Raw genomic sequence first — 461,373 nt, 5'->3', positions numbered from 1 at the left:
CTCGACCGGCTTGCCGACCGGTGGCACCTGCTGGCCTCGCACCTGCGCTGGATCGCGCAGTCCCTGGTGCCGGCCGTGGACGGCATCTCCTGGACCGGGGATGCGCATCACCAGGCGAGTCGAGCGGCGCAGAGCGTCGCCGATGCGCACCAGAAGACCGCTGAACAGTGCGACCAGATGGGCACCGAGGTCCGCAAGATGGCGACCCAGATCCGCGAGGAGATCACGCGCCGGGCGGAGGCGGAGAAGCTCGGACTCGGGATGGCCATCGCATCGCTGGTCCTGACCTTCTTGTTCTTCGCCGCGCCGGCCATCACTGCTCTCGCCACAGCCATCTCCAGGGTCTTCGAGCTTGCCGTCCGCGCCGTGTCCTACGTGTTGTCGCAGCTGCGCTTCCTGTCCCCGGCAACCATTGACTTCGCCTCCCGCCTCATCACCGGCGTCACGCTCGGCACCGCGGGCAGCGTCTTCTTCGAGGTCGGGGTCCCCGGACTCCACGCGGCGAACACCGGCCTTTCGTTCAGCGACTTCGTGGACTGGGAAACCGCCGGCGTCGGCATCGGTGTCGGGGCCTTCCTCGGCGTCCTCGGCCTCGACGGGTACAGGCGTGGAGTCATCGGCGGGAAGAGCACCGGATTCCGGGCGCCGGGCAACGTGACCGGGTCGGGCGGGCACGCGGGAAAGCCTGTGAACGTCAAGATTGATCAGGTGCCGACGGGGCTGGCCGACGGGAAGCGGCCGCCCGTGCCGGATCAGATCGGCGACGGTGCCGGTCTGGGCAAGACACCTGAAACGGTGAAGTCCGTCGATGATGTGTCGGTGCCGAAGACCTCGCTCCCGGAGGCGACGACGCGCCCGCCGGGTGACCGGACGCCGGATGTCTTCGGTGAGCGCACGCCGACCGGCGCGGGCACCGGTGGTCCGGTCCCGCTCGGAGACAGGTCACTGCTGCCGCCGCTCCGGTTGGACGGCAACAGTGGCCCGGTCCTTCCCCGGCGTGCGGGTCCTGAGCCGCACGTGGAGGTGCCGCCGTTGCGGCGGGTGGGTTCTGAGGGTGTGTTGCGCGATGTGGGTGAGCCGGCGCCGTCGTTGGCGCGCGGGTCCGGCGGCGGCCCGGCTGGGGACGTGCCGCCGTTGCGGCGCACGGCTTCGGAAACCAACCTGACACCACCGCCCAGGACCGGGCCGGTGATCCGCCCGGAACCGCGTCCGGAGCCGGTGCACTCCGCGCCGGAGCCGAAGCCGGCGAGGCCGGTGCAGCCAGTGGAGACGACGCGCCTGCCGGAGAGCACGACCCAGCCGGGCGCCAACCCACAGACGACCCGCCGGCCGGAAAGCACCACCCAGCCGGGCGCCAACCCGCTGACGCCAACCAACACCCGGCAACCCCGCTCCATCGAAGCACTCAACCTCGAAACCCCCATCCAGCCGGCACCGACAACCCGCCGGCCGGAAAACACCACCCAGCCGGGCGCCAACCCGCTGACGCCAACCAACACCCGGCAACCCCGCTCCATCGAAGCACTCAACCTCGAAACCCCCATCCAGCCGGCACCGACAACCCGCCGGCCGGAAAACACCACCCAGCCAGGCACCAACCCACAGACGCCAACCAACACCCGGCAACCCCGCTCCATCGAAGCACTCAACCTCGAAACCCCCATCCAGCCGGCACCGACAACCCGCCGGCCGGAAAACACCACCCAGCCAGGCACCAACCCACAGACGCCAACCAACACCCGGCAACCCCGCTCCATCGAAGCACTCAACCTCGAAACCCCCATCCAGCCGGCACCGACAACCCGCCGGCCGGAAAACACCACCCAGCCAGGCACCAACCCACAGACGCCAACCAACACCCGGCAACCCCGCTCCATCGAAGCACTCAGCCCCGACAACCCCGTTCAGCCGGTACAGCCGGTACAGCCGGCTCGGACCGACCAGCCGACCACCACGAACCCGTCCGACGCCGGCACCCGGACGCCCCGCCAGCCGCGCTTCACCGAACGGTTCGACCTCGACAACACCACGCTCGGACAGCCGGTGCCGGCGCCTCGGGCCGACCAGCCGAACATCACGAACCCGTCCGACGCCGGCACCCACGTGCCGGACGGCGCCCGGGTGTCACGTTTCGCCGAACGGTTCGACCTCGACACCTCCACTTCCGTGCCGCTCTCCCCCGAGGGACGGCAGCAGCAGCACTGGCAGGCGCGGCGGGAGCAGCTGCAGGATCAGCTCCGCGACGACATCACCATCGAGCGGCGTGTCCAGCAGGAGCAACGACTCCGTGACGACGCGAACGCGCGGATCGACAAGTGGGCCCGGCAGGAGGCGGCCCGGGGCCGGCCGGTGTCGGAGGAACTGCGCGGTCACCTGTTCGACAGGTTCGACGCCGATCTGCGAGGCGCGGTGGCCGACCACGTCGGCGCCCGGCCGGGCAGGCGAGGGCAACAGGATCCACAGTGGACCCGGGCCGAACAGCAGCTGTTCAAGAACCTCAACAACAGCATGCGGCTGGAGACGAAGGTCGCGCAGTACGAACATCGAGCCGCCTCGTACACCCGTGATCTGCTGACCGGCAGCGACGGGCGGCTGACGGTGTCGCCGGAGACGCTGCACCGCATCTCCGAGGAGTTCGTCTCCCACGTCGGGCGGGAGGTCCGCGCGACGCCACGCTGGGGTGAGCGGCGGTTCGCGTACGCCGTCACGCAGCACGCGCAGCGCTGGGGCCTCGGTGAGCGCGTCGCGTCCGAGCGGCAGGTCGACACTCAGCTAGGCCGGTTCGATACAGCGCTGGGCGAGTGGCGGCGGTTCAACGAGCAGACCTCGCACGGCCCCGACACAGCACCGTACCTGCGCGGGCCCGGCGGCGACCCGGTCTGGGCGGGCGAGACCAGAGTCACCTTCGAGCAGGACCTGCGCGTGGCGTTGCAGATAGAACTGGAACTGCCGTACGTGCGCCCGAAGGACGGCAGTGACCTGGGGGGGCTGTTCGACGAACTGCCGGACCGTTTCCAGCACGCCGACAATCTGGCGCGGCTGCGCCGTACCGCCGGCGAGCAGTTCGACCGACAAGCGGCACATCTGGGCACCGTGTCGCCGCAGCGGCTGGCACTGCTGCGGGAGTTCGACGGATTCCCCGACACTGTCGCCGAGGCCCGCGGCCGGTTCGTCGACGGGGTTTCCGACGTGTACCGACGTCTGCAGGAGCAGCAGGGGCCCGGCGGCGCGCTGCGCTCGACGCTGGACGGTGCCGAGTTCCAGCGGCTCGGCGTCACGGTGTTCGACGAGCTCCGGTTCATCGCGGACCTGCGCGGTCGCGTGGTGGGCCACCAGCAGGGTCGTTTCGACGTCGCCGGCGAAGGCGCCGCGGTCCGCGTGTTCGACGAGCTGTTCGCGCGCCTGCAGCCGCAGTTCCGCGAGCACTGGCAGCAGCATGAAGGGCTCTACGGGACCGGACGGCCGCGCGGCCGCGATGTACAGCGGGCCTGGGACGAGCAGCTCGAGCAGCACACCGCCCACCTCGGTGACCGGTTCGACGCCGACGAGGTGCTGACCGATCAGCTCCGGGTCGCCGGGAGGGTGTTCGACGAGCACGTCTCCGAATACGGCGGCCGCTACCTGGCGCACGACCGTCTCACCGAGCTCGCCACCAGGTTCCGGGAACGATGGATCACCGCCCACCGCGACACGTTTGAGGACCCGACCGGCACCGACATCCGGCGCTGGTTGGACATGGAGCGCGACACCGGCGACATGTTCGGCCAGCACTGGACGCCGCCGCGGGAGGTGCCCGTCGTCCCGTCGCGGCCGGACGGGTTCGGTGATGCCGTCGGCGACGTGGCGACCCGTGACGTGTCCCAGCCGGCCACGCGGGGCGACGCTGTCCGGCAGCGGGCCTGGCAGCAGCGCCAACGCGATCTGGTCGCCGGCCTGGAGGCGACGTTCGACGGGGACCTGGCCGTGCACCGGCACTTCGGCGACGCGGAGTACGGCTCGGACTGGCAGGCAGTGGTCGAGCGGGTGGTGCGCCCCGCGCCGGGCGACGACCCCGCGCCGGACCTGTCCCAGGCCGGGCGGGAGCGGGTCCTCGGCGACCTCGAGCACGACCTGCGCACGGCCGCGGGACATGCGGCCGACCGGGAACTGCGGACCGGCACGCCGGCCGGCGAGTTGCCCGTGCGTTCCATCGCCGAAACGGTGGACGGCAGGCTGCGCGCCGAGCTGGCCGTCGAACGACGGGCCGACGCGCTCCTCGCCCGGTTCGACCGCGAGCTCACCGGCTGGCTCGATGCGAACCCGGACGCGCAGCGGTTCGGCACGTCCTGGTCCGAGGATCTGCGCCGCGTGGTGTCGGACGAGGCCGTCCGGATGGCCAGGGACGCCGATCCGGGTCTCCCGCCCGCCGACTGGGCGAGCAGGATGCCCGCCGGTTCGTACCGCGATCGCATCGACGCGGCGTACCAGCAGCTCGACATCAGATCGTCGCATCGGGACGCCAGGGTGGACAGCCCGTTCGAGCAGGCGTTGCAGCAGATGACACGGTTGAGTTCGTACGATCCGGGCGGCCGGGTGGACGGCCCGTTCGAGCAGGCGTTGCGTGACTTCAGAGCGGCCCGGCCGGAGGTTGCGCGCGGGCTCGACGAGCACGAGGCGCTGCCGTGGAGTGCCGAGGAGCAGCTGCGCGCCAGGTTCGCCGCCGCACCCGAACGGTTCCAGCTCGACGCGGCCCGGGTCGCGCAGTTCCGCCGCACGTACTCCGAGGCCTACGACCGCTGGCGGGGGCGCCTCGAGTACCGGGACGGCGAGGTCGACGCCGCGGTGCGGGAACGAGTGTGGCGCCAGTACGCCGCACAGCTCGACGGTATGCTCGACGGCCCACCGGTCAGCCAGGCTGGGTGGCAGTCCGTGATCAGGTCGTTGCCAGGCGATGTGCACCTGCGCTTCGCTCACGAGATGGATCTCGTCCAGCAGGTAGTCAGCGCCCGGGGTACCTTCGACCGGGTCGGCGACGCCAGGGGCATCGGCGATCGCCTGCCCGAGGCGATCGTCCGGGAACGTGCCGACGAGTTCCGGACGAACTGGATCCGGGAGTACGACGACGTGTGGGGCGGCCGGGACGTCGACGTCGACGCCTGGCTGGCGCACGAGCGCGAGCACGGTGACGCGTTCGCATCCTCGGCCGTTCACGACACCCGCAGCGTTGCGCCCGACCCGGCCGCCGCCCGCAGGGACCTCGCCGAACGTCTGATCGCCATGAGCGACGACCTCAACCGGCGGATGCTCGCACCCGAGTCCGGCGCCCCAGCCGAAACCCGGTCAGACGCACAGCTCGTCCAGCTCACCCGGCCAGGCCAAGCCGAGCCGCCGGCTCTGCTGGATCAGGTCACGAGGTGGCGGAGCGGCACCGTCGCGGGGAGCCGAACGCCCGGTGATGCCCACACCGCCCTTGAGGCCGGGCTGCTGCAGCGGATCGGGGCGCTGCCGGCCGGAGCGCGGCCGATCGACGTCGCCACGCTGTCGGTCATTGTCGGGGACTTCGACGAGACGGTCGCCCTCGCCGGCGGCGCCGGCTACGACGCGGCACTGCAACAGGTCTGGCAGCGCTTCGACACGGCAGTCCAGCAGCTCGCCGCCGCGTCCGGGGCCGCTGAGGGGATGCTGGCGCCGGTCGTGCAGCGGTGGACCGATCGCGGACTGTCCACCACGGACATCGAAACGGCCCTCGCCCCCCACCTGACCCGCCTGACGACAGCGCTGGCACCCTCCGTGACCGGCACAAGCAGCGTCCCCGCCCAACGCATCCGCGACGACGCCGAACGGGAACTGTTCGTCCTCGACCGGGAACGGCGCATCGGGCCGGCCCTGGACGACGCGGTCCTCGACGCCCGCACCGTCCTCGACGACGCACTCGAAGCCCGCCGCGCCGACGCCGAACAGCAAGGAAGGCAACTCCCACCCGAGCGGCTGCACGAAATCCTCGGCGACTTCGAAGCCCAAGTCCGGCAGGCATACCGGGCGGAATACGACCGCTCCGGCTGGAACCCCGGCCAGGTGACCGTCGCCCTCGACGAAAGCGAAATCCAACGCCTGGTGAACCAGGCACTCCACCACCTCGACACCACCACCGAGACAACCACCGGCACCCCACCACAGGCCGACACCACACCGACGGCGGACCTGTTCGCCACGGGCGTCGACGCCGCCCGGCGTGCGCCGGTCCACGACGCCGGCGCTCCGATCCGGACCCGGCCGGACGCTCCACTCGTCCAGCTCACCCGGCCGGGCGAAGCCGAGCCGCCAGGGCTGCTGGAGCAGGTCACCAGATGGCGGACCGGTCATACAGCCCTCGAGGCCGGGCTGCGCCAGCGGATCGGGGCGCTGCCGGCCGGGGCCTGGCAGCTCCATGTCGCCACGCTGTCGGCCATCGTCGGGGACTTCGACGATGCCGTCGCCCGGGCCGCCGGAGCCGGGTACGACGAGGCACTGGAACAGGTCTGGCAGCGCTTCGACGCGGCGTACCGGGCCGCCGAGCAGCACGCTGCAACGTTCGACACGCTGGCGCTGCACGGCCCAGCGCTGCGCGACCTTTCCCCGGCTGCACGGGAGGAGCTGCGCGGGACGTACCTGGCGCGCGCGGCCGCGCTCGGCGACCGCCCGGCGGCACTGCGTGCCCTCGGCGCCACGATCGAGCGGGACGCGTACCGGATTGCCCGCACCGAGGCCGCTGAGGGGATGCTGGCGCCGGTCGTGCAGCGGTGGACCGATCGCGGACTGTCCACCACGGACATCGAAACGGCCCTCGCCCCCCACCTGACCCGCCTGACGACAGCGCTGGCACCCTCCGTGACCGGCACAAGCAGCGTCCCCGCCCAACGCATCCGCGACGACGCCGAACGGGAACTGTTCGTCCTCGACCGGGAACGGCGCATCGGGCCGGCCCTGGACGACGCGGTCCTCGACGCCCGCACCGTCCTCGACGACGCACTCGAAGCCCGCCGCGCCGACGCCGAACAGCAAGGAAGGCAACTCCCACCCGAGCGGCTGCACGAAATCCTCGGCGACTTCGAAGCCCAAGTCCGGCAGGCATACCGGGCGGAATACGACCGCTCCGGCTGGAACCCCGGCCAGGTGACCGTCGCCCTCGACGAAAGCGAAATCCAACGCCTGGTGAACCAGGCACTCCACCACCTCGACACCACCACCGAGACAACCACCGGCACCCCACCACAGGCCGACACCACACCGACGGCGAGCGGCGATGAGGCCTTGCTCCGCCGGTACGCCGAACGGATCCGGGCCGCCACCCTGGCCGAGGAGCACCAGCCGGACTTCGCCGCGGACTTCGAACAGCTCGCCGCGACCGATGACATCCGCGCGCTGCCCGACCGGCGACGCACGGAACTGCGGCGGTACTACGAGCAGGCCGGGCAGCGCGCCTACGGCGATGTGTGGAGCCGTGTCGACGATGCCGGCGAGGCTTCCCCGCAATGGCGCACCGCCGAGGAACGCTGGCGCCTCGTCCAGCGCGACCTCGACGCGGACACACTCGCGAAAGCGCGCGAGGTCGCCGCACGCGAGCACGCCGCCGGGCAGTTGCGAGGCATCCTCGACCAGGCCAGCAGCGACGGCCTGCCGCAGTACCTCGTCGACGCGATCAGCGCGCCGTGGATCGGCCGACTCGCGGACCTCAACCGCGGCCGGAGTCCCCGGCTCAGCCCGCACAGCGCGGTGCTGTCGCAGCAGGACATCCGCCGGGAGCTGGCTGCCCTGCTCACGCATACCGCGGCGTGGCGTCGCGCCGAACAACGGGCCGATCAGGCGCTGACCGACGCGGTCGAACGGCTCGGCCCGCTCGACGTCCGTGCCGAAGCGCGCGTGGACGCCGAACGACAGCGGCTGCGGCGACTGGCCCAGGCCCGATCTGCCGAGGTCTGGGAGACGTCCGGCGGCTCGCTCGGTGTGTACCGCGTCCGGTCGTCGGTGGTCGCGTTCCTCTCCGACGTGCAGGAGCGGGTCGACCGCTTCACCGAAGACTTGCCGACACTCCCGCCCGCAACGCCTGACGAGCCGATGAGGCAGGCCTCGGAGGATGCGGTCGTCGAGGCTCGGACGGTGCTCGACGATGCGCTCGAGGCCCGTCGCGCCGAGGCTGAGCACGAGGGGTGGCAGCCGTCAGCGGAGCAGCTGCACGAGATCGTCGGGGATTTCGACGCCGAGGTCCGGCTGGCGTACCGGGCGGAGCACGACCGTTCCGGCGGAAGCTCGGGGATGGTCACGGTCGCGTTGGACGACAGCGAGGTGCGGCGCCTGGTGGATCGGGTGCTGCGCCGCTTTGACGCCGTCAAGGAGACGGCCACCGGCATCCCACCGCGGGTGGACAACATCATCGACCTGACCGCCGTCGCGGACCCGCAGTCCCTGGGCGACGACCCGGAGTCCGTAGCGGACCTGGAATCCGTGGCCGACCCGGAATCCGTGGCCGTAACGCCGTCGTCGGCCAGCAGCACCACGTTGGCGGACCTGGAATCCGTATCAGCCGGGTCCACAGCAGTCCCCGAGCCGGCAGGTGACCTGTCGGAGGCGGCGGTGCAGCCGCCGGCGGAGCCGGACAAGGTACTGGAGGGCGTGCGCGCCTTCGAGCGGCTCATCCGCGAGTCGCCGCTGCCGCCGACGTTCCTCCACCAGATCAGCCGCGACTTCGCCGACGAATGGCTGCATGAACTTCCGCCGGTGCCGCCGGAGCCGCCGGTACCACCGGACGAGCAAGCCCGGCGGCGCAAGCTGTTCCTCACCGTCGCCGTCCAACACGCCGTGCTGCGGTTCGCCGACATGGGCGAGGTGTGGCTGCCGGACCTGCGGACCCCGCTGAGCAAGGCCTCCGCCCTGCTCGCGTTCGCCGCCACGTCTGCCTGGCCCGGCGACGAGGCCAGGGAGGGCGGCGGCGAGGAGCGCCGGACCGTGCTCCTCACCGGCGCGGTGGACCCCGAGCGCGGCCTCGTCGACAGCCACGCCGGCTGGCTCGGTCTCGACCAGCTGCTGCAACTGCTGAGCCCGGCCACCGGTTGGCCGACCACGGTCGTGTTCACCGATCCGGCGGCGCGGGCCCCCGGCCCGGACGGCAGGTCACTCGCCGACCGCATCGCCGAGGCCGTCCCCGTCCGGGTCGTGCTCGTCGACGAGCTCGGCCGCGACCCGCGGTCGCTGCACGGGGCACTGCTCGACGGGCTGCGGCCCGGGTCACCGCTCCGGCTGGACACGCTCGACGACGGCTCCGTCGTGGTCAGCCGATCCGGGCTGGAGCCGCAGGCCAGTTCCGTGGCCCTGCACGGCCCGCGGCCGGGAGTGATCCTGGACAGCTCGGTCGGCGCCGACCTGCTCCACGACGTCGGCACACTGCTCGCGGCGCTGCCGCCGCACCTGCAGGAAGGCCTGTTCGTCCACGCCGATCCCGAGCGGCGGCAGCTGGCCAGGGACATGGTGGCCTGGACCAAGCGGTACCTCGGGCGGGCCACGCTCGTCGTTCCGGCTGACCGGTTCACACGGCAACCGGACGCCGACGGTTCCCTGGTTCCCGTCGCGCTCCTGCCCACCGGGACGGTGGACACGTTCCCGCAGACGGCCACGCACTACCAGGTGCTGCCGAAGCGCGGGACGCGCACCCCGCACGGGCTCAAGCCCCTCGGCCGGCCGGGACGGTACGAACTGCCGGACGGGTGGGTGCTCGACGCGACCGGCTCCTCGATCGCCGTGCTGCCCCCGGACGACACGGCGATCGAGGATTCGATCGAAGGCCTGGCAAGCGCGCCGAGCCGTCCGACGACCGTCTTCGTGGGCGGCCCGGCGGTTCCAGCCGCCGTGCAGGCGCGGGTCGCCACGATCCTCGCCGAGCTGGGCGCTCACCGCGACGCTGGCGCGGTGCGCCTGCACGTGGATGCCCCGCCGCCGGTCGGCAAGCGTGACTGGTGGGCCCAGTTCGACGACGTCGCGCTGCGCTCGGCGCTGCCACCAGGTCTGGCGTTGCACGGATTTGGCCCCGACCGCTTCGGGCTCGGCAGGATCGGCAACATCCTCGACGGCCGCGAGCTCGACCAGGTCCCGGCGCGCCCGGGCATGACCACGCTCCTGGTGGACCCGGCCCTGCCGGCCCACCGGATCGTGCGCTACCTGCAGCAGCTCCCGGCCTCGCGCCTGTCCACGATGATCCTGTACCTGGGCCACACCGAATCGCTGAGCACGGCGCTGGACCTGGCGGCGACGCTCGACGCGCAGCTTCCTGTACCGGTGCGGTTGATGACCGCACCGCGTCGCGGGGCCCCGCCCGTCCAGCTGGGCAACCGGCTCGTTCCGTACACGCGCAAGGGGATCGCGACCATCGCGCCGCTCGCGGACATCATGCTGGTGCTGCCCCGGGCGGCCCGGGTCCCGCTGCCACACGGGTTGATCGCCGGCGACACACCGGACACGTACCGCCTCCCGGCCGGGTGGGTGCTCGACGCCTCCGACCCCGATGCGCTGTGGGCCCACCCGGCCGACCTGCCGGAGGGGACGCAGCGCCCGGACGTGCCGGCCGGCCCGGAACCCGGCCGGACGATCGTGGTCAGCGGGACGCCGGGCGTGACGGTCCCGGACAACGTGTGGACCACCCTGGCGGCGATCGTCGTCGACACCGATGGGCGACTGGTCGTGCAGGACCAGCAGGACCAGCCGGAGCAGCCGCACGCCGAGACCCCCGGCGCTTCCGAGGAGCCGATCCAGCAGGCACCGGGCGCAGTACTGGACCAGAAGGTCCACGAGTTGATCGCCATGGTGGTGGCGGGCGACTGGGAGCAGGCGCAGGAAGCGGCGATCGCGGTGCGGTGTGACTTCACGCCCCAGGACCGGATGGACTGGATCGGCAAGATGGAGGACGAGAAGACGCGGCATCCCGGGCACGTGGCTGAGCTGGGCGCGCTGCTGAGCCTGCTGGTAGCGTGCGGCTGAGCGCATCCCAGATACCGGGCCTCCGGAGGACTCGTTACGCGGGCTTTTCTCAAAGATGTAGTCTCAGTGCGGGAGTTGTGTTCCTGCGCGTTGCCCCGCACCATGGTCACCGATCGGGTGAAGGGGTGTGCGCAGCACAATGGATACGACGACTCGCACCACCACCGCGGACTCGGAACGGTCCGGCCGTGGTCGCCGGCGTGCCCAGCCGTCGCCGCGCACGGCCGTGCAGCTGCGTCGGTGGCGCAATGTGTGCCTTGCGGTCGCGATCGGCCTCATCACGGTCGCGGTGCCGCCCCTGCTCATCCCCGACGACAAGCCTGCACCGGCCAGCGACGCCTCGACGGGCGCGGAGCTGGCAATGGATGCGTCCTCACCGGCCAGCGCCGCCGCGCCGAGCGCCGCGCGGGCAATGGATCCGTCCTCGACGGCGACGGGCCCGACGAGTCCCGCAGCCGCCTCGGCGTCAGCATCCAGCCGGGCCACGGCGTCGGCGAGCGCCACGACGTCCGCCGGCTTCCTGCGCAACGGGCAAACCGGGCGCTGTCTGCAGGCCGCCTCGAATACGCCCGTGTCCACACAGCTTTGCGACGCCAACAACAACAGCCAGAAATGGCAAGCCATGTATGTCGGGAAGTCCAGTGACCGATTCGACGTGGTGAAGTTCGCGAACGTGGCGACCGGGCAGTGCCTCGCCATCGAGAAGAACCAGCAGTCGTACCTCCTCCGCTCCGTCCCGTGCAGCACCGAGGGTGCGCCCGCGGTGACCTGGTGGAGAGTCAAGGGAAGCTACGCCCAGTTCGAGATGACCTGGCAGTTCCTGCACAGCTACTGCGTCGGCAGCAACCCGAACGGAGACTGGACCCTCGTTCCTTGCAACCACGACGGTTACCAGAAGTGGACATTCGGCCTCTGACCGGCGCCGCCACGTCTCGACCGAGCTTGTCCCGGTCGGATCGTTCTACCAGGCCCTGAGGCGTGGGTGTCCCCTTCCGGGGATGCGTCGGTGCCCCCGTGGACGGTGACGTCTGTGGCGAACAACGCGTGAACGGCGGGCCTCCTCGGCCGGAGGAGCCCGTGACGGCGGCGTGCCCGCGCCCGCCCGAGCGCCTGCCAGATCCCACGGACGGGGACCACGCCACAGTCCCGGTTCCGGGGTGCGGACCGCGTGCCGCGCCCCCCGGTGGGACGGACCGCCCGATCTGACGGCTCGTCCCCTCGGTCGCCGCTGACTAGCGTCGGAGTCCGGCGACGGGATGAGGAGGCGGGGGGGTGGCGGCAGCGGCGGACGTACTGCGGGAACTGTGTGCGGACGGCCGGATCATGCCGATGCCGTCCGGGGTCTACCTGCACATCGGGCCGATGACCCGGGATCCCGACCCGGCGACACTGCAGTACGCAATGACGGCAAAACCCCGGGACGGGTTTGCGCGGATTGTCGTGCCACCGGGCGGGCTCGGGTCAGGGCTGCTCGAGCGTTACCTGGGCCGGCTGCTGCCGGCCGTCGCCGAACGGGTCGTGCTCGACGTCGGCGATCCGCTGCAGCTGCCGTCGCAGGAGGAGGCCGAGCGGTACGCCGAACGGCACGGCGTGCCGATCGAGCTCCCCACCCGCGCCGTACAGCATGCGGCCTCGCCCCGGCTGGCGGCCGTCGACGAGGGCGGCCTGCCGACGTTCGTGCCGCTGGCAAAGCGGCTGTGGGTGCTGCCGGCCGTTCCGGAGGGCGGTGCGCGGCAGACGCCGTACGGGCTGGCGCCCGGCGCGCGGGCCGGGACGTACAACCTCGGCGGCGGCTGGGTGGCCGAGGCCGGCCGCACGTGGCTCTGGCTGCGCCCTGATGGGGCGGGCAACGCGCCGCCGGCCACGAAGAACGGGCCGCCGACTGTCTACATCGGCGTCCCTGGCGTGGAAACACCCCCACGGATCGCGTCGTTCGTGAATCGGCTTCCAGGCGCAGCGCGGCCGGTGTGGCTGGGCTCGATGCCGCCCGCCGAATTCGGCGGGTTGCACGACGGCACTGCCGACGATCTTGCGATCGTGTCGATGTCGGCGCTGACGGGGGAACTGCCGTCCGTCGGCGGCGAATACAGCGAGCTCCCCGGCCAGACGCTGCGAGCCGGCGACCGTGTCTTCGGTCACGTCTTCGCGGGTCCTGCCGGATCGCGTGCCCTCGATGCGGCGCACGCCCAGGGGCTCTCATGGGTACGCGGGTTCTTCGTCGTCGTCCTGCACGGTGCCGGTGCCCGCGTGCGGGTCGGGAATCGACTGTACACCGCCGGGCAGTTCAACGACCTGCTCGACCGGGCCCGTGGCGCGGCCGGCGCCGACCTGCTCCTGCTGGACTGCGCGGTGGACGCCGGCCGCGGGCTGACGAGTTTCGCCTCGCGGCTCGCCGAGATCCGCAACCGGCGGGTGGTCGCGGCGAGCGGGATGCTCGGGGTCATCGGCGACCGCTGGTACTCCGGCGTCATCCCCGGGCTCGACCACGACGACCCCCGGGTGACGGCCGGGCGTGCGCCGTTCTACGAATACCGGCCAGGCGCGGAGCCCCGCCGGCTCGTCGCCGACCTCGCCGGCTCGCTGCAGCGGCTCGCCGACTCGCCGACTCGGCTCGCCGAGCCGGAGGTCGGCCTGTCCGGCATGGTCGAAGCGGCCCGCCGCATGCTCACGGACGCCGGCGCGAGCCTCGAGATCGCCGTCGCCGGCGGCGACGTGGTCCGGTTCACCCGCGGCGGGCGCGTCCGCACCGTCGAGGTCGACCTGACCCGCGGCGGGTGGGACACCGCGTCCGACGAGGATGCGCGACGGCTCATCGGGCTCGGCGCACAGGCCCTGGCCCGACCTCAGGGCAGGCTCAGCCGGTTCCGCACCGTGCTCAGCGCCCGGTCCCGACCCGACCGGCTCACGCCGGCCGGCGCCACCGTCGTGCACCACTCGGTGACCCCGGCCGACCGGGGCCGGCTGTACCTGGCCGAGCTCGCGGTCACGACCTGGCAGCGGGCTCCGGCCGACCGGCGCGCGGACGCCGAGCTGGGGCTGGCCGCGGCACTTCGGCAGCTCGGCGCCCTGCGGGACACGACCGGTGGGTTCCAGCGCGGCGAGAAGGTCCTGCGCGGACTGTCGTTCGCGGTGCTCACCGCGCCTTCGCGCGAGGTGCTGCTGCGAATCATGTGGTCGGCCCGGACCGTCCTCGGCGACACGGAGGTTCTCGACGCGGTCGACCGGGCCGCAATGTCGTTCGCGGTGCGGCACCAGGACGTCGTCAGCGCCGTCGAGCTGGTGCGCCCACGTGGGGGCGCACCAGCGCTGCGTCTGACGACACCCGGGGCGCAGGATGCCGACGTCGCCACCCTGCCGGTCCGCCTGGTGCCGCCGCAGCGGTGGGGCGGTGCGGACCGGGCGGTCGTCCTGCGCTCCGGCACCCTGGAGGTGCGGGCGGACGCCAGCGACGCGGCGATCGCCGTCTCCCTTGCCGGCGAACTGCACGCGTGGGCGGTCGCGCACCTCGACCCGGCGGCGGCCGAGCCGTTGCTGCACGCCTGGCGGCTCCTGGGGCAGCACCGCACGGTGCTGCATCTGGCGTTCCAGCGGGGCCGGTTTCGCCGCGCCGCGCACCGGGCCCGATCCGCGATGACGCCGTACGCTGCCGACCCGGCCGAGGTCGCGTTGCACACCGTGGAACGCGACATCCGCCGGCTGCTCGTCGGGGCCGGCGCGCAGCTCCTGGCGCCGGCCGTCGCGAAGCAGCTCGGCGACGCGCTGCACCGGCGGCGGGCGGAGCGGGTCGAGGAACCGCTGCCGGGCCACGCCCCGACGACTCTGCACATGACGCGGCGGGTCACGGCGGCGACGGCGCAGGCGGTGCTCACGTACGGTGTCGCGACGCTGGCCGGTCGGGACACGGCGCTCACCGCCACCAGCATCGGCACGTCGATGTCGCAGGCGGCCAGCCAGGCGCACGCCGACGGGCTCGCCGCCGCGTCCGGCGGCGCCGGCCCGGCCACTCGGGTGCTGGCCAGGCCCGGGCCGCCCCGTGCGACAGGGTCGTTTCGTCCGCCGACGATCGGGCTGCCGAAGGCGGCGCTGCAGAAGCGGGGCGAGTCGGCGGTCGTCAGCGCGCTGGCCGGCATGATCGTCGGCGGGGCGGTCAGCGGACGCCCCGAGGTCGGCGCCATGGCCCTCGGCCTGAACCTCACCCAGAGCATCGTGACGGGCGCCGGTGGCGAGTGGGTCGCCGAATGGCGGGAGTCGGTCGCGCGGCGCCGCTTCGAACATCTGTACGAAGCAAGTCCCGACGGGCTGCGCAACCGCTTCCTGGAGGCGCTGAACTACCACGTGTTCGGGGCCGCCGAACAGCTCACCCGCACTGGTCGGCCGCTGACCGCCCAGGAGCGGACGGCGGCCGAGGGGGCCGCCGGACAGCTCCGCGCCATGCGGGGCGCGCTCGAGCAGGAGGTGGGCATCCACCTCAAAGAGCTGCGCGCCCGCCGCCGGTTCGCCCTGGCCAAGGCCGGCAGCGCGGCCCGGCGGGCGGTGCGGCGCCACGGCGGTCCCGCCGGGGATTCCGCGGTGTCTCAGCCGGTGACGTACGACGTGTTCGCCCGGGGCTTCCCGCGCGCCGCGCCGCGCCACCGCGTCAACGTGCTGCGAGTCGGTGCGCAGGACCCCGGGCTGCAGATCCCGACGCTCGCCCTGGCGCACCTGCTCAACAGCGTCCCGTGGCTGGCCGACTCGACGATGATCGCGGCGACGCTGCGGGCGGTCGGCTACGGCTTCGGCCGCAGCTACGTGAAACGCCCCGAGTTCACCGACCGGGTGGCGCTGGCCTCGGTCGATGCATTGTGGTGGCTGACCAGCGCGATCACGGCCCTGGAGGCGATGCTCGGCGGCCTGCCGGTGGTCACGCCGCGGGCGGCCGACCCCGCGAGGCGTCCATGGTTGCGTCGGATCTCCGAGCGCACCGCGCTCGCCGCCGACCAGGCTGCGCTGCACAAGGAGCGGAAGCGGCCGACGCAGGTGCCGCTGCGCCGGGAGATCTACAAGCACCTGCCGTCCGGGGCTGGGCAGGCCGCCGGGCTCGGCATCGCCATCGGGGCCGGGCTGCTCGCCGGGCCGCCCGGCTGGGCCCTGCTCGGCGGCGGTATCGGGGTGTCGCTGCTGACGTTCCTCGGCGAGGCCGTGCTGCGGAATCTCGAGCCGATGTCCGCGCATGCGGCCCGCGACCGGGAGGCCCGGCAAGAGGTCCGTCTCCTGCCGTGGACGGTCGACGAACGGCTGATCGTCGTCGACGCGCTCGCCACGCAGGCCGCGACGTTCCAGGCCAAGGTGACGCCGGTGCCGGTGCCAGGCGGGCAGGGGACCCGCCGCCTCGGTGGCGGGCTGGGGCGCCGCCTGTATCACGGAATTGTCCGCGTCTCGATCCGGATCGCCGACCTGGCCCACCGCGACGGCGGCCGGATACTCAGCCGCGCGCCGGTGCCCGCCGCCCGGGGACTGCGGCTCACCCCGCAGGATCGGGCCGCCCTCGACCGCCTGCACCAGCTCCTCAACGACCTCGCCCTGGCCGAGAGCGGAACGGCCACCGCCCGCGGCGACCTCGACGCGGACCGGCTGCGGGCCGAGGTGGCCGTCCTCGTTGACGAACTCGGCCTGCGCGATGAGCAGCCGGAGACGGAGCGTCGCTGGACGCTGGTCCGGCCGCACATGTGGCGCCGGCACCACCGTGACCTGGGCCCCGAAATCGCCGTGGCCCGAGCCCGCCGGGTCAGGCTCGGCGCGCCGCCGGCCGCCGGCGCACGGGAGCGGGCAGCGTACGAGGCGATCCGGGACTCGCGGGCTGGACAGCCCGAGACGGAGCGGCTGTGGAAGGCCGCGGCGCGGGTGTGGGACAGCACCGGCTTCCGGGTGCGCGTCGACGTCCGGTCGGCGACGACACTCGAGGTCAGCACCGGCGCCACACCGTTCACCCTCACGCTCGCCGAGGGGCGGCTGCCGCACGGCCGCCGCGGCGAGCTCCGGCTGGCCGACGACGACCTGCTGCACGCCCTGCCGGGCCGGGCACCGCGGGACCCGCACACGCTGACGGTGACCGTGGCGGCACTGGCCGATACGGCCATCCTTGCCGACCTCGTCGAGCAGGCGGCACACGTCGTCGACCTGGAACGGCCGGCGTCCCGGCGCCGGCACCTGCTGTGGTCCGGCGGCATGCCCCCGACCCGCGCGCTCAACGCGCCGCAGGACGCCGCGAACTGGCCGATGGTGCTGCCGCATGGCGTGGCGGAACGGGACTGGCTCCACCTCGTCGGCGCCGACGCGGCCGCGTCCCGGCCGTGGTGGGACCGGGCGAACGAGCTTGCCGCCGCCCGGGGCGTCCCGGTCGTGGTGTTCGGCACCGCCGGCAGCCCCACGGTCCTCGCCGCGCTGCTGGAACGGTTCCGGTGGCGGCGCGAGCGACCCGTCGTCGTCACGCAGGGACCCGCCACCCGTGCGCTTGTCGCCCTCACCGCCGCCCACGGCCTGGCCCTCGTCCACCAGGCCACGCCGTCCGCCGGAGCGCTGGGGGGCAGGCAGCCCGCGCTGCGGCTCGGCAACGTGTGGGCCGTCCACCGCCCGGACGGCACGACCACGCCCCTCGGCGACGCGTTCACCGATCACCTGTTCGACGCCGCCACCGCGGCCGCGCAGCCGGTAACCACGCAACCGCCAGTGGCGCTCGCCGACTGGCTCACCGCACCTGACTGGCCGCAGTCGCAGCGCCTGCTCACCGACCACCTGAGCACGCTGCTCGCCCCGGCCACCCGCCTGTTCCTCGCCGAGCTCGCCGGCCGCGCCGCCCCCGGCGACCAGAGCGGCGTCCTGCACGAGGCGATCCTCGACCTGGCCGCCCAGGGTGACGCCGGCTTCGCCTTTGAATACCTGACAGCAGACCGCGACACCCGGCACGCGACGTACCAGAAGGCTCTGCTGCAACCGGCCCTGCTGGCTCCGCTGAGCCGCCTGGTGCAGGCCGCCGACCGCGGCGACGCCGACCGCGCGGACGTGGCCATCCTGCAGGCCCTGCACAAGGTGATGAACGAGTCGGCAACGAGCACCGCCGCGTTCGACGCCGACGCCATGAAGTGTCTTTCAGGCTCGGATCGCGTCGCGTGGAGCGACCTGCTCCGGCCGCTGCGGGACCCGACCGGCGCGGGCGGCGCCACTGTCATGCAGGCACTCGCCACATTGATCATGACGTGCTGACCGCGCGCAGCCGGGGGCGGCCGCGGGTTGCGCCGGGCGGTGCTGCCGGTAGCCTCACATCCGATGACCTCACTCTCGTCGGCTGAGGCCCCACGGCCGCCCCTCAGCATCGACCCGGCCGTCGCGCCGGCCGCCATCTGCCGCTCGCTGCTGCTCGGCCGGGCCGCCGTGGTGCTGGTCGCGGCCGGGGCCGGGCTGCTGGTGGTGGCAGAGACATGGCGGATCGTCGCGGTCCTCGTCATCACCGCGGTGTCGACGGTCGCGATCGTGAGCGCGCTGACCCGCTGGCCGGGTCTGGTCCGCCGGCCGTCGGCGGTGCTGATGGTGGACCTGGCCGTGGCCATCGCGATCATGTATGCGATGGACGGCGGCATGGCGTACTTCTGCTACCTCGTCGGGTCGGCCGCGCTGGCCGGCGCGCTGTGGGGCATGCGGGCCCTGCCCGTGTGTGTCGGCTACGCCGCGCTCGGTTACGTGGCGGCCGGCATGATCGTGCGGGGCAACGCCTCGTCGCCGGAGGTCGCCGCGTTCATCGCCGCGTTCCCCGTGATGTGCCTGCTGGCCGGGATCGGCGCGGCCACCGCGACCGCCGCGCTGGTGCGGTTCATGACGCTCAGCGTCAGTGCGATCGCCCAGGCCCAGCAGTCCGCCGCCGCGTCCGAGCGCGCCCGGCTGGCCCGCGAGCTGCACGACTCGGTGGCCAAGACACTGCGGGGCATCTCGTTCGCCGCGCTGGCGCTGCCGTCGTCGCTGCGACGGCAGCCCGCGCTCGCCGAGCAGCTGGCTGCGACCGTCTCCCAGGGCGCCGAGGCCGCCGCCCGCGAGGCCCGCGAACTTTTGGAAGGACTCCGTGTCGACGCGGTCGATCAGCCATTGCGGGACACCGTGTCGATGGTCTGCCAGCAATGGGCGGACCGCACCGGAATCGGGCTGTCGCTGAACGTGGCTTCGGTGGACCCGCCCGTGGACGTCCGCTACGAGCTGATGCGGATCCTCGGTGAGGCCCTGACCAACGTCGAGCGGCACGCGGGAGCCCGCCGGGTCCGCGTCACTCTCACCGGCGGCGCCGACGCGGCCACGCTGAGCGTCCGCGACGACGGCGACGGATTCGTGGCGCAGGAGCCGACGGCCTGGCAGGCCGACGGCCATTTCGGCATCGTCGGGATGTACGAGCGGGCCCGCCGCGCCGGCGGCGAGCTGCAGTTCACGACCGCGCCCGGGAGCGGCACGACGGTGACGGTCCAGGTGCGGTACTGAGACAGGGCCCAGAAAACTGGGCCCACGCACCGGGCCCGTCTGGGAGCTTCGGCCCGGTCCCTCGCCCGGCCGAGCCCGTAGCGTCACCGGCGTGAGAAGCCTTCCGCGAAGTGGGATGATCGTGCTGGTCTCGGTGGCCGTGTTCGGCGCCGCGGCGTGCCGGTCGGCCGGCGTCGAGACGTCGCCGGGCGCGCCGGCCGCCAGCTCTCCGGGCCGCCCGGCGATGGGCAGCCAGTCGGCACCCGGCGCGGGGCCGAGCACCGCGTCCAGCCTGGCGCCGGCGTCCGGCCAGGTCCGGCCGACCCGGACGTTCGGGGGTCCGCCGCCGCACGCGCAATACCAGGAGGTCGCGGCGAACTGCACCGTCACCCACCGGCTCAACGACGACCCGATCGTCTTCCCCGGCCTGGCTGGCGCGTCCCACAACCACACGTTCGTCGGCAACCCGTCCACCAGCGCGGGCAGCACGAACGCGTCGCTGCTGGGTGGTCGTAGTTCCTGCCAGGACCCGAAGGACGCGTCCGGCTACTGGTTCCCCACCCTGCTGCAGCACGGCGTCCCGGTCGAGACGGGGATGGTCACCGTGTATTACAAGGCCGACGTGAAGGACTATCGCACGGTGCTACCGTTTCCCGCCGGCTTCCGGCTGCTGGCCGGCGACATGAGGACGCCGGACGCCGCGGCCTTCCGGGGCACCTGGAGCTGCGGCGGCGACCTCGCCAACGACATTGCGGCGTCCTGCCCGGACGGGTCGTCGCTCATCGTGCGGTACCAGGCGCCCAGTTGCTGGAACGGCGCCGACCTCGACCCGCCGGACCACAGGTCGCACATGGTGTACCCGGTGCAGGGCGTCTGCCCGGCCGGCCACCCCGTGCCGCTGCCAATGCTCGAGCTGAAGGTGCCGTACAAGCTGCCCGGCGGGAAGACCGACGGCCTCGCGTACTCGTCCGGCCCGAGCTACTCCTTCCACTTCGACTTCATGAACGGCTGGGACCCCGAGCGCCAGCGTCGGGTCATCGAGCACTGCGTCAACGGCGGCAGGCAGTGCAACGGCGTCGGCGTGGACAAGCACAAGCCATGAACGCGGACAACCCAGTTGTTCACGAAGAACCGTCCCAACGACCATTGCATCGTGAAACAGGGCATCCCTACGATGCCGCGGTGGATGATGGGAACGGGCCGCCACTGGTCAACGAGCCACGGCACCTGCTGGATCCGCCGTTACGGCACCGGCGGCGCCGGCGGCCGACCAGGATCGGGCTGGTGGCCGCGGTCGGCGGCGCCGCCGCGCTCCTCGTCGGGGCGCTCGTCGCCGCCGGCACACTGCGGCCGTTCGCGGAGTCGGACGCCGACCCGGCCGAAAGCCGCCACCGGACGGGGGTCGGGACGCCGGTCGTCGGCACCGGTCCCGCCATGTCCGCCCAGGACCCGGCGTCGGCCTCCGGCTCGACGTCGGGCGCACGATCGAGTCCCAGCGCCGGCCCCACCGCGGCAGCATCACCGTCCAGCTCCGGCGCCCCGGCGCCGGAGCTCACGCTCTCAGCGCCGCTACCTACCGGAGCGCCCGCTCCTCCAGGCAGCAATGGCGTGAACCTGGCCCGCGGCAAGGCGGTCACGACCTCATCGCAGGCGGGCGCCCGCTTGGCCGCCGCCAATGCCGTCGACGGCGATCCGGCCAGCCGGTGGGCGAGCCTGGCCTCCGATCCGCAGTGGCTCGCTGTCGACCTGGGATCCGTGTACACCGTCGAACGCGTCACACTGCTCTGGGAATCCGCGCGAGCGAAGCAATACGCGATCCGGGTCAGTGTGGACGGCACACAGTGGACGGTCGTGCAGACGGCCGGCGACTCCGGCGGCGACGTCGACGAGGTGCGGTTCGCCGCGGTGGGTGCGCGATACGTCCAGATGTACGGCACGGCGCGTGTCGGCAGCTACGGGTATTCACTGTTTGAGTTCGAGGTTCGCTGAACCGTGGGGCCCACGGCCGGGCCGGGGGCCGCCGGCCGCAGGCTCAGCGAGGCCGCGGTGAAGGCGGTGCCGCAGTGAAGGCGGTGCCCGCGGCGCATCTCCTATGCGCCCTGCCCCTGAACCGGCGGAGCTCCTTCAGGACAGGCGCAGCGACCAGCGGGCCGGTGGCACGTCCCCGATCAGCACGACGCGCGCGCCGGGCTCGCTCATGAGGCGGACCAGCGGCAGCAGCTCCTCCCCGGCCCGCACCGCGCACACGAAGACGTGCGGCACCGGCGCCGCGGGAAACGATGGCTCCTCGGGCAGCTCGGCGACCGAACCGGCCCCGGCACAGCCCTCCGGACGGTCGCGCATCAGCTCGGATCCGACGACGGTCAGCGGCACCCCGGCAGCCCACAGCTGTGCGATCAGCACGCGCGCGAACCGCAGCCCCTCGGCCCGGTCCCCGACAACCGTGAACGCGTCCGGGGCCAGGGCCAGGTCGACCGGCTGACGCCCGCCGGCGGCCTCGACGAACACGACGGCGGTGCCGCCGGTGCCGTCGCGGGCCCCGACGAGCCGCAGCTCCCCCGGGCCGGCGGCCAGCTCCGGCGTGGTTCCGGGCACCGTTTCCGGTGCAGGGGAAGCAGGGCGGCGGGATCGGCGGACGAACAGCGCCACCCCGAGCAGCACAACGGCGCCACTGACCGCAGCGGCCCGCATCGGCAGGGCGCTCGGCTCGGCCGCCCCCGGCAGTGACCGGGTCGGCTGCGGGCTGGCGGAGATGCCGCCCGGCGGGAAGCTGGGCACGACGCCGGTGCGGACCCGCGCACCACCGGCATCGGCTGGAAGCAGCAGGATCCAGCCGGGCTCGATGACGACGTCGGTCATCCGCTCCCCGTCCGGCTGGATGCGGCCGCGGTTGAGCTCGAGAATCTCCGAGTACCGGCGGCCGTCCCCCAGTGTCTCCAGCGCAATGGCGAACAACGTGTCCCGCTGGCCGTTCGCCCGGGACTCGACGACCGTGTACTTCGCGATGGCCGGACCCGGCTCCGCCGCCGACGGTGCGGGAAGCGACACCACGAGGACCACGACAGCCACGACAGCCATGACCAGCCTGACAACCACACCCTCAAGACGGACGGCGGCCTGCCGTGGTTCACGGAGCGGGGGGATCCCGTTACAGGGACGTTGTCAGACCGATCATCGGCGTCCTCCTACGGCCGGTCAGAGGTTGCGTGGACAACGTTCGACCCCGCACGATGTCCTCGGATCAAGCGTTCAAAAACACCCGCCGCAGCAGCTCATGAGGGGACGGCACCGCATGGAACCGACCGTTGCGCCCGCCGACGGCCGGTCGCCGGCCGACCGGGCCCACCAGTCGCCGGGCGCGACAACGGCGCCGACAGCCCGGGCAACGACATGAGCGTGATCACAGTCCTGGTGACCGACGACAACCCGATCGTGCGGCAGGCACTGTGCGCGATCCTGGCCGCCGAGGACGACATCGAGGTCGTCGCCGAGGCCGGCAACGGCGTCGACGGACTCAAGGCCGCCCGGCGGCTGCAGCCCACCGTGACGCTGCTCGACTACCGGATGCCAGTCGCCGACGGACTCTCGATCGTCGCCGACATCACCCGGTACACCAGCGTGCTGACGCTCACCAGCGACGACAGCGAGGCCGTCATCGCCGCGATGCTCCGCGGCGGGGCCCGGGGTTATCTCGTGCACGGCCAGTTCGACGCACCGGACCTGGTCCGGGCGGTCCGCTCGGTCGCCGCCGGGCAAGGCTGGCTCTCCCCCACCGCCGTGTCGATTGTGACCGCAGCGCTGCGCACGCATGACGACAAGGACCGCGCCGAGCGGCAGCGCGCCGACTTCGCCCGCCGGATCGGGCTCACCTCCCGCGAGCGGGAGATCATGAACCTGCTGCCCGAGGGCCTGTCCAACGGGGCGATCGGGCAGCGGCTCGGCCTGAGCGAGAAGACGGTGAAGAACCACCTCAATCACGTCTTCGCGAAGCTCCAGGTCGCCAACCGGACCGAGGCCGTGGCGCGATGGACGGCGGAGGGCCCAGGAACTGGGTCCCCCGGGCCGCGCTCGGCGGGCGGGTAGGCCCATCCTTTGGGGACGCCGCGATCGTAGCGTCCGAGGCATGGAAAACAGCGACGGCGCTCTGCGCGAACTGTACGACGTGCACGCCCCGCTCCTGCTCGGGCTCCTGCTGCGCCTCTGCAACGGCGACCGGCACCGGGCCGAGGACCTGTTGCAGGACACACTGATCCGGGCCTGGCGGCACCCCGAATCCCGCCGGCCCGACGGCAGCTGGAGCCGCGCATGGCTGTTCACCGTGGCCCGCCGGATCGCGATCGACGCGGTCCGTGCGGCCCGGACCCGCCCCACCGAGCTCGGCACCGTCCGCATCGACGAGCGCCCGGACGCCGGCGACCTGGCCCAGGCAGTCGTCGACGCGACCGGGGTCCGCGAGGCCCTCGCCGCGCTACCGGGCCGTTTCCAGGAGGTGCTGGTCGCCACCTACGTCCACGACCGTCCGATCGCCGAGGCCGCCGAGCGGCTGGGCGTGCCACCGGGCACCGTGAAGTCGCGGACGTTCTACGCCCTCAAGGCCCTGCGCGTGGAGCTGCTGGCCCGCGGGTTCGACGCATGACCGGCCTACTGACGGTCGACGTGGACGTGACCGCCGGCGCTCTCGTCGGCGGCGGATTCGGGGAGCGGCTGGCCGTCCGGATGGGGACGATGCCCTTGTACGGCGGGGACGTGCGCCTGTCGCTGCAGTGGCCCGCCCAGGCCGACGACCGGGACCACCTGCACGCCAGCCTCGGCCGGTTCGCACGCATCACCGGCGCCGTCGTGTGGGCGCCGCATCCCGGCAGCCGGGTCACCCACGCCGCCGACTGCGACGACCTGGTCGCCGACGGCGGAGGCTGGGAGGCGTACCGGCCGCATCCTGCGGCGCCGCTGCGCTTCGAGTCCGACCCGGACGGCCGACTCATCCCTGCGGGCGGGTTCGTCCTGCGACGGTTCCGCGGCGTCGCCGCGGTGTCGGTGCCGGACCGGCGGCTGCGGCGGCTGGCAGCGATCTACCCACGAATCCGCCCCCGCCAGGGCCTCGCCGTCGCCGACCTCACCGTGCTCGACGACGGCCGGCTCGCGGGCATCTGCGTCGACGGCAACCTGGTCGCGCTCGGCGGGGCACGGCTGCGGCGGATGCTCGGCGACCCGGCCGCGCGCGGCGCCGACGTGGCCCTGCTGGCCCGGGTCGAGCCGCGGCAGCTGGCGGGACTGCGGCGGTACCTCCGTGAGGCCGGCCTGGGCTGCGCCGTCTACCTCCCCGAGCCGGGCAGCGACATCGAGGTTGCCGACGACCTGCCCCGCGCTGTCACCCCGCACGGCCCGTCGTCCTGGCGGCGCCTCGACGACGGCACCCCGCCCCGCTGGGAGAGCCGCGACGGCTACCTCATCTCCGTCCCCGGCACGGCCGAGCCAGCACCGCTCGACGACCGGTTCGAGGGCCCGTTCTTCGGCCCCCAGCTGGAGCCCGGCCCACGCGGCGGCGGCCACGGCGTGGCCTGGTTGCCGGAACGGCCGCAGGTCAACGCGGTCCCGTTCGCGCTGTACGTGTCCACCCGCGACGACCCGGCGGACGTGGCCGAGCACGGCCTGGCGTCCACGGGACTGTTCGCCGTGGGGCAGCTCGATCCGGGGGTGCTCGCGCACGAGATCCGGCAGGGACACCTGCTGCGGGTGACGGTCGGGCCGCAGGGCGCCGTGGACGTCCCGGCCAGCGAGGTCACCGCGCCGCCCCAGGTCACCGGCGCGGCGGTCCGGCGGGGCGCGTACCTGCTGCCGGCGGGCTGGCTGGACCGAGCGCGGATCGTCGCGGCGATACGGGTCTCCGGGGGCGAACTGATCGACGAGCAGCCGCTGCCGCCCGGGCCGCTGCGGCTGCGCGCCACCGGCGTGGCCGGCCTGCCCGACGAGGCCTGCCCATGGCCGCGGCCGGGCTGGCGACCGTATCGCCGTGCCTACGCTCTGCTCGGCGTCGACGCCCCGCCGCCGGCGTGGCTGGGCCTGCACCTGCAGCCGCCCCAGCCGCGCCCCGGCTACCGGCTGGCGACGCTGCGGGTCCGCGCGGGAACGGCGATCGATGTCGCCGCGACCGCGGCCCACCTGGCGTCGCTGCCCGCGGTGCGGTCCGACGCGGCCCGGCTGCTCGACGACGGGCCCACGCTGCTGCTGCCGTGGCGGGCCTACCGGTACACCCGCGTCGTCGCCATGGCCTCGGCCAGCGAGGGCCGCTGGCGCCGCGCCGACGCGCCGTGGACATCGGCCGCGCGGGACCTGGGCGTTGTGCTCGCGCCACGCGCCGTTGCCGGCCGCGTCCGCGCGCCCGCGTAGGTGGTTTCCAACGCCGCGCCGAACCGGGCGCGTGTCCCCGGGGCGGCCCGAACGCCGACCGCGCACCCGCCGGTCGGCGGGACCGCCACCGCACAGTGAACCCAGCCGATCGGAGCATCGTCATGAGCGTGACCGCCCGCACGCGAGATTCCCGACCCTGGAGCCGTCGTCATGCCACTGCCCGGGCCGTACATCCAAATCGCACTCGCCGCCGCCGCCCTGCTGCTGGTGGCCGTTGCGGTGCTGCAGATCACGCTCGTCATCCAGAGCGGCCGCGCCACCCGGTCGCCTGCGCTCCCCGCGTCGGCGCCGTCACCGGCTCCCCGGCCGAGCGCCTCACCTGCGCCTGGCGGCTCTCCGGCCAGCGGTCCGCCGGCGGCACAGCCGTAACGCTGGCGACCGCGCGGGAGGGCTCCTGATGCAACCGGACGCCGTCGCCCTGGTGGTCTCCTATCTGCGCGGCCAAGAGCATCTGGCCGGGGTGACCGTCGTGACCGCGCGGCCGCACGATATCACCGGCCCTGACCCGGTGCTGCTCGTCGAGCCGGTCGGGGACCCGGTCAGGTCTCGGATGCCCTGGGCCCGGCGCGAGCGCTGGCACCTCGGCCTGCATGCCTGGGCCCCCGAGGGCGAGGCGACGGTGATCGCGTACGGCGCGTTGACGGCGCTGGCGGCGGCCTGGGGTGTGTGCATTCCCGACGCCGGCCGGATCGTGCGGGCCGACCCGTCGGCCGGCCCGCACGACGTCCCGGACGGCCGGGTCGGCGACGGTGTACGCCGCGCGGTGGCAACGTTCGATGTCGTCGTCCGCCCGTAGCCGCCGCCTCACCCGCCGGCCGGATGGCGGCGCCTGCCGTTTGAACCTCGGCGTCGTCCCATCCGTTCTCCTCCGGTCAGACGCAGCCGTCCTGGAAGGCAAGGCGTGATGGTGATGCTTGGTGGAAGACGCCGGCGGGTGATCGCCGGGACCGCTGCCGCCGCGGCGTTGTTGCTGGGCGGGGTCGCGTCAGTGCAGTTCGGCGGGGCGCAGGCCGCCCCGGACGTCGACAACCGCGGGCTGACCGGCAGAGAGGTCGACGCCGTGCTCGTCGCGGCGTCGTCGTGTCCGGCGCTGACCCCGGCCCGCCTGGCCGCGCAGCTCGTCGCCGATCGCGGTGCGGTGTCGGTCGAGGTCTGGAACCGGTGGGCACCGTGGCCGGCGGCCAACCGGGCCGACCCGAACGCGGGCGTTCAGGCCCTGGCTCACCACATGTGCCAGCTCATCGGGGAGCTGCGGGTCGCCGGAGTGTCCGGGGATCTGTGGCCGGGTGCCCTCGCCGCACACCGGGTCGGGTCGGGCCAGGTCCGGCTGACGAATGGGGTCCCGGCGGGGAGCGCGACCGAGTACGTCGACACTGTCGGGCGGTACGCGCAGTGGTACGCGGCCCAGTCGCAGCTGCGGACCGGCCCGCCGCTGTCGCTGTCCGCCCTCGCCGGCGGCGCGGCCCGCCCGTCGGCCCCCACCGCGAGCAGCACCGCCAAGGCGTCCGCGTCGGCCGGGCCGAAGCCGTCGAAGACCGCCGGGCCGGTGCCGACCGTGAAGCCGACGACCGCCGGGCCGGGCCGGGTCGACTGCACCAAATCCACCAAGGTCGGCGACGTCACGTTCGAGGTGTGCTGGACGTGGGACTGGGTCACCGGCACCTCGATCTGGCGCCCCCGCACGATGCGGTTCACCACCACCGACGCGTCGAAGACCGTCACCATCACGATCTCGACCGGCAACGTGACCACACCGGCCGGCGTCGGCTTCGGCAACGTGAATGGCAACAGCAGCTGGACCGTGCCGATCGAGTTCGACTGGAACATGACCGCCGGTGCCGAGTTGACGACGACGACCATCGTGCGGCGGGTCCCGGGCCGCGCCACCGACTGCACCGCGCGGGTGCGCCATCAGCCGGACAAGCCGTTCGTGCTGGAGGTGGTCGGCTCCTGCTGAGCGGGCACGGCCGGACGGCCTGACCCGCGGCCTCCCTCGGCGGGCTTGCACGGCTGCCCTGTTCGCCACGGCGAACAGGGCAGTCGTCGTTGCCGTATGCGATCATGGGTTTTGCCGGGGCGGCCGCCCCGGAGGATGGCGACGGCATCATCCGACACGACCCCGAGGCGGCACCGTTGACCTCGCTCTCCAATGTCGACCACCTGCACGGCGCGGAGCCGGCCGTCCGGATCGACCCGGCTGTCGCGCCGGCCGCCGTGTGCCGGTCGCTGCTGCTCGGGCGGGGCGCCGTCGTGCTCGTCGCGGCCGGGTCGGGGCTGCTCGTCGTCGACGAGGCGTGGCGGGCCGCCGCCGTCCTCGGTGTCGCCGCCGCCGCGACCGTCGTCATGGTCAGCGTGCTGACCCGGTGGCCCCAGACGGTCCGCCATCCGCATCTCGCGCTGCTCGCCGACCTCGGTGTCGCGCTGGCGATCCTGGCCGCCGGGCGGCCCGGTATGGCGTACTTCTGCTGGATCGCCGGCTCGGCCGCGCTCGCCGGCGCGCTGCAGGGGATGCGCGCCGCTCCGGTGTGGTTCGCGCATTCCGCACTCGGATACGTCACCGCCGGTGTCCTGCTGCGGACCGGCCAGGCCTCGGCCGAGGTGACGGCCTTCATCGCGGCGTTCCCGGTGATGTGCGTCCTCGCGGGGCTGGGCGCGGCGACGGCGACCAGGACACTCGTGGGGTTCATGACCCTCAGCGTCGACGCGATCAGCCGGGCCCAGCAGTCGGCGGCGGCCTCCGAACGGACCCGGCTCGCCCGCGAGCTGCACGACTCCGTCGCCAAGACACTCCGCGGCATCTCGTTCGCCGCCCTGGCCCTGCCCACGTCACTGCGCCGCCACCCCGACCTCGCCGAGCAGCTCGCGACGACCGTGTCGCAGGGCGCCGAAGCGGCCACCCGCGAGGCCCGGGAACTGCTCAAAGGGCTGCGGTTCGACGCCACCGACCGGCCGTTCGCGGAGACGGTCCAGGCCGTATGCCAGCAGTGGTCGCAGCGTTGCGGGATCGAGACCGCCGTCAGCACCGCCCCGGTCGAGCCACCCATCGACGTGCGGTACGAACTCGTCCGCATCCTCGGCGAGGCCCTCGCCAACGTCGAGCAGCACGCCGAGGCGACCCAGGCCACGGTCCGGGTCGCCGGCGGCGGCGGGCGGATCGAACTCGTCGTCGGTGACAACGGGTGCGGATTCCAGCCACGAGACCTGACCGGCTGGCAGGCCGACGGGCACTTCGGGATCGTCGGCATGCACGAGCGGGCCAAGCGTGCCGGTGGCGAGCTGCGGCTCACGACGGAGCCGGGTGCCGGGACGACACTGACCGTGATCGTGTCGTTCCGCTGAAGCCGGCACGGTCCGCCCCGGACGTTCGTGCATGTTTCAGCGGGCGCCCGCCGCAGACCCGGGCTGGACCGGCTCGACCGGTCTTGCGTTCCGATACCGCCGCCCCCCGCACGGCCGCAAAGGCCAGGTCAAGGGTGTTCTTGCGGCGCACTCCCAACGGATCGGCCGGCGAGCGAGGCTGTGCCAGATCCGCAGCGTGAACCGCCCGGGTTGCACTGGACCCAAACCTTTACCTGGCAACTATTGCGCGGTTCGCAACATCCTTGGTGATGTAAGGAGCGCCACAATAAATTCATCTCGCATTCCGCATCTGCCGCGGCCCGGAACCGGCGCGCCGTGAACGTGGCATCCATGGAAGGAAACACAGTGAAACAGCTCCTCCGAAGGGTCGGGTTGCTTCTCGTGCCCTTAGCCGCTGTGCTCGCAGTCGGCCTGGCCACTCAGGGCACCGTTGTCAGCGTCCAGGCTGACGGCCTCCCCCTGTGCGTCGCGAACCGTTGCCCCAAGTAACTCGCCACACTCAGTAGCACAACCGCTCGTCGTTGCACTGTCGTCGCCGGGCCCCAAGTTCGGCGACGACACCCGAACCCGAACCGGTCGCCAGCCGTGAGGGTCGCCCCCCGGAACGCGGACAGGTCACACCTGGTGCCCCGCACGGCGGTCCGCCGACCGGTCAGCAGGTGAGGACCAATCGTCGCAGCACATCCAGCGCATCGCGGCGGGGCTGGGTGAGCTCCTCAACCGCACCGAAGCGCCGCAACAGGTCATCCCACGCGAGCTTGTCCGGTTTGGTCAGGTTCTTGATCTGGCCCTCGAACCACTGCGAGTTCGGGCGCTCGGACGAGATGATCTCCTCCAGGGCCTTCAGCACCGCGTCGTAGGCCTTCTCCGCCGGGCCGTTGCCGACGCCCGTGACGAGCCTGCGGAGCGGGCCGATCGCGGACGCCAGCCGCACCGATGGGATGTCCGCCATCGCCTTCCCCCGCGCCGCCGGGTCCTTCGCGGTGAGGTACCGATACGACTGGTCGATCAGATCGTGCCCGACCAGCTCAACGAGCGCGTGGTGAACACCAAGGCTGTAGCCGCCGTCGAAGGTCACTTCCGACAGCTGCGTCATCCACTGCCCCACCGCGGATGACGTCAACGCGGACGCGTGCGCTTCCAGCACCTCCTGCGACCGCTGCGCGTCCCCGCGCAGCCCGGCGTCGAGCCACTCGGCGAGGGCGGGCGGCACCGGCGCCGGCCTGCTCGTCGCCTGCGCGGCGTCGAAGACCTCCTGCGTCAGGTCCTCGCCGAACCGGACGGTCGTGCCCTCTTCGCCGGTCACCGCCCAGACGTTGCCCAGCCTCAAGCCGGGTGCACCGAGCGGTGGCGGGACCTGGTGGATCACCGGGATGCCCAAGGACCGAAAGACGTCCGGCGTGTCCTTCGCGGGCTTGGTGACGACCATCGTCGGCGGCATGCCGAGCAGACGCATCCGGTCCGCCAGCACGACCAGCGCGGTGCCCTCCACCGTGGGCTGGTCGAAGATGACCACCCGTCGGCGCGACCCGGACGCCAGCCGGGACACGACATCCCACAACGGACGGCTCGCCGCCGGGTTGCCGACCAGCAGCACCGTGCCCAGGTCCGAGACCCCGGCCGGCAGGATCAGCTCCGCTGGACGGAACAGCTCCGCGAATGTCGTGGCCCATTCCGCGGTCGGGTCGACCGATTCGACCCCGGCGAGGGCGGCACCGCTCCACGTGGGCAGGAACAGCACGTCGACCGGGCCGGTCGGGAGCGTCGCGGGGCGCTGCGTCAGCGGGTCGAGCAGCACCACCATGCCGTCCTGCTCGAAGACGTTGAGCACCCGCTCCACGGGCCTGCCGCGCGGGTCGAGACCCCGGTGGAGCACGATGCCGGAGCCGCCGGAGCCGGCCAGGCGCGCCACGAGCGCATGAAAGCCGCGCGCCGGTTGACCGTCCGCGTCGAGGAACCGGACGAAGCCGCCGCTGCCGGGATAGTGGCCTGCCAGCGCGTCGAACGACAACCGTTCGGTCTCCTGGAGCTCCCGGCCGGCGGTGCTGTTCCGGCGCCAGACGTCCACCGCGCGGGCCATGGCGAGCGGGTCCTGGCCGGCCGGCCGCGGCTCGGGCCGGCGGACCCGGGACAGCTCCCTGATGTCGGCGGTGCGCCCGCCGGAGCGGTGGTCACGGCGGGGCGGATCGAGGTTGACCGGTTCCGGCTCGAGGAACATCAAGCGGTTCAGGTACAGCATCCGCTCGCCTTCGGTGACGGCCCTGCCGGAGTTCGCGTGCAGCACCCGCGCCGTCCGGCCGCCCGGCACTGTCCAGGCGTCCGCTACCCGGCCCGACAACGCGGCGATCAGCAGTTGAGGGTCGCCGGTACGCACGGATCGCACGTACGCCGTTCGGATGTCGTCGGGCAAGGTGGTGAAGTCGGCCCCTTCCTCGTCGAGGTGGTCCAGCAGGTCGCTGATCTGCGCCTCGTCCAGGTCCCCGTCGACGAGCGCGAGCAGTTCGACGACGCGCGCCCCGGCGGCCGGGTGGTGGCCGGGCGGCTGCCCGGCGCCCGCGGCGCTTGGCACGAGCGGCTGGTCCCGGCTGGCGTGTTCGACAAGGGTGGTGACGCTGGCGGCGAAGTCGCTGCGGTTCTCGATCTGGCGTTGGTGCAGGATTTCCAGCCGGTCGGTCAGGTCCGGCGAGCGCTGGTAGGCGCCGAGCATGTCGCGGAGGTGCTGAGGCAGCCGTTGTATCGCCTGGTGCACGTCTTCCGGGCCGCCGGTGCTGTTGAGCCGGACCACCTCGCCGCTTGGATAGGCCAGGTACGACCGGGGGCGACGCGAGCCGGGTCCGGTCACGCGCAGCTCTATCATGGTGTGCAGCGCGCCGGCGAGCTGGCTGGCCAGGATCTTCCGGTCCAGCCCGGTGACGGCGGCCTCGTCGCTGGGCAAGGGCCCGCCGGCGGGCTGCCAGCCCTGATCGGTGGAGAGGACCAGGCGCGGCGGCACCGCACCGCCGGCCTGCTCGCCCAGCCGGGTCGCCAGCACCGGCACGACCGTGGTGGTGTCGTGGCCGACCCTGGCCAGGTCGGCCAGCACGCCGTCCAGGTCGGTGGCCACGGTGCCGGTGTCCGGCGGCGGATCCGCCAGCCGCATCGCGTCGACGACGGCCTGGGCGGCGTCGCGCGCCGCGGTCCGCTCCCGCCGTTTCCGGTCACTCATCTCCACGCTCTGGTCATGGGTGTGCAGGGCCGCCTCGCGGGCACCGAGGACGTCGCCGGTGTCCCGCACCTGCTGACGCAGCCCCGGCAGCGCCGCGTCGAGCCGGCCGAGGAGCGCGTTGGCGTCCCCGGCGGCGTCCTGTGCGTCGGACAGGTGCCGCTGCGCGGCCCGGGCCGGTTGCCGCAGCAGTTCCGCCGCGTCGCGCAGGTCGGCCGCCCGCCGGCGCAGGTCCGTGTCGTCGGGGGCCGCGTCCCGGTCCGCCTCGGCCGCGACGGCCAGGCCGTGCGCCGCCCGGAAGGCATCGCCCGCCTCGTCGGCCGCCGTTTGCAGGCCGGGCAGTTCGCCGGTGCGCCGGCGGACCATGTCCTCGGCGGACCGGGCTTGCGCAAGCACGTCCGCCAGTGCGGTGCGGGCCTGTTCGTGGGCGGCAGCGGCGGCGTCACGGTCCGTCTCGGCACGCCGCCGGGCCTGGCGGGCCTGGTCCATCGCCGTCTGGGCCGCCTGGAGGTCGTGCACGGTCTGATGCAGCCGCGCCAGCGCGTCCTGCCGCGCGGTGCCGGTGGGCGCGGCCAGCGAGGTCGGTGGCGCCGCCGGGTACAGCCGCTTAGACAGGCGCTGCAACGCCGCGCCGGGGGCGCCGCGGGTAGCGGCGAGGCCCCGGACGGTGGTGGCCCACTGCTGCCGCTGCGGCTCGCTCAACGTCTCACGGGCACGGCGGACGGTGTCGGTGACCGCGGCGTCGCCGACGGTCAGTCCGGCCAGGGCGTCGCCGATGATGCGCAGGATTGCCGCGTCGGCACGGTCGAGCGGTCCGGGAAGGGCGGCGGCCAGCTTGGCGAGCGCGCCGACGGCGGCCGGCTCGGCGAACTCCGGGTCGATCAGCAGCTGGTGCAGGAACCGTTGCCGGGCGGTGGGGCCCGCCCCCGCCGGCGCGGGCACCGGCGCGACGGCGCCGGTGAGGTACCGGTAGCCGTCCTCGATCCGGCCGTACCGGGCCAGGGTGAGCAGGCCGTCCTGGGCGGTCAGGGTGGCGTGCCCGGCCGGCCCCTGGGCGAGGCGGCGTTGCAGTTCGCGATGGGCCGGGTCGGACAGCAACTCGGACCGGTGGGCGTCCAGGAAGGCCCGCGACTGGCCCCAGTCGGTCAGCGCGATCCACCGCTCCAGCGTGGCCGGGACGGGCGGCACGCCGTAGGTGACCGTGGCCGGCGCCACCGGTGCCGGGCGGGCGCCGGGCGGGGCCGCCTGCACCGCGGCGAGCAGCTGCGGCGCGTCATCGGCGGTGTGCCACAGCCGCGCAAGCGCGGCCGCGCCGAGCCCGGTGGCGACGACCGCGCGGGTCAGCCCGCTGATCTGCTCCGGGGCCATCTCGGCCAACGTCCGTTCGTTGTGCCGGTAGGCCATCCGCTGGGTCGGGTCGGTGGCGCTGTCGAGCAGGGCCCGCAGGTCTGCGGCCCGCCCCGGGCCGGCCACCCGACCGGCCAGGTGCTGCAGGGTGGTCGCCCAGACCCGTGGGTCCGGCACGTTCGACGTGGCGACCGCGATGGCGCGCAACCGCTCGATCGCGCCGGCGGACGGGTCGAGGATGCTGGCCACGGCGCGCAGCATCGCGGCGTCCCGCGCGGTGACGGGAGCGGGTGACGGGAGGACGGACGGGGCGGCCATGGCCAGGTCCGCCATGGCGCGCAGCGCCGCCGGGGTCGGCGTGACGGCGTCGCCGAGCAATCCGGTCAGCACCGCGAGCCGGGCGGCGGGTGTGGTCGCGGTCAGGTATCGGTAGGCGCCGGCCAGCTGACCATTGCGGATCGCGTCCAGCAGGGGCCTGTGCCGGTTGAGCACCGGGTCGCCCGGGCCGGGCGGCGCCCCGGGCGGCAGCTCCGTGGCGCGCTGCTGTTCCTGCGCCAGGCTCGCCGCGTTCGCATCAGCCAGGAGTGCGGTCAGGTGGTGCTGGGCGAACTGCTGGGAGGCGGCCCAGTCGCCGTCGTGGGCGAGCCAGCTGTGCAGCACGTCCGGTGCCACGACGGTGACGGCCTGGGCGGTGCCGAACCGTTGCCGGAACGCCGCGGCGGTCATGGTCTGCTCGCCCCCCCGGGTCAGCGGGTCGTGGACCCGGTAGTCGCCGTCGACGTGCAGGTATGCCGCGACGGCACCCTGCGGCCGGGCGATCCACATCCGGGTGCCCGGCAGCGGGTTGCCCGGCAGCTGGTGCAGAGGTCCGGTGCTGGACCAGCCGGGTGGCAGGTCGGTGGTCACCTGCTGGCGGGCCCGCGCGGCGCGGGAGTCGGGTGACTCGGCGGTACCCCGGTTCCTGTCGTGGGCGGGGCCGGCCGGTGGGCTGCCGGCCGGGCGGGGCAGACCGCCGGCGATCCAGGCCCCGGCACCGTCGTCGGCGTTGGCGCGGGCCCGCTGGATGCGGCGGCGCAGCTCGTGCTCGAGCCCGGCGGCCGCCTCCATCTGGATCGCGGTGCCTTCCAGCAGTTCCTCGTAGATCCGCCGCTGCTGTGCGCTGTCGATACCTGCCTCCCGGGCCGTCCGGCGCAGGGACGCCGGCAGGTCACGCAGCACCTGGTTGTAGGTGATCGGGGTGTCGGCGCCGGCCTGGACGCGCAGTTCGACCACCCGGCCCTCCGGGTCGATCCGGTACCGCGACACAGTGCCCTGCGCGTCGACGGCGGTGAAGTCGACGTGGGTGCCGAGCTCGAACGCCACCCCGCGGGCCACGGTCATCGGGTCCTGGTTGAGCAGCTGGACCTCGTGCGGCTGCTCCGGCGGGGCCACGCCGGCCGGCTGGACCCGTTCGACCCGCCGCATGATGTCGGCGGCCCGTTCGTCGGCCTGCCGGATCTCCGGCGGGTCGCCGGCGCCCACCTGCCCCTGCCACGTGGTCAGCTCGGCCAGGTCGGCGGCGGCCTGCTGCGCGGGGGTGGCGGTGCCGAGGTGCCGCACCGCCCAGTCGAGCAGCAGTTCATACCGGCGCCGCGACCGGGTGCGCGCGTCGGCCGACAACTCGAAGGGCAGCACGGCACCGTAGTGGTTGCCGAGCTGGTCGCGGATGAGCAGCGCGGTGTGCGCGGCGGCCTGGCCGGGGTCGAAGTCCCCCGGCTCGACGCGGCGGCCGGCGACGGTGCCCGTAGCCCGGCCCGCCGGTCCGGCCGGTCTCGTGGCCGATCTCGTGGCCGGTCTCGTGGCACCGGCGCCGGCGGCCATGGCCGCGGGCGTGGACTGTTCCAGCAGCTGGTCCAGGTCGGCCTGGTGCGCGCCGGGGGCCGGTGCGGGCCAGTGCCCGGCACCGCCGAGGTTCCACTGCTGCGGCCGGTCGCTCATCTGCCGCTGCAGGTCGCGGACCTCGTCGGCGAACATCTCCACGTACACGTCGCCGGTGATCCAGCCGGTGGAGTCGGCGTCCGGGCCGAACCGCTCCGGGCCGATCGGGCCGGTGTCCTCGGCCGGGACGAACGGGCTGTGCGTGTGCGCCACCGCGGCAAGGCGGAACCGGCCGCGCAGCTTCACCAGGTACACCGCGCCCTGCATCTTGACGTGGGTCTCGTTGCGCTTGTTGTCCGCGTAGGTGGCGCTGTGGCTCATCGGCGCGTTGCGGTTGCCGCCGATGGTGAAGCCGCCCTTGGCCCTGGTGTCGTCCTGGGCACCGACGTGGGTCTCCTGCATCGACCAGGCACCGGACAGGTCCCCGTCGAGGTCGACCCGCCAGCGGTTGCGTGACTGGGTAGCCGCGGCGCCCACCTGAAACTTCGCGTACCGGCCGGTGCCGGTGCTGTTGACGATGCTGCTGACGATCTCCATCCCGTGCAGCGAGGCGTACAACCGCATGGCCACCCGACTGTTGGAGGCACCGGCGTTGAACAGGTGCGAGGCGAGGGTGTAGCCGTTCTCCACCACCATATCCGGCAGGTGGTTGTCCACGCTCAGCCGGGACAGCAGCCCCGGCAGGGCCACACTCCCGCGGTAGTGCTCATCGTCGCCGGCCGAGCCCAGCACGCGGGCCATGAGCTTGCGCGCGGCCGGGAACAGATCGTCGACCAGCGCTCCACTGACATAGGCGTCGCCGGGCAACGGCGGCAGCGGGCGCAGGTCCAGCGTCGTGGTCAGCGGCATCGCCGTCGCCTCCGCCAGACCCCTGGGCACCTTGAAGTCCAGCCGGGCGTCGTGGTCGACGGAGCCGGATTGTACGACCTTCGCGTTGGCGAGGGCGGCCGCCATCGCCTTGGCTCCCTTGGTCAGCTGGGAGCCCACCGTGACCGCGGCGCCGGCCGGGGGCGGGTCCGGCAGGCTGGCGTCGGCCCAGCCGCCGGCCGAGGCCAGCAGATTGGCCGAGCCGTCCCACACGCTGCTCAGCAGCGAGTGCAGCGGGCGGGAGGCCATCTTGAGCCGCCGCACCCCGATGGTGATCCGCGCGCCGGTGGAGGCGCGGTAGTGCCCGGCCCAGTCGTACACGGTCTGTTCCCGCGTAGCCTGCTCGGACCGTTTCAGGTTGCGCGACCCCTGCGGCGCGTAGGACGCCGAGACGCTACCCGCCACTGGTGAGCCCCCCTGGGAGAAGCCGAACCTGGCCGCAGTGATGTTCCAACCCAGCGAGCGGCTCAAATTCGTGGCGTACGCGGCGTAGGCGTGCCCGTAGTTCTCGATGCCGGAATCGGGCACCCAGTCGGTGTAGTACGGCCGGCCCTCCAGGGCCGCCGACACCTGCACCTCAACCACATCCGCCAGGAGCCCGCCCTTACGGTCGACGAAGTAGAACGTGACCGCATTGTGCTGGTGCAGCATGTCCGCCAACGCGACGTTGGCCCGCTGCCCGGCCAGAATCGCCTGCAGCGACTCCAGCGCGCCGGGCAGCGTGCCGAAGATCTGCCGGCCGGGTGAGAACATCAGCACACCCCAGCTGCCGTCGGCCTGATGCCAGGCGTCCGCGCCGGACCCGAGCAGCCCGGGTGCCACCGCCCTGACCTGAGCCACCACCGCGTCGAGCAGGGTTGTCGTCGGCCGGGGCCCGCCGTCCGGGGCCGGCCCGGTGAACAGCGTCAGCTCGTCGACACCGGAATGTCCCAAGGACCGGTCGCCGGTGCGGGTCATGTACGCGGGCAGCGTCAGGGCACGGAACGGGTCCTTGCCCGGGTCCAACGCCGCCCCGAAGCCGGCCCGGAACTGCCGCCGCAGATCCTCGTCCAGCACGACGTCGCGGGTGCTGTGATCGTTGTGGCGGATGGCCAGGGTCTGCGCCCACCGCTGGATCTCGTGCCGGATCCGCACCGTCGCCACCGCATCGGGCGTGCCGGCACCGGCGCGTGCCTCCACCTCTTGCCACCACCGGTGCAACAGCCCGGCCACGGTATTGCCGGGCAAGGTCAGCTCCCCACCGGCCCATCGGCCCATCGCGTCGACCAGCTGCCGTTCGCTCAGCGGCAGCTGGCCCTCCGCGTACCGGGCCAGCGCCTCGGGCTCCGGCAGCAGGAAGATCATGTCCCGGGCCGGCACCCGGACGGGTGCCGGCGACCTGTTGCTGCTGAAGACGAATCCGGTCTGGGTGCGGGTGCCGGTCCGCACGCTGTAATCCACCGGGGCCAGGAACGCATAGGCCCGGTTGAAGGCGAGCTTGATCATCTCCAGGCCGCCGGTACGCTTGGTCTCCTCGGCGGAACTTTCACTGAACTTGCCGTTCACGGACTCGGAGAAGCCCAGCTTCATCAGATTTCGGCCGTCCTTGGCGAACTTGTGCCCGAGACGGACGTTGGGCAGGCTCACCGTCTTGGCGGACGAGCGGCTGGAGGTGTTGGCCGTCTCGGCCAGATACAGCTCGATCAAGCCGATGATGTACTTGTCCGAGGTGGCGCCCACGAAGCGGGCCGGACCGATCCGATCCACGCCGATCGACGCTGCCGCGTTGGCGTTGGCGAACAGTCCGGGTTCGACCAGCAGGTCGGTGCTGTAGTGGTCGTACAGCGCCTCCTTGAAGTGTGACTGCACCGAGATCAGGTTGGCCAGGCTGGCCAGCGGTCCGGCCATCGGATGACCGGCCCTGGTCAGGTCCGGCAACTGGTCACGGATCGCGGTGCTCAGGCCGTGCGTGTCGAGGTAGTAGACGACACTGTGGTGCAGCACCGAGGGCGCGGTGTCCCCGGTGGCCGGCTCGCTGAACGTCGACGGATCGCTGTTGAGGTCCAGCAGCACCGCGTGCACATCGCCGCGCACGTCCGGCGGGCTGAAGTGCGGCGCGGCACGGTTGTCGTAGCGCACCGTGAAGCTGAAGTCGAACGGCAGGTCGAACTTGCCCACCCGGCCCGGGTACTCCAGCAACTCCGGCCGGTTCACGATCCGGGTGAGCCGATCCGCGCCCCCGACGCTGCGGCTGAGCGCACCGCCGACGATGCCCATCGACTCCAGCGGGGCCACCCCCTGGGGCATGTCGAGCTTCAACCCGCCCTCGAGCGACCAGCCCTGGGTGCCACCCGCCCCCTGGCCCTCGATGCCCAGCGCCATGGACAGGTTCACTACGTGGTACTCGTCGGTGAGCCGGTCGAAGTGCACCGAGTTGCCGTCCGGACCGACCTCGTCCGTGACCTGGGACCGGGCGTGGACTGTCACCTCCGCCGTACGCATCACACCGTTGCGCCAGCTGTGCAATGTGAACGTCAGGCCGTCCTGGGTGAGGGTGTCGAAGTGCGACTCGAGACCGTCGTTGGAGACCAGCTTGTCGACCAGGTCCAGGTTGTCCACCCACGCGTCGATGTCCCGGGCGACCGCCTCCTTGGCGGACAGCACCACCGCGTCCTGCCCCCGGAACGCGGCCGCCTTCGTTTTGTCCCACAGGTCGGCCGTGGCCGGGGTCCGGGCGTGCTCGGGCCCCCGCGCGCTCTCGTCCAGCCGGGACCAGATCCGGTCCCCGTCCGGGGGCAGGAACCCGCTGGCGACCAGTTCCCGCCGCAGGTTCGCCTGGAGCTGCGCGACCGCGGACGGGTCGATCTCGGCCAGGCTCTGCCCCAGGCCCCGCCCGGCCAGCACGTGCCGCGGCACCAGGTTCCCGCCGGAGTCCTCGGGATGCTTGCCCGTGTTGCGAAGCTGCTCGCTCCATTTCCGGTACGGCAGCGTGCGCGGACGCCCCGAAGCCGGCGGGGCGGGCAGCTCGGCGGTGCCGGTGGTGGTGAACGCGCCGGCGTCCACGCCGAAGCCGTACGCGAACGCGTCCGGTTCGGACAGGCGCACCACCACCGAGCCGTCGACGGCCGGGGTGGTGCGCGGCCGCTCGGTCGGTCGCCGCGACGTCGACACGTCGGCGGACAGCTCCAGCTCGACCGTGTGGCCGCCGGTCTGGCCGGTGTACCGGGACACCATCACGTTCAGCGACACGTGGGTGGCGCCGCCACCGTCGTTGCTGTTCCAGCTGACCCCGCCCTTGGCTGACAGCCCGATCTTCGGCCCGTGCTTGAACACGGCCGGATCGCCGTAGTCCTTCGCCAGTGGCAGCTCCAAGCTGCCGCCGAAGCTCACGGCGGTGCTCTGGCCCAAGGTGAACTCACCGCCGTGCCCGACGATCGCGGTACGGACCTTTTCGATGTGCGCCGCGTCGCTGGTGCTGCCCACCCGCCCCGTGGCACCGTGCCGGCGTGCGTGCACCCGGATGGTGGCCGCCGCCTTGCCGTGCTCATGCAGCGTGAACCGGTACCCGCGAACGTCTGCGTTCACCGGCGCGCTCGACGTCGAAGCGTGCGGGCCGGTGACCGTGTCACCCGGCGACCGCCGGTTGATCGCCTCATCCAGGTGGGTTTCGGTGTTCCACAGCTTGCGCTGCAACTCCTGGCGCATCGGGCTGCTGATCGACATGTCGAATCCGTCGGCTCGCAGCCGGGACACGATGTGGTCGTATAGTTCGGTCAGGCCGGTGAGGTTGCTGGCCGAGAACGTCTCCGGCAGACGGGTCAGGTTCGCCCGGCTCGGCCGCTCGGGATGGCCCGGGTCGACTGCGGGCAGGTCGGCCACCACCTGTTCAGCCGGGTCGGCCAGCAGATGGTCGGGGATCGCGACCACTAGCCGGGCCGGCTCCGGCCCGCCCGGCGGCCACGTCATCTCGACCGGCTCCCACAGGCCGGTGTCGTCGCGGGTCTCGATGCCCCAGCCGGGGAGGTAGGAGTAGAACGTCGACGGTGAACGGGTGTCCATCACCCGGCCCTTCTCCGCGTCGATCAGGTAGCTCGACTTCTGGTCCGTCCTGTTGGCCGTGAAGCTGACCTTGGGTCCGAAGTGGGTCGACGGTCCCAGTGGCACATCGAAGTTGAGGTCACCACGCACCCGGTTGGCCCGCATCGTGGTGCCGTCGCCCTGACCGTGGGCACCGGTCTGGAACACGCCCTGAACGAGCTCGTTGGCGTGGAAGCGGCCCTCTTCCGTCGAACCGCGATGCTCGAGGTCGTCCAGGGACGGGCTGTCCACGGCGGTGCCGGAAGAGCCGGCCGGGTTGCCAACCAGCCGCGGGTCTGCCGGATCCAGCTCGACCCGGACCTCCATGCCACCCAGCGCGAACAGGTATCCGTCCGGACTGATCAGCTGCGGGTAGTTGTTGAGCAGGCGCTGATGCAGCATCTCCCAGTCGGCGGCCGGCACCGTCAGCCCGCGACGCGTCGCCTCGTCGCGCAGCGCCTTCTCGACCCGATCAAGGTCTGGCAGGGTCGCCTTCGGGTCCCCCAGGGCCAGCGCCAGCCGGTTCGGCGCGGCCTCCGGCTCGATCGCCGGCTCCTGCCCGCCGGGTGCGCCCTGCGCCGGGGCGTCGGTGGTGACCGGCCCGGCACCGCTCGCCTCGGCATGCACGTACACCTGCCGGTCCGCCTCCGGCACCCCGGACAGCAGCCCGGACACGACGGCGGCCACCTCCGGCGGGACCGCGCCGCCGCGGGGCTGCACCACGACCGTGACGGCGCCGGGCGGCTGGGCCGGTGCCAGCAGCGGCAGCACGCCCGGATCGGTGCCGTGCTCGGCGAACAGCACCGCGCCGTTGTGCTCGGTGACCGTCCAGCCCGGCATCACCCGGTAACCCCCACCGGTCGCCGGACGCAGACCCAGCGGCCCCGCCGCGGGCACCGGCACCGGCCGCGCCGGCAACAGGTACGCGTGCGCGGCGGCGGGCAGCGTCCGCCGGCCGCGCGTGTCGACCGGGACCAGGCCGGCGGCACCGGCCGGACTACGCCCCACCGCGCTGACCGGCAGGACCAGCTCCACCGACCCGCCCAGGCCTCGCCGCAGCGCCTCGGCTACCCGGACAGCACGCCCTGCGGCGCCCGGTGCTGGTGGGTCCACCGCGAGCAGCACCCGCAGCGATGTGGCGTTCGAACCCAGGCGGCCCTGAACCGCCCGGACCACCGCCACCGGATCAGCGACGGACTCGTGCACGACCAGCCGCGGCCGGTCCGGGGCGGACAGGTCACCCCAGTGCATCGCCGTGGCCCCGGACATCGGCGGCGGCCCGGTGTGGGCGAGCACCCCGGCGGGGACGTGGCTCAGCCGCACCCCGCCCGGCAGGCCCATCACCGCGTCCACGTCGAACGCATGCCTGTCTAGGCCGACACCGGAGGTGATCAGCCGGGCCGGCACGCCCTGCGGCATCCCGGCGAAGACGCGGCCGACCTGCGCACCGGCCCGGGGCGGCAGCACGGCGCCGCCCCAGCCCAGAAACACGGTGGGCTCGGCGAGCCGGCCGCCGGCCCGTGGCAGCAACGCCTCGACCTGCACCAGTTCCGCGGCCGGTCCGATCCACAGGTGGCTGCCGCCGTCCCAGACCACCCAGCCGTCGGACAGCTGGTATACGCCCGGCCGGACCTCGGGCAGCCCGTACGGGGCCGGCCGGGTCCACGCGCCGGAGGCGGCCGGCAGATACAGGTACCGCTGCGGGCGCGCGTTGAAGAACGTCACCTCGCCATCGGCGTCCAACGGCACCACCAGCGGGTCGTCCCGGCCCGGCGCGTCGGCCAGCGCCTCCCGCGGCACCGACAGCACCGCCGAGCGGGTCTGCGGGTCCAGCACCAGGGTGGTGATCTGCCGCGCTCGGGCCGCGCTGATCCGCTGGTCCTGCGGCCAGTGCAGCACCGCCAGCGTGGTGTCCTGGGGCCGCAGGCCGGCCAGCGCGTCGCCGAGCACCGCAGGGTCGGTGGCCGTCGGATCCAGCAGGATCGCCGGCCCGGGACCGGTCGGCTCCGGCACCCGTGAGCTGATCGTCGCGCCGGCACCGCCGGCGTGCAGCAAGGTTCCGCCGACGGCGCGCTGCACCCGCAGGTTCGCCGGCAGGCCGGCCGCCATGTCACGCAACTGCCGGTCGGTCGAAGGGGGAGACCGCAGCTGCTGCGGGTTGACCGCAGGGGCGGACCCGACCGGCTGGGCCGGCGTCGGTGCGGCATGCGTCCCGGGTTCCGCGGTGACGACATCGTCTTCGAGGCTGCGGGCCGGGCCGAGCACGGGGGTGCCGGCGTCAACGTTGTCTGGCCGCTCGCCCAGCCACACCGTCCGCAGCCGGGCCGCTGTCCGGGGCGGCATGAGTGCGCGCAGTCGAAGCAGGCGCTGCAGCACCACGGCCGGGACCTTGCCGCCGCCGGGCACTCCCAGCAACATGGGCGGCCGTCTGCCCGGCGGGCCGCCGAATGCCTCGACGACGTCGGCGACGAGCGCGGCCGGGGCACGCGCCGGGCGCACCCACACGCCCCACTCAAAGATCTGTACCAGCCAGCCCGCGCCGAGGTCGTAGGTGTCGGGCCCACGACCCGGTCGCACCGAGAACCGGGCCGCGACCCGGTCGTCGGACGGCACCGAGTCGGAGGGCCAGACTCGCGCGCCGGTGGCGAACAGGCGTGGCATCGGGCCGTAGTCGTCGACGAACTCGGTGGTGCCGGGCGGGAAGCCGGCCGCCGTGTCGAGGGAAACCTCGATCGGCACCGCCAGCTGGTTTGCCGCCAGCACTACGGTGCCGGGCGTCAGCTGCGGGGCCAGCCGCGCGTCCACGAACGTCTGCTCGCGGATCGACGGCGGGAACTGCTTGAGGAACCGGGGAAGTAACGGCGCGTTCAGCAGGTCCTCAACGACAACGACACGTACCCCATCAATCTGTGGTAACCTCAACACGTAGCGTGCCCACTCGTCGTCACGGTGCGCGACACGCGCCGTTCGTAGCAGCGCACCGGACGGCGTCGTAAGGGCGGCCTTGTCCGGACACACAGTCAGTCGTTCTGCGGTCGGCGGCACCGCGCCCTCCCTGGGGTGTGGAAACGCTCTAGCAGACCGACGTTACGGCCGGGTTACGGCATGTGGCGAGTCCTCGTTCCAGCAACCGGCGTCCCTCAAGACGGACCTGCCCGCGTCCCGGCTCTGAGGCTCGATGACGCGCCTCCACCACCACACCCGGCTGCGACACGCGAAAGGCCCGCCACGTTGAACGCAGCGGGCCTTTTCGTTGCCCTATGGTTGGTGTGTCAGCAGGTGAGGGTGAGGCGTCGCAGCTCGCTGAGTGCGGCGTGTTGGTCGGGGCTGAACAGCGGGTTTCCGGTCAGGTCGCTGAGCTGGCCGTCCCATCGGAGCCTGTCGACCTGGGCGAGATGCTTGATGATGTTTGCCGGGAACCAATTGGTATTCGGGCGTTGTCCGGCGAGGATCTCGTGCAGCGTTTGCAGGACGGCGGCGTTGGCGCGGTCGGCTGGTGTTGCTGCGGCTGCCCGGCCGAGGTGCCCGAGCAGCCCGGACACGTCGGGCAGTTGTACTGGCGCGACTGAGAATGTCGCCTCGACCCGTGCAGCCACATCAGACGCGGCGAGGAACCGGTAGGCGAGGTCAGCGTGGTTGCGCCGGGCCAGCCGGACGATCGCGTCGTGCAGCTGCGGGTCTCCGGTATCCCCTGGAGTCCGTTGCGCGATCTCGGCGAGCCAGTCCGTGACCGCCTCGGACGTCAGGTGCTTGAGATGGTCGGCAAGGATGGTCGCCGACCCTTCCCGATCGCCGCGCGCCCAGGCGTCAAGCCACAAGGCCAGCAGCGGCGGAGCGGTCGGTGCCGGCAGCGCCAGCTCCCGGGCGTGGTCGATGACCTGTTCGGTCAGCGTGTCCCCGTAGTGTTCGGCCCGCCTGGATCGAGGGCTGGTCACCGCCCACACGTTGCCCAGCCGCGGAGCCGGGTGCCCCTTGGGCGGCGCAGCCTGATGAACGATCGGCACCCCGAACTGTTCGCCGACGACGCCGAGCGCCGCCGTCAACCGCGACGCGACGACAACCAGCACCTCACCACGCAGCCGCAACCGTTCCAGCAGCACCTTCAGCCTCGCCCGCGCCGCGTCGTCGCTCGGCTGATCCATGACCACGAGCCGCGGGAGCCGTGGGCCGGCGAGCCTTCTGATGGTCCTCCACAGTGGACTCCTCGGGCCCGTGCCGTCAACGAGGAGCGCGGCGCCGCCCAGCTGGTTCACCAGTTCGGTCACCCCGTCCGGCAGCAGCAGCGGCGGCAGGAACATCGCAGCCAAGGTGCCGGTCCACTCCGCGTCGGCGTCGACCGGTTCGGTTCGCCCACCCGGCAGGGCATGCCCGCCAGTGGGCAGGAACACCACGTCAGGCGATCGACGCCGAGCGCCCGCGACAGCCAGGCCCGCTCGGGGGCGGGCGTGCGCTCCATCCAGTCCACGAAGCGCTGATCACCGAAGAACTCGATGGCCCGCCCCAAGTACCCCATGACTTCGACCTGCGATGCGCGGTTCTCCACGTATGTCGCGTGGACCACCCGGACGGTCTGACCGCCGGTCAGGTCCCGAACCGGCCAAGGTTCGCCGAGCAGTGCGACGAACTCGGCCATCAGCCGTGTGGCGGCCTCCGCCTCCGCCTCGGCCGAGGCGGTCGCAAACCGCAGCCGGGTGGCAGCGATCCTGATCCGCGGGTGTATCGCCCGGAGTTCGTTCTCGTCGTACGTCGTGAACCGCTCGCCCAGCTGCGCGAACCACTCGCCGGGGGTCTCGACCGGTGGCAGTGGGAGCAGCGGGAACGCCAGGAGCAGTGCCAGGTCAATCGCGATCTGCGAGTTCGGCAGGATCTCCCGGACAAAACGCTCCCAGTCGTCCGACGGTGTGCTACCGGCGGCCGATCGGCTGTCCGACCCACGGCTCCGGTGCCCCCGAGCTCCGGCGTCTGGTCGGCGGCGGACAGCGGCCGCCACTTCCCGGACGGCCGCCCACCACCCGGACGGCCCGTGGCGGACGTACAGCGGTGCGGCGTCCTCAACGCTCAGCTCCGGCCAATACCCGAGGTCGGCCGCGAGCGCGAGGTCCGCCCTGCCCCAGGTCCGCCGGTCGAGATCGGATGCGCTCGTTCTGAAGCGGAGCAGTGCGCCGCGCAGCCACGTCACCGACACGCGGAACTGCCAGGAGAGCGTGGTGAACGGTGTGCTCTGCCGCGGCACCGGGATCACCGCTGCCATGAATTCCCAGCCGGCGCGGACGTCGATCGGGGCGGCCCGTTCGAGCTCGCGGAGTGCGTTGAGGTCCTGGCCGAGGGTTGTCGCGATCCAGGTGTCGACGATGTCGCGGAGTTGCTCGGTGGTGCCTTCCCATTCGACGGTCATGCCGGTGTCGTGCATGGCGGTCATCAGCAGCCCGCGGTCCCGTCGTACGTCCGTCCACCGGTCGAACCATGCGACCCACTCGGCGATGTGGTCCATCAGCGGCCGGTGCTGGTCGTACACCCGCAGCACCGGGGTCAGGTGGCGCGGGTCGGTGTCGAAGATGACCGCGAGCCGGAACAGCTCGGCGGGCGTAACGTCCCAGCCGGAGGCGACCCGGTCCAGGTGGTCTGGCACGCGCTCGACGCGGACCGCGAACCGCCACACCTCGGCGGGGTCGACCCCCTCACCGATCACGGCGGCGGCCGCCTCGACGGCACTAGGCGACAGCCAGGCGAAGCGGTGCTCCAGGACGTCGGCGACGACGTTCACCGGCTGCCCCAGCCGCTGCGCCCATTCCTCGGCCCAACGCGAGATGAGCGCCGACCGCGCGATGCCGCCGGCAGTCCATGGCGCGTCGGTGTCCCGCGTCTCGCGTACCGCAAGGGTGACCACGTCGCGCTCGTCGCCGGAGATGGGCGGCAGGGCATCCAGGAGCAGCTCCAGTACCACGTCGCCGTCGAGCCTGTCGTCGCCCGGCTCCGCGGCCCACATCGAGGGACGGGAATTCGCCGGCCAGTTCCCGGGCCGCGCGGTACAGGTCGCCGTGCGGCTGGGGACTGTTCAGGCGGGAACGCCACCCAGTTATTCACGAACTTCGGGCAGCCTGGTCCAGACCCACTCGACGGCCCGCACACGTGTTAGTCACGACCCTGCCCCGCTGATCCGCGCGCCGCCCGGCACAACCAGCAGCAACTGGCGGCCCGGGCGCGTGACCATCCGCACCGGCACCCGCAGAATCCGACCTGCGCGGACCAGCAAGGTCGCGGTGTCGAGGTCCGCGACTCGCAGGCCGGGCGTGTTGGCGCGGGTGGGACCGGACACCAGGAGCATCGCGCGCCAGGCCGCCTCCGACAGCAGGCGGGTGTGCCGGGCCCGGCGCGGCTGATGCGGCAGTCCGAGGTGGTGCGGACGTCCACAGATCTCGACATACCCCTGCTGCCAGGTGCGTTCGAGCAGCCCGGGGGTGCCGAGTTCGGAGTACACCTGCGAGATCTCGTAGCGGTGCCGGTTGCCGGCCGTGTACCGGGACACGCTCGCCGACCTGCCGATGGCTTGCAGCAGTTCGGCCAGCCGATCCGCCCCGCTGGACCGGCTGAACTCGGCGAGCGGCCCAGGTTCGACGCGCGCGAGCCGTGGTTGCGAGCCGCTGCTGGTCCCGTCACGAGCGCCGCGGCTCAATGTTGCGGTGCATCGCACGAGCATGCACGCCTCGAACGCGGCAATCTCCAAGGCTTGGCGGCGATCCGGCACGCCAACCTCCCGAAACTTCCAGGCCAACATCAACGGCAGACGCTACGGCCGCGGCACGGAACGCGACGAGTCCACCTTCCAGCCCTCCCTGTCGTGCGAAACGGGCATCCACCAGCAAAACGTAACGCCGCTGAAACACTGCGGTCCGGGTCAGCAGTTGAGCGTCATCGTCCGCAGCTCCGCCAACGCCGCCTTCTGGGCCGAACCGTCGTCGAATGCCGCGCCGATCTCGCGGAGCCGGTCCGTCCACTTGATACGTTCATCCTCCGACAGGTGCCGGATGCGCTCGCGGTCGAACACCTTGGGCGTCGGGCTGTCGGTGGTGAGGATGTGCCGTAGCGCCTCCAGCACCGCCGCGTCGGCTTGGTCGACCGGGCCTTCCGCGGTGCCTTGTGCGAGGCGCACCAGCGGCTCAAGCACGCCGTGCAGCACAGCGACCGGCGGCTTCAGCGCGGCCTCCATCCGGGCCGCGGGGCCGGACGCGGCGAGGAATTCGTAGCCGTGGTGCGCGGCGCGGAGCCCGGCCAGGTCGAGCAGCGCGGCGTGGATCGCGGCCGTGTTGTCGCCGGGTGCCGCCCGGGCCGTCATGCCGTCCAGCCATGCGCGCACGGCCGGCTGCGTGAGATCGCCCAGCTGGTCGTCGAGGAGCCGCTGCGATTCGCTCCAGTCGGCCGCCGCCGCCGTGTTCAGCCACTCGCCGAGTGTTGCCGGCGCCGGCTGCGACAGCAGCGCGGTCATCGTCGCGGCCGCCTCGAAGACCTGCCGCGTCGGCTGTTCGCCGTACAGCGCCGGGGTGCGGCCGGGACCGGTCGCTGCCCACACGTTGCCCAGCCGGGGGACCGTGAGCGAGCCCGCCGGGGACGCCTTGTGCACCAGGGCCACACCGTGCGCGGTGCCGAGGTCGCGCAGCGCCGGCGTCAGGGTGGCCGGATGCACCACGACCGGCAGCCGCCCTTGCAGCCGGAGACGTTCCAGCAGCGCACCCAGTGTCGTGAGGTTCGCGTCCGTGACCGGAGCGTCGAGGATCACGACCGGCGACCGCAGACCGACGGTGAGTTCGACGATCGCCGTGCGCGATGGATGGTCCGTGGCGTGAGCACCGACGAGCAGCGCGCCGCCGTCGATCTCGGCCGTGCCGGGCGGAAGGATCAGCGGCACCGGCGGGAAGAGTTCCGCGAACGTCGGTGCCCACGCCGCATCCGGGTCGACCGGTTCGATCCCGCTCTCCGGTACACCTGCCGAGGTGGGCAGCAGGAGCACGTCGACCGGCCGGCCGGTGGGCACCATGGCGGGGGCCAGCGTCCGCGGGTCCAGCAGTATCACGGCCCCGTCCACGACGACTGCGTTGAGGATCGTCTGGACCGGCCGGCCGGCGTCGTCGACGCTGCGGTGCAGCAGGATGCCCGCACCGCCGGTAGCGGCCAGGTGAGCGACGGCGGCGCCGAAGCCGGGCACCCGGCGGCCGTTCGGGCCCAGGAGGCGGACGAATCCACCGCTGTGCGGGTAGTGCCCGACGAGCGCGCCCAGCGACAGTTTCCTGGTCTGGAAGTGTTGCCGGCCTGAGGCTGGGCTCCGGCGCCAGGCGTCGACCGCGAGCGCGCGGGCAACGAGTGCCTCCGCCGGCTCGGAGCCGGCGGGCACCTCGGGGAGGCCGTCGCCGCCGGGCCGGGGTAGCTCGAGCTGGCCGAGCACCAGGGCGATCGCGGGTCCCGCCGACCCGGCGTGCACGACTCGGACGTCCTTGCCGCCAGGCAGTCTCCAGCCGTCCGCGGCCTCACGCAGCACGGCGCCGGCCAGGCGGGTGACGTCCTGATGAGACACGAACTGGAGGTATGCCCGCAGAACGTCCTGCGACAGGGTGGCGAAGTCGACGGATTCGGCATTGGCTCGGTCGCGCGCCTCCACGAGCACGTCCAGGTATTCGTCCGTCCCGTCCACGGACTCGTCCACGAAGCGGTCCAGCGAATGCAACGGGATGAGATGGAACACCTGGGTGTTCGCCTTCGAGATGGGTGTTGACCCGGCGAACCGCAGCTGCTCAGCCGTTTGCGTCACCGCCGCGAACCAACCCGCGGGATCGGGTGTGCTCAACCGCTTGATTTGGTCGTCCGTCAGGGGGAGGTCGGCCGGTGCCCGGCGCAACTCCACCGCCACCGCGAGCTCTGCCCGCCGCAGGTGGGCATCCTGCCGGTCCTCGAAGTTGTTCAGGTCGATCGGTTGCGCGCCGGTGAGCAGGAGGGCGCCCCGCAACCACTCGGGAGAAATGCCGAGCGCCGTCGCGGCCTCGCTGACCTGCTGGGCGGTCCAGCCGTTCTCGCCTGCCAGGTGCCGCAGGTTCCGGCGCAGGTGGTCCTGCTCAGCAGCCGGGAGTGCCTTCAGCGTGCGATACAGGTCCGGGGTCAGCCCCAGCACCGTCGTATCCCACCGGTCCTTGACGGTGTTGAAGTCGCCGACCCAGCCGCTCTGCACCCCGATGTCGCTAGCGATCCGGTATGCGTCGGCGCGGCTGATGCCGAGCTCGGCGGCCCAGTCGCTGAGCTGGTCCTGCCAGTCCCATGCTTCGCGCGGGTCGGCCGGGTCGGCGCCGCGCAGGCTCAGCGGCTGCGGCGTCGTGTCGAGGAAGAGCACGTCAACGACGTCGGCGGCGGGCAGCCGGGCCGGGGTGAAGGTGAGCGCGTCGAGAAATACGACCTCGTCGCTCGGTCCGCGGTACACGTTGAGCACACCGGTCGTGCTCCCGGCGGCACCGGTCTCCCGGTAGAGCACGATGCCTCGCCCGTACCGCTGCCCGCTGATGTGCCGCACGACGCCGTCGAAACCGCGTCCGGACCCGCCGTCCGGCCCACGGAAGCGCACGAAGCCGCCACGGTGCCGGTACGCCGCGAGCAGATCCTCGAGGAACATACCGCCCCCGTCGCCGAGACGGATGCCGTCGGAGGGCGCGCCGAGGTGCCGGTCGAAGTCGACGGCCCGGGAGAATCGCGTCCCCTGCGGCGCGGACTTGATGAGCTGCGGGCCGGGCAGCGTGAGCCGGAGGTAGAGCGACCCCTCAGCCGGTCCGGTCCGGCCGGCCGGACCGCCCGGATCGGCGTGCACGACCCGTACCGGTGCCGGAGCCGCCACGCCCTGGGTCTGCCCGTCCGATCCCGCTGGCAGTGACCAGTCGCCGGCGACCCTCGCGAGCAGCAAGGTCATCAGCTCGGTGGCCTCCCGCGTCCCGGTGCTGGCGTTGACCTGCCACACGTTCCAGTGGCGTACGTAGCCGGACCGGATCTCGACGGGTAGGTCGAGCAGCGGAATCCTGTAGTCGCGCAGATGCGCCACCAGCTGCGCGATCCGCGCCTGGCGGACCGCAACACCCGCCCGCAGGAGTTCGATGAACGCCTCTGCCTCGGCGACCGGGCCGCCGGCGGGTGCGGGGGCGGCGGTGCCGGCCCGGAGTTCGGCCGCGATCTCCTTGACCGCCGGCCACCACCCGGCCACCGGGTGGATGACCAGCCGGGCGGACTGCTCGGGGGTCAGACTGATACGCGCCGGGGGACGGCCCAGCTCGGCGGCGAGCGCGAGCAACGGGGTGACGCTCGCGCCGCCGGAGACCGCGTCAACGATGTCGGCCGGGGACATGCGGGTGCGGACCTGGACCCCGCGCAGCCAGACCACCGGGACGCCGGCCGCCATCGCGAGCCGCTCAAGGTCGCGCGGCTGACCCCCGTCCCCACCGATCTGCTCGGCGAGCTGGCGCACCACATCCCAGAGCTCGCGCAGGTCCACCCGTCCAGCACCGCGAAACGTCGTGCGGTCCACGCCGAGGGTCACGGCCAGCCAGTCGTGGACCATGTCACGCAGGGCATCGACGCTGCCGTCCCAGTCGAGCGACAGGTCGAGGCCGTGCAACGCGAGCATCAGCATGCTCTCGTCCCCCATGTCCGACCAGGAGCGGAGCCGACGCGTCCACTCCTGCAGCTGGGTATCCAGCGGCCGCTGCGGGTCGTACACCTTCAGCACCGGCGAAAGGTGATACGGGGCGACGTTGAGCGCGTCCGCGATCCTGTAGAGGTCCCTGCCGTGCAGTTCCCGGGCCGTGGTGAGGTCGTCCAGGTCCCTGGGGAGCCTCCAGAACGAGACCGCGAACTCCCAGATCATCAGCGGGTCGGCGCCGAGCCGGGTGGCGAGCGGCTCGACCGCGCGCGGGGTCAGCCAATCGAGCCTCCCGTCGGTTTCGCCGCCGGACCACGGCGATGCGAGCATCGCGCGCTGGGCCGTCACGATCCGGTCGGCGAGGCGCACCGATGTGTCGTGGTCACCCCCGTTGCTGAGCACCGAGTCCACGAATGGCCCCAGCATTGCCGCATGCGGCGAAAGGCCACCGTTCGCGCCGTGGCGTGCGTTCAGGGTCTGGGCGAGCGTCCACGCTTCTCGGTATGGAAAGCCGGTTTGCGGTAGCTGTCGGTACCGATTGAGCACGACAGGATTGTCCGGCCGGGAGGACAGATCGGACCCGTGCGCGGACATGAGCGCGAGGAGCTGCCTGGTGCTCGGCATACGGTATTTAGCGGCCCTCGCGGGCAGGTCCAGCAGCAGCTTGCCGACGCGGACCGATGTCAGGACGAGCCACAGTGGACTGACGACGATCTGGCGGGCTGCCCGGGTAAGGTCACCGTCTTGGTCGAACGCCTCCGCGAACCACGACAGCGGCTCCAGGTCTGCGGCCGTGACCGGCCGGTTGAGGGCATGTGTGTCGTCAGTCCCGCGCCGGCCGAGCAGCATTCCCGCCCACGCGTCCAGATCGTCGCGGGTCACACGGGTCGTGCCGGACGCATGCGGCCCGAACGTGGCCTGCGCGGTGTCGAGCAGGAACGGCAGGACGATGCCGACCGGCACGCCGAAAGCCGCCGACGATCCCTCCAGGTCGGCCCGGACGGCGGCGACGAGCTCGTCCTGGTCCACCGGCAGGCCCGGCTTCGCCCGGCCGGCCAGCACCGGTTCGAGGGCCCACGGATCGATCTCCAGGTTGGTGATCAGATGCCACAGCACCGGTTCAGGCAGCCGCAGCCGCTGCGCCTGCTCGGCCAGGTCCACTGGCACCTGCCGGAACCGCAGGCTCCACCTCCGCACCTCGGCCGGCGGGACACGCAGACGCCCGGCCAGGGACAGCGCCTGGGTGTGCCGCAGCCACCGATGCCGGGCTTGATCTTCCGCGATGTCGGACGGTGCCACGTTGAACTCGGCGGCAAGCCATTCCCGCCGCATCGGGCGGAGGACGTCCGCGTCCACGTCGGCGAGGTCTGCCGGCCCCTGGCCACCGCGGGCCAGCCAGGAGAAGAACAGGACCACCTCGTCAGGCTCGAGCTCCAACCCGCGGGCCAGGCGGATGATGGCCATCAGGTCGGCGCCGAAAGCCGACTCGGGTGGATGCCGCTGCCGCCACTCGGGATCATCACCGCGCTGCGCCAGGGCCGCCCGCGCGACGCCCACAGGTCCGCGCATCTCCCGCCCGCCGCCGACCGGGGCGACGTCCAGCAGCTGCCGCAGCTCCGCTTCGGCAGGCCCACCGGGATCGATACCGAGCAGGACGGCGAGCAGCAGCAGCCGCCCGTCGCCGGCGGTGCCGAGCCGCGCCCATTCGGCCAGTTCCACCGGCACCCGGCCGATGCGCAGGCTGAACGCGGCGACAAGCGTGCCGCTGAGTCCGGACGACCGGGCCAGCCGCTCGATCCAGAGGCGGTCCAGGCCCGCCTGTCCGACCCGCCAGTCCACCAGATCCCGCAGCGGTCGCAGCGAGCCGAACAGCTGCGGGTACTCCGACCCGTGGTCGCCACCGAGCACCAGCGAGACCCAGTTCCGCTGCAACTCCCCCAGCTCGCCGGTCGTCCCGGCCTGGTTCAGGTCCGCGCCAAGATCGGCGAGGATCTCGCGCAACTCCACCGCGGTGAGCCCGGCCGGCTTCCCCAGGGCGAGCAGGCGTTGCTGCCAGTACCGCCCGGTTTGGGCCGCGAACTCCTGCGGCGTGGCTTCCACGGAGTGCGGCGGGATGGCCACGGCCGTCAACAGGCCCCGCACGGCGAGTGGATGCTGCCTCGTCACGTGCATGAGGTCGACGAGCAGGCCGGTCGGGTGACCACGCGCTGCGGCGAGTTCCGGCACCTCGATCGGCAACCGGCCGATGCCGACCGTGACCGCGTAGAGTGCGCCCAGCCCGGCACCCCACCGCTTCGCCATGCTCCGCACCGTGTGCAGGTCGGTGCCGACCCCGCGCAGTCTGGTCCGCATCTCGTCGAGGGTGTCGTCGAGCCCGCCGCTCGGCAGGGCGGCGAGTATCCACTCGTCGACGAGCGCTCCCAGCTCGCTGGGAAGCCGCCCGACCTGGTCGGGTTCGTGCAGCCACGCGAAGAACGGCTTCAGCTCGGCCGGGGCGAGGCCGCGCTCAGCCGCCCACTGGGCGTATCGCTCGACAACCGCGGCCCGGGAGCGTTCGAAGCCGGTGCCGAGCTGCGGAAAGGTCCGCGCGATCACGCGCGGGTCGGCGTCGAAGTCGGCGGACACGCCGAGCAGGACGGCGGGCGAGATCCCGAGCTCGTCGGCGAGCCCGAAAAGGTCCGTCGGCACCCGGCCTCGACCGGCGATCGTCACCGCCAGATCGTCCATCAACTGGCTCTCCGGCTTTGGCAGGCCGCTGCTGTGAGCGACACCGATTCCGGCGACGGCCTCCACCGCGTGCCGTCGGCTGACGTCGTTGCCGTTGAACAGCCCGGCCAGTTGGCCCGTGCCGGTCAGCGACCGGATGTCAACGCCGAGGAGGGACGCGAGCGCGAGCAACCGCGCCGGCTGCACCGACGCCGCGGCGGCCAGGTCGAACAGGTCGTGCGGGACCCGGCCGGTGCTCAGGCTGTACATCGCGAACAGGGTCGGGCTCACCCCGGCCTGTGCCGCCAGCTGGTGCAGCACCTGCGGGTCGTTGCCCTGGGCGGCGAACGCGTCGGCGGCGAAGGATCGCAGATGTTGCGCCAGCGCGGGCCAGCGAACCGCGTTGACCGTCTGGATCCGGTCGGGGCCCCACAGCCACTCCCACCATCGGTCCGCCAGGTCGCCGGAGTGCCGCAAGGACCAGGCGTCGTCGAACGTGAGATCAAGGTCGGTCAGCAGGGCCAGGGCACTGCCTCTGTCTCCCCCGAAGAACCACTCCATCCACATGTTGGTGTTTCGGTCGAGCAACTCCGACGGGTGCCGCATCGGGGCCAGGGCGGCCGGTTCGACGTTCCACGTCACCGCCGCGTCCAGCAGTCCCTCCACGCCGACCCCCCACCGCTGGACCAGGCCGGGCAGTTCGACGGGGATCCGCCCGGTCATCTGCACGAACCGCACGAGCGGACCCGGGCCGGCCGGGAGCGTCGCGGCCATGGCGACGAGCGCGTCGAGGTCGACCCGGAGGTCGGCCAGCTCCTCGACCGGCACGGCGAGCCGCGCCGACCACCACTGTTGCCGCAGCCCGCTGTACAGGTCGCCGCCGAACGGGTCGCCGAGCGGCGCCGTCGTCGCGTCCATGCCGGCCAGGGCGTGCAGGACGTCGCCCAGCGGAGCGGGCCACAGCCCGGACCGCAACGCCGCGGCCGCATGCCGCAGGCGGGTGAGGAACTGCTCCTCGTCCGGGCCGTCCAGGCCTGCGCTGGCGATCAGCCAGAAGAACGTCGGCACGTCCGCTCCGGCGGGACCCGCAGCGGTCTCCGCGAGCGTCCGCAACGCGACGACGACGTCGCCGAGCGCGATGCCGTGCGGCAGCACCGCCGACCCGACCCGCCGCAGCAGCGCCCGGAACGGCAGCAGATGCCGGGGATCGGTCTGCAGTGCCGCGGCCACGGACAGCAGCACCGCCGGTGTGGTCCCGGCAAGGTGCGCCAGCGTGGGCAGGTCGGCCGGCACCCGCCCGGTCCACGCCGCGAGCGCCGCCGTTTCCGGGTCGAGCTCCAGGGCGGCGTCCGCCGCCGCTCCCGCGCCGAGCGACGACAGCACCGTGCGATCGATCTGTTCGCCGGTCAACGTCGGGAATGTGCGTGCCAGCAGCATGTGCCGGTGTCGGCCCGCCGGCAGCAGACCCAGCACCGTCGCGACGAACCCGGGGTCGTCACGCAACGCCGACCCGCCGGGCGGGGCCACGCCCTCACGGTCCAGCAGCCGCTGGACCGCGTCATGCGGCAGATCGGCCAGCAGTTCCAGCGGTGCTCCTCGGGCTATCAACGACGAGAGCGCGGGCAGGCCGGCCGTGCCGAGCCCGTGCCGGTCCGCGAGGGTCAGCAGCCACACAAGGTCCAAGTCGGTGTGTACGCCGAATTCGCGCAGTTCCGCGCGCAACCCGGCCAGCAAGGTGCCGGCATCGGTCGCCCGTGATCCGGCCGCGGCGGTCGCAAGCCGGTCGGCGATCGGCAGCAGAAGACCGGGCGGCACCCCGACCGCGGACGCGACGACGTCCAGCGGGTCGACCGCGTCGACGACCGGTCGCACCGGCGGTTCGGCGGGCCGGTGCGGGGTGAGGTCGGCCGCGACGAACGCGTTCAACAGATCTGGGGACAATGGCTGCGGCGTGTCGCCGTCGGCGCGGTAGCGGATCGCTGTCATGCCCTCCTGCACGGCAAGCACAAGAGGAAGTCCGCCGGCCGGCGGGTTTGCGCTCACCGTGCCGCCGGAGCCGCCGAACCCGAGGCCAGCAACCTCGATCACGTCGGCACCGCGCAGCACGGCGAACCGGGCGGCATAGTCAGGGGTCAGCCGGGACTGCTCGCCCAGAGCGCTGGCGAGCAGGAGCGGTCCGCCTGCTACCGCCGGGGGCACGATGCCGGCGAGCCCGGCCTCGTCATACAGCCGGTCCTCGAACACCACTTGCCCGGCCAAGGCGTGGACGACCAAAGCCCGTGCACCGACGTCCGCCAGGTGCCAGGCCAGCTGCTGGCCGGCCGCACTGTCAAGACCTGAGCGCTGTCCCGGGTCAAGGTGGACGGCACTGGCCGCGACGGTCGCCGCCGTCCCGGCCGGCCGCGGTGCGCGCTTGCCCAGCCACCGCAGGCGCGGCCAGTCAGCGAACGTGGCCAACCGCTTCCGCAGCCCGTAGACCCGGCGCAGCACCGCGTCCGGAACGATGCTGTCACGCACCCCGAACAGGACCAGCAGCGGGCCGCCGGCCGGCTCGCCGAACGTCCGGCGCACCTCGTCCGCGACGGCGGCCGCGACGGTGGACGGGCGGACCCACACTCCCCAGTCGAAGGCCTGCAGCACCCAGCCGTCGCCGATGGCATACGTCTCGGGTTCGGTGCCCGGCAGGACGCCCAGCCGCTCCGCCACCCGGTCGGTGCCGGCCCACTCCTCCAGCGTATCCATCGGGAGCACGAGGGCCGCGGTGGCGAACGGCCGCAGCGTCGGGCCGAAGCCGTCGACGAACTCGAACACCTCCGGGTCGAGGACCGACGCCCTGCTGCTCGGCACCCGGATCGGCACCGCAAGGCGGTTCGCCGCCCGCACCACCTCATCCGGGTCCGGCTGCGGGTCCAGCATGACGATGTCGATGGAAACGCGCAGTCGCGGCGGCAACTCCATCAGCGAACGAGCCAGCGTCGGCGCGTTCAACAGATTCTCGGCGAGGTAGACGCGTACCTCGCCGGCCTGTGGTTCCTCCAAGGCGTACTGCTGTGTCCGGTCGGACTGCGCCGCGTCGACCTGTGGGGACTGCAACAGCATCCCGGACGGCACCGGCGACGACCACTTGTCGGGGCAGGCGACCGGCGCATGTCCACCAACCAGCACTTTCGACCTCCCGATGACAGTGATCCGACGCTACGGCCGGTCCGGGTTTGTTGGGCGAGTCTCTGTTTCTGCGCGCCGCGTCATCCGAACACAGGCGTCACGGGAAGCCGTCGCCTGCGCCGCACACGGCGGTCGTGCCGGACGTCAGCAATTCACCACGATCAGCGCGAGACGTTCCAGCGCCTCGCGTCTACGCCGCAGCGGCGCGTCGTGCTCATCCGTTGTGCTCTGCGATTCGAGCAGTTCGAGGAGCTTGGTGCGGGTATCCAGCCACCGGCCGCGGTGATCTCCGTCCAGGCACTGCAGGAGCTCCTCTTCGGCAGCGTCGAGCGTCCGGTCACCGTTCGCCATGATGAGATCCACGACGGTCATCAGCAGTGTGTCGGCGTCGTTGCCCGCCGGCTCGGCCCGGCGCGCCGCGATGATCAGCTTTGTCAGCAGGTCGGTCCCGGCGTCGCTCAGCGCCGCTTCCAGCACGATCCGCGCCCGGGCGATGTCGTCTCCCGCCTGGACGTAGCCGAACGCCGTCTCGACATTGCCGGCGGCCGCAAGGTCGAGGACCGCCCCGAAGACCGCCGGTCGCGGGTCCTCCAATACCCGATCGACGATCTCGGCCAGCTGCCTCCGCATGTCGACGTGCTGCAGCGGCTCGGCGTATTCGTCGAACAATGCCTTGGCCTCGTCCCAGTCATCGGCAGCGAGCCACCCGACCAGCTCGGGCGGCGGTGCATTCGGCGCGGGAGCGGCGAGTCCGGCGGCGTGCTGCAGCGCCTTGGCCAGGTTCGAGTACGGGAACGCTCGGATCCATCCAACCGGGCCGCGCACCAACCATTCGTCCTGAATCCCCGCCGCGCCGAGGTTGACAACTGCGAGGCCGTGCCGATGCGCGACGTTCAGCGCACCTTCGTCCCGAAGGTCCCGGGCGACCACGACCGGCGACAGTCCGCTCCACCGGAGCTGCCGCAGTGTGGCGTCGAGGGTCGCAAGCGCGTCCGGTTCCACACCGACCAACGGTGCGTCGACGGCATCCCCATGGTGAGCGACGGTCTCCCAGAACCGCCGGGCGGCGGCTGCGTCTGTGCCGACGACCACGATGTCGACGCCCGAAACGGCCTTGACCGAGCGGGCACCCGCGGGCAGCCGCGGGAGCAAGATGTTGTGGAAACCCGGCACGACGTCTGCCCAGTCTTCGTTCAGGTCGACGGATTCCGTCAGGCCCAGGTCGACCGGGTTCATGGTCGGCCAGAACAGCACGTCGACCGGCAGGCTCAGCGGCAGGTCCGCCAGCGCGAACGAGACCGCGTCGACGAAGAGGATCTCACCGCGCGGGCCGGTGAATGCGTTGAGCAATCGCACGCTGGGCTTGCCGTCCAGACCGATCAGACGGTACATGACGAGGCCTCGGCCGTGCGTCGTATCGAGATGTCGAACGACGCCGTCGAAACCTGAGACCCGTTCACCGGACGGGCCGAGGAACCGCACGAACCCACCGCTGCCGGGGAGCAGCCGCATGAGCGTGTCGGGCGGCTCCTCGTCGTTCTCCGGCTCGAAGACAACGGTGGTGCCGGCGAGGGACTGGTCGAGGTGGAACGCGCGGGCGAACTGCTCGAACTCATCATCGGTGTCGCCGATGTGCTCGACGCTGCGCGCGGGCAAAGGTCGGAGCCCGGCCAGGTTCAGCAACAGCAACTGCATCGCGTCCAAGGCCGGCCGGGCGCCGGACGCCGCGGATCCCGACGTGGCATGGACGACTCCGGCCTTCGTCCCGCCCGGCAGGCGCTGGACGCCGGCGAGTTCCTCCAGGAGCGCCGAATGCAACCGGCGGCGTGCGCTGATCCTCTCTGGGCCGGTCGGGGCGCCCCACCATTCGGCGTACCGCTGCCGGAACTGTGGTGGGAGCGCCTCGACCTGGACGCCTACCGATGCGGCATGGCGCAGGAGCAGGCCGGCGTCGGCGGGGTCGAGCCCGAGACCGGTGAGTACCGCCGGCGGCCAGGCGAACACCGCGTCCAGGTCCGGCGGCACGTCGCCGAGCCGCGCGAATCGGGCCGGCATCGGCCCACTGGTCGGCAGGAACAGTACCTCGACCGCGTCGCCGCTGGGCAGCTCCGCGAGGCCGGGCTTCAGCGGATCGAGGAACACAACCTCGTCTGCGCCGCCGGTGAAGACGTTCAGCACGCCCATCGTGTGGCTACCCGCGGCGCCGGGGGCTCGGAACAGTGCGATGCCGCGGCCGCCGGTGGCCGCCAGGTCGCCGATGATGCCGTCGAAGCCGGGCACGACTCTTCCGTCAGCGTCGAGGAAGCGCCCGATCCCGGGCATCTGGGGATACGAATCAAGCAGTTCCGGGAGCGTCATGCTTGCGGCGGCGTCGGCTTCCGCCTCGTCCTCGCCGGCGGTCAGGGCGTGGTCGGTCGTCAGGGCGCGGGCAAAGGGCAGCCCGGCGCCCGGTGGATCGCTGATGCCGACCGTGTCGGGCAGCTGCTGGTACAGGTCGAGGAAGGCGGCCTCGACAGCAGGGTCGTCACCGGCGTGGACGACCCGGACCGACGATCCGTCCGGCAAGGGCAGTTGCGTGCCGAGCCTGCCCAGCAGTGCCAGGTGCAGCGGGACTGTGCCGCGCTCAGGAGACTGCCTGAACGCGAAGTAGAGCCGGCGCAGGTCGACCGGCAACGCGTCGATGTCGACCGGACTGCCTTTGTTGCCTAACTCCAGGGCGAGCATGGCCAGCTCAATCATGTCGGCGGAATCGTCGAGCATGTCGACGAGACCGAGCACGCCGGTCTGAGACGGCCCGTCGGCAAGACGCCGGAGTCTCTCGTGGATGTCGTTGATGCTGTGGACCTTGAGGACCGACCTACCCAGCTGGAGGTACGCACCGAGCATCCAGGACCGGCTGACCCGGAGGCGGTCCGCGTGCCCGACGACCTCCTCGTACCGGCCGCTGACCTCACCCATCGCCGCGATGAGGCGCAGTGCAAACGACAACGAGAACACCGCCTGGCGGCGCAGCGCGGCGTAGCCCTGCGGACCCAGCGCCAGACGTGTCGCCTGCCAGCGGTCCACCACCGTCCTGAGGTCCTCGACCGTGCCGGGCCAGGTGATGGCCAGCCGGGAGTCGTTCATCGCCTGTAGCAGGATCGGCCGGTCGACGCTGAGCCGGTGACCAAGATCGTCCAGTCGCGCGCTCCACTCCGTGAGCTGCTCGGACAGCGGCTGGTCCGGGTCGTGGACGGCCAGGACCGGGTGCAGCCACTCCGGCTCCGCGCCGAGCCCAAGGGCGATCGACAGCACGGTGTCCACATCTCGATGCCACGCATCCGCCACCCGGGCAAGGCCGGTCGGGAGCCGGCCGATGTCCAGCGCCAGCCGACGTAGCGCGGGGTACGCGTCCTGCGGCAGTGAGTCACCCGCCGCCGAGACGAGCCGATGGTGGACCAGCCACTCCCGTCTGAACAGATCGGCCATGATCTCGTGCCAGTGGACGGCGAACCTGTCCGCCCAGAGCCGCGACCGCAGGTGGAAGACCTTCGCCTTGACAATCTCCTCCGGTGCCCGCTCGATCGAGATCCTTTCGTCGGCCAGCTGCCGCGTGAGCTCCGACGCCTCCGCCGGGTTCAGATCGTGCCGCCGGATGGCCCGTGCCATCGCGGTGACCATTCCCGCGATCGGCCTCGCATGGGTCGGCCGCAGCGCGAGTGTCGCGGCGACATCGGTGACCGGTTGGTCGTTCAGCCGCTCAATGTGATCGTCGGGACCGAACCGGGACGGATGCACGTGCGAGACCGACGCGAGAATCAGCACCTGGCGGGCGTTGTGGACTCCGTACCTCGCCGCGACCGACGCCACGCCGGTCACGGGCGCCCGCAGTTCCAGGCTCAACGACGCCAGGTACGGCCAGCCCATGCCGAGCAGCGCAGCCTCGCGACGCAGGTCGCCCAGCTGCCATCCCTCGCCCGCGATGAGCGGCTCCAGCAGGGCGGCGTGCAGATCGAGCTCGGCACCGCGAAGCTCCCCGAGCACGGTGGGCGAGAGGTGCAGCAACCAGGTGAGCCAGTGCGTGAACTGCTTCTGGAGTTCGGCGTCCGCCGCCGCGTCATCTGCCTCCAGGTCCACTACCTTCAGAACCATGTCGGCCATGAACGCCAGCAGGAAGTCCTGTGACGTGCCGAGCCGATCACTCTGCCGCTGGAGCCAACGCGCCCACACCTCCGGCACCTCGTCCGGCGGTACCGTCCACCCATGTTCCAGCAGCGGCCGCAGCGACCGTGGATCCGCTGTCAGCTGTGTCACCGCCCGGATCAGCACCGCTGGCGGCAGGCCGGCGTGGTCGGCCAATTCGGTGATGTCGGTCGGCACCCGGCCGAGCCGGAGGCTCAGCCGCCGCAGGTCATGTCGCGAGACGCGGTGCTCGCCGGCCATCAGGTCGAGATCCGCGTGCGACAGCCACGGCCGCGTCGACAGGTCCACGCGGATCGTCGCCGGCGTTTCCTCGAAGCTCCGCGCGAGCCGATCGGCCCGGTCCGTGCCCCCGGGCGATGGCGCTGCCCACTCATCGACCGTCAGGCCGAGCCGTTCAACCTCCCGGGCCGGCCCCCGCACGGCGGCGGCGAGGCCCTGCTCGGGCGGGTGCGCCGCCGACCAGACCGGGTCCGCACGCAGCGCCGCAGCCGTGGTCCGTACAACGGTGTCCTGATCAACGTCGGCCGCGTCGACGACCTCCCGGACCCTGTCGGCGGGGATGTCGCGGGGGGCGACGCCCAGCATCGCGGCAAGCGTGAGCCACCGGCGGTTCCGCTTCGCTGCCTGATCGTCTCCGCGCAGGTCGAGTTCTTCGGGGACACGGCCGATGCGGCCGCTGAAGAATTGCAGCCACGGCGGGCTCACCTCCAGGCGGGAGGCGAGGGCCCGGGCCTTGTCGTCGTCGGCGGGGCTGAGGCGGCCGTCGAGCCATCGTTCACCGAGCTGCCTCATCCGTACGAACAGCCGTAAGGACACCGGTTCCGGGTCCGGTGCGAGTCCGAACACGAGGGTCGTCCAGGTCTGGATGTGGCGCCGGAGTTCGTCGCCGCGGCCAGCTGTCGTCAGCGTCAGGCCGAGATCGGCAAGGATCACGCTGAGCCCGCCTGTGTCCCAGCCGACGGTGGTGGCCTCCTCATGCACCAGCCGCCGCCACCGATCCGCCCAGGTGAGCGTGTCCTCACCCGCGACGGGCGCCTCGGTCACCACGGACGCCAAGGGGAGCTCGACGCCCATGGCCAGGGCCTCCAGCAGCCTCCGCGGCCGCATCCGCAGCGCCGCCGCCAGCCTGGGTACTGCCCATGGGAAATGGTCGAGGACGACGCCGGTCGCGTAGAGGTCCTCCGGTTGCATCCGGTGGCGGTCAGCGAATCGGAGTATCTCCTTCGGCTGCACCTCCCACGCTGCAATATTCTGGCGGACCTGCTCCGGCTCCGTCATGGTGTGCTTGGCGAGCCGGCCCAGCAGCCACGTGTCCACGAGTTCCGCGCCGTCGCTGGGGAACCGGGAGGCGTTCGCCCGGTCTTCGTCGAGCCAGCCGAAGAACAGCCAGATGTCGTTCCCGCTCAATGCGAGATCGCCGAGGATGCCTGCCCAGGCCGGGTAGTCCGTCACTATCACGTCGTGCAGCGCAGCAGCGGGGGTGGCCTGGTTCATCCGCCGGGCTGACTGGCCGAGTTGATGCGTCTCCCAGCGGGCGAAGCGGGCGACGAGCCGCGGATCGACCTGGAGGTCCCGCGCGGCGCTGAGCAGCACGCGGACCGGCAGCGCCCCGCTGCCGCTGTTGGCGAGCGTCACCACCTCCGTCAGGGGTCTTCTGGTGGTGGTCATCGCGTGCAGCAGGTCGTGCAGGACGTTGCGGGCGGGCTTCGGGAACCCAGCGCGGTCACGCCGCTGCCGGACGGCACTGGCGAGGTTTTCGACCCAGGCAAGCCGATGCGTGACCTGCCCCCACGTGACCTGCCCCCAGAAGTTGAGACGGCGCAGTTCATCGGCGGTGTCCAGGTCGCGAACGTCGACGCCGGCCAGCGAGGCCACGGCCAGCAGCCGCAGCGGGTCGTCGACGCCGAGACGGCGTGCCACGTCGGCCAGATCCAGCGGGATCCGCCCGACGCGGAGGCTGTACGCCGCGAGCAGCGTGCGGCTGACCCGCAACCGCACGGCAAGCTCCGCCAGTACAGACAGGTCGAGGCCTTCGTGGCCGGCTATGGTGTCGACGACCGTGCCGAACGTTTCCAGCTGGTCGTTCGACAGCGCTTCCGCGAAGCTGCCGGCGTCGGCCGTCGGGACGCCCCAGACCACCGCCCGCCAGAGCGGCAGCACCCCGGACTTGACGGCGTCCGCCACCGAGTCGGTGGTGAAGGACAGGAGGCTGTCGGACATCATCTCCAGAAGCTGACCTTTTGACAGGGCAAGCGCCTGCGTCCAGTCCTGCAACTGTCGGACGTCATCGGGCAGGCTCAGCACTCTGTCGGCCCTGACCGGGTCGAGCAGATGCGGCGCGACCTGCCAGGACGTCGCCGTCTCCGCCACGTCGTCCGGCGTGTTCCACCATTCTGCGGCCAGTTCCGCCAGCTCGACGGGCACCCGGCCGGTCACGTCGGCGACGTCGAGCACACGCGCCGGTGTGGCACCGATCTCCTGGGCGAGGTCGACCACCGCGTCGAGGTCAAGGGCGGGGTGGTCGCTGCGGATCTCGGCGATCCTCTGCCGGCGGACCCCGAGCCGGCGGGCCCACCAGCCTTCCCGGAGTTGTTGGTACGGGTCCAGGCCGTCGAACGGATCCGCGACCGGCGGCGAGACGAGATCGTGGTCGGGGACCAGCCACGGGAGGGTGCCCTCGAGGAACCGGGCGAGTGGATCCAGCCATGGGCCGCGCAGCGCCGCCACGGTCCACCGCAGCCGACGGAGGAACAGCCGCTCGTCCGAGGTCTCGATCATGCTCTGACTGATCAGGAAGAAGAACAGTGCGAGGCGGCCGTCGTCGGCCGCGTCGGTCTGGGCGGCACCGTCCGGTGTGTCGGTGCGGCCGCGCAGGGCGGTCTCCGCGATCGTCCGCAGCACATCGGCGATCGCCGGCACCGGGATTCCGTCAGGCCGCACTGCCGACTGCGTCCGGCGGATCAGGCCGCGGAACGGTAGCAGGTGCCGCGGGTCGGTGCGCAGCGCGGCGCCGAGCGCGACCAGCGTGGCCGCCGGAACGCCGATGCGGTGCGCGAGCGATCCCAGATCGGCCGGCACGCGGCCGATGCGCAACGCGAGTTCGGCCAGTTGCGGCACCTGGACGGCGGGCAGGTCGAGCCCGTAGCCAAGGGCGTCCAGGTCGGCCGATCGCACTCCGAGCACGGCGGCCGGGTCCAGTACATCGGCCGCCAGATGTGCCGGCGGGTCGCCCGCAGGCCGGCCCGCCGCGATCCGGGTCACCTGGAGCCCGACCGTGTCCAGCGGTTCGTTGCGCAGCGTCTGGGCGATCAGCATGTCCCGGTGCCGGCCCGCGGGCAGGGTCGCCAGCTCCGTCACGGCGAAGCCGAGCTCCCCGCTGAAGATCAGGTACCGGTCGATGTCGGCGCCGGCGGCGTCGAGCGCGGCGCCGATCGAGGTGCGGACCCAGCCGGCCAGCTCGACCGCTCCCATCCCCTGGGCTCCCTGACCGGCGAGATCGATCACGGCCGCGTCGAGGTACTCGCCGTACAGCGGCGCGAGATCCTCCGGCGTCGTGCGCAGCGACCTGGCGAGCGCGGCGACCGCACCGTCGCTGTCCAGCCGCCAACGCTGCGCCAGCGCACCGGGGCCCATCGGCGCCGCCAGCCGCCGCACCTGCCCGTCCAGCACCCGCCGCACGGTCGCGGCCGGTAGGTCGTGCAGGAGTTCCAGGGAGATGCCGCGACCGACCAGTGCGCTGACGGCGGCGAGGTCGCCCGGGGTGAACGTGTGACGGACGCCGAGCTGGAGCAGCCACACCAGATCTGCCTCGGTGTACACGCCGAGGTCCGCCAGCTCGGCCCGCAGGTGGTCGAGCAGCGGCCCGGCGCCGGCGCGCGCCGCAGGCGCCGCCGCGCGGACCCGGGCGGAGACCATGCGCAGGCTGCGCGGATCGACGCCGAGCCGTTGGACAAGCAGGTACAGCGACCACGGGCCGTCAAAGCCGAATTCGGCAGCCAGCTGCGGCAGGTCGTCGGGCACCCGGCCGATCAGCCGGCTCAGCCGGACGAGCCTGTCGATGTGCTGCCACCGCGCTTCATCATCCGGGCTGCGGCCGCGGCCGGGAATGCCGAGCGCGTCGATCAGCTCCGGCAACCGGCTCCGGTCCAGCCGGAGCGACGCGGGCTCCAGCAGCAGGCGGAGATTCTCCGGACCGTACAGACCCACCGGCCCGACCCAGCTCGTGTCGTCAAGGCCATACGGCGGCCCGGCATCCTCGGCAATCGTCAGCCCGAGCATTTCGAACGACTGGTGGAGCCCGGCGGCCAGCGGTTGCGCCGGGTATAGGCCGGGGTCCTGCAGGAAGGCCGTCTCCTCAGCGACGGTCAGATCGAGACCAAGCCGCTCGAACGAGATCACCCTGGTGTCCAGCATGGCGACGATCCAGTCGACGGCGCCGTCGCGCCACCGGTCACTGTCCGGCGTGGTCACCAGGACGAGCGGCGCTTCCTTGAGCGAGTGTCCGAGTGCGGCCGCGATCAGCTTGATCTGAGCGGCGAGCGCCGCAGAGTCGTACCGTTCGCCGCCCCACACCACGGCCCCGCCGCGCACATGGACCACGACCGCGAACGCCTGGCCGAGGCTCGGCAGCAAGCCGGCGAGGCGAAGGCCCTCCGCGGCGTCGCGTTCCTCGAGGAGACCACCCGGGGGCAGATACACCCCGGCAGTGACATGGTGCGCCTCCGGACGGGGCGGCTCGGGCCACACCTCCCGAACCCCGTCCGGCAGCCCAGCTGTCAGGGCGTCGCGCAGCCGTTCCACCCGCAATCGGACCGGCTCCGGCATGGTGACGCCACGCACGCCGAACACCAGCACCGGCGTACGGTCCACAGTGGAGTCTCGGATCAGCTCAGCCGGTGGTGCGCCGGTCCCTTCCGCGGGGCGCACCCACAGCCCACGGTCGAAGACCTCAACCACCCAGCCACCAGCCAACTCGTAGGCTGCCTGCCCGCCGGCACGACGCAACCCGTGGCGCGCTATGGCCCGCTGGCCGCCGTCGACACCGCGCGGCAACACCCGGACCGACACCGCGAACGGCCGCAGCGTCGGCCGGCCGAGACCGTCACGATACTCCAGCCGCACCTCGTCGACGCCGACCGTGGCCGCGGCCGGTAGCTCCACCGGGACCGCTAGGTCGTCGGCGGCAGCGAGTGCCTCGGCGAGCGACGGTGCCGGGTGCACCGCACCGGCGTCGATCACCAGCTGGTCACGCAGCGGACGCAGCAACTTGGCCACGAACGGCGTCAGGAACTCCTGCCGCGCTGTGGTCCCCAGCAGGTTCCGGTCGAGCACGGCCCAGATGCTGCCGTCCGCCGGCCGCGCATTGGCATACGCGAGCAGGTCAGGATCTACCTCACCGGTCTCGTGTCGAGGCCGGATCACGGCGCCGCGGCTGGTGGACACGGTGCGCAGCGCCGGGCACAGGCTCAGAAGTCCTCGCACTGCTGGCTCCATGACTCCCGGGCCCCTCGCTCGACGCGGCACTCCGCCGCGCCGCGAACCTACGACTGGTCACCGGGCAGATGACCAGTCCCCATTCCTGCCGACGTTGTCACCCGGAAGCGGGTCGCTCGGGCTGCGTGACAACCGGAAGACGTACACAGCGCCGGAGAGGTTCACGGGGCGGGGCATCGCTGCGTCCCTGGCACTTTTTTCGCGGATGGCCAGCCGCCGGTCGCGGGCCGTTTCGGAAGGCTGGGTGATTTTTGACGGGGTTGCGTCCGCCGCGCCGACCCCGCACCATGGTGGCCGCCCAGGTCCGCGACGAGCTCCAGGGATCACACCGGTGGAACGCACTGATGCAACACCTTCGGCCACGTTCGACGAGTCCGATGACACCACGCCCCCCGAGGGCGAACGCACACCGCCGTTCGCCAGGCTCGCCCAGCGGTGGCGCACCGTCGGCCTCATCGCTGCCATCTGCCTGATCGCGGTGATAGTCCCGTCGATCCTCGTGCCTGACGGCAAGCCGGCCGAGACAGCGAGCGAGATGACACCCACGGACGTCGGCTCGATTTCCGTCATGGCCGGGGCGACCGCCGACACCTGGTCCGCCGCGGCCACCACTCCGGCAGCGACCTCGGCCCCGGCCACCACGCCACCGCCCACCGGCTCGCCTCCGGCCCCGCCCGCAGCGCCGGCATCCACGCGCAACACGCCGTCGAGCACCACCTCCTGCACCGGGAACACGGCCGTCGCCGACGTCGTCGTCCAGATCTGCTGGGTCTGGACATACGTGGGCACAGGCTCCTCCAGGTGGCAGCCACAACAGCTACGCCTCAAGACGGCCGATGTCGACAGACGCGTGAGCCTCCATGTCATGACCGACCACCCGAACGGCCCGGCCGACACCTACGTCGGCATCTATGGCGGCGGCACGACCTGGGACATACCAGGCTCGTACAACTGGAACATGACCGCCGGCCAATCCACCACGACACTGGTGGCCCGTCGCCGACCCGACCAGAAAACCGAATGCTTCGCACGGTTCCGGCACCAGCCCAATGGGGTGGTCCTGCTCAGCATGACAGGAGCATGCTGACGCCTCGCCCGGACGCCGGAACAGCCACGGCGACGGCTCGGTCCTTCTTCTGACTGCTGCCCGGCAACGCAATGACCCTGCACGAGTCCTGCCAACGGCCTGGATGAACCGTCGTGGCGTGGCGCTCGTTTACGCCTGCGGTCGGTGTTGCGTCATTGCGGTGCGAGATTCTGGGGGAGCTGTGAGCTTACTGGTTCAGCAGGCGACTGTGCCGCGGCAGGCGGAGGGCCACTACGGCGACGCATGGGCGGCCGTCTACGACGATCTGTACGCCGACCGGGATGATGCCGTTCAGGTCGTGCGGTTCGTCAGCCGCTACGCCAGTCCCGCAACAGTCTGCGAGTTCGGCATCGGCACCGGAAGGATCGCGCTGCCGCTGGTGGCCGCGGGCTTCGAGGTCCACGGCATCGACAACTCCTCGGAGATGCTCGCCCGTCTCCGCACCAAGCCGGGTGCCGAGCGCATCCACGCGAGACTTGGCGATATGACCGATCCGCGAGAGGCCGGCCGGTTCGGTTGTGTCCTGATCGCGTTCAGCACACTGTATCTCCTGGCCGACCGGACGCTGCAACGGCGCTGCATAGCCGCGGCCGCTCGGCTGCTGGAGCCCGACGGGGCGCTCATCGTGGAGGGCTTCACTCCGGACCCGACCCGATGGCACGGTGGGTATTCGCTGTCGGTGGCGCACTGGGAGGATGCTGCACACTCCTACACAATTGGCAGAATTGATCCAGCTTCCCAGGTGATCGAGACGATCCGGGTGGACCGGCTGACCGACTCCGCAAACGAGCTGCCCAACCGGCTGCGGTATGTGCTGCCCGCCGAGCTGGATCTCATGGCTGAGCACGCGGGACTCGGACTCGTGGACCGATTCGCAGACCTCGCCGGAACTCCGATCGGCCTCGGCGCAACCGATCACGTATCTGTCTACCGCCGGATCGGGAACTGAGCGTTGCGCCGGGTGAACCACGGCGGAGGTGTCGTCATGCCGCGAGCCGGTGCCCTGCGGTACTGCCCGCGGCGCTGCAGCGCATGATTGGTCCGGACCCGACCTGCCGCACCCTCGAGGTTCCGGGAAGGAGACCGTGGCACCGCGACCATCTGACAGTGGCAGCACCAGCGACGCCGCCTTCAACCCGACCCTCCTCAGCGGATTCACCATCGCCGTGATCGGCCATCGCCGCCGGCACCACCTCGCCGACCTGCTCGCACGACACGGCGCCCGGATCGTGTCGGTGCAGGGTGTCCGCGCGGTGCAACAGCCGGACACCGACGCGCTGCGCCGGACCACGACCACGTGTCTCGACACGCCGATCGACGACGTGGTCCTCTCATCCGCCGCCGGCGTGCGAGCCTGGTTTCGCGCAGCACCCGATCCGGACCGGCTGCTGGCAACGCTTCGCTCCGCCCGGCTGCTGGCCGCCGACGCTCGCACCGCCGACGCCTTGCGGGCCGGCGGGCTGCACCACGCCCACTCCACAGCGGCCGCAACCACCGACGAGTTGTACCGGTACCTGCTCACCCACCGGCCAGGCGGGCGGCGCATCGCCGCTCAACTCGACACACCGGAGCACGCGGAGCACTGCCAGTCGCTCCGGCTGCACGGCGCCGACGTGGTCGAGATCCCCACGTACGTCACCGAATCACCGAACGATGTCGTCGGCGTGCGGCGCGTCCTCGAGCTGATGAGTCGGCGCCAACTCGACGCGGTTGCCTGGCTCGACCCGGTCGCAGCCGCTCACATCCTGCGGTTCGCCACGGACCATGGACGGCTTCCGGCAGTGGTCGCCCAGCTCGGCGCGCACATCCCGGCCGTCTGCCGCGGTCCACTTGCGGCAGCGGTGCTCCGCCTGCACGACGTGGAACCGGCCACCCCGCCGATGCCGTTCGACCAGGAAACGGCCGCGCTGCTGGCCAGATCGGTCCTCGACCGGGCTGTGCGCGTCACCGTCGGCGGCCGGGCGCTGGAAGTGCGTGGACACGCGGTACTGCTCGACGGAAGGCTCTACCCGGTCCAGCAAGGACCCGTCGAGGTCCTGCGAGCTCTCGCCACCGAGCCGGGCAAACTCCTGTCCAGCGCGGACATCCGGCGGCTCGTCCCCGGTCTGACCGACGTTGACGACCACGCCATCGAGATGACGGTGTCCCGGTTACGCCGGGCGGTACCAGACCTCGAACTTGTCCACACGGTGATCAAACGCGGGTATCGGCTCGCCGTCTGACCAAGAACCGGAACACCGGCATCCTCGGCGCGGGCCCGCCCGCATCGTGCACAACGCCGAAGGCGATGCTGTTCGCCCGGTGCGGCAACGGTCGCACAGCACCGCTGCCGCACCGGGCGAGCCTCATGCGGGGAGGGTCAGGTCCGCTTCATCTCGAAGTAGGCGGATGCGGCGGCGTTGCCCGTCGTGCCCTTGGTGTACACCTTCACGCCCGGGTTGGATTCCGAGGTGGCCTTGAACGTACCCAACGTGAACTGGTTGACCGAGGTGTGCCACTGGCCCATCACCTCGACGGTTTCAGATCCCTTCGGGATGTTCCACGCACCGCACGTCCCCGGCGCGACCAGGGTCGTGTAGGCCCGCCCGCCCGTGGCCGGCCCCGGCGGGTCGGGCCAGTGAAACGACAACATGGAGCTGTAGCTGCCCTGCGAACAGAGCATGACCCGCCCCTGACCCATCGGCGCCGCCGCAGCCGACCCAGTCGTGGTGAACAGCGTCACGCCGGTCACCGCCACGGCGGCAGCAACACCCGCCGCCGCCTTCCTGATACTGGTGGTGGTCTTGATACCCACTCGCGTCCTCCTCCGTGGTGCCTCCCCAATCCCCCGCAGAGCCCGCAGGGGCGTGGCACACCCGGAAGACGTACACGCCATCGAACAAGTTCACGGTTGACCGGTCCGTTGACATCGCGGCCGGGCCGGCGGGTCATTGTCCCACCGATCGCAACGGTGACGCTGCTGGCGCAGCGCCACCGCGGCCCGTCAGGCGACTCCGCTCAGGCATGCATCGACGACGCGACGTGCTCGGCTCAGACCGACCTGGCAGGCCGCCTCCTCAGCAGGCCAGGCTTCATCGCCATACGCCACGTCAGGCAGCCCTGCGCCGGCCAGCAGCCGACCACACCGCAACCACCGCCATGCATCCATGACCATGCCCTTGTCACGAGTACTCGCGGCCGCCGGCGTTCGTTCGAAACGGGACCGGCACCATGCGAGCCATCCTGTCGCGACGGCAAGGTGGTCGCGGAGCACATGCACGCAGTTCGCAGGCAGGTCGGCAGACGACTGGTCGACATCGGCGAGGAAGAGGGTCAACGCGAGCACATCACGCGTGGCACGGAACTCGAAGGTGCCCGGCCCGGCGGCGTCTCGACGGCCACGATCAGATCCTCCGCTATTGCCTCCGCCCACAACCAGGCGAGAGGCACGTCAAGTGCCATACCCGGCTCCATGTCAGTGGAAGGAGTCGCCGCACGCGCAGCCACCAGCGGCGTTGGGGTTGTCGATCGTGAAACCGTGCCCCTGCAGGCCGTCCACGAAATCGATCGTCGCGCCGGTGAGGTATGGGACGCTCATGCGGTCGATGACCACATCGAAGCCGACCGGCTTGCCGGCCACATCGTGCATCGGGCCGGTGCCGCTACCTTCTTCGTGATCACTCATCGGGTCCGCTCTCATAGCCGCTGTCGTAACCGGGGTCTGGTTCTGGCGGCGCGACGCCGACGTCGCCGAAGCGGACGACCAGCTCATCGTCGAACAACCGGTCATCGAAGAACAGCTGATAGCGAGGGCCCGAGCAACCTCCCGGCTGGACCGCCACGCGCAGTCGCAGGTCGGCTCGGCCCTCCCGCGTGAGCACGGCCTGAACCTGCTCCACAGCGGCGAGCGTCAGGACCACACCGGTGGAACTCGCGGCGCGGTCCGTGCCCTCTCAGACCGGGTCGGCAACATCTGGACTCGTCAAGTACATCCTCCCAACAGCCATGGGCTGCGACCGGCGGTAACCCGGCAGCCACCTCCAGGACGTACCGAACCAGAACGAGGTTCACCGTTTCACTGCGGCGGATGCACGGCCTGTCCGCACCGGCCGACGACTGTCGCCCTGAGGGGCGGGGGCCCATCCGCTCCGAACACCGACAACGGTCGGGGTCAGACCGCCGCGCGAACAGCAGCCTGACCCACACCGTCAACTCCTCCGAGCCTGGCCTACCACTTGCTCTCCGGGAGCACGGACAGCCGCCACGTCTGGTAGGTACCCCAGTTGCAGATGTTCGCATAGGCCATACCGGCGCGAACACTGTCGACACAGAGCTGCCGGCCAAAGGTCCAGTAGTGCAAGCCCCGCAACTGCACGTTTTGCCAGTTCGGGCCACGGCCATCGAAGACGCCCTCGTTCTTGACATTGACACAATAGCTAGTCTTGACGGACATGCTGTTGTTGTTGCCGGGGCTGAGGAACATTTTAAGGCAAAGGCCGGTCGCCTTGTTGATAATCCGGACCTGTTCGTATCCGTCGTGACTTCTGCCTACCGGTCCCTGAATCCTCCACGTCTGGTAACCGTTGCCATACTGACATTCCAAGGTGTACACGTCGCCAGCCTTGTTGCTGTCCAGACAGGCTTTGGTCTGGTGGTTCTGGAGATAGCCGACGAGTTCGTATGCCTGCGCGGCCGTGGCGCTGACGAATGAGGTCGCTACGACGACAATGAGCACGACGGCGGCACGACCGCCGAGGCGCCAAAGTTTGCGCATGTGGACTCCTCCGATGCATTGGATCGCGATGGACATTCCCGGGATGCGCTCGGGCGCCAGTGGTCGCGGTGACTGCCCGAATGTCAACCAGGTGAATGCGTGACCTTCCGCCCCCGAAACGGACGGGACGCCGGTCAGGTTCACCGCCGTGCGAGATGCACGGTTCGGTGTCCCCATACAGGGACACCGCATTTGACCCGGGGGGTCGCGGCGTCGGGTCCAGCGCAGGATGAACCTTCGTGGTGCGGCGTTCGTTCTAGGGGCGTCCCGCAGTGGCGGCCGCCGTGCCGGTGCCCGGGGCGCGGATTGTGCAGTGTTCGAACAGGGAGTTGAGGCACATGCGGAGGTGGCTGGACCTGGTTGGCCGTCGAAGGACGATCCCGGCCGCGGGACGCAGGCAGATGGTGGGCCAGGACAGCGATCAGGCGCCTGCGGCCGGCGGGCACCGGCTTCGCGCGCCGGCTCGCCGCGGCGGCGCTGGTCGGTGTCGCGCTTGCGGCGACGGCAGCGGTCGTCTAGGTGGGCGCGGCGTCCGCCGCACCGTACGCAGGAGTCGTCGGTCTTTTCAAATGCAAAGCGACGGGCAGGTGCCTAGTTGGGGGCGACGTTGGGGGCGACGTCGCGATCTATGACGCCCCATGCGACAAGAACGAGCGCCGCCAGCTGTGGGAGCGGGCGTACATCAAGAAGGACGGCATGGACATCGTTGCCCTCAAGAACGGCAAAACAGGTCTGTGCATATCCGACATAGGACCCGTTCCCACCGGCCCGACCTTCGGCATGCTCGAATGCGTCCTGGCCCGGACCTGGCAACAGTGGAAGGCATGGGGCAGCAATTGGGGTGATGTGATGCTCGAGTCGTATCACACGACGAGAGACGTTCCGGGACGCCAGCTTTGCATAGATGGCGGCAACCGTGTCTACCCTGAATTCATGCAACGGCAACAACAGTTACCACCACTGGAGTTACACCACGAACGTCTGGATGGTCCGGCGTGCAGGCAGATCGATGTCGGTGTGCCCGGCAGTGCCGGGCACACCGACCGACCTGTTGACGAATTCCGGCGAATACAACGAACCAGAAATCGGGAGTGGTCCGTGGCGAAGATCAGGCTCGACGAGGTGAGCAAGGTGTACACCGACGGGACGCGGGCCGTCGACGGCCTGAGCCTCGAAATCGCCGACGGTGAACTGCTCGCGCTCGTCGGCCCGTCCGGTTGCGGCAAGACAACGGCGCTGCGCATGGTAGCCGGGCTCGAGGACATCAGTGAGGGCGTCGTCAGCATCGGGGGGCGGGCGGTCAACCGGGTACCGGCTCGCGACCGCGACATCGCCATGGTGTTCCAGAGTTATGCGCTCTATCCGCACCTCGACGTCTACAACAACATCGCCTTCGGCCTGAACCTGCGCAAGGTGCCCGGTGCCGAGATCGAACGCCGAGTCACCGCGACAGGCGGCGTGCTGGGCCTGAAGGACCACCTACGCCGCCGGCCACGGGCGCTGTCCGGCGGGCAGCGCCAGCGGGCCGCGATGGGGCGCGCCATTGTCCGTGAGCCGCGTGCGTTCCTCATGGACGAACCTCTGTCCAATCTGGACGCCAACCTGCGGGTGCAGATGCGAGCAGACATCGCGCGCACGACCCGGCGGCTCGGTGTCACGACCATCTACGTCACCCACGACCAGACCGAGGCGATGACGCTCGGTCACCGCGTGGCGGTCATGAAGAAGGGCGTGCTGCAGCAGGTGGCCGCGCCCCAGGAAATCTACGACCGGCCGGCCAACATGTTCGTCGCCGGCTTCATCGGCTCGCCCGCGATGAACCTGGTCACCGGAGTCTTCACAGCGTCAGCGGAGGATGTGACGCTACGGATCGCCGACCAGCACCTGCGGGTCGACCCGGCGCTGTTGCGCTCCCGGCCGGGCGTGCGGGCGTACTTCGATCGCCCGGTCGCCGTGGGCATCCGGCCCGAGGACATGCAGGACGTGTGCATGGTGCCGGCCGGCGGTGCGGCGCTCTACGCCGCCGTCGATCTCGTCGAGGCGCTCGGCTCCGAACTGCTTGTGCACCTCCGCATCGGGGCGTGCGGCGTCACCACGGACGACACCCGCGAGCTCGCCCGCGACGCCGGCCTGGACCCGGTCGACCCCACCGGCTCGGGCGGGTGGGTCAGGCCGCTAACCGAGCTCATCGCAAGGTTCAGTCCGCGCTCCCGGGTCCGCAGGGACGAGGTGGCCGAGGTCGCTGTCGACACGGCTCGCCTGCACGTCTTCGACCTGGACACCGGCCGGTCGATCCGCTGATCCGCACGACCCGCGGCGCGATCGACCGCCAACGCCCGGCGCGGGTGCTGCTTCTCACGCACAGCGAGCACGAAGGAGACCTTTCATGGCACGTCTGGCACGACTCTCCGCGGCGCTGGCCGCGGTGATGGCGGTTGCCGCCTGCGGGGGCACCACCTCGGACGCGCCCGGCACATCGGGCCTGAGCGGCACCGTCGAGGTCGTGGCGAAGTGGTCGGGCGTCGAGCAGACCAACTTCAAGAAGGTCCTCGAGCACTTCCAGAAGAAGACCGGCGTCAAGACCATCTATACCTCCGCCGGCGACGACGTCGCCTCGTTCCTCAACCAGAAGATCTCCGGTGGCACGCCGCCGTCGATCGCGCTGATTCCGCAGCCCGGCACGGTCGCCGACCTGGCGAAGAAGGGCAGCCTCAAGCCGCTGAGCGGCGAGGCGCTCGACACCGTCACCACGAACTACAGCGCCGCGTGGAAGGATCTCGGCACGGTCGACGGGAACGTGTACGGCTTTTACCTCAAGGCCGCCCAGAAGTCGATCTGCTGGTACCGCACCGACGCATTCGCCACGGCGGGTGTGCGGGAGCCGAAAACCTGGGAAGCGTTCATCGCCTCGGCCAGGACGCTCGCCGATGCCGGCATCACACCGTTCGCGGTGCCTGGCGGGTCGGCGTGGACGTTGACCGACTTCTTCGAAAACGTGTACATCCAGGTCGGCGGCCCGGACAACTACGACAAGCTGTCCAGGCACGAGATCCCGTGGACCGACCCGACCGTGGTGAGGTCCCTGGACATGATCGGCCGGCTGTGGTCGACGCCGCGGATGATCGACGGCGGCAATGCCGGTGCACTGAAGATCGACTTCTCGCAGTCGGTCGCCGAGGTGTTCGGCGAGAAGCCGAAGGCGGCGATCCTGTGTGAGGGCGACTTCGTCGGCTCGGAGATCACCAAGGCGGGCCGGTACAGGGTTGGCGACACGGCCAGGTACATGCCGTTCCCGTCGATCAGCAACGCCAGGTCGTCTGTGGTGGTCGGCGGCGATCAAGCGGTGGCACTCAAGGACGACAAGGCGACGATGGCGCTCATGGCGTACCTCGCCTCGAAGGAGTCGGCCGAGATCTTCGCCAAGGGCGGTGGGTTCATCACGCCGAACAAGACCGTAGACCCGTCGGCGTATCCGGACGATACGGTGCGCGGCCTGGCCAACCTGGTTGTCAGTGCCGACGTGATCAAGTTTGACATGTCCGACCTGGCGCCGGCGTCCTTTGGCGGCGGCACGAACGCTGATGAGTGGAAGTTGCTCCAGGAGTTCCTGGGCAACCCCGCGATGGACGTGAACGCCCTGGCGGGCAGGCTCGAAGAAGCAGCCGAGAAGGACTTCGGGAGCAACTGATGGTGCGAGCGTCCGAGCCGGCAGGCGCATTCGACGCCGCACCGGCAACGAGGAACACGGGCCGGCGAACCGCCCGCCGGCCGGACGCGCCGGCCGGCAGGCCGAGGCACCGGGTGCGCAGAGGGCGCCGGGGAGATGTCCCCCGTCTCAGCCCGGCGCTCTACCTCAGCCCGGCGCTGGTCATTCTGGCCACCGTCGTGGCGTACCCGATCGTCGCCACGGTCTGGTACAGCCTCTTCAACGCCGACAGCACCCGCTTTGTCGGTCTGGCCAACTACGTCGAGATGTTCACCGGGCCGGCGACCCGCCGGGCCATCATCAACAACGTCGTCTGGGTCGTCGTGGCCCCGACGATGGTCACCGCGCTCGGGCTGTTGTTCGCCGTCCTGAGCGAACGGATCCGGCTGGCCACCGCCTTCAAGACCGTCCTGTTCATGCCGATGGCCATCTCGTTCCTCGCCGCCGGCGTCACGTTCACCATGGTCTACGAGGCGGACAAGGACCGCGGCGCGCTCAACGCCGCGATCGTGTCGGTGCACGACGTGTTCAAGCCGCCGTCGAAGTACTACGGGACCAGCCCACGCGAGGAGGCCGGCCTGGAGACCGTGGACGGCGCCGTCCAGACCGTGCAGCCGGCTGCCGCGACCGCGCCCGTCATGCTGCCGATGGTCGGCCTTCCGCCCGATCGGGTCCCGGCCGGGGCGGTCAACGCAGCGCCCGGCGTTGCGGGGACCGGCCTGCACGGCGTGGTCTGGCTCGACTTCAGCCCCGGCGGCGGTGGCCGGCCCGGATCCGTCGACGCGAACGAGAAGGGCCTGCCCGGCATGGTCGTCGAGGTGGTGCGCAACGGCACCGTGGTCGCCACGAGCCGGACCGATCCTGCGGGAGGCTTCGCCTTCCCCCAGCTCACCGGCGACGGGTACATCCTCCGGCTGGCCGCGTCGAACTTCGCGCCCCCGTTCAACGGAGTCACCTGGCTCGGCGGCAGCGTCGTGACACCCGCGATCGTTGCCGCGTACATCTGGATCTGGGCCGGCTTCGCGATGGTGCTGATCTCGGCGGGCCTGTCGGCGATCCCGCGGGACGCGCTGGAGGCCGCCCGGGTCGACGGCGCCACTGAATGGCAGGTGTTCCGGCGGGTGACGATCCCGCTGGTCCGGCCGGTCCTTGTCGTTGTGCTGGTCACGCTGGTCATCAACGTCCTGAAGATCTTCGACCTGGTGTACATCCTGGCACCCGACCCGGTGACCCAGGACCGCGCGAACGTGGTGGCGTTGCAGATGTACCAGACCGCCTTCGCTCGCCAGGACACCGGCCTGGGCAGCGCACTGGCCGTACTGCTCTTCGCGCTCGTGCTGCCCGCCATGTTGTACAACGTCCGCAGGCTTCGAGGGGACAGGGACCGATGAGCTTCGTATCCCCGGCCAGGATGCCGGCAATCAAGCCGAGCGGCATGATGGTGGCCGGCCCACCGAGGCGTGGCGTGATGTCCCGGATCGTCACGCGGCTCGGCAGAGGACTGATGCATACGCTCGTCGTGTTCGTCGGGCTCATCTGGCTGCTACCGACGATCGGCCTGCTGGCAGCCAGCCTGCGTCCGGCGTCGGCCAGCGCCGCCACCGGCTGGTGGCACGTCTTCTCGAAGCCGAGCGAGCTGACCCTGGCCAACTACGCCAAACTCCTGGACAACCGCGACATGGTCGGCGGCCTGTGGAACAGCGTGCTCATCTCCGTGCCGTCCACCATCCTCGTCGTGACGATCGGAGCGCTGGCCGCCTACGCCCTGGCCTGGCAGGACTTTCGCGGCCGCGACGCACTGTTCGCCGTGGTGGTCGCGCTCATCGTGGTGCCGATCCAGATGGCGATCATCCCGGACGCGAAGCTGTTCGGCGCGCTCGGCATCTTCGGCACGCTCACCGGCGTGGTCGTGTTCCACCTCGCATTCGGTCTCCCGTTCGCCATCTTCCTGCTGCGCAACTTCTTCATCGGTATCCCGCGCGACCTGCTCGACGCCGCCCGGATGGACGGCGGCACCGAATTCATGATCTTCACCCGGGTGGTGCTGCCGATCGGGTGGCCGGCGATTGCCTCGCTGACCATCTTCCAGTTCCTGTTCGTCTGGAACGACCTGCTCATCGCGAAGGTCTTCGCCGGGGCGTCCAGCAAGCCCATCACCTATGTCTTGCAGGAGCAGATGGGCACGTTCTCCTCCAACGTCGACGTGATCGCGCCGGGCGCGTTCCTGTCCATGCTGCTGCCGTTGATCGTGTTCTTCGCCTTCCAGCGGCACTTCGTGCAGGGCGTGCTGGCAGGTTCGATGAAGTAGCCAGTCGTCCGCCGGGCCGGCCACACCAACCAAGGCAGCCGGCTCGGCGGCTTCCAATCTCCCCGGACGATGTCAGTGGCGAGGCAGGCCAGGTGTGATGTCGACGCCGGTCAGTTCCGCGGACCGTGACCACAGGCGTGTCGCCAGGTCGGGGTCGGTGGCAGTGCCGAAGAACTTCTCGAACGTCGGCTGTGCCTTCCGCAACGGCCGGCCTGGGCCGATGTGGCGGCCCGTGGGTGCGGCAGGGTCGGTGGCGGCGTAGAGGATCGGCGTCACGGCGTCGTCGATCGGCCGGCGCATGATGAGTCCGAGCACCGTCCCGACCACGCGGGCTGAGAGCGGTGCGCTGCGGTCCAGGTCGGTCTTCGCCATGCCGGGGTGGGCGAGCAGGCTGCGCACCGGTGACCCGGCGGCGCGCAGGCGGCGGTCGAGTTCGAGGCCGAACAGGATGTTGGCGAGCTTGGAGGTGGCGTAGGCGCCGCCCGGCGAGTAGCGGTGCTCTGCGGCGAGGTCGGCCAGGTCGAGGCGGCCCAGGCGGTACAGGCCGGATGCGACGGTGACCACGGCGGGATCGTGCCCGGTGGCCAACCGGTCCAGCAGCAGGCAGGTGAGCACAAAGTGCCCGAGGTGGTTGGTCGCGAGCTGGCTCTCCACGCCCTGCCGGCTGAGTCGCCGGGGCACGGTCCCGATGCCACCGTTGTTGATGAGCACGTCGGGCGTGACGCCGTCGGCGTGCAGGCGGTCGGCGAAACGATGAACGGTCTCGAGGTCCAGCAGGTCGATGTGGCGGACGTCGAGGTCAGCCTTCGGATGCTCGATCCGCAGCCGGCTGCGGACGTGGTCGCCCTTGCCGGTGTCGCGGACCGCCATGATGACCCGGGCGCCGCGTGCGGCGAGGTGACGGGTGATCGCCACGCCGAGACCGCTGCTCGCACCGGTGACGATATGGGTGCGGCCGGTCTGGTCGGCGAGATCGGCGATGTTCCATGTGGTGGTGTTCGGCACGGGCCCTCCCAGATTTTAAGCGGATTCCTTATCCGATTAGAGAGGACCAGAAGCGGATTGTCAATCCGGTTCGGTAGACTGGCACCATGACCGCGACGCCTCGCGCCGACGCCGCCCGCAACCGTGACCGGCTGCTGGCCACGGCTCGCCTGATGGTTGCCGCAGGCGACCTGCAGCTCCAGCTCAACGACGTCGCTCGCCGGGCCGGGATGGGCGTCGGCACCGTCTACCGGCACTTCCCGAACCGCCGGGCGCTCGTCGAGGCCCTCGCTGACGGCACCTTCGCCGCACTGGTCGACGACGCGCACGCCGCGAGCCAGCACGACAACGCCTGGGCCGGCGTCGAGCTGCTGCTCCAGGCGCTGCTCACCCGTCAGCTGGCCGAGCCGACCTTGGCCGAGGTCCTCTCCACCGGACCGGACCTGGACGCCACCCCGGGAACCACCGCCCATCGTGACGAGTTCGGGCAGCTGGCCCAGATCGTGCTCGGACGCGCCAGGCGCGGTGGTGAGCTGCGGCCCGGTCTCACTGACGAGGACCTGCGTCATCTGGTCTGCGGCGTCGTCTTCGCACTGCGCATCGACGACGCACCGCAAGGGCGGGTCGACCGCTACCTGCGGGTGCTCCTCGACGGCATCCGCGCCACGACACCGGCGCTGCCCGCCCGGTAGCTTTGGTGTGCGGGCCCAGGAGGATGCCCGGGCATCGATCTCCTCCGCAGACTGAGGTGAGGACTCGGCCGGCCGTGAGCGCTGGGAGGTGAGACTCCTCCCGGCCACTCGATCTCCGCGGGTGTGTCGTTGTCCGGAACGGCTCAGCAACCAGACTTCCAATGCTGGAAACCGCCGTCATTGAAGGCGTGCGGGTGGACGTGGCCGACGTAGGTGCCGTCGAGAGCCTCGCCACCGTATTGGTTGTAGAGGACGACGTTCTCCCAGCTCTTGCCGCGTACGGACCAGAGGGTGCGGATGTCCCTGGCAAATCCGTCGAAGCCGCATTGCCTGGTGGTCGCGACCACGTTGGGTCCGGGTGAAAGCCGGACGAGGCATCGTCCGGTGGCCCTGTTCCTGAAGATGACGATGTGGGACTCGGCCTTGGCCACAAGGACCGGCTCCCACATCTGATGATCGTTGCTACCGACCGGCAGGTCGCGCGGCAGCGTGTACACGTCCCCGTTCCGGTTGCTGTCCAGGCATCGCCCGGTCGCCCAATTCCGCAGGATGTTCGCGCCTCGGTACGCCTGGGCAGGCGACTGGAAGGCCACCGCGGACACCGCGATCGTGACGATGGCGACGAGCGCCGCGAGAAGGCGGCGAGATGGCATGGCCTGTTGCACGATCCACAGAACGATGACGAGTGGCGCCAGTTCACCCGATCCGGTTGGACAAGCGGGAACGATGTCCGGTGCCGGATGAACTCCCGTGATGTAGCGCTCGTTTCCAGGGTTGCTTGGAGGCGGCACCCGCGCCAACGGCCGTCTCGATGTGCCCCGGCGATGCTCTCGTCGACGTTCGGCAGATCGGCGCACTGCCCGAGGCGCAGCGGACGGCGTGGCTGGCGCAGCCTCGGCGGACGGGTTCGTGGTCTTGGTCGCAGTGTCAATGGTCATTCGGCTGGATGAGGGTGGTTGTGGTGTCGATGTCGGGCACGCTTGTGCGATACGACGATGTGCGCGGTTACGGTTTCATTGCTGTCGCCGGCGGTGGTGAGGACGTATTCGTCCACGCCAGCGACTTCGGCGATGCACGACATCTGGCACGCGCTGGCAAGCACGTGGAATTCGAGGCAGAAACGACAGACCGGGGACCGAAGGTCGTCTCGGTTCGGCTGGTCGACGAGGCCCGGCCGCCCGTCAGCGCGCTGTCCGGCGAGGAGGGTGAGTGTGACGTGCTGACTCCTCGCGCGTTCGAGGTCGAGGTCACTGAACTGCTTCTCCAGCATGTTGGAAGTCTGAGCGGTGATCAGATCCGGCAGGTTCGCGAGTTCATGGGGCGGCTCGCGCGGACGCACGGATGGATCGAGGCGTAGCAGGCCGCTGGTACGACGTCCGGCGGACCGTGGCGTGACCGTCCACGGCCCGCCGTCGTCTCGGCCCCTCCTTGACAGCCGGCAGGAGCGGCGCCGGCGGTTGCGGAGTTCGGTCTGCATTCGTCCGCAGCGGGTAGCCTCGGCGCAGGCGCCGGACTCCTCCCCCGCCGCCAAGTCGGCTCGCTGAAACTGAGCCAGCCCGGCCGAACGGTTTGCCGCTGGTCTCGCGCCTCGCCCGTTTCAGCACGTGAGGGTCAGGGTTCGCAGGTCATCGAGCGCCAGCTGCTGGTTGGGGCCGAGGTTCGGTAGCGTGGTCAGCGCGCTGAGCCGGTCGGCCCAGAGCATCCTGTCGGGCGGGGTGAGGTTCCTGATGACGTTTGCCGGGAACCATTCGGCCTTCGGGCTGTCTTTGATGAGGACCTCGTGCAGGGCTCGCAGGACTGCGGCGTTGGCCTTGTCGACGGTGTGGATGCCGAAAACGCCATCCATGGCCTGTGACCTGCGCTTCCTCGGAGGGCGCGCCAGAAGGCCTGTGTAACGGATGAACCAAATATCCGTTATTGCCGGGTAGTGCCCGGTTGCGCAGACAGGTTGAGCGTAGATGACAGTGATCGACAGGTTCGAGCAGGTTGATACCGCCGAGGTGGTGGTGTCGCCGCGGCTGCCGTTGGCTGGTGGGTTGGCGGAGGGGATGGCGTCGCCGCGGCTGGCGGTGAAGTCGCTGCTGGATGATCAGTTGCTGGATCAGATGGTGGCGCGGGTCCGTGCCGACGGCGGCCGGTTGACCGGGCCGGGGAGTTTCCTGACCGAGTTGTGCAAGGCGGTCCTGGAGCGGGGGGTGCAGGCCGAGTTCGGTGAGCATCTGGGTGACGCCAAGCATGACGCGGCCGGGAACGGCAGCGGCAACTCGCGCAACGGTACGACGCCGAAGACGGTGCAGACCGAGGTTGGTCCGGTGCCGTTGAACGTGCCGTGGGACCGGGCCGGGACGTTCGCGCCGATGCTGGTCCCGAAGGGCGAACGCCGGCTCGGCGGCCTGTCCGATGTGATCATCAGCTTGTATGCGGGTGGGATGACGGTGCGCGACATCTGCCACCATCTGCAGCGTGTGGACGGCACCGAGATCTCCCCGGACACGGTCTCGGTCGTCATCGACCCCGTGCTGGACGAGGTCAAGGCGTGGCAGACCCGCCCGTTGGAGCCGGGGTGTATCCGATCATCTACATCGACGCCCTCGTCGTGAAGGTCCGCGACGGCAACCAGGTCCGGAACAATGCCGCGCACCTGGTCGTCGGTGTCGACTGCGACGGCGTCAAGCACGTGCTGGGCAGCTGGCTGCAGAACAGTGAAGGCGCGAAGTTCTGGCTCGGGGTGCTCACCGAACTGCGCAACCGCGGGGTCCGGGACGTGCTCATCGCCTGCTGCGACGGCCTGGAGGGGCTGCCGGCGGCGGTGGAGGCGGTGTGGCCGCGCACGCTCGTCCAGACGTGTGTGGTGCACTATCCCGAGACCGCGGTTCTGCCGATGTCGCAACAGGCGCAGGTCCGAACGTTGCGGGCCCGTCTGCCCCTGTCGGCATAATCCTGGCGGGTTGATGCTGGTCTCTCCATCGATTGGAGAGGTTGGCAGACATGGATCTTCTCGGAGCCCGGGTGGTCGGGCCGCTGGAGCCGTATGCGGTGGGGTTCGCCGGGCATCTTGAGCAACTCGGTTACACGTTCCCGACTCGGTGCCAGCACATGACGTTGGTAGCGCATCTGAGGCACACGACCGCCATGTCGCTCCTGCACGCCGGCGTCGACACCGCGGTGATCGCACTCTGGCTCTGCCACGCCGACACCCACTCGACCCAGCTCTACCTCCACGCCGACATGACCATCAAAGAACGAGCCCTCGCCCGCACCACACCACCAACGATCAAGCCCGGCCGATACCGCCTCACCGACAAACCCGAGTTCCGCAGTTGGTAGACACATGAACGCGAGGCTTTCCGTGTTGTGCCTGGTAGAGCGCTTGCCGTGCGGGAACGGCGTGCCCGGATCGCTGAAAGTGTAGTAACACGACTTGTAGCTCGGGTCTTGTGCTGCCAGGGCAGATGCGGTTGAGTCGTGGACATGTTCCTGCGGTTCACGTCGCGGACGAACGCCGACGGCAGCGTGGTGCGCTACGTGGCCCTGGCTCACAACCGGCGTATCGACGGGCGGGTCAAGCCCGACGTGCTGATGAACCTCGGCCGCACCGACCAGGTCGACGTGGCCGGGCTGCGCCGGCTGGCCGCGTCGATCAACCGGCACTACGGCGACGGCGACACGGTGCCGGGCCGCGAGGCCGGCGCGGTCACCGGTGCGGCGCCGTTGGAGGTGATCGACGCCCGCACCATCGGGTCGGTGTGGTTGCTGGAACAGCTGTGGCAGCGTCTCGACGTCGCCGCGGCGGTCCGCTCGGCCACGGACGCGCGGCGGTTCACCACGAATATGGAACGGGTCCTGTTCGCACTCGTGGCGAACCGGGCGGTCGCGCCGATGAGCAAGTTGTCCGCGGCCGAGTGGGTGCGTGAGGACGCCGCGATCCCGGGACTGTCCACGATGGACCCTGCGATGAGCGATGACCACGCCTACCGGGCGATGGACCTCCTCGTCGACGCGGACACCACCGGCCGGGTCCAGGAAGCGGTGTTCTTCGCCGTGGCCAACCTCTTGAATCTTGAGGTCGACCTGCTGTTCTTCGATTATCCGGCTAGTCGAAGATCGTCGTTGTGTTTGGCGGCATAGCCAGTTCAGCTCCTTCTCGTGGTGTGTGGGCCTTCGTGTTTGATCGTGCGGAGGTCCTCTTCGTGTCGGCGTACTTTGGCGGCGACGGCTTCAAGGGCTTGGCGGAGCTGGTCGATCTGGGTGGCCAGCCCGGTGATGGTGGGTGTGTGCCCGTCGGGGTTGCGGTGGGCCTCGATGATCTCGCGTAGGTCGCGGCGTCGGTAGAGGGTGGCGCGGCTGATGCCGGTGTGCTCGGCGACGGCGGGGAACGTGACGCCGTGGTGCTGGGCGAGGGTGGTGCAGGCGGTGCGGACCTGAGCGGGCAGGTCGCCGGCGTCTGGCTGGTCGGGGATTCGTTGGCGTAGGAGGGCGAAGCCGGCTCGGCCGTACATCTGCCGTTTCAGGAACTTTAAAGTTACTTGGAATCACGCGGTGGACTGAACCCCTGGTGGGTCTGTCAACTTAACGGCTCTGGCGCAGAGACGGTGGTGGGGTCTGTCCTTAGTGGTCGGTCGCGGTAGGGCACACTCCATGCCGGTGTGCCTCCGACGTGATCAAGGTGTTGTTGCCTCAGCTGTCCTCGCTGTTGATCGATGCGGTGGTGGAGCAAGGATCGACGCTGCTGGTCAGAGCTCGGATGCCGACGGTGGCGGTGGTGTGTCCGCAGTGCGATCAACCGACCGAACGCGTGCACGCCTATCACCTCCGGCGGCTGGCCGATTTGCCGGCCGCGGCCGTGGCGTGGTCGTTGAGCTGCGGGTGCGGCGTCTGGTGTGCCAGACCGCCGGCTGTGCGCGACGCACGTTCCGGGAACAGGTACCCGCGCTGGCGCACCGGTGGGCTCGACGTACCCGGCAGCTGACCGCGCTGATCGCGGACCTGGCCGTGGTCGTGGCCGGCAGGTCCGGTGCCGCAGTGCTGTCCCGGCTCGGCGTGCGCGTCTCCCGCAGCACGGTGCTGCGGGTGCTCATGGGCATCCCGACCCCGGCCGGTCCGGCACCGGCCGTGCTGAGCGTGGACGACTTCGCGCTGCGCCGCGGCCGCCGATACGCGACCCTGCTCATCGACGCGGTCACCCACCGCCGTATCGACGTGCTACCCGACCGCAAGGCCGCCACCCTCGCGGCATGGCTGCGCGAGCATCCCGATGTCGAGGTGGTCTGTCGCGACGGGTCCGCAGCCTACGCCGAAGCGATCCGCGCCGGGGCACCACAGGCGGTGCAGGTCAGTGACCGCTGGCATCTGTGGAACAACCTCGCCAAGGCGGTCGAGAAGACCGTGACCGCACACAGCAGCTGCTGGCACACCGGCCCACCCCGCCAGAGCACGGCACTCGACGAACGCACCAAGACCCGGCACGCCGCCGTGCACGCTCTGCTCGAGCAGGGCGTCGGTCTGCTGGAATGCGCCCGCCAGCTGGGCTGGGCACTCAACACTGTCAAGCGCTACGCCCGCGCAGCGACCGCCGACGAGCTGCGGCGGCCACCGAGGTACCGGCAGACACTCGTCGATGCGTACCGCGATCACCTGCGCCGCCGCCTCGCCGAGCAGCCCGACGTCGCGGTGACCCGACTGCTGGCCGAAATCCGCGATCTGGGTTACACCGGCAGCCACAACCTGCTCGTGCGCTACCCCAACCAGGGCCGCGCCGACGCCGAACGCACCCCGCCGTCACCACGCCGCCTGGTCTCCTGGCTGATGACCAGACCGGACAAGCTCCCCACCCACCACCACAATCACCTCGACGACCTTCTCGCCACGTGCCCGCACCTGACCACCCTGGCCGAACGGGTCCGCGAGTTCGCCGGCCTGCTCACCACCCGCCGCGGACAAGACCTCGACACCTGGATGACCACCATCGAAACCGACGACCCGCCCGCCCTGCACACGTTCACCCACGGACTGCGGACGGACCTGCCAGCGGTCGCGGCCGGGCTGACCCTGCCCTACAGCAACGGCCCCATGGAAGGCGCCAACACCAAGGTCAAGTTCCTGAAACGCCAGACGTACGGCCGAGCCGGATTCGCGCTCCTACGACAGCGGATCCTGCTGGCATAAGGTCACCAACCGCCGACCACCCTCTTCGCGCCAGAGCCAACTTAACGGTGTAACTCAGCTTGTTGAGAACTACCTACGGCCTGCGGAGAGTCGTCCTTCGAAGGTCATCTCGAAGGCGTTCAACGCTGGTTTCCAGCGCATCGTCCAGCGTCGGCGGCCCTGCCCGGTCGGGTCGAGGCTCATCACCGCGAGGTAGACACATTTCAGCGCGGCGGCCTCGTTCGGGAAGTGCCCACGGGCCCGGACCGCCCAGCGGATCCGGGCGTTGACCGATTCGATCGCGTTCGTGGAACACACCACGGTACGGATCTCAGCCCTGATCCACCGATGAGATTGATGTGGCGGGGACATCCCGGACGCGACAATGCCCCCGCGAGCTGGAAAGATAGAGGTTCTTGAGGCATCTATCGTCCGGTTCGAGAGGGCACCGTCAGGGTGAGAATATCGCATGGCGCGGCACGGCTGCGTGCATCGTTTGATGATCCGAATCTGGTGTCGTGTGCCGGGCTGGCGCCGGTCATGGCCCTCGCGCAGCGGTGTGACCTGCGCGGGGTCGTCGCTGCTCGGCTGCGTGTGCCCACGGACAAGGGGTCCAACGCGTCGGGGAAAGTCGCCACGATCGTCGCGGGTGGTCACCTCGCTCACGACCGACTGGTGATCAGGATGACAGGAGCCCGTAAACCGAGAGGTTTACGCCGGGATCTGTGGGAGCCGGAGGGTGAAACCCCCTCCGGCCACCCGACATGGCACCTGTTCTCTATCGACCCAGCATCTGGGCAGCCCTTAACGAATGACCCGGGTTAGTGGTCTGTTGCGGTGCGGCACTATTCGTGCTGGTGTGCCTCAGATTTGATCAAGGTGTTGCTGCCTCAGTTGTCGTCGCTGCTGATCGATGAGGTGGTCGATCAGGGGCCGGTGCTGCTCGTGCGGGCTCGGACACCGGCGCGGCCGGATCGGGGGCGGCCGGCGCTGATACGCTCCTGGCCGGATTGCGCGCGGAACTGCGCGAATTCGGCGTGCACACCGACCTGGACCTGGTGTGGCTGCTGACCCTCGCGGACCAGCACGGGCTCGACGCGGCCAGCCTGCCCGCGTTCGCGTCGCTGGTGGCCCGAGGCGCACCGCTGGAACTGCTGGCCGACCTGCCGCATGACGCGGTCCAGCAGCTGCTGGATCGTGAGGGCGTGGCCCCGCCCGGCGGGTCGGCGTTGCGTGGCGAGGCCGGGTTCGTCACGACGGTGCTGGGTCTGCTGCCGGCGGGGCGGCACCGGCACATGCTGCTGGCACGGACGTTCCCGATGCTGACCGGTGAGCAGATCCATCGCACGGTGCTGCCGTCGCTCGGCGCGGGACCGGCGCCCGCCGCCGCGGAGGCGCTCGACCCGGACACGGCGGCGCTCGCGGCGCGGACCGGGCGGGTGCCGGCCGACCTGTCCGCGTTGGCGCACCTTGCCGGGATCACGCTAGCGGTGCTGCTGGCCGTGGCCGCGGCCCTGCAGGCCTGTTTTCGCTCGAGTAGCTGAGCGGAGCTGGGGGTCTTCGGGGTGGGGAAGTCGCAGTGGGTGCAGGCCGTCCGGTGCTGGCACTGTTCGACGAACGTGTTGTTGCGGTAGCCGTGGCCGAGGTCATGGTGCTGTCAGGGTTCGCCCTTGGTGGTGGCTCCGGAGGCGACGGCGTCACGGGGGGGGCGCCCGGGGGTGGGAGCCGAGCCGGGAATTTCGCCGCGTTGCCCGGTTGTGCTGCGGGGTCCGGTCGTTGGTGGCGGGGTCATGCGGTTCGCCGGTGGGTGTGTGTTGTGTGGCCTGTTTCAGCAGGTCAGGGTGAGGTTTCGCAGGTGACTGAGCGCGGTCTGCTGGTTGGGGCTGAATTGCGGCATCTGGCTCAGTTCGCGGAGCCGGTCGGCCCAGCGGATCTTGTCTTGCGGGGTGAGGTTTTTGATGATGTTTGCCGGGAACCATTGGTCTTTCGGGTTGTCGTTGGTGAGGACTTCGTGCAGGGCCCGCAGGACTGCGGCGTTGGCCCTGTCGACAGGCCCTTCGGCGGCAGACCCGTCGGCGAGGGGCCCGTCGGCGGTGGGCCTTTCGGCGGTGGGTCCGTTGGCGATGGCTTCGCCGAGGTTTGCCAGTTGTAGGGTCACGGCCGTCAGGTGTTGCGGCTCGACCGATAGTGTCACTGTGACCCGTGCCGCCGCGTCGGGTGCGGTGAGGAACTGGTAGGCGAGATCGGTCTGGTCGAGGCGGGCCAGCCGGACGAGCGTGTCATGGACCTGGGCGTCGTTGACCCCGCGTGGTGCCCGGTTGGCCATCCCAGCAAGCCAGTCCAGGACCGCCTGGGAGGTCAGCTCTGTGGAATGCTCGGCGAGCATGCTCCGCGATGCTTCCCGGTCGCCGCGGGCCCAGGCGTCGAGCCACGAGGCGAGCATCGGCGGGGGCGGCGGGGGCGGCATCACCAGCGTTTCCGCGTCGTGCAGGATCTGCAAGGCCAGGGTCGCCCCGTGATAGTCGGGCCGGGTGGATTGGGCGCTGGTCAGCGCCCACACGTTGCCCAGCCGGAGGCTGGACTGCCCGCCGGGGGGCGCAGTCTGATAGACGATCGCCGTCCCGTACTGATCGCGGACACCGTCGAGCGCTGCCGTCCACTTCGGCGCGAGGATGACCGGCACCTGCCCCCGCAGCCGCAGCCGCTCCAGCAGGATCTTCAACCTGCCTGATACCTCGTCGTCGCTGGGCTGGTCGACGATCACGAACCTGGTGGGCAGGCGGCCGGTGAACCGCTTGACGTTCCTCCACAACGGACTCCTCACGCCCGAATCACCGACGATGAATGCGTGACCGTCGTGCGCGCTCTCCACGAAGGTCACTCCGTCAGGCAGCAGCAGGGGCGGCAGGAACAGTTCGGTCAGGGTAGCGGCCCAGTCGGCGTCGGCATCGACAGGTTCGCTCCGGCCGCCGGTCGTTGCCTGCCCGCCGGTGGACAGGAACAGCACATCGGCGGCCGCACCGGCCGGCACCTCGGCCAACTGCAGCGTGACCGGGTCGACGAGCACGACCGTGCCCTGCACGTCGAACGCGTACAACACACGCTGGACAGGCCGGCCCCCGCTGTCCAGGGAGCGATGCACCACGATACCCGCATCGCCGGTACCCGCGAGCCGACGCACCAGACCACCGAACCCAGGCACCCGCCGACCGGCCCCGTCAAGGAACCGAACAAACCCCCCACTACCCGGATACCGCCCCAGCAGGTCCCCGATCCGCGCCAGGCGACGGAACGACCCGCCGGATCGTCCCGCACGACGCCCGGCATCGAGGTCCACCACCCGGGCCAGGGCGTCCTCGTTACCGGTCCGGAGTCGGGGCAGCTGGAGACGGCTGACATACAACCGCCGCTCCGCCGCCGTCGCCGGGCCCGTCCCGGCATGCGCCACCCCGCCTTCAGCAACCCGCGGCCGCAGCGCGGTGAGGAACGCCGACGCGTCGCCGAGCACGGCCGCGGCGTAGGCCGCCCGCACCTCCTCTGGCAGCGCGGCGACGTCGACACCGTCCTCGGCCAACGTCACACGCAACGCCTCACGCAGCGCCTTGAGCTGCTCGTCGGTGACGTCGTCTCCGATGTGCGGCAGCAGGCGCAGCACATCGGCCCACGGCCGCTGCCCGCTGCCCGGCCGGCCGTCCTCGTCATCGGTCGGCTCAACGGAGGCGGACCTACCTCCGGACTGCACAAGGCGGTCGAGGATTCCCGTCCCGCGCGACGCGAGGTGCGGCAAGTCGGCGAGAGTTGGCATGTCAGCCGGGACGACGCCGGCGAGCAGGACCGTGGCGCGCAACCACGCTGGGGAGACGCCGAGCCGGCGGGCCGCGTCGCCGGCGGCCTCGATAGACCAGCCGGCGAGCTGGGCGAGCTGGGCGGTCAGCCGCTGGATCCGCGTCGCTTCCGACTCCGACACGCCGGTCACGCCGAGGACGTCAGCCTGCCAGTCGTCGACGACCACGCGGGCGGCCTTCAGGTCACCGGACCAGGCCGCCGTCAGGCCCATGTCGATGAACATCTGCCCGAGCTCGGGCCGGGAGACGCCGAGAGCGGCCGCGTGCTCGCGTAGCGGGTCCGGCCAGGCCGGGTCGGTGCGTGGGTCGACGCGGCTGACACCGACGGGCCCGGGACCACGCGTCGGTAGGAACACCACCTCGACCTGGCCTTCGGTGGGCAGGACCGCCAGCGACAGGGTGAGCGGGTCGACGAACACGACTTCGCCGGACGGGCCACGGAAGGCGTTGATCACCCCGGTCCCGGTCGTGGTTTCGGTACTCGTGCGATAGAGGACGATGCCACGTGCGCCGCCCTCGGTCGTCGCGAGGTGCTGCACAACACCGTCGAAGGCAGACACCGCGTCGTCCTGCACGCCGTCGAACCGGAGAAATCCCGACGCGTCCGGGTACGCCGCGAGTAAGGAATCCACGAAAATCCCTTCGGCGTCCCACAGATACCCCCGGTACGCTGCGGCGTCGGGCGGAGAATCGCTCCCCAATCTCCAGGAGACCGGTTCGTGGCGGAGCCAGCCGTCGCTGTCGAGCACCTCCGCGGCACGGTCCAAGCCAAGGGCCCGCGACAGCCCGGCTGACCCGGGACCCGGCATGGGCCTCGCCCAGCGCATCGACCAGTCGTCCGGGATGTAGAGGCCGATGGCGTACGACAGATACATGTGCGCAAGGTGCGTTTTGCCGGCCGCCGCGTCGGCTGCATGGACCACCCGCGGGGTCCCGCCGCCGGCGAGGCCTGGAACCGGCCACGGCTTCCCGAACGCGTCGACGAACCGGTCCATCAGCCGCATCCGGGCCTGCCAACGAGAATCCTCCGACGCCGATGCATGCTCAGCGAAGGCGGCCCAGATCTGCGGACTCTGCGCTGCGAGGTCAAGTTCCCGGCCATAAATGTGGCCCATGTTGTTGGGCCGCTCGGTCAGGGCCATGGTTCCCATCCTCAAGCTGCCGAACCAGTGAGCACGGTCGGCGTGCTGGTCGACGGGTAGCGGGAGTTTCGGGAACGCGGCGAACAGCGCCAGAATTGACACGGTATTCTGCACATGCTGATGGTGAGCGTAAAGGCTCCGCTCGGGGTGACGGGGGAACGCGGCCGCCATCTCCCGGACGGTCGACCGCCACATGCCAGGCACGCGCAGTCGGTCGGTCTGCTCCCTGGAAAGCTTCGGCAGATACCTGAGGTCGGCCGCGAGCGCGAGTTGCGCGGTCGCCTGCAAGGGCTCATCCCAGCCCGTGAGGTCCCGCGTGATGCCGGAGCGAAGGATCACGCCGCGCAGCCATACCGCCGAAACGCCGAACCGGTTGGCGATCGAGGGGTACGACCAACGTGTGTAGTGCGGGTGGACCTGGTCTGTCATAAGGTCCCAGCCGGCGCGGATGTCGATCGTGCTGGTCTGTTCGAGTTCGTGGAACGCTTCGACGCTCTGGCCGAGGGTGGTGGCGATCCAGCTGTCGACGATGTCGCGCAGTTGGCCGGGGTCGGTCACCGATTCGATGGTCATGCGGTTGTCGTGCAGAGCGGTCATCAGCAACCCGCGGTCGGGCCGGACGTCGATACGTTCGTCGAACCACGCGACCCATTCGGTGATGTGCTCGGTCAGGGTGCGCTGTTGATCTGGCCGGTAGACCGAAAGGATCGGGCTGAGGTGGCGCGGATCGGTGTCGAAGGTGAGCCCGATCTGGAACAGGGCGCTGGGCTCGATGCCCGACGGTTCGGCGAGTTGATGGAGGTCGTCGGGCATGCGGCCGAAACGGACCGCGAACTTCCACACCTCGGCGGGGTCGGTACCGCCGCCAATCTCGGCAGCGGTCACTTCGACAGCGGGGGGTGACAGCCAGACGTAACGGCGCAGATCTGCTCGGACAACCTCAACCGGCTGGCCCAGTCGCGGCGCCCAGTTCTCGACCCAAATCGCTTGGAGGCGATCTTGCGCGATGTAGCCGACATCACGAACCCTTCCGTGCTCATAAGCCTCTCGCACGACCTGGGTGACCACGTCGCGATCGTCGCCGGTAACGGCCCGCAGGTTCGCCACGAGATGGTGGACACCGGTGTGGTAGTCGCGGTGCCCTGGATGAAGTCGGGGCGGATCGGATGGCGTCGGTATCCGGCGAGGCAGGTGGGGACGCAGCTGCTCGGCCAGGGCCAGCGCCACGCGGTAGGGGGCGCCGGGCGGCTGGGGGCCGTTCAGGAGGGAACGCAACTTGTCCAGCAAGCCGCCCTGCAGGTCGTCCAGCAAGCCGCCCAGCGACTCGGGGAGGATGGGTAGGTCCGCGGCGATGGCGAGGAGCTGTGGTGGATCGATCTGGAGCTGCTGGGCGATGTGGGGCAGGTCTGTGTAGGGGTAGCCGGTGCGGGCGCTGGCGGCGGCGAGCCAGTACGGGCTGACACCGCTGGCGTGGGCTGTGCGGATCAGGTCGCCCGGGGTGGGGGTGAGTGCGTCAGCGGCCCAGAGCACCGGGTCGAGGTAGCGGCGGCCGAGCCGGTAGCGGTAGCGGCGGGCCCAGCCGTCGTCGGTGCCGAGAATCATCGCCGCCCATGCGTCGAGGTCGTCGCTTGTGGTGCGGCCGAGGTCGGTGCTGGTGCGGCGCGTGTCGCGCAGGAACGCCAGGGCGATGCGGTCGGAGACGCCGAGCAGCGCTGTCCACTCGTCGAGGTCGGCACGGACGCCGGCGGCGTCGAACCGGGTCCGGCCGGCGAGGACCGGTTCCAGCGCCCACGGGTCCAGCTCAAGATCGATCATCAGGTTCCACAGCACAGCGGTGGTGGTGCCGTGCCGCTCGGCGATCTCGGCGAGGTCATCGAAGTCCGCCGGCAAGTCCTCAACGGCGATCGCGGCCCGACGCACGACATGCGGCTCGATCCGCAGCCTGCGAGCCACCCGCAGCGCCGCCCCATGCACCAACCACGGCCGATCCACCGCGTCGGCGCCGATATCACCGGCCGGAACCAGGAACGCAGCAGCCAACCACTGCAACCGCAACCCCTCCAGCGCGATGGACGCCATGTCATCGAGGCTGTCATCCGGCCACTGCGCGGCGAACCACTCCTCGAACGGTGCCTCCTCGTCGGCGCCGACGCCCAGCTCAGCCGCCCGCGCCACCTCTTGCATCAGCTGCGTCCGCAGCGCCGGATCCTCGCGCGGCGGGGCGGCATCGGCCGGCCCCACGACCGAGCCCGGCGCCGATGCCGGCTCTTCCAGCAGGCCGTGCGCGAGCAGGACGGCCGGGTCCACCCCGCGGCGCGCGGCCAGCCGGGTCACTCGCCCGTCCGGGTCGTCGGCCGGGACCAGGTCCATGGCAGCCAGCCACTGCAGCCGCAACTCCTCCAGCGCGATGGACGCCATGTCATCGAGGCTGTCATCCGGCCACTGCGCGGAGAACCACTCCTCGAACGGTGCCACCTCGTCGGCAGTGACGACGCCCAGCTCAGCCGCCCGCACCGCCACGCGCATCAACTGCGTCCGCAACGCCCCCTCCGGCGGGTGCGCCGCCGACCACACCGGATCCCCCCGCAACACGGCCGCGGCCCGGCGGGCCGCATCGCCCGGCCCCACCACCACGCCCGACGCCGATGCCGCCTCGTCCAACAGGCCAAACAGCCCGAACAGCCCAGAATCAGCGAGCAGCCCGGAATCGGCGGGCAGCACAGCCGGGTCCACCCCGAGCCACGCAGCCAGCCGGATCACCCGCCCGTCCGGGTCAGTACCCCTCAACTCAACCGGAACCCGCCCGATCCGCAGACTCAACGCCGACACAAGCGCTGTACTGACCCCGGTCGCCTGGGACACCGCCTCGATACCGGCCCAGTCGAACCCGGCCGCATCAACCCGCTCGTCGATCAAATCGAGCAGTTCTGCAAGGAACGACACATCATCACGCCGGGCGTCACCACCAAGCAACAGCCCGATCCACTGCGGTCGAAGCTCATCAACATTCCCCACCGTGACACCGCCGAGCGCAACACCAAGATCAGCGAGCATCCCCCGGACCCGGCCACGCCCAAGGTCCGGAGCCTCCGCCAACCGGCCGAGCAACGGCGTGAACCGCGGCACCTCAGCCAGTTCGGTAACCCGTGACGGCGGCCGCGCACCCAGCCACTCAACCCGCAGCCGCGCCACAACCCGCCGCGGAAGAACACGACGGGCCTCCTCCAGCCGATCCAGCACCACATCCGGCACCGTCCCACCACCCGACTCCCCCAGCAACACCAGCGGCCGCGGCGCCGCCCCGCCCCGCCCCACCTCCCCAGCGACACGCTGCTCCACCCCGGCCACCACCCCGGCCACAACACCATCCGTGACACCATCCGGCCGAACCCACAAACCCCACTCGAAAACCTGCACAACCCAGCCGTGGCCCAGACCATACGTGCCAGCCTCAGACCCCGGGACCACCCCGAACCGCGCCCCGATCCGCCCAGCCACCGCCTCAGCCGTATTCACACCCTCATCCACAGCATCCACCGGCCACACCCGCACCCGATCCGCGAACACCCGCGGCACCGACCCGAACCCATCCCGGAACTCGAACACCCCACCCACAAACCCATCAACCGACCCCAAACCCACCTCAACCGGCCGAGCCAACATATCCGCCGCCGACACCACAACCCCCGCCACCGGCGACGGATCAACCAAAACAGCATCGACATAACTCACAGCAAAAATCGACGGCGGAACACCCCGCAGAAACCGGAACAGCAACGGCCCCCGCAACTGCGCCTCTTCCGCCACAATGATACGAACCTCATCAGTCTGCGCAGCACTCAACGCATACCGCTGCGCCCGCACAACCTCCCCCTCAGACACCGACACCGGCAGCAGCAACGCACCCGACGGCGTCGGCACCGACCCCATATCCGGACACGCAACCGGCGGATGACCCGGCACACCAACCTCCCACAACAAGAAACACCGACACCAACCCCAAACGCTACGACCCCACCACCCAACCCAACGAGTCCACCTTCCAGCCCACCCAGTCGCACAAAACAGGTACCCACCAGCACAAACGTAACCCACCCGAAACACACCAGACGACAGACCGACACCCACACCGCGCAGCCGTCGTTACGACAATTGAACCGTCGTACCCGCAGCTGCAGCCACACCGGCCGGCCGCCGATCGGTGTGTCAGTGACCCGCCGCTGGTAGCGGCCGCGCACCGACATGGACTCCGTCGCACACGCCGGGCACGGCGCGGCTTCAGCGCGCGCCCGGGCGAACACGGACGTGCCGGCGGTACCGACCTCCACCCGGTCAACAATCAGTCCCAGCAGATACGGCAGGACGATCCCGTCAACACCGTGATCACGCACCGCGACATGATCACCAATCACACAGCGGCGAAATACCGGGCGGCCTTGCGCAGGATGTCGCGTTCTTCCTCCAGCTCACGGACCCGCCGACGCAGTTCGGCGTTCTCCTCCTCGACCGTGCCGGCAGGCTGCAGCTTCGCCGCCGCCGCTGGACCGCCGGCCTCACCTCGCCGCTGCTCATCGAGCCGCACCCAACTGCGCAGCGTCTCACGGTTGACGCCCAGGTCATCGGCGATCTGCGCGATCGTCACGCCCGGCCTCGACCGGTACAACGCCACCGCATCGGCCTTGAACTCGGGCGGGTAGTGCTTGTTCACCATGGCGCTCAGGACTCCTGATCGGGACTGTAAATTTAACGGTGTAACTCAGACAAAGAGGACACCGAGATGACGATGACCGCAGACGCGAATGTGCAGCCGCTGGCCGATGACGTGGGGTTGGCCGGGTTGGTCGACGATGACCTGATCGCACGGTTGGCGGGGCAGGCCCGGGCGCAGGGTGTGAGCCTGGTCGGTGAGGGTGGTCTGTTGCAGCAGCTGACGAAGCGGGTTCTGGAAGCCGCGTTGGAGGGCGAGATGGACTCGCATCTCGGCTCGGGGAAGCACGTGCGTGCGGGCCGCACGTCCTCTGGTAACGCCCGCAACGGTCGGCGGGTCAAGACCGTGCTGACCGAGGCCGGACCGGTCGAGCTCGACGTGCCACGGGACCGGGACGGGTCGTTCACGCCGCAGATCGCGCGGAAGCGGCAGCGCCGGCTGTCCGGTGTGGACGATCTGGTCCTCTCGTTGACCGCGAAAGGGCTCACCACCGGGGAGGTGTCGGCGCATCTGGCCGAGGTGTACGGCGCGGAGGTGTCGAAGGAGACGATCTCCACGATCACCGACCGGGTCCTGGACTCGATGGGTGAATGGCAGTCCCGGCCCCTCGATCGGGTGTATCCGGTGGTGTTCATCGACGCCATTCAGGTCAAGATCCGTGATGGGCAGGTCGCGAACCGGCCGATCTACGTCGCCCTCGCCGTGACCGCGGACGGGCACCGCGACATCCTGGGCATGTGGGCCGGGGAGCACGGTGACGGTGAGGGCGCCAAGTTCTGGCTCCGCGTGTTGACCGAGATCCGCAACCGCGGCACCCAGGACGTGTGCATCGTCGTCTGCGACGGGCTGAAGGGCCTGCCCGACGCGGTCGCCACCGTCTGGCCCCGCACGGTGGTCCAGACGTGCATCGTGCACCTACTGCGAAACTCGTTCAAATACGCCTCTCGCAAGGACTGGACCGCGATCGCCGCCGCGCTCAAGCCGGTCTACACCGCGCCGTCGGAGCAGGCCGCCCTGGACCGGTTCGCCGAGTTCGCCGCCGCCTGGGAACAGAAGTACCCGGCGATCGTCCGGTTGTGGACCAACGCCTGGGCGGAGATGGTGCCGTTCCTGGCCTTCCACACCGACATCCGGTCGATCATCTGCACCACCAACGCCATCGAGAGTCTCAACGCCCGGTTCCGCCGCGCGGTCAACGCCCGTGGCCACTTCCCCAACGAGCTGGCCGCGATGAAGATCCTCTACCTCACCGTCATGTCCCTGGACCCCACCGGCCGCGGCCGGCAACGCTGGTCCAACCGCTGGAAGGCGGCTCTCAACGCCTTCGAGATCACCTTCGACGGACGCCTCTCCAACCCCCGCACATAGACAACCCCGACTACCGAAACCCAAACCTGAACAACACTTCCACCGTTAATTTGACAGACCCTCCTGATCTCCCAGGACCTCACGATCCCAGGTTCAAGTGTCCAAGATCAGGGGGCAACTCCCCTGGTCTGCCCGTTCTGTGGTGGTGTTCTGACTGGTTGTGCCCGGTGGCGGGTGCTGCGTGGGGTGGCGGGGTCGGTGCGGGTGCGTCCGCGGCGGGCGTGGTGCGCTGGTTGTGGCCGCACGCAGGTGCTGCTGCCGGTGATCGGGTTGTCCCGGCGTGCGGATGTCGCCGAGGTGATCGGTGCTGGGCTGGTAGCGGGGGCTGCCGGGTTGGGGCATCGGCGGATCGCGGTGCTGCTGGACCGGCCGGCGGCGACGGTTCGGGGGTGGCTGCGCCGGTTCGTCGGGCGCGCCGAGTCGGTCCGGGCCGGGTTTACGGCCCTGGCCGTGGATGTTGATGCTGGCACGGCGCCGCCACTGGCGGCGGGGTCCGGGTTCGCTGACGCGGTTGCGGCGGTGCTGGCGGCGACGGCCGCGGTGGCGGCGGGGTGGCCGGGGCTGGCGCTCACCGTGTCGCCGTGGCGGTTGGCGGCGGCGGTGTCCCATGGCGGGTTGCTCGCACCCGCCGACGGCGGACAGTTGATCAACACGAACCGCCTCTGGGCAGGGGTTTAGTGATCGAGGACCCTCACGCGCAGGTCCCATGGCCTTGCGGGTGAGGGGAGTGCATTGACTGTCTTTGATGACCAGGTGCGGGTGCGGGCTGAACGGGCCCGGCAGGTTGCCTTGTTCCGGTATCGGCTGATCCAGGACGTCATCGACGTGCGTCTGACGAGCCGGGAACGCGGCGTGTTGGCCACTGTGATCGCCGATCGGGAACACGACGGCCCGTTCGGGGAGAAGATCACCGTGTCGAGGCCGACCATCGACCGGTGGTGCCGGTGGTGGCGCCGCGACGGGTTCGCCGGGCTGGTCCCGCAACCGGCGCAGGTCCGCCCGCGGACCCCGGCCGAGGTCCTGGACATGGCCGCCGGCCTGAAACGGGAGAACCTGGCCCGGACCGCGACCCAGATCGCCCGGATCCTGCGCGCCTCGACAGGGTGGTCGCCGTCGGAACGGACCCTGCAGCGGCATTTCGAACGTCTCGAGTTGTACGCCCCCGCACCGTCGGGCCCCGCGCAGACGGAGGTGTTCGGCCGGTTCGAAGCCGACCGGCCCTGGCACGCGTAACGACCGGTGCCCGGCCAGTGAACCGGGCGGCCGCGCCGTCCGTCTCCCCGCATCCTGGTCGTGTGTGGCTGGCACCGCCGGTCGAGATCCCAGCCGCGCCCAGGTGTCGGTCTGTCGTCTGGTGTGTTTCGGGTGGGTTACGTTTGTGCTGGTGGGTACCTGTTTTGTGCGACTGGGTGGGCTGGAAGGTGGACTCGTTGGGTTGGGTGGTGGGGTCGTAGCGTTTGGGGTTGGTGTCGGTGTTTCTTGTTGTGGGAGGTTGGTGTGCCGGGTCATCCGCCGGTTGCGTGTCCGGATATGGGGTCGGTGCCGACGCCGTCGGGTGCGTTGCTGCTGCCGGTGTCGGTGTCTGAGGGGGAGGTTGTGCGGGCGCAGCGGTATGCGTTGAGTGCTGCGCAGACTGATGAGGTTCGTATCATTGTGGCGGAAGAGGCGCAGTTGCGGGGGCCGTTGCTGTTCCGGTTTCTGCGGGGTGTTCCGCCGTCGATTTTTGCTGTGAGTTATGTCGATGCTGTTTTGGTTGATCCGTCGCCGGTGGCGGGGGTTGTGGTGTCGGCGGCGGATATGTTGGCTCGGCCGGTTGAGGTGGGTTTGGGGTCGGTTGATGGGTTTGTGGGTGGGGTGTTCGAGTTCCGGGATGGGTTCGGGTCGGTGCCGCGGGTGTTCGCGGATCGGGTGCGGGTGTGGCCGGTGGATGCTGTGGATGAGGGTGTGAATACGGCTGAGGCGGTGGCTGGGCGGATCGGGGCGCGGTTCGGGGTGGTCCCGGGGTCTGAGGCTGGCACGTATGGTCTGGGCCACGGCTGGGTTGTGCAGGTTTTCGAGTGGGGTTTGTGGGTTCGGCCGGATGGTGTCACGGATGGTGTTGTGGCCGGGGTGGTGGCCGGGGTGGAGCAGCGTGTCGCTGGGGAGGTGGGGCGGGGCGGGGCGGCGCCGCGGCCGCTGGTGTTGCTGGGGGAGTCGGGTGGTGGGACGGTGCCGGATGTGGTGCTGGATCGGCTGGAGGAGGCCCGTCGTGTTCTTCCGCGGCGGGTTGTGGCGCGGCTGCGGGTTGAGTGGCTGGGTGCGCGGCCGCCGTCACGGGTTACCGAACTGCCCGACACCGTTGGGCCAGCCGCCGCATCACGGCAGTCCGAGCACACAGCGCCCGTCGTGCCGGTCGAGGCCGCTCCTGGCCGGGCGACCGGGCGGGACGAACACGCCGACAGTGCAGCGCGACTATTCGGGCTGGATCCCGATGCCGCCGAAGCGCGGCTCCGGGCGGCCGGTACGAGCGTGGCCGAGTTGTACCAACGCGCCCACGAGTGGGCCTCCGAGTGGCAGGCAAACTTCGACGTGTACCCGGTCACGCTCACCCTTGGGCGGCTGCCGTTCGAGGTGCCGGCACTCGCCGAGCAGCACGGGATTCCGGTTGGCCGGTTGATGGCGTTGGTGAAGGAGGCTGGTCTTCATCCGTTGCATTTGGCGGTGTTGCTGCCGGGTGCTGGTGCTGGGTTGGGGGCTGTGCTGTCGCTTGATGGGTTGGCTGGGGGTTGGGAGCGGGAGTTGGACCGGTTGGCCGGGTCTGTGGGTCTGGGGTATCGGTGGCTTCGGGGGATGCTTGCCGATTTGGGTGTTCCGCTTGGTGATGTGGCGTCGGGGGATGTTGGGGGGTTGGTTGCGCAGTGGGTTGGGCTTCTTCTCGGTGGTGATGCCGGTTTTGAGGAGGGGTCGGTTGTGTCGGTGGTGAACTTGATCGAGCAGGAGGTCGACGCGGCTGGTTTGGATCGGGCTGGTATTGAGGCTGTGGCTGGTGTGACGGGTGTCAGTGGAGCTGTTGTGTCCGCGTTGAGTCTGCGGTTTGGGCGGGTGCCGGTGGAGCTGGTGACCGCCGACCGGGATGGGCGGGTGACGCTGCTTGCGGCGCGGCTTGGGGTGGACCCGGCTGTTCTGCTGGCGGATTCTGGTCTGCTTGGTCTGTTGGGAGCGCCGGCGTTGCCGCCGTATTCGGTTGTGGGGCCGGCTGGTGCTGCCCGGGTGACGGCGCTCATGTTGCGGGAGGATCCGGTGTGGTCGGCTGCGCATCCGCCGGAGCAGGTGTTTGGGGTGCGGTTGATGGATGTGGTGCGGCGGGCGTCTGTGCTGGGTCTGGCTGTTGAGGAGGTGGCGCCGTTTGTGGACTGGCTGGCCGGGCAGGGGCGGGACCTTGACGGCCTCGCCGCGGGTTCGTCTGAGCTGGTGCGGTTGCGGCAGGAGTGGCTGGCTGCCGAGTTCCACGTCCGGCCGGGTGACATCGATGATGACGAGGATGTCCGGCCGTGGCTGGTGCACCATGAGGGGTTGCGTCTGGCCCGTCGTTTGCGGGTGGCCCCGCAGGTCGTGCGTCAGGCCGCGCTTGCCGCTGATGATCTGCCGGTGGACCTCGACGAGGTCGCCGAGCGGCTTGGGGTGAGCGCCGAAGCGTTGTGGAACCTGGCGTTCGACCTCGATCTCGATCCGTGGGCGTTGGAGCCGATCCTCGCCGGCCGCTCGCGGTCCGCCCGGCTCGTCGTCGCCGATGTCCGCGCCGACGTCGACGAGTGGACAGCGCTGCTCGGCGTCTCCGACCGCATCGCCCTGGCGTTCCTGCGTGACACCCGCCGCACCAGCACCGACCTCGGCCGCACCACAATCAACGACCTCGACGCATGGGCGGCGGTGATCCTCGGTGTGGACGTCGAGGTGGCTCGTGGCTATCGGGAGCGGCTCGGCCGGCGGTATCTCGATCCGGTGTTGTGGGCCGCTGATGGGTTTACGCGCACGCCGGGTGAGGTGGTTCGGGCGGCCCATGCGAGTGGCGTCAGCCCGTATTGGCTGGCCGCTGCGAGCGTCCGTGCGGGTCTGCCGTTCACCGGTCTGGCCCGTGCCGCCCGGCGGCTCGAGGTCGACCCGCTGCAGTTGCTCGCGGTGGCCGCGGCCCTGGGCGTCGACCCGGACACGCTGCGCGGCTGGCACGGGCTAGGCCACCGCCTGAACGGTCCGCAGCCAGCCGGCGATCGGTACGGCGCGGCGCGGGCCCTGGCCGACGAGCTGCGCGGGGATCGGCACCTGCACCCCGCGGGACCGGACGGCGACAGGGTACTGAAGCTGCTCCTGGATGCCCTACCGCCCCTCACCGATAACGAGCGCGACGTGGTGAGCCGTGCGGTGCGCGAGGCGCGTGACGCCGACCGGCTATCGACTGCCGTCGCCATCGCGCGGTCGGGGCTCATCTCGCATTGGGCTGTGGAATGGGCGCCGCGGCTGGGTCAATCGCCGGAGGAGGTCACCCGCGACCTGCACCGGTTCGTGTGGCTGTCGCCCCAGGCCGTCGAGGCGGTCGCCGCCGTGATCGGTGAGGGGACCGACCCTGTCGAGGTGTGGCGGTTCGCGGTCCGCGTCGGGCGCATGCCCGACGACCTGCACCGGATCGCCGAACGGTCGAACATCCGGCGTAGCGAGCTGTTCCAGATGGCGGTCGCCTTCGACGCCGACCCGCGCGACCTGACCCCGGTCGTGGCGGTGTACGACAAGGACCGGCCGCTGGCGGACCAGATCGCCGAGTGGGTGACGTGGTTCGACCGGTGGACGGACGTGCGACCAGACCGCGGACTGCTGATGACCGCCTTGCACGACACCGACATGACCGTGCAGTGGGACGGCACCGACGAGGAGCTGCGCGACATCGTCGACAGCTGGATCGCGACGACCCTCGGCCAGGACGTCGAGGCGTTCCGCGAGCTCGAGCGGGCCGGGCCGATCGACATCCGCGCCGGTTGGGAACTCATGGCAGCGGTGATCCCGGTGCCGCCGCAGAGCACACCGCTCACCACGCTCTCCTGGCACTTCCGCGTGTCGACAGTGTGGCTGCTCGGCGCATTGCTCCGCTCCGGCACGAGTGCATCCGACCTCCACAGGCGGACTCGGCTCAGGGCGGAACTCGCACTCGCGGCCGACCTGGGGCATTGGCCAGAGCTGAGCCCTGAGGAGGCCCAACCGCTGTACGTCCGCCACGGACCCGCCGGATGGTGGCCGGCCGTCCGCGAGATGGCGGCCGCTGCCCGCCGTCGACCGGCCGCCGAAGCTCCGCAGTACCGGAGCCATCGGTCGGACAGCCGATCGACCGCCAGTAGCACGTCATCGGACAACTGGGAAATCCATATCGAGGAAATCTTGCGCGAATCGCTTATTGCGATTCATCTGGCACTGTTCTTCGCGTTCCCGCTGCTCCCACTGCCACCGCACCAGAGCCGCCGCGATTGGTTCAATCATCTGCGCGAGCGGATACGCGATCACTCTGCAAACGACCTCCGGGCACTGAACCCGCAACTCCGGACCGCCGCCACTCAGTTGATGTTGGCGTCCGGGTCAGCCAAGGCCGAGGCCGCCACCCGGCTGATGGCCGAGTTCGCCGAATGGCTCGGCGAGCCTTGGCCTGTTCCGGGCTTGTCCGACGGCCAGACCGCGCGGGTGGTTCACGCGGCAGGCGTGGAGAGTCGGGCAACGCACGTCGAGGTGGCGTGGTACCTGTCGCGCGCCATCGAGTTCTTCGGTGATCAGCGCCGTGAGCACTGGGCGGGGCGCGCGCCTGCCCCCGACTCGGCCCGGCTGTCGCGGGCTCTCGGCGTCGACCGCGTCGTCGCGGTGATGGACAGTGCCGGCGAGCGCCTAACCCCCTATTTCTTGAACGGAAATGGTGCCGGCTCTGCCGATGCCAGGTCGTTCCGGCCGTATCTGGACGACACTGAGGGCATTTTCATCGATGCTCTGCTGGCGGCGTATCCTGACGGCGGTTTTATTCGGTTCGGCGGCTCCGTGACTGACACAGCGCGGGCTTTCGATGGGGTTGTCGGGCATCTGGCGACGACGGCGGATGCCCGTGGCATTGTGCTATATCGCGTGAGCGCGGGGACCGAGACCGAGACGGGCGTGTTCAACGCTTTCCGTGGTCCGTTCGGTGAGGTTCTGTTCCTTGACCCGTTGACGTTGTTGCCGGCGGTCCTGCCCGTCGAGGGTGATGTCGAGGTACTGTTCCTACCGTCGCGGGGTCCCCAGCCCACCGCCGATGTCACCGTTGTCGACCCACGGACCGATCTGTCGTGGCCGGACCCGCTGCGGGAGTGGGCGGATGCTCTCGGTGCCTCCCGGCTGGAGGTTGGGCAAGCGTTCGTCGATGCGGGCCTGACGGCGACGTGGGCCGGTGACCTGGAGGCTGCCCGTGCGGTGGTCGATGCCTGGCAGGCTTCTGTTCTCGGTGTGACTGGCGTCCCGGCTTCGGAGGCGGCGCGGATCCAGGTGCTGACGGGCCGGCTCGTCCGACTCGCCGGCTGGTCGAAGGATGACGTCACCAAACTGACCCGCTTGCTGGGCGTGTCCCGGGCGTGGCTCCACGCCGCGGTCCTGCTCACCGGTGCCAGCCCGGCTGAACTGTGGAACATCGCCGACTGGCCGGCGCTGAGGGCGATCATCGAGCCGCGAGAGGCCAGTGACGCCTTCGGGCCGCCGCAGATGACGACCGTCGACGTCGAGCAGCCCCCCGCATCGCACAAGACGGCGATCATCGGCCTCTTCGCGCGGCTCGGCCGTAGCGTGCGTGAAGATCTGGAGCTGACCGACAACGAGGTGGGCTGGCTGACCGAGCGTAGCCCGGACGGCTGGCACAAGGCGGTCGAGGAGGTGGCCGCGCGGTTCGGCCCGCCGCGGCGGCGGGCGCCGTGGACCGATGTGCTGCGCCTGCTGCCGCACATCGGTGACGTCACCGACGGGCAGCTTGAGACGCTGCGCGCAGCGACGGCCGGCGACGGTGTCGATGTTGTCGCGCTGTCGGTGCCGTTGCGGGCGGCATATGCCGCGGCTGTGCTCGGCGACGCCGGAGCGCTTCCCTCTTTCCTGCTGCCACTGGTCGCCGAGGCCGGATTGGTGCACGCGAGCTCTGGCACTGCGACGCCGATAGAGCGGCAGTTGTATCTGAGCCGTGGCGGGCTGCGTCTGCCCCGCCCGCAGGGTGCCAGCTCGGGCGCGAATCCATTGGATCGGGTGATGGCGCTGGATGAGTGGCGCCGTGGGCCGGACCCGGATCGTCCACTTCCGCGGCTGGGGCGGCCGCGGATCGCGGATCTGCTGCGGCGGTATCCGGGCAGTGGCGGGTTCGTCCGGTTCCTTGATGGGGCCGGCCGGCGGGTGCCTGGGTTCGGTGGCCTGGTGCGCGTTCTCGCGGGCACCGGCGACGCGGGCATCGCGCTGTATCGCAGCTTCGACGCCGCCGGCGGGGCTGTCGAGCGTGTGTTGTACGCGTTCGACGAGCAGGGCACGGTCGTCCTCGTCGACTCGGTCAGCCTGCAGTTGGCGGAGTTGCCCGGCGGCGCGGCCGCCGACGTGTTGTTCCTGCCCACCGGCGGGCATGCCGTGCCGGGTGGGCGGACCGAACCGGTCGACGCCGACGCGGACTGGGCCGGCACGTTGGGTGAGTTGTTCCTGCCGCCACTGCTGCTGCCGGACGGGGTGACCGAACTGGTGAACCAGGTGGGCGGCGGCGCGCTCGTCGTTGGGGCTTCAGCGGTGAACAGTCCACTATGGACGAGTGTGGACCGGTTGGCCGGCACCGTGGGCCGTCGGCTTGTCCTTGTCGAGCCGGCGGGTGACGACGCGGTGGAGGTGAAGCTGAGGGTGCTGTTGGAGCGGCTGCGGTTGCGTGGCGAGGTGCCGGTCGTTGTCGCGTCGCGGTTGACGACGGCGCTCGGTGTTGTGAGTGGTCAGTTCGGGGTGCCGATCGTTCATCAGGCTGCGCCGCCCAAGGGGCAGTCCGGTCTGCGGCTGGGTAACGTGTGGGCGGTGACCAGCCCGGGGTCCGTGCGGGCCGAACATTACGCGGAGATGCTCACCGGGCAGGTCCTGGCTGATGCGGCAGCGCGGGTGGTGTCGGTGTCGCCGCCTCCGCCGATGCTTGCTTCGTGGCTTGATGCTTGGGCGCGCGGCGATCGGGAAGGGTCGCAGAGCATGCTTGCGGAGCATCTCGTGCAGCTGACGTCCGAGGCGGTTTTGGGCTGGCTGGCTGAGATGGTTCAGCGGGCGCCGCGTGGTGTCGAGGACGCGCGGGTGCACGACGCGGTCGTCCGGCTGGCCCGGCTCGATCAGGCCGACCTCGCGTACCGGTTCCTCACCGCGCCGGATGTGGCGGCGCGGGTCGAGGCGACGCTGTCGGTGGTCCCGGAGCAGTTGGCGGATGTGACGGACCTGCTGGCGCACCTCGGCTTGGCTGCTGCGGAGGGGCCGGTCGACCGGGCCAACGCCGCGGTCCTTCGGACGTTGCATCAGGTCCTCACCACGGAGCGCCCGAAGACCGAATGGTTCCCGGCGAACGTCATCAGGCATCTGACCTCGAACGACAAGCTGCTGTGGGCCGACCGGCTCGGTGACCTGACCAGGATGCCGCAGTTCAGCCCCGGTCAGCGGGATGCGCTCGGCAAGTTGCGGAAGCTCACTCTGGAGTGTTGACAGACCGGGCGGGGCGAACCTGACCCCGGGCCGGGGACTGTCGTGAAAACGGCTCTGGCGCAGAGACGGTGGTGGGGTCTGTCCTTAGCCCCGGTCTTTCGTTACCGCTGATCGTGGTGGCTGAGACGGTTTGTTGATCTTGGTTTGGGTCGGTGGGGTGTGCTGGCGTGCCGAGGTCCCGGCGCGTTGGCCGGTTTCCTCCGTGCGGTGTCGACGCGGTGGGGTGCGGGTGTCAGCCGGTGGGGCGTGGTAGCCCGTTGAGTCGGGTGAACGCGGTGACGAGATCTGTTGCCCAGGGCCAGGTTTCGGCGATTCGTAACCGGGTGCTGCGGGCTGTGCGGGTGATCCGTGCGGCGACGTGCAGGAGCCGGTAGCGCAGCTTCTTCGGTTCGGCGGTGGCGAGGGCCCCGTTGAGGAGGAGCATCTGGGTCCAGGCGAGCAGGTCGATCCCGGTCAGGGCGAGTTGCAGCCAGGCCTGGTTGATGGCGAAGACACGGGAGGGGAACCGGCCGAAGCCGGTGTCCTTGCCGCATCTGATGCGGTCTTCGACGCGGGCGTGGCCGCGGTGGCGGGCCTCGAGGTGCTGCACGGATCTGTTGCCGGGTGGGGTGTCGGTGGCGAATACCTGGTGGCGGAGGCCTTCGACGGTGTCGAACAGGGACAGTTGCGCGCCGGGGTGTGGTTCTTCGCGGCGGACGATGAACCGGGTGCCGGGTGGGTAGCTGTCGTCGGGGACGAGGCCGGTCAGTTCGCAGATGTCGGCGCCGTCGCGGGGTTCGCCGTCGCTGTCGAGGGCCGGGACCCATTGCAGGTGCTGTTTGGCGGTGAGGATGGCTTGGCGGATCGGTTCGGTGATCGCGACGCCGACGGAGAAGCGGGCGTCGACGCCGGTGGCGCGGAGGTCGCGGATGTGGGCGAGGAGCCCTTGGGTGCAGCCGGCGGAGTCCGACCGGATCAGGATCGGGGTGCCGTGCCGCATGTGGTCGGGGATCTGGGTGAGGGCGTCGTCCAGGACGGTGATGTGATCGGCGGTCGTGTTCGACCCGGCGCGGCCCTCACGTAACAGTCCGGACAGCGCTTCGCGGGTGTTGTCCAGGAAGCAGAACAGGTCGAGTCGGCCTGGGGCGCGGTGCCGGTGTTGCCGCCGGTCCGTTTCCCCAGGCCGCTCGCCGAACCCGCCGTGCGCCTCTCGACGCAACGGGCTCTCCACGGCTGTTGCTGTCAGGTGTTGTTGGTTCGGTATTGCCAGGGGTTGGGGATCGCTCCTCGGTAGCGGTATCGGGTGACCGATATCGCGTCGAGGTCGAACAGGGTGATCCCGTTGGCGGAGAGCGGCAGCCACCGGCCGGTGTGGTCGGTGAAACGTCTGCGGATCTCCTTCCATCTCCAGCGATGCAGCACGGTCAGCCACCGGATAACCCGCCACCAAACGAAGCGTCGTAGGTGCCGGAAGGTGTGCTTCGCGACGGCATGCTTGAAGTACTGTGCCCAGCCGTTCAGGATCTGGTTGATCCTGAGCAATGCTTCCCCTGGGTTGACCTGCGACGTTCGTCGGGTCTGGTCACGGATCTTCGTCTTGAGCGACCGGATCGGCCGCTTGGCGATGAACGTGTAGACGTACCACTTCTGCGTGCCCCGTTTGCGGCGCCACTGGATGTGGAACCCGAGAAAGTCGAACCCGTCGCTCATGTGCACGATCTGGGTCTTGGCCGGCGACAGCCGCAGCCCCAGTGGTGCCAGCACTGCAGCGACGTCCTCGCGGATGGCTTCCGTATCAGCGCGGGTGCCGTGCACGAGAACGACGAAGTCGTCCGCTTATGCCGAAGCCCGGGTTATGCCGACGTCGCCTGAGATGCCCTGGTCAGCGGGTGGGTGGTTGGCGTCTGAGTCGGCATAACCCCGGTCGATTCCGGTCGTGGCTAGAGGTTTGTTAGCCGTCACCGAAGGTGACGACGAGTTTGCTCTTGTCCGTCATTGATCTTGAGGATGTCTGTGGTGCAGCCCGGAGGGGTTGCGCTTGTTCGTGCGCGTCATCACCGTGAGGACGTTGCTGCAGGCAGCGGCCCTCCCGGTGTTCCTTTGGCCAGGCGCTCGGGAGGGCCGCTTCGGTGCGGAGGCACCTTGGTGATGACGGTAAACGACGACCCGGCTGGGGTCGAACGGCAGCTCGGGGCGGGTGGGCTGTGTTGTCCGGGTTGTCAGGGCCGGTTGACCGGGTGGGGGTGGGCGAGGCGGCGTCTGATCCGGGGTGAGGCGGGCCGGCGGTGGCTGGTGCGGCCGCGGCGTACTCGCTGCTCGGGCTGCGCGGCGACGCATGTGCTGTTGCCGGTCGGTGTGCTGGTGCGCCGGGCGGACGAGATCGGCGTGGTCGGTCGGGCCCTGGCCGCGACGGCGTCCGGGCTGGGTGCGCGGCCGGTCGCTGCGGTGGTGGATCGCCCGTTGGGGACGGTGAGGGGCTGGCTGCGCCGGTTCGCGGGCAAGGCTGAGCAGGTCCGGGCCTGGTTCACCGGGCTGCTGGTGGCCGTGGCGGCCGATCCGGTGGTGCCCGGCCCGGCCGCGACGGTGTTCGCCGATGCCGTGGCCGCGATCGAGGCCGCGGCGCGGGCGGTGGCCGACCGGTTCGCGCTACGCATGGTGACGGCGTGGCAGGTCGCCGGCGCGGTGTCCGGTGGCCGGTTGTTGTCGCCGGACTGGCCACCGGATCGGCCGCTGGAGTGGATCAACACGAGTTCGCCCTGGTCGGCGGCCGTGTGACCGGCAACCCTCAACATTTGCCGATCTTCGAGTGTTGAGGAGGCTGTTGTTGACGACCGTTGATGACGAGGTCCGGGTGCGGGCCGACCGCGCCCGGCAGATTGCGTTGTGGCGCTATCAGTTGATCCGGGAGGCTGCCGACCCGGCGTATTCCACCCGCCAGCGCGGGCGGATGGTGCGCCAGCTCGCCGAGCGGGAGCATCCGGGGCCGTTCGGGACGCCGGTGCGGGTGGCCCGGGCGACCCTGGACCGGTGGATCACGGCGTGGCGGCGGGGCGGGTTCGACGCCCTGGTGCCCAGTCCCCGGCAGGCGACCCCGCGCACTCCGGCCGAGATCCTGGACATGGCTGCGGCACTCAAGCGGGAGAACCCGGGCCGCACCGCGGCGCAGGTGGCCCGAATCCTGCACAAGCATCTGGGCTGGGCGCCGTCGGAGTCCACGGTGCTGCGCCATCTCAACCGGCTCGAACTGGTCGGCCCGGCGCCGCAGACCGTGGTGTTCGGCCGGTTCGAAGCCAGCCACCCCAACGAGTTGTGGGTCGGCGACGCCCTGCACGGCCCGGTCATCGCCGGGCGCAAGACCTACCTGTTCGCGTTCCTCGACGATCACAGCCGGCTGCTGGTCGGGCACCGGTTCGGGTTCGCCGAGGACACCGTGCGCCTCGCGGCCGCGCTGCGCCCGGCCCTGGCTTCGCGCGGAGTGCCCGCCGGGGTCTACGTCGACAACGGCAGCGCGTTCGTCGACGCGTGGCTGCTGCGGGCCTGCGCCAAGCTGGGCATCAAGCTGGTGCACTCCACCCCGGGCCGTCCACAGGGCCGTGGGAAGATCGAACGGTTCTTCCGGCGGGTGCGTGAACAGTTCCTCGTCGAACTGTCCACACCGGACAGTGAACTGCTGGTGCCGGATCTGGTCAGCCTCAACCGGTTGTTCACCGCCTGGGCCGAGACCGAGTACCACCGCCGCACGCATTCGGAGACCGGGCAGACACCCCTGGACCGCTGGCAGGCCGGTGACCCGCCTCGGCTGCCCAGCCCGGCCGCGCTGCGCGAGGCGTTCCTCTGGGAAGCCGCCCGCACGGTTACCAAGACCGGCACCGTCTCCCTGCACGGCAACACCTACCAGGTCGATGGCGGCCTGGCCGGCCGGCGGGTCGAGCTCGTGTTCGACCCGTTCGACCCGACCAGCATCGAGGTCCGGCTGCAGGGCAAGCCGGTCGGGCTGGCCATCCCGCACCGCATTGGCCGACACGCCCACCCCAAGGCCAAACCCGAAACCCCCGACCCGGCACCAGCGGCGTCGGGGATCGGTTACCTCAAGCTCATCGACGCCACCCACCAGGCCGAACTGGCCGACCGGGTCAACTACACCGCCCTGACCGGGCAACGGACCGGCCCCAGCACGCCGACCAGCACGCCCGGAGAGGAGACCACCCGATGATCGACCGTCTGCAAGCACACCACGGCTTCACCCGGATGCCGTTCGGTCGTGACCTGGCACCGGGCATGCTGCACCGGCACGCCGCCCACGCCGAGGCCGTCGCCCGGATCAACTGGTGCGTCGAACAACGCGTCCTCGGCGTCATCACCGGCGAAGTCGGCGCCGGCAAAACCGTCGCCGTCCGCGCCGCCCTCGCCGCCCTCGACCAGGTCCGTCACACCATCATCTACCTCGGCAACCCCACCATCGGCGCCCGCGGCATCCACCACGCCATCGTCACCGCCCTCGGCGGCGTCCCGCACCCACACATGGCCATCCTCGTCCCCCAAGCCGCCGAAGCCCTTGCCGGCGAACACGCCGAACGCGGCCGCACCCCCGTCCTCGTCATCGACGAAGCCCACCTCCTCAACCACGACCAACTCGAAGGCATCCGCATGCTCACCAACCACGACCTCGACCGCTGGTCACCCTTCGCCTGCCTCCTCATCGGCCAACCCACCCTGCGCCGACGCATCAAACTCGGCGTCCTGGCCGCCCTCGACCAGCGCATCGGCCTGCGCTACGCCATGCCCGGCATGACCAGCCAGGAAACCACCGCCTACCTCCGCCATCACCTGCGCCTCGCCGGCCGCGACGACCCCTTGTTCTCCGACGACGCCGCAACCGCGATCCACCAATCCAGCCGCGGCTACCCCCGCGCCGTCAACAACCTCGCCGTCCAAGCCCTCATCGCCGCGTTCGCCGACGGCAAAGCCATCGTCGACGAATCCTCCACCCGCGCCGCGATCAGCGAAGTCATGACCGAATAGCCCGATCCGGCACCGCGAGCATGACAACATCACCACGATCAGCAGCACGTCACCGCGATGACCAACGCCCCGCCCAGCAACCGCTGGCGGGGCGTTTCTCTGCCCGCCCGTCCTCACCACGAACGACGGCTACGTCCTCATTGAAAACGCCGGGCAACAGAGGTTGTCGAGGAACGTGAGCAGGGTGTCGGAGGGCTGGTAGCGGCCGGGGCTGGTGCCGGGTTGGTGGAGGCGGGCGAGGGCTTGTTCCTTGATGGTCATGTCGGCGTGGAGATAGATCTGGGTTGTTTCCGGGGTCTCGTGGCCGAGCCAGAGGGCGATGACGGAGGTGTCGACTCCGGCCTTGAGTAGCGACATCGCGGCGGTGTGCCGAAGGGTGTGCGGGGTGACGTTCTTCGCCCTGATCGATGGGCAGTTGCCCGTTGCCGCGGTTGCGTGTTTGGCGACGAGTCGTTCGACGGCGTCGCGGGAGAGCCGGCCTCCGGTCCGGGTGGGGAACAAAGGACCGGCGGAGGCGGAGTCGAGTTCGGCGAGCCAGATCTTGAGGACCTTGACGGTCTGCGCGGTCAGCGGTGTTGCCCGGTCTTTGCGGCCCTTGCCGTGGCAGCGGACATGCGGGCCCGCGCCGAGGTGAATGTCCTGGCGGGTAAGGCCGATGACCTCTGATACTCGCAGTCCGGTCTGGACAGCGAGCAGGAGTAAGGCGTGGTCGCGGCGGCCGTGCCAGGTAGTGCGGTCGGGGGCAGCGATCAGCGTGTCTGCTTCCTCGTCGGTGAGGTAGCAGACGATGGCGCGTTCGCGGCGCCGTGGTGGGATTGCCAGGACCTGACTGATCACGGCGGCGTGCTCGGGAGCCTTGGTAGCCGCGTAGCGGAACAGAGAGTGGACGGCGGCCAGCCGGGCGTTGCGGGTGGCGCTGCCGTTTCCCCGGTGCTCTTGCAGGTGTTGCAGGAACGCGCCGACCAGAACAGCGTCCAGGTCGGCGAGGCTGAGCCGGCTGGGCGTCTTGCCGGTCTTGGCGTGCGCGAAGGCCAGCAGGAGCTTGCAGGTGTCGCGGTAGGCGGCGACCGTGTTCGGGCTGGCGTTCTTCTGCCGGGCGAGCCGGTCGGTGAAGAATCCCTGCAGGACGGGAGCGAGGTCGGTCATGACGCTGCCCGCCGGTCCGGCTGTCGCTCGAGCCTGCCGACGGCCAGGGCCAGCAGTTCCGGAATGGCTTGCAAGTACCAGTAGGTGGATTTCGGATCGACGTGGCCGAGCCAGGTGGACAGGACCGGAAGCCGGGCCTGCACGTTGTCGCCGTCGCGATACCAGTCCAGCATCGTCGCGACCGCGAACACGTGCCTCAGGTCGTGCAGCCGCGGAGCACGTCGTCCCGGCGGGGCTTGGATGCCTGCCGCGGTGACCAGCGCGGCGAACGTGTGCTGGATGTTGTGATTGTCCAACGGCCTGCCGCGGCTGTTGACCAGGAACGTGCCCGCCCGCGGCTCGGGCATCTGCTCGTCACGGACCCGTGCATAGTCGCGTAGTTCAATGATCGTGCTCGGGTGCAGGAACAGCAGCCGGGACTTGCCGAATTTGGAGTCGACGATCTCGATCGTGCCGGCGTGCAGGTCGACGTCGTCGCGGCCAAGGTGACAAGCCTCTCCCGAGCGCATGCCGGTCACCGCGAGCAGCCCGATCAGCGTCCGCCAGGTCGCCGCCCGGATTCCTGGTCGCAGATCGTCCGCCGCACTCATCAGCGCAACGACCTCGTCCGGTGAATACAGGTAGGGAGGGATTCGCCGGTAGCGGCGCGGCAGGACGTCCTCGGGCGGGATCTCAGTGGCCGGGTCCAGCGCCTGCAGGTGGCGGGCGAAGATCCGCACGGTGTCGAGCCGCCGAGCCTGGTAGACCTCGTCGCTGCTGCCTCGGCCGGTCTGGGTCGCCCACGCGATCGCCAGGTCAGCGGTGACATGCGCTGCGCCGCGCTGCTCGCAGAAACGGACGAAGCTCGTCAGGTGAGGACCTTGCGTTTCCAGCTTGGACCCGAGCGCACGGCGCATGACGAGGTACTGCTCAGCCCTGGCCCGCAGCGTGGTCACCGGCCGGCTCCGGGCCACCGGCGCGCCAGCGGGCGCAACGCCTCTTGATCGACTTTGGCATAGATCGCCGTGGACAGCTGGCTGCGATGCCGCAGCACCTGGCCGACCTCGGGCAGCGACGCGCCGGCGCGCAGCATCTCGGTGGCGAGGGTGTGTCGCAGCCGGTGCGCGCCCCGCCTGGTCAGACCGGCCCGGCCGCAGGCCCGCGCCATCACCTGGCGGACCGCGTCCGGTGTCAACTGCCGATACGGCTGCCGCACGGTCACGAACACCGCCCGCGACTCGCACCGGGGACGGCCATCGGTCAGCCAGCCGGCCAGCGCCTGCCCGGCCGCCGCCGGCAGTGGAAGTCGCTCGACCCGGCTGCCTTTGCCCCTGACCGCGACCTCGCCGGCCCGCCAGTCGATGTCACCCAACTGCAGGCCAGCAGCTTCAGCGCTCCGCAGGCCGAGCCGTGCCAGCAACGACAAGACCGCATATGGATCCGCGACGTCACCTACGACGAAGACCGATCCCAAATCCGCACCGGCACCGGCCCGCAGGTCATGGCCACCCTCCGCAACGCCGCCATCGACGTCCTCCGCCTCGCCGGCAACACCAACATCGCCGCCGCCAACCGCCACCACACCCGCGACACCAACCGACCACTGGCCCTACTCGGCATCACCTGACGACTTTGCCGGGGCCCTGGGACCAGCCCCGACCCCATTCAGGGACCTTATGCTCTGGCGCGAATAGTGAAGTGCCCTGAGTTTGGTGGAGGCTCCCCCGGACTGGGCAACCGCATCGCACTGCTGCCTGGCATCGACTGGCGGCCACGGCGGCTACGCGTCGCTGCACCCAACCGGGCGGGACCCTGCTGGCGAATTCGTGATCCGGTTCGCACCAACGCTGACCCGGACCCGGACGCCGCATGCCTGACCCAGCGCAAACTGACTGCAACCGTCTGGTACCGAGCCAGCACGGTGGCATGACCGATAATTCAAGCGACCTGTCAACCGAGAAAGGGACCAACATGCCTTCGAGGGTCAGTGGACGTTCGGCTGGGTGGTTTGTCGGCGCGGTCGCGTTGCTCCTCGGGGCGGCCACCGTCTGGCAGTCGTCCTACGCTGTCTTCGTCGCCAAGGCCGACAACCCCGGCAACGCCTGGGCCACCGGCAACCTCCAGCTGGCGACCCAGGATGGCAGCGGCGGCCCGCTGACCGGCACCGCGGTGTTCGCGGCCACCGACCTCCGGCCCGGCCCCACCATTGCGCCCCGGTGCGTGACCGTCGACTACAGCGGCAGCATCGCCCCGGCCGGGGCGATTCGCCTCTACGCCAAGGACGGCACGAGCAGCCCCGCCGTCAACGCCCACACGCTTTCCAGCTACCTGTCGCTGACGATCGAGGAGGGCACCGGCGCGACCGACGTCGCCTGCACCGACTTCACCGCGAGCAGCACGCTGTTCGACACCGTCAACCGCTCCGGTCCGACGGACGCGACCGTCATCGCCGGCTCGCTCCTGGACTTCACCACCAGCAACTCCTCCTACGCCACCGCCCGCGTCGGCGGCTGGACGCCAGCCGCCGCACCGCCGAAGACGTCGCGCAGCTACCGATTCACCGTTGCGTTCCCGGGCAGCGCCGTCTTCCCCGGCGGCGGCAGCGACACCATCGACAGCGACCTCATGAGCATGACGGCGCGGACCACGTTCGTCTGGGAAGTCCAGAGTTAGCCATGTTCGTGATACGCCTGCTCGCGCGGACCTGTCTCGCGCTTGGGATCGTGCTCGTCGCCGCGACCGTGCTGCCGGGGCTGGCGGGCTGGCGGTCATACGTGGTGATGTCCGGCTCCATGGAGCCGGCTATCCATCCCGGAGACGTCATCGTCGGCGCGCCTGCCGATTCAACGACGATCGTCCCCGGGCGGGTCGTCGTGTTCCAAGTCGACGGCCGCCGGTTGGCGCACCGGGTCGAGTCCCGCACCGCGGCGGGGTTCGTCACCAGAGGCGACGCGAACGCCACGGCGGACTCAGCGCCGGTACCGCCGGCGGCAGTCATGGGAGTCGCACGGCTGCGCGTGCCGGCCGTGGGGCTTCCGGTGTACTGGGCGGCCACTAGGCAATGGCATCCGCTCAGCACGGCCGCCGCCGCACTGCTCTTTGTGCTCCTCGCAGCCCGGAAGGCTGGTCATGGCCGGCGCAATCTGACGGCCACGGGACGCCATCGCGCCGGCGCCGGTGGTCGCCAGGCTGCTCGCCGGTGGCCTCGGCCCGGCTGGCAACAGGTGCTCGCGGCGGCCGACCCCGACAACCGGAACGACTGACGTCGTCCGCGTGTTGTCCTCGTGCCTCAACCGCCGAATGCCGACAGTGCAAAACGCTCACACAGGCCGTTCGCCGGCCGATGGAACACCCGTGTTCGGAAAAACCATCCGGGTGATCGCTGCGGCGGCGATCGCGGTGTCGACTGCCACCCTGTCCACCGGCAGCAGCGCTCGGACCGCCTTCACCGCGTCGACCTCGAACACGGCCAACACGTTCACCGCCGGCACGGGGTTCGCTGCGGGAACGCTGTGGACGTGGGGCGACACCGGCGACCCCACGCCAAGCCCCCGGCAGGTCGGCTCGGCCGCGTCGTGGACCAGCGCGGCGGTCAGTGGCAGCTGGACGTGCGGGATCCAGACCGGCGGAAGCCTGTGGTGCTGGGGGGCTGACAACGACCAGGGCCAATTGGGCGTGGGGCACCACAACACTCGCTCCATTCCGACCATGGTCGGCACGGCTACCTGGTCACAGGTCGCCGCCGGTGGCACGCACACGTGCGGCGTGCGGACCGACACCACACTGTGGTGCTGGGGCGGCGCAGACAACGGCAAACTGGGCCTGGGCGACACCACCTCCTACGACAGCCCGCAGCAGGTCGTGTCACCGGCTGCCACGGGCTGGGCCACGGTGTCCGCCGGCGACGAGTTCACCTGCGCCACCCGAACCGACACCACCCTCTACTGCTTCGGCAGCAACGACAGCGGCCAAGCCGGAATCGGCAACACAGTGACGCCGCAACTGACTCCGGTCGCGGTCAGTACACCGTCTACGACCGGTTGGGCGACAGTTTCCTCGGGCTATCAACACGCGTGCGCGCTGCGCACCGACAGCACGCTGTACTGCTGGGGCGACGGAGGGTCCGGCCGGCTCGGGGTCAACTCGACCGCCAGATTCACCTCCCCGCAGCAGGTGGCAGGCACCTGGTCTGTGCTGTCGCTGGGCCTCAACCACACCTGTGCGATCAAGCCGGACGGCAGCCTTTGGTGCTGGGGCGCCGGCGGCAGCGGCAGGCTCGGCTTGGGCGACACGGCCAGCCGGCTGGTGCCGAACCAGGTCGGCACGATCGCCAGCGGTACCTGGCGCACCGTGGCTGGCGCTTCGGCGCACACATGTGCCACGAAGACGGATGGCACGCAGTGGTGCTGGGGCGAAAACACCTTGGGCGAGCTCGGTCTCAACGATGCCGTGAACCGGACCAGTCCGGTTCAGGTCGGCACAGAGACCACTTGGTCCACCTCTGCGACCGGCCATTCGCCGCACCAAACCTGTTCCACCAAGAGTGACGGCACGCTGTGGTGCTGGGGGGACCTCCGGCCCGCCACGGCCCAGCCGAGCCAGGTGGGCGCCGCGAGCACCTGGCGCTCGGCTGCGCTCGGAAACGCCTTCACCTGCGCCACCCAGTCAAACGGCACCCTATGGTGCTGGGGCAGGGGCAGCAACGGCCGGCTCGGCACCGGAGACACGAACCCGCGACTTGTCCCTACCCAGGTGGGCCCCGCAACGACCTGGGACCGCGTCACCGCAGGGGAATACTACGGCTGCGCCACCCGTACCGACACCACACTCTGGTGCTGGGGCGACAACAGCCAAGGCAACTTGGGCATCGGCAGCACCACCCAGCAGAACAACCCGGCCCAGATCACCAGCCCCGCCGCCACCGGCTGGGCCTCGGTGTCCGCCGGCGACAACTTCACCTGCGCCACACGAATCGACACGACGCTGTACTGCTTCGGGCGCAACTCCGACGGCCAAGTCGGCATCGGCTCCACGGTGTCACCGCAGACCACGCCCGTCCAGGTCACGTCCCCGAGCACCACCGGGTGGACCGCCGTGTCCCTCGGATACCGGCACGCGTGCGCCATCCGGACCGACCAGACGCTGTACTGCTGGGGTGACGGCCACGCGGGGCGACTCGGCCTCGGCAACGGCAACGGCAACGGCCAACCTCAACCCACGCAGGTGCCGGGCTCGACCTGGTGGGCGGTATCGCTGGGCGCTGACCACTCGTGCGCCATCAAGACCGACGGCTCCCTGTGGTGCTGGGGCAGCGGCAGCAGCGGCCAGCTCGGCGCCGGGACAACCGCGGACCAGTCCGCCCCCGCCAGCGTCGGCAGCGCCACCACCTGGCGCACGGTCAGCGGCGGTGTCCGGCATACCTGCGCCGTTCAGAGCGTCGGCACCGTATGGTGCTGGGGCAGCAACGCCCTCGGCCAACTCGGCCTCGGCTCCGGCATCACCACACAGACCACGCCGGCGCAGGTCAACGCGCCGATCGGCCGTCCGACCTTCACCGGGCCGCGTTCGAACGCCACCGCTGTGCTCAGCTACTGAAACCAATCCGCTCCGCAAATCGGTGAAACAGCCCGCAGCGCTGCCGATCCAACCCGTGTGCGAACGGATGACTTCACGCCAGGGCGACACCGCCTGCGAGTCCATGCCGCAGCGCCACCGCGCCACCGCGTGCCGCCCCGACGCGGACTGAGCATGGCCATCGTGTCACTGTGCGCCCTGGTGATCGGAGCCGCCACCACCACGCTCACCTGGGCGGCCTTCAGCGCGCAGGCCACCAGCCCGGGCAACAGCTTCGACACCGGGACCGTCTCCATCACCGACAACGACGGTGGCACGGCCCTGTTCAACGCTGCCGCGATCTGGCCGGGATCGCCGATCAGCAAGTGCATCCAGGTCACCTACACCGGCACGCTGCCGGCCGGGGTACGCCTCTACGGCGCCACGACAGCCGGTACCGGGCTCGAAGCGTACCTAGAGCTCACCGTGGTCCGGGGCACCGTCTCGAACGGCACGTTCCCCGACTGCGCCAGCTTCACTGCCGACAGCACCGACCACATCGGGCTCGGACCCGGCGTCCTCTACAGCGGACCGCTTTCCGGTTTCGCGATCGGCGTCACCGACCCCGGCGCGGCATGGTCCACAAACGACAGACACGCCTACAAGCTCAGCATCGACCTCGCTGACACCATCGCCGCCGAAGGCAAGACGGTTACCGAGACGTTCGTTTGGGAGGCCCGGTAGCCGCTCCGCCTCCCCCGGCGGCGGTCGACACGGAAGTCGGGGGTGAATCGGTTGCCAATAGCCCGAACATCGCAAGAACCCGATCATCATGCCGACGGATCATCGTGCGCGTACATGTTCCCGCCGTGCTGACGGCCGCTGCCGTGGCATACTGCGCGCTGGCCGGGCTGCAGGCGGCCGGGCCTCCCCCGCGTCCCGCCGCCGTGATGTCGTCACTCGCACTCGTCAGCGACAACCCGGAGGCGATGTTCCCGTCGACCGCGCTCGCACCGGGCCGGCCGGTGACGCGATGCACAGGCATCACGTATAGCGGCGTCGCGGCGGCGGACACCGCGGTCGTGCTCGACGCCCGTGAGGTCAGCGGTGCCCTGGCGGACCGCCTGCGGCTTCAGGTCGACGTGGGCACCGGCGGCTGTGACAACTTCGCCGGCGCTGAGATGTATGACGGTACCGTTGCGGGGCTCGTCAATGTGCCGACGGGTTGGACACCGGCTCCGGGTGAGCGGCGCACCTTCCGTTTCACGGTCACGTTGCCCGAGGACGCTGCCGCGGACCATGCGCGGGCCAGCGCAACGATCCAGTGGTCGGTGACCGGCTTCAGGGCGGCCGAGAAGGCACCGATGCCTCAACCGCCGACCCAGACACCCGCACAGGTGCCCACCCAAGCATCCGTCCAGGGGCCCGATCAGCAAGGGCCCGATCAGAAGGACGCGACGGTGGCCCGCAAGGAGGGCAGCGGCACGTCCACGATCGCCGAGGTCATACGCGACGTGCTCGACGTCACGAATCGCACCCGCCGCCACAGTGGTTACCTGCTGGCGGGCGGCGCGATCCTGATCCTGTTCCTTCATGTACAACGCAAGGTCGACCGCCGCGACCCGAAGCTCGCCCTCGCCCCGCTCACCGAGCGGTACGCCTACTTCACCATGCCGGCGAAGGAGCCTCGATGACCGCCACACAGGATCTGGTGCCGCTCGTCGACCGCATCCGCTGGATGCTGGTCTATCGGTGCGCGGTCGTGCTGCTGCTGGCCGCCGCCGGACTGGCCCGGGTACTGCCCGACCACACGGCGCCGTTGATCGGCTCGGCGTGGCTCGCGCTGAGTGCGCTGACCCTGCCCGTGACCCGGCTCGGCCGACGCGTCGCCCGAGCCGCGTTCACCGCCTCGTTGATCGGTGACGCGGTGCTGCTGTGCGCGCTGCGACCGGCGCTGGGTTGGCTCGGCTGGCTCGGCGGCGGCGTCGAGCTTCTCACCCTTGGGCACGTGGTGGCGGTCACGCTGCTCGCATCGTTCCGCACCGGCGGGCGGATCGCGCTGTGGCACACGGTGCTGACGTTGTTGCTGCTCGAATCGCGGGCCGCCGGTCTGCTGGGGCCGCCCCTCGCGACGCCACTGGTGCCGTTCGCGGTCACCGTCGCCGGCACCTGGCTCATCATGGTCGCCACCGCGTCGTTTGCCGCCATCAACGAGCGCGAGTTGCGCCGCCGCCGCTACGACGACGACCGGCTGCGCCGCTTCGGCCTCGCGGTCGGGCAGAGCACCGGCACCGCAGAGGCGGCCGGGATGCTGGCCGGATTCGCCCGCGACGAGCTACTCGCCCAGCGCGCCATCGTCGTGTGGTATCCGCAGGAACCCGCCACGGCCCTCGACGGCGCCGGCTTCGCCTGGGCCGACGACGGCACGACCGTAGAGGTGGACGCCGGCCTGCCACAGAACTCGGTCCTGCGGCAGGCCGTCGCTGAGCGGACCACCAAACTCGTGGTCTGGGCCGACGACCCGGTCCTCGATCAGCTTCTTCCCGGCGGCCGCAACCTTATCGTCGTGCCCTTCCAGTTGGCACAGGCCACCGGCGCGCTGGTCATCGAGCACGGCCGCTGGTCGTCGCAGCGCGCCTCACGCCGAGTCGAGCTGCGTATGATCGGCACCGCTGAGCTTGCCACGGCACAGGCGTCGGTGGCGATGGGCCGCGCAATGCTGCTCGAGCAGGTCCGCGCCGCCGCGCAGACCGACGGGCTGACCGGGCTCGCCAACCGCCGCACGTTCGATGAGCGGCTGGCGGCCGAACTTGCCGACCCGGCTCATCACGTCACCCTCGTGATGGTCGACCTCGACCACTTCAAGCGCCTCAACGACACCCACGGACACCAGGTAGGCGACGACGTACTACGCGGCGCCGCCGCTGTGCTGCGTTCGGTCACGCCGAACGGCGCCCTCGCCGCCCGGTATGGTGGCGAGGAGATGGCTCTCATCGCTCCCGGCATCGACGTCTCTGTCGGCGAACGGTTCCGCACCGCGCTACACGCGGCGGCGCTTCCCGTGCCTGTCACCGCCAGCGTTGGTGTCGCCATCGCGGCCGGCGTCCCGCCCGAGACGCTCCTGCGCGCCGCCGATGGTGCGCTGTATGCCGCCAAGCACGGCGGCCGGGACCAGGTCCGCACAGCCGAGTCCCTGTTCGCCGCCTGAGCGCCTCGGGCCGCGGCTACGGGGTTCGGTGCGTCAACCACCGCCGCACGTAGAGCAGGATCCACTTTTCTGGTCGGTGAGCGCGGGCGGCAGGTTCGCCTCCCGGTAGAGCGCCGGCTCGCCGCGACCGAGCATCGTGGGCGGGCACTCGACCTCGGGCGGCAGCAGCACGGGCGGGGCGAGCCGCCGACGACCGTGGCGGCGACGATCAGGCGTCGCCTGAAAGTCACCTGGAGTGTGCCGGGCAGCTGCGGCTATCGTCGGCCGCGCTGCGCCGCCGGTGTTGTGGCGCGGATGCCGTCGAGGAGCACCCGCAGGTAGCGGTCGACCCGCCCTTGCGGTGCGTCGTCGATGCGCAGCGCGAAGACGACGCCGCAGACCAAGTGGTGCAGGTCCGCGGCGGTGAGGTCGGGTCGCAGGTCCCCGCTGTGCCGGGCGCTCGAACACGGTCCGGGCCAGCTGTCCGAACCTGCTCCTCGACCGGCTGGCGGCCGGGCGCGACCCGGCCGTGGTCACCGTCGCATCCGGCCTGTACCGCCTGGGCCGCCTCGACCTGGCCGACCTCGCCGCAGAGCACCGCTACTCGCCGGGCGGCGCCTACGCCACCTCCAAGCTCGCCAACATCCTGTTCGGCCTCGAACTCGACCGCCGCCTGCGCGCCGCCGGGTCACCGGTGCGCAGCCTGCTCGCCCACCCCGGCATGGCGAAGACCGACCTGGACCGCAGCGCACCGCTCTCAGCCCGCGTGGTCGGGACGGTGCTCGGACTCATCATGCGCCGGCCGATCGACGACGCCGTGACGCCGATCCTCTACGCCGCCACCGACCCTGCCGCACCCACGGGCCGCCACATCGGCCCAGGCCGGCCGCTGCGCCGGACCCGCCCGACGTTCGACACCTTCTCCGGCGCCGCCACCGACCCCGACCTGGCCACGCGCCAGTGGCCGCGGTCCGCGGAACTGACCGGGATCGACATCACACCGGCCCTGCCCCGCCACCGACGTCGCTCGGGGGCGATGGCGAGCCTGGACGCGGCCGCGACCCCCGTCCACGACGACTCCAGGATCACACCGGCGAAAGCCCGATCACACCGTCGGGGCCGGCGGCACCACGCCCCCAGCGGGCGAGCGCACGCGCTGGCGCACCTTCGGCCTCGTCGTCATCGGCCTGATGGCGGTGGTGGTCTCGCCGTTTCTCACGCCGGACCAAGAGCCGACCGAGAGCCGGACCGGACGTCGGGCGACATGACGCTCGCCGCTGACGGCCCCGGCTTCTGTCACGGCGGCGGCAACCGTGCCGGCACCGCGCCGGCACCGCGGCTGAGCGACCAGGACCACCGCTCCAAGCTGTACCGGCTGGAGGTCGGCCGGGCGGCCGCCGACCAGATCGCCGCCTGCGAAACCCACCTGCAGCGCCTCGCCGCCTTGGCGCGGACGACTTCGCCGAGGGTTGGGAGCACGTGTTCAGCCACCGCGACGGGGAGCCTTGCGGCATTGAAGTGGTCCGGGTGTCTACTGCGAACGGCTACAGCAACCCCGTGCCGGCGCGACCGCAAGGGCAACAGCGAGTGGAAGCTGCGCAGCCGGCCGCCGTCTGGGCGTCGACGCGGAACCCCGATGACGATGAAGGTGATCCGTGGAAGAACCTTTTCATTTCGGGGCTCCGCGTCGCTGTCGCTTCCGGCACCTCAGCGGGCGCGTCGTTGTCCGGGATGGCTCAGTAACCAAACTTCCACTGTTGGAAACCGCCATTGTTAGAGGCGTGCGGGTAGACGTGGCCGACGTGATTGCCGTCGAGGACCTGACCGCCGACCCTGTTCCGGAAGACGACGTTCGACCAGCCCGTGCCCTCCGCGGCCCACGAAATGCGGATGTCGCTGGCCAAACCGTTGTAGCCGCACTGGTCGGTCGTCCTGATCACATTGGGATTGCCCGGAAGCCAGATGAGGCATAGGCCGGTCGCTTTGTTCCTGAGTTTCACGATGTCAAACTTGTTATGCACCAGCTTGACCGGCTCCCAAATCTGATGATCGTTGCTACGAACCGGCAGACTGCACGGCAGCGTGTACACGTCGCCGTTCCAGTTGCTGTCCAGGCATCGCCCGGTCTCCCAGTTCCGCAGGACGCTCGTGCCTACGTATGCCTGGGCAGGCGACTGGAAGGCCACCGCAGACATGGCAACCGTGACGACGGTGATGAGAACCGCGAGCAGGCGGCGGGAGCGCCGCCCGTATCGGGGTGTGCGGTCGGTGCCCGACCGGGCCAGCTGATCTATCAATTCGGACATACGAGGCTCCAATCCACGAGCTCACCTCGAGCTGCACGCAGAGGCGGTCATGTGCTGACAAGGTGTGGGGCTGTACATGCCGATCCGTAGAACGGTGGCGAGTGGTGCCAGGTTCACACGATCTGGTTGGGCAAGTGGGAGCGCCGCATCGCCGTCGGTTCCTCGGCCTGTCAACGGTCAGGAGCACACGTGTCCGACCCGGTCGCACTGGCCCATTCGCGTCAGGCGGGCCCCAGGGCCTTTGCAAGGTAGGTATTTGACCGCTTTGCGCTACGGCAGTAGGCCGAGGGCTCGCAGCGGTCGGCGGGGTCTCTGGCGTTGGCGCGGAGCGCTTGGGCGATCGTGGTGGTGCCGGCCAGTCGGAGCACGCTGACCGCGGCGTTGCGGATTCTCTGAACTTTGATGTTTGTCGATTCGTGGGTGTCCACTGGCGGTCAGCGGTTGCTTGTGAGGGTGGGGATGCGCAGGTGGACGGTGTGCTGGTTGGGGGTGCGTCGTTCGATCCGGGCGAGTTTGTCTTCGGCGCCGGCGAGGCTGATCTTCAGTCCTTCGACCTCGCCGAGCCAGCCCTCGCGTTCGGCTTCGGCGATGCGGGCGGTGAGGTTGTCGCGGATGTCGGTGAGCCGGTCGCGTTGAGCGGGGTCTGGCCAGTGCATTGCGCAGCGGATGCCGGCATAACCGAAATGATCTTGAAGTCAACCCAGCACGTGGCGGACTTTCCCGGCGTGACCCAGCGTGACTAAGAAATCTTGGCGTGTGTGACGGGCGGGCGTGTCGGCGTTGTTCGCTGTCGGCAGCGTCAGGCGTGTGCGCGCCGGGCCGGGCTCGTGCAGACTGCCACCATGGCCGAGATCTCGCTGTCTGTGCCCCGTTACGATTCGACGAGGGGCGTTGTCGCTCCTGTCGAGGGTGGAACGGTGATCGTGGAAGTCGTTGACGGGTCGGTCGAAATCTTTGGGGATCCGGCTGGTCTACGTGACCTTGCACGGTGGTGTCTTGCGCTCGCGGACGAGAACGCTCCATCTGGATCTCATATCCACCTTAATCCGGGAACCGTGCCGCTGGCGCTCGAGTCTGCCTCCTTGATGCTTGCTCGGCAGCCCACCCGCTGACCACACTCAGGCAGATCCGGTGCCCGTGGGCGCGCGGTGCGGTTAGGTGACGGTACTTGGTGTCGACGGCGGCCTGAGACTGGTTCTGGTTCTGGCCCCCTTTAGCCCGGGTCATTCGTTAAGGGCTGCCCAGATGCTGGGTCGATAGAGAACAGGTGCCATGTCGGGTGGCCGGAGGGAGTCTCGCCCTCCGGCTCCCACAGATCCCGGCGTAAACCTCTCGGCTCACCGGGCTCCTGTCACCCTGATCACCAGGCCGTCGTAAGCGAGGTGACCCATGCCCAGTGCGCGAACAGTCCCCGCCGTCTGGCGACGGTCCTTCTCCAGTACTGGAGGGCCTTCTTCTTGCTCCGCAACCGTTTGAGCTTGCGACGGAGGAACCGCATCAGGTAGGCGTTGATGCGCTCCAGCAGCGGAACCTGTCAAGTCAACTGAGACAGTTTCTTGATTTTGTTTAGCTTTGTGCTGGTGGAAGGTTGGTCGCCGCCGTGGCGGCGACCTGTTCGAGGGCGTTGTCGTCTGGTTTGTTGATCCATGCCCGTTCCGGGAGGCGGGGCGGCTGTGGACGGCGGCGGCCGAACCGTTCGGGATGCGCGGCCCAGGCGGCGTCGAGGGTGCGTTGCCGCTGTTCACGGATCTGCCCGGCGGTGCCGTGATGGACTGACGCTGGGGTGTGCAGGCCGATCCCGGAGTGTCGGTGTTCGTGGTTGTAGTAGGTGTAGAAGGCTTCGCAGTGCTGCCGGGCGTGCTGGATCGACCCGAACCGGTCCGGGAACGTCGGGTCGTACTTGAGTGTCTTGAAGCTGGCCTCGATGTACGGGTTGTCGTTGGAGGTCTTCGGCCGGCTGTGACTGCGTCCGATCTTCAGGTCGGTCAGCAGCTGGGTGACGGTCTTGCTGGTCATCGCGGCGCCCCGGTCGGCGTGCACGATCAACTGGTCCGGGTTCACGCGTTCCCGGGCGGCAGCGTCAGCGATCAGGGCTTCGGCGAGCTGCCCGTCCTCGTAGGTGGCGATCAGATGGCCGACGACGTAGCGGGACCAGATGTCGATCACCGTGTAGAGGTGGAACCACACGCCCCGGTCCGGGCCGCGTAGCTTCGTGATGTCCCAGGACCAGACCTGATTGGGCGCGTCGGCCACGAGTTCGGGCTTGGTGCGGGCCGGATGGGTGGCCTGGGCCCGGCGTTCGCCGGTCTGCCCGGCCGCGCGCAGGATCCGGTACATCGTGGACTCCGAACACCACCAGCGGCCCTCGTCGAGCTCACGGGCCCACACCTGCGCCGGTGCCAGATCGGCGTACTCGGGCTGGTTCAGCAGCTGCAGCACCTGCTCACGCTCAGCCTCCGACAGCGCCGACGGCGGCGGTTTACGCGGCGTGCGCGGCCTCGGCGGCGCGGGCGGGGTGCGGCGCCGATACAGCGTCGCCCTGGACAGGCCGGTCAGCCGGCAGGCGGGCGCAACGCCCCAGACCTCGCTCAGCGCCTGCTGCGCCTCGGCGAGGACGGGTTCGGCATCGGCGCGGCATCCGCGCTCTCGGAGAGCAGTTCCAAGCTTGAGATTTAACCAACGGCCCGGGCGATCAGAAGATCGTCCGGGCCGTTTCGGTGTGTCGCAAGGATATGGGTACGGCCACCCGTGATCATTCGGAGTGCTGAAGCTTCGAAGGATGCGGGGTGGCCGTGGGGCCTACTATGCCAGGTTTGCAGGCTGTGGTGGCAACAGATGCCTCGGTGTGTCGTGCGGCATTGGTCGCGTTCCGAGCCGGATTGTATGCGTGCTTCAGCAGACGCGCGGACGCGTTGTTCGAGCTCGTGGATGCGGTGTTGACCGCTGATGGTCCGGTGGACTCCCTGGTGGAACTGTCGCAGGAGAAGGTGTTCCGGCGTGGACACGGGGCGTTGTATGACGCGCTGGCCTGTGGTGATCTCGACGTTGAACAGCTGGCTGGGCTGATCGCGTCGTCGTGGCAGCCCGCCGACGACGGTCCGGTGAAGATCGCGGTGGATACCTCGGCGTGGCCACGGCCGGACGCGGTGACCTCTGCGGGGCTGTGTCACTGCTACACCTCCTGCCGTTGCGACGGATCCCGCAAGACGATTCCGGGCTGGCCGTTCTCCTTCGCCGCCGGGTTGGAGTGGGGTGCGTCGTCGTGGACCGCGCTGCTGGACGTGGTGCGTATCGGCCCGGACGACGACGTGACGGTGGTGACGGTCGCCCAGATCGCCAATGTGCTGGCCCGTCTGGAGGAGGCCGGGACGCTCGCGCGGCGGCCCGCGCCGGTGTTCACGTTCGACTCCGGATACGACCTGACCCGCATCACCTATCTCGCCGGACTCGACGGTCTGGGTGTGCAGGTCCTGGGTCGGGTGCGCAGCGACCGGGTGTTCTACGCACCGGCACCCAAGCGACGCAAGGACGGTCGGCCGGGCCGGCCCAGGAAGCACGGCAGCCGGTTCGAACTGTCCAAGCCGACAGCGCTTCCGGCGCCCGATCAGCGGCTGCGTGGGCAGAACCCGCGATACGGCGAGGTGATGGTCAGCGCGTGGCACGGGCTGCACCAGAAACTGTCCAGACAGGCCGGCTGGACCGACTTCGAGGGGGTGCTACCGGTCGTGGCTGGCACCGTGATCCGCATCCAGGTCGAGCGTCTGCCCGGCAACCGGGCGCCGCAAGACCTGTGGCTGTGGCACACCGCACCACCGGGCACCGTCTTTGACCTGGACCTGCTGTGGAAGACCTACCTCCGCCGGTTCGATGTGGAACACACCTTCCGGCTGCTCAAGTCCACCCTGGGCTGGACCGCCCCGCAGATTCGTACTCCTGAGCAGGGTGAACGCTGGACATGGCTGATCCTGGCCGCGCACGCCCAGCTGCGGCTGGCGAAGACCCTCACGACTGATCTACGCCGTCCCTGGGAGAAGACGATCCCTGCGGGGCGGTCGATGACCCCTGGACGGGTCCGCCGGGGTTTCCGTAACCTGCGCCGGCATCTGGGCACTCCGGCCGGTAGGCCGAAAACCACCAATCCTGGTCCCGGCCGTCCCGTGGGTAGCACCCGGCCTCCGCGAACCCGCTACCCAGTCGGCAAGAAGAAGTCCACAGTGGACACACCAAAAGTCAACAATCAGGCACTCAAGGGATAAAACTCAAGCCAAGAGCGCGTGCGCTTTTCCCATGATCGACAGGGCGGTCTCGGTCTTGGCCAGCTTGGCCTGCAGCCGAGCGTTCTCCCGCTGTAGCAGGGCAAGTTCGGCGTTCTCGGCCTTCTTCGCTGCCCGCGCGGCCGATTGCCGCCGGTCCGTCAGGCCAGCCGCGGCTCCGGCATCCCGGGCCTTGCGCCAGTCGAGAATGTGTGACCCGTAGAGCCGTTCCCGGCGCAGGATCGCCCCGCGAGCCGCCGCGTCCGGCGCCGCGTCGTACTCGGCCAGGATCCGCGCCTTGAACTCTGCGGTGAATGTCCGCCGCTGGGGCCGAGCGTCCGGATCCGGGTTCTCGTGGGGCTTCGACGTCATGCTGATGATCTCTCCTCGCAACTGTCCAGGAAGAGTATCCCCTGGTAGACGGGCTGTCTCACATCAGCGTGACAGGGAGGGCAGCGGGTGCAGTTTGGAGCGGTAGAACGCTCCGTAGTACCCACGTTCCGCAGTTGAGGGATCAACTAGTGCGCGGAACCAGGCATTGAGCTGCGACAACTCACGGCTACCTAGTGGCAAGGCGTGTCACTAGGCGAGGACGTTTCCGCAGGTCAACGGCCTCGGCGGTGCTCCCTGCCCCGTCAGGCGGGAGGTGTAGTGGCATGGTTCCTATCGACTCGTTGAACGTCAATTGTCGATGGGTGGGCGCGTCGCGCCCAGTCCTGTATGGCAAACTGCCCACGAATCGAAATTCGGCTTAACGACCGCACCGACGCGTTCGAGCGCGCGGTAGGTGGCCTGACCTGGGCAGATGCTCCGACCTAGTGACACGCCCTACCACCAGGTAGCCAAGGGTTTCTGCAGCTCAGACCCCAGAGGCGTGGGCTTAGTCACCTCCGCAACTGCGGAACCCGGGTAGTACTGCATCCAACCTCGCACGATCGGGTTGATCCACCGTGCGAGGTCGTCGAGTGTCAGGTTCGTCTTGTGGTGCAGCTTCCACGATCGCACCGTCGTGTTCATCTTGCGCTGGGCCGCGTCGCTGCGCGCGGGCAGGAACCCACTGAAGTGCTGTCCCCGCCTGTTGCGCGCCTCCCGTTGCCGGAACGTGAAGCCCAGGAACGTAAACGATGTGTGCTCGTACGAGCCTCGCCGGTTGCTGTCCTGGCAGTAGACGATCCGGGTCTTGTCCGGATGCAGACGCAGGCCCACCTGTCGCAGGCGTTCCGCGATCGCGTCCCGCACCTGGATGGCGCGGGCCTCGCTACGGCAGTGCACCACCGCGTCATCGACGTAACGGGCGAACTCGACGTCCGGGAACGTCTTCGTCAGCCACGAGTCCAACGCGTAGTGCAGGAACAGGTTCGCCAATGCGGGCGATGCTGCTGATCCCTGTGGGGTCCCCCGCTCCCGGTGGACCATGGTCCCGTCCGCGGTGACCATCGGCGCGGCCAGCCACCGCTTCACATACAGAATGATCCACGGCTGGTCGGTGTTGGCCTCCACGGCTTTGACCATGAGGTCCCACGGGACGCTGTCGAAGAACTTGGCGATGTCCATGTCCACCACCCAGCCCATCCGCCAGCAGCGTTCCTTGGTCCGCGCGACTGCTTGCAGCGCCGACCGGCCGGGACGGTAGCCGTAGGAGTCCCGGTGGAAGATCTGCTCCATCCGGGCTTCCAGCCTCGCCGCGACCACGGTCTGCGCCACCCGGTCCCCCACCGAAGGCACCCCCAGCGTTCTGGTGCCTCCCGACCTTGGGGATCTCCACCGCTCGGACCGGTGGGGGAAAGCAGCTCCCCGACGACAGCCGATTCCAGATCTTGTACAGGTTGTTCCGGAGATCCTGCTCAAAATCCTCGATCGACTGTCGATCGATCCCAGCGGCACCCTTGTTGTCCCTGACTTTCTCCCACGCCCGCCAGACCTCCATCCTCGAGATCTCGAACGGCTTGTCTGGTGACTGCTGCTCGGCCACCCGATTCCTCCCCGGCCCGGACCGGGCCTGGTTGATCGAATCTCCGAACCACGGATGACCTGGCCCCTTCGCTCCACCCCCACCGCGTCAAGCAGGAGCTTCACCGCTACTACGAGCCAGTCCGCCGGCGTTGCCGCATCGGTACTCAGTTCCTCCCGTGCTACCGGTCGGAACGCTCCCTCTCGCCGCCCGGTCAACCCCGGACGGCCGTATCGGCTCCGCCTTCCCACGTTCCACGCGAAAGCCGCAGATCGAGCTCGCGCCGCCTATATGCCGGACACCGCCTGGCCAGTAAGTGGGTGACCGCCAGACTCATCCCGAAGCAGTTCAGATGCCCCGGTTTCGATGTCGACCAAGATCCCTTTCGACACTTCGCAGGCTGTGACGCAACGCCTTCCCGATCCCCGCCTGACGCCTCAACCGGCGCCTTTTCCACCTCGCTCACCACGACGGTCTTCAGCCAACGCAGCAGGTGGCGGCTTGAAGCCTCCCCCCACAGAGCGACTCCGAGGGGCCAATACCCTCATCTTCCACGCAGCACCGCCTCCAGAGGAACCGTCCACATAGGACCTCCATCGACGTTCGTGGCACACCTGGGCTGGGAAGATAGGACTTGTCGAGGGTCCTTATCCATCCGTCCGGAGGGCACCTGCATGGTGAAGCGTACCGGAACGCGTCCGAGGGTTGTGGTGTCCGCCGACGGTCGTGGCGTCGTCGGTCATGCCGGTGCGCGCCTACTCACCGACGTCGCCGATGTGACCGGTCTGACCGTCGCGTGCAGTGATGCGCTCGCCGGGTTGCGGCAGCGTCGAGGCGGCCACGACCCCGGCCGGATCGCGGTCGACCTGGCGGTGATGCTCGCCGACGGCGGTGAAACGATCTCGGACCTGGCTGTTCTCCGCGACCAGGCGGCATTGTTCGGGCCGGTCGCGTCCGATCCGACCGCGTGGCGCCTGCTGTCCAGCATGGACAGTGCGGTGCTGCGCCGGCTCGGCACCGCGCGAGCCCAGGCACGCGAGATCGCGTGGGCGCAACGGATCGACACACACGGCGGCCTGCCACAGACCACCGCCGCCGGCCTACCCGTCCCAGGTCTGGTCCTCGACCTGGACGCCTCCATCGTGATCTGCCACTCCGAGAAAGAAGCCGCGACCCCGACCTGGAAGAAGAATTTCGGGTACCACCCGCTGTTCTGCTTCCTGGACAACACCCGCGAAGCGCTGTCCGGACTGTTACGTGAGGGCCGCGCCGGGTCGAACACGACCGCCGATCACATCACCGTCCTGGACGACGCCCTCACCCAGATCCCCGACCACATGCGGCACGGCACCCCGATCCTGATCCGGTCGGACTCCGCCGGCTGCACCCAAGGGCTCCTCGCCCACATCCGCGACCTCCGCGCCACCGGCGTCGACGCCCGCTTCTCCGTCGGCGTCGCGATCACCGAACCGATCCGCCAAGCCATCCTCACCGCCAAACAGCACCTGCAATGGGTCCCGGCCCTCGACAGCGACGGCGAACCCCGCGACGGCGCCGACATCTGCGAACTGACCGGCCTCGTCCCCGACGACAGCTACCCACCCGGCACCCGGTTCATCGTCCGCCGCGAAGAACCACACCCCGGCGCGCAACTGTCCCTGTTCGACACCGTCGAAGGCCTCCGCCACCAGGTATTCGCCACCGACACCCCACCCGGCAACAGATCCGTGCAGCACCTCGAGGCCCGCCACCGCGGCCACGCCCGCGTCGAAGACCGCATCAGATGCGGCAAGGACACCGGCTTCGGCCGGTTCCCCTCCCGTGTCTTCGCCATCAACCAGGCCTGGCTGCAACTCGCCCTGACCGGGATCGACCTGCTCGCCTGGACCCAGATGCTCCTCCTCAACGGGGCCCTCGCCACCGCCGAACCGAAGAAGCTGCGCTACCGGCTCCTGCACGTCGCCGCACGGATCACCCGCACAGCCCGCAGCACCCGGTTACGAATCGCCGAAACCTGGCCCTGGGCAACAGATCTCGTCACCGCGTTCACCCGACTCAACGGGCTACCACGCCCCACCGGCTGACACCCGCACCCCACCGCGTCGACACCGCACGGAGGAAACCGGCCAACGCGCCGGGACCTCGGCACGCCAGCACACCCCACCGACCCAAACCAAGATCAACAAACCGTCTCAGCCACCACGATCAGCGGTAACGAAAGACCGGGGCTAGCGGTAGTTTGTTGCCTGCGGCTTCTGGGCAGTAATAGCCGTGAAGTGTTCGGACTTTTGTAGGTTTGCTGAGGTGTGAGCGATGACTGTGCGTCGTCGGTGTTCACCGGCGCCGGGTTCGTTGGAGGGCTACGCTGCCCGCTTCGATGATCTGTTCGGCAGGCTGGCCCAGCGTCGGGGGTTTCGTGAGTACCTGACCGGGCTGCTCGCGCCGCGTGACCGGAACAAGACGTTGACCTGTCTGGCCGGGGCTGAGCCGGTCATCGGGGCTCAGCATCCGGCGGTACAACGGCTGCAGTTCTTCCTGTCGGAGTCCACCTGGGACCATGAGCAGGTCAACGCCCGGCGGGTGGAGTTGCTGCTGGCTGATCCCGCCACCGCGCCGCATGCCGGTGGGGTGCTGGTCGTCGACGATTCCGGTGACCGCAAGGACGGTACCGCCACCGCGCATGTGGGCAACCAGTGGCTGGGCCGCTATGGCAAGACCGACCGCGGGATCGTCACCGTGACCACCCTGTGGGCCGACGAGCGGCTGTACTACCCGCTGCATGCGGTGCCCTACACCCCCGCGCACCACTTCCCGAAAGGCAAGCACGACCCAGACTTCCGCACCAAGCTGCAGATCGCTGCCGACCTGGCCGTGCAAGCCCGTCAGTCGGGCGTGGTCTTCCGCGCGGTGGCCGCCGACTGTGCCTACGGCGACCAGGACGGCTTCCGGGCCGACCTCCGCGCGGCGGGACTGCCATTCGTCATGGCCCTCAAACCGCACCGGGGGACATGGGCCTACGCAGACCAGGCGTACACCCCCGTCGACGCTGCCCGCGACCTGGCCTGGAACAGTCCCGAAGAGCCGGGCGACTGGACGCCGGCGCCCCGGACGTTCCGCGACGGGCATACCCAGACGTGGTGGGCCGCCGAGGCGCGGCTGGGCTGGTGGGGGCCGGACGGGACGACCCGGCTGGTCGTGGCCACCGCCGACCCGGCCACCCTGCCGGAGAAGGCCACCTGGTATCTGGCCACCGATCTGCCTCGACTCGGCGGCCCCCGGGCTGTCGACAGCCCTCATCCACCCGCGGACCTGGCGGAGATCGTGTGGATCTATGGGATCCGGCACTGGATCGAGCAGGGCTACAAGCAGGTCAAGGACGAACTCGGGTGGGCCGATTTCCAAGCCCGTTCCGACACCGCCATCCGTCGCCATCAGACCCTGGTCAACTGCGCGTTTTGCTTCTGCTGGGATGCCTGGTTAGCAGATCGAGCACCGTCACAGCCAGCAGCACCACCCCCTGATCCCGGTGCTCGAGAGAGGGGACCCGCACCCGGCAGGCCGTCGGCAGCCCTGTGCTGGCCCCGAACCATCCGGGAGGTCCGCGGCTGGCTCGTTCCCTGGATCATGTTGCGGCGCTGTTGGCGGGCGTGGTCGAACAGGCCCCCACCCGCCGAGCTCCAGGCACTCCTCGACGCCGTCGCAAGTGGACAACCCCTGTACCTGTACCACCTGAGCTAACAAACTACCGCTAGGTGACTGGTGTTAAACGATGGTCTGGCCCTGCGGGCCAGACCATCGTTTGTTTGGTTGGGGGTGTGGGGTGTTGAGGGGCCGGTGGCAGGTGTGGGTGTGGAAGTTTGTTGCTGGGTTGGGGTTGTGGGGTTTGTGGCGCCTTGGACTGCTGTGGCGTGGGTGGTGGGTCTGCTGTGTTGTGGTCAGGCGGTGGTGAGGGTCCTGCCTCGGGTGGTGTGGGTGAGGCCGAGGGTGGCGAGTCTGGCGAGGTTGACTGCGGCGGCGAGGAGGTTGAAGTCGGCGGCGATGCGGATGCGTCCGCGCATGCGGGCGCGTCGTCCGCCGTGGCGGCGGCGCATGAGGTGCGCGATTTTGCGTTCGACTTTGGGTCTGGTGGCGCGGTAGTCGGCCTTCCAGGCGGGGTCTTGTTGGCGGGTGCGGGCGGCGGTGAGGCGGGTCTCGTGGTGGCCGATGGTGATGCTGCGGCCGGTCTTGGAGTCGGTGCACTGCCCGCGGAGTGGGCAGGTGGCGCAGGCAGCGCCGAAGTCGGCCTTGCCGGCGTGCCGGGGGTGGTCCTTGACCTTCCGGATCGTTCTGACGGTCCCGTTGGGGCAGGTGACCCGCTGTTCGTCGAGGTCGATGTCGAAGCGGTCCTTGGTGAACTTCCCGGCGGGTGCGACGGGTGGCTGGACCTTGGTCTTGGCGTCGATCCCGGCGCGGTCGAGCCGGTCGAGGATCTCTCCGGCGCCGTAGGCGGCATCGCCATAGACCGCGGCGGTGCCGTCATCAGGTCCGTCGGCGGGGTCGGTGAGGTCGGTGATGAGGTCGGCGACGGGGTCGACGTCGCCGGTGTTGCCGGCGGTGACCGCGGTTGCGGTGACGATTTCGCTGTCGGGGTCGACAGCGACGTGGCCTTTGTAGCCGTCGAAGCCGCGGTGGTTGGTCTTGTGTCCGTGCCGGGCCTCGGGATCGACGGTGGAGATGACCCGGTCCGCGGCGACCTTCCGCGCGATCCGCAGTGTGCCGTCCGGCCCGGTTTCCAGGTCCTGGCCCAGCACCGTGGCGAGCAGCCGCATCGCCTGGGTGACCGGCTCGGGAAGGTCGTCGCGGCCGTCCAGCGCGGCCAGGAGCGCGTGGCCGTCCCGGGCGCGGGAGTCGATCAGGACTTCCCGGGCGGGTTTGTCGTCCCAGTCGATCAGCGGTTTGCCGGAACTGGTGTAGTCGTCACCGCTGCCCAGCCTGGCCAGGACGGCCCGTAACGGCTGGACCAACTCGGGGCCGGCGACGCTGAGCAGACCGCGGATCGCGGAACGGATCAGTGTGATCGTGTCCATCGTGGCGACCGCGTCATACAACGGCGTGGAATCAAGGACTCTGCGCCGCCCGATCAGCCCGGCGTTGCGGGCCGCGGCGAGGGCCACCTCGAAGATCCGGTCCGGGCGGCTCGAACGGCGCAGCCGTTCCCGCATGTCGACCAGGACGGTGTGCGCGAACCCGACCCGGCCTGCACCGTCCCAGCCACCGACCCCGGCGGCATACCGCCAGCGGGCGTCGAACGTGAACCGGTCCACCGCCTCCCGATCCGACAAGCCTTCCAGCCGTTGCAGGACCATCACCGCCGCGACCACCGACGGTGGCACCGACCGGCGACCGACCGGCGCGAACAGATCGGCGAACATCCCGTCCGGAAACAGCGCGTCACGATGTTCGTGCAGAAAAGCGAAGATCGAGTTCGTCGGCAACGTCTCCCCGCAGAACCGGGACACCGCATCCAGCAGATCCAACTGCTGCGAAGCCCTTCCCAACGCCATCACGACATACTACCTGAAATAGATACAAAACGATGGTCTGACCCGCAGGGCCAGACCATCGTTTAACACCAGTCACCTAGTGTCACGTGATGCTGGTTGCGTTATGTCGGGTCGGTCGTTGATCCTGGTGTGATGCTGACCGAGGGCCAGACCGCGGAGTTGCGGGCGGTGATCAACAGCCGGGACGTGCCGGCGGTGGTGGCGACCCGGGCGCGGATCGTGTTGTGGATGGCGGAGGGCCGGCGCCGCAAGGACGTCGCCGGGTTGGCCGGGGTGTCACTGCCCACTGTGGACCGTTGGGTACAGCGGTACGCGGACAACGGTCTGGCCGGTCTGGAAGACGGCTCCCACGCCGCGCCGCGGGAGCAGGTCCCGGCCGCGGTGAGGGCCCGGGTCCTGGCGCTGACCCGTGCCACACCGCCGGTGGAGACCGGGTTGTCGCACTGGTCGTCCCGGCAACTGGCCGCATACCTCAAACGGGCCGAGGGCGTGTCGGTGTCCTGGCACTACGTCGCGAAACTGTGGCGGGACAACAAGCTGCAGCCGCACCGGCAGGGCACCTTCAAGCTGTCGAGGGACCCCCGCTTCGCCGAGAAGGTCGCCGACATCGTCGGGCTCTACCTCGACCCGCCCGGCGGCGCGGTCGTCCTGTCGATCGACGAAAAGACCCAAGTCCAAGCTCTGGACCGGACCCAGCCGTTGCTGCCGCTGGACTTCGGGGTGACCGAGCAACGCACCCACGACTACCGACGGCACGGCATCACCAACCTGTTCGCCGCCCTGGACGTCGCCACCGGGCAGGTCACCGCCGACTGCCAGCCCGTCCGCGACGGCGCCCGGTTCCTGGCCTTCCTGCGCAAAGCCGTGAAACCCCATGCCGGCAAAGAGATCCACGTGGTGCTGGACAACCTGTCCACCCACGGCACCCCCGAGGTCCGGGCCTGGCTGGCCGCACACCCGAACGTCACGTTCCACTACACCCCGACCGGCAGCAGCTGGCTGAACATGATCGAGATCTGGTTCGGACTCATCACCCGCCAGTCCATCCGCCGCGGCACGTTCACCTCGGTCAACGCCCTCATCGTCCGCATCCGCGACTACGTCGCGCACTGGAACGCCGAAGCCAAGCCATTCACCTGGACCGCCACCGCCGACGAGATCCTCGCCAAGGTCCGCTGGGTCCAGGCCAGCGTCAAACAACTCGTCGAGAACAACGCGAAGTAACGACACCAGAATCACGCGACACTAGCGGTAGTTTGTTAGCTCAGGTGGTACAGGTACAGGGGTTGTCCACTTGCGACGGCGTCGAGGAGTGCCTGGAGCTCGGCGGGTGGGGGCCTGTTCGACCACGCCCGCCAACAGCGCCGCAACATGATCCAGGGAACGAGCCAGCCGCGGACCTCCCGGATGGTTCGGGGCCAGCACAGGGCTGCCGACGGCCTGCCGGGTGCGGGTCCCCCTCTCTCGAGCACCGGGATCAGGGGGTGGTGCTGCTGGCTGTGACGGTGCTCGATCTGCTAACCAGGCATCCCAGCAGAAGCAAAACGCGCAGTTGACCAGGGTCTGATGGCGACGGATGGCGGTGTCGGAACGGGCTTGGAAATCGGCCCACCCGAGTTCGTCCTTGACCTGCTTGTAGCCCTGCTCGATCCAGTGCCGGATCCCATAGATCCACACGATCTCCGCCAGGTCCGCGGGTGGATGAGGGCTGTCGACAGCCCGGGGGCCGCCGAGTCGAGGCAGATCGGTGGCCAGATACCAGGTGGCCTTCTCCGGCAGGGTGGCCGGGTCGGCGGTGGCCACGACCAGCCGGGTCGTCCCGTCCGGCCCCCACCAGCCCAGCCGCGCCTCGGCGGCCCACCACGTCTGGGTATGCCCGTCGCGGAACGTCCGGGGCGCCGGCGTCCAGTCGCCCGGCTCTTCGGGACTGTTCCAGGCCAGGTCGCGGGCAGCGTCGACGGGGGTGTACGCCTGGTCTGCGTAGGCCCATGTCCCCCGGTGCGGTTTGAGGGCCATGACGAATGGCAGTCCCGCCGCGCGGAGGTCGGCCCGGAAGCCGTCCTGGTCGCCGTAGGCACAGTCGGCGGCCACCGCGCGGAAGACCACGCCCGACTGACGGGCTTGCACGGCCAGGTCGGCAGCGATCTGCAGCTTGGTGCGGAAGTCTGGGTCGTGCTTGCCTTTCGGGAAGTGGTGCGCGGGGGTGTAGGGCACCGCATGCAGCGGGTAGTACAGCCGCTCGTCGGCCCACAGGGTGGTCACGGTGACGATCCCGCGGTCGGTCTTGCCATAGCGGCCCAGCCACTGGTTGCCCACATGCGCGGTGGCGGTACCGTCCTTGCGGTCACCGGAATCGTCGACGACCAGCACCCCACCGGCATGCGGCGCGGTGGCGGGATCAGCCAGCAGCAACTCCACCCGCCGGGCGTTGACCTGCTCATGGTCCCAGGTGGACTCCGACAGGAAGAACTGCAGCCGTTGTACCGCCGGATGCTGAGCCCCGATGACCGGCTCAGCCCCGGCCAGACAGGTCAACGTCTTGTTCCGGTCACGCGGCGCGAGCAGCCCGGTCAGGTACTCACGAAACCCCCGACGCTGGGCCAGCCTGCCGAACAGATCATCGAAGCGGGCAGCGTAGCCCTCCAACGAACCCGGCGCCGGTGAACACCGACGACGCACAGTCATCGCTCACACCTCAGCAAACCTACAAAAGTCCGAACACTTCACGGCTATTACTGCCCAGAAGCCGCAGGCAACAAACTACCGCTAGGTGACTGGTGTTAAACGATGGTCTGGCCCTGCGGGCCAGACCATCGTTTGTTTGGTTGGGGGTGTGGGGTGTTGAGGGGCCGGTGGCAGGTGTGGGTGTGGAAGTTTGTTGCTGGGTTGGGGTTGTGGGGTTTGTGGCGCCTTGGACTGCTGTGGCGTGGGTGGTGGGTCTGCTGTGTTGTGGTCAGGCGGTGGTGAGGGTCCTGCCTCGGGTGGTGTGGGTGAGGCCGAGGGTGGCGAGTCTGGCGAGGTTGACTGCGGCGGCGAGGAGGTTGAAGTCGGCGGCGATGCGGATGCGTCCGCGCATGCGGGCGCGTCGTCCGCCGTGGCGGCGGCGCATGAGGTGCGCGATTTTGCGTTCGACTTTGGGTCTGGTGGCGCGGTAGTCGGCCTTCCAGGCGGGGTCTTGTTGGCGGGTGCGGGCGGCGGTGAGGCGGGTCTCGTGGTGGCCGATGGTGATGCTGCGGCCGGTCTTGGAGTCGGTGCACTGCCCGCGGAGTGGGCAGGTGGCGCAGGCAGCGCCGAAGTCGGCCTTGCCGGCGTGCCGGGGGTGGTCCTTGACCTTCCGGATCGTTCTGACGGTCCCGTTGGGGCAGGTGACCCGCTGTTCGTCGAGGTCGATGTCGAAGCGGTCCTTGGTGAACTTCCCGGCGGGTGCGACGGGTGGCTGGACCTTGGTCTTGGCGTCGATCCCGGCGCGGTCGAGCCGGTCGAGGATCTCTCCGGCGCCGTAGGCGGCATCGCCATAGACCGCGGCGGTGCCGTCATCAGGTCCGTCGGCGGGGTCGGTGAGGTCGGTGATGAGGTCGGCGACGGGGTCGACGTCGCCGGTGTTGCCGGCGGTGACCGCGGTTGCGGTGACGATTTCGCTGTCGGGGTCGACAGCGACGTGGCCTTGTAGCCGTCGAAGCCGCGGTGGTTGGTCTTGTGTCCGTGCCGGGCCTCGGGATCGACGGTGGAGATGACCCGGTCCGCGGCGACCTTCCGCGCGATCCGCAGTGTGCCGTCCGGCCCGGTTTCCAGGTCCTGGCCCAGCACCGTGGCGAGCAGCCGCATCGCCTGGGTGACCGGCTCGGGAAGGTCGTCGCGGCCGTCCAGCGCGGCCAGGAGCGCGTGGCCGTCCCGGGCGCGGGAGTCGATCAGGACTTCCCGGGCGGGTTTGTCGTCCCAGTCGATCAGCGGTTTGCCGGAACTGGTGTAGTCGTCACCGCTGCCCAGCCTGGCCAGGACGGCCCGTAACGGCTGGACCAACTCGGGGCCGGCGACGCTGAGCAGACCGCGGATCGCGGAACGGATCAGTGTGATCGTGTCCATCGTGGCGACCGCGTCATACAACGGCGTGGAATCAAGGACTCTGCGCCGCCCGATCAGCCCGGCGTTGCGGGCCGCGGCGAGGGCCACCTCGAAGATCCGGTCCGGGCGGCTCGAACGGCGCAGCCGTTCCCGCATGTCGACCAGGACGGTGTGCGCGAACCCGACCCGGCCTGCACCGTCCCAGCCACCGACCCCGGCGGCATACCGCCAGCGGGCGTCGAACGTGAACCGGTCCACCGCCTCCCGATCCGACAAGCCTTCCAGCCGTTGCAGGACCATCACCGCCGCGACCACCGACGGTGGCACCGACCGGCGACCGACCGGCGCGAACAGATCGGCGAACATCCCGTCCGGAAACAGCGCGTCACGATGTTCGTGCAGAAAAGCGAAGATCGAGTTCGTCGGCAACGTCTCCCCGCAGAACCGGGACACCGCATCCAGCAGATCCAACTGCTGCGAAGCCCTTCCCAACGCCATCACGACATACTACCTGAAATAGATACAAAACGATGGTCTGACCCGCAGGGCCAGACCATCGTTTAACACCAGTCACCTAGGGCGCGTTTCATAAACCCGGTCAGAGCCATTCGGTGATGATGGTGATGGTGAGGACTGCCTGGTAGCGGACGGCGAGTTTGTCGTACCGGGTGGCGACGCCGTGGTGTCGTTTGAGGCGGTTGATGCCGCATTCGACGGCGTGGCGTTGCCGGTAGACGATCGGGTCGAACGCTGGCGGTCTACCGCCCTTTGATCCTTTGGCTTTGCGGTGGGCGTCCTGGTCGCTCTTGCTGGGGATGCAGGCCTTGATCCCGCGGGAACGCAGGTGCTGCCGGTTGCCTTTGGAGGTGTAGGCCTTGTCCGCCAGGACCAGGTCCGGGCGGGTCCGGGGACGTCCGCCTCCGGGCCGGGCGACCCGGATGTTGCCCAGGACGGGGATGAACTGCGGGCTGTCGCCGCGCTGACCGGCGGTGACGGTAAAGGCCAGGACCTTCTGGCCTTGCTCGCAGGCCAGATGGGTCTTGGTGGTCAGGCCGCCGCGGGAGCGGCCGAGCGCGTGGTCGGCGGGTTCGTCGTGGACGCCGCCGGGTGGTTCCTTCTGCAGGTGCCCGTCGTGGCGGGCGCCGGCGGCATGCTGATGGGCGCGGCTGGTCGTGGAGTCGATGCTGACGTCCCAGACGATGCGGCCGTCCGCGTCCGCGACACTCTGCGCCGCGGACAGGACCGCGGCCCAGGTGCCGTCACGCTGCCAGCGGCGGAACAGCCCGTACACGGTCTGCCAGGGTGCGTACTCGGCCGGGACGTCCCGCCACGGCGACCCGACCCGGATCCGCCACCGGATCCCGTCGATGAGCTGCCGTCTTGTCCACTTCGGCGGACGACCCCGCACCGGCGCGGCAGGTAGCAGCGGCTCAAGCGCCGCCCGCTGAGTAGGCCCGGGGCGCGGTGTCGGGATTGCTCCCGGTCCGTTTCCCCGGACCTCTCGCCGAACCCGCCGTGCGCCTCTCGACGCAACGGGCTCTCCACGGTCTTTGCCGTCAGGCTTGTTGCAGGTTCCAGGGGTTGGGGATCGCTGTGCTGCGGTAGCGATACCGGGTCACCGGGATCGCGCTGATCTTCCGCAGTTCGATCTCGCCCGCTGTGATCGGCCGCCACTGCCCAGAGGCGGTGACGAACCGGCGGCGGACGTCCGACCACGTCCAGTGATGCCGCTCGCGCAGCATACGGATCAGCCTCCACCAGGTGAAGTTGTCCAACATGCCGAAGGTGTTCTTCGCGACGGCGTGCCGGAAGTAGTTGGCCCAGCCGTGCAGGACCATGTTCAGACTGGTCAGCACATAGCCCAGATCCTGTTGCGACGTCTTATGGGTCAAGGCACGAATCTTCGTCTTCAGCGACCGCAGAGGCCGCTGGGCGACGAAGGTGTAGACGTGCCATTTGCTCGTTCCTCGCTTGCGGCGCCACTGGATGTGAAACCCCAAGAAGTCGAAACCCTCACTCATATGCACGACTCTGGTCTTGGCCGGTGACAGCCGAAGACCGATCGGCCGCAGCACTTGAGCGACCTCCTCGCGCAACACCTCGGTGTCCTGCTCGGTCCCGTGGACCAGAACCACGAAGTCATCCGCTTATGCCGAGGTCCGGGTTATGCCGATGTTGGTGTCGGATCGGCTGGTCAGGGCGGTGGGCGGCGTCCCGCCATCGGCATAATCCTGTGGTGTTTGCGGGTGGTGTGCCTGTCTGGAGTGATCGGTGTTCCTCCAGGTAGGAGATGATCATGGGAACGGATGCGGGTTCGGGCTGCGGGCAGCCCGACGTTGTGCTGTTGGCTGAGTTCCGAGGCTGGCTGGACCGGGAGCGGGGCTTGTCGCCGGTGACGGTGCGCTGTTACTCCAAGCAGTCGAAGGCGTTCCTGGCTGGGATCGGCGGGGCCGCGGCGGTCGGTGAACTGGACGCGGGGAAGGTGACTGCGTTCATGGTGGACTGGACGCCGGGTCGCAACACGTGGACGGCGAAAGCGATGGTGACGTCGCTGCGGGCGTTCTTGCGGTTCGCCCACGCGACTGGGCGGATATCAGTTGCTCTGGCGGGGGCGGTTCCGGCGATCGCGTCGTGGCAGATGGCCTCGCTGCCCCGAGGCCTGAAGGCAGTGGAGATCGAGCGGCTACTGGCCAGCTGTGACCGGGACACGCCGGTCGGCTCGCGCGATTACGCGGTCTTGTCGCTGCTGGCCGGGCTCGGCCTGCGGGGTGCCGAGGCCGCCGGTCTGCAGGTCGGTGACATCGACTGGCGGGCCGGGGAGATTGCGGTCACCGGCAAGGGCAGCCGGACCGAGCGGCTCCCGCTGCCGGTCCCGGCTGGGGAGGCCCTTGTCGCGTGGCTGGAGCACGGGCGGCCGAGGTGTGAGTCGCGGTCGGTGTTCGTGACGGTCCGGCGGCCCTACCGGCCACTGACGGCGGAGGCGGTCCGGGCCGTCATGGGCAGGGCATGCGGGCGGGCCGGCCTGCAGCGGCGGGGAACGCACCGGTTCCGGCACGCACTGGCGACCGAGATGCTGCGGGCGGGGGCATCGCTGCCCGAGGTCGGACAGGTGCTGCGGCACCGCAGCATGCTGTCGACCTCGATCTATGCCAAGGTCGACCAGAACGCGCTGCGCCCGCTGGCCCGGCAGTGGCCTGGAGCCGGTCGGTGAGCGCGCTGCGGGCCAGGGCCGAGGAGTACCTGGTCATGCGCAGGGCGCTGGGCTTCAAGCTGGAGAGCTGGGGGCCGCGGCTGATGAGCTTCGTCCGGTTCTGCGAGGACCATGGGGCCACGACGGTAACCATGGACCTGGCGGTGCAATGGGCGACCTCGACCGCCAGGGGCAGCGACCACGAGGCATACCAGGCCCGCCGTCTTGACGTGGTGCGGATCTTCGCTCGCTACCTGCAGCCGCTGGATCCTGCCACTGAGGTCCCGCCCGAGGACGTGCTGGACCGCCGCCAGTGGCGGGTTCCGCCCTACCTCTACTCCCCGCAGGAGGTCACCGCTCTGATGGACGTGGCCAGGACGCTGCGGCCCGCGTTCCGAGGGCTGACCTGGCGCACGCTCATCGGCCTGCTGGCTGTGACCGGCGTGCGGCAGGGCGAGGCCTGCCGCATGCGCCGCGGCGACGTCGACCTGAACGCGGAGACGATCGTGATCGAGGACTCCAAGTTCGGAAAGTCCCGCATGGTGTTCCTGCACCCGACCGCGGCCGCTGCCCTGCGCGCCTATGAACGGGCCCGGGACGAGGCGTTCCCTCGGCCGACCGCGGGCACGTTCCTGGTCAACAGTCAGGGCCGGCCACTGGACCGCCGCAACACCCCCAAGACGTTCGCGCAGCTGGTCACGGCAGCAGGGATCAAGGCTCCTGCTGGGCGGCGGCCCCCGCGGTTGCATGACCTGAGGCACGTTTTCACCGTCGCAACGTTGCTGGACTGGTACCGCGACGGCAGCGACGTCCAGGCCAGGCTCCCGGTCCTGTCCACTTGGCTGGGGCACATCGATCCGAAGTCCACTTACTGGTACCTCTCGGCCGTCCCGGAACTGCTCGCCCTGGCCGCCACCAGGTTGGAGCCCACCGGGCAGGACGCGAAGGTGACGTCGTGACCGACCTCGCTCCTATCCTGCAGGGGTTCTTCACCGACCGGCTGGCCCGACAGAAGAAGGCCAGCCCGAACACCGTCGCCGCCTACCGGGACACCTGCCGCCTCCTGCTGGCCTTCGCCCGCGACAAGACCGGCAAGACACCCAGCCGGCTCAGCCTCGCCGACCTGGACGCCACCCTGGTGGGCGCGTTCCTGCACCACCTGGAAGAACAGCGGGGAAACGGCAGCGCCACCCGCAACGCCCGCCTGGCCGCGATCCACTCGCTGTTCAAGTACGCGGCCCCGAAGGCGCCTGAGCACGCCGCCACCATCAGCCAGGTCTTGGCGATCCCACCGAGGCGACGCGAACGGGCCATCGTCAGCTACCTCACCGCCGAGGAGATCGACGCACTGGTCGCGGCCCCCAGCCGCGAGACCTGGCACGGCCGCCGCGACCGGGCCCTGCTCCTGATCGACGTCCAGACCGGCCTGCGGGTCTCCGAGCTCACCGGTCTGAAACGCCACGACATCCACCTGGACGCCGGGCCGCACGTCCGCTGCCATGGCAAGGGCCGCAAAGACCGGGCCACCCCGCTGACCACCCAGACCGTCAAAGTGATGCGGACCTGGCTCGCCGAGCTCAGCCCCGACCCCGCCGGCCCGCTGTTTCCCACCCAGTCCGGCGGACGGCTATCCCGCGACGCCGTCGAACGCCTCGTCGCAAAGCACGCCGCTACCGCCGCAGACAGCTGCGCGTCGATCAAGGAGAAGCAGGTCACTCCGCACACGCTGAGGCACTCCGCCGCCATGACGCTCTTGAAGGCCGGAGTTGACACCTCCGTCATCGCCCTCTGGCTCGGACACGAAGGAACCGAAACCACCCAGATCTACCTTCACGCCGACATGACCATCAAGGAACAAGCCCTCGCCCGCGTCCAGCAGCCCGGCACCAGCCCCGGCCGATACCGGCCACCCGACACCCTGCTCGCGTTCCTCGACAACCTCTAACCACCGCCACCACCCACCGGGTTATGCCGATGGCGGGACGCCGCCCACCGCCCTGACCAGCCGATCCGACACCAACATCGGCATAACCCGGACCTCGGCATAAGCGGACTTATGCCGAGCTCGGCATAAATCCGCGTAACGGACGACCCGCCAGTTCGGCAGCCCTCGGTCACGTCGTCGTCTCCGGCGTCCTTGGGTCGACATCACCCCACCCGGCTCCCACCCCCGTTGCAGATGCTCGTCGAGCACCGCCAGGGCGATGTTGGCCAGAAGCGGTGAGATGATGCCGCCTTATGAACAGTGCTGGGTTATGCGCAGCGTCGGCCTGTCGGTCCTGGTCAGGGCGGAGCTGGGGGTCGAGCGCTGCGCATAACGCGCCGAGGATCTGATCAGGGTCGGCATGGTGCCGGCTCGCGTGATCGGAGGTCGGCTGTGATGACGGCTGTGTCTGCGCTGGTGTCGGGTTTGGACGCGGAGTTGCGGCGTCTGGGCTACAAGGACTCGACGTTGGTCTGGTATCGGGGCTGCTGGCGCCGGATGGAGAGGTTCTTCGCTGCCCGTGGCGTCGAGGAGTTCTTCCTGGACGTGGCGATGGCGTGGGTCGATGAGGCGTGTGGCTTCTTCGACAAGGAGCGGGCGGGCGCGCTCAAACCGAATGATATCTATCTGTTCAGGGTCGCGCAGATGCTGGGCGATTACGCGTTGCACGGGGCGGTGCTGCGCCGCTACTCCCGGTCCGTGGCCAAGCTGGACGGGGAGGGCGCCGACGCGGTCGTGCGGTTCCAGGCGTGGCTGCGCTCCGCTGACCGCGCCGTATCGACCGTGCGGGTGTATGCGACGGTGGCCGGGGAGTTCGTCGCGTTCGCCGGCACCCATGGCGGGCTGGCTCGTTGCGACGCCGCGACGCTCCAGGCGTTCGTCGCCACCCTCGCGGGATACCAGGTCAAGACTGTCGAGCAGAAACTGTGCGCGGTGCGGTCCTTCCTCCGGTTCGCCTGCGCCGGCGGCCTGGTCGACGCCGCTGTCCTGGAAGCGGTCCCGGCGGTGCGGTCCAGCAAGCGGGTCAGGGTCCCGTCGGTGTGGGATCCCGGCGACGTGGCCAGGATCCTGGACGCGATCGACCGGGGCAATCCGTGCGGGAAGCGGGACTACGCGATTATTGTGCTGATCGCCAGGCTCGGGCTGCGCGGCGTGGATGTCAGACGGCTGGAGTTCGCCGACTTCGACTGGCCGGGCAACCGGTTGAGCGTGGCGCAGGCCAAGACCGGGCACCGGGTGCAGTTGCCGTTGCTCAAAGAGGTCGGCTGGGCGGTGATCGACTACATCCGTCATGGTCGGCCGGTCTGCGACTACCCGCAGGTGTTCCTGCGGCACCACGCTCCGATCGGACCGTTCTCCGAGCAGGACCATCTGCATCAGATCCTGGTCAAGCACGCCCGGGCGGCGCACGTTGCGGTGAGTGAGCAACGCCGCCACGGCATGCACTCGCTGCGGCACACCCTGGCCACTCGGTTGATGGAGGACGGCACGCCGGTCGAGCAGATCGCCGACATCCTCGGTCACCGGTCGGTGCAGTCGACTGGCGTGTATTTGAAGTCGTCGCTGGGTCTGCTAGCCACGTGCGCCCTGGACCCGGACGCGCCGGTGCAGCAGGCGTCACGATGAGCGCCGACATCACCATGACCGACGCGATCACGGCGCTGGTCGCCCAGAAACGCGCCCTCGGCTACAAATACGCAGCCGAAGAACGGGTGCTGGCCCGGTTCGCCGCGTTCTGCCGCAGCGAGTTCCCCGGACTGGCCGCGCCCACCGAGGCTTCGGTCGAGGCGTGGCTCGCGGCCGCCCGGCGGCGCGCAGTCACGCCGGCGACCCTGCAGGGCCTGGCCGCGCCGGTGCGGGAGTTGGCCCGGTGGCTTCACCGCCAGGGCGTGCCGGCCTACGTCCTGCCCAAAGGTGCGCTGCCCAGACCCGGCCGTTACGTCCCGCACATCTACACCGATCAGGAACTGGCGGCCCTGTTCACCCAGACCGACCGCTGCAACTCCTGTTCCCAGGTCCCGTTCCGGCATCTGGTCATGCCAGTGCTGTTCCGCACGATCTACGCCTGCGGGCTGCGTGCCTCCGAAGCCCGCCTGCTGCGCGTCGACGACGTTGACATCACCACCGGCGTGCTGCAGATCCGCGACGCGAAGGGCGGCAAAGACCGGCAGGTGCCCGTCAGTGCGCCGCTGCGCGTGAGGCTCGCCGACTACCACGCCCACGTCGCCGGCCGCTCGGGCGCAGACTGGTTCTTCCCCGGCACGGCCGGAAAGCCGCTGACACTCGGGAACATCGACAAGAACTTCCGCCGATTTCTGTGGCAGGCCCGCATCTCTCATGGTGGTCGAGGCCACGGCCCCCGCGTCCACGATCTCCGCCATACCTTCGCGGTCAACAACCTGCGTTCCTGGTTCGCCCACGGCCAGGACGTCGGCGCGTTGCTGCCGGTCCTGCAAACCTACCTGGGCCATTCCTCGATCGCCGACACCGCCTACTACCTCAGGCTGACCGCCGAGTCCTACCCGGACGTCACCGCCCGAGTCCAGCAGGCCACCGGCGACGTCGTCCCGCCCCTCACCACAGGGCCGTGCCATGGCTACTGACAGAGATGATGTGTGTGAGCACCTCCCGCCGGGGTCTGACCCAGCTACTGACTGACTTCGGGTCCTTAACGGGATTTGTCGACCCTCGGTCGGGAGGTGCTCGTGCACGCAGTGGACGTGGCGTTGTGACTTCATAGGAGCCTGGCTAGAGGCCCCATCTCTGTCTTGTCCGCGTTGCCCGGCTGGTGCGTGCCGCCCTGCCCACCATCACGAGCGACAGGACGACGATGCCCTCCATTACACCCGATGCCGCCGCGTTCGACATTGCCGGCGGCGTCGACACCCACCTGGACACCCACACCGCCGCAGTGATCGATCTGGTCGGCCGAGTCCTGGGCACCGAACAGTTCCCCGCCACGACGGCCGGATACACGGCCCTGTCGGCGTGGATGCGCGGGTTCGGCCGGCTGGGCCGGGTCGGCGTCGAGGGCACCGGCGCCTACGGCACCGGCCTGACCCGCCGTCTCCGCGCCGAACAGGTCGAGGTGATCGAGGTCGACCGACCCAACCGCAAGACCCGCCGGTTCCAGGGCAAGTCTGACCCGATCGACGCCATCGCCGCAGCCAAGGCAGCCCTGGCCGGCGACCGGACCGGCACCCCCAAACACCGCGACGGCCAGGTCGAAGCCCTCCGCAACCTGCGAGTCGCCCGCCGCAGCGCTGTCCAGCAGCGCGCCGACACCCAACGCCAGATCAAGACCCTGATCGTCACCGCCCCCGACGAACTCCGCGCCCAACTACGCGGCCTCACCGTCAAACAGCTGATCGTCACCTGCGCAGGCCTGCAGCCGGACCGGGCCGACGCCGCCTCGCCAACGACCGCAGTCGCGATCGCGCTGCGATCCCTGGCCCGCCGCCACCAGCAGCTGTCCACCGAGATCACCGACCTGGACGAAGTCCTCACGCCCCTGGTCGCGACGATCAACCCCGGTCTGCTCGCCGCGAACGGTGTCGGCGCCGACGTCGCCGGCCAGCTGCTGGTCACCGCCGGAGAGAATCACGCCCGGCTCACCAGCGAGGCCGGGTTCGCCATGCTCTGCGGTGTCGCCCCGATCCCTGCCTCGTCCGGCAAAACCACCCGGCACCGGCTCAACCGCGGCGGCGACCGGCAAGCCAACGCCGCCCTCTACCGCGTCGTGCTCTGCCGTCTGCGCTGGGACCCCCGCACCCGCGAATACGTGCAACGCCGCACCAGAGACGGCCGGTCCAAGAAAGAGATCATCCGCTGCCTCAAACGCTACATCGCCCGGGAGCTTTACCAACTCATCATCTCAAACGATCTTCAACCCACCTCTTGACATCCATAGGAGCATCTTCGCGGTCTTCCTGCGCCGCTTCCTCACCACGCACCTGGCCGGGATGCGCGGCTGCTCACCCAACACGGTCGCGTCCTACCGCGACACGTTCAAACTCCTGATCGCCTACTTGCGCGACGAAAGGTCAATCCCCGCAGCCAAGCTCACCCTCGATCACGTCGATGCCGCCGCTATCACCGGGTTCCTTGAATGGCTCGAGGCCAGCCGGCACAACAGCGCGTCGACGCGTAACCAGCGACTGGCCGCGATCAGCTCGTTCTGCACCTGGATGCAAACCGAGGACCCAGCCCGGATGGCCTGCTACCAAGACATCCTCGCCATCCCCACCAAGAAGCAGGCCCGCCCGGGCGTCAACCACCTGACCGTCGGGCAGACCCGTCTGCTGCTCGCTCAACCCGACCGGTCCACCCACCGCGGCCGACGCGACGCGACCCTGCTCGCCACGCTCTACGACACCGCCGCCAGGGTCCAGGAAATCGCCGACCTCACCGTCCGCGACATCCGTCTCGAACCCCCCGCCATGGCCGCCCTGACCGGGAAAGGCCGCAAGACACGCCACGTCCCCCTGATAGGCAACACGACAGCGATCCTGGCCGCCTACCTGGCCGAACATCGCCTGGACCGACCCGGCCACGACGACCACCCGGTGTTCTTCAACCAGCACCGCAGCAAGCTCAGCCGTGGCGGCATCGCCTGGGTCATCAGCAAATACCTGGCCAGGACAGACAACCCGCAACTCGCCGGCGCCGACGTCAGCCCGCACACCCTGCGCCACAGCAAGGCCATGCACCTCTACGAAGCAGGCGTCCCCCTGCCCTACATCCGCGACATCCTCGGACACATCGACCTGTCCACCACCGAGATCTACGCCCGCGCCTCGACCGAAGCGAAACGCAAAGCCCTCGAAGCCGCCTACACCGACACAACCTCCGACGACCTGTCCGAATGGAACCAAGACCCCGGACTGCTCGACTGGCTCACCAACCTCTGACCCGAACACCCACGCGTTATGCGCAGCGCTCGACCCCCAGCTCCGCCCTGACCAGGACCGACAGGCCGACGCTGCGCATAACCCAGCACTGTTCATAAGGGTCATTATGTTCAGCTGAACATAACGACCCCTGAGGTGTCCCGGTGTGACTGTCCTGGAGCTCGCCGAGCTCAGTGAGGACACCGGCCCTCAGAAACGCCTTCACCAGCGCCAGAACCCGTTTGTCCTTGATCCGCTCCCGGACGCGGTCCATCAACGCGGCGTGCTCGATCTCGTCGAAGCACGCTTGGATGTCCGCGTCCAGGACCCAGCGGTAACCGCGGGTCCCGAAGAAATGGATCTCAGCAACGGCATCCTGAGCCCGCCGGTTGGGCCGGAACCCGTAGGAGACCGGCTTGAAGTCGGCCTCGAACAACGGCTCCAGCACCAGCTTCAACGCGGCCTGGACAACCCGATCGGCGACGACGGGAATACCCAGCCGCCGAACCTTCCCGGATCCGCCCGGCTTGGGAATCCTCTTCTCCCGCACCGGCAGTGGCCGGAACGTGCCCGCTTTGAGCTGGCCACGCAGGTCGTCCAGGAACCCAGGAACACCGATCCGCTCCTCGATGTCGGCGACCGAAAGGCCGTCCACGCCGGCAGTTCGTGCCCCCTGATTGCCGGCGACCCGGTCGAACGCCACGATCAGCGTCGCCGGGTCGTGCACGAGGTTGAACAAGTCGCCGAACCGGCGGCCCGGATCGGCCACCGCCCAACGGTGAAGCTTGGCCTGCATCTCCGATACCCGCCGACGCGGCCCCATCGAGGCCGGTTCCGGCGCGGCCCCGGTATTCACCGGTGCATCTTTCGGCATTACAGCCTCCGCCCCTCGCAAAACCGCTGCCGTCCTTCCCCATGCACCGGGCTCTCCCCGGCTCGGAGTACTACGACGGCTCCGCCCCACCCGTCCCGTTCGGCAGTCGGTGTGCCTATCCCGGTGTGCGAGCTGGTCGCTCGCCCACCGGGAACCGAAGACAGGCGGTTCCCGTGTTCACTGTGATTCGCTCGACGGAGTAGGAGCCCGACTGTGTCCCAGCGGCATCGCCATGAGTACGCCGCAGACCTTCCTCATGGCCTCCAGGACGAGCGCAATAACACGCCCCAGGAGTTCCCGCCGCCAACAGACGACGGTGCGCACCGCACCCGACCCATATCCACCAGATTTGAGTCGGTGACCGAGTTAGGACGTAACAACGCCGGTTCCTCTCGTACTCCTCTCCGCCACGCTTGCCGAACCCGCACCATCTGGCAGTACTGGCACGTCCCGACGTTGTCAGGGCCGCTCCCACCCTTTCCCGGCACCACCCGGACCAGGCTGCCCCCAGCTCCACCGCCCCGCTGCGACAGGGTCAGCGACGAAGGTCTTCCACCTCCGCTCGAATCAACAGCGCCTCACGGCGCAAACTGCGCGTCGGTCAGGTCGTGCCGCCTCGTCACCGATAAGGTGGCCACGAGGTCTCCGGTATGCAGTTCTGCTTGGTCGCTGAACCATCTACCGGAGACCTCTTCAATTATCGATCACCGCCACGCCGTGACTTCACCCCGCGCAGGCACCCACTTATGAAACGCGCCCTAGGCGGGACCAGCCAGCACAGCCAGACGCGCCACCACGCGCGCCAGCGGCTCCACCGCTGCCGACCACGGTCCTGACGGTGCTGGCCACTGTGCTGACCATGGCGTAGCCCGCTCCCGCCCGTCGCACCCGTCTGCGACGGTTGCGACGACGGCGTCGCAGCACTGTGATCGGCGCTGTCCTTGAATCCCCGTGTCGGTCGAGTACCGGCACACCACGAGGACCCCACCGCACCTGCAGCGCATTTATCACCGTGATGAGCACGAATCTGACCCTGCCGGAACACACCTGAACCCGGAACGTGTCGGCACGTGTGGAGGTGTGCGCGGGCGTGTGGGAATCGCCCCGGCGCTGCAACGTCCGTCGTAACTTCTGCCGACCGGTTCCTGGACCTTCCAGGTCTGCCAAACGTTGCCTTTTTGGCATGGCATGGTGGGGAGTTACCCCCTGATCTTGGACACTTGAACCACGGGCCTTGAGGTCCGGGGAGATCAGGAGTCCTGGAACACCATGGTGAACAAGCACTATCCGGTCGAGTTCAAGGCTGACGCGGTGGCGTTGTACCGATCCCGGCCGGGCGCGACGATCGCGCAGATCGCCGATGACCTGGGCGTCAACCGCGAGACGCTGCGTAGCTGGGTTCGGCTCGATGACCAGCGGCGCGGCGGCGCTGACCGTCCGGCGGCGTCGGCGAGGCCGCAGAGCGCCGGCACAGTCGAGCAGGAGAACGCCGCGTTGCGGCGGCGGGTCCGTGAGCTGGAGGAAGAGCGCGACATCCTGCGGAAGGCGGCCCGGTATTTCGCCGGGGAGACGCGCTGGTGAACCGCTTCCAGTTCGTCGCCGACCACCAGCAGCGCTACGGCGTGAAGCGGTTGTGCCGGCTCGTCGGGGTTGCCCGCTCGAGCTTCTACTACTGGAAGGCCACGGCTGCGGATCGGGCCGCTCGTGACGCCGCGGACGCGGCCCTGGCGGTGCGGATCCGGGCGGTGCGGGCCGCGCACGACGGCACCTACGGCGCGCCAAGGGTCACCGCCGAGCTGCACGATGCCGGCGTGCTGGTCAACCACAAGAAGGTCGCCCGGGTCATGCGCCGCTACCGCATCCGGGGCCTGCGGCTGCGCCGGCGGGTGCAGACCACCATCGCGGACCCGGCCGCGGTGAAGGCCCCAGATCTGATCCGGCGCGACTTCACCGCTGCGGCGGTCAACCAGCGCTACGTCGGTGACATCACGTATCTGCCCGTCGGCGAGCGTGGCTTCCTCTACCTGGCCACCGTGATCGACCTGCACTCCCGCCGGCTGACCGGCTGGGCGATCGCCGACCACATGCGCACCGACCTGGTCATCGACGCCCTCGCAGCGGCGCAGCGCACCCGCGGAGACCTCGACGGGGCGATCTTCCACTCCGATCACGGCGCCCAAGGCGGTTTCAACCGGTCGTCGCAACACCTTTGATCACGGAGGTGTGCATGGGCCGGAACATGAAGTTGGAGCAGGTGCCGGAGGGGGCGCGGAGGCAGTGGGCGGCGGACCGGGCGCTGCGGGCGCCGATGCGGTCGCCGGGTCGGCCTGAGCCTTCGCGCGCGGTGCAGCGGCAGTTCTGGCGGCTGATCGCGACGGGGGTTACGACGGTCGAGGCGGCGCTTGCCGTTGGCGTGTCGTGGCCGGTTGGGGCGCGGTGGTTTCGTCACGCTGGCGGTATGCCGCCGATCAGCCTGGACGAGCCTTCGGGCCGCTATCTGTCCTTCGCCGAGCGCGAGGAGATCGCGCTGCTGCGGGCGCAGGGCACGGGTGTGCGGGAGATCGGCCGCAGGATCGGGCGCGATGCGGGGACGATCTCGCGTGAGTTGCGGCGCAACGCGGCGACCCGGGCCGGCAGGCAGGAGTATCGGGCCGTGGTGGCGCAGTGGAAGGCGCAGCAGGCGGCCAAGCGCCCGAAGACCGCCAAGCTGGTGTCCAATCCGCGGCTGCGCGAGTACGTGCAGGACCGACTGTCCGGGGCGGTGCGCCGGGCCGGTGGCGAGCTCGTGGCCGGGCCGACGGCTCGGGCCTGGAAGGGACGTAACAAGCCCCGCCGGGAAGACCGTCGTTGGGCCACAGCCTGGAGCCCGGAACAGATCAGCAACCGGTTGAAGCTGGACTTCCCGGATGATGAGTCCATGCGCATCTCGCATGAGGCGATCTACCAATCGCTGTTCATCCAGGGCCGGGGCGCGCTGAAGCGTGAACTGGTCGCGTGTCTGCGCACCGGCCGCGCGTTGCGGGTGCCGCGCGCCCGGGCCCGGCTACGCCGCGACGGTATGGTCACCCCTGAAGCGATGATCAGTCAGCGTCCGGCCGAGGTCGAGGACCGGGCCGTGCCGGGGCACTGGGAAGGTGACCTGATCATCGGGCTGGACAGGTCCGCGATCGGCACCCTCGTGGAACGGACCACCCGCTTCACCATGCTGCTGCACCTGCCCCGCATGGACGGTTGGGGCGTCGAAGCGCGGTCGAAGAACGGCCCGGCCCTGGCCGGGCACGGCGCTGAAGCCGTCCGGGAAGCGATCGCCGCGACGATCACCGCCCTGCCCGAGCAGTTGCGTCGCACGCTCACTTGGGATCGCGGCAAGGAACTCGCCCAGCACGCGAAGCTGACGATCGACACCGGCGTGCAGGTCTACTTCGCCGACCCGCACAGTCCGTGGCAGCGCGGCACGAACGAGAACACCAACGGGCTGCTGCGGCAGTACTTTCCCAAAGGTATGGACCTGGCCCGCTGGAACACCGGCGAACTCGAGGCGGTGGCGGCAACATTGAACAGCCGGCCACGCAAGGCACTCGGGTGGAGGACTCCCGGCGAAGCCCTCAACGACCTGTTATCGTCCACTCAGGACAGTGGTGTTGCAACGACTGGTTGAAACCGGTCAATACACATCGAAAGGCTTCGCTGCTGCCTGCGCTGCTGCCGGAGTCCGCCAATCTATGAGCAAGGTCGGCAGCAGCGCCGACAACGCCCTCGCCGAGTCGTTCAACGCGACCTTCAAACGCGAAACCCTGCAAGGCCGCCGCGCCTTCACCGACGAGCGCGAGGCCCGGCTCACCGCGTTCCGCTGGCTGCACCGCTACAACACCGTCCGCCGCCACTCCCGGCTCGGACAACAATCCCCGATCAAGTACGAGAACAGCACCCAACCGGCACCGGCTACGCTGACCCAAGCCGCATAAACCCCGTGTCCAAGATCAGGGGTCAAGGCCCGTGTACACGCTGCCGGCCTTGTTGCTGTGCAAGCAGACATCGCTGTGCCAGTTTGTGGAAGTACCCGCGTACGCGTATGCGGCAGTGGCGCCGACAAGTGAGGTCGCTGCGACGATCATGAGCGCGACGACGGCACCACCGCCGAGGCGCCAGAGTTTGCCCATGATGGACTCCTCCGTTGAGATGTACCGTAGTAAACATTCCCGGGATGTGTTCGGCCCACCGGTGGTCGGCCGGTGACTGCCCAGATGTCGCCCACATCGATGCATGACCTTCCGCCGTAGCAACGGACGGGATGCCGGGCAGGTTCACTGGCGGTGTTTGAAGCACGGACGGTGTCCCTGTACGGGGACACCACGTTGCTCCCGGTTCGGTCGGCCAGCTGCGCTGTTGTGGAGGATCGAATCACCGATCACGTCGGCTACGGCAAGCACGACCCGCAGGGGCGCGGCAACTTGCGCAACGGTCACCTCGCCAAAACCGTGCTGACCGTGCAGACGGGGTGGTCGATCTGCTGCGCAACTCGTTCCGCTACATGGGCCGGCAGGGCTGGAACACGATCGCGCGAGCGCTCGAACCGGTCTACATCGCGCCATGGAGGACGCCGCGACCGAACCGTTCATGGAGCACGAAACCGTGCCACGAACGACAGGTGGCGGCGGCCTCAGACTAGACCGAACGGGCAGTCGCGTGGGTGCAGGCCGGTGCTGAGCACCCGCCCCCTCAATTAGCCACCCACCCGCGGGACCTTGCGCTGCCGGCTGCGGGCCAGACGGCGTGGCCGCCCAGTTCACGGGCCGGACACCGGTCGTTGCGTGTGCCACGCCGATGCCGTCTGGATCGCCTCGCCAATGGCCAGCAGCCGCCAGTCCGAACCGCCCGGCCCAATGAACTGTCCGCCGACCGGGAGCCCGTCGCCCGAAGGCGGCAAGGGCAGCCCGAGAGCCGGCGTGCCGAGCAGGGACCAGCAGCCGGTGAAGCGGTTGATGCGGCGGCTCAACGTGATCAGGTCGTCCGGGGCGATCGGTGGGGCGACGAACGGCGTGGCCGGCGTGACAATGACGCTCACCTCGGCGAATGTGTCGGCAACCGTGCGACGCCATCGCCTCGCGGTGCGGAGCGCGGCGGCGAGCTGGGCATTGGTGGTGGCCCGCCCGACGTTCATGCGCTCGCGCACGCCATCGCCGAGGCGGGGGTCGTCCCAGTACGCCCGCAGGGTACTGGCGGCCTCGGCGTTCTGCAGCACTGCCATGGCGTCCGCGGCGCCGGCGACGCCGGCCAGCGTGACCGGTGCCAGCCGGGCACCGCCGGCCCGCAACACGCCGACCAGGGCGTCGAATCCTTGCGCCACCGCACCATCCAGCTCGTCGAAGAAGTACCCGCGAGGCACCCCGACGGCCAGGCCCCGCAGCGGGACCGCCTCCCGCGGCCCGGCTTCACCGGTCAGCGCGACCATCAACCGGCGCAGGTCGGCAACCCGCTGCGCGATCGGACCGACGACGTCCATGCTGGGGCTCATCGGTGTCACCCCGGCGGTGGGCACCAAGCCGTGCGTCGGACGCAGGGTGCTGACGCCGCAGAACGACGCGGGGTTGCGCAGGGAGCCGCCGGTGTCCGTGCCGAGCGCCGCGTGCACCATGCCGGCGGCCACCGCCACCGCGGAGCCACCGCTCGACCCACCCGGAATCCGGTCGCGGTCCCACGGGTTACGGCATGCCCCCCAGGCAGGATTCTGGGTGGTGGCGCCGAAGCCCAGCTGCTCCAGGTTGGTCTTCGCCACGACCACGGCACCGGCGCGGCGCAGGCGACGCACCGCCTCACTGTCGGTCGCCGAGGGCGGCCGGTGCGGGGGGCCGAGTCCGTCGGTGCGAACCGTGCCGGCGACGTCCATGTTGTCCTTGACCGCGACCGTCCAGCCCGCCAGCGGCAGGTGACGGCTGGACGCGTCGACGGAGTTGGCCTCGTCGACCGCTTCCGGCCGCAGCAGGATGCACGAGCGCAGGTCGCCGTCGAGGTCGGCGATCCGTACCAGGCTGCGCCGAACGTGATCGACGGCCGTACGTGGGCCGGTCACGACCCAGCCTCCGCTGCGCCGGCCCGCAGCGCCGCGCGCCAGCCCGCCTCCGACAGCAGGCGAGCGTGCCGCGCCTGCCGCGGCGGGTACAGGTGGTGCGGGCTTCCGCAGCTCTCGACGTACCCCTGCTGCCAGGTACGCTCGAGCAGGCCGAGGGTGCCGAGTTCGGTGAACACCTGCGGAATCTCGTAGCGGTGCCGGTTGCCGGCCGTGTAGCGGTACACGCTCGCCAACCGACCGATCGCCTGCAACAGCCCAGTCAGCCGATCCGCCCCACTGGACCGGCTGAACTCGGCGAGCAGAACCGACGCGATGCGCGCGAACTTTCTCCGCGAGCCGCTCCCAGCCCCGCCGTGAGTGCCCCGGCCCAATGAACCGGCACACCGCACCAGCATGCACGCCTTGAACGCGGCGACCACCAAAGCCTGGCGGTCCGGATCTGACGCCGAGCCAACGCTCATCACCGCTGTCGAGTCCGCCGTGGACATGCGCAAAGTCTCCCTGAGGGTTCGGATGACAGTGGAGCACCGTCACGGACGGCGCGGACCGGCGGGTCGACACGACCGGCGCCCGAATGTCGACTATGGACACTCCGTAGGCCAGGCGAGGCCGGGCGGACAAGGAACCGGCATCGGATGACGCAGCCGCCGCGATCCGCGGATCGCGGCGGTGCGCCACCCGGGAGCGATTCCACCGCATCGGCCCCGGGCCCAGGTAAGACGACCGGCCCGCAGGTTCGGTTCAATGTCGCCCGAGAGTTACCTGAAGTGGTCCGGACGGTCTCCAGCGCGGGCTATTCGCAGATCAGGGTGAGCAGGATGAGCGATCTTCACCTACATCGGCACCTGGTACAACACCCGCCGCATCCAACGCGACCTCGGCTACCGCAGCCCAGTCGAATATGAGGCCGCCTGGCACACCCACGCCGAGCCAGACAACCTCACCCCTGCTCCAACCGGAGGCAGGTAACACCACGGCGTCAGACGCGGACGGAGCTCCAGTGGTGGTACGCGCTGCCGGTGTTGCAGTCGGCGAGCTCCACCCGATTCTTGCCGCTCACGCAGCTGGGCACCTGGCTGTGGCCGGGCACCTCGGTCAGCAGCAGGCTCCGGTACGACACGAGGATCACGTCACTCCAGTTGGTGCCCTGGGCCTTCCACTCCTGGTCCGGCGACCGCCAGCCCTGCCCGGTCGGGCGGCAGCCGGTCACCGCGAAGCCCGCAGCACTCGATGCGGTGTTGGACAGGCACAACCCCGTCTCCTGGTTCACCAGCAGCACGATGTCGTTGCCGTCCTTCGCGACGTAGACGGGCCCCCACAGCTGGTCGCGCTTGCCGGCCTCGCAGACGCCGTCGAAGACCGCGACCTTGCCCGCCTGCAGGCACCGGCCCGTGGCCTTGTTCTTGAAGTGCCTGATCCCCTGGTAGTAGCTGTTGTTCGAGGTGTTGCTGTCGTTGTCGCCGGTGGCCGCGGCGGCGGGTACCGCCTGTGCTGCGACCGCGGTCGCGGTGAACGCCAGCGTGGCCATTGTCTGCTTCAGCCAGCTCCGCATGTGGCTCAACTCCCTGTCTGGAGGCCGCGCGGCCGCCGCGCGGGGCGCCCGTAGAACGAGCGCCGCGCCCCGCTGGTTCACTCGCCGCCTGCCTGCCCCGGCCCCGTCTCCGATTGGGGATCTACCGGCATCCAAGCCGCGGGCGGTCTACTCCTCGGCGGAGTAAGGCCATCCCAGACAGAGGAGAGCTATGAGAATCGGCGCAGTCGTTGTCCGGCTGACGGCACTGCTGGCCGTCGCCGCGGGGGTGTCCGTCGTCGCCGCAGCCCCCGCCGAGGCAGCCCCGCCCATCGGGAAGCTGTACAACAGCGCAACCGACACGTGCCTCGTGGTGTCGGGTGTGCCTCCGTACAAGTTGCGACTCGCCGAGGGCTGCTCGTCGGACCTCAACTTCCAGATGTGGTACTTCGTCTGGCGTCCTTCGTTCGGCACGACCAGCGACGGCTACAAACGGTGGGCGCTCAGGCATCAGCGGACCGGTCTGTGCCTGGCGGTCTGGTCGGGGTTCGACCCCGAGGTCCCGGTGGTCAGCCTGAAGTCCGACTGCAACGCCGCTGAGGTCCGCCTCGACGGCGTCGGCAACAGCCTGTACAACGTCACCCTCCGCAACACGCAGCCCGGCGCGACCGGGGGCTCGCACGTCTGCCTCGACGCCGGAGTGCGCGCCATGGCCCTGCGCTGCAACTACGGCGACAACCAGCGGTGGCGCAAGATCTGACGCGGCTGGACGGGGTCCGAAGGCGGGGCGGGCCGGTAACGGCGCGCCCCGCACACCACCCCTTGCGCGTAGGTCACGGATTGGCAACATCAGGTTGGGGGTGCGTCACCGAGATGGACGCCTGGGCAGGTGGGCGTGGCCCGACGGTCGCCGGGCCGGGTCGAGAGTGATCTTGTGAGGCGCTTTGCAGATCGGTCACACGCTGCCGCCGGCCCTGGTGCGGGCTGCCGCCGAAGCCAAACACTCCAAGACCACGACGGGCACGTGACCGAGGAGGTACGGATGGGTGCCAACACGCTGCTGGTCCCGGACGCCGGTGCAGGCACCGCCGGCCGGCGGCCGGTGAACCTGCTCGCCGCCGTGCTCATCGACCGCGGCGACCGCCTCATCCTCGACGTGCACGGCCAGCAGATGCCCGTGCCGGGGCTGCGGCGTCGGGTCGAGCGGCAGCCGGGGAGCCGGCATGTGTTCGTCGAGATCGGCCCGGAGCACCTGCACGACGCGTCGGTCGGGGTACCACCGGGCGTGCGGGCGTCGGTGCTGCACGGCATCGTCCGGGCCGTCCGGGTGGAAGGTGCGCAGCGGTTCCTGGACGTCGAGGTGGCGGACTCGACCAGATGGCAGCCGGCACCGGAGCTGACGGTGCGGGCGGACCGGCGCTGTACCGCGAAGGCCGGCGACCCAGTCATGCTCGCCGTTGACCTGCGCCACCTGCAGGTCTACCCGGGCGCCGGCGATCCGCTGTGACGAGGCCGCGATGCTGAGATCGTGGCGCCGCGCCGCCGCCGGGCTGTGCTGCGCGCTGTTGCCGGCGGCTGGCTGCACGCCCGGCGTGGCCACCCATCAGGGCCCCTACAGCGGGCAGTCGGTCGAGGTCGCGGGCAGCTGGACCGGCGACGAGCAGGCGCACTTCGAACGGCTCCTGCAGAAGTTTCGCGACCGGACCGGCGCGCGAGTGCGGTACACCTCCGGCGGCAGCGACCTCGGTGTGCTGGTGTCGTCCCGGCTCGACAGCGGCAGCCCACCGGACATCGCGATGATCCCGCAGCCCGGAGTGCTCGCACAGTACGCCGCGACGGGCGCGGCGAAGCCTGTCACGGGCGCGGCTGCCGCCGCGGTCCGGGCCGACTTCTCCCCGCAGTGGCAGCAGCTCGGCTCGGTCGACGGGCAGCTCTATGGCATCTACTTCAAGGCCGCGCACAAGTCCGTCATCTGGTACCGCGCCGACGCGTTCGCCGCCGCGGGGGTCGGCCCACCGTCGACGATCGAGGAGCTGACCGAGGTCTCGCAGACGCTCGTGGACTCCGGCACCGCGGCGATGACGGTCCCCGGCGCCGACGGCTGGCCGCTGACCGACTGGTTCGAGAACGTGTACCTGCAGCTCGCCGGTCCACAGCGGTACGACCAGCTGGCCGCGCACGAACTGCCGTGGACGGACCCGACCGTGGTCGACGCGCTGCGGACGATGGGCCGCTACTGGGCGGCGCCGCAGTTCCTCCGGGGCGGCTCCAAGGGTGCGCTGCAGACGACGTTCACCCGGTCGGTGGCGGACGTCTTCGGTCCGAAGCCGACCTCGGCGATGCTCTACGGCGCGGACTTCGTCACCACCGAGATCGCCAAGCTCGGCGTCTACCGGGTCGGCAGCGACGCCCGGCAGGACGCCCGGCAGTTCGCCTGGCCGTCGCTCGCCGGGACCGGCCGCGCGGTCGTCGCCGGCGGAGACGCGGCCGTCGCGTTCACGAACCGGGCCGTGACCATGGAGCTCATGGCATACCTGGCGTCACCGGAGGCGGCCGCGATCATGGCAGCATCCGGCGGATTCCTGTCGGTGAACCAGAACCTGGACCCCGCCGTGTACCCGGACGCGACCACCCGGGCGCTCGCCGAGACCCTGCTGCATGCGCAGACGCTGCGCTTCGACCTGTCCGACATGAACCCCCCGCAGCTTCGGCGGCGGCAACGGCGCGTCCATGTGGCGGCTGCTCCAGGAGTACCTCGCCGCACCGGGCACCGACCCGGCCGTGGTCGCGGCCAGGCTCGAGCAGGCCGCGGTCAAGGCATACGGGGCGGCGTGATGGGGCACACCGCCAAGTTCTCGACCGCGGCCTGGTTCCTGGCACCCGCCGCCGTCATCGTCGGCGTCCTGCTGGTCTACCCGATCGGCCAGACGCTGTGGCTCAGCCTCCACGACGCAGACGGCCGCACCGGCGTCGGCGCGGGCAACTACACCGACATCCTCGCCACCCCGCAGCTCCGTCAGGCGCTGCTCAACAACGCCATCTGGATCGTCGTGGCGCCGAACCTGGTCCTGGCCGTCGACCTGCTGGTCGCGTTCCTCGCCCAGCGGGTCCGGCGCAGCAGCATGGTCCGCGTCGTGCTGTTCATGCCGATGGCGATCTCGCTGGTCTCCGCCGGCATCGCGTTCCGCCTCGTGTACGACGAGAGCCCGGACCGCGGCGCCCTCAACGCCGCGGTCGTCACCGCCCGCGACGCCGTCCGGCCACCGTCGCCGTACCACGGCGCACGGCCTCGCGACGAGCGCGCGCTGGTGCCGACCGGCGGTGCCCTGCAGACCAGTGGCACCGTCACCGCGGGCGAGACCGTCCTGCTGCCGCTCGTCGGGCTGGCGCCGCAGCGGGTGCCCCCGCAAGCGAGGCAGGCCGGCGCCGGCGCGGACGGCGACGCCGGCGAACGCGGCCTGCCGGACGTGACGGTCGACGTCGTTCGCGACGGCATCGTCGTCGCCCGTACCCGCACTGCCGCCGACGGCAGCTTCAGCGTGCCGCAGCTGCGCGGGGACGGATACGTCGTGCGGTTGGCCGCGGACAACTTCACCGCCCCGTTCGCAGGCCTGACCTGGCTGGGTCCGGCGTTGATCACGCCGGCGTTAATCGGCGCCTACATCTGGATCTGGGCCGGATTCGCGCTGGTCCTGCTCACCGCGGGCTTCGCAGGTATCCCGAAGGAAACCTTGGAGGCTGCCCGGACCGACGGCGCGGGGGAGTGGCAGGTCCTGTGCCGCGTCACGGTCCCGATGATGCGGCCCGTCGTCGTGGTCATCCTCGTCACCCTGACCAACAACGTCCTCAAGGTCTTCGACCTGGTGCTGGTGCTCGCACCCGAGTCCACACAGGGATCGGCGTCGGTCGTGGCGCTGGAGATGTGGCGCTCCTCCTTCGACCACGTCGGCCGCGGCAGCGCCCTCGGCGTGCTGCTGTTGGTCCTGGTGCTGCCCGGGGTGCTGTACAACGTCCACCGGTTGCGCAGGAGCGAGCCATGAGCCTGTTCGCCGCCGTCGAGGTCCCCGTGCTGCCGGCCGGGACCGAACCGCCGCCGCCAACGCCGAGCCGCGCCACCTGGGCCGCGCGTCGGATCGCTGTGACCGCCGCGCAGGTCGCGCTGTTCACCGTTGGGCTGTGGTGGCTGGTCCCTACCGTCGGCCTTGCCGTGGTCAGCCTGCGTGGTCCCGCCGACAACAGCGGCACTGGCTGGTGGGCGGTCCTGACCGAACCGGCCCAGCTCACCCTGCGCAACTACCGCGGCCTCGTGGCCGACGGCCGGCTGACCCACGCGCTGTGGAACACCGTGCTGATCTCGGTCTCGTCGACGCTGCTCGTGGTGGCGATCGGCGCCATCGCCGCATTTCCGCTGGCGTGGCTGGTCTTCCGGGGGCGGCACGCCGTCGTGCTGGTCGTGGCCGGGCTCGTCGCCGTGCCGGTTCAGACGGCGCTCATACCCGACGCGCGGCTGTTCGCGGCGGCCGGCGTCGCCGGCACCGTCCCGGCGGTGGTGGCGTTCCACGTCGCGTTCGGGCTGCCGTTCGCCGTGCTGCTGCTGCGCAACTTCTACCTGGCCATCCCATCGGATCTCATCGAGGCCGCCCGCATCGACGGCGGCAGCGAGCTCACGGTGCTGCGCCGGGTCGTACTGCCGTTGGCGAAGCCTGCGCTGGCGTCGCTGGCGGTGTTCGAGTTCGTATGGGTGTGGAACGACCTCATCGCGGCGCTCGTCTTCGCCCGGCCCAGCAGCGCGCCGCTCACCCTTGCGCTGCAGGAACAGATGCGCTCCTTTCCGTCCAATGTGGACGTCGTCGCGGCGGGCGCGATCATCTCGATGCTCGTACCGCTGCTGGTCTTCCTGGTGTTCCAACGGTCCTTCACCCAAAGCGCTCTTCCCGGTTCACCCCGGTAGAGACACCCCCTGTTCCCCGCTCGCGATGGCCAGTCGACGACGACCGGCCAGCCGTGCGGCGTCCTCACCCCACCGATCGACGGGAACGACGATGCACCAACCCACCCACATTGCCCGGCGGCTGCCGGTCCAACCCGACTGGTTCCGGCGGGCCGTGTTCTACGAGGTCCTCACCCAGGCGTGCTTCGACTCCAACGACGACGGCTGCGGCGACCTGCTCGGCCTGGTGTCCAAACTGGACTACCTGCAGTGGCTCGGCGTCGACTGCATCTGGCTGCCACCGTTCTACGACTCGCCGCGCCGCGACGGCGGGTACGACATCAGCGACTACACCGCGATCAGCCCCGAGTACGGCACCGTCGCGGACTTCGTGACCCTGCTCGACGAGGCGCACGCCCGCGGCATCCGGGTCATCACCGACCTCGTCCTCAACCACACCTCCGACGCCCACCAGTGGTTCCAGGAGTCCCGCACCGACCCGTCCGGCCCCTACGGCGACTTCTACATGTGGCGGGACGACGACACCGGCTACCCCGACGCCCGGATCATCTTCGCCGACACCGAGACGTCGAACTGGACGTTCGACCCGGTCCGGCAGCAGTTCTACTTCCACCGCTTCTTCCACCACCAGCCGGACCTCAACTACGACAACCCCGCCGTCGCCGACACCATGCTCGACGTCGTGCGCTTCTGGCTCGACCTCGGCATCGACGGGTTCCGGCTCGACGCGGCGCCCTACCTGTTCGCCCGTGAGGGCACCGAGTGCGCAGGCCTGCCGGAGACGCACGAGTACCTCAAACGCATCCGGAAGATCGTCGACGACGAGTACCCGGGCACGGTCCTGCTCGCCGAGGCGAACCTGTGGCCGACGGACCTCGTGGAGTACTTCGGCGACGCCACCGTCGGCGACGAGTGCCACATGGCGTTCCACTTCCCGCTGATGCCCCGCATCTTCATGGCGGTCCGCCGCGAGTCCCGGGTGCCGATCTCGGAGATCCTCGCGCAGACCCCGGCGATCCCCGACAACTGCCAGTGGGGCACGTTCCTGCGCAACCACGACGAGCTGACCCTGGAGATGGTCACCGACGAAGAGCGCGACTACCTGTACAGCGAGTACGCCCAGGACCCCAGGATGCGGCTCAACGTCGGCATCCGGCGGCGGCTCGCGCCGATGCTCGGCAACGACCGGAACCAGATCGAGCTGTTCACGTCGCTGCTGCTGTCGTTACCGGGGTCGCCGGTCATCTACTACGGCGACGAGATCGGGATGGGCGACAACGTCTACCTCGGCGACCGCGACGGGGTGCGGACCCCGATGCAGTGGAACGTCGACCGCAACGGCGGGTTCTCCCGCAGCGACCCGAGCCGGCTGTACCTGCCGATGAACAACGGCTGGGTGTACGGCTACCAGTCGGTCAACGTCGAGCGGCAGATGGAGGAACCGGCGTCGCTGCTGCACTGGACCCGCAAGATGCTCGCGATCCGCAAGCGGCACACCGCGTTCGCCCTCGGCGACTTCACCGAACTGACCGGCACCAACGGCGCCGTGCTCGCGTTCCTGCGCCGGTACCGCGACGCCGATGCCGCCGACGCCGCCGAGGAGGTGCTGTTGTGCGTGCACAACCTGTCCCGGCACCCGCAGCCGGTGCAGCTGCCGCTCGGCGAGCAGTTCCACGGCCACGTACCGGTGGAGCTGACCGGCGACACGAGGTTCCCGAGCATCGGCCGGCGGCCGTACCTGCTGACCCTGCCGGGCTACGGCTCGTACTGGTTCCGCATCGTCCCGCCCACCCGCACCGGAGGTGGCCGTGTCCGATGAGGACGGTGCCGACCTCTTCGAGGCGAGCCTCCTGCTGGTCGCCGGAACGGCCCCGCCGGGCCACGCGACGGCCGCGCGGCGGCGCACCGACTGGCAGCTGGTGGCCGCCGCGTGGGAGGAGGCACCGCTGCGGGCGGAGTTCGAGGCGGCGTACGCGGCCGCCAGGTTCGCCGAGGTGATGCGGGCCGTGCCCGCGGTCGACTGCTGGACGGGGCGCCGCGAGGCGGGCATCCGCCGCCGCTATGAGACGTTCGTCGTCGACGTCGCAGCGGCGGACCCCGGCGACGTCCTGGGCCGCCTGGAGGACGAATGGACCCGGGGCGCCGACCTGCTGCTCGGCGACGGTGCCGCGGACGAGACACGGCTGCGGACCCGGGCGGTGGCGGTCTGGCGGTGCGCGCTGCTGACCGCGGCGCCGCGGCACTCGACGTCGGGTATGCGGCTGCGGGCCCGGGACGGCCGGTCGCTGCGGCTGCTGGCGCGCTCCGCTCAGGTCCTCGGTGTGCCCAGCGAGGCGCACACCGGCCGGGGCCGGCAGATCCTGTCCGTCGGCGGGCGCGGTGCCGTGAAACTGCGCTTGGCGACGCACGTGACACCGACGACGGAGCGGTCGGCGGACGGAGAGGCGCCGGTCGCGCGCTGCGGCAACTGACCCCGCAGGCCGTCGGCGGCACCGCCCCGCTCGCCGTGAACCTGGCCGCCGGCCGGACCGTTCTCCCGGCGAACGCCGCTTGTCGGTTCCCGGGCGCGAAGGAGATCTTGTGAACCATCCAGCGGAGCGGGCGCCCCGGCGACGCCGGCCTGCGCTCGTCACACTCGCAGTGCTGATCGCCTCAACGCTGGCTGTACCGGCAGCGGCCCACGCGGGGTCGGCACGCTCCGACTCCCGTCCGCTCGCGAGGGCGCGGGCGGCGTCGTGGGCGGCGGCGGGCGCGCTTGCTCTCTACGTGCACAGCTGGGACAGGCGCTGCGTTCTAGCGGACAACCGTAGTGCAGGCGTGTCGACGCAGCCGTGCGAATTCAGCAGCGACCGTTGAACGCGGCTGACGAGAAGCGAGGTCTTCACGTGACGGATCAGGGCTCGCAGCGCCGGCCGATGTCCCGGGCCGAGGTGACCAGGCGGGCACTGCTCGGCCTGGGATCCGTCACCGCGGGCAGTGTGCTGCTGCCGCCGGCGACGACCTTGGCGTCGCCCGGCACGGACCCGTACACGAGATTGCGGGCGAACTGGTTCGCGCAGTTGACCGGGATCCCGTTCAACCAGTCCATTCCGTCCGTCCGGGCGGCCGTCCATGGGCTCGGCGCGGCCGCGCGAGGCGTCTCCGACACGATGGAGACGTCCCGCGGCCGCGGTCGGCTCTGGTCCGACCTGCCGCTCGGTACGTCGTCGGCAAATGCCCGGGCCAGCTTCAACCGACTGAAGGGCATGGCCCTCGCGTACGTGGCCCGGCGTCGGTCATCGCCAGGCGCCGCACTGGAGGCGTCGCGGTGTCGGTGGCCGACCCCACCCGCAGCCGGGCGACGGTGACGGTGACGCTGCAGAAGTCCGCGTTTGGCCTGCTCAGCGCAGAGCAGGCGGACGGCATCCACGTGCTGTCCAGCGACCATAGGGGCACGGTGCTGCTCGTCGAAGTCGGGGGCGCGCACGGCGCGACCCGCACCGTCGACCTTGCCCAGCGGGCCGACCCCCCAACACCGAGAACCAGCCGTCTGCTGATGCCGAGCGCGGACACCTACGTGCAGGACGGCAAGCAGGCCGGCACCACCTTCGGCACCAGCGCGTATCTCGCGGTCAAGAAGTCGGGCGACGGCCGGGGAGACACCGGCTACAGCCGGCGGGCGTTGCTGACGTTCGACGCGCGGCAGGTCACCGGCAGGGTCCGCCGCGCCGTGCTCTGGCTCAACGGTCGAACCGCCGACAGCGGAGGCAGGCAGACCCAGGTGCAGGCGTTCAGCATCGGCAGCACCTGGACCGACCGCACCGTCACCTGGCGCAGCGCCCCGCCGATGTCCACCCCACTCGGCACCGGCTGGGTCACCGACCGCACCGACTGGGTCGGACTTGACGTGACCGGCGCGTTCGCCACCGCTACGGCACGGTCTCGTTCGCGATCTGGCAGCCGGCGGACATCCCCGGGATCCTGGCCCGCTTCAACAGCACAGACGCAGGGGACGCCGTACCGACATTGGAGATTGTCAGCGAACCACCGGCGTGAGGACAGGGCCGGCTCCTCGTGGTCGAGGGGCCGGCCGGGATCGGCAGAGCCGCCTGCTGGCTGAGGCCCGCCGCCAGGCCGAGTCGGCGGCCGATCGGCGGCCACCCCTCCTGCTCACCGCACGCGACAGCGAGCTGGAGCAGAAATTCGCCTTCGGCGTGGTGCGGCAGCTCTTCGAGACCGAGCTGGCCTGGCACGGGGAGGCCCGGCCCGGCGGCCTCCGCCGCAGCGGTCTCCGGCCGGGTCATCTGTCCGTTGCGTGTCCGGTCAAGGGGTCGTGGGTTCGAATCCCGCCGTCCCGACAGCGCAAGGGTTTTCGCAGGTCACAAGCCTGCGGGAGCCCCATTTTTCGGCTCTCCTGACGCTTCCGTGGGTGGTGCGGCGCGTCGTGAATAGCGCACGCCGTTGTCCTGCCTAGGTTCTGGCTTGTCGAAGGTCAGAATCATGGTGGCGGGAGAACGGCGTGCGTCAGGCAAGGTTATGGGCCCGGCTGGTGGGAGTCGAGAACGCGGTGGTTGAGCGTGTCGTCTTCGGTGAGGACGATGGTGTTCTGGTGGTGTCGGTGCGGCCGGCGCGGCAGCGGCGTCGCCGGTGCGGGATCTGCCGGCGGCGGGCTCCCGGATACGACCAGGGGCATGGGCGCCGTCGTTGGCGGGCGCTGGATCTGGGCCGGGTACGGGTGTTCGTGGAGGCCGACGCGCCGCGGGTGTGCTGCCCGCGGCATGGCATCGTGGTGGCGGCGGTGCCGTGGGCGCGGCACGGCGCCGGGCACACGTATGCGTTCGACGAGCAGGTGGCGTGGCTGGCCACCCAGTGCTCCAAGACCGCGGTGACGCAGTTGATGCGGGTCAGCTGGCGCACGGTCGGCGCGATCGTGGCCAGGGTGTGGGCCGATGTTGACGGCCTGGTCGACCGGCTCGCCGGGCTGCGCCGCATCGGCATCGACGAGATCTCCTGGAAGAAGGGGCACAAGTATCTGACCGTGGTGGTCTGCCACGACTCCGGCCGGTTGGTATGGGCCGGCTCGGGCCGTGACCGCGCCACCCTGAGGGCGTTCTTCGCCGCTCTGGGCCCGGGGCGCAGCGCTCAGATCACGCACATCTCTGCCGACGGGGCGGACTGGATCGCTGATGTGGTCGCCCGGCACTGCCCGGCCGCAGTCGTGTGCGCGGACGCGTTCCACGTCGTGTCCTGGGCTACCGACGCTCTCGATCAGGTACGCCGGCAGGTATGGAACCTCGCCCGTCACGAAGCGGGCGGTAGTAAACGACACGTGCAGGGACCGGGCCGGGCCACCCAGCGAGCCGTCGGTGCGGCACGCACGCTGAAGCGATGCCGGTGGGCGCTGTGGAAGAACCCCGACACCCTCACCGAACAGCAGACCGCAAAACTGGCCTGGATCGCCAAGACCGGCCCGATCCCCTACCGCGCCTACCTGCTCAAGGAAGGCCTACGAGCGGTGTTCCAAATCGCCAAGACCAACGCAGACGACGCTGTGGTGGCACTGGACAGATGGGCCAGCTGGGCCCGCCGCAGTCGAATCCCCGCGTTCGTGGCCCTACAACGCCGCATCGCCGCGCACCGCACCGCAATCCTCGCCACCATCAACCACCGCCTGTCCAACGGCCGCATCGAGTCGATGAACACCAAGATTCGGCTGATCACCCGGATGGCATTCGGGTTCCACTCTGCCGACGCACTCATCGCCCTCGCCATGCTGTCACTGGGTGGCCACCGACCCACTCTTCACAGCAAGTAGCACCCCAACCAACCCACGGATTGGTCAGGAGAGCCCATTTTTCGTGTGTGAGCAGTTCGTCGAGGTCGAGCACGCCGTTGTTGGACCCCTTGACTCGACGGGTGACGAGATGCCCCTGCTCAAGATCGAAAAGCTGTCCGAAGGCCTCGCCGGTGACTGGCCCGGACACCTCCGCGACTGGGACCGGACCCTGCGCGCCGCCAACCATCCGGAGACCACCCGCTACAACTACCTGCTCGCCGCGGCACAACTCAGCCGGTACCTCGGCGAACATTCCCCGGACCCCGACGCGGAGGACGCGGCCGAGGACCCGACCGACGTGACGAAGGCGCACGTCGAGTACTTCCAAGCCTGGGTGATCGAGACCCGCTCCGCCGCGACGGCCTTGAACAAGCACAAGGGTCTGCAGCAGTTCTTCAGGTACCTCGTCGATGAGGACGAGATGGACCGGTTGTCCCGTCCATTTGCACTTGGTTCGGGGCCGGGGGCTGTGAGCTGCGAAGAGAGCAGCTTGACCAAGACTGCCGTGGCGATCGTGTCTTGGTGAAGGTGGTTCGTCGGTCATGATCTGTTGCTGCGTCTTGCTGAAGATGCTTCGTTTAGGACGTTTGCGGCTGTCCGTTTCGTGGGTGCCTTCGGGGCATCAGGTCAGTTCGGTTTCCCAGGCTTGCAGTGGCGGATCGATGCGGTAGCTGGGGTCGTGGCGGGCGCGGATCCATTGGGCTGCGCGGTGGTGGGCTGCGTCGGTGTTGGTGACGAGGCCGTTCGCGTCGATGTCGAGGACGTTGGTGAAGATCGCGAACGTCATCTCGAGTTCGGAGCCTGGGTCGGTCAGGTATGGCCGGTAGTCGATTCCGTTGAGGAGTCTGGGGCTGAGGGTTCCGTTGGTCAGGCGCATGGCGAAGTAGTGGATGGCTGAGCGGACGTTGTCGGGGAGCCGGCGAGCTGGGTCGGCACTGGGCAGGTCGCGGTGTGGTTGCGACGGTGCGGTGTCAGCGAGTTCGGCCCGGCGGCGCACGACGTAGTCGCGGACCGTGGAGTAGGACACGGTGATGTCGTGGTCGTCCAGCAGCCGTTCCCAGATCTGTCGGACGCTGTGGCGTCGCCGGGACGGCACTTGCAGGTCCTGGCGGATGATCCCGTCGATGAATTCTTGGGTGTCGTTGCGGAGCGTCCGTGCCCGCGGTGCTTGTCGTTTGCGGGGTGGTGGAACGGCAGAGGCCAGGGCTTGGCGGACGGTTCGTCGGTGGACCTGGTAGCGGGCGGACAAGGCCCGCACCGAGATGTCTTCGCGCCGGTGATCGGCCCGGATCGCGGCGAACAGTTCCGCTCTGGCCTCCGCCCTCTGCTTGGCCCGTTCCGCCGGCGAAGGTTGGCCTGAGAGGACGGCCCGCGGACGTGGGATGGGCGTGGTGATCAGCGCCCGCTGCAGGTTGGCGAGGTGTCTGCCGGACAACTGGGCCAGGCGTTCGATATGGATCCGGCCGAGTTGAGAACCGCTGAGGTAGGCGCGAAGGTAGCTGGGGCGCAGGTGCCCGCGTTCCGCAGTCCGTGGGCATGTGAAGTCGCCTGACGGGGTGTAGGTGCTGGTCAGCGGGTTGATGCCGTGTGCGCGGCACGGAAAGGCGTGGGCACACGAGATCAACAACTGTTCCCTTGTTGTGCCTTGTGAATGAACGGGTTCAGGGTCATCGTGTGGGCATGTATCTGCGGACGACGCAGCGCCGCAACAGCGACGGGTCCACGGTTCGGTACCTGCAACTGGCGCACAACCATCGCGTCGACGGGGTGACGCAGGCCGAGGTGCTGGTCAACTTCGGTCGCGAGGACCTGCTCGACGTGGCCGGTCTGCGCCGCCTGGTGGGTTCGATCAACCGTTATCTGGGCGAGGAGCCGGTGGACTTCGCCGGGACAGCCGGCGGTGGCCCGCTGACCGTGGTCGAGTCGCGTTCCTGCGGGTCGGTGTGGCTGCTCGACGGGCTGTGGAAGGCCCTCGGCATCGACAAGGCCCTGGGTGAGGTCCTCGACGGGCGCCGGTTCCGCACGCAGGTCGAACGCGTGCTGTTCGCGCTGGTGGCCAACCGCGCGGTGGCGCCGGCGTCGAAGCTGGCCGCGGCGGAGTGGGCATCGTATGACGTCGCCGTCCCCGGACTGTCCATGATGGACGCCGATCAGGCGTATCGGGCGATGGACCTGCTCATCGACGCTGACGCCGGCGCGCACGCGACCGTGCAGGAGACGGTGTTCTTCGCCGTGGCCGACCTGCTCAACCTGGAAGTCGACGTGCTGTTCTTCGATTATCCGGCTAATCGACGGTCGGCTTTGGCTTTGGCGGCGTAGGCGCGAGCTATCTGCTTGTGCGTTGGCCTTCGCGTTTGATGGCGCGGAGGTCTTCTTCGTGTCGGCGGACCTTGGCGGCGACGGCTTCGAGGGTCTGCCGGAGCTGGTCGAGTTGGGTGGCCAGGCTGGTGACGGAGAGGGTCTGCTGGTCGGGGCGGCGGTGGGTCTCGACGATCTCGCGCAAGTCGCGGCGTCGGTAGAGGGTGGCCCGGCTGATCCCGGTCTGCTCGGCGACGGCGGGGAAGGTGACCCGGCCGTGCCGGGCGAGGTCGGTGCAGGCGGCGCGGACCTGGGCGGACAGGTCGTCGGTCTGGGCGTTCATGCGGGCTCCGTGTTGGCCAGGTGGGCGTCGAGGCGGTCGAGCAACCGCCGGTGGCGGGCGGCTTCTTCGCCCCAGCCGCGGGCCTCGGCATCGGCGGCGAGGATTTCGACGTCGGCGCGCTGGGTGGCCAGTATGGTGCGGAACGCCGCGTCGGTGCGGAAGTTCGGACAGTGTTCGCAGATGTTGGCGTAGGCGCAGGAGCCTTGTGCGGCGGTGCGCAGGCAGTAGCCGCCGGCGAGTCGGGCCTTGATCAGTGGGGTGTCCTTCCAGTCGCTGCCGCCGGTGACGTCGATGATCGGCAGGGTGGGGCGGCCGGGCAGGGCGGGACCGTGGTGGGCTTTGGCTTGGGCGAGGGCGTGCTCGTATTCGGCGCGGACGGTGGCGTCGAAGAGTTTGGCGTAGCGCAGGCTCATCGCCGCGCTGGTGTGGCCGAGCAACTGCATGAGCGCCTGCAGGGAGCAGCCGGCGTTGATCAGCGCGGTGGCCCAGGTGTGTCGCAGCTGATGCGGGGTGATCCGGTCCAGGCCGGCGGCCTGGGCGGCGCGGGCGAGCTCGGCGCGCAGCGCGTGGACCGAGACGCGTTTGCCGTGGTGGGTGAGCAGGAACTCGGTAGGTCTGCCGGTCTTCGGGTGCGGCAGTGGCCGGCCTGGGCTGCGGCTGGCGGCGATGCGGTCGACGACGGTCAGGGCGTCGTCGTCGAGTGGCACCATGCGTTCGGTGTCGAGTTTGCCCAGCGGGACCTTCAACCATGCTCCCTGTCCAGGGATCTCGTGGACGCAGTCCAGTTCGAGGTCGACCAGTTCGCCGACGCGGAGCCCGGTGGCGCGGGCCAGCAGCAGCGCGTCGGCGAGTAGCCGGTTGGGTGAGTGCTGCAGCGCCTCGCTGAGGCGCCGGTCGGCGTCGACGGGCACGTAGCGCGGCAGCGGCCGGGGGGTCTTGGGCACGTCGCGGGGAAAGACCAGTCGGCGGGGTGGGGCGTCGGGCCAGCCCCAGTCGGTGATGTCGGTCAGGAACCGGCCCAGGGTGATGACCCGGTTGCGTTGCTCTCCGACCGAGATGGGCTGTCCGCCGCGAAGCCTGCCGGCGGCGACGGCGGCCAGGTAGGTCTCGATGTGCGGTTGTCGCTCCAGCTGGGCGAGTGAGTCCAGGCCAGGGTCGATGGCGGCCAGGTGCCGGCCGAAGTGGGCCAGCCGGATCGCGATACCGTCGCATGTGGACGGTGCGTGGGTGCCGATCAGGGCGGTGGTGTAGTCACCCAGCCGGGCGGCCAGCCAGGCGGGCACACCACCGAAGTGGTGGGCGTGGCCGGTGTGGTCGCGGCGGCGCCGGTTGGGTGGGGTCACCTCGATGATGCCGAGATGGAACAGTGTCGCCCAAGCGGCGTGCAGGAAACCGCGGTCGTTGTCCCCGCCGCCGCCCCGGGCAGCGGTGTGGGCGGTGAACGCCGTACCGAGCTCGGTCAGGTCGGCCACGGTCAGTTCGTGCATGGGCCGGCCGGTCTGGATCAGCAGCCGGGCCAGCACCCGTTCGGCGGCGCGGGCGCGCACGTGGGCGGAGAACCCGAGGGCGGTAGCCGCCTCGGCGAAACCGGTCAGGTCTGCCTCCAGGCGTGTGCCGCGGGCCAGGTCAACCAGCCCGGCGAACTTCCGTGCCACCAGGTAGTCGTATCCGGGGCGCAGCAGGTCGTGCAGCAGCAGGAAGGTGATGAACGGGCGGGTGTGCGCATCGGCTGCCAGCATCTGCGCCAACGGCTGGTCGGCGAATGCCTGCGGATGCGGCCACCGGGACAGGAACCTCACCGCCGCGTCGTGGTAGCAGCGGTTACCGCGGCCCCGCCCGGCAAGCCACGCCCCAAAGCCGGCCAGTAAACGTCCACTATGGACAGCCGCGGCCGGCCGGGGCGGGCGGTCAGCCGTGGCGTTGGCGAGCGCGGGCATCGTCGAACGCGGCACGCACGTGCGCGGGTGCGAGGTGAACATACCGAGCGGAGGAGTCGATGTGGTCGTGGCCCATCAACGCCTGCACCACCGCCAGGTCGACGCCGGCCTCGGCAAGGGCAGTGCCGAACGTATGGCGTAACGCGTGCGGATGGCCGGCCGGCACGCCAGCGCGGTCGCGGTGGTAGCGGAACACCGCCCGCAGCCCCTCCGCGGACAGCGACCGGCCCCGGTGCGAGCCCTTCGCCACCACGAACAGCGCGGTCACCTCGGTGTCGGGCCGTTCTGCCAGCAGGTAGGTCTGCACCCAGCCGGCCACCTCGGCGTCGACGGGCACCCGGCGTTCCTTGTCGCCCTTGCCGATCACCCGCACCCAGCCGCGGGGGATGTCCACATCGGCGACGGCCAGGCCAAGGACCTCCGCCGAACGCAGGCCCGAGAACAGCATCAGCCCCGCGATCGACCGGTCCCGCCAGGTGCGGAAACTGTCCAGCAGCGCGGCCACCTCGCCACGGTCCAGGCCACGCGGCAACCGCCGCGGCTGGCGCACCCGCAACCTCGATGCCGGCCGGGCCCGGGCCAGATGCCCCAACATCCCGCCGCGTTCACCGCGTGCGGTGGCCCGCCGTTGCGGCCCGCGCGGCACCGGGTTGACCGCTGCCGGGTCACGCATCGCTGTGAACTCGAACAGGCCCGAGACCGCCGCCAGCCGCCGGTTGACCGTCGCCGCCGCGTAGCCGACGTTGCGCCCGTCGCCGATTGAGTACACGTTGCCGCCCGGCCGACCCCGATACGTCGCGGTCCGGCAGAACGCCAGATACCGCAGCAGCACCGGCGTGTCCACCTCGGCCAGCTCCACATCCTCAGCCATCAGCCACCGGCACCACGCCAACAGGTCGAACGCGTACGCACGCACCGTGCGCGGCGAGTACCGCCGATCGACCAGATAGCCCAGATACTCGTTGACCAGCCCGAACCCGGACGCGGCCGGACCGACCAGCGTCCAGCCGCCGGCGTGTTCCTCGACCCGCAGGCCGCCCTCGTCACTCATGGGACATGTCTCGCAGCCAGACCATCTCCGACGCAAGAACCACAACTATCGTGGGCGTGTCGCCTTCCGTTCCAATCACCGATTAGCCGGTTAAGAGGGATACCACCAGCACGTACTTCGAACTCGACGACGAGGACGGCGCCGATGGCGGCGCTGTGTCCACGCTGCGCCGGTTCGGTAAGAGCAAGGACCACCGGCCCGATCTGCCGCAGGTCGTCATCGGCCTGGCCGTCACCCGTGAGGGCATCCCGGTGCGCTGCTGGGTATGGCCGGGCAACACCACCGACGCGACGGTGATCCCGCAGGTCAAGGACGATCTGCGTGGGTGGCGGCTGGGCCGGGTGGTCACCGTGGTCGACCGGGGGTTCTCCTCGGATGCCAACCTGGCCTACCTGGCCCGGGCCGGTGGCGGGTGGATCGCCGGGGAACGGATGCGTGACGGCAGCGCCGACGCCGCCGCGGCCCTCGCCCGGCAGGGCCGCTACCAGGTCGTGCGGGACAATCTGCGGGTCAAGGAGGTCACCGTGGACGCGACACCGGGCAAGCGGTGGATCATCTGCCACAACCCGGTCGAGGCCGAACGCGACCAGGCCACCCGCGAGCGTCACCTGACCCGCATCGACGCTGAACTGGCCCGCATCGCCTCCGCCCGCGCGAAAGCGCAGGCGAAGGCCGCCAAGGCAGGCCGGATCGCCGCCGACGATGCGCACCAGCGGGCCGAGTGCGCCCTGCGCGATCATCCGACCCTGGGCCGCTACCTGCGTCAACAGGCCAACGGCCGACTCGTCGTCAACCGGGCCAAGGTCGCCGAGGAAGCCAAACTCGACGGCAAGTACCTGCTGTCCACCAACGACCCCCACCTGTCCGCCGAGGACGTGGCGCTGGGCTACAAGAACCTCCTCGAGGCGGAACGCAGCTTCCGCGACATGAAGCAGGTCATCGAGCTGCGACCCGTCTACCACCGCCTCGACCAGCGCATCCAGGCCCATGTCCTGCTCTGCTGGCTGGCGCTGCTGCTCGTGCGGGTCGCCGAACGGCGCACCGGACAGACCTGGAACCACATCAACACCCAGCTGTCACGGGTGCACCAGGTCCTGCTGCAGAGCCCCGACGGCCACATCGTTCAAACGACATCGCTCAATGCATCACAGCAGGCATTGTTCACCGCCGTCGGCGTGCCCAAACCACCGCGAATCACCGCGATCCACCCCGCCTGACCAGGTCAACGCGTAGGCACACGACCACCCGGCCCCACCACGCCCATTTCCGCAGCCCAAACCCACAATTCACCATGATCGTCTGCCCACCAACTGCGGAACGCGAGTTTAGCCTCGATCCGTGGATCGGCTGCGGCGTTGGTCTTTGGGTGGGGTGTAGTTGATCTTGTTGGGGTTGAGGGCGTGGTGGTGCTGCTGGCCCGCCGCGCCAGCGTGCTCGGGTTTCGTGTGGTCGGTTGCGGGTGGGTGTTGCGTTGCGGTGTGCGCGGTGGGGGCCGCTGGTCAGGTGAAGACGGCTTTCCAGAGGGCGAGCCAGGCGTGGGCGCGGGGCCAGAGGGTGGGCAGGTGCAGAGTCGGGCGGCGTTGCGGGCGGGCCAGCCGTGCGGGGATGTTGATCAGGTGGGTGCGCAGGGTGGCGCCGCGGGCGGTGGCGTAGCGGGGGATGCGGGTGAGGGTGCCCGCGGCGCGGAGCAGGTTGTGACAGATGGCGGCGAGGATGGTCCAGGCGGCGTTGGCACCGAACTGACCGGAGGGTTGGTGGGCCCAGGGGCCGTCGATGAGGTCGGACCAGACGGTTTCGCAGATGGCGTGTCGTCGGTGGGTGATGTCGGCGTCGGCGGTGGGTTCGGGGTTGTTGGTGAGGAATGGGTGGTGGCGCCAGACGGGGAACAGCGGGTCCTGGGTGTTGGCGTCCAGGACACGGCGCACGATCAGTCGGGCGGTGACGCGGTGGTGGCTGTCGGCGAACGCGGTGAAGGTGATTTCGGCGACCTGGGCGTCGGAGATGAGTGCGCCGGTGTCCGGGTCGGTGACCGCGCCGGGGTAGTGCACCGGTGTGTACTGCTCGTCGTCGATGGCGGCGATCGCGGCGTTGACGGTGCTGGTTTTGGTCAGGGTGAAGGAGAACCGGGCTCCGGCGTTGCGGACTGCGGTGATGACCTTGCCGTTGCCGTAGGTGTCGGCGCTCACGGAATTCGGCTCTGGCACTCATCCGGTGATCGACTGATCTTGATGGTTTGATCGTTCCCTTGTGGAGCTTGTTGGCGCGTTGTTCCCGCATCTGCATGGCGTTGTGGTGGACCGGGTTGTGTTGGCGGAGTCGAGCGTTCATGTGGAGGCGCGGTGCGTTGTGTCGGCGGCATCGTGCCCGAGCTGCCGCGGGACGTCTGTGAGGGTGCATAGCCGGTATCGGCGTCGGTTGGCCGATCTGGCGATTGCTGGGCGTCGGGTGCTGATCCGGCTGATGGTGCGCAGGTTCTTCTGCACCGATGCCAGCTGCGACCGGAAGATCTTCGCCGAGCAGAGCGGCCTGGCTTCACGGTATGCACGTCGGACCCAGTTGGCCGGCGGCGTCCTGGAGACTATCGCTTTGGCGCTGGGCGGCCGGCCGGGTGCGCGGATGACCGACGCGCTCGAAGTCCCGGTCAACCGGATGACGTTGCTGCGTATCATCCGCCGCATCCCAGACCGCCCAGTCCAGGCGCCGGAGGTGCTTGGCGTCGACGACTTCGCGATCAAGAAAGGTCAGAACTACGCGACCATCCTGCTCGATATGGCGACGCACCGGCCGATCGACGTGCTGCCCGACCGCAGCGCGGACGCGTTCGCCGACTGGCTGCGCCAGCATCCTGGCGTGCGTGTCATCTGCCGCGACCGCGGCGGCAACTACGCGATCGGCGCCCGAGCCGGCGCCCCGAACGCGATCCAGGTCGCCGACCGCTACCACCTGTGGGCCAACCTCGGCGAGGCCGTCGAGAAGACGGTACTGGCCCACCGGGCCTGCTTGCACCCGCCCGAACCCGCCGCCGAGGAGCAGCCCGAACCGGCACCCGTGCAGACCGCACTTGCGCCTGACGGCGTCCGTGACGTCCACGGCCGCGAACGGCGCCTGGTCACCCGAACTCAGGAACGCTACGCCGCAGTGCAGACGCTGCTGGCCCAAGGCAAGTCCCTCAGCGCGATCTGCCGGGAGCTCAACCTGGAGCGGGGAACGGTCAGACGGTTCGCCCGCGCCGAAAGCCTCGACGAGCTGCTGTTCAAGGCCACGCACCGGGTGACCAAACTCGACCCGTTCAAGGCCTACCTGATCGAACGCTGGAACCACGGCCAGACCGACGCCGCAGCGCTGTTCCGGGAACTGCTCGAGCAGGGCTACCGCGGCGGCAAGCTGACCGTCCGACGCTTCCTGCACCAGTTCCGCGGCCACCACCACATCCCGCAACCCGGGCCACGCCCGATCAAGCCGCGCCACGCGACCCGATGGATCATGACCAGACCTGACCGGCTCACGGATGCCGACCGCGCCTATCTTCGCCAGATCCGGGACCGCTGCCCCGAACTCGACCGCACCGCCGAATACGTGCGCGCCTTCGCCGTCATGATGACCGGACGGCAAGGCGGCAACCTCGAACGCTGGCTCACCACGATCGAGGGCGACGACCTTCCCGCACTGCGATCCCTCGCCATCGGCATGCGCCGCGACCAGGACGCCATCACCAACGGCCTCACCCTGCCCCACAGCTCAGGAGCAGTCGAAGGCGCCGTCACCAGAGCCAAGGCCATCAAACGCGCCATGTACGGCCGCGCCAACCTCGACCTGCTCCGCAAACGTATCCTCGCCCAGCACTGACATCCCCATCCGCCGATCACCGAATGAGTGCCAGAGCCGAATTACGTGAGTTCAACCCCGGGGAATTCCACGGCCCCGGCGTTGTTCCGGCTTGAGGTGTTCTGTCCGTGTTGAGGATCGGACAGGGCGGGAGTTGTGGGACGAGCGCGACTTCTGATGATCTTTTGGGTGTCTAGTCCTGAAGATCATCCGTGGAGTCGCGCTCGTGTCGTCATCTTCCCTGATCGACCCTGTTGTTGGCCACCTTGCTGATCTGGCGTTGTGGGAGGCCGAACTCGCCGCGGACCGGGACGGCGTCGATCCGTTGTCGGTGGCGTCGCCGCTGGTGCAGCGGTTGCGGCAGGTGCCGGACCCGCGCCGGTTACGAGGGCTTCGCCATCCGCTGCTGGTGGTTCTGGTCCTGACCGCGTGCGCGACGCTGGTGGCGGGCAACGACTGCGTGACGGCGATCCGGCAGTGGGCGGCGCGGACCCCGCAGGATGTCCTGCACCGTCTCGGAGCTCGGCGTAACCCGCTGACCGGCCGGTACCTGGTGCCCAGCGAACGCACCTTCCGGCGGGTCCTGGCCGGCCTGGACGGTGACGCCCTGGATGCGGCGACCTGCGGCTACGCCGCCGACGTGGTGCGTGGTGACGCCCCGCCTCCGGTGATTGCCGCCACCGCTGACGAACCGGCCGAGCGTGAGCAGCGCCGCGCCGCGGTCCGGGCGGTAACCCACCCGGCGCCGGCAGGGCTGCTGCCCGCGGTCGCGATCGACGGGAAGCTCTTGCACGGCACCCGCACCGAAGCTGGGCAGGTGTTCCTGGTCGCCGCGGTCACCCACGAGCGCGGGGTGATCCTGGGTCAGCGCCAGGTCGGCGACAAGCGAGGCGAGACCACCGTGATCCCCGACCTGCTCGCACCCCTGGACGTGGCCGGCATGCTGCTGACCCTCGACGCGCTGCACACGACGAAGCAGACCGCCCGGCTGATCACCGGACCGCTGAACGCCCACTACCTGCTGATCCTGAAGGGTAACCAGCCCCTCGCGCTGCAGGCCGCGCAAGCGCTGCTATCCGGCACCGACACCGAGTTCGCCGACCGCACCAGCGTCACCGACGATCGGGGACACGGACGTACCGAACGCCGGACCCTACGCGTCGCACCCTGCCACGACACGGTGTTCCCCGGCGCCCGGCAAGTCTTCCGGCTACGCCGCGACACCGGCGGCCTCGACGGCGTACGCACCAGCAAAGAAATCATCCACGGCATCGTCAGCCTCGACGCAGAGCAGGCCACCCCGGCACACCTCAACCACTACGCGAGAGGGCACTGGACTGTCGAGGACCGTCTACATCGGACCCGGGACGTGACCTTCCATGAGGACGACTCCCAGCTCAGAACCGGCACCGCACCACGCGCTGCGGCCACCTTCCGCAACCTGGCCCTGAACACCTTCCGCCTCGCCGGACGCGCCAACATCGCCCACGCCCGCCGCGACCTACACGACCGCACCGACACCTTCGCCGTCTACGGCATCTAACCTTGAGATTTAACCAACGGCCCGGGCGATCAGAAGATCGTCCGGGCCGTTTCGGTGTGTCGCAAGGATATGGGTACGGCCACCCGTGATCATTCGGAGTGCTGAAGCTTCGAAGGATGCGGGGTGGCCGTGGGGCCTACTATGCCAGGTTTGCAGGCTGTGGTGGCAACAGATGCCTCGGTGTGTCGTGCGGCATTGGTCGCGTTCCGAGCCGGATTGTATGCGTGCTTCAGCAGACGCGCGGACGCGTTGTTCGAGCTCGTGGATGCGGTGTTGACCGCTGATGGTCCGGTGGACTCCCTGGTGGAACTGTCGCAGGAGAAGGTGTTCCGGCGTGGACACGGGGCGTTGTATGACGCGCTGGCCTGTGGTGATCTCGACGTTGAACAGCTGGCTGGGCTGATCGCGTCGTCGTGGCAGCCCGCCGACGACGGTCCGGTGAAGATCGCGGTGGATACCTCGGCGTGGCCACGGCCGGACGCGGTGACCTCTGCGGGGCTGTGTCACTGCTACACCTCCTGCCGTTGCGACGGATCCCGCAAGACGATTCCGGGCTGGCCGTTCTCCTTCGCCGCCGGGTTGGAGTGGGGTGCGTCGTCGTGGACCGCGCTGCTGGACGTGGTGCGTATCGGCCCGGACGACGACGTGACGGTGGTGACGGTCGCCCAGATCGCCAATGTGCTGGCCCGTCTGGAGGAGGCCGGGACGCTCGCGCGGCGGCCCGCGCCGGTGTTCACGTTCGACTCCGGATACGACCTGACCCGCATCACCTATCTCGCCGGACTCGACGGTCTGGGTGTGCAGGTCCTGGGTCGGGTGCGCAGCGACCGGGTGTTCTACGCACCGGCACCCAAGCGACGCAAGGACGGTCGGCCGGGCCGGCCCAGGAAGCACGGCAGCCGGTTCGAACTGTCCAAGCCGACAGCGCTTCCGGCGCCCGATCAGCGGCTGCGTGGGCAGAACCCGCGATACGGCGAGGTGATGGTCAGCGCGTGGCACGGGCTGCACCAGAAACTGTCCAGACAGGCCGGCTGGACCGACTTCGAGGGGGTGCTACCGGTCGTGGCTGGCACCGTGATCCGCATCCAGGTCGAGCGTCTGCCCGGCAACCGGGCGCCGCAAGACCTGTGGCTGTGGCACACCGCACCACCGGGCACCGTCTTTGACCTGGACCTGCTGTGGAAGACCTACCTCCGCCGGTTCGATGTGGAACACACCTTCCGGCTGCTCAAGTCCACCCTGGGCTGGACCGCCCCGCAGATTCGTACTCCTGAGCAGGGTGAACGCTGGACATGGCTGATCCTGGCCGCGCACGCCCAGCTGCGGCTGGCGAAGACCCTCACGACTGATCTACGCCGTCCCTGGGAGAAGACGATCCCTGCGGGGCGGTCGATGACCCCTGGACGGGTCCGCCGGGGTTTCCGTAACCTGCGCCGGCATCTGGGCACTCCGGCCGGTAGGCCGAAAACCACCAATCCTGGTCCCGGCCGTCCCGTGGGTAGCACCCGGCCTCCGCGAACCCGCTACCCAGTCGGCAAGAAGAAGTCCACAGTGGACACACCAAAAGTCAACAATCAGGCACTCAAGGGATAAAACTCAAGCTAACAAACCGTGATCAAAACCGACAAAGAAGAACAACGCCGGGGCCGTGCGGGGAATTCCGTGAGCGACGACAGCCACCAGGGCGGCGATTGCGCCCTGGTGCAACCCGAGGACTTCGACCCTAGAGCTCAGGCCCTGGCCCTTGAAGCAGCCGCACTCATGGGCAGTGAGGTCGCCGGGATCAACGTTATCCAGCACTGGACCAGTGGGCAGTGGTTCATCCTTGACGCCAACGTCAACCCGGCCATCGCCGGTGGCGCTTTTGTGGAACAGAAGGTAGCCGCGTACCGGTCCTACCTACGCGATCGGATACGGCAGGCGGCCGCTCGCCCGGCCCAAGTCCACCCCTTCCACTTCTGATCACGATCGAGTTCCGGCCTCGATCTGACCATCCAGAACCATGGGCCAGATGAGGCAATCCCTGCAACACATTGATCATTTGCGGCATTCCGACCATCGAAGGATCAGCACGGCCTGGTCATGGCAGGACGATGCCCGCGTCCTGGCGTCGGTACCCGCCGATCCCGTTCGACGGCCAGCAGCGTCGTCGTGAGCAGACGAGTCCTCCAAAGCGGGGCATCGCCTCGTGCTGCTGCGTCTGACTACCATCAGGTCGTGTAAGTCAGCAGCGGTGCGACAGCAGCCTCACTTCCGTGGAAGATTCACCGATCGCATGCTGGTCGATCTCCGGCCAGGTCGCCTGCCGCAACCTGGTACTGCTGCGGCCGAGGCCGTCGGGCCGCCAAGCGGAGCCTCCCCGTGCCGGGCAGCTCGGTCTCGAAGAGCTGCCGCATCATGCCGAAAGCGAATTCCTGCTCCAGCTCGCTGCCGCGAGCGGTGAGCAGGAGGGTGGCCGCCGATCGGCGAAGGGGGCAGGAGGCGTCCACACCGCGTCCCCCGGCGCACCTTTCTGGATGCCGTGAACCTAGCCGCCGGGCAGGCCGTTCTACTGACGTATGCCGCTTGTCGGTGTGTTGAGTGCGAAGGAGATCTTGTGAACCATCCACCGGAGAAGACGGCCGGCCTGCGATCAGGAGCGTCTCGGCGGCGCTGGCTGGTGCGGATGCTTGTCGCATTAGGGGTGCTGACCGCCGCAACGCTGGCTGTGCCAGTGGCGGCGTACGCGGGGCCAGCAAACCCCAACTTTCTGCGCAACTGGGAGACTGGGCGCTGCATTCAGGCGTACACATCTGCAGCGGTAGCGACACAACCGTGCAATTTCAACAACAACGATCAAAAGTGGCGTCTCACTATGGTCGGGCAGTCCAGCGACAAGCATCACGTGGTGAAGTTCAAGAACATCGGGACCGGGTACTGCCTCTCTTACTACGACTACCTGTCAGGGGCCGCCCAGCTCTTTCTCGACAACTGCAGCGACCCGAACCCGAACCCGTGGGGCTACCTCTCGAAGACTTGGTGGAGACTCAAGGGAAGCTCGTACGACCAGTTTGAGATGACCTGGCAGTTCATGCATAGCAAGTGCGTGGATAGCAACTACGCCGGACACCAATACATCATTCCGTGTAACGGTGGCGGGTTTCAGAAATGGCGATTCGGCTACTGAACCCTGATCCGCCGATGCGATTGACGTGAGTGTGGCGGGCGGGCTGAGATGGTGCCCCCGCGAGGTGGAATGATAGAGGCTCTTGAGGCTTCTATCGTTCAGTTCGAGAGGGCACCGTCGAGGTGAGGTTACCGCAGGGCGCGGCACGGATGCGCGCATCGTTCGATGATCCGAGTCTGGTGTCGTGTGCGGGGTTGGAACCGGTGATGCGGCTGGCCGACTCCTGCGGCCTGCACGCGATGGATGCGACCCTCAGCAAGTCCTATCTTGCCAGCTCAGGTGTGCCACGAACGTTGATGGAGGTCCTATGTGGACAGTGCCTCCAGAGGCGGTGCTGCGTGGAAGATGAGGGTTTGGCCCCTCGGAGCCGCCCTGTGGGGGGAGGCTCCAAGCCGCCACCTGCTGCGTTGGCTGAAGACCGTCGTGGTGAGCGAGGTGGAAAAGGCGCTGTTCAAGCGTCAGGCAGGGATCGGGAAGGCGTTGCGTCACAGCCTGTGAAGTGTCGAAAGGGAAATGGTTGACATCGAAACCGGGGCATCTGAACTGCTTCGGGATGAGTCTGGCGGTTACCCACTTACTGGCCAGGCGGTGTCCGGCATATAGGCGGCGTGAGCTCGATCTGCGGCTTTCACGTGGAACGTGGGAAGGCGAAGCCGATACGGCTGTCCGGGGTTGACCGGGCGGCGAGAGGGAGCGTTCCAGACCGGTAGCTCCGGGAGGAACTGAGTACCGATGCGGCAACGCCGGCGGACTGGCCCGTAGTAGTGGAGAAGCTCCTGCTTGACGCGGTGGGGGTGGAGCGAAGGGGCCAGGTCATCCGTGGTTCGAAGATTCGATCAACCAGGCCCGGTCCGGGTCGGGGAGGAGTCGGGTGGCCGAGCAGAAATCACCAGGCAAGCCGTTCGAGATCTCGAAGATGGAGGTCTGGCGGGCGTGGGAGAAGGTCAGGGACAACAAGGGTGCCGCTGGGATCGACCGGCAGTCGGTCGGCGATTTTGAACAGGATGTTCACAACAACCTGTACAAGATCTGGAATCGGATGTCGTCGGGGAGCTACTTTCCCCCACCGGTCAAAGCGGTGGAGATCCCCAAGGTCGGGGGTACCAGAACGCTGGGGGTGCCTTCGGTCGGGGACCGGGTGGCGCAGACCGTGGTCGCGGCGAGGCTGGAAGCTCGGATGGAACAGATCTTCCATCCGGACTCCTACGGCTATCGTCCCGGCCGGTCGGCGCTGCAAGCAGTCGCGCGGACCAAGGAACGCTGCTGGCGGATGGACTGGGTGGTGGACATGGACATCGCCAAGTTCTTCGACAGCGTCTCGTGGGACCTCATGGTCAAAGCCGTGGAGGCCAACACCGACCAGCCGTGGATCATCTTGTATGTGAAGCGGTGGCTGGCGGCGCCGATGGTCACTGCGGACGGGACCGTGATCCACCGGGAGCGGGGTACCCCGCAGGGGTCGTTATGTTCAGCTGAACATAATGAACCTTATGAACAGTGCTGGGTTATGCGCAGCGTCGGCCTGTCGGTCCTGGTCAGGGCGGAGCTGGGGGTCGAGCGCTGCGCATAACGCGTGGGTGTTCGGGTCAGAGGTTGGTGAGCCAGTCGAGCAGTCCGGGGTCTTGGTTCCATTCGGACAGGTCGTCGGAGGTTGTGTCGGTGTAGGCGGCTTCGAGGGCTTTGCGTTTCGCTTCGGTCGAGGCGCGGGCGTAGATCTCGGTGGTGGACAGGTCGATGTGTCCGAGGATGTCGCGGATGTAGGGCAGGGGGACGCCTGCTTCGTAGAGGTGCATGGCCTTGCTGTGGCGCAGGGTGTGCGGGCTGACGTCGGCGCCGGCGAGTTGCGGGTTGTCTGTCCTGGCCAGGTATTTGCTGATGACCCAGGCGATGCCGCCACGGCTGAGCTTGCTGCGGTGCTGGTTGAAGAACACCGGGTGGTCGTCGTGGCCGGGTCGGTCCAGGCGATGTTCGGCCAGGTAGGCGGCCAGGATCGCTGTCGTGTTGCCTATCAGGGGGACGTGGCGTGTCTTGCGGCCTTTCCCGGTCAGGGCGGCCATGGCGGGGGGTTCGAGACGGATGTCGCGGACGGTGAGGTCGGCGATTTCCTGGACCCTGGCGGCGGTGTCGTAGAGCGTGGCGAGCAGGGTCGCGTCGCGTCGGCCGCGGTGGGTGGACCGGTCGGGTTGAGCGAGCAGCAGACGGGTCTGCCCGACGGTCAGGTGGTTGACGCCCGGGCGGGCCTGCTTCTTGGTGGGGATGGCGAGGATGTCTTGGTAGCAGGCCATCCGGGCTGGGTCTGAAGTTCCACCCCAGGATCGGACACCGGGGTTTCATGCCGCGAGGGCGGTGGTCTGACCGTAACAGACGCGGGCCTCGTACGGGGTTCGGTGGCTGAGTGTCGAATGTAGACGGTTGCGGTTGTAATAGGCAAGGTACGCGAACACGGCTCGGCGCGCGTCGGCCCGGGTGGCCCAGACCCGGGTGCCGATCTCGGCTTTCAGGGTCGCGAAGAACGATTCGGCGACGGCGTTGTCGTAGCACGATCCGACGCGGCCCATCGACCCTCTCATGTGGAGCGACTTGAGCGTGGTGCGGAACTCGGTCGAGGTGTACTGACCGGTTTCAACCAGTCGTTGCAACACCACTGTCCTGAGTGGACGATAACAGGTCGTTGAGGGCTTCGCCGGGAGTCCTCCACCCGAGTGCCTTGCGTGGCCGGCTGTTCAATGTTGCCGCCACCGCCTCGAGTTCGCCGGTGTTCCAGCGGGCCAGGTCCATACCTTTGGGAAAGTACTGCCGCAGCAGCCCGTTGGTGTTCTCGTTCGTGCCGCGCTGCCACGGACTGTGCGGGTCGGCGAAGTAGACCTGCACGCCGGTGTCGATCGTCAGCTTCGCGTGCTGGGCGAGTTCCTTGCCGCGATCCCAAGTGAGCGTGCGACGCAACTGCTCGGGCAGGGCGGTGATCGTCGCGGCGATCGCTTCCCGGACGGCTTCAGCGCCGTGCCCGGCCAGGGCCGGGCCGTTCTTCGACCGCGCTTCGACGCCCCAACCGTCCATGCGGGGCAGGTGCAGCAGCATGGTGAAGCGGGTGGTCCGTTCCACGAGGGTGCCGATCGCGGACCTGTCCAGCCCGATGATCAGGTCACCTTCCCAGTGCCCCGGCACGGCCCGGTCCTCGACCTCGGCCGGACGCTGACTGATCATCGCTTCAGGGGTGACCATACCGTCGCGGCGTAGCCGGGCCCGGGCGCGCGGCACCCGCAACGCGCGGCCGGTGCGCAGACACGCGACCAGTTCACGCTTCAGCGCGCCCCGGCCCTGGATGAACAGCGATTGGTAGATCGCCTCATGCGAGATGCGCATGGACTCATCATCCGGGAAGTCCAGCTTCAACCGGTTGCTGATCTGTTCCGGGCTCCAGGCTGTGGCCCAACGACGGTCTTCCCGGCGGGGCTTGTTACGTCCCTTCCAGGCCCGAGCCGTCGGCCCGGCCACGAGCTCGCCACCGGCCCGGCGCACCGCCCCGGACAGTCGGTCCTGCACGTACTCGCGCAGCCGCGGATTGGACACCAGCTTGGCGGTCTTCGGGCGCTTGGCCGCCTGCTGCGCCTTCCACTGCGCCACCACGGCCCGATACTCCTGCCTGCCGGCCCGGGTCGCCGCGTTGCGCCGCAACTCACGCGAGATCGTCCCCGCATCGCGCCCGATCCTGCGGCCGATCTCCCGCACACCCGTGCCCTGCGCCCGCAGCAGCGCGATCTCCTCGCGCTCGGCGAAGGACAGATAGCGGCCCGAAGGCTCGTCCAGGCTGATCGGCGGCATACCGCCAGCGTGACGAAACCACCGCGCCCCAACCGGCCACGACACGCCAACGGCAAGCGCCGCCTCGACCGTCGTAACCCCCGTCGCGATCAGCCGCCAGAACTGCCGCTGCACCGCGCGCGAAGGCTCAGGCCGACCCGGCGACCGCATCGGCGCCCGCAGCGCCCGGTCCGCCGCCCACTGCCTCCGCGCCCCCTCCGGCACCTGCTCCAACTTCATGTTCCGGCCCATGCACACCTCCGTGATCAAAGGTGTTGCGACGACCGGTTGAAACCGCCCTGGGAGCCGCGGTCGGAGTGGAAGATGGCCCGTGGCTTGACCAGACCGCGCCGGTGGGCCAGCTCGACCGCGTCGCACACGAGGTCGGCGCGCATGCGCTCGGCCATCGCGTAGCCGACGACCTCGCGGTTGAACAGGTCGATGGTGGTGGCCAGGTAGAGCCAGCCTTCCTGGGTGGGCAGGTAGGTGATGTCGCCGACGAGGCGGTGCCCTGGAGCGGGCGAGGTGAAGTCGCGGCCGATCAGGTCCGGCGCGGGCGCGGCGGTCGTGTCCTGCTTGGTCAGCGACCGCCGTCGGCGGCGGGTGATGCCGACGATGCGGCGTTCCCGCATGATCCGCTCGACGCGCTTACGGTTGACCCGGCGGCCGCGCCGGCGCAGCTCGTCCGTCACACGCGGCGAGCCGTAGGAGCCCTTGTGCTCGCCGTGGATGGTGCGGATCTCGGCAGCGAGGTCGTCCTCGGCCTCAGCACGCTCCTGACGGGCGGGCTGGGCAGCGACCCACTCGTAGTAGCCCTGCCTGCGACCGACCGCCAGAACGCGGCACAGCCGCGTGACGCCATAGGTGGCGTGGTGCCCGGAGATGAACCGGTAGCGGTGGATCATCGACCCATCTGACTCGAAAATATCCGCGACCACCGGCTCAGGCTGCCGCGATGGGGTCGAGGCGGACGGTGTAGCCGAGGTTGTTGAGTTGGGTGACGAGTCGTCGGGTCTGTCTGGCGGTGCCGGCGCGTTCGGTGAAGTAGTTGGCGCCCAGGTCGTGGTAGGCGACGTCGTGTGTGAGCATGTGCCAGATCGCGATCAGCATCGAGTGCTGAACCGCGACGATCGCGCGTTTCTTACCGCGGCGGGAGGCCACCCGTTTGTATCGGGCCGCGAGGTAGGTGTCCTTGGTGCGGGTGACCGCCAACGCGGCCTCACCGAGCGCGGCTCGCAGCGCGGCGTTGCCGTTGCGGGTCTTGCCGGACAGTTGCTTGCCGGCGGACTCGTTGTTACCTGGACACACCGCTGCCCACGAGGCCAGATGGCCGGCCGACGGGAACACCGACATCGTGACACCGATCTCGGCGATGACCACCTCGGCGATGCGGGTGCTGATCCCGGGGATCGTGGCGAGCAGGTCGGCTTGACGACGCATCGGCGTGATGTGGTCGCTGATCCGCGCCGAGATCCGCTCCACGGTCAGGGCCGCGGCGTCGATGCGGTCCAGCATCGCGCGGACCAGGAAGGCGTGGTGGTCGGTGAACCGTCCGGTCAGCGCCTCGACCAGCTGCGCCCGTTTGGACTTCATGCGTCGCAGCGCCATGTCGGCCAGCACCTGCGGGTCACGTTGCCCCGCGATCATGGCTTCCAGCATCGCCCGGGCGGACTTGCCGAGCAGATCCGCCACCACCGCGGACAGCTTGATCCCGGCGTCTTCCAGCAGCTTCTCCAACCGCGCGATGTCCCGCACCCGTTCCCGCACGACCTCGGTGCGGTAGCGGGTCAAATCCCGCAACTGCCGGATCGGCGCCGGCGGCACGAAGCTTGGCCGGACCAGACCGTGCTGCACCATCCGGCAGATCCACTCCGCGTCGATCACATCGGTCTTGCGCCCCGGCACGTTGTGCAGGTGCCTTGCGTTGAGCAACTGGACGTCGAACGCGTCTTCCAACGCGTAGTACGGCGGCTTCCAATACGCTCCGGTGGCCTCCATCCCGACGGTGGTGATTCCTTCAGCGGCCAGCCAGTCCCGCAGCCGCAACAGATCACCGGTCATCGTTGTGAAGGTGCGCACCTCGACCCGCCAACGGCCGTGCGCGTCCGGCACCCGGATACATGCCTTGACATCACGCTTACCGACATCGATGCCTGCGCATCGCACAACGATGACCTCCACCAGCACCCTCCGACTCGCGAATCATCCGAACCGCCCAGGGGCACCCGACAGGCCGAAGAATCTGACTCACGTGCTCGAAGCAACACTGCGGGGAGCCTGTCACGCGGGCACCCAGCGTCATACTCCTTCTCGGGCGCGCAGCACCACGATGGAACGACGTCGCCGGGCGGCCCACCATTTTCTCCCCGCGGGGAGGCGCGCAGCGCCCGGACTACTCCTTCGCAAAATACTGAGCCGCCTTACGGAGAATCTCCTTCTCCAGCTCCAGCTCAGCGACCTTCTTCCGCAACCGGCGCAGCTCCTCCCGCTCATCCGCGCTGACCTGCCCGCCGCGCTCGGAGCTGCCCCCGCCGCCCGCGCCGGCCTGCTCAGCCCGCTTGGCGACGTTCACCCAGTTGCGCAGGGTCTCGTGGTTCACGCCGAGCTCTCGGCCGATCTCACGAATCGTCCGGCCAGGCGACGAGCGGACCAACTCGACCGCATCCCGGCGGAACTCCTCGGGGTACTTCGATGGACGGGGCACCAGGACATCCTTCCCCAGACCAACTGTCTGGTTTCAGGGTGTCCGGTCCGCAGGTGGAACTTCAGTCCTCGGTTTGCATCCAGGTGCAGAACGAGCTGATCGCGGCCAGTCGCTGGTTACGCGTCGACGCGCTGTTGTGCCGGCTGGCCTCGAGCCATTCAAGGAACCCGGTGATAGCGGCGGCATCGACGTGATCGAGGGTGAGCTTGGCTGCGGGGATTGACCTTTCGTCGCGCAAGTAGGCGATCAGGAGTTTGAACGTGTCGCGGTAGGACGCGACCGTGTTGGGTGAGCAGCCGCGCATCCCGGCCAGGTGCGTGGTGAGGAAGCGGCGCAGGAAGACCGCGAAGTCAGTAGCCATGGCACGGCCCTGTGGTGAGGGGCGGGACGACGTCGCCGGTGGCCTGCTGGACTCGGGCGGTGACGTCCGGGTAGGACTCGGCGGTCAGCCTGAGGTAGTAGGCGGTGTCGGCGATCGAGGAATGGCCCAGGTAGGTTTGCAGGACCGGCAGCAACGCGCCGACGTCCTGGCCGTGGGCGAACCAGGAACGCAGGTTGTTGACCGCGAAGGTATGGCGGAGATCGTGGACGCGGGGGCCGTGGCCTCGACCACCATGAGAGATGCGGGCCTGCCACAGAAATCGGCGGAAGTTCTTGTCGATGTTCCCGAGTGTCAGCGGCTTTCCGGCCGTGCCGGGGAAGAACCAGTCTGCGCCCGAGCGGCCGGCGACGTGGGCGTGGTAGTCGGCGAGCCTCACGCGCAGCGGCGCACTGACGGGCACCTGCCGGTCTTTGCCGCCCTTCGCGTCGCGGATCTGCAGCACGCCGGTGGTGATGTCAACGTCGTCGACGCGCAGCAGGCGGGCTTCGGAGGCACGCAGCCCGCAGGCGTAGATCGTGCGGAACAGCACTGGCATGACCAGATGCCGGAACGGGACCTGGGAACAGGAGTTGCAGCGGTCGGTCTGGGTGAACAGGGCCGCCAGTTCCTGATCGGTGTAGATGTGCGGGACGTAACGGCCGGGTCTGGGCAGCGCACCTTTGGGCAGGACGTAGGCCGGCACGCCCTGGCGGTGAAGCCACCGGGCCAACTCCCGCACCGGCGCGGCCAGGCCCTGCAGGGTCGCCGGCGTGACTGCGCGCCGCCGGGCGGCCGCGAGCCACGCCTCGACCGAAGCCTCGGTGGGCGCGGCCAGTCCGGGGAACTCGCTGCGGCAGAACGCGGCGAACCGGGCCAGCACCCGTTCTTCGGCTGCGTATTTGTAGCCGAGGGCGCGTTTCTGGGCGACCAGCGCCGTGATCGCGTCGGTCATGGTGATGTCGGCGCTCATCGTGACGCCTGCTGCACCGGCGCGTCCGGGTCCAGGGCGCACGTGGCTAGCAGACCCAGCGACGACTTCAAATACACGCCAGTCGACTGCACCGACCGGTGACCGAGGATGTCGGCGATCTGCTCGACCGGCGTGCCGTCCTCCATCAACCGAGTGGCCAGGGTGTGCCGCAGCGAGTGCATGCCGTGGCGGCGTTGCTCACTCACCGCAACGTGCGCCGCCCGGGCGTGCTTGACCAGGATCTGATGCAGATGGTCCTGCTCGGAGAACGGTCCGATCGGAGCGTGGTGCCGCAGGAACACCTGCGGGTAGTCGCAGACCGGCCGACCATGACGGATGTAGTCGATCACCGCCCAGCCGACCTCTTTGAGCAACGGCAACTGCACCCGGTGCCCGGTCTTGGCCTGCGCCACGCTCAACCGGTTGCCCGGCCAGTCGAAGTCGGCGAACTCCAGCCGTCTGACATCCACGCCGCGCAGCCCGAGCCTGGCGATCAGCACAATAATCGCGTAGTCCCGCTTCCCGCACGGATTGCCCCGGTCGATCGCGTCCAGGATCCTGGCCACGTCGCCGGGATCCCACACCGACGGGACCCTGACCCGCTTGCTGGACCGCACCGCCGGGACCGCTTCCAGGACAGCGGCGTCGACCAGGCCGCCGGCGCAGGCGAACCGGAGGAAGGACCGCACCGCGCACAGTTTCTGCTCGACAGTCTTGACCTGGTATCCCGCGAGGGTGGCGACGAACGCCTGGAGCGTCGCGGCGTCGCAACGAGCCAGCCCGCCATGGGTGCCGGCGAACGCGACGAACTCCCCGGCCACCGTCGCATACACCCGCACGGTCGATACGGCGCGGTCAGCGGAGCGCAGCCACGCCTGGAACCGCACGACCGCGTCGGCGCCCTCCCCGTCCAGCTTGGCCACGGACCGGGAGTAGCGGCGCAGCACCGCCCCGTGCAACGCGTAATCGCCCAGCATCTGCGCGACCCTGAACAGATAGATATCATTCGGTTTGAGCGCGCCCGCCCGCTCCTTGTCGAAGAAGCCACACGCCTCATCGACCCACGCCATCGCCACGTCCAGGAAGAACTCCTCGACGCCACGGGCAGCGAAGAACCTCTCCATCCGGCGCCAGCAGCCCCGATACCAGACCAACGTCGAGTCCTTGTAGCCCAGACGCCGCAACTCCGCGTCCAAACCCGACACCAGCGCAGACACAGCCGTCATCACAGCCGACCTCCGATCACGCGAGCCGGCACCATGCCGACCCTGATCAGATCCTCGGCGCGTTATGCGCAGCGCTCGACCCCCAGCTCCGCCCTGACCAGGACCGACAGGCCGACGCTGCGCATAACCCAGCACTGTTCATAAGGGTCGTTATGTTCAGCTGAACATAATGAACCCTGGGGCGTGCCGGTGACGGAGTCCCTGACCTGGCCCGTCTCGGCCATGATGCCCGCCTTGAGGAAGGCTTTGATCAGGGCCAGCACACGCTTATCCCCGACGCGTCTGCCCACCCGTTCTAGGATCACGGAGTGTGACAGCTCGTCGAAGCATGCTGTGATGTCGGCTTCGAACACCCAGTGGTAGCCCTGGGAGCCGAAGTGGTGAATCTCAGCGATCGCGTCCTGGCACCGTCGTCGAGGGCGGAAGCCGTAACTGCACGGCTTGAACGTCGCCTCGAAGATCGGCTCCAGTACCAGCACGAGGGAAGCCTGCACGAGTCTGTCCATCGTGGACGGTATCCCGAGCCGCCTCAGCTTGCCCCCGCTACCGGACTTGGGAATCATGCGCTCCCGCACCGGCAGTGGGCTGAACGTGCGGGACTTGAGCTGCTCCCGCGCGTCGGCCAGGAAAGCGGCCACGATGTCCGGGCTTGCGGCGACCAGCGACGGGGCTACCCCGTCGACTCCCGCCGTGCGTGCCCCCTTGTTCCCCTTCACCCGTTCCCACGCCACGGTGAGAAAGTCCGGGTGACACACGAGGTTGAACACATCATCAAACCGGCGACCGGGATCTTCGGTCGCCCAAAGGTGCAGCTTGGTCTGCATCCGCCGTACCCGCGGCCACGCCTCATCCGGCGTCGGCCACAGCTCACCGGTATTCACCAGCGCCTCCAACCCTTGCAGTGCCTCACATGCATGAACCCGCTGGGCCGCTTCGCCATGTGGACGGCTTTCCCGTCCCCGGACTACTACCGGCCCTCCGCCCCACCCCAGGCGATCGGCGGACAACGCGCTCACCCGCCGCAGCCTGTCTGGACGACAAGCCACGGACGGGAGCCTCGGGGTGGTTCCCACGTTCACCACGAACCGATCAACAGGTGAGGTGGCCAGCTATGCCCCTGCGGCCTCGCCACGGCTACGCCGCAGGCCTTCACCGTGGCCTCCCGACCGGCGACATCAACCGATCCAGGAGTTCCCCACCCGTCATGAAGGGCGGGTACGCGCCGCTATCCAGCCCGGATCCACCGGGTTCGAGCTGGCGGTAGCCCTTGAGGGGCTTTACAACGCTGGTTCCTCGCGTCCACCTTCCCGTCTCGCTTGCCGGACCCGCGCCGTCCGGTAGTGCCAGCGCGTCCCGTCGTTGTCGGGGCTGCTTCCCGCCCTTCCCGGCGTCTCCCGGATCAGGCTGCCCCCTGCTTCACCGTCCCGCTGCGACGAAACGGCGGTGGAGTCCTTTCACCTCCACTCGGTTCGCGGCGCCTCGTGGCGCTCGATGTCCCAGGACCAGACCTGATTGGGCGCGTCGGCCACGAGTTCGGGCTTGGTGCGGGCCGGATGGGTGGCCTGGGCCCGGCGTTCGCCGGTCTGCCCGGCCGCGCGCAGGATCCGGTACATCGTGGACTCCGAACACCACCAGCGGCCCTCGTCGAGCTCACGGGCCCACACCTGCGCCGGTGCCAGAACGGCGTACTCGGGCTGGTTCAGCAGCTGCAGCACCTGCTCACGCTCAGCCTCCGACAGCGCCGACGGCGGCGGTTTACGCGGCGTGCGCGGCCTCGGCGGCGCGGGCGGGGTGCGGCGCCGATACAGCGTCGCCCTGGACAGGCCGGTCAGCCGGCAGGCGGGCGCAACGCCCCAGACCTCGCTCAGCGCCTGCTGCGCCTCGGCGAGGACGGGTTCGGCGTCGGCGCGGCATCCGCGCTCTCGGAGAGCAGTTCCAAGCTTGACTTTTAACCCTTGACCTGCCGTTTTCTAGTCTTCTTGTTGTCCACTGTGGACTTCTTCTTGCCGACGTCGTAACGGGTTCGGGGAGGCCTGGTGGTGCCTGCGGGGCGGCCGGGACCGGCGGTAGTGGATTTCGGTGTTCTGGCTGGAGTGCCCAGATGCCGACGCAGCATACGAAAACCTCGACGGACCCGGCCCGGTGTCATCGGCCGCTGGATGGGTGTGGTCTTCTCCCATCGGCGGCGCAGATCGATGGTGAGGGTTCTGGCCAGCCGCAGCTGGGTGTGGGCGGCCAGCACCAGCCAGGTCCAGCGCTGGCCCTGTCCGGGTGTGCGGATCTGCGGGGCGGTCCAGCCCAGCATGCCCTTGAGGAGCCGGAACGTGTGCTCCAGATCGAAGCGGCGAAGGTAGGCCTTCCACAGCAGGTCCAGGTCGAAGACCGTGCCCGGTGGGGCGGTGTGCCACAGCCACAGATCCTGCGGTGCGCGGTTGCCCGGCAGCCGTTCGACCTGGATTCGGATGACCGTCCCGGGCACGACCGGCACCGGACCGACGAACCCGGTCCAACCGGCCTGTTTACACAGGCGCTGATGCAGCCCGTGCCAGGCACTGACCGCGACGGCACCGTAGCGCGGGCTCTGTGCGCTCAGTTGCTGCTCGGCCGGCGGCAGCGACGCTGGTTCGGACAGCTCGAAACGGTTCCCGTGCAGCCTCGGCCGGCCGGGTCGCCCATCCCGCAGCCGTTTCGGGGCCGGCGCGTAGAACACCCGGTCACTGCGAACCCGGCCGAGGACCTGCACAGCGTGATCAGCGGCCAGATAGGTGATCCGGGTCAGGTCGTAGCCGGAGTCGAACACGAACAGCGGCGCCGGCCGCCCGGCCAGCGAACCGGCCGCGGCCAGCCGTGCGACCACAGCGCCGATCTGCGCAACGGTCACCACGGTGGCGTCGTCCTGCGGTCCGATCCGCACCGCGTCCAGCAACGCCGTCCACGACGAGGCGCCCCATTCCAGCCCCGCGGCGAAGGAGAACGGCCAACCAGGGATCGTCTTGCGCGCGCCGTCGCACCGGCACGACGTGTAGCAGTGACACAGTCCCTCGGACGTGACCGCGTCCGGGCGAGGCCACGCCGACACATCCACCGCGACTTTCACCGGCCCGTCATCGGCCGGTTCCCAGGAGGCAGCGATCAGCGCCGTCAACGCCGCGACATCCACTTCGCCACACGCCAACGCGTCATACAACGCCCCATGACCACGCCGGAACGCCTTCTCCAACGACAACTCCACCAGCGACGACACCGGACCATCAGCAGTCAGCACCGCGTCAACCAACTCGAACAACGCATCCGCGCGCCGACCGAAACATCGGTACAACGCCAACCGAAACCCGACCAACGCCTCACGACACGCCGCCGGATCCGACACCGACGCCGCCCGCAAACCTGGCATAGTAGGTCCCACGGCCACCCCGCATCCTTCGAAGCTTCAGCACTCCGAATGATCACGGGTGGCCGTACCCATGTCCTTGCGACACACCGAAACCGCCCCAGCGATCGAAGATCCTCAGGGCAACCGGTTAAAAGTCAAGCCAAGAGCGCGTGCGCTGATCCGAAAATGAAGGGTGCGTGGGCAGGCGGCAGCATCCCGGCGGAGCCGGGATGGGTTCTTGGCTCCGGATCGGTTAGTCGGCTTGGGTGAGGGTGACGGTGTAGCCGAGGGCTTCGAGCTGTCGGATGTGGTTGCGTTTGCGGCGTTCGGGGTTGACGCGGGTGTCGTAGAAGTCGGCTCCGAGGTCGGTGAAGCGGGTGGCCGGGTCGGACAGCAGGTGCCAGACGATGGTCAGGATGGACCGGCCGACAGCGACGATGGCGCGCCGGTTCCCGCGGCGTCTGGCGATGCGTCGATACCGTTCACCCAGAAAGGTGTCGGTCTTGCCGGCGGCGACCGCGGCCTCGCCGAGGACTCTGGCCAGGTAGGAGTTGCCGTGACCGGTGGAGCCGGAGCCTTTGCTCTTACCGGCTGACTCCTTGACTCCTGGAGCGAACCGCGCCCAGGAGGCCAGATGCGCGGGCGTGGGGAACCTGCTCATGTCCACACCGACCTCGGCGATGATCACGTGGGCGGTGGCCGGTCCGACGCCGGGGACCTCGTCCAGGCGTTGCGCCGCAGTGAGGAACGAGCCGATCTGTTCCTCGATACGCTGGTTCACCTCAGCGATGTCCGCGGTGATTGCGTCGACGCGGGCCAGCATCTTGGCCAGCAGGAACCCGTGATGCTCGCTGAACCGCCCGACGAACGCGTCCTCCAGCTGGGTGAGCTTCAGGCGCAGCCGGCTGCGGGCCATCTGCGCCAGCACCTTCGGGTCCCGTGTCCCGGCGATCAGCGCGGCCATCATGTCCCGGCCGGACGTGCCGAAGATGTCACTGGCGACCACGCTCAGCTTGATCTGCGCGTCTTCGAGAAGTTTCTCGACCCGGCTGCGTTCCGCGGTCCGGGTGGCGATCAGATCGACGCGGTAGCGGGTCAGGTCCCGCAGCTCACGGATCGGCGGCGGTGGCACGAAACTCGGCCGGATCATCTGCCGTTCAGCGACCTTGCACAACCACACCGCGTCCAGCCGGTCGGTCTTCGGACGGCCGGGCAGATGCTTCACGTCCTTCGCATTGACCAGCCACGCATCCACACCAGCCGCTTCCAGCAGGTAGAACACTGGTTTCCAGTAGTCCGAGGTCGACTCCATCACCACCCGGGTGACGCCCAGTTCCCGAAGCCGGTCCACCATCGTCAGCAACGACCGCGTCATCGTGGAGTACGTCGCCACCTCCTGCCGCCGACGGCCCCCAGGCCCTTGACCTGGGACGCGCACGCAACACACCAGGGTGGCCTTGCCGATGTCGAGCGCGGCGACCCGCTCGATGATCTCCTCGTTGTCCTGGCTCGACTCCAACACTGCGGTCCTTCCACCCGAACGGTCACAGGGCGGCCGCCCGCGGGAGCTGCTGGAAACGAAAGCGAAGCTGATCCGCGTGCTCGAAGCAACAATGAAGGGCCCATGACGCAGCTCCCCACACCCGACTTTTCCACGGCCTCGAAGACCAAGCGCACACGGCGTCAGCGAGCGGCCGCGATCATTTTCAGCCCGGAACGGGCCCGCTCAAAGAGCAGCGAAGGAACTTTTCCCATGATCGACAGGGCGGTCTCGGTCTTGGCCAGCTTGGCCTGCAGCCGAGCGTTCTCCCGCTGAAGGCGGGCAAGTTCGGCGTTCTCGGCCTTCTTCGCTGCCCGCGCAGCCGATTGCCGCCGGTCCGTCAGGCCAGCCGCGGCTCCGGCATCCCGGGCCTTGCGCCAGTCGAGAATGTGTGACCCGTAGAGCCGTTCCCGGCGCAGGATCGCCCACGAGCCGCCGCATCCGGCGCCGCGTCGTACTCGGCCAGGATCCGCGCTTTGAACTCTGCGGTGAATGTCCGCCGCTGGGGTCGAGCGTCCGGATCCGGGTTCTCGTGGGGCTTCGACGTCATGCTGATGATCTCTCCTCGCAACTGTCCAGGAAGAGTATCCCCTGGTAGACGGGCTGTCTCACATCAGCGTGACAGGGAGGGGGCATCCGAGTAGGGTGGTCGCTACCTTGTTGAGAGCAGTCCGGAGTTGTGGGGAAACCGCCGCTGCTATTGCGGACAGGGCGTGTACCACGGCTATCCGCTCATGCACGTCAATCTCACCGCGTGAGGCGGCCAGCCGGGCTGTCACTGACTCGGTGGTTCCGGGTATCAGTGCTGAGGCGACTGCTTCCAGCAGTGTGGCCCGCCCTTCCCCGAACCCAGCGCTGCGTACCAGATCCGCCCACGCCCACAACTGTTCCGGCCCGGCCACCCTCAGCAAGGGCGCCACGCTGCGATCACCGGACAGTAGATACTGGTATCCGAAGTCCACCTGCCCCTGCCGGGCCAGCGCCAGCAACGCCCGATCCGTCCACAACCGGTCGCCGCCCGGCCAGACGGCGGCGATCAACGCATCCAGCGCATGACCCGCCGCATCACTGGTGAGGTAGTCCCTGACAGCGTCGAAGGCAGCCCACGACGCCGCCGGATCCGCTACCGCGTCGATGGCCAGCCACTGCTGCAACTCCGACTCCTCACCGCCGTCGCTGTCCATCAACTGCGGCAACGGCAACGCCCCCACCCGACCCAGCCCACCCCCACCCACCGACGCCCCGCCCCAGGCTGGATCAGCGAGCGGCCCACCGAGTGAGACCTGCACTCGGTGTCCGCCCTTAATCATCTGCACCCATAGCTCAGTACCGGTATACCAACATTTGGCCTGCCTCTCGTCCTTCGAGGCATCTCGGGGGACGACGGCCTTCCCCAAATGGAACGTCCTTCTGCCGACCCGCAGCGACCCCTGGTTCGTGACGGTGCCGGTGTACTCGACGGCATCCGGGGGAGGCTCCGAAGACCATCCACTCCCGACCTGCGGCGCGCGATTCGGCGTGTCGTGCAACTCCGCGTCAGTGAGCGGTTGGCTGATTAGCCTTGCAAATTTCTGTCCGTCGAAGAGCCTCTCCAGCCACAGTCTGTCCCGGGTAACCGAATACTTGACCCCCCTACTGTCGTCCGGGAGGCCCCGAACGACATCAACCCCCACAGAGATCTGCCTTCCGGCAATCGACAGCTCCCCGCTCTTCGAGACCGTGCCGACACCGGTGACCGCGTCGCTGGGGGGCTGCGAAGACCATCCACTCTCGACCTTCGGCGCACGATTCGCACGAGTCCGCGCGTTGTGCAACTCCGCGTCAGTGAGCGGTCTGATTCGTCGCTCCCATTGCTGTCCGTCGGAGAGCCTCTCCAGCCACAGTCTGTCCCGGGTAAACGAATACTTGACCCGCCTTTTGTCGTCCGGGAGGTCTCGAACGACATCAACCCCCAGGTAGATGTGCTTTCCGGCAATCCCCAGGTGCCCTTTCGTCGCGACCGTGCCGATGCCGGTGACCGCGTCGCTGGGGGGCTGCGAAGACCATCTACTCTCGACCTGCGGCGCACGAGTCCGCGCGTTGTGCAACTCCGCGTCAGTGAGCGGTGGGCTGATTCGCCTTGCAAATCTCTGTCCGTCGGAGAGCCTCTCCAGCCACAGTCTGTCCCGGGTAACCGAATACTTGACCCCCCTACCGTCGTCCGGGAGGCCCCGAACGACATCAACCCCCACAGGGATCTGCTTTCCGGCAATCGACAGGTCCCCGCGCTTCGAGATCGTGCCGACACCGGTGACCGCGTCGCTGGGAGGCTGCGAAGACCATCCACTCTCGACCTTCGGCGCACGATTCGCACGAGTCCGCGCGTTGTGCAACTCCGCGTCAGTGAGCGGTGGGCTGATTCGCCTTGCAAATTTCTGTCCGTCGGAGAGCCTCTCCAGCCACAGTCTGTCCCGGGTAACCGAATACTTGACCCCCCTACCGTCGTCCGGGAGGTCTCGAACGACATCACCCCCCACAGGGATGTGCCTTCCGGCAATCCTCAGGTCCCCGCTCTTCGAGACCGTGCCGAAGCCGGTGACCGCGTCGCTGGGAGGCTGCGAAGACCATCTACTCTCGACCTGCGGCGCACGATTCGCACGAGTCCGCGCGTTGTGCAACTCCACGTCAGTGAACGGTGGGCTGATTCGCCTTGCAAATTTCTGTCCGTCGGAGAGCCTCTCCAGCCACAGTCCGTCCCGGGTAACCGAATACTTGACCCCCCTACCGTCGTCCGGGAGGCCCCGAACGACATCAACCCCCACAGGGATGCGCCTTCCGGCGATCGACAGCTCCCCGCTCTTCGAGACCGCGCCGAAGCCGGTGACCGCGTCGTTGGGGGGCAACGATGACCATCCGCTCGGGAGTGCTTGGTAGCGGCCGTCGGTCCAGCGGTAGAGCCGTATCCGTGGGTGCGTCGGGTCGGTCACGAACCCGGCCGGATCGATGTGGGTTACGTTCCCACCTTCGTCGGTGACCTGCACCGGCAGGCCCGATACGGTGACGAAATACCGCACGAACACATCTGCCGCCGAGCCCGCTGCCGCTGGGTCTGCTGTGGCCATGTTCGCCTGACCCGTCAGGATCCAGTCGATCAACCGCTGCTGCGGCACGTCCGGCTCGGCAGCGCCGTCCCGATCGACGAACACGCCGGAAGACCAGCTCTGACCGCCGGCCTCCGCCGAGGTGAGATCGCCCATGAGCAGGCCGGCCAGCCAGGACTCAACCGTCGAGACGGTAGGGACACGGTCGATCCCGAGGGCCTGCTGGACCTCGACCGGAGCCGCCGCGAGCACCGCCGACAGGAAATCACCCCCACCCAGCCCAGTGCTGGCGGGGTCGCTGATGGCGGGGTCGCTGGTGGTGGTGGGGTTGGTGGTGGTGGGGTTGGTGGGGACGCTGTGGAATGGGGAGGGCTGGCCGCTGGCGTGCCAGGCTCGCCGGAAGTCGGGGATGTCCGGCAGTTGGAGCGCGGCCCAGCCCCCGGCGGGTGGCTGCCGGTCCCGGCGGTACCTGACAGCCTGCCAGTGCTGGCGGTGCAGCACGACCGGGACACGCTCGTTGCGCCAGCCCGGGAACCCGACCGGCAACCCGGGCGGATCAATGGGAACCGCCCACCCGGGCATGTACACGTGCAGCGGAACTCCCGTCGACCGCACGAACAGGTGAGCGGCAAGATCGCCGATCTGGTTGTTCCACTGCCCAGGCTCACGGATCTGACGGACCCACCCATTCCGAAGAGCCAACCACTCGGCATCCCCCCAACCAAACACATCCTCAGGAACCGTCAAGAACGGCGCGAACCAACTATCCCCCGAATTGATATCCTCCGTGAGCCGATCGGCCAACCAACCCCGCAACCCAACCACCGAACCGTCGATCCCAAGCCTGTCCCGCCAAAACTCGGCAGGCAGCACAGCAAGCAGCGTGTGAAAGAAACAATCCCCATCCGCGGGCACCTCACCCACACGCTCGAACCACTCATCCGCCCAACGCTCAAACACCTCGTCAGCCAGCCCGGCAACCCACAACGGCCCTGCAACAACCGCCTGGTCCCACTGCGCATCGGTGAGCTCTGCAGGGAACCTGCCGTACATCTGCAGCCCGCCAGTCCACTGCACCCACACCGTCGTGCGGTCATGCCAAAACCAGACCTGCCCCAACGGGGCCACACCACCATCACCCGCCCCCAGAAAGATCGACTGCCCGGCAACCTCCAGCCACCCGTCACCGTCCACAAAACCGACACCGAACGCGGCATCAGCAGGAGGCGACAACGACACAAACCCCCCAGCAGACACGGCAACAGAACCCGCACCCGCCCACCCACCCACCCCAACCCCGGAAACCACCCCACCAACACCACCCCCAGCGAGCACCACACCCACCGGGACCGGCACACCACCACCAGCACCCACATCAAGCCCATCCACCACGAGCCCATCCACCACGAGCCCATCCATCGCCATCGCCAGCCCGTCCACATCAAACCCGGACGACAAACCATCAAAATCCCAAAAACCCGGCTGCGACATCCCCCCAAACTACCCCCACAACCATCGACAACCACACATCCCTCACCAGAACCAACCCCGACCCCATTCAGGGGACCTTGGGACTGTCACGCCGGGATCTGTGGGAGCCGGAGGCTGAAATGCCTCCGGCTACCCGACCCTGGTTGAGGACCGCGGCCGCTGTTGACCCCTGGCAGAACGTTGAGGGCTTGACCCGGGATGTCGAGTGGGGCGTGCAGCACGGCCCCGGCGTTGTTCCGGCTTGAGGTGTTCTGTCCGTGTTGAGGATCGGACAGGGCGGGAGTTGTGGGACGAGCGCGACTTCTGATGATCTTTTGGGTGTCTAGTCCTGAAGATCATCCGTGGAGTCGCGCTCGTGTCGTCATCTTCCCTGATCGACCCTGTTGTTGGCCACCTTGCTGATCTGGCGTTGTGGGAGGCCGAACTCGCCGCGGACCGGGACGGCGTCGATCCGTTGTCGGTGGCGTCGCCGCTGGTGCAGCGGTTGCGGCAGGTGCCGGACCCGCGCCGGTTACGAGGGCTTCGCCATCCGCTGCTGGTGGTTCTGGTCCTGACCGCGTGCGCGACGCTGGTGGCGGGCAACGACTGCGTGACGGCGATCCGGCAGTGGGCGGCGCGGACCCCGCAGGATGTCCTGCACCGTCTCGGAGCTCGGCGTAACCCGCTGACCGGCCGGTACCTGGTGCCCAGCGAACGCACCTTCCGGCGGGTCCTGGCCGGCCTGGACGGTGACGCCCTGGATGCGGCGACCTGCGGCTACGCCGCCGACGTGGTGCGTGGTGACGCCCCGCCTCCGGTGATTGCCGCCACCGCTGACGAACCGGCCGAGCGTGAGCAGCGCCGCGCCGCGGTCCGGGCGGTAACCCACCCGGCGCCGGCAGGGCTGCTGCCCGCGGTCGCGATCGACGGGAAGCTCTTGCACGGCACCCGCACCGAAGCTGGGCAGGTGTTCCTGGTCGCCGCGGTCACCCACGAGCGCGGGGTGATCCTGGGTCAGCGCCAGGTCGGCGACAAGCGAGGCGAGACCACCGTGATCCCCGACCTGCTCGCACCCCTGGACGTGGCCGGCATGCTGCTGACCCTCGACGCGCTGCACACGACGAAGCAGACCGCCCGGCTGATCACCGGACCGCTGAACGCCCACTACCTGCTGATCCTGAAGGGTAACCAGCCCCTCGCGCTGCAGGCCGCGCAAGCGCTGCTATCCGGCACCGACACCGAGTTCGCCGACCGCACCAGCGTCACCGACGATCGGGGACACGGACGTACCGAACGCCGGACCCTACGCGTCGCACCCTGCCACGACACGGTGTTCCCCGGCGCCCGGCAAGTCTTCCGGCTACGCCGCGACACCGGCGGCCTCGACGGCGTACGCACCAGCAAAGAAATCATCCACGGCATCGTCAGCCTCGACGCAGAGCAGGCCACCCCGGCACACCTCAACCACTACGCGAGAGGGCACTGGACTGTCGAGGACCGTCTACATCGGACCCGGGACGTGACCTTCCATGAGGACGACTCCCAGCTCAGAACCGGCACCGCACCACGCGCTGCGGCCACCTTCCGCAACCTGGCCCTGAACACCTTCCGCCTCGCCGGACGCGCCAACATCGCCCACGCCCGCCGCGACCTACACGACCGCACCGACACCTTCGCCGTCTACGGCATCTAACAAACCGTGATCAAAACCGACAAAGAAGAACAACGCCGGGGCCGTGGGTACCTGGAGGGCTTTTCAGAAGTCTTATCCGTAGACCCTGTACATCTCCAGCTTGGTGACTGTGCGTAGGACCGCGGCGAAGCGGTGCAGGGATCGGCGGTAGCCGGTCTTGAGGATCTTCCAGTTTTTGAGGTGGGCGATTGTGCGTTCGACGGCGGCGCGGATGCGGTTGAGGGCGGTGTTGCACGCCTGCTGGACCTCGGTGAGGTCCCGGCCCGGCGGCTTCTTGGTCGGGGTGATCAGGCCGGTGCCCTGGTAGCCCTTGTCGCCGATCATGCCCGGCCCGCCGGTCTGGATGTGAGCCGCCCAGCGTGCGGCGAGACCGGACTCGGTGAACGCCCGGCTGTCGTACATCGAGCCTGGGCAGGGGTCGCCGACGTCGACGACCCGGCCCTGGAGGTTGGCCACGACCTGCACGTTCTGCCCGCTCAGATGTTTCTTGCCGGAGAACAGGCCGGTCACGGCGTCGCGTTCACCGACCGGCGCGACGAACCCGTCCACGAGGACACCACCGCGGCGGGCCTGGCCGGTGACCTGCTCAGCGAGGACCGACAGTACCGCATCGAGCAGTGGTTCGAGCTCGTCGGCGTACCGCCACACCGTCGCCGGCGAGCAACCGAACAGTTCACCACAGACGTCCTCGGCCAGGTTGTGGCGCAGCTGGAACAGCACCATCACCAGCGCCGTGCGCAGCGGCAACGCCCGCGGCCGGCCCAGCGGCACCTCCCACGGCAGGAGCTGGCGATCTGCTGATACAGCCAGTCCACTTGCTCCCGGCTCAGACCGGTCATACGCTCACACGGCGGCGGCTGTCCCTCGATCATTTGTGTCCACACAACCCAGATGATCTACCGGGTGACAGCCGCCGTGTCCACAAGGGACACACTCCGACCGGGACGAGACCACCCGGAACCCCACATTACGTGACATCGATCAGCATCAAGTCACAGTCATCAATGGAGTTGAAAAACCCTCCTGAGTAGGAGGGCGTTTGCCGTGCCGGGTCGGGATCCGCGGTTTCGCTCGTAATGGGTGGCGCTGCTGCGCGCCACGGACCGGTGGACGGTGGGACCTGCCGCAGCCGCCGGACAATCTCCGGTGTCGCCGCGGTCAACATTTGACTACGAGTTTTGCGAGTTGCTGGATGGTGTTGATGAGGTCTGTGCCGGCTGGTCCGAGTTCGTTGTTGATGAGGTTGAGGATTCTGTGCCGGTCGGTCAGCCATTCATCGCGGCGGTTGGCGTCGAGGCAGCGTATTGCGTTGCGTTCGGTGTCGGTGAGTGTCAGTGTGTTTCCGCTCAGTGTGATTTCCATTGCGATCTGTAGTGCGGTTTCGCTGTTGCTTGTGTTTGTGTCCGTTGTCCGTGCTGATCTGATCAGTTCGGCGAGGAGGTTGCGCCGATCGGCGATGATGAAGAGGTCCATTTTGCGGTGCTGGTCGGGCGGTTCGTTGTCGTGTTGGGTGTTGCGGAGCAGTAGCTGCTGCCGGTTGGCTGGGTCTGGTGTTTGCAGGTAGTTGAAGGCCAGGTCGGCGTGTTCGGCACGGGCTAGGTCCAGTACTGCTTGGAAGATCTTCGGGCGGTGGTCGTTGGGTGACCGGGTGGTGATCTCGCGTATCTGCCGTGGTGCGTCGTCCTGGTGTAGCACCTGGTGGTGTGTGGTGTGTATCTGCTGTGCGTGGGACCAGTCGGTGGCTGACAGGAACTCGGCCAGTTCTGGTGATGGTCGGTCCGGGATCGGCATGGGCTGGGACAGGTTGTGGGCGTGTTCGAGTGCCTGCCGCAGCTGCGCTTCGGTAAAGGTCTCGGTGACGGTCTCGGTGAGGTGGTCTGCTGGTTGGTCTGCTGGTTGGTCTGCTGGTTGGTCTGCTGGTTGGTCTGGTCCCTGTATGTGCCATTCGTGTCCGAGTCCTCTTGGTCTCGGGTACACGATCGCGACCTGCTGTTGTTGCAGTGCGTGTGCCACTGCTGGGTTCTCGCCCTGGGGGACGAGCACGACCGGTGCCTGGCCGCGCCACCGGAGCCATTCGACTGCAGCGATCAGGTCCAGCAGCGCAGCCGGGTCGTTCAAGGCGAGTACTGGGAACGGTAGCGTTGCAGCCGCATCGCGCAACGCGATCCGGCTCGGGCTGTTGCGTCCGTTGTCTGCGCTGATCAGCGTGAGACCCCGGTCGGCGGCGATGGGGCCGGCGATGCGGTTGGTGGTGGGGTTGGTGGTGGGGTTGGTGGTGGGGTTGGTGGTGGGGTTGGTGGTGGGGTTGGTGGTGGGGTTGGTGGGCGTCAGGGTCCCGTCGACGGTGGGGACGACGATCGGGGCGATGGTGGTGGGGACGGGTGGTGGGCCGGCCGTGGTGGTGGTGGGGATGGTTCGGCGACGTTTGGCGGGCTTTGGCGAACTGGTGGAAGCTTCGGCGGTGGTGGCGGCGGTGATGACCTGGCCGGGTGCGTCGATCCGCTGCAGGGCCCAGTCCTGGTCGGACTCGGGGAGCCTGTCGGCCCAGTCCCGTACCTTCCGCCGGTCCTCGTCGGTCCAGGCACCGTCGGGTGGCAGCACCGCCGTGTGGAATTGACGGTTCCCGTCACGGGCGGCTTCCTTGACCATCCCCTGGGCCTGCAACGCCCGCAGGTATCCGCGAGCGGTGGGCGCCGAGTTGATGTTGAGCGGGCCCAGTTTCCCGTCGATGATGTCTTTGGCGCTGACCCCTTCCGGCTCGGTGAGCAGGGCTGCCCACAACCGCAGCGCGGTCGCGGCATCCACCTCGCGGATTTTCTGCAGTGCTGTATCGATGGTGGTGGGGACGGGCGGTGGGTCGGCTTCGGTGGGGGTGGTGGTGATGACTTTGCCGGGCTCGTTGATCCGCCGGCGGGCCCAGTTGTGGTCGGGCTCGGGGAGCTTGTCGGCCCAGTCCCGTATCTTCTGCCGGTCCTCGCTGGTCCAGGCACCGCCGGGTGGCATCACCGCCGTATGGAGTCGACGGCGCCCGTCACCGGCGACTTTCTCGACCATCCCCTGGGCCTGCAACACCTGCAGGTATATGCCAGCGGCGGACGCCGAGTTGATGTTGAGCGGGCCCAGTTTCCCGTCGGCGATGTCGTTGGTGCTGACCGCTTCCGGCTTGGTGAGCAGGGCTGCCCACAACCGCAGCGCGGTCGCGGCATCCACCTTGCGGGTTTTCTGCAGTGCTGTATCGATGGTGGTGGGGACGGGCGGTGGGTCGGCTTCGGTGGGGGTGGTGGTGATGACTTTGCCGGGCGCGTCGATCCGCTGCAGGGCCCAGTCCTGGTCGGACTCGGGGAGCTTGTCGGCCCAGTCCCGTATCTTCTGCCGGTCCTCGTTGGTCCAGGCACCGTCGGGTGGCATCACCGCCGTATGGAGTCGACGGCGCCCGTCACCGGCGACTTTCTCGACCATCCCCTGGGCCTGCAACGCCTGCAGGTATATGCCAGCGGCGGACGTCGAGTTGATGTTGAGCGGGCCCAGGTTGCCGTCGATGATGTCGTCGACGCTGACCGCTTCCGGCTTGGTGAGCAGGGCTGCCCACAACCGCAGCGCGGTCGCGGCATTCACCTCGGGGGTTTTCTGCAGTGCTGTATCGATGGTGGTGGGGACGGGCGGTGGGTCGGCTTCGGTGGGGGTGGTGGTGATGACTTTGCCGGGCTCGTCGATCCGCCGGCGGGCCCAGTCCTGGTCGGACTCGGGGAGCTTGTCGGCCCAGTCCCGTATCTTCTGCCGGTCCTCGCTGGTCCAGGCACCGTCGGGTGGCATCACCGCCGTGTGGAGTCGACGGTTCCCGGCACGGGCGGCTTCCTTGACCATCCCCTGGGCCTGCAACGCCTGCAGGTATATGCCAGCGGCGGACGCCGAGTTGATGTTGACCGAGCGCAGGCGTCCTTTGGCGATGTCGTTGGTGCTGACCGCTTCCGGCTTGGTGAGCAGGGCTGCCCACAACCGCAGCGCGGTCGCGGCAACCACCTTGCGGGTTTTCTGCAGTGCTGTATTGATGGTGGCGGGGACGGGCGGTAGGTCGGGCGTGGTGGTTGTGGGGATGGTTCGGCGACGTTTGGCGGGCTTTGGCGAACTGGTGGAAGCTGCGGTGGTGGTGGCGGTGATGACTTTGCCGGGCTCGTTGATCCGCCGGCGGGCCCAGTACTGGTCGGACTCGGGGAGCTCGTCGGCCCAGTCCCGAATCTTCTGCCGGTCCTCGCTGGTCCAGGCACCGCCGGGTGGCATCACCGCCGTATGGCGGAGTCGACGGGGCCCGCCACCGGCGACTTTCTCGACCATCCCCTGAGCCCGCAACGCCCGCAGGTGATTGCCAGCGCCGGACGCCGTGTTGATGTTGAGCGGGCCCAGGTTCCCGTCGGCGATGTCGTCGGTGCTGACCGCTTCCGGCTTGGTGAGCAGGGCTGCCCACAACCGCAGCGCGGTCGCGGCATCCACCTTGCGGGTTTTCTGCAGTGCTGTATCGATGGTGGTGGGGACGGGCGGTGGGTCGGCTTCGGTGGGGGTGGTGGTGATGACTTTGCCGGGTGCGTCGATCCGCTTGCGGGCCCAGTCCTGGTCGGGCTCGGGGAGCTTGTCGGCCCAGTCCCGTATCTTCCGCCGGTCCTCGTCGGTCCAGTCACCGCCGGGTGGCAGCACCGCCGTGCGGAATTGACGGTGCCCGTCACGGGCGGCTTCCTTGACCATCCCCTGGGCCTGCAACGCCCGCAGGTATATGCCAGCGGCGGACGCCGAGTTGATGTTGAGCGGGCCCAGGTCCCCGTCGGCGATGTCGTTGGTGCTGACCGCTTGCGGCGTGGTGAGCAGGGCTGCCCACAACCGCAGCGCGGTCTTGGCAGCCATGTTGGGGGTTTTCTGCAGTGCTGTATCGATGGTGGTGGGGACGGGCGGTGGGTCGGCTGTGGTGGTGGGGGGGATCCGCTGTTGGGCGGTGGTACGGCCGGGGTCGGGGAGTTGGCCGGTCCAGTGTTGGATCTGTTGGTGTTCGCTGGTTTGCCATGTGCGGGGCAGGCCGGGCCGGTAGCGCACGCCGCCGGCGGAGTGGGATACCTGTCGGGCCAGGCCTGCCAACCGCAGCAGTTTGAGGTGCTGGTATGTCCGAGCCACCCGGGCCGGGTCGGGGATTCCCCCGCTTCCGGCTGGGTCCTCGGACGCGACGATGCCGGTGACGTCGGTGGGTGAGAAGTTCCCGGGGGTGGTGAACATGTGTGTCCACAACCGTGCCGCGGTCTCGACCGACGTGCGCTGAACCGGGTCGGCGGTGCCGCGTTCCAGCGTGTGGATCGCGGTGAGAGCAGTCACCACGAGCAGGGGCGGATCACTGACCGTGGGACTGGCTGGGCTGGCCGGTGGCAGCGCGTCAGGCATGTCGGTGTCACTGCCGCTGCCGCTGCCGGTGTCGCTGTGGGTGTGGGTGTGGGTGTGGGTGGGGACGGTCGGCCGGCGTGGATGGATGGGGTCGCCGCCCGGCTCGAACGGTTGGCTGGTCAGCGGTTGGCTGGTCGGGGCCGGCAGGTGGGGTCTGGCGTGCGGCGTGGTGGGTGGGTCGTGTGGGCGGGGTTGTGGGTGAGCGGGGGTGGTGGGGGTGTCGCTTATGTCGCGGTCGTGGAGGGGGGCCAGGAGGGTGCTGAGTTGTTCGACGTAGTCGAGGGCTTCGTCGACAGTGGCGTTCTGACCGAGGGCATACCGCATTTCGAGGATGGCCAGGTGATGCCCGCCGGCGCGGTCGGTTACGGGGAAGTACGTGTGGACGAGGAGCCTGTCCTGGTGGATGGGTTTGGTGCCGGCCCCCAGCGCGGCTCGGAGGTACTGGTACGGCGTGAAGTCGTATCCGTACGGTCGCTGGCGGAAGATGGTGTCCACATCGTTGCGGGCGACACGGCCGACGAAGGTTGCGTTGTGGTTGTTGAAGTGTGCCGCGAAGCGGTCGATCAGGTCTGCCACATGCTCTTTGAGCATGCCGGCCAGGCCGTCGGGCAGGGCCGCGCGGATGCCCGACATCGAGGTACGGGACATCAGCAGCGTGTATCTCTTGGGATTGCCGGCCTTGTCGTCATCGTCGAAGACGTGCAGGAAGGCCGCGATCTGGGTGTAGAGCAGCGCCAGGAACCCGGACAGGACCTCAGCCGAGCCCGGGTCTTCGGGCAGCAGCCGACCGGCCTCGTGCCGTGCGTAGTCCAACGCGTCAACCGTGTGCTGCATGGCGGCGGTGATCTCAAAGAACGCCGGCACCGTCCGGGCCCGCTCAAGCGCAAGACGGAGAAATTCGGCGAGCCGGGTGACCGGCACACCCACGCTGTAGTCCACGTCGATGCTCGGTTCGTCGGGATCGGGAACCACCAACGTCCCAGCCAACCTGGGCTCCAGCGCCAACCCGCGACCTTCGGCGATGACCTCCTCGGTGAGCCTGTCGAGACGCTGGCCGTCCACCGGGACGGCCAGCAACGCCGCCGCCCACCGCCGCACCTCCCCGAACACCTCAACCCGGGCAGGCCGGCCCGGCCGGTCCCCGAACAACCCAACCGGAACCGTGACAATCTCCGGCACGTCACGATACAGACCGTCCATCACCAGTTCGGTGAACTTCCCCGTACCCAGCAACAGACCACCACCCGACCGCTTCGGACGAGCCAGCTTCAACCGCGGCAACTCCAACTCCACACCCACCGCCGCGAACCCCAACGAACCACCACCGTCAATATCAGGCCGACCCGGCGGCGTCACCGGCCGCCCGAAACGACCCTCGACAGCCTCAACAACATCAACAGAATCGGCCGCCCACACCACCTCCACCCGCTCCACCCGCCCCGACGACCCCTGCACCGAACCCTGAACAGACCGCCGACGTTTCACCCCCCGACCGCGCCCCCCACGCCCGACGGTGCCCCCACCGGCAACAACGCGAGTGGCGGCGTCAGCGGCGGCGTGAGTAGCGGCGTGAGTAGCGGCGTGAGTAGCGGCGTGGAAGGCGTGGTCGGACCCGTCGCCCGCGCCGAACGTGTTGGCCGGCGAGACCAGCGCGTGGCCTGCCAACCGCTGGTCCGTGGCGAACTGGTCGAGCACAGGCTGCCCCAACGAGCCGGTCCCCAACAAGCCGGTCCCCAACGACAGATCGGCAGCGCCGCTTCGCGCAACATACCCACGAGGCCACAACCACACCGACACCGCAGACCGCCGCAACACCGGCCGACCACCAGCATCCCGATACTCCAACCGGCCGCTGTCATCACCAACATCCACACCAACCGGCAACCCCACCGGCAACCCCACCGGCAACCCCACCGGCAACCCCACCGGAAACTCCACCGGAACACCCAGAACGTCAACCGCAGCAAACGCCTCAGCCGCCGACGGCAACGGCCGCACCAAACCCGCATCGATCACCAACACGGCACGCACCAACGACGACAACCCAGCCACATACGGCACCAAACCCAACTCCAGCCCAGACCCCCGCAACAAATCCCCATCCAACACCACCCGGACCACACCATCAGCCGGACGAGAACGCGCATACTCCACCACATCCTCAGCCACCTCACCCACCAACGAACGCAACCGAACCACCGTCGCCCGCCCCGCCGGCACCTGCCGCAACACCGGACACAGACCCAACCACTGCGCACCCGTCAACACCCCACCCCCAATACAACAGACCCATCCACCATCAACATAACCCCAACCCACCCAAGGCCCTGACCCCTGACGGGCCTTGACCCCTGATCTTGGACACGGGGTTTATGCGGCTTGGGTCAGCGTAGCCGGTGCCGGTTGGGTGCTGTTCTCGTACTTGATCGGGGATTGTTGTCCGAGCCGGGAGTGGCGGCGGACGGTGTTGTAGCGGTGCAGCCAGCGGAACGCGGTGAGCCGGGCCTCGCGCTCGTCGGTGAAGGCGCGGCGGCCTTGCAGGGTTTCGCGTTTGAAGGTCGCGTTGAACGACTCGGCGAGGGCGTTGTCGGCGCTGCTGCCGACCTTGCTCATAGATTGGCGGACTCCGGCAGCAGCGCAGGCAGCAGCGAAGCCTTTCGATGTGTATTGACCGGTTTCAACCAGTCGTTGCAACACCACTGTCCTGAGTGGACGATAACAGGTCGTTGAGGGCTTCGCCGGGAGTCCTCCACCCGAGTGCCTTGCGTGGCCGGCTGTTCAATGTTGCCGCCACCGCCTCGAGTTCGCCGGTGTTCCAGCGGGCCAGGTCCATACCTTTGGGAAAGTACTGCCGCAGCAGCCCGTTGGTGTTCTCGTTCGTGCCGCGCTGCCACGGACTGTGCGGGTCGGCGAAGTAGACCTGCACGCCGGTGTCGATCGTCAGCTTCGCGTGCTGGGCGAGTTCCTTGCCGCGATCCCAAGTGAGCGTGCGACGCAACTGCTCGGGCAGGGCGGTGATCGTCGCGGCGATCGCTTCCCGGACGGCTTCAGCGCCGTGCCCGGCCAGGGCCGGGCCGTTCTTCGACCGCGCTTCGACGCCCCAACCGTCCATGCGGGGCAGGTGCAGCAGCATGGTGAAGCGGGTGGTCCGTTCCACGAGGGTGCCGATCGCGGACCTGTCCAGCCCGATGATCAGGTCACCTTCCCAGTGCCCCGGCACGGCCCGGTCCTCGACCTCGGCCGGACGCTGACTGATCATCGCTTCAGGGGTGACCATACCGTCGCGGCGTAGCCGGGCCCGGGCGCGCGGCACCCGCAACGCGCGGCCGGTGCGCAGACACGCGACCAGTTCACGCTTCAGCGCGCCCCGGCCCTGGATGAACAGCGATTGGTAGATCGCCTCATGCGAGATGCGCATGGACTCATCATCCGGGAAGTCCAGCTTCAACCGGTTGCTGATCTGTTCCGGGCTCCAGGCTGTGGCCCAACGACGGTCTTCCCGGCGGGGCTTGTTACGTCCCTTCCAGGCCCGAGCCGTCGGCCCGGCCACGAGCTCGCCACCGGCCCGGCGCACCGCCCCGGACAGTCGGTCCTGCACGTACTCGCGCAGCCGCGGATTGGACACCAGCTTGGCGGTCTTCGGGCGCTTGGCCGCCTGCTGCGCCTTCCACTGCGCCACCACGGCCCGATACTCCTGCCTGCCGGCCCGGGTCGCCGCGTTGCGCCGCAACTCACGCGAGATCGTCCCCGCATCGCGCCCGATCCTGCGGCCGATCTCCCGCACACCCGTGCCCTGCGCCCGCAGCAGCGCGATCTCCTCGCGCTCGGCGAAGGACAGATAGCGGCCCGAAGGCTCGTCCAGGCTGATCGGCGGCATACCGCCAGCGTGACGAAACCACCGCGCCCCAACCGGCCACGACACGCCAACGGCAAGCGCCGCCTCGACCGTCGTAACCCCCGTCGCGATCAGCCGCCAGAACTGCCGCTGCACCGCGCGCGAAGGCTCAGGCCGACCCGGCGACCGCATCGGCGCCCGCAGCGCCCGGTCCGCCGCCCACTGCCTCCGCGCCCCCTCCGGCACCTGCTCCAACTTCATGTTCCGGCCCATGCACACCTCCGTGATCAAAGGTGTTGCGACGACCGGTTGAAACCGCCTTGGGCGCCGTGATCGGAGTGGAAGATCGCCCCGTCGAGGTCTCCGCGGGTGCGCTGCGCCGCTGCGAGGGCGTCGATGACCAGGTCGGTGCGCATGTGGTCGGCGATCGCCCAGCCGGTCAGCCGGCGGGAGTGCAGGTCGATCACGGTGGCCAGGTAGAGGAAGCCACGCTCGCCGACGGGCAGATACGTGATGTCACCGACGTAGCGCTGGTTGACCGCCGCAGCGGTGAAGTCGCGCCGGATCAGATCTGGGGCCTTCACCGCGGCCGGGTCCGCGATGGTGGTCTGCACCCGCCGGCGCAGCCGCAGGCCCCGGATGCGGTAGCGGCGCATGACCCGGGCGACCTTCTTGTGGTTGACCAGCACGCCGGCATCGTGCAGCTCGGCGGTGACCCTTGGCGCGCCGTAGGTGCCGTCGTGCGCGGCCCGCACCGCCCGGATCCGCACCGCCAGGGCCGCGTCCGCGGCGTCACGAGCGGCCCGATCCGCAGCCGTGGCCTTCCAGTAGTAGAAGCTCGAGCGGGCAACCCCGACGAGCCGGCACAACCGCTTCACGCCGTAGCGCTGCTGGTGGTCGGCGACGAACTGGAAGCGGTTCACCAGCGCGTCTCCCCGGCGAAATACCGGGCCGCCTTCCGCAGGATGTCGCGCTCTTCCTCCAGCTCACGGACCCGCCGCCGCAACGCGGCGTTCTCCTGCTCGACTGTGCCGGCGCTCTGCGGCCTCGCCGACGCCGCCGGACGGTCAGCGCCGCCGCGCCGCTGGTCATCGAGCCGAACCCAGCTACGCAGCGTCTCGCGGTTGACGCCCAGGTCATCGGCGATCTGCGCGATCGTCGCGCCCGGCCGGGATCGGTACAACGCCACCGCGTCAGCCTTGAACTCGACCGGATAGTGCTTGTTCACCATGGTGTTCCAGGACTCCTGATCTCCCCGGACCTCAAGGCCCGTGGTTCAAGTGTCCAAGATCAGGGGGTAACTCCCGACCTTGAACACGGCCACAGTCCCCCAACCGGGGACTATCGCCTCTACGGTGTAACGCTTCTGCGTTAGATCGATGCCTTGAGTGGGTCTGTCAACTTAACGGCTCTGGCGCAGAGACGGTGGTGGGGTCTGTCCTTAGCCTCGATCCGTGGATCGGATTCGTCTGTGACGGTGTCATGGCGGTTTGGAAATGATGAGAGTGCCCTGCGGGCTGCGATGATCGGGTTTCTCTAGGACCTGATCGGTGCGGCTCGGAAGGACACTCTCGGTGCAAGGATCTCATGCCTTCCGGGCGGACGGCGCGGTGTTCGACGAGGGCAATCTCGTGTCGCACGCGGGTCTGGTCCCGCTGCTGGAACTGGCTGAGCAGGCAGGCCTGTCACAGCTGCTGGATCAGCATGTGCGGTTCGTGGATGAGCGGGTCAGATCCGGGGCGGCGAACCCGACCCCGAAGCTGACCTCGATCATCGCCGGGATGGCCGCCGGCGCGGACAGCATCGACGATCTGGACGTGATCCGGGCCGGTGGGATGCGGCAGCTGTTCGGCGGGGTCTACGCCAGCACCACGCTCGGGATCTTCCTGCGTGAGTTCACCCACGGCCACACCCGGCAGCTCTCCACGGTGCTGCGCCGGCACCTGGTCGCTCTCACACAACGCACACCGGTGCTGCACGACATCGCCGAACAGGCCTTCATCGACATCGACTCGCTGCTGCGCCCGGTCTACGGCCACGCCAAACAGGGCGCCTCCTTCGGCCACACCAAAATCGCCGGAAAGACGATCCTGCGCCGCGGGCTGTCCCCGCTCGCAGCCACCATCTGCACCCGCACCACAGCGCCGGTGATCGCCGCGGTCCGGCTCCGCGCCGGCCGGGCCGCATCCGCCAAAGGCGCCGCGAGCATCCTCACCGAAGCGATCAACACCGCCGTCGCCGCCGGCGCGCAACCCGGCAACCTCCTCATCCGCGGAGACTCCGCCTACGGCAACGGCAAGGTCATCACCGCAGTCCGCAACGCCGGAGCCCGGTTCTCCTTCACCCTGACCAAAACCAGCACCGTCAACGCCGCGATCGCCGCCATCGACGACGAGCAGTACACACCGGTGCACTACCCCGGCGCGGTCACCGACCCGGACACCGGCGCACTCATCTCCGACGCCCAGGTCGCCGAAATCACCTTCACCGCGTTCGCCGACAGCCACCACCGCGTCACCGCCCGACTGATCGTGCGCCGTGTCCTGGACGCCAACACCCAGGACCCGCTGTTCCCCGTCTGGCGCCACCACCCATTCCTCACCAACAACCCCGAACCCACCGCCGACGCCGACATCACCCACCGACGACACGCCATCTGCGAAACCGTCTGGTCCGACCTCATCGACGGCCCCTGGGCCCACCAACCCTCCGGTCAGTTCGGTGCCAACGCCGCCTGGACCATCCTCGCCGCCATCTGTCACAACCTGCTCCGCGCCGCGGGCACCCTCACCCGCATCCCCCGCTACGCCACCGCCCGCGGCGCCACCCTGCGCACCCACCTGATCAACATCCCCGCACGGCTGGCCCGCCCGCAACGCCGCCCGACTCTGCACCTGCCCACCCTCTGGCCCCGCGCCCACGCCTGGCTCGCCCTCTGGAAAGCCGTCTTCACCTGACCAGCGGCCCCCACCGCGCACACCGCAACGCAACACCCACCCGCAACCGACCACACGAAACCCGAGCACGCTGGCGCGGCGGGCCAGCAGCACCACCACGCCCTCAACCCCAACAAGATCAACTACACCCCACCCAAAGACCAACGCCGCAGCCGATCCACGGATCGAGGCCAAGAGGGCGTTGCTAGAGGACGTTTGGAAAGGTCCTGGTGGGTAGGCGATTGCGGGAGACAGTAACGGGAACGTCCTGGTGGAGGTCCCGATGGGTGCGTCGCGTGCTCCGTACCCGACCGATCTGTCCGACGCTGAGTGGCAACTGCTGGCGCCGTTGATTCCGGTGCCGAAGACCGGCGGGCGTCCGGCGGTGCATGAACGCCGGGAGATCGTGAACGCCTTGGCGTACTGGCTGCGGGCGGGCTGTGCGTGGCGGCTGCTGCCGCACGACTTCCCGCCGTGGCAGACGGTCTACTGGTACTGGCGGACCCGGCAACGGCAAGGCCGGTGGGAGCAGATCCTGGCCCGGCTGCGGGAGGGTGAACGTACCCGGCTGGGCCGGGACCCGACACCCAGCGCCGGGGTGCTGGACAGCCAGAGCGTCAAGGCCACCGACCGGGGTGGACTGCACGGCTACGACGGCGGCAAGCGGGTCAACGGCATCAAGCGTCACCTCCTGGTGGACACGCTCGGCATCGTGCTCAAGGTCTGTGTCAGTCCGGCCAGTGTCGATGACCGGGACGCCGCGATGGTGCTGCTGTCGTTGCTGGGTAAGGGATTGACCCGGCTGCGGCAGGTGTGGGCAGACGCCGGCTATCAGGGGCCGTTCGTGCAGTGGGCCAATCGGGTGCTGGGCATCACGGTAGCGATTACCCGCCGCCGTGACGGCGGCCTGCGGCATACCTGGGCGCCGGCTGATGCCCCACCGCGCAGCGTGCCGCGCTTCGTGGTAGTGCCGCGTCGATGGGTGGTGGAGCGGACGTTTGGCTGGTTCGGCCGGTGGCGACGGCTGTCCAAGGATTATGAGTATCTGACCGTCACCTCGGAGAACGTGGTCTACCTCGTGATGGCGTTGATCCTGGTCCGTCGAGGCGCCAGAGCGGCAGCTTGAGCTTTCCAAACATCCTCTAGGTGACTGGTGTTAAACGATGGTCTGGCCCTGCAGGGCCAGACCATCGTTTAACACCAGTCACCTAAGCGGGTTGACAGAGGTTCTGCGCGTAACCAGGCGTGGGTGGGTCGCCAGGGGCGAAGACGACACGGCCTTGCCGGTTGTTGATGATTGGTGAAGAACCAGACACCACCACAACGAACCGGCAAGGTCGTGTCCATTATGCGCCCTGTCTGTGTATCCGCCGAGGTCTCCAGCAGCGCCCGGGCCCAGATCATGCACCTGCTGCACGGCCGGTGGCGTACCGCCACCCGCCTGATCATGGTCGTGCTGTCCACCGCCGGCATGTCCCCGGCCCAAATCGCCGACCTGCTGGACTACCACCCCGCCACCGTGCGCCGCTGGCTGCACCGCTACACCATCGACGGCATCCCCGGCCTACCCGACCGGCCCCGACCCGGACGGCCCCGCCTCGGCGGCCCAGCCCTCACCGCACGCATCACCACACTGCTCGCCAAGCCCGGGCCGTGGACCATCCAGCGAATCCGGCAGCAGCTGGGCAGACCCCAGGTCAGCCTGCACACCCTGTGGCGACGCACCCGCACGGTGGCCCAGTGGCGACGACCCCGCCTCGTCCCCAAAGGCGACCCCGACCACGACCGCGTTGTGGCGGGCATCCGCCGCCGCATCGCCCGGCTCCCGGCCGGATCGGTCGTCCTCGCCGCGGACGAGGCCCACCTCGACCTGCTCCCCACAGTGCGGGCCACCTGGACCCTGCACAGACGCCGCCACCGGGTCATGACACCGGGCAAGAACCGGCGCGCCACCGTCTTCGGCGCCCTCGATCTGGCCACCGGCGCCTGGTGGTCGCTCTGGGCCCGCCGCAGCGCCGCCGGTTTCACCACCATGCTGCAACTGCTGCTGACCGCCTACCCCACCGCCCCAGCAGTGGCGGTCATCTGCGACAACGACAACATCCACCACGCCGCGAGAGTGCGGCAATACACCAGCGACCACCCACGGCTGCGCCTGCTCTACGGCGCCACGTACAGCCCGCACGACAACCCGGTCGAACGCATCTGGGCCGCGCTCAAAACACAGTTGGCCAACACCGCGGTCACCTGGACCGAACGCATCCACCAAGCCCGCGTGTTCTTCCGGCGACGAACACCCGACCAGATGCTGACCACCGCCGCTCCATGGACCTCACCCTGGCTGCCCCGCAGTTACGCGCAGAACTTCCGAGGACCCGCTTAGCTAGCAGACGCCGCGTGTCGTCCAGGTCAGACGGCAACAGGGCGCGGGCCGCCTACACACCTGCGGCCACCACCTCACCAGCCCGCTCGTCATTAGGCATGAACCCCGGCCACACTCCGGCCGCGGCGAGGACGAACGTCCGGGCATCCTCAGCCTCGGTGGGCATGTCCCGCAGCACGTGACGAGCCGTCTCCGCATCGCCATCGCGGGACCGGCCCAGGCAGCACCGGCACAGCAGCTCAGCCAGCGCAGCCAACGTCGCGTCGCCATCGATGGGCACTCATCGAGTGTGCCACCGCCGAAGCGACGCGCCCCGAAGTTGTGCCGCCACCGGTGCGCGTGCACACCGGTGAGGCCCGCGGCGAGGCCGATCCGTTTCAGCCGGATCTTGATGCCGTTCGGCAGCAGCAGCCGGGCGCCACGCTCGGCCAACCACAGGTTCGGGACCTGTTCGACGTCGCGGCGTTTCGCCCGGGCCCGCAAGTACTTGCTCAAGGCTCGGGCGGTCTTCGGACCGAACCGCACCCGCCGGTCCTTCGCGCCCTTGCCGTGGAAGCGCACCGACTCGGTGTTCAGGTCGAGGTCGGTCAGCAACAGATTCCCGACCTCCGACAGGCGGGCGCCGGTGTTGCAGTACAGCCGGATCAGCGCCTCGTCGCGCAGGTTCACGAACGACTTACCCTTGCACGCGTCGAGCAGCTTCTTCGTGTCGTCATCACGCATCACCGGGATGAGCTTCTTCGGCGTCTTCGGCTGCTTGGCCGTGACGGACAAGACCGGCCCCGCCGGGGCGGTCATACTTGGCCCCAGCTTGATCGATAGCGCTTCCGTCACAGTAACGCTGCGTAGTTTGAGTCCGCTGCAGGCGCCGCGCGCTCATGCCGATGACAGTGCACCCGATCTTGCCCCTGGCGATGTGGTTGGTTCTTGTGGCGTAGGTTGTGCGGCTGTGGAACTCCGTCCGGAACTCTGCCCACCTGTCACCTGTCGTGTCCAGCGCTCGCATCGAACGACTGTGCGCCGCCATCCACACTAATCAAGATCTCTTATCCAAAAGTCTTGACAATTGCTCGATTCGGTCACCACGACCCTGCCCGCCCCGCACCCCGGTCCCAAGGGACGAGCAGGCCCCGAGCCCCGGTCCGTCTGCGTCCCCCGTCGCAGGCAGACCGGGGCTCTTTTGCCGCCATGATCCGCCACGCGTCCACCGCGAGGTCAGCGATCCGGCCTACTCACGGCCGCGGGACCCTTTCGCTGAGAAAACCTCAGTAGAACAACTCCTTGAGCTCCTTCCGCCCCAGGGTAAGGAGTTCGCTGAAGCTGTCACAGGGGTCGGAGAGCGCGCCGTACTTCACGGCGAGGATGTAGGCCCGGTACTCACCGTTGTCCAGTACGTCGCTGGTGTCCAGCAGAAAGAGATCCGCATTCTGGGCAATGATCAGGCCGTACTTGAAAACGTCGTCGCTCTCGTCGTCCTCTTCAACCCACCCGTCATGCACGTCGGTGAACCAATGAATGTCGGCGCAGGAGTGCAAGGAATCGATGTATGTCGCGACACGACTCCAGCCGTTGCTGGTGAGTAGAAAGGCCCGCAGACTCGGCGGCAGGGCCACCCCGAGGCGCTCCTCGGTCGCTTCGATCAACTGCTCGTCGGCCGGCTCGTATCCCGCGCGTCCGTCCTTCTGCAACTGCGACAGGTCCCTGTCTTCCGCGAACCTGAGAATCCAGTCGCGGTACTCGGCCAGATAGGCGCGCCACTCTTCCGGTGTCCCCGGGAACGGAGCGGGCGGCACGCTGCTGTGATCATTGTCCGTCATCGGCCCTCTGCGCTGCTCGTACGGGAGTGCCCCTGCCAGTTACCCAGACGACTACTCATCCGCAGCTCGTTCAAATCTTCTATCAAGATATGGCGCCATGTTATATCACTGGCCCGGCACGTCCGGGAAACGGCGGCGGCCGAGGTTGCGCAGACGCTGCGGGACACGACGCTGTACCTGCAGCGGCACGGCTGGAACCAGGGCGAGTACTACGACGCGACGTGCGTCCGGTTCACGCCCCCGGCGTGCCTGGTCGGCGCGGTCGGCATCGTCTGCTACGGCGGTCCGGTCGACGCTCCGGCGCTCAACTTCGGCGACCCCTGGCTCGATATCCATCTCGATGTCATGACCAGCCCGCGTGGTCCTGAACGTGACCGACGTGTATGGCCACAGTTCCCGCCAGTCGAACTCATAGCCCGCCGCGCGCTCGTCCTCGGCGTACCGGTAGACAGGCTCGGCCTCGAACAACCAAATCAAGTCCTCGTAGCTGGGGACCGGCTCCATGACCATCAGCAAATGATCCCACGCGCCGAAGGTGTCCCAGCGGCATCCGCTATGCCGCGAAGCGCTCGTCACGAAATGTGATTGGAATGCCGAAGGCTCGCGCCGTCGACCGATCAGCGTGTACTCGCATAGCCGACCCGAAACCCTATGGAGCAGGCTCATCGTCGCGGAGTACGTCGGCGTACTCCGCGCCCGGGTCTACCGGCACGGCATAGCCGTAGTGCGGATCGAACCGGACGTCGCCTCGATCGAGGGCGGCAAGCCAGCGATGCAGAAGATCGGTGAGCGACGAAGCGACGACCACGCGATTGACCTCGTCGAGCGGGAACAAGACCTGGCCGACCGTTCCCTCCGGCCCAGGCTGGAAGTCCAGCACGATCGAGCTGTCGTCGTTCTCCGCCACCGGCAGCCACGACCGAATCGCCGGCCAGTCGTAGTGCGTACCGGCATCGGCGAGCTGCGGCATCCCGCCCTGCAACTCCGCTATGGACGCGGCCCAGTACCGCCAGCAGGTCAACATCGCCTCATACGGCAACAGCGACATCCCATACGGCAGCAACGGCGCATACGAACCGCCCTGCACCCCATACAGAGTCCGCAGGTCCATCGGCAGCACGACACCGCTCTCCGACTCCAGCACCCGCCCGACGGTGTCGTCGCCTGGGGGCTCGAACAGCGGCCGGGTGACCCAGCCGTCAACGACCGCCGCCCGATAGCTCGGGGGCAGGCACAACCACCCAGCACTGAGCACCGGCGGCGACAGCCGCCAACGCACCGCCCAGTCGTGTAGGCGGGACCACAGCCCGACCGGTCCGGCATCATCCACCGCCACAACCTACCGACAGTGCCGAATACGAGCATCCTCGACACGACATCAAGATTGAGTGCACTGTCATGCCGCTGACAACGGTCGCGCGTGTGGAACTAACGGCAGACGCCCCTGCACCGAGAGTGATGATGACGTGGGTCCCGCTCGAGCGGGTGGGGCCAGTCATGGACGTCCTGGTGGGGCCACCGATCTCCGTCACAGCCAGCTGCTTCACCCGCTCCATCGGCGACCGGTGTCCCGTCTTCGTGAAGTTGCTCTGGTCTTGGTGAAGTTGGTCTGATCCGTCGTTCTGTCTTGATGAAGTTGCCGGTTCTCAGTTCGTCGTCGTAGTCGGCGCCGGACTCGCGTTGGAGCCCGGGGCGGTGGTGCAGCGGTCAATCATCGGGGTGAGCGGGCGCAGGGTCTTCGGGTTGAAGCGGACCTGCCACTCCTCGCCGGCGGTGGTGTGCACGACCAGGGTGTCGCCGCGGGTGAGCGTGGCTCGGTTGAACGTCCACGCCTCCTCGTCTTTGGCGGCCCATTCGTCGTCGATGAAGCAGCCCAGGTCTCCTGTGCCGTCGCGGCTGAACAGGCCGTCGCGGGTCCGCAGGCGTAGCAGCACGTGGCGTCCGCTGCCCACCTCGGTGATCTGCCACGCGATGACCTGCAGGGAGCGGTCCTCGGCGACGACCTTCGGGGTGTGGGGCTTGTACTCCTCCTCGCTTGCGTCCACCAGCCCGACGGCGCCGACGAGCAGTCCCAGTGCGCCGGCACCGGCCTGGGTGAGCCGTCGCGGGGTGCCGTCCGGCATCAGGCTGAGCAGCGCGATGATTGTCACGACCGCGGCGAGAAACCCGGCCAGGAACGGGTGGTTGAGCGGGCGCAACGTGACGTGCCGGCTGTGGTCGGCGTCGACCGCCGCGACCACTGTGAGGACCACCGCCATGGCGGTGACCACAAGCGCTGTGATCGCGGTCCTGCGACGCATGCGCGCATTGTCGCAGAGCGATGCCAGACCATGGGTGGTGCGCCAGGGAGGACACGCTACGCGGGAGGGTGGTAGCGGATCCGTTGTTCCCTTTGGAGTGAATTACATCGCTGTAGTCTTGGCTTGTCTCGATCGATCGGTGATGGTTCGGGCGTGGGCGGCATACGCGTGCCGGATGCTCGCGGTCCGATGGATGCGGTTGTCTTTGATGTGGTGTGGCTGGGGCCCGACGGTGAGACCCGGCAGCCGTTGACGGTCGCGGCTGGGACTGCGTTCGAAGGCGTGGCGCCGGTTCGGGGGTTCCCGGCAGTTCGTGGCCAGCGCCATTTTCCGGGTTTCCGATGGTCTGCCAGCTCGGGTCGGCATGTCGGGTATGAGTCCTGGCTGGAGCGTGATCACGCGATGCTGTTGGACTTCGACCCTGAGGTCGCTGGGTATTCCTCGCAGCCGTTTTGGTTGTGCTGGCATGACGGGCGGCGTCGGCGGCGTCATGCTCCGGACTTCTTTGCGCGGCTGGCCGATGGCAGTGGCCTTGTGGTCGATGTCCGCGCCGACAACCGGATCGAGGTGAAGGACGCGGAGGCGTTCGCGGCGACCGAGCGGGCCTGCGGCGCGGTCGGGTGGGCGTTTCGGCGGGTCGGGGCCGTGGATCCGGTGTTCGGCGCGAACGTGCGCTGGCTTGCTGGCTATCGGCATCCCCGGTGCTACCGGTCGCAGGTCGCGGTTGGACTGCTCGAGGCGTTTTCCGAGCCTCGTGCCTTGTTCGATGGCGTGGCCGCGGTGGGTGTCTCGTTGCTGGTGCTGCCGGTGCTCTATCACCTGATGTGGCTGCAGGTCCTGGTCACAGACCTGGGTTCGGCATTGCTGGGTCCGGCCAGCGTGCTCGTCGCGGCGGGAGATGCGCGGTGAGCAGGGCCCGGCCCGGGGTGTTGAGGATCGGTGATCGGGTATGTCTGGATGCGGTGGCCCGGACCGTGGTGGGGTTCGCGGGCACGACGGTGCTGCTCAGCGATGAGCACGGTGCGCTGATCACACCGGATCTCGCGGTCGTCTGCACGCGCGGCGTCTTCGAGCCGGCCCAGGACCGGGTTGGTGATGGGCTTGCTTCCGGGCTCCTGCCGGATGCTGCGGAGCCGGCCGTGGCGCAGGCCCGCTGGTGGGAGCGGCACGTGCTGGAGGTGATCACGGGCCGGGATCCGCAGACGGCGGCGGCGCGAGCGGAGTACGACCCGCAGACCCGCACGGTCGCTGATCGCGAGGCCGCCAAGGCCGCTGAACTGAGCGGCGGTGGTTACGAGGTCAGCGCTTTCACGGTGCGTCGCAAGCGGCAGCGATATGAGGCCCGCGGGCTGGCAGGTCTGGTCGATGGCCGGTCGAACCGGGCCCGGCCTGTCGCGGGGCGCACGGATCCGCGGGTTGCTGAGGCGTTGCGGCAGGTGATCGACGCGTCGGTGGAGTCGTCGTCGCGGACGGTCGAGTATTTCCGGTGGAAGGTCGAGCAGGTGCTGGCCGCCGAGCACGGCAAGGACCAGGTCGTGATGCCGTCACGCGCGGCGTTCTACCAGCTGTTCGCTCGGGTCACAGCTGGTCGGCATGTTACGGGGTCGGCGCGGACCCGGCGCGCGGAGGCGGCCAAGCCGGACGGGCCGTTCGGGGTGTTCTCACCGGTCCGGCCGGGCGAGTTGATGCAGATTGACTCCACGCCGTTGGACATCGCGGTGATGCTCGACGACGGGGTTACCGGGCGGGTCGAACTGACTGGGATGATCGACGTCGCGACGCGGACGGTGACCGCGGCGGTGCTCCGGCCGACCACAAAGTCGGTGGACGCTTCTCTCCTGCTGGCCCGCACGGTCACCCCGGAGCCGATGCGTCCCGGCTGGGCCGACGCTCTGCGAATGTCGCGGTCGGTGCTGCCGCACCGGCACATGCTGACGGTCGATGAGCGTTTGGAACATGCCGCGGCCCGGCCGGTCATCATCCCCGAGACGATCGTCTGCGATCAGGGCAGCGTGTTTGTCTCCCACAACTTCCGGGTCTCCTGCGCCTTGCTGGGCATCGATTTTCAGCCGGCACACCCTGGCTCGCCCGCGGAGAAGCCGCACATCGAGAAGATGATGTCGTCCGTCGGGACCTTGTTCTGCCAGTATGTGTCCGGCTATCTGGGTTCCTGCGTCGAGCGGCGGGGCCGAGGGGTCGAGGCCGAACCGCTGTGGTCGATGCTGGAACTGCAGAACCTGCTCGACGAATGGATTGTGGCCTGCTGGCAGAACCGTCCGCACGATGGGTTGCGTGACCCGGTGAGCCCGGGGCGGACGTTCACGCCGAACGAGAAGTACGCCTCGCTGGTGCAAGCGGCCGGTTACATCGCGGTCGCGTTGCGGGCCGAGGACTACATCGAACTGCTCCCGGCGACCTGGCGGGCGATCAACGCCTACGGCGTGAAGATCGGCCACCGCAGCTACGACAGCGAAGACCTCAATCCGTTCCGCCGTCAGCCGTCGGGGGTGGTGGACAAGAAGCATCTGTGGGAGGTCCACCGTGACCCCTACGACGTCTCCCGGGTCTGGGTCCGCAACCATCTCGACGGCGGGTGGATCACGCTGTTCTGGAAACACCTGCACAGCATGCCGATGCCGTTCGGGGAACTGGCCTGGAACCATGTCTTGGCCGGGCTCCGCGCCCGCGGCACGGACCCGACCGAGGACGAAGTCGCTCAGGCCGCAGCCGATCTGCTCGACCGCGCCCACCACGGCCCGATACCGCAGACCCGACGATCGGTTGCCGAGCCCAAAGCGTCCGGCCGTGACCGGAGGGTCGCCGCCCGGACCCGCGCAGCCGGACCGGCGCTGCCCGCCGAGTCACGCCCCGTGGCTGAGCATGCCCCGGCTGATCAGAGCATGGATCTCGACGAGGAACAGCCGGTGGACAACGTCATCCCGCTGGGCATCTTCGACGCGCGGGAGGAAGCCAAGACATGGTGGTGACCGGCAGCGAACAGCTCAACCAAACAGCAGCATGGCGGCGGAACCTCATCGACGACCGGCACCGTCACCTGACCACGGTCGAGGGCTGGCGGCACTTCATCACCGATGCGCCGCTCCCACCAGATCCCCGTCCCGACGACACCGGCGATGACGAGACCCGGTTGGACTATCACACCAGGCTGGCGGTGGTCGCGACGTCCGCGCTACGGCAGGTCATCAACGCAGGCCGACGGTTGACGCTGCTCAACCGGCATGCGGTCAGCGCCCGCCGTGGCCTGATCCTGTCCGGGCCCGCCGGGACCGGCAAGACCACCGCACTCACCCAACTCGGCAAGACTCACGAGACCATCGACAAATCCCGTCATCCCGGCCTCGACGATCGCATCCCGGTCGTCTACGTCACCGTCCCGCCCGCCGCGACGCCGCGAATGCTGGCCGTCGAGTTCGCCCGGTTCCTCGGCCTGCCGGTCACCACCAGAGCGAACATCACCGACGTCATCGAAGCCGTCTGCGGCGTCATGACCGACGCACGCACCAGCGTCGTATGTGTCGACGAAATTCACAACCTGTCGCTGGCGACCCGCAACGGCGCCGAGGTCTCCGACACGCTGAAGTACTTCTCCGAACGGATCCCCGCGACCTTCTGCTACGCCGGGATCAACGTCGAACGCGAAGGACTCTTCAGCGGCACCCGCGGGCAACAGATCGCCGGACGGTTCGGCCTCATCACCACCACCGCGTTTCCCTACCACGACGAGTGGAAAGGACTCATCGCCACCCTCGAGGGCTCCCTGCGGCTGCGGGCACACCGACCCGGCGCCTTGACCAAGCTCGACCGCTACCTGCACCACCGCACCGGCGGCATGATCGGCAGCCTGTCGCATCTCGTCCGCGGCGCGGCGATCGAGGCGATCCTCACCGGCACCGAGAAGATCACCAAAGGTTTCCTCGACGCCGTCGAACTCGATCACAGCGCGCAACACGGCACGCCCGAACGGTCGGCGAGACGCAGCGCGTGAGCGGCGAACACGCCCCGGAGCACCTCCGTCAGCTCCCCATCCGACCTCGCCCCATCGCCGGCGAGACCGTCGAGTCCTACATCCGGCGGCTGGCCCGAGCCAACCACCTCTCGCGTTCCGCAGTTGGTGGGCAGACGATCATGGTGAATTGTGGGTTTGGGCTGCGGAAATGGGCGTGGTGGGGCCGGGTGGTCGTGTGCCTACGCGTTGACCTGGTCAGGCGGGGTGGATCGCGGTGATTCGCGGTGGTTTGGGCACGCCGACGGCGGTGAACAATGCCTGCTGTGATGCATTGAGCGATGTCGTTTGAACGATGTGGCCGTCGGGGCTCTGCAGCAGGACCTGGTGCACCCGTGACAGCTGGGTGTTGATGTGGTTCCAGGTCTGTCCGGTGCGCCGTTCGGCGACCCGCACGAGCAGCAGCGCCAGCCAGCAGAGCAGGACATGGGCCTGGATGCGCTGGTCGAGGCGGTGGTAGACGGGTCGCAGCTCGATGACCTGCTTCATGTCGCGGAAGCTGCGTTCCGCCTCGAGGAGGTTCTTGTAGCCCAGCGCCACGTCCTCGGCGGACAGGTGGGGGTCGTTGGTGGACAGCAGGTACTTGCCGTCGAGTTTGGCTTCCTCGGCGACCTTGGCCCGGTTGACGACGAGTCGGCCGTTGGCCTGTTGACGCAGGTAGCGGCCCAGGGTCGGATGATCGCGCAGGGCGCACTCGGCCCGCTGGTGCGCATCGTCGGCGGCGATCCGGCCTGCCTTGGCGGCCTTCGCCTGCGCTTTCGCGCGGGCGGAGGCGATGCGGGCCAGTTCAGCGTCGATGCGGGTCAGGTGACGCTCGCGGGTGGCCTGGTCGCGTTCGGCCTCGACCGGGTTGTGGCAGATGATCCACCGCTTGCCCGGTGTCGCGTCCACGGTGACCTCCTTGACCCGCAGATTGTCCCGCACGACCTGGTAGCGGCCCTGCCGGGCGAGGGCCGCGGCGGCGTCGGCGCTGCCGTCACGCATCCGTTCCCCGGCGATCCACCCGCCACCGGCCCGGGCCAGGTAGGCCAGGTTGGCATCCGAGGAGAACCCCCGGTCGACCACGGTGACCACCCGGCCCAGCCGCCACCCACGCAGATCGTCCTTGACCTGCGGGATCACCGTCGCGTCGGTGGTGTTGCCCGGCCATACCCAGCAGCGCACCGGGATGCCCTCACGGGTGACGGCCAGGCCGATGACGACCTGCGGCAGATCGGGCCGGTGGTCCTTGCTCTTACCGAACCGGCGCAGCGTGGACACAGCGCCGCCATCGGCGCCGTCCTCGTCGTCGAGTTCGAAGTACGTGCTGGTGGTATCCCTCTTAACCGGCTAATCGGTGATTGGAACGGAAGGCGACACGCCCACGATAGTTGTGGTTCTTGCGTCGGAGATGGTCTGGCTGCGAGACATGTCCCATGAGTGACGAGGGCGGCCTGCGGGTCGAGGAACACGCCGGCGGCTGGACGCTGGTCGGTCCGGCCGCGTCCGGGTTCGGGCTGGTCAACGAGTATCTGGGCTATCTGGTCGATCGGCGGTACTCGCCGCGCACGGTGCGTGCGTACGCGTTCGACCTGTTGGCGTGGTGCCGGTGGCTGATGGCTGAGGATGTGGAGCTGGCCGAGGTGGACACGCCGGTGCTGCTGCGGTATCTGGCGTTCTGCCGGACCGCGACGTATCGGGGTCGGCCGGGCGGCAACGTGTACTCAATCGGCGACGGGCGCAACGTCGGCTACGCGGCGGCGACGGTCAACCGGCGGCTGGCGGCGGTCTCGGGCCTGTTCGAGTTCACAGCGATGCGTGACCCGGCAGCGGTCAACCCGGTGCCGCGCGGGCCGCAACGGCGGGCCACCGCACGCGGTGAACGCGGCGGGATGTTGGGGCATCTGGCCCGGGCCCGGCCGGCATCGAGGTTGCGGGTGCGCCAGCCGCGGCGGTTGCCGCGTGGCCTGGACCGTGGCGAGGTGGCCGCGCTGCTGGACAGTTTCCGCACCTGGCGGGACCGGTCGATCGCGGGGCTGATGCTGTTCTCGGGCCTGCGTTCGGCGGAGGTCCTTGGCCTGGCCGTCGCCGATGTGGACATCCCCCGCGGCTGGGTGCGGGTGATCGGCAAGGGCGACAAGGAACGCCGGGTGCCCGTCGACGCCGAGGTGGCCGGCTGGGTGCAGACCTACCTGCTGGCAGAACGGCCCGACACCGAGGTGACCGCGCTGTTCGTGGTGGCGAAGGGCTCGCACCGGGGCCGGTCGCTGTCCGCGGAGGGGCTGCGGGCGGTGTTCCGCTACCACCGCGACCGCGCTGGCGTGCCGGCCGGCCATCCGCACGCGTTACGCCATACGTTCGGCACTGCCCTTGCCGAGGCCGGCGTCGACCTGGCGGTGGTGCAGGCGTTGATGGGCCACGACCACATCGACTCCTCCGCTCGGTATGTTCACCTCGCACCCGCGCACGTGCGTGCCGCGTTCGACGATGCCCGCGCTCGCCAACGCCACGGCTGACCGCCCGCCCCGGCCGGCCGCGGCTGTCCATAGTGGACGTTTACTGGCCGGCTTTGGGGCGTGGCTTGCCGGGCGGGGCCGCGGTAACCGCTGCTACCACGACGCGGCGGTGAGGTTCCTGTCCCGGTGGCCGCATCCGCAGGCATTCGCCGACCAGCCGTTGGCGCAGATGCTGGCAGCCGATGCGCACACCCGCCCGTTCATCACCTTCCTGCTGCTGCACGACCTGCTGCGCCCCGGATACGACTACCTGGTGGCACGGAAGTTCGCCGGGCTGGTTGACCTGGCCCGCGGCACACGCCTGGAGGCAGACCTGACCGGTTTCGCCGAGGCGGCTACCGCCCTCGGGTTCTCCGCCCACGTGCGCGCCCGCGCCGCCGAACGGGTGCTGGCCCGGCTGCTGATCCAGACCGGCCGGCCCATGCACGAACTGACCGTGGCCGACCTGACCGAGCTCGGTACGGCGTTCACCGCCCACACCGCTGCCCGGGGCGGCGGCGGGGACAACGACCGCGGTTTCCTGCACGCCGCTTGGGCGACACTGTTCCATCTCGGCATCATCGAGGTGACCCCACCCAACCGGCGCCGCCGCGACCACACCGGCCACGCCCACCACTTCGGTGGTGTGCCCGCCTGGCTGGCCGCCCGGCTGGGTGACTACACCACCGCCCTGATCGGCACCCACGCACCGTCCACATGCGACGGTATCGCGATCCGGCTGGCCCACTTCGGCCGGCACCTGGCCGCCATCGACCCTGGCCTGGACTCACTCGCCCAGCTGGAGCGACAACCGCACATCGAGACCTACCTGGCCGCCGTCGCCGCCGGCAGGCTTCGCGGCGGACAGCCCATCTCGGTCGGAGAGCAACGCAACCGGGTCATCACCCTGGGCCGGTTCCTGACCGACATCACCGACTGGGGCTGGCCCGACGCCCCACCCCGCCGACTGGTCTTTCCCCGCGACGTGCCCAAGACCCCCCGGCCGCTGCCGCGCTACGTGCCCGTCGACGCCGACCGGCGCCTCAGCGAGGCGCTGCAGCACTCACCCAACCGGCTACTCGCCGACGCGCTGCTGCTGGCCCGCGCCACCGGGCTCCGCGTCGGCGAACTGGTCGACCTCGAACTGGACTGCGTCCACGAGATCCCTGGACAGGGAGCATGGTTGAAGGTCCCGCTGGGCAAACTCGACACCGAACGCATGGTGCCACTCGACGACGACGCCCTGACCGTCGTCGACCGCATCGCCGCCAGCCGCAGCCCAGGCCGGCCACTGCCGCACCCGAAGACCGGCAGACCTACCGAGTTCCTGCTCACCCACCACGGCAAACGCGTCTCGGTCCACGCGCTGCGCGCCGAGCTCGCCCGCGCCGCCCAGGCCGCCGGCCTGGACCGGATCACCCCGCATCAGCTGCGACACACCTGGGCCACCGCGCTGATCAACGCCGGCTGCTCCCTGCAGGCGCTCATGCAGTTGCTCGGCCACACCAGCGCGGCGATGAGCCTGCGCTACGCCAAACTCTTCGACGCCACCGTCCGCGCCGAATACGAGCACGCCCTCGCCCAAGCCAAAGCCCACCACGGTCCCGCCCTGCCCGGCCGCCCCACCCTGCCGATCATCGACGTCACCGGCGGCAGCGACTGGAAGGACACCCCACTGATCAAGGCCCGACTCGCCGGCGGCTACTGCCTGCGCACCGCCGCACAAGGCTCCTGCGCCTACGCCAACATCTGCGAACACTGTCCGAACTTCCGCACCGACGCGGCGTTCCGCACCATACTGGCCACCCAGCGCGCCGACGTCGAAATCCTCGCCGCCGATGCCGAGGCCCGCGGCTGGGGCGAAGAAGCCGCCCGCCACCGGCGGTTGCTCGACCGCCTCGACGCCCACCTGGCCAACACGGAGCCCGCATGAACGCCCAGACCGACGACCTGTCCGCCCAGGTCCGCGCCGCCTGCACCGACCTCGCCCGGCACGGCCGGGTCACCTTCCCCGCCGTCGCCGAGCAGACCGGGATCAGCCGGGCCACCCTCTACCGACGCCGCGACTTGCGCGAGATCGTCGAGACCCACCGCCGCCCCGACCATCAGACCCTCTCCGTCACCAGCCTGGCCACCCAACTCGACCAGCTCCGGCAGACCCTCGAAGCCGTCGCCGCCAAGGTCCGCCGACACGAAGAAGACCTCCGCGCCATCAAACGCGAAGGCCAACGCACAAGCAGATAGCTCGCGCCTACGCCGCCAAAGCCAAAGCCGACCGTCGATTAGCCGGATAATCGAAGAACAGCACGTCGACTTCCAGGTTGAGCAGGTCGGCCACGGCGAAGAACACCGTCTCCTGCACGGTCGCGTGCGCGCCGGCGTCAGCGTCGATGAGCAGGTCCATCGCCCGATACGCCTGATCGGCGTCCATCATGGACAGTCCGGGGACGGCGACGTCATACGATGCCCACTCCGCCGCGGCCAGCTTCGACGCCGGCGCCACCGCGCGGTTGGCCACCAGCGCGAACAGCACGCGTTCGACCTGCGTGCGGAACCGGCGCCCGTCGAGGACCTCACCCAGGGCCTTGTCGATGCCGAGGGCCTTCCACAGCCCGTCGAGCAGCCACACCGACCCGCAGGAACGCGACTCGACCACGGTCAGCGGGCCACCGCCGGCTGTCCCGGCGAAGTCCACCGGCTCCTCGCCCAGATAACGGTTGATCGAACCCACCAGGCGGCGCAGACCGGCCACGTCGAGCAGGTCCTCGCGACCGAAGTTGACCAGCACCTCGGCCTGCGTCACCCCGTCGACGCGATGGTTGTGCGCCAGTTGCAGGTACCGAACCGTGGACCCGTCGCTGTTGCGGCGCTGCGTCGTCCGCAGATACATGCCCACACGATGACCCTGAACCCGTTCATTCACAAGGCACAACAAGGGAACAGTTGTTGATCTCGTGTGCCCACGCTTTCCGTGCCGCGCACACGGCATCAACCCGCTGACCAGCACCTACACCCCGTCAGGCGACTTCACATGCCCACGGACTGCGGAACGCGGGCTTCCCAGCGCCGGAGACGGTGAGGTCGAACTCGAACGGCGCAACGATGATCTGTCCATAGTGGTCAGCGACCAGAGCCACCGCGGTGCGCTTACCGACGTCGACCGGGACCACCAGACAGCGCTGCGGCGCCAGATCACGGATGCGATCCACATAGCCAGCCTGAGCGACACCACCGGCGAAGCTCGCCATATCAACCTCCTTCAGGGGAAAGATCAGCCCACTCTCCAAAGGAGCGGTCCCGGACCTGGGACCTACTATGAGAACTTGGCGCCCTCACCGTCACCGTGCCCGCCGGCCCACATGCCCAGGATGTCGCGGTGCCCGTCCACCGTCACGGCGAGGGCGACGTAGATCGGCCGGTTCGCGACCTGCCCATCACGGATCTTCACCTGAATGGCGTCGATGAACACCACCGGATACACCCGATCGAGGGGCCGGGACTGCCATTCACCCATCGAGTCCAGGACCCGGTCGGTGATCGTGGAGATCGTCTCCTTCGACACCTCCGCGCCGTACACCTCGGCCAGATGCGCCGACACCTCCCCGGTGGTGAGCCCTTTCGCGGTCAACGAGAGGACCAGATCGTCCACACCGGACAGCCGGCGCTGCCGCTTGCGCACGATCTGCGGCGTGAACGACCCGTCCCGGTCCCGTGGCACGTCGAGCTCGACCGGTCCGGCCTCGGTCAGCACGGTCTTGACCCGCCGACCGTTGCGGGCGTTACCAGAGGACGTGCGGCCCGCACGCACGTGCTTCCCCGAGCCGAGATGCGAGTCCATCTCGCCCTCCAACGCGGCTTCCAGAACCCGCTTCGTCAGCTGCTGCAACAGACCACCCTCACCGACCAGGCTCACCCCCTGCGCCCGGGCCTGCCCCGCCAACCGTGCGATCAGGTCATCGTCGACCAACCCGGCCAACCCCACGTCATCGGCCAGCGGCTGCACATTCGCGTCTGCGGTCATCGTCATCTCGGTGTCCTCTTTGTCTGAGTTACACCGTTAAATTTACAGTCCCGCGCCCGCTGGAAGGTGTGTCAGTCGATGGGCCGGGTCGGGTCATGCTGGCTCTTCGAAGTTGAGCGGGATTCGCGTGCGTGCTGCCTGTCCGGCGGCGCCCCGGTGAGGGGTGCCCGTGACTCATCGGTGACCATCTCTGTTGCTGACGCAGGGAAATCACAACAGAAGAGCCACGGGCATGGTCAACGATACGACCCGGCTGCTGGGCCTGGAGGGCCTGGTTGTCGTCGGGGTCGAGGATGACGGTGCGGGCGGACCGGTGGTCCACCTGGTCACCGCGGATGAACAGGCACGCTGCTGCCCCGAGTGCGGGACGCCGGCGGTCCGGGTCAAGCAGTGGACGACGACCCGGCCGAGGGACCTGCCGGTCGCAGGCAGGACCAGCCGGCTGCGGTGGCGTAAACGGCGATGGTTCTGCGATCTGGCCGGATGCCGGCGGCGGACGTTCACCGAGCAGGTCACCCAGGTTCCGGCCCGGGCCCGGCTGACGACCCGGCTGCGGCAGGCGGCCGGGGCCGCGGTCGCCGACGCCGGACGCACCGTCGTGCAGGCCGCCCGCGACCATGGCCTCTCCTGGCCGGTCGTCGCAGCCGCGTTCACCGCCCACGCCGGCGCGGTGTTGCCGGCCGAGCCCGATCCGGTCACGGTGCTGGGCATCGACGAGATCCGCCGCGGTAAGCCGCGCTGGATCTGGGACGAACGGGCCGCCTCCTGGACCGTCACCGCCGACCGATGGCACGTCGGCTTCGTGGACCTGACCGGCGGCCAGGGCCTGCTCGCCCAGGTCGAAGGCCGCACCGTCGCAGCGGTCACCGGATGGCTCACCGGCCGCCCACCGGCCTGGCGCGAACACGTCCAAGCCGTCGCGATCGACATGTGCACAGTGTTCAAGGCCGCCGTCCGCCAGGCCCTGCCACACGCGCTGCTGGTCGTCGACCACTTCCACATCGTGCAACTGGCCAACCGGGCCGTCACCGAGGTCCGCCGCCGGACCACCCTGACCCAGCGTGGGCGTCGCGGCCGCGGCAGCGACCCGGAATGGCGCATCCGCAACCGGCTGACCCGGTCCGCAGCCCGCATGTCCGGCAAGCACGTCGACCGCCTCGCCGACACCCTCGACGCCCTACCCACCAAGATCGGCACCCCGATCCTCACCGCATGGAACGCGAAGGAAGACCTGCTCGACCTGCTCGCGACCGCCCGCACCCACCCGGACCGAGAACACGTCCACCGGCTGCTGCACCGCTTCTACGCCCGCTGCGCCGCCTCCGACCTGCCCGAACTCCACCGGCTCGCCACCACCGTCGAGACCTGGTGGCCACAGATCCTCGCCTTCCTCACCACCGGCATCACCAACGCCGGCTCCGAAGGCACCAACCGCGTCATCAAAACCGTCGCCCGCGACGCCTACGGCTTCCGCAACCCCGAAAACCAGCGCCTACGCACCCGCACCGCAACCACCCGCCGCCACCGCGGACACCTCAACCCCGCCTAACTTCGAAGAGCCGTCATGCTTCGACGCCGTAGCCGAGGCCACCTTCTCCGCCATGAAGGTCGAGTATGTGCACCGCCGGCAGTTTCGCACCCACACCGAGGCACGAATCAAGATCGCCATCTGGATCACCGACTTCTACAACTACCGCCTGCGGCACTCCGTCTGTGACACTCGCTGGTTGCCAGAGGAGCTGTTTACAGTCCTGGTTGGGGGACTGTGGCCGTGTTCAAGGTCAGGGGTCAGGGCCTTTGGGTGGGTTGGGGTTATGTTGATGGTGGATGGGTCTGTTGTATTGGGGGTGGGGTGTTGACGGGTGCGCAGTGGTTGGGTCTGTGTCCGGTGTTGCGGCAGGTGCCGGCGGGGCGGGCGACGGTGGTTCGGTTGCGTTCGTTGGTGGGTGAGGTGGCTGAGGATGTGGTGGAGTATGCGCGTTCTCGTCCGGCTGATGGTGTGGTCCGGGTGGTGTTGGATGGGGATTTGTTGCGGGGGTCTGGGCTGGAGTTGGGTTTGGTGCCGTATGTGGCTGGGTTGTCGTCGTTGGTGCGTGCCGTGTTGGTGATCGATGCGGGTTTGGTGCGGCCGTTGCCGTCGGCGGCTGAGGCGTTTGCTGCGGTTGACGTTCTGGGTGTTCCGGTGGAGTTTCCGGTGGGGTTGCCGGTGGGGTTGCCGGTGGGGTTGCCGGTGGGGTTGCCGGTTGGGTTGCCGGTTGGTGTGGATGTTGGTGATGACAGCGGCCGGTTGGAGTATCGGGATGCTGGTGGTCGGCCGGTGTCGCGGCGGTCTGCGGTGTCGGTGTGGTTGTGGCCTCGTGGGTATGTTGCGGGAAGCGGCGCTGCCGATCTGTCGTTGGGGACCGGCTTGTTGGGGACCGGCTCGTTGGGGCAGCCTGTGCTCGACCAGTTCGCCACGGACCAGCGGTTGGCAGGCCACGCGCTGGTCTCGCCGGCCAACACGTTCGGCGCGGGCGACGGGTCCGACCACGCCTTCCACGCCGCTACTCACGCCGCTACTCACGCCGCTACTCACGCCGCCGCTGACGCCGCCACTCGCGTTGTTGCCGGTGGGGGCACCGTCGGGCGTGGGGGGCGCGGTCGGGGGGTGAAACGTCGGCGGTCTGTTCAGGGTTCGGTGCAGGGGTCGTCGGGGCGGGTGGAGCGGGTGGAGGTGGTGTGGGCGGCCGATTCTGTTGATGTTGTTGAGGCTGTCGAGGGTCGTTTCGGGCGGCCGGTGACGCCGCCGGGTCGGCCTGATATTGACGGTGGTGGTTCGTTGGGGTTCGCGGCGGTGGGTGTGGAGTTGGAGTTGCCGCGGTTGAAGCTGGCTCGTCCGAAGCGGTCGGGTGGTGGTCTGTTGCTGGGTACGGGGAAGTTCACCGAACTGGTGATGGACGGTCTGTATCGTGACGTGCCGGAGATTGTCACGGTTCCGGTTGGGTTGTTCGGGGACCGGCCGGGCCGGCCTGCCCGGGTTGAGGTGTTCGGGGAGGTGCGGCGGTGGGCGGCGGCGTTGCTGGCCGTCCCGGTGGACGGCCAGCGTCTCGACAGGCTCACCGAGGAGGTCATCGCCGAAGGTCGCGGGTTGGCGCTGGAGCCCAGGTTGGCTGGGACGTTGGTGGTTCCCGATCCCGACGAACCGAGCATCGACGTGGACTACAGCGTGGGTGTGCCGGTCACCCGGCTCGCCGAATTTCTCCGTCTTGCGCTTGAGCGGGCCCGGACGGTGCCGGCGTTCTTTGAGATCACCGCCGCCATGCAGCACACGGTTGACGCGTTGGACTACGCACGGCACGAGGCCGGTCGGCTGCTGCCCGAAGACCCGGGCTCGGCTGAGGTCCTGTCCGGGTTCCTGGCGCTGCTCTACACCCAGATCGCGGCCTTCCTGCACGTCTTCGACGATGACGACAAGGCCGGCAATCCCAAGAGATACACGCTGCTGATGTCCCGTACCTCGATGTCGGGCATCCGCGCGGCCCTGCCCGACGGCCTGGCCGGCATGCTCAAAGAGCATGTGGCAGACCTGATCGACCGCTTCGCGGCACACTTCAACAACCACAACGCAACCTTCGTCGGCCGTGTCGCCCGCAACGATGTGGACACCATCTTCCGCCAGCGACCGTACGGATACGACTTCACGCCGTACCAGTACCTCCGAGCCGCGCTGGGGGCCGGCACCAAACCCATCCACCAGGACAGGCTCCTCGTCCACACGTACTTCCCCGTAACCGACCGCGCCGGCGGGCATCACCTGGCCATCCTCGAAATGCGGTATGCCCTCGGTCAGAACGCCACTGTCGACGAAGCCCTCGACTACGTCGAACAACTCAGCACCCTCCTGGCCCCCCTCCACGACCGCGACATAAGCGACACCCCCACCACGCCGCACGCCGGACCCCACCTGCCGGCCCCGACCAGCCAACCGCTGACCAGCCAACCGTTCGAGCCGGGCGGCGACCCCATCCATCCACGCCGGCCGACCGTCCCCACCCACACCCACACCCACAGCGACACCGGCAGCGGCAGTGACACCGACATGCCTGACGCGCTGCCACCGGCCAGCCCAGCCAGTCCCACGGTCAGTGATCCGCCCCTGCTCGTGGTGACTGCTCTCACCGCGATCCACACGCTGGAACGCGGCACCGCCGACCCGGTTCAGCGCACGTCGGTCGAGACCGCGGCACGGTTGTGGACACACATGTTCACCACCCCCGGGAACTTCTCACCCACCGACGTCACCGGCATCGTCGCGTCCGAGGACCCAGCCGGAAGCGGGGAATCCCCGACCCGGCCCGGGTGGCTCGGACATACCAGCACCTCAAACTGCTGCGGTTGGCAGGCCTGGCCCGACAGGTATCCCACTCCGCCGGCGGCGTGCGCTACCGGCCCGGCCTGCCCCGCACATGGCAAACCAGCGAACACCAACAGATCCAACACTGGACCGGCCAACTCCCCGACCCCGGCCGTACCACCGCCCAACAGCGGATCCCCCCCACCACCACAGCCGACCCACCGCCCGTCCCCACCACCATCAAAACGGCACTGACCGAAACCCCGGGGGTGGCGGCCGCGACCGCGCTGCGGTTGTGGGCAGCCCTGCTCACCACGCCGCAAGCGGTCAGCGTCGACGACATCATCGCCGGGGACCTGGGCCCGCTCAACATCAACTCGGCGTCCGCCGCTAGCAGCTACCTGTGGGCGTTGCAGGCCCAGGGGATGGTCAAGGAAGCCGCCCGTGCCGGGAACCGTCAATTCCGCACGGCGGTGCTGCCACCCGGCGGTGCCTGGACCGACGAGGACCGGCGGAAGGTACGGGACTGGGCCGACAGGCTCCCCGAGTCCGACCACAACTGGGCCCGCAAGCGGATCGACGCACCCGGCCAGGTCATCATCACCACCACCACCACCACCGCAGCCGACCCACCGCCCGTCCCCACCACCATCGATACAGCACTGACCGAAACCCCCGAGGTGGTTGCCGCGACCGCGCTGCGGTTGTGGGCAGCCCTGCTCACCAAGCCGGAAGCGGTCAGCACCGACGACATCATCGCCGGGGACCTGGGCCCGCTCAACATCAACTCGACGTCCGCCGCTAGCAGATACCTGTGGGCGTTGCAGGCCCAGGGGATGGTCAAGGAAGCCGCCCGTGACGGGCACCGTCGACTCCGCACGGCGGTGCTGCCACCCGGCGGTGCCTGGACCGACGAGGACCGGCGGAAGATACGGGACTGGGCCGACAAGCTCCCCGAGCCCGACCAGGACTGGGCCCGCAAGCGGATCGACGCACCCGGCCAGGTCATCACCACCACCACCGAAGCCGACCCACCGCCCGTCCCCACCACCATCAATACAGCACTGACCGAAACCCCCGAGGTGGATGCCGCGACCGCGCTGCGGTTGTGGGCAGCCCTGCTCACCACGCCGCAAGCGGTCAGCGCTGACCGCATCGCCGCCGGGGACCTGGGCCCGCTCAACATCAACACGGCGTCCGCCGCTAGCAGGTACCTGGGGGCGTTGCAGGCCCAGGGGATGGTCAAGGAAGCCGCCCGTGACGGGAACCGTCGACTCCGCACGGCGGTGCTGCCACCCGGCGGTGCCTGGACCGACGAGGACCGGCGGAAGATACGGGACTGGGCCGACAAGCTCCCCGAGCCCGACCAGGACTGGGCCCTGCAGCGGATCGACGCACCCGGCAAAGTCATCACCACCACCACCACCGAAGCCGACCCACCGCCCGTCCCCACCACCATCGATACAGCACTGCAGAAAACCCCCGAGGTGAATGCCGCGACCGCGCTGCGGTTGTGGGCAGCCCTGCTTACCAAGCCGGAAGCGGTCAGCGTCGACAGCATCATCGCCGGGGACCTGGGCCCGCTCAACATCAACTCGACGTCCACCGCTCGCAGCTACCTGTGGGCGTTGCAGGCCCAGGGGATGGTCAAGGAAGCCGCCCGTGACGGGCGCCGTCGACTCCACACGGCGGTGCTGCCACCCGGCGGTGACTGGACCGACGAGGACCGGCGGAAGGTACGGGACTGGGCCGACAGGCTCCCCGAGTCCGACCACAACTGGGCCCGCAAGCGGATCGACGCGCCCGGCCAGGTCATCACCGCCGCCACCACCGCCGAAGCTTCCACCAGTTCGCCAAAGCCTGCCAAACGTCGCCGAACCATCCCCACCACCACCGAAGCCGACCCACCGCCCGTCCCCACCACCATCAATACAGCACTGCAGAAAACCCGCGGGGTGAATGCCGCGACCGCGCTGCGGTTGTGGGCAGCCCTGCTCACCACGCCGCAAGCGGTCAGCACCGACCACATCATCGACGGGAAACTGGGCCCGCTCAACATCAACACGGCGCCCGCCGCTAGCAGATACCTGCGGGCGTTGCAGGCCCAGGGGATGGTCAAGGAAGCCGCCCGTGACGGGCACCGTCAACTCCACACGGCGGTGCTGCCACCCGGCGGTGACTGGACCGACGAGGACCGGCGGAAGATACGGGACTGGGCCGACAAGCTCCCCGAGTCCGACCAGTACTGGGCCCGCCGGCGGATCGACGCACCCGGCCAGGTCATCACCACCACCACCACCACCGACCCACCGCCCGTCCCCACCACCATCGATACAGCACTGCAGAAAACCCCCGGGGTGGATGCCGCGACCGCGCTGCGGTTGTGGGCAGCCCTGCTCACCACGCCGGAAGCGGTCAGCGCCGACATCATCGCCGGGGACCTGGGCCCGCTCAACATCAACTCGACGTCCGCCGCTCGCGGATACCTGCAGGCGTTGCAGGCCCAGGGGATGGTCAAGGAAGCCGCCCGTGACGGGAACCGTCGACTCCACACGGCGGTGCTGCCACCCGGCGGTGCCTGGACCGACGAGGACCGGCGGAAGGTACGGGACTGGGCCGACAGGCTCCCCGAGCCCGACCGCAGCCAGGCCCTGCAGTGGATCAACAACAACACCACCACGGCCGACCCACCGCCCGTCCCCACCACCATCGATACAGCACTGCAGAAAACCCGCGGGGTGAATGCCGCGACCGCGCTGCGGTTGTGGGCAGCCCTGCTCACCAAGCCGGAAGCGGTCAGCGTCGACGACATCATCGCCGGGGACCTGGGCCCGCTCAACATCAACTCGGCGTCCGCCGCTCGCGGATACCTGGGGGCGTTGCAGGCCCAGGGGATGGTCAAGGAAGCCGCCCGTGACGGGAACCGTCGACTCCGCACGGCGGTGCTGCCACCCGGCGGTGCCTGGACCGACGAGGACCGGCAGAAGGTACGGGACTGGGCCGACAGGCTCCCCGAGTCCGACCACAACTGGGCCCGCAAGCGGATCGACGCACCCGGCCAGGTCATCACCGCAGCTTCCACCAGTTCGCCAAAGCCTGCCAAACGTCGCCGAACCATCCCCACCACCATCCCCACCACCACCGCCGCCACCACCACCGCCGCCACGGCCGGCCCACCGCCCGTCCCCACCACCACCACCACCGCCGCCACGGCCGGCCCACCGCCCGTCCCCACCACCACCACCACCACCGCCGCCACGGCCGGCCCACCGCCCGTCCCCACCACCACCACCACCACCACCGCCACGGCCGGCCCACCGCCCGTCCCCACCACCATCGCCCCGATCGTCGTCCCCACCGTCGACGGGACCCTGACGCCCACCAACCCCACCACCAACCCCACCACCAACCGCATCGCCGGCCCCATCGCCGCCGACCGGGGTCTCACGCTGATCAGCGCAGACAACGGACGCAACAGCCCGAGCCGGATCGCGTTGCGCGATGCGGCTGCAACGCTACCGTTCCCAGTACTCGCCTTGAACGACCCGGCTGCGCTGCTGGACCTGATCGCTGCAGTCGAATGGCTCCGGTGGCGCGGCCAGGCACCGGTCGTGCTCGTCCCCCAGGGCGAGAACCCAGCAGTGGCACACGCACTGCAACAACAGCAGGTCGCGATCGTGTACCCGAGACCAAGAGGACTCGGACACGAATGGCACATACAGGGACCAGACCAACCAGCAGACCAACCAGCAGACCAACCAGCAGACCACCTCACCGAGACCGTCACCGAGACCTTTACCGAAGCGCAGCTGCGGCAGGCACTCGAACACGCCCACAACCTGTCCCAGCCCATGCCGATCCCGGACCGACCATCACCAGAACTGGCCGAGTTCCTGTCAGCCACCGACTGGTCCCACGCACAGCAGATACACACCACACACCACCAGGTGCTACACCAGGACGACGCACCACGGCAGATACGCGAGATCACCACCCGGTCACCCAACGACCACCGCCCGAAGATCTTCCAAGCAGTACTGGACCTAGCCCGTGCCGAACACGCCGACCTGGCCTTCAACTACCTGCAAACACCAGACCCAGCCAACCGGCAGCAGCTACTGCTCCGCAACACCCAACACGACAACGAACCGCCCGACCAGCACCGCAAAATGGACCTCTTCATCATCGCCGATCGGCGCAACCTCCTCGCCGAACTGATCAGATCAGCACGGACAACGGACACAAACACAAGCAACAGCGAAACCGCACTACAGATCGCAATGGAAATCACACTGAGCGGAAACACACTGACACTCACCGACACCGAACGCAACGCAATACGCTGCATCGACGCCAACCGCCGCGATGAATGGCTGACCGACCGGCACAGAATCCTCAACCTCATCAACAACGAACTCGGACCAGCCGGCACAGACCTCATCAACACCATCCAGCAACTCGCAAAACTCGTAGTCAAATGTTGACCGCGGGTCTGTAAAACGAACGGTGTAACTCCTGATCAAGGAGCAGCACCTGATGACGGATGTGTTGATCGCTGAGGCCGATACTGGCTCGGTGGCGAAGCGGAAGCCGGCCCGGCCGGACGTGAACGGTGTCGACGCGCAGCTCGTCGCCCAGTTGGTGGAGCAGGCCCGGACGGCCGGGCTGCAGCTGACCGGCGAGGGCGGTCTGCTGCAGCAGCTGACCAAACGGGTGATCGAGTCCGCGCTCGAGGGTGAGATCACCGATCATCTCGGTTATGACAAGGGCGACCCGGCCGGGAAGAACGGCGGGAACTCCCGCAACGGTGTGCGGGGCAAGACGGTCCTGACCGAGGTCGGTCCGGTCGAGCTCGCGGTGCCACGCGATCGGGACGGCAGTTTCGAGCCGCAGATCGTGCGGAAGCGGCAACGTAGGTTGACCGGGGTCGAGGACATGGTGATCTCGTTGTCGGCCAAGGGATTGACGACTGGGGAGATCGCCGCGCACCTGGCCGAGGTGTACGGCGCGGATGTGTCCCGGCAGACGATCTCCACGATCACCGGCAAGGTCGTGGAGGGGATGACGGAGTGGCAGAACCGGCCCCTGGACCCGGTCTACCCGCACGGCCCCGGCGTTGTTCCGGCTTGAGGTGTTCTGTCCGTGTTGAGGATCCCCTCTCTGTCAGGCTGAGTTGAGACACCTGGTTTGATACATGGTCTGAGCAGGGCGAGTGCAGGATGATCTACGTTGACGATGACCCGTGCCGACCTGAGGGTCGGCGTGACCGATGATGGGGCGATGGGCCCTCGGTCGCAGCAGCCGAAGCGGCGGTCGTTCACCGCTGAGTACAAGCTGGCGATGATCGCTGAGTACGACGCGGCCATCGAGCCGGGCGCGAAGGGTGCCCTGCTGCGCCGGGAAGGGCTGTACTCCTCGCACATCATCGAGTGGCGGCGCGCCCGGGATGCCGGAGCCCTGGCCGGGGTTGCTGACAAGCCGCGTAAGCCGGCCCGAAGCGACGCCGAGCGGGGGGCTGAGCGGCTGCGGGCGGAGAACGAGCGGCTGCGGACGGAGCTGGCCAAGACCCGTGCCGCGTTGGACGTCGTGGGAAAAGCACACGCGCTCTGTCCTTTGCCATCGAGGTGTGTCCCTCGTGCCAGCGAACTTTGTCCCCGTGAGGGTTTGTGTCATCGAACTTCGTCCGCTGGGTTGAGACGATCGGCTGGTGAGCACTCAGGTCGAGGCTGAAAGGGACGACTTCGGCGCGACGGACTTCGAGATCGAGTTCATCGACGCGGCGGGGTCTCGCTGTCGTGGCTCGTTGGCGCAATGCTGGACGGTGGCGTTCGAGGAGCTGCCGCCGATACGCGGTTTCGGCTGGTCACGGGGACAGCAGCACTTTCCGGGCTGGTGGTGGTCGGCGACCACTGACCGGCATGTGGGGTTTGAGTCCTGGCTGGAACGCGATCACGCGATGCGGTTGGACTTCGACCGGGAGGTGGTGGCGTTCTCGTCGCAGCCGTTCTGGTTGTATTGGCAGGTCGGGACACGTTGGCGGCGTCACGCGCCGGACTTCTTCGCCCGGCTGGTCGGCGGCGGCGGGGTCGTGGTCGATGTCCGCCCGGACGACCGGATCCCGGACAAAGACGCCGGGGCGTTCGCGGTGACCGCTCGGGCTTGCGGTGGAGTCGGCTGGGCGTTTCGCCGACTCGGCGTCATGGATCCGGTGTTGGCGGCGAATCTGCGCTGGTTGTCGCGGTATCGGCACCCGCGGCACGGCGCCCGGACCGACGTTGTCGACCAGTTGGTGCAGGCGTTCGCGTCTCCGACGCCGCTGGTGGCCGGCGCCGCTCGGGTGGGTGATCCGCTCGTGGTGTTGCCGGCGTTGTTTCACCTGCTCTGGCAACAGGTCCTGGCCGCAGATCTCGACGCCGCGGTGTTGGCCGGCTCGTCCGTCGTCAGCGTGGCGTCCTGGAGCCGGGCGTGAGCGTGTTACCTGCTTACGGGTTGCTGGACACGGTTCCGGCGCCGGTGTTGCAGGAGGCGTTGTGGTGGGAGCAGCACATCTTGGAGGTGCTGACCGGCGCTCGGCCCGGTGAGCAGGACGGTCGCCCGCGGTTCGACCCGCAGCGGCGGAGTCTGGCCGAGCGGGAGGCGGCGAAGGCCGCCGAGCTGGTCGCGGCCGGGCGGAAGGTCACTGCCCGCAGCGTCCGGGATCGCCGGCAGCGCTATCAGACGGACGGGTTGCTCGGGCTGGTGGACCGGCGGGCGATGCGGCCGGCCTCGGCGTCCGGCCGGGTCGATGCGCAGGTCGTGACAGCGATGCGGACAGCGATCGCGGAAGCATCGGACACGTCGACCCGGACTGCCGGGTTCGTGCTCTGGCGGACCCGGCAGCTGCTGGAGCATGCAGAGGGTTGGTCGGGGTCGATGCCGTCGCAGCGGACGCTCTATCGGCTTTTCGGGCGGCTGTCGCAGGGTCGGCAGACGCCCGGCACGGCCCGCGCCCGCCGATCGTTGGCGGCCCGCCCAGAGACGGCGTTCTCACAGGTCGGCGTGGTCGCACCGGGCGAGGTGATGCAGATCGACTCGACCCCGTTGGACGTGATGGTGCTGCTGGACGAGGGCGTGACCGCCCGAGTGGAGCTGACCGCGCTGGTCGACATCGCCACGCGGTCGATCACCGCGGCGGTGTTGCGGCCGTCGACCAAGGCGGTCGACGCCTCGGTGTTGCTGGCCCGGTCGGTGACCGCCGAGCCGATGCGTCCCGGCTGGAGCGACGCGCTGCGGATGGCCGTGTCGGTGCTGCCCCATCAGCGGCTGCTCGACATCGATGCCCGGCTGCAGCACGCGGCGGCTCGCCCGGTAATCGTCCCGGAGACCGTCGTCTGCGACCACGGCAAGGCGTTCATCTCGCATACGTTCCGGGCTTCCTGCCGGTTCCTGGGCATCAACCTGCAGCCGGCCCGCAAGGCAACACCGACCGACAAAGAGGTTGCTTCATACTGCGCTCCTTGTGGTTGATGCGGTCGTGGTTTTGGTGGTGCTGGGGTTGCGGGGTGGGCGGCCGGGGCGTGGTCGTGGTAGGTCGGTGTCGGGTAGTTGGTAGAGGTATTCGCCTTTGTCGTTGGCGAGGCGTCCGGTGAGCAGTCCTCTGTTGCGCCAGGTCTTGACGGTGTTGGGTGAGACACCCAGCCGGTGGCCGATTTCGGTGAGGGTGAGCAGTCCGGCGTCGCGGAGCCGTTGGGTGTGGCTGCGCAGTTGGTGGTGGTGGCGGATTTGGCCGATGAGGCGGCCGTAGAGGGGTTGGCCGGTGCCGCTGGTGAGGTTGCGGCCGGTGAGGATGGCGGCGATCTGGGAGTCGGTGTGGTCGTCGAGGAGTTCGTCGATGGCGACGACGACGTGGGGTGGGGTTTGGCGCAGCTGCCAGGCGGCCAGTGGGAGTGGCAGGGTCAGGGTGTGGTGCTGGCCGCCTTTGAGTCTGATGTGGACGGTGATGGCGTTGTCCCGGCGGAGGGTGACGTCTTCGATGAGAAGGCGGACCATGCGTTTGCGTTCGCGTGGTGGGGTGGCGGGGTTGTTCCACAGGGTTGGGAAGTCGGCTGCCAGTGCGGTGATGCGTTGCCGTTGCGTCTCGGTGAGGGTGGCTGCGGCGGATTTCGCGTGTTCGTAGGCGTCGGTGGCGTCGGCCAGTTCTCGCAGGGCGCTGTTCCAGTCGGCTTCGAGGGTGTCGGCGACGAGCCGGTTGGTGGGGTCGACGGCGAGGTAGCGGCGGCGGGCTTGCTCGGCGTGGTGTTGGGCGCGGTGCACGGTGGTGGCGCGGAGCCGGTCGGCGTCCTCGGCGCGGGTGGACAGTTCGTCGGCGACGGCGAGGGCGGTTTCCAGGGCGAGTGGGGTGAGGGTGTCGACGAGGAACTGGCCGATGGCGGTGTCGATACCGGCGCCGGGGATGGCCTGGCATTTGGCGGTGGCGGTGCGGATGCCGTCGTTCTGGCAGACGTAGTCGGGGAGGTGGGTGCCGCGGCGGGTGTGGTAGCGCACGGTCATCCGCCGGCCGCACAGGCCGCAGACGGCGAGGCCTTGCAGCAGGGCGGGTCCTTCGCGGGGCGGGCCGTGGCGGCGGTCGGGGCCGTGCGCGACGGCGAGTTCGGCGAGGCGGTTCTGGTTGGCTTCGAACTGTGTCCAGGTGATGTATCCGGGGTGCGCGTCGGTGATCAGCACGGTCCACTGGTCGCGGGGCAGCGTGACGGTGCTGGTCTTGCCGCCGGGGGCGGGTCGTTGGCTGTGCCGGCCGTAGCAGAACGCGCCGGCGTAGCAGGGGTTGTGCAAGACCCGCAGCACTCCGGAGTGCTCCAGCGGTCCCCAGATCAGCTCGCCCTTGCGGTCGCCGGCGTTGATGCGGTGGGGGAAGCGCAGGCCCTGTTGGCGGAAGGCTTTGACGGTGGCCAACGCCGAGCCGGTGGCGGTGAACGTGGTGAACAGGTGCGCCACGGCCTGCTGCACTCCGGTGTCCGGGTCGAGGGCGACCTTGCCGGCGGGGGTGTGGACCAGCCCGACCGGTAGCGGTTGGATCAGCTCGCCGCGGCGGGCCTTGGACGGGATCCCGCCGCGGAGCCGGCCTTTGAGGAGGTGGAGTTCGGCTTCGGACATGGTGCCTTTGAGGCCGAGGAGGAGCCGGTCGTTGAAGTTGCACGGGTCGTAGAGGCCGTCCTCGTCGAGGATGAGGGTGCCGGAGAGGGCGCAGATCTCCAGGAGCCGGTGCCAGTCGGCGTTGTTTCTGGCGAGTCGGGAGACCTCCAGTCCGAGGATGATCCCGGCGCGGCCCATGGACACCTCGGCGACGAGGTGTTGGAACCCGTCGCGGTCGGTGGCGGTGGCGCCGGACTGGCCTTGGTCGGTGTCGATGACGATGACTTGTTCAGCGGTCCAGCCCAATGCGGTGGCCCGGCCACGCAGGTCGTACTGGCGGTGGGTGGACTCGGTGTTGGTCAGCACTTGCCGCAGGGTGGACTGGCGCACATACAGGTAGGCGTTGCGGCGCAGGTGTTCGGCGGTGACCTTCATCAGTGCGGGTGGTACGAGGCTGTTCATGTGCTGGTCCTCCTGTCCGCTCAGAGGTGGGCCAGGGCCATGGCGGCCATGACCGCAACGATTTCGGCGGCGGCGTCGACGGCGATCGGGTTGGCGGTGCCGCAGCGAGGCGCGGCCGGCGGCGGTGGGATCGTTCGGCAGGTGTGCATCCAGCCGGTCATGCCGCGGGTGGCCAGCACGCCGAGGCCGTGGCGCCAGCCCTCCGCGTTGCCGGTCAGCGCGACCTGGCGCAGTTGCTCGTACCGGGCGGTCAGCGCGGCGGCGCCGTTGTCGGCGGCGGGCTGGTCAGCCACTTTTGGAGCCCTCACCGGCCTGCCGTCGTCGGGTCAGGCCACGTTCGATGGAGCGCGGGTGCACCCGCACCCCGAACCGGGCGGCGAGGGGTTCGACCAGGTCTTTCGGGCGTAGTGCCGGGTCGGCGGCGAGCAGCGTTTCGGCGTGGGCGAGCACGTCGTCGGTGAGCTTGTGCGCGCCGCGCGGCCCCGGCTTGTCCGGGACCAGCCCGGGGAGCCCGTCCCGGGCCAGGGCTGCGGCGGCCTCGTAGTAGGAGGGGCGGGAGAACCCGAACGCCGCCGCTGCGCGCGCCACCGCCACCCCGTCGACCTGCACCCTACGCACCATCTCGTACTTGACCTGGACCAGATCGCGGGCGTCGAAGAACCCGGACGAGCCGAACTCGGCATCGGCGACCGCGTCCGGATGCGGGTTGAGCGTCCGCGCTTCCCGCAGCGCCTGCACCTTCGGGTCCTGCTTGCGTCGCCGCGCCATCCGAGCCTCCTCACCGCGCGAGCTGTCGTAAGGCAGATTACGCCGAAGTGCAGGTCGGATCTGACATGACACGCCGATGTACTTCACGTATATGCCTGCTGTGATTGCATATTCGAACATCGGCACAACGCCGCCGATCGAGACTCACTCGATCGGCGGCATAATCGGCTTAACACATGCGGCATAGTTTGCCTGACAGCTCGGTCAGCCCTCGACCCGTGGCCGGAGCTGGTCAGCAAGATCGGCTAGGTCCAGCAGGTCGGCGACCCGGAACGGGCTGCGGCCGGCGGCGATCACCACGAACGGGTCGACCTCAGCCATATCGGTCCAGCCAGTAGGCAAGGAAACCAGCTCGCCGCACTCGTCGTGGACGAAGACCCGGTCCTCACCCCAGTAGACAGTGCGATCGACCGCCGCAAGAGCGCCTGACCGGTAGCGGCGGCGCCGCTACCCGGTAGCGCCGCCGCTACCCACCCCGCTACCAACCTGGCCAGCCGCTACCCACGCAGGTAGCGGGTAGCGCCAGCGACCCCCTGCACCCAAAAACAGCCTCTGGAGGCCGTTCCGTGCACACCACCGCCGCTACCGCTACCGACAACGCCGCCGCAAGCGGCCTGCTGCTCCTCGCCCTGATCGTCGTGACGCTCGGTTACCTCGCCGCGTGCTGGCTCTGGCCGTTCATCGCTTGCCGCCGCTGCTCCGGCACCGGCAAGCGCCGCGCCCTCATCGGCCGCGCGTTCGGCCTCTGCCACCGCTGCGACGGCACCGGCCGCCAGCTCCGCCCCGGCCGCCGAGCCATCAACTACCTCCGCACCGTACGCAGCAAGGACACCAACCGATGAACACCCGACACACCGACTGGTGCGCCGGGGGCCACCGCTGCAACCTCGGCGAGCACCGCGCCGACCCCCTCGTGGTCGACGTTCCCGGCCTCGGCCGCGCGCTGCTCACCCGCGTGCGCGCCGCCGACGGCCGGGAGCACGCCGAGGTGACCCTCACGGTGGCGCTCGCCGCCGCCGAGCCGGTCGCCCGCGCGCAGCTGCTCGGCCTCGCCCACGACTTGGACGTCGTCATCGCCCGCGCCACCCGCGCGAGCGTCCGCCCCGTCCGGCGGGCCGCGTGACGACCGCAACCGCTCGGTGCGGGTTCTGGGTCGCCGCCGACCGGCGCTGCGGCGTCGCCGAAGGCGTCCGCCTGTACCTGCCCGGCGAGCGCTGCCCGGAACACACCCCGGCCGCGCTCGCCGGGCTCCCCGAACCAACTTCCCCTTCGACCCCCGAAGGAGCCGATGTGGAGCTTCGCCCTGCCTCACAAGCGTTGCTGCGCAACGCGATCCGCTACGCCGAACACGGCTGGCCGGTCTTCCTGCTCGGCCGCACCAAGCGACCCCTGGCCAACTGCGATCCGTGCCGGGAAGCGGGCAACGGCCACGACCCGGCCGCGTGCGACTGCCTTACGTGCCACGGCTTCTACGCCGCGACCACCGACGCGGACCGCGTGACCGCGATGGTCGCCGCCAACCCGGGCGGCATGCTCGCCATCCGCACCGGAGCGGCGTCCGGCACGGTCGTCATCGACATCGACCCCGCGCACGGCGGTCGTGTGGATCCCGCGCTCATGCCTGAGACGGCCTGTGTCGCCACCGGAAGCGGCGGGTGGCATCTGTACTACCTCCACCCGGGAACGGCCGTCCTGTGCAGTCAGGGCCGCGTTGCGGACGGCGTGGACGTGCGCGGAGACGGCGGGTACGTGGTGGCGCCGCCGTCGATCCACCCGCGCACCGGCCGTCCGTACCGGTGGACCGGTCGCCGGTCCCTGATTGAGATGCCCCCCGCGCTGATCGAGGCGTGCCGGCAGAACGAGGCACCCGCGACGGCCGCCCCGACCAGCCTCGCTCCGATGCGCAGCGGCGGGGGCATCTCATCGCCTGAAGCGCTGCTCCGTTCGCACCTCGACGCGGTCGCCAAGGCGCTGAAGGGCAGGCGCCGTACCACCCTCTACGGCGCCGCACGGGGCGTCGCCCGGATGGTGGCCGCCGGAGCGCTCGCCGAGGCCGACGCCCTGGCCGCGCTCACCGACGCCGGATACGCCGCCGGACAGACCGAACGCGAGACACGCGCCGCCATCGCGGGCGGGTTCCGCGACGAACACGTTGCTACGAAAGGGATCGCCGCATGAACACCTCACCCGAAACCCCGGACGGCGCCGCGATCCTCGACCGCCTGCACGCCACGATCACCCGCTACGTCGTGCTGCCCTCGCCCGAGGCTGTTGACGCCGTGGTCCTGTGGATCGCCGCGACCCACGTCCAGCAGGCATGGGCGCACGCGCCCCGGCTGGTCATCCGCGCGCCGGAGAAGCGCTGCGGAAAGTCCCGGCTCCTCGACGTGGTCGAAGGCATGTGCTGCAACCCGCTCATCACCGTGAACGCCTCACCGGCCGCCGTCTACCGGGCCATCGGCACCGACGAGCCGCCGACGCTGCTCGTCGACGAGGCGGACACCATCTTCGGCGGAAAGAACGCCGAGGCCAACGAGGACCTGCGGGGGCTGCTCAACGCCGGACACCAGCGCAACCGGCCCGCGATCCGCTGGGACAACAACCTCCACCGCCTCGAAAAGATCCCTACGTTCGCCATGGCCGCGCTCGCCGGGATCGGCGCCATGCCCGACACCATCGAGGACCGCGCCGTCGTCGTACGCATGCGCCGCCGCATGGCGGGCGAGACGGTCGCGCCGTACCGGCACCGCCGCGACGGGCCGGTCCTGCGCAAGGTCGCCATCGAGCTGACGCGGTGGCTGCGCAGCCACCTCGCCGAGCTGGAGCGCGCGGAGCCTGCGATGCCCCTCGAGGACCGCGCCGCCGACACGTGGGAGCCGCTGATCGCGGTCGCCGACCTCGCCGGTGGCGACTGGCCGGCACGCGGCCGGGCCGCCGCGACCGTCCTCACCGCCGAGGCCGAGGACACCGGGCAGGTGTCCAACCGCATCCGGCTCCTGACCGACATCCGCGCCGCGTTTACCACTGTCGGCGACCCGCCCGCCGCCACCACCGCCGACCTGCTCGCCGCCCTCAACGACGACCCGGAAGCGCCCTGGCAGGGGTTCAGCCCGGCCGGACTGACCGGCAAGCGCCTCGGCGACATGCTGCGGGAGTTCGGCATCAGTTCCGAGACGATCCGCTTCCCCGTCGGGCAGGCCAAAGGCTACGTCCGCGACGCGTTCACCGACGCGTGGCAGCGGTACTGCCCGACACCCAAGCCCGGGGCATCCGTACCAAACGTACCAACGTCGTTTTCCCAGGTCATCCCTGGTACGGATGCCCTCCCTGGTACGGATCGATCCGTACCACAACACGTCCCTGGTACGGATCAAAGCGTACCGGCCAACCAATCCGTACCAGCCCTGAGCAGCAAAAACGAGCTTGGTACGGATGGTACGGATACCCCGGGGCGACGGCGTCGGGGAGGCGCCGCGTGAGGACCATCCCGGCCTCCTGCCCGGCCGGATGACCAACCCTCTCAGAGCCTCCCAGACCGACTGACGCCTAGGAAGACATCGACATGCGTAAGATCTTGCGTCCACGGGCCGTACAGCGGCCCGCGAGAGCCACTCAGCCGGAAACGCCCGCCGAACCAACCCAGGACCGAACCGACGCCCGAACGGCGCTTGCCGTGCACCTGGAGCCGCGTAACACCCCGACCTACGAGGGAGCCAACGTGACCGTCGCCCGGCGACTGCTCAGCACGGAGGACCTGGCGGAGCTGCTCGACGTCGACCCGTCCACGATCCGCAGGTGGCGCACTGCCCGCCCGGTGCAGGGACCGCCGTTCATCCAGATCTCGGAGCGGGTCACCAAGTACCGGCCCGAGGACGTCGAACGATGGCTTGACGGCCTGCGCGTTGTGCCCGAGGCCGCCTGATGGCCGCACCGCAGATGCCGCCGATCGGTGTGGACCTGGCCGCCGACGTCGAGCACCGTCCCGACCGGGCAAAGCCCTACCGCGCAAGGGTTCGCTGGGTCGACCCCCACACCGGCCAGAGGCGCTCCAAGTCCGAGGCGCACCAGGAGCCGGAGGAGGCGCAACGCTGGATCGAGGCCATGCAGCGCGCGGCGCGCGGCGGGATCGACCCGACCGCCGCAACCATGCGCCTCGCTGACTACGGCGAGGCGGTCATGACTCTCGCGACGCGCGGACTGGAGCGCAAGACCCTCGACCCGTACCTCGCTGGCTGGCGGAAGCGGGTCGTGCCGACCCTCGGCCACCTCCCAGTGCGGATGATCACGAACGGTGCCGTTGACCGGGCCGTGCACGGCTGGATCGCCGACGAGTGCGGGCGCTCAACCGTCAAGAACAGCATCGCGATCCTCGTACGGGTGATGGAGCAGGGCGTTCGGGACGGCATCATCGACCGCAACCCCGCACGGATCAGCGGATGGCAGCACGCGTACAAGCTCGCCGAGGACGAGTTGGACGACCCGCGCTCACTCGCCCTGCCGGACTGGGATTCGTTGCTACGGCTCGCCGAGGCGGTCGTTGCCCGGTCACACGGCCAGTTCGCCGGATGGGGAGACGTGGTGGTGTTCGCCGCGTGCACCGCCGCCCGCATCGGCGAAGTGTCCGGCGTCCGCGCCGGAGACATCGACCGCGAGACGTGGACGTGGACAGTGCGCCGGCAGACCACGCCCGGACCGGGTGGCCTGATCGACAAGGGCACCAAGGGCAAGCGGGCGCGGCGGGTGCCCATCATCGTGGAGGCGCGCGAGCTGCTCACGCCGCGAATCGACGCCGCCAAGGGACCCGATTCCCGGTTGTTCACTGGCCCGCGCGGTGGCCGGATCAGCACGGCGGTTCTCCGTGACGCCACGCACTGGGATGAGGTGGTGGGGACGCTCGGGTTCGAGCATCTCCGGCGCCACGACCTCCGGCACACCGGGCTGACGTGGCTCGCCGACGCGGGGGTGCCGGTCCACGTCCTGCGAAAGATCGCCGGACACGGGTCGATCACCACGACACAGCGGTACCTGCACCCCGATCGACGCTCGATCGACGACGCCGGAACGGCGCTGAGCGCCCATCTCGCGGCCCGCCGGTCCCCAAATGGTCCCCAGACCGACGCCGCCTAGATCCACTCACCGGATCGAGTGACACCAGGAAAACGGCCGTTGACCAGGGCGTAAGCTCTAGTCAACGGCCGTTTTTGTGCTGTCGGGACGGCGGGATTCGAACCCACGACCCCTTGACCCCCAGTCAAGTGCGCTACCAAGCTGCGCTACGTCCCGTGCAACCGGACTCGTCCGGAGCAGCCGCTACAGACTAGCGCATAGGGTTACCGCCGCGCGCAGGAGTATCCCCTGTCCCAACTACGGTGGGGGGATGCGGCTGGATCTGGTGACGGTGGTGGTGGAGGAGTACGACCCGGCGATCGTCTTCTTCACCGAGGTGCTGGGGTTTGCACTGGTGGAGGACTCGCCGGCGACGACGACCGACGGGGCGGCGAAGCGGTGGGTCGTGGTGCGGCCGCCGGGTGGGGGGACGGGGTTGCTGCTCGCGCGGGCAGACGGGGAGCGGCAGCGGGAGGCGGTCGGGGACCAGGTGAAGGGAAGGGTGGGGTTCTTCCTGCGGGTGGATGACTTCAGGGCGACGTTCGAGCGGCTGGAGGCGGCCGGGGTCACGATCGTGCGGCCGCCGCGGGACGAGGTGTACGGGCAGGTCGCGGTCTTCGAGGACGTCGTCGGCAATCTGTGGGATCTGCTGGGGCCGCCGGCGGCGGCGGGGGAAGTGCAGTGACGTAGCGCACACAACCGGTCGGCAACGGAAAGGGCGCTGAAGCGCAGCCGGGTGCGGTGAACCTGATGGTCTCAACCCGTTGCAGGAGGTTCCCGATGAACACGGCCATCGCGTCCGAAGCGCAGACCGCCCGGATTCTCGTCGTCGACGACGACCCGGATCTGCGGGGCATGGTGGCGTACAAGCTGGTGAAGGCGGGCTTCGAGGTCATCGAGACCGACAACGGGCTGGCCGCGGTCGACGCCGCGGTCGCCTGCCTGCCCAACCTGGTGATCCTCGACATCATGATGCCGGGGCAGGACGGGCTCACCGCGTGCGAGCAGCTGCAGGCGGACCCGGAGACGGCGCAGATCCCGGTGATGCTGCTGTCCGCGCTGTCGCAGCCGGACGTCGTACGCAGCGGCGTGATGGCGGGGGCGGTGCACCACATGGTCAAACCGTTCAGCCCGGAGGCACTGCTGCGCAGCGTGCAGTCGCTGCTGCGGGTGCACCCGACGCCGGTGGACCCCAACACGGGCCACGATCTGGGCCGCAGCTATCAGTGGTGACCGAACGTGTCTGTCGTAAAAGCGCAGTCAACGTATCGACAGCGTGATCACGTGCTCTCTTCAAGTGACCACACTTGGAGGGCACCATGGGATACCTCACCCCACCGGTGGACGCTCCGCAGCGTCCCGGCAAACCGCAGGATCAGGCCGACGAGAACCTGAAGGCCAGGATCCTCTACCTGCGCTCCTTCCTGCTGATGCGCACCCTGATCGGCGTCATGGGCATTCTGCTGCCGGTGACGCTCCTGCTCGGCGACGGCTTCCTGTTCGAGGGAGGGAAGCCGCGGGGGTCGCTGAGCGCGTACTACTACTCCGGCATGCGCGACATCTTCGTCAGCTGCCTGTGCGTGACCGCGTTCTTCCTGATCTTCTACAAGTTCTTCGAGCGGAACCTGGAGAACACGCTCAGCATCGTCGCCGGCGTGACGGCGGTGGGTGTGGCGCTGTTCCCGACGGGGCGGCCGGGCGGCGGGACGGTGCCGCTGTCGCCGTTGCAGGAGAAGCTCGGCGAGCAGACGGTGCAGAGCGTGCACTACGTGTGCGCGGCGACGTTCATCCTCTGCCTGGGCGTGATCAGCTACTTCTTCGGCCGCCGCGAGGGTGCCAGGTCGCAGCACCGCGACGGGCACCTGGCGCGGTTCTCCCCCGCGTTCTGGCGGTCGTTCCACTACGCGTGCGCGGCGGGGATCGCCCTTGCCGTGGTGTACATCGCGGTGACCCAGGTGTTCCACACGCTCGACGCGTACAGCCTGATCATCGGCGAGACGGCCTCGGTGCTGTGCTTCGGCGCGTCGTGGCTGGCGAAGGGCCTGGAGCTGGACGTCCTGACCAGCGCGTCGGCGGCCCAGGACCAGATCGAGGCGGGCACGACCGAGGAAACGGCAGCAGCCTAGGTGCGTAACGGTGCGCCGCTCAGCTGAGCGGCGCACCTGTCGAAGTCGCGGGCATGGGACTCATGATCTTCGCCGGGCTGGTCGTCGTGGCGGTGGCCGCCGAAGCGTTGCTACCGCGGCGGGAGCCGGCGAGAGCTACTTCTTCCCGCGCGGGCTGTTCTTCTTGCGGGGCTTCACGCTGATGTGGATCGGGGTGCCGAGGAAGTCGAACTCCTCGCGCAGCTTGCGCTCCACGAACCGGACGTAGCCGGGGTCGAGCGCGCCCGTGGTGAAGAGCACGAACTTCGGCGGCGACACGCCGGCCTGGGTGGCGAAGAGCACGCGCGGGGCGCGCCCGCCGCGGACCGGGTGCGGGGTCTGCTGCACGAGCGCCGTGAGCCACTGGTTGAGCTGCCCCGTGGGCACGCGACGTTCCCAGTTCTCCAGGGCGGTGCGCAGCGCGGGCGCGAGCTTGTCGACGGCGCGGCCGGTGAGCGCCGAGACGTTGTGCCTGATCGCCCACGGCACGCGGCGCAGCTCCCGCTCGATCTCCTTGCCGAGCTGGTGGCGCCGGTCCTCGTCGACGAGGTCCCACTTGTTGAAGGCGATGACGAGCGCCCGGCCGGACTCGATGACCATGGTGATGATCCGCTGGTCCTGCTCGGAGATGACCTCGCTCGCGTCGAGGAGCACGATCGCGACCTCGGCCGCCTCGATCGCCGCGTTGGTGCGCAGCGAGGCGTAGTACTCGGTGCCGCTGGCGTGCGCGACCCGCTTGCGCAGGCCGGCGGTGTCGACGAGGTGCCAGGTCTCGCCGCCGAAGTCGACGAGGCTGTCGACTGGGTCGACGGTGGTGCCGGCGACGGAGTCGACGACCGCCCGCTCCTCCTTGGCCAGCTTGTTGAGCAGGCTGGACTTGCCGACGTTGGGCCGGCCGACGAGCGCGATGCGGCGCGGCCCGGCCTCGCGGGGCGGGACGACACGAGCGGCCGGCAGCGCCTCGAGAATCTTGTCGAGCAGGTCGCCGGAGCCGCGGCCGTGCAGGGCCGAGACGGGGAACGGCTCGCCGAGGCCGAGGCCCCAGAGGCTGGAGATCTCGCCCTCGATGCGCGCGTTGTCGACCTTGTTGGCGACGAGGATCACGGGCCGGCCGCTGCGGCGCAGCATCCTGACCGCGGCCTCGTCGTCGGAGGTCGGCGGGATCGTGGCGTCGACCACGAACAGCACCACGTCGGCGGTCTGGGTGGCGATCTCGGCCTGGGTGGCGATGGCCTTGGCCCGCTCCTTGGCGTCGGGCAGCCAGCCGCCGGTGTCCACGACGGTGAAGTGCCGCCCGGTCCACTCGGCGTCATAGGCGACCCGGTCGCGGGTGACGCCGGCGACATCCTCGACGACCGCCTGACGGCGGCCCAGGATCCGGTTGACGAGGGTCGACTTGCCGACGTTGGGTCGGCCGACGACGGCGACGATCGGCACACTCAGCTCGACGTCATCGACAACGTCGACGTCGACCTCGGCACCTGCTGATGCCTCAGCGCTCACGGGGGTCCTTTGCTCAACGGCCGGGGGGCCGGCGCTCGCCTATGCGGTGACCTTGTCCAGCATCCGCTGGAGTCGCTCGACCACCTCGTCGATGCCGAGCGCGGTGGTGTCGAGCACAACGGCGTCGTCGGCTTGGCGAAGCGGATCGGCGGCGCGCGTCGAGTCAAGTCTGTCACGACGGGCCAGGTCGGCTGCGGTCGCGGCCTGGTTGGTCGCATTCTCGGTGCTCCGGCGCCTGGCCCGCTCGTCCGCGGAGGCGGTGAGGTAGACCTTCAGGTCGGCGCCGGGGGCGACGACGGTGCCGATGTCGCGGCCCTCGACCACGATCCGGCCCGCCTCGGCGATGATGTCCCGCTGGAGCGCGACGAGCAGCGCCCGCACGGCCGGGACCGCGGACACGGCCGACACCGCCTGGGTGACCTCGGTGCCGCGGATCTCACGGTCGACACCGACGCCGTCGACGCTGATGTGCGGCTCGGCCGGGTCGGTGCCGATGCCCAGCGCCGCCGACGCCGCGACGGCGTGGATCTTCTCCGCGTCGGCGAGGTCGACGTTGTCGCGCAGCACGGCCCAGGTCACCGCCCGGTACATGGCGCCGGTGTCCAGGTAGCGGGCGTCGAGGGCCTGTGCCACCCGGCGCGAGATCGTGGACTTGCCGGACCCGGAGGGCCCGTCGATGGCAACCACCAACTGGCCGCTGTGTCCTGCCACGCCCGATCCTCCACAAACAATGAATCCCGATGACACCTGCTGTTCGACAGTACTTGACCCGCCGGTGGCCCTACCTCACGGGAGCACGTCGTCGCAGGAGGATGGCACATCGCCCGGTGAGCTCGGTGAGCAGGAGGAGCACGGCGAGCAGGGCTCGCTCGCCGAGAGCAGGTGCCGCGTCACCGCCTCGTTGACCTCGATGAGGGCGTCGACGTGTTCGGGACCGAGCGCGTCGAAGAACCAGTGCCGCACGTGCTCGACGTGGCGGGGCGCGGCGGCGGTGATCGCGTCCCAGCCGGCCTCGGTGAGCACGACGAACGCGCCGCGGGGGTCGTCGGCGCACGGCTCGCGGGCGACCAGCCCGCGCGCGGTCATCCGGGTGATCTGGTGCGTGAGGCGGGTCTTCTCCCAGTCGGCGGCGACGCGGAGCTGGAAGACGCGCAGCCGCCCGCCGGGTGCCTCGGAGAGGCTGACGAGGACCGCGTAGTCGGCGCTGGACAGCCCCGTCTCCTGCTGCAGCTGGCGGGCGATGCGACCCCTGACCGCGGCGTTGACGGCGAGGAACCCGCGCCAGGCGCGCTGCTCCCGCTCGTCCAGCCAATTGGGATCCGTCACACCCGAAGTCTACGTCCATGGGTGACACATCACCGTGGGACGAGCTAGCGTGACGGTGACGCGTCACCCATGACGTCGCACGAGCAGAGAACCACGCCGCACGAGCAGAGAGTTGGACCATGACCAAGATCGGGATCATCCTCGGCAGCACCCGCCCCGGCCGGAACGGCGAGGCGGTCGCCAAGTGGGTGTACGACATCGCGAGCCGCCGCTCCGACGCGGAGTTCGAGCTGGTCGACCTGCTCGACTACAACCTGCCGCACCTCGACGAGGCGGTGCCGCCGTCCATGGGGCAGTACGCGCACGAGCACACCCGGCAGTGGGCCGCGAAGATCGCCGAGCTGGACGGCTTCGTGTTCGTGACGCCGGAGTACAACCACTCGACCAGCGGCGCGCTGAAGAACGCGATCGACTTCGTCTACTCCGAGTGGAACAACAAGGCGGCCGGGTTCGTCAGCTACGGCTCCGCCGGCGGCACCCGCGCGGTCGAGCACCTGCGGCTGATCATGGGCGAGCTGCAGATCGCGGACGTCCGGGCGCAGGTGGCGCTGTCGCTCTTCACCGACTTCGAGAACTTCTCGACGTTCAAGCCGGGCCCGCAGCACGAGGGCACGCTCGGCGTGGTGCTCGACCAGACGGTGAGCTGGACCAAGGCCCTCGAAGCGGTCCGCAAGCGGTAGCTCAGGAAGCGGCGGCCGCCCGTGCGAAGCGGGCGGCCAGGGCCGCCGTGGCCGACCGCAGCTCCGGCGGCCCGACCACCTCGACCTCGGCGTCGAACATGCCGAACCACGCGGCCAGGCCGGTCCACGACCACGAGCCGGCGCTGACCCGGCACCGGTCCGGGCCCAGCTCCTCGACGATGGCCTGGCCCCGGGTCCACTCGGTGATCGCCGCCGCCGGCGCGTGCAGGATCGCCTCGCCCCGGCACGGCAGCGGGTCGTGGCCCTCGAACCGCTCCGCCACGAACGCCGCCACGTCCGCCGCCGGCAGCGGCCGGGGCGTGAACCGGGGACCGTTGGGTGTGCGCAGCGTCATGCGGTCCACCCGGTACGTGCGCCAATCCACCCGATCGAGGTCGAAGCCGATGAGGTACCACCGGCCGCCCCACGTCACCACGTGGCACGGCTCGACCCGGCGCCGGTCGCCCGTCAGACCGGCCGCGATCTCCCGTACCCCCGCGTAGTCGAAGCGCAGCACCTCCCGCGCCCGGACGGCCTGGCCGATCGCCAGCAGGACCGCCGTGTCGACCCGCGACGGCTGCCAGCCGGCCTTCGCCACCCGGGTCACCTGCAACGCGTCGACCCGCTGGCGCAGCCGGGCCGGCATCACCTGCCGCACCGTCGCCAGGGCGCGCAGCGCCGCCTCCTCGACGCCCTCGACCGACATCGTCGCCGTCTGCAGCGCCACCGCCACCGCGACGGCCTGGTCGTCGTCGAACAGCAGCGGCGGCAGCTCCGACCCGGCGTCGAGCCGGTAGCCGCCGTCCGGGCCGCGGGTCGCCTGCACCGGATAGCCGAGCTCGCGCAGCCGGTCGACGTCGCGCCGGACGGTCCGCGGGCTCACCTCGAGGCGGTCGGCGAGGGTCTGCCCCGGCCAGTCGCGGCGGGCCTGCAGCAGGGACAGCAACGCCAGGAGGCGGGCCGAGGTCTCCAACATGCGTCCAGTATCGCCCGCACTTGAGGACAGAAGCTGTCCGCATCTACCGGCAATGTCAGCGGCATGATTCAGACGAGAGCGCTGACGAAGGACTTCGTCGTCAATCGCAAGACCACGGTGCACGCGGTCCGTGGCATCAGCCTGGACATCGCGCCGGGCGAGCTCGTCGCGGTGCTCGGCCCGAACGGTGCCGGCAAGACCACGACGCTGCGGATGCTGACCACGCTCATCGCGCCGACCAGCGGCACCGCGACCGTCGCCGGGCACGACGTGGCGACGCAGGCGGCGGCGGTACGGCGGGGAATCGGCTACGTGGGGCAGGGCAACGGCGCCGGCCACATCCACCGCGTCGCCGACGAGCTGCGCACCCAGGGCCTCATCTACGGCCTGGACCGCAAGGCCGCCGCCCGGCGCACCGACGAGCTCCTGGAGGCGCTCGACCTCGCCGAGCAGCGCGACCGCAAGGTGTCGGACCTGTCCGGCGGCCAGCGACGGCGCCTCGACGTGGCGATCGGGCTGGTGCACGCGCCCCGGCTGCTGTTCCTCGACGAGCCGTCGACGGGGCTCGACCCGCAGAACCGCGCGAACCTGTGGCAGCACATCCTGCGGATGCGCGAGGAGCACGGCATGACGATCGTGCTGACCACGCACTACCTCGACGAGGCCGACACCATGGCCGAGCGGGTCGTGGTCGTCGACCACGGCGAGGTGATCGCCGACGACACGGCGTCGGCGCTGAAGGCCAAGCTGGCCGGCGACAAGCTGCTGCTGACCGGTGACCTCCCGCTCATCGCCAAGGCCGCCGGCGGGCTCGCCGGCATGCGCGACATGACCGAGATCTCGGACACGCTGACGTTCCGGGTCAACGACGGACCCGCCGCGCTGCCCGAGCTCATCGCGGCGGTGCCGGGCGCCGTCCGTACCGCCGAGATCCAACGCCCCACGCTCGACGACGTCTTCCTGTCCCTGACCGGCCGCAACCTCCGGGAGAACGCATGACCACCCTCGCCCTGCGCGACGTCCGCATCGTCGCGGCCCGGGAGCTGCGGCCGCTGCTGCGCTCGCCGTTCTCGCTGATCTTCGGCATGATCCAGCCGCTGGTGTTCCTGGCGCTGTTCGGGCCCTTGCTCGCCGGCTCCCTGAAAGGCCAGGAAGGCGGCCTCGGCAGCGACGTGTGGCAGTGGTTCGTGCCGGCGATCCTCGTCATGACCACGCTTTTCGGCACATCGGCCGTCGGGGCGAACCTGCTCAGCGAGTTCGTCACCGGCGCGCACGAGCGCATGCTCGTCACGCCCCTCGCCCGGCACGCGCTGCTGGTCGGCCGCGCACTCAAGGAGATGGTGCCGCTCGCCGGGCAGGCCCTGATCATCGTCGTGGTGATGCTGCCGTTCGGCTTCGAGCTGCACCCGGCCGGCGCGCTGCTCGGCCTGGCGCTGCTCGCCCTCTTCGGCGTCGGGCTCGGCTCGTTCAGCTACGCCCTGGCGGTCGCGGTCCGCCGCACCGACTGGATGTTCTGGGTCGTGCACCAGACGCTGCTGTTCCCCCTGATGATCCTCTCCGGGATGCTGCTGCCCCTGGAGACCGGGCCGGGCTGGATGCGGGCACTGGCGCAGTTCAACCCGCTGGCGCACATGGTGACCGCCGAGCGTCTGCTCTTCGCCGGCACCGTCAGCGACCGCGCCGTCTGGTGGGGCTTCGCCGCGGCGGCCGCGACCGCCCTCGCCGGGCTCACGGTCGGCATCCGCGCGATGCGCCGCTCCACCTGACGGCGGCTACTCGCCGACGGCCTTGAAGAGTGCGCCGATCTCCGCCTGGGACAGGTGTCGCGTCCTGCCCGGGCGGAGATCGCCGAGCCGGATCGGGCCGATCTGGGTGCGGATCAGCCGCTGCACCGGGTAGCCGACCGCGTCGAACATCCGCCGCACGATGTGGTTGCGCCCCTCGTGCAGCACGACCTCGACGAGCGCGACCTTCCCGTACGCGTCGACGACCCTGAACGAGTCGACCTTCGCCGGCCCGTCCTCGAGCTGCACGCCGGCCTTCAGCTCCCGGCCCATCGCCCGCGGCACCGGACCGGCGATCTCGACCTGGTAGGTCTTCGCCACCTCGTACGACGGGTGCATCAGCTTGTGGGCGAGCCCGCCGTCGTTCATCAGCAGCAGCAGGCCCTCGCTGTCGAGGTCCAGCCGCCCGACGTGGAAGACGCGGGTCGTGAGGTTTGGCACGTAGTCGGCGAGCGCCTCGCGGCCCTTCTCGTCGTCCATCGTGGACACCACGCCGCGCGGCTTGTTCAGCGCGAGGTACACCAGGCGCGTGTCGGTGATCAGGCGCGAACCGTCGACGTGGATGGCGTCCCGCGTCGCGTCCGCCTTGTCGCCGAGGGTCGCCTCCTTGCCGTTGACGGTGACGCGGCCCTCGTCGATCATCCGCTCGCAGTTCCGGCGGGACCCGAGCCCCGCGGCGGCCAGGATCTTCTGCAGCCGCTCCTCGTTGCGCGGCAGCTCGGCGTCCGGTGGCGCGTCGAACGCGGAACCCTCGAAGTCGGCTTCTGTGGACTTGTCAGCGCTGGGCATCGGCGATCTCATCAATGTCGTCGGGAAGGAACGGGGCGAGCGGCGGCAGCTGGTCGACGCTGTCCAGGCCGAGTTTCTCCAGGAACAGCGACGTCGTCCGGTACAGGAACGCCCCGCTTTCGGGCTCACTGCCGGTCTCCTCGATCAGACCCCGCGTCACCAGCGTACGGACAACGCCGTCGCAGTTCACACCGCGGATGGCCGAGATACGCGACCTGGTGACAGGCTGCTTGTAGGCGACCACGGCGAGTGTCTCCAGGGCGGCCTGGGTGAGCCGGATCTGCTGCCCGTCGAGCACGAACTTCTCCACGTAGGGCGCGAACTCCGCCCGCGTGTACAACCGCCACCCACCCGCGACGCGCCGCAGGTCGAAGCCGAGGCCGAGCTGGGTGTACTGCCGGGCGATGTCCTCCAGGACCCCGCGGATCCGGTCGACGGGCTGGTCGAGCACCTGCGCGAGGGTGATCTCGGTGGCGGGCTCGTCGACGATGAGGAGGATCGCCTCGACCGCGCCGCGCAGCTCGCTCTCCGACATGACCGGCACCGGCTCCGGCTCGGGTTCCGGTTTCGGCTCTGGTACGGCGGCAGCGGGCACCTCGAACAGGGCACCGCTGTCGACCGCGGGCTCGTCGGCTTCCTCAGCGGGCGCGTCTTCGGCTGCGGCCTCGACCACCTCCTCGGCGGCGGGCTCCTCGACGACCACGGCCTCCGGCTCAGCGACAGGCGCTTCCTCGGCGGCGGGCTCCTCGACGACCACGGCCTCCGGCTCAGCGACAGGCGCTTCCTCGGCAGCCGACTCCTCAACGAGGGACTCGATCACCTCCTCGGGAGCGGCCTCCTCGACGACCGCGACCTCAGGCTCAGCGACAGGCGCTTCCTCCGCGGGCGGCTCTTCGACGACCTCGGGCTCGGGCTCGGGTTCGGGCTCGGCGGCGGCCTCCTCGACCGGCGCTTCGCCGGACACCGCGTCCTCGGCGGCGGGCTCCTCCGCGACCTCTACGGCGGCGGGTTCCTCGGCGGGCAGCTGCTCGGCGGGGGGCTGGGGGCGAGCCCAGGGCGGGACCCAGTTCGCTGCCTGGTCGGCGAGCGACCTCGACTGGTCGTCCTGGCTCACTGGTCCACCTCGCTGTTCACTGCTTCCGCATCATCCGCCGCTGGTTCGTCCGCTGCCGGGCCCTCTGTCGGGTCCGCTGTCGGGTCCGCTGCCGGGTCCGCTGCCGGGTCCGCTGCCGGGTCCGCTGCCGGGTCCGCTGTCGGACCCTCAGCCGGGCCTTCGGCCGGTGGGGTCTCGGGCGGGGCGGGGCTGCCTTCGTACTCCTCGACCTCGATCGTGGCGGCCGCCGCATCGTCCGGGCCCGTCCAGCGGACGAGCAACTCCCCCAGGGCCTGGAGCTGTTCGAAGGAGACGAGGTCCTCGCGGTACAGCTCCAGCAGCGCCAGGAAGCGGGCGACGACCTCCAGGGTCGACTCGCAGTCGATGCACAGCGCGCTGAACGTGGCCTCGCGTTGTGCGATGAGACGGTCGCGGACGATGTTGGCGTGTTCGCGGACGCTGACGCGGACCATGTGGATGTGCGCGATCGAGACGACCGGAGGGCCCGCCTTCGGGGTGAACGCCTTCAGCGCCAGCTTCAGCAGCCTCGCCGGGCCGACGCCGAGGACGAGGTCGGGCAGCGCCTCGGCGTACTGCGACTCCAGGGACACCGAGCGCGGGTAGCGGCGGGACCCGATGGCCTCCAGGCCCGCGATGTGCGCCGCCGCCTCCTTGAACGCCTTGTACTGCAGCAGCCGCGCGAAGAGCAGGTCGCGCGCTTCCAGCAGCGCCAGGTCCTCCTCGTTCTCGACGGTGGCCGACGGCAGGAGGCGGGCGGCCTTCAGGTCGAGCAGGGTGGCGGCGACGACCAGGAACTCCGACGCCTCGTCGAGGTCCCAGTCGTCGCCCATGCCGCGGATGTACGCGATGAAGTCGTCGGTGACGGTGTGCAGCGCCACTTCGGTGACGTCGAGCTTGTGCTTGCCGATGAGCTGGAGCAGCAGGTCGAACGGACCGGTGAAGTTCGCCAGGCGCACCTGGAAGCCCGAGGGGGCGGCGTCGGCACCCGGCAGCGCGGGCACATCCGGTACAGGAGCCGCAACGTCCACGACGTCCGCCACGGCGGCATCGGAAAGCGCGTCCACGGTGGAGGGATCCGGCGAGGGATTCGCGGAGTCCACGGTGGCGGGGTCGGTCACCGGAAGACCGTAGCGCAAAGGGTCGCGAAAACCGTTACAACCGCCGCTCGGCCTGCTGGGCGATGACCTCGCGGGCGAGCTGCCGGTAGTTGCGGGCACCCGAGGACGACGGATCGAGCGTGGTGATGGGCGCGCCGGCGACCGTCGACTCGGGGAACTTGACGGTCTTGGTGATGACCGTCTGGTACACCTTGTCGCCGAACGCCTCCACGACCCGCTGCAGCACCTGGCGGCAGTGGGTGGTGCGGCTGTCGTACATGGTGGCGAGGATGCCTTCGAGCTCCAGGTCGAAGTTGAGCCGCTCGCGGACCTTGTCGATCGTGTCGAGCAGCAGCGCCACACCGCGAAGTGAGAAGAACTCACATTCCAGCGGGATCATGACGCCGTGCGCGACGGTCAGCGCGTTGATCGCGAGCAGGCCCAGCGACGGCTGGCAGTCGATCAGGATGTAGTCGTACTCCTTCAGGACCGGACGCAGCACCCGGGCCAGGGCCATCTCGCGGGCGACCTCGGTGACCAGCTGGATCTCGGCCGCCGACAGGTCGATGTTGGCCGGCAGCAGGTGCAGGCCGGCGATGTCGGTCTTGATCCGGATGTCCTCGACGGTCACGTCGGAGTCCATCAGGATGTTGTAGATCGTCAGGTCGAGGTTGTGCGGGTTGACGCCGAGGCCGACCGACAGGGCACCCTGCGGGTCGAAGTCGACGAGCAGGACCCGCCGCCCGTACTCGGCGAGCGCCGCGCCCAGGTTGATGGTCGACGTGGTCTTGCCCACGCCGCCCTTCTGGTTGGCCATCGCGATGATCCGCGCCGGGCCGTGCCGATCCATCGGCATCGGCTCGGGGATCGGCTTGCGCATCGTGTACGCCGTCGGATCCGCCGGCCCGAGCTCGGCGCCGAGGTCAAGCGATGCCTGCTCGGCGCGCATCTGCGTCGTCCAAGACTCCGCTTGGTCACCCATGCCTGTCATCGAACCTCTTCGCCCCTCCCGGCGGCTCATCTCCACCCGGGGCCGATTCGTCGTCGGCGATCTGGGGAAGCGGGACGGCCGTTGCCCGACTCTACGTCACTGCAGGGTACATACCCCACTCCGCGCGCCCGGCGTGTCGCGGCCGGCTTCGTTGGGTACGGTCATCGACGTGTTGGGACCAGGAGACGTGCTCGGCGACAGGTACCGCCTCGATGAGTTCGTCGCCAGCGGCGGCATGGGGCAGGTGTTCCGCGCGACCGACAAGACGCTGAACCGGACGGTCGCCGTAAAGGTGCTGCTGCCGGGCCTGACCAGGGACGCGGAGTTCGGCGTCCGGTTCCGGGCCGAGGCGCGGATCATGGCCTCCGTCGGACACAAGGGCGTGGTCGGCGTCTATGACTACGGCGAGACGCCCGAAGGCACCATGTTCCTCGTCATGGCGTTCGTCGAGGGCCGCCCCCTCGGCGAGCGGATCACCCGCGAGGGTGCACTCCCGGCCGACGAGACCATGGCGATCGTGGCGCAGGCGGCCGACGCGCTGCACGCCGCGCACAGCAACGGCATCATCCACCGCGACGTGAAGCCCAACAATCTCCTGGTCGGCCACAACGGGGCGGTGACCCTCGTCGATTTCGGTGTGGCCCGCTCGGCAGACGTGACGTCCGTCACCAAGGTGAACGCGGTGATCGGCACTGCGCTGTACATGTCGCCCGAACAGGCATCCGGGAAGCCGATCTCCCCCGCGACGGACATCTACGCACTCGGCGCGGTCGCGTACCACTGCCTGACGGGCGCGCCGCCGTTCACCGGCAACTCGCCGCTCGAGATCGCGATCAAGCACCTGCAGGACGATCCGGCGCCGCTGCCGGAGGCCGTGCCGGCCGGCGTCCGGGCCGTGGTCGAGCGCGCCATGGCGAAGGACCCCGAGGACCGCTTCCCGACCGCGGCCGCCCTCGCCGCCGCCGCCCGCGACGCGCAGGTGGCGACCCTTCAGGATCAAGATCTGGCGTTCGTACCGGCGGCGGCCACGCGACGGTCCGCGACGATGGCGTCACCACGGGTGGCCGCGAACGGCCGGCCGGGATCGTCCGGCGCGAAGCCGGACCGGCCCGCCTGGATCCCGGTCGCCATCGGCCTGGCGCTGCTCGTCATGGCCGGCGGCGTGGTCCTCGCCGCGATCGCGCTCAGCCAGGGCGACAAGAAGGGCGACGCCCCCAGCGGCGTGCCCGGCATGTCACAGTCCGCCGTGGTCGCCACGTCGGGTCCGGCACCCGGTGGGGGCGGCGCCACCCGTACCTCGGCGGCACCACCCACCAGCGCACCGGCGTCCGCCTCGCCGACCCCCGCCACCAGCAGCGCCGCTCCCCCGCCGGCGACGAGCGAGCCCCCGCCGCCGCCCGCCACGACGACGCAGCCCCAGCCGACGACCGGCGGCACGACACCTCCTGTCGACGGCTCGGTCCCGCCCGCGTAGCCGGTCGGCCAGATCTGGGGCGGCCGGGATTTTCTGTCGTACCTTCGTGCAACCCTTCGCGGCGGGGCTTCGTCTACCCCGCGACGAAGGGAGCCCGAACGGGTGAACGAAGACGACGAAGCGCAGTTCCGGGAGTTCGTCGCCGCACGGTTCGACGGCCTGCGTTCGCTCGCCTACCTGACGTGCGGGGACTGGCACACGGCGGAGGACGCCGTCGCCTCGTCCCTGGCGAAGCTCTACGTGCACTGGCACCGCGTCGACACGCCCCTCGCCTATGTGCGCAGGGCGGTCGTGCACGCCCTGGTGGACGAGAGCCGCCGGCCGTGGCGGCGCAGGGAGCGCTCGGTGGGCTACAGCCTGCCCGAGCTGCCCGGCCCCGACCACGCCGAGCAGGTCGACGAGCGGATCCGGATCCGCGCCGCACTCGCCCGGATGGCCCCCGGCCAGCGCGCCGTGCTGGTCCTGCGGTACTACGAGGGGCTGAGCGTTGAGGAGACCGCCGAGGTGCTCGGCCGCCAGCCGGGGACCGTCAAGAGCCAGACCGCCCGCGGGCTCACCGCCCTCCGTGCCCTGCTCGACGCGGAGCCTCGTGACGACCCCGGTGTCCGGCCCCCCGGCGCGCGAGCGTCCGCTCCCCCACCGCAGGCGACACCCACTCACGAGATGGAGAACAGGAGGGAAGGGCATGGAGCACGACCTGCACAGTCTGCTGGCAGCGGCCAGGGACGACGCGCCGCCACCGCGACTCAGCATTGACGACATCACCACCGCCGGCCGCCGGCTCGCCCGGCGTCGCCGCCGCCGCACCCTCCTCACCTCCGTCGCCGGCGGCCTGGCCGCGGTGATCACCGGCGCCACCGCCGCGATCGCGCTCTTCAACCCGCCGGTCACCGCCCCCACCGCGGACCCCAACGGCACGCCCGGGCTGGTCGTCGACGCCACCCAGTCCCCCGCCCACCCGGCCGGCTTCACGTCGGCCGGCCCGTTCCAGACCAACTACAGCGGCTACACCTCCGGGCGGTATGCCGTCAGCGACCCCTACCTGGTCACCGCCCACTACCAGCTGTCCACGATCGACCTCAACGCCGCCCCGTCCGCCGCGCCGACCGTCTCGCCCTCCCCGACCGTCAACGGCAAACCGGCCCGCACCACGTCGCCGGGCAGCATCGTGCCCCGCGAGGGCCGCCTCGTCGTCTTCGGCACCGGCTCCTTCGAGCCCCGCGAGTTCAACGGCGGCACCAAGCTCAGCATCGGCGGCCGGCAGGCCCTGCTGCTGCACGCCGCCGGGTCGGTCTCACCGACCGTCGCCGACAAGTACGGCTGCTGCACCGACCCGGTCATCCCGGCCATGGCCTGGCAGTACCTGCCGGGCGCCTGGGCGGCCGTATACTGGTCCCGGGCCGAGACCATGCCGACCCGCGACGAGCTGGTCGCCCTCGCCGAGGCCCTGCCCGCCGCCGTCCCGGCCCCCTTCCCCGTCGGCATCCAGGTCCGCGACCTGCCGAAGGGGTACCGCCTCATCGCCGCCGGCACCCGCACGTCCTCCTACGACAACACCAACCTGTCGGTGGTCCGCCTGGGCCTGAAACCCATGGCGCCCCCGCTCACCGGCGCCACCGACCTCGACGCGTACTCATCGCTCATCCTCACCCTCGGCATCGCCGACCACGTGACCGGCGAGGCGATCAACAAGACCACCTGCCCGCCCGCCACCAACCGCTGCGCCATCCTCATCGAGGACGGCCAGTTCTTCCTGCAGGCGGAGACCCTGGGCGACCGCGCGATGAGCACCAGCGAGCTGTCGCAGATCCTGAAGACGATGACCGCCGAGGACCCGTTCGACCCCACCTCCTGGCCCGCCGCCACCGCGGCGTACACCTCCTGACCCGTCGCCGCCCGCGCGATCCGGTGGACACTCCCGCTTCACCGGATCACAACCCACACCGGGCCACCCAGCCAGATCAACACCGCGCGATCTTCACAGCTCCTTGCAACCGGGTCGCATTCAGGCTTCTCACCAACCAACCCGCATACCGGCCATTGACCAACATCTCATCCAACGCTCCGAGCCCTCCATCCCACGAAGCCGCAGACCGGAGCCGGCACGGACGTCGCTTTTCAGCATGCCGCGCCCCCTCTCGACAGACGCCCACCGATCACCGGACCGCCACGACCCGACAACCCACCCCGCGGCGCCCACGAGCTTCGAGCCCCACTCCCGCACAGCCACCACAGAGCCGGCTCGGCACGGCGGCACACTCGACCCCCGCGCCCCGCAACACTTCGCGCCCACGACTTGATCAAAAGACAGCCCCGGCCACCATCACGACCACAGCCGTCCTCCGATCATCACGCCGCCGACCCACCCGATAGACGGCGCGCGATCCACCTCCGCCTCAGAAGATCGTTTACGGGTGGCCCGCGCACCGCCCAATGCGCAAAAGCCACGAACCCGGGCATCGACCAACGTTTACGGCAGCCCGGTAACGCACCGTCCCCGGACAAGGCGCGAACACACCGCCGCCCCAGACAGAACCGGACGCACCGCGCCCGCCCGACACGGCGGCAAACTCGGCCCGCTCGACCCACGCGCCCCGCAACACTTCGCGCCCACGACTTGATCGAAGGACAGCCCCGGCCGCGATCACGACCGCAGCCATCCTTCGATCATCGGGCGGCCGGACACGGCAGCCCCACCCGATAGACGTAGCGCGATCCACCCCGTTCCAGATCATCTTGGGGGTGGATCGCGCAGGACCTATGGAACGAAAGCCGCGAACGTGGGCATTGGCCGATGTCTCATGCGGGCAGGGAGCATGTCGCCCGCCCCGGGCAGGCAGGGAAACGCACGCTGCCTGCCCGGACCCGACGCCGGGGAGTGGGTTACTTGTGGCGGTTGTACATGCGGGGGGACTTCGACTTGGCGCCCTTGCCGCCGGAGCCCTTGCCGCCGCCGTGCTGCTGGACGCCGGGCGGGAGGGAGCGGCTGGCCTGGGCGCGGCGGATCGCTTCGAGCGGGTTGCGCGGGGGCGCTTCCTCGGACTCGGCGGCAGCAGCGGTGGCGGCAGCGGTGGTCGTGGTGTTGTCGGGCTGGTTGTCTGCGGTACCGGCAGGCATGGCGTCTCCTTCGCGGATGACTGACGCGGAAGTACCTTCCGCGGGAAGGTGAACGGGGACGTGGACAGGCGTCAGCCGCGCAGCAGACGAAGTGGGAGCCGAGCGAAACCCCTCCACAACAGCGGGGGTCGTGCGAGAACCCACAACGGGGGCCGCCAAGGCAGACCAGTCACAACAGGTCGCGGCGGCACGCGCGGCGTCAGTGGGCTCAGAAACGCATGCGCCTACGGTAACACGGCTCCAAGCTCCCCGGTGAGGTACCGCTGCACGGTCGCACCCACCTGGACCACCAGTGACGAAGGGGTGGCGGCGACGACGGGCGGCAGGCGCAGGATCTGCCGGCAGAAGGCGAGGCCCAGCATCTGGGTGGCGACCAGGCCGGCCCGGACCGTGGCCTCGGCGGGGTCGGGGCAGACGGCGAGCGCCACCGGAGCGACCTGCGAGGCGAAGATGTCCCGCAGCCGCGAGGCGGCCGCCTCGTCAGTGGCGGCGGAGCGCAGCAGGGTCAGCAGCGCGTCGTCGGACGGGTCGCCCTCCCAGCGCTTGATGAAGTGCGCGACGAGCGTCTCGCCGAGCCGGTCGCGCGGGATGCCGGCCACGTCGGGCAGCCGCAGGTGCACGTCGACGGCGGCGGCGAAGAGCTGGGCCTTGTTGCCGTAGTAGCGCATGACCATCGAGGGGTCGATGGCGGCGTCGGCGGCGATCGCCCGGATGGTGGCCCGCTGGTAGCCGTCGGCGGCGAACCGTTCCCTGGCCGCGCGGAGGATCGCCGCGCGGGTAGCGTCGGATCTGCGCTCGGGCTGCATGCCCACAACCGTAGGCCAACAAGCGTTGACAGAAAAGTCAACACGTGTTGGCATTGGCTGATGTACGACGTCATCGTGGTCGGCGCGAGGCCGGCCGGAGCGGCGACCGCCATGCTGCTGGCCCGGCGCGGGCTCAGGGTGCTCGCGGTCGACCGGGCCAGGTTCCCCAGCGACACGCTGTCGACGCACCAGGTCCAGCCGTCCGGGACCGAACGGCTGCGGCGCTGGGGGCTGCTCGACCGGCTGCTCGCCGCCGGTACACCGGCGACCGAACGCGTGCGGTTCGACCTCGGCGGCACCGTCCTGCAGGGCAGGTTCCCGGAGGGCGTCCTGTACAGCCCGCGGCGCACCGTCCTCGACGCGATCCTGGTCGACGCGGCCAGGGAGGCGGGGGCCGAGGTGCGGGAGGGGTTCCACGTCGCCGGCCTGGTCTGGGACGACAGAGGCGTCGCGGGCATCCGGGGACGCGACGGCACCGAGCTCCGCGCGCCGGTCGTCGTCGGCGCCGACGGCAAGCATTCGCTGGTCGCGAAGGAGGTCGCCGCGCCGGTACAGCGCGACGTGCCCCCCAGGACGGTCGCCAGCTACGCCTACTGGGAGGGCGTCGAGCACTGGGAGGGCGGCGAGCAGCGGGCGGGCGGCCAAAGGCGGGCGGGCGGCGAGCAGCGGCACGGCGAGCTCTACCACCGCCCCGGCCGGGCGGTCGCCGCGTTCCCGACCAACGACGGCCTCACCATGGTGTATGCCGCCGCGCCAATCGACGAGTTCAGCACCTGGCGCACCGACGTCGAGGGGCACCTCCTGGCGACGCTGGACCAATGCGGCGACCTGGGCGAGCGGGTCCGGGCCGGCCGGCGGGTCGAGCGCCTGCGGACCACCGTCGACCTGCCCAACGTGGTGCGCCGGGCGCAGGGCCCCGGCTGGTTCCTCGCCGGCGACGCGGGGCTCGTCATGGACCCGGTGACCGCGCAGGGCATCGGCAACGCCCTCGCCGACGCGGAGCTGCTCGCCGAGACGATCGCCGGGGGCCGGACGGACTACCAGCGCCGGCGCGACGCGGCGCGGTTGCCGATCTTCGGCCTGACCACGGGGCTGGCCGCGCTGCGGCCCGCGAAGGGTCTCAACGCGGTGCTGCTCAAGGCCATCGCGCGACGGGAGGCGAGCACGGAGCAGTTCCTCGGGGTGTTCGCGGGCACCGTGCCGGTGAGGACGTTCCGCAGGAGCGTCCCGCGGATGCTGGTTCAGCGCGCCCGGGGGTGGGCGGTCGCGTAGACCTCGCGGAGCTTGTCGACGGTGACCAGCGTGTACACCTGCGTCGTGGTCACCGAGGCGTGCCCGAGCAGCTCCTGCACCACGCGGATGTCGGCGCCGCCGTCGAGCAGGTGTGTGGCGAACGAGTGGCGCAGCGTGTGCGGCGACACCCCGTGCGGCCCGTCGACCGGCAGCCCCGCCCGGACGGCGGCCTTGCGCAGGATCGTCCACGCGCTCTGCCGCGACAGGGCGCCGCCGCGGGCGTTGAGGAAGACGGTGGGCGTGCCGGTGCCGTTGGCGACGAGCGACGGCCGGGCGCGGACCAGGTACACGTCCATGGCGGTCCGCGCGTAGCTGCCCATCGGCACCAGGCGGGTCTTGCCGCCCTTGCCGCGTAGCGTCACGAGGCCGTGCTTGCCGGTCAGGTCGAGGTCGTCGACGGCGATGCCGACGGCCTCGGAGATGCGGGCGCCGGTGCCGTACAGGAACTCCAGCAGCGCCTGGTCGCGCAGCCCGAGCGGCCCGGCGTCGGCGGCGGTGGCGAGCAGCCGCGACACCTGGTCGACGTCCAGGGCCTTCGGCAGCCGCTTCGGCAGCGACGGCGGCTTCACGTCCCGTGACGGGTCGGTCGGTGCGAGCCCCTCCAGCAGCAGGAACCGGTGCAGCCCCCGCACCGCGCTCGCGGCCCGCGCCGCCGACGACGCCGACAGCGGCGGGTGCTCGCCGCCGTCCTGGAGGTCGCCGGTCCGCAGCGCCGCGACGTGCCCGGCGATGTCCCGCGCCCCGACGTCGGCGAGGTCGCCGATCCCGCACGCGGCGAGCCAGTCCACATACCGGTCGAGGTCGCGCCGGTACGACGCCAGGGTGTTCTCCGCGAGCGCCCGCTCGACCGTGAGGTGGTCCAGGTACACGTCGACGGCCTTGCGCAGCACGGACGCGTCGGTGGACGCGGGCCCGCCGACGGGAGAAGTGGACGCGGGCACGCCGGCGGCCGCCGCGACCGGGGAATGGGTCGCGGCGGCGTCCGCCGGCTCGAGCGTCACCGTCTAGGCCAGCACTTCCGCCAGCGCGAGGTGGTCCATCCCGTGCGCGTCGGCGACCGGTCCATAGGTCACGTGGCCGTCGTGCGTGTTCAGCCCGAGCGCCAGGGCCGGGTCGCGGCGCAGCGCGTCCCGCCAGCCCCGGTTCGCCAGCTCCAGCGCGTACGGGAGGGTCACGTTCGTCAGCGCGTACGTGCTGGTGTGCGGCACCGCGCCGGGCATGTTCGCGACGCAGTAGAAGATCGAGTCGTGGACCCGGTAGGTCGGCTCGGCGTGCGTGGTCGGGCGGGAGTCCTCGAAGCAGCCACCCTGGTCGATCGAGATGTCGACGAGGACACTGCCGGGCTTCATCCGCTTCACGAGGTCGTTGGTGATGAGCTTCGGGGCCTTCGCGCCCGGCACGAGGACCGCGCCGATGACGAGGTCCGCGTCGAGGACGGCCCGCTCGATCTCGTAGCTGTTGGACGCGACGGTCTGCAGGTGCCCCTGGTAGATCGCGTCGGCGCCGCGCAGCCGCGAGATGTTCTTGTCCAGCAGCAGCACCTCGGCCTGCATGCCGAGCGCGATCGCGGCCGCGTTGAGGCCGGAGACGCCCGCGCCGATGACGACGACCTTCGCCGCGTACACGCCGGACACCCCGCCGAGCAGCACGCCGCGCCCTCCGCCGGCGCGCATCAGGTGGTACGCCCCGACCTGCGGCGCCAGCCGCCCGGCGACCTCCGACATGGGGGCGAGCAGCGGCAGCGAACGGTCGGTGAGCTCGACGGTCTCGTACGCGATGCCGGTGACCTTCCGGTCGACCAGCGCGTCGGTGCACGCCTTGGACGCGGCCAGGTGCAGGTAGGTGAAGAGGACCTGCCCCTCGCGCATGCGGTGGTACTCCTCGGCGATCGGCTCCTTGACCTTCAGGACGAGGTCGCCGGCGGCCCAGGTGTCGTCCGCGGTCGGCAGGATCTGCGCGCCCGCCTCGCGGAACTCCTGGTCGGTGATCGAGGAGCCGTCGCCGGCACCGGCCTCGATGAAGACCTCGTGCCCGTTCGCGGTGAGTTCGTGGACTCCTGCCGGGGTGATCGCCACCCGGTACTCGTGGTTCTTGACCTCGCGTGGGACTGCGACCTTCACGTCTCGTGACCCCTCTCCACCAGCGACGACGGTGACGCTGCGTGTACCAGCGGCAGTCTATGGCGCGCTGACCGTCCGCGAAGGCAGCACAGTGTGAACTCCTCCGCGAACGGATTGACACAGTGTCGCCTTCTCCGGTACTGCCACCGCCGAAACGCACCCAGGAGGCTGATCTATGCTGTGCGGCCATGACCGTCTACGGCGGGCCCCGCCCGACCTCGCCCGCGGCGCCCGGTGGCTCTGGCGGGCCGCCGCGTGTCAAGCCGGACCCGCTGCTGTTCGGCGCGTTCGGCTTCCTGGTCGTGGCCGTCATCGTCGGGCTGGTCCTCGCGTTCCAGGGCGGTGGTGGCGGCGGCGGTGAGCCGAGCGCCGCCGAGCGGGCCTCCGGCGCGCCCGCCGAGCAGGCTTCGTCGCAGGCCGGGCCGGCCTCCGCGCCGCCCCCGCCGCCGTCGAGCGCCGCCCCGTCGCCGACCCCGCCGCAGGCACTGATCCCGGCGAAGCCGACCCTGCTGCGCGCGTCGCACTCCAGCCTGTGCATGCAGGCCCAGGAGGGCAACGGCGGCGTCGCCACCCAGATGCCCTGCGACAACAACCCGACGCAGGTCTGGATGCCGCAGTCGGTCGCCGGCACGCGGGACGTGTTCGCGTTCGTCAACACGAAGGACAACCGCTGCCTCGACGTCAACGGCGGCTCCAAGGACAACGGCGCGCAGATCCTGCAGTGGGACTGCCACGGCGGCCCCAACCAGCAGTGGCGCCTGCAGCGCGACGGCGACGGCTTCAGGTTCGTCAGCCTCAACAGCGGCCGCTGCATCGGCGTCGACTCCGGCAGCCCCGCCCCGGGCGCCGCCGTCCGCCAGTGGGACTGCGACAACTCCCCCAACCAGCGCTGGCAGCTGCCGACCTGACGCCGTTACAGCGCCGCGATGTCGCGGGACTCCAGGATCTGCTTGGGCGCGCCGGACCGGGCGACGTGCAGCATCGCCCGGCCGATCTGCTGGGTGCTGGTGGCGATGCCCGGGGCGAAGCGGACCAGGGCCGCGCTCAGCGGGGTCAGGACCGTGTAGATCACGCGGAACAGGCGGACCTTGGACACCGCGCCGTGCATCGGCCGGATGAACCCGGGCCGGAACATGTAGGCCCGCAGGTCCATGGCGAGCAGCGCCTGCTCGGCGGTGCCCTTCACCTGCGCCCACTTCGCGCGGCGGTCGCCGCCCGTGCCGGCGCCGGACACGTAGACGAACGTGGAGCCCGGTGACACCGCCCCGGCGGCGGCGAGGGTGTAGTCGACGGTGATCCGCCGGTACACCTCCTCGGACATGCCGACGGAGGAGACGCCGAGGCAGAAGAAGCAGGCGTCGTAGCCGGCGAGGGGGACGCCGGTGAAGTCGGTGAAGTCGGTGCGCAGGGTCTCCCGCAGCTTCGGGTGGCGCTGGCCGGTCAGGGTGCGGCCGACGACCAGGACCTCGGTGACGTCGTCGGCGAGGAGGCACTCGCGGAGCACGCCCTTGCCGACCATGCCGGTGGCGCCGAAGACGATGACCTTCATACCGACATCATCCCCCTCATGCCCGCAGGACGGACAGCGTGGCGCCCTTCAGCGTGGTGTACAGGTCGGAGTCGGTGAAGTCCGGGCCGGTCTCCTCGCCGATGTATACGTCGACGTGCTTCGAGCCGCCCATGCCGGGCGTGAACTCGTCGACGATCGTCCACGTCGGCGCCTTGAGCTTCGCGCACACGTCGGCGGTGACCTCGGCGGTGCCGCAGCGCAGCACGCTGAAGCGGGCGCCGGCGCGCAGCACGTCACCGTCGGCGGCCGCCGACACCCACGGGACGAGCGGGCGGCCGGCGGTGTCCCGCGGGGCGGTGTCCATCCAGTACCCGGTGTCGTAGGACCAGTTGAGGTACCGCCCGTCGGCGGTGCGGCCGGTCCCCTCGTCCTTGACGGCCTTCACGAACGACGCCGGGAACGTGCCCAGGTCCCGCTGGTCGTGCCCCTTCCGGCAGTCGATCGTGGGGCAGCCGGTGACCCGCTGCGACGCGCCGCCGTGCAGGGTCGCGACGGCCGTGTAGTACACGGTGACCTCCCAGCCCGCCGAGGTCACCGGGCTCGCGCCAGGAGCAAGAGTCGGCATAGCCGACATGTCGGAGATTCCGGGTAGCGCGCCGGTCTGCGGCGGGTGTCCGGGCGTCTCGGAGACGGATGCCACAGGGGCGTCGCCGGACGAGCACGCCGCCAGCGCCAGCACACACAGCAACAGCGCGTTGACCCGGACCACATCCTGATCTTCTAATCCTGAGGGCGGCGCCGCTCCTGTTTCCGCAGCGAGGTGAAGCGCTTGTCGGTCAGCCGCCGCTCGATCGCGCCCTTCGAGGGCTTTGTCCGTTTGCGCGGCCGAGGCGGGGGCGCGATGGCCTGCGCGATCACCGTCACCAGGCGCTCCTCGGCCGCGCGCCGGTTCTGCAGCTGCGAACGGTGCTCCGAGGCGACGATCGACAGCACCCCGTCGACGAGCCGGCCGGCGAGCCGCAGCAGGGCGCGCTCCTTCAGCGGCTCGGGCAGCGCCTGGGTCCCCGCCAGGTCGAACCTGAGCTCGACCCGGGAGTCGGTGGTGTTCACCGACTGCCCGCCCGGCCCGCCGGAGCGGCTGAAGCGCCACGCCAGCTCGGCGCGCGGCAGTGCAATGTCGTCGGTGACCCGCAAGTCGTCGTCCACGCCGTCAAGAATGCGGGTTCCGGACTGCATCTTGCACTCCAGGGTGACTTCGGCGGTTGTTTAGGATCGGCTCGGGGTACTCTCGGCTCGCAGCGGGGACGCAGCGGAAAGGTGACACTGTGGCTGATGCCGTCGAGACGGCGCTGCTGGTCGAGGAGTTCGACGCTGAACAGATCACCCCGGTGCGGCACGCCGTGAGCCGGTCGGCCGCCGCCGTCGGCCTGCTCGGGCAGCGCCTGGAGGACTTCGTCCTGGCCGTCAACGAGATCGTCACCAATGCCGTGCGCCACGCCGGCGGCCGCGGCGCGGTGCGGCTGTGGACGCTCAACGGCATCCTGCTGTGCGAGGTCACCGACAAGGGCTCCGGCATCCCCGCGGAGCGGCTGGACGGTCAGACGCTCCCGCCGAGCAACGCGATCAGCGGCCGCGGCCTGTGGCTGGCCAGGCATCTCGTCGACGAGGTCACGGTCCTGTCGACGCCGGCGGGCACAATTGTCACGCTTCGCAGCGCTCTGGCGGGTTAGCATCCTGATCGTGCTCCGCCCCTCCTACCCCATCCGGACCGAACGGCTGACCCTGCGCCCGTTCGCCGAGCGTGACTTCGCCGACCTGCACGCCCTCACCGGGGACCCGGACGTCGTGCGGTACCTGTACTGGGACGTCCACGACGAGGAGATGACCCGGGCCTCGCTGAAGAACCGGATGGCCCAGGACGCGCTCACCGAGGAGGGCCAGTGGCTGGTCCTCGCGATGGACCTCGACGGGCGCGTGATCGGCCAGGTGGTGCTCAAGTGGGAGAGCGCGCTGAGCCGCCAGGGCGAGCTCGGCTTCGTGCTGCACCCCGACTACCAGGGCCGCGGCTACGCCCGTGAGGCGTCCGAGGCGATGCTGCGGCTCGGCTTCGAGGAGCTCGGCCTGCACCGCATCTGCGGCAAGTGCGATACCCGCAACGTGCCGTCGTGGCAGCTGCTCTCGCGGCTCGGGATGCGCCGCGAGGCACACTTCGTCGAGGACGAGCTGTTCAAGGGCGAGTTCGGCGACCAGTACGTCTACGCCATGCTCGACCGCGAGTGGCGGGCCCGCCGGATCTGAGCGTCAGACCTCGTCGGCGGGCGCGCCGGACCTGAGCGTCAGACCTCGTCGACGTAGAGCCACGTCCCGTCGGCGGTCTTCACGAACCGGCTGGTGTCGTGCATCACGCCGGGCTTGCCGTCGGCCTCGTACCGCGCCTTGAACTCGACCGTGCCCTCGGTGTCGAAGAGCCCGCCGCCGGTGCGGTTCAGGATGTACAGGCCCTTCCAGTGCTGCCCGTCCTCGACCGTCAGCAGCCGCGGCCGGGTCTTCTCGTGCCAGGTGCGCAGCAGGAAGTCGCGGTCGCCGACGACGTACGCGCTGTACCGGGCGCGCATGAGCAGCTCGGCGCTCGGCGGCGCGTCGGCGCCCCGGTGGAAGCGGCCGCAGCAGTCGTCGTAAGGCTCGCCGAGCCCACACGGACAGAGTGACATGTCAAGATTGTCCACGATGCTGCTGCGGGCTCACGCCGCGGACACGCTTGAACGCGGCGCTCAACGCGAAAGCACCCCCGTAGCCCACCCTCCTCGCCACGGCGCCGAGGGTCGCGCCGGGCTCCAGGAGAAGGTCGGCGGCGAGCGCCAGGCGCCACCCGGTCAGGTACGCCATCGGCGGCTCCCCCACGACCTCCGTGAACCGCCGCGCGAGCAGCGCCCGCGACACGCCCACCTTCTCCGCGAGGACCGCGACGGTCCAAGGGTGCGCCGGGTTGTGGTGCAGCAGCGTCAGGGCGGGCCCGACGACCGGGTCGGCCTGCGCCCGGTACCACCCCGGCGCGCCCTCCCCGGCCCGGTCCAGCCAGCCGCGCAGCGCCGAGATGAGCATCAGGTCCAGCAGCCGGTCCAGGACCGCCTCCTGCCCGGCCCGGTCCTTGGCGATCTCCTGCGCCAGCAGCTCGACGAGCGGCCCCTCCTCGCGCACCACGATGGCGTCCGGCAGAGCGCCGAGCAGCCGCCGGCCGACCTCGCCGGCCAGCTCGTAGGCGCCGGTGATGACGAGCGTCGGGCCGTCGGCGTCGGTACCCCAGGTGCGCACCCCCAGGTGCATGACGTCGGCGAGGTCCCGGCCGTCGGGGGTGGTGCACCGCTGCCCCGGGTGGATGACGATCTGCGGGTCGGTGCCGGGCGGGTCGGCGACGGTGTAGTGCCCCGGCCCGCGGATGACCATCACGTCCCCCGGCCCGATCGTCCGCGGAGTTCCGTCGTCGGGGATGTACGTGGCCTCGCCGCGCACCATCGCGACCAGGGCGAGGGGCGCCTCGTCCCGGACCCGCAGCGACCACGGCGGCGTCAGCACCGACCGCAGCAGGAACGCCCCGCGGGCCCTCGGCCCGTCGAGCAGTGCCGTCAACGCGTCCACACCGTAGACGATGACACATGCATCGGCGATGCTCGGCCATGGCGCGTCTGCGGGTGCACCGGATTGACTGATCCGCATGGAACAGTTGCGCAGCGTCGTCCTCGCCACCGCCACCCTGCTCGTCGGCCTGTCCGCGGGCGTCTTCTTCGCCTACTCCACGTCGGTCATGCTCGCCCTCGGCCGCGTCGAGGACCGCACGTTCGTCGAGGTCATGCAGAAGATCAACACCGCGATCCTCAACGGCTGGTTCCTGACCGCCTACGTCGGTGCCCTGCTCGCCGCGATCGCCGCCGTGCTGCTCCATCTCGGCGGCCCGCACCGCCCGATGCTGCCCTGGCTGATCGCGGCCACCCTGCTGTACGCCGTGGTCTTCATCGTCACGGCGGCGGTCAACGTGCCGCTCAACGACCAGCTGGACGCGGCCGGCCTGACCGACCCCACCTCGGCACGGGCCGCCTTCGAGGCCTCGTGGAACCGCTGGAACACGGTCCGCACGGTCTCCTCCGCCGGTGCCCTGCTGACCCTGGCGATCGCCCTCCTGAAGCACTGACGGCCCGTCCCCATGATCCGGAAGACTTCTGGTCGCCAGGGCGACGAAAACTCTTCCGGATCATGAGAAGCGGGTCAGGTGGCGGTCGAGGCCGGGCGCAGCGGCTTCCAGCCGCGGTCGCGGGCGTGGGCGGCGCCGAGGATGCCCACCATGCAGGCGGCGTTGGTGACCTCGCCGCTCAGGGCCATCCCCACCGCCGTGTCGAGGTCGACCCAGTGCAGCTCCAGCTCCGCCTCCTCGTGGGTACGGATGTGGCGGGAGGTCTCCGGTACCGGCGAGATGTCCCGGGCCAGGAACAGCCGGATCTTCTCGTTGGAGCAGCCGGGTGACGGGTGCACCTCGGCGAGGAGGTCCCACGTCGCGGCGGCGAGGTCGACCTCCTCGGCGAGCTCCCGGGCCGCCGCGTCGACCAGCGGCTCGCCCTCCACGTCGACGAGGCCCGCCGGCAGCTCCCACAGGACCTGCCGGACCGCCGGCCGGTACTGGCGGACCAGCGCCACCCGCCCGGCGGTGTCCACGGCGACGACCCCGACGGCGCCGACGTGCACCATGTAGTCGCGCAGGGCGGTCCCGCCGCCGGGCATGACGACGTCGTCGGTGAAGATCGCGAAGACCTTGTTGCGCAGCCGCTCCGTGTGCGACAGCACCTCATAGGTCATGCGTCGACCGTTTCCAGCTCGACGGGAAGGCGGTCGGCGGCGTTGTAGGCGACCGCCGCGCCGACGAACGCGGCGAACAGCGGGTGCGCGCGGGTCGGGCGGCTCTTGAGCTCCGGGTGGGCCTGGGTGGCGACGAAGAACGGGTGCCGCTCCCGGTCCAGCTCGACGAACTCGACCAGCCGGCCGTCCGGCGACGTGCCGGAGATGCGCAGCCCGGCGGAGGTCATGGCGTCGCGGTAGGCGTTGTTCACCTCGTACCGGTGGCGGTGCCGCTCCGACACCTCGGACGCGCTGTACGCGTCGGCGGTGAGCGTGCCGGGGGTGAGGACCGCCGGGTAGGCGCCGAGGCGCATCGTGCCGCCCAGGTCGCCCTTGCCGGCGACGATGTCCGCCTGGTCCGCCATGGTCGAGATGACCGGGTCGGCGGCGTCGCCGTCGAACTCGACGGAGTTGGCGCCGGCGATGCCGCCGACATTGCGCAGGACCTCGATCGTCATGCACTGCAGGCCGAGGCACAGGCCGAGGGTCGGGATGCCGTGCTCGCGGGTGTACTGCGCGGCGCCGATCTTGCCCTCGATGCCGCGGACGCCGAAGCCGCCGGGGATGACGACGCCGTCGACGCCGGCGAGGGCCTGGGCGGCACCGGCCGGGGTGGTGCAGGTGTCGCTGGGCACCCAGCGGATCTCGACCCGGGCGCGGTGCGCGAAGCCGGCGGCGCGGACGGCCTCGGTGACCGACAGGTACGCGTCGGGCAGGTCGACGTACTTGCCGACGATCGCGACGGTGACGGTCTGCCGCGGGTGGTGGACCCGCTCGAGGAGGTCGTCCCACTTCTTCCACGCCACGTCGCGGAAGGACAGGCCGAGGCGGCGCACGACGTACGCGTCGAGGCCCTCCTCGTGCAGCACCCGGGGGATGTCGTAGATGCTCGGCGCGTCGGGCGCGGACACGACCGCCTCGGCGTCGACGTCGCAGTACAGGGCGAGCTTGTTCTTCGTCTTCTCCGGGATCTGCCGGTCGGAGCGGCAGACGAGCGCGTCGGGCTGGATGCCGATGCTGCGCAGCGCGGCGACGGAGTGCTGGGTCGGCTTGGTCTTCAGCTCGCCGCTCGGCGCGAGGTACGGCACCAGCGACACGTGCAGGAAGAAGCAGTTGTCGCGGCCGATGTCGTGGCGGACCTGGCGGATCGCCTCGAGGAACGGCAGCGACTCGATGTCGCCGACGGTGCCGCCGACCTCGGTGATGACGACGTCGGGGGCGACGCCGTCGGCGTCGGGCGCCGACATCGCCCGGATGCGGGCCTTGATCTCGTTGGTGACGTGCGGGATGACCTGGACGGTGTCGCCGAGGTACTCGCCGCGCCGCTCCTTGGCGATGACCGCCGAGTAGATCTGGCCGGTCGTGACGTTGGCGTTGCGGGACAGGTCCTGGTCCAGGAACCGCTCGTAGTGACCGATGTCGAGGTCGGTCTCGGCGCCGTCCTCGGTGACGAACACCTCACCGTGCTGGAACGGGTTCATGGTGCCGGGGTCGACGTTGAGGTAGGGGTCCAGCTTCTGCATGACGACCCGCAGACCGCGGGCGCTGAGGAGACTGCCGAGGCTGGAGCCGGTCAGACCCTTGCCGAGTGAGGAGGCGACGCCCCCGGTGACGAAGATGTGCTTAGCCTGCCGGCTCGCACCGGTCCGTGTCGAAGAGCGATCCACGGGAGTTCAGCCTAACAGCAGGTGAACGGGGCCGCTTCGGACACTCCGGGCCGCCCAGCCTGCGGGAAAATCATCGGGTGCGGTCGTCGGCGTGGTCGAGGACGCGCAGGCACGCGAGGACGGTCAATGGCGCGGCGGTGGCGAGGGCGGCCCCGAGGACGTTGAGCGACACCCCTTCGATGACCCCGGCGAGCAGGCTGGCCAGCACCAACCCGGCCAGAGCGCCCCGGACCGGCGGGAACACGCCGAGCAGCCGGCGGAACCCGCCCCAGTCGCGCAGCAGCACGAACGTCACATAGAGAACGGTGCCGATGACGAGGATGGTGAGCGGGCTGGTGACGGTTGTCACCACGTTGGCCTCGCCGATGCGCCGGGCGATGTAACCGACGGTGCCGTCCTGGGTGCGCAGGAGGAGCCGCCCGACGCTGCTGCGCTGCGCCTCGGGGCGGAAGAGGTCGAGGACGCCGATGCCGGCGGTGACGGTGAGCGCGGCGACGGCCGCCCAGACCAGGCGGGTCATCGTGAGCCAGCCGCCGACGGCGAGGGCGGCGGCCGCACACACCCCGGCGGTCAGCGCGACCGCTCCCGAGGCGTCGGCGCCGAGGTACGGGCTGCCGATGACGACCAGCCCGGCCCCGCCGACGACGGCCATGACGAACGGCCGCCACCGCCGCTCGAAGCGCTGCGCGAGGCTGGCGCCGCCGAGCAGCACGCCGGTGACGAGCAGCCCGAGGCCGATGACGCCGACGCCCGCGTAGCGCCCGCCGGCCGCGGCGGAGTAGCCGGCGACGCCGTTGAGCTGCAGCCGCGCCCCGGTGAGCACGTCGAGGGCGACGGCGAGCGCGCCGACGGCGGCGACCCCGCCGAGCGGGGCGTTGGCGCGGCTGCGCGAGGAGGTGAGCGCGATGACGGCGGTGGCGACGGCGAGCGCGGCGAGGGTCACGCCGCCGAACCCGAGGCCGGGCGACGACCACCGCCACCAGGGCAGCAGGTCGGCGACGAGCGCGGCGGGCACGGCGAGCGACGCGGCGATGAGCAACACCTCGGCGGCGCGCACGACGACCCGCGGGGCGGGCGGGTGGGCGACCGGCCCGGCCGGCCGGCGGGCCCACCGCAGCAGCGGCACGACGAGCAGGAACAGGGCCAGCTCGGCGATGACGAGGAGCAGGAAGAAGTTGGAGCCGACCCGCTGCTGGACGCTGGCTTCACGGTCGGCGTCGGCGAGGCGTTCGACGGCCTGCTCGACGGACGCGGGCCGGCCGTCGCTCCTGGTGGCGGCGCCGCCGGCGAAGAGCTTGCCGGGGATCGGCCGGTCCAGCGCCGAGAGGGCGGTCGGGGCGAGGTCGACGACCTGCACGTACCCGGGCCGGGAGGTGGACGGCGAGGTGAGCCAGCCGCCGGTGTAGCCGGGGCCCTGCGCGATCGCGACGTGCAGGCGGCTGCTGGCGTCGAGGTCGGAGAGGCCGGCGAGCACGACGACGGCACGGTCGGGGCGGTTGGCGATGACGGCGGCGAGCCCGGCGTCGGCGCGGCGGGCGTCGGAGGCGCGGGAGGCGGCGTCGGTGCCGGCGATCTGGCCGAGGTCGACGATGGACAGCGCGCACGCGGACAGGAGGTTCTCGTCGACGGCGTCGGCGTAGCGGTCGACCCGCCCGTACGGCCTGGCGGCGGCGACGGCGGCGCCCGGGCCGACGGCGGTGGTGCAGCGGACGCCTTCGGCGAGCGCGCCCGGCTGGGCACCCCAGTGCAGGGCGCGGTTCTTGGCGACGACCCCGCCGAGGTCGGGCAGCGACGCGCCGGTCCTGGTCTGGTCGGCGGAGATCGACACCTGCAGCGGCGGGCACGTGGACGTGATGGGGCCGGTGGTGAACGTGGCGTAGTTGCCGGCGCCGAGCGTGAGCCAGCCGTCGCCGGCGCAGGTGACCCGCCGCGCGGAGCGCACGGACAGCGCGCCGATGGCGCCGTTCTCGGCCAGCTGCCACATGGTGGGGGTGTCGGTCGGGTTGACGTCGTCCCAGCGCAGCCCGGCGACCCCGACGATGATCACGTAGTCGGCGGACGGCGGGACGGCCTCGGCGGCGGGCCGCGGGATGAGGGCGAGCAGCGCGACGAACCCGACGAGCAGCGACAGCAGCGCCGGGGTGAAACGGTGCAGCCGGTGCCGCATCAACGGTCCCCGCTGGCGCGTACCTGTGCGTACACCGCCTCGACCTGGTCCAGGGTGTCGCGCTCGGTCGGCCAGGTGGCGGCGCGGGCCTGGCCGCGCTTGCCGAGCGCCGCCAGCTCCTGCGGGTCGGCGAGCAGCGCCTCGGCGGCGGCGGTGAAGCCTTCGACGTCGTGCGGCTCGACCAGCCGGGCGCCGTCGCCGACGACCTCCGGGATGCCGCCGACGGAGGTCGCGAGCAGCGGTACACCGGCGGCGAGGGTCTCCTGGACGAACAGCGGCTGCCCCTCCCACACGCTGGTGACCACGACCAGGTCGGCGGCGGCGAGCAGGTCCGGGACGTCCTCGCGGTAGCCGAGCAGGTGCACGGGCGCGTGCTCGGCGGAGATCCGCTGCGCGAGCGTCATGTAGGACGGGCCGCTGCCGGCGATCGCCACGTACGGCTGCGGCTCCGACCAGCGCGCGGCGACCAGGTTCTCGAACCCCTTCTGCGGGTGCAGGCGGCCGACGGCGAGGACGAGCGGCCGGCCCTCCTCGACGCCGAGCTCCTCGCGGACCTCGTCGCGGGTGCGGGCGGGCGGCGGCAGGACGGGCGCGGGCACGAGCGCGAGCCGGACGTCGCGGCCGCCGAGCTCCCGGATCCGCTCGACGAGGTCGGTGGAGACGCCGAGGCCGACGTCGGCGCTGCGGGCGACCCGCCGCTCGAGGGGGCCGTAGAGCCTCGCCCGGAGGCCGCGGGCGAGGACGAGGTTGTGCCAGGTGACGACGAGCGGGGTGCCGGCGGGCCTGGCGAGCGCGGCGACGAACCCGGCGCGCAGCCCGTGCGCGTGGATGACGTCGACGTTCTTCAGCGCCCGGCGCAGCGCCCGGACGGCGAGGACGTCGCCCGGCTGGGGGCTGGCGGGGATCTCGACGGGCACGAACCGCGCGCCGCGCCGGGCGAACCCGAACTGCTCGTCGGTGGCGGCCGGGCCGTGCACGCTGACGTCGGCGCCGCGCCCGGCGAGCCCGTCGACGAGCATGCCGACGTGCCGCCCGACGCCACCGGTGCTCGACGCCAGGACCAACGCGATGCGGGCGGCTCCCACCCTCAGCCCCTTCTGTGTCTGAGTCGCTGCAGGGTCCGCCGGTCCATGACCGCCACCCCGGCGAGGAACACCACCGCCACCGCGACTCCGCACAGCATGCCCTGTGCGACGGCGGCGGGCACACCTGGGGTCTCGCCACCCCAGACGGCATTTCTGAACATCAATGCCACGGTCGTGGCGGCGGCCGCCGACGTGGCTGCGGCGGCGGTCGTGCGGCCGGCGCCCGCGACCGCTCCGGCGCCGGCCCGGGCGCGGACGGCCAGCCAGAGCGCGGCCGCGAGCACGAGCATGCCGATCGAGTTGGCCGCCGCGAGGGCGGCGACGCGCCGGTCGAGCGGCAGCGCCACCGCGAGCGGCACGGCGGTGGCGGCGACGACGGCCCAGCCGACGCCGGTCGCCCAGGCGGCGGGGTACGCGTTCCCACCCGCGTACAGGGCCCTCGACAGCAGCGCAAACAGCCCGTAGCCGACCAGCCCGGGGGCGAACCAGGTGATGCCGCCGGCGAGCTGGCCGATGTCCGGCGGCTTCGACGACAGCTCGGCGAGCACGACCGCGACCGGCTCGGCGAGCACGACCAGCGCGGCCGCGCCGAGGAACGTGACGACGACCACGGTCCGCAGGGCCGGCGCGAGCGCCTCCGCGAACCCGCGCCGGTCCTTCGCCTCGCCGGCCTCCGCCAGCCCCGGGTACGCGGTCGTCGCCACCGGCACGGCGAGCACCGCCCACGGCAGCAGGTAGATCGTCTGGGCGAGGCTGTAGACGACGACGGCGCCCTTGCCGGCGTAGCCGCTGAGCGCGATCGCGAGCCCGAGCACCAGCTGCTGGCTGCCGACGGTGACGATCCCGGCGACGACGAGCGGCTTCAGGGTGCGCACCTCGCCGACGTCGAACCGCAGCGTCGGGCGGAGCCTCAGATCGAGCCGGCGCAGCGGGACGAGCAGGCTGAGCGTCAGGACCGCGACCGCGAGGGTGGTGCCGCCGGACAGCAGCCACAGGTCGCCGGTGTCCACCTGGCCGAGATCCGCGCCGCGCCCGGCGAGCCGCCCGAACGTCACGTACACCGTCATCACCGTCACGCTGGACAGCAGCGGCGCGATGACCGGCCACGCGAACCGCCGGTAGGTCTGCAGGGTGCCCGTCAGCACGATGCCGATCCCGTACAGCGGCAGCTGCGGCGCGAACACCCGCAGCATGTCCGTCCCGGCGTCGACGGCCCCGGCCGGCTGCCCGGGCATCAGCAGCCCGACGAGCGGCCGGGCGAGGAGCGCGACGAGGACCGACATCGGCACGAGCAGCAGCAGCACCCAGCCGAGCAGCGCCGACACGGTCCGGGCCACCGCCTGCCGGTCCTGGCGGGCCACCGACCCCGCGAGCAGCGGCACCACGAGACTGGCGAGGGCACCGCCGGCGACGAGCTCGAAGATGATGTTCGGGATGGTGTTCGCCGCGGTGTACGCGTTGCCGAGGTACGTCGGCCCGACGGACCAGTTGAACACCAGAATGCGCGCAAATCCGGCAATCCGGCTCAGCATGGTGAGACCCGCGACCAACGCCGCGGCTCCGACCAGCCGCTTCCCCGTCACCCGTCGCGACGCGGTCTCGGCGAAGGCTTCGGCTTCTGCTGCTTCTCCGGTACGGCCATCCGGGCGGCTTCCTCGGCCCCTTCGCCCCCCTCGGGCTCCTCGACGTCGGGCGCGGCGGGTGGGGTGGCCATGGCGGGCAGGACGGTGGGCTTCAGCCGGCCGAGGTGGTCGAGCGCGCGCAGCGCCGGGGTCCTCTCGATGACCTGCGTGAAGCTGACCTTCTCGCTCGCCGCCGTCAGCGCGACCAGCCCCGCGAGCGCGGCGAGCCGGCCGAACGTGCTGGTGCGGGCCACGTACGCGGTGCCGAGCACGGCGCCGAGTGCGTTGGCCCCGGCGTCGCCGAGCATGATCTCCTCGCCGAGGTCGTCGGCGATCAGCGCCCCGGCGGCCCCGAGCGCCCCGGCCGCGACGCCGCCGCCCTTGCCGGCCGCGAGCGGCGCGCCGACCAGCATGCCGGCCTTGATCGCCCGCCCGGGGCGCAGGTCGAGCAGGTTGAACAGGTTCGCCGTGCCGGCGATGACGCCCGCGCCGAGCAGCACGTCGACGGCCCGCCGCCGGGGCAGCAGCGCCGCCGCCACCAGTCCCGCCGCGCCGACCCCGGCGATCTTCACCAGGCCGCTGGTCACCCGGCCTTCCTTCAACGCCCCGAGGTGGCCACGGAACCCCTTGGCCGAGTGCTCGGGCCGCCCGCCGACGAGGTCGTCGTAGAGCCCGACCGCGCCCGCGCCGAGCCCGGCGACCGCCGCGGCGCCCATGACGGCCGGTCCGCGCCCGGTCAGCGGCGCTCCGGCGCCCCGGCGCTGCCGAGGGGATGTCGCACCGCGCCCGGAGGACCGCACCTCGGCCGGCTCCCCCAGCTTCAGGCCACGCTCCACGGCGCCGCTGGTGTCGCTGCCCGCGCCGCGGCCGGTCTCGCCGCTTCCGGCTCCGTGGCGGGTGGTGCGTGTGGCAGCGCCCCCGGCCCCGCGGCCGGTCGCGCGTCCCGTGTCGCGGCCGGTCGCGCGGTTGGTGTCGTCTCCGGCGCCGCGTCCCGGGGTGCTGCGGCCGGCGGCGCCGAGGACCGCGCCCGCGGCGGCGCCGAGGGCGAGGGCCGGGCCACCGGCGAGGGAGACGGTGCGGCCGCGGAAGTTGGTGCGGTCGAGGGCCGGAAGGCCACGCAGCTCACGCAGCGCGGCCCTGGCGGCGGCCGCCCCCGCGGCGGCGGCGAGCAGCTTACGAACCACTGACCACACCCGCGGTCTTGGGCAGCAGGCTGTTGGCGCCGCTGCCGATGCCGTAGTGGCCGGTCTTGCCGCCGATCCGCTCGACGAGGGCGAGCACCGCGGCGACCTGGCCGTAGGCGGTGACGGCGTTGTCGACCGTCGACACGCTCTTGGCGATCGACGCGTCGTCGCGGACCGCGGACACCAGGCCGTTGGCGGACAGGCCGGCGACCACCATGTCGTTGGACAGCGCGAGGGCGAAGCGGCTCACGACGGTGAGCGCGACCGCGTTGCGCTCCTTCGCGTCCTTGCCGCTGGCGGGCGCGCCGGAGATGACGATGACCGCGTCCGCCGAGGTCTTCAGGTCGCCGTCGAGACTGATCCAGCCGCCCGCCTCGTACGCCGACAGGACCCTCCGGGTGCCGTCGATCTGCGGCGCGCCGGGCTTGTCGGCGACGAGGACCGCGGCGAGCAGCGCGGCCGACGTCTCCTGACCCTTGCCGTTGTTGGGCAGCGCGCCGCTGATCGCCGGCGGCGCCGAGGTCTCGGCGAGGTCGAGCAGGTTGTAGTCGCTGGACGCGGCGGTGAACTTCTCCTTGATCGTGACGGTGCCGGTGACCTTGGCGCCGGCGGTGTGCAGCATGTTGCCGATCCCGTCGGCGGCGGTGTCGACGTCCTTGTCACTGCCCTCGATCTTGACCAGCAGCACGTTGCGCCCGGGCAGCTTGCCGTTGAGCAGCATCGGGGCGACCTCGGTCGCGAAGTCCGCGTTCTTCTTCAGCTCCGCCCGGGACTGGTCCAGATCGTCGCGCAGCTGCTGCTTCTCGTCGGTGATCTTGTTCACCTGGTCGTTGAGCTGGTCGGCGAGCGGCCCGTTCGCCGCCGCGGTCCCGACGACGAGGCCGATGGCGAGCGCCAGGAACACGGCGGCCAGCGACACCACGTGGTACCGGAAGTTGATCACAGGAAACGGTCCCGTCCAGAAAGAAGCAGCGCCCGGTCGAGCGGCGCTAGGAGAACAGCGTGAAGATCAGGTTGTCCCACCACTCGGCGATGACGCTCAGATACGCCCGGCCGATCGTGGTGACCGCGAGCGCCGCCGCCATCGCGGCGATCGCCGAGGCCAGCAGCAGGATCAGCGACGAGCCCGACAGGCTCTGCCGGTAGAGCCTGCTGACGCCCTTGGCGTCGACCAGTTTGCCACCGAGCTTCAGCCGGGTGAGGAAGGTGGAGGCCATGCCACCGCGACCCTTGTCGAGGAACTCGATCAGGGTGTTGTGGGTGCCGACCGCCACGAGCAGCGAGGCGCCCTTCTCGTCGGCGAGCAGCATGGCGATGTCCTCGCTCGTCGCCGCCGCCGGGAACGTGATCGCCTCCACACCCAGCCGCTGCACGCGCGCCAGCCCGGGCGCCCGCCCGTCGGGGTAGGCGTGCACGACCACCTCGGCGCCGCAGCGCAGCACGTCGTCGGAGACCGAGTCCATGTCCCCGATGATCATGTCCGGCGTGTAGCCGGCCTCGACGAGCGCGTCGGCGCCGCCGTCGACCCCGATCAGCACGGGCTTGTATTCGCGGATGTACGGCCGCAGCACGTCGATGTCGGCCTTGTAGTCATAGCCGCGGACCACGATCAGGCAGTGCCGCCCGGCGATCTCCGTCTGGATCTCGGGCACGCCGACGCCGTCGAGCAGCAGCGCGCGCTCCTGCTTCAGATACTCCATCGTGTTGGCGGCGAACGCCTCCAGCTGCACCGACAGGCCCTCGCGGGCGTCGGCCATCGACAGCGCGACCGTCTCCGCGTCCTGCCGCTGCCCCTTCGCGACCGCGTCCTCACCGACATACACGGTGTCGCCGTCGATGCGGACGGTCTCGCCCTCCCGCAGCCGCTCGAACAGCTCCTCGCCGAGGTCGTCGACGAGCGGGATCCCGGCCTTGATCAGCCCCTCTGGGCCCAGGTTGGGATAGCGGCCCGACACCGACGGCTTCGCGTTGAGCACCGCCGCGACCCCTGCCGCGACGAGCGAGTCGGCGGCGACACGGTCGAGGTCGACGTGGTCGATGACCGCGATCTCACCGGGGCGCAGCCGGCCCACCAAGCGTTTGGTCCGCCGATCCAGCCGCACGACGCCACCGATGACACCCGGCTCGGCGGGCCGGGTGCGGCGCAAGGTTGGAAGTCGCATCTCAACCATCCTGGCATGGACCTCTGACAAAAGCCGCGCGCGACATGTCCACTACCAGGTGGAAGGGGGCCTTTCGCGCGTGGGGTGATGCCCATCACTCTTCCCGACTGTCAGCCAGGCGACACATTTTCCGCGTATTCACGACCCCTCTGGGCTCCTCTAGTCCGTGAAGCATCGGAAGGAGCCGCAGTGAACCTCTCGTCGATCAGCCTCACCCTGGTCCCCAACCTCACCGGAAAGTCACCCACCGACGCCGCCACCGAGCTGCGGGCCGCCGGCCTCGAGCTGGGTGTGATCCGCGAGGTCGGCCCCAGCGGCACCATGATCGTCCTGGAGCAGTCGACCCTGCCGCTCACCGTCGCCCCGCGCGGCACCCGGGTCAACCTGCTCGTCGGCCTCCCCTAGGCCCTCGCCGCCCGCGTCCCCGTCCCGATGCCCGGCGTCCCGCTCATCGGCGCCCTGGCCGGTCGCGGCCGGTGGGGTGGCCCGCCGCAGCGCCTCCGCGACGAGCAGGAGCGCCGCCGCGCCGGCGTAGGCGAGCAGCAGCGCCTGCCAGGGCCGCCCGTCGAGGAACCGCCCGGACATGTACCCGATGGAGCCGGCCATCGCGGCCCACACGCTCACCCCGACGGCCGTCCACGCCTGGAACCGCCCCGCCGGGTAGCCGACCACCCCGGCGGCGAGGGCCGACGCGGACCGGCCACCCGGCAGATATCTGGCGAACACGAGCACCTGGCCGCCCCGCTCGGTCAGGGTGCGGTGCGCCCATCCGTACACCTGCAGCCCGCGACGCTTCGTCCGCAGCCGCCGCAGCACCCCCGCCCCCGCCCTGACCCCGATCCGGAACGACACCACGTCCCCCACGAACGCACCGGCCGCCGCCGCGACGATGACCAGCCAGATCGCCGGCCGCCCCGTCTGCGCGGACAGCACCGCGACCGCGATCAGCGTCGACTCGCTCGGCGACAACGGCACCACGGCGTCCAGCGCGGCCACCACGAACACGACCAGCACCACCCACGGCGTCGCCGCGAACGACTCAACGAGGTCCCGCATCGCCCGACTGTCCCCTGACGCGCCGAACATCGACCGTCGCGCGGACGACCATCACCCGTCGGTTTCGATACGTCCCGTCTGCTCCACCGTCGCGTACCAGCCGAAACACGCCGCCGTGCCGAGCTTCCCGACCGCCGTCCTGTAGTGCCCCGCCAGGGTCCGCAACACCCCGCGGTCCAGGCTCCCCGGCGCCTCCGGATCGATCGCGGGCACCACGCATCGCGGCGTCGGCAGCTGTACCCGCAGCCGCACGCCCCCGATCGTCACCGCTTCTCCTGGCGCGGGGTCCTCCGGCAGGTCCAGCACCAGGTTCGGCCGGAACCGCCGATGGTCGACCACCGAACCGTGCACCTCCGCGAGCCGGCGCAGCGCCCCCGTCGTCACGGCGTGCACCGCCCCGAAGTCGTGAAACCTCCCGCTGCCGATCCCGCTGAGCACCTCGGTGCCGCCCGTCGCCCCGCCGGCCGCCGCCCAGGACGGGATCATGTCCCGCTCCTGCGGCCAGTACCGCCGAAGCACCGCCCCCTCGGGCACCACATCGGTCACCGTCACCGCCCGCCCCAGCCACGCCGACAGCAGCCCACCGGCTGCCTCGTTCAGCACCGCCGACTCCCCGCCGGGCAGATACACCCGGCCCCCCGCGGCCCGGACCTGCAACAGCCGCCCCCAGAGCCGGGGCTGCTTCGCACTGACCACCACCCCGTCCCGGTCAACGCAAGCCCACCGCCGATCCCCGACCATTCCGTGAGCCCCGACCTCAACCGCGCCGACCCGCTCCCCTCCCGCCGACTTCATCGCGTACCGCCAAACCTCCACCACCCGAACCCCACCCATCCGACCCCCCTCCCCGTCAATCCCGACGACTCCCGACTCCCCGCGCACAGACATTGGTCAATGCCCCCCTATGCACCTTTTGCGCCATCGACGCTGCGCGATCCACCCCCAAAATGATCTCTGTTTGGTAGGCAGATCGCGCGATATCTATCCGCAGCCGCCCATCCGCCGCCAGTTCACAACAGGCTCCCTGACCACCGAACCACACAGGATCACGAGCCACACCCCGCCGCCAAACCAACGATCGCCAGGCGAACCCTCATGATCCGGTAAAGAATTTGCCGCCAGAGCAACCACAACTCTTCCGGATCACGGAAACCAGCCCGACCACCGAGCCACAACCAGGGACAACCTCACCACCCGCAGACAGCGGCGCCCGGGGCACTTCTCAGACCGGCGGACACCGGCACCAACCACATGATCCGGAAGAGAAAATGTCGCCAGGGCGACCACAAGTCTTCCGGATCACGGGAGGCGGCCTGACGCTGAGCTGCGACCGGACTTCCGGATCGGAGCCGGGCCGGAGGCCGAGCGGTGGGGCAGCGTCACCGCCCGCGGGCTGGGTGGCCGGCGGGCGGTGACGGCAGGGTCAGGGTGCGGTCAGGGGTTGGACTTCTCGCGGTCGGCGACCGACAGGAGCTCCTCCGCGTGTGCGATGCCCAGGTCGGAGTCGGGCAGGCCGGCCAGCATGCGGGCGAGCTCCCGAGCCCGGTCGGTGTGCTCGACGACGCGGACGCCGCTGGTGGTGACGGCGCCGCCGGTGTCCTTGGCGACGACGAGGTGCCGGTCGGCGAACGCGGCCACCTGCGGCAGGTGGGTCACGACGAGGACCTGGTGGTCGCGGGCGAGGCGGGCGAGGCGCTTGCCGATCTCGACCGCCGCGGTGCCGCCGACGCCCGCGTCGACCTCGTCGAAGACCAGGGTGGGCGGGCCGCCGACGCCGGCGAAGACGACCTCGATGGCCAGCATGACGCGGGAGAGCTCGCCGCCGGAGGCGCCCTTCTGCAGCGGCTGGGCGGGGGCGCCGGGGTGCGGCAGGAGACGCAGCTCGATGTCGTCGGCGCCGTCGGGGCCGACGCCGGCCTCGGTGCCGTCGGCGGTGGGGACGGTCGCTCCGCCGCCGGCGGGCTTGGGGGCGACGACGATGTGGATGCGGGCGTGCGGCATGGCGAGGCCGGCCAGCTCGACGGTGACGTCGGCGGCGAACCTGCCGGCCGCCTCCTGGCGGGCCGCGGACAGGGTCGCGGCGAGGTCGGCGACCTCACCGTGCAGCCGGCGGCGCTCCCGGTCGAGCTCCTCGAGCAGCTCGTCGGACGTGTCGAGCTCGCCGAGCTTGGTGCGGGCGCGGTCGGCCCAGGCGACGACGCCGTCGACGTCCTCCGCGTACTTGCGGGTGAGAGCGCGCAGCGCCGCGCGGCGCTCGTAGACCTCCTGGAGGCGTCCGGGGTCGGCGTCCAGGGAGGCGAGATAGCTGCCGAGCTCCGTCGTCACGTCACCCGCGAGGGTGGCGACCTCGTCGAGGCGGGCGGCGAGCTCGCCGAGGACCCGGTCGACGCCGGTCTGCGCCTCGAGGGTGCGCCGGGCCGTGGACAGCAGGCTCAGCACGTCGACGACGTCGTCACCGTCGCCGGTGCCGGTCAGGGAGACGTGGGCGAGCTGGGCGGCGCTGCGCAGGCCCTCGACGTGCTCGAGCCGCTGGGCCTCCTCGCGCAGCAGCTCGTCCTCGCCGGGCTGCGGGTCGACCCGGCTGATCTCGTCGAGGCCGAGCCGGAGCAGGTCCGCTTCCTGGCTGCGCTGCCTCGCGTTGGCCCGGCGGTCGGCGAGGTCGTCCTCGACCGCGCGCCAGCGCGTGTACAGCTCGGCGAAGCGCCCCAGCAGCTTCTCGTGCTCAGCCCCCGCGTAGCGGTCCAGGGCGGCGCGCTGCTCGGACGGTCGCAGCAGGCGCAGCTGGTCGGACTGGCCGTGCAGGGCGAACACGCGCTCGCCGACCTCGCCGAGGACCGCGACGGGCACGGTGCGCCCGCCGACGTGCGCACGCGAGCGGCCCTCGGCCGTCAGGGTGCGGCTCATCAGCAGGGTGCCGTCGTCGTCGACCTCGGCGCCGGCGTCGACGATGCGGCTCTCGACCGCCGCGCGCAGGTGCACGGGCAGCGTGAGCCGGCCGTCGACGGTGGCACGGCCAGGGTCGGCGCGGACCCGGCCCGCGTCGGCGCGTCCGCCGAACAGCAGGCCGAGGCTGGTCACGACCATGGTCTTTCCCGCGCCTGTCTCGCCGGTGATGACGGTCAGGCCCGGGCCAAGGGGCAGTGTGGCGTCTTCGATAACGCCGAGTCCGGTAATGCGGAGTTCCTCCAGCACAAGCAGAGACACTAGCCGCGGGGTACGACACTTCTCCACTCAGCCGTGCCGTTTGTTGTGTCTCCAACCGTCGACCGGCAGGGCGAACTTCGCCACGAGGCGGTCGGTGAACGGTCGCTCACGCAGCCGGACCACCCGGACGGGGAGCGCGCCGCGCCGCACGGTGACCGTCGATCCCGGCGCGAGGTCCATGACCCGCCGGCCGTCGCAGGACAGCAGGGAGAAGCTGGTGAACGGTTCGACGTTCACGGTGATCGTCGAGGTCGGCGCGATGACGAGCGGCCGGCTGAAGAGGGCGTGCGCGCTGATCGGCACCAGCAGCAGCGCCTCCAGCTCCGGCCACACGACCGGGCCGCCGGCGGAGAACGCGTACGCCGTCGAGCCCGTCGGCGTGGCGCACACCACGCCGTCGCAGCCGTAGCGGGACAGGGGCCGGCCGTCGACCTCGACGAGCAGCTCCAGCATCTTCTCGCGCGCGCCCTTCTCGACCGTCACCTCGTTGAGCGCCCACGAGGAGCCGACCGGCCGCCCGTCGTGCTCGGCGAAGACGTCGATCGTGAGGCGTTCGTCGACGGTGTACGTCCGCTCGACGACCTCCCGGACAGCCTTGTCGACGTCACCGATCTCGGCCTCGGCGAGGAACCCGACCTTGCCCAGGTTGATGCCGAGCAGGGGCGCCTTCGCCGGCCGGGCCAGCTCGGCGGCGCGGAGCAGGGTGCCGTCGCCGCCGAGCGCGAACACGATCTCCACGCCCTGCGCGGCGGCCTCGCCGCTGACCGGGACGGCGCGCGGGATGTCGAGCTCGCCGGCCTCCTCGGCGAGGACGCGGACCGTGAACCCGTTGTCGAGCAGGTCCGCGGCCACCGTCCGGGCGTGCTCGTTGTTGCTGCGTTTCCCCGTGTGGGTGACGAGCAGCGCCTCCCTGGCGCTCATGCCCGCCCTCCGCTACGCTCCGGACCGCTCAGGCCACCGCCTCCGCTGCGCTCCGGCGCCAGCCTGAGCCAAACCACTGCGCCTCTGGTTCGCAGCCCTCCGCTACGCTCCGGACCGCTCACGGAACCAATCCTTCCAGGGAGGCGGAGGCCGCCTCGTACACCGCGGCACGGGACACGGCGGGAGCGTCGCGGCGCAGCCAGAGAAAGAACTCGACGTTGCCGGACGGTCCGGGCAGCGGGCTGACCGTCACCCCCGCGACGCCGAGGCCGAGCTCCGCGGCGACGGCGGCCACGTCCAGCACCGCCTCCGCGCGCAGCGCCGGGTCCCGCACGACGCCGCCCTCCCCGACCCGTTCCTTGCCGACCTCGAACTGCGGTTTCACCATCGGTACCAGATCCCCGTCGGCCGACGTGCAGGCGGCGAGGGCGGCGAGGACGAGCCGCAGCGAGATGAACGACAGGTCGGCCACGGTCAGGTCGACGGGCCCGCCGATGACGTCCGGTGTGAGGGTGCGCACGTTCGTGCGTTCGATCACCGTCACCCGCTCGTCAGTGCGCAGGGACCAGGCGATCTGACCGTATCCGACGTCCACGGCCGCGACGGAGGCCGCGCCCCGGCGCAGCAGCACGTCGGTGAAGCCGCCGGTGGACGCTCCCGCGTCAAGACACCGCCGCCCTTGTACCGGGAGTGCCTCGAACGCCGTGAGCGCCCCGGCCAGCTTGTGGCCGCCCCGCGACACGTACTCGTCGCCGACGGGCGAGGCGAGGACGTTGACGGGGTCGGCCGGGTCGACCTGGGCGGCCGCCTTGCCGGCCACGACGCCGCGCACCTCGACGCGCCCCTCGGCGATCAACGCGGCCGCCTGCTCCCTCGACCGGGCCAGGCCGCGGCGCACCAGCTCGGCATCGAGTCGTGTCCGCCGCGCCATCACCGTTCCTCGATCGTGCCCAACGTCTCCTGCAGCGTGCGGTGGGCGTCGGCGTACACCGCGACCTGACGCTGCAACGGCAGCGACGCTACCCCGTTGAGTGCCTCGACCGCCGCCTCGACCCGCCCGAGCGCCGCGGCACCGGGCGGACCCGGCATCGGGCCTGGACCGGGAACGGGGGCTGGACCAGGAGTGATGCTCACGAGGACGACGCCCGCTTCCGGGGAGAGGTCTTCTTCACAGGCGCCACATCCGACGCTTCGGCGATCTTCTCGACCGCGGCCTTCGTCGCCGCCTTCTTCGCCGGGGCAGACTTCTTGACGGGCGCCTTGACGGGCGCCGCCGGCGCCTCAGCCTGCGTGGGAGCGGCCTTCGTGGCCGCCGTCCTGCGCGCCGGGGCCGTCTTCGCCGGCGCGGTCTTCGCCGGCGCGGTGGCCGTCTTCTTGGCGACGACCCGCTTCGCGACCGTCTTCTTCGCCGCCGGTGCGGCGGCCTCCGGCTCGACGGCCTCGGCACCGACCGGCAGCGCCGGCTCCGGCTCGACCGGCGACAGCTCGATCGGCGAGGTGGTGGCCGGCGCCGCGGGTGCCGGCTTCACGGCGGCCGCCTTCAGCTTCGCCTCCAGCTCGTGCACGCGGTTCGTCAGCGCCGAGACCTCTTCCGCCGTGGCGAGGCCGACGGCGCCCAGGGCGCGGTCCAGCTCGTACCGGACGAGCTTGGTCATCGCCTCACGGTTGGCCGTGCCGGCCTTCAGCAGGTCCTCCGCCATCACCTGCAGCTGCTCCGCGGTCGCGCCGCTCCTGCCGACCAGCCTGCGGACCGTCTTGGTCGCCTTCTTGGTCGTCGCCTCGGTCATGCCGTAGGCCAGTTCCAGATATGCCCGCCAGGCTTCCTGAGCCATGGTTGCGCCTCTCCTCCAAGTGGTGTACCGCTGTTCACGCTACCGGGCGGTCCGTGACGCCGTACGGTACGGTCACAATCCAAGTGTCCGCATTGGACATTTAGATGCACGGAAACGGGGGGAAACATGGCCACGGTCGAGGAATGCCGCGCCGCGTTGCAGAAGCTCGGGGCGAAGCTCGCTGAGAACGCCGCCGAGGCCCGCGAGAAGCTGGACTTCGACCGCTCCCTCGCCTGCCGTGTCACGGACCTGAACGTGGCGTTTCACGGACAGCTGAAGGACGGGCAGATCACCGGCCTGACCGACGGCGACGACCCCCGCGCGAAGATCAAGCTCACCGCGACGAGCGACGACCTGGTCGCCCTCGTCAACGGTGAGCTCAACGTCATGCAGGCCTGGACCAGCGGCCGCATCAAGATCGACGCGGGCGTGTTCGACCTGCTGAAGCTGCGGAAGCTGCTCTAGCGCGCGGCCGGAGCGTCATCCACCCGCCAGAGCCTCATCCGCTCGCGGTCAGAGCCTCATCCACTCCAGCGCCGCCGAGGCGGCCTCGCCCTTCGCCGTGATGGGCCGGACCTCACCCGCCGCCCACGCGACCGCGCACAGCGCCATCAGCGCGTCCACCCGCCGCCCGTCGCCGGCCAGCACCCAGCGGTCGCCGAGGTCGTCGACGCGCCACTGGTTCGTCCCGGCCTCCGGCGGCGTCTCGAACAGCCCCGCCAGGTCCTCCGCGACGAACGTGGGCCGCCGCTCGACCGGTGCCGCGAGCAGCTCGGCGGCGTCGCTGACCCCGGTGAGGACGAGCAGGCTGTCCATGCCCGCCCGGTATGCGCCCTCGATGTCGGTGTCGAGCCGGTCGCCGACGACGATCGGGTGTGCCGCCGCCCGCTCCCGCGCCGCCTCCAGGAACAGCGTCGGGTCGGGCTTGCCGACGATCGTGTCCGGCTGCCGCCCGAGGGCCGTGGCGAGCGCCACGACCAGCGAGCCGTTCCCGGGCAGCGGCCCGCGCGGCGACGGCAGCGTCTTGTCGGCGTTCGTCGCGATCCACGTCGCGCCGGCCCGGATGGCGACCGACGCGTCGGCGAGGTCCCGCATGGCGACGTCCGGCCCGTACCCCTGCACGACCACCTTGGCCTCGTAAGGGTCGGTGACCGGCCGGAGCCCGACGGCCCTGACCTCCTCCTGCAGCGCCGGCGCCCCGAGGATCAGCACCGGTGTCCCGGCCGCGAACCGCTCGGCGAGCAGCAGCGCCGTCGCGTGCGCGGACGTGACGACCTCCCGCACGTCGGCGGGGATGCCGATGCGCGTCAGCAACGCCGCGACGTCGCCGGGCAGCCGCGAGGCGTTGTTCGTGGCGTACGCGCTGGGAATCCCCCGCTCGCGCAGCCTCGCACACGCCTCCGCGGCGCCCGGGATGACCTGGTCGACGAGGTACAGGACCCCGTCGAGGTCGAAGATGACCAGGTCGTAGTGGCTGACGAGGTCTTCGCTCGCCTGCTCAGCCACGAGTCGTCCCACTGTCGTCGTTGTCGGCGTCGGTACGGCCGGCGCCCGTCTCGGTCCCGCGGTCGTCGACCGTGGGTCCGTCGGTGTCGCGGTCGTCCTCGTCGTCCGGCTCCCCGTCGCCGTCGACGTCGTCGTCCACGTCATCCGGGTCCTGGTCCTCGGCGTCTACGTCGTCCTCGTCCTCGTAGTCGCCGTCGCGGTCGTCGTCCTCGTCGTCGTCATCGTCGTAGTCGTCTTCGTCGTCGCGGTCGTCTTCGTCGTCGCGGTCCGCGTCTTCGTCGTCGTCCTCGTCGTCATCGTCGTCGTAGTCGTCTTCGTCGTCGTAGTCGTCTTCGTCGCGGTCGTCTTCGTCGTCGCGGTCGTCGTCCTCGTCGCGGTCGTCCGCGTCGTCCTCGTCCTCGGCGCTGTCGTCGGCGAGGGCGCGCTCGTCGTCCTCGTCGTCGTCCTCGTCGCCGTCCAGGACGATGCCGTCGAGCTCCAGGAGCCGCTCAGCCGCGTCGGTGGCGAGGTCCTCGTCGAGGTCGGCGGCGCGCGCGAACCACTCGCGGGCCTCTTCCCGGCGACCGGCACGCAGGAGGGCGTCGGCGTACGCGTACCGCAGCCGAGCCGCCCACACCGCCTCGGGTGCCGACGTCAGCTCACGCACCTGCAGCATCGCCACGGCGGCGTCATGCTGCCCCATGTCGCCGCGCGCACCGGCGGCGACGATCAGCAGCTCGACGATCTCCTCGGCGGTGAGCTTCTCCCGGTCCGCGGTCCGGAACAGGTCGATCGCCTTCTCCGGCCGCCCCAGCGCCCGCTCGCAGTCGGCGATGACCGCGATGTGGGTCTGCCGGCCGGTCATCCGGTGGTACGTCCGCAGCTCACCGAGCGCCGTCTGCCACTCCCCGGCGTGGTACGCGGCGAGACCGGCGGCCTCACGTACCACGGCGATGCGCGACGCCTTCCGCCGTGCGACGAGCGCGTGGGCGAGCGCCAGCTCCGGGTCGTCGTCGAGCAGCTGCCCCGTCGCGATGAGCCGGCGGGCCACCTCCTCCGCGACGGGCCGGGCCAGCGAGCTCAGCTCGCTGCGCACCTCACGGTCCAGCTCCGCCGGGTCGATGTCGTCGGCGAGCACCGGGTCCGCGACGCGGCTGACGGTCTCCTCGCCCTCGATCTCCTCGGCGACGAAGCCCGGGTCGCTCTGCCGCGGCCGGTAGCCGCCTGCGTCGTCGCGCCGCAGCCCCTCGGGCCGCTGGAAGCCGGCACCACGCCCGCCGGAGTCCCGGTCGCGGAACCCACCGCCACGCGGACCACCGTCGCGCTGCCCGGGCCGGTCGCCGCGGTCGCGCCGCGGGCCGCCCCGGTCGTCCCGGAAGTTCCCGGGCCGGTCGCCGTGGCCACCGGAACGCTGCCCGTCACGGTCCCGGAACCCACCGGAACCCGCAGGGCGGTCACCCCGGTCGCGGAACCCACCGGTGCCACGGTCGTCCCGATCCCGGAACCCACCGCCACGAGGACCACCGTCGCGGTCACGGAACCCGCCCGGCCGGTCGCCGCGCGGCCCGCCGTCACGGTCCCGGAACCCGCTCGGCCGGTCGCCGCGGGGAGCACCGTCGCGGTCGCGGAACCCGCCGGGCCGGTCGCCGCGGGGGGCACCACCGTCGCGGTCCCGGAAGCCACCGGGCCGCTCACCGCGGTCGCGGTACGCCGGCCGGTCGCCGTCACGATCCCTGAACCCACCACGAGGACCACCGTCACGCGGTCCACCGTCGCGGAACGACGGACGGTCCCCTCGCGCGGCGTTGTCCCGGAACGGCGGCCGGTCGCCGCGGGGTCCACCCTCGCGGTCGCGGAACCCGCCCGGCCGGTCGCCACGGTCACCGCGCGGCCCGCCGTCGCGGTCACGGAACCCACCGCCACGCGGCCCGCCGTCACGCGACCCGTCCCGGTCGCGGAAGCCACCCTGCCGGTCGCCGTCACGGAACCCGGGCCGGTCGCCACGAGGACCACCATCACGGTCACGGAAGCCACCGGCGCGATCGCCACGAGGACCACCGTCACGGTCACGGAACCCGCCCGACTGGCCGTCGCGGTCGCGGAAGCCACCGGGACGGTCGCCACGAGGACCACCGTCGCGGTCGCGGAACCCACCCGGCCGGTCGCCGCGCGGTCCGCCGTCACGGTCACGGAAGCCGCCGGACCCGCCGGCACGGTCGCCGCGCGGTCCGCCGTCCCGGTCGCGGAACCCGCCCGGCCGGTCGCCGCGCGGCCCGCCGTCACGGTCCCGGAAGCCGCCCGGCCGGTCACCGCGGTCGCCACGAGGACCACCGTCACGGTCGCGGAAGCCGCCCGGCCGGTCACCGCGGTCGCCCCGCGGTCCGCCGTCACGGTCACGGAACCCACCGGGCCTGTCCCCACGCGACGCACCGTCGCGGAACCCTGGCCGGTCACCACGGTCACCGCGCGGTCCGCCGTCCCGGTCGCGGAACCCGCCCGGCCGGTCGCCGCGCGGTCCGCCGTCACGGTCCCGGAAGCCGCCGGACCCGCCGGCGCGGTCACCACGGGGAGCGCCGTCGCGGAAGCCGCCCTGTCCACCGTCGCGGTCGCGGAACCCACCGGAACGCTCACCGTCACGGAATCCCGGCCGGTCACCACCGGAGCGATAGCCGCCGGGACCACCCGAGCGGAACCCGCCCTGCCGGTCACCACGGTCGCCACGGGGCCCACCGCCGCCTTCCCGGTCGCGGAACCCGCCGGAGCGGTCGCCGCCCTCGCGCGGCCGGAAGCCACCGGAGCGCTCACCGTCGCGGTACCCGGGCCGGTCGCCGCCGCGGAAGCCGCCGGAGCCGCCCTCGCCGCCGGAGCGGTAGCCGCCGCCGGAGCGCTCGCCGCCGGCCGGACGGTCACCGGAGCGGTAACCACCCGATCCGCCGGAGCCGGCGCGATTGCCGTCACGGGATCCGCCGGTACGGTCACCGGAGCGGTATCCGCCGCCGCCGGAGCCACCGTCGCGGTCGCGGAAGCCACCGCCACGCGGCCCGCCGTCACGGTCGCGGAAGCCGCCGGAGCGGTCCTGACCTGCGCGGGGTCCGCCGTCGCGGGGCGTACGGGAGCTCGAGGCCGACCCGCGGTCGCGGTCGGCGCCGGTCCAACGTGGTTTGCGGTCGCCGGAAGCGGGGCGCTCGCCCCGGTCCTGCCCGCTGTTGTCGCGGTCGTGGGGTCCTGCAGTCACGACTTCATCCTTCCCGACCGGGGTGCACCGCATGCGCTCGACCCGGTAAACGAATTAAGGGCCGCCCCAGGAAAGGGCGGCCCTTAATCGAAAATTTGTCCGGCGGCGTCCTACTCTCCCACACTCTCTCGGGTGCAGTACCATCGGCGCTGGAGGGCTTAGCTTCCGGGTTCGGAATGGGACCGGGCGTTTCCCCTCCGCTATGGCCGCCGTAACTCTATGAACCTGTCAACCACCGCACACCCCAATCTCTGTCGGGGGTGCGTTCTGGTGTTGGTTCAGAATCACACAGTGGATGCGTTGTCTTCACAGCTTTTGTGTATGAGGTCAAGTCCTCGGCCTATTAGTACCGGTCAGCTCAAACCTGTTACCAGGCTTCCACTTCCGGCCTATCAACCCAGTGGTCTAACTGGGGGCCTTAACCCTCAAGGGGTGGGATACCTCATCTCGAAGCGAGCTTCCCGCTTAGATGCTTTCAGCGGTTATCCCTTCCGAACGTAGCCAACCAGCCGTGCTCTTGGCAGAACAACTGGCACACCAGAGGTTCGTCCGTCCCGGTCCTCTCGTACTAGGGACAGCCCTTCTCAAGTATCCTACGCGCGCGGCGGATAGGGACCGAACTGTCTCACGACGTTCTAAACCCAGCTCGCGTACCGCTTTAATGGGCGAACAGCCCAACCCTTGGGACCTACTCCAGCCCCAGGATGCGACGAGCCGACATCGAGGTGCCAAACCATCCCGTCGATATGGACTCTTGGGGAAGATCAGCCTGTTATCCCCGGGGTACCTTTTATCCGTTGAGCGACACCGCTTCCACCTGCCAGTGCCGGATCACTAGTCCCGACTTTCGTCCCTGCTCGACCTGTCAGTCTCACAGTCAAGCCCCCTTGTGCACTTGCACTCAACACCTGATTGCCAACCAGGCTGAGGGAACCTTTGGGCGCCTCCGTTACATTTTAGGAGGCAACCGCCCCAGTTAAACTACCCACCAGACACTGTCCCTGAACCGGATCACGGTCCGAAGTTAGATACCCAAATCCAACAGAGTGGTATTTCAAGCTTGCCTCCACAACCACTGGCGTGGCCGCTTCACCGGCTCCCACCTATCCTACACAATCGAATTCGAGTACCAATGTCAAGCTATAGTGAAGGTCCCGGGGTCTTTCCGTCCTGCCGCGCGTAACGAGCATCTTTACTCGTAGTGCAATTTCGCCGGGCCTGTGGTTGAGACAGTGGGGAAGTCGTTACGCCATTCGTGCAGGTCGGAACTTACCCGACAAGGAATTTCGCTACCTTAGGATGGTTATAGTTACCACCGCCGTTTACTGGCGCTTAAGTTCTCCGCTTCGCCCCGAAGGACTAACAGGTCCCCTTAACGTTCCAGCACCGGGCAGGCGTCAGTCCATATACATCGTCTTACGACTTAGCATGGACCTGTGTTTTTAGTAAACAGTCGCTTCCCCCTGGTCTCTGCGGCCACCAACCGCTCCACCAGCACGTGGTCTCACCATCGGTGGCCCCCCTTCTCCCGAAGTTACGGGGGCAATTTGCCGAGTTCCTTAACCACAGTTCGCCCGATCGCCTCGGTATTCTCTACCTGACCACCTGTGTCGGTTTGGGGTACGGGCCGCTCGAAACTCGCTAGAGGCTTTTCTCGGCAGCATGGGATCACTGACTTCGCCTGAAACGGCTCCGCTTCACGTCTCACCCTCAAGCAGTGCGGATTTGCCTACACTGCGGGCTACACGCTTGCCCCGGCACAACCACCGGCCGGGTCCAGCTACCCTCCTGCGTCACCCCATCGCTTGCCTACTACCCCACAAGTTCCCAACATCAACCCATCCACCCGAAGGCTTCAAGGAATCCGGAGGTTAGTACATGAAGGTTCAGCATGGACGCTTCTACGCGGGTACGGGAATATCAACCCGTTATCCATCGACTACGCCTCTCGGCCTCGCCTTAGGCCCCGACTCACCCAGGGCGGATTAGCCTGGCCCTGGAACCCTTGGTCATCCGGCGGCAGGGTTTCTCACCCTGCTTTCGCTACTCATGCCTGCATTCTCACTCGCGTCACCTCCACGGCTGGATCACTCCGCCGCTTCACCGGTGACACGACGCTCCCCTACCCATCCACACACCTGGACCCTCATCCGAAGAATCAGGCCGGGTTATCATGTGAATGCCACAGCTTCGGCGGTGTGCTTGAGCCCCGCTACATTGTCGGCGCGGAACCACTTGACCAGTGAGCTATTACGCACTCTTTCAAGGGTGGCTGCTTCTAAGCCAACCTCCTGGTTGTCTATGCGACCCCACATCCTTTACCACTTAGCACACGCTTAGGGGCCTTAGCTGGTGATCTGGGCTGTTTCCCTCTCGACTACGAAGCTTATCCCCCGCAGTCTCACTGCCACGCTCTCACTTACCGGCATTCGGAGTTTAGTTGACTTCAGTAAGCTTGTAGGCCCCCTAGGCCATCCAGTGCTCTACCTCCGGCAAGAAACACGTGACGCTGCACCTAAATGCATTTCGGGGAGAACCAGCTATCACGGAGTTTGATTGGCCTTTCACCCCTAACCACAGGTCATCCCCCAACTTTTCAACGTTGGTGGGTTCGGCCCTCCACGCGGTCTTACCCGCGCTTCAGCCTGCCCATGGCTAGATCACTCCGCTTCGGGTCTAGGACACGCGACTGAACGCCCTGTTCAGACTCGCTTTCGCTACGGCTCCCCCACACGGGTTAACCTCGCCACGTATCACTAACTCGCAGGCTCATTCTTCAAAAGGCACGCCGTCACCCCCACCAAACGGTGGGACGCTCCGACGGATTGTAGGCGCACGGTTTCAGGTACTATTTCACTCCCCTCCCGGGGTACTTTTCACCTTTCCCTCACGGTACTAGTCCGCTATCGGTCACCAGGGAGTATTTAGGCTTACCAGGTGGTCCTGGCAGATTCACGGCAGATTACAGGAGTCCGCCGCTACTCGGGAACACACCAACACAGACCCGCGATTTTCGCCTACCGGACTCTCACCGTCTACGGTGCCGCTTTCCAGCGGACTTCGACTAACCACGAATTTTCTGACTGTGCAACCAGATGGCAGCCTGGTTCAGACATGTCCCACAACCCCGCACACGCAACCCCTGCCAGGTATCACACGTGCACGGTTTAGCCTCATCCGCTTTCGCTCGCCACTACTCACGGAATCACAATTGTTTTCTCTTCCTGCGGGTACTGAGATGTTTCACTTCCCCGCGTTCCCTCTACCCGCCCTATGTGTTCAGGCGGGAGTGACACCACATGACTGGTGCCGGGTTCCCCCATTCGGACACCCTGGGATCACAGCTCGGTTGACAGCTCCCCCAGGCCTATCGCGGCCTCCCACGTCCTTCATCGGCTCCTGGTGCCAAGGCATCCACCGTACGCCCTCAGCAACTTGACCACAAAAAAGCTATAAAGATGCTCGCATCCACTGTGCAATTCTCAACCAACACCAAACCCACACCTCTTTATCAGCCACAACCTCGCCGGCTACGCCGACCGGTTTTGCGACAGATGTGGATCTCGTCTGAAAACAACCCCGCTCACGCGCTGATTGTTTCAGGACCCAACAGGGTGCCTGTGTGACCTCCCAACCGCATCCAATCGCCGTTCCACGCCCACAAGTGAGCAGTACTAGGACACATGAACCGTTGTCAGGAAGTCTTCGCCAGTGTCTCCGCCATATGAGCACCCTGTCGACACATTCGGTCGACCATGGGCTCCTGTCACCTTTCGGTGAAGGTTGCTCCTTAGAAAGGAGGTGATCCAGCCGCACCTTCCGGTACGGCTACCTTGTTACGACTTCGTCCCAATCGCCAGTCCCACCTTCGACGGCTCCCTCCACAAGGGTTGGGCCACCGGCTTCGGGTGTTACCGACTTTCGTGACGTGACGGGCGGTGTGTACAAGGCCCGGGAACGTATTCACCGCAGCGTTGCTGATCTGCGATTACTAGCGACTCCGACTTCACGGGGTCGAGTTGCAGACCCCGATCCGAACTGAGACCGGCTTTTTGGGATTCGCTCCACCTTACGGTATCGCAGCCCTTTGTACCGGCCATTGTAGCATGCGTGAAGCCCTGGACATAAGGGGCATGATGACTTGACGTCATCCCCACCTTCCTCCGAGTTGACCCCGGCAGTCTTCGATGAGTCCCCGGCATAACCCGCTGGCAACATCGAACAAGGGTTGCGCTCGTTGCGGGACTTAACCCAACATCTCACGACACGAGCTGACGACAGCCATGCACCACCTGTGAACGCCCCCGAAGGACACAACATCTCTGCTGCTTTAGCGCCCATGTCAAACCCAGGTAAGGTTCTTCGCGTTGCATCGAATTAATCCGCATGCTCCGCCGCTTGTGCGGGCCCCCGTCAATTCCTTTGAGTTTTAGCCTTGCGGCCGTACTCCCCAGGCGGGGCGCTTAATGCGTTAGCTGCGGCACAGAGAACCGGAGAGGCCCCCCACACCTAGCGCCCAACGTTTACAGCGTGGACTACCAGGGTATCTAATCCTGTTCGCTCCCCACGCTTTCGCTCCTCAGCGTCAGTATCGGCCCAGAGACCCGCCTTCGCCACCGGTGTTCCTCCTGATATCTGCGCATTTCACCGCTACACCAGGAATTCCAGTCTCCCCTACCGAACTCAAGCCTGCCCGTATCAGCTGCAAGCCCACAGTTGAGCTGCGGGTTTTCACAGCTGACGCAACAAGCCGCCTACGAGCTCTTTACGCCCAATAAATCCGGACAACGCTCGCGCCCTACGTCTTACCGCGGCTGCTGGCACGTAGTTGGCCGGCGCTTCTTCTCCAGGTACCGTCACTTGCGCTTCGTCCCTGTCGAAAGAGGTTTACAACCCGAAGGCCTTCATCCCTCACGCGGCGTCGCTGCATCAGGCTTCCGCCCATTGTGCAATATTCCCCACTGCTGCCTCCCGTAGGAGTCTGGGCCGTGTCTCAGTCCCAGTGTGGCCGGTCGCCCTCTCAGGCCGGCTACCCGTCGTCGCCTTGGTAGGCCATCACCCCACCAACAAGCTGATAGGCCGCGAGCCCATCCCAGGCCGAAAAACTTTCCACACCCCACGATGCCGCGGAGAATGAATATCCGGTATTAGCCCCCGTTTCCGAGGGTTATCCCAAAGCCTAGGGCAGGTTACTCACGTGTTACTCACCCGTTCGCCGCTCGAGTACCCCGAAGGGCCTTTCCGCTCGACTTGCATGTGTTAAGCACGCCGCCAGCGTTCGTCCTGAGCCAGGATCAAACTCTCCAACAAAATCTGGAAAATCAGTCCTAGCAACAAACAATCGTTTGTCACCAAAGGAATCCTCGGACACGACAACAAAGCCATGTCACGGGGTCAATCAATTGGCACTGGCTTAACAAGCACCCTGTTGAGTTCTCAAACAACCAACACACACCGCAGACCCTGACCGCGATCCGGTCCCGATCTCCCGGGGCATTTTCCTACCGTTCTACCCTAGCATCTCCGTTTTGCGGTGTCAAGTCCGGCTCGCCGTACTTTGTCCCGTTTCGCGGACACACAACTACTCTTCCGGTAACCCGGTCGAGTGTCGTATGGTTTCGGCAGGACGTCCGCTGCGGCTCGTGTGAGCGACCCGCGTGCCTCGTCCGTGTCCCTGCCGGGGTAAAACCTTACCCGCTCCGCGTCCCGCATCCAAATCGACCGTGTCGACTGGATGTCGTCCGCCTTACGGGCACGACCTTCGGCCGGTCACCCGGTCTCTGGCCGATCAAGCTTTCGGTAGGCCGTCCGACGCGTCTCGCGCGCCGCCCGTTTCCCTGCCGGTCATCTACGTTACCCCGGCTTCCGATCTCCACCAAATCGATCACTCGTTTGGTGGTGAGCGGGGCCCGGTCGTGCAGAGCGCCACCAGGCAGGTGCCCCGTGGCGCTCGCAAAAGCTACGTGGAACGCAGCGACAGAGTCAAATCGCGCCGAGCTCGACGCCGGCGAACGTCCGCTTCCCCTTGCGCAGCACCAGCAGCCCGCCGGCCAGCGCACGGTCCGCGGCGACGACCTCCTCCGCGTCGCTCACCCGCTCGTTGTTCACGTACGCGCCGCCCTCTGAGACCGTCCTGCGTGCCTCGTTGCGGCTGCTCACGAGGCCCGCGGCGATGAAGAGGTCCGCCACGGACGTCCCGGGCGCCGCCCGTACCAAACCTGCCTCCGCCAACGCGGCGCGCAGTGTCGACGCGGAAAGGGTCGCGAGCTCGCCACGGCCGAAGAGCGCCTGCGACGCGGCGATCACCTGCTCGGTCTCGTGCGCCCCGTGCACGATCCGGGTGACCTCCTCGGCCAGCTTGCGCTGCCCCAGCCGGGCCGCGGGCCGGTCCGCCGTCTCCTTCTCCAACACCTCGATCTCCTCCCTGGACAGGAACGTCAGGCGGCGCAGCAGCCCGCCCACGATCGAGTCCTCGAGGTTCACGAGGTACTGGAACAGCGCGTACGGCGAGGTCATCGACGCATCCATCCACAGGCTTCCGCCGCCGGTGGACTTGCCGAGCTTCTCCCCCGCGCTGTTGGTCAGCAGCGGCGTCGCCAGCAGGTGGACCGACTGTCCCTCGATCCGCCGGATGAGGTCGGTCCCGGCGGTCAGGTTGCCCCACTGGTCGCTGCCGCCCGTCTGCAGGCGGCACCCGTACCGGCGGAACAACTCCAGGAAGTCCATGCCTTGCAGGATCTGGTAGCTGAACTCCGTGTAGCTGATCCCCGCGTCGGAGTTGAGCCGCGCGCTGACGGCGTCCTTGGTCAGCATCTTGTTGACCCGGAAGTACTTGCCGATGTCGCGCAGGAAGTCGATCGCCGACATCGGCGCGGTCCAGTCCAGGTTGTTGACCATGGTCGCCGCGTTGTCACCGGTGAAGTCCAGGTAGGGCTGGATCTGTCCGCGGATCTTGTCCACCCACTCCGCGACCTGGTCACGCGAGTGCAGCTGCCGCTCGGCGGTCGGCCGCGGGTCGCCGATGAGGCCGGTGGCGCCGCCGACCAGCGCGAGGGGACGATGGCCGGCCAGTTGGAGGCGGCGCATCGTCAGCACCTGGAGCAGGTGCCCGATGTGCAGGCTCGGCGCGGTGGGGTCGAAGCCGCAGTAATAGGTCAGCGGCCCCTTCGCCATCTCGGCGCGCAACTCGTCGAGGTCCGTCGAGAGCGCGATCAGGCCCCGCCACTGCAGATCATCAAGCACATCGGTCACGTCGCGATTCTCGCACCCGCCCCCGGACGCCTCCCACCGCATTGTCGACGGCGTCGACCCCTCGCTGGTGGGGAAGAAGTGTCGGTGGGGGTCGCTAGTGTGGTTGGCATGGCGGTTGTGAAGATCAACGCGATCGAGGTTCCTGAAGGTGCGGGCCCTGAGCTGGAGCGCCGGTTCGGTGCGCGGCACGGTGCCGTGGAGGGGTCGAAGGGGTTCCTGGGCTTCGAGCTGCTGCGCCCGGTGGCCGGCGAGACCCGCTACTTCGTCTACACACGGTGGGAGACCGAGGAGGACTTCCAGGCGTGGGTGAAGGGCCCCGCGATGGAGGCGCACTCGGGTGAGCGGGCCAAGCCGGTGGCGTCCGGGGCGAGCCTGCTGGAGTTCGAGGTCGTGCAGAGCACCGGCCCGGCACCGGCAGCCGAGGGCTGACCTGTGGAGCGCTTCGTCCTGTTCCCCGGCCGACACCACCTGCTGACCAGGTTCCAGGCCGGCTACCTGCGCGAGTTCGCCGCCCCGACGGATGAGGACGGGCGCACGGTCGTGTGGGCGGTGACGAGAGACTAGGACCGTAACCCTGTAACGTGCCAGGGCGTGACGCTCCCTACGTTCCAGACTGCTCGCGCCGGGCTCTACAGCCGGCAGTCCAAGGACAAGAGCAAGAGCCTTGCTGAGCAGGTCGCCGAGTGCACCGCGGACATTGAGGCCGAGGGCTGGACGATCGGCGAGAACGGGCGCTACTCCGACGGTGTCTCCGCATCCCGGTTCTCACGCAAGGCGCGGCCAGACTGGGATCGCCTCCTGTCCGACGTCGACGCCGGGCAGCTCGACGTGCTCGTGCTGTGGGAGAGCAGCCGCGGGGACCGCGACGCCGAAACGTGGCTGGGACTGCTGCGTCGATGCCGGGAACGCAGGGTACTCATCCGAGTGACGAGCCACGAGCGGACCTACGACCCGGCGAGGGCACGGGACTGGAAGGCCCTCGCCGAGGATGGTCTGGACAGCCACTACGAGTCCGAGAAGACCTCACTACGACTGCGCCGGGCAACCGCAGCGGCCGCCGCCGCGGGCCTGCCGCACGGCAAGGTCACCTACGGCTACGTACGCCGCTACGACCCCGTGACGAAGAAGCTGGTCGAGCAGGTCCCACATCCCGACCAGGCGGCGATCGTTGTCGAGATCACCAGCAGGGTCGGTCACGGTCACCCGATCGTCACCATCGTCGACGACCTCAACGCCCGCGAGGTGCCAGCACCCGCCGGCGGCAACTGGACCCGCAAGACGGTCAAGAGCATCGCCACGTCCCCGACGTACCGCGGCAAGCGCGTGCACGCCGGCGAGACCTACGACGCGATCTGGTCGCCGCTCGTCGACGATCTCGCACACCTCGCGGCGCGCCGTGTGCTCGAGGACCCGCGACGCAAGACGACCCGGCCCGGACGCCAAAAGTGGCTGCTGTCGTATCTCGCCATGTGCGGTGTCTGCGGTGGGACGGTGACCCGGATCCCGATGCGCGACAGCCTGACCCGACCCGACCGCTACCAGTGCGGCCGCGGCTGCACCGGCATCCAGGCCGCGGGCCTCGACGAGTTCGTCAGCGAGATCGTGTGCCGGCGCCTGGCCGCACCGGACGGCATCGACCTCAGTCACGCCGACGATGCGGAGGTGCTCGCCGCACGTACGGAGGCGAGCGAGCTGCAGGCGCGCCTGGATGCGTGGCGGGACAGCGGGGCACGTGGCGAGACGTCGCCGGCGAGTCTTGCCCGCATCGAGGCCGACCTCATCGTGCAGATCAGGGCGGCTCAGCGACGCGAGGTCTCTGCGACGACCCCGCCGGCTCTTGTCAGGCTGCTCGACGGCGCTGCCGAGGTCCTTGACGACGACGAACGGTACGCGGAGATCCGGCGTCGGTTCGATGCCGAACCGGTCGCGGTCCGGCGGGAGGTCATCACGTTTCTTGCCGAGGTTCGGGTGGCCCGGGCCGAGCAGAGCGGCCTGCATGGCTTCAACCCGTTGCGTCTGGCCGGCTCGCAGTGGGTCGGCGACGAGCAAACGTGGGGCGATCACTGGGCCGAGTGATCTCGCGCGCCGTTGATCGACAAGTCCGAACACGCGTGCTAGATTCGCTAGCAACAAATCCTTGCACCCGAGCGAGCAGGCTCAGGTGGGGTCAGGGTGTGTTGGAGCTGCGAGTACCCTCGCCAGCAGTCAGGGCCGGTTTCCGCTTGCCAGACTAGCTGACCGGAAGGCCACGGCGTTCAACGTCTCACAGAGGCGCGCGACCGGCGGAGATGACGGAGCAACCCCCTGCACGTGTCCATTCCGTGCAGGGAAGGCATCACCCCTTGGCTACATCGCTGTCCCCACGCCTTCGGCAGGCCCGCGCTCGCGTGGCCGCCAATCGTCGGCATCACCCAGACCGACCTGAGTTGTGCGAGGACGACCTACGCGCGCTGAAGGTAGACGCCACCGAGCGCTACATCCGCGATCTCCTCACGACCCCGCCAGCGCTGACGCCCGATGAGCGCCGGCGCCTGGCCGCGCTGCTCAATGAGGCCGCGGCATGAGGTCGGTCGCCGAGCTGATCGCCCGCGCCGTGGCCGCCGCGCCGCCGCTGACCGACGAGCAGCGCGCACGCCTCACCGTGCTCCTGTCGCCGCCCACCAAGGCTGTCCGCCGTCCGGACGCTGGCGAAACGCAGCGGGTGGCAGCGTAGATGTTCCAGACGCGACGAAGCGGCCCCCGGCAGGGCCGCCCCGACACCAACACATCCGCAGACACCAGGGTAAGCCCCGGTTCCGACAACGGGGACCAGGCCGCCGCCGGCGACTTCTGGCGTGACATCGGCATGCACCTCGGCGTTGCCGAACGCGATCGGCTCGCGTCGGACCCGGTGACCAGCCATGGCTGACGTCGAGTACCGCGTCCAGTGGCGCCGGGTCGACTGGTCGCCGTCGTCGGCGACCAAGACCCGCACATTCGCCCGTGAGCGTGACGCTCGCGCGTTCGCCGACCGTCTTGGTGACCACCGACGCGCAGGGCTCTCCCCCGCGGTCGTCACCGTCTCGCACCGGCCGGTCGGCGCCTGGACGAGGGGCTGGCCGCAGTGAGCTACCAGCTCGTCGCCGAGGTTCTCTTCCACGCTCCGCCGGAGCTCACAGCGGCCGAGCGCCTGGTGCTCGTCGTGCTGGCGGAGCGGATGCGGTACCGGCGCCCCTGGTGGGTCAACACGCCCACCCTCACCCAGTGCACCGGCCTGACTGAGAACGGGCTGCGGAAGGCGTTGCAGCGGCTCGCCGACCACGGCCTGGACGTCCGGGTTCCCCTCGGCACCGACAAGGCGGGGCGGCCGTACTACAGCGTGCGCGGCAAGTCCCCGCGCTACCTGCTGCCGGAGCTCAAGCCGCCGCTCGACTGCGAGTGCGACGCGTGCACGAAGGTGCAGGCCGACGAAGGCGGTACTGAGGTACCGCCTAGCGCGAACTGGACAGATGGGAGTGGTTCGCCGGAAGGCAGTACCTCAGTACCGCCTTCCGGCGACGGGGATGTTGCGTCGGCTGATACACGCAACACCCGTCCCGAAGGCGGTACTCCAGGCCAACTGCCAGACCCTGTGGGCCAATCGCGGAGCCTGAGAGGCTCGGTATCTGACCCTGTGGTACCGCCCAAGCCTTCCGTGCCCCCAGCCGGAAGGCGGGACCACGTGCGTTCGCCTGGAGGCTCACACACGGTCCCGCAAGATCAAAGACGGGCGGGGAGCGGTCCGCGTAAGAGCGCAGCCCCAAAACAGCCGCTGACCGCGGCTGGACTGGCCGCGAAGCTTCGCGGCCCCGTCGACGACCAGGCCGCCAGCGCCGGGCCGCCGATGAGTGCCGAGGATGCCAAGGCGCAACTCCGCGCCCTCGGCATCGGCCGGCGCCGCGCGGAAACGTCGCACTGGAAGGTCGGCACTGCACCGGTCGGCGAACCCAACCCGCACTACGACCCCACCGCCCTCGCCCGCCTCGCACAGGAGGCCGAGAGCGCATGACCGAGATTGCCGACTGGGACGCCATCGTGGCCGAGCGCCTCGCCGCGCAGCGTGCCGAGCACGACCGGCGGCAGGCAGCCAAGCGCGCCACCCGCGCCGAGTTCGCCGCCGCCCGCACAGCCGGCCTACGGCAACGCCACACCGCCAAACTCGCCCGCACCCAGCAGACCACCCCACCACAGGACAACCCATGAGCGACGACATCGACCCGATCGCCCGACTCGCCTACGCAGAGGGCACCTCACCCATCGACTGGGCAATCAACCTGGCCTTCTGGCAGATCGAAGTCCGAACGGACGTGGTAGCCAGCCGCCAGCGAGACCCCAACGCGTACCCCAGCTACCACCTGGCACTCGACGACCAGGCAGTAGCCCGCCGCATCATCGGCAACCTCCTCGACGCCGGATGGACACCGCCAGACACCCCCACACAGGACACCCCATGACCCCGCACCACGCCCCGGCCCCGGTTCCTGCCCCGCGCGCGTCAGGTGCGCCCGTTGGACCGGCAACCCCCGGTGCCCGGGTACAGCCCGGCCCGACCGAACAGGCCCGGCTCCGCGCCTCCCTCGGTGCCGTTCTTCGCCGTGAGCGGGCCCGCGCGTCCCTGTCGCAGCGTCGCCTTGCCGCCCTGGCCGGCTGCCACGCCCGCACGGTCGAGCGGCTGGAGGTCGGCCAGCTGCGCCCGACCACGGCGCTCCTGGCGGCCCTGGCGCACGCCCTGGTCGTGCCCGCCGGCTACAGCCCCGCCGGTCGCCGTACCGCCGTGCTGGAGGTCGCCGCGCTCCTGGAAGGCGCCGCCGGCGCCTCCCTGGTCGTGTCCACCGACGGCGGGGAGCGCCGCCGCCGGCGCCGGCTACGCAAGGCCCGCCTCGCCGCCAACGCCGCGGCGTTGCCCGCCCTGCGGGCCCGGCACGGGCGGACGTGATGGCCGGGCGCCGCCACACCCGGGAGCGTCAGGCGACCCCGGCGGAGCAGGCCGCGTACGAGCGCGCGGCCGAGCTGCTGCGCGCGGCCGTCACGGCACCCGCTGGCGAGCGTCAGGCCGCCGTGTGGCGGGCGCGGCAGGTCGTCGACCGGATCCGCGACCCCGGCAACCTCTCCAACGTCCCCGGGCGCGAGCTCCACGCCGTCCTCTGCGACCGGTACCCGGCCCTCGTCGGCGACGATCAGGACCACGACGCCGGAGGCTCAAGTCGGTACGGCCGTGCCGAGATCATCGGAGGCCGAAGTCCGTCAGCGAGCGACGGACTTCGGGACCGGGACGTCGACCAGGACGACGACCACGAGCCCAGGTGACCCACCAGCACGCCGCCCCTGGACCTGTTGAGCTGGTCGACGGGTCCGTCGTCGTGCCGCCACACCTCGCCGGCGCCGTGCGTCGCATCCTCGTCCGCGACCTCGCCCAGCACATCCGCACGGATGGCGGCGCGCCCACCGCAGACGTCCGCAACCTCGTCTACGCCTTCGCCCGCGCCGAGCACCACCACGACCAGGACGCCGCCGGTTTCGCTACCGAAACCCCACCGGCCGCAACGCCGAAGCTGGAGATCAGCACCGCTGCCGCAGCAGCACTCCTGGAGTGCAGCGCGCAGCACGTGCGCTCGCTGGTCCGGTCCGGCCGAATCCTTGGCCGTAGGGCTGGACAGCGGGCATGGCTCATCGACCGCGCCTCGCTCGACGCCTGGCGCTACCGGAAGGACCCACCCCATGCCCACACTCCATGAGGCCATCGCGGCCAAGATGGCCGCCAGCGCCGTTGACGACCCGGAACAGCTCACCCGCGTTGCCGAGCTGGCCAAGACCAACCCCACCGCGTACGCCGACCTGCCCGCCGGCCTCCGGGCCCGCGCCGCCCTGCACGCCACCACCCCGCACGCCACCACCCCGCCGCCAGCTGAGGCGGAAGGCGACCAGCAGTGACCGCAAACGAAGCCGCCGCGGCGGCCGGCCGCAAACAGATCGAGACGGCCGAGGAAGACCACCGCCAGACCGCAGCGTTCCTCGCCGCCCTTGAAGAGCGGGTCCGCGCCGGCGACCCCGACATCAAGCCCGCCGAGCTGCGCGACGCCCAAGACCTCGTCGGCTACGCCGCCCTGCGGGTCGACGCAGCGAAGCGCAACGCCGAACAGCTCGAAACCGGGGCCCGGCACGCCCTGTACGCCACGCTGGGCGCCGAAGCCCGCACCCTGGACCTCACCGAAGACCCGGCGATCCTCGACGCGTTCACCGAGGCGGTAGCGGCACTGCGCCGAGTTGCCACGCGCGCCGGCCAACGGTCGACGAAGATCCGCGACCTCGCCCGCCGAGCGATCGCCACCGTCGACCTCGCCGACCAGCACGGCGAGCGCGAGCAGCTGCGCGCGGCCGGGCTGCACAACGCCGGCCACGACGGCGCCGGCCAGGCCGTCGTCACCGTCATCGACCAGGACGGGGCCGGCCGATTCCTGACCGACGTCCAGGCGCACCACATCGTTGCCGCGGCCCTCGCCAGCGCCGGCCTGCCGGACACGGCCGCCTCGGACACGGTCAACCCGGCCGCCTCGCTGACCATCGCGGCGCGAGTCCTTCCGGCCCTGGCCACCACCGACACACCCGACGCCGCCGGTCATCAGTCGTGAGCACCATCCCTGGCGACGTCGCCCGGCTGCTCCGCCCCGACGGGTCGGTGCTGGTACCTGGCGACGTCGCCGGGGAGTTGCTCGCCGCCGCTGTACGCGACCTGACGGCCCGCGCACGCCGCGATGGTCTGCTGGTGTCCGCCCGCGCGCAACGCATCCTCCTGGCGCTGCACGAGGCCGCCGAACGCCACGAACAGACCAGTACCGCCGCCGGTACCGAACCCGTCGCACCCGCGACAGTGGCGGGCAGGGTCGCAGCCGCCCAGGCGGCCGGCCTGCTCGGCTGCACGGAGTCTTACGTGCGGCGCCTGTGCCGGGCAGGCCGGCTCGCCGGGGAGCGCGTCGGGCCCGTGTGGCTCGTCGACACCGAGAGCCTGGACGCCTACCGCTACCGGAGGACCACATGACCACCACCACAGACGGCCCCGACGTCGAGCACGTCACCGACGCCGACGTCGCCAAGGCCGAACGCGAAGCCGCCGAAGCCGCCCAGCTCGTCGACGCGCTCGAGGAACGGGTACGCGACGGCGACCAGGACGTCACGCCCGCCCACATCGCCGCCCAGCGGGACCTGGCGCACTTCGCCCAGCTGCGCGCCGAAGCCACCCGCCGCAACGCCGACCGGGCCAAAGCCGCCGCACACGCACAGGCCCTCGCCGACCTGCGCGCCCAGATCCTCGCCGACGTCAACGGGGGCGGGCAGGGCCTCGCCGCGGTCGCCCAGGCCCTCGACAGCGTCGACCGGGCCATCACCAAGTTCCTCACCACCGCCCGGCAGCACAACGCCTGGCACGCGCAGACCCGCGACCGGCTACGGGACCTGTGCAACACGCTGCCGAGCGACCGCGGCGAGGACGCAGAGTCTGGGTTGGCGTTCGCTGACCGGCTGTCCCACAACGAGCCGGCCGTCATCGTCGTTGACGACCAGCCGATCGAGGAAGTCGGTGAGGGAGACCTGCTTGCCGCATCGGTCTACCAGGCGGTCGCGCAGCATGGTGGCCTGCCGCACGGCGGCGCAGGCGTCCGCGTCGACAGCATGCTCAGCATGGGGCTGACGAACCCGGCCGAGTGGTACGCCCGCAAGCGGTCGCGTCTGGCCGAGCTGGCTGCCGCGGCGAAGGCCCGTAGGAGCACCCGATGACCAACCCGAGGCAGACCCTGGCCGCCGGCTACGCGGCCAGCACCCCACCCGACCCCGCCCGGCAGAGCGTCGCCCGGACGTGGCGACCCGACCTCGACATGGAGGCCCTCGCCAAGCTCTGCATCGACGACCCCAACGGGTTCGCCACCCTGCCCGCCCAGCACCGGATGGCCCTGGGCATGTACGAGCAGGCGAAGGCCGCCGCTGAAACCGCCGGCATCGACACCTTCGCCGCCGTCCTCAACGCGCAGGCCGGCAGGCAGCAGGGGCAGGGCTGACCGGTGCGCACCCTGACGACGGAGCTGCTCCGCACCACCATCCGCGGCGAACGCGCCGTCGCCGAGGTGCCGGTCATCCCCGACGACGCCCCACCCGCGCTCCGCGAAGGCCTGCGCCGGCGCCGGGTAGCCGCAGGACTCGGCCGGTGCCCCTGCGGCGCCACACGCCACATCACACCCGCCATCTGGGCCGCGCTGTGCCAGTCCGACCCCGACCGGCCGACCGGGCACGCACCGTTCAACCACACCGCCGACTGCCCCGCCCACGCCGAGCGTCTCGGCCCCGAAATCGAGCACTGGCAAGGGAAGTAGGGACACGATGGCACTGGTACTCGGCGACCTGTCCGCGGTCATCCGCACCGACGACCGGCCCTTCGAGGAAGGCCTCGACGAGGCGCACAGCAAGTTCGCCAAGTTCGGAAACAAGCTGCAGATGGCCGCATCCGTGATCTCTGCAGCCGCCGGTGCAGCCCTCGTAGCCGGCATCACAAGCGCTATGGAGTTCGACACCGCCAACGACAAGCTCGCCGCCCAGCTCGGCCTCACCGCCGCGGAGAGCGAACGCATGGGCAAGATCGCTGGCGAGCTGTACGCCGGCGCGTACGCCGACTCCATGGGCGAGGTCAACGACGCCATTGCCGCGGTCACCCGCAATCTCGGCCAGCTCGACGACGCCAGCCTGCAGAACATCAGCGGCTCCGCACTCAACCTGGCCTCCACGTTCGGCATCGACGTCGCCGAGTCCACCCGTGCGGTCAGCAAGCTGATCAAGACCGGCCTGGCCGCCGACGCTGAGGCCGCCTTCGACATCATCGCCCGCGGCTTCCAGGGCACCGCCAACGAGGCCGACGACCTCCTGGACACCTTCACGGAATACAGCACCCAGTTCCGGGCGCTGGGTGTCGACGGCAAGCAGGCACTCGGCCTGATCGAGCAAGGGCTGGCCGGCGGCGCCCGCGATGGCGACACGGTGGCGGACACCCTCAAGGAGATCAACGACCGGGTTCTCAACGGCGACGCTGCGGAGGGGTTGAAGGCCATCGGTCTCAACGCCCGGCAGATGGCTGCGGACTTCGCCGCTGGCGGGCCGCGGGCGAACGGGGCGCTCGACACCATCTTTGACCGGCTCCGCACGATCAAGGACCCCGCGGACCGGGCGAAGGTTGCAGCCGAGCTGCTCGGCGAGAAGTGGGTCGACCTGCAGAAGGCCGCGTTCGCTCTCGATCCGTCGTCGGCGGTCAACGCCCTCGGCGAGATCGACGGGGCGAACAAGCAGCTGGGCAAGAGCCTCAGCGACAACGCGACGACACAGCTGAAGCAGCTCAGGAACCAGGTTCAGCTGGCCTTGGTTGAGAAGCTGGCCCAGGCGCTGCCGTTCATCCAGGCGACGTTGGGGTGGCTGAAGGACAACTCCGACTGGGTGGCGCCCGTGGCGATCGGTCTGGGTGTCTTTGCCGGCGCCATCTACGCGGTGTCGGTGGCGATGAAGGCGTGGACCGCCGTCCAGTGGCTGCTGAACACCGCGCTGTTCTCGTCGCCGATTACGTGGATCGTCCTGGCGATCGTGACCCTGGTCGCGATCATCGTGATCATCGCGACGAAGACGACGTGGTTCCAGGACGTGTGGAACGCTGCCTGGGGCTGGATCAAATCGACGGCACTCGATTTCTGGTCGTGGGTCAAAGACGTCCTCTGGCCCGGCATCGTCGGCGTCTTCACGGACCTGTGGACGAGCGCGAAGGCGTTCGGTCAGGTGTTCGTCGACGTGTGGGGCTGGATCAGGAAGACGGGCGAGACCTGGTGGGGCTGGCTGTCCGCCCTCCCTGGCAAGATCCGCGACGCGTTCGTGTCGATCGCGTCCTTCATCACCGCCCCGTTCAGGGGTGCGTTCAACACGATCTCGCGCCTGTGGAACAGCACGATCGGCGCCCTGCACTGGACGGTACCCGGGTGGGTGCCGATCATCGGCGGCAACTCGATCAGCGCTCCGCGGCTGCCTCAGCTGGCGGAGGGCGGGTGGGTGCCCGCCACACCAGGCGGCCGCGTGGTCGTGGCTGGCGAGGGCCGCGAGGGTGAGATCGTCGCGCCGGAGAGCAAGCTCAACGCCCTGCTCGACCGCGCGATCGCTGCTGGCGCCCGCACGGCCGGCGGGCCCGCTGCTGCAGGCGGCTCCGGCGAGCGCGTCCGCGACGTGATCCTGATGGTCGACAACCAGGTCATCGAGCGCGTATCCCTGGCAGCCATCGATCACAACAGCGAGCGCGTCGCCCTGGCCGTGCGCGCCGGCGACAAGTCGCTGACCTTCGCCGACTAGGCGCCCTTCGGATCGGGACAGTTCACCACGGTGGCCGGGTACGGACCCTTGACCCGGCCACCAGTCCGGACGGCGGCCGTCTGCTCATCAGCGACGTACTCAGCGCGGCACACATACGTCTTGTCCGCGGCAGCACGGACCACGGTCACGACCAGGTGCTTGGAGTCGCCAGCGTTCTTGGCCAGCCAGTCGCTGATCGCGGCGCGGGCCCCGTCGACGGTCACGCCCGGGGCGACCAGGTCGGCACCCTGCTTGACGGCGGTCGCGGTGTAGGGCGTCACGGCAGCATCCGACGCAGCAGCTGTCGGCTTGTCGTCGCCGCTCATGGTGAGCACCGCGATCAGCACACCGACGCCGCACAGCACAAGGACGCCGGCGACGGCCAGCAACACAACCTGACGTGCCTTCACATCGACCTCCGTAGTCGTGACCTGCACGCACCGTACAAGGCCGGCGCGAGGGCGACGGTCGACAATCCGACGCTATGGCCTACCGCCGGTAGGCCCAGGAGACGAAACGCTCGTGCAGCTGCTCGACAGGGTCGGCGAGGTCCTCGGTGGCGTCGATCAGGAACAGGGCCAGGACGCCGCGGAGCTGCATGCGCCGGCCCTGGAAGTCCTCGAGGAATATGCGGCGCCGTTCCGGGCATGGCCACGGCTGGCCGCAGCCCGAGCATGTCCAGGTCGGGCGGGCGGGCCGATGGCGGGTGTCGCTCACGGTGTGCTCCCGGCGGCTGGTGGCGTTGGAGGGTGCGCCGCCCGTGACTCGCAGCCGTTCCGCTCTACGAGCGGCGCACCCACGCCTGACCGTAGCCGTGAACGTCCTGCACGTACAGGACGTACCGCACGAACGTCCAGAACGTACAGAAAGTCACGATGTTCGACATGACCGACCCGATGGACCCAACGCCGCTCTACATCCAGGTCGCCGACCTGATCGCGGCCCGCATCGAGGCCGGCGAGCTGCGGCCCCGCGACCCGATCCCGTCCGAGCTGTCCATCCAGCAGGCGTACGGCGTGGCCCGCGGCACCGCCCGCCGGGCGGTAGAAACACTGCGGGACCGTGGCCTTGTGGTCACGATCCCGCAGCGCGGCACCTACGTCGTCGAGCGTCCTACACCCTGATGTCCGGCACCGCCAGGCCGCGATTCAGGCACTCGGCGGCCAGCACGCCGGCGAGCGCGGCCAGGCGGGCGTTGTCGAGCTCGTCGAGCCGGCAGGCCAGCTCGTGGGCGATCCGGGCGGCGTAGGCCCGCCGGCGGGCCGCGGTCGCCGCCGCCGTGCGAGCCGTCCCGTCCACGGTCGGCGTCGACGTGTACCGTGCCGCCTCCGTTGCCGCCGGGGTACAGGCACGCTTGACGCTCACGTCGGCCGTCACCGCGTGCCCGCCCACACGATCGCGGTGTCGAGCAGGTCACGCAGGTGCCGCGCCTCGTCGACGGTCATCTTGGTGCGGACCGGGTCCGGGCTGCGGAAGTCCGACAACTGCACCGTGACGTTCCCGCGACTGTGCTGCAGCAGCATCACCGCAACAGCGTTGCCGTAGGCGGGCATGTCGACGCCGCCGACCTCGTTGGAGTGCAACGGCCAGTTGTCGGGGTGCTGCCCGCTGCACCACAGCGGGTGCCGCCCCGCCGCCGTCACCGCGTCCGCCGCCCGTACAGCGGCCGAGACCTCCGGCAGGAACGCGCCGGCGGTGTAGTCGGCGAACCACGCGTCGGCGCTCACCGTAGACCCGCCTCACGGGCGAGCAGGCCGAGGCCCTCGCCGAGCAGGTCCCGCAGGATCGACGCCTCCAGAATCGTGAACCGGGTGAACGACGTCTCCTCGGCGGTGTGCCGCATCAGGTGCACCTCGGCCGGCTCGCCGGGCTTCTGCTGCAGGTACACGGCGTACGCAAGGTCTCCGGTGAGGTCCAGGTCGGCGCCGACCTGTCCGGAGTGCAGCGGCATCTCTCCGTGCTCCTGGTCGCACCATGCCGGGTGCGGCTGCGGGGCGGTCACGCGGCACCCCAGCTGCCGAGGTGCTTGTCCGCCACGTCCTGCATGACGCCGGCGAGGAACATGCTGACGTCGTAGCGGGCGGCAATCTCCTCAAGCGTGTGCGCAGCAACCCACAGCGCCCACACCGTGTGCTCATCCAGCTCGGCGGGCATGGCGGCCCGCATCGACGCGGCGACCGCTTCAGGGTCACCAGGGTGGAGGATGCGCGCGCCAGCGGCGAACGCAGCGTGAGCGCTGATGTGTAACTGGTCGGCGACCTGCACGACGCCGAGGCCCTGAGCGGTCAGGTGACGCACCTGATCGGCGAGGGTCGGCGCGTTCACCGCTCGCCGCCGAAGTCCGGCGTTGGTGGGTGCGGGCGCTGCGAGTCGTCGGTCAGCAGCACGGCGACGTCGGCGTCGGTGACGTGCTCGACGTCGGGGCCGTCGGTGACGTACCGGACGCCGCGGCCGCACCGGGTGCACACGTCCGCCGGCGGGGGCACGAACGCGGCCAGGGTCGCCGCGATCTCTCGCTCCGACAGCTGCGCGAAGTGCTCCCAGCGCGGCAGCTCAAGCAGCGCGTCGCGGACGTGGTCGACGCCGGCCGCTGCGAGCCACGCCAGGGCGAGGGCGATGATCGGGTGGTCGGCGTACGCGGCCCGGAGGTCGCGCGCTTCTTCGGGACTTGGGACAATGCCCATGGGTCGCCTCCTGGGGCGATCAAGGCCCCTCGGTTGGCGCTGACACCGCCGCCGGGGGCCGTCCATTTTCTGTGGAGGGGCGCAGCGGCAGGGAGTCTCGATGTCGCCGACCGCTGCACCCGTGCACCGATCATGCGTCCAACTGTGAGTCATAGTCAAGGAGTGGGAGTCATATTGGCGAACTGGCGCCATGCGCCTAGACTTCGCCCGAAGAGTGGAAGCGTGACGCACACCGACGTGACAGGAGCCTGTTCAGGTGAACGACGGTCCGGCCTATGGGCGCATGGTCGACGAGTTGCGCGAGGCGATCCGCTCCGGCGAGCTGACGGGACGTCTGCCGTCGCTGATTTCCCTGGCCGACCGGTACGGCGTCGCACCGGCCATCGCACGCAAGGCCGTGGACATCCTGCGCGCCGAGGGACTCATCACCCACACCCGGCAGGGCGCCCGGCCGTACGTCCGTCAGTTCCAGCGGATCACACGTCGCTCGCCGGATCGGCTCTCGCGTGAGCAGTGGGGCGCCGGAAAGGCCATCCAGGACGCAGACACCGGCATCCGTCCGCGGGCGGTCGACGTCACTGTCGGGGAGACACCGGCGCCGCACGACGTCGCCGAGGCCCTGGGCGTGGAGCCTGGCGCACCCGTACTCACCCGCGACCGGCGATTCCTCGTCGAGCAGCGACCGGTGCAGCTCGCGACGAGCTACCTACCGCTCGACTTTGCGGACACCAGGTTGGCCTACACCGACGTGGGCGCCGGCGGAACGTACGCCCGGCTTGCCGAGCTTGGCCACGCGCCGGCACGGTTCGTCGAGCGAGTGACCGCCAGGGTGCCGCGGCCGGACGAGGTCGAGCGGCTCGGGCTGGCCTCCGCGGTCGGCACGGTGGTGCTGGAGATCGTTCGGCACGCCTACACCGATGCGGGCCGGTGCGTGGAAGTCAACCGGATGATCCTCGACGCGACCACCTACGACCTGGAGTACGCGTTTCCCGCTGAGTAGCAGCGGCCTCGGCCGCCGCAGGAACGCGGGGGTCGGTACGGTGGTCATGCCAGCTGATCAGGTCCCGCCCGAGTTGCAGGCTAAGGAACCATGTCTAGCGCCAACCATCAGAACACCAAACGCAACCCCGTCGGCTATGACCGGCGGCAGGCGGCGATCGAGCGGTTCAGCGTCCAGGAGGGGCTGCGGTCCCTCGTGGTGCCGGTGTTCGACACCGCGCACACCGACCGGTTCGCCGAGGTCACCCTCAAGAGCGTCGAGTCCGTGCTCGGCCGCACCCTGACGCCGCACGACACCGTGGTGGCGTGCTCGACACCCGAGGTCGCGGCGATGTATGCCGAGCTCGGTTTCGCGATCGCCGGCGTCGAGGCCGAGCGCGACCCTGTGCCCGACCGGCCGTGGGACGTGCTGCTGCGGCTCGCCGCCGGCGACCCCGCGTGGCGGGAGCTGGCGCACCCCGCGACGCTCGACGTCTTCGACCGGTATCGGCTCGGTGAGCAGGTCGCCCAGGTCGTCAACGATCCGGTCGTCGGCGAGGAGGGCGGCCTCACCACGACCCGTGACTACCGCACCTATGCCGAGGCGTTCGAGGCGAGCGCCGAGCGCAAGTGGGACCTGGTCCGCCGGCACGTGCGGCCCGGCAGGATCGTCGACGTCGGCTGCGGCGCCGGCGCGGTCCTCGCCCTCGCCGACCGGGATCCTGCGCTGCGCGAGAGCGACCTCATCGGCGTCGAGGTCGCCCGTCACCTGTTCGAAGAATGCATGCACCGCAAGGCGCAGGGCTGGTTCACCAACCCCAACGTCTACTTCTACTGCCGCAACGTGCTGGGCGGGGCCGTCTTCGCGCCCCGGTCGGTCGACACGACGCTGACGTTCGCGCTGACGCACGAGATCTGGTCCTACGGGCAGCGGATGGACTCGCTGCGCCGCTTCGCCCAGGCCATCTACGACCACACGGTCCCCGGCGGCGTCTGGATCAACTCCGACGTGTCCGGCCCCGACAACCGCGACCTGCGGGTGCGGCTCGCGCTGCAGGGCGCCGCCGGCGGTCCGCTCGTCGATCTGGACGGCCTGACCCGCGAGGAGATCGCCGCACACGTCGAAGGGCTGCCGACCAGGGCGCGGCTGGACCGGTTCGCCGCCGACTTCCACTTCCCGTTACCGTTCGACGCCCGGGCCGACGGCACCGTCGACATCGCCCTCGGCGACGCGATGGAGTTCCTCACCCACAAGGACTATCCCGACAACTGGCTGTCCGAGGCACACGAGCAGTTCTGCGGGCTGGAGTTCGCCGACTGGAAGGCGCTGCTGACCGACGTGGGCTTCGAGGTCGACGCCGCGTCGCACTCGTGGCGCAACGACTGGATAGTCGAGCACCGGCTCGCCCCGGTCGCGGCGCTCTCGGACCAGGACGGGACGCCGCGGCCGTGGCCCGACACGCACGTCCTGCTGGTGGCCCGCCGGCCACTCAACACCTGACCCGCCGGGCGGGCCGTTCGACCATTGAACCGGCGGTTGCGGGGTATCGGGCCCAGCGGCCGCGCAGCACGTACACCACCATCGGAGGGGCACCCGTGAAAGCGTTGCGGTATTCCGAATACGGGCCGTCGAGCGTCCTGCACGTCGTCGACGTCGACCCGCCGCAGCCCGGGCCGGGGCAGGTCAGGATCGCGGTGCGGGCGGTGGGCATCAACCCGTTCGACTGGAAGGTCCGCAGCGGCCTGTTCGGCGACACGACACCGACCCGGCTGCCGGTGATCCCGCACGGCGACGTGTCGGGTGTCGTCGACGCCGTCGGCCCGGGGGCGGACGCGCAGGTCGGCGACGAGGTCTTCGGGCTCGCGGCCGGTGGCGGCGCCGCCGAGCACGCCGTCATGAAGCTGTGGGTGGCCAAGCCGGCGGCGATGTCGTTCGAGGAGGCGGCCGGGCTGCCCGGTGTCGTCGAGTCGGCCGGCCGCGCGCTCGCGCTGCTCGGTCTCGAGAAGGGGCAGACGCTGGTCGTCAACGGCGCCGCCGGCGGCGTCGGCATCGCCGCGACCCAGCTCGCGGTCGCCCGCGGGGCCACGGTCATCGGCACCGCCAGCGAGCGCAACCACGAGTTCCTGCGCTCGATCGGCGCCATACCCGTCACGTACGGCGAAGGCATGCCCGACCGCATCCGCGCCGCCGCGCCACAGGGCGTGGACGTCGCCCTCGACACCGCGGGGCGCGGCGCGGTCGCGCAGCTGATCACGCTGACGCCCGCGCCGTCCGACGTGGTCAGCCTCGTGGACTTCGACGCACCGACGCTCGGCGCCCGGGTCACGGACGGCTCGGAGGGCCGCGCCTGGCAGACCCTGGAGGAGGCCGCCGAGCTGTACCGCCAGGGCCGCTTCACGATGCCGGTCGAGCGGGTGTTCCCGCTGTCGGAGGGCGCCGCCGCCCACGACCTGAGCCAGTCCGGCCACGTCCGCGGCAAGGTGATCCTGGTCCCCTGACCGAGCGGCGAACCCACCCGGCGCGGCGGGTGCCCTGACCGGCCGGGCCGCTGCCCACCCGGCACTCCGACTGTGCCGTCCGTCCACTCGTCAGCACCACCAACAGCTCCGCATGCTCCGCGGTGCCGGCCGCGCCGGGCCGGTTCCTCAAGGCTGCACCGGCCGCGCCGGGCCGGTCGCTCAAGGCTGCACCGGGCCGCCGGTCCGGTTGGTCGAGGCGAGCCGGGCTGGGACGGTTGCTTGAGGGCGAGACGAAGGGGTGAGCCGCGCCGGCGGTGGCTGCTTGTGGCGACATGGCCGGGTGGCCGGCGGCGCTTCTTTGTTCCGTGGGTGGGCGCGATCCGCAACCCACCGCGTCGTGACCCGCTCCGTGGGAGGTGGTCCGGCCGGTGGACGGCGGCACCGCTCGCCACGGCGCCCGGAGGCACCGTGGCGGGGCACGGACCGCGAGACGACGATGCGGCAGCTCGGACGCGGTTCACGTCTGCGATGGGTCAGACACCGGGAAGGATCAAGCCGGGGATCTTGGCCGGAGCGCCGGGATCCAGGGCGCGGCGGGCGGGGGTTGTGGCGGGTCAGGCGTCCGGGAGGTCGACCGGGGACGGGTCGGGGCGTTTCGGGAAGCGGTCGTCGCCGGAGGACTTGCCGCGCAGGTGACGGCCGAGCCAGGGCAGCAGGTGGCGGCGGCCCCAGGCGAGCTCCGCCCGGAGCACCTCGTGCCGGCGGCGCAGCGGAGGGGACGGCAGCGGCGAGGTCCACGACTCGTCGGTGCCGGGCAGGCCGGCGGCGTGGGCGAGGGCGGCGGCGATGCGTTCGTGGCCGGCGCTGTTGGCGTGCAGGCGGTCGTCGCTCCACAGGCGCGGGTCGGACGCGACCGGGTACGCGCCGAGGTCCAGCAGGATCGCCCCGCTGGCGGCGCACGCGTCGCGGATCGCGGTGTTGAGGGCGAGGACCCGGCCGCGCAGCGGCTTCGCGATCGGCATGACCGGGGCGGGGTCGGGCAGCGTGAACGTGATGACCGTGGCGCCGCCGCCGATCAGGGCCTTCTGCATGGCGAGGAGGTCACCGGCGACGGCGGCGACGTCGAAGGAGCCGCGCAGGATGTCGTTCATGCCGGCGACGACGGTGGCGAGGTCGGGCGCGAGGTCGAGGGCCGGCCGGAGCTGCTCGGCGCGGATGCGGGCGGTGGTGCGGCCGCGGATGGCCAGGTTCGCGTACTCGAGCCGGTGGCCGGGCTGTGCGCGGGCGACGTGCGCGGCGAAGCGGTCCGCCCAGCCGCGGTAGCCGCCGGCGCCGTCCGGGTCGTCCATGCCTTCGGTGGTGCTGTCCCCGATCGCCACGTACCGGTGGAACATCACGCGCTCCTGCTGGCGTACTGCTCGCGGGCGTCGAGCACCTCCGGAAGGTGTTCGACGGCCCAGGCCCGGCAGGCGGCCATCGCGGGGAACAGCGTCCGCCCGAGCGGCGTCAACGCGTACTCGACGCGCGGCGGCACCTCGTCGTACGCGGTACGGGTGATCATGCCGTCGCGTTCGAGGGCGCGGAGGGTCTCGGCGAGCACCTTGGCGGAGACGCGGTGCATCGGCACGCGCAGCTCGGAGAAGCGGCGCGGCCCGTCCTCGAGGCAGACGAGGACCATCCCGGCCCACTTGTCGCCGATCTGGAACGGCGTGGCGTTCGACGGGCACGCGGGGTCGAACAGGTCGCGCGGCAGTGGCTCGCTCACGCAGCCGAACGTAGCGTACGCCTCGGTTACCTTGCAGTTACCGACGTCTCCCGCCCTATGGTCGCCGGCATGACCTCATTGGTGGTGTTCGGAGCGGGTGGGCGGGCAGGCCGGCGGATCACGGCGGCGGCGAGGGATCGAGGGCTGCGGGTGACACCGGTGGTACGGGATCCGGCACGGCACCCGGACGTCGCGGGCGCGGTCGCCGGCGACGTCACGGACGCGGACGCGGTGGCGGCCGTCGCCGCGGGGCACGACGTCGCGGTCAGCGCGATCTACACGGCCGACATCGACCCCACGGACCTGTACGGCGCCGGCACCCGCTCCCTCCTGGACGGCCTCACCCGGGCCGGCACGAAGCGGCTGCTGGTCGTGGGGCTGGCGACGACCCTCGACGGTCCGGACGGTGTGAAGCTGTACGAGGCGGAGTCCTTCCCCGACGCCTACCGCCCGTTCTCGCTGGGCCGGGTTGCCGAGCTGTCCGCGCTGCGCGAGGGCTCCCTGGACTGGGTGGTGTTCACGCCGACGAAGGAACTGGTCGACACCCCCGGCACCGGCGCGTACGAGGTCACCACCGACGGCCGTATCGCGGAAGGCACCACGACCTACGCGGACCTGGCCACGGCCATCCTCGACGAGGTGACCTCCCCGGCCCACCACCGCACCCAGCTCACCATCCGGACCCGGACCACCCCCTGACCCAGCACCGGCCGGCCCGCCCGCATCCCGCGAGCAGGGCCGCGCCGGCGGTCAGGTCGGGCGACCACGACGCCTCACGACTGGGCGAAGGCCTCGAACCGTTCGGCGACGCCGGCGAGGTCGTCCTGCACCGTCTCGCCCCGCTCCTCGCCCACGACGGTCTCCAGCTTCCAGCTGCGCTGGCCCGGCACGTACGTGACGCGGATCGACGACCCGTCCTCCCGCCACAGCACGGCGGAGCGGTTGTCCGCGTCGAGCCGGCCGAGGAAGTCGCGGATGTCGTCACCGGTCGGGTGGTGCGCGAGCGAGCCGTCCTCGGTCGAGAGCCGGGGCACCGGCACCCTCAGCAGCCTGCGCGGCTGCCACAGCGCCGCGGGCTGGTGCCGGCCGGGGCGCTGGAAGCAGAGCAGCTCGCACTCGTCGGCCACCCGGTGCACGAGGTCGAGCGCGGCCTCCGGCGTCTCCGGCTGCAGGCTGAGCAGCACGTGCGTGTCGGCCGCGACGACCGGACCGGCCCACCACGCGGCGTCGACGCCGGCCAGCACCTCGCGGTGAAACTTCTCGATCCCGGGGTCCGCCGCGGCCCATCCGGTGTCGCCGCGCCGCAGCGCCTCGAAGCGGTCGACGCCCTGCTCAACGGTGATCGGCCGGGCCTCGAACCAGACACCGACCTCGATCAGCTCTGCCATGGAAGACCACCGTACGGAAGCGCCAGAAACCGGCGCAACTCAGCCACGCAGAGTCTCCGGTCGATCACCCGGGTCGTTCGTCTCCCGAACCCGGCCCGGCGGCGGTCCGCAGCGCGATCAGGTCGGCGAGTCCGGCCGCGTCCGGCGTGGCGAACGGCAGCACCCCGCCGTCGCGCAGCACCACCTCGATGACGTCGAACGGCAGTACACCCACCTTGCCCCAGTCGGTCACCCGGGTCGGGCGGGCCTGCCGTACCGACGCGATGTCCACCCACGAGACGAGGATCGGCGCCCGGCGCGGACGGCAGCCCTCCGCCCGGTGCCCGGCCACGCCCTCGCGCAGCCGTGACCGGCGCACCTCGACCAGGAGCCCGAGCGGCTGCGGGGTGAGGCGCACCGGCACACCCGCGCCGAACAGGAACGCCGCGCCGACGCCGACCTCCCACAGCCCGACGGCGCTGTCCAGCGCCAGGTGCCCGGCCCACACCTGCGCTCCGCCCGCGTGCGCCGCCCGCTGCCGGTGACGGCTCCGCCACTGTCCGGCCAGCACCGGCGTGACCATGCCGGCGCACACGATGGCGAACAGCGCGATCGCCTTCCACAACCCGGCGAGCAGCAACACCACCGGGACCGCCAGGGCGAGGGCGGCCCACCGCGGACGCCCCCGGTCCCCCACCCCGCCATGGTGACGCACTCCGGACCCGTCCCGGCCTCGGCGAACGCTCCCGCCCCGGCCACCTCACGTCAAATACCGCCCGGGGTTTGTGCTCCGGCAGGCGGAGCGTGAGGATGGACCATGCTTTCGACCCTGGTCACCCAGCCGGCGGCACCGCCCACCACCGCGTCGACGCTCCCGCCGGCGCGGGACGTGACCGGGGTCCGGCGGGTGAGGGTCGTGCTCAGCGCCGTGGTCGCGAGCATCGCGCTGCTCGTCCTCACCGGGTGCGGGTCCGAGGACCCGGGCGCCGCGCAGACCGCCCAGCCCGCCCGGTCGGGCAGTGGCGTGGGCAGCGCCTCGGCGGGACTCTCCACGCCCTCCGCGGCGGCCAGCCCGTCCCCGTCGGGCGTGGCCACGGTCGCGGTGCCGGCCGGGGTGACGGCGGGGATCGTGATCTTCGACCGGCAGCAGGGGGCGTTCGTTGTACAGCAGAAGGCGAGCTGGCGCTTCAGGTCGGCGTCACTGGTGAAGCTGCTGATCGCGCTGGACTACTTCTGGGCCAAGGGTCCGTCGTACACCGTGCCGGCGGCCGACAAGCCGAAGCTCGACGTGATGCTGCGCAGCAGCGACGACAGCGCGGCGACGGGGCTGTGGAAGGCCAACGGGCAGCGGGAGATCGTGACCCGGATGGTGCAGCGGCTCGGGTTGCAGGACACCGCGCCGCCGCCGGTGAGCCAGCCGGGCTACTGGGGGTACACCGCCGTGAGCGCGGGCGACCTGGTGCGCGTCTACCAGTTCATCCTCGACAAGGCGCCGGCGCCGGTGCGCGACTACATCATGGGCAACCTGCACGCGTCGACGAAGTGCGGCACCGACAAGTACGACCAGTCGTTCGGCATCCCGAGCACGTTCAGCAAGCCGTGGTCGGCGAAGCAGGGATGGTCCGGTTTCGGTGACAACCCGGCCACGCCGTGCGCCGCGCCGGCCGCGTATCAGCCCTCCGCGCCGGGGCAGTTCGTCGGTGTCGCCGCGCCGCCGAACGCGCCGGACATGAGCGGCGAGGTCCTGCACACGACGGGCACGGTCGGCGACGGCGACCGGTACATCGTCGCGGTGCTGTCCGTGCATCCGAACGGCACCCAGTTCGCGAAGGCGGCGACGACCCTGACCAAGCTGACCCGGTCGCTGCCCCTGCCGGCCGCGGTGAAGAATTCCTGAGAGACGTGTAGAGCACCGCGCGGCGGCTCCGACCAGTCGGTGCGAGCACCCGACGACAGAGGAGCGTTCCCGTGAAGTACCTGCTGCTGATCCACATGAACCCGGACGTCTGGGCGACGCTGACGCAGGCGGACGTCGACGAGGTGATGGCCGGGCACGAGCGGTTCATCGCCACGATCACCGAATCGGGTGAGATGGTGAGCACCCACGCCCTGGCCGACCCGAAGGACAGCGCGGTGGTCCGGATCAGGGCCGGCGCGGAGACGGTGACCGACGGGCCGTACGTGGAGGCCAAGGAGTTCCTCGCCGGCTTCTACCTGGTCGAGTGCGAGTCGAAGGAGCGGGCGGTGGAGCTCGCCGCGATGATCCCCGACGCGAAGTGGAACGCCATCGAGGTGCGCCCGATCGTGTTCAGCCAGTAGTCAGATCGTCCACCGGCCGTCACGGCGGCGATTCTTGTCGGTCGCCGCTCGTAGAATCGCCGCGTGGACAGCACCGTGGGGGTTGAGACGGCCGGGCCGGCGATCGAGGTCCTGCGCCGGGTGTTCGGTTATGACACGTTCCGGGGCAGCCAGCAGGAGATCATCGAGCACGTCATCGGCGGTGGCGACGCGCTCGTGCTGATGCCGACCGGCGGCGGCAAGTCGCTGTGCTATCAGATCCCGGCGCTGGTCCGCGAGGGCACGGCGGTGGTGATCTCGCCGCTGATCGCGCTGATGCAGGACCAGGTCGACGCGCTGACGGCGCTGGGTGTGCGGGCCGGGTTCGTCAACTCGACGCTCGACTTCGACAGCCGCCGGGCGGTCGAGGCCGCGTTCGTCGGCGGCGAGCTCGACCTGCTGTATCTCGCGCCGGAGGCCCTCGCGTCCCCGCAGACGATGCGGCTGCTGGAGCGCGGGAAGATCGGGCTGTTCGCGATCGACGAGGCGCACTGCGTGTCGCAGTGGGGGCACGACTTCCGGCCCGACTACCTCAACCTGTCGGTGCTGCACGAGCGGTGGCCCGACGTGCCGCGGATCGCGCTGACGGCGACCGCGACGACGGCCACCCACAAGGAGATCGCCACCCGGCTGGGGCTGACCGGGGCGCGGCACTTCGTGTCGAGCTTCGACCGGCCCAACATCCAGTATCGGATCGTGCCGAAGCAGGAGCCGCGGCGGCAGCTGCTGGAGCTCCTGCGCACCGAGCACCGCGACGACGCCGGCATCGTCTACTGCCTGTCCCGCGCCAGCGTGGAGAAGATCGCCGAGTTCCTGAAGGACAACGGCATCTCGGCGCTGCCCTACCACGCAGGGCTCGACGCCCGGACCCGCGCCGACAACCAGGCCCGGTTCCTGCGGGAGGACGGTCTGGTCATGGTCGCGACGATCGCGTTCGGGATGGGCATCGACAAGCCCGACGTGAGGTTCGTCGCGCACCTGGACCTGCCGAAGTCGGTGGAGGGCTATTACCAGGAGACGGGCCGGGCCGGGCGGGACGGCCTGCCGTCCAACGCGTGGCTGGCCTATGGCCTGCAGGACGTCGTCCAGCAACGCAAGATGATCGAAGGCTCGGAGGGCGACGCGGCGCACCGGCGGGGGCTGGGCCGGCACCTCGACGCGATGCTGGCGCTGTGCGAGACGGTCGAGTGCCGGCGGGTGCAGCTGCTGGCCTATTTCGGGCAGCAGAGCAAGCCGTGCGGCAACTGCGACACGTGCCTGAGCCCGCCCGAGTCATGGGACGGCACGGTGCCGGCGCAGAAGCTGCTGTCGACGGTGTACCGGCTGCAGAAGGAGCGCAACCAGAAGTTCGGCGCCGGGCAGTGCATCGACATCCTGCTCGGCAAGAAGACCGACAAGGTCGTGCAGTGGCACCACGACGAGCTGACCGTGTTCGGGGTCGGCGCCGACCTGCGGGAGGCGGAGTGGCGGGCGGTGGTGCGGCAGCTGCTCGCGCAGGGCCTGCTCGCCGTCGAGGGTGACTACGGCACGCTGGTGCTCACCGACGACAGCGCGGAGGTGCTCGGCCGGCGGCGGCAGGTGATGCTGCGCCGGGAGCCGGAGCGGCCCGTGTCGGCGGCGAAGGTCGCCAAGCAGCGCGGCGCGGCCGCGGCGACGGAGCTGCCGGCGGAGGCGGCGCCGCTGTTCGAGCGGCTGCGTGCGTGGCGTTCGGCGACGGCGAAGGAGCAGAGCGTCCCGGCGTATGTCATCTTCCACGACGCGACGCTGCGGCAGATCGCCACGGAGGCCCCGGCGACCCTGGCGCAGCTGTCGACGATCAGCGGTGTCGGGGAGAACAAGCTCGCCAAGTTCGGCCAGCAGATCCTCGACGCCATCCGCGAGCCGGACCCGTCGTGATCAGCGCTGCGGCCCGCGTCTCCCCGCGGACGACACCCGCTCTGCTGCGGGGAGGTGCGGGTGGCGGACCGGCGGGCGGACCGGCGGTGGCTCGCCGCGCGGGACCAGGTGGTGGCCCGGTGCGCGTGTGATGCCGGCGGCCTGGCACGGGAGCTGAGGTCGCCGGGAGACCACCGGGAGGAGCGTTCCCGCTGGTCCGCGGTCGCTTGGAGCGACGCCGACGCCCACGCGGTCGGGCGCGCAGCGCGGTCCAGCGACGAGCGGTCGGCGCCACGCGGTCAGGCTTCATGCGGCCCAGCGCCAAGCGGTCGGGCGTCATTCGGCGTGGTGCCATGCCGTCCAGCGCCATGCGGTCCAGCCGCACGCGATCGGGCGCACACGATCGGACAACACACGGTCCAGCGCACACTGTCCACACGATCCAGCGTCCATGCGGTCCAGCGCCATGCCGTCCAGCACGCACGCGGTCGGACGCCGCACACGGTCGGACAACGCACACGGTCCAGCGGCCACACAGTCCAGCGGACATGGTCCATCGCGCACAGAGTCCAGGCCCCGGTCCACCGCGGGCACAGTCGGCGCGCACGATCCAGCGGCCACACAGTCCAGCGCCCCCACACGGACCGGCACGCACGTGGGCCAGCACGCAGGACAGCGGCCGCTCGGTTGAGGACGCACGCGGGCCGGTGCGCGCAGGGCAGCGCGCGCACGGTCCGGCGTGTGTGTCGCGGGTGGTGGGCGTCAGATGGCGCGGGCGGGGCGGGGGCGGCGTTCGGGCAGTGTGGGGACGACCGAGCCGTCGACGAAGATGCCGTGCCACAGGCAGAACGTCAGCAGGATCCACAGTTTGCGGGCGTTGTCGGCGTCGCCGCGTTCGTGCTGGGTGAGCAGCTCGTGGGCGTACTTGAGGTCGATCAGGTGGCCGGCGCCCGACGTGGACAGGACGTGGTGGGCCCATTCCGCGAGCTCCGTGCGCAGCCAGCGCCGGGCCGGGGTCGGGAAGCCGAGCTTCGGACGGTCGGTGATGAAGTCCGGCACGATGCCCGCGAGGGCCCGGCGCAGCGCGTACTTGGTGGTGCGGCCGCGGGGTGGCACCTTCAGCCGGTCGGGCAGCCGGGACAGGACCTCGAACACGCCCTTGTCCAGGAACGGCACGCGCAGCTCCAGCGAGTGAGCCATCGACATCCGGTCGGCCTTGGTCAGGATGTCGCCGGGCAGCCACGTGTTGATGTCGATGTGCTGCATGGTGGTGAGGTCGTCGAGGTCCGCGGCCTCGGCGTAGAGCGCCGCGGTCACGTGCGGGTGGCCCACCCCCGGGCCGCCCAGGAGGATCCGGGCCTTCTCCTCGTCACCGAGGACGCGGGCGTTGCCGAAGTACCGCGTCTCGATCGGCGTCGTGGCCCGCAGCAGGTAGCTCTTGCCCTTGACACCGTCGGGGACCGCACGGGCCAGGGCGCGCAGGCCGCGCTGGATCGGTGCGCCGAGGCGGCGCACCGGTGCGAGGGAACGCGGCTCCCCGTAGATGGTGTAGCCGCCGGCGAGCTCGTCCGCGCCCTCGCCCGACAGCACCACGGTGACGTGTTCGGCCGCCGTCTGCGCCAGGAAGTACAGCGGGACGATCGACGGGTCGGCGACCGGATCGCCCAGGTGCCAGATGATGCGCGGCAGCGCCACCATCACCTGCTCGGGATTGACGATGGTGGGCACCAGGTCGACGCCGAGGTGGCGGGCGGACTGCTCGGCCACGTCGAGCTCGGAGTACGCGGTGGCGGTGTCGAAGCCGGCGGTGAAGGCGCGCAGGCGTGGGTGGACCTCGGCGGCGAGCGCGACGATGGCGGTCGAGTCGATCCCGCTGGACAGGAACGCGCCGACCGGGACGTCCGCCCGCAGGTGGCATCGCACGCTCTCCCGCAGCGCGTCGCGCAGTTCGTCCACAATGGACTGCTCGGTGACCGCCGGGTCCGGCCGGAACTTCGGCCGGTTGAGACGCCGGACCACCGGCGGGTAGCCGAGGGCGCGGGTGAGCAGCCCGCCGCTGGGCAGCCGCGCGATGTGCCGGTGCAGGGTGTACGGCTCGGGCACGTACTGCATCGTCAGGTAGAGCGACAGTGCGGTCTGGTCGAGCTCGCCGCCGGCGACCCCCAGCAGCGGCGCCTTCTCGCTCGACAGCCACAGCCCGTCGACGGTCGGCAGGTAGTACAGCGGCTTGATCCCGAACTGGTCCCGCGCCGCGTGCACCGTCTCGGTGGCCTCGTCCCAGAGGGCGAACGCGAACATGCCGCGGAGCCGGCCGAGCGCGGCCTCGCCCCAGTAGTGGTAGGCGGCGGCGACCACCTCGCTGTCCCCGCCCGTGGCGAACTCCGCGCCGTGCACGCGGATCAGTTCCTCGCGCAGTGCCTCGAAGTTGTAGATCTCGCCGTTGAAGACCAGCGTCCACCGGCCCGCGTCCGGCCCGCTCGGCGGGTACCGCAACGGCTGCCGGCTGCCTTGCACGTCGATGATGGCGAGCCGTTTGAAACCGGCCGCCACGCCTTGTCCGGCCTTCTCCAGGGCCATGTCGTCGGGGCCGCGGTGGTCGAGCAACTCGAGTTGCCGTTCCACCAGTCCGAGGGTCTCTGGGGAGATGGCGAAGTCCCCCACGTACATCAGGAAGCCGCACATGGCGTCGTTTCCCTTCGGTCGCCTCGCGTGGCAGCGGTGTCGGGCCGTGGACCGCTCTGTCGGCGGTCGCCCGTGAGCCGTCGCCGGTGAGCTCCCGCCGGCACCGGCTGAGCCCCCGCTCGAACGGCCACAGTGCGCCGCGCGATCCAGCCGAACAGAGGCTGCCGGGTCCGGGCGCCCGATTGCCCGGCCGTCATCCGATCCCTCCTCACCAGGGGGATCGCCGGCCCGCGGAGGGGTGAACCCCGCCCCGGGGTGACGATCGGGGCGGGCGGGCACTCCCGCCGTTTGGCCCTGCACCCCCCGGGTAGCGGCGCGCCGGTCACATCGGTCCACGTCGGATCGGCGGCTAGCGAACCACCCGTTGTCTCCTGGGGAGAAGCCAATGCGCCTCGTCCGCGCCCGAAGCCGACCCGCGCACAGCGCCAGCAGCCGCCGTGCGAAAGCCGGGGCGCCGAGCCGCTCAGCACGCTGGCTCCGGGGGTTCGGCCGGCTCCTGCTGTGCGGCGTCATCTCGGGTCTGGTCGTGGCCGCCGGTGTACTGCCGCTCGCGTTCATCGGCGGCTCCACGGTGAACGCGAGCCGTGACGTCTGGACGAACCTCCCGGCGGACCTGGCGCTGCCACCGCCGCCGCAGGCCACCTACGTCTACGCCAACGACGGCAAGACGCTCATCACCACGTTCTACGACGAGAACCGCAAGGACGTGCCGCTGGACCAGATCGCACCGGTGCTCCAGCAGGCCGTCGTCGCGGCCGAGGACACCCGCTTCTACCAGCATCAGGGTGTCGACGGCAGGGGCGTCCTGCGCGCGCTGGTCTCCAACGGCAGGGGCAACGCCCAGCAGGGCGCCTCGACGCTGACGATGCAGTACGTGCGCAACGTGCTGAAGAACGACCCGACCCTGTCGCCGCAGCAGCGGGTCGACTCGCTCGCCGACACGCCCGCCCGCAAGGTGCGCGAGATGCGCTACGCGACGAAGCTGGAACAGCACCTGAGCAAGCAGGACATCCTCCAGGGCTACCTGAACATCGCCTACTTCGGTGCCGGCGCCTACGGCATCTACGCCGCCAGCCAGACGTACTTCGGCAAGTCGGCCCTGGAGCTGACGCTGCCCGAGGCGGCGCTGCTCGCCGGGCTGCTGCAGTCCCCCGACGGCGACAACCCGATCAGCGGCGACCGCGACGCGGCCCTGCGGCGCCGCGCCTACACGCTCGACTCGATGGCGAAGATGAAGATGATCAGCGCCGCGGACGCCACCGCGGCGAAGGGCCAGGAGCTGAAGATCAACGAGCGCGACCTGCCCAACAACTGCGTGTCCGTCCCGCGGGAGCACAACGACTGGGGCTTCTTCTGCGACTACTTCCGCCAGTGGTGGGGCAGCCAGCCCGAGTTCGGCGCCACCCGCGCCGACCGCGACGAGGCGCTGCGCACCGGCGGCTACACCGTGGTCACCTCGCTCGACCCGGGCATCCAGGCGGCCACGCTCAACCAGTCCCTGAGCGTCTACGGCTACGGCAGCGCGCGGTCGATGCCGACGGCCGTCGTCACCCCCGGCACCGGCCGGGTCCTGGCGATGGCCGTCAACCGCCACTACAGCCTGGAACCCAACCCGCCCCAGCATCCGCTGTTCCCGAACACCGTCAACCAGCTCATCGCGGGCGGTGGTGGCGTCGCCGGGTATCAGGCGGGTTCGACGTTCAAGATGTTCACCATGCTCGCCGCGCTCGACGCGGGCATGCCGTTGAGCACCAACTTCAACTCACCGAGCCGGATAGCGACCGTGTGGCCGGCCAGCGGCCCGGGCAGCTGCGGGGGCAGGTGGTGCCCGGGGAACGACTCCCCGAGCTGGATGAACGGGAACCGGACGATGTGGAACGGCTTCGGCCGTTCGGTCAACACCTACTTCGTCTGGCTCGAACAGCAGATCGGCGCGCGCCGCGTGGTCGAGATGGCGCAGCGGCTCGGCATCACGTTCCGCTCCGCCGAGGACGCGGCGATGGCGGCCAAGGCGGACCAGTGGGGAGCGTTCACCCTCGGCGTCGCCTCGACCACACCGCTCGACCTCGCCAACGCCTACGCGGCGGTCGCCGCCGGCGGCCTGTACTGCCAGCCGCTGCCGGTGCTGTCGATCACCGACTCCAACGGCAAACCGGTCGACGCCGCCGCCCCGAAGTGCCGGCAGGCGGTCAGCCCCGACGTGGCGGCCGCCGCGACCGACGCGGCACGGTGCCCGGTCAGCCGGTCCTCGGCGTACGGCAAGTGCGACGGCGGCACGGCGGAGAACGTGTCCGGCATCCTGGGCGGCCGCCCGGTCGCGGGCAAGACCGGCAGCTCCGAGTACAACTCGACCGAGACGTTCGTCGGCTTCACCCCGCAGATCGCGGCGGCCGGCATCGCGGTGAACGTGGACAACCCGAACGACCACGTGGGCAGCGGCGTCTCCGGCTCGGTCAACGCCGCCGTCGCGCAGACCATGGCGAGCGCGCTGCGCGGCCAGCCGGCCCAGGCGTTCCGGCCACCCAGCCGGGTACGCGCACTGGGCCGCTGACCGCGAGCCGCTGACGGCCGTGTCAGGCGGAGTATCCGCGCAGGGCGGTCCAGTGCGCGAGCTTGGCCGTCGTCAGCGTGTAGTACCCGACGCCCAGGGCGTCCGCGGGGTCGGCGATCTTCACCGTCTTGCCGCCGTCGAGGTACCCCACCACCGTGAGGTAGTGGCCGCCCGGGTACGAGTGCGAGTTGCCCTTGTCGTCCACGGTGGAGCCGGCGATGTTGGCGACCACGGCGTAGCCGTTGGTGATCGCGTTGACGACGTCGGCCTGCATCTGGTCGATCTCCGCCTGGGTGGCCGACTGACCGGGGATGAAGTGCGACTTGTAGAAGGAGCTCTTCGTGTACTCGTTGAGCGACCGGGTGGTGTCGTCGGCGGAGTTGGTGCCGTTGACGGTCGTGTGCAGGCTCTGGGCGACCTCGGACTGGGACGGGTACATCGACCGCGCGGTCAGCGCGATCCGGGTCGCCGCCGGGCCGCAGTAGTAGAAGTTCTCCTGCCAGGCGAACCGGTACGCGAGCTCCTTCTCCGCCGGGGCCGCCGGTTTGGTGGGGCTGGCCGGGGCGGCGGGCGGGGCGGGCGTGGCGGGCTTGGACGTCGCCGTACCGGCGGGGGCCTTCGACGGGGCGGAGGCGGCGTCGGGCGCCGCCTGGGTCCGCTGCCGGTCACGCCCGGCCGGACCGACGCCGGTTCCGGACGGATCCGCGGCCGTCACCGACTGCGCGTCGGCCACCGGTGTGGGGGTCGAGGCGTGCACGGCCACGCCGACGGCCGCCGTCACCCCGAGGACCGCCGCGGCGGCCGCGATCGGCAGCACGCGGAAGCGCGACGGGGCGGGGCTCTGGTTCTGGTGCCTGGGTTTGTACAGGTAACTCACGGGTACCTCGACAGACATGCTCGATGACGGCTGCTGTTGCCGGTGCCGGACGTGATCCGGGCAGGGGGGGTGCCACGCCGGCCGAGGGCCGGTGCGGTGACGGTCGGCGACTACCGGGCCGGGCCGAGGGTCGAGGTGCCCGAGGTGCTGCGGCACGGGCGATGCCGGGTCTGTGGCTGCACGGAGTGCTCCTTCCGGTGCCGCCTACCGGGTTAGCTGACGGGTTCGGGCGGGAGGATCGCCCTACCTCGAGGCGCTGGCCCCGTGGATTCACCCCGGTGGTGCTCGGTTCCCCGGCTCGCGCGGACGCGACTCAGCGGATCCGCCGCGGTGTCATCCGAGGTGGGTGACGGCGGGCCGGGCGGATGCGAGGACCATATCGGGGCGCGGGAGGACCCCCGGAACCCCCACGCTGGTCGGCTACCTTGCGTGACGACGGCGTGGCGAACGGCCGGGTGCACGGGCCATCAGCCCGCCGGTCGGTTGCGCCGTGCCCCGGTGCACCTCGCCGACCGCGCCCCGGCCCCGTGCGGCCCGCCCAGTGTCCGGTCGGCAGGTTCGCATGCCCGGCATCACCCCGGATCCGGGGCCTCCCTAGGCTCGCCGGATGCTTCCGGGCGCCGATGATGACCAGCAGCTCAACGGTGCGACCGCACGCGGTCCCCGACACCTGCGCCGCTCCCGGCGGGGGCGGCACGCGACCCGATTCCGGCTGCGCGCACCCGTGCCGGCCGAGATCCGCCGCTACGCCGTGGGCGCCGTCGCGGTCGTGGCGGTCGGCCTGTCCGCGACGCTGTCGGCGTCGGCCGGACCCGCCGCCGTGCCGACAGACAGTGCGGCGTTCGCCGTCGACGCCGAACGCTCGGCGGCCGGCGGGCAGGCCTCACGCAGCCGCACCCGGAAACCCGCCGACAGCGCGAACAAGGCCACGCCGGCACCGACGAAGGCCGCCCCGGCACCGGCGAAGACCACCCCGGCACCCGCCGCCACGCCACCGGCATCGACGGCGGCGCCGTCGCCGACCGTGCACGCGCCCGTCGGCGGGCTGACCCAGGCCGAGATGAACAACGCCGTCGCGATCATCGACGTCGCCCGGCAGCTGAACCTGCCGCGGCGCGCGGCCGTCGTGGGGATCGCCACCGCCCTGCAGGAGAGCCACCTGCGGAACCTCGCGAACCCGAACGTGCCGCAGTCGCTGCAGCACCCCAACGAGGGCGTGGGGTACGACTACGACTCGGTCGGCCTCTTCCAGCAGCGGCCGAGCTGGGGTTCGGTCGACCAGCTGATGAACCCGCACGAGTCCGCCCGCAGGTTCTACGCGGCGCTCGCCCAGATCCCGGGCTGGGAGCAGCAGGCCGTCACCATAGCCGCGCAGATGGTGCAGCGGTCGGCGTTCCCGGACGCCTACGCGAAGTGGGAAGGGCTCGCACAACAGATCGTGGACGCCGTCATGTAGGAATTCCACCGCGCGGGCCCAGGTCCCTCGCATTGTCACTCGTATTGCTGCCCCGGCCTCGCCCCGATGCGCACGACGATGCCCCCATGTCCATGCACAGGCAGAACACATGAGGGGGCCCAGCCGGACCGCGGCGGCGCTGGTCGCGCTCGCGGTGGGAGCGCAGTTGGGCCTGTCGGCGTGTCACAGTTCGACGAAGAAGCCCACGGCGGCGAAGTGGACCGCTCCGCCGCCGGCGGTCGGGCTGGCCGTCAGCCCGGCGGCGGGCGAGTCGGGGGTGGCGATCAGCACCGAGATCGGCACGAAGGTCAACGACGGGAAGATCACCGAGGTCGTCCTGACCGACCCGGCGGGCCAGCGGGTCGCCGGCGAGTTCCGCGACGACGGTACGTCGTGGGTGCCCGCCACCGCGCTGCGCTACAGCACGGCGTACACCGCGAAGGTCACCGCCGTCGGTGCCGACAACAAACCCGTGACCCGGGAGACGGCCTTCACCACGGCGGCGAAGGCCAGCGGACCGGTCGTCACGTCCGACCTGATGTTGACCAACGGCGGGACCTACGGCGTCGGCATGCCGATCGTCGTGGAGTTCGGCTCCGACGTCCCGCAGGAGTCGCGTGCCGCCGTGCAACAGCGCCTCTTCGTGAAGAGCGATCCGCCGCAGCCCGGTGCGTGGCACTGGTTCGGCGGCCGGCAGGTGATGTACCGGCCGGAGAAGTACTGGCAGCCCGGCACGAAGATCACCGCGCGGAAGGCGCTCAACGGCGTGCGGATCGGCTCCGGTCACGCCGACGAGGACTTCGCGGCGACGGTCACGATCGGCCGGAAGCTGACCATCGACATCGACAACGCGACGAAGCAGATGAACGTCTACCAGAACGACGCACTCGTGCGGACCATGCCGGTGAGCCTCGGCAAGCCGTCGACGCCGACGTCGAGCGGCGCCACCGTCATCATGTCGCGGGAGGCCTCGACGGTGTTCCGCACCCCGGAGTACACCGTCGCGGTGCAGTACGCCATGCGGCTGACGTGGGGCGGCCAGTACATCCACGCAGCGCCGTGGTCGGTCGGCGACCAGGGCCAGCGCAACGTCTCCCACGGTTGCACCAACGTCTCGACCGCGAACGCGAAGTGGCTGTACGAGCAGACGCTCGTCGGTGACCCGGTCACCACGCGCAACACCGGGGTGCCGCTGGACCCGGGCGACGGCTGGACCGCCTGGGACCTGTCCTGGGCCGACTACAAGGCCTGACGCGTCCGCCCGGGCGAATCACAGCAGCGAACCGAAACAGGGAGTCCGTTTCCAGAGAGGAAGGTCCATGGAAGTCGTCCGTGCCCCGAGCCGAGGCCGGCAGGCCCCGCAACAACACTATTCCGGCGTCGTCTGGATCGACCGGGACGTCACCGGCCCGGAGCCGTCCCGCCTGCAGACGTTCCATGCGCAGTTCAGTCCCGGCACCCGGACGGCCTGGCACCGCTGCCCGTACGGCCGGATCCTGACCGTCCTGCACGGCGTGGGCCGGGTGCAGCGCCGGGGCGGCCCGATCCACGAGGTGCGCGCCGGCGACACCGTCGTCGTCGAGGCCGGCGAGTGGCACTGGCACGGCGCCGCGCCGAACACGTTCATGGCGGTCGTGTCGGCCCACGAGACCGGCCCGGCCGGCACCGGCACGGATGTCACCGGCGCCGACACGGACGACACCGGCACGGAATGGGGCGAGCACGTGACCGACGCCGAGTACCGGCTGGCACCGCTCACCGCGATGATCCGCCGGCCGGACGCGGACCGGGTCCCGCAGCGCGAGGCGTGCTGGTAACGGTCCCGGCATTGATGGCAAGCCCGGTCCCGCGGCCGTCACGGTCGCGGGGGCCGGGCCGCCGCGAAGTCCGGAGTCCAGATCCTGGACACGCTCGGCACACACGCGTAACACTGTCGACATGATTTCTGCACGAAGCGTGCTGAAAGACGTGTGACCCGTGGACACCCGGCAGATCAGGTACTTCCTCGCCGTGGTGGAGCACGGTGGGTTCGGCAGGGCGGCGACCGCGCTCAACGTCGCCCAGCCGACCATGTCGCAGTCGGTGAAGGCCCTGGAGCGCGACCTCGGCACGGCCCTGTTCCACCGGGCGTCGCACGGGGTGACGCTGTCCGCGGCCGGCCGGGCGTTCCTCGGGCCGGCCCGGGTGCTGATCCGCGACGTCGCCATGGCCGGCGAGGCCGTCGGCGGGCGGCCCGAGCACGACAGCCTGGAGCTCGTGGCGTCGGCGCCGCTCGGGGCGCACCCGGGCGCCGAGCTGGTCGGTGGCTTCCTGCGGGCACACCCGGGCGTGTCGGTCAACCTGGACCGCGACACCGACGAGGCGCTGCTGGCCCGGGTCCGCGACGGGGGTGAGCGAGCTCGGCCTGGTCCACCTGCCGGCGGCCCGGCTGGGGCTGTGCGAGGTGGCGCTCGGCGCGCACGACCTGGTCCTCGTGTTCCCGCCGCCGCACACCGCCCGCCCCGCGACCCGCGTCCCACCCTCCTCCGCCTCTGCCGCCGCCTCTGCCGCCGCCGCCACCGCCGAGGCCGTGCGGCTGGCGGATCTGGCGGGACTGGAGCTGCTCGGGGTCCCGCGCGGCAGCGCGTCGCGGCTGCTGGTCGAGTCGGCGCTGCGGGCGGCCGGGGTCAGGACCAGGGTCGTGGTCGAGAGCGGGCAGCGGGACCTGATCACCGACCTGGTCATCGCCGGGGCCGGGGCGGCGTTCATGCCTGACGTGGCCACGCCCGCGGCGGTGGCCAGAGGGGCCGTGGTCAGGCGGGTCGTGCCGGCGTTGCGGCTGCCGTACGGCATCGTGCACCGCCCCGGCGAGCTGTCCGCGACGGCGCGGGCATTCCTGGACCATGCCCTGCGAGAGGCCGACCACGCCCCGCGAGAAGCAGGCCACGGCCGGCGGGAAGCCGACCACGCGCTGCGGGAGGGGTGACGGCGGCATGGACCTGCGCAGGCTCGCGTACTTCGTCGCCGTCGCCGAGCACGGCAGCGTCACCGCGGCGGCCGCCGCGCTGCACGTGGCACAGCCGTCGCTGTCCCAGTCGATCCGGGCGCTCGAACGGGACATGTCGGTGGAGCTGTTCGACCGGCGGCAGCGCCCGCTCGCCCTGACGGACGCCGGGAAGGCGCTGCTCGACCCGGCCAGGAAGGTGCTCGCCGACCTCGCCGACGCCCGGGCCGCGGTCGGGTGCGTCGTCGGCCTCGCCGCCGGCTGGCTCGACGTCGCCGTCCTCGACCCCCTGGCCATGGACGTGGCGCCGGCCATCGCGGCGTTCCGGCGGCGGCATCCGGGGGTGCCGGTGCGCGTGCACGGCCCGCGCGACGAGGACGACCTGGTCCGCCACGTCGTCGACGGGCGCTGCGAGCTCGGCGTCACGTACCTGCCGGTCGAGCACCCCGCCGTCCGCGTCGAGCCGCTCGGCCGGCAGGAACGGTTCCGCGTCGACGGCGCGGACGTCAGGACCCGGCACAGCGAGGCCGTCCTGCCGCTGCTGCGGGCGGGCGCGACGGCGGTCGTCGCCGGCGGCTACGCGCGGCGGGCCGAGGCGGCCGGGGCGGTGCTGCACCGGTTCGACCCGCCGGCGACGGTCGACGTCGGAGTGGTCAGCCAGCTGTCACGCCCTTCCGGCAGCTCCCGGCACCAGCACCGATCACCGGCGGCGCGGCGGCTCGAGACGATGCTGCGCACCTATGGGGTCGATGGCTTTTCGTCTTTGCATTCTCGATGATCGCGCACTGTTATCAAGCGATGCCCGAGCCTGATCAGCGCCACCGCCCCCTGTACTGGCTGCTGGTGCTCCCGACCGTCGCACCCCTGGCCGTGCCGTTCTACAACCGCCTCGAACCGACGCTGCTGGGGGTGCCGTTCTTCTACTGGTACCAGCTGGCCTGCGCCGTCCTCGCGACCGTGGTCATCTCGATCGTCTACGTCGGCGTGCGCCGGAAGACCCACCGATGAGCGACCGGGACGTCGAGATCGCCGTGTTCGTGCTGCTCATGACCGTGATGATGGGGCTCGGCCTCGCGGCGGCGCGGTGGCGGCAGCCGCAGAGCATCCACAGCCTCGAGGAGTGGGGCGTCGGCGGCCGGGCGTTCGGCAGCTGGGTCACCTGGTTCCTGCTCGGCGGCAGCATGTACACCGCCTACACGTTCGTCGCCGTGCCCGCGCTGACCTACGGGGTGGGCGCGCTCGGCTTCTTCGCGGTGCCGTTCGCGATCGCCACGACCCCGGTCGCGTTCATCCTCTCCGCCCGCGCCTGGTCGGTGTCGCACCGGCACGGGTTCGTGACGCCGGGCGAGATGGCCGGGGCGCGGTTCGGGTCGCCGGGGCTCGCGGCGCTGGTGGCGGTCACGGGCATCGTGGCGACCATGCCGTACGTGTCGGTGCAGCTGCTGTCGCTGCAGGCGGTGTTCAAGACGCTCGGCGTCGACGGTGAGTGGCCGCTGCTGGTCGCCGTCGGCCTGGTTTCGGTGAGCACGTTCCGCTCCGGGCTGCGGGCGCCGGCCCTGCTGTCGATCGCCAAGGACATCCTGCTCGTGTGGGTCGTCGTGTCCGGCGTGCTGATCGTGGCGATGTCCGGCGGCTGGGGCACCACGTTCCGGCGCGCCGCGGAGCACTTCGCGAAGACGCCGTCGCCGGCCGACGGCCTGCTGCTGTCCGGCCCGGGGCAGATCGGCTACCTGACCATGGTGGTCGGCTCGGCGCTGTCGATCTTCGCGTACCCGCACGCGGTCATCGCGATCATCGCCGCCCGGGACCGGTCGACCGTGCAGCGCAACACCGCCGCCCTGCCGGTCTACTGCCTGGCGCTGGGCCTGATGGGGCTGCTCGGCCTGTTCGCGGTCGCCAACGGCGTCGTCCCCGTCGGCCGTGACCTCAACACCATCACCCCGCAGCTGTTCCACAAGCTGCTGCCCGGCTGGTCGGCGGGCATCGCCTACGCCACGCTCGGCGTCGCCGCGCTGATCCCGGCCGCGGTCATGTCGATCGCGGCGGCGAACGCGTTCACCCGCTCGATCTACCGCCAGTACCTGCGTCCCGACGCCGGCCCCGCCGAGGAGGCCCGCGTCAGCCGCTGGGCGTCGCTGGTCGTGAAGTTCGGCGCGGTCGCGGTCATCCTCCTGATCGACCCCGCGTACTCCGCGGAGCTCCAGCTCATCGGCGGCGCCGTCATCCTGCAGACCATCCCCGCGGTGATGTTCGGCCTGACGACGGCGTGGTTCCACCGCGCGGCGCTCATCGCCGGCCTGGTCACGGGCCTGGTCACGGCCGTGGCGATGCTCTACCGGATCCCGCAGCTCGGCCCCGGCGGCGTCGTGGTGAAGGCCCACTTCGGCGGCTCCAGCTGGTCCTTCGGTGACGGCGTCATGGTGTACGTGGGCCTCATCGCACTCCTCGCCAACCTGGTCGTGTCGGTGGCCGGCACGGTGCTGCTCCGGCTCGCGAAGGTGCCCGCGGGGATCGACCGGACGCGCCCGGAGGACTACACGGCCGACGTCGGCGACCCCATGGTGAAGCGCCTCGACGACCTCCTCGACGGCCTGCCCCGCACCCCGGGCGGCGCCCACACCCGGCCCTTCGCCCCGCCGCCGCACCAGCGGGGCGTCACCACCCCGCGGCGGCGCACCCGCTTCTGACCTTCCTCACATCGCCTGTTTCGGCGTGTGGCGCCGGTACGCGCTGACCGTCGCGTCACCGGTGACCCAGAAGCGCCACGGGACGTCGTGCGCGCCGGTGACGCCGACGCGGGGGCCGGTCGAGACGGCGAGGGCGGGCACCGCGGCGGCCGGGGCCCGCAGCAGGGGCGGGTCGCCCAGGAGGTAGGTGCCGTAGAAGGACTTGTCGATGCCGAGCGCGGAGCACAGCCTGGCGGGGCCGCGGGCCAGCTCGGCGTCGGTGCGCGCGGCCGGCCGGCGCGACCTGGCGACCGGCAGGCCGTCGACGACCTCGCCGGCCCGCAGCAGCACCGCCGACGCGGTGCCGTCGGTGCCGGTGACGACGTTGACGCAGTAGTGCATGCCGTAGGTGAAGTAGACGTACGCGTGGCCGGCGGGGCCGAACATGATCTCGTTGCGCGGGGTGCGGCCGCGGTGGGCGTGGGAGGCCGGGTCCTCGCCGGTGCCCGAGTACGCCTCCACCTCGGTCAGGCGGACCGTCACCCCGCCGGCGGTCAACGTGCAGCCCAGCAGGGCCCGCGCGGCGGTGTCGACCGGGCCCGCGAGGTCGTCGGCGAGGGTCACTGCGAGATCCGGCAGATGCGCAGGACGACCGCGTCGACGGACTCCTCGAACGGCGGCCACGGGAAGCCCGGCACGAACTGGCGCATCATGACCGCGCCGTGCAGCGCCGTCCACACCAGCGCCGCGTCGGCGAACGGGTCGGTGCTGGTGGACCGGCCGGCGGCGACGCAGGCGCCGAGCGCGTGGACGAGCACCTCGAAGGACTGCAGGCGGGACCGCCACTTCGGGGGCACGTCCTCCAGCTTCAGCGGCATCTTCAGGTCGGGCCGGCCCTCCCGGAGGCGGCCGAACAGCACCCGGTAGCGCGCCGGCTCCCGCATCGCGAAGTCGACATAGGCGTGACACCCGGCCAGCAGGGACGCGACGCAGTCGTCGTCGGCGAGCGCCGTGGTGGTGTCGATGACGATCTGCCGCAGCCGGTCGAACGCGATGTCGAGCACGGCCTCGATGACGGCGTCCCGGTCGGCGAAGTGCGCGTAGATGGACGGCGCCGCGATCCCGGCCTCCCGGGCCACGGACCGCAGCGTGATCGCGGCCTCGTCGCCCTCGCGCTCCAGGATGCGTTCGGCGGCGGCGACGATCTCGTCGCGCAGGAGGCCGCCCTCGCCCCTGCGGTTGCGAGTGCGGCCTCCCGATGTCGTCATCGGTCCATCATGCCGGTTGGGCGACGAGCTGCGCCTCGGCGGGCGCGGTGCGGGCGGCCGCCGGGCGGATCACGGCCACGGCGACGGCCATCAGGGCCGCGATGCCGGCCGCGACCAGGGCGCCGCGGTCCATGGCGGCGGTGAAGGCGGCGTCGGCGGCGGACAGGACGTGCTGCGCGTCGGCGGGCGGCATGGTGGCCGCGGCGGCGTGCGCGGCCGGCAGGTCCGCGCCGGGCAGGACCAGGGCGGGGTCGCTCCGGTACGCCGAGGAGACGACCGTGCCGAGCACCGCGATGCCGAGGACGCCGCCGAGCTCGCGGATGACGCTGTTGAGGGCGGCGGCCATGGAGCTGTACTCGGGCGGGACCGAGCCGCTGATCTGCAGGCTGGCCGGGGCCATCATCATGCCCATGCCGAGCCCGATCACGCCGGTCCCGAATGCGACCTTCCAGAACTCGGTGCCGACCCCGGTGGTGGACAGCGAGAGCAGCCCGGCGACGGCGAGGGACAGGCCCAGCACGAGGGTCCAGCGCACGCCGAGCCGCTTCGACAGCAGCGCCGAGGTCGCGGAGGTGGTCGCCATCGCGACGGCGAAGGGCATCGCGCCCAGGCCGGCGACGAGCGGGCTGTACCCGTGGACGAGCTGCAGGTACTGCGACAGCTCGAACAGCGTGCCGAAGAGGACGAAGAACACGACGGCGAGGGACAGCGCGGCGAGCAGGAAGGTGCGGTTGGCGAACAGGTCGAGCCGCACCAGCGGCGACGCCGCCCGCAGCTGCCACGCCACGAACAGCGCGGCCAGGACGACGGCGGCGCCGAGCTCGGCGAAGCCGAGCGGAGCGGTCCAGCCGCGGGCCGGGGCCTGGATGACGAAGTCCACCAGCAGCGCGACCGCGGCCGTGGACAGCAGGGCGCCGAGGATGTCGAGGCGGCCGGTGCGCACCACCGGGACGGCCGGCACCAGCCGGACCACCGCGACCAGCGCGCCCGCGACCAGCGGGACGTTGATCCAGAAGGCGCTGCTCCACGAGTAGTGCTCCAGCAGCGCGCCGCCCGTGACCGGGCCGATGAGCACGCCGATGCCCGCCGCCGCCGACCAGGCCGCGAACGCCTTCGGCCGCTCCGCCGGGGAGAAGATGCGGGTGATGATGGCGAGGGTCGCCGGCATGACGAACGCGGCGCCGAGCCCCATGACGGCCCGCCACGCGATCAGCTGGCCGGGCGTGTCGGCGAGGGCCGCCACGGCGGAGCCGCCGCCGAAGACCACGAGGCCGCCGATCAGGGCGCGCCGCGAGCCGAGCCGGGCGCCGAGGCTGCCGGCGAGGATCAGCGCCGAGGCGAAGACGAGGGTGTACGCGTCGGTGATCCACTGCAGGTCGGACGTGGTGGCGTGCAGCCCGTGCGCCAAAGACGGCAGGGCGGTGTTCAGCACGGAGTTGTCGAGGGTGACTGCGACCAGGGTGAGGCTGAGCACCGCGAGCGCGGCCCACCGGCGCGGATGTTCGGACATCGGAGACCCCTTACGGACGTTTGTTTACGCCCGTAAGGTTAGACACGTCAGCTAACGCTTGTAAAGTTATCGGTAGTCGATCAGCGACGTGGCGGTCGTCACCCCTCCCCGGTGAGCAGGTAGTAGCCGTCGCGGGAGAACCCGGCGATCCGCCAGCCGGCGGCGAGCCGCCCGGCCATGACGTCCCGCACCGCGAGCCGCCACGCCGCCGCGCCCGCCGGGTCGCTGGCCCGCAGGCCCTCCACGTCCGGCGGCACGGCCACGAGCACCGCCGGCGCCGGGACGGCCGGCAACCGCAGCGGTGTGCCGTCGCCGGCACGGTCGAGGAGCTTCGCGGTGCCGGCGACGTCGACACCGGCGGGAGTGCCGTGGGCGGCGGCGACGGCCTCGGGCGCGGCGAGCCGCCACACGAGCAGCAGGCGGTCGCTGAGGTCGCCGCTGTTGATGCCGTCGGCCATCGCGCCGTAGAACTCGGGCAGGTAGCGGACCGCGTGGCCGCCGAGCTTGCGCAGGTTGAAGGAGGCGTTGCGCAGCACGAGCGGGTCGTAGGTCCAGCGGACCTCGGGCACGTCGCGGGCGAGCGTCCAGGCCCGCTGGTGCTGCTTGATCGCGAACCCGACCCCCGCGCCGAGGCCGCCGGGCTCGACCCCCGCGACGAACGAGTGCAGGTGCGGCGTCCCCCGCTCGTCCCGGCCGAAGAAGCCGACCGCGGCACCGGTCAGCCGGCCGCCACGGTAGGCCCCGGCGACGTAGTTGCCGGAGTGCGCGTAGGTCCGCAGCAGGCCCGGCGCGGCGATCTCGGCCCGGTGATCGGCCCGCCACACCCGCTGCAGCAGCACCGACACGTCGTCGAACGCGGCCCGGCCGGGCACGTCGGCGGTCTCCACGATCTCGACCCCGGCCCGCTCCGCGGCCGCCGCCGCGCACTCCCACGCGTCCGCCACCGGGGAGGCGGCGTCGGCGGCGGCCAGGTTCACCGTAACCGGCCGATCGCGTCGACGAGGCCGGCGACGAGGGCGGCCCGCTCCGGCATGGTCGCCAGGTCGGACCACTCCCCTTCGGCGTGCGCGTTGCCGCCGATGACGCCGAGCCCGTCGAGGGTCGGCACGCCGATGCCGGCGGTGAGGTTGCCGTCGGAGCCGCCGCCGACCGCCTCGCCCGAAAGCGGCGGCAGGCCCAGCTCGGCGCCGACCCGGCGGGCCAGGGCGAACAGCGACGCCGACGCCGACTCGGGCATCGCGGGCCGGGACGGGCCGAGCTCGACGGTGAGCTCGGCGCCCGGCAGCACCGGCCGCAGGCCGCGCAGCGCCGTGTCGACCCGGGTCAGCTCGGCCGGGTCGAACGCGCGGACGTCGACGCTGACCCGGGCGGCGGCCGGCACCGTGTTGCTCGTGGTGCCGACGACGGCGTCGGTGGGGGTGACGGTCGTGCCCGGTGGGGCGCCGAGCGCCGCGACCCGCAGCACCTGGTGCGCCAGCTCGACCCCGGCGTTGATCCCGAGGTGCGGGGCGACCCCGGCGTGCGACGCGCGGCCGGTGACCCGCAGCGAGTAGTGCGCGATGCCCTTCCGGGCGATCTTCAGCCGGCCGTCGGCGCTGCCCTCGAGGATCAGCGCGCCCGCCGCGCCGGCGGCCGTCTCCTCGATGAGCGCCAGCGATGTCGGTGAGCCGATCTCCTCGTCGGAGTTGCACACCACGGCGACGCCGTCGAGGTCCGCGACCGCCGCCAGGGCGTGGAAGAGCACGACCAGGCCGCCCTTCATGTCCACGACGCCGGGGCCGGTGCACCGGTCGCCGTCGACGGCGAACGGCCAGCGGGCCAGGGTGCCGACCGGCCACACCGTGTCGAAGTGCCCGACGAGCACCACGCGGACCGGCCCGTCACCGAAGCGCCACCGCAGGTGCGGCCGGTCGGCGACGACGACCCGCTCCGGCGCCAGCCCGGTGCACCGCCGGCCGAGCCCGGCGACGACGTCGGCGCATCTGGCCAGGGCGTCGAGGTCGGCGGACGGCGACTCGACGGCGACGAGCCCGGCAAGGTCCTCACGCATGACGGGCGCGGCAGCCCGCAGCTTCTCCAACGCGCTCATCGATCCAACCTATCCGGACCACCGCGGCGACACCCGGGGGCAGGCGGCGAAGACCGCCGGCGCGCCGGTTCGGTTGCGTCGTCAACAGTCGGACACCCGGCGGTCAGCGCCCGGGTTCATCGATACGTTCGAGGGAGTCAACCGTTGGGGGGCGGCGGCGTTGCGGGTGAGGCTTCTCGGTCCGGTCGACGTGCTCGTCGACGGTGCCGCGCGCCCCGTGCGGGGGCAGCGGCGCAAGGCGGTCCTCGCGGTCCTCGGCCTGCACCCGGGCGAGGTCGTCAGCACCGGGCGCCTCGTCGACCTGGTGTGGGGCGACGCTCCCCCGCCGAACGCCGTCAACGCGTTGCAGAGTCACGTGTCGTACCTGCGACGCACCCTCGGCGACAAGGCCGTCATCGCGTCCCGTCCACCCGGCTACCTGCTCGACGCGGGCGGCGACGGGACCGACGTCGCGGTCGCCGAACGGCGCATCGCCGCCGGCCTGCGGGAGGCCGACCCCGCGGCCCGCGCCCGCCACCTGCAGGCCGCGCTCGAGCTGTGGCGCGGCACGCCCCTCGCCGACACCGGCGGGCTGCCGTGGCTCGACGAGCAGGCCGAGCGGCTCGGCCAGCTGTGGCTGCGCGGCCGGCGCGCCCTGCTGGAGGCGCGGCTCGGGCTGGGGCAGCACGCGCAGCTGCTGCCGGACCTGGAGCAGCTGACCCGCGAACACCCCTTCGACGAGCAGCTGCACGGGCTGCTGATGCTCACGCTGTACCGGCTGGGCCGCCAGGCCGACGCCCTCGCGGCGTTCCGGCGGCTGCGCGGCACGCTCGACGACGACCTCGGCATCGAGCCCGGCGCCGCGCTGCGCGACCTGGAGGCGGGGATCCTGCGCCAGGACCCGGAGCTGGACGCGCCCGCCCCGGTCGCCGCCACCGCCCCCGCGGTGCCGGCCCAGCTGCCCCTGGCGGTGGGCACGTTCGCCGGCCGGACCGGCGAGCTCGCCCGCCTCGACTCGCTCCTCACCGGAGCCACCGGCGACACCGCAGACACCGCAGACACCGGCACCGGTGGGGTCGCGGTCGCCGCGGTCACCGGGACCGCGGGCGTGGGCAAGTCGGCGCTGGTCGTGCACTGGGCGCACCGCGCCGCCGGGCGGTTCCCCGACGGCCAGCTGTATGTCAACCTGCGCGGCTTCGACCCCGGCGGCCGGCCGGTCGACCCCGCCGACGCGGTCCGCGGGTTCCTCGACGCGTTCGGGGTCGCCGCCGCCCGCGTCCCCGCCGGGCTCGCCGCGCAGGCCGGCCTGCTGCGCAGCCTCCTGGCCGGCCGGCGGGTCCTGATCGTGCTCGACAACGCCCGCGACGCCGAGCAGGTCCGGCCGCTGCTGCCCGGCACCCCCGGCTGCCTCGCGGTCGTCACCAGCCGCGACGCGCTCACGTCGCTGGTCGCCCTCGAAGGGGCGCTGCCCGTCGCCGTCGACCTGCTCAGCGCCGGCGAGGCCGGGGACCTGCTGGTCCGCCGGCTCGGCGCGGCCCGGGTCGCGGCCGAGCCCGCGGCGGTCGCCGAGATCGTGGCCCGCTGCGCGCGGCTGCCCCTGGCGCTCGCCGTCGCCGCCGGGCGGGCCGCGACCCGGCCGGAGCTGCCCCTGGCGGACCTGGCGGCGTCGCTGCGCGCCGCCGGCACGCCGTCCGGCACGCTGGACGCGATCGCCGGCGACGACCCGGTGTCCGACCCGCGGGCGGTGTTCTCCTGGTCCTACCGGGCGCTGCGACCGGCGGCCGCGGAGCTGCTGCGCCGGATGAGCCTCGCCCCCGGCACGGACCTCGGCGCCGGCGCGATCGCCAGCCTCGCCGGCGTCCCGGCGGCCGCGGCCCGGGTCCCCCTGGCGGAGCTGGTGCGCGCCAACCTCGTCTTCCAGGACACGCCCGGCCGGCACTGCCTGCACGACCTGCTGCGGGCGTATGCCGCCGAGCAGGCCGCCGTCCACGACGCGGCGCCGGGCCACCGGCTGGCCGTACACCGGCTGCTGGACCATTACCTGCACACCGCCGACGCGGCGGCCCGCCTGCTCGACCCGGCCCGCGGCCCGCGGCGCCTCGGCGACCCGCAGCCCGGCACGACCGTGCCCCGGCCCCAGACCCGCGGCGAGGCCCTGGCCTGGTTCGACGCGGAACGCGACCCGCTGCTCGCGGCTGTGCGCCTCGCCGCCGACGCCGGCTTCGACGGGCACACGTGGCGGCTCGCGGCCGCGGTCACGACGTTCCTCGACTGGCGCGGGCGGTGGCACGACCTCGCCGCCGTCCACGAGACCGCGCTGCGGGCCCAGCTGCGGGGCCGGTCGCCGGCTGTGGACCACGCGGGCCTGGGTGACACCGCGTGCGCGCTGGGTCGCACGTACGCCCGGATCGGCCGCTACGAGGACGCCGAGCACCACCTGGGCGCCGCGATGTGGGTGCACGAGCAGGCCGGTGACACGGCGGGGCTGGCCCGGGCCGGCTACCACCTGGGCGGGCTGGCGCTGCGCCTGCGGCGGTACCCGCAGGCGCTGTCCCTGACCGAGGAGGCGCTGCGCCGCTTCGACCGGCTCGGCGACCGGATCTGGCGGGCCCGCGCCCTCAACGCCACCGGCTGGATCCACGGCCACCTCGGCGAGCACCGGCAGGCCCTGCAGCGCTGCCGGGAGGCGCTCACCGAGACGATCGAGCTCGACGACCGGCACGGCGAGGCGGGCGCCTGGGACGCCGTCGGCCACGCCCACCACCGGCTCGGCGACCCCCGCCAGGCGATCGCCTGCTACGGGCACGCGCTGCGGGCGTACCTGGAGCTCGGCGACCGCTCCGGCGAGGCCGCGGTCCTGGCCCACCTCGCCGACGCCCACGACGACGCCGCCGACCCGGTGACCGCCGCCGAGCACCGCCGCCGCGGCCTGTCGATCCTCAGCACGCTGGATCCCGCACCGGGGGCGTGACGGGGGGCGTGACGCCGGCGCACGGGTCAGGCGGTCGCCTTGCGCAGCGCGGTCCAGGACAGCGCGGTCAGCAGCACGACGGCGAGCGAGGGCCAGCCGGCGAACAGGGACAGCGCGCTCTGGTCGAGGAACCAGTCGCCGACCGCCGGCCACCTGCCCGTCCTGGTGATGAGGGCGGCGGTGAGCCCGAGGACGACCATGACGGCGGTGATCGCGCCGAAGACGCCGTTGGTGCGCCAGCGCACGTACACGGCGCCGAGCGCGATCCCGATGAGGCTCATCAGCAGCAGCGGCACGCCGTAGATGAGCAGCTGGGCCGGCACGCCGTAGGTGTCGAGGGGGCCGATGCCGAAGAACCGCATCCGCAGGCCCCACCCGCCGGTGGCGGCCTCGACCGCCTGGAGGACGACGAGGAGCACGGCGTAGATGACGGTCTGCGCGAGGGTGAACAGGCCGATCGCGGCGCCGAACTCGCGCCGGGTCACGCTCATCCCGAGCGCGAACGGGAACTGCTGCGCCATCGCGACCGCCCCGAACACGAGCGCGGTGATGTAGACGCTGGCCAGGCCGCCGGTCACGGGACGGTCGCCCATCTCGTCGCCCATCGAGCCGAACAGCACCAGGTTGACGGCGAACGCGATGCCGAGGATGACCAGGGGCCAGACAAGGCCGTCGCGGCGGCCCGCGGCCTGCATTCGGACGATGGCGAAGACGCGGTTCATGAGGCGGCCTTCCGTGCGGTGATGCGGACGACGAGCTGCTGCAGCGAGACGGGTTCCAGCTGGACGCCGGCCTCCCGGGCCGCGCTGGCCGGGACGGCGCCCCGGACGGTGGCCCGGGTGAGCGGCCCGAGCTGCTCGCGGTGCAGCTCGTCGGTGTTCACGGTGAGCCGGTCGACGGCCGGCGCCGGGCCGGTGACGGTGACGACCTGCCCGCGCAGCGCGTCGGCGGCCTCGTCCAGGACGATCCGGCCGCGCTCGATGAGCAGCACGTGCTCGATGAGGTCGCCGACCTCGTCGATGAGATGGGTGGAGAGCACGACGGTCCGCGGGTGCTCGGCGTAGTCGGCGAGCAGCCGGTCGTAGAACAGCTGGCGCGACACGGCGTCCAGGCCCAGGTAGGGCTCGTCGAAGAACGTCAGCGGCGCCCGGGACGCGAGCCCGACGGTGACGCCGAGCGCGGACAGCATGCCGCGGGACAGCTTCTTCACCAGCCGGCCGACGGGCAGCTGGAAGTCGGCGACGAGCGATCGGGCGAACGCCTCGTCCCACTCGGGGAACAGCAGCCGGCCGGCGAGCAGGACGTGCCGCACCTTGAACGTGTCCGGGTAGCGCTGGCTCTCCTTGACGAAGCTGACCTGCCGCAGCACCTGGCTGTTCTCGACCGGGTCGGCGCCGAGGACGCGGATCGTGCCGCCGGTGGCGAACTGCTGGCCGGTGAGCAGCTGCATGAGGGTGGTCTTGCCGGCGCCGTTGCGGCCGAGCAGGCCGTAGATGCCGTTGCGGCGCAGGTCGAAGCTGACGTCGTCGACCGCGGCGACGGAGCCGAACCGCTTCGAGACGCCCTGCACCGACACGACGGGGGTGGTGGTCATCGCTGCTCCTCGTGGCGGTCGATCATCGTCTTGAGCTCGTCGGCGTGGATGCCGAGCTTCGCCGCCTCGGCCAGTAGCGGCTGCAGGTACAACTCGCTGAACTGCTCCTTGCGGCGCTGCCGGAGCCTGGCCCGCGCGCCCGTGGAGACGAACATGCCGATGCCTCGCTTCTTGTAGAGCACGCCGTCGTCCACCAGCTGGTTGACGCCCTTGGCGGCGGTGGCGGGGTTGATCCGGTGAAACGCCGCGAGCTCGTTCGTCGACGGGACCTGCGCCTCCTCGGGCAGCGAACCGTCGACGATCGACGTCTCGATCTGCTCTGCGATCTGCAGGAAGATCGGCCGACCCTCATCCATCGGCTTGGTTCGTCGGTTCATTACTCATGTAACTAACCATGCAACCTCGCCGCCGCCGCGTCAAGCCCCGCGTCGCGGGGTAGCGTCGAAGCGTGCAGAAGATGGCGTGGCTGGCCGTGCGCGACCGGGACCCGGCGGCGGCGCTCGGACTCACCGAGCTCGGCGAGACCGGCTGGCGGGCCGGCGTCGACCTGGCGTACTTCACCGACGACCGCCTGATCGTGACGCCCCCGGTCGACGGGTGGGTCCTGGTCCTGGGCATGGCGCTCATGAAGGACCGGCCGGACGTGACGGGGCTCAGCGCGGCCCTGGAGACCGAGGTGCAGTTCTTCTCGTCACATCGAGGGCTGCAGGTGTACCGGTGGCAGCGCGCCCGGTCGGGGGATCTGCTCCGGTCGTTCGCCGCCACCGACGGCGAGATCGACGAGATCGGCGAGGCGTCGGACCTGGAGCGGTCCTTCGGTCAGCTCGTCGACGACGGCGACGTGCACCGGGTCGCGGCACAGTGGAGCGTCGACCCGGGCACGGTGAACGTCCCGGTGCGCGTGTTCAGCAACGGGTCGTCCTCCCGCGGCGACCGGTAGGCGGTTTCGGCCTCCGCGGGCTTCTTCAACTGCGGCCGCTCAGCCTCAGCTTTCGGCTTCTCAGCTGCGGCTTCGGCTGCGCCAGGGCTTCAGCTGCCGCTGCGGCGGCCGCGGCTGCGCCACGAGAACGGGCCGGGCAGGTCGTAGCGGTGCGCCCTGGTCTTCGAGTTCCACGACCACTTGCCGATCTTCAACCCCCACGAGGACAGGCCCTTCGGGGTGAAGTTCAGCACCAGCGGGCCGAAACGCATCGCCTTGCGGAACAGGATCGGCACGGGTCCTCCTCGACGTGATGTGCCGTCAAGGATGACCCATGCGCGCCACCGGCCGGGTTGAGGGGTCGGTCTACGTTGGACACATGGCCCAACAGGTGAAGTACGACCGCCGTGAACAGTTCGAGCAGATCCAGTCCGGTCTGCTGCCCGGCGAGACCATCATCGCCGTCTACGACGCCGTCGGCATCGGCACCGGGTTCATCGGCCTGACCGACCGACGCGTGATCCTGCAGGACCGCTCGTTCGTCGGCAAGCGGCTCGCACTCACGTCGATCCCCTACCAGAAGGTGACCGCCGTCTCGATCGTGAGCAACAAGTCGTGGGCGGGCAACTTCTTCAGCAGCGGCAACATCGCCGTCCACGTCGGCGCCCACACGTACGAGATCGAGGTCCGCGGGGTCGAGAAGACCCAGCACATCCACAACGTGATCCTGCACTACGCCGTGTCCCACTGACCCACGGCCGGCCCACGGCCGGCTTACGGCGTCAGGACCACCTTGCCGGTCGTGTGGCCGAGCTCGCCGTACTCGTGCGCGCGGACGACCTGGTCGAGCGGGAAGACCCGGTCGACGTGGACGGTGAGCCGGCCGTCGAGCACGAGCGCCGTGAGGTGCTCGAGGCCGGCGCGGTCGGGCTCGGCGAGCAGGAACACGCCGCCCGCCTCGATCACGGCGGCCTCGTCGGCGCCGTTGAGGGCGACGAGCGCCCCTTCCGGCCCGAGGGTCGCCACCAGCTCCGGGATCTGCCCCGCGATCGTGGCGACGGCCACGTCGATGTCCTTCACGCCGGCCAGGTCGCCGGGCTGGTGGTCCAGGACCTCGTCGGCGCCGAGGGACCGCACGAAGTCGTGCTTGGGTGCCGACGCGGTGCCGATCACGTACGCGCCGCGGGCCTTCGCGATCTGCACGGCGAGGTGGCCGACGCCGCCGGCCGCGGCCGGGACCAGCACCCGCTGCCCTTCGAGGACACCGGCCGTCTCGACGAGGACCTGCCAGGCGGTGAGGCCGGCGAGCGCGAGCCCGCCGGCCTGCTCGTGGCTGAGGTTGAGCGGTTTCAGCGCGAACTGCCGGGCGGGCCCGGTGACGTACTCGGCGTAGGCGGCCGCCTCCCCGGGGAAGCGGGGCATGCCGAACACCTCGTCGCCGACGGCGAACCTGGTGACGCCGGTGCCGGTCGCGGCGACGACCCCGGACAGCTCCCAGCCGACGGTGAACGGCGGGGTGCCGAGGAAGCCGCCGCCGGAGCGGACCTTCCAGTCGACCGGGTTGACGCCGGCGGCGTGCATCTCGACCAGGATCTCGGTCGGGCCGGGGTGCGGGACGTCGGCCTCGGTGACGCGCAGCACCGACGCGTCGCCGAGCACGTTCTGCGTCACCCGTCGCACTGTGTCACCCGCATCATTCGGACGGTAGCACCGTCTCCGCCGCCCAGGACCGCCAACTGTCGAGCTTGCCCCCGGCGACCGCGAGCTGGTCGGCGACCGGCCCGGGGCCCGTCGACCCGGGCGTGGTGCGCGCCGCCAGGGCGCCGGGGACGGAGAACACCTCGCGGACCGCGGGCGTCAGGTGCGGGCTGACTGCCTGCAGGTCCTCGTCGGAGACCTCGTCGAGGCCGATGTCGCGGGCCGCCGCGATCACGACGAGCTTGCCCGTGATCTCGTGTGCGTCGCGGAACGCCACGCCCTGCCGGACGAGCCACTCGGCGACCTCGGTGGCCAGGGTGTAGCCGACCGGCGCCTGCTCGGCGAGCCGGTCGACCCGGACCGTCATCGTGGAGACCATCCCGGCCATCGCGGGCAGGACCAGCTCCAGGGTGTCGACCGCGTCGAACACCGGCTCCTTGTCCTCCTGCAGGTCCCGGTCGTACGCCAGCGGCAGGCCCTTGAGCATCGCCAGGACGCCGGTGAGGCCGCCGATGAGCCGGCCGGACTTGCCGCGGGCGAGCTCGGCGATGTCAGGGTTCTTCTTCTGCGGCATGATCGACGACCCGGTCGCGAACGCGTCGTCGAGCTGCACCCAGCCGAACGCGGGGGTCGTCCACAGCACGACCTCCTCACCGAGCCGCGACAGGTGCACGCCGGTGAGGGCCGCGACGAACAGGAACTCCGCGACGAAGTCCCGGTCGGAGACGGCGTCGATCGAGTTGGCCGCGGCGCTGGCGAACCCGAGCTCCTTCGCCACCTGCGTCGGGTCCAGCGGCAGCGACGACCCGGCGAGGGCGCCGGCGCCGAGCGGGCTGACCGAGGCGCGCGCGTCCCAGTCGCGGAGCCGGTCGAGGTCGCGCAGCAGCGACTGCACGTGCGCGAGCAGCTGGTGGCCGAACGCGATCGGCTGCGCCGGCTGGAGGTGCGTGAACCCGGGCGCGGGCGTGTCGACGTGCCGGGCGGCCTGCTCGACGAGCGCGTCGGCGAGCTCCACGATCCGGGCGGCGACGCCGCGGGCGTGGTCACGCAGGTACAGCCGCAGGTCGGTGGCGACCTGGTCGTTGCGGGACCGGCCGGCGCGCAGCTTCCCGCCGAGCGCGCCGAGGCGCTCCAGCAGACCCCGCTCGAGGGCGGTGTGCACGTCCTCGTCGTCGACCGTGGGCCGGAACTCGCCGGCGGCGCACGCCGACTCCAGGTCGTCGAGCGCGGCGAGCATCCGGCCGAGCTCGTCGGCGTCGAGCAGCCCGGCCCGGGCGAGGACCCGCGCGTGCGCCCGCGACCCGGCCAGGTCGTAGGGCGCCAGCCGCCAGTCGAACTGCACGCTCACCGACAGCCGGGCGAGGGCCTCGGCGGGCCCGCCCGCGAACCGGCCGCCCCAGAGACGGGTCGGGGACTCAGAAGACGAAGTTGCCACGCGACGATCCTTCCATGTGCAAGATCGCGTTATTTCGACGGGCCGTCGAGATGGGCCCATTCGGTGAGTTTCGCCGCGAGCAGCTCTCCGGCGGTCGGCTGTCCGAGCGGGTCGGGCCCCTGCCGGGCGACGACCATGATGGTGTCGTCGCCGGCGATGGTGCCGACGATGTCGGGCAGCCCGGTGCGGTCGATGGCGCTGGCGAGGAACTGCGCGGCGCCCGGCGGGGTGCGCAGGACGACGAGGTTGCCGGAGCTGTCGGCGCCGGTGAGCAGCTCCCGCAGCAGCCGGATCAGCCGGGTCGGGGCCTCCTCCGCCGGGCGCAGCGCCCGCTCGCCGTCCTCGGGGATGAGGTACTCGCCGCGGACCTTGACGGCCCGCAGCTCCTCGAGGTCCCGCGACAGCGTCGCCTGCGTCACCTGGATCCCGTCCGCGGCCAGCAGCTCCGCCAGCTCCGTCTGCGACCGCACCGCCGACCCGCGGATCAGCGACGCGATCCGGTCGTGCCGCGCGGCCTTCGAGACGGGAACGCTCATGACGTCGCCCCGGCCGCGGCGCGGCGGTCGCCCTCCGCGCCGCTCACGAATGGTCCAGCAGCCAGGCCAGCAACGCCTTCTGGGCGTGCAACCGGTTCTCGGCCTCGTCCCAGATCGCGCTCTGCGGGCCGTCCATCACCTCGGAGGTGATTTCGTCGCCACGGTGCGCGGGCAGGCAGTGCAGCACGATAGCGTTGGCATGGGCGTTCGCGAGGAGCTCCGCGTTCACCTGGTAGGGGCGGAAGGGCGTGATCCGGTCGAGCCCGTCGCCCTCCTGACCCATCGACGTCCACGTGTCCGTGACGACGACGTCCGCGTCCTTCACGGCCTCCGCAGGGTCCGGCACCCATTCGACGCCGCCCCGCCGGCGCGCGGCGTCCACAATGGACGCGTCGGGCTCGAAGCCGGCCGGGCCGCTCAGGCGCACCCGCATGCCGGCGGTGACCCCGGCGAGCGCGTAGGAGTTGGCCATGTTGTTCGCGGTGTCGCCGAGGTACGTGAGGGTCCGGCCCTGCGTCGAGCCGAGGCGCTCCCGTACCGTCAGAAGATCCGCGAGCAGCTGACACGGGTGGAAACCGTCGGTGAGCGCGTTGACGACCGGCACCGTCGCGTGCTCGGCCAGCTCCGCCACGCGGGCGTCCACATTGGACCGGATGACGATCGCCGACACGTACCGCGACAGGACCTTCGCCGCGTCACCGATCTCCTCACCCCGGCCGAAGTGGGTGCTGACCGCGTCGATGATGAGCGGGGTGCCGCCGAGCTCGGCGATGCCGACCTCGAACGAGACCCGCGTCCGCAGCGACTGCTTCTCGAAGATGACGGCGACGGACCGCGGACCGGCGAAGGGCTTGAACCCGTGCCGGTCGGCCTTCATCGCCGCGGCCAGGTCGAGGATCTCCGCCTGCTCGGCCGTGGTCAGGTCGTCGTCCCTGAGCAGATGACGAGGCATCAGGCCCGCACCGCGTCCAGGGCCGGGCCGAGCGCGGCGAGGAACGCGTCGGCCTGCTCGTCGGTGAGGATGAGCGGCGGCGCGATGCGCAGCACGTCCGGCTGCGCCGCCTGGGCGAGGAACCCGGCGTCGCGCAGCACGGCGGCGAGCGCGCCGGCGGCCGGCCCGTTGAGGACGATGCCGAGCAGCAGCCCCGCCCCGCGGACCTCCCTGACGAGCGGGCTGTCGATGGCCTCGACGCCGCGGCGGATGCGCTCGCTGAGCTGCTTGACGTGCTCGAGGAGGTGCTCGGACTCGATGGTGTCGAGCACCGCGAGGGCGGCGGCGCAGCAGACCGGGTTGCCGCCGAACGTGGACGCGTGCTGGCCGGGGCCGAGCAGGGTGGCGGCGCCGTCGAACGCGATCATCGCGCCGAGCGGCAGCCCGCCGCCGAGACCCTTGGCGAGGGTCACGACGTCGGGGCGCACACCCTCGGCCTGGTGGGCGAACCAGTGCCCGGTCCGGCCGATACCGGTCTGCACCTCGTCGAGGGCGAGCAGCGCGCCGTGCCGGGCGGTGACCTCCCGCGCGGCGGTGAGGTAGCCGGCGGGCGGGACCACGACCCCGGACTCGCCCTGGATCGGCTCGAGCAGCACCATCGCCGTGTCGCCGTCGACGGCCGCCTCGAGCGCGGCGACGTCACCGTACGGGACGTGCACGACCTCGCCGGGCAGCGGGCGGAACGGCTCCTGCTTCGCGGGCTGCCCGGTGAGCGCGAGCGCGCCCATGGTGCGGCCGTGGAAGCCGGCCTGCGCGGCCACGATCTTCGTGCGGCCGGTGCGGCGGGACAGCTTGAACGCGGCCTCGTTGGCCTCGGCGCCGGAGTTGCCGAAGAACACCGCGCCCGGCCGGCCGCCGAGGTCCAGGAGCCGCTCGGCGAGGGCGACGACCGGCGGCGACGCGAACAGGTTGGACACGTGGCCGAGCGTGGCGATCTGCTGCGTCACGGCGGCGACGACCGCGGGGTGGGCGTGGCCGAGCAGGTTGACCGCGATCCCGCCGAGCAGGTCCACATAGGACCGTCCGGCCTCGTCGACGACGACGGATCCGCTGCCGCTGACGAGTCCCAGCGACGGCGGCCCGTACGTGTTCATCACCGACGCCTCGAACCGCTGCACCAGCGTCATGAGCTCACCACCATGGTCCCGAACCCTTCCGATGTGAAGACTTCCAGCAGCAGGGAGTGGGGCACCCTGCCGTCGACGACGTGCGCGGCGGGCACGCCGCCCTTGACGGCGCGCAGGCACGCCTCCATCTTCGGCACCATCCCCGACTCGAGCGTCGGCAGCAGCTCGGTGAGCTCGTCCGCGGTCAGCTGCGAGATCAGCGACTCCGGGTCCGGGTAGCGGGCGTAGAGGCCCTCCACGTCGGTGAGCACCACGAGCTTGCGGGCCTTGAGCGCGATGGCGAGCGCCCCGGCGGCGGTGTCGGCGTTGAGGTTGTGCAGCACCCCGTCGGCGTCGGGCGCGACCGTCGACACGACCGGGATCCGCCCGGCGGCGATGAGGTCGGCGACGGCGCCGACGTTGACGTGCTCGACGTCGCCGACCTGGCCGATGTCGACCGGCGAGCCGTCGACGATCGCGGGCCGGCGCACCGCGGTGAACAGGCCCGCGTCCTCGCCGGACATGCCGACGGCGTGCGGGCCGTGCTCGTTGATCAGACCCACGAGCTCCCGGCCGACCTGCCCGACGAGCACCATCCGGACCACGTCGGCGGTCTCGGGGGTGGTGACGCGCAGGCCGCCCTTGAACTCGCTGGCGATGCCGAGCCGTTTGAGCATCGCCGAGATCTGCGGGCCGCCGCCGTGCACGACGACCGGCTTGATGCCGACGTGGCGCAGGAACACCATGTCGGCGGCGAACGCGCGCTTCAGCTCGTTGTCGAGCATGGCGTTGCCGCCGTACTTGACGACGACGGTCGAGCCGGAGAACCGCTCCAGCCAGGGCAGCGCCTCGATGAGGGTGTTCGCCTTGCCCAGCGCGATGCCGAGGTTCCGCCCGTTCATGCTGCGTTCGCCTTCGCCGTCACGACGTTCGCCTTCGCCGTCACGACGTTCGCCTTCGCCGTCACGACGAGTACGCCGAGTTCTCGTGCACGTAGCCCATGGACAGGTCGTTGGTCAGTACCGTGGCCGCCGCCGCACCCGCGTGCAGGTCGACGGTGACCGTGACCTCGCGGGCGCTGAGGTCGACCTTGGAGCGGTCCTCGCCGGCCGCCCCGCCCTTGCAGATCCACACGCCGTTGATGGCGACGTCGACCTCGTCGGCCTCGAACGCGGCCTCCGTGGTGCCGATCGCGGCCAGGATCCGGCCCCAGTTGGGGTCGTTGCCGAAGAACGCGGTCTTCACCAGGTTGTTGCGGGCGATCGACCGGCCGACCTCGACCGCGTCGTCCTCGCTCGCCGCGCCGGTGACCTCGATCGCGATCTCCTTCGTCGCGCCCTCCGCGTCGGCGACCAGCTGCTCGGCGAGGTCCTTGCAGACGGCGGTGACCGCCTCGGCCAGCTCCTCCTGGGTCGGCTGGATCCCGGCGGCGCCGCTGGCCATCAGCAGCACCGTGTCGTTGGTCGACATGCAGCCGTCGGAGTCGATCCGGTCGAACGAGACCCTGGTCGCGGCTCTGAGGGCCGCGTCGAGCACGTCCGCGTCGGCGACGGCGTCGGTGGTCAGCACCACCAGCATCGTGGCGAGCCCCGGCGCGAGCATGCCGGCGCCCTTGGCCATCCCGCCGACGGTGAACCCCTGCCCGTTGCGGGCGGCCGTCTTCGGCACCGTGTCGGTCGTCATGATGGCCTTCGCGGCGTCCGCCCCGCCGTCGCGGGCCAGCCCGCGGGCGGCCGCGTCGACGCCGGACAGCAGCTTCTTCAACGGCAGCCGCTCACCGATCAGGCCGGTCGAGCAGACCGCGACGTCACCGGCCCCGACCGGGAACCGCGACGCCCGCCCCGACAGCACGGCCGCGGTGTGCTCGGCGGTCGCGTGCGTGTCCTGGAAGCCCGACGGCCCGGTGCACGCGTTGGCGCCGCCGGAGTTGAGGATGACGGCCCGCACGATGCCGGCCCGCAGGACCTGCTGGCTCCACAGCACCGGCGCCGCTTTGATCCTGTTGCCGGTGAACACGGCCGCCGCCGTCCAGTCCGGCCCGTCGTTGACGACGAGCGCCACATCCAGCGCTCCGGCGGTGGCCTTGATGCCGGCGGCGACCCCGGCGGCCCGGAAACCCTTCGGTGCGGTGACACTCATGGCGCGATCCCATCGGCGGTGAGCCCGGCACCCTCAGGCAGCCCGAGCATCAGATTCGCATTCTGTACGGCCTGGCCCGCGGCACCCTTGACGAGGTTGTCGATCGCCGAGACCACGATGATCCTGCCGCTGTCGACGTCCACGGTCGCCTGCAGGTGCGCGGCGTTGCTCCCGAACGTCGACGCCGTGTGCGGCCACTGCCCTTCCGGCAGCACCTGGACGAACTGTTCGCCGTCGTACGCCTGCCGGAGCACCTCGGCGGGGTCCGCGGCGGTCTTCGCCTTCGCCGTCACCGTCGCCAGGATGCCCCGCGGCATCGGCGCCAGGACCGGCGTCATCGACAGCGACCTGGCCCCGGTCGCCTGCTTGATCTCCGGCACGTGCTGGTGCGCCCCCACCTTGTACGGCGACAGCGACCCCATCACCTCGGACGCCAGCAGGTGCACCTTCGCGGACCGGCCCGCCCCCGACGTCCCCGACGCCGCGACCACCACGACGTCCTCGGGGTCGGCGACACCCGCGGCGATCAGCGGCGCGAGCGCGAGGACCACCGACACCGCGTAGCAGCCGGTGTTGGCGACCCGGCTGGACGCCGCGATCCTCTCCCGCTGCCCGGGCAGCTCCGGCAGCCCATACGTCCACGTCCCGGCGTGGTCACCGGGGTAGTACTTCGTCCAGTCGGTGGCCGCCGCGAGCCGGAAGTCCGCGCCGATGTCGACCACCTTCACCGACGCCGGCAGCTGCGCCGCGAGCGCCGCGGACTCCCCGTGCGGCAGCGCCAGGAACACGAGGTCGGCGCCGGACTCGGCGAGCACCCCGGCCTCGGTCGGCGCCAAGACGACATCACGCAGCGACCGCACGTGCGGGTGCACCGCTCCAACCTTCGACCCTGCCTGCGCAAACCCGGTTGCCACCCCCAGGTCGAGATGCGGATGCCCGGCGATCAGCCGCAGCAACTCCCCACCCGCGTACCCTGAAGCCCCCGCAACAGCGACTCGTATTCCCATGCGTCCAACTGTATCTCTATGCATGCGTTGGTTTCAAGCAGATTGCGGACCCCGTCACTCCAGCCTCGGCATTCCCTTCAACTGATACACTGCGTAGCCCTCCAACTGCACCACCCAAGGTCAATTAGGTGGATGGAGTTAGGATGCTGGAGACCGGAACGCAGCGGCCATCACGGGTCCCGTAACCGCTCGCCGACCCGTCCACCGCTTTCGCCCCCAGCCCGCCAACCACCACAACCCGTCCCGCCTTCACGCGCGCGAATACAGGAAGCAACCCTCACCGACGCTCCCCCCGGTGGCGCGTCGACGCTGGAGCGTGGAGCGCCTGACGATTCGACACCGGCCACCTCAACAACGAGCCCGCAAGCCGGCCATCTGCACCAGCCCGGCTCGACTGGACCGGCTCGACTGGACCGGCTCGACTGGACCGGCTCGACTGGACCGGCTCGACTGGACCGGCTCGACTGGACCGGCTCGACTGGACCGGCTCGACTGGACCGGCTCGACTGGACCGGCTCGACTGGACCGCAAGCCCCCGCCTGGGGCTGCCCAGCCCCGACCGGCGGCCCGGATGACACGACCCGGGACGATCCTGACGGCAGCCATCGACGGCGATCCCAGGCGAGGCCCGGCCCGCCGGTTGCTGATCCGGCCGGTGTCCGAGTCGGCCGGGATGACCGGGCCCTCGCTGGTGACCTGGCAGCCGACCCACTGTCCAAGGACCCCGTGCAGGCGGTCAGCCTCCGCCGGGCCGCCGTCCAGAGGGTCGAGCCGAGCGGTGTTGCGGTCCGAGCGGTCCCGCCGGTTGAGCCGCCCGAGGCCGCCCGCCGGTCGAGCAGCCCAAGGCCGCGCTGCCCGGTCGAGTGGCCCGCCAGCCGAGCAGCCCACCGGCCGAGAGGCCCGCTCGTCGAATAGCCCGGTCCAGCCGTCCCGCCGGTTGAGCCGCCCAAGGCCGCGCTGCCCGGTCGAGCGATCACGCGGGTCGAGCGGTCCACGGCCGTCGTGCCCCGGTGGCGCCGGCAGAGTCGACTGGCCACGCGCTCCAGCACGGCCCGATGGGTACGACGACGGCGGCCGGCCACCGAATGCGGCGCGCACGCGCGATCCCAGCCAGCGCGCCACGCGCGGCTGTGCGCCGCGCAGCGGCGCATTGGGGTGCGGATGAGAATCCCCGCCGGGACCCGCCGCGCCAGCGGTGGGGCGGAAGCACAGCGGTGCGGGTGAGAATCCCCGCCGGGCCCCGCCGCGAAGCGGTGGGGGGAATTACAGCGGGGAGTTACAGCGCTATTCAGGGTCTAGGACGCGGGCCAGTTGGGCGCGGTTGCGGACGTTCAGGCGGCGGTACAGGCGGGTCAGGTTCGCCTCGACGGCCTTGATCGACAGGAAGAGGGCGCGGGCGATCTCGCGGTTCGTGGCGCCGGCGCGGACGAGCTCCACGATGCGGCGTTCGGTCTCGGAGAGGCCTGCGCCGCGGCCGCCGTCGAGGCGGGCCAGGTCGGCGGCGGCGACCTCACGCCAGGGGTGTGCCTCGGCGGCCGCGTAGCGGCGGACGGCCTCGGAGAGGGCGGCCCGGGCGGCGCCGCGGCGGTGGGCCCGGCGTTCGAGGCCGCCCAGCGTGTAGTACGCCCGCGCGACCTCCAGCGGGTACGGGTGGTCCTGCCACTCCTCGATCGCCTGGTGCAGCGCCTCGGCGCCCTCGCGGGCCTCGCCGGTGGCGGCGGTGAGGACAGCGCGGGCGCGGGCCAGGCCGAGGAAGACGACCGTGCGGTCCAGGTGCCGGGCGTGCTTGTACACCTCGTCGAGCACCTCGGCGGCCTCGGCCCGGGCGCCGGCGCCGACGAGGGCCTCGATGAAGTCGGCGTGCCAGGGAAGGATGCCGGGGTCGAGACGGCCGAGGCGCTGGTCGAGAGCGTACGCCTCGCGCAACGCCTCGGCGGCCGCGACCGGGTCGCCGCGCAGCATGTGGACGAGGCCGGAGGCGGCGTAGGCGAGCTTGATCCAGTCCTCGTCGCCGGCGGCGAGGCAGGCCGCGAGGCCGCGTTCGGCGTAGCCGGCGGCGGCCGTGGCGGTGCCGCCGCCGCTCTCGGCGAGGGCGGCCACGAGGTAGCCGGGGCCGGGAGTGGTCTCGACGTCGACGTAGAGGCGGACGCATTCGCGGCCGGCGGCGACGGCGTCGGCGCAGCGGCCGGCGCGCCAGTAGATGCCGGCGACGGACACGAGGACGGAGGCGAGGTCGCGGACGGTGCCGGCCCGTTCGACGGCGATGCGCAGGGCCTCGATGCGGCGGACGGCCTCGCCGGTCTCGCCCTTGAAGAGGCGGCTCATCGCGGCGACCTGCCGGGCGGCGACGGTCGCCGGGGTCAGGGAGAGGCCGCGGGCGAGCTTGCCGGCGCGTTCCAGGTATTCGTCGCCCTGGGTGCCGAGCAGGATGTTGCCCTTCCAGCTGAGCACCTCGACGAGCCGCTCCATGTCACCGCACAGCTCGGCGGCCTCCTCGGCGCGCTTGAGCTCGGCGAGGGCTCCTTCGCCGTCGCCGTCGTAGTAGGCCTTGACGCCTTTGTACAGGCGGACGTGCGCGAGCAGATCGGGGGCGTCGACGGCCTCGACGAAGGCGGCGTCCAGCAGCGGGCCGGAGTTGGAGTGGTCCTCGCCGGACATCTCGACGAGCAGGAGCCGGGCGCCGATGCGGGTGCGGCGGTCGGCGGCGTCGCGCAGCGCGGCGGTCGCGTGCCGGCGGGCGGCGGCGGGCGATCCTGCGGCGTACGCGTACTGCGCGGCGCTCAGCCGGCGGACCGCGCCGACGCCGGGGGTGTCGCGCGGCGTGCGGTCGGCCGCGAGGGCCGCGAGGTCGGCGGCGACGGCCGGGGCACCGCGGAGGCGCGCCGCGGACGCCGCGTCGGCGAGGCACTCCGCGAGGGCCTCGTCGGGCTCGGGGCGGGCGGCGGCGAGGTGCCGGGCCCGGTCGACCGGGTCGGAGACGGTGTCGGCGAGGCGTTCGTGGGCCTCGCGGCGGGCGGCGGCGGTCGCGTCGGCGTACACCATCTCGCGCAGCAGCGGGTGGCTGAACCGGATCGCTCCGTCGGCGTCGGCATCCAGCACCGACGACGCCAGCGCCGCGTCGAGGTGGTGCTCGGCGAGGCCGCACCGCTGCAGGAGGGCGAGGCTGGGACGGGCGGCGGCCGCGACGACCAGCAGCGCGGGCCAGTCCGGGGCGGGGAGCGCCGCGAGCCGCGCGGCCAGCAGCGAGCGGAGACGGTCGGGCACGGGCAGGGGGTCGGTGGTCGGCACCGGTGCCACGCCGAGCGCGCGGCCGAGCTCGACGGCGTACAGCGGGTTGCCGGCGCTGGCCTCGTAGATCCGGTGCAGGTGCGCGCGTCCGGCCTCGGCGCCGAACCTGGCCCGGAGCAGGTCGGCGACGTCGCTCTCGGGCAGCGGCGGCACCAGCAGCGTCGTGCCCGGCGGTGGGCACAGGTCGAGGCGGGTGGGGCGGTCGCCGTCGGTGATCCGCTCGGCGGCGAGGATGCGCACGGGTGCCTCGCCGAGCCGGCGGGCGACGAACCGGAGGACCTCGGCGCTCGGCTCGTCGATCCACTGGACGTCGTCGAGGACGAGGAGCAGGGTGCGGTCGGCGGCGAGGGCGCGCAGGAGCTCGAGCACGGCGAGGCGCACGGCGAGCTGGTCGTGCGGGGTCGCGGGCAGGGCGCTGCGCAGCAGGGCGCCGTCGAGGGCGGCGCGCAGGTGCGCGGGCAGGTGCTCGGCGGCGTCGGGCGCGCCGTCGAAGAGGTCGACGAGCGCCAGGTACGGCAGGTCCGCCTCGGCCTCCGCGGCGGCGGCGCGCAGCACGAGCGCGTCGGTCTCGGCGCCCGCGATGGCGTCGAGGATGGTGGACTTGCCGATGCCCGCGGGGCCGTAGAGCAGCACGCCACCGCCGCCCGCAAGGCGCTCGCGGGCGTGCGCCAGGAGATCGGCGCGGCCGAACGGTACAACCGGCCAGGTGCTCACCACCACTGTTCCACCACGACGCCGAGTCTCTCCCGAACGCCACGCCGCCGCAACGGCTGCCCAACGCGGGTGAGCGTTCAGGCATCGCGATGTTGAACACCGTCAACGGAGCCGGTCGCAGGGCAGGACGGCCTCCCAGCCGAGGACCGGCCACTGTGCGGTATGGACCGTCACCCTCCGCAAACGGGGCTCCGCTTGGCATTGGGCGCGGGCGTACGACACGGTGGTGTCCCAGCGCGGGAGGCCGTCGGTGTAGCCGTCCGGTCGCAGACCGGCGACGCTCACCGCCGCCACGAGTGTCGCCAACGCGACAAACGGGACGGCCCCGAACCGGCCGTCCGGACGATCACCGGGGAGTGTCAGGGCGACGGCCGCGGCGATGTTGGGCAACGTGATCAGCACCAGGTACCGGCCCTCGGGGGCGCCGTGCACGGCGAGCTGGAACGCGCCCGCGAACGCGGCGAACCCGGCCAGGAGCGCCGCGAGCCGCCACTGCGGCCGGGTCCGGCGCAGCAGCGCGAGCCCGGCGCAGGCGGCGGGGACCGCCAGGCCGAGCAGCACGACGGCACGGTGCGAGAGCCATGCGTCGTCGAAGGCGTCGAGGAAGCCGAGGAACGAGCGCGGCACGCCCCAGCGCAGGTAGGTGCCGGCGACGGAGACCGGGTCCAGGTCGGGGCGCTCCCCCACGTCCCGCCGCGACCCGCCCGCCAGCAGCGGCACGAGCTGCAACGCCGCACCGGGCAGCAGGACACCGGCCCGCAGCAGCGCGTCCAGGTCGCGGCGGAGCCCGAGCCGCAGCAGCGCCACCGGCACGAGCAGCAGCCCGAGGATCGAGTTGAGCACGGCCAGCGCCGGCAGGGTGCACGCGACCACCCGCGGGAAGGTCCGCGACGGCGACCACAGCAGCATCCACAGTCCCGCGTACACGAGGGGGAACTGCAGCTGCGCGAGGGTGTTCGGCACGTACCCCACCGGCACGGCGGCGGCCCCGGCGACGACCCAGGCGCCGGCCCCGGCGCCGGCCCCCAAGCGGTCCCGGGCGGCGGCGAACACGGCGGTGGCCAGCAGCGCGGTGAGGGCGGCGGCGAAGGTGGCGTTGAGCGCCGCGGCCCAGGAGACGGGGAAGAGGGCGATGACGGCGAAGCACCCACGGGCCACGGTGTGGAAGTAGCCGTTGAAGGGCGTCGCGAAGGGTTCGTACCAGGGCAGGCTCAACGCGTCGGTGAGGAACTCCTGCCCGTCCTCGGCCCAGACGCTGTTGAACCCGCCGCGGAGCAGGCCGGCGGCGAAGAACAGCGGCAGGGCCCAGCGGACAGCGTTCACACCGGGTCAAACGAACGGGCGCCCCGCACCGCAGTGCGAGGCGCCCGCCTCAAAAACAGCCGGCCCGCCGGAAACCGAGCGGGAGCGGAATCTACAGCTTGCCGTCGGCCACGGCCTGGGTCACCCACGGGATGACCTCGTCGAGCATCTCGTCGAGCGACGTGGTCGCCTCGTAGCCGAGGACCTCCTTGGCCTTCGACACGTCCGGGACGCGCTTCTGCACGTCGTACTCGTACGGGTCGTCGGACACGACGCTGAACGGCACGCTGTCGCCCTTGATCTTCTTCCAGATCACCTCGGCGAGCTCCAGCACCGTGGTCGACTCGGCGGTGGAGATGTTGAAGTCCTGGTTGAGGGCGTCGTCGTGCTCCATGACGGCGATGATGCCCTTGGCCAGGTCGCCGCCGTAGGTGTAGTGGCGGACCTGCTCGCCGGTGCCGAGGATGTGCAGCGGGTCCTGGCCCTTCACGATCTTCTGCACCAGGTCGGGCACGACGTGCGACATGGCGAGCTTCACGTTGCCGGACAGGACCTCGACCTCGCCGAGCGCGCGGCCCTCGCCGACGCCGACGCAGTTGAACGGGCGGACGATCGAGTAGGGCAGCTTGTACTGGTCCCAGGCGGCCTTCGCGTAGTACTCGACGGCGAGCTTCTGGAAGCCGTACGACGACAGCGGCGGCGGCACGAGACGCTCGTCGCCCTCTTTCGACGGCCAGTGCGTGGTCGACTCGAAGACCATCGACGACGACAGGTAGGTCATCTTCTTGAGGGTGCCGTCGCGGTGCGCCTTGATGGCCGCGTCGCAGGAGGAGGCCATGATCCGCTCGTTGGTGGCGAGCAGGTCGTAGGCGTAGGCGTGGAAGTAGGAGATGCCACCGATCATCGCCGCGCCGGCGATGAAGTGGTCGCAACCGTCGAGCAGCTCCGTGACGAGGTCGACGTCGCGCGCGTCGCCCTCGACGAACCGGTAGTCGGGGTGGGAGTCGTAGCTACGGGTGACCGGACCGTACTTCGAGTAGTTGTCCAGGCCGACCACCTGGTAGCCGCGGGACAGCAGCTCCTCGACGACATAACCACCGATGAAGCCGGCCGAGCCGGTGACCAGGACCTTTGGCACAGACACTCCTTAGTTCTGAACTGCTTCGTGATTGCTGGAAAAGGTGTCGCGGACCTCGGCGGGGGCCACCGTGGACGCCGCGCGGGCCGCCTGCGCGTCGTCGCGGGCCGCGGACGACGCCGGCCGCTTCGCGAGCTGTTCCATGGTGAGCCTGCGGCCGAACGCGAACCGGTACCACTTCAGGTAGCTGGGCAGGAACCGGCCGACGTCGAAGCGGGACTCGCCGAGCTGGCGGTCGAGCCAGATCGTCGGGATCTCCGCGACGGGCAGCCGCAGCCGCGCCGCCTTCGCGGTCAGCTCGATGCCGATCTCGAACCCGGTCTTGCTCTCGATGCCGACCTGCCGGACGTACGCCGTCGAGTACGCCTTGAAGCTGTTGGTCGCGTCGCGGGTGCCGACGCGGGCGAACATGTACAGGGTCCGGCCGGCGCCGCGGGACAGCGCCCGCTTGAACCGGGGGCCGCCGACCTGCTGCCCGCCGGGCATGTACCGGGACGCGGCCGCGACGACCACGCCACGCTCGACGAGCCGGGCGAGGTCCTCGATCTGGCGCGGGTCGTCGGAGCCGTCGGCCATCGTGACGACGGCGACCGGGGCGCGGGCGACGTCGATGCCGAAGCGGATCGCGTTCGCCGGGCCGCGGCCGTAGGTGTTGAGCACGGTGCGGACGCGGGGGTCGCGGGCGGCGACGCTCTGCGCGAAGGGCACGGTGGTGTCCTCCGCCATGTCGTGCACGACGAGGACCTCGGCCGGCATGAGCACGGCGCGGAGGATCCGTTCGAGGCAGGGCACGATCGCCTCGCCCTCGTTGTACACGGGGATGACCACAGAAACCTGCGGCGTAAGCGTCATACGCGCACGCCCTTGTTGGTGATACCCCACATGTCCGCGACCGGGATGTCGGTCTGCAGGTCGCGGTACTCGGGGTGCGGCGCGGCGATGATCAGCAGGTCGGCCTTGGCGAGGATCTCGTCCTGCGACACGAACCGGTCGTCCTTGACGTACGGGTCGCTGCAGAGGGTCTCCTTCGCCTTCAGCATGACGACCTTGCGCAGCTTGTAGGCCAGGGACTCGCGGATGTCGTCGCTGCCGCCCTTGAACGCCATGCCGAGGATGCCGACCGTCATCTCCGACAGGTCGAAGCGCTCCTGCAGCTTCGACACGACGTACAGCGGCAGGCCCTCGTTGATCAGCATGGCGCTGTGGCCGAGGACGAACGTGTTGTTGGTGAACGCCGCCAGCTGCATCGTGTCCTTGAGCAGGCACGGACCCGCGGCGAAACCGGCGCCCGGCATGTCGTTGGCGCGCGGGTACTGGAAGCGGATGGCGTGCCGGATCCGCTCGAAGTCCAGGCCGAAGTCGTTGGACATCATCCAGAACTGGTTGGCGGCGGCGAACTTGATGTACCGCCACGTGTTGGTGAACAGCTTCGCGAGCTCGGCCTCCTCGGGCTCGAGCCGCACGATGTCGCTCGCCAGGTTGCGGAACAGCTTCTCGGCCCGCTCCATCGCCGCGGGGTTGCGGGCGGCGACGATCTGCGGCAGCTCGAACAGCTCGGTCATCGCCTTGCCCTCGGCGATGCGCTCGGGGCAGAAGGCCACGTCGGCCTGCACGCCGAGGCGCTTGATGAGCTTCTCGGTGAGGGCGGTGACGCCGGGGTGCACGGTGCTGCGCAGCACGATGAGCTGACCGTCGCGCAGGTACTCCGCGCAGCGCTCGATCGCCGCGGGGACCGCGCCGATGTTGGGGTTGAGGTGCTCGTCGACGGGCGTGCCGACGATCACGACGAGGTGCTCGGCCGACGCGACGGTCGACGGGTCGGTGCTGGCGGTGAGCCTGCCCTCCTTGACGGCGGTGGCGAGCGGCTCGGCCGCGCCCTCCTCGTCGAACGGCAGCCGTCCGTCGTTCACCACCGCGACCGCGGCGGCGTTGATGTCGTACAGGGTGACCTGCAGGCCGCGGGAGGCCATGGCGATGCCGAGCGGCAGTCCGACCCGGCCGCAACCTCCGATGATCACGACGTCGGTCGTGAAACCTGCCGATGCACTATCGTCTGACACGCGCTGCCCCTCCAGGAGAGCCGAGATCGAAGCCGGCGCTTGGCGCGGGCCGAGCCTTCAGGATGACCTCACGCCACGTGACAAGACGGAGGATGGCTCGGCGCCGTGACGGTACCACTTCCGCACTGCCGGCTCCCGACCCGTTCAGGGTGAAGCGTCCCGCCCCACACCTTTCCCCCGGCTTTCCCGCCAGCGGAAATGTCGCTCGGTCCGATATCTGACCGTCGCCTGGCAGGGGGCTCGACCGTTGTGACCAACCGTTCGGGCGGCCGCATCTGTCCGATGCGGCCGCCCGTGTTCGGCTGTGCGGAGGGTCACCTCCGGCAGGCGCGTCGCGCGCCGCCTGGACGGTCACGCTGCGCGTCTGCGGTCACGCGCCCCTGAGGGTCGCGCCGAAGCGGTCGGCGGCCACGGCGACGGCGGCGTCGCGGGCGGCGAGGGCCTCCTCGCCGGTGAGCGTGCGGTCCGGGGCGCGGAACGTCAGCTTGTACGCCAGGGACTTGCGTCCCTCGCCGAGCTGCTCGCTCTCGTACACGTCGAACAGCCGCACCGACTCGAGCAGCGCACCCGCTCCGTCGGTGAGCGCGGCCTCCACGTCGCCGGTCGGGGTCGCGGCGTCCACGACGAGTGCCACGTCGAGCAGCGCCGTCGGGAAGCCCGACAGCCGCGGCGCGGTGGCCACGTCCGGCAGCGGCAGCGCGTCGAGGTCGAGCTCCATCGCCACGGTGCGGCGGGGCAGGTCGAGGTCGGCGCAGACCGCCGGGTGCAGCTCGCCGGCGTGCCCGACGACGGTGTCGCCGACGAGCAGCGCCGCGCAGCGGCCCGGGTGCCACGGCGCGACCGCGTCGGCTCCTCCCGGGACAGCCACAGCGGCCTTGACGGTGATCGTGACCCCGGCCGCCTCGGCGGTGATCCGGGCGGCCTCGACGGCGTCGGCCCAGTCGGCGGGGCGGCCCGCGCCCCACCAGCCCGCCGGGTCGGCGTCGCCGGCGATGACGGCGGCGACGTGCCACGGCTGGTGCGGCAGCAGCGCCTCCGCGGCCCGCAGCTCCTCGGCCGGCGGCGGCCCGTCGACGCCCGCGGCCGGCGCGACCTGGACGGGTCCGCCGGGCAGGAAGACGGTGCCGAGCTCGAACAGCGCGACGTCCCGCAGGCCGCGGCCGAGGTTGCGGCGCAGCGCGCCCAGCAGCGGCGGCAGCAGCGTCGTGCGCATCCCCGGCTCCTCCTCGGAGAGCGGGTTGCGCAGCAGCACCATGTCGCGGCGGGGGTCGCCGGCCGGGATCCGCAGCGCGTCGAGGGTTGCCTCGCCGACGAACGGGTAGCACAGCGACTCGACGAACCCGGCGTCGGCGAGGGCGCGGCCGACGGTGCGGCGGCGGCGCTGCGTGACGGACAGGCCCGCGCCGGGCGGCGCGATCGGCAGGACGCTGGGGATCCGGTCGTACCCGTCGAGGCGCAGCACCTCCTCGACCAGGTCGGCCGGGTCGACGAGGTCGAGCCGCCAGCTCGGCGGGGTCACGACCGCGCGCCCGTCCTCGACCTCGACCGAGGCGCCGATCATCGTCAGCACCTCGACGACCCGCTCGGGCGTGTAGTCGATGCCGGCGAGCTCCGACGGCCGGGTGAGGGCCATCGTGACCGGCGCCGGCGGCGTGACCGCGTAGACGTCGGTGACCCGCTGGTCGACGGTGCCGCCGCCGTGCTCGGCGAGCAGCGCCGCGGCCCGCGCGCACGCGGCGGCGGTGATCTGCGGGTCGACGCCCCGCTCGTAGCGCTTGCCGGCCTCGCTGGGCAGCTTGTGCCGGCGGATCGTGCGGGCGACCGACAGCGGGTCCCAGTGCGCGGCCTCGAGGAGCACGTCGACGGTCGTCGCCGACACCTCGGTGGTGCTGCCGCCCATGACGGCGGCGAGCGACACGACACCGGAGTCGTCGGCGATGACGATGTCCTGCGGGTCGAGGGTCCGCTTGACGCCGTCGAGCGTCGTCAGCGTCTCCCCCGCGGCGGCACGCCGCACGACGAGGGGGCCGGTGAGCCGCTCCAGGTCCCACGCGTGCATCGGCTGGCCGGTCTCGAGCATCAGGTAGTTGGTGATGTCGACGGGCAGCGAGATGGACCGGACGCCGGCGACGGCGAGGCGGGACTTCATCCACTGCGGGGTCGGCGCGGCCGGGTCGACCCCGCGGACCGCGACGGCGGTGAACCGGTCGCAGGCGACGCTGTCGCGCACGTCGATGCGGTACGCGTCGGTGCCGTCACCCTCGATCGGCACGACCGCCGCGACCGGGTCGCGGTACGCGCCGCCGAGCGAGTGCGCCAGCTCCCGGGCGAGGCCGCGCACGGAGAAGCAGTAGCCGCGGTCCGGGGTGACGTTGACCTCGACGACGATGTCGTCCAGGCCCACGACCGGCCGCGCCTCGGCACCGGGTGACGCGGTCCCGGCGGGCAGCACGATGATGCCCTCGTGCTCGTCGGAGACGCCGAGCTCGCGGGCGGAGCAGATCATGCCGTTGGAGATGTGTCCGTACGTCTTGCGGGCGGCGATCGCGAACCCGCCGGGCAGGACCGCCCCGGGCAGCGCGACGACGACGAGGTCGCCCTCGGCGAAGTTGCGGGCGCCGCAGATGATGCCCTGCGGCTCTGGGTTGCCGACGTCGACGAGGCAGTACCGGATGGGCTTCTTCAGCCCTTGCAGCTCCTCGATCGACTCGACCCGGCCGACGACGAGGGGACCCTCGACGGAGGCGCCGGCGTCGGTCATCTCCTCGACCTCGAGGCCGACCTTGACGAGGGCCTTCTCCAGGCCGTCGGCGGTCAGGTCCGCCGGCAGGTCGACGTGCTCACGCAGCCATGACAGGGGTACGCGCATCTCAGGCCTCCCATCCGAACGCCCGCGCGTAGCGCACGTCGCCCTCAACCATGTCCCGCATGTCGGCGGCCGCGTTGCGGAACATCAGCGCCCGCTCGATGCCCATGCCGAACGCGAACCCGGAGTACTCGTCGGGGTCGATGCCGCAGGCGCGCAGCACCCGCGGGTTGACCATGCCGCAGCCGCCCCACTCGACCCAGCGGGCGCCGTCGCGGTGGTGCGGGAACCACATGTCGATCTCGGCGCCGGGCTCGACGAACGGGAAGTAGGACGGCCGCAGGCGGGTCTCGGTGCCCGGGCCGAACAGTCCCTTGACGAAGTGGTCGAGGGTGCCCTTCAGGTGCGCCATCGTGATGCCCTTGTCGATCACGAGGCCCTCGACCTGGTGGAACACGGGCGTGTGGGTCGCGTCGAGCTCGTCGGTGCGGTACACGCGACCCGGGCAGACGATGTAGATCGGCGGCTTGCGGGTCGTCATCGTCCGCGCCTGCACGGGTGACGTGTGCGTGCGCAGCACGATCCGCGAGTCGACGTCCTTGGCGACGTCATGGGCATGGTCCGGGCCCGCGCCGCTGGCGGCGACGAAGAACGTGTCCATCATCGAGCGCGCCGGGTGGTCCGGGTGCATGTTGAGGGCGTCGAAGTTGTACCACTCCCACTCGGCCTCGGGGCCTTCGGCGATCTCGTAGCCCATGCCGACGAACAGGTCGCCGACCCGCTCCATGATCTTGGTCAGCGGGTGCTGGGCGCCGCGGGGGCGGCGGCCGGTCGGGAGGGTGACGTCGACCGTCTCCTCCACCAGGACGCGCTCCTCGCGCTCCGCGGTCAGGGCGGCGAGCCGGGCGTCGAACGCCCCCTGCACCGCGACGCGGGCCTCGTTGACGCGCTTGCCCGCGTCGGCCTTCGCCGCCGGTGGCAGCGAGCCGATCTCGCGGCGGGCGAGGGAGATCGGGGCGCGGTCGCCGAGGTGCTGCGACTTCAGCGCGGCGAGGGCGTCGAGATCGCTCGCGCCGGCGAATGCCTTGTCAGCGCTTGCCACGGCGTCGTCCAGGGCGTCCTGGGCGAGCAGCATCGCCTGCTTCGGGTCATACGGATCATTGCGGTACGTCATCGGACTCTTCCCACGGGAGGTTGGCCCCATTACAGGCCCCGGACAGTGTAGAGAAGGGCGCCCGCCGGCCGTGGGAAGGTGTCAGGAGGTGCGACGTCCTGTCCGCCCACCGTCACCGGCGGGCCAGATAAACAGGCGCGTGCTCACATCGACTCCTTTGACACGTTCAGTGCTTTCGCCGAAGCGTACAGGCACACCGCGGCGGCCGCAGCCAGGTTCAGGCTCTCGGCGCCGCCGAGGATGGGCACCCTGACGCGCGCGTCGGCGGCGTGCTTGAGCTCCTCGCGGAGCCCGTGCGCCTCGGATCCGAACAGCCACGCGGTGGGCCGATCCAGGTCGGACAGCTCGAACAGGTCCGATTCGCCGTAGCCGTCGGCGGCGAGGACCCGCAGGCCGGCGTCGCGCAGCGCGGCGATCGTGGCGGCCGCGTCACGGGCCCGGACCACGTCGACGTGGAACAGGCTACCCGCGGAGGAGCGCACCGCCTTGCCGTTGTACGGGTCGACGCTGTCGCCCGCGAACACGACCGCGGTCGCGCCGGCGGCGTCGGCGGTGCGCAGGACGGTGCCGGCGTTGCCGGGGTCGCGGATGTCGGCGCAGACGGCGACCAGCCGGGGCTTCTTGCGCAGCGCGTCCGCGAGGGGGACGTCACGCTGGGTGCAGACGGCGACCAGGCCCTGCGGCTGGACGGTCTCGGTGAGCGCGGCGAGGGCGTCGTCGTCGACGACGCTGACCCGGGCCCCGTCCAGGAGGGCGGCGTGGCGGGTGAGGGCGTCGGCGGTGCAGTACACCTCGACGACGGCGCCGCAGCGGAGGGCCTCGCGGACCGCCTGGGGGCCCTCGGCGAGGAAGCGGCCGGTCTCGTCCCGGTCGCGGCGGCGCTGCAGCCGCCGGGCAGCGACAACCCGGGGGGTCCGTGTGGTGAAGACCGCCCCGGGTTGCCCAGTTCGCACTGCGTCAGGCTGCGGCAACGGCCGTCTTCGCCACCGCGACCAGGCCGCTGAACGCCTTCGCGTCGTTGACGGCCAGCTCGGCGAGGATCTTGCGGTCGACCTCGACGCCCGCCAGGCGCAGACCCTGGATCAGGCGGTTGTAGGTGAGGCCGTTCGCGCGGGCGGCGGCGTTGATACGGGTGATCCAGAGCTGGCGGAAGTCACCCTTGCGGTCGCGCCGGTCCCGGTAGGCGTACTGCATCGAGTGCAGCATCTGCTCCTTGGCCTTGCGGTACAGCCGCGAGCGCTGCCCGCGGTAGCCGCTGGCGGTCTCCAGGACGGTACGGCGCTTCTTCTGGGCATTCACTGCCCGCTTCACGCGTGCCACGGTTCGTTACTCCTCATGCGAGACCGGCCCTGAGTCATGCGGGCCGGTCGGAAAAGTCAGGAAAGGGGGGAGCTGCGGTACGCGTGATTAGAGGCCGAGCATCTTCTTGACGCGCGTGGTCTCGGTCTTGGCGAGCTCGACGGTGCCGCTGAGCCGGCGGGTCCGCTTGCTGGGCTTGACCTCGAGCAGGTGGCGCTTGCCGGCCGGCTCGGCGATGAACTTGCCGCGACCGGTGATCTTGACGCGCTTCTTCATCCCGGAGTGCGGTTTGAACTTCGGCATGGCTGATGTTGCCCCTTCATGTGCGGCGCGCCAGAGCCGGCACCCTCTCCGTTGGAACGGGAGGGTGCCGTGGCGCACCGGCGCACAGGCCGGGACGACCGCTGTGCGGGTCCCGCCCGCACGACGCGGTCGTTGTGGTGTGGTGCAGTGGTGCCGGGTGGTGCTTTATCCCTGATCGGCGGTGACGACCTCGGGCAGGACGGCTGCTTCGCCCTCCGGCGCGGCGGTGTCCCCTCCGGTGTCCACTGAGGAATCCTCAGAGCGACCCTCACGGGAAGCGGTCGCCGCGGCCTTCACGTTGCGGTGAGGCGCGAGGACCATGATCATGTTGCGGCCGTCCTGCTTCGCGGACGCCTCGACGAAGCCCAGCTCCGAGATCTCCTCCGAGAGCTTGCGCAGCAGCCGGAACCCCAGCTCCGGGCGGCTCTGCTCGCGGCCTCGGAACATGATCGTTACCTTGACCTTGTCGCCCTGCTTCAGGAACCGCATGACGTGACCCTTTTTGGTCTCGTAGTCGTGCGGGTCGATCTTCGGGCGGAGCTTCATCTCCTTGATGACGGTCTGCTGCTGGTTACGCCGGGCTTCCCGGGCCTTGAGCGCGCTCTCGTACTTGAACTTGCCGAAGTCCATGAGCTTGCAGACGGGCGGGCGTGCCATGGGCGCAACTTCGACCAGGTCCAGGTCCACGTCGGCGGCCAGCTGGAGTGCGCGCTCGAGCGGGACGATGCCCACCTGCTCACCCTCCGGGCCGACCAGCCGGACCTCACGTGCCCGGATCTGCTCGTTGACGCGTGGCTCGACGCTGATGTGGCCTCCTCGATCGGTGCTGTCTGGTGTGCCGACCGAAGCGGAAAAGCCCCCGGATGCGCAGCGCGCATGCGAGGGCCCACTCGACCACACCACCTCACAGCGAGGCCATGCGATCAGACCGGGACCCGGCTGCCCAGAGCTGCACGGGTGGGAGTTTTACCTCCGCTTCGAACACGCCTCGCTCCATTACGGGACGCGGCGTGCGGTCGACTCCAGTTACTCTACCACGCTGCTCGTCAGCGACGCCGCGTGCAGGGCCCGCAGCCCGCGGGCCGCCTTGACCGCGTGGTCCTTGTCCGCGATCTGCACCGCCATCACCGAGACCCGCTCGTCGTCGTGCAGGTCCAGGGTGAGCCACGGGGCGCCACGGCCGAACGTGACGGCGCGCACCACGTCCCACGGCAGGTCGTAGGAGCCGATGATGTTCTGCACCCGGACCCCGGTCTCGTCGGCCTCGACCTTGGGCCTGGCCATCAGCAGGATGGCGAGCGCGGCGCAGATCCCCAGGCCGATCATGGCGGCCTGGTCACCGCGCTGGAAATAGCCGGGGCCGTCGCCGGTCTTGCCGTGCAGCCCCAGCGCGATGAGCGTGAAGACCACCACGACCACGGCGGCGAGGACGAAGGCGAGGATCCTGGCGCGCCGCGGACGGGCGAGAACGGTGCTGCTCACACCGATGAGACTACAACCGGCACGCGTGGATGCCGGTCACCAGGATGGCCCGGGCGCCCACCTCGTACAGCTCGTCCATGATCCGGTGCACCTCGTCGCGCTGGACCATCGCCTGCACGGCGACCCAGCCCTCGCGGTGCAGCGGCGACACCGTCGGCGACTCGATGCCGGGGGTCAGCGCCACGGCCGCGTCGAGCGCGTCGGCGCGCACGTCGTAGGCGAGCATCACGTACCGGCGGGCCACCAGGACGCCCTGGAGGCGGCGCAGCAGCTGCTTCGCCGCGGGGGCCAGATCACCGGTCCCGCTGCGGCGCACCAGCACCGACGACGACTTGAGGATCGGCTCGCCGAAGGTCTCCAGGCCGGCCTGGCGCAGGGTCGCCCCGGTCTCGACGACGTCGGCGATCACGTCGGCGACGCCGAGGCGGATCGCGTTCTCCACGGCGCCGTCGAGCCGGATGACCTCGGCGGTCACGCCGTGCTCGGCGAAGTAGCGCTCCATAACGCCCGGGTAGGCGGTCGCGACCCGCAGCCCGGCCAGGTCGGCGGGCTTGTCGCCGTCGATCGAGCCGGCCACCCCGGCGAAGCGGAACGTGGCCCGCCCGAAGCCCAGGTCGAGCAGCTCCTCGGCGCCGCTGTCGGCGTCGATCAGCAGGTCGCGGCCGGTGATGCCGAGGTCCAGGTCGCCGGAGCCGACGTAGGTGGCGATGTCACGGGGGCGCAGGTAGAAGAACTCGACGTCGTTGGCCTCGTCACGGCACAGCAGGTCCTTGGGGTCGGAGCGCTGGCGGTAGCCGGCCTCCTGGAGCATCTGGGCGGCGGGACCGGACAGGGTGCCCTTGTTGGGCACGGCGATACGCAGCATCGGTGGGCCTTTCGAAGACAGGAGGGACGGGATCGCGGCTACCGGCCTACAGATGTCGGTAGACGTCCTCCAGCGACAGCCCTGTCGCCAGCATCAGGCACTGCACCTGGTACAGCAGCTGTGAGAGCTCCTCGGCGGTGCGCTCGCGACCCTCGTGCTCCGCGGCCATCCAGCTCTCGGCGGCCTCCTCGACGACCTTCTTGCCGATGAAATGGACGCCCTTCTCCAGCGCGGCGACCGTGCCGGAGCCCGGGGTGCCCGCGGCGGCCTTGGCGGTCAGCTCGGCGAACAACTCGTCAAAGGTCTTCACGGGCACGAATTCTCGCAGGCCCGGCCGCGAAAGGGGAATCACGATCACGACAGGCGTGTCCTGCCTCACGCCGCGCGGTCGGCCGGTTCACCCCACCGTGAACTCGTGGTCGTCCACTCCCTGGACGCTGCCGTCCGCGATGGAGACGTAGTACGCCTCGATCGTGTACCGGCCGGTCGCGAGCGTCAGCGGCACCCTCGCCTCCCCGACCGCGGGCGCGCCCGCCGTCAGCTGCACGGGCTGGTCCACGACGACCTGCTCGACCCCGCCCGCTCCCCCACGGATCCGCAGGTGCACGGCGCCCTCCGGCACGATCCCCGCCAGGTGCACGGTGAACGACTTGCCGACCACCTGGCCCTGCTGCGGGTCGATCACCCACACCGGTGCGTAGATCTCCGACGGCGGCAGCTGCTTCACCGGCCGGCTGGTGTCGACCGCGCCCCACAGCTTCGCCACGGCCGAGCCGTCCACCGTGATCCGCACCCCGTCGATCCGCTTCACCGACGTGTACGAGGCCGCCGCGGCGACCGTCGACACCAGCTGCTGCACCGCGAGCGCGGGCGTGCCGGACCGCGGCCCCGCACCCACGTCGGACAGGTCGACGACCACGACCTTGCCGTCGAAGGCGACCCCGCGCACCGTCACCGAGTCCGGCCACAGCGACAGGTAATCGGGGTCCGCGGCGGTGCCGGCGCGCAACGCCTCACCGACGGCCGCCGCCACCCGGTGCGCGTCGTCGTCGGCCGGGAGCGGCAGCTCGTGGAACTCCCGCACCAGCCGGTCGTTGCGGGCGTAGTACACCGGAAGCAGCACCGTCACAGGCCGCGCGATGGGCGACGGCGGCTGCACCGGGACCGTCGGCGCGGGCAGGGCCGGCAGCCGGTCCTGCGTCCCGTCCGGCCCCGGCACCCGTTCGGGGACGGACACCACCACCGCGAGGGCGATGACGGCGGCGACCGCCGCGGCCGCGGCGAGGACCACCCAGCCGCCCCGGCGCCGCTGCTCGATCCGGCCGCGGATGCGCGGCAGCGCGTCCGGCGCCACCTCGACGGTGTCGACCTGCGCCTGCAGCGCCGCCCGCAGCCGGTCCTCCGGCGACATCTTCATGGTGCCTGCTCCAGACCGAGCCGCAGGGCGGCCATGCCCCGGGCGGCATGGCTCTTCACCGACCCCTTGCTGACCCCCATCGCGTCGGCGATCTCGGCCTCCGACAGCTCGGCGTAGTACCGCAGCACGATCGCCTCCCGCTGGCGCGCCGGCAGGCGACGGACCGCCTCCAGGACCTCCCGGTGCCGCAGCAACGCCAGCGCCCCCGTCTCCGCGCTCGCCACCGTCTGCTCGTCGACCTGCCGCCGCGCCGCCACGTACCGGTCGGCGACCCCCCGGTGCCGCAACGCCGACCGCGCCCCGTTGACGACGCTCGTGCGCAGGTAGCCGAGCGCCTTGTCCGCGTCCCGCAGCCGCCACCAGCGCCGGTGCAGCCCCACGTACGCGTCCTGCACCACGTCCTCGGCGGCCTGCTCGTCGTGCAACAGCAGCACCGCCAGCCGCACGAGCCCGCGGTAGTGCGCCGAGAACAGCGCGGTGACCGCCTCGTCGGCGCTCCACTCGCGCGCGGCGTCCCGGGCGGGCTCTGCTAGCACCGCCCTACCGTCCCATGGCGTGGTCCCCACGTCGGCCGTCACGCACCTACGACGCGCGAGCGGGTTTCCAGGTTTACCGCGATCACCCGAAAGGCGAACTCCGCCCACCCTGGATAGGCTGTTCTGCGTGGAAACCGTGCCGAAGTACACCGACGAAGAGTGGGGGCTCCTCGTGGGCCTGCCCCAGTCCGTGCTGATCGCCGCGTCCCAGGCCGAGCAGGACGGCGCCCGCCGCACCCGCGAGGAGTGGACGGCGGGCATGACGGCCATCGCCGACGGCCGCGACTCCGCCAGCGACCTGGTCCGCACGGTCGCCGCCGACGTCGTCGCCCGCCAGGGCGACATCGACGAGGACGCCGTGGGCGGCTTCGCGGGTGGCGTCGAGCCCCCGATCATCGAGTTCCCCGACCGCGCCGCGGGCATCGCCGACGTCATCGAGCGCGCCAAGGCCGCCCACGTGCTGCTGGCCGCGAAGGCCACCGACGCCGACGCCGAGTCCTACCGGTTCTGGCTCATCACGCTCGCCGACCAGGTCGTCAGCGCCGCCAAGTCCGGCGACGTCCTGGGCTTCGGCGGCGAGCTCATCACCCCCGCCGAACGCAACTTCCGCGACACCCTGGCCGCCGTCCTCGAAGTCTGACTGTTACCCGCTGGGCGGGGGCTTCTCATGATCCGGAAGACTTTGTGTCGCTATGGCAGCACAAAGTCTTCCGGATCACGGAAAACGGGGTCAGAGGCGGCCTGCAGCGCGAGCCGGCATCAGGACTTGGCTACCTGACGGAGGGCGTGGGCGGCGTCCAGGGCGGCCAAGGTCGCCGAATAGCCCTTGTCCTCCGGGGAGCCCGGCAGGCCGGCCCGGGCGCGGGCCTGGTCCAGGTTGTCGACCGTCAGCACGCCGTGGGCGACCGGGGTCGACTCGTCCAGGGCGACCCGGGTCAGCCCGTCCGTGACGGACTGGCAGACGTACTCGAAGTGGGCCGTGTCGCCGCGGACCACCACGCCCAGGGCGACCACCGCGTCGAAGCGGTGCGCCAGGGCCTGGGCCAGGACCGGCAGCTCGACGGCGCCGTCGACGCGGGCGACGGTGATGTGGTCGACGTTCGACGCCTCGCCGGCCTCGATGGCCCGGTTGAGCATGTGGTCGACCAGCTCGGCGTGCCACCGGGTGGCGACGATGCCGAGGGTCAGTCCGGTGCCGTCAACCCGCTGCAGCACCGGTGCGCCAATTCCAGCCATCACGCAAGTCCTTCCGCGACCTCGTCGAGCTCGTCCAGCAGATGCCCCATGCGGTCCCGCTTCGTGCGCAGGTACCGCACGTTCTCCGGGTGCGGCCGGGTCGGCAGGGGCGTGCGACCCAGCACGGACAGACCGTACCCTTCCAGACCCGCCCGCTTTGCCGGGTTGTTCGTCAACAGGCGCATCGTCTTGATGCCGAGGTCGACGAGGATCTGCGCGCCGGTGCCGTAGTCGCGGGCGTCGGCCGGCAGGCCGAGGTCCAGGTTGGCGTCGACGGTGTCCCGGCCGAGGTCCTGCAGCTGGTACGCCTGCAGCTTGTGGATCAGGCCGATGCCGCGCCCCTCGTGGCCGCGCATGTAGAGGACCACGCCGCGGCCCTCGGCGGCGACCAGCTTCATGGACGCGTGCAGCTGGGGTCCGCAGTCGCAGCGCACCGACGCGAACACGTCGCCGGTGAGGCACTCGGAGTGCACGCGGACGAGCACGTCCTCGCCGTCGCCGAGGTCGCCGTAGACGAGGGCGATGTGCTCGCCGTCGTCGAACTCGGTGGTGTACCCGACGGCCCGGAACACGCCGTGCTCGGTCGGCAGCCGGGTCTCGGCGACCCGCTCGATCTGCTTCTCGGTGTGCCGGCGGTACGCGATGAGGTCGGCGATGCTGACCAGCGCCAGGTCGTGCTGCTTGGCGAAGGCCTGCAGGTCGGGCAGGCGCATCATGGTGCCGTCGTCGTTGACCATCTCGCACAGCACGCCCGCGGGGCGCAGGCCGGCCATGGTGGCGAGGTCGACGGCCGCCTCGGTGTGCCCGGCGCGGCGCAGGACCCCGCCCTCCTTGGCCCGCAGCGGCACGATGTGCCCGGGGCGCGAGAGGTCGGTCGGCTTGGTGTCCTCGGACGCGAGGAGCCTGATCGTGCGGGCGCGGTCGGCGGCGGAGATGCCGGTCGTCCCGCCGAACCTGGCGTCGACGGTCACGGTGTACGCCGTGCCGCGGCGGTCCTGGTTCGTGCGGTACATCGGCGGCAGATCGAGCCGGTCGGCCTCGGCCTCCATGATCGGCACGCAGATGTAGCCCGACGTGTAGCGGACCATGAACGCGACCAGCTCCGGAGTGGCGAACTCCGCGGCGAAGATCAGGTCGCCCTCGTTCTCGCGGTCCTCGTCGTCCACGACGATGACGGCCTTGCCGGCGGCGATGTCCTTGACCGCCCGCTCGATCGGGTCCAGGCCCGTGACCGGTGATCCCATCACTTGCCACCCTTCGCCAGCAGCTTCTCGACGTACTTGGCCATGATGTCGACCTCCAGGTTGACCTTCTCGCCGACGCTCTTGGCACCGAGCGTCGTGAGCTTGAGCGTGGTCGGGATGAGCCCGACGGAGAACGTGTCGTCGGTGACCGCCATGACGGTCAGCGAGATGCCGTCGACGGTGATGGAGCCTTTCTCCACGACGTACCGGCTGAGCTGCGGCGGAAGGGAGAACGTGACGGTCTCCCACTGGTCGCCGGCCTCCCGCGACAGGACCGCGCCGACGCCGTCCACGTGGCCCTGCACGATGTGACCGCCGAGGCGGGTGGCCATGGTCGCGGCGCGCTCCAGGTTGACCGGGGAGCCGGCGGTGAGCGTGCCCAGCGTGGACCGGTCCAGCGACTCGCCCATCACGTCGGCGGTGAAGACGCCGCCGTCGTTGTCGACCACGGTGAGACAGACGCCGTTGACGCTGATGGAGTCGCCGTGGGCCGCATCGGAGGTGACGGTCGCGCCGCGGATCGACAGCCGCGCCGAGTCGCCGAGCGGGTCGATCGCGACGACCGTGCCGAGCTCTTCGATGATGCCGGTGAACACTGGGTCACGCACCTTTCACTGTTGCCGTCAGGCGCACGTCAGGCCCGATCACGGCAAGGTCGACAACGTCGAGCGTCAATGCCTCGGCGATGGTGGAGATTCCCGCGGCGCCCAGGGCGGCCGGGCCGGCGCCGAGCAGCTTCGGGGCGAGGTAGGCGACGACCCGGTCGACCAGACCGTCGGCGAGGAACGCGCCCGCCAGGGTCGGGCCGCCTTCCAGCAGCGCCGTGCGGACGCCCTGGTCGTACAGGTGCCGCAGCATGCCGTGCAGGTCGACCCTTCCGCCCTCAGGTGCGGCGGCCACGAACGTCGGCGCCGAGCCGTCCAGGATCTTCGCGGCGGGAGGTGTACGACTACCGCCTTCCACCACGACCCTCAGCGGCTGGCGGGCGGCGGGCCCCTCGGGCGTGCGGACGGTGAGCTGCGGGTCGTCGGCGAGGACGGTGCCGATGCCGGCGATGATCGCGTCGACGCCGGCCCGGATGCGGTGCACGTCGGCCCGGGCCTCCGGCGAGGTGATCCACTTGCTGGTGCCGTCGGCGGCGGCGGAGCGCCCGTCGAGCGTGGCGGCGAACTTCCAGATCACGTACGGCGTGCCCCGCCCGACCGCGGTCAGCCACCCTCGCATGGCGTCGTGGGCCTCTTCACTTTCGACGCCTTCGTCGACGTGTATTCCGGCCTGTCGCAGGGTCTGCGCGCCACCTGCGGCGACCGGGTTCGGGTCGCGGACGGCGACGACGACGCGGGCGACCCCGGCCGCGATCAGGGCCTGCGTGCAGGGGCCGGTGCGGCCGGTGTGGTCGCACGGTTCGAGGGTGACGTAAGCGGTGGCCCCCCGGGCCAGCTCGCCGGCCGCCGCAAGGGCGCTGACCTCGGCGTGCGGCCCTCCGGCGGGCGCCGTGCGGCCCTCGCCGACGACCTCGCCGCCGGGGCCGACGAGGACGCAGCCGACGTTGGGGTTGGGGCTGGTCTCGCCGAGGCTGCGCAGGGACAGCTCGACGGCACGCCGCATGTGGCTGGCATCTGCGTCTGCGTCCATTGGCCCTCTCCGCGCGGTGTGGTCACGCGTCGGGAGGCTGATGGGGACGGCTGCGGGCGGGGTGCGGGGATGCGCAGATGCGCAGGCCAGCCCCCAGGCGCCCGCCGAAACGGACACCGGATCCCGCGCGCTGAACTCCCATCCGGACTTTGACCGTCGGCTCTGGACTCACACCAGATCCACCGGCCGATGGCTTCGACCGGGTCGCGGGCTCGCGGTCTACGACCGCTTACCGCCGGTTCGGAATTTCACCGAGCCCCGCCAGCGCGTGGTGGGTACGTAACCTGAGTCTTGCACATTTCCGCGGCGACCGACCCGGTCCTTACCCAGGGACATACATCACAGGTGCAGCGCACTGCGGCGGTCGACAGCCACGTAGTTGCCGTTGTGCTTCTTCGCCACGGACTTCATGTCGGTGGCGATCGCGATGACCTCGCGCGGGTCGGTGAGCTGCCCGCCGGCGGCCGCCTGTCCGATCGCCACCCCGATCGACAGGGTGACCAGGTTGGCCTGCTGGACCTCGCCGTTGCGCTGCACGACCTCGACGAAGCCACGCTCCGCGTCGGACGGGTCGTAGAGCGCGTCCGACGCTGCCTGGAACTCCAGGATCGCCTTCGTCGTCAGCGGCTTGAGCTGGTCGGGGCTGCACACGACGAGGAAGTCGTCGCCGCCGATGTGGCCGAGGAACGCCGGCGGCAGCCCGACCTCGACCACGGCACGGTGCAGCGCCCGGGCGAGCGAGGTGATGAACTCGTCGCCGCGGGCGAACCCGTACACGTCGTTGACGGCCTTGAACCGGTCGATGTCGACGTGCGAGACGGCGAAGTCGGCGCCGGCCCGCGCCCGGTCGGTGATCTCGCGCAGGATGCGGCTGTTGCCGGGCAGCCCGGTCAGCGGCGACACCTCGCGGTTCTCCTGGTTGCGGCGCAGCGTGGAGCGCACCCGCGCGACCAGCTCCAGGGTGTCGAACGGCTTCACCAGGTAGTCGTCGGCGCCCGCCTGCAGCCCGATGACCTTGTCCGCGGTCTGCCCGCGCGCGGTCAGCAGGATCACCGGGATCGGCGCCGTCATCGGGTCGGCCCGCAGCCGCCGGGTCAGCTCCAGGCCGTCCAGCTGCGGCATCATCCAGTCGACGACCGCGAGGGCCGGCATGTGCTCCTCGACGAGCTGCAGCGCCGTGGCGCCGTCGTGGGCGAGCAGCACCCGGTAGCCCTCGAGCTTCAGGTTGACCTCGATGAACCGGGCGATGTCGACGTCGTCGTCGACGACGAGGATGGTGTCGGGCTCGCCCATGCGCTGTCCTCTTCGGTTGTCTCTCGGGCTTCCTCGTTGGTGCCGTGCTTAGTGCCGCGTTTGTTTGGTGCCGTCAGCCGTTCGCCAGGGCGCGGAGCCTGCGCACCGCGGCGGCCGGGTCCTCTGCGCCGAAGACCGCGGTGCCCGCCACGAACGTGTCGGCACCCGCCTCCGCGCAGGCCGCGATCGTATCGTCGGCCACTCCACCGTCGACTTCAATGCGCAGCTCGAGATGGCCCGCGTCGACGTGCCGGCGCGCGGTCCTGACCTTGTCCAGCAGCTCCGGGATGAACGCCTGCCCGCCGAACCCCGCCTTGATCGTCATGATCAGCAGCAGGTCGAAGTGCGGCAGCAGCTCCAGATACCCCTCGACCGGCGTGTCCCGGTCGATCGCGAGCCCGGCCCGGCTGCCGGCCTTCCTCAGGTCCTTCGCGATCGCGACCGGGTCTGTGGCCGCCTCGGCATGGAACGTGACGTTGTACGCCCCCGCCTCCGCGTACTGCGTCGCCCACCGCGCCGGGTCCGCGATCATCAGGTGGCAGTCGAACGGCAGCGTGGTCGCCTTCCGCAGGCTCTGCACCACCGGCAGCCCGATCGTCAGGTTGGGCACGAAGTGGTAGTCCATGACATCCACGTGCAGCCAGTCGGCGCTGCCCTCCACCGCCCCGGCGGACTCGGCGAGCCGCGCGAAGTCCGCGGCGAGAATGGACGGTGCGATCACGGTGTTGCTCACATCAGCACTCTAGGCGACGGTACGCCTTCCGCCGGATATGGGGGACAATCGGTGGATGGCTGATGTCGTCGATGTGATCGTCGCCGATCACGTGCGCTTCGAGACGCTGCTCCGCTCCATGCGCGACCGCTCCCCCGCGGATCTCGAAGGCCACCGGCGGCGCACCTTGACCGAGCTCGCCGACCTTCTCGTCGCGCACGCCACCGCCGAGGAGTCCGAGGTGTACCCGAAGCTGCGCGAGCTCACCGGCGGCGACGGCCACGTCGAGCACGGCGAGGACGAGCACCTCGACGGCCACCGCCGCCTCCTCGCCCTGCTGGACGTGCCCGACATGACGTCGCTCGCCTTCGACAAGGCCGTCAGCAAGCTCGCGAACTCGCTCTACCACCACCTCGACGAGGAGGAGCGCACCCTGATCAACGACGCCCGCGGCCTGGACCCGGCGACCCGCCAGGCCCTCGGCGACGCCTGGCTCGCCGAACGCGACCGGCTGATCGCCCTCTCCTGCGGCACCCGCACCGCCGTCGCCGCCCTCCTCCCCGACTGACCAGCGCCACCCACACCCCCACACCATCAACACACTGGCCAACATCGCTGCACGGCCAAGCCAACCGCCCCCACCGAACCGCCGCACCCCACATACGTTGATCAATGCCAACTAATGCGGCATTTACCCCATTACCATTGCGCGATCACCCCTCAGCGATCCCGGATCGGGGGCGCACCACACGACGCCTTTCGCCTAAAAGCCACAAACCATGGCATTGACCAATGTCTACACAGGGCAGGGCAGAGCCATGAAAGCGAACCAGGCAGAACGGACAGAACCGAGCAGAGGCAGAGCGGAGCTATCCAGGCGAACCGGGCAGAACTGGGCAGAGGCAGAGCAGAGCCATCCAGGCGAACCGGGCAGAACTGGGCAGAGGTGGAGCGAAGGCAGGAGCGGAGCCCGCCAGAGCGGAGCCCTTGCGGGATTACGGCTCGCCGGAGCGACCCAGCGGGGCCTCAACCCCGCGCAACGCCGCAACCTCAGCACACCCACATACGTTGATCAATACCAGCCCGCGCAGCCTTCACCCACCAACGCCGATCGACACCGGCCCACGCAGCCCTCCACCCCCACTCCGATCAGCACCGGCCCACGCAGCCCTCCACCCCCACTCCGATCAGCACCGGCCCACGCAGCCCTCCACCCCCACTCCGATCAGCACCGGCCCACGCAGCCCTCCACCCCCATTCCGGTCGGCACCGGCCCACGCAGCCCTCCACCCCCATTCCGGTCGGCACCAGTCGACGCAGCCTCCACCCAATGCCGAGCAGTACAAAGGCCGGCACGCCAGGAAGGCCGGACCACACCAGGCCGACCCGTCGCGAAGGTTGCAGCCCGCCGGAGCTGCGTGACGTAGGTCCAACCCGCACGGCGCCCGGCTCCCAGCCCACTCCAAACCGACGCTGATCAATGCCCGCTTTTGCGGCTTTTGTTCTATCGAAGTTGCGCGATCAACCTACAAGATGATCTTCAAATTGGGGGGGATCGCGCAACGTCAATCAATAGAAAGCCGTAAACCTGGACATTGATCAACGTCTGTGCGGGGGGCCGACAGGGCAGAGTCGAGCACCGGGTGGCAGGGCCGAGCCAGGCAGAAGCCGAGCCAGGCAAAGGCCGAGCCAGGCAGAAGCCGAGCCAGGCAGAAGCAGCGCAGTGCAGTGCAGTGCAGAAGCAGCGCAGTGCAGAAGCCGGGCCAGGCAAAAAACCGCGCCAGGCAAACACCGCGCAGGGCAGGGCGCAGGGTGGTGGGTGAGGGCGGGGCGGGGGGCGGCGGGGGTTACTTGTCGGCGCGGCGGAGCAGGGCCAGGAACATGGCGTCGGTGCCGTGGCGGTGGGGCCAGAGCTGGACTGTCGGGCCGGTGCCCAGGTCGGGCAGCGAGGACGGCAGGAAGGGGCGGGCGTCGATGAGGTCCATGTCGATCTGCGAGCGGCGGGCTGCCTCCGTGACCGAGACCTCGGTCTCGGCCTGGTGCGGGGAGCAGGTGACGTAGGCGACGACCCCGCCCGGCCGGACCGCCCGGAACGCGGACTGCAGCAGTTCGCGCTGCAGGCGGGTCAGCGGGGGCAGGTCCGACGGCTGGCGGCGCCAGCGGGCCTCGGGGCGGCGGCGCAGCGCGCCGAGGCCGGTGCACGGGGCGTCGACGAGGACCCGGTCGAAGCCGCCCTCGGGCAGGTCCGCGTCCTTGCCCACGTCGCGGCCGTCGGCGTGGATCGTGTAGACGGGCAGGCCCTCGGTGGCCTTGGCGACCAGCGCCGCCCGGTGGTGGGCGACCTCGACGGCGGTCACGTGCGCGTCGCGGGTGCGGGCGAGCGCGCCGAGCAGGCCCGCCTTGCCGCCGGGGCCGGCGCACAGGTCGAGCCACCGCTCGTCGCGACCCTCGATGTCCGACAGAGCCAGGGCGGCGGCGACGAGCTGGCTGCCCTCGTCCTGCACGTGGGCGCGGCCGTCGCGGACGGCGGCGATGCCGGCCGGGTCGCCGCCGCCGGTCAGCACGACCGCGTAGGGCGAGTACCGCCCGACGGAGGCGCCCCGCAGCGACGCGGCGAACGAGGCGGGGTCGAGCAGGCCGGGCCGGGCGCACAGGTGCACGGGTGGGGCGAGGTTGTCGGCGTCGAGGGCGAGCTCCGCCTCGTCGAGCGAGCCGAGCGCGTCGGCGAAGGCGCGCACGATCCACTGCGGGTGCGCGTGGTTGAGCGCGGCCGCCTCGAACGGGTCGGCGGGGGCCAGCCGGGTCAGCCACGCGGCGCGGTCGGACTCGGCGACGCGGCGCAGGACCGCGTTGGCGAAGCCGGCGGCGCCCGGGACCAGGGAGCGGACCAGGTCGACGGTGGTCGCGACCGCGGCGTGCGCGCCGACGCGCATGTTGAGCAGCTGGTAGGCGCCGATCCGCAGCGCGTCGCGGACGGGCGGGTCGATGCGGTCCACGGCACGGTCCGCGGCGGCGGCGACGATCGCGTCCAGGGTGCCGGTCTGGCGGAGCGTGCCGTAGGTCAGCTCGGTCGCGAACGCGGCGTCGCGGCCGGTGACCCCGGTCTCGCGGAGCAGCTTCGGCAGCACGAGGTTGGCGTACGCGTCGTCGCGGTGCACGGCGGCGACGGCCTCATAGGCGGCCTCGCGGGCAGGGTCGATCGCCGGGCGGCCACCGCGCGGCGGCCGGACGAGCCGGTCGTCGCGGGCACCCGCCGGGCGTGGCCCCGGCCCCCGCCGGGGCGACCTCAAGACGAGGCTCCGGAAGCCGGGGCGCCGAGCACCACGCCGGACTCGATGCGGGCGCCACGCGCCCAGGCGTCCGCGGGCATGGCCTTCTTCCCGGGTGCGGTGACCGTGCCCAGCGCGACCGGCACCGTGCCGGTGCCGACCAGGACCCGGTTGCGTTCGACGGCGACCACGCCCGGGCCGAGCGTCGCGCCGCCGCCGATGACGGAGGCCGCGGTGACCGGCGTGACCGGGCCGAGCTTCAACCGGTCGCCGCGCAGGGTCGTCCAGGCGCCGGGGGCGGGCGTGCAGGACCTGACCCGCCGGTCGACGGCGAAGGCCGGGTCGCCCCAGCGGATGAGGGCGTCGTCCACGGTGAGCTTCGGCGCGAGGGAGATGCCCTCGTGCGCCTGCGGCACGGCGGCGAGCGAGCCGGCGGCGATGCCGTCCAGGACGGAGACCAGCAGCGAGGCGCCGGAGTCGGCGAGCCGCGACAGCAGGTCGCCGGAGGTGTCGCGGGCGCCGACGGGCTCGGTGAGCGTGCCGTAGACGGGGCCGGTGTCCAGGCCCTCCTCCAGGAGGAACACGCTGGCGCCGGTCATGTCGTCGCCGTGCAGGACGGCGTGCTGCACGGGCGCCGCGCCGCGCCACGCGGGCAGCAGCGAGAAGTGCAGGTTGATCCACCCGAACCGGGGGATGTCGAGCGCGACCCGCGGCACCAGCGCGCCGTACGCGACGACCGGGCAGCAGTCTGGCTCCAGCTCACGGAGCCGGTCCAAGAACGAAGGCTCACGCGGCCGCTCGGGCGCCAAGACGGGAATGCCCCGCTCCTGCGCCCAGGCGCTGACCGGCGACGGCACCAGCTGCCGGCCGCGGCCGGAGGGCGCGTCGGGGCGGGTCACCACGGCGACCAGTTCGTGCGAGGAGGCCGCGATCGCGTCGAGGGCGGGCAGCGCCACGGCGGGCGTCCCCGCGAAGACGAGCCTCACCGGCCGAACAGACCGTGCGGGCTGGTCTTCACGACCGGCGGGGCGTCGGGGTTGTACCACTCCGCCGCCCGGATCTCCTTCATCGCCTGCTTGCGCCGGTCGGCGTCGAGCCGGTCGACGAACAGGACCCCGTCGAGGTGGTCGGTCTCGTGCTGGGCGCAGCGCGCCATCAGCCCGGTGCCGACGATCTGGATCGGGTCGCCGTGCTCGTTGAAGCCCTTGGCGATCACGTTCTGCCGGCGCTTGGTGTCCACGTAGACGCCCGGGATCGACAGGCAGCCCTCGGGACCGTCCTGCTCCTCCTCGTCGGGGAACTCGAGCACCGGGTTGACCAGGTGCCCGATGACGTCGTCGACATCGAAGGTGAACACGCGCAGCCCGACGCCGATCTGCGGGGCGGCGAGGCCGGTCCCGTTCTGCTGGCCCATGGTGTCGAGCAGGTCCTTGACCAGCTTGCGCAGCTCACGGTCGAAGTCCACGACGCTGTCGGCGGGCGTGCGCAGCACCGGGTCGCCGAAGAGGCGGACGGACTGGACGGTCAAACGAGGCACCCCATATCTGGTTCGAGTCAAACAAGTCTAGTGTGGCCCGATGACGAGCCTCCACCTGCGTGGCACCGTCCTGCCGGACGGTGACGTCCGCGACATCTGGGTGCTCGGCGACCGGCTCACCTTCCAACGCCCGTCCGGCGACGTGACCACGGTCCACGAGGGCGGGTTCATCCTGCCGGGTCTCGTCGACTCCCACGCGCACCTGGGCCACCACGCGGACACGATGGCGTTCGACCCGGAGCTGTTCGCGGCGGCCGCCCGGCAGTACACAGGCGACGGCACCCTCCTGTTGCGCGTGCCGGGGCATCGGGAGCCGATCCCGGCAAGCCTCCGCGAGGACGCCGCCGTGCCGCGGCTCGTCACCGCCGGCCCGTGGCTGGCCTGGGACGGCTTGGAGGAGCTGGACGACCTGCAAACAAAGACCAGCGACCTGACCGCAGCAGGCGTCGCGCAGGCCCTCGCCAACGACGGCTGGTGCAAGACCTACGGCGACTGGGAGTTCGACCGGGTCAAGACCCCGGAGTCGGTACTGCGGGAGCTCTGCGACGCCGTGCACGCGGTGAACGGGCGGGTGGCCGCCCACTGCCAGACCGCCGAGGGCACCCGCGCCGCGGTCCTGGCCGGTGTCGACTCGATCGAGCACGCCTGGTTCCTGACGCCCGACCTGCTCGACGTGCTCGCCGCGCGGGGCGGCGCGGTGACCCCGACCTGGACGGGCTTCATCGGCCACGTCGACAACGTGCGCACGAAGCCGGAGGGGCCGCGCAAGGACTGGTTCCTCGGCGGGGTCGAGAGCCTGCGCACCGCGACCGTCGACGCGTGGGAGGCCGGCGTGACCGTCCTCGCCGGCACCGACTCCCTCGGCCACGGCGACGTCGTCGCGGAGATCGGGCACCTGGTCGCGGCGGGGTTGCCGCCGGCCGCCGCGGTCGGCGCCGCGTGCTGGGACGCCCGCCGCTACCTCGGGTTCCAGGGCATCGAGGAGGGCGCGCCCGCCGACCTCGTCGCGGTCACCGCCGACCCGAGGGTGACGCCCGAGGCGCTCCGGCACCCGTCACTGGTGCTCCTCAGGGGACGCCCAGCGAAGTAGCGACCCAGGGACGCCCGGCACACCAAGGACTCAGGGGACACTCAGCAAGACAGGGCTAGCCTCGGCCAGGTGGCCACCAAGAAGGATGCCGTCTCGCTGCGTTCCCTCCTGCCGTACCTGCGTGACCACCGCCGGACGCTCGTCGTCGTCGGCGTGCTGTCGCTGCTCGGATCCGTCACGACCCTCGCCCAGCCGCTGCTGACCCGCGACGTCCTCGACGGCCTGCAGGCCTCGGAGGCGGTCGGGCGGACCGTCGCGCTGCTGGTCGCGGTCCTCGCCGCCGTCGCGGTGCTCAACGCGCTGCGCGACTACCTGCTGCAGCGCACCGCCGAGGGGCTCGTGCTGACCGCCCGCCGGCGGCTGACCCGGCACCTGCTGCGGCTGCCGATCGCCGAGTACGACCAGCGCCGCACCGGCGACCTGCTGTCCCGCGTCGGCGCCGACACGACGCTCCTGCGGGCCGTCGTGACGTCCGGCCTGTTCGAGACCGTCACCGGCGCCGTCATGGTCGTCGGCGCCGGCGTCGCGATGCTGCTGCTCGACCCGGTCCTGTTCCTCACCGCCGGCGGCGGTCTCGCGCTGGGCCTGTCGATCGCGGTGATCTTCTCCCGCCGGGTCCGGCCCGCCTCGGAGGAGGCGCAGGCCCGCATCGGCGACATGACCAGCGCCGTCGAGCGGGCGCTGACCGCGGCCCGCACGATCCGGGCCAGCAACGCCGAGGACCGCGAGGTCGCCACCGTCGAGTCCGGCGCCGAGGCGGCGTACCGGGCGGGCGTGCGGATCGCGAAGCTGCAGGCGCTCGTCGGGCCGGCCAGCGTCGCCGCGATCCAGGGCGCGTTCCTGCTGCTGCTCGGCGTCGGCGGCGCCCGCGTCGCGAACGGCACCATCTCCGTCGGTGACCTGGTCGCGTTCGTGCTCTACCTGTTCTTCCTGGTCATGCCCCTCGGCCAGGCGCTGCACGCGTACACGCAGCTGCAGACCGGGCTGGGCGCGCTGCAGCGGATGCAGGACATCCTGGTCGTGCCCCTGGAGGAGGACGCGGGCACCGCCGCGGTGGCGGACTCCCCCGTCGCCGTCGCGTTCGAGGGGGTCACGTTCGGCTACGCCGCCTCGCTGGAGCCGGTCGTGCGCGATGTGTCGTTCACGGTGGCGTACGGCACCCGCACCGCCCTCGTCGGCCCCTCCGGGGCGGGCAAGTCGACGCTGCTGCAGCTCGTCGAGCGGTTCTACGACGCGACCGCCGGCACCGTCCGGGTCGCCGGCGTGGACGTGCGGGACCTGCCGCGGCAGACGCTGCGCGCCCAGCTCGGCTACGTGGAGCAGGAGGCGCCGGTCCTCGCCGGGACGCTGCGGGAGAACCTGCGGCTCACCACCCCCGGCGCCACCGACGCGCAGATGCTGGAGGTCCTCGACGCGGTCAACCTCGCCGACGTCGTCGAGCGGACCCCGCTCGGCCTGGACGCGCAGGTCGGCGAGGGCGGGGTGCTGCTGTCCGGCGGGGAGCGGCAGCGGCTCGCGATCGCCCGGACGCTGCTGGCCGCGCCGCCGATCCTGCTGCTGGACGAGCCGACGTCCAACCTCGACGCGCGCAACGAGGTGGCATTGCGTCAGGCGATCGACACTGTGGCGCACAATCGGACGATGATCGTCGTCGCGCACCGCCTGTCGACCGTCGTCGACGCGGACCAGATCGTGGTCATGGAGGGCGGCCGGGTCGTCGCCACCGGCCGGCACGCCGACCTGCTCGACTCCAGCGAGCTGTACCGCGAGCTGGCCACCAACCAGTTGCTGGTGGCATGAGCGGCCGGAGCGCAGCGGAGGCCGTTCATGCCGCGGGCTCTTCACAAAGGGGCACAGCATGAGCGGCCGGAGCGCAGCGTGACCAGGCGTGGCCCGGCCGACGTCTGGGTGGTGGCCGGGCCGCCCGGGGCGGGCAAGTCGACGGTCGCGGACCTGCTGATCGGGCTGCTCGACCCGGTGCCGGCGCTGCTGGACAAGGACACGCTCTACGGCGGGTTCGTCGCCGCCACCCTCGCCGCCGCCGGCCGGTCCCCGGGTGAGCGCGAGGGTGTCTGGTACGACGCCAACATCAAGCTGCACGAGTACGCGGGGCTCGCCGCCACCGCCCGCGAGATCCGCGCCCGCGGCTGCCCGGTGGTGCTGTCCGCGCCGTTCACCGGCCAGATCTCCGACGCGGGCCGGTGGGCCGGGTTCGTGTCCTCGCTCGGCGGCGACGCCGTCCACCTGGTGTGGGTCCGCTCCGACCCGGCGACGCTGCGGGCCCGGCTCCTGGCCCGCGGCTCGCACCGCGACGGCCAGAAGCTGGACCGGTGGGACGACTTCCTCGCGGCGATCCCGCCGGACCGGCCACCGGCGGTCCCGCACCGCGAGGTGGACAACCGCGAGGGCGCCCCGCCCCTGGAGGCGGCCCTCAGGGCCCTGCTAGCGGGCTGACAGGACCAGGTTGGTCTGCGTGGTGGCGACGACCCGGACGTCGGTGAACCCGGCCTCGGCGAGCAGCCCGGTCAGCCGCGCCGCGCCCGCCTGCGCACCCAGCGCGGCGCCGCCCTCGGAGATGGCGTGCGGCACGCACAGGTACGTCGACGCGCCGTAGAAGAGCCGCCCGAGCGGGTGCAGGTTGTCCTCGACCCGGTCCCCGGCCAGGGGCTCGACGATCAGCCAGGTGCCGTCGTCGCTCAAGGTCTCCCGGACCCGCCGGGCGGCCCCGAGGGGGTCGCCGAGGTCGTGCAGCGCGTCGAAGATCGTCACCAGGTCGTAGCCGCCACCCGGGGGCGCGGGGAACCCGGCGGCGGTCGCGACCTCGAACTCGGCCCGGACGCCGGCCTTCGCCGCGGCGGCCGTCGCGGCGGCGACCGACCCTGGGTGCGCGTCGAAGCCGGTGACCGTCGCGGCCGGGAACGCCTCGGCGATGAGGACGGTCGCGGCGCCGTGCCCGCAGCCGATGTCGGCGACGCTGCCGCCGGCGCGCAGCCGGTCGGTGACGCCGTCGAGGGCCGGCAGCCACCCGCTGATGAGGTGCTGGGCGTAGCCGGGGCGGTAGAACGCGGCGACGCCCGCGTGCAGCGCCTCGTCGTGCTCGCCCCAGCCGATGCCCTCGCCGGTGCGGAAGGCGCGTTCGAGCCGGTCGGTGTCGCGCAGGATCGCGAGGCAGAGTTCGGCCGCCGCCGGCAGGTTCACCGGCCCGTCGGGGTCGAGCAGGACGTGCTGCTCGGGGCTCAGCGCGTACGTGCCGCCGTCGTGCGTCAGGTAGCCGCCCGCGGTGAGCGCGCCGGCCCACTCGCGGACGTAGCGCTCCGCGGTCCCGGACCGCCGCGCCAGCTCGGCGGTCGTCGCGGGGCCCTGCCGCAGCGCGGCGAACAGGCCCGTCCGCTCCCCCACGGCGATCAGCCCGGCCGACGGGCACGCGCCGAGGTCGGCGACGGCACGCTCCAGGAGGTCGTTGAACCGTTCGGTATCCATGCCATCCATGCAACCGCCTGCCGGGGGTGACTCCGGAGCGAGAAACAGGGCGAATCACAAGTTCAGAGCAGAGCAGGTCAGAGCAGGTCAGAGCAGATCCAGGGGGTCGACCTGGACGCGGACGGGGTCGGTGGCCTTGCGGGCGGAGCGCAGGCCGGCGGCGGAGCGCAGGGCGAGGGTGAGGGCACGGCCGCCGGACCGGCCGGTGCGGACCAGCATCCGCTCCTGGCCGTCGGCGGCGGGGACGGGGCCGAGGACCTCCGCGCCCTGCGGCAGCTTCGCCGCCGCCAGGAGGTCGGCGACGGCGGCCGGCGCGCCCGTCAGCGACGCCATCCGCATGACCGGCGGGAAGCCGAGCTCGCGCCGGTCGGCGAGCTCGCGGGCGGCGAGCCAGCCCGGGTCGAACCGCACGAGCGCCTGCACGACCGCGAGCGACGCGTCGGCGACCACGACGACCGTGCCGGTGTGCCGGCACAGGGACGCGGCGGTCAGCCAGCGGCGCAGCGCCTCCTCGGTGCCGCGCAGGTCGGCGCGGGTGAGCAGGGCCCAGGTGTCGAGGAGGAGGACGGCGCCGTACCCGCCGTGGGCCACGGGCTCCGCGCCCGGGGTCGACACGACGATCGACGCCTCGCCGGGGACCGTCGCGAGGACGCCGTCGCGGCCCGAGGTCCGCACCGGGGTGTCCGGGAACGCCCGGGCGAGCTCCTCGGCGGTCCGGCGCGCGCCGACGACGGAGGCGCGCAGGCGTCTGCTGCGGCATTCCGGGCAGGCGTACGCGGCGGCGACCCGTCCGCACCACCGGCACGACGGCGGCGCGGTCGCCGACGGCAGCGCGAGGGGTCCGGAGCAGTTCGGGCAGCGGGCCGGGGTGTGGCACTCGGCGCAGGCGACCGACGGGATGTACCCGCGCCGCGGCACCTGGATGAGCACCGGCGTGTTTCGCAGCAGCGCGTCGCGGGCGGCCCGCCAGGCGGCGGTGGGCAGCCGGGCCGAGACCGCTCCCGGGTCGCGGGCCATCTGGTCGTCCTCGCCGACGGTCACCACCTGCGGCATGTGCCGCCGCACGACGTCCCTGCCGGCGGCGACCTCGATGGCCCAGCCGGCCTCGACGAGCTGCTGGGCTTCGGCGGTACGCGCGAACCCTCCGACGATGATCCCGCACCCCGCCTGTTCGGCCCGGGCGAGCAGGACCTGCCGGGCGTGCGGGTACGGCGCCCTGGGCTCGGCGTGCAGGTCGTCGCCGTCGTCCCAGACGGCGACGAGGCCCAGGTCGGCGACGGGCGCGAAGCAGGCGGCCCTGGTGCCGATGACGACCTTCACGTGCCCGCGCGCCGCGGCGAGGAAGCGCCGGTACCGTTCGGCGGGCCCGAGCGCCGCGGACAGCGCCACGTGCGCCCCCGTGCCGCCGAGCGCACCGGTCATCGCCGCGTCGAGCCGGTCGAGGTCCCGGGCGTCCGCGACGACGATCAGCGCACCGCGCCCGCCGGCGAGGGTGCTCGCCGCGGCCTCGGCGAGCCGCGCCGGCCAGTCCTCCCCGGGCAGCGCGGTCCACACGGCGTGCGGCCGCCGCCCGCCGCCGAGGGCCCGCAGCAGCGCCACCCCCGCCGGGTACCGCCGCCACCCGGCCTCGGAGACCGCCGGCACCGCGGCGGGCGGGATCCCGGCGGACCGGGCGGCCGCCGAAGACGGCACGTCCGAAGAAGCCTCGCCCGGCGGAGCCTCGTCCGGAGACCCCTCGCCCTGAGACCCCTCGTCCTGAGAACCCTCGTCCGGAGACCCCTCGTCGGCGGCCGGCACGGAGGGTGAAGTTGCGGGGGAACGTTTCTCGGTGGCCGCGTGACGGGGCGGGACGGCGAGGCGGAGGACGTCGGACAGGGTGCCCGCGTAGCGGTCCGCGACCTCGCGGGCCAGGGAGGCGACCTCCGGCCGCAGCACCGGCTCCGGTGACACCACCTTGTCCAGGAACTGCAGGCGTCCCCCGTGCTCCGACTCCGCGACCCGCTCCAGCAGGAACCCGTCGGCGAGCTGGCCGGAGAAGCGGACCTTCACCCGTACACCTGGAACGGCGACCGCGTCGAGGGTGGTGGGCACCAGGTAGTCGAACGGCCGGTCCAGGTGCGGCAGCGGCACGTCGACGCAGATCCGGGCGACCGGCAGCACGGCGGCGGCCTCACGGGGCTTCGCGGTGCGCGACTTTCCCGCGACGCGCTCGGCGGCGGCTTTTCCGGTGGCCTTCGCGGCGGCCTTCCCGACCGGCTCCAGTGACGGGAAGAGACCGTCCTGTGATAGGCCGGAAATAGACGTTGACCGATCAATCTCGGTATCAGATTGATCGGCCAACGTCGAAGTGTGGATCAGGCGCCGGCGGCGGACTTCAGCTCGGCCGTGCGGCTCGCCTGCTCCCACGTGAAGCCGGGCAGCTCGCGGCCGAAGTGACCGTAGGCCGCGGTCTGCTGGTAGACCGGCTTGAGCAGGTCGAGGTCGCGGATGATCGCGGCCGGGCGCAGGTCGAAGACCTCGTTGATGGCCTTCTCGATCCGCTCGACCGGCACGACCTCGGTGCCGAAGGTCTCCACGAACAGCGAGACGGGGTGCGCCTTGCCGATCGCGTAGGCGACCTGGACCTCGCAGCGCTCGGCCAGGCCGGCGGCCACGACGTTCTTCGCGACCCAGCGGGTGGCGTACGCCGCGGAGCGGTCGACCTTCGACGGGTCCTTGCCGGAGAACGCGCCGCCACCGTGGCGGGCGTAGCCGCCGTAGGTGTCGACGATGATCTTGCGGCCGGTGAGGCCGGCGTCGCCCATCGGGCCGCCGATCTCGAAGCGGCCGGTCGGGTTGACCAGCAGGCGGTAGCCGTCGGTCTCCAGGCCCAGGCCCTCGAGCTCGGGGGCGATGACGTGCTCGCGCACGTCGGGGGTCAGCAGCGACTCGAGCGAGATGTCGGGCGCGTGCTGGCTGGAGACGACGACCGTGTGCAGCCGGACCGGACGCAGGCCGTCGTATTCGATCGTGACCTGCGTCTTGCCGTCGGGCCGCAGGTAGGGGATCGTGCCGTCCTTGCGGACCGCGGAGAGGCGGCGCGCGAGCCGGTGCGCGAGCGCGATCGGCAGCGGCATGAGCTCGGGCGTCTCGCTGCACGCGAAGCCGAACATCATGCCCTGGTCGCCGGCGCCCTGCAGGTCGAGGTTGTCGCTGCCGGAGCCCTCGCGGACCTCGATCGCGGAGTCGACGCCCTGGGCGATGTCGGGCGACTGGGCGCCGATCGACACGCTGACGCCGCAGGAGGCGCCGTCGAAGCCCTTCTTCGAAGAGTCGTAGCCGATGCCGAGGATCGTCTCGCGGACGATCTTCGCGATGTCGGCGTAGGCGCTGGTGGTCACCTCACCGGCGACGTGGACCTGGCCGGTGGTGATGAGCGTCTCGACGGCGACCCGGCTGCGGGCGTCCTGCGTGAGGAGCGCGTCGAGGATGCCGTCACTGATCTGATCGGCAATCTTGTCGGGGTGACCTTCGGTGACCGACTCTGACGTGAACAGGCGGCGGGCCAATGGTGCTCCTCAGGGGTTACGGCGTCGGTTTGGTTGGCTTCGCAGCAGTGTACGACTTGGCCCTCGAGAACCGACAAAGGCATGGTGGACTCCGGGCCGTCACATCGTCGTGGGGCCGGGATGATCAGGGCAAACGGTCGATTACGAGATCTAAAATCCTATCGGCAAGGTCGTCTTTGGGCAGTTCGGGCAGGGCCGAACGGGTCCCGTCGGCGCCGAGGATGACCGCCTGGTTGTGCTCCGCGCCGAAGGTCTTGCCGACCCCGACCTCATTCACGACGATCAGGTCCGCGCGCTTGCGGAGCAGCTTTTCGTGACCGTTCGCGACGGCCTGCTCGATCGCGGCGGTCTCGGCGGCGAACGCGACGAGCACCTGCCCCTCCGGCTTCGCCGCGCCGAGCTCCGCGGCGATGTCGGGGTTGGTCACGAGCTCCAGGGTGGGCGCGGTCCCGTCCACCTTCTTGATCTTGCCGGGGGCGAAGACCGCGGGCCGGAAGTCGGCCGGCGCGGCCGCCATGACCACGGCGTCGGCCTTCGCGGCCGCGTCCAGGGTGGCGACCCGCAGCTGCTCGGTCGTCTCGACCCGGACCAGGTCGGCGCCGGCCGGGTCGGGCAGCGCCACGTTGGCCGAGATGAGGGTGACCCGCGCGCCCCGGGCGACGGCGGCCCGCGCGATCGCGTAGCCCTGCTTGCCGGAGGAGCGGTTGCCGATGAAGCGGACCGGGTCGATGGGCTCGCGGGTGCCGCCGGCGGTGACGACCACGTGCCGTCCGGCCAGGTCGGCGGCGAGGCCGCCGCGGCGCAGGAGCCGCTGGGCGGTGGCGAAGATCGCGGCCGGGGCGGGCAGCCGGCCCTTGCCGGTGTCGGCTCCCGTGAGCCGACCCACGTCGGGCTCCAGGACCACGACGCCGCGGGAGCGGAGCGTGGCGACATTGGCCTGGGTGGCGGGGTGCTCCCACATCTCGGTGTGCATCGCCGGCGCGAAGAGCACCGGGCACCGGGCGGTGAGCAGCGTGTTGGTGAGCAGGTCGTCGGCGAGCCCGTGCGCGGCCTTCGCGAGAAGGTCGGCGGTGGCGGGTGCGACGACGACGAGGTCGGCCTCGCGGCCGAGCCGGACGTGCGGGACCTCGTGGGCGCCGGTCCACACGTCGGTGCTGACCGGCCGGCCGGACAGGGCGGCCCAGGTGGCCTCGCCGACGAACGTGAGCGCCGCCGCCGTCGGCACGACCCGGACGTCGTGCCCCGACTCGGTCAGCAGCCGCAGCAGCTCACAGGCCTTGTAGGCGGCGATCCCACCGGCGACGCCGAGAACGACCCTCGGCCGGTCACCGGCTCCGTCGTCCTCGGCGTGCATGTCGGACTAGACCTCTTCGATGCGCTCGGCGGTCAGCAGGCCGCTGTTGATCTCGCGCAGCGCGATGGAGAGCGGCTTCTCCTGCGGCGTGGTCTCCACCAGGGGACCCACGTATTCGAGAAGACCCTCACCCAGCTGGCTGTAGTAGGCGTTGACCTGACGGGCCCGCTTCGCCGCGAAGATCACCAGGGCGTACTTCGAGGTGGTCTTCTCCAGCAGCTCGTCGATCGGCGGGTTGGTGATGCCCTGGGGGTCTGCCACGGTTCCGGCCACGAAACAACCTCACGACTTTCCAATTGACAGCTCGCGAACCCGTAAACCTTACCAGGTCAGAGCGCGGGCAGTGGGAGCGCAGCGAGCATCGGGGGTCCGGGGTGAGAATCCCCCGGCGGGACCCGCCGCCTGCGGTGGGGCAGCTAGCGACTGCGCAAACACAACGCGCCCGGACCCAAGGGGTCCGGGCGCGCCGAGGTCTCAACACTGGTCCGGGGGGACCGGCCACGCGGCAGTCACTTGCCGCCGGCGAACTCCCCGAGCAGTGCCTTGCGCTGCTGGTCGCCCAGGCCGCGGAGGCGGCGGCTGTCGGCGATCTTCAGCTTCTCCATGATCTGCGTCGCGCGGATCTTGCCGATGCCGGGCATTGCCTGCAGCACGGCCGAAACCCGAAGCTTGCCGACGACGTCGTCGGACTCCGCACGATCGAGCACGGCAGCGAGGGTGGTCTTCCCCTGCTTCAGTTGCTCCTTCAGCTCAGCGCGAGCCTTACGAATCTCAGCCGCTTTTTCCAAAGCGGCCGCGCGCTGTTCCGGGCTCAGTGACGGGAGCGGCACCAGGTCTCCTCAGGTCCCTTGAAAAGAATGTTGATGGTCTAGCGCCGGGAAAACTAGCGGTCACGAGCCATTTCGGCAACGTGGGTATCGCATGATCGACGGCCGGTGGCGGCTTGATGATCAGGCGGTGACCGCCAGAGCGGCCGCGCATTCGTCACGCGCCCGCTCCGCGGCAGCACGCAGCGTGGCCACGTCCGGGCCCGCGCCGAGGATCTCCCGGGAGTACGACGGCAGCACGTCAGGGGCTTGATCACCGAACGCGGCCCGCAGTCCGTCGGCCTTGCCGCCCTGTGCACCGAGGCCCGGAGCCAGGATCGGTCCATTGAGGTTCGTCAGGTCGTGTCCGTGCTCACCGAGCGTCGCGCCGATCACGACGCCGACGTCGCCGAGAGGCGTCACACCCGCGTTGAGCTGCGCAATCTCGTCGACGACGGTCTGCGCGACGGTCCTTCCGCCGGCCCCGACGGCGCGCTGGACCGACGCGCCCTCGGGATTCGACGTCAGCGCGAGAACGAACGCGCCGAGGCCGTTCGCGGCCGCCTTGTCGAAGATCGGGCGCAGCGAACCGACCCCGAGGAACGGGCTGACGGTGATCGCGTCGGCCCGCAGCGGGGACGCCGGGTCGAGGTACGCGTCCGCGTACGCGGCGGCCGTCGAGCCGATGTCACCCCGCTTGACGTCGAGAACTACAAGAGTCCGGGTCGAGTCAAACTGTCGGATAGTCGACTCCAGCACCGCTATGCCCCTGGAGCCGAAACGCTCATAAAAGGCGGACTGGGGCTTGATCACCGCGACCCGGTCAGCCAGGGCCTCCCCCACCGTCCGACTGAACGCTTCCAGGCCCTTGACATCGTCGGAGAGGCCCCAGGCGGTCAGGAGGGAGGGGTGGGGGTCGATCCCGACGCACAGCGGCCCCAGCGCGTCCATGGCGGCCCTCAGCCGGGCTCCGAACCGTTCGCTCACGCGTGCTCCCTGGTGGCGTGGACGGCCTGCTTCACGAGGCGCGGGCCGTGGTAGATGAATCCGGTGTAGAGCTGCACGAGCGACGCCCCGGCCTCGAGCATGCGGGTCACGTCGTCGGCGGAGGTGATCCCGCCCACACCGATGACCGGCAGCCCGCTCTCCTTGGCGACGAAGCGCACGACCTCCAGGGCCCGCGGTGCGAGCGGGCGGCCGCTCAGCCCGCCGGTCTCGGTCGTCGTCACGCCCGGCCGGGCGACGGTCGTGTTGGTGGCGATCAGCCCGGCGACGCCCTGGGCCAGGCACACGTCGAGCAGCTCGCCGAGCGCCGCGTCGGTCAGGTCGGGGGCGACCTTCACCAGCACGGGCTTGCCCGCCCGGTTCTCCGCGTGCAGCGCGCCGAGCAGCGCCGTCAGGTGCGCCTTGTCCTGCAGCTCCCGCAGCCCCGGGGTGTTCGGTGAGCTGACGTTCACCGCGAAGTACGCGCCCTGGTCGTACAGCTGCCGGAAACTGCTGACGTAGTCCTCGACGGCGCCGGTCAGGGGCGTCACCTTCGACTTGCCGAGGCTGATCCCCAGCGGCACGGGCAGGGGCCCGAGGGCCTTCAGCCGGGCCGAGAGGGCCCGTGCGCCGCCGTTGTTGAAGCCCATCCGGTTGACGATCGCCTCCTGCGGGGGGAACCGGAACAGGCGGGGGCGGTCGTTTCCGGGCTGCGGGTGCCAGGTGACGGTGCCGACCTCGACGAAGCCGAAGCCGAGCCGCGGCCAGGCCCGCAGCGCCCGGCCGTCCTTGTCCATGCCGGCGGCGAGCCCGACCGCGTTCGGGAAGTCGATCCCGAACACGGTCCGGCGCGCACCGGGCGGGCTGTAGGCCCGCTTCGTCGACGGCACCCGCGACAGCCAGTGCAGGGTCCGCTCGTGCACCGTCTCGGCGTCACCGCCGCCGAGACGGAACAGAACCGGGCGGACCAGCCGCTCGTACGTCACGACGCCGCCTCCGGCAGTCGATCCTGACCGCTCACTGCTGCCCGCGCAGGGCGGCGTGCAGCTCCTGCAGCGGCCGGACCGTCATCTCGCCGCGCAGCAGCGCCTCGACGCCCATGACCGCGGCCGCCGCGCCCGGCAGCGTGGTGATGCACGGGATGTCGGCGACGACCGCCGCGCTGCGGATCTCGTAGCCGTCCTGCCGGCCGCTGGAGCCCTGCGGGGTGTTGATCACCAGGGCGACCTCGCCGCCGGCGATCATCGACACGGCGTTGCGGCCGCCGCCCTCCTCGAAGTGCTTCGGCACGATCTCGCAGGCGACCCCGTACCGGCGCAGCACCTGCCCGGTGCCGGCGGTGGCGACGATCGAGAAGCCGAGATCGGCGAGGCGCTTGACCGGGAACACGATGCCGCGCTTGTCCCGGTTGGCGACCGTGACCAGCACCGTGCCCGTGGTGGGCAGCGACCCGTACGCGGCGGCCTGCGACTTCGCGAAGGCGTGGCCGAAGGACGTGTCGATGCCCATGACCTCGCCGGTCGACTTCATCTCCGGGCCGAGCAGGTTGTCCACGCCCTTGCCCTCGATCGTGCGGAAGCGCTTGAACGGCAGCACCGCCTCCTTGACCGCGATCGGCGCGTGATCCGGCGGGGTCCCGCCGTCACCGGTCGCGGGCAGCAGGCCCTCGGCGCGCAGCTCGGCGATCGTGGCGCCGAGCGCGATGCGGGCCGCGGCCTTCGCCAGCGGCACCGCCGTCGCCTTCGACACGAACGGCACGGTGCGCGACGCGCGCGGGTTGGCCTCCAGGACGTACAGGACGTCGTCCTTCAGCGCGTACTGGACGTTGAGCAGCCCCTGGACGCCGATGCCACGGGCGAGGGCGACCGTGTAGCGCCGCACCTCGTCCAGGTGCACCCCGGCGAGGGTGATCGGCGGCAGGACGCAGGAGGAGTCGCCGGAGTGGATGCCGGCCTCCTCGATGTGCTCCATGACCCCGCCGACGTAGACCTCGCCGTCCTTGTCGCACAGCGCGTCGACGTCGATCTCGATGGCGTCGTCGAGGAACCGGTCGACCAGCACCGGGTGCGCCGGGGAGATCTCGGTGGCGCGGGCGATGTAGCCACTCAGGGTCTGCTCGTCGTAGACGATCTCCATGCCGCGGCCGCCCAGCACGTACGAGGGCCGCACCAGCACCGGGTAGCCGATCTCGTCGGCGATGAGCTTGGCCTCGCCGAAGCTGGTCGCGGTGCCGTGCGCCGGCGCGGTCAGGCCGGCCCCGGTGAGGAGCTTGCCGAACGCGCCGCGGTCCTCGGCCAGGTCGATCGCCTCGGGCGAGGTGCCGACGATCGGCACGCCCGCGTCGGCGAGCTGCTGGGCGAGGCCGAGCGGGGTCTGCCCGCCGAGCTGCACGACGACGCCGACGACGCCGGGGCCGCCGGCCGCCTTGCCGGACTCGTCCTCGGCGTGCACGACCTCCAGCACGTCCTCGAACGTGAGCGGCTCGAAGTACAGCCGGTCCGCGGTGTCGTAGTCGGTGGACACCGTCTCCGGGTTGCAGTTGACCATGACGGTCTCGAAGCCCTTGGCGCGCAGCGCCATGACCGCGTGCACGCACGAGTAGTCGAACTCGATGCCCTGCCCGATCCGGTTCGGCCCGGAGCCCAGGATGATGACCTTGGGCCGGTCCGACGGGGCGACCTCGGTCTCCTCCTCGTAGGTGCTGTAGTGGTACGGGGTGCCGGCCGCGAACTCGGCGGCGCAGGTGTCGACGGTCTTGTAGACGGGCCGCAGGCCGAGCCGCTGGCGGAGGCTGCGCACGCCGTCCTCGCCGGCGAACTCGGGCCGCAGCGCGGCGATCTGCCGGTCGGACAGGCCGGCCCGCTTCGCCGTGCGCAGCAGCGGCTCGTCGAGCACGGCGGCGCTGAGGATCTCGGCGCGCAGGTCGACGAGCGCGGCGATCTGGTCGACGAACCACGGGTCGAAGCCGCTCGCCTCGGACACGGCCGCGACGCTGTGCCCCTCCCGCAGCGCGCGTTCGGCGGTGTACAGCCGGCCGTCGTGCGGCACCTTCAGCGCTTCGATCGGGTCGACGCCCGCCTTGTCGGGGTAGGTCCAGAAGCCGGCGGCCTTGGTCTCCATCGACCGCATCGCCTTGCCCAGGGCCTCCTGGAAGGTGCGGCCCATCGACATGGCCTCGCCGACCGACTTCATGGTCGTGGTCAGCTCCGCGTCCGCGCCGGGGAACTTCTCGAACGCGAACCGCGGGATCTTCACCACGACGTAGTCGAGCGAGGGCTCGAACGCCGCAGGCGTCTTGAGGGTGATGTCGTTGGGGATCTCGTCCAGGGTGTAGCCGATGGCGAGCTTCGCAGCGATCTTCGCGATCGGGAAGCCGGTCGCCTTGCTGGCCAGGGCGCTGGAGCGGGAGACGCGCGGGTTCATCTCGATGACGACCAGCCGGCCGGTCTGCGGGTGCACCGCGAACTGGATGTTGCAGCCGCCGGTGTCGACGCCGACCTCGCGCAGCACGGCGATGCCGAGGTCGCGCAGCCGCTGGTACTCGACGTCGGTGAGCGTCATGGCCGGCGCGACGGTCACGGAGTCGCCGGTGTGCACGCCCATCGCGTCGACGTTCTCGATGGAGCAGACGACGACCACGTTGTCGTGCTTGTCGCGCATCAGCTCCAGCTCGTACTCCTTCCAGCCGAGCACGCTCTCCTCGATGAGGACCTCGTGCACCGGGGAGGCGACGAGCCCGCCGCCGGCGAGCCGCTCGAGGTCGGCGTCGGTGTGCGCCATGCCGGAGCCGAGCCCGCCCATGGTGAACGACGGCCGGATGACGACCGGCAGGCCGAGCTCGGCGACGGTCGCGCGGACCTCGTCCATCGAGTGGCACACCCGGCTGCGCGGGGTCTCGCCGCCGGCCTTGGCGACGATGTCCTTGAACAGCTGCCGGTCCTCGCCGCGCCGGATGGCGTCGATGTTGGCGCCGATGAGCTCGACGCCGTACTTGTCGAGCACGCCCGCCTCGTGCAGCGCGACGGCGGTGTTGAGCGCGGTCTGCCCGCCGAGCGTGGCGAGCAGCGCGTCGGGGCGCTCCTTGGCGATGACCTGCTCGACGAACTCGGGGGTGATCGGCTCGACGTACGTGGCGTCGGCGAACTCCGGGTCGGTCATGATGGTGGCCGGGTTGGAGTTGACGAGGCTGACCCGCAGCCCCTCGGCGCGCAGGACGCGGCACGCCTGGGTGCCGGAGTAGTCGAACTCGCACGCCTGGCCGATGACGATCGGGCCGGAGCCGATGACGAGGACGTGCCGGAGATCGGTCCGCTTAGGCATTGGTTTTCATCAACTCCGCGAATCTGTCGAACAGGTAGTCCGCGTCGTGCGGCCCCGCTGCCGCCTCCGGGTGGTACTGGACGGTGAAGGCCGGCACGTCGAGGCAGCGCAGGCCCTCGACGACCCCGTCGTTGAGGCAGACGTGGCTGACCTCGACCTCGCCGAACTCGGTGCTGGTGCGCCCTTCGCGGGGCGCGTCGACGGCGAAGCCGTGGTTGTGGCTGGTCACCTCGACCTTGCCGGTGGTCCGGTCCAGGACGGGCTGGTTGATCCCGCGGTGGCCGTAGCCCAGCTTGTACGTGCCGAACCCGAGCGCGCGGCCCAGGATCTGGCTGCCGAAGCAGATCCCGAAGAGCGGGATCCTCGCGGACATGACCTCCCTGGCCAGGCTGACCGGGGCGTCGGCGGTGGCCGGGTCGCCCGGGCCGGGCGAGAAGAACACCGCGTCGGCGTTCAGCGCGCGGATGTCCTCCAGGGTGGTGCTGGCGGGCAGCACGTGGGTGGTCACGCCGCGGGCGGCCAGCCGGCGCGGGACGTTGCGCTTGATGCCCAGGTCGATCGCGGCCACCGTGAAGCGGTGCTCGCCCTCGGCCTCCACGGTGTACCGCTCGGGCGTGCTCACCTCGGCGGACAGGTCCGCGCCGAGCATCTCGGGCTGCTGGCGGACGCGCTCGAGGATGCCGTCGCGGTCGTCGTCGACGCTGGAGACGCCGACGCGCATCGCGCCGCGCTCGCGCAGGTGGCGGGTGAGGGCGCGGGTGTCGACGCCGCTGATCCCGACGACCCCCTCGACCGCCAGCCGGTCCTGGAGGCTGCCGGAGGCGCGCCAGTTGGAGTAGGACCGGGCGGGGTCGCGCACCACGTAACCGGCGACCCAGACGCGGCCCGACTCGTCGTCCTCGTCGTTGATCCCGGTGTTGCCGATCTGCGGCGCGGTCTGCACGACGACCTGCCGGTGGTAGGACGGGTCGGTCAGCGTCTCCTGGTAGCCGGTCATGCCGGTGTTGAACACCGCCTCGCCGAAGGTCTCCCCGATGCTGCCGAAGGCCTCGCCGCGGAAGGTGCGGCCGTCCTCCAGTACCAACAATGCTGCTCTGCGCTTCACCGAGTCGCCTTTCCGTTCAACACCGTCGGCTCGCCGCGCAGGTAGGTCGCCTCGACGCGACCGCGCAGCTCCATCCCGGCGTATGGGGTGTTGCGTGACCGGCTGGCCATGGCGGTCGGGTCGACCGTCCACCGGACCTCCGGATCGAAGACCGCGATGTTCGCGACCTGACCGACCTGCAGGGCGTGGCCGTGCCCGGCGAGACCGGCGATCTTCGCCGGCGCGACGGACATCCAGTCCGTGATCCTGTCCCACTGCGGCCCCATCGTCTGTACGACGATCGCCAGGGCGGTCTCCAGGCCGAGCATCCCCGGCCTGGCGTACGCCCACTCGCACTCCTTGTCCTCGACGCTGTGCGGGGCGTGGTCGGTCGCGACGCAGTCGATCGTGCCGTCCTGCAGGCCCTTGCGCAGCGCGAGCACGTCGGCCTGGGTCCGCAGCGGGGGGTTCACCTTGTACACCGGGTCGTAGTCGACGGCGAGGTCCTCAGTGAGCAGCAGGTGGTGCGGCGTCACCTCGGCGGTCACCCGCCAGCCCTTGGACTTCGCCCAGCGGATCAGCTCGACGCTGCCGGCGGTCGACACGTGGCAGATGTGCAGGCGGGCGCCGACGTGCCCGGCGAGGAGCACGTCCCGGGCGATGATCGCCTCCTCGGCGACGGCCGGCCAGCCGGTCATGCCCAGGCGGGCGGCGACCTCGCCCTCGTTCATCTGCGCGCCGGTGGTCAGCCGCGGCTCCTCGGCGTGCTGGGCGACGACCCCGTCGAACGCCTTGACGTATTCGAGGGCCCGGCGCATCAGGCGCGGGTCGTGCACGCAGTGGCCGTCGTCGGAGAACACGCGGACCTTCGCCGCGGAGTCGGCCATCGCGCCGAGCTCGGCGAGCTGCTCGCCGCCCAGCCCGACGGTGACGGCGCCGATCGGCTGCACGTCGACCAGGCCCGCCTCGCGGCCCAGGCGCCACACCTGCTCGACGACGCCGGCCGTGTCGGCGACCGGTGACGTGTTGGCCATCGCGCACACGGCCGTGTACCCGCCGAGCGCGGCGGCCCTGGACCCGGACTCGACCGTCTCGGCGTCCTCCCGCCCGGGCTCCCGCAGATGGGTGTGCAGGTCCACGAGCCCGGGAAGCGCGATCTTGCCACCCTTTTTGTCCGGATTTATACGGACAATGACCCCGTCTTCGACGGTGATCTCGCCCAGCTGGGTGTCCGAGATGATCACGCTTTGCCTCCGAGCAGCAGGTAGAGGACGGCCATCCGCACGGACACCCCGTTGGCGACCTGTTCGACGATGGTGGAGCGCGGCGAGTCCGCGACCTCGGGCGCGATCTCCATGCCCCGGTTCATCGGCCCGGGGTGCATGACGATCGCGTGCTCGGGCAGCCGGCTCATGCGCGGCACGTCGAAGCCGTAGCGCCGCGCGTACTCCCGCTCCGAGGGGAAGTACGCCTGGTTCATTCTTTCCCGCTGGACCCGCAGCATCATGACGACGTCGGAGTCCGGGACCACCGCGTCGAGGTCGTAGGACGTGCTGGCCGGCCACGCCCCGACGCCGACCGGCAGCAGCGTGGGCGGTGCGACGAGCGTCACCTTCGCGCCGAGGGTGTGCAGCAGCTGCACGTTCGACCTGGCCACCCTGGAGTGCAGCACGTCGCCGACGATGGCCACGTTGAGCCCGGCGAGCCTGCCGAGGCGGTTGCGCATGGTGTACGCGTCGAGCAGGGCCTGCGTCGGGTGCTCGTGCGTGCCGTCGCCGGCGTTCACGACGCTGCCCTCGACCCAGTTGGCGAGCCGGTGCGGCGCGCCGCTGGCCGGGTGGCGGATCACGACCGCGTCGGCGCCCATCGCCTGCAGCGTCAGGGCGGTGTCCTTGAGACTTTCACCCTTCGAGACGCTGGAGCCCTTCGCCGAGAAGTTGATGACATCGGCCGACAGCCGCTTCGCCGCCGCCTCGAACGAGATCCGCGTCCTGGTCGAGTCCTCGTAGAACAGGTTCACCACGGTGCGCCCCCGCAGCGCGGGCAGCTTCTTCACCTCGCGCCCCGCGATGCTCGCCATCTCCGCCGCGGTGTCGAGCACCAGCGTGGCGGCGGCGGCGTCCAGGTCGGCGGCGCTGAGCAGGTGCTTCATGCCTGCCTCTCCTTGCTCACGATCACCACGGCGTCGTCGCCGTCCTGCTCGGCGACGGACACCCGGACGCTCTCGTCGATCGAGGTCGGGATGTTCTTGCCGACGTAGTCGGCGCGGATCGGCAGCTCGCGATGGCCCCGGTCGACGAGGACCGCCAGCTGGACCATCCGCGGCCGGCCGAGATCCTTGAGCGCGTCGAGGGCCGCGCGGACCGTGCGGCCGGAGAAGAGGACGTCGTCGACGAGGATCACGCGGCGCCCGTCGAGGCCACCGGGCGGGATCTCCGTGTGACCCAGCGCACGGGTCGCCTGGAGGCGAAGATCGTCCCGGTAGAGCGTGATGTCCAACACACCGACCGGGATCTCAGCACCCTCGAAAGTGGCGATCCTGGCGGCGAGTCTGCGAGCGAGCGGTACGCCTCGGGTAGGTATGCCGAGCAGCACCGTTTCGGTGGCTCCGGACGTCTTTTCCAGAATCTGATGGGCAATCCGGTCCACCACACGGGCGACATCTGCCGCCGTTAGGATGGTTTTGCCCAGCTCAGCGCCTGTTGTCGGGGTCGACAAACCAGACCTCCTTCCCCGCCTCACCGGACGGGTCGTTAAAGGACGTCGAACGGCAACCACCCTAACAACCGCCCTGACCTGGGCAACGGATGGGTCTCGACCACTTGACCCCGCGACTTCTGCCAGTTACGGTCACGCTCCGTAGCGATCGCTGGGGAAACCCCTCAGGCCAGTGACTGGGAGTGTCCGTATGCCGTCTGAGTACGCCAAGTCTCTTGGTGCTCGCCTGCGCTCGATCCGACAGCAGCAGGGGCTGTCTCTGCAGGGTGTCGAGGAGAAGTCGGCAGGGCGCTGGAAGGCCGTCGTCGTCGGTTCGTATGAGCGGGGCGACCGGGCCGTCACCGTGTCCCGCCTGGCCGAGCTCGCCGAGTTCTACCGCGTCCCCGTCGCCGAGCTGCTGCCCGAGGGCAGCGGTGTCAGGCACGAGCCCACCAACAAGATCGTCCTGGACCTGGAGCGGCTGTACGACGCCGGCGCCGAGGACCTTGCCTACGTGGCCCGCTACGCGCGCGCCATCCAGCAGCAGCGCGGCGACTACAACGGTCGCGTGCTGTCCATCCGGGCCGACGACCTGCGCGCCCTGGCGATCGTTTACGACGCCTCGCCGTCGGGGCTGGTCGAGCGGCTCAACGAGCACGGTGTGCTGGTCACCGACCCGCGCAGCCTGTTTCAGTCCTGACCTTCCGTAGCAAGGAGGGGGCCGCTCCGGCGGCCCCCTCCTTGCGTTGATACCCGCCCGCGGTGGGGCGGACATCACCCTCCGCGGAGGGCGTGATGATGATCTCGCCGCGTCGCTGGTCCCGTGGAAAACGCACAAAACCGGGCGGATCCCCCGTCGTCCGACGGCGGATCACACCCGGTCAACTGGCTTGCCAGCGGCGTCTTACGTGGCGTAGTCGGCGATCCGGCCCAGGATGCCGTTGAGGAAGCGGGGCGAGTCGTCGGTCGACAGCGCCTCCGCGAGCTCGACCGCCTCCGTGATCGCCACGGGGTTGTCGATCTCGTCGTTGTAGAGCAGCTCGTACACCGCGATGCGGGCCAGATTCCGGTCGACCACCGGCATCCGCTCCAGGGTCCACCCCTCGGCGTAGCTGGACAGCAGCTCGTCGATCCGGACGGCGTGGCTCTCCACACCCTCCACCAGCTGGACGGTGTACGGCAGGTAGCCCGGCTTCGGCTCCTCGAGATTCGCCACGTAGGACGTCAGGACCGACCCGCGCGGCTCACCGCGCAGGTCGGCCTGGTAGAGCACGTCGAGGGCACGCTTGCGGGCCTTCCGCCGCGCGGTCATCTGCGCGGTGACGTCGCCCCCGAGAAAGGAGCCCCCACTGAAGGACACGGTCAGGACCGGCCGAGGTAACGGCTGTCGCGGGTGTCGACCTTGATCTTCTCGCCGATGTTGATGAACAGCGGCACGTTGACCGTGGCGCCCGTCTCGACCGTCGCCGGCTTGGTGCCACCCGTGGAGCGGTCGCCCTGCAGGCCCGGCTCGGTGTAGGTGACCTCGAGGATCACCGAGGTCGGCAGCTCGACATACAGCGGCACACCCTCGTGGGTCGCCACCGTCACCTCGGCCTCGGGGAGCAGGAACTTGGTCCCCTCGCCGACCGTGCCGGCGGGGACGGAGATCTGCTCGTACGACTGCAGATCCATGAACACGTAGTCTTCGCCGTCGATGTACAGGTACTGCATCGTCCGCTTGTCGACGGTGGCGGTCTCGACCTTCGTCCCGGCGTTGAACGTGCGGTCGACCACCTTGCCGGAGAGCACGTTCTTCAGGGTGGTCCGCACGAACGCGCCGCCCTTGCCCGGCTTCACATGCTGGAACTCAACAACGGCCCACAGATCGCCGTCGAGGTTGAGCACCAGGCCGTTCTTCAGGTCGTTCGTGGTTGCCATGTGGATAGACGTCACTTTCGTCAGTTGGTCCGTGCGGCATCGTGCCGGCGGAAAGGCCCGAAGCAGTGTACCGGTCGAGGTGGCCGGAGTTCATGTCGCATTGGCCACCAGGACATGAAACTCAGCCAGTGTGCCGTAGTGGGCAGACCGGACATCGTCAACCGTACCCTGGGTTTCGCGGGTTCCGTCGCGATCGCGCTGGGTGGCGCCGCCGCCGGCGCCCTTCCTCGCCGCGATCCGTTCGAGGACTGGCCGCTGATCCGCGAGCTGCGCGCCTTCCCCCTCGCGGGCGTCGCCGTCACCTACTTCGGGCTGGTGCTGCTGTGCGGCGCGTGGCTGCGCATGCGGTCCACGCTCGACGGTCAGCGCCCCGCCGACCTGATCAAGACCCTGCTGTGGTGGGCCGCCCCGCTCGCCGTCACGGCCCCCATGTTCAGCCGCGACGTGTACAGCTACCTCGCCCAGGGCGCGATGGTGCGGCAGGGGCTCGACGCGTACCGCTGGGGCCCCTCCATGCTCGGCGGCCCCCTCGCCCTGGACGTCCCGCCCATCTGGCAGGACACGCCCGCCCCCTACGGCCCTGTCTTCCTGCGCTGCGCGTCGATGATCGTCGCCATCACCGGCGAGCACACCGTCGCGGGCGTCTGGGCGATGCGGCTCGTCGCCCTGGCCGGGGTCGCCCTGGCCGTCGCCTGCCTGCCGGGCCTCGCCGCCCGCTTCGGCGTCCCACCACAGCGCGCCCTGTGGTTCGGCGCGCTCAACCCGCTGCTCCTGCTCCACCTCGTCGCCGGCGTCCACAACGACGCCCTCATGGTCGGCCTCGTCGCCGCCGGCCTGCTCGCCGCCGTCCGCGACCGCCCCCTGCTCGGCGCCGCCCTCATCGTCGCGGCAGCCCTGGTCAAGGCGCCCGCGATCCTCGCCCTCATCACGGTCGTCGCCCTGACCCGCGGCCGCCGGGGCGCCCTCCTCCGCACGGCGGCCGGGGCGGGTCTCGCCTTCATCGTGCTCCAGGCCGCGTCCGGTCTGGGCCTGGGCTGGATCGCCGCCCTGCACACCCCCACCACCGTCCGCAACGGCCTCTCCCTCAGCACCGACGTCGGCATGCTCCTCGCCTCCGCCGGCCACCCCTCCGCGATGGCCGTCATCCGCCTCGTCGCGGCGGCCGCGGGCTGTGCGCTCGCCGGCTGGGCCCTGCTGCGCGCCCCGAACCCTGTCGCGGGCCTCGGCCTGGCCCTCGCCGCGATCGTCCTGTGCGGCCCGGTCGTGCACCCCTGGTACCTGCTGTGGCCGATCGTCCCGCTCGCGGCCGGCCTGCACCACCCGCCCCCCGCCGCGATCCGCCTCTCGGTCGGCATCGCGATGTTCCTGCTCCCCTTCGGCGCCCCCACCTACCCGCAGGCCGTCGTGGCCGCCATGTTCGGCACCGTCGGCGGCATCCTGTACCTGCGCCTGCGCCCACCCCTGCCCACTCTGCTCCCCACCCCAGCTCCTGCCACCCCAGCCCCCGCCACCCCCTGACCACCACAAACCATTCGGGATCACGAGAGCCAGCCGGCACCACCCGCCCCATGATCCGGAAGACTTCATGTCGTCATAGCAGCACAAAGTCTTCCGGATCACGGAAAGCTGTCCTGGTGCCGGCCGGTCCGGCGGGCTTGCCAGAAAGTGTGGTGGGGTCAGGCGGCCACGGCGGCGTAGGCGGCGAAGAGCAGGTCGTCGGGTGGGCCGGCGAGGGTGCCCGGGGTGGCGAGGCCGTCCAGCACCACGAAGCGCAGCGTCGCGCCGCGGGCCTTCTTGTCGACGCGCATCGCGGCGTGGAGGTCGGTCCAGGCGGCGGCGTCGTACGTGACGGGGAGGTCCAGCAGCTTCAGCACCGCGGCGTGGCGGGCGGCGACGTCGGCGGGGAGGCGGCCGGTGAGCCGGCCCAGCTCGGCCGCGTAGACGAGGCCGACGGAGACCGCGTGGCCGTGCTTCCAGCGGTACTGCTCGCGGCGCTCGATCGCGTGGCCCAGCGTGTGACCGTAGTTGAGAATCTCGCGCAGGCCGGACTCGCGCAGGTCGGCGGAGACCACCCGGGCCTTGACCGCGACGGCCTTCTCGACCAGCGAGGGCAGCACCGCGCCGTGCGGGTCGAGGGCGAGCGCCGGGTCGGCCTCGACGAGGTCGAGGATGGTGGGGTCGGCGATGAACCCGCACTTGACCACCTCGGCCATGCCGGCGCGCAGGTCGTCGGCGGGCAGCGTGTCCAGGGTCGACAGGTCGCACACGACGCCGACCGGCGGGTAGAAGGCGCCGACGAGGTTCTTGCCGGCGGCGGTGTTGATGCCGGTCTTCCCGCCCACCGCGGCGTCGACCATGCCGAGCAGGCTGGTCGGGACCTGGACGAGCCGGACCCCCCGCAGCCAGCTCGCGGCGACGAACCCGGCGACGTCGGTGACGGCCCCGCCGCCCACGCCCACGACGGCGTCGCTGCGGGTGAACGCGGCCTCCCCCAGCGCGTCCCAGCAACCGGCGGCGACGGCGATGTCCTTGCCCGCCTCGGCGTCGGGGACCTCGAGGGGCAGCACCCCGTGGCCGGCGGCCCGCAGCGCCGCCATGACCTGCTCGGCGTGCCCGCGGACGGGCCCGGCGAACAGCACGGCGACCTGCGCCGCGCCGCTGACCAGCGAAGGCACCCGGTCGAAGAGCCCCCGCCCGATCAGGACGGAGTAGCCCGAGACGTCGACCACGGAAACGGCGGTCACAGCAGACCCTCCAACCAAGCGACAACAGCAGCGGAAGCGGTCACAGCTTGCCGGCCAGTTCCTCGGCGATGTCCTCGGGAGTGCGGCCGTCGGTGCCGACGGTGATGGTGGCGACCTGCTCATACAGCGGCCGCCGCTGGTCCAGCAGGTACTTCAGCGTGGCCCGCGGGTTGAGCGCGAGCAGCGGCCGGCCGCTGCCGAGCCCGACCCGGGACACCGCGTCGGACAGCTCGACCGTCAGGTAGACCACGGTGTGCCCGGCGAGCAGCTCGCGGGTCTCGGCGGCCAGGATCGCGCCGCCGCCGAGGGCCAGCACCCCGTCGAACGTGGACAGCGCCGAGGCGACCGCGGCCCGCTCCAGCGCGCGGAAGTGGTCCTCGCCCTCGTCGATGAAGATCTCCGGGATCGGCTTGCCCGCGACGGCCTCGATGTCGACGTCCACGTCGCGGAACTGGACGTCCAACGCGGCGGCGAGCAGCGTGCCGACGGTCGTCTTGCCCGCTCCGGGCGGGCCGACGAGGACGGCGCGAGGCTTCACCGGATGACCAGGTTCGACATGTAGCCGGCGACGTTGCGCTGGATCTCGGGGACCGAGTCGCCGCCGAACTTCTCCAGGGCAGCCTCGGCGAGGACGAGCGCGACCATCGCCTCGGCGACGACGGCCGCGGCGGGGACCGCGCAGACGTCGGAGCGCTGGTTGATGGCGGTGGCGGGCTCGCCGGTGGTGACGTCGATGGTCTGCAGTGCCCGGTTGAGCGACGAGATGGGCTTCATCGCGGCGCGGACCCGCAGCGGCTCGCCGGTGGTGATGCCGCCCTCGAGACCGCCGGCGCGGTCGGTGACCCGGCGGACGCCGTCGGCGGTGGGGATGATCTCGTCGTGCGCCTGCGAGCCGCGGGAGCGGGCCTGCGTGAACGCGTCACCGATCTCGACGCCCTTGATCGCCTGGATGGACATGAGGGCGGTGGCGAGGCGGGCGTCGAGCTTGCGGTCCCACTGCACGTGGCTGCCGAGGCCCGGCGGGACGCCATAGGCGAGGACCTCGACGATGCCGCCGAGGGTGTCGGCGTCCTTCTTCGCGGCGTCGACCTCCTCGACCATGCGGGCGCTCGCGTCGGGGTCGAGGCAGCGCAGCGGGTCGGCGTCGATGCGGTCGAAGTCCTCGGGCCGGGGCAGCAGGCCGGGCTTGGCGGCGACGGACCCCAGCTCGATGACGTGGGAGACGATGTCGATGCCGAGCGCCTGGCGCAGCAGGGCCTTGGCGACGGTGCCGACGGCGACCCGGGCGGCGGTCTCCCGCGCGCTGGCCCGCTCCAGGATCGGCCTGGCGTCGGTGTGCCCATACTTCTGCATGCCGGCGAGGTCGGCGTGGCCGGGGCGGGGCCGGGTCAGCGGCGCGTTGCGCGCCTGGGCGGCGAGCACGTCGGGGTCGACGGGATCGGCCGCCATGACGGTCTCCCACTTCGGCCACTCGCTGTTGCCGACGCGGATCGCGACGGGGCTGCCGAGGGTGCGCCCGTGCCGGAGGCCGCCGACGAACTCGACCACGTCCTGCTCGAACGCCATCCGCGCGCCGCGGCCATAGCCGAGACGTCGACGGGCCAACTCTGCCGCCACGGACGCGCTCGTCAGCTCGATACCTGCGGGAACACCCTCCAGGATCGCGACGAGTGCCGGGCCATGCGACTCACCTGCGGTCAACCAGCGCAACACCCGGCAAGCATGTCACGCGGGTATGACACTTCCCGCAATGAGGTCACCAAAGCCCATCAGACGGAACGCACGGCCGCCTCGCCGGCGAACAGCGATCCAAAAGACAGCACGCAGTCAGGCGGAACGCAGCGCCGCACGCATCGCCGCGACCGGAGCAGCCTTGCCGGTGAACAGTTCGAACTGGTCGACCGCCTGCCACAGCAGCAGATCGAGCCCGGACACGATCGCGCACCCGGCGGCGGACGCCGCGGCGGCCAGTGGCGTCGGCCACGGCTCATAGATCGCGTCGAACACGACCGGCCGCCCGGACCAGTCCGCGACCGCGAGCGGGTCCGCCGCCCCCTTCGGCACCGTGGAGATCACCACGGGGAACGAGGTGCACGAGTCGAGCGACGACCAGGGCGCGTGCACGAGGTCCACGGAGAGCGCCGAGGCCACCGGCAGCAGCTCCTCAAAAGCTTCGAGCCGCCGCGTGTACAGCGTGACGTCGGCCGACAGTGAAGCGGCCGCGGCCAGGGCGGCCCGGGCGGTGCCGCCGCCACCGAGCACGGCGAGCCGCGGCGTGCGCGAGACACCCGCCTCCAGCAGCGCCCGGACCATGCCCGGGGCGTCGGTGTTGTACGCGTGCCATCCGTATGCCCGCCGGACCAGCGTGTTCGCCGCGCCGATCGCCGCCGCGAAGGGGTCGACCATCGCGGCGACCGTCAGCGCAACCTCTTTGAGCGGCATGGTGAGCGACAGCCCGGCCCAGTCGGGCGAGAGCCCGGCGACGAACCCGGGCAGGTCCGCGGTGCCGCACTCGATCGCCGTGTAGGTCCAGTCGCGCAGCCCGGCGGCCGCGTAGCCGGCGTTGTGGATCGCCGGTGAGCGCGAGTGGCTCACCGGCTGGCCGAGGACCGCGGCACGCACCTACTTGACGCCGTTCTTCTGCGCCTGGGCCCACAGCTTCTCGAACTCGGGGTACGTCTTGGCGTATCCGGTGTTGCCGGCCGTGTCGATGGCGCAGAAGTAGTAGTAGTCGTGCTTCGGCGGGTTGATCGCCGCCTTCAGCGCGCTGGTGCCGGGGTTGCTGATCGGACCGATCGGCATGCCCGGGACGTCGTGGGCGTTGTACGGGTTCTTCTTGTTGTGCAGCTCCGAGTTGAGCAGCTCGGTGGACGGCTTGGCGCCCTTGCCGGTGATCCGCAGGTAGTAGTTGACGGTGCTGTCGACCTGCAGGCAGCTGCACGGGAACTTGCCGGAGTAGACCCGGTTGTAGAGCACCCGCACGATGCCCTCCTGGTCCTTGTCGAGGCCCTCGACCTGGGCGATCGACGCGCCGATCAGCGCCTCGTAGGGCGAGATGTGCAGCGAGTTCTGCACGCCGTCGATGAACCCGAGGGACTCGATCTCCTGGTTGAACCGGTTGATGATGATCTTCAGGATGGCGGTCGCGTCGACGTTCGGCGGGAAGTCGTAGGTCGCCGGGAAGAGGAAGCCCTCGATGCTCTTGGCGACGCCCTTGCCGTCCTGGCGCTGGAACCACACGTCGGACAGGCCGAGCGCCTTGGTGTCCTGCGAGGCCTTCTCGAACTCCTCGTAGGGGATCTTCGTGACCTCGGACAGCTTCTTGAACGTCTCCTGGAACGTGAGGCCCTCGGGCAGCGTCACCTTGTTGACCAGGCGGCTCTTCGGGTCGAGCATCATCGACAGGGCCTGGGCGGCGGCCATCTGCTTGCGCAGCTTGTAGAAGCCCGGCTGCAGCTTCTTGCTGCGCTCGTCCTTCTTCGCCGCCTCGACGAACGCCTTCGCGCTCTTCACGACGCCCTTTTCCGCCAACGTGTTGGCGATGTCGGCGGCATACTGGTTGGGCAGGACCTCGACCGTCACTTCGCCGGAGCCGCCGCCGTTGTAGTCGGCAGCGGTGAACATGTCCTTGACCCGGTCGACGCCGACATAGACGCCCAACGCGAGACCACCGAAGACCAGCAGACTGATGAAGAGCGCGAGGAAGGTCCTCCCGCCACGGCCCTTCCGTCTGCCGCGGGCCGGAGCGGACGCGGCGCGGCGCCGATGTCTGCTGGGCCGCTCCTCGTCGTCCCAGCCCAGGTCAAGCTCGCCCATCTGTCCTTCGCCTCCTGGCATTCAGCCGCGAACGGCCCGTCGCGCGTCGAGCCATCGTTGCAGGATCTCCACGGCGGCCACCTGATCGATGACCGCGCGTTGCCGCCTGCCACGGACGCCGCGCTCCGACAGCCTACGTGTTGCCGCCGCGGTGGACATCCTCTCGTCCGTCAGCAAGACCGGCACGGGGTCCGCCAGCTCCGCCAGACGGTCGGCATATTGCCTGATCAGAACCGCTGCGGGCCCTTCCTTGCCGGCCAGGTTAATCGGCAGGCCGACAACGATCTCCACCACTTCGTGTTCCGCGACCAGCCGCAGGATTTCCGACATGTCGGAAGAAACCTTGTCACTCTCGGTGACCTGATCGCGCGGCAGGGTGGCGACGGGGCTCGCGAGGATCCCGTCCGGATCGCACATCGCGACGCCGACGCGGACACTGCCGACGTCGACTCCGATCCGCCGGCCACGGGTCCACGGCTGCGTCGTCACGGGTAGCACCCTATGCGCACCGCGCACCCCGCGAATGCCCGCGGGTAGGTGAATCGACGAATTCACCTACCCGCATTCCAGCCGATCTACAGCGCTCGCTCGACCGCGGCGAGCAACGCGGGGGCCTCCGCCGCCGGCACGCCGCCGCCCTGCGCGAGGTCGGCGTTGCCGCCGCCACGGCCGGACAGGGCGCCCTTGACCAGGTCACCGGCGGACAGGCCGCGGCTCTTCGCGGCCGCGTTGATGCCGACGACGAGCGACGCCTTGCCGCCCGCGCGGGCGGCGACGGCGACGACCGCGGGCCGATCCGCCGGGATCCGGCCGCGGATCTCCTGCACCAGCGTCCGGACCTCGTTCGCGGAGGTGCCCTCGGGCGCCTCGGTGCCGACGTACGCGACGCCGTGCACGTCCTTCGCCGCGTCGGCGAGCCCGCCGGCGTTGGCGAGGACCAGCTGGGTGCGCAGCTTCTCCAGCTCCCGCTCGGCGTCGCGCAGCTGCGCGACGGTCTGCTCGACCCGGTCGGCGACCTGGTCGCCCGGGACCCGGAAGAGCTCGGCCAGGCGCGACACGAGGACGTGCTCCCGCGCCAGGTGCCCGAACGCGTCCAGACCGACGAGCGCCTCGACCCGTCGTACACCCGAACCGATCGACGACTCGGAGAGGATCTTCACCAGGCCCAGCTGGCTGGAGCGCTCGACGTGCGTGCCGCCGCAGAGCTCGCGGGCGTAGTCGCCGACCTCGACGACGCGGACCTCGTCGCCGTACTTCTCGCCGAACAGCGCCATGGCGCCGAGCTTGCGCGCCTCCTCCTGCGACGTGACGAACGCGTGCACCAGCAGGTCCCGCAGCAGCACCTCGTTCACCTGCTGCTCGACGTCGTGCAGCACGCTCTGCGGCACGGCGCCGGGGGTGTTGAAGTCGAAGCGGAGCCGGCCGGGCGCGTTGAGCGAGCCCGCCTGGGTCGCCGACTCGCCGAGGAAGTTGCGCATCGTCTGGTGGATGAGGTGGGTCGCGGTGTGCGCCCGCGACACGGCCCGCCGGCGCGTGGTGTCGATCTCCGCGAACGCCGACTCGCCGGGCCGGATCTCGCCCTCGAGGATCTTCACCCGGTGCACGATCAGGCCGGGCAGCGGGCTCTGCACGTCGAGGACCTCGGCCTTGCCGCTGCCGGTGGTGATGACGCCCAGGTCGGGCATCTGGCCGCCGCCCTCCGCGTAGAACGGGGTGGCGTCCAGCACCAGCGAGATCTCCTCGCCCTGGCCCCCCGCGGCGGCACCGAGCAGCGACCGCACGACCGACTCCCGGGCCACCTCGCGGTAGCCGGTGAACTCGACCGGCCCGCCCTGCTCCAGGGCGGCGCGGAACTGCGAGAGGTCGGCGTGGCCGGTCTTGCGGGCCTTCGCGTCGGCCTTGGCGCGGGTGCGCTGCTCGGCCATGAGGCGGCGGAAGCCCTCCTCGTCGACCGTCAGGCCCTGCTCGGCCGCGATCTCCAGGGTCAGGTCGATCGGGAAGCCGTACGTGTCGTGCAGCTGGAACGCCTTGTCCCCGGACAGCACGGTCTTCGAGGCGGCGCGCGTCTCCGTGACGGCGGTGTCGAGAATCGTGGTGCCCGCCTTCAGCGTCTGCAGGAAGGCCTCTTCCTCGCCGTACGCGTACGTCGAGATGCGGTCGAAGTCCGCCGCCACCTCCGGGTAGGACGGCGACATGCAGTCCCGCGCGATCGGCAGCAGGATCGGCAGCGCCGGACCCTCGTGCCAGCCGAGCAGGCGGATCGAGCGGATCGCCCGGCGCAGGATGCGGCGCAGCACGTAGCCGCGGCCCTCGTTGGACGGCGTGACCCCGTCGGAGATCACCATGAGCGCGGTGCGGACGTGGTCGGCGATGACGCGCAGCCGCACGTCGTCGGGGTGCGACTCGCCGGCCACCTTCGACACGGTCTGCCCGTAGCGCTTGCCGGTCATCTCCGCGGCCTTGCTCAGGATCGGGTTGACCTCGTCGATCTCGTACAGGTTGTCGACGCCCTGCAGCATCGAGGCGATGCGCTCCAGGCCCATGCCCGTGTCGATGTTCTTCGCCGGCAGCTCACCGACGATGTCGAAGTCCTCCTTCGACCGCACGTTGGTGATCTCGTACTGCATGAAGACGAGGTTCCAGAACTCCAGGTAACGGTCCTCGTCGACCTCCGGGCCGCCCTCCTTGCCGTAGGCGGGGCCGCGGTCGTAGTACAGCTCGGAGCACGGCCCGGCCGGCCCGGGGATGCCCATCGACCAGAAGTTGTCCTTCTTGCCGCGCCGCACGATCCGCTCGGCGGGCAGGCCGGTCTTCTTCCAGATCTCGATCGCCTCGTCGTCGTCGAGGTAGACCGTCGCCCAGATCCGCTCCGGGTCCAGGCCGAAGCCGCCCTTGTCGACCGGGTTGGTCGACAGGTCCCAGGCGAGCTTGATCGCGCCGTCCTTGAAGTAGTCGCCGAAGCTGAAGTTGCCGTTCATCTGGAAGAACGTGCCGTGCCGGCTGGTCTTGCCGACCTCGTCGATGTCCGGCGTCCGGATGCACTTCTGCACGCTCGCGGCCCGCGGGTAGGGCGGCGTGCGCTGGCCGAGGAAGAACGGCACGAACTGCACCATGCCCGCGTTGATGAACAGCAGGTTCGGGTCGGCGATCGCCGGCAACGGCGCGCTCGGCACGACCGTGTGTCCCGCCCCCTCGAAGTGGGCGAGGAAACGACGCTTGATCTCCGCGGTCTTCATCGGTGCTGCCGGCCTTCCGGGTAAAGGTCTTCGTCGAGGGTCGCGCCTTCCGCGAACGCGGCGTGGATCTCGGCCTCACGCTCCGCCATGCCGTCACGCACGTCGTCGACGAACCCGCGGACGGTGCCGGCGAGACCGACGGCCGAGTCGCGCGCCGAGGCGGCGATGCCCTGCGGGGTGAAGGCCTGCGCTTTCTTGGTGACCGCGCGGACGACCAAAGCGCCTATGGCGAGTCCGATCCCGAGCCACAGCATGCGCCGCATGGCTCAACCTTTCTTGTCTCGTTTGTCAGGTGGTGTACGGGCAGCGCCCGCGCGACTAGGCGCGCTTGCGCCGCGACTGCTTGATCTGTTCGCGCACCTCGGCCTCGTCGGCGGCGGCGCGGCGGTTGGCGGCGGCCTTGCGCACGCCATAGCCGAACGCGGCGACCTTCACGAGCGGGTTCGCCGCGGCCGCACTGACCACTGTGGACAGGTTCGCCACGTTGGCGCTCACGTGCGACACGTTCTCGGTGATCGTGTCGATGCGCGCCAGCTGCATGTTTACCCCGTCAAGCGTGGTGTGCACCTGGCTGAGGGCCACGTTGACATTGTCGATGGTGCTGTTGATCCGCTCCAGCATGGGGGTCGTCTGGTCCGCGGCGTCGCGCAGCGCGCCGGTCGCCGCGTCGATCGTGTGCCGGACCCGGAGGATCGGCACCGCGAGCACCAGCACGAGCACGAAAAAACCACCCGACGCCACCAGCGCCGCGATACCGCCCAGGGACACGGTCACGCCCGTTTCCTCCTTCACCCGCGTGGATGCGCTCATCCAACGGAGGAACCCTACCCTCCGTGATGAGGCGGCGCTTCTCGACCGGCCGGTGTCGCCGTCAGCCGCCGCCCTGCTCGCCACCTGGGCCGTAGCTGATCCGGTTGAAGACTTTGATGGTCGCCACCGCGAGGGGGCAGATCGCGGTGGGCGCGGGGCCCGGGTCGCCCTCCCCCGACGGCTGCGGCGCCGGGTCCTGCGACGCGGGCTGGCTGGCCGGTGCCTTCGGTGTCGGCTTGCCCGACTGGGACGGGTTCGCCTGCGACGGGTTCACCGTCGGGCGGGCGCCCTTCACCTCGCAGACGGCCGCGCGCACCCACAGGTCCAGGACGTATTCGTCGCGCTGCCAGCACGTCTCGATCCCGTCGACGCCCTCGGCCTGGCAGTCGGGGATGTCCCACTCGACCCAGCCGGCGTCCTTGAGCTTGCCGACGAACGCCCGGTTGGTCTCCTCCGGCCCGCGCGCCGACTCCCAGGTCCGCTGCCGGGACCGGCACTCCCGGATGCACCAGCGGCTGCCGAGCGCCCCGTCGGTCGGGTTGCGGGCCGCCCACTCCGGCAGGTTGAGGTTGTCGAGCTCCACGAACACCGGGTCCCTGGTGAACTCCCGGATCACGAAGAACGCCGCGGGCGCGCTCACCACCGCGAGCACCACGAAGATGATCGTCGCGAGCCGCAGCTGCCGCACCCGCTTGGCCTGCGCGAGCTGCAGCAGCCCGAACGGCGCGATCTGCGTCGTGGACTCCCAGTCGAACGCTCCCGGTGTGGTGGCGATGCCGCGGTACGTGGTCGCGGGGTTGGGGTCGAACCGCGCCAGGTCCACGAACGGCTTCGGCGGCGCCTCCCCCGGCTGCCGCGGCACACCGTAGGGCGAGGGCCGCCCGCCCGGTGCGTTGACCGGTGGCCGCCCGCCGGGCGCGCCGTGCGGGCCGCGCTGCTGCGGTCCCCGCTGCTGCGGACCGCCGCCGGGGAGCGCCGGACCCTGCGCGCCGCCGGGACCGCCGCCGGGCGGGCCGCCCTGGGGGGCGTGCTGGTTGCCGGCCGGGGCGCCCGTCTGGGGGCCGCCGCGCCCGAACGACTCGCCCTGGGCACGGCCGTGCGGGTCGCTCTGGGGGCCGGTGCCGGTCCGCGGGCCGCTCTGGCCGCGCGCGCCGAACGGTCCGGGCTCCTGCGGTCCCGTGCCCGGGCCGTGCGGTCCGGTGTGTTGCGGGCCGGTCTTGTCCGGTCCGGGTTGCTGCGAGCCGACGCCTCTGGAGCCGGCGGAGCCGTGGCCGGCGCGGCCCTGGGCGGCGGCGGGACCTGCCTCGGCGGCGAAGCGGCCGGCCGGCTCGGCGCCGCCGCGGCGCTGCGCCTGCGGGACGGAGCCGGCGGCAGCCTCGAACGACCTCCGGCCACCGCTGGACTCCAGGTCCGGCTCACCACGGCGCTGCGGCGGGATCGGACCGGCAGCCGCCTCGAACGACCTGCGACCGCCGCTCGACTCCAGGTCCGGCTCGCCGCGGCGCTGCGGCGGGATGGCACCGCCGGCCGCCTCGAACGACCTGCGGCCGCCGCTGGACTCCAGGTCCGGTTCGCCACGACGCTGCGGCGGTGGAACGGCGCCGGCAGCCGCCTCGAACGACCTGCGACCGCCGCTGGACTCCAGGTCCGGCTCACCACGACGGGGTTCGGGCGCGGCCCGCCGCCCGCGCGACGGCGACTCCTCGTCGGCGGCCCGGTGCCCGCCCGGTGCCGCCTCACGGGCTGGGGCGTCCCACGCGGACGGCGCGCCGCCGCGACCCGTCGCCGGCCCTGCCCCAGGCGCTGCCGGGCGACCCGCCGACGGTCCGGTGCCGGGCACCGGTGTGCGACCCGTCGCCGGCCCGGCCTCGGGCACGGACGTGCGCCCCGTGACGGGCCCGGGCACCGACGTGCGGCCCGTGGCCGGGGTGGCGGGGGTGGCGTCGGGCACGGGCGTGCGGCCCGTGGCAGGCCCGGGAACGGCGGTGCGACCGGTGGCCGGCGGCACCTCGGGAACGCCGGGGCGACCGGTGACGGGTCCGGGCACCGAGGTGCGACCGGTCGCGGACGCACGGCCGGCGGCGGGCGGAGGGCCTGCCGGCGGGGCGACCGGCGCACCCGGCACGGATCCGGTCGCCGGCTCGCGGCGCGCAACCGGGTCGGCCTGGGGCTGCCAAGGGCCGGCCTCGGGGGCGGCACGACGACCCGCCGGCTGCGACGTGTCAGGCGCGGCGCGGCGACCCCCCGGCTGGGACGTGTCGGGCGCGGCGCGACGGCTGGACTGGGAAGTCTCGGGCTGCCACGCCGCCGTCGGCTCAGGGGCGGCACGACGACCAGCCGCCGGCACGCCACCCGACGGCGACTCACGATCGACCGCGCCGCGACCAGCGGCGCGACGGCCGGACTGGGAGGTCTCGGGCTGCCACGCCGCCGTCGGCTCAGGGGCAACACGACGACCAGTCGCCGGCACGCCACCCGACGGCGACTCACGATCGACCGCGCCGCGACCAGCGGCCCGACGGCCGGACTGGGAAGTCTCGGGCTGCCACGCCGCCGTCGGCTCAGGGGCAACACGACGACCAGCCGCCGGTACACCACCCGACGGCGACTCACGCTCAGCCTCACCGCGGCCAGCAGCGCGGGGGGCCTGCCACGCCGTCGTCGGCTCAGGGGCGGCACGCCGGCCCGCGGCCGGTACACCACCCGACGGCGACTCACGATCGGCCTCGCCGCGACCGGCGGCGCGGGGGGCCTGCCAGGCCTGGGTGGGCTCGGCGCGGCGGGGGGCCGGCTGGTCCAGCACGTCGTGGCCGCCGTCGCGGGGGGCCGCGGGCGGCTGTTGAAGGCCGTCCTCGTCGCCTCGGGCGCTGCGGAGTTCGGCGAGCCAGCCGAGGTCCTCATCGCTCGGGCCTTCTTCGGCCTTGCCGCGGCCGCGCCGCTTCTTGGCCTCATCTCGACCCGATGTCACCGGTGCCGCTCCTCCACCATGCTGGTCGCGCCGTCGGTTGCGGGGTCTGCTGCCGACACTGTGGTCCCCCGCACGATACGCCGCAGTTTCGGCAATCGTTCCGCCACAGCGCGCTCTGCGCCATGGCCCGTAGGGCGGTAGTACTCCCGGTCGTCGAGCCCTTCCGGGGCGTACCGTTGCTGCACAACGCCTCGGGAGTCGTCGTGGGGGTATTTGTACCCTTTGCCGTGGCCGAGCTTGGATGCACCGCTGTAGTGCGAATCGCGTAAATGCGCGGGAACTGCACCGCCGTGCCCGGCGCGGACGTCGGCCATGGCGGCGCCGATCGCGGCAACGACCGCGTTGGACTTCGGGGCGACCGACAGGTGGATCACCGCCTGCGCCAGGACGATCTGCGCCTCGGGCAGGCCGACGAACTGCACGGCGTGCGCGGCGGCGGTCGCGGTCTGCAGGGCGGTCGGGTCGGCCATGCCGACGTCCTCGCTGGCGTGCACGATCAGGCGCCGGGCGATGAACCGGGCGTCCTCCCCCGCCTCCAGCATCCTCGCCAGGTAGTGCAGGGCCGCGTCGACGTCGGAGCCGCGGATGCTCTTGATGAACGCGCTCACCACGTCGTAGTGCTCGTCGCCGTCCCGGTCGTACCGCAGCGCCGCCACGTCGATGGCCTGCTCGGCGGTGGCCAGGTCGATGACCTCGGCGCCCTGTGCCGTCGTCGCGGCCGCGGCCGCCTCGAGCGCGGTGAGGGCCTTCCGCACGTCGCCGCCCGCCAGGCGTACCAGATGCGCCTCCGCGTCGGGAGCGAGCGTCACCTTGCCGTCGAGCCCCCGCGGGTCGGCCACGGCACGGCGCAGCAGCTCGCGCACGTCGTCCTCGGTCAGCGGATGCAGCTTCAGCGGCACGCAGCGCGACATGAGCGGCGTGATGACGGAGAAGAACGGGTTCTCGGTGGTGGCGGCGAGCAGCGTGACGGTGCGGTCCTCGACGGCCGCGAGGAGCGAGTCCTGCTGCGTCTTGCTGAAGCGGTGCACCTCGTCGATGAAGAGCACGGTCGGCGGCCCGCCCCGGCGGCGCTCCCGGCGTGCGACATCGATGACCGACCGCACGTCCTTGACGCCCGCGTTGAGCGCGGACAGCGCCACGAACTTGCGGTCGGTGGCCCGGGCGACCAGGTGCGCGACCGTGGTCTTGCCGCAGCCGGGCGGACCGAACAGGATCACCGACATCGGCGCGTCGCCGCTGACCAGCTGCCGCAGCGGCGCGCCCGGCGCGAGCAGGTGCTGCTGCCCGACGAGCTCGTCGAGGGTCCGCGGGCGCATCCGCACGGCGAGGGGCGCGTCGGCGGCGACGTCGTCGAATCCGCCGGGGGGCGCGGGATCGCCGCCGCCGCCCGGTGGTTGCATCTCGAACAAGCCGTCCACGGCCCCAGACCCTACAGCTTCTAGCTCCCCGACCCTTGCGGGCCGCGGTTTTGTGGGGGGCTGCGCCTCCCCACACCCCCCATGCGAACGCTCCGCGTCCGCACTCAAACTTTGTGTGCGCTGCGAAAGACCTTGGTCAGACAGGCCGCGGAGTGAGACCGAGCAGCGCCCGGGCCGCCGAGGAGTCCAGCACGACCCTGGCCGGACGGGTCATTCCGCTCGCCGCGAGCGTCGCCGCCGGCACCTTCGCGGGGTCCACGCCGTGCCGTTCCGCGACGCGGACGCCGATCTCGTGCCGGGACAGCGCCTCCGGGCCGGCCACGTTGAGCACGCCGGCGTGGTCGGTCGCGGCGACGGCCACCAGGGCCGCGGCCAGGTCGTCGACGGCGATCGGGCAGCGGATCTCGTCGGTGAACAGCGCCCCGGTCGCGGCTCCGGTCGCCAGGTCCAGGCAGGTCTGCTCATGCCGGGACAGCTTCCCACGGCCGCCGGAGACGATCAGCGACGTGCGGACGATCGCCGCGCCCGGGTCGACGGCGGCGACGGCCTCCTCGGCGGCGGCCTTCGCGGCGCCGTAGTCGAAGACCGGCGACGGCGCGTCCGCCTCCGTGTACGGCGCGTCCCGCCCCGCGAACACGGCGTCGGAGGAGACGTGCACGAGCCGGGCGCCGATCGAGCGGGCGGCGACCGCGACGTTGGCGGCGCCCGCCGAGACGACCGGCCAGAGGTCGTCGGCCGAGCCGCCCTTGTTGCCGAGGACCGTGGCGGTGTGGATGACTGTCGCAGGTCGTACCACGGCGAACATGGCCGACAGGGCGCCCAGGTCCCTGATGTCGATCCGCGGCGCGGGGACGGCCCCGGCCAGGGCGGCGACGGCGCCTCCGAGATACCCGGAGGCGCCGGTCACGAGCACCGTCAAGCCTTGACCTCTGTCTTCGCCTCAGTCTTCGCCTCTGTGGCTCCGGCGGCCTTGGGCTTGGCGTCCACGCCGGCCTCCAACCGCTGCTGGGCGGTGATCGGGGTCGGCGCGCTGGTCAGCGGGTCGAAGCCGCCGCCGGTCTTCGGGAACGCGATCACCTCACGGATCGAGTCGACGCCGGACAGCAGCATGCAGATGCGGTCCCAGCCGAAGGCGATGCCGGCGTGCGGCGGCGGGCCGTACTTGAACGCCTCGAGCAGGAAGCCGAACTTGTCCGCGGCGTCCTCGGCGCTGATGCCCAGCATGTCGAAGACCCGGCGCTGCACGTCGCCCCGGTGGATACGGACCGACCCACCGCCGATCTCGTTGCCGTTGCAGACGATGTCGTACGCGTAGGCGAGGGCCTCGCCCGGCGACTCCTCGAAGCGGTCGATCCACTCGCGGTTGGGCGAGGTGAACGGGTGGTGCACGGCCGTCCAGCCCTTCGCGCCGCCGCCGGTGCCGCCGGCCTCCGGGTCGGTCGGCTCGAACATGGGCGCGTCGACGATCCAGCAGAACGACCACGCCGACTCGTCGACGAGCTTCGCCCGCTTCGCGATCTCGACGCGGGCCGCGCCGAGCAGCTCCTGTGCCTGGCGCCGCTCGGCGGAGGCGGCGAAGAACACCGCGTCGCCGGGCTTGGCGCCGACGGCGTCGGCGAGGCCGGCCAGGTGCTCCGCGGACAGGTTCTTCGCGACGGGACCCTTCGGCTCGCCGGTCTCGGCGTCGAGGACGACGTAGGCGAGGCCGCGGGCGCCGCGCGCCTTCGCCCAGTCCTGCCAGGCGTCGAGCTCCTTGCGGGTCTGCGCGGCGCCGCCGGGCATGACGACCCCACCGACGTAGCCGCCGCCGTCGATGGCGCCGGCGAAGACGCGGAACTCGGTGCCGCGCAGGTAGTCCGTCAGCTCGGTCAGCTCGACGGAGTAGCGCAGGTCGGGCTTGTCGGAGCCATACCGCGCGAGGGCGTCGTGCCAGGTCAGCTTCGGGATCTCGCCGGTGATCTCGTGGCCGGCCAGGTCGGACCACAGCGCCCGGACGATCGACTCGCCGAGCTCGATGATGTCGTCCTGGGTCACGAACGACATCTCGATGTCCAGCTGGGTGAACTCCGGCTGCCGGTCGGCGCGGAAGCCCTCGTCGCGGTAGCAGCGGGCGATCTGGTAGTACCGCTCCAGGCCGCCGACCATGAGCAGCTGCTTGAACAGCTGCGGCGACTGGGGCAGTGCGTACCAGGTGCCGGGCTGCAGGCGGACCGGGACCAGGAAGTCGCGGGCGCCCTCGGGCGTGGAGCGGGTCAGCGTCGGCGTCTCGACCTCGACGAAGTCACGGTCGGCGAGCAGGTTGCGGGCGATCTGGTTGGCGCGGGAGCGCAGCTTCATCGCCTTGTGCGGGCCGGAGCGGCGCAGGTCGAGGTAGCGGTACCGGTAGCGCACGTCGTCGCTGGCGGCGTCGCCGTCGTCGACGGGCAGCGGCAGCGGCGCGGCCTCCGACAGCACCTCGAGGGCCGTCGCGACGACCTCGACGTCGCCCGTGGGCAGGTCGGCGTTCTCGTTGCCGGCGGGCCGGGCGCGCACCTCGCCGGTGACGAGCACGCAGTACTCGTTGCGCAGCGCGTGCGCGACCTCCATGTCCTCGCGGAACACGACCTGGACGACACCGGAGGCGTCCCGGAGATCCACGAAGATCACGCCGCCGTGGTCGCGCCGGCGGGCCACCCAGCCGGCGAGCGTCACGGTCGTGCCGGCGTCGCCGGCCCGCAGGGCGCCGGACTGATGGGATCGGATCACGGGATGTCTCTCTCCTTCGCGCATGGGCAGGTGGTAGTCATTCTGTCACCGCAGCGTCGGTGCCATGTCCGCGGCCGGGGGCGCCCAGGTTTGAGCTTCGGCCGCGGCCTGCTCGCCGGACCGGATGTCCTTGACCTGGTCCGGGTTCTCCCCGTTGGCGGGGAACCAGACGAAGGGGATGCCGCGCCGTTCGGCGTAGCGGATCTGCTTGCCGAGTTTCGCCGGTACGGGTGCCACCTCCGTCGCGATCCCGCGGGCGCGCAGCGAGGCGGCGATCCGGTTGCTGACGGCGCGCTCCTCCTCGCTCCACAGCGCGACGAGGACAGCTGTCGGCACGGGGCGCGTGACGCCGAGCGCGTCGGCCTTGAAGAGCAGGCCGAGCAGGCGCGAGACGCCGATGGAGATGCCGACGCCGGGGAAGACGTCGCGGCCGGCGCTGGCGAGGTTGTCGTACCGGCCGCCGGAGCAGATCGAGCCGAACTGTTCGAACCCGGCGAGCTCCGTCTCGTACACGGTGCCGGTGTAGTAGTCGAGTCCGCGGGCGATCTTCAGGGTCGCCTGGACCAGGCCCGGGTTGTGCTCGCGGGCGGTCTCCACGACCGCGGCGAGCTCGGCGATGCCCTCGTCGAGCAGCGGGTGCTCGACGCCGAGCTTGCGGACCTCGTCGGCGAACGAGTCGTCCTGCGCGGTGATCCCGGCCAGCGCGAGGCAGGCGTCCGCCTGGGCTTCCGTGTACTTTTCCTTGATTTCGTCTTTTACCGCACTTGGACCAACTTTGTCCAATTTGTCGACTATTCTCAGAATTTCTTCCGGGTCTTCGATGCCGAGGCCCCGGTAGAACCCCTCACACAACTTCCGGTTGTTCACCAGGATCTTGACCGGCGGGATCGGCAACGACCTGAGCGCGTCGCCGATCACCAGCGGGATCTCGGCCTCGTAGTGGGAGGGCAGGGTGTCACGGTCGACGATGTCGATGTCCGCCTGCAGGAACTCGCGATAGCGGCCCGCCGCCGGCCGCTCCCCCCGCCACACCTTCTGGATCTGGTACCGGCGGAACGGGAACTGCAGCTTTCCGGCATTCTCCAGGACGAACCGGGCGAACGGGACGGTCAGGTCGAAGTGCAGCCCGAGGCTCTGATCGTCCTCGCCTTCGGCCGCCTGGAGGCGGCGCAGGGTGTAGACCTCCTTCGAGGTCTCGCCCTTGCGCAGCAGCTGGTCGAGGGGCTCGACGGCGCGCGTCTCCAGGGGCGAGAAGCCGTACAGCTCGAAGGTGCGCCGCAGCCGGTCCAGGACCTGCTGCTCGACGAGGCGCTGCTCGGGGAGCCACTCCGGAAACCCGGACAGCGGCGTGGGACGGGTCATCTGTCTCTACCAGCCTCGGTTGGGGTTCTGTGTCGTCGCCTCGCGCAGGTACGGGTTGCCCTTGCGCTCCCGGCCGATCGTGGTGCCGGGCCCGTGCCCGGGCAGGACAACGAGGTCGTCGGAAAGCGTGAGCACCTTGTCGCGCAGGCTCGCCATCATCTGCGTCATGCTGCCGCCGGGCAGGTCGGTGCGGCCGATCGAGCCCTTGAACAGCACGTCGCCGGTGAAGATCTCCTCGGCGCTGCGGAACATCACCGACCCGCGCGTGTGGCCCGGCGCGTGGTCGACGATCAGCTCCAGCCCGGCTATCTTGAGGACCAGGCCGTCCTCCAGAGGTGCGACGTCCTCGGGCTCCGTCCAGGTCAGCCGGCCGCCGAACAGCGCCGTCAGGTCGGTGCTGAGCCCCTTCGTCGGGTCGGCGAGCATCTCGCCGTCGTCCGGGTGGATGTAGGCCGTGATCCCGCGTGCGCCGCAGACCGGCGTGACGGAGAACGTGTGGTCCAGGTGGCCGTGGGTCAGCAGGACCGCGGCCGGCTGCAGCCGGTGCTCGGCGAGCACGGCGTCGAGCCGGTCGACGACCCCGATCCCGGGGTCGATGACCACGCACTGCTCACCTGGCGCCGGGGCGACCACGTAGCAGTTGGTCCCGAACGCTTCGGCGGGAAAGCCGGCGACGAGCACGGCGCTCCTCCCTGTCGATGTTCCGCACAGCGATCTCCTCAAACCCCTCAGACCCTATCCGGAGGTCAGGCACAGCGAACCGTGACCGGGCGGCGACCACCATTCCGGTTTCTACCCGTACACTCTGGCGGGCGTGTGACGTGGGACCCAAACGTATTTTCCTGGAGGGGAGCACAGGTGGCTTCCAGTAAGAGCCGGCAACGCGCCTTGGCGCGGGCGAAGACCGAGCGGCAGATCGCCCGTCGGGCGGCAGCGGCACGGCGTCGTCGGCAATGGCAGGCCGGCATCGGCGGGGCGGTGGCACTGACCCTGCTGGTCCTTGCCGTGATCTGGAAGACCGGAGGCTTCGACCCCGAACCGATCCGCGCTTCCGAGTGCGCCTGGACCCCGATCGACGCCGGCAACGGCGTGACCGACGTGGGCAAGCCGCGGACCAACGACATCGTCAAGAACGGCGTCAAGACGATGACGATCGCGCTCGGCCAGGGCACCGTGACCACCAAGCTCGACCCGAGCAAGGCGCCCTGCACCGTGGAGAGTTTCACGTACCTCGCGGGCAAGAAGTTCTTCGACAACACCACCTGCCACCGGATGGTCAACGACTCGCTGCTGCAGTGCGGCGACCCGTCGGCGACCGGCAGCGGCGGACCCGCGTACCGGTTCCCGGACGAGAACAACCCGCCGCCGGCCCCCGCGCCGTCCGCTTCCGCGGCGGACCCGTCGGCCCCGGCGGACACCAACGTCCTGTACCCGGCCGGCACGGTCGCCATGGCCAACTCGGACGTCGACACCAACGGCAGCCAGTTCTTCCTGGTGTTCAAGGACGTCAAGCTGCCGCCGAACTACACCGTCTTCGGCACGATCGTCGGCGGCATGGACGTCCTCACCAAGATCGGTGAAGGCGGCTCCGAGCCGGCCAACGACGGCAAGCCGAAGACCGAGGCCAAGATCAGCTCGCTGACGGTCACCGACGTCGCGCCGCAGGAGGACCCGACGCCCGCCACGTCGGTCCCGGCCTCGACGCCCGCGTCGTCCGCGCCCGCGACGCCGTTGGCCAGCGCTTCCAGCAAGTCGTAACTCCATCCCAATCCCTGCTGAGCAAGGAGTACCAACCGTGACCTCCAACCGGGACCGCCAGCGCGCCGCAGCGCGTGCGCGGCTGGAGCGGGAGATGGCAGACCGCGCAGAGCGCTCAGCCGGCCGACGGCGCAGGAACACGACGATCGCCGCTGCGGCCGGCGGGTTGGTGGTCCTGCTCGGTGTGGCGTGGCTGGTGGTCGTGCTGACCAAGGGCGACGACAAGGCGAGCCCCGAGGCGGCCGCCTCGGGGTCCGCCTCGGCGACCCCGACCAACTGCACCTGGCTGCCCCTGGTCGACCCGTCGGCGTCGCCCGCGCCTGAGATCCCCAAGGAGGTCAAGGACGTGGGCACCCCGCCCACCTCCGGCGAGCCGCGCACCGGTTCGCAGACCATGACCATGGACACCAGCGTCGGCACGATCAAGATCAAGGTCGACACCGCCAACGCTCCGTGCGCGGCCGCCAGCTTCACGTACCTGGCCAGCAAGAAGTTCTTCGACGACACCAAGTGCCACCGCCTGGTGACGCAGAGCATCTACGTCCTGCAGTGCGGCGACCCGTCCGGCACCAGCCTCGGCGGCCCGACGTACCGCTACGCGGAGGAGAACCTGCCGACCGGCCGCCGCCCCGCGTACACCGAGGGCATGGTCGCCATCGCGAAGACCGAGAACCCGGCCAGCTCCGGCAGCCAGTTCTTCATCGTTTACAAGGACATCGAGTCCCTGCAAGCGAACTACACGGTTCTCGGTCGCGTCACCGAGGGCCTCGACCTGATCAAGAAGGTCGCCGAGGCCGGCACCCTGCCCGACCCCGCCGCCTCCGGCGACCCCGCCGCAGCCGCCTCCGGCGACGGCGCCCCGAAGACCGAGGTGAAGATCAAGACCCTGACGATGAGCCCAGCTTCCTGACGCTCGTCACTTTCTCCCACCGAACGGCCGCGGGCTCCCACCCGCGGCCGTTCGCTTTCCACGACCTCTCCCCCGAGGTGCACCATGCCCGCGGCCCGACACCACTCCCCGCACAGACGTTGACCAATACCCAGATCCGCCCGTTCCAGATAGAGCACCGTTACACAAAAGCCGCAAATCCACCCATTGACCGAGGCCTACCGCAGACGAGGCTGGCAGCCCAGAAGCCCGCTCGCGCCGACACGCACCGGCACAGGGAACCCACAACAGCGCCGTGAATCCACCCGGCAACGGCAAGACGTAGGCCCGACCACCGCCCCGCACAGACATTGGTCAATGCCACGAATTGCCCATTTCCCCAGATGGACGCCACGCGATCCACCCCAATCGGTTCACTGAAACCGCAGCAGATCGTGCAACCTCAATGCGCAAACCACCGCAAATCCGGGCATTGACCAACGTCTGTCACAGCCGACCCGAGCACAGTCCGGCACAGGCGCAGTCCAGCACGAGTAGCACGAGCGAAGTCCGGCACGGCGGCACGAGCGGCACGGGCAGAGGCCAACACGAGCGCAGTCCAGCACGGCGGCACGAGCGGCACAGCGGAGTCCAGCACGGGCGGAATGGTCGGAGTCCGGCGCGGGCGGCACAGGCGGCCCTACTGGTGTGGCGATGGCTCCGGCAAGGTCTCGGTCGCGCCTGCACACGGCCACCCCCGGCCGGGGATCGCGGTCGCGCTTGCACGCGGCCAGCCTGGCCTGGGATCTCAGTCAGGCCTGGCCGCGCGGCAACCGACCACCCACCCCGCACAAACGTTGGTCAATGCCCTGAAACACCCCTTTTCCAGATAGACATTGCGCGATCCACCCACAATTGGATCTTCAAATTGGGGGTGGATCGCACAGCGTCGATGTACAGAAGGCCGCAAATCCGGGCATTGACCAATGTCTGGCGCGGGCGGCGCGGATGGAGGCGGCCGTGCTGGTTGGCGATGGCGCCCGGCGAGGTCTCGGTCGGCCTGCACGCGGCCAGCCCGGCCTGGAAATTTGATCGCGCCTGCAACGAGGGCTTGCCTGGCCTGGGATCTCGGTCGGGCTTGGCCGCGCCGCGGTGCCCGACCACGGGAGTCATGGTCCGTCACGAGTTGCGAGTGCCCTGCCGGGGATCTCGGTCCGTACTGAGGCGCGTTCGCAGATCCAGGGGGAAATGCCCACACGGGGAGAGACGGTCGGCCGCATAGCGAACGAGCCCTGTGTAGGTGGCGTGGTTGCCCGTCAGTGCCGTGGGGGCGATGATGCTCCGTCCTTGCAGGGTCCAGCGCCGTCCAAGGCGTCGTTCGAGGCGCCACGCCGTCGTTGGTCGCCGGGAACAGCGCCAGGGCCGTCTCGCCGGTGGTGGTGCGCCTGAGGAGGCCGCGGCAATAGCGCTGGGCGGGCGCGGTGGGTGTGGTCGCTGCGCCGTAGATGGACAGGCGGGACCCGCGCGCGGGTGGTGGCCGGGCGCGGAAAGCGGGAGCGGAAAAGGCTAAGCGCCCGATGTGACCCGGTAGGCGTCGTAGACACCGTCGATGCGGCGGACGGCGGCCAGCAGGTGGTTGAGGTGCTTCGGGTCGGCCATCTCGAAGCTGAACCTGCTGATCGCCACCCTGTCGCGGGTGGTGGTGACGGTGGCGGAGAGGATGTTGACGCGCTCCTCGGAGAGGACGCGGGTGACGTCGGCGAGGAGCTTGTGGCGGTCCAAAGCCTCGACCTGGATGGCGACCAGGAAGGTGGAGGCGCTGGTCGGCTTCCAGTTGACCTCGAGGACGCGCTCGGGCTGCTCCTTGAGGTCGGCCGCGTTGGCGCAGTCGTCGCGGTGGACGCTGACGCCGCCGGAGCGGGTGACGAAGCCGAAGACGGCGTCGCCGGGGACCGGGGTGCAGCAGCGGGCGAGCTTGATCCAGACGTCGTCGACGCCCAGGACCTCGACGCCGGGGTCGGAGGCGGCGGTGCGGGTGCGGGCGGGGCGGGTCGGGGTGGCGGTCTCCGCGATGTCCTCGACGGCGCCCTCCTCGCCACCGTAGCCGGCGACGAGGCGCTGGACGATCGACTGGGCCGAGGCCTGGCCGTCGCCGACGGCAGCGTAGAGGGCGGCGACGTCGGCGAGGTGCAGCTCGCGGGCGATCGTCATGAGCGACTCGGAGGTCAGGAGGCGCTGCAGGGGCAGCCCCTGCTTGCGCATGGCCTTGACGATCGCCTCCTTGCCGGCCTCGATCGCCTCCTCGCGGCGCTCCTTGTTGAAGTACTGCCGGATCTTGGTGCGGGCCCGGGGGCTCTTGACGAAGCCGAGCCAGTCCTGGGTGGGGCCGGCGGTCTCGGACTTCGACGTGAAGATCTCGATGACGTCACCGTTGGAGAGGGTGCTCTCCAGCGGGACGAGCTTGCCGTTGACCCGGGCGCCGATGCACTTGTGGCCGACCTCGGTGTGCACGGCGTAGGCGAAGTCGACCGGGGTGGAGCCGGCGGTCAGCGCGATCACGTCGCCCTTGGGCGTGAAGACGTAGACCTCCTGGCTGGAGAGGTCGAAGCGCAGCGCGTCGAGGAACTCCGACGGGTCGCTCGCCTCCCGCTGCCAGTCCAGCAGCTGCCGCAGCCACGTCATCTCGTCGATGTGGGCGGGCGGGCCGGCGATCGTCGCGCTCTTGGACTCCTTGTAGCGCCAGTGCGCGGCGATGCCGTACTCGGCGGTGCGGTGCATCGCGTAGCTGCGGATCTGCAGCTCGACCGGCTTGCCGGTGGGGCCGATCACGGTCGTGTGCAGCGACTGGTACATGTTGAACTTCGGCATCGCGATGTAGTCCTTGAACCGGCCCGGGACGGGCTGCCAGTTCGCGTGGATGACACCGAGCGCCGCATAGCAGTCCCGGACCGTGTCGACGAGGATGCGCACGCCGACGAGGTCGTAGATGTCGCCGAAGTCGCGGCCGCGGACGATCATCTTCTGGTAGACGGAGTACAGGTGCTTCGGCCGGCCGGTGACCTCGGACTTGATCTTCGCCTGCTTGAGGTCGGCGGCGACCTTCTGCGTGACCGTGCGCAGCAGCGAGTCGCGCTGCGGGGTGTGCTCGGCGATGAGCCGGCTGATCTCGTCGAACCGCTTCGGGAAGAGCGTGCGGAACGCGAGGTCCTCCAGCTCCCACTTGATCGTGTTCATACCGAGGCGGTGCGCCAGCGGCGCCAGGATCTCCAAGGTCTCCTTGGCCTTCTGCTCCTGCTTGGGGCGGGGCAGGAAGGTCAGGGTCCGCATGTTGTGCAGCCGGTCGGCGAGCTTGATGACCAGCACCCGCGGGTCCTTGGCCATCGCGACGACCATCTTGCGGATCGTCTCGGCCTTGGCCGCGTCGCCGAGCTTGACCTTGTCGAGCTTGGTGACGCCGTCGACGAGCAGCGTGACCTCGCCGCCGAAGTCGTGCTGGATTCGCTCGATCGTGTACTCGGTGTCCTCGATCGTGTCGTGCAGCAGCGCCGCGACCAGGGTGGTGGTGTCCATGCCCAGGTCGGCGAGGATCGTGGCGACGGCGAGCGGGTGGGTGATGTAGGGGTCGCCGGACTTGCGGTACTGCCCCTTGTGGAAGTGCTCGGCCATGTCATACGCGCGCTGCAGCAGCCGCACGTCGGCCTTCGGGTGGCTGGCCTTGTGCTGGGCGATCAGCGGCTCGAGCACCTCGCTGACCGACGGGCTCTGCCACGGCGCGTTGAACCGGGCGAGCCGCGCACGGACCCGCCGGCCGGTCGGCGCGGCGCCGACGAGGCCCAGGGCGGCGCCCGTCATCGAGCCGGCCGCCTCGGTCAGGTCCTCGGTGTCCTCGCCCGGCGGCTCGTCCACCACCCGGCGCGCCGGCGGGCCCCCGGCGGGCGCCGGGGGCTGGGGACCGGTGTAGCCCGGGTCGGTCGAGCGCCGGTTGTGCACCACGGCGCCGTCGGGGGTCGGGAACTGCAGCACCACACCGCCGGCCTCGGCCGTCTCGGGCTCGGTGCCCTGCGGTGCGTGTTGCTGATCGTCTGGCACGTGGACCGCCTCCGGTGTCGACGCAGCGCCCATCCGCTTGACCGTACCCCCCTTCGGGGATGCGATGTCGCCGGTCACCGGCCACTCCTCATCGCCGTCAACGTATGGACCGCAAGCGTACCCGCCCCCACCGACATTCCCAGGCCAGAAACAGGGTCAGGACACGGTCAGCAGGGCATGAACCGGACGCGGCGCAATCCGGGACCGCCCGTCGAGGAACCCGAGCTCCAGCAGCACGCTGAAGCCGCTGACGGTCCCGCCGGCGCGTTCGACGAGGCTGAGGGTGGCGGCGGCCGTACCGCCGGTCGCCAGCACGTCGTCGACCACCAGGACGCGCTCACCGGCGACGAAGGCGTCCTCGTGGACCTCGAGGGTCGCCTCGCCGTACTCGAGGGCGTAGCTGGCCGACACGGTGGCGCGGGGCAGCTTGCCGGCCTTGCGCACCGGCACGACGCCCTTGCCCGTGGCGTACGCGATGGCCGCGGCGATCACGAAGCCCCGCGCCTCGATCCCGGCCACCACGTCGAAGCTGTCCGGGCCGTGCTCGGCGATGATCGCGTCGATGACGGCGGCGAACGCCGGGCCGTCGGAGAAGAGCGGCATCAGGTCCTTGAACAGGATGCCGGGCTTGGGAAAGTCGGGCACGTCGACGACCTTGCTCGCGACCAGCTCCGAGATCTCCAACTTGGGGTACACCTCCGGTGACAGCGGAACGGGCGCCGCTGAGAAGCGACGCCCGTGCCAGTGATCGAATGAGGGTCAGCGACGCCCGGAGGCGCCGGGCCGTCCGCCGGCCCGAGGCCGCCTGGCCTGCGGCCGGCTGCCCGGGCGGGGCGCCGCACCGGCGAGCTCGGAACGCTCCCCGGTCTTGGTCAGCGGCACGCCGTCGCTGTCGACGACGGGCGCCTGGGTGGCCTGCTTGGCGAGCGCCGCCCGGCGGTTCGCCACGCGGGACTCGTGCGCCTGCAGCCGCGGCTCGCGGGTCTTCAGCTCCGCCAGGACCGGCGTGGCGAAGAAGATCGACGAGTAGACGGCGACGCCCATACCGATGAACAGCACCAGGCCGAGGTCCTTCAGGGTGCCCGCGCCGAGGAGGCCGGCACCGATGAAGAGCAGGCCGCCGACGGGCAGCAGCGCGACCAGACCGGTGTTGATGGAGCGCATCAGCGTCTGGTTCACCGCCAGGTTGGCGGCCTCGCTGTAGGTGCTGTTGTTGTTGCCCGTGATGCCGCGGGTGTTCTCCTGCACCTTGTCGAACACGACGACGACGTCGTACAGCGCGAAACCGAGGATGGTGAGGAAGCCGATGACCGTCGACGGGGTGACCTCGAAGCCGACGAGCGAGTAGACGCCGGCGGTGAGGACCAGGTCGAGCAGCAGCGAGGCGAGCGCCGCCACGGCCATCCGCCACTCGAAGCGGAAGACCAGGTAGGCCGTCACCAGCGCCAGGAAGATCACGAGGCTCACCAGGGCCTTGTCGGTGACCTGGTTGCCCCACGAGGTGCTGACGGCGCTGTCGCTGATCTGGGTGGGGTCGATGTTGAAGTGGTCGGCGACCTTTTCCTTGATCTCGGTCTGCCGGGCCGCGTCGTTGATCAGCTCTGTCTTGATGACGTACTGCGTGTCACCGACCGTCTGGCCCGTCTTGACCTCGACGCCGGCGTCGCCGAACGCCTTCTCGACCTCGTCGAGCGTGCCGACGCTGACCGGGACGTTGTACTGGTTGCCACCCTCGAACTCGATGCCGAGCGTGAAGCCCCGGAACACCATGCTGGCGATCGCGATCAGCAGGGCGATGCCGGCGACGGTGAACCAGAGGCGCCGGCGACCGACGACGTTGACGTTGGCTTCACCACGGTAGAGCCGGGCTGCGATGCCACCTTTGCCGCTCATCGTCAGACCTCCTTCGGGCGGTTACGACGGGGGGCGGAGGACGCCACACCAGTGCTCGGACGCTGCTCGACGATCCGGCCGAGGCCGGAGACCCGCGGCGACAAGAACGCCTTGCTGCGCGCGAACATCGTCATGATCGGATGGCGGAACAGGAACACGACGACGAGGTCGAGGATGGTCGCGACGCCCAGGGCGAACGCGAAGCCTCGGACCGAGCCGATCGAGAAGAAGTACAGCACCGCGGCGGCGAGCAGGGTGATCGCGTTGGCCGAGATGATCGTGCGGCGGGCCCGGGTCCAGGCGCGCGGGACGGCGCTGCGTGGGCTGCGACCCTCCCGGATCTCGTCCTTCAACCGTTCGAAGTAGATGACGAACGAGTCGGCGGCGACACCCAGTGACACGATGAAGCCGGCGAACCCGGCGAGCGTCAGGGTGAAGCCCATCGTGCGGCCCAGGATGATCAGCGCCATGTAGACCATCGCGCCGGACAGCACGAGGCTGAGCGTGATGACCAGGCCGAGCAGCCGGTAGTAGAAGAACGAGTAGAGCACGACCAGGCCGAGGCCGATGCCGGCGGCGAGGACGCCCGCCTCCAGGTGCGAGCTGCCCAGGGTGGCGGAGATGCTCTGCGCGTCCTGCGGGGTGAAGGACAGCGGGAGCGCGCCGTACTGCAGCTGGTTGGCCAGCAGTTCGGTGTCACGCTTGGTGAACTGGCCGGTGATCCGCGCGTCGCCGGGGATGACGCTCTCGATGACCGGCGCCGAGACGACCTGGTTGTCGAGCACGACCGCGACCTGCTTGCTGTCGGTGCCGTTGTTGTACGCCTCGCGGGTCAGCTCGGTCCACCGGTTCTGGCCGCCGCCGGTGAAGGAGATCGTGACGATCCACTTGCCGTTGGTCGAGTCGATGGAGGAGTCGGCGTTGTCCACGTCGGTGCCGAGCACCTTGGCGACGTCGAGGTTGTACTTGACGCCGGGCTGGCAGGCGACCGCGGGCTGCTTCTCGTCGCGGATCGAGCCGACCGGGCGCTTGTCGAGCTGGGCGCAGGTGACGGTCGGGATGTTGTACTGCATCGCCGGCGGCAGGACCGCGACCTCTTCGGGGGTCAGGGTCTTGAACGGCGCGTAGAGCTGGGCCTTCGCCGGGTCGGCGGACAGGTCGACCGGCGCGGTCTCGGCCATGGCGGCGGCCCAGACGGACTCGCCGAGCTTCTTCTGCACCGCCGCGCGCTGCTGGGCGACGTCCGCCGCCACCGGGGGCGCGGACGAGGCCGGCGCCGAGGCGGGGTCCGACGCGGGGGCGGAGGTCGCCGGCGCGGAGGACGGCGCGGACGCCGAGCCCGACGGCTTGGCGCTGGCCGACCCGGACGCCGACGGGGTCCCCGAAGGAGCCGCCGACGTGGAGGGCGCGGTGGAGGGCGACGCCGAGGCGGACGCCGACGGGTCTGCGCCGCCGATGTCCTGCGTCGAGCCGAGCACCTTGCGGAAGCGCAGCTCGGCGGTCTGGCCGATCTGCTTCAACCGGTCGTCGCTCTTGCCCGGCAGGGAGACGACGATGTTGGTGTCGCCCTCGACGACAACCTCGGCCTCGGAGACACCGAGGCCGTTGACGCGGCTGTCGATGATGTCCTTGGCCGTCGCCATCTGCTGCTTCGTCGGCGGCTTGCCGTTGTCGGTCTTCGCCTGCAGCGTGACCGTGGTCCCGCCGATGAGGTCGAGGCCGAGGTTAGGCTCAAGCCGGTTGCGCCAGCCGCCGTCACCGCCGAACCACACCCAGATGGCGAGCAGAACGAAGATGGTGCCGAGCACACCGAGCTGACGGCCCGGGTGCATCGGTGCCTGAGGTTGTGCCACGGCTGTCGGGTCTCCCTGCACTAACGCCGGCGGGGTGCGCGGCGTGCTTGTTCGTCGTGGTGGTGGCGGTCGCTCAGTCGATCGACTTCGGCGTCGAGCCCGGTGCCGGCTCGTCGGCCTCCTCGGTCTCGGCCTCGGTCACGTCCTCGTCGACGGCGGCGGCCTTCTGGTTCACCTTGCCGATCGCGGCCTTGGCGTATCTGGCGGTGACGCCGGGCGCGATCTCCAGCAGGACGGTCTCGTCGTCGATCTCACGAATCGTGCCATACAGGCCACCAACCGTGACGATCTCGTCGCCGACCCCCATCGAGGACTGCATGTTCTGCACTTCCCGGCGGCGGCGCTGCTGCGGGCGGATCATCATGAAGTAGAGCAGGACGAAGGCCCCGACGATCAGCAGCAAACTCGGGAAACCGCTGCCCCCTGAACCCTGCGCCTCGGCGAACAGCACGATCATGCCTTCCGGTCGGCTCGGGACCCAGTTGCCTGGGCGCACCGAGCGAAGTATGAAGTCCGCGCGGCGGACCGCGGCGAGTCTAGTCGGTGTGTCGCAAGACACGCAGACCGGCGTCTATCACGGTCCGATCACGACAGCTAGGGACGCTACGGCTCCAAGCTGAAAAGATCGGGCAATTGTGGCGATGTTCCCCCTGCGTGGCTCCCGCCACCGACGGTACCAGCGGGAACCGGGAGCCCGAGATGGCGCCATGCGCTCGGCGTGGCCACCCGCCCACGCGGAGTGCGCGCGAGCAGTCCCGTCCGTAGCAGGAAAGGTTCACAGACCTCTTCGACGGTGTCGGGTTGCTCACCAACGGCGACGGCGAGCGTGGACAGCCCGACCGGTCCCCCGCCCTGCCGGATCAGCGCGTGCAGCACCGCCCGGTCCAGGCGGTCCAGGCCGAGCTCGTCGACGTCGTACACGGCCAGGGCCGCCTTGGCCGCGGCGAGGTCGACCACGCCGGTCCCCCGCACCTCCGCGTAGTCGCGGACGCGGCGCAGCAGCCGGTTGGCGATGCGGGGCGTGCCGCGCGACCGCCGGCCGATCTCGACCGAGCCCTCGTCGGTGATCGGCACGTCCAGGATCCGCGCCGACCGGGCGATGATGAGCTCCAGCTCGTCCGGGTCGTAGAACTCCAGCTGGCCGACGAAGCCGAAGCGGTCCCGCATCGGGCCGGTGAGCAGGCCGCTGCGGGTCGTCGCGCCGACCAGCGTGAAGGGCTCGACGTCGAGCGGGATCGCGGTCGCGCCCGGGCCCTTGCCGACCACGACGTCGACGCGGAAGTCCTCCATGGCGCTGTACAGCAGCTCCTCGGCGGGCTTCGCGATCCGGTGGATCTCGTCGATGAACAGCACGTCGCCCTCGGACAGGCTGGTCAGCACCGCGGCGAGGTCGCCGGCGCGCTCGATCGCCGGGCCGCTGGTCAACCGCAGGCCGGCCGACAGCTCCGCGGCGACGATCATGGCGAGGGTGGTCTTGCCCAGGCCGGGCGGGCCGGACAACAGGATGTGGTCCGGCGGGCTGCCGCGCCGCAGCGCGCTCTGCAGCAGCAGGTCCAGCTGCTCGCGGACCCGGTGCTGGCCGATCAGCTCCGCGAGCCGCTTCGGGCGCACGCTCTGCTCGGCGGCCCGGTCCTCCGGCGAGGAGTACGCGCTGACGAGGGGGTCGGTCACCGGATGGTGCCCAGCATGCGGATCGCCTGCTTCAGCAGCACCGGCACCGGCGGGACGGTGCCGCCGTCGAGCTGCTCGGCCACGGCGGCGACGGCCTGGTCGGCCTGGCCGGCGGTCCAGCCGAGCCCGACGAGCGCCTGGCGGACCTGCTCGGCCCACGCCGCGCCGGCGCCGACCCCGACCAGCGCCGCACCGTCGCCGGGCAGCGCGCCGATCTTGTCGCGCAGCTCCAGCACGAGCCGCTCCGCGCCCTTCTTGCCGATGCCCGGGACCCGGGTCAGCGTCGACGTGTCGTTGCCGGCGATGGCCCGGCGCACCACCTCGGGGGTGTGCACCGCGAGGACCGCCTGCGCCAGCCGCGGCCCCACCCCGGACGCGGTCTGCAGCAGCTCGAACAGCTGCTTGGCGTCGTCGTCGGCGAAGCCGTACAGCGTCAGGGAGTCCTCCCGCACGACCAGCGACGTCGCCAGCCGGGCCTCGTCACCGACGCGGAGGTCCGCGATGGTGTGCGGCGAGCACAGCACGGCCAGGCCCACCCCGCCGACCTCGATCACGGCCCCGTCCGGCGACACGGCGGCGACCCGCCCCCGCACACTCGCGATCATCGTGCTCTCCTCAGCGCCGCCTGGATGCGGTCCTTGGTGCCGCCCCTCCAGACATGACAGATTGCCAGAGCCAGGGCGTCGGCGGCGTCGGCGGGCCGGGGCGCGACCGTCAGCCGCAGCAACCGGGTCACCATCGCGGTGACCTGTGCCTTGTCCGCCGACCCGTTGCCGCTCACCGCGGCCTTGACCTCGCTCGGCGTGTAGGTCTGCACCGGCAGGCCGGCCCGCGCGGCGACGAGGATCGCGACCGCGCCCGCCTGCGCCGTGCCCATGACGGTGCGCACGTTGTGCTGGCTGAACACCCGCTCCACGGCGACGGACTCGGGCCGGTGCTCGGCGACCAGCGCGGTCAGCCGCTCGTCGAGGTTCAGCAGCCGGTGCGCCAGGTCGGTGTCCGGGTCGCTGGTGACCACCTCGTAGTGCACCAGCTTGCACGGCCGCCCCGGCACGCCCTCGACCACGCCGACCCCGCAGCGGGTCAGCCCCGGGTCGACCCCCAGCACCCGCACCGGCACCCCCTCAAACGTGTGTTCGACACACTAGCCCACCCACCGCTCGTACCGGCGACAGGACACACACACCGAGTACCGCGAAGGTATGTGGGCGGACCCCATGGGACGCACGCGCGAAGGCTCGTACGTTTCCCGCCATGACGACGCCACATCCCGTTTCGCCGCACCAGGTGGTCGCCCTGGACCTGCGCGGCCGGACCGCACTGGTGACCGGCGCGGGCAGCGGCATCGGCCGGGGCGTCGCCGTGCGCCTCGCCGCGGCCGGCGCGAAGGTGGTCGCCGTCGACCGCGACGCGGACGGCATCAAGCCGCTCGCCGACCTCGGTCTCACGCCGGTGACCGCGGACCTGTCCGACCTCGACGAGGCCGAGTCGCTCCTGGCGGGGCACTGGGACGTCGACGTGCTGGTCAACAACGCCGGCCTGCAGCACGTGGCGCCGCTGGAGGACTTCCCGCCGGAGCGGTTCGCCTACATCCAGGCCGTCATGGTCGAGGCGCCGTTCCGCCTCACCCGCCGGGTCCTGCCCCACATGTACCGCACCGGCTGGGGACGGGTCGTCAACATCTCCTCCGTCCACGGGCTGCGCTCCTCGCCGTTCAAGGCCGCGTACGTGACGGCGAAGCACGCCCTCGAAGGCCTGTCCAAGACGGTCGCGCTCGAAGGCGCCCCGCACGGCGTCACGAGCAACTGCATCAACCCGTCCTACGTGCGCACCCCGCTCGTCGAGGGCCAGATCGCCGCCCAGGCCGCCACGCACGGCATCGACGAGACCGAGGTCGTCGAGAAGATCATGCTCACCAGCGCGGCGATCAAGCGGCTCATCGAGCCCTCGGAGGTCGCCGAGCTCGTCGCGTACCTCTGTTCCGACGCCGCGGGGTTCATCACCGGCACGTCCGTCGCCATCGACGGCGGCTGGACCGCCCACTAGCACAATGGGGGTGTGACGATGCTGGAGTACCTGGAGCTGCTCGCGCGGGAGGCCGCAGCGGTCGAGTTCGAGGGCCCGCTCGTCGCCGCCCGCAACGCGGGCCTCCCACCCGGCCGCCTCGCCGAGCTGGAGCAGGCCAAGGTCGTCGCGCTGCGCGTCCGGGCCCTCCTGGAGCGCCGGCGGCGCCGCGAGGAGGAGCTCTCCGGCCTCTTCGACACCGCCAGCGACCTCGCCGGGCTCCGTGACGTCGACGCCGTCCTCGCCGCCATCGTCCATCGCGCCCGGACCCTGCTCGGCGCCGACGTGGCGTACATGACGCTCAACGACGAACAGCACGGCGACACCTACATGCGGGTCACCGACGGCTCCATCTCCGCGAAGTTCCAGGCCCTGCGCCTGCCGATGGGCGCGGGCCTGGGCGGTCTCGTGGCGCAGACCGGCAGCCCGTACGTGACGGCCAACTACCCCGAGGACGCCCGCTTCCGGCACACCGGAGACATCGACGCCGGCGTCGGCGAGGAGGGGCTCGTCGCGATCCTGGGCGTGCCGCTGCGGCTCGGCTCCCGCATCATCGGCGTCCTGTACGCCGCGAACCGCTCCGCCCGCCCGTTCGCCCGCGAAGAGGTGTCGCTGCTCGTCTCCCTCGCCGCGAACGCCGCCGTCGCCATCGACACCGCCCGCCTCCTCGGCGAGACCCAGGCCGCCCTCGAGGAGCTGTCCGCCGCCAACGGCACGATCCGCGCCCACAGCGACTCCGTCGAGCGGGCCGCCGCCGCCCACGACCGCATGACGGCCCTCGTGCTGCGGGGCGCCGGCGTCGAGGACATCGCCGAGGTCGTCACCGAGGTGCTGGGCGGTGCGCTGCTCGTCCTGGACGCCGACGGCCGACACCAGGCCAGCGTCGGCGAGCTCGACGCCCCTGACGCCAGCGCCATCGCGGAGGCCCTCGCCGCCTCCCGTACCGAGGGGCGCAGCGTCCGGCGGGGACCGCTGTGGCTCGCGGCCGTCGTGGCCGGCGCGGAGAACCTCGGCGCGCTCGTCCTGCGGCCCGACCGCCCCCTCGTCGACGCCGACCAGCGCATCCTGGAGCGCGCCGCCGTCGTCACCGCGCTCCTGCTGCTCTTCCGCCGCACCGTCGCCGAGGCCGAGGGCCGCGTCCGCGGCGAGCTCCTGGACGATGTCATCACCCGCCCTGTCCGCGACGCCGACTCCCTGCGCACCCGCGCCAAGCGCCTCGGCGTCGACCTGGACGCCCCCAACGTCGTCGTCGCCGTCGGCGAGGACGCGCTCGCCGGCGGCCCCATGAACACGGCCCGCCAGCGCGCCATGTCCTGGGCCCAGACCTACGCGCAGACCCGCGGGGGCCTCGCCGCCGCCCGCGACGGCCACGTGGTCCTCCTCCTGCCCGGCGAGGCGGCCGGCCCACTGGCCCGCACCGTCGCCCGCGACCTCGGCAAGGTCCTCGGCCGCCCCGTCACCGCCGGCGCCGGCGGCCCGGCGACCGGCCCCGCGGGCATCGCCGCCGCCTACCGCGACGCCGACCGCTGCGTCATCGCCCTCGCAGCCCTGGGCCGCGCCGGCGCCGGCGCCAGCACCGCCGAGCTGGGCTTCGTCGGCCTCCTGCTGGGCTCCGCCCCCGACGGCCGCGACCGCGACGTCGAAGCCTTCCTGGGCTCCACCATCGGCCCCGTCGTCGACTACGACGTCCGCCGGGGCACCGCCCTGGTCAAGACGCTGGAGGCGTACTTCGGCGTCGGCGGCAGCCTGGCCCGCGCCGCCGAGCTGCTCCACGTCCACGTCAACACCGTGACCCAGCGCCTCGAACGCATCGGCCAGCTCCTGGGCGCCGACTGGCAGAAACCGGAGCGCGCCCTGGAGGTCCAGCTGGCCCTCCGCCTCCACCGCCTTCGCTGAGCGCTGTAATTCCCTCCACCGCTGCCGCGGCGGGGCCCGGCGGGGATTCTCACCCGCACCCCAATGCGCCGCTCCGCGACGCACTGCCCGCGCTATGGCGCGAGGCAGGGCAAGCGGCGCTCGCGCGCCGCATCCGGTGGCGGCCGCTAGACCGGGAAGTACCACGCACAGGACGGCGATCTTGCCCGCGCTTGCTTGATCGAAGTCGCAACCTGGCCGCCCGGACAGCCAGATCCGCCCTTCGATCTTCGACCGAGCGGCACCAACTCCTCCGGATCACCACCGGCAGCGAACCCAGGCCCCCACTAGATGCTGATAAGTCGGATATGTTCGCGCCAGCGGACATATCCGCGGCCAGCGTCGGCTTGCCCGCCAGCGGACGTCGACCCAGCCGAGTCCTGCCTCGCCCGGCGGCACCCCGACGGCACCCCGACCGGGCAGCATGGGTCACCGCAATCCCCGATGCGTCGCTCCGCGGCGCATGACCGCGTGTACTGCGCCGGCTGAGATCGCGCACCGCATCCGGTGCCCACCCGCCGCCGTGCCCGGCAGGGAGCCAGCCTCCACGTCCGGTGCCGATCGGCGCACGCCGCGTGGATCGAGGAGTTGTAGCCGCACGAGCTCTACCGGACCATGATCAACCGGAGCGCGCGCCGGCGCTTTCCTCGGATATGTCCGCTGCGCGGACATATCCGAAATTTCGGTTATGTCGGGGAGCGGAGCGAGTCGACATAACCGGGGCAGCCGCATGGCAGTCGGTGAGCTAGCCGGCGCCCGGTTGCCCGCGGTTCTTGAGGTCGGTCTCGACGAGTGAGCCGTCGAGGGCGTAGGTGTAGGAGCGGCGACGCATTCGTCTGATCAACTGTTGCATGTGGGCGGGGTCGGGGGCGGCCGGGTCGTGGAGGCGGAAGCCGTGCAGTTCGACGGCGTCGGGGGCGATGTCTGCCTGGCTGGGAGAGCCCTCGAGGATGAACCCGAACAGGCCTCACACGGGATGCTCGCCGGACCAGAACGGTGCCTCGAACGCGAACGGCTCGCCGGCGTTCTCGACCACGCCGTTGTCGGGGTCCAGGCTCAGCGACCGGACCAGTTCGCCGTTGTCCCAGACGGAGAACGCGAACCAGTCCGAGACGCTGTGCATCGCATGGGAGATGACGCGGCGGTGGCGGCCCGGCTCGATCAGGCGATCCGGCAGCCGCGAGGGCGCGCCCAGCGGCAGCCGCCGGTCGCAGACGAGGTCGACGCCGGGGAAGGCGCCGGCGTACGCGGTCCCGTCGGGCGGGTGGACCGCGTCGTCCAGCGAGGTGGCGTCCGCCGGCTCGACCGTCCAGCCGGGGAACACGCGCGCGATCAGCGCGGCCGTGGCGTCCGGGCGGGCCACGGCACCGGCCCGGAGCAGCTCAGCGACGTCTTGGCCCCCACCGCGGCACTCCCAGAGAGATCAGCCGTGATCAAGTAGCGGATCCGGCTGCCAGGGCGACCGGATCCGCTACGTGATCAAGCTGGGTGGAAAACCGGTCAGGGGCGGGCGCCGCGGAGGATGGCGTCGACCAGGTGCTCGGCGAAGCCCTCGTCGGGCACGGCGGGGTTCCAGCGCAGCATGTTCTGCGCGATCGCCGGGCCCGACAGCATGAGCAGGGTCAGCTCCACGTCCAGGTCGGCGCGCAGCTCGCCGCTCTCGATGCCACGGCGCAGGACGCCCCGCATCACGTCGCGGCGGGGCTCGACGACGCCGGCCTGGTAGACCTTGTGCATCTCCTCGCCCTTGACGAGCTCGGGCAGCAGGCAGGCGGTGACCTTGCCGTAGTGGTGCATGCGCTTGGTGCGCATGCCCGCGATCAGGGCGACCAGGTCGTCGCGGACCGACACGCCCGCGGGCTCCGGGACGGGGCCCTTCATCGTGGTGACGGCGTCGATGAGGAGGGCTTCCTTGTTGGGCCAGCGGCGGTAGATCGTCGCCTTGCCCACGCCCGCCTTCGCCGCGACCGCCTCGATGGACAGCGCGTCGGCGCTCTGACCCGCGCTGAGCAGGTCCAGGACCGCCTCGATGATGGCCTCGTCCGCGCGGGCGCTGCGGGGCCGGCCGGGACCCTTGCGGTCCTGGTCGGCCACCGCATCCACGCTCGCCGTCGTCATGGCTTCCATTGTTACCGAGTTCTCACACGGAAGCCATCAACGGCCGGCCCAAAGGACATCACACGTCCACCAGCTCGACACCCTGCTCCTCGGCGAGGCCTTCCGCGGTCGTGGGTGCGGGGGCCGAGGCCGGGCGCTTGCCGGGCAGGAAGGCGAACGCGACGGCCGCACCGAGGACCGCGAAGATCGCGGAGCCGATCGCCGAGTAGTGCATCGCGGTGATGAAGGCGTCGTTGGCGTGCTGGATCAGCGCCGGCCCGGCGGGCCCGACGTGCGGCGCGACACCGTACGCACCGGAGATCGACTCGTCGGCCACGTGCTTCGCCGCGGCCGGCAGGCCGGTCGTGGAGGACTCGACGCCGCTGCGGTAGTAGGAGCTGATGACCGCGCCGAGGGCGGCCACGCCGAGGGCACCGCCGACCTGGCGGATGGTGTTGCTGACGGCCGATCCGACGCCGGCCTTCTCGCGGGGCAACGCGGCCATGATGGCCTCGGTGGCCGGCGGCATCACGTTGGCCATGCCGGTGCCCATGACGAAGAACAGCGCGCCGACGACCCAGATCGGCGTCGAGGCACCGATGAAGATCCAGCCGGCCAGGCCGAGCGCGACGAGGAGCAGGCCGGTGGTGCTGACCGCCTTGGGGCCGAAGCGCTTGACCATCGCGGCGCTGCGCGGGGCGAAGACGAGCTGGCCGAGCGCGAAGGGCACGAAGAGCGCGCCGGAGGCGAGCGGGCCGTAGCCGCGCACCAGCTGCAGGTAGAAGGCGCTGGTGAACATGGCGCCCATCGCGGCGAAGAAGACCAGGCCGATCATCGCGGTGGAGGCGGAGAACTGGCGGTTGGCGAAGAGCTTCACGTCCAGCGACGGGAACTCGATGCTCCGCTCGTAGATCACGAACGCGGCGAGGACGGCGGCCGAGGCGGCCAGGGTGCCCCAGGACTTGAGCTCGCCGAAGCCGGACTCGCCGCCTTCGATCACACCGTACGTGAGCAGCGTCAGGCCGATGATGGACAGGACCACGCCGACGATGTCGATGCGCCCGGGGCGCGGGTCCCGCGACTCGGGGATGAGCACGCTGACGAGGATCACGCCGACGACGACGATCGGGACGTTGATCAGGAAGACCGAGCCCCACCAGAAGTGCTCGAGCAGCAGGCCGCCGACGATCGGGCCGATCGCGACGCCGAGGCCGACGGCGCCGGCCCAGACGCCGATCGCCTTGGCCCGCTCACGCGGGTCGAAGACGTTGGCGATGATCGACAGGGTCGAGGGCATGACCGCCGCGGCGCCGAGGCCCATGAGGGCGCGGGCCCAGATCAGCTGGGTGGGCGAGTCCGCGTAGGCGGAGACGAGCGACGCGATGCCGAAGAGCACGAGCCCGACGGTGAGCGTGATCCGCCGGCCGAGCCGGTCGGCGAGGATGCCGGCGGTGAAGAGCAGGCCGGCGAACACCAGGGTGTAGGAGTTGATCGACCACTCCAGCTCGCTCTGGGTCGCGCCCAGGCCGTGCACGGGGTCGGCGATCGTGCGCATGGCGACGTTGAGGACGGTGTTGTCCAGCACGACGACGAGCAGGCTGATGACGAGCACGCCGAGGATGGCCCAGCGGCGGGGATGTCCGGTGTTGGGTGTGGCTGCGTCCATGTGGTTCAAGCCCCCAGTGAGCGAACGCGCGATACGATACGGAACAGTTCCGTATCCTCCACCAAGCTAGGGCAAGGCGAAGCGATACGGAACCGTCTCGTATCAGAATGTGCGGGCGATCACACTAGGGAACAAAACGACGGACCAATGAAACCGCGGAGCCCCACAGGCCGCGCCGGAAGAGCAGCACGACGAGCACGAAGATGCCCCCGGTGACCAGGCCGATCAGCGTGAAGCCCGCCTGCGACAGCTGGTCCTCCAGGTTCACGACCAGGGCCGCGCCGACCACCCCGCCCCACAGCGTGCCGATGCCGCCGAGCACGACGAGCACCACGCCCTTGCCCGAGGTCGTCCAGTGCACGACGTCGAGGGAGACGAAGCCGTGCGCGACCGCGAAGAGCCCGCCGCCGAGCCCGGCGACGAACGCCGACAGGACGAAGACCAGCAGCTTGTACCGGTGGGCCGGGTAGCCGAGCGCGCGGGCCCGGGCCGGGTTGTCCCGGATCGCGACCAGCACCCGGCCGAACGGCGAGTGCACGATCCGCCACGCGAGCAGCAGCCCGAGCACGGCGAGGGGCAGCGCCGCGTAGTAGAAGTAGTACGGGTCCGACAGGTCGAGCCCGAACAGCTCCCGCGGCACGCTCTGCAGCCCGTTCTCGCCGCCGGTCACCGACGACCACTCGTTGGCCACGAAGTACACCATCTGCGCGAAGGCCAGGGTCACCATCGCGAAGTAGATCCCGGAGCGCTTCACGGCGAGGTAGCCGATCGGCACCGCGAGGGCGGCCGCGGCGAGGGCGCCGCCGAGCACGGCGACGGGGAAGGGCACGCCCACCCGCGCCGCGATGATCCCGGCGGTGTACGCCGAGGTCCCCCAGAAGGCCGCGTGCCCGAAGGACAGCAGCCCGCCGTACCCCAGCAGCAGATCGATCGCGACGGCGAAGAGCGCCCAGCACAGCATGTCCACCGCGACCGCCGGATAGAGCCCGTTGGGCAGCCAGAGCGCCACCAGCACTCCGACCAGCACGAGCGCCCAGCCGACCCAGCGGGGCGTCCGGACCCGCTGCAAGATCAGTGAGGTCATGTCGGCAGTTCCTCCCGCCCGAAGAGCCCGGCCGGCCGGAAGAGCAGGACCAGGGCCATGACCAGGAAGATGAGGGTCTGCGCGAGCAGCGCCGGCCCGTAGGCCTCGCTCCACGCCTGCAACAGCCCGATCGCGAAGCCCGCGGCGACGCTGCCGAAGACCGAGCCGAGGCCGCCGATGACGACGACCGCGAAGACGCCGATGATCAGGTCGGCGCCCATGAGCGGGTTCACCGCCCGCATCGGCGCGGCGAGCACCCCGGCGAGGGCCGCGAGGGCGACACCGAAGCCGAAGACGGGCGCGATCCACCGCCCGACGTCGATGCCGAGGGCACGGGTCAGCTCGGGGCGTTCGGTGGCGGCCCGCACGACGGTGCCGACCCGGGTGCGGGTCAGCAGCCACCACACGGCGACGCACAGCAGCACGGCCACGCCGAACACGAACACCCGGTACGCCGGGAAGTCGAAGAGCCCGAGGTCGACGGTCCCCCGCAGCCCGGCCGGCGCGCCGTAGGGGTTGGACTGCGAGCCGTACCGCGACTTCACCACGTCCTGCAGCATGAGCGTGAGCCCGAACGTGAGCAGGAAGTTGTACAGCGGGTCCAGTGTGGACAGCCGGCGGATCAGCCCGCGCTCCAGCAGGATCCCGAGCAGGCCGAGCACCAGCGGCACCGCGAGCAGCGCCCACCAGAAGGAGATCCCGGCCTCGGCGAGCAGCACGTAGGCGCCGAACGCGCCGAGCATGTAGAACGCGCCGTGGGCGAAGTTCACCACCCGCAGCATGCCGAAGATGACCGACAGGCCGAGGGCGAGCAACGCGTAGAAGCTGCCCCCGACCAGTCCGTTGAACGTGTGGGTGAGGAAACCCATCGGACTAGAGCTTGCAGTCGGCCGACGGGGCGCGGAACGCCTCCTGGGCGGGGATCGTCTTGACGATCTGCTCGTAGTCCCAGGGCTCCTTGACCTCGCTCGCCGGCTTCACCTTGGCGAGGTAGGCGTCGTGCACGACCCGGTGGTCGGCGGCGCGGAACTCCCCGTTGCGCAGGAAGAAGTCGTTGGCCTTCTTGCCTTCCAGCTGCTTCACCACGGCGTCGGCGTCGTCGGTACCGGCGGCCTGCACGGCCTCCAGGTACTGCATCGCCGCGGAGTAGTTGGCGGCGTGGGCGAACGTGGGCCGCTGGCCGCCGGCGCGGGCGGAGAACTTGTCGGCCCAGGCGCGGTTCTCGGCGTCGAAGTTCCAGTACCAGGCGTCGGTGAACGTCGTGCCCGCCAGGGCGTCCGGGGTGAGCGAGTGGATGTCGGTGAGGAACATGAGCCCGACGGCGAGCCCGACGCCCTTGTCCCGCAGCTTGAACTCGTTGTACTGCTTGACCAGGTTCACCAGGTCGGCGCCGGCCTGCATGGTGCCGAGCACGTCGGGCTTCGGGTTGAGCGTCGGCGCCTTGAGCAGGAACGTGGAGAAGTTGTCGTTGGGGAACGGGGTCGGGTCGCTCGCCACGACGCTGCCGCCGCCCTTGGCGATCGCGGCCTTGAAGGACTTCTCCATGTCCTGGCCGAAGGCGTAGTCGGGGTAGACGATGTACCAGTTCTTCGCGCCCGCCTGGGTGGTCGCGGTGCCGGTGCCGTTGGCGAGCATCGCGGTGTCGTAGGCGTAGTGGAAGGTGTACTTGTTGCAGGACTTCCCGGTCAGGTCGGTGGTCGCGCCGGAGATGTTGAAGTAGAGCTTCTTGCTCGCCTTGGCGACGTCGGCGACCTTCAGCGCGGCCGAGGAGGTCGGCACGTCGAGGATCGCGTCGACGCCGAGCCGGTCGTACATCTCCGCGGCGCGGGTGTTCGCCACGTCGGGCTTGTTCTGGTGGTCGGCGGTCTCCACGGTGATGTTCTTCGTGATCGCCTTGTCGCCGTACTTGGCCTTGAAGTCCTCGATCGCCATGTTCACGGCCACGACCGAGTTCTTGCCCGACAGCTGCGCGTAGACGCCGGACTGGTCGTTGAGGACGCCGAGGACGAGCTTGTCGCCGGTGAGCTTCGAGCTCCCGCCGGAGCGGGGTCCACCGCCGCCACAGCCCGACAGGGCGACGCAGAGGGCGGCACCGGCCGCGAGCGCTTTTCTCATGATATTTCTCCTAGATCCCGAGGTGTGCGAGGAGTTCGGCCTCGCGGGACTGGATGTCGGTGTTGTCGAAAGCGCCGACGATCCGCCCCTCGGCGAGGAGGTAGTGGCGGTCGGCGACCGTGGTGGCGAAGTGCAGGTTCTGCTCGACGAGCAGGACGGTGACGCCGTGCTCCTTGGCCCGGCGCAGGATCTCGCCGACCTGCTGGACCAGCAGCGGGGAGAGCCCCTCGGTGGGTTCGTCGCAGAGCAGGACGGTGGCGCCCATCCGCAGAACGCGGGCGAGGGCCAGCATCTGCTGCTCGCCGCCGGAGAGCTTGGTGGCCGGGCTGGAGCGCCGGGTGTACAGCGCCGGGAACGCCTCGTGGACCTGCTCCAGGCTCCACGGGGACGGCCCGACGACGGGTGGGAGGGTGAGGTGCTCGGCGACGGTCAGCGTGGCGTAGGCGCCGCGGTCGTCGGGCACCCAGCCGAGGCCGCGGCGGGCCCGCTGGTGAACCTTGCGGGCGGTGACGTCCTCGTCGGCGAGCCGGACGGTGCCGGACTGCGAGGTGTGCAGCCCCATGACGCAGCGCAGCAGCGTGGTCTTGCCGGCGCCGTTGCGCCCGCAGAGGGTGACGACCTCGCCCCGCTGCACGAACAGGTCGACGTCGCGCAGGACCTGCGCCTCGCCGTACCACGCCGAGAGACCGTCAATGTGCAACATCGGAGCTCCCCAGATAGGCCTCGATCACCCGCGGATCGGTGCGGACCTGCTCATAGGGGCCCTCGACGAGGACCCGGCCGGCCTGCAGGACCGTGACGGTGTCGGCGAGCCGGCCGACGACGCGCATGTTGTGCTCGACCAGCACCACCGTCCGGCCGTCCCGGACGGCCGCGATGAGCTCGACGGTGCGGTCGACGTCCTCCAGGCCCATCCCGGCGGTCGGCTCGTCCAGCAGCAGCACCTTCGGGTCCAGCGCGAGCGCGATCGCCAGCTCGAGGGCCCGTTTGCGCCCGTACGCCAGGCTGCCGGCCAGGGTCTCCCCCGCGTCGCCGAGGCCGACCAGGTCGAGCAGCTCGCCGGCGCGGGCCGAGAAGCGGTCCAGGAGCCGGTGGCTGCGCCAGAACGACCAGCCGAGCCCCGTCGCGCTCTGCAGGGCCAGCTCGACGTGGGTCCGCACGGTCTGCTGCGGGAAGAGGCTGGTGATCTGGAAGGAGCGGGCGACGCCGAGGCGGGCGACCCGCTCCGGCGGGAGCCCGGTGATGTCGTGACCGCCGAGCTCGATCCGCCCGGCGGTCGGTGCGAGAAACCCGGTGAGCAGGTTGAACAGCGTCGTCTTGCCGGCACCGTTGGGTCCGACGAGCGCGTGCACGCTGCCGGCGGCGACGGTGAGGTCGACCGCGTCGACGGCCCGGAAGCCGCGGAAGTCACGGGTGAGACCGCGCGCTGTCAGGGCGGGACCGTCCATCGGGGGACACACCTCCTCGTGGCGGTGGGCGGGTGGCGGTCACATGTGGCCCGCCGTTGCGGCGAACGCTATGACCGGCGCCACACCCAGGCCATGGAGGCGATCCATACATTTGCCCGTGTGAGCGTGTGCCCTTGCCCCACACAAAAAAGACACCGGTCGATTCGATGGTGATCGAATCGACCGGTGCCCGTGGGGACCGCTCATCGGCGGTCCGGTATCCACCTCGCAAGGGGTCCGAGGCGGGTCCGCAGGCCGGCGAGGCCGCCGGGGAAGAAGTACACGGCGAGGATGAAGACCGTGCCGAGCACGAACAGCGGCTGCGACAGCGGCCCGCTCAGCACGCCCGGCAGGTTGTCGACGGCGTCGGAGCGGCCGAACGCGACGAGCCGGTAGTCGAGGTACGTGAAGAGCATCCCGCCGATCAGCGGCCCCCACCGGGTGCCGGGGCCGCCGAGCACGACCATGACGAGCAGCGTCAGCGTCTGGTCGGACGCCGCCACGTGCGGGGTGGCGCCGCCGATCAGCAGCGCGTACATGGCACCGGCGAGGCCGGCGAGCCCACCCGCGACGGTGAACGCGAACAGCTTGTACCGGTACGGGTCGAGGCCGAGCACGCCGACGCGGCGCTCGTCGTCGCGGATCGCGGCGAGCACCCGACCGGCGGGCGCGTCGGCGATGGCGTGCACGACCAGGACGGTGACGACGGCGACGCCCACCGCGAGCCAGTACAGGTTCACGGTGTTGGTGACGCCGACGAGCGCGTCGGGCACGCCCGACGTGTCCATCGGCAGCCCCTCCTCGCCGCCGGTCTGCCCGCCCGGGTCGCGCCCGATGGTGATCGCGCCGACCTGCGCGAAGGCGAGGGTGACCATGGCGAAGGCGATGCCGTTGGTGCGCAGCGCGATCGCCCCGAGCGCCGCGGCGATCGCGGCGGTGCCGACGACGGCGAGGAGCACGGCCTGCCACAACGGGAAGCCCGCCTTGGTGATGAGGACGTCGGTGCCGTAGACGCCGGCGGCGAAGTAGAGCGCGTGACCGAAGGACAGCAGCCCGGTGCGCCCGAAGAGCAGGTCGTAGCCGGTCGCGAGGGCACCGAACACCAGGCACAGCGCGAGCAGCTGCAGGGTGCCGGGCTTGTTGATCGCCGTGTCGAACACGCCCGGGATGGAGATCGACCAGTACGGCAGCGCGATGAGCACGACCAGGAAGACGAGCGGCCCGAACCGGGCGGGGTGCCACTTCCGGCGCGGCTTCGGCACGGTGCCGCCGGGGGTCACCGCGGTGTCCGTCATCATGAGGTGGCGACCTTTCCGGTGATGCCCTGCGGGCGGACGAGCAGCACGATCGCCAGGAGCGCGACGACGCAGATGTCGCCGAGCCCCGGTGAGGTGTAGTTGACGAACTGCTGCAGCAGCCCGACGGCGACGGCGGCATAGGCGGCCCCGACCACCGAGCCCATCCCGCCGATGACGACGACGATGAAGCCGAAGATGAGCAGCGAGCTGCCGCCGGTCGGGGAGATCGAGCCGGCGTAGACCCCGCCGAGCGCCCCGGCGAGCGCGGCGGCGGCGCCCCCGATCGCGAAGACGAGCGTGAACGCGCGGCGCACGTCGATGCCGAGCGCGGTGACCATGGACCGGTCCTCGACACCGGCGCGGATGACCAGGCCGATGCGGGTGTACTTGAGGAACGCGAGCAGGCCGGCGAGGACCACCGCGGCCGCGCCGATGAGCAGGAAGCGGTCGTTGGGGACGCGGGCGCCGGCGATCTCGGTCAGCTCCTGCGTCCACTGCGGCCGCGGGTAGGTCCGCGGGTCCGCGCCCCAGGACGCCTGCAGCAGCGCCACACCGGCCAGCGACAGCCCGACGGTGACGAGGACCTGCTCGATGGTGCGCGAGTACAGCGGCCGGATCAGCACCAGCTCGACGAGCGCGGCGACGACCGTGCCGCAGACGACGCCGAACACGACGGCGAGGACGAAGCCCCACCCGGAGGCCCCGGCGCCGGGGAGATTGCCGGAGGCCCACCAGGTGCCGTACGCGCCGACGGACAGGAACAGCCCGTGCGCGAAGTTGAGCACGTCGGCGAGCCCGAAGACCAGCGCGAGACCGGACGCGACGAGGAAGTACAGGGCGGCGAGACCCAGCCCGGTCAAGGTCAACAGCACAAACGTGCTCATGCGTGCTCCCCCTTGCCGACGCCGAGCAGCGCCTTGGTCTTCTCGGTGTAGTCGAGCAGGTCGCTGGCCCCGCCGGTGTACGCGACGCGGCCGTTGGCGATGACGACGGCGTGGCGGGCCATCCGGCGCACCACCGCCAGGTTCTGCTCGACGAGCAGCATCGGCACGACGGCGGCGACGGCCTCCAGCGCGGCGGCGACCTCGGTGACGACCTTCGGGGCGAGGCCCTTCGTCGGCTCGTCGATGAGCAGCAGCCGGTTGGGGTTGAGCAGGACCCGG

Annotated in this window: 358 protein-coding genes, 1 tRNA gene, 3 rRNA genes, 24 pseudogenes and 2 riboswitches (2 of these 388 running past the window's edge); of the genes and pseudogenes, 162 read left to right on the top strand and 224 right to left on the bottom strand. The window is 70.6% G+C overall.

The window, feature by feature from the left end; all coding sequences use genetic code 11:
- The 6 genes from ACQEVZ_RS39900 to ACQEVZ_RS39875 all read left to right on the top strand — a co-directional run.
- A protein-coding gene (locus ACQEVZ_RS39900) for a hypothetical protein (protein WP_433376389.1) crosses the window boundary here: on the top strand, window positions 1–10,983 show its 3' portion. The gene continues 54 nt to the left of window position 1, outside the view; the window shows 10,983 of its 11,037 coding nt (coding positions 55–11,037); its start codon lies off the left edge, out of view; the stop codon is at window positions 10,981–10,983.
- A 226-nt stretch (window positions 10,984–11,209) separates the two neighbouring features.
- On the top strand, window positions 11,210–11,899 hold the full coding sequence (locus ACQEVZ_RS39895) for an RICIN domain-containing protein (protein ID WP_433376386.1): 690 nt from the start codon (window positions 11,210–11,212) through the stop codon (window positions 11,897–11,899).
- 356 nt (window positions 11,900–12,255) lie between these two features.
- Window positions 12,256–18,222, top strand: coding sequence for a hypothetical protein (locus ACQEVZ_RS39890; protein ID WP_433376383.1), 5,967 nt, complete (start codon window positions 12,256–12,258; stop codon window positions 18,220–18,222).
- 63 nt (window positions 18,223–18,285) lie between these two features.
- Window positions 18,286–19,479 (top strand): sensor histidine kinase, encoded by a 1,194-nt coding sequence (locus ACQEVZ_RS39885; RefSeq protein ID WP_433376380.1) that lies wholly within the window; start codon window positions 18,286–18,288, stop codon window positions 19,477–19,479.
- Between the two features lie 91 nt (window positions 19,480–19,570).
- Window positions 19,571–20,560, top strand: a complete 990-nt coding sequence (locus ACQEVZ_RS39880; protein WP_433376377.1) for a DUF1996 domain-containing protein — start codon at window positions 19,571–19,573, stop codon at window positions 20,558–20,560.
- Between the two features lie 80 nt (window positions 20,561–20,640).
- Window positions 20,641–21,447, top strand: a complete 807-nt coding sequence (locus tag ACQEVZ_RS39875; RefSeq protein WP_433376374.1) for a discoidin domain-containing protein — start codon at window positions 20,641–20,643, stop codon at window positions 21,445–21,447.
- Window positions 21,448–21,582: 135 nt separating this feature from the next.
- Here ACQEVZ_RS39875 and ACQEVZ_RS39870 read toward each other — a convergent pair whose 3' ends face one another.
- The gene (locus tag ACQEVZ_RS39870) at window positions 21,583–22,536 is read right to left on the bottom strand and encodes a LysM peptidoglycan-binding domain-containing protein (RefSeq protein WP_433376371.1); all 954 of its coding nucleotides are present in this window, start codon (window positions 22,534–22,536) and stop codon (window positions 21,583–21,585) included.
- Window positions 22,537–22,854: 318 nt separating this feature from the next.
- Between ACQEVZ_RS39870 and ACQEVZ_RS39865 the strand changes: the two genes are divergently transcribed.
- From ACQEVZ_RS39865 to ACQEVZ_RS39840, 6 genes are all read left to right on the top strand, one after another.
- A complete protein-coding gene (locus tag ACQEVZ_RS39865; RefSeq protein ID WP_433376369.1) occupies window positions 22,855–23,541 on the top strand; it encodes a LuxR C-terminal-related transcriptional regulator in 687 nt (228 codons plus the stop codon).
- Window positions 23,542–23,581: 40 nt separating this feature from the next.
- A complete protein-coding gene (locus ACQEVZ_RS39860) occupies window positions 23,582–24,094 on the top strand; it encodes a sigma-70 family RNA polymerase sigma factor (protein ID WP_433376366.1) in 513 nt (170 codons plus the stop codon).
- On the top strand, window positions 24,091–25,845 hold the full coding sequence (locus ACQEVZ_RS39855; protein ID WP_433376363.1) for a hypothetical protein: 1,755 nt from the start codon (window positions 24,091–24,093) through the stop codon (window positions 25,843–25,845). The genes ACQEVZ_RS39860 and ACQEVZ_RS39855 overlap by 4 nt, the downstream gene beginning before the upstream one ends.
- 418 nt (window positions 25,846–26,263) lie before the next feature.
- On the top strand, window positions 26,264–26,662 hold the full coding sequence (locus tag ACQEVZ_RS39850; protein WP_433376360.1) for a hypothetical protein: 399 nt from the start codon (window positions 26,264–26,266) through the stop codon (window positions 26,660–26,662).
- A 114-nt stretch (window positions 26,663–26,776) separates the two neighbouring features.
- Window positions 26,777–27,823 carry a hypothetical protein gene (locus ACQEVZ_RS39845; protein ID WP_433376357.1) on the top strand — a complete coding sequence of 349 codons (1,047 nt, stop codon included), beginning with the start codon at window positions 26,777–26,779 and terminating at the stop codon, window positions 27,821–27,823.
- A gap of 104 nt (window positions 27,824–27,927) precedes the next feature.
- Entirely contained in the window at window positions 27,928–29,205 is a 1,278-nt protein-coding gene (locus ACQEVZ_RS39840) for a sensor histidine kinase (RefSeq protein WP_433376354.1), read from the top strand.
- Window positions 29,206–29,878: 673 nt separating this feature from the next.
- Here ACQEVZ_RS39840 and ACQEVZ_RS39835 read toward each other — a convergent pair.
- The 7 genes from ACQEVZ_RS39835 to ACQEVZ_RS39805 form a co-directional block, all read right to left on the bottom strand.
- Window positions 29,879–43,537, bottom strand: coding sequence for a hypothetical protein (locus ACQEVZ_RS39835; protein ID WP_433376351.1), 13,659 nt, complete (start codon window positions 43,535–43,537; stop codon window positions 29,879–29,881).
- 350 nt (window positions 43,538–43,887) lie between these two features.
- The gene (locus ACQEVZ_RS39830; RefSeq protein WP_433376348.1) at window positions 43,888–44,913 is read right to left on the bottom strand and encodes a hypothetical protein; all 1,026 of its coding nucleotides are present in this window, start codon (window positions 44,911–44,913) and stop codon (window positions 43,888–43,890) included.
- Entirely contained in the window at window positions 44,877–46,601 is a 1,725-nt protein-coding gene (locus ACQEVZ_RS39825; protein WP_433376345.1) for a hypothetical protein, read from the bottom strand. The genes ACQEVZ_RS39830 and ACQEVZ_RS39825 overlap by 37 nt, the downstream gene beginning before the upstream one ends.
- A gap of 150 nt (window positions 46,602–46,751) precedes the next feature.
- Window positions 46,752–47,141, bottom strand: a complete 390-nt coding sequence (locus ACQEVZ_RS39820) for a hypothetical protein (protein WP_433376342.1) — start codon at window positions 47,139–47,141, stop codon at window positions 46,752–46,754.
- Window positions 47,142–47,510: 369 nt separating this feature from the next.
- Window positions 47,511–57,149, bottom strand: a complete 9,639-nt coding sequence (locus ACQEVZ_RS39815) for a hypothetical protein (protein ID WP_433376339.1) — start codon at window positions 57,147–57,149, stop codon at window positions 47,511–47,513.
- Between the two features lie 144 nt (window positions 57,150–57,293).
- A complete protein-coding gene (locus ACQEVZ_RS39810; protein WP_433376336.1) occupies window positions 57,294–66,812 on the bottom strand; it encodes a hypothetical protein in 9,519 nt (3,172 codons plus the stop codon).
- Window positions 66,813–66,881: 69 nt separating this feature from the next.
- Window positions 66,882–67,613 (bottom strand): hypothetical protein, encoded by a 732-nt coding sequence (locus ACQEVZ_RS39805; protein ID WP_433376333.1) that lies wholly within the window; start codon window positions 67,611–67,613, stop codon window positions 66,882–66,884.
- A 76-nt stretch (window positions 67,614–67,689) separates the two neighbouring features.
- Here ACQEVZ_RS39805 and ACQEVZ_RS39800 point away from each other — a divergent pair, with 76 nt between their 5' ends.
- From ACQEVZ_RS39800 to ACQEVZ_RS39790, 3 genes are all read left to right on the top strand, one after another.
- Window positions 67,690–67,911 carry a hypothetical protein gene (locus tag ACQEVZ_RS39800; protein ID WP_433376330.1) on the top strand — a complete coding sequence of 74 codons (222 nt, stop codon included), beginning with the start codon at window positions 67,690–67,692 and terminating at the stop codon, window positions 67,909–67,911.
- Window positions 67,912–68,092: 181 nt separating this feature from the next.
- Entirely contained in the window at window positions 68,093–68,860 is a 768-nt protein-coding gene (locus ACQEVZ_RS39795; RefSeq protein WP_433376327.1) for a class I SAM-dependent DNA methyltransferase, read from the top strand.
- Window positions 68,861–68,996: 136 nt separating this feature from the next.
- Complete coding sequence (locus tag ACQEVZ_RS39790; RefSeq protein WP_433376324.1) at window positions 68,997–70,133, top strand: uroporphyrinogen-III synthase; 1,137 nt, start codon at window positions 68,997–68,999, stop codon at window positions 70,131–70,133.
- A gap of 137 nt (window positions 70,134–70,270) precedes the next feature.
- Here the strand turns inward: ACQEVZ_RS39790 and ACQEVZ_RS39785 are convergent, their stop codons facing one another.
- The 5 genes and pseudogenes from ACQEVZ_RS39785 to ACQEVZ_RS39765 form a co-directional block, all read right to left on the bottom strand.
- Window positions 70,271–70,705 carry a hypothetical protein gene (locus tag ACQEVZ_RS39785; RefSeq protein WP_433376321.1) on the bottom strand — a complete coding sequence of 145 codons (435 nt, stop codon included), beginning with the start codon at window positions 70,703–70,705 and terminating at the stop codon, window positions 70,271–70,273.
- A 189-nt stretch (window positions 70,706–70,894) separates the two neighbouring features.
- A complete protein-coding gene (locus tag ACQEVZ_RS39780) occupies window positions 70,895–71,227 on the bottom strand; it encodes a hypothetical protein (RefSeq protein WP_433376318.1) in 333 nt (110 codons plus the stop codon).
- Window positions 71,228–71,365: 138 nt separating this feature from the next.
- Window positions 71,366–71,512 (bottom strand): annotated as a pseudogene (locus tag ACQEVZ_RS39775) (HesB/IscA family protein); the annotation flags it as partial.
- Between the two features lie 127 nt (window positions 71,513–71,639).
- A pseudogene (locus ACQEVZ_RS39770) lies at window positions 71,640–71,810 on the bottom strand (iron-sulfur cluster insertion protein ErpA); the annotation flags it as partial.
- Between the two features lie 308 nt (window positions 71,811–72,118).
- A complete protein-coding gene (locus tag ACQEVZ_RS39765; protein WP_433376315.1) occupies window positions 72,119–72,664 on the bottom strand; it encodes an RICIN domain-containing protein in 546 nt (181 codons plus the stop codon).
- Between the two features lie 696 nt (window positions 72,665–73,360).
- Between ACQEVZ_RS39765 and ACQEVZ_RS39760 the strand changes: the two genes are divergently transcribed.
- The 4 genes from ACQEVZ_RS39760 (at window position 73,361) to ACQEVZ_RS39745 (ending at window position 78,678) form a co-directional block, all read left to right on the top strand.
- A complete protein-coding gene (locus ACQEVZ_RS39760) occupies window positions 73,361–74,965 on the top strand; it encodes an ABC transporter ATP-binding protein (RefSeq protein WP_433376312.1) in 1,605 nt (534 codons plus the stop codon).
- Window positions 74,966–75,050: 85 nt separating this feature from the next.
- Window positions 75,051–76,352, top strand: a complete 1,302-nt coding sequence (locus ACQEVZ_RS39755; protein WP_433376309.1) for an ABC transporter substrate-binding protein — start codon at window positions 75,051–75,053, stop codon at window positions 76,350–76,352.
- Window positions 76,353–76,465: 113 nt separating this feature from the next.
- Complete coding sequence (locus ACQEVZ_RS39750; RefSeq protein ID WP_433376306.1) at window positions 76,466–77,761, top strand: ABC transporter permease subunit; 1,296 nt, start codon at window positions 76,466–76,468, stop codon at window positions 77,759–77,761.
- Window positions 77,762–77,874: 113 nt separating this feature from the next.
- Entirely contained in the window at window positions 77,875–78,678 is an 804-nt protein-coding gene (locus ACQEVZ_RS39745; RefSeq protein WP_433376303.1) for a carbohydrate ABC transporter permease, read from the top strand.
- Window positions 78,679–78,750: 72 nt separating this feature from the next.
- On the opposite strand, the gene ACQEVZ_RS39740 is transcribed toward ACQEVZ_RS39745, so the two are convergent.
- A complete protein-coding gene (locus tag ACQEVZ_RS39740; protein WP_433376300.1) occupies window positions 78,751–79,683 on the bottom strand; it encodes an SDR family NAD(P)-dependent oxidoreductase in 933 nt (310 codons plus the stop codon).
- Window positions 79,684–79,769: 86 nt separating this feature from the next.
- On the opposite strand from ACQEVZ_RS39740, the gene ACQEVZ_RS39735 reads away from it, so the two are divergent.
- On the top strand, window positions 79,770–80,354 hold the full coding sequence (locus ACQEVZ_RS39735) for a TetR/AcrR family transcriptional regulator (RefSeq protein ID WP_433376297.1): 585 nt from the start codon (window positions 79,770–79,772) through the stop codon (window positions 80,352–80,354).
- A 143-nt stretch (window positions 80,355–80,497) separates the two neighbouring features.
- Here ACQEVZ_RS39735 and ACQEVZ_RS39730 read toward each other — a convergent pair whose 3' ends face one another.
- Entirely contained in the window at window positions 80,498–81,154 is a 657-nt protein-coding gene (locus tag ACQEVZ_RS39730; protein WP_433376294.1) for an RICIN domain-containing protein, read from the bottom strand.
- Between the two features lie 146 nt (window positions 81,155–81,300).
- On the opposite strand from ACQEVZ_RS39730, the gene ACQEVZ_RS39725 reads away from it, so the two are divergent.
- Window positions 81,301–81,711, top strand: coding sequence for a cold shock domain-containing protein (locus ACQEVZ_RS39725; protein ID WP_433376291.1), 411 nt, complete (start codon window positions 81,301–81,303; stop codon window positions 81,709–81,711).
- Window positions 81,712–81,951: 240 nt separating this feature from the next.
- Here ACQEVZ_RS39725 and ACQEVZ_RS39720 read toward each other — a convergent pair whose 3' ends face one another.
- Complete coding sequence (locus ACQEVZ_RS39720) at window positions 81,952–82,200, bottom strand: hypothetical protein (RefSeq protein ID WP_433376288.1); 249 nt, start codon at window positions 82,198–82,200, stop codon at window positions 81,952–81,954.
- A gap of 202 nt (window positions 82,201–82,402) precedes the next feature.
- Here ACQEVZ_RS39720 and ACQEVZ_RS39715 point away from each other — a divergent pair.
- The 3 genes and pseudogenes from ACQEVZ_RS39715 to ACQEVZ_RS39705 all read left to right on the top strand — a co-directional run.
- Window positions 82,403–83,283, top strand: a pseudogene (locus ACQEVZ_RS39715) (IS256 family transposase); the annotation flags it as partial.
- A 59-nt stretch (window positions 83,284–83,342) separates the two neighbouring features.
- The gene (locus ACQEVZ_RS39710) at window positions 83,343–83,681 is read left to right on the top strand and encodes a hypothetical protein (protein ID WP_433376285.1); all 339 of its coding nucleotides are present in this window, start codon (window positions 83,343–83,345) and stop codon (window positions 83,679–83,681) included.
- Window positions 83,682–83,825: 144 nt separating this feature from the next.
- Window positions 83,826–84,440 (top strand): annotated as a pseudogene (locus ACQEVZ_RS39705) (IS1634 family transposase); the annotation flags it as partial.
- 47 nt (window positions 84,441–84,487) lie between these two features.
- Here ACQEVZ_RS39705 and ACQEVZ_RS39700 read toward each other — a convergent pair.
- Entirely contained in the window at window positions 84,488–84,853 is a 366-nt protein-coding gene (locus ACQEVZ_RS39700) for a hypothetical protein (RefSeq protein WP_433376282.1), read from the bottom strand.
- Window positions 84,854–85,011: 158 nt separating this feature from the next.
- Here ACQEVZ_RS39700 and ACQEVZ_RS39695 point away from each other — a divergent pair.
- Window positions 85,012–86,519, top strand: a pseudogene (locus ACQEVZ_RS39695) (ISL3 family transposase).
- A 69-nt stretch (window positions 86,520–86,588) separates the two neighbouring features.
- Here the strand turns inward: ACQEVZ_RS39695 and ACQEVZ_RS39690 are convergent.
- A pseudogene (locus tag ACQEVZ_RS39690) lies at window positions 86,589–86,831 on the bottom strand (transposase); the annotation flags it as partial.
- A gap of 677 nt (window positions 86,832–87,508) precedes the next feature.
- Between ACQEVZ_RS39690 and ACQEVZ_RS39685 the strand changes: the two are divergent.
- On the top strand, window positions 87,509–88,042 hold the full coding sequence (locus tag ACQEVZ_RS39685; protein WP_433376279.1) for a hypothetical protein: 534 nt from the start codon (window positions 87,509–87,511) through the stop codon (window positions 88,040–88,042).
- A gap of 284 nt (window positions 88,043–88,326) precedes the next feature.
- Here ACQEVZ_RS39685 and ACQEVZ_RS39680 read toward each other — a convergent pair whose 3' ends face one another.
- From ACQEVZ_RS39680 to ACQEVZ_RS39670, 3 genes are all read right to left on the bottom strand, one after another.
- The gene (locus ACQEVZ_RS39680) at window positions 88,327–95,406 is read right to left on the bottom strand and encodes a hypothetical protein (protein ID WP_433376276.1); all 7,080 of its coding nucleotides are present in this window, start codon (window positions 95,404–95,406) and stop codon (window positions 88,327–88,329) included.
- On the bottom strand, window positions 95,325–95,786 hold the full coding sequence (locus ACQEVZ_RS39675; RefSeq protein WP_433377265.1) for a transposase family protein: 462 nt from the start codon (window positions 95,784–95,786) through the stop codon (window positions 95,325–95,327). Before ACQEVZ_RS39675 ends, ACQEVZ_RS39680 begins: the two co-directional genes overlap by 82 nt.
- A gap of 107 nt (window positions 95,787–95,893) precedes the next feature.
- On the bottom strand, window positions 95,894–96,196 hold the full coding sequence (locus tag ACQEVZ_RS39670) for a transposase (RefSeq protein ID WP_433376273.1): 303 nt from the start codon (window positions 96,194–96,196) through the stop codon (window positions 95,894–95,896).
- Window positions 96,197–96,313: 117 nt separating this feature from the next.
- Between ACQEVZ_RS39670 and ACQEVZ_RS39665 the strand changes: the two genes are divergently transcribed.
- The 4 genes from ACQEVZ_RS39665 (at window position 96,314) to ACQEVZ_RS39650 (ending at window position 106,285) form a co-directional block, all read left to right on the top strand.
- Window positions 96,314–97,561, top strand: a complete 1,248-nt coding sequence (locus tag ACQEVZ_RS39665; protein ID WP_433377262.1) for an IS256 family transposase — start codon at window positions 96,314–96,316, stop codon at window positions 97,559–97,561.
- A gap of 249 nt (window positions 97,562–97,810) precedes the next feature.
- The gene (locus tag ACQEVZ_RS39660) at window positions 97,811–98,239 is read left to right on the top strand and encodes a hypothetical protein (protein ID WP_433376270.1); all 429 of its coding nucleotides are present in this window, start codon (window positions 97,811–97,813) and stop codon (window positions 98,237–98,239) included.
- Between the two features lie 54 nt (window positions 98,240–98,293).
- Window positions 98,294–98,794 (top strand): helix-turn-helix domain-containing protein, encoded by a 501-nt coding sequence (locus tag ACQEVZ_RS39655; RefSeq protein ID WP_433376267.1) that lies wholly within the window; start codon window positions 98,294–98,296, stop codon window positions 98,792–98,794.
- A 306-nt stretch (window positions 98,795–99,100) separates the two neighbouring features.
- A complete protein-coding gene (locus ACQEVZ_RS39650; protein ID WP_433376264.1) occupies window positions 99,101–106,285 on the top strand; it encodes a hypothetical protein in 7,185 nt (2,394 codons plus the stop codon).
- 232 nt (window positions 106,286–106,517) lie between these two features.
- Here the strand turns inward: ACQEVZ_RS39650 and ACQEVZ_RS39645 are convergent.
- Window positions 106,518–107,393, bottom strand: a pseudogene (locus ACQEVZ_RS39645) (transposase); the annotation flags it as partial.
- A 113-nt stretch (window positions 107,394–107,506) separates the two neighbouring features.
- A complete protein-coding gene (locus ACQEVZ_RS39640) occupies window positions 107,507–108,079 on the bottom strand; it encodes a group II intron maturase-specific domain-containing protein (RefSeq protein WP_433376261.1) in 573 nt (190 codons plus the stop codon).
- A 192-nt stretch (window positions 108,080–108,271) separates the two neighbouring features.
- Between ACQEVZ_RS39640 and ACQEVZ_RS39635 the strand changes: the two genes are divergently transcribed.
- Genes ACQEVZ_RS39635 through ACQEVZ_RS39625 form a run of 3 tightly spaced genes read left to right on the top strand, consistent with a single transcriptional unit; the run spans window position 108,272 to window position 111,286 of the window.
- Window positions 108,272–109,039 (top strand): DUF6431 domain-containing protein, encoded by a 768-nt coding sequence (locus ACQEVZ_RS39635; RefSeq protein ID WP_433376258.1) that lies wholly within the window; start codon window positions 108,272–108,274, stop codon window positions 109,037–109,039.
- A gap of 49 nt (window positions 109,040–109,088) precedes the next feature.
- A complete protein-coding gene (locus tag ACQEVZ_RS39630) occupies window positions 109,089–110,477 on the top strand; it encodes a DDE-type integrase/transposase/recombinase (protein WP_433376255.1) in 1,389 nt (462 codons plus the stop codon).
- Complete coding sequence (locus ACQEVZ_RS39625) at window positions 110,474–111,286, top strand: ExeA family protein (RefSeq protein WP_433376252.1); 813 nt, start codon at window positions 110,474–110,476, stop codon at window positions 111,284–111,286. The genes ACQEVZ_RS39630 and ACQEVZ_RS39625 overlap by 4 nt, the downstream gene beginning before the upstream one ends.
- Before the next feature lie 129 nt (window positions 111,287–111,415).
- Here the strand turns inward: ACQEVZ_RS39625 and ACQEVZ_RS39620 are convergent, their stop codons facing one another.
- Genes ACQEVZ_RS39620 through ACQEVZ_RS39610 form a run of 3 tightly spaced genes read right to left on the bottom strand, consistent with a single transcriptional unit; the run spans window position 111,416 to window position 113,993 of the window.
- A complete protein-coding gene (locus ACQEVZ_RS39620; RefSeq protein WP_433376249.1) occupies window positions 111,416–112,432 on the bottom strand; it encodes a tyrosine-type recombinase/integrase in 1,017 nt (338 codons plus the stop codon).
- Window positions 112,429–113,367: a tyrosine-type recombinase/integrase gene (locus tag ACQEVZ_RS39615; RefSeq protein WP_433376246.1), complete on the bottom strand. Its 939-nt coding sequence runs from the start codon at window positions 113,365–113,367 to the stop codon at window positions 112,429–112,431. The genes ACQEVZ_RS39620 and ACQEVZ_RS39615 overlap by 4 nt, the downstream gene beginning before the upstream one ends.
- Complete coding sequence (locus tag ACQEVZ_RS39610) at window positions 113,364–113,993, bottom strand: tyrosine-type recombinase/integrase (protein WP_433376243.1); 630 nt, start codon at window positions 113,991–113,993, stop codon at window positions 113,364–113,366. The genes ACQEVZ_RS39615 and ACQEVZ_RS39610 overlap by 4 nt, the downstream gene beginning before the upstream one ends.
- 389 nt (window positions 113,994–114,382) lie before the next feature.
- On the opposite strand from ACQEVZ_RS39610, the gene ACQEVZ_RS39605 reads away from it, so the two are divergent.
- The 6 genes from ACQEVZ_RS39605 (at window position 114,383) to ACQEVZ_RS39580 (ending at window position 121,172) form a co-directional block, all read left to right on the top strand.
- Entirely contained in the window at window positions 114,383–115,084 is a 702-nt protein-coding gene (locus ACQEVZ_RS39605; RefSeq protein ID WP_433376240.1) for a hypothetical protein, read from the top strand.
- A 2-nt stretch (window positions 115,085–115,086) separates the two neighbouring features.
- Entirely contained in the window at window positions 115,087–115,674 is a 588-nt protein-coding gene (locus tag ACQEVZ_RS39600) for a signal peptidase I (protein ID WP_433376237.1), read from the top strand.
- 91 nt (window positions 115,675–115,765) lie between these two features.
- Window positions 115,766–118,006 carry an RCC1 domain-containing protein gene (locus tag ACQEVZ_RS39595; RefSeq protein WP_433376234.1) on the top strand — a complete coding sequence of 747 codons (2,241 nt, stop codon included), beginning with the start codon at window positions 115,766–115,768 and terminating at the stop codon, window positions 118,004–118,006.
- 153 nt (window positions 118,007–118,159) lie between these two features.
- Entirely contained in the window at window positions 118,160–118,708 is a 549-nt protein-coding gene (locus tag ACQEVZ_RS39590) for a hypothetical protein (protein WP_433376231.1), read from the top strand.
- A gap of 245 nt (window positions 118,709–118,953) precedes the next feature.
- Window positions 118,954–119,658, top strand: coding sequence for a hypothetical protein (locus ACQEVZ_RS39585; RefSeq protein ID WP_433376228.1), 705 nt, complete (start codon window positions 118,954–118,956; stop codon window positions 119,656–119,658).
- Complete coding sequence (locus ACQEVZ_RS39580) at window positions 119,655–121,172, top strand: diguanylate cyclase domain-containing protein (RefSeq protein ID WP_433376225.1); 1,518 nt, start codon at window positions 119,655–119,657, stop codon at window positions 121,170–121,172. The genes ACQEVZ_RS39585 and ACQEVZ_RS39580 overlap by 4 nt, the downstream gene beginning before the upstream one ends.
- A gap of 254 nt (window positions 121,173–121,426) precedes the next feature.
- Here the strand turns inward: ACQEVZ_RS39580 and ACQEVZ_RS39575 are convergent, their stop codons facing one another.
- On the bottom strand, window positions 121,427–121,555 hold the full coding sequence (locus tag ACQEVZ_RS39575; protein WP_433376222.1) for a hypothetical protein: 129 nt from the start codon (window positions 121,553–121,555) through the stop codon (window positions 121,427–121,429).
- Window positions 121,556–121,680: 125 nt separating this feature from the next.
- On the opposite strand from ACQEVZ_RS39575, the gene ACQEVZ_RS39570 reads away from it, so the two are divergent.
- Entirely contained in the window at window positions 121,681–122,928 is a 1,248-nt protein-coding gene (locus tag ACQEVZ_RS39570; RefSeq protein WP_433376219.1) for a hypothetical protein, read from the top strand.
- Here the strand turns inward: ACQEVZ_RS39570 and ACQEVZ_RS39565 are convergent.
- Window positions 122,888–123,457, bottom strand: a complete 570-nt coding sequence (locus tag ACQEVZ_RS39565) for an RICIN domain-containing protein (RefSeq protein ID WP_433376216.1) — start codon at window positions 123,455–123,457, stop codon at window positions 122,888–122,890. The two genes, ACQEVZ_RS39570 and ACQEVZ_RS39565, sit on opposite strands and share 41 nt — an antisense overlap.
- A 434-nt stretch (window positions 123,458–123,891) precedes the next feature.
- Window positions 123,892–124,113 carry a hypothetical protein gene (locus ACQEVZ_RS39560; protein WP_433376213.1) on the bottom strand — a complete coding sequence of 74 codons (222 nt, stop codon included), beginning with the start codon at window positions 124,111–124,113 and terminating at the stop codon, window positions 123,892–123,894.
- A gap of 186 nt (window positions 124,114–124,299) precedes the next feature.
- Between ACQEVZ_RS39560 and ACQEVZ_RS39555 the strand changes: the two genes are divergently transcribed.
- Complete coding sequence (locus tag ACQEVZ_RS39555) at window positions 124,300–124,569, top strand: Imm32 family immunity protein (RefSeq protein WP_433376210.1); 270 nt, start codon at window positions 124,300–124,302, stop codon at window positions 124,567–124,569.
- Window positions 124,570–125,023: 454 nt separating this feature from the next.
- Here ACQEVZ_RS39555 and ACQEVZ_RS39550 read toward each other — a convergent pair whose 3' ends face one another.
- Window positions 125,024–126,238 carry an IS3 family transposase gene (locus ACQEVZ_RS39550; RefSeq protein ID WP_433377259.1) on the bottom strand — a complete coding sequence of 405 codons (1,215 nt, stop codon included), beginning with the start codon at window positions 126,236–126,238 and terminating at the stop codon, window positions 125,024–125,026.
- Window positions 126,239–126,261: 23 nt separating this feature from the next.
- On the opposite strand from ACQEVZ_RS39550, the gene ACQEVZ_RS39545 reads away from it, so the two are divergent.
- A complete protein-coding gene (locus ACQEVZ_RS39545; protein ID WP_433359946.1) occupies window positions 126,262–127,713 on the top strand; it encodes an NF041680 family putative transposase in 1,452 nt (483 codons plus the stop codon).
- A 3-nt stretch (window positions 127,714–127,716) separates the two neighbouring features.
- Here the strand turns inward: ACQEVZ_RS39545 and ACQEVZ_RS39540 are convergent, their stop codons facing one another.
- Together ACQEVZ_RS39540 and ACQEVZ_RS39535 are read right to left on the bottom strand one after the other, a co-directional pair.
- Window positions 127,717–128,082 carry a hypothetical protein gene (locus ACQEVZ_RS39540; protein WP_433376208.1) on the bottom strand — a complete coding sequence of 122 codons (366 nt, stop codon included), beginning with the start codon at window positions 128,080–128,082 and terminating at the stop codon, window positions 127,717–127,719.
- A 456-nt stretch (window positions 128,083–128,538) separates the two neighbouring features.
- Entirely contained in the window at window positions 128,539–129,594 is a 1,056-nt protein-coding gene (locus tag ACQEVZ_RS39535) for a reverse transcriptase domain-containing protein (RefSeq protein ID WP_433376205.1), read from the bottom strand.
- Between the two features lie 741 nt (window positions 129,595–130,335).
- On the opposite strand from ACQEVZ_RS39535, the gene ACQEVZ_RS39530 reads away from it, so the two are divergent.
- Window positions 130,336–131,745, top strand: a complete 1,410-nt coding sequence (locus tag ACQEVZ_RS39530; RefSeq protein WP_433376202.1) for an IS1380 family transposase — start codon at window positions 130,336–130,338, stop codon at window positions 131,743–131,745.
- A 229-nt stretch (window positions 131,746–131,974) separates the two neighbouring features.
- Entirely contained in the window at window positions 131,975–133,399 is a 1,425-nt protein-coding gene (locus tag ACQEVZ_RS39525) for an IS701 family transposase (protein ID WP_433376199.1), read from the top strand.
- Between the two features lie 197 nt (window positions 133,400–133,596).
- Here ACQEVZ_RS39525 and ACQEVZ_RS39520 read toward each other — a convergent pair whose 3' ends face one another.
- The gene (locus ACQEVZ_RS39520; protein ID WP_433376196.1) at window positions 133,597–135,204 is read right to left on the bottom strand and encodes an IS1182 family transposase; all 1,608 of its coding nucleotides are present in this window, start codon (window positions 135,202–135,204) and stop codon (window positions 133,597–133,599) included.
- A 132-nt stretch (window positions 135,205–135,336) separates the two neighbouring features.
- Between ACQEVZ_RS39520 and ACQEVZ_RS39515 the strand changes: the two genes are divergently transcribed.
- Window positions 135,337–136,428 carry an IS630 family transposase gene (locus ACQEVZ_RS39515; RefSeq protein WP_433376193.1) on the top strand — a complete coding sequence of 364 codons (1,092 nt, stop codon included), beginning with the start codon at window positions 135,337–135,339 and terminating at the stop codon, window positions 136,426–136,428.
- A gap of 21 nt (window positions 136,429–136,449) precedes the next feature.
- Here ACQEVZ_RS39515 and ACQEVZ_RS39510 read toward each other — a convergent pair whose 3' ends face one another.
- The 5 genes and pseudogenes from ACQEVZ_RS39510 to ACQEVZ_RS39490 form a co-directional block, all read right to left on the bottom strand.
- Window positions 136,450–137,889 (bottom strand): IS701 family transposase, encoded by a 1,440-nt coding sequence (locus ACQEVZ_RS39510; protein WP_433376190.1) that lies wholly within the window; start codon window positions 137,887–137,889, stop codon window positions 136,450–136,452.
- A 268-nt stretch (window positions 137,890–138,157) separates the two neighbouring features.
- On the bottom strand, window positions 138,158–138,838 hold the full coding sequence (locus tag ACQEVZ_RS39505; RefSeq protein WP_433377256.1) for a transposase: 681 nt from the start codon (window positions 138,836–138,838) through the stop codon (window positions 138,158–138,160).
- A 548-nt stretch (window positions 138,839–139,386) separates the two neighbouring features.
- Window positions 139,387–139,632 (bottom strand): annotated as a pseudogene (locus ACQEVZ_RS39500) (transposase); the annotation flags it as partial.
- Window positions 139,633–139,864: 232 nt separating this feature from the next.
- Window positions 139,865–140,740, bottom strand: a complete 876-nt coding sequence (locus ACQEVZ_RS39495) for an IS5 family transposase (RefSeq protein ID WP_433377253.1) — start codon at window positions 140,738–140,740, stop codon at window positions 139,865–139,867.
- Window positions 140,741–140,822: 82 nt separating this feature from the next.
- The gene (locus tag ACQEVZ_RS39490; RefSeq protein ID WP_433376187.1) at window positions 140,823–141,401 is read right to left on the bottom strand and encodes a group II intron maturase-specific domain-containing protein; all 579 of its coding nucleotides are present in this window, start codon (window positions 141,399–141,401) and stop codon (window positions 140,823–140,825) included.
- A 209-nt stretch (window positions 141,402–141,610) separates the two neighbouring features.
- Here ACQEVZ_RS39490 and ACQEVZ_RS39485 point away from each other — a divergent pair, with 209 nt between their 5' ends.
- The 7 genes from ACQEVZ_RS39485 to ACQEVZ_RS39455 all read left to right on the top strand — a co-directional run bounded on the left by ACQEVZ_RS39485 (window position 141,611) and on the right by ACQEVZ_RS39455 (window position 149,350).
- A complete protein-coding gene (locus ACQEVZ_RS39485; RefSeq protein WP_433376184.1) occupies window positions 141,611–142,477 on the top strand; it encodes a site-specific integrase in 867 nt (288 codons plus the stop codon).
- Entirely contained in the window at window positions 142,474–143,415 is a 942-nt protein-coding gene (locus ACQEVZ_RS39480) for a tyrosine-type recombinase/integrase (protein ID WP_433376181.1), read from the top strand. The genes ACQEVZ_RS39485 and ACQEVZ_RS39480 overlap by 4 nt, the downstream gene beginning before the upstream one ends.
- Window positions 143,412–144,401 carry a tyrosine-type recombinase/integrase gene (locus tag ACQEVZ_RS39475; protein ID WP_433376178.1) on the top strand — a complete coding sequence of 330 codons (990 nt, stop codon included), beginning with the start codon at window positions 143,412–143,414 and terminating at the stop codon, window positions 144,399–144,401. Before ACQEVZ_RS39480 ends, ACQEVZ_RS39475 begins: the two co-directional genes overlap by 4 nt.
- Before the next feature lie 435 nt (window positions 144,402–144,836).
- Window positions 144,837–146,066, top strand: a complete 1,230-nt coding sequence (locus ACQEVZ_RS39470) for a site-specific integrase (protein ID WP_433376094.1) — start codon at window positions 144,837–144,839, stop codon at window positions 146,064–146,066.
- On the top strand, window positions 146,063–147,043 hold the full coding sequence (locus ACQEVZ_RS39465; protein ID WP_433376097.1) for a tyrosine-type recombinase/integrase: 981 nt from the start codon (window positions 146,063–146,065) through the stop codon (window positions 147,041–147,043). Before ACQEVZ_RS39470 ends, ACQEVZ_RS39465 begins: the two co-directional genes overlap by 4 nt.
- A gap of 227 nt (window positions 147,044–147,270) precedes the next feature.
- Window positions 147,271–148,341, top strand: a complete 1,071-nt coding sequence (locus ACQEVZ_RS39460) for an IS110 family transposase (RefSeq protein ID WP_433376175.1) — start codon at window positions 147,271–147,273, stop codon at window positions 148,339–148,341.
- Entirely contained in the window at window positions 148,322–149,350 is a 1,029-nt protein-coding gene (locus ACQEVZ_RS39455) for a tyrosine-type recombinase/integrase (RefSeq protein WP_433377250.1), read from the top strand. The genes ACQEVZ_RS39460 and ACQEVZ_RS39455 overlap by 20 nt, the downstream gene beginning before the upstream one ends.
- 16 nt (window positions 149,351–149,366) lie before the next feature.
- Here ACQEVZ_RS39455 and ACQEVZ_RS39450 read toward each other — a convergent pair whose 3' ends face one another.
- Window positions 149,367–150,203, bottom strand: a complete 837-nt coding sequence (locus tag ACQEVZ_RS39450; RefSeq protein WP_433376172.1) for a reverse transcriptase domain-containing protein — start codon at window positions 150,201–150,203, stop codon at window positions 149,367–149,369.
- A 1,269-nt stretch (window positions 150,204–151,472) separates the two neighbouring features.
- Between ACQEVZ_RS39450 and ACQEVZ_RS39445 the strand changes: the two are divergent.
- From ACQEVZ_RS39445 to ACQEVZ_RS39435, 3 genes and pseudogenes are all read left to right on the top strand, one after another.
- Window positions 151,473–152,383 (top strand): annotated as a pseudogene (locus ACQEVZ_RS39445) (IS3 family transposase); the annotation flags it as partial.
- Window positions 152,384–152,442: 59 nt separating this feature from the next.
- The gene (locus ACQEVZ_RS39440; RefSeq protein WP_433377241.1) at window positions 152,443–153,861 is read left to right on the top strand and encodes an IS30 family transposase; all 1,419 of its coding nucleotides are present in this window, start codon (window positions 152,443–152,445) and stop codon (window positions 153,859–153,861) included.
- Window positions 153,862–153,871: 10 nt separating this feature from the next.
- A pseudogene (locus ACQEVZ_RS39435) lies at window positions 153,872–154,168 on the top strand (integrase core domain-containing protein); the annotation flags it as partial.
- A 15-nt stretch (window positions 154,169–154,183) separates the two neighbouring features.
- Here the strand turns inward: ACQEVZ_RS39435 and ACQEVZ_RS39430 are convergent.
- From ACQEVZ_RS39430 to ACQEVZ_RS39420, 3 genes are all read right to left on the bottom strand, one after another.
- Entirely contained in the window at window positions 154,184–154,363 is a 180-nt protein-coding gene (locus tag ACQEVZ_RS39430) for a hypothetical protein (protein WP_433376169.1), read from the bottom strand.
- 626 nt (window positions 154,364–154,989) lie between these two features.
- Window positions 154,990–156,273 carry an amidase gene (locus ACQEVZ_RS39425; protein WP_433376166.1) on the bottom strand — a complete coding sequence of 428 codons (1,284 nt, stop codon included), beginning with the start codon at window positions 156,271–156,273 and terminating at the stop codon, window positions 154,990–154,992.
- Window positions 156,270–156,761: a hypothetical protein gene (locus ACQEVZ_RS39420; RefSeq protein WP_433376163.1), complete on the bottom strand. Its 492-nt coding sequence runs from the start codon at window positions 156,759–156,761 to the stop codon at window positions 156,270–156,272. Before ACQEVZ_RS39420 ends, ACQEVZ_RS39425 begins: the two co-directional genes overlap by 4 nt.
- A gap of 337 nt (window positions 156,762–157,098) precedes the next feature.
- Between ACQEVZ_RS39420 and ACQEVZ_RS39415 the strand changes: the two genes are divergently transcribed.
- Window positions 157,099–157,242 (top strand): IS3 family transposase, encoded by a 144-nt coding sequence (locus ACQEVZ_RS39415; protein ID WP_433377247.1) that lies wholly within the window; start codon window positions 157,099–157,101, stop codon window positions 157,240–157,242.
- 10 nt (window positions 157,243–157,252) lie between these two features.
- Here the strand turns inward: ACQEVZ_RS39415 and ACQEVZ_RS39410 are convergent, their stop codons facing one another.
- Entirely contained in the window at window positions 157,253–157,825 is a 573-nt protein-coding gene (locus ACQEVZ_RS39410) for a hypothetical protein (RefSeq protein ID WP_433376160.1), read from the bottom strand.
- A gap of 190 nt (window positions 157,826–158,015) precedes the next feature.
- Here ACQEVZ_RS39410 and ACQEVZ_RS39405 point away from each other — a divergent pair, with 190 nt between their 5' ends.
- The 6 genes from ACQEVZ_RS39405 to ACQEVZ_RS39380 all read left to right on the top strand — a co-directional run bounded on the left by ACQEVZ_RS39405 (window position 158,016) and on the right by ACQEVZ_RS39380 (window position 165,205).
- Window positions 158,016–158,543, top strand: coding sequence for a hypothetical protein (locus ACQEVZ_RS39405; protein ID WP_433376157.1), 528 nt, complete (start codon window positions 158,016–158,018; stop codon window positions 158,541–158,543).
- 264 nt (window positions 158,544–158,807) lie between these two features.
- Entirely contained in the window at window positions 158,808–159,290 is a 483-nt protein-coding gene (locus ACQEVZ_RS39400; protein ID WP_433376154.1) for a hypothetical protein, read from the top strand.
- Window positions 159,291–159,300: 10 nt separating this feature from the next.
- Window positions 159,301–161,823, top strand: coding sequence for an extracellular solute-binding protein (locus tag ACQEVZ_RS39395; protein WP_433376151.1), 2,523 nt, complete (start codon window positions 159,301–159,303; stop codon window positions 161,821–161,823).
- Window positions 161,820–162,734: a carbohydrate ABC transporter permease gene (locus ACQEVZ_RS39390; RefSeq protein ID WP_433376148.1), complete on the top strand. Its 915-nt coding sequence runs from the start codon at window positions 161,820–161,822 to the stop codon at window positions 162,732–162,734. Before ACQEVZ_RS39395 ends, ACQEVZ_RS39390 begins: the two co-directional genes overlap by 4 nt.
- 91 nt (window positions 162,735–162,825) lie before the next feature.
- Window positions 162,826–164,553 (top strand): maltose alpha-D-glucosyltransferase, encoded by a 1,728-nt coding sequence (gene treS / locus ACQEVZ_RS39385; RefSeq protein WP_433376145.1) that lies wholly within the window; start codon window positions 162,826–162,828, stop codon window positions 164,551–164,553.
- Window positions 164,543–165,205: a hypothetical protein gene (locus ACQEVZ_RS39380; protein WP_433376142.1), complete on the top strand. Its 663-nt coding sequence runs from the start codon at window positions 164,543–164,545 to the stop codon at window positions 165,203–165,205. The genes treS and ACQEVZ_RS39380 overlap by 11 nt, the downstream gene beginning before the upstream one ends.
- A gap of 422 nt (window positions 165,206–165,627) precedes the next feature.
- On the opposite strand, the gene ACQEVZ_RS39375 is transcribed toward ACQEVZ_RS39380, so the two are convergent.
- Entirely contained in the window at window positions 165,628–165,822 is a 195-nt protein-coding gene (locus ACQEVZ_RS39375) for a hypothetical protein (protein WP_433377310.1), read from the bottom strand.
- Between ACQEVZ_RS39375 and ACQEVZ_RS39370 the strand changes: the two genes are divergently transcribed.
- The 4 genes from ACQEVZ_RS39370 to ACQEVZ_RS39355 all read left to right on the top strand — a co-directional run bounded on the left by ACQEVZ_RS39370 (window position 165,737) and on the right by ACQEVZ_RS39355 (window position 169,075).
- Window positions 165,737–166,081, top strand: coding sequence for a hypothetical protein (locus ACQEVZ_RS39370; RefSeq protein ID WP_433377244.1), 345 nt, complete (start codon window positions 165,737–165,739; stop codon window positions 166,079–166,081). The genes ACQEVZ_RS39375 and ACQEVZ_RS39370 overlap by 86 nt on opposite strands.
- The gene (locus ACQEVZ_RS39365) at window positions 166,042–166,833 is read left to right on the top strand and encodes a CBM96 family carbohydrate-binding protein (protein ID WP_433376139.1); all 792 of its coding nucleotides are present in this window, start codon (window positions 166,042–166,044) and stop codon (window positions 166,831–166,833) included. Before ACQEVZ_RS39370 ends, ACQEVZ_RS39365 begins: the two co-directional genes overlap by 40 nt.
- A gap of 399 nt (window positions 166,834–167,232) precedes the next feature.
- Complete coding sequence (locus ACQEVZ_RS39360; protein WP_433376136.1) at window positions 167,233–168,528, top strand: ISL3 family transposase; 1,296 nt, start codon at window positions 167,233–167,235, stop codon at window positions 168,526–168,528.
- Between the two features lie 109 nt (window positions 168,529–168,637).
- Window positions 168,638–169,075 carry a phage integrase N-terminal SAM-like domain-containing protein gene (locus tag ACQEVZ_RS39355; RefSeq protein WP_433376133.1) on the top strand — a complete coding sequence of 146 codons (438 nt, stop codon included), beginning with the start codon at window positions 168,638–168,640 and terminating at the stop codon, window positions 169,073–169,075.
- Between the two features lie 96 nt (window positions 169,076–169,171).
- Here ACQEVZ_RS39355 and ACQEVZ_RS39350 read toward each other — a convergent pair whose 3' ends face one another.
- The gene (locus ACQEVZ_RS39350) at window positions 169,172–170,173 is read right to left on the bottom strand and encodes a DUF7677 family protein (protein WP_433376130.1); all 1,002 of its coding nucleotides are present in this window, start codon (window positions 170,171–170,173) and stop codon (window positions 169,172–169,174) included.
- Window positions 170,174–170,229: 56 nt separating this feature from the next.
- On the opposite strand from ACQEVZ_RS39350, the pseudogene ACQEVZ_RS39345 reads away from it, so the two are divergent.
- Window positions 170,230–170,826 (top strand): annotated as a pseudogene (locus ACQEVZ_RS39345) (IS1634 family transposase); the annotation flags it as partial.
- A 49-nt stretch (window positions 170,827–170,875) separates the two neighbouring features.
- On the opposite strand, the gene ACQEVZ_RS39340 reads toward ACQEVZ_RS39345, so the two are convergent.
- The 3 genes from ACQEVZ_RS39340 to ACQEVZ_RS39330 all read right to left on the bottom strand — a co-directional run bounded on the left by ACQEVZ_RS39340 (window position 170,876) and on the right by ACQEVZ_RS39330 (window position 174,178).
- The gene (locus ACQEVZ_RS39340; RefSeq protein ID WP_433376127.1) at window positions 170,876–171,190 is read right to left on the bottom strand and encodes a DUF6262 family protein; all 315 of its coding nucleotides are present in this window, start codon (window positions 171,188–171,190) and stop codon (window positions 170,876–170,878) included.
- Window positions 171,187–172,989, bottom strand: a complete 1,803-nt coding sequence (locus tag ACQEVZ_RS39335) for a tyrosine-type recombinase/integrase (RefSeq protein ID WP_433376032.1) — start codon at window positions 172,987–172,989, stop codon at window positions 171,187–171,189. The genes ACQEVZ_RS39340 and ACQEVZ_RS39335 overlap by 4 nt, the downstream gene beginning before the upstream one ends.
- 109 nt (window positions 172,990–173,098) lie before the next feature.
- Window positions 173,099–174,178 (bottom strand): tyrosine-type recombinase/integrase, encoded by a 1,080-nt coding sequence (locus tag ACQEVZ_RS39330; RefSeq protein ID WP_433376035.1) that lies wholly within the window; start codon window positions 174,176–174,178, stop codon window positions 173,099–173,101.
- 98 nt (window positions 174,179–174,276) lie between these two features.
- Here ACQEVZ_RS39330 and ACQEVZ_RS39325 point away from each other — a divergent pair.
- Window positions 174,277–175,395, top strand: a pseudogene (locus tag ACQEVZ_RS39325) (IS1634 family transposase); the annotation flags it as partial.
- Between the two features lie 282 nt (window positions 175,396–175,677).
- Here ACQEVZ_RS39325 and ACQEVZ_RS39320 read toward each other — a convergent pair.
- Window positions 175,678–176,349, bottom strand: a pseudogene (locus tag ACQEVZ_RS39320) (transposase); the annotation flags it as partial.
- A 76-nt stretch (window positions 176,350–176,425) separates the two neighbouring features.
- Between ACQEVZ_RS39320 and ACQEVZ_RS39315 the strand changes: the two are divergent.
- From ACQEVZ_RS39315 to ACQEVZ_RS39290, 6 genes are all read left to right on the top strand, one after another.
- Complete coding sequence (locus tag ACQEVZ_RS39315; RefSeq protein WP_433371632.1) at window positions 176,426–178,024, top strand: ISL3 family transposase; 1,599 nt, start codon at window positions 176,426–176,428, stop codon at window positions 178,022–178,024.
- 205 nt (window positions 178,025–178,229) lie between these two features.
- Window positions 178,230–179,546 carry an ISAs1 family transposase gene (locus tag ACQEVZ_RS39310; protein WP_433376076.1) on the top strand — a complete coding sequence of 439 codons (1,317 nt, stop codon included), beginning with the start codon at window positions 178,230–178,232 and terminating at the stop codon, window positions 179,544–179,546.
- A gap of 141 nt (window positions 179,547–179,687) precedes the next feature.
- Window positions 179,688–181,139 (top strand): NF041680 family putative transposase, encoded by a 1,452-nt coding sequence (locus tag ACQEVZ_RS39305; protein ID WP_433359946.1) that lies wholly within the window; start codon window positions 179,688–179,690, stop codon window positions 181,137–181,139.
- Between the two features lie 18 nt (window positions 181,140–181,157).
- Window positions 181,158–181,508: a hypothetical protein gene (locus tag ACQEVZ_RS39300; protein ID WP_433376124.1), complete on the top strand. Its 351-nt coding sequence runs from the start codon at window positions 181,158–181,160 to the stop codon at window positions 181,506–181,508.
- A gap of 634 nt (window positions 181,509–182,142) precedes the next feature.
- Window positions 182,143–182,712, top strand: a complete 570-nt coding sequence (locus tag ACQEVZ_RS39295) for an RICIN domain-containing protein (RefSeq protein ID WP_433376121.1) — start codon at window positions 182,143–182,145, stop codon at window positions 182,710–182,712.
- An 871-nt stretch (window positions 182,713–183,583) separates the two neighbouring features.
- Window positions 183,584–184,282 carry a reverse transcriptase domain-containing protein gene (locus ACQEVZ_RS39290; RefSeq protein WP_433376118.1) on the top strand — a complete coding sequence of 233 codons (699 nt, stop codon included), beginning with the start codon at window positions 183,584–183,586 and terminating at the stop codon, window positions 184,280–184,282.
- 16 nt (window positions 184,283–184,298) lie between these two features.
- Here the strand turns inward: ACQEVZ_RS39290 and ACQEVZ_RS39285 are convergent, their stop codons facing one another.
- The 14 genes from ACQEVZ_RS39285 to ACQEVZ_RS39220 form a co-directional block, all read right to left on the bottom strand.
- Window positions 184,299–184,997: a tyrosine-type recombinase/integrase gene (locus ACQEVZ_RS39285; protein ID WP_433376115.1), complete on the bottom strand. Its 699-nt coding sequence runs from the start codon at window positions 184,995–184,997 to the stop codon at window positions 184,299–184,301.
- A gap of 45 nt (window positions 184,998–185,042) precedes the next feature.
- Entirely contained in the window at window positions 185,043–185,270 is a 228-nt protein-coding gene (locus tag ACQEVZ_RS39280) for an integrase core domain-containing protein (RefSeq protein ID WP_433376112.1), read from the bottom strand.
- A 64-nt stretch (window positions 185,271–185,334) separates the two neighbouring features.
- Window positions 185,335–186,753: an IS30 family transposase gene (locus ACQEVZ_RS39275; protein ID WP_433377241.1), complete on the bottom strand. Its 1,419-nt coding sequence runs from the start codon at window positions 186,751–186,753 to the stop codon at window positions 185,335–185,337.
- A 26-nt stretch (window positions 186,754–186,779) separates the two neighbouring features.
- Window positions 186,780–187,418, bottom strand: a complete 639-nt coding sequence (locus ACQEVZ_RS39270) for an IS3 family transposase (RefSeq protein ID WP_433376109.1) — start codon at window positions 187,416–187,418, stop codon at window positions 186,780–186,782.
- A gap of 37 nt (window positions 187,419–187,455) precedes the next feature.
- Window positions 187,456–188,694, bottom strand: a complete 1,239-nt coding sequence (locus tag ACQEVZ_RS39265; protein WP_433376106.1) for an IS110 family transposase — start codon at window positions 188,692–188,694, stop codon at window positions 187,456–187,458.
- Between the two features lie 211 nt (window positions 188,695–188,905).
- On the bottom strand, window positions 188,906–189,217 hold the full coding sequence (locus tag ACQEVZ_RS39260; RefSeq protein ID WP_433376103.1) for a transposase: 312 nt from the start codon (window positions 189,215–189,217) through the stop codon (window positions 188,906–188,908).
- Between the two features lie 61 nt (window positions 189,218–189,278).
- The gene (locus ACQEVZ_RS39255) at window positions 189,279–189,578 is read right to left on the bottom strand and encodes a site-specific integrase (protein ID WP_433376100.1); all 300 of its coding nucleotides are present in this window, start codon (window positions 189,576–189,578) and stop codon (window positions 189,279–189,281) included.
- Window positions 189,568–190,548 carry a tyrosine-type recombinase/integrase gene (locus tag ACQEVZ_RS39250; RefSeq protein ID WP_433376097.1) on the bottom strand — a complete coding sequence of 327 codons (981 nt, stop codon included), beginning with the start codon at window positions 190,546–190,548 and terminating at the stop codon, window positions 189,568–189,570. The genes ACQEVZ_RS39255 and ACQEVZ_RS39250 overlap by 11 nt, the downstream gene beginning before the upstream one ends.
- Entirely contained in the window at window positions 190,545–191,774 is a 1,230-nt protein-coding gene (locus tag ACQEVZ_RS39245) for a site-specific integrase (protein WP_433376094.1), read from the bottom strand. Before ACQEVZ_RS39245 ends, ACQEVZ_RS39250 begins: the two co-directional genes overlap by 4 nt.
- A gap of 62 nt (window positions 191,775–191,836) precedes the next feature.
- Entirely contained in the window at window positions 191,837–192,667 is an 831-nt protein-coding gene (locus ACQEVZ_RS39240; RefSeq protein WP_433376091.1) for a reverse transcriptase domain-containing protein, read from the bottom strand.
- 561 nt (window positions 192,668–193,228) lie between these two features.
- Window positions 193,229–193,489, bottom strand: coding sequence for a hypothetical protein (locus tag ACQEVZ_RS39235; RefSeq protein WP_433376088.1), 261 nt, complete (start codon window positions 193,487–193,489; stop codon window positions 193,229–193,231).
- 233 nt (window positions 193,490–193,722) lie between these two features.
- Window positions 193,723–195,159 (bottom strand): NF041680 family putative transposase, encoded by a 1,437-nt coding sequence (locus tag ACQEVZ_RS39230; protein WP_433376085.1) that lies wholly within the window; start codon window positions 195,157–195,159, stop codon window positions 193,723–193,725.
- A gap of 241 nt (window positions 195,160–195,400) precedes the next feature.
- Complete coding sequence (locus ACQEVZ_RS39225; RefSeq protein WP_433376082.1) at window positions 195,401–196,666, bottom strand: IS110 family transposase; 1,266 nt, start codon at window positions 196,664–196,666, stop codon at window positions 195,401–195,403.
- A 629-nt stretch (window positions 196,667–197,295) separates the two neighbouring features.
- Entirely contained in the window at window positions 197,296–201,207 is a 3,912-nt protein-coding gene (locus tag ACQEVZ_RS39220) for an OTU domain-containing protein (protein WP_433376079.1), read from the bottom strand.
- 406 nt (window positions 201,208–201,613) lie between these two features.
- Between ACQEVZ_RS39220 and ACQEVZ_RS39215 the strand changes: the two genes are divergently transcribed.
- Window positions 201,614–202,930 carry an ISAs1 family transposase gene (locus ACQEVZ_RS39215; protein ID WP_433376076.1) on the top strand — a complete coding sequence of 439 codons (1,317 nt, stop codon included), beginning with the start codon at window positions 201,614–201,616 and terminating at the stop codon, window positions 202,928–202,930.
- A gap of 72 nt (window positions 202,931–203,002) precedes the next feature.
- Here ACQEVZ_RS39215 and ACQEVZ_RS39210 read toward each other — a convergent pair whose 3' ends face one another.
- The 5 genes and pseudogenes from ACQEVZ_RS39210 to ACQEVZ_RS39190 all read right to left on the bottom strand — a co-directional run.
- Entirely contained in the window at window positions 203,003–203,701 is a 699-nt protein-coding gene (locus ACQEVZ_RS39210) for a transposase family protein (RefSeq protein ID WP_433376074.1), read from the bottom strand.
- 387 nt (window positions 203,702–204,088) lie between these two features.
- Entirely contained in the window at window positions 204,089–210,517 is a 6,429-nt protein-coding gene (locus ACQEVZ_RS39205) for a hypothetical protein (protein WP_433376071.1), read from the bottom strand.
- Window positions 210,518–210,718: 201 nt separating this feature from the next.
- Window positions 210,719–211,015 (bottom strand): annotated as a pseudogene (locus ACQEVZ_RS39200) (integrase core domain-containing protein); the annotation flags it as partial.
- 10 nt (window positions 211,016–211,025) lie between these two features.
- Entirely contained in the window at window positions 211,026–212,444 is a 1,419-nt protein-coding gene (locus tag ACQEVZ_RS39195) for an IS30 family transposase (protein WP_433377241.1), read from the bottom strand.
- Window positions 212,445–212,503: 59 nt separating this feature from the next.
- Window positions 212,504–213,414: pseudogene (locus ACQEVZ_RS39190) on the bottom strand (IS3 family transposase); the annotation flags it as partial.
- Window positions 213,415–213,757: 343 nt separating this feature from the next.
- On the opposite strand from ACQEVZ_RS39190, the gene ACQEVZ_RS39185 reads away from it, so the two are divergent.
- From ACQEVZ_RS39185 to ACQEVZ_RS39175, 3 genes are all read left to right on the top strand, one after another.
- A complete protein-coding gene (locus tag ACQEVZ_RS39185; RefSeq protein WP_433376068.1) occupies window positions 213,758–215,140 on the top strand; it encodes an IS1380 family transposase in 1,383 nt (460 codons plus the stop codon).
- Between the two features lie 262 nt (window positions 215,141–215,402).
- Entirely contained in the window at window positions 215,403–216,245 is an 843-nt protein-coding gene (locus ACQEVZ_RS39180; RefSeq protein WP_433376065.1) for an IS5 family transposase, read from the top strand.
- 222 nt (window positions 216,246–216,467) lie between these two features.
- Window positions 216,468–217,502, top strand: coding sequence for an IS630 family transposase (locus ACQEVZ_RS39175; RefSeq protein ID WP_433376062.1), 1,035 nt, complete (start codon window positions 216,468–216,470; stop codon window positions 217,500–217,502).
- On the opposite strand, the gene ACQEVZ_RS39170 is transcribed toward ACQEVZ_RS39175, so the two are convergent.
- A complete protein-coding gene (locus ACQEVZ_RS39170; RefSeq protein WP_433376059.1) occupies window positions 217,503–218,300 on the bottom strand; it encodes a tyrosine-type recombinase/integrase in 798 nt (265 codons plus the stop codon).
- A 467-nt stretch (window positions 218,301–218,767) separates the two neighbouring features.
- On the bottom strand, window positions 218,768–219,319 hold the full coding sequence (locus tag ACQEVZ_RS39165) for an SMI1/KNR4 family protein (protein WP_433376056.1): 552 nt from the start codon (window positions 219,317–219,319) through the stop codon (window positions 218,768–218,770).
- Here ACQEVZ_RS39165 and ACQEVZ_RS39160 point away from each other — a divergent pair.
- On the top strand, window positions 219,302–219,904 hold the full coding sequence (locus ACQEVZ_RS39160) for a DUF6197 family protein (RefSeq protein ID WP_433376053.1): 603 nt from the start codon (window positions 219,302–219,304) through the stop codon (window positions 219,902–219,904). The genes ACQEVZ_RS39165 and ACQEVZ_RS39160 overlap by 18 nt on opposite strands.
- A gap of 64 nt (window positions 219,905–219,968) precedes the next feature.
- Here ACQEVZ_RS39160 and ACQEVZ_RS39155 read toward each other — a convergent pair whose 3' ends face one another.
- Window positions 219,969–220,649: an SMI1/KNR4 family protein gene (locus ACQEVZ_RS39155; RefSeq protein ID WP_433376050.1), complete on the bottom strand. Its 681-nt coding sequence runs from the start codon at window positions 220,647–220,649 to the stop codon at window positions 219,969–219,971.
- 316 nt (window positions 220,650–220,965) lie between these two features.
- Window positions 220,966–221,619 (bottom strand): hypothetical protein, encoded by a 654-nt coding sequence (locus ACQEVZ_RS39150; protein ID WP_433376047.1) that lies wholly within the window; start codon window positions 221,617–221,619, stop codon window positions 220,966–220,968.
- A 123-nt stretch (window positions 221,620–221,742) separates the two neighbouring features.
- Here ACQEVZ_RS39150 and ACQEVZ_RS39145 point away from each other — a divergent pair, with 123 nt between their 5' ends.
- The 3 genes from ACQEVZ_RS39145 to ACQEVZ_RS39135 all read left to right on the top strand — a co-directional run bounded on the left by ACQEVZ_RS39145 (window position 221,743) and on the right by ACQEVZ_RS39135 (window position 225,625).
- Window positions 221,743–222,528: a TnsA-like heteromeric transposase endonuclease subunit gene (locus ACQEVZ_RS39145; RefSeq protein ID WP_433376044.1), complete on the top strand. Its 786-nt coding sequence runs from the start codon at window positions 221,743–221,745 to the stop codon at window positions 222,526–222,528.
- A gap of 65 nt (window positions 222,529–222,593) precedes the next feature.
- Window positions 222,594–224,606: an integrase gene (locus tag ACQEVZ_RS39140; protein ID WP_433376041.1), complete on the top strand. Its 2,013-nt coding sequence runs from the start codon at window positions 222,594–222,596 to the stop codon at window positions 224,604–224,606.
- A complete protein-coding gene (locus ACQEVZ_RS39135) occupies window positions 224,597–225,625 on the top strand; it encodes a TniB family NTP-binding protein (RefSeq protein WP_433376038.1) in 1,029 nt (342 codons plus the stop codon). Before ACQEVZ_RS39140 ends, ACQEVZ_RS39135 begins: the two co-directional genes overlap by 10 nt.
- A 216-nt stretch (window positions 225,626–225,841) precedes the next feature.
- Here the strand turns inward: ACQEVZ_RS39135 and ACQEVZ_RS39130 are convergent.
- Window positions 225,842–226,960 (bottom strand): annotated as a pseudogene (locus tag ACQEVZ_RS39130) (IS1634 family transposase); the annotation flags it as partial.
- Window positions 226,961–227,058: 98 nt separating this feature from the next.
- Between ACQEVZ_RS39130 and ACQEVZ_RS39125 the strand changes: the two are divergent.
- The 3 genes from ACQEVZ_RS39125 (at window position 227,059) to ACQEVZ_RS39115 (ending at window position 230,361) form a co-directional block, all read left to right on the top strand.
- Window positions 227,059–228,138, top strand: a complete 1,080-nt coding sequence (locus ACQEVZ_RS39125; RefSeq protein WP_433376035.1) for a tyrosine-type recombinase/integrase — start codon at window positions 227,059–227,061, stop codon at window positions 228,136–228,138.
- Between the two features lie 109 nt (window positions 228,139–228,247).
- Window positions 228,248–230,050, top strand: coding sequence for a tyrosine-type recombinase/integrase (locus tag ACQEVZ_RS39120; RefSeq protein WP_433376032.1), 1,803 nt, complete (start codon window positions 228,248–228,250; stop codon window positions 230,048–230,050).
- On the top strand, window positions 230,047–230,361 hold the full coding sequence (locus ACQEVZ_RS39115; RefSeq protein WP_433376029.1) for a hypothetical protein: 315 nt from the start codon (window positions 230,047–230,049) through the stop codon (window positions 230,359–230,361). Before ACQEVZ_RS39120 ends, ACQEVZ_RS39115 begins: the two co-directional genes overlap by 4 nt.
- Window positions 230,362–230,410: 49 nt before the next feature.
- Here ACQEVZ_RS39115 and ACQEVZ_RS39110 read toward each other — a convergent pair.
- The 3 genes and pseudogenes from ACQEVZ_RS39110 to ACQEVZ_RS39100 form a co-directional block, all read right to left on the bottom strand.
- Window positions 230,411–231,007: pseudogene (locus ACQEVZ_RS39110) on the bottom strand (IS1634 family transposase); the annotation flags it as partial.
- A 127-nt stretch (window positions 231,008–231,134) separates the two neighbouring features.
- Window positions 231,135–231,365: a hypothetical protein gene (locus ACQEVZ_RS39105; protein ID WP_433376026.1), complete on the bottom strand. Its 231-nt coding sequence runs from the start codon at window positions 231,363–231,365 to the stop codon at window positions 231,135–231,137.
- A gap of 71 nt (window positions 231,366–231,436) precedes the next feature.
- Window positions 231,437–232,138: pseudogene (locus tag ACQEVZ_RS39100) on the bottom strand (IS256 family transposase); the annotation flags it as partial.
- A 232-nt stretch (window positions 232,139–232,370) separates the two neighbouring features.
- Between ACQEVZ_RS39100 and ACQEVZ_RS39095 the strand changes: the two are divergent.
- The 6 genes and pseudogenes from ACQEVZ_RS39095 (at window position 232,371) to ACQEVZ_RS39070 (ending at window position 243,977) form a co-directional block, all read left to right on the top strand.
- Window positions 232,371–233,687, top strand: coding sequence for an ISL3 family transposase (locus tag ACQEVZ_RS39095; protein ID WP_433376023.1), 1,317 nt, complete (start codon window positions 232,371–232,373; stop codon window positions 233,685–233,687).
- Between the two features lie 402 nt (window positions 233,688–234,089).
- Window positions 234,090–236,726, top strand: a complete 2,637-nt coding sequence (locus ACQEVZ_RS39090; RefSeq protein ID WP_433376020.1) for a hypothetical protein — start codon at window positions 234,090–234,092, stop codon at window positions 236,724–236,726.
- Between the two features lie 14 nt (window positions 236,727–236,740).
- Complete coding sequence (locus tag ACQEVZ_RS39085) at window positions 236,741–240,955, top strand: hypothetical protein (protein ID WP_433376017.1); 4,215 nt, start codon at window positions 236,741–236,743, stop codon at window positions 240,953–240,955.
- Between the two features lie 52 nt (window positions 240,956–241,007).
- A pseudogene (locus tag ACQEVZ_RS39080) lies at window positions 241,008–241,571 on the top strand (transposase); the annotation flags it as partial.
- A gap of 607 nt (window positions 241,572–242,178) precedes the next feature.
- Window positions 242,179–242,940: a TnsA-like heteromeric transposase endonuclease subunit gene (locus tag ACQEVZ_RS39075; protein ID WP_433376015.1), complete on the top strand. Its 762-nt coding sequence runs from the start codon at window positions 242,179–242,181 to the stop codon at window positions 242,938–242,940.
- Window positions 242,937–243,977, top strand: a complete 1,041-nt coding sequence (locus ACQEVZ_RS39070) for a hypothetical protein (RefSeq protein ID WP_433376012.1) — start codon at window positions 242,937–242,939, stop codon at window positions 243,975–243,977. Before ACQEVZ_RS39075 ends, ACQEVZ_RS39070 begins: the two co-directional genes overlap by 4 nt.
- Here the strand turns inward: ACQEVZ_RS39070 and ACQEVZ_RS39065 are convergent.
- The 4 genes and pseudogenes from ACQEVZ_RS39065 to ACQEVZ_RS39050 all read right to left on the bottom strand — a co-directional run.
- Complete coding sequence (locus ACQEVZ_RS39065) at window positions 243,954–246,044, bottom strand: recombinase family protein (protein WP_433376009.1); 2,091 nt, start codon at window positions 246,042–246,044, stop codon at window positions 243,954–243,956. The two genes, ACQEVZ_RS39070 and ACQEVZ_RS39065, sit on opposite strands and share 24 nt — an antisense overlap.
- A 20-nt stretch (window positions 246,045–246,064) precedes the next feature.
- On the bottom strand, window positions 246,065–246,337 hold the full coding sequence (locus ACQEVZ_RS39060; RefSeq protein WP_433376006.1) for a hypothetical protein: 273 nt from the start codon (window positions 246,335–246,337) through the stop codon (window positions 246,065–246,067).
- Window positions 246,330–246,812, bottom strand: a complete 483-nt coding sequence (locus ACQEVZ_RS39055) for a helix-turn-helix domain-containing protein (protein WP_433376003.1) — start codon at window positions 246,810–246,812, stop codon at window positions 246,330–246,332. Before ACQEVZ_RS39055 ends, ACQEVZ_RS39060 begins: the two co-directional genes overlap by 8 nt.
- Before the next feature lie 204 nt (window positions 246,813–247,016).
- A pseudogene (locus ACQEVZ_RS39050) lies at window positions 247,017–247,223 on the bottom strand (DUF5372 family protein); the annotation flags it as partial.
- Window positions 247,224–247,378: 155 nt separating this feature from the next.
- Between ACQEVZ_RS39050 and ACQEVZ_RS39045 the strand changes: the two are divergent.
- The 6 genes from ACQEVZ_RS39045 (at window position 247,379) to ACQEVZ_RS39020 (ending at window position 251,939) form a co-directional block, all read left to right on the top strand.
- The gene (locus ACQEVZ_RS39045) at window positions 247,379–247,654 is read left to right on the top strand and encodes a hypothetical protein (protein ID WP_433376000.1); all 276 of its coding nucleotides are present in this window, start codon (window positions 247,379–247,381) and stop codon (window positions 247,652–247,654) included.
- Window positions 247,651–247,935 (top strand): hypothetical protein, encoded by a 285-nt coding sequence (locus tag ACQEVZ_RS39040; protein ID WP_433375997.1) that lies wholly within the window; start codon window positions 247,651–247,653, stop codon window positions 247,933–247,935. Before ACQEVZ_RS39045 ends, ACQEVZ_RS39040 begins: the two co-directional genes overlap by 4 nt.
- A gap of 167 nt (window positions 247,936–248,102) precedes the next feature.
- Window positions 248,103–248,990 (top strand): bifunctional DNA primase/polymerase, encoded by an 888-nt coding sequence (locus ACQEVZ_RS39035; protein WP_433377238.1) that lies wholly within the window; start codon window positions 248,103–248,105, stop codon window positions 248,988–248,990.
- The gene (locus tag ACQEVZ_RS39030) at window positions 248,987–250,291 is read left to right on the top strand and encodes a DUF3631 domain-containing protein (RefSeq protein ID WP_433375994.1); all 1,305 of its coding nucleotides are present in this window, start codon (window positions 248,987–248,989) and stop codon (window positions 250,289–250,291) included. Before ACQEVZ_RS39035 ends, ACQEVZ_RS39030 begins: the two co-directional genes overlap by 4 nt.
- A 239-nt stretch (window positions 250,292–250,530) precedes the next feature.
- On the top strand, window positions 250,531–250,734 hold the full coding sequence (locus ACQEVZ_RS39025; RefSeq protein ID WP_433375991.1) for a helix-turn-helix transcriptional regulator: 204 nt from the start codon (window positions 250,531–250,533) through the stop codon (window positions 250,732–250,734).
- A complete protein-coding gene (locus ACQEVZ_RS39020) occupies window positions 250,734–251,939 on the top strand; it encodes a tyrosine-type recombinase/integrase (protein WP_433375988.1) in 1,206 nt (401 codons plus the stop codon). The genes ACQEVZ_RS39025 and ACQEVZ_RS39020 overlap by 1 nt, the downstream gene beginning before the upstream one ends.
- 82 nt (window positions 251,940–252,021) lie before the next feature.
- Here the strand turns inward: ACQEVZ_RS39020 and ACQEVZ_RS39015 are convergent.
- Window positions 252,022–252,095, bottom strand: a tRNA-Pro gene (locus ACQEVZ_RS39015).
- A 94-nt stretch (window positions 252,096–252,189) separates the two neighbouring features.
- Here ACQEVZ_RS39015 and ACQEVZ_RS39010 point away from each other — a divergent pair.
- The 3 genes from ACQEVZ_RS39010 to ACQEVZ_RS39000 all read left to right on the top strand — a co-directional run bounded on the left by ACQEVZ_RS39010 (window position 252,190) and on the right by ACQEVZ_RS39000 (window position 254,044).
- Window positions 252,190–252,603 carry a VOC family protein gene (locus tag ACQEVZ_RS39010; RefSeq protein WP_433375985.1) on the top strand — a complete coding sequence of 138 codons (414 nt, stop codon included), beginning with the start codon at window positions 252,190–252,192 and terminating at the stop codon, window positions 252,601–252,603.
- 95 nt (window positions 252,604–252,698) lie between these two features.
- Window positions 252,699–253,151: a response regulator transcription factor gene (locus ACQEVZ_RS39005; RefSeq protein WP_344513228.1), complete on the top strand. Its 453-nt coding sequence runs from the start codon at window positions 252,699–252,701 to the stop codon at window positions 253,149–253,151.
- Between the two features lie 86 nt (window positions 253,152–253,237).
- Window positions 253,238–254,044, top strand: coding sequence for a hypothetical protein (locus ACQEVZ_RS39000; protein WP_344513230.1), 807 nt, complete (start codon window positions 253,238–253,240; stop codon window positions 254,042–254,044).
- Window positions 254,045–254,179: 135 nt separating this feature from the next.
- On the opposite strand, the gene der is transcribed toward ACQEVZ_RS39000, so the two are convergent.
- The 3 genes from der to ACQEVZ_RS38985 all read right to left on the bottom strand — a co-directional run bounded on the left by der (window position 254,180) and on the right by ACQEVZ_RS38985 (window position 256,891).
- A complete protein-coding gene (gene der, locus ACQEVZ_RS38995; protein ID WP_433375981.1) occupies window positions 254,180–255,565 on the bottom strand; it encodes a ribosome biogenesis GTPase Der in 1,386 nt (461 codons plus the stop codon).
- A 39-nt stretch (window positions 255,566–255,604) separates the two neighbouring features.
- On the bottom strand, window positions 255,605–256,276 hold the full coding sequence (gene cmk / locus ACQEVZ_RS38990; protein ID WP_433375978.1) for a (d)CMP kinase: 672 nt from the start codon (window positions 256,274–256,276) through the stop codon (window positions 255,605–255,607).
- A gap of 75 nt (window positions 256,277–256,351) precedes the next feature.
- Window positions 256,352–256,891: a MarR family winged helix-turn-helix transcriptional regulator gene (locus ACQEVZ_RS38985; protein ID WP_433375975.1), complete on the bottom strand. Its 540-nt coding sequence runs from the start codon at window positions 256,889–256,891 to the stop codon at window positions 256,352–256,354.
- Window positions 256,892–257,010: 119 nt separating this feature from the next.
- On the opposite strand from ACQEVZ_RS38985, the gene ACQEVZ_RS38980 reads away from it, so the two are divergent.
- Window positions 257,011–257,571: an NADPH-dependent FMN reductase gene (locus ACQEVZ_RS38980; RefSeq protein WP_344513237.1), complete on the top strand. Its 561-nt coding sequence runs from the start codon at window positions 257,011–257,013 to the stop codon at window positions 257,569–257,571.
- A 1-nt stretch (window position 257,572) separates the two neighbouring features.
- On the opposite strand, the gene ACQEVZ_RS38975 is transcribed toward ACQEVZ_RS38980, so the two are convergent.
- Window positions 257,573–258,547: a helix-turn-helix transcriptional regulator gene (locus ACQEVZ_RS38975; protein ID WP_433375972.1), complete on the bottom strand. Its 975-nt coding sequence runs from the start codon at window positions 258,545–258,547 to the stop codon at window positions 257,573–257,575.
- 63 nt (window positions 258,548–258,610) lie between these two features.
- On the opposite strand from ACQEVZ_RS38975, the gene ACQEVZ_RS38970 reads away from it, so the two are divergent.
- Entirely contained in the window at window positions 258,611–259,546 is a 936-nt protein-coding gene (locus ACQEVZ_RS38970; protein WP_354903961.1) for an ATP-binding cassette domain-containing protein, read from the top strand.
- Window positions 259,543–260,313 carry an ABC transporter permease gene (locus ACQEVZ_RS38965; protein WP_433375967.1) on the top strand — a complete coding sequence of 257 codons (771 nt, stop codon included), beginning with the start codon at window positions 259,543–259,545 and terminating at the stop codon, window positions 260,311–260,313. Before ACQEVZ_RS38970 ends, ACQEVZ_RS38965 begins: the two co-directional genes overlap by 4 nt.
- A gap of 6 nt (window positions 260,314–260,319) precedes the next feature.
- On the opposite strand, the gene ACQEVZ_RS38960 is transcribed toward ACQEVZ_RS38965, so the two are convergent.
- From ACQEVZ_RS38960 to ACQEVZ_RS38945, 4 genes are read right to left on the bottom strand one after another with little or no spacing between them, the layout of a single operon-like run.
- Window positions 260,320–261,120, bottom strand: a complete 801-nt coding sequence (locus tag ACQEVZ_RS38960; RefSeq protein ID WP_344513244.1) for a pseudouridine synthase — start codon at window positions 261,118–261,120, stop codon at window positions 260,320–260,322.
- Complete coding sequence (scpB, locus tag ACQEVZ_RS38955; RefSeq protein ID WP_433375964.1) at window positions 261,107–262,234, bottom strand: SMC-Scp complex subunit ScpB; 1,128 nt, start codon at window positions 262,232–262,234, stop codon at window positions 261,107–261,109. The genes ACQEVZ_RS38960 and scpB overlap by 14 nt, the downstream gene beginning before the upstream one ends.
- Window positions 262,231–263,370, bottom strand: a complete 1,140-nt coding sequence (locus tag ACQEVZ_RS38950; RefSeq protein ID WP_433375960.1) for a segregation and condensation protein A — start codon at window positions 263,368–263,370, stop codon at window positions 262,231–262,233. Before ACQEVZ_RS38950 ends, scpB begins: the two co-directional genes overlap by 4 nt.
- A gap of 16 nt (window positions 263,371–263,386) precedes the next feature.
- Window positions 263,387–264,322 (bottom strand): ParA family protein, encoded by a 936-nt coding sequence (locus ACQEVZ_RS38945; RefSeq protein WP_203853951.1) that lies wholly within the window; start codon window positions 264,320–264,322, stop codon window positions 263,387–263,389.
- Between the two features lie 169 nt (window positions 264,323–264,491).
- On the opposite strand from ACQEVZ_RS38945, the gene ACQEVZ_RS38940 reads away from it, so the two are divergent.
- The 3 genes from ACQEVZ_RS38940 to ACQEVZ_RS38930 all read left to right on the top strand — a co-directional run bounded on the left by ACQEVZ_RS38940 (window position 264,492) and on the right by ACQEVZ_RS38930 (window position 267,681).
- Window positions 264,492–265,796 (top strand): serine/threonine-protein kinase, encoded by a 1,305-nt coding sequence (locus tag ACQEVZ_RS38940; protein ID WP_433375956.1) that lies wholly within the window; start codon window positions 264,492–264,494, stop codon window positions 265,794–265,796.
- A gap of 102 nt (window positions 265,797–265,898) precedes the next feature.
- Window positions 265,899–266,552: a SigE family RNA polymerase sigma factor gene (locus ACQEVZ_RS38935; RefSeq protein ID WP_344513264.1), complete on the top strand. Its 654-nt coding sequence runs from the start codon at window positions 265,899–265,901 to the stop codon at window positions 266,550–266,552.
- Window positions 266,482–267,681 carry a hypothetical protein gene (locus ACQEVZ_RS38930; RefSeq protein ID WP_433375953.1) on the top strand — a complete coding sequence of 400 codons (1,200 nt, stop codon included), beginning with the start codon at window positions 266,482–266,484 and terminating at the stop codon, window positions 267,679–267,681. Before ACQEVZ_RS38935 ends, ACQEVZ_RS38930 begins: the two co-directional genes overlap by 71 nt.
- 998 nt (window positions 267,682–268,679) lie before the next feature.
- On the opposite strand, the gene ACQEVZ_RS38925 is transcribed toward ACQEVZ_RS38930, so the two are convergent.
- Both ACQEVZ_RS38925 and ACQEVZ_RS38920 read right to left on the bottom strand, forming a co-directional pair.
- Window positions 268,680–268,913 (bottom strand): hypothetical protein, encoded by a 234-nt coding sequence (locus ACQEVZ_RS38925; protein WP_344513267.1) that lies wholly within the window; start codon window positions 268,911–268,913, stop codon window positions 268,680–268,682.
- 224 nt (window positions 268,914–269,137) lie between these two features.
- Window positions 269,138–269,719, bottom strand: a complete 582-nt coding sequence (locus ACQEVZ_RS38920; RefSeq protein WP_354903968.1) for a TetR family transcriptional regulator — start codon at window positions 269,717–269,719, stop codon at window positions 269,138–269,140.
- 60 nt (window positions 269,720–269,779) lie between these two features.
- On the opposite strand from ACQEVZ_RS38920, the gene ACQEVZ_RS38915 reads away from it, so the two are divergent.
- The gene (locus ACQEVZ_RS38915; protein ID WP_433375948.1) at window positions 269,780–270,991 is read left to right on the top strand and encodes an NAD(P)/FAD-dependent oxidoreductase; all 1,212 of its coding nucleotides are present in this window, start codon (window positions 269,780–269,782) and stop codon (window positions 270,989–270,991) included.
- Here the strand turns inward: ACQEVZ_RS38915 and ACQEVZ_RS38910 are convergent.
- Both ACQEVZ_RS38910 and ald read right to left on the bottom strand, forming a co-directional pair.
- Window positions 270,961–271,953 (bottom strand): site-specific tyrosine recombinase XerD, encoded by a 993-nt coding sequence (locus tag ACQEVZ_RS38910; protein WP_433377235.1) that lies wholly within the window; start codon window positions 271,951–271,953, stop codon window positions 270,961–270,963. The two genes, ACQEVZ_RS38915 and ACQEVZ_RS38910, sit on opposite strands and share 31 nt — an antisense overlap.
- 63 nt (window positions 271,954–272,016) lie before the next feature.
- Window positions 272,017–273,132 carry an alanine dehydrogenase gene (ald, locus tag ACQEVZ_RS38905; protein WP_433375945.1) on the bottom strand — a complete coding sequence of 372 codons (1,116 nt, stop codon included), beginning with the start codon at window positions 273,130–273,132 and terminating at the stop codon, window positions 272,017–272,019.
- A 188-nt stretch (window positions 273,133–273,320) separates the two neighbouring features.
- On the opposite strand from ald, the gene ACQEVZ_RS38900 reads away from it, so the two are divergent.
- Complete coding sequence (locus ACQEVZ_RS38900) at window positions 273,321–274,040, top strand: RICIN domain-containing protein (protein ID WP_344513275.1); 720 nt, start codon at window positions 273,321–273,323, stop codon at window positions 274,038–274,040.
- A gap of 5 nt (window positions 274,041–274,045) precedes the next feature.
- Here ACQEVZ_RS38900 and ACQEVZ_RS38895 read toward each other — a convergent pair whose 3' ends face one another.
- Genes ACQEVZ_RS38895 through arfB form a run of 3 tightly spaced genes read right to left on the bottom strand, consistent with a single transcriptional unit; the run spans window position 274,046 to window position 275,848 of the window.
- Window positions 274,046–274,681: an epimerase gene (locus tag ACQEVZ_RS38895; RefSeq protein WP_433375942.1), complete on the bottom strand. Its 636-nt coding sequence runs from the start codon at window positions 274,679–274,681 to the stop codon at window positions 274,046–274,048.
- 16 nt (window positions 274,682–274,697) lie between these two features.
- Window positions 274,698–275,411, bottom strand: a complete 714-nt coding sequence (locus tag ACQEVZ_RS38890; protein WP_433375939.1) for a hypothetical protein — start codon at window positions 275,409–275,411, stop codon at window positions 274,698–274,700.
- An 11-nt stretch (window positions 275,412–275,422) separates the two neighbouring features.
- Window positions 275,423–275,848 carry an alternative ribosome rescue aminoacyl-tRNA hydrolase ArfB gene (gene arfB, locus ACQEVZ_RS38885; RefSeq protein WP_344513280.1) on the bottom strand — a complete coding sequence of 142 codons (426 nt, stop codon included), beginning with the start codon at window positions 275,846–275,848 and terminating at the stop codon, window positions 275,423–275,425.
- Between the two features lie 119 nt (window positions 275,849–275,967).
- Here arfB and ACQEVZ_RS38880 point away from each other — a divergent pair, with 119 nt between their 5' ends.
- Window positions 275,968–276,372, top strand: a complete 405-nt coding sequence (locus ACQEVZ_RS38880; RefSeq protein WP_344513282.1) for an ATP-binding protein — start codon at window positions 275,968–275,970, stop codon at window positions 276,370–276,372.
- A 10-nt stretch (window positions 276,373–276,382) separates the two neighbouring features.
- On the top strand, window positions 276,383–276,940 hold the full coding sequence (locus ACQEVZ_RS38875; RefSeq protein WP_433375935.1) for a GNAT family N-acetyltransferase: 558 nt from the start codon (window positions 276,383–276,385) through the stop codon (window positions 276,938–276,940).
- 38 nt (window positions 276,941–276,978) lie between these two features.
- Here ACQEVZ_RS38875 and ACQEVZ_RS38870 read toward each other — a convergent pair whose 3' ends face one another.
- Window positions 276,979–277,353, bottom strand: coding sequence for a YchJ family protein (locus ACQEVZ_RS38870; protein WP_433375932.1), 375 nt, complete (start codon window positions 277,351–277,353; stop codon window positions 276,979–276,981).
- 1 nt (window position 277,354) lies between these two features.
- Window positions 277,355–278,278, bottom strand: coding sequence for an AraC family transcriptional regulator (locus tag ACQEVZ_RS38865; RefSeq protein ID WP_344513287.1), 924 nt, complete (start codon window positions 278,276–278,278; stop codon window positions 277,355–277,357).
- Window positions 278,279–278,354: 76 nt separating this feature from the next.
- Here ACQEVZ_RS38865 and ACQEVZ_RS38860 point away from each other — a divergent pair, with 76 nt between their 5' ends.
- On the top strand, window positions 278,355–278,828 hold the full coding sequence (locus ACQEVZ_RS38860) for a DUF1772 domain-containing protein (protein WP_344513289.1): 474 nt from the start codon (window positions 278,355–278,357) through the stop codon (window positions 278,826–278,828).
- A 74-nt stretch (window positions 278,829–278,902) separates the two neighbouring features.
- Here ACQEVZ_RS38860 and ACQEVZ_RS38855 read toward each other — a convergent pair whose 3' ends face one another.
- From ACQEVZ_RS38855 to steA, 9 genes and pseudogenes are all read right to left on the bottom strand, one after another.
- Complete coding sequence (locus ACQEVZ_RS38855; protein WP_433375928.1) at window positions 278,903–279,487, bottom strand: NUDIX domain-containing protein; 585 nt, start codon at window positions 279,485–279,487, stop codon at window positions 278,903–278,905.
- Window positions 279,484–281,193: a CTP synthase gene (locus ACQEVZ_RS38850; protein WP_433375925.1), complete on the bottom strand. Its 1,710-nt coding sequence runs from the start codon at window positions 281,191–281,193 to the stop codon at window positions 279,484–279,486. Before ACQEVZ_RS38850 ends, ACQEVZ_RS38855 begins: the two co-directional genes overlap by 4 nt.
- A 70-nt stretch (window positions 281,194–281,263) precedes the next feature.
- Window positions 281,264–283,360 carry a hypothetical protein gene (locus ACQEVZ_RS38845; RefSeq protein ID WP_433375922.1) on the bottom strand — a complete coding sequence of 699 codons (2,097 nt, stop codon included), beginning with the start codon at window positions 283,358–283,360 and terminating at the stop codon, window positions 281,264–281,266.
- Window positions 283,360–284,445 carry a glycosyltransferase family 4 protein gene (locus ACQEVZ_RS38840; protein WP_433375919.1) on the bottom strand — a complete coding sequence of 362 codons (1,086 nt, stop codon included), beginning with the start codon at window positions 284,443–284,445 and terminating at the stop codon, window positions 283,360–283,362. Before ACQEVZ_RS38840 ends, ACQEVZ_RS38845 begins: the two co-directional genes overlap by 1 nt.
- Before the next feature lie 2 nt (window positions 284,446–284,447).
- A complete protein-coding gene (gene murJ / locus ACQEVZ_RS38835; protein WP_433375916.1) occupies window positions 284,448–285,977 on the bottom strand; it encodes a murein biosynthesis integral membrane protein MurJ in 1,530 nt (509 codons plus the stop codon).
- A 47-nt stretch (window positions 285,978–286,024) separates the two neighbouring features.
- Window positions 286,025–286,903 carry a hypothetical protein gene (locus tag ACQEVZ_RS38830; RefSeq protein WP_433377232.1) on the bottom strand — a complete coding sequence of 293 codons (879 nt, stop codon included), beginning with the start codon at window positions 286,901–286,903 and terminating at the stop codon, window positions 286,025–286,027.
- A gap of 141 nt (window positions 286,904–287,044) precedes the next feature.
- Window positions 287,045–287,251 (bottom strand): annotated as a pseudogene (locus tag ACQEVZ_RS38825) (hypothetical protein); the annotation flags it as partial.
- Window positions 287,241–288,194, bottom strand: a complete 954-nt coding sequence (locus ACQEVZ_RS38820; RefSeq protein WP_344513299.1) for a copper transporter — start codon at window positions 288,192–288,194, stop codon at window positions 287,241–287,243. The pseudogene ACQEVZ_RS38825 and the gene ACQEVZ_RS38820, both read right to left, overlap by 11 nt.
- Before the next feature lie 46 nt (window positions 288,195–288,240).
- Window positions 288,241–289,413, bottom strand: a complete 1,173-nt coding sequence (gene steA, locus ACQEVZ_RS38815; RefSeq protein ID WP_389327304.1) for a putative cytokinetic ring protein SteA — start codon at window positions 289,411–289,413, stop codon at window positions 288,241–288,243.
- A gap of 87 nt (window positions 289,414–289,500) precedes the next feature.
- Here steA and ACQEVZ_RS38810 point away from each other — a divergent pair.
- Window positions 289,501–289,749 (top strand): annotated as a pseudogene (locus tag ACQEVZ_RS38810) (PASTA domain-containing protein); the annotation flags it as partial.
- Here the strand turns inward: ACQEVZ_RS38810 and ACQEVZ_RS38805 are convergent.
- The 7 genes from ACQEVZ_RS38805 to ACQEVZ_RS38775 all read right to left on the bottom strand — a co-directional run bounded on the left by ACQEVZ_RS38805 (window position 289,654) and on the right by ACQEVZ_RS38775 (window position 296,426).
- On the bottom strand, window positions 289,654–290,469 hold the full coding sequence (locus ACQEVZ_RS38805; protein ID WP_433375912.1) for a DedA family protein: 816 nt from the start codon (window positions 290,467–290,469) through the stop codon (window positions 289,654–289,656). The pseudogene ACQEVZ_RS38810 and the gene ACQEVZ_RS38805 sit on opposite strands and share 96 nt — an antisense overlap.
- 51 nt (window positions 290,470–290,520) lie before the next feature.
- The gene (locus ACQEVZ_RS38800) at window positions 290,521–291,303 is read right to left on the bottom strand and encodes an MOSC domain-containing protein (RefSeq protein ID WP_433375909.1); all 783 of its coding nucleotides are present in this window, start codon (window positions 291,301–291,303) and stop codon (window positions 290,521–290,523) included.
- A 600-nt stretch (window positions 291,304–291,903) separates the two neighbouring features.
- A complete protein-coding gene (gene recN, locus ACQEVZ_RS38795) occupies window positions 291,904–293,661 on the bottom strand; it encodes a DNA repair protein RecN (protein ID WP_433377229.1) in 1,758 nt (585 codons plus the stop codon).
- Window positions 293,662–293,700: 39 nt separating this feature from the next.
- Window positions 293,701–294,594 carry an NAD kinase gene (locus ACQEVZ_RS38790; protein WP_433375906.1) on the bottom strand — a complete coding sequence of 298 codons (894 nt, stop codon included), beginning with the start codon at window positions 294,592–294,594 and terminating at the stop codon, window positions 293,701–293,703.
- A gap of 118 nt (window positions 294,595–294,712) precedes the next feature.
- Complete coding sequence (locus tag ACQEVZ_RS38785) at window positions 294,713–295,525, bottom strand: TlyA family RNA methyltransferase (RefSeq protein WP_344513308.1); 813 nt, start codon at window positions 295,523–295,525, stop codon at window positions 294,713–294,715.
- Window positions 295,525–295,683, bottom strand: coding sequence for a hypothetical protein (locus tag ACQEVZ_RS38780; protein WP_344513310.1), 159 nt, complete (start codon window positions 295,681–295,683; stop codon window positions 295,525–295,527). Before ACQEVZ_RS38780 ends, ACQEVZ_RS38785 begins: the two co-directional genes overlap by 1 nt.
- A 41-nt stretch (window positions 295,684–295,724) precedes the next feature.
- A complete protein-coding gene (locus tag ACQEVZ_RS38775) occupies window positions 295,725–296,426 on the bottom strand; it encodes a phasin family protein (RefSeq protein WP_433375902.1) in 702 nt (233 codons plus the stop codon).
- Between the two features lie 126 nt (window positions 296,427–296,552).
- Between ACQEVZ_RS38775 and ACQEVZ_RS38770 the strand changes: the two genes are divergently transcribed.
- Entirely contained in the window at window positions 296,553–296,891 is a 339-nt protein-coding gene (locus ACQEVZ_RS38770; RefSeq protein ID WP_360574158.1) for an SCP2 sterol-binding domain-containing protein, read from the top strand.
- A gap of 48 nt (window positions 296,892–296,939) precedes the next feature.
- Here the strand turns inward: ACQEVZ_RS38770 and ACQEVZ_RS38765 are convergent, their stop codons facing one another.
- The 6 genes from ACQEVZ_RS38765 to tyrS all read right to left on the bottom strand — a co-directional run bounded on the left by ACQEVZ_RS38765 (window position 296,940) and on the right by tyrS (window position 308,397).
- Window positions 296,940–297,932 carry an HAD-IIA family hydrolase gene (locus ACQEVZ_RS38765; RefSeq protein WP_433375898.1) on the bottom strand — a complete coding sequence of 331 codons (993 nt, stop codon included), beginning with the start codon at window positions 297,930–297,932 and terminating at the stop codon, window positions 296,940–296,942.
- Window positions 297,925–298,962, bottom strand: a complete 1,038-nt coding sequence (locus ACQEVZ_RS38760) for a hypothetical protein (protein WP_433377226.1) — start codon at window positions 298,960–298,962, stop codon at window positions 297,925–297,927. Before ACQEVZ_RS38760 ends, ACQEVZ_RS38765 begins: the two co-directional genes overlap by 8 nt.
- Before the next feature lie 2,281 nt (window positions 298,963–301,243).
- Window positions 301,244–301,360, bottom strand: a 5S ribosomal RNA gene (rrf, locus tag ACQEVZ_RS38755).
- Window positions 301,361–301,469: 109 nt separating this feature from the next.
- Window positions 301,470–304,587: ribosomal RNA gene (locus tag ACQEVZ_RS38750) — 23S ribosomal RNA — on the bottom strand.
- A gap of 353 nt (window positions 304,588–304,940) precedes the next feature.
- Window positions 304,941–306,456, bottom strand: a 16S ribosomal RNA gene (locus tag ACQEVZ_RS38745).
- Together the 16S, 23S and 5S rRNA genes form the textbook arrangement of a ribosomal RNA operon.
- A 672-nt stretch (window positions 306,457–307,128) precedes the next feature.
- A complete protein-coding gene (gene tyrS / locus ACQEVZ_RS38740) occupies window positions 307,129–308,397 on the bottom strand; it encodes a tyrosine--tRNA ligase (RefSeq protein WP_344503639.1) in 1,269 nt (422 codons plus the stop codon).
- A 108-nt stretch (window positions 308,398–308,505) separates the two neighbouring features.
- Here tyrS and ACQEVZ_RS38735 point away from each other — a divergent pair, with 108 nt between their 5' ends.
- The 18 genes from ACQEVZ_RS38735 to ACQEVZ_RS38650 all read left to right on the top strand — a co-directional run bounded on the left by ACQEVZ_RS38735 (window position 308,506) and on the right by ACQEVZ_RS38650 (window position 318,777).
- Window positions 308,506–308,826 carry an antibiotic biosynthesis monooxygenase family protein gene (locus ACQEVZ_RS38735; protein WP_344503638.1) on the top strand — a complete coding sequence of 107 codons (321 nt, stop codon included), beginning with the start codon at window positions 308,506–308,508 and terminating at the stop codon, window positions 308,824–308,826.
- Between the two features lie 3 nt (window positions 308,827–308,829).
- On the top strand, window positions 308,830–308,961 hold the full coding sequence (locus tag ACQEVZ_RS38730) for a hypothetical protein (protein WP_433375894.1): 132 nt from the start codon (window positions 308,830–308,832) through the stop codon (window positions 308,959–308,961).
- A 27-nt stretch (window positions 308,962–308,988) separates the two neighbouring features.
- Complete coding sequence (locus tag ACQEVZ_RS38725; protein WP_433375891.1) at window positions 308,989–310,473, top strand: recombinase family protein; 1,485 nt, start codon at window positions 308,989–308,991, stop codon at window positions 310,471–310,473.
- Between the two features lie 484 nt (window positions 310,474–310,957).
- Complete coding sequence (locus ACQEVZ_RS38720; RefSeq protein WP_433375888.1) at window positions 310,958–311,110, top strand: hypothetical protein; 153 nt, start codon at window positions 310,958–310,960, stop codon at window positions 311,108–311,110.
- Window positions 311,111–311,297: 187 nt separating this feature from the next.
- The gene (locus ACQEVZ_RS38715) at window positions 311,298–311,504 is read left to right on the top strand and encodes a hypothetical protein (RefSeq protein WP_433375885.1); all 207 of its coding nucleotides are present in this window, start codon (window positions 311,298–311,300) and stop codon (window positions 311,502–311,504) included.
- 755 nt (window positions 311,505–312,259) lie between these two features.
- Window positions 312,260–312,424, top strand: a complete 165-nt coding sequence (locus ACQEVZ_RS38710) for a hypothetical protein (protein WP_433375883.1) — start codon at window positions 312,260–312,262, stop codon at window positions 312,422–312,424.
- Entirely contained in the window at window positions 312,421–312,618 is a 198-nt protein-coding gene (locus ACQEVZ_RS38705; RefSeq protein WP_433375879.1) for a hypothetical protein, read from the top strand. The genes ACQEVZ_RS38710 and ACQEVZ_RS38705 overlap by 4 nt, the downstream gene beginning before the upstream one ends.
- A complete protein-coding gene (locus tag ACQEVZ_RS38700) occupies window positions 312,615–312,869 on the top strand; it encodes a hypothetical protein (protein WP_433375876.1) in 255 nt (84 codons plus the stop codon). Before ACQEVZ_RS38705 ends, ACQEVZ_RS38700 begins: the two co-directional genes overlap by 4 nt.
- Window positions 312,866–313,351, top strand: coding sequence for a helix-turn-helix domain-containing protein (locus ACQEVZ_RS38695; protein WP_433375873.1), 486 nt, complete (start codon window positions 312,866–312,868; stop codon window positions 313,349–313,351). Before ACQEVZ_RS38700 ends, ACQEVZ_RS38695 begins: the two co-directional genes overlap by 4 nt.
- A complete protein-coding gene (locus tag ACQEVZ_RS38690; RefSeq protein ID WP_433375870.1) occupies window positions 313,351–313,722 on the top strand; it encodes a hypothetical protein in 372 nt (123 codons plus the stop codon). The genes ACQEVZ_RS38695 and ACQEVZ_RS38690 overlap by 1 nt, the downstream gene beginning before the upstream one ends.
- On the top strand, window positions 313,719–314,150 hold the full coding sequence (locus ACQEVZ_RS38685; protein ID WP_433375867.1) for a helix-turn-helix domain-containing protein: 432 nt from the start codon (window positions 313,719–313,721) through the stop codon (window positions 314,148–314,150). The genes ACQEVZ_RS38690 and ACQEVZ_RS38685 overlap by 4 nt, the downstream gene beginning before the upstream one ends.
- On the top strand, window positions 314,134–314,346 hold the full coding sequence (locus ACQEVZ_RS38680; RefSeq protein ID WP_433375864.1) for a hypothetical protein: 213 nt from the start codon (window positions 314,134–314,136) through the stop codon (window positions 314,344–314,346). Before ACQEVZ_RS38685 ends, ACQEVZ_RS38680 begins: the two co-directional genes overlap by 17 nt.
- Window positions 314,343–315,044, top strand: coding sequence for a hypothetical protein (locus ACQEVZ_RS38675; protein WP_433375861.1), 702 nt, complete (start codon window positions 314,343–314,345; stop codon window positions 315,042–315,044). The genes ACQEVZ_RS38680 and ACQEVZ_RS38675 overlap by 4 nt, the downstream gene beginning before the upstream one ends.
- Window positions 315,041–315,451 (top strand): helix-turn-helix domain-containing protein, encoded by a 411-nt coding sequence (locus ACQEVZ_RS38670; protein ID WP_433375858.1) that lies wholly within the window; start codon window positions 315,041–315,043, stop codon window positions 315,449–315,451. Before ACQEVZ_RS38675 ends, ACQEVZ_RS38670 begins: the two co-directional genes overlap by 4 nt.
- The gene (locus ACQEVZ_RS38665; RefSeq protein ID WP_433375855.1) at window positions 315,448–316,185 is read left to right on the top strand and encodes a hypothetical protein; all 738 of its coding nucleotides are present in this window, start codon (window positions 315,448–315,450) and stop codon (window positions 316,183–316,185) included. Before ACQEVZ_RS38670 ends, ACQEVZ_RS38665 begins: the two co-directional genes overlap by 4 nt.
- Entirely contained in the window at window positions 316,182–316,463 is a 282-nt protein-coding gene (locus ACQEVZ_RS38660; RefSeq protein WP_433375852.1) for a hypothetical protein, read from the top strand. The genes ACQEVZ_RS38665 and ACQEVZ_RS38660 overlap by 4 nt, the downstream gene beginning before the upstream one ends.
- 3 nt (window positions 316,464–316,466) lie before the next feature.
- On the top strand, window positions 316,467–316,775 hold the full coding sequence (locus ACQEVZ_RS38655) for a hypothetical protein (protein ID WP_433375849.1): 309 nt from the start codon (window positions 316,467–316,469) through the stop codon (window positions 316,773–316,775).
- Window positions 316,776–316,782: 7 nt separating this feature from the next.
- Complete coding sequence (locus ACQEVZ_RS38650; RefSeq protein WP_433375846.1) at window positions 316,783–318,777, top strand: phage tail tape measure protein; 1,995 nt, start codon at window positions 316,783–316,785, stop codon at window positions 318,775–318,777.
- Here ACQEVZ_RS38650 and ACQEVZ_RS38645 read toward each other — a convergent pair.
- Window positions 318,774–319,187 (bottom strand): hypothetical protein, encoded by a 414-nt coding sequence (locus tag ACQEVZ_RS38645; protein WP_433375843.1) that lies wholly within the window; start codon window positions 319,185–319,187, stop codon window positions 318,774–318,776. The genes ACQEVZ_RS38650 and ACQEVZ_RS38645 overlap by 4 nt on opposite strands.
- A 79-nt stretch (window positions 319,188–319,266) precedes the next feature.
- Window positions 319,267–319,494 carry a flavin reductase gene (locus ACQEVZ_RS38640; RefSeq protein WP_433375840.1) on the bottom strand — a complete coding sequence of 76 codons (228 nt, stop codon included), beginning with the start codon at window positions 319,492–319,494 and terminating at the stop codon, window positions 319,267–319,269.
- A 167-nt stretch (window positions 319,495–319,661) separates the two neighbouring features.
- Between ACQEVZ_RS38640 and ACQEVZ_RS38635 the strand changes: the two genes are divergently transcribed.
- On the top strand, window positions 319,662–319,901 hold the full coding sequence (locus ACQEVZ_RS38635; protein WP_433375837.1) for a GntR family transcriptional regulator: 240 nt from the start codon (window positions 319,662–319,664) through the stop codon (window positions 319,899–319,901).
- Here the strand turns inward: ACQEVZ_RS38635 and ACQEVZ_RS38630 are convergent.
- The 5 genes from ACQEVZ_RS38630 to ACQEVZ_RS38610 are packed head-to-tail and all read right to left on the bottom strand — an operon-like array spanning window position 319,891 to window position 321,461.
- Window positions 319,891–320,142 (bottom strand): hypothetical protein, encoded by a 252-nt coding sequence (locus ACQEVZ_RS38630; RefSeq protein WP_433375834.1) that lies wholly within the window; start codon window positions 320,140–320,142, stop codon window positions 319,891–319,893. The two genes, ACQEVZ_RS38635 and ACQEVZ_RS38630, sit on opposite strands and share 11 nt — an antisense overlap.
- 8 nt (window positions 320,143–320,150) lie before the next feature.
- Window positions 320,151–320,504: a hypothetical protein gene (locus ACQEVZ_RS38625; protein WP_433375831.1), complete on the bottom strand. Its 354-nt coding sequence runs from the start codon at window positions 320,502–320,504 to the stop codon at window positions 320,151–320,153.
- A complete protein-coding gene (locus ACQEVZ_RS38620) occupies window positions 320,501–320,779 on the bottom strand; it encodes a hypothetical protein (protein ID WP_433375828.1) in 279 nt (92 codons plus the stop codon). Before ACQEVZ_RS38620 ends, ACQEVZ_RS38625 begins: the two co-directional genes overlap by 4 nt.
- Window positions 320,776–321,102, bottom strand: coding sequence for a hypothetical protein (locus ACQEVZ_RS38615; RefSeq protein ID WP_433375825.1), 327 nt, complete (start codon window positions 321,100–321,102; stop codon window positions 320,776–320,778). The genes ACQEVZ_RS38620 and ACQEVZ_RS38615 overlap by 4 nt, the downstream gene beginning before the upstream one ends.
- Window positions 321,099–321,461 (bottom strand): hypothetical protein, encoded by a 363-nt coding sequence (locus ACQEVZ_RS38610; RefSeq protein ID WP_433375822.1) that lies wholly within the window; start codon window positions 321,459–321,461, stop codon window positions 321,099–321,101. The genes ACQEVZ_RS38615 and ACQEVZ_RS38610 overlap by 4 nt, the downstream gene beginning before the upstream one ends.
- Before the next feature lie 256 nt (window positions 321,462–321,717).
- Between ACQEVZ_RS38610 and ACQEVZ_RS38605 the strand changes: the two genes are divergently transcribed.
- From ACQEVZ_RS38605 to ACQEVZ_RS38595, 3 genes are all read left to right on the top strand, one after another.
- The gene (locus ACQEVZ_RS38605) at window positions 321,718–322,461 is read left to right on the top strand and encodes a GntR family transcriptional regulator (protein WP_433375819.1); all 744 of its coding nucleotides are present in this window, start codon (window positions 321,718–321,720) and stop codon (window positions 322,459–322,461) included.
- A 90-nt stretch (window positions 322,462–322,551) separates the two neighbouring features.
- Window positions 322,552–323,940 (top strand): class I SAM-dependent methyltransferase, encoded by a 1,389-nt coding sequence (locus ACQEVZ_RS38600; protein WP_433375816.1) that lies wholly within the window; start codon window positions 322,552–322,554, stop codon window positions 323,938–323,940.
- A gap of 95 nt (window positions 323,941–324,035) precedes the next feature.
- Window positions 324,036–324,938, top strand: a complete 903-nt coding sequence (locus ACQEVZ_RS38595) for an NADP-dependent oxidoreductase (RefSeq protein WP_433375813.1) — start codon at window positions 324,036–324,038, stop codon at window positions 324,936–324,938.
- A gap of 575 nt (window positions 324,939–325,513) precedes the next feature.
- Here the strand turns inward: ACQEVZ_RS38595 and ACQEVZ_RS38590 are convergent.
- The gene (locus ACQEVZ_RS38590; RefSeq protein WP_433375810.1) at window positions 325,514–326,293 is read right to left on the bottom strand and encodes an SGNH/GDSL hydrolase family protein; all 780 of its coding nucleotides are present in this window, start codon (window positions 326,291–326,293) and stop codon (window positions 325,514–325,516) included.
- Window positions 326,293–326,664, bottom strand: coding sequence for a winged helix-turn-helix transcriptional regulator (locus ACQEVZ_RS38585; RefSeq protein ID WP_433375807.1), 372 nt, complete (start codon window positions 326,662–326,664; stop codon window positions 326,293–326,295). The genes ACQEVZ_RS38590 and ACQEVZ_RS38585 overlap by 1 nt, the downstream gene beginning before the upstream one ends.
- A 69-nt stretch (window positions 326,665–326,733) precedes the next feature.
- Here ACQEVZ_RS38585 and ACQEVZ_RS38580 point away from each other — a divergent pair, with 69 nt between their 5' ends.
- Complete coding sequence (locus ACQEVZ_RS38580; protein WP_433375804.1) at window positions 326,734–327,363, top strand: NAD(P)-dependent oxidoreductase; 630 nt, start codon at window positions 326,734–326,736, stop codon at window positions 327,361–327,363.
- Window positions 327,364–327,437: 74 nt separating this feature from the next.
- Here ACQEVZ_RS38580 and ACQEVZ_RS38575 read toward each other — a convergent pair whose 3' ends face one another.
- Together ACQEVZ_RS38575 and ACQEVZ_RS38570 are read right to left on the bottom strand one after the other, a co-directional pair.
- A complete protein-coding gene (locus tag ACQEVZ_RS38575) occupies window positions 327,438–328,052 on the bottom strand; it encodes a hypothetical protein (protein ID WP_344503632.1) in 615 nt (204 codons plus the stop codon).
- A 64-nt stretch (window positions 328,053–328,116) separates the two neighbouring features.
- Entirely contained in the window at window positions 328,117–328,728 is a 612-nt protein-coding gene (locus ACQEVZ_RS38570; RefSeq protein WP_433375801.1) for a hypothetical protein, read from the bottom strand.
- Window positions 328,729–328,848: 120 nt separating this feature from the next.
- On the opposite strand from ACQEVZ_RS38570, the gene ACQEVZ_RS38565 reads away from it, so the two are divergent.
- The 3 genes from ACQEVZ_RS38565 to recQ all read left to right on the top strand — a co-directional run bounded on the left by ACQEVZ_RS38565 (window position 328,849) and on the right by recQ (window position 332,264).
- Window positions 328,849–329,928, top strand: coding sequence for a hypothetical protein (locus ACQEVZ_RS38565; RefSeq protein WP_433375798.1), 1,080 nt, complete (start codon window positions 328,849–328,851; stop codon window positions 329,926–329,928).
- A gap of 71 nt (window positions 329,929–329,999) precedes the next feature.
- Window positions 330,000–330,350: a YciI family protein gene (locus ACQEVZ_RS38560; protein WP_360569438.1), complete on the top strand. Its 351-nt coding sequence runs from the start codon at window positions 330,000–330,002 to the stop codon at window positions 330,348–330,350.
- Between the two features lie 75 nt (window positions 330,351–330,425).
- The gene (recQ, locus tag ACQEVZ_RS38555; protein WP_433377223.1) at window positions 330,426–332,264 is read left to right on the top strand and encodes a DNA helicase RecQ; all 1,839 of its coding nucleotides are present in this window, start codon (window positions 330,426–330,428) and stop codon (window positions 332,262–332,264) included.
- A 741-nt stretch (window positions 332,265–333,005) separates the two neighbouring features.
- Here the strand turns inward: recQ and asnB are convergent.
- Window positions 333,006–334,910 (bottom strand): asparagine synthase (glutamine-hydrolyzing), encoded by a 1,905-nt coding sequence (asnB, locus tag ACQEVZ_RS38550; protein WP_344503665.1) that lies wholly within the window; start codon window positions 334,908–334,910, stop codon window positions 333,006–333,008.
- A gap of 400 nt (window positions 334,911–335,310) precedes the next feature.
- On the opposite strand from asnB, the gene ACQEVZ_RS38545 reads away from it, so the two are divergent.
- Window positions 335,311–337,476, top strand: coding sequence for a transglycosylase domain-containing protein (locus ACQEVZ_RS38545; RefSeq protein WP_433375794.1), 2,166 nt, complete (start codon window positions 335,311–335,313; stop codon window positions 337,474–337,476).
- Window positions 337,477–337,498: 22 nt separating this feature from the next.
- Here the strand turns inward: ACQEVZ_RS38545 and ACQEVZ_RS38540 are convergent, their stop codons facing one another.
- Window positions 337,499–338,353, bottom strand: coding sequence for a C39 family peptidase (locus ACQEVZ_RS38540; protein WP_433375791.1), 855 nt, complete (start codon window positions 338,351–338,353; stop codon window positions 337,499–337,501).
- Between the two features lie 186 nt (window positions 338,354–338,539).
- Window positions 338,540–338,682: riboswitch (cyclic di-AMP (ydaO/yuaA leader) on the bottom strand.
- 278 nt (window positions 338,683–338,960) lie between these two features.
- On the opposite strand from ACQEVZ_RS38540, the gene ACQEVZ_RS38535 reads away from it, so the two are divergent.
- The 8 genes and pseudogenes from ACQEVZ_RS38535 (at window position 338,961) to ACQEVZ_RS38500 (ending at window position 345,479) form a co-directional block, all read left to right on the top strand.
- Window positions 338,961–339,809: a hypothetical protein gene (locus ACQEVZ_RS38535; protein WP_433375788.1), complete on the top strand. Its 849-nt coding sequence runs from the start codon at window positions 338,961–338,963 to the stop codon at window positions 339,807–339,809.
- A 109-nt stretch (window positions 339,810–339,918) separates the two neighbouring features.
- Window positions 339,919–341,061, top strand: a complete 1,143-nt coding sequence (locus ACQEVZ_RS38530; RefSeq protein WP_433375785.1) for an Ig-like domain-containing protein — start codon at window positions 339,919–339,921, stop codon at window positions 341,059–341,061.
- A 67-nt stretch (window positions 341,062–341,128) separates the two neighbouring features.
- On the top strand, window positions 341,129–341,626 hold the full coding sequence (locus tag ACQEVZ_RS38525) for a cupin domain-containing protein (RefSeq protein ID WP_433375782.1): 498 nt from the start codon (window positions 341,129–341,131) through the stop codon (window positions 341,624–341,626).
- Window positions 341,627–341,786: 160 nt separating this feature from the next.
- A pseudogene (locus tag ACQEVZ_RS38520) lies at window positions 341,787–341,960 on the top strand (LysR family transcriptional regulator); the annotation flags it as partial.
- Between the two features lie 238 nt (window positions 341,961–342,198).
- Window positions 342,199–342,774 (top strand): LysR family transcriptional regulator substrate-binding protein, encoded by a 576-nt coding sequence (locus ACQEVZ_RS38515; RefSeq protein WP_433375779.1) that lies wholly within the window; start codon window positions 342,199–342,201, stop codon window positions 342,772–342,774.
- A gap of 7 nt (window positions 342,775–342,781) precedes the next feature.
- Window positions 342,782–343,570, top strand: coding sequence for a LysR family transcriptional regulator (locus tag ACQEVZ_RS38510; RefSeq protein ID WP_433375776.1), 789 nt, complete (start codon window positions 342,782–342,784; stop codon window positions 343,568–343,570).
- A gap of 20 nt (window positions 343,571–343,590) precedes the next feature.
- A complete protein-coding gene (locus tag ACQEVZ_RS38505; protein WP_344503620.1) occupies window positions 343,591–343,800 on the top strand; it encodes a DUF3311 domain-containing protein in 210 nt (69 codons plus the stop codon).
- Window positions 343,797–345,479: a sodium:solute symporter family protein gene (locus tag ACQEVZ_RS38500; protein WP_433375772.1), complete on the top strand. Its 1,683-nt coding sequence runs from the start codon at window positions 343,797–343,799 to the stop codon at window positions 345,477–345,479. Before ACQEVZ_RS38505 ends, ACQEVZ_RS38500 begins: the two co-directional genes overlap by 4 nt.
- Window positions 345,480–345,485: 6 nt before the next feature.
- On the opposite strand, the gene ACQEVZ_RS38495 is transcribed toward ACQEVZ_RS38500, so the two are convergent.
- The 5 genes from ACQEVZ_RS38495 to ACQEVZ_RS38475 form a co-directional block, all read right to left on the bottom strand.
- The gene (locus ACQEVZ_RS38495; RefSeq protein ID WP_433377219.1) at window positions 345,486–346,097 is read right to left on the bottom strand and encodes a DNA-3-methyladenine glycosylase; all 612 of its coding nucleotides are present in this window, start codon (window positions 346,095–346,097) and stop codon (window positions 345,486–345,488) included.
- Window positions 346,079–346,726 carry a TetR/AcrR family transcriptional regulator gene (locus ACQEVZ_RS38490; RefSeq protein WP_433375769.1) on the bottom strand — a complete coding sequence of 216 codons (648 nt, stop codon included), beginning with the start codon at window positions 346,724–346,726 and terminating at the stop codon, window positions 346,079–346,081. Before ACQEVZ_RS38490 ends, ACQEVZ_RS38495 begins: the two co-directional genes overlap by 19 nt.
- A 7-nt stretch (window positions 346,727–346,733) precedes the next feature.
- Entirely contained in the window at window positions 346,734–348,236 is a 1,503-nt protein-coding gene (locus ACQEVZ_RS38485) for an MFS transporter (RefSeq protein WP_433375766.1), read from the bottom strand.
- A gap of 98 nt (window positions 348,237–348,334) precedes the next feature.
- Complete coding sequence (locus tag ACQEVZ_RS38480) at window positions 348,335–349,213, bottom strand: GNAT family N-acetyltransferase (protein ID WP_433375763.1); 879 nt, start codon at window positions 349,211–349,213, stop codon at window positions 348,335–348,337.
- The gene (locus ACQEVZ_RS38475) at window positions 349,210–350,325 is read right to left on the bottom strand and encodes a M20 family metallopeptidase (protein ID WP_354905043.1); all 1,116 of its coding nucleotides are present in this window, start codon (window positions 350,323–350,325) and stop codon (window positions 349,210–349,212) included. The genes ACQEVZ_RS38480 and ACQEVZ_RS38475 overlap by 4 nt, the downstream gene beginning before the upstream one ends.
- Here ACQEVZ_RS38475 and ACQEVZ_RS38470 point away from each other — a divergent pair.
- Window positions 350,285–353,275 (top strand): BTAD domain-containing putative transcriptional regulator, encoded by a 2,991-nt coding sequence (locus tag ACQEVZ_RS38470; protein WP_433375759.1) that lies wholly within the window; start codon window positions 350,285–350,287, stop codon window positions 353,273–353,275. The two genes, ACQEVZ_RS38475 and ACQEVZ_RS38470, sit on opposite strands and share 41 nt — an antisense overlap.
- A gap of 26 nt (window positions 353,276–353,301) precedes the next feature.
- On the opposite strand, the gene ACQEVZ_RS38465 is transcribed toward ACQEVZ_RS38470, so the two are convergent.
- Genes ACQEVZ_RS38465 through ACQEVZ_RS38455 form a run of 3 tightly spaced genes read right to left on the bottom strand, consistent with a single transcriptional unit; the run spans window position 353,302 to window position 355,225 of the window.
- On the bottom strand, window positions 353,302–353,997 hold the full coding sequence (locus ACQEVZ_RS38465; protein WP_354903783.1) for a hypothetical protein: 696 nt from the start codon (window positions 353,995–353,997) through the stop codon (window positions 353,302–353,304).
- A complete protein-coding gene (locus ACQEVZ_RS38460) occupies window positions 353,994–354,869 on the bottom strand; it encodes an ABC transporter ATP-binding protein (RefSeq protein WP_433375757.1) in 876 nt (291 codons plus the stop codon). The genes ACQEVZ_RS38465 and ACQEVZ_RS38460 overlap by 4 nt, the downstream gene beginning before the upstream one ends.
- On the bottom strand, window positions 354,866–355,225 hold the full coding sequence (locus ACQEVZ_RS38455) for a GntR family transcriptional regulator (RefSeq protein WP_344503611.1): 360 nt from the start codon (window positions 355,223–355,225) through the stop codon (window positions 354,866–354,868). The genes ACQEVZ_RS38460 and ACQEVZ_RS38455 overlap by 4 nt, the downstream gene beginning before the upstream one ends.
- Window positions 355,226–355,326: 101 nt before the next feature.
- Here ACQEVZ_RS38455 and ACQEVZ_RS38450 point away from each other — a divergent pair, with 101 nt between their 5' ends.
- Window positions 355,327–355,809 carry a hypothetical protein gene (locus tag ACQEVZ_RS38450; protein WP_344503663.1) on the top strand — a complete coding sequence of 161 codons (483 nt, stop codon included), beginning with the start codon at window positions 355,327–355,329 and terminating at the stop codon, window positions 355,807–355,809.
- Between the two features lie 89 nt (window positions 355,810–355,898).
- Here the strand turns inward: ACQEVZ_RS38450 and ACQEVZ_RS38445 are convergent, their stop codons facing one another.
- A complete protein-coding gene (locus tag ACQEVZ_RS38445) occupies window positions 355,899–356,084 on the bottom strand; it encodes a DUF4236 domain-containing protein (protein WP_344503610.1) in 186 nt (61 codons plus the stop codon).
- Window positions 356,085–356,167: 83 nt separating this feature from the next.
- On the opposite strand from ACQEVZ_RS38445, the gene ACQEVZ_RS38440 reads away from it, so the two are divergent.
- On the top strand, window positions 356,168–356,539 hold the full coding sequence (locus ACQEVZ_RS38440) for a PH domain-containing protein (RefSeq protein WP_344503609.1): 372 nt from the start codon (window positions 356,168–356,170) through the stop codon (window positions 356,537–356,539).
- 23 nt (window positions 356,540–356,562) lie between these two features.
- On the opposite strand, the gene ACQEVZ_RS38435 is transcribed toward ACQEVZ_RS38440, so the two are convergent.
- The 24 genes from ACQEVZ_RS38435 to ACQEVZ_RS38320 all read right to left on the bottom strand — a co-directional run bounded on the left by ACQEVZ_RS38435 (window position 356,563) and on the right by ACQEVZ_RS38320 (window position 383,084).
- A complete protein-coding gene (locus ACQEVZ_RS38435) occupies window positions 356,563–357,459 on the bottom strand; it encodes an NADP-dependent oxidoreductase (RefSeq protein ID WP_433375752.1) in 897 nt (298 codons plus the stop codon).
- A 22-nt stretch (window positions 357,460–357,481) separates the two neighbouring features.
- A complete protein-coding gene (argH, locus tag ACQEVZ_RS38430; RefSeq protein WP_433375749.1) occupies window positions 357,482–358,921 on the bottom strand; it encodes an argininosuccinate lyase in 1,440 nt (479 codons plus the stop codon).
- A 29-nt stretch (window positions 358,922–358,950) separates the two neighbouring features.
- On the bottom strand, window positions 358,951–359,457 hold the full coding sequence (locus ACQEVZ_RS38425) for an arginine repressor (RefSeq protein ID WP_344503606.1): 507 nt from the start codon (window positions 359,455–359,457) through the stop codon (window positions 358,951–358,953).
- Window positions 359,458–359,500: 43 nt separating this feature from the next.
- The gene (gene argF, locus ACQEVZ_RS38420; protein WP_433375745.1) at window positions 359,501–360,409 is read right to left on the bottom strand and encodes an ornithine carbamoyltransferase; all 909 of its coding nucleotides are present in this window, start codon (window positions 360,407–360,409) and stop codon (window positions 359,501–359,503) included.
- Window positions 360,409–361,575, bottom strand: a complete 1,167-nt coding sequence (locus tag ACQEVZ_RS38415) for an acetylornithine transaminase (RefSeq protein ID WP_344503603.1) — start codon at window positions 361,573–361,575, stop codon at window positions 360,409–360,411. Before ACQEVZ_RS38415 ends, argF begins: the two co-directional genes overlap by 1 nt.
- Complete coding sequence (gene argB / locus ACQEVZ_RS38410; protein ID WP_344503602.1) at window positions 361,572–362,456, bottom strand: acetylglutamate kinase; 885 nt, start codon at window positions 362,454–362,456, stop codon at window positions 361,572–361,574. The genes ACQEVZ_RS38415 and argB overlap by 4 nt, the downstream gene beginning before the upstream one ends.
- Window positions 362,457–362,517: 61 nt before the next feature.
- Window positions 362,518–363,693 carry a bifunctional glutamate N-acetyltransferase/amino-acid acetyltransferase ArgJ gene (gene argJ / locus ACQEVZ_RS38405; protein ID WP_344503601.1) on the bottom strand — a complete coding sequence of 392 codons (1,176 nt, stop codon included), beginning with the start codon at window positions 363,691–363,693 and terminating at the stop codon, window positions 362,518–362,520.
- Window positions 363,690–364,700, bottom strand: coding sequence for an N-acetyl-gamma-glutamyl-phosphate reductase (argC, locus tag ACQEVZ_RS38400; RefSeq protein WP_433375740.1), 1,011 nt, complete (start codon window positions 364,698–364,700; stop codon window positions 363,690–363,692). Before argC ends, argJ begins: the two co-directional genes overlap by 4 nt.
- 1,284 nt (window positions 364,701–365,984) lie before the next feature.
- Window positions 365,985–368,702, bottom strand: coding sequence for an AAA family ATPase (locus ACQEVZ_RS38395; RefSeq protein ID WP_354903779.1), 2,718 nt, complete (start codon window positions 368,700–368,702; stop codon window positions 365,985–365,987).
- A gap of 102 nt (window positions 368,703–368,804) precedes the next feature.
- Window positions 368,805–370,025, bottom strand: a complete 1,221-nt coding sequence (locus tag ACQEVZ_RS38390; protein ID WP_433375736.1) for a hypothetical protein — start codon at window positions 370,023–370,025, stop codon at window positions 368,805–368,807.
- Window positions 370,026–370,116: 91 nt separating this feature from the next.
- A complete protein-coding gene (locus ACQEVZ_RS38385; RefSeq protein ID WP_344503597.1) occupies window positions 370,117–371,142 on the bottom strand; it encodes an NAD-dependent epimerase/dehydratase family protein in 1,026 nt (341 codons plus the stop codon).
- 9 nt (window positions 371,143–371,151) lie between these two features.
- The gene (locus ACQEVZ_RS38380; RefSeq protein WP_354903777.1) at window positions 371,152–371,994 is read right to left on the bottom strand and encodes a glycosyltransferase family 2 protein; all 843 of its coding nucleotides are present in this window, start codon (window positions 371,992–371,994) and stop codon (window positions 371,152–371,154) included.
- Window positions 371,991–373,160, bottom strand: coding sequence for a nucleotide sugar dehydrogenase (locus ACQEVZ_RS38375; RefSeq protein WP_433375731.1), 1,170 nt, complete (start codon window positions 373,158–373,160; stop codon window positions 371,991–371,993). Before ACQEVZ_RS38375 ends, ACQEVZ_RS38380 begins: the two co-directional genes overlap by 4 nt.
- Before the next feature lie 412 nt (window positions 373,161–373,572).
- Window positions 373,573–376,071 (bottom strand): phenylalanine--tRNA ligase subunit beta, encoded by a 2,499-nt coding sequence (gene pheT, locus ACQEVZ_RS38370; protein WP_433375728.1) that lies wholly within the window; start codon window positions 376,069–376,071, stop codon window positions 373,573–373,575.
- 1 nt (window position 376,072) lies between these two features.
- Window positions 376,073–377,182, bottom strand: a complete 1,110-nt coding sequence (gene pheS / locus ACQEVZ_RS38365; RefSeq protein ID WP_433375725.1) for a phenylalanine--tRNA ligase subunit alpha — start codon at window positions 377,180–377,182, stop codon at window positions 376,073–376,075.
- A gap of 143 nt (window positions 377,183–377,325) precedes the next feature.
- Entirely contained in the window at window positions 377,326–378,135 is an 810-nt protein-coding gene (locus ACQEVZ_RS38360) for a TrmH family RNA methyltransferase (RefSeq protein WP_433375722.1), read from the bottom strand.
- A gap of 4 nt (window positions 378,136–378,139) precedes the next feature.
- Window positions 378,140–378,502, bottom strand: coding sequence for a 50S ribosomal protein L20 (gene rplT / locus ACQEVZ_RS38355; protein ID WP_344503591.1), 363 nt, complete (start codon window positions 378,500–378,502; stop codon window positions 378,140–378,142).
- Between the two features lie 87 nt (window positions 378,503–378,589).
- On the bottom strand, window positions 378,590–378,784 hold the full coding sequence (gene rpmI, locus ACQEVZ_RS38350; RefSeq protein WP_360569506.1) for a 50S ribosomal protein L35: 195 nt from the start codon (window positions 378,782–378,784) through the stop codon (window positions 378,590–378,592).
- Between the two features lie 165 nt (window positions 378,785–378,949).
- Window positions 378,950–379,591 carry a translation initiation factor IF-3 gene (gene infC, locus ACQEVZ_RS38345; RefSeq protein ID WP_433377216.1) on the bottom strand — a complete coding sequence of 214 codons (642 nt, stop codon included), beginning with the start codon at window positions 379,589–379,591 and terminating at the stop codon, window positions 378,950–378,952.
- A gap of 219 nt (window positions 379,592–379,810) precedes the next feature.
- Complete coding sequence (locus ACQEVZ_RS38340; RefSeq protein ID WP_425552258.1) at window positions 379,811–380,272, bottom strand: PH domain-containing protein; 462 nt, start codon at window positions 380,270–380,272, stop codon at window positions 379,811–379,813.
- Window positions 380,273–380,276: 4 nt separating this feature from the next.
- On the bottom strand, window positions 380,277–381,131 hold the full coding sequence (gene hisG, locus ACQEVZ_RS38335) for an ATP phosphoribosyltransferase (protein WP_433375718.1): 855 nt from the start codon (window positions 381,129–381,131) through the stop codon (window positions 380,277–380,279).
- Between the two features lie 46 nt (window positions 381,132–381,177).
- Window positions 381,178–381,441, bottom strand: coding sequence for a phosphoribosyl-ATP diphosphatase (locus ACQEVZ_RS38330; protein ID WP_203850014.1), 264 nt, complete (start codon window positions 381,439–381,441; stop codon window positions 381,178–381,180).
- An 87-nt stretch (window positions 381,442–381,528) separates the two neighbouring features.
- Window positions 381,529–382,548, bottom strand: coding sequence for a GerMN domain-containing protein (locus ACQEVZ_RS38325; RefSeq protein WP_433375714.1), 1,020 nt, complete (start codon window positions 382,546–382,548; stop codon window positions 381,529–381,531).
- The gene (locus tag ACQEVZ_RS38320) at window positions 382,545–383,084 is read right to left on the bottom strand and encodes a SigE family RNA polymerase sigma factor (RefSeq protein WP_344503586.1); all 540 of its coding nucleotides are present in this window, start codon (window positions 383,082–383,084) and stop codon (window positions 382,545–382,547) included. Before ACQEVZ_RS38320 ends, ACQEVZ_RS38325 begins: the two co-directional genes overlap by 4 nt.
- A gap of 127 nt (window positions 383,085–383,211) precedes the next feature.
- On the opposite strand from ACQEVZ_RS38320, the gene ACQEVZ_RS38315 reads away from it, so the two are divergent.
- Window positions 383,212–383,724, top strand: coding sequence for a hypothetical protein (locus ACQEVZ_RS38315; protein ID WP_433375711.1), 513 nt, complete (start codon window positions 383,212–383,214; stop codon window positions 383,722–383,724).
- Between the two features lie 119 nt (window positions 383,725–383,843).
- Here the strand turns inward: ACQEVZ_RS38315 and ribH are convergent, their stop codons facing one another.
- The 6 genes from ribH to rpe form a co-directional block, all read right to left on the bottom strand.
- Window positions 383,844–384,320, bottom strand: a complete 477-nt coding sequence (gene ribH, locus ACQEVZ_RS38310) for a 6,7-dimethyl-8-ribityllumazine synthase (RefSeq protein WP_344503583.1) — start codon at window positions 384,318–384,320, stop codon at window positions 383,844–383,846.
- Window positions 384,320–385,564, bottom strand: a complete 1,245-nt coding sequence (locus ACQEVZ_RS38305) for a bifunctional 3,4-dihydroxy-2-butanone-4-phosphate synthase/GTP cyclohydrolase II (protein ID WP_433375707.1) — start codon at window positions 385,562–385,564, stop codon at window positions 384,320–384,322. Before ACQEVZ_RS38305 ends, ribH begins: the two co-directional genes overlap by 1 nt.
- A complete protein-coding gene (locus tag ACQEVZ_RS38300; RefSeq protein WP_344503661.1) occupies window positions 385,564–386,160 on the bottom strand; it encodes a riboflavin synthase in 597 nt (198 codons plus the stop codon). Before ACQEVZ_RS38300 ends, ACQEVZ_RS38305 begins: the two co-directional genes overlap by 1 nt.
- A gap of 4 nt (window positions 386,161–386,164) precedes the next feature.
- Window positions 386,165–387,199 (bottom strand): bifunctional diaminohydroxyphosphoribosylaminopyrimidine deaminase/5-amino-6-(5-phosphoribosylamino)uracil reductase RibD, encoded by a 1,035-nt coding sequence (gene ribD / locus ACQEVZ_RS38295; protein ID WP_433375704.1) that lies wholly within the window; start codon window positions 387,197–387,199, stop codon window positions 386,165–386,167.
- A gap of 125 nt (window positions 387,200–387,324) precedes the next feature.
- A riboswitch (FMN riboswitch) is annotated at window positions 387,325–387,469 on the bottom strand.
- Between the two features lie 69 nt (window positions 387,470–387,538).
- Window positions 387,539–388,492, bottom strand: a complete 954-nt coding sequence (locus ACQEVZ_RS38290; protein ID WP_344503580.1) for a GGDEF domain-containing response regulator — start codon at window positions 388,490–388,492, stop codon at window positions 387,539–387,541.
- Between the two features lie 73 nt (window positions 388,493–388,565).
- Window positions 388,566–389,225 (bottom strand): ribulose-phosphate 3-epimerase, encoded by a 660-nt coding sequence (gene rpe / locus ACQEVZ_RS38285; protein ID WP_344503579.1) that lies wholly within the window; start codon window positions 389,223–389,225, stop codon window positions 388,566–388,568.
- Window positions 389,226–389,280: 55 nt separating this feature from the next.
- On the opposite strand from rpe, the gene ACQEVZ_RS38280 reads away from it, so the two are divergent.
- Window positions 389,281–389,772, top strand: a complete 492-nt coding sequence (locus tag ACQEVZ_RS38280) for a hemerythrin domain-containing protein (RefSeq protein WP_433375700.1) — start codon at window positions 389,281–389,283, stop codon at window positions 389,770–389,772.
- Window positions 389,773–391,051: 1,279 nt separating this feature from the next.
- Here ACQEVZ_RS38280 and ACQEVZ_RS38275 read toward each other — a convergent pair.
- From ACQEVZ_RS38275 to def, 3 genes are read right to left on the bottom strand one after another with little or no spacing between them, the layout of a single operon-like run.
- The gene (locus tag ACQEVZ_RS38275) at window positions 391,052–392,560 is read right to left on the bottom strand and encodes an RsmB/NOP family class I SAM-dependent RNA methyltransferase (protein WP_344503660.1); all 1,509 of its coding nucleotides are present in this window, start codon (window positions 392,558–392,560) and stop codon (window positions 391,052–391,054) included.
- Window positions 392,491–393,459 (bottom strand): methionyl-tRNA formyltransferase, encoded by a 969-nt coding sequence (gene fmt, locus ACQEVZ_RS38270; protein ID WP_433375697.1) that lies wholly within the window; start codon window positions 393,457–393,459, stop codon window positions 392,491–392,493. The genes ACQEVZ_RS38275 and fmt overlap by 70 nt, the downstream gene beginning before the upstream one ends.
- Entirely contained in the window at window positions 393,456–394,001 is a 546-nt protein-coding gene (def, locus tag ACQEVZ_RS38265; protein WP_344503576.1) for a peptide deformylase, read from the bottom strand. Before def ends, fmt begins: the two co-directional genes overlap by 4 nt.
- A gap of 49 nt (window positions 394,002–394,050) precedes the next feature.
- On the opposite strand from def, the gene ACQEVZ_RS38260 reads away from it, so the two are divergent.
- The 3 genes from ACQEVZ_RS38260 (at window position 394,051) to ACQEVZ_RS38250 (ending at window position 397,554) form a co-directional block, all read left to right on the top strand.
- Window positions 394,051–395,100, top strand: coding sequence for an amidohydrolase family protein (locus ACQEVZ_RS38260; RefSeq protein ID WP_433375694.1), 1,050 nt, complete (start codon window positions 394,051–394,053; stop codon window positions 395,098–395,100).
- Window positions 395,101–395,169: 69 nt separating this feature from the next.
- Window positions 395,170–396,900 carry an ABC transporter ATP-binding protein gene (locus tag ACQEVZ_RS38255; protein WP_433375691.1) on the top strand — a complete coding sequence of 577 codons (1,731 nt, stop codon included), beginning with the start codon at window positions 395,170–395,172 and terminating at the stop codon, window positions 396,898–396,900.
- Window positions 396,901–396,978: 78 nt separating this feature from the next.
- Window positions 396,979–397,554: an AAA family ATPase gene (locus ACQEVZ_RS38250; protein ID WP_433375688.1), complete on the top strand. Its 576-nt coding sequence runs from the start codon at window positions 396,979–396,981 to the stop codon at window positions 397,552–397,554.
- Here ACQEVZ_RS38250 and ACQEVZ_RS38245 read toward each other — a convergent pair.
- The 13 genes from ACQEVZ_RS38245 to pyrR all read right to left on the bottom strand — a co-directional run bounded on the left by ACQEVZ_RS38245 (window position 397,543) and on the right by pyrR (window position 413,394).
- The gene (locus ACQEVZ_RS38245; protein WP_433375685.1) at window positions 397,543–398,580 is read right to left on the bottom strand and encodes a class I SAM-dependent methyltransferase; all 1,038 of its coding nucleotides are present in this window, start codon (window positions 398,578–398,580) and stop codon (window positions 397,543–397,545) included. The genes ACQEVZ_RS38250 and ACQEVZ_RS38245 overlap by 12 nt on opposite strands.
- Before the next feature lie 87 nt (window positions 398,581–398,667).
- On the bottom strand, window positions 398,668–400,740 hold the full coding sequence (locus ACQEVZ_RS38240; protein ID WP_433375682.1) for a primosomal protein N': 2,073 nt from the start codon (window positions 400,738–400,740) through the stop codon (window positions 398,668–398,670).
- Between the two features lie 194 nt (window positions 400,741–400,934).
- The gene (gene metK / locus ACQEVZ_RS38235; RefSeq protein WP_344503570.1) at window positions 400,935–402,128 is read right to left on the bottom strand and encodes a methionine adenosyltransferase; all 1,194 of its coding nucleotides are present in this window, start codon (window positions 402,126–402,128) and stop codon (window positions 400,935–400,937) included.
- Between the two features lie 124 nt (window positions 402,129–402,252).
- Window positions 402,253–403,482, bottom strand: coding sequence for a bifunctional phosphopantothenoylcysteine decarboxylase/phosphopantothenate--cysteine ligase CoaBC (gene coaBC / locus ACQEVZ_RS38230; protein ID WP_433375677.1), 1,230 nt, complete (start codon window positions 403,480–403,482; stop codon window positions 402,253–402,255).
- A gap of 6 nt (window positions 403,483–403,488) precedes the next feature.
- Window positions 403,489–403,755 carry a DNA-directed RNA polymerase subunit omega gene (rpoZ, locus tag ACQEVZ_RS38225; protein ID WP_033356843.1) on the bottom strand — a complete coding sequence of 89 codons (267 nt, stop codon included), beginning with the start codon at window positions 403,753–403,755 and terminating at the stop codon, window positions 403,489–403,491.
- 236 nt (window positions 403,756–403,991) lie between these two features.
- Window positions 403,992–404,312, bottom strand: a complete 321-nt coding sequence (gene mihF, locus ACQEVZ_RS38220) for an integration host factor, actinobacterial type (protein ID WP_033356842.1) — start codon at window positions 404,310–404,312, stop codon at window positions 403,992–403,994.
- Between the two features lie 120 nt (window positions 404,313–404,432).
- Entirely contained in the window at window positions 404,433–405,275 is an 843-nt protein-coding gene (gene pyrF, locus ACQEVZ_RS38215) for an orotidine-5'-phosphate decarboxylase (protein WP_344503568.1), read from the bottom strand.
- Window positions 405,272–406,258 (bottom strand): quinone-dependent dihydroorotate dehydrogenase, encoded by a 987-nt coding sequence (locus ACQEVZ_RS38210; protein WP_433375672.1) that lies wholly within the window; start codon window positions 406,256–406,258, stop codon window positions 405,272–405,274. Before ACQEVZ_RS38210 ends, pyrF begins: the two co-directional genes overlap by 4 nt.
- 31 nt (window positions 406,259–406,289) lie before the next feature.
- Window positions 406,290–409,592, bottom strand: a complete 3,303-nt coding sequence (gene carB / locus ACQEVZ_RS38205) for a carbamoyl-phosphate synthase large subunit (protein ID WP_433375669.1) — start codon at window positions 409,590–409,592, stop codon at window positions 406,290–406,292.
- Window positions 409,585–410,697 carry a glutamine-hydrolyzing carbamoyl-phosphate synthase small subunit gene (carA, locus tag ACQEVZ_RS38200; RefSeq protein WP_433375666.1) on the bottom strand — a complete coding sequence of 371 codons (1,113 nt, stop codon included), beginning with the start codon at window positions 410,695–410,697 and terminating at the stop codon, window positions 409,585–409,587. Before carA ends, carB begins: the two co-directional genes overlap by 8 nt.
- Window positions 410,694–411,899: a dihydroorotase gene (locus tag ACQEVZ_RS38195; RefSeq protein WP_433377211.1), complete on the bottom strand. Its 1,206-nt coding sequence runs from the start codon at window positions 411,897–411,899 to the stop codon at window positions 410,694–410,696. Before ACQEVZ_RS38195 ends, carA begins: the two co-directional genes overlap by 4 nt.
- A gap of 17 nt (window positions 411,900–411,916) precedes the next feature.
- The gene (locus ACQEVZ_RS38190; protein ID WP_344503562.1) at window positions 411,917–412,828 is read right to left on the bottom strand and encodes an aspartate carbamoyltransferase catalytic subunit; all 912 of its coding nucleotides are present in this window, start codon (window positions 412,826–412,828) and stop codon (window positions 411,917–411,919) included.
- Complete coding sequence (gene pyrR, locus ACQEVZ_RS38185) at window positions 412,825–413,394, bottom strand: bifunctional pyr operon transcriptional regulator/uracil phosphoribosyltransferase PyrR (protein WP_344503561.1); 570 nt, start codon at window positions 413,392–413,394, stop codon at window positions 412,825–412,827. Before pyrR ends, ACQEVZ_RS38190 begins: the two co-directional genes overlap by 4 nt.
- 190 nt (window positions 413,395–413,584) lie before the next feature.
- Here pyrR and bldD point away from each other — a divergent pair, with 190 nt between their 5' ends.
- Window positions 413,585–414,073 (top strand): transcriptional regulator BldD, encoded by a 489-nt coding sequence (gene bldD, locus ACQEVZ_RS38180; RefSeq protein ID WP_033356835.1) that lies wholly within the window; start codon window positions 413,585–413,587, stop codon window positions 414,071–414,073.
- 204 nt (window positions 414,074–414,277) lie between these two features.
- Here the strand turns inward: bldD and nusB are convergent, their stop codons facing one another.
- Both nusB and efp read right to left on the bottom strand, forming a co-directional pair.
- Window positions 414,278–414,685, bottom strand: a complete 408-nt coding sequence (gene nusB, locus ACQEVZ_RS38175) for a transcription antitermination factor NusB (protein ID WP_389322645.1) — start codon at window positions 414,683–414,685, stop codon at window positions 414,278–414,280.
- A gap of 50 nt (window positions 414,686–414,735) precedes the next feature.
- A complete protein-coding gene (gene efp / locus ACQEVZ_RS38170; protein WP_344503560.1) occupies window positions 414,736–415,293 on the bottom strand; it encodes an elongation factor P in 558 nt (185 codons plus the stop codon).
- Between the two features lie 138 nt (window positions 415,294–415,431).
- Here efp and mptB point away from each other — a divergent pair, with 138 nt between their 5' ends.
- On the top strand, window positions 415,432–416,811 hold the full coding sequence (mptB, locus tag ACQEVZ_RS38165; RefSeq protein WP_433375661.1) for a polyprenol phosphomannose-dependent alpha 1,6 mannosyltransferase MptB: 1,380 nt from the start codon (window positions 415,432–415,434) through the stop codon (window positions 416,809–416,811).
- 158 nt (window positions 416,812–416,969) lie between these two features.
- Here mptB and aroB read toward each other — a convergent pair whose 3' ends face one another.
- The 15 genes from aroB to ACQEVZ_RS38090 form a co-directional block, all read right to left on the bottom strand.
- Window positions 416,970–418,055: a 3-dehydroquinate synthase gene (gene aroB / locus ACQEVZ_RS38160; protein WP_425552248.1), complete on the bottom strand. Its 1,086-nt coding sequence runs from the start codon at window positions 418,053–418,055 to the stop codon at window positions 416,970–416,972.
- A gap of 22 nt (window positions 418,056–418,077) precedes the next feature.
- Window positions 418,078–418,575, bottom strand: coding sequence for a shikimate kinase (locus ACQEVZ_RS38155; protein ID WP_433375657.1), 498 nt, complete (start codon window positions 418,573–418,575; stop codon window positions 418,078–418,080).
- Entirely contained in the window at window positions 418,572–419,750 is a 1,179-nt protein-coding gene (gene aroC / locus ACQEVZ_RS38150) for a chorismate synthase (RefSeq protein ID WP_344503556.1), read from the bottom strand. The genes ACQEVZ_RS38155 and aroC overlap by 4 nt, the downstream gene beginning before the upstream one ends.
- Window positions 419,751–419,864: 114 nt before the next feature.
- Window positions 419,865–420,659: a shikimate dehydrogenase gene (locus ACQEVZ_RS38145; protein ID WP_344503555.1), complete on the bottom strand. Its 795-nt coding sequence runs from the start codon at window positions 420,657–420,659 to the stop codon at window positions 419,865–419,867.
- Window positions 420,660–421,853, bottom strand: coding sequence for an endolytic transglycosylase MltG (gene mltG, locus ACQEVZ_RS38140; RefSeq protein ID WP_433375652.1), 1,194 nt, complete (start codon window positions 421,851–421,853; stop codon window positions 420,660–420,662).
- A 21-nt stretch (window positions 421,854–421,874) separates the two neighbouring features.
- On the bottom strand, window positions 421,875–422,342 hold the full coding sequence (gene ruvX / locus ACQEVZ_RS38135; RefSeq protein ID WP_344503552.1) for a Holliday junction resolvase RuvX: 468 nt from the start codon (window positions 422,340–422,342) through the stop codon (window positions 421,875–421,877).
- An 86-nt stretch (window positions 422,343–422,428) separates the two neighbouring features.
- Window positions 422,429–425,089 (bottom strand): alanine--tRNA ligase, encoded by a 2,661-nt coding sequence (gene alaS, locus ACQEVZ_RS38130; protein WP_433375649.1) that lies wholly within the window; start codon window positions 425,087–425,089, stop codon window positions 422,429–422,431.
- Complete coding sequence (locus ACQEVZ_RS38125) at window positions 425,086–425,352, bottom strand: hypothetical protein (RefSeq protein ID WP_344503550.1); 267 nt, start codon at window positions 425,350–425,352, stop codon at window positions 425,086–425,088. The genes alaS and ACQEVZ_RS38125 overlap by 4 nt, the downstream gene beginning before the upstream one ends.
- A 55-nt stretch (window positions 425,353–425,407) precedes the next feature.
- Window positions 425,408–425,857 (bottom strand): DUF948 domain-containing protein, encoded by a 450-nt coding sequence (locus tag ACQEVZ_RS38120; protein ID WP_344503657.1) that lies wholly within the window; start codon window positions 425,855–425,857, stop codon window positions 425,408–425,410.
- A 103-nt stretch (window positions 425,858–425,960) separates the two neighbouring features.
- Window positions 425,961–427,850 (bottom strand): hypothetical protein, encoded by a 1,890-nt coding sequence (locus ACQEVZ_RS38115; RefSeq protein ID WP_433375645.1) that lies wholly within the window; start codon window positions 427,848–427,850, stop codon window positions 425,961–425,963.
- A 1,013-nt stretch (window positions 427,851–428,863) separates the two neighbouring features.
- Entirely contained in the window at window positions 428,864–430,267 is a 1,404-nt protein-coding gene (locus ACQEVZ_RS38110) for a replication-associated recombination protein A (RefSeq protein ID WP_433377207.1), read from the bottom strand.
- 154 nt (window positions 430,268–430,421) lie between these two features.
- Window positions 430,422–431,198 carry a sugar nucleotide-binding protein gene (locus ACQEVZ_RS38105; RefSeq protein WP_433377204.1) on the bottom strand — a complete coding sequence of 259 codons (777 nt, stop codon included), beginning with the start codon at window positions 431,196–431,198 and terminating at the stop codon, window positions 430,422–430,424.
- A gap of 2 nt (window positions 431,199–431,200) precedes the next feature.
- Window positions 431,201–433,030, bottom strand: a complete 1,830-nt coding sequence (aspS, locus tag ACQEVZ_RS38100) for an aspartate--tRNA ligase (RefSeq protein WP_344503548.1) — start codon at window positions 433,028–433,030, stop codon at window positions 431,201–431,203.
- A gap of 45 nt (window positions 433,031–433,075) precedes the next feature.
- Complete coding sequence (hisS, locus tag ACQEVZ_RS38095; protein ID WP_433375642.1) at window positions 433,076–434,392, bottom strand: histidine--tRNA ligase; 1,317 nt, start codon at window positions 434,390–434,392, stop codon at window positions 433,076–433,078.
- A 6-nt stretch (window positions 434,393–434,398) separates the two neighbouring features.
- On the bottom strand, window positions 434,399–435,073 hold the full coding sequence (locus ACQEVZ_RS38090; protein ID WP_360570948.1) for an MBL fold metallo-hydrolase: 675 nt from the start codon (window positions 435,071–435,073) through the stop codon (window positions 434,399–434,401).
- A 177-nt stretch (window positions 435,074–435,250) separates the two neighbouring features.
- Here ACQEVZ_RS38090 and ACQEVZ_RS38085 point away from each other — a divergent pair, with 177 nt between their 5' ends.
- On the top strand, window positions 435,251–436,150 hold the full coding sequence (locus ACQEVZ_RS38085) for a peptidylprolyl isomerase (RefSeq protein ID WP_433375638.1): 900 nt from the start codon (window positions 435,251–435,253) through the stop codon (window positions 436,148–436,150).
- 37 nt (window positions 436,151–436,187) lie between these two features.
- Window positions 436,188–437,060 (top strand): peptidylprolyl isomerase, encoded by an 873-nt coding sequence (locus ACQEVZ_RS38080; RefSeq protein ID WP_433375635.1) that lies wholly within the window; start codon window positions 436,188–436,190, stop codon window positions 437,058–437,060.
- Between the two features lie 1,524 nt (window positions 437,061–438,584).
- Here ACQEVZ_RS38080 and ACQEVZ_RS38075 read toward each other — a convergent pair.
- The 8 genes from ACQEVZ_RS38075 to ruvC form a co-directional block, all read right to left on the bottom strand.
- On the bottom strand, window positions 438,585–441,011 hold the full coding sequence (locus tag ACQEVZ_RS38075) for a RelA/SpoT family protein (RefSeq protein ID WP_433377201.1): 2,427 nt from the start codon (window positions 441,009–441,011) through the stop codon (window positions 438,585–438,587).
- 252 nt (window positions 441,012–441,263) lie between these two features.
- A complete protein-coding gene (locus ACQEVZ_RS38070) occupies window positions 441,264–441,791 on the bottom strand; it encodes an adenine phosphoribosyltransferase (RefSeq protein WP_425552246.1) in 528 nt (175 codons plus the stop codon).
- Window positions 441,792–441,866: 75 nt separating this feature from the next.
- A complete protein-coding gene (gene secF / locus ACQEVZ_RS38065) occupies window positions 441,867–443,000 on the bottom strand; it encodes a protein translocase subunit SecF (protein WP_433375632.1) in 1,134 nt (377 codons plus the stop codon).
- 2 nt (window positions 443,001–443,002) lie between these two features.
- On the bottom strand, window positions 443,003–444,853 hold the full coding sequence (secD, locus tag ACQEVZ_RS38060; RefSeq protein ID WP_433375629.1) for a protein translocase subunit SecD: 1,851 nt from the start codon (window positions 444,851–444,853) through the stop codon (window positions 443,003–443,005).
- 73 nt (window positions 444,854–444,926) lie between these two features.
- The gene (gene yajC, locus ACQEVZ_RS38055; protein ID WP_360570982.1) at window positions 444,927–445,304 is read right to left on the bottom strand and encodes a preprotein translocase subunit YajC; all 378 of its coding nucleotides are present in this window, start codon (window positions 445,302–445,304) and stop codon (window positions 444,927–444,929) included.
- Window positions 445,305–445,456: 152 nt separating this feature from the next.
- The gene (gene ruvB / locus ACQEVZ_RS38050) at window positions 445,457–446,524 is read right to left on the bottom strand and encodes a Holliday junction branch migration DNA helicase RuvB (RefSeq protein ID WP_344503541.1); all 1,068 of its coding nucleotides are present in this window, start codon (window positions 446,522–446,524) and stop codon (window positions 445,457–445,459) included.
- Window positions 446,521–447,129 carry a Holliday junction branch migration protein RuvA gene (gene ruvA / locus ACQEVZ_RS38045; RefSeq protein ID WP_344503540.1) on the bottom strand — a complete coding sequence of 203 codons (609 nt, stop codon included), beginning with the start codon at window positions 447,127–447,129 and terminating at the stop codon, window positions 446,521–446,523. The genes ruvB and ruvA overlap by 4 nt, the downstream gene beginning before the upstream one ends.
- Window positions 447,126–447,638, bottom strand: a complete 513-nt coding sequence (ruvC, locus tag ACQEVZ_RS38040) for a crossover junction endodeoxyribonuclease RuvC (RefSeq protein WP_344503539.1) — start codon at window positions 447,636–447,638, stop codon at window positions 447,126–447,128. Before ruvC ends, ruvA begins: the two co-directional genes overlap by 4 nt.
- Window positions 447,639–447,778: 140 nt before the next feature.
- Here ruvC and ACQEVZ_RS38035 point away from each other — a divergent pair, with 140 nt between their 5' ends.
- Complete coding sequence (locus ACQEVZ_RS38035) at window positions 447,779–448,570, top strand: 3-hydroxybutyrate dehydrogenase (RefSeq protein ID WP_433375624.1); 792 nt, start codon at window positions 447,779–447,781, stop codon at window positions 448,568–448,570.
- An 18-nt stretch (window positions 448,571–448,588) separates the two neighbouring features.
- Window positions 448,589–450,484, top strand: a complete 1,896-nt coding sequence (locus tag ACQEVZ_RS38030; protein ID WP_433377197.1) for a helix-turn-helix domain-containing protein — start codon at window positions 448,589–448,591, stop codon at window positions 450,482–450,484.
- 985 nt (window positions 450,485–451,469) lie between these two features.
- Here ACQEVZ_RS38030 and ACQEVZ_RS38025 read toward each other — a convergent pair.
- The 11 genes and pseudogenes from ACQEVZ_RS38025 to ACQEVZ_RS37975 form a co-directional block, all read right to left on the bottom strand.
- Window positions 451,470–451,886 (bottom strand): annotated as a pseudogene (locus tag ACQEVZ_RS38025) (DUF6928 family protein); the annotation flags it as partial.
- Between the two features lie 116 nt (window positions 451,887–452,002).
- On the bottom strand, window positions 452,003–452,620 hold the full coding sequence (locus tag ACQEVZ_RS38020) for a TetR/AcrR family transcriptional regulator (protein WP_344503536.1): 618 nt from the start codon (window positions 452,618–452,620) through the stop codon (window positions 452,003–452,005).
- A 58-nt stretch (window positions 452,621–452,678) separates the two neighbouring features.
- A complete protein-coding gene (locus ACQEVZ_RS38015) occupies window positions 452,679–454,265 on the bottom strand; it encodes an MFS transporter (RefSeq protein WP_433375620.1) in 1,587 nt (528 codons plus the stop codon).
- A gap of 124 nt (window positions 454,266–454,389) precedes the next feature.
- Window positions 454,390–455,349 carry a branched-chain amino acid ABC transporter permease gene (locus ACQEVZ_RS38010; protein WP_344503534.1) on the bottom strand — a complete coding sequence of 320 codons (960 nt, stop codon included), beginning with the start codon at window positions 455,347–455,349 and terminating at the stop codon, window positions 454,390–454,392.
- Window positions 455,346–456,218, bottom strand: coding sequence for a branched-chain amino acid ABC transporter permease (locus ACQEVZ_RS38005; RefSeq protein ID WP_433375616.1), 873 nt, complete (start codon window positions 456,216–456,218; stop codon window positions 455,346–455,348). The genes ACQEVZ_RS38010 and ACQEVZ_RS38005 overlap by 4 nt, the downstream gene beginning before the upstream one ends.
- Window positions 456,219–456,222: 4 nt before the next feature.
- Window positions 456,223–457,464 carry an ABC transporter substrate-binding protein gene (locus ACQEVZ_RS38000; protein WP_344503532.1) on the bottom strand — a complete coding sequence of 414 codons (1,242 nt, stop codon included), beginning with the start codon at window positions 457,462–457,464 and terminating at the stop codon, window positions 456,223–456,225.
- Window positions 457,465–457,474: 10 nt separating this feature from the next.
- Complete coding sequence (locus ACQEVZ_RS37995) at window positions 457,475–458,167, bottom strand: ABC transporter ATP-binding protein (protein ID WP_344503531.1); 693 nt, start codon at window positions 458,165–458,167, stop codon at window positions 457,475–457,477.
- On the bottom strand, window positions 458,154–458,912 hold the full coding sequence (locus tag ACQEVZ_RS37990) for an ABC transporter ATP-binding protein (protein ID WP_344503530.1): 759 nt from the start codon (window positions 458,910–458,912) through the stop codon (window positions 458,154–458,156). The genes ACQEVZ_RS37995 and ACQEVZ_RS37990 overlap by 14 nt, the downstream gene beginning before the upstream one ends.
- 203 nt (window positions 458,913–459,115) lie before the next feature.
- On the bottom strand, window positions 459,116–460,207 hold the full coding sequence (locus ACQEVZ_RS37985) for a branched-chain amino acid ABC transporter permease (RefSeq protein WP_425552255.1): 1,092 nt from the start codon (window positions 460,205–460,207) through the stop codon (window positions 459,116–459,118).
- On the bottom strand, window positions 460,207–461,094 hold the full coding sequence (locus ACQEVZ_RS37980; RefSeq protein WP_360564710.1) for a branched-chain amino acid ABC transporter permease: 888 nt from the start codon (window positions 461,092–461,094) through the stop codon (window positions 460,207–460,209). The genes ACQEVZ_RS37985 and ACQEVZ_RS37980 overlap by 1 nt, the downstream gene beginning before the upstream one ends.
- A protein-coding gene (locus tag ACQEVZ_RS37975) for an ABC transporter ATP-binding protein (protein ID WP_433375609.1) crosses the window boundary here: on the bottom strand, window positions 461,091–461,373 show its 3' portion. The gene runs 440 nt beyond the window's last position; only the last 283 of its 723 coding nucleotides appear in the window; its start codon lies beyond the right edge, outside the window; it ends in the stop codon at window positions 461,091–461,093. The genes ACQEVZ_RS37980 and ACQEVZ_RS37975 overlap by 4 nt, the downstream gene beginning before the upstream one ends.

The sequence above is a fragment of the Dactylosporangium sp. CA-152071 genome, assembly GCF_050936335.1.
Lineage (GTDB): Bacteria > Actinomycetota > Actinomycetes > Mycobacteriales > Micromonosporaceae > Dactylosporangium > Dactylosporangium maewongense.
This window is presented reverse-complemented; position numbering and strand designations above follow the sequence as displayed.

Bases quoted from the DNA above. Each gene is read 5' to 3' on its own strand.
- ACQEVZ_RS39885 (WP_433376380.1), top strand. From the start codon at position 18,286: ATGACCTCACTCTCGTCGGCTGAGGCCCCACGGCCGCCCCTCAGCATC.
- ACQEVZ_RS39870 (WP_433376371.1), bottom strand. From the start codon at position 22,536: ATGGCTGTCGTGGCTGTCGTGGTCCTCGTGGTGTCGCTTCCCGCACCG.
- ACQEVZ_RS39860 (WP_433376366.1), top strand. From the start codon at position 23,582: ATGGAAAACAGCGACGGCGCTCTGCGCGAACTGTACGACGTGCACGCC.
- ACQEVZ_RS39855 (WP_433376363.1), top strand. From the start codon at position 24,091: ATGACCGGCCTACTGACGGTCGACGTGGACGTGACCGCCGGCGCTCTC.
- ACQEVZ_RS39850 (WP_433376360.1), top strand. From the start codon at position 26,264: ATGCAACCGGACGCCGTCGCCCTGGTGGTCTCCTATCTGCGCGGCCAA.
- ACQEVZ_RS39845 (WP_433376357.1), top strand. From the start codon at position 26,777: ATGCTTGGTGGAAGACGCCGGCGGGTGATCGCCGGGACCGCTGCCGCC.
- ACQEVZ_RS39840 (WP_433376354.1), top strand. From the start codon at position 27,928: ATGGGTTTTGCCGGGGCGGCCGCCCCGGAGGATGGCGACGGCATCATC.
- ACQEVZ_RS39830 (WP_433376348.1), bottom strand. From the start codon at position 44,913: ATGTTCCTGCCGCCGCTGCTGCTGCCGGACGGGGTGACCGAACTGGTG.
- ACQEVZ_RS39825 (WP_433376345.1), bottom strand. From the start codon at position 46,601: ATGTGGGCCGCGGAGCCGGGCGACGACAGGCTCGACGGCGACGTGGTA.
- ACQEVZ_RS39800 (WP_433376330.1), top strand. From the start codon at position 67,690: ATGACCGACCACCCGAACGGCCCGGCCGACACCTACGTCGGCATCTAT.
- ACQEVZ_RS39765 (WP_433376315.1), bottom strand. From the start codon at position 72,664: ATGCGCAAACTTTGGCGCCTCGGCGGTCGTGCCGCCGTCGTGCTCATT.
- ACQEVZ_RS39760 (WP_433376312.1), top strand. From the start codon at position 73,361: ATGGACATCGTTGCCCTCAAGAACGGCAAAACAGGTCTGTGCATATCC.
- ACQEVZ_RS39755 (WP_433376309.1), top strand. From the start codon at position 75,051: ATGGCACGTCTGGCACGACTCTCCGCGGCGCTGGCCGCGGTGATGGCG.
- ACQEVZ_RS39745 (WP_433376303.1), top strand. From the start codon at position 77,875: ATGCATACGCTCGTCGTGTTCGTCGGGCTCATCTGGCTGCTACCGACG.
- ACQEVZ_RS39735 (WP_433376297.1), top strand. From the start codon at position 79,770: ATGACCGCGACGCCTCGCGCCGACGCCGCCCGCAACCGTGACCGGCTG.
- ACQEVZ_RS39725 (WP_433376291.1), top strand. From the start codon at position 81,301: ATGAGGGTGGTTGTGGTGTCGATGTCGGGCACGCTTGTGCGATACGAC.
- ACQEVZ_RS39720 (WP_433376288.1), bottom strand. From the start codon at position 82,200: ATGGATGGCGTTTTCGGCATCCACACCGTCGACAAGGCCAACGCCGCA.
- ACQEVZ_RS39710 (WP_433376285.1), top strand. From the start codon at position 83,343: ATGGATCTTCTCGGAGCCCGGGTGGTCGGGCCGCTGGAGCCGTATGCG.
- ACQEVZ_RS39700 (WP_433376282.1), bottom strand. From the start codon at position 84,853: ATGTACGGCCGAGCCGGCTTCGCCCTCCTACGCCAACGAATCCCCGAC.
- ACQEVZ_RS39670 (WP_433376273.1), bottom strand. From the start codon at position 96,196: ATGGTGAACAAGCACTACCCGCCCGAGTTCAAGGCCGATGCGGTGGCG.
- ACQEVZ_RS39635 (WP_433376258.1), top strand. From the start codon at position 108,272: ATGTCTGTGGTGCAGCCCGGAGGGGTTGCGCTTGTTCGTGCGCGTCAT.
- ACQEVZ_RS39625 (WP_433376252.1), top strand. From the start codon at position 110,474: ATGATCGACCGTCTGCAAGCACACCACGGCTTCACCCGGATGCCGTTC.
- ACQEVZ_RS39620 (WP_433376249.1), bottom strand. From the start codon at position 112,432: ATGACCGACCTCGCTCCCGTCCTGCAGGGATTCTTCACCGACCGGCTC.
- ACQEVZ_RS39605 (WP_433376240.1), top strand. From the start codon at position 114,383: ATGCCTTCGAGGGTCAGTGGACGTTCGGCTGGGTGGTTTGTCGGCGCG.
- ACQEVZ_RS39600 (WP_433376237.1), top strand. From the start codon at position 115,087: ATGTTCGTGATACGCCTGCTCGCGCGGACCTGTCTCGCGCTTGGGATC.
- ACQEVZ_RS39590 (WP_433376231.1), top strand. From the start codon at position 118,160: ATGGCCATCGTGTCACTGTGCGCCCTGGTGATCGGAGCCGCCACCACC.
- ACQEVZ_RS39585 (WP_433376228.1), top strand. From the start codon at position 118,954: ATGTTCCCGTCGACCGCGCTCGCACCGGGCCGGCCGGTGACGCGATGC.
- ACQEVZ_RS39580 (WP_433376225.1), top strand. From the start codon at position 119,655: ATGACCGCCACACAGGATCTGGTGCCGCTCGTCGACCGCATCCGCTGG.
- ACQEVZ_RS39565 (WP_433376216.1), bottom strand. From the start codon at position 123,457: ATGTCCGAATTGATAGATCAGCTGGCCCGGTCGGGCACCGACCGCACA.
- ACQEVZ_RS39560 (WP_433376213.1), bottom strand. From the start codon at position 124,113: ATGCACTGGCCAGACCCCGCTCAACGCGACCGGCTCACCGACATCCGC.
- ACQEVZ_RS39555 (WP_433376210.1), top strand. From the start codon at position 124,300: ATGGCCGAGATCTCGCTGTCTGTGCCCCGTTACGATTCGACGAGGGGC.
- ACQEVZ_RS39545 (WP_433359946.1), top strand. From the start codon at position 126,262: ATGCCAGGTTTGCAGGCTGTGGTGGCAACAGATGCCTCGGTGTGTCGT.
- ACQEVZ_RS39540 (WP_433376208.1), bottom strand. From the start codon at position 128,082: ATGACGTCGAAGCCCCACGAGAACCCGGATCCGGACGCTCGGCCCCAG.
- ACQEVZ_RS39530 (WP_433376202.1), top strand. From the start codon at position 130,336: ATGGTGAAGCGTACCGGAACGCGTCCGAGGGTTGTGGTGTCCGCCGAC.
- ACQEVZ_RS39525 (WP_433376199.1), top strand. From the start codon at position 131,975: ATGACTGTGCGTCGTCGGTGTTCACCGGCGCCGGGTTCGTTGGAGGGC.
- ACQEVZ_RS39520 (WP_433376196.1), bottom strand. From the start codon at position 135,204: ATGGCGTTGGGAAGGGCTTCGCAGCAGTTGGATCTGCTGGATGCGGTG.
- ACQEVZ_RS39515 (WP_433376193.1), top strand. From the start codon at position 135,337: ATGCTGACCGAGGGCCAGACCGCGGAGTTGCGGGCGGTGATCAACAGC.
- ACQEVZ_RS39510 (WP_433376190.1), bottom strand. From the start codon at position 137,889: ATGACTGTGCGTCGTCGGTGTTCACCGGCGCCGGGTTCGTTGGAGGGC.
- ACQEVZ_RS39470 (WP_433376094.1), top strand. From the start codon at position 144,837: ATGACGGCTGTGTCTGCGCTGGTGTCGGGTTTGGACGCGGAGTTGCGG.
- ACQEVZ_RS39465 (WP_433376097.1), top strand. From the start codon at position 146,063: ATGAGCGCCGACATCACCATGACCGACGCGATCACGGCGCTGGTCGCC.
- ACQEVZ_RS39460 (WP_433376175.1), top strand. From the start codon at position 147,271: ATGCCCTCCATTACACCCGATGCCGCCGCGTTCGACATTGCCGGCGGC.
- ACQEVZ_RS39450 (WP_433376172.1), bottom strand. From the start codon at position 150,203: ATGCCGAAAGATGCACCGGTGAATACCGGGGCCGCGCCGGAACCGGCC.
- ACQEVZ_RS39440 (WP_433377241.1), top strand. From the start codon at position 152,443: ATGAAGTTGGAGCAGGTGCCGGAGGGGGCGCGGAGGCAGTGGGCGGCG.
- ACQEVZ_RS39430 (WP_433376169.1), bottom strand. From the start codon at position 154,363: ATGGGCAAACTCTGGCGCCTCGGCGGTGGTGCCGTCGTCGCGCTCATG.
- ACQEVZ_RS39420 (WP_433376163.1), bottom strand. From the start codon at position 156,761: ATGTCCACGGCGGACTCGACAGCGGTGATGAGCGTTGGCTCGGCGTCA.
- ACQEVZ_RS39410 (WP_433376160.1), bottom strand. From the start codon at position 157,825: ATGCGGAGCTGGCTGAAGCAGACAATGGCCACGCTGGCGTTCACCGCG.
- ACQEVZ_RS39405 (WP_433376157.1), top strand. From the start codon at position 158,016: ATGAGAATCGGCGCAGTCGTTGTCCGGCTGACGGCACTGCTGGCCGTC.
- ACQEVZ_RS39395 (WP_433376151.1), top strand. From the start codon at position 159,301: ATGCTGAGATCGTGGCGCCGCGCCGCCGCCGGGCTGTGCTGCGCGCTG.
- ACQEVZ_RS39390 (WP_433376148.1), top strand. From the start codon at position 161,820: ATGAGCCTGTTCGCCGCCGTCGAGGTCCCCGTGCTGCCGGCCGGGACC.
- treS (WP_433376145.1), top strand. From the start codon at position 162,826: ATGCACCAACCCACCCACATTGCCCGGCGGCTGCCGGTCCAACCCGAC.
- ACQEVZ_RS39375 (WP_433377310.1), bottom strand. From the start codon at position 165,822: ATGGACTGGTTGAACGGGATCCCGGTCAACTGCGCGAACCAGTTCGCC.
- ACQEVZ_RS39355 (WP_433376133.1), top strand. From the start codon at position 168,638: ATGCCCCTGCTCAAGATCGAAAAGCTGTCCGAAGGCCTCGCCGGTGAC.
- ACQEVZ_RS39340 (WP_433376127.1), bottom strand. From the start codon at position 171,190: ATGAACGCCCAGACCGACGACCTGTCCGCCCAGGTCCGCGCCGCCTGC.
- ACQEVZ_RS39330 (WP_433376035.1), bottom strand. From the start codon at position 174,178: ATGAGTGACGAGGGCGGCCTGCGGGTCGAGGAACACGCCGGCGGCTGG.
- ACQEVZ_RS39305 (WP_433359946.1), top strand. From the start codon at position 179,688: ATGCCAGGTTTGCAGGCTGTGGTGGCAACAGATGCCTCGGTGTGTCGT.
- ACQEVZ_RS39285 (WP_433376115.1), bottom strand. From the start codon at position 184,997: ATGGCCTGCTACCAAGACATCCTCGCCATCCCCACCAAGAAGCAGGCC.
- ACQEVZ_RS39280 (WP_433376112.1), bottom strand. From the start codon at position 185,270: ATGGGCCGCGTCGGATCGTGCTACGACAACGCCGTCGCCGAATCGTTC.
- ACQEVZ_RS39275 (WP_433377241.1), bottom strand. From the start codon at position 186,753: ATGAAGTTGGAGCAGGTGCCGGAGGGGGCGCGGAGGCAGTGGGCGGCG.
- ACQEVZ_RS39270 (WP_433376109.1), bottom strand. From the start codon at position 187,418: ATGATCCACCGCTACCGGTTCATCTCCGGGCACCACGCCACCTATGGC.
- ACQEVZ_RS39255 (WP_433376100.1), bottom strand. From the start codon at position 189,578: ATGGCTACTGACTTCGCGGTCTTCCTGCGCCGCTTCCTCACCACGCAC.
- ACQEVZ_RS39250 (WP_433376097.1), bottom strand. From the start codon at position 190,548: ATGAGCGCCGACATCACCATGACCGACGCGATCACGGCGCTGGTCGCC.
- ACQEVZ_RS39245 (WP_433376094.1), bottom strand. From the start codon at position 191,774: ATGACGGCTGTGTCTGCGCTGGTGTCGGGTTTGGACGCGGAGTTGCGG.
- ACQEVZ_RS39195 (WP_433377241.1), bottom strand. From the start codon at position 212,444: ATGAAGTTGGAGCAGGTGCCGGAGGGGGCGCGGAGGCAGTGGGCGGCG.
- ACQEVZ_RS39180 (WP_433376065.1), top strand. From the start codon at position 215,403: ATGGGTGCGTCGCGTGCTCCGTACCCGACCGATCTGTCCGACGCTGAG.
- ACQEVZ_RS39175 (WP_433376062.1), top strand. From the start codon at position 216,468: ATGCGCCCTGTCTGTGTATCCGCCGAGGTCTCCAGCAGCGCCCGGGCC.
- ACQEVZ_RS39170 (WP_433376059.1), bottom strand. From the start codon at position 218,300: ATGACCGCCCCGGCGGGGCCGGTCTTGTCCGTCACGGCCAAGCAGCCG.
- ACQEVZ_RS39165 (WP_433376056.1), bottom strand. From the start codon at position 219,319: ATGACGGACAATGATCACAGCAGCGTGCCGCCCGCTCCGTTCCCGGGG.
- ACQEVZ_RS39150 (WP_433376047.1), bottom strand. From the start codon at position 221,619: ATGCGTCGCAGGACCGCGATCACAGCGCTTGTGGTCACCGCCATGGCG.
- ACQEVZ_RS39135 (WP_433376038.1), top strand. From the start codon at position 224,597: ATGGTGGTGACCGGCAGCGAACAGCTCAACCAAACAGCAGCATGGCGG.
- ACQEVZ_RS39125 (WP_433376035.1), top strand. From the start codon at position 227,059: ATGAGTGACGAGGGCGGCCTGCGGGTCGAGGAACACGCCGGCGGCTGG.
- ACQEVZ_RS39115 (WP_433376029.1), top strand. From the start codon at position 230,047: ATGAACGCCCAGACCGACGACCTGTCCGCCCAGGTCCGCGCCGCCTGC.
- ACQEVZ_RS39105 (WP_433376026.1), bottom strand. From the start codon at position 231,365: ATGGCGAGCTTCGCCGGTGGTGTCGCTCAGGCTGGCTATGTGGATCGC.
- ACQEVZ_RS39095 (WP_433376023.1), top strand. From the start codon at position 232,371: ATGGTCAACGATACGACCCGGCTGCTGGGCCTGGAGGGCCTGGTTGTC.
- ACQEVZ_RS39065 (WP_433376009.1), bottom strand. From the start codon at position 246,044: ATGAACAGCCTCGTACCACCCGCACTGATGAAGGTCACCGCCGAACAC.
- ACQEVZ_RS39055 (WP_433376003.1), bottom strand. From the start codon at position 246,812: ATGGCGCGGCGACGCAAGCAGGACCCGAAGGTGCAGGCGCTGCGGGAA.
- ACQEVZ_RS39040 (WP_433375997.1), top strand. From the start codon at position 247,651: ATGAACACCCGACACACCGACTGGTGCGCCGGGGGCCACCGCTGCAAC.
- ACQEVZ_RS39030 (WP_433375994.1), top strand. From the start codon at position 248,987: ATGAACACCTCACCCGAAACCCCGGACGGCGCCGCGATCCTCGACCGC.
- ACQEVZ_RS39020 (WP_433375988.1), top strand. From the start codon at position 250,734: ATGGCCGCACCGCAGATGCCGCCGATCGGTGTGGACCTGGCCGCCGAC.
- ACQEVZ_RS39010 (WP_433375985.1), top strand. From the start codon at position 252,190: ATGCGGCTGGATCTGGTGACGGTGGTGGTGGAGGAGTACGACCCGGCG.
- ACQEVZ_RS39005 (WP_344513228.1), top strand. From the start codon at position 252,699: ATGAACACGGCCATCGCGTCCGAAGCGCAGACCGCCCGGATTCTCGTC.
- ACQEVZ_RS39000 (WP_344513230.1), top strand. From the start codon at position 253,238: ATGGGATACCTCACCCCACCGGTGGACGCTCCGCAGCGTCCCGGCAAA.
- ACQEVZ_RS38980 (WP_344513237.1), top strand. From the start codon at position 257,011: ATGACCAAGATCGGGATCATCCTCGGCAGCACCCGCCCCGGCCGGAAC.
- ACQEVZ_RS38975 (WP_433375972.1), bottom strand. From the start codon at position 258,547: ATGTTGGAGACCTCGGCCCGCCTCCTGGCGTTGCTGTCCCTGCTGCAG.
- ACQEVZ_RS38970 (WP_354903961.1), top strand. From the start codon at position 258,611: ATGATTCAGACGAGAGCGCTGACGAAGGACTTCGTCGTCAATCGCAAG.
- ACQEVZ_RS38965 (WP_433375967.1), top strand. From the start codon at position 259,543: ATGACCACCCTCGCCCTGCGCGACGTCCGCATCGTCGCGGCCCGGGAG.
- ACQEVZ_RS38960 (WP_344513244.1), bottom strand. From the start codon at position 261,120: ATGCCCAGCGCTGACAAGTCCACAGAAGCCGACTTCGAGGGTTCCGCG.
- ACQEVZ_RS38945 (WP_203853951.1), bottom strand. From the start codon at position 264,322: ATGACAGGCATGGGTGACCAAGCGGAGTCTTGGACGACGCAGATGCGC.
- ACQEVZ_RS38930 (WP_433375953.1), top strand. From the start codon at position 266,482: ATGGAGCACGACCTGCACAGTCTGCTGGCAGCGGCCAGGGACGACGCG.
- ACQEVZ_RS38925 (WP_344513267.1), bottom strand. From the start codon at position 268,913: ATGCCTGCCGGTACCGCAGACAACCAGCCCGACAACACCACGACCACC.
- ACQEVZ_RS38920 (WP_354903968.1), bottom strand. From the start codon at position 269,719: ATGCAGCCCGAGCGCAGATCCGACGCTACCCGCGCGGCGATCCTCCGC.
- ACQEVZ_RS38915 (WP_433375948.1), top strand. From the start codon at position 269,780: ATGTACGACGTCATCGTGGTCGGCGCGAGGCCGGCCGGAGCGGCGACC.
- ACQEVZ_RS38900 (WP_344513275.1), top strand. From the start codon at position 273,321: ATGACCGTCTACGGCGGGCCCCGCCCGACCTCGCCCGCGGCGCCCGGT.
- ACQEVZ_RS38895 (WP_433375942.1), bottom strand. From the start codon at position 274,681: ATGAAGGTCATCGTCTTCGGCGCCACCGGCATGGTCGGCAAGGGCGTG.
- ACQEVZ_RS38870 (WP_433375932.1), bottom strand. From the start codon at position 277,353: ATGTCACTCTGTCCGTGTGGGCTCGGCGAGCCTTACGACGACTGCTGC.
- ACQEVZ_RS38860 (WP_344513289.1), top strand. From the start codon at position 278,355: ATGGAACAGTTGCGCAGCGTCGTCCTCGCCACCGCCACCCTGCTCGTC.
- ACQEVZ_RS38855 (WP_433375928.1), bottom strand. From the start codon at position 279,487: ATGACCTATGAGGTGCTGTCGCACACGGAGCGGCTGCGCAACAAGGTC.
- ACQEVZ_RS38845 (WP_433375922.1), bottom strand. From the start codon at position 283,360: ATGCGGCACCGGCTGCACCGTTTCACCCCGGCGCTGCTGTCGCTGCTC.
- murJ (WP_433375916.1), bottom strand. From the start codon at position 285,977: ATGCTGAGCCGGATTGCCGGATTTGCGCGCATTCTGGTGTTCAACTGG.
- steA (WP_389327304.1), bottom strand. From the start codon at position 289,413: ATGCGACTTCCAACCTTGCGCCGCACCCGGCCCGCCGAGCCGGGTGTC.
- ACQEVZ_RS38805 (WP_433375912.1), bottom strand. From the start codon at position 290,469: ATGCGGGACCTCGTTGAGTCGTTCGCGGCGACGCCGTGGGTGGTGCTG.
- ACQEVZ_RS38800 (WP_433375909.1), bottom strand. From the start codon at position 291,303: ATGGGTGGGGTTCGGGTGGTGGAGGTTTGGCGGTACGCGATGAAGTCG.
- ACQEVZ_RS38790 (WP_433375906.1), bottom strand. From the start codon at position 294,594: ATGAGCGCCAGGGAGGCGCTGCTCGTCACCCACACGGGGAAACGCAGC.
- ACQEVZ_RS38785 (WP_344513308.1), bottom strand. From the start codon at position 295,525: ATGGCGCGGCGGACACGACTCGATGCCGAGCTGGTGCGCCGCGGCCTG.
- ACQEVZ_RS38780 (WP_344513310.1), bottom strand. From the start codon at position 295,683: ATGCCGGGTCCGCCCGGTGCCGCGGCGCTCGGGCGGGTCGAGGCGGCG.
- ACQEVZ_RS38775 (WP_433375902.1), bottom strand. From the start codon at position 296,426: ATGGCTCAGGAAGCCTGGCGGGCATATCTGGAACTGGCCTACGGCATG.
- ACQEVZ_RS38770 (WP_360574158.1), top strand. From the start codon at position 296,553: ATGGCCACGGTCGAGGAATGCCGCGCCGCGTTGCAGAAGCTCGGGGCG.
- ACQEVZ_RS38735 (WP_344503638.1), top strand. From the start codon at position 308,506: ATGGCGGTTGTGAAGATCAACGCGATCGAGGTTCCTGAAGGTGCGGGC.
- ACQEVZ_RS38720 (WP_433375888.1), top strand. From the start codon at position 310,958: ATGAGGTCGGTCGCCGAGCTGATCGCCCGCGCCGTGGCCGCCGCGCCG.
- ACQEVZ_RS38715 (WP_433375885.1), top strand. From the start codon at position 311,298: ATGGCTGACGTCGAGTACCGCGTCCAGTGGCGCCGGGTCGACTGGTCG.
- ACQEVZ_RS38710 (WP_433375883.1), top strand. From the start codon at position 312,260: ATGAGTGCCGAGGATGCCAAGGCGCAACTCCGCGCCCTCGGCATCGGC.
- ACQEVZ_RS38705 (WP_433375879.1), top strand. From the start codon at position 312,421: ATGACCGAGATTGCCGACTGGGACGCCATCGTGGCCGAGCGCCTCGCC.
- ACQEVZ_RS38700 (WP_433375876.1), top strand. From the start codon at position 312,615: ATGAGCGACGACATCGACCCGATCGCCCGACTCGCCTACGCAGAGGGC.
- ACQEVZ_RS38695 (WP_433375873.1), top strand. From the start codon at position 312,866: ATGACCCCGCACCACGCCCCGGCCCCGGTTCCTGCCCCGCGCGCGTCA.
- ACQEVZ_RS38690 (WP_433375870.1), top strand. From the start codon at position 313,351: ATGGCCGGGCGCCGCCACACCCGGGAGCGTCAGGCGACCCCGGCGGAG.
- ACQEVZ_RS38680 (WP_433375864.1), top strand. From the start codon at position 314,134: ATGCCCACACTCCATGAGGCCATCGCGGCCAAGATGGCCGCCAGCGCC.
- ACQEVZ_RS38665 (WP_433375855.1), top strand. From the start codon at position 315,448: ATGACCACCACCACAGACGGCCCCGACGTCGAGCACGTCACCGACGCC.
- ACQEVZ_RS38660 (WP_433375852.1), top strand. From the start codon at position 316,182: ATGACCAACCCGAGGCAGACCCTGGCCGCCGGCTACGCGGCCAGCACC.
- ACQEVZ_RS38650 (WP_433375846.1), top strand. From the start codon at position 316,783: ATGGCACTGGTACTCGGCGACCTGTCCGCGGTCATCCGCACCGACGAC.
- ACQEVZ_RS38635 (WP_433375837.1), top strand. From the start codon at position 319,662: ATGACCGACCCGATGGACCCAACGCCGCTCTACATCCAGGTCGCCGAC.
- ACQEVZ_RS38610 (WP_433375822.1), bottom strand. From the start codon at position 321,461: ATGGGCATTGTCCCAAGTCCCGAAGAAGCGCGCGACCTCCGGGCCGCG.
- ACQEVZ_RS38600 (WP_433375816.1), top strand. From the start codon at position 322,552: ATGTCTAGCGCCAACCATCAGAACACCAAACGCAACCCCGTCGGCTAT.
- ACQEVZ_RS38590 (WP_433375810.1), bottom strand. From the start codon at position 326,293: ATGTTCCACCGGTACGTGGCGATCGGGGACAGCACCACCGAAGGCATG.
- ACQEVZ_RS38580 (WP_433375804.1), top strand. From the start codon at position 326,734: ATGACCTCATTGGTGGTGTTCGGAGCGGGTGGGCGGGCAGGCCGGCGG.
- ACQEVZ_RS38575 (WP_344503632.1), bottom strand. From the start codon at position 328,052: ATGGCAGAGCTGATCGAGGTCGGTGTCTGGTTCGAGGCCCGGCCGATC.
- ACQEVZ_RS38565 (WP_433375798.1), top strand. From the start codon at position 328,849: ATGCTTTCGACCCTGGTCACCCAGCCGGCGGCACCGCCCACCACCGCG.
- asnB (WP_344503665.1), bottom strand. From the start codon at position 334,910: ATGTACGTGGGGGACTTCGCCATCTCCCCAGAGACCCTCGGACTGGTG.
- ACQEVZ_RS38545 (WP_433375794.1), top strand. From the start codon at position 335,311: ATGCGCCTCGTCCGCGCCCGAAGCCGACCCGCGCACAGCGCCAGCAGC.
- ACQEVZ_RS38535 (WP_433375788.1), top strand. From the start codon at position 338,961: ATGCTTCCGGGCGCCGATGATGACCAGCAGCTCAACGGTGCGACCGCA.
- ACQEVZ_RS38530 (WP_433375785.1), top strand. From the start codon at position 339,919: ATGAGGGGGCCCAGCCGGACCGCGGCGGCGCTGGTCGCGCTCGCGGTG.
- ACQEVZ_RS38525 (WP_433375782.1), top strand. From the start codon at position 341,129: ATGGAAGTCGTCCGTGCCCCGAGCCGAGGCCGGCAGGCCCCGCAACAA.
- ACQEVZ_RS38510 (WP_433375776.1), top strand. From the start codon at position 342,782: ATGGACCTGCGCAGGCTCGCGTACTTCGTCGCCGTCGCCGAGCACGGC.
- ACQEVZ_RS38505 (WP_344503620.1), top strand. From the start codon at position 343,591: ATGCCCGAGCCTGATCAGCGCCACCGCCCCCTGTACTGGCTGCTGGTG.
- ACQEVZ_RS38500 (WP_433375772.1), top strand. From the start codon at position 343,797: ATGAGCGACCGGGACGTCGAGATCGCCGTGTTCGTGCTGCTCATGACC.
- ACQEVZ_RS38490 (WP_433375769.1), bottom strand. From the start codon at position 346,726: ATGACGACATCGGGAGGCCGCACTCGCAACCGCAGGGGCGAGGGCGGC.
- ACQEVZ_RS38485 (WP_433375766.1), bottom strand. From the start codon at position 348,236: ATGTCCGAACATCCGCGCCGGTGGGCCGCGCTCGCGGTGCTCAGCCTC.
- ACQEVZ_RS38470 (WP_433375759.1), top strand. From the start codon at position 350,285: ATGACGGGCGCGGCAGCCCGCAGCTTCTCCAACGCGCTCATCGATCCA.
- ACQEVZ_RS38475 (WP_354905043.1), bottom strand. From the start codon at position 350,325: ATGAGCGCGTTGGAGAAGCTGCGGGCTGCCGCGCCCGTCATGCGTGAG.
- ACQEVZ_RS38465 (WP_354903783.1), bottom strand. From the start codon at position 353,997: ATGAACCGCGTCTTCGCCATCGTCCGAATGCAGGCCGCGGGCCGCCGC.
- ACQEVZ_RS38460 (WP_433375757.1), bottom strand. From the start codon at position 354,869: ATGACCACCACCCCCGTCGTGTCGGTGCAGGGCGTCTCGAAGCGGTTC.
- ACQEVZ_RS38455 (WP_344503611.1), bottom strand. From the start codon at position 355,225: ATGGATGAGGGTCGGCCGATCTTCCTGCAGATCGCAGAGCAGATCGAG.
- ACQEVZ_RS38450 (WP_344503663.1), top strand. From the start codon at position 355,327: ATGGCGTGGCTGGCCGTGCGCGACCGGGACCCGGCGGCGGCGCTCGGA.
- ACQEVZ_RS38440 (WP_344503609.1), top strand. From the start codon at position 356,168: ATGGCCCAACAGGTGAAGTACGACCGCCGTGAACAGTTCGAGCAGATC.
- ACQEVZ_RS38425 (WP_344503606.1), bottom strand. From the start codon at position 359,457: ATGAGCGTTCCCGTCTCGAAGGCCGCGCGGCACGACCGGATCGCGTCG.
- argF (WP_433375745.1), bottom strand. From the start codon at position 360,409: ATGCCTCGTCATCTGCTCAGGGACGACGACCTGACCACGGCCGAGCAG.
- ACQEVZ_RS38415 (WP_344503603.1), bottom strand. From the start codon at position 361,575: ATGACGCTGGTGCAGCGGTTCGAGGCGTCGGTGATGAACACGTACGGG.
- argB (WP_344503602.1), bottom strand. From the start codon at position 362,456: ATGAACGGGCGGAACCTCGGCATCGCGCTGGGCAAGGCGAACACCCTC.
- argJ (WP_344503601.1), bottom strand. From the start codon at position 363,693: ATGAGTGTCACCGCACCGAAGGGTTTCCGGGCCGCCGGGGTCGCCGCC.
- argC (WP_433375740.1), bottom strand. From the start codon at position 364,700: ATGGGAATACGAGTCGCTGTTGCGGGGGCTTCAGGGTACGCGGGTGGG.
- ACQEVZ_RS38380 (WP_354903777.1), bottom strand. From the start codon at position 371,994: ATGACGCTTACGCCGCAGGTTTCTGTGGTCATCCCCGTGTACAACGAG.
- pheT (WP_433375728.1), bottom strand. From the start codon at position 376,071: ATGCGCGTACCCCTGTCATGGCTGCGTGAGCACGTCGACCTGCCGGCG.
- pheS (WP_433375725.1), bottom strand. From the start codon at position 377,182: ATGACGTACCGCAATGATCCGTATGACCCGAAGCAGGCGATGCTGCTC.
- rpmI (WP_360569506.1), bottom strand. From the start codon at position 378,784: ATGCCGAAGTTCAAACCGCACTCCGGGATGAAGAAGCGCGTCAAGATC.
- hisG (WP_433375718.1), bottom strand. From the start codon at position 381,131: ATGCTGCGTATCGCCGTGCCCAACAAGGGCACCCTGTCCGGTCCCGCC.
- ACQEVZ_RS38325 (WP_433375714.1), bottom strand. From the start codon at position 382,548: ATGAAGATGTCGCCGGAGGACCGGCTGCGGGCGGCGCTGCAGGCGCAG.
- ribH (WP_344503583.1), bottom strand. From the start codon at position 384,320: ATGGCTGGAATTGGCGCACCGGTGCTGCAGCGGGTTGACGGCACCGGA.
- ACQEVZ_RS38305 (WP_433375707.1), bottom strand. From the start codon at position 385,564: ATGGGATCACCGGTCACGGGCCTGGACCCGATCGAGCGGGCGGTCAAG.
- ribD (WP_433375704.1), bottom strand. From the start codon at position 387,199: ATGGACGCAGACGCAGATGCCAGCCACATGCGGCGTGCCGTCGAGCTG.
- ACQEVZ_RS38290 (WP_344503580.1), bottom strand. From the start codon at position 388,492: ATGGGCGAGCCCGACACCATCCTCGTCGTCGACGACGACGTCGACATC.
- ACQEVZ_RS38280 (WP_433375700.1), top strand. From the start codon at position 389,281: ATGGCTGATGTCGTCGATGTGATCGTCGCCGATCACGTGCGCTTCGAG.
- ACQEVZ_RS38260 (WP_433375694.1), top strand. From the start codon at position 394,051: ATGACGAGCCTCCACCTGCGTGGCACCGTCCTGCCGGACGGTGACGTC.
- ACQEVZ_RS38245 (WP_433375685.1), bottom strand. From the start codon at position 398,580: ATGGATACCGAACGGTTCAACGACCTCCTGGAGCGTGCCGTCGCCGAC.
- coaBC (WP_433375677.1), bottom strand. From the start codon at position 403,482: ATGCACGCCGAGGACGACGGAGCCGGTGACCGGCCGAGGGTCGTTCTC.
- carB (WP_433375669.1), bottom strand. From the start codon at position 409,592: ATGCCTAAGCGGACCGATCTCCGGCACGTCCTCGTCATCGGCTCCGGC.
- ACQEVZ_RS38190 (WP_344503562.1), bottom strand. From the start codon at position 412,828: ATGAAGCACCTGCTCAGCGCCGCCGACCTGGACGCCGCCGCCGCCACG.
- bldD (WP_033356835.1), top strand. From the start codon at position 413,585: ATGCCGTCTGAGTACGCCAAGTCTCTTGGTGCTCGCCTGCGCTCGATC.
- nusB (WP_389322645.1), bottom strand. From the start codon at position 414,685: ATGACCGCGCGGCGGAAGGCCCGCAAGCGTGCCCTCGACGTGCTCTAC.
- efp (WP_344503560.1), bottom strand. From the start codon at position 415,293: ATGGCAACCACGAACGACCTGAAGAACGGCCTGGTGCTCAACCTCGAC.
- mltG (WP_433375652.1), bottom strand. From the start codon at position 421,853: ATGGGCGAGCTTGACCTGGGCTGGGACGACGAGGAGCGGCCCAGCAGA.
- alaS (WP_433375649.1), bottom strand. From the start codon at position 425,089: ATGAAGACCGCGGAGATCAAGCGTCGTTTCCTCGCCCACTTCGAGGGG.
- ACQEVZ_RS38125 (WP_344503550.1), bottom strand. From the start codon at position 425,352: ATGCGGCGCATGCTGTGGCTCGGGATCGGACTCGCCATAGGCGCTTTG.
- ACQEVZ_RS38110 (WP_433377207.1), bottom strand. From the start codon at position 430,267: ATGCAACCACCGGGCGGCGGCGGCGATCCCGCGCCCCCCGGCGGATTC.
- hisS (WP_433375642.1), bottom strand. From the start codon at position 434,392: ATGACCCGTCCCACGCCGCTGTCCGGGTTTCCGGAGTGGCTCCCCGAG.
- secF (WP_433375632.1), bottom strand. From the start codon at position 443,000: ATGAGCGGCAAAGGTGGCATCGCAGCCCGGCTCTACCGTGGTGAAGCC.
- ruvA (WP_344503540.1), bottom strand. From the start codon at position 447,129: ATGATCGCGAGTGTGCGGGGGCGGGTCGCCGCCGTGTCGCCGGACGGG.
- ACQEVZ_RS38035 (WP_433375624.1), top strand. From the start codon at position 447,779: ATGACGACGCCACATCCCGTTTCGCCGCACCAGGTGGTCGCCCTGGAC.
- ACQEVZ_RS38030 (WP_433377197.1), top strand. From the start codon at position 448,589: ATGCTGGAGTACCTGGAGCTGCTCGCGCGGGAGGCCGCAGCGGTCGAG.
- ACQEVZ_RS38020 (WP_344503536.1), bottom strand. From the start codon at position 452,620: ATGACGACGGCGAGCGTGGATGCGGTGGCCGACCAGGACCGCAAGGGT.
- ACQEVZ_RS38015 (WP_433375620.1), bottom strand. From the start codon at position 454,265: ATGGACGCAGCCACACCCAACACCGGACATCCCCGCCGCTGGGCCATC.
- ACQEVZ_RS38010 (WP_344503534.1), bottom strand. From the start codon at position 455,349: ATGACCTCACTGATCTTGCAGCGGGTCCGGACGCCCCGCTGGGTCGGC.
- ACQEVZ_RS38005 (WP_433375616.1), bottom strand. From the start codon at position 456,218: ATGGGTTTCCTCACCCACACGTTCAACGGACTGGTCGGGGGCAGCTTC.
- ACQEVZ_RS38000 (WP_344503532.1), bottom strand. From the start codon at position 457,464: ATGAGAAAAGCGCTCGCGGCCGGTGCCGCCCTCTGCGTCGCCCTGTCG.
- ACQEVZ_RS37995 (WP_344503531.1), bottom strand. From the start codon at position 458,167: ATGTTGCACATTGACGGTCTCTCGGCGTGGTACGGCGAGGCGCAGGTC.
- ACQEVZ_RS37990 (WP_344503530.1), bottom strand. From the start codon at position 458,912: ATGGACGGTCCCGCCCTGACAGCGCGCGGTCTCACCCGTGACTTCCGC.
- ACQEVZ_RS37985 (WP_425552255.1), bottom strand. From the start codon at position 460,207: ATGACGGACACCGCGGTGACCCCCGGCGGCACCGTGCCGAAGCCGCGC.
- ACQEVZ_RS37980 (WP_360564710.1), bottom strand. From the start codon at position 461,094: ATGAGCACGTTTGTGCTGTTGACCTTGACCGGGCTGGGTCTCGCCGCC.